Origin of the sequence: Duganella violaceipulchra, assembly GCF_019166075.1 — a bacterium.
GTDB lineage: Bacteria > Pseudomonadota > Gammaproteobacteria > Burkholderiales > Burkholderiaceae_D > Rugamonas > Rugamonas violaceipulchra.
The window spans coordinates 168,816-514,309 of sequence record NZ_JAHTGR010000004.1 but is presented as its reverse complement, the minus strand read 5'-3'; the positions used below and the strand labels follow the sequence as shown (position 1 = coordinate 514,309).

General features: G+C 64.7%; 316 protein-coding genes, 2 tRNA genes and 2 pseudogenes (1 of these 320 only partly in view). 162 read left to right on the top strand and 158 right to left on the bottom strand.

Annotated elements, in window-relative coordinates:
- Nucleotides 1-126: 126 nt before the first annotated feature.
- Nucleotides 127-351 carry a TIGR04438 family Trp-rich protein gene (locus tag KVP70_RS10840; protein ID WP_217942151.1) on the bottom strand — a complete coding sequence of 75 codons (225 nt, stop codon included), beginning with the start codon at nt 349-351 and terminating at the stop codon, nt 127-129.
- Between the two features lie 162 nt (nt 352-513).
- On the opposite strand from KVP70_RS10840, the gene KVP70_RS10835 reads away from it, so the two are divergent.
- Entirely contained in the window at nt 514-834 is a 321-nt protein-coding gene (locus KVP70_RS10835) for a c-type cytochrome (protein WP_217942150.1), read from the top strand.
- 64 nt (nt 835-898) lie between these two features.
- Here the strand turns inward: KVP70_RS10835 and KVP70_RS10830 are convergent, their stop codons facing one another.
- From KVP70_RS10830 to folD, 6 genes are all read right to left on the bottom strand, one after another.
- Nucleotides 899-2,038 carry a branched-chain amino acid ABC transporter substrate-binding protein gene (locus KVP70_RS10830; RefSeq protein WP_116990533.1) on the bottom strand — a complete coding sequence of 380 codons (1,140 nt, stop codon included), beginning with the start codon at nt 2,036-2,038 and terminating at the stop codon, nt 899-901.
- 243 nt (nt 2,039-2,281) lie between these two features.
- Nucleotides 2,282-2,692: a DUF2486 family protein gene (locus KVP70_RS10825; RefSeq protein ID WP_020701470.1), complete on the bottom strand. Its 411-nt coding sequence runs from the start codon at nt 2,690-2,692 to the stop codon at nt 2,282-2,284.
- Nucleotides 2,689-3,114, bottom strand: coding sequence for a DNA polymerase III subunit chi (locus tag KVP70_RS10820; RefSeq protein ID WP_020701471.1), 426 nt, complete (start codon nt 3,112-3,114; stop codon nt 2,689-2,691). Before KVP70_RS10820 ends, KVP70_RS10825 begins: the two co-directional genes overlap by 4 nt.
- Nucleotides 3,115-3,229: 115 nt before the next feature.
- Nucleotides 3,230-3,832: a glutaredoxin family protein gene (locus KVP70_RS10815; RefSeq protein ID WP_217942149.1), complete on the bottom strand. Its 603-nt coding sequence runs from the start codon at nt 3,830-3,832 to the stop codon at nt 3,230-3,232.
- Nucleotides 3,833-3,834: 2 nt separating this feature from the next.
- Nucleotides 3,835-5,907, bottom strand: a complete 2,073-nt coding sequence (locus KVP70_RS10810) for a M3 family metallopeptidase (protein ID WP_217942148.1) — start codon at nt 5,905-5,907, stop codon at nt 3,835-3,837.
- A 102-nt stretch (nt 5,908-6,009) separates the two neighbouring features.
- Nucleotides 6,010-6,855 carry a bifunctional methylenetetrahydrofolate dehydrogenase/methenyltetrahydrofolate cyclohydrolase FolD gene (folD, locus tag KVP70_RS10805; RefSeq protein WP_217942147.1) on the bottom strand — a complete coding sequence of 282 codons (846 nt, stop codon included), beginning with the start codon at nt 6,853-6,855 and terminating at the stop codon, nt 6,010-6,012.
- A 237-nt stretch (nt 6,856-7,092) separates the two neighbouring features.
- Here folD and aceE point away from each other — a divergent pair, with 237 nt between their 5' ends.
- From aceE to KVP70_RS10785, 4 genes are read left to right on the top strand one after another with little or no spacing between them, the layout of a single operon-like run.
- A complete protein-coding gene (gene aceE / locus KVP70_RS10800; RefSeq protein ID WP_217942146.1) occupies nt 7,093-9,783 on the top strand; it encodes a pyruvate dehydrogenase (acetyl-transferring), homodimeric type in 2,691 nt (896 codons plus the stop codon).
- A gap of 32 nt (nt 9,784-9,815) precedes the next feature.
- Nucleotides 9,816-11,480: a dihydrolipoyllysine-residue acetyltransferase gene (aceF, locus tag KVP70_RS10795; RefSeq protein ID WP_217942145.1), complete on the top strand. Its 1,665-nt coding sequence runs from the start codon at nt 9,816-9,818 to the stop codon at nt 11,478-11,480.
- 9 nt (nt 11,481-11,489) lie between these two features.
- Entirely contained in the window at nt 11,490-13,268 is a 1,779-nt protein-coding gene (gene lpdA / locus KVP70_RS10790) for a dihydrolipoyl dehydrogenase (RefSeq protein ID WP_217942144.1), read from the top strand.
- A gap of 56 nt (nt 13,269-13,324) precedes the next feature.
- Nucleotides 13,325-13,714 (top strand): hypothetical protein, encoded by a 390-nt coding sequence (locus KVP70_RS10785; protein WP_217942143.1) that lies wholly within the window; start codon nt 13,325-13,327, stop codon nt 13,712-13,714.
- A gap of 48 nt (nt 13,715-13,762) precedes the next feature.
- On the opposite strand, the gene KVP70_RS10780 is transcribed toward KVP70_RS10785, so the two are convergent.
- Nucleotides 13,763-14,641: an HlyD family secretion protein gene (locus KVP70_RS10780; RefSeq protein ID WP_217942142.1), complete on the bottom strand. Its 879-nt coding sequence runs from the start codon at nt 14,639-14,641 to the stop codon at nt 13,763-13,765.
- A 150-nt stretch (nt 14,642-14,791) separates the two neighbouring features.
- The gene (locus KVP70_RS10775) at nt 14,792-15,133 is read right to left on the bottom strand and encodes a TonB family protein (protein ID WP_217942141.1); all 342 of its coding nucleotides are present in this window, start codon (nt 15,131-15,133) and stop codon (nt 14,792-14,794) included.
- 234 nt (nt 15,134-15,367) lie between these two features.
- On the opposite strand from KVP70_RS10775, the gene KVP70_RS10770 reads away from it, so the two are divergent.
- Entirely contained in the window at nt 15,368-15,769 is a 402-nt protein-coding gene (locus tag KVP70_RS10770; RefSeq protein ID WP_229224726.1) for an SRPBCC family protein, read from the top strand.
- Nucleotides 15,770-15,791: 22 nt separating this feature from the next.
- Here the strand turns inward: KVP70_RS10770 and KVP70_RS10765 are convergent, their stop codons facing one another.
- Together KVP70_RS10765 and KVP70_RS10760 are read right to left on the bottom strand one after the other, a co-directional pair.
- Nucleotides 15,792-17,087: a M20/M25/M40 family metallo-hydrolase gene (locus tag KVP70_RS10765; RefSeq protein ID WP_217942139.1), complete on the bottom strand. Its 1,296-nt coding sequence runs from the start codon at nt 17,085-17,087 to the stop codon at nt 15,792-15,794.
- Nucleotides 17,088-17,107: 20 nt separating this feature from the next.
- Entirely contained in the window at nt 17,108-17,530 is a 423-nt protein-coding gene (locus KVP70_RS10760) for a PACE efflux transporter (protein ID WP_217942138.1), read from the bottom strand.
- A 92-nt stretch (nt 17,531-17,622) separates the two neighbouring features.
- On the opposite strand from KVP70_RS10760, the gene KVP70_RS10755 reads away from it, so the two are divergent.
- From KVP70_RS10755 to KVP70_RS10745, 3 genes are all read left to right on the top strand, one after another.
- Nucleotides 17,623-18,528 (top strand): LysR family transcriptional regulator, encoded by a 906-nt coding sequence (locus KVP70_RS10755; protein ID WP_217942137.1) that lies wholly within the window; start codon nt 17,623-17,625, stop codon nt 18,526-18,528.
- A 77-nt stretch (nt 18,529-18,605) separates the two neighbouring features.
- Nucleotides 18,606-19,262 (top strand): thiol:disulfide interchange protein DsbA/DsbL, encoded by a 657-nt coding sequence (locus KVP70_RS10750; protein ID WP_217942136.1) that lies wholly within the window; start codon nt 18,606-18,608, stop codon nt 19,260-19,262.
- Between the two features lies 1 nt (nt 19,263).
- On the top strand, nt 19,264-19,590 hold the full coding sequence (locus tag KVP70_RS10745; protein ID WP_229224725.1) for a TfoX/Sxy family protein: 327 nt from the start codon (nt 19,264-19,266) through the stop codon (nt 19,588-19,590).
- Between the two features lie 10 nt (nt 19,591-19,600).
- Here the strand turns inward: KVP70_RS10745 and KVP70_RS10740 are convergent, their stop codons facing one another.
- From KVP70_RS10740 to KVP70_RS10725, 4 genes are all read right to left on the bottom strand, one after another.
- Nucleotides 19,601-19,999 (bottom strand): DUF1398 domain-containing protein, encoded by a 399-nt coding sequence (locus KVP70_RS10740; protein WP_217942135.1) that lies wholly within the window; start codon nt 19,997-19,999, stop codon nt 19,601-19,603.
- Nucleotides 20,000-20,010: 11 nt separating this feature from the next.
- Nucleotides 20,011-20,475 (bottom strand): MarR family winged helix-turn-helix transcriptional regulator, encoded by a 465-nt coding sequence (locus tag KVP70_RS10735; protein WP_217942134.1) that lies wholly within the window; start codon nt 20,473-20,475, stop codon nt 20,011-20,013.
- A 66-nt stretch (nt 20,476-20,541) separates the two neighbouring features.
- A complete protein-coding gene (locus KVP70_RS10730; RefSeq protein ID WP_147328111.1) occupies nt 20,542-20,724 on the bottom strand; it encodes a hypothetical protein in 183 nt (60 codons plus the stop codon).
- Between the two features lie 55 nt (nt 20,725-20,779).
- Nucleotides 20,780-21,493 (bottom strand): TetR/AcrR family transcriptional regulator, encoded by a 714-nt coding sequence (locus KVP70_RS10725; RefSeq protein ID WP_217942133.1) that lies wholly within the window; start codon nt 21,491-21,493, stop codon nt 20,780-20,782.
- A 130-nt stretch (nt 21,494-21,623) separates the two neighbouring features.
- On the opposite strand from KVP70_RS10725, the gene KVP70_RS10720 reads away from it, so the two are divergent.
- The 3 genes from KVP70_RS10720 to KVP70_RS10710 are packed head-to-tail and all read left to right on the top strand — an operon-like array spanning nt 21,624 to nt 25,929.
- A complete protein-coding gene (locus KVP70_RS10720; protein ID WP_217942132.1) occupies nt 21,624-22,775 on the top strand; it encodes an HlyD family secretion protein in 1,152 nt (383 codons plus the stop codon).
- 11 nt (nt 22,776-22,786) lie between these two features.
- Complete coding sequence (locus KVP70_RS10715) at nt 22,787-24,409, top strand: DHA2 family efflux MFS transporter permease subunit (protein ID WP_217942131.1); 1,623 nt, start codon at nt 22,787-22,789, stop codon at nt 24,407-24,409.
- 38 nt (nt 24,410-24,447) lie between these two features.
- The gene (locus tag KVP70_RS10710; RefSeq protein ID WP_217942130.1) at nt 24,448-25,929 is read left to right on the top strand and encodes an efflux transporter outer membrane subunit; all 1,482 of its coding nucleotides are present in this window, start codon (nt 24,448-24,450) and stop codon (nt 25,927-25,929) included.
- Nucleotides 25,930-25,965: 36 nt separating this feature from the next.
- Here the strand turns inward: KVP70_RS10710 and KVP70_RS10705 are convergent, their stop codons facing one another.
- Nucleotides 25,966-26,886 carry a LysR family transcriptional regulator gene (locus KVP70_RS10705; protein ID WP_217942129.1) on the bottom strand — a complete coding sequence of 307 codons (921 nt, stop codon included), beginning with the start codon at nt 26,884-26,886 and terminating at the stop codon, nt 25,966-25,968.
- A 100-nt stretch (nt 26,887-26,986) separates the two neighbouring features.
- Between KVP70_RS10705 and KVP70_RS10700 the strand changes: the two genes are divergently transcribed.
- The 6 genes from KVP70_RS10700 to KVP70_RS10675 all read left to right on the top strand — a co-directional run bounded on the left by KVP70_RS10700 (nt 26,987) and on the right by KVP70_RS10675 (nt 33,085).
- Complete coding sequence (locus KVP70_RS10700; RefSeq protein WP_217942128.1) at nt 26,987-27,598, top strand: short chain dehydrogenase; 612 nt, start codon at nt 26,987-26,989, stop codon at nt 27,596-27,598.
- On the top strand, nt 27,595-28,194 hold the full coding sequence (locus tag KVP70_RS10695) for a short chain dehydrogenase (protein ID WP_262311742.1): 600 nt from the start codon (nt 27,595-27,597) through the stop codon (nt 28,192-28,194). The genes KVP70_RS10700 and KVP70_RS10695 overlap by 4 nt, the downstream gene beginning before the upstream one ends.
- Before the next feature lie 60 nt (nt 28,195-28,254).
- Complete coding sequence (locus KVP70_RS10690; protein ID WP_217942126.1) at nt 28,255-29,955, top strand: DUF8614 domain-containing protein; 1,701 nt, start codon at nt 28,255-28,257, stop codon at nt 29,953-29,955.
- A 198-nt stretch (nt 29,956-30,153) separates the two neighbouring features.
- Nucleotides 30,154-30,828, top strand: a complete 675-nt coding sequence (locus KVP70_RS10685; protein ID WP_307730273.1) for a hypothetical protein — start codon at nt 30,154-30,156, stop codon at nt 30,826-30,828.
- Between the two features lie 98 nt (nt 30,829-30,926).
- Complete coding sequence (locus KVP70_RS10680) at nt 30,927-31,640, top strand: BON domain-containing protein (RefSeq protein WP_217942125.1); 714 nt, start codon at nt 30,927-30,929, stop codon at nt 31,638-31,640.
- Between the two features lie 134 nt (nt 31,641-31,774).
- Nucleotides 31,775-33,085, top strand: coding sequence for an MFS transporter (locus KVP70_RS10675; RefSeq protein ID WP_217942124.1), 1,311 nt, complete (start codon nt 31,775-31,777; stop codon nt 33,083-33,085).
- 10 nt (nt 33,086-33,095) lie between these two features.
- Here KVP70_RS10675 and KVP70_RS10670 read toward each other — a convergent pair whose 3' ends face one another.
- Nucleotides 33,096-33,488 carry an MAPEG family protein gene (locus KVP70_RS10670; RefSeq protein ID WP_217942123.1) on the bottom strand — a complete coding sequence of 131 codons (393 nt, stop codon included), beginning with the start codon at nt 33,486-33,488 and terminating at the stop codon, nt 33,096-33,098.
- A 344-nt stretch (nt 33,489-33,832) separates the two neighbouring features.
- Here KVP70_RS10670 and KVP70_RS10665 point away from each other — a divergent pair, with 344 nt between their 5' ends.
- Complete coding sequence (locus KVP70_RS10665) at nt 33,833-34,951, top strand: FxDxF family PEP-CTERM protein (protein WP_217942122.1); 1,119 nt, start codon at nt 33,833-33,835, stop codon at nt 34,949-34,951.
- Between the two features lie 88 nt (nt 34,952-35,039).
- Here the strand turns inward: KVP70_RS10665 and KVP70_RS10660 are convergent, their stop codons facing one another.
- The gene (locus KVP70_RS10660) at nt 35,040-37,163 is read right to left on the bottom strand and encodes a S9 family peptidase (protein WP_217942121.1); all 2,124 of its coding nucleotides are present in this window, start codon (nt 37,161-37,163) and stop codon (nt 35,040-35,042) included.
- A 95-nt stretch (nt 37,164-37,258) separates the two neighbouring features.
- Here KVP70_RS10660 and KVP70_RS10655 point away from each other — a divergent pair, with 95 nt between their 5' ends.
- From KVP70_RS10655 to KVP70_RS10645, 3 genes are all read left to right on the top strand, one after another.
- Nucleotides 37,259-38,104 (top strand): PhzF family phenazine biosynthesis protein, encoded by an 846-nt coding sequence (locus KVP70_RS10655; RefSeq protein ID WP_217942120.1) that lies wholly within the window; start codon nt 37,259-37,261, stop codon nt 38,102-38,104.
- A gap of 229 nt (nt 38,105-38,333) precedes the next feature.
- Nucleotides 38,334-41,027 (top strand): hypothetical protein, encoded by a 2,694-nt coding sequence (locus tag KVP70_RS10650; RefSeq protein WP_217942119.1) that lies wholly within the window; start codon nt 38,334-38,336, stop codon nt 41,025-41,027.
- Between the two features lie 15 nt (nt 41,028-41,042).
- Entirely contained in the window at nt 41,043-41,648 is a 606-nt protein-coding gene (locus KVP70_RS10645) for a hypothetical protein (protein WP_217942118.1), read from the top strand.
- Here the strand turns inward: KVP70_RS10645 and KVP70_RS10640 are convergent.
- The 4 genes from KVP70_RS10640 to KVP70_RS10625 all read right to left on the bottom strand — a co-directional run bounded on the left by KVP70_RS10640 (nt 41,586) and on the right by KVP70_RS10625 (nt 44,712).
- Nucleotides 41,586-42,143, bottom strand: a complete 558-nt coding sequence (locus KVP70_RS10640) for a hypothetical protein (RefSeq protein ID WP_229224724.1) — start codon at nt 42,141-42,143, stop codon at nt 41,586-41,588. The genes KVP70_RS10645 and KVP70_RS10640 overlap by 63 nt on opposite strands.
- Nucleotide 42,144: 1 nt before the next feature.
- Nucleotides 42,145-42,924: a substrate-binding periplasmic protein gene (locus tag KVP70_RS10635; protein ID WP_217942117.1), complete on the bottom strand. Its 780-nt coding sequence runs from the start codon at nt 42,922-42,924 to the stop codon at nt 42,145-42,147.
- A gap of 67 nt (nt 42,925-42,991) precedes the next feature.
- Complete coding sequence (locus KVP70_RS10630) at nt 42,992-43,510, bottom strand: GNAT family N-acetyltransferase (protein ID WP_217942116.1); 519 nt, start codon at nt 43,508-43,510, stop codon at nt 42,992-42,994.
- Nucleotides 43,507-44,712 (bottom strand): MFS transporter, encoded by a 1,206-nt coding sequence (locus KVP70_RS10625; RefSeq protein WP_217942115.1) that lies wholly within the window; start codon nt 44,710-44,712, stop codon nt 43,507-43,509. The genes KVP70_RS10630 and KVP70_RS10625 overlap by 4 nt, the downstream gene beginning before the upstream one ends.
- Nucleotides 44,713-44,782: 70 nt before the next feature.
- Between KVP70_RS10625 and KVP70_RS10620 the strand changes: the two genes are divergently transcribed.
- Both KVP70_RS10620 and KVP70_RS10615 read left to right on the top strand, forming a co-directional pair.
- Nucleotides 44,783-45,970, top strand: a complete 1,188-nt coding sequence (locus KVP70_RS10620; protein ID WP_217942114.1) for a citrate synthase family protein — start codon at nt 44,783-44,785, stop codon at nt 45,968-45,970.
- A gap of 84 nt (nt 45,971-46,054) precedes the next feature.
- Entirely contained in the window at nt 46,055-46,858 is an 804-nt protein-coding gene (locus tag KVP70_RS10615; protein ID WP_217942113.1) for a substrate-binding periplasmic protein, read from the top strand.
- 86 nt (nt 46,859-46,944) lie between these two features.
- Here the strand turns inward: KVP70_RS10615 and KVP70_RS10610 are convergent.
- The 4 genes from KVP70_RS10610 to KVP70_RS10595 form a co-directional block, all read right to left on the bottom strand.
- A tRNA-Lys gene (locus tag KVP70_RS10610) sits at nt 46,945-47,020 on the bottom strand.
- A 72-nt stretch (nt 47,021-47,092) separates the two neighbouring features.
- Nucleotides 47,093-48,916, bottom strand: coding sequence for a type IV pilus assembly ATPase TfpB (tfpB, locus tag KVP70_RS10605; protein WP_217942112.1), 1,824 nt, complete (start codon nt 48,914-48,916; stop codon nt 47,093-47,095).
- A 54-nt stretch (nt 48,917-48,970) separates the two neighbouring features.
- Entirely contained in the window at nt 48,971-49,759 is a 789-nt protein-coding gene (locus KVP70_RS10600) for a spermine/spermidine synthase domain-containing protein (RefSeq protein WP_217942111.1), read from the bottom strand.
- Between the two features lie 138 nt (nt 49,760-49,897).
- Nucleotides 49,898-50,422, bottom strand: coding sequence for a glycine zipper 2TM domain-containing protein (locus tag KVP70_RS10595; RefSeq protein ID WP_217942110.1), 525 nt, complete (start codon nt 50,420-50,422; stop codon nt 49,898-49,900).
- A 437-nt stretch (nt 50,423-50,859) separates the two neighbouring features.
- Between KVP70_RS10595 and KVP70_RS10590 the strand changes: the two genes are divergently transcribed.
- From KVP70_RS10590 to KVP70_RS10555, 8 genes are all read left to right on the top strand, one after another.
- Nucleotides 50,860-51,258, top strand: a complete 399-nt coding sequence (locus KVP70_RS10590; protein ID WP_217942109.1) for a barstar family protein — start codon at nt 50,860-50,862, stop codon at nt 51,256-51,258.
- Between the two features lie 124 nt (nt 51,259-51,382).
- Nucleotides 51,383-51,994, top strand: a complete 612-nt coding sequence (gene purN, locus KVP70_RS10585; protein ID WP_217942108.1) for a phosphoribosylglycinamide formyltransferase — start codon at nt 51,383-51,385, stop codon at nt 51,992-51,994.
- 18 nt (nt 51,995-52,012) lie between these two features.
- Nucleotides 52,013-53,317, top strand: coding sequence for an RsmB/NOP family class I SAM-dependent RNA methyltransferase (locus KVP70_RS10580; protein ID WP_217942107.1), 1,305 nt, complete (start codon nt 52,013-52,015; stop codon nt 53,315-53,317).
- A gap of 124 nt (nt 53,318-53,441) precedes the next feature.
- The gene (locus tag KVP70_RS10575; protein ID WP_217942106.1) at nt 53,442-54,821 is read left to right on the top strand and encodes a mechanosensitive ion channel family protein; all 1,380 of its coding nucleotides are present in this window, start codon (nt 53,442-53,444) and stop codon (nt 54,819-54,821) included.
- 111 nt (nt 54,822-54,932) lie between these two features.
- On the top strand, nt 54,933-56,135 hold the full coding sequence (locus KVP70_RS10570) for a DesA family fatty acid desaturase (protein ID WP_217942105.1): 1,203 nt from the start codon (nt 54,933-54,935) through the stop codon (nt 56,133-56,135).
- A gap of 62 nt (nt 56,136-56,197) precedes the next feature.
- Nucleotides 56,198-56,707, top strand: coding sequence for a hypothetical protein (locus KVP70_RS10565; RefSeq protein WP_217942104.1), 510 nt, complete (start codon nt 56,198-56,200; stop codon nt 56,705-56,707).
- 95 nt (nt 56,708-56,802) lie between these two features.
- Nucleotides 56,803-57,015: a type II toxin-antitoxin system Phd/YefM family antitoxin gene (locus tag KVP70_RS10560; protein WP_217942103.1), complete on the top strand. Its 213-nt coding sequence runs from the start codon at nt 56,803-56,805 to the stop codon at nt 57,013-57,015.
- A 335-nt stretch (nt 57,016-57,350) separates the two neighbouring features.
- Complete coding sequence (locus KVP70_RS10555) at nt 57,351-57,941, top strand: Panacea domain-containing protein (RefSeq protein ID WP_217942102.1); 591 nt, start codon at nt 57,351-57,353, stop codon at nt 57,939-57,941.
- Nucleotides 57,942-58,408: 467 nt separating this feature from the next.
- Here KVP70_RS10555 and rpmG read toward each other — a convergent pair whose 3' ends face one another.
- From rpmG to radC, 3 genes are all read right to left on the bottom strand, one after another.
- A complete protein-coding gene (gene rpmG, locus KVP70_RS10550; protein WP_008451489.1) occupies nt 58,409-58,576 on the bottom strand; it encodes a 50S ribosomal protein L33 in 168 nt (55 codons plus the stop codon).
- 12 nt (nt 58,577-58,588) lie between these two features.
- Nucleotides 58,589-58,825, bottom strand: a complete 237-nt coding sequence (rpmB, locus tag KVP70_RS10545) for a 50S ribosomal protein L28 (protein ID WP_008451488.1) — start codon at nt 58,823-58,825, stop codon at nt 58,589-58,591.
- Nucleotides 58,826-58,986: 161 nt separating this feature from the next.
- The gene (radC, locus tag KVP70_RS10540; protein WP_217942101.1) at nt 58,987-59,661 is read right to left on the bottom strand and encodes a RadC family protein; all 675 of its coding nucleotides are present in this window, start codon (nt 59,659-59,661) and stop codon (nt 58,987-58,989) included.
- Between the two features lie 90 nt (nt 59,662-59,751).
- On the opposite strand from radC, the gene KVP70_RS10535 reads away from it, so the two are divergent.
- The 6 genes from KVP70_RS10535 to KVP70_RS10510 all read left to right on the top strand — a co-directional run bounded on the left by KVP70_RS10535 (nt 59,752) and on the right by KVP70_RS10510 (nt 65,131).
- The gene (locus KVP70_RS10535; RefSeq protein WP_217942100.1) at nt 59,752-60,207 is read left to right on the top strand and encodes an FKBP-type peptidyl-prolyl cis-trans isomerase; all 456 of its coding nucleotides are present in this window, start codon (nt 59,752-59,754) and stop codon (nt 60,205-60,207) included.
- Nucleotides 60,208-60,214: 7 nt separating this feature from the next.
- Nucleotides 60,215-61,177 carry a 4-hydroxy-3-methylbut-2-enyl diphosphate reductase gene (gene ispH / locus KVP70_RS10530; RefSeq protein ID WP_217942099.1) on the top strand — a complete coding sequence of 321 codons (963 nt, stop codon included), beginning with the start codon at nt 60,215-60,217 and terminating at the stop codon, nt 61,175-61,177.
- A 287-nt stretch (nt 61,178-61,464) separates the two neighbouring features.
- A complete protein-coding gene (locus KVP70_RS10525; RefSeq protein ID WP_116990484.1) occupies nt 61,465-62,394 on the top strand; it encodes a branched-chain amino acid ABC transporter permease in 930 nt (309 codons plus the stop codon).
- Nucleotides 62,395-62,409: 15 nt separating this feature from the next.
- Complete coding sequence (locus KVP70_RS10520; RefSeq protein ID WP_217942098.1) at nt 62,410-63,627, top strand: ABC transporter permease subunit; 1,218 nt, start codon at nt 62,410-62,412, stop codon at nt 63,625-63,627.
- Nucleotides 63,628-63,638: 11 nt separating this feature from the next.
- Nucleotides 63,639-64,409 carry an ABC transporter ATP-binding protein gene (locus KVP70_RS10515; protein ID WP_020701526.1) on the top strand — a complete coding sequence of 257 codons (771 nt, stop codon included), beginning with the start codon at nt 63,639-63,641 and terminating at the stop codon, nt 64,407-64,409.
- A complete protein-coding gene (locus KVP70_RS10510; protein WP_217942097.1) occupies nt 64,409-65,131 on the top strand; it encodes an ABC transporter ATP-binding protein in 723 nt (240 codons plus the stop codon). Before KVP70_RS10515 ends, KVP70_RS10510 begins: the two co-directional genes overlap by 1 nt.
- Nucleotides 65,132-65,234: 103 nt before the next feature.
- Here KVP70_RS10510 and KVP70_RS10505 read toward each other — a convergent pair whose 3' ends face one another.
- Nucleotides 65,235-65,795 (bottom strand): phasin family protein, encoded by a 561-nt coding sequence (locus tag KVP70_RS10505; RefSeq protein WP_020701528.1) that lies wholly within the window; start codon nt 65,793-65,795, stop codon nt 65,235-65,237.
- A 345-nt stretch (nt 65,796-66,140) separates the two neighbouring features.
- Between KVP70_RS10505 and KVP70_RS10500 the strand changes: the two genes are divergently transcribed.
- From KVP70_RS10500 to pbpG, 3 genes are all read left to right on the top strand, one after another.
- Nucleotides 66,141-67,049: a DMT family transporter gene (locus KVP70_RS10500; protein ID WP_217942096.1), complete on the top strand. Its 909-nt coding sequence runs from the start codon at nt 66,141-66,143 to the stop codon at nt 67,047-67,049.
- A 10-nt stretch (nt 67,050-67,059) separates the two neighbouring features.
- Nucleotides 67,060-67,755: a nitroreductase gene (locus KVP70_RS10495; protein ID WP_217942095.1), complete on the top strand. Its 696-nt coding sequence runs from the start codon at nt 67,060-67,062 to the stop codon at nt 67,753-67,755.
- 147 nt (nt 67,756-67,902) lie between these two features.
- Nucleotides 67,903-68,973: a D-alanyl-D-alanine endopeptidase gene (pbpG, locus tag KVP70_RS10490; RefSeq protein WP_217942094.1), complete on the top strand. Its 1,071-nt coding sequence runs from the start codon at nt 67,903-67,905 to the stop codon at nt 68,971-68,973.
- Here pbpG and KVP70_RS10485 read toward each other — a convergent pair.
- Complete coding sequence (locus KVP70_RS10485) at nt 68,955-69,734, bottom strand: IclR family transcriptional regulator (protein ID WP_020701532.1); 780 nt, start codon at nt 69,732-69,734, stop codon at nt 68,955-68,957. The genes pbpG and KVP70_RS10485 overlap by 19 nt on opposite strands.
- A 103-nt stretch (nt 69,735-69,837) precedes the next feature.
- Between KVP70_RS10485 and KVP70_RS10480 the strand changes: the two genes are divergently transcribed.
- The 9 genes from KVP70_RS10480 to KVP70_RS10440 all read left to right on the top strand — a co-directional run bounded on the left by KVP70_RS10480 (nt 69,838) and on the right by KVP70_RS10440 (nt 78,543).
- Nucleotides 69,838-70,221, top strand: a complete 384-nt coding sequence (locus tag KVP70_RS10480; RefSeq protein WP_217942093.1) for a diacylglycerol kinase — start codon at nt 69,838-69,840, stop codon at nt 70,219-70,221.
- 98 nt (nt 70,222-70,319) lie between these two features.
- Complete coding sequence (locus KVP70_RS10475) at nt 70,320-71,321, top strand: sulfate ABC transporter substrate-binding protein (protein WP_217942092.1); 1,002 nt, start codon at nt 70,320-70,322, stop codon at nt 71,319-71,321.
- A gap of 109 nt (nt 71,322-71,430) precedes the next feature.
- Nucleotides 71,431-72,069, top strand: a complete 639-nt coding sequence (locus KVP70_RS10470) for a peroxiredoxin (protein ID WP_217942091.1) — start codon at nt 71,431-71,433, stop codon at nt 72,067-72,069.
- 79 nt (nt 72,070-72,148) lie between these two features.
- Nucleotides 72,149-72,922 carry a sulfite exporter TauE/SafE family protein gene (locus tag KVP70_RS10465; protein WP_026334145.1) on the top strand — a complete coding sequence of 258 codons (774 nt, stop codon included), beginning with the start codon at nt 72,149-72,151 and terminating at the stop codon, nt 72,920-72,922.
- 110 nt (nt 72,923-73,032) lie between these two features.
- On the top strand, nt 73,033-73,908 hold the full coding sequence (gene cysT / locus KVP70_RS10460; RefSeq protein ID WP_416053855.1) for a sulfate ABC transporter permease subunit CysT: 876 nt from the start codon (nt 73,033-73,035) through the stop codon (nt 73,906-73,908).
- Entirely contained in the window at nt 73,905-74,795 is an 891-nt protein-coding gene (gene cysW, locus KVP70_RS10455) for a sulfate ABC transporter permease subunit CysW (protein WP_217942090.1), read from the top strand. The genes cysT and cysW overlap by 4 nt, the downstream gene beginning before the upstream one ends.
- Nucleotides 74,796-74,799: 4 nt before the next feature.
- Nucleotides 74,800-75,870, top strand: coding sequence for a sulfate/molybdate ABC transporter ATP-binding protein (locus KVP70_RS10450; RefSeq protein WP_217942089.1), 1,071 nt, complete (start codon nt 74,800-74,802; stop codon nt 75,868-75,870).
- Nucleotides 75,867-76,793 carry a CysB family HTH-type transcriptional regulator gene (locus KVP70_RS10445; protein WP_217942088.1) on the top strand — a complete coding sequence of 309 codons (927 nt, stop codon included), beginning with the start codon at nt 75,867-75,869 and terminating at the stop codon, nt 76,791-76,793. Before KVP70_RS10450 ends, KVP70_RS10445 begins: the two co-directional genes overlap by 4 nt.
- A 136-nt stretch (nt 76,794-76,929) precedes the next feature.
- Nucleotides 76,930-78,543, top strand: coding sequence for a methyl-accepting chemotaxis protein (locus KVP70_RS10440; protein ID WP_217942087.1), 1,614 nt, complete (start codon nt 76,930-76,932; stop codon nt 78,541-78,543).
- Nucleotides 78,544-78,556: 13 nt separating this feature from the next.
- Here KVP70_RS10440 and KVP70_RS10435 read toward each other — a convergent pair whose 3' ends face one another.
- From KVP70_RS10435 to KVP70_RS10410, 6 genes are all read right to left on the bottom strand, one after another.
- Nucleotides 78,557-80,968 carry a TonB-dependent receptor plug domain-containing protein gene (locus tag KVP70_RS10435; RefSeq protein WP_217942086.1) on the bottom strand — a complete coding sequence of 804 codons (2,412 nt, stop codon included), beginning with the start codon at nt 80,966-80,968 and terminating at the stop codon, nt 78,557-78,559.
- Nucleotides 80,969-81,186: 218 nt separating this feature from the next.
- Entirely contained in the window at nt 81,187-82,233 is a 1,047-nt protein-coding gene (locus tag KVP70_RS10430) for an aldo/keto reductase (RefSeq protein ID WP_217942085.1), read from the bottom strand.
- 10 nt (nt 82,234-82,243) lie between these two features.
- Nucleotides 82,244-83,284, bottom strand: a complete 1,041-nt coding sequence (locus KVP70_RS10425) for a quinone-dependent dihydroorotate dehydrogenase (RefSeq protein ID WP_217942084.1) — start codon at nt 83,282-83,284, stop codon at nt 82,244-82,246.
- 33 nt (nt 83,285-83,317) lie between these two features.
- Nucleotides 83,318-84,046, bottom strand: coding sequence for an arginyltransferase (locus KVP70_RS10420; protein WP_217942083.1), 729 nt, complete (start codon nt 84,044-84,046; stop codon nt 83,318-83,320).
- A 74-nt stretch (nt 84,047-84,120) separates the two neighbouring features.
- Nucleotides 84,121-84,849 (bottom strand): leucyl/phenylalanyl-tRNA--protein transferase, encoded by a 729-nt coding sequence (aat, locus tag KVP70_RS10415; RefSeq protein WP_217942082.1) that lies wholly within the window; start codon nt 84,847-84,849, stop codon nt 84,121-84,123.
- An 18-nt stretch (nt 84,850-84,867) separates the two neighbouring features.
- Nucleotides 84,868-85,440 carry an NUDIX hydrolase gene (locus KVP70_RS10410; protein ID WP_217942081.1) on the bottom strand — a complete coding sequence of 191 codons (573 nt, stop codon included), beginning with the start codon at nt 85,438-85,440 and terminating at the stop codon, nt 84,868-84,870.
- Nucleotides 85,441-85,611: 171 nt separating this feature from the next.
- On the opposite strand from KVP70_RS10410, the gene KVP70_RS10405 reads away from it, so the two are divergent.
- Both KVP70_RS10405 and KVP70_RS10400 read left to right on the top strand, forming a co-directional pair.
- Nucleotides 85,612-85,688, top strand: a tRNA-Met gene (locus KVP70_RS10405).
- A 104-nt stretch (nt 85,689-85,792) separates the two neighbouring features.
- Nucleotides 85,793-86,452: an acyltransferase gene (locus tag KVP70_RS10400; RefSeq protein ID WP_229224723.1), complete on the top strand. Its 660-nt coding sequence runs from the start codon at nt 85,793-85,795 to the stop codon at nt 86,450-86,452.
- Nucleotides 86,453-86,522: 70 nt separating this feature from the next.
- On the opposite strand, the gene pepA is transcribed toward KVP70_RS10400, so the two are convergent.
- The 4 genes from pepA to accD form a co-directional block, all read right to left on the bottom strand.
- Nucleotides 86,523-87,431: a flocculation-associated PEP-CTERM protein PepA gene (gene pepA / locus KVP70_RS10395; RefSeq protein ID WP_217942080.1), complete on the bottom strand. Its 909-nt coding sequence runs from the start codon at nt 87,429-87,431 to the stop codon at nt 86,523-86,525.
- A gap of 221 nt (nt 87,432-87,652) precedes the next feature.
- The gene (gene prsT, locus KVP70_RS10390) at nt 87,653-90,442 is read right to left on the bottom strand and encodes an XrtA/PEP-CTERM system TPR-repeat protein PrsT (RefSeq protein WP_217942079.1); all 2,790 of its coding nucleotides are present in this window, start codon (nt 90,440-90,442) and stop codon (nt 87,653-87,655) included.
- Between the two features lie 70 nt (nt 90,443-90,512).
- Nucleotides 90,513-91,553: a MerR family transcriptional regulator gene (locus tag KVP70_RS10385; RefSeq protein ID WP_217942078.1), complete on the bottom strand. Its 1,041-nt coding sequence runs from the start codon at nt 91,551-91,553 to the stop codon at nt 90,513-90,515.
- A 29-nt stretch (nt 91,554-91,582) separates the two neighbouring features.
- Nucleotides 91,583-92,452 (bottom strand): acetyl-CoA carboxylase, carboxyltransferase subunit beta, encoded by an 870-nt coding sequence (gene accD / locus KVP70_RS10380; RefSeq protein ID WP_217942077.1) that lies wholly within the window; start codon nt 92,450-92,452, stop codon nt 91,583-91,585.
- 309 nt (nt 92,453-92,761) lie between these two features.
- On the opposite strand from accD, the gene KVP70_RS10375 reads away from it, so the two are divergent.
- Nucleotides 92,762-94,942, top strand: coding sequence for a putative bifunctional diguanylate cyclase/phosphodiesterase (locus KVP70_RS10375; RefSeq protein WP_217942076.1), 2,181 nt, complete (start codon nt 92,762-92,764; stop codon nt 94,940-94,942).
- On the opposite strand, the gene KVP70_RS10370 is transcribed toward KVP70_RS10375, so the two are convergent.
- The 3 genes from KVP70_RS10370 to KVP70_RS10360 all read right to left on the bottom strand — a co-directional run bounded on the left by KVP70_RS10370 (nt 94,939) and on the right by KVP70_RS10360 (nt 97,863).
- A complete protein-coding gene (locus KVP70_RS10370) occupies nt 94,939-95,856 on the bottom strand; it encodes a DNA-3-methyladenine glycosylase family protein (protein WP_217942075.1) in 918 nt (305 codons plus the stop codon). The two genes, KVP70_RS10375 and KVP70_RS10370, sit on opposite strands and share 4 nt — an antisense overlap.
- Nucleotides 95,853-96,743, bottom strand: coding sequence for a DMT family transporter (locus KVP70_RS10365; RefSeq protein WP_217942074.1), 891 nt, complete (start codon nt 96,741-96,743; stop codon nt 95,853-95,855). The genes KVP70_RS10370 and KVP70_RS10365 overlap by 4 nt, the downstream gene beginning before the upstream one ends.
- A gap of 97 nt (nt 96,744-96,840) precedes the next feature.
- A complete protein-coding gene (locus KVP70_RS10360) occupies nt 96,841-97,863 on the bottom strand; it encodes an XdhC family protein (protein WP_217942073.1) in 1,023 nt (340 codons plus the stop codon).
- 43 nt (nt 97,864-97,906) lie between these two features.
- On the opposite strand from KVP70_RS10360, the gene KVP70_RS34625 reads away from it, so the two are divergent.
- Complete coding sequence (locus KVP70_RS34625; RefSeq protein WP_020701555.1) at nt 97,907-98,038, top strand: hypothetical protein; 132 nt, start codon at nt 97,907-97,909, stop codon at nt 98,036-98,038.
- 14 nt (nt 98,039-98,052) lie between these two features.
- On the opposite strand, the gene KVP70_RS10355 is transcribed toward KVP70_RS34625, so the two are convergent.
- The 15 genes from KVP70_RS10355 to KVP70_RS10285 all read right to left on the bottom strand — a co-directional run bounded on the left by KVP70_RS10355 (nt 98,053) and on the right by KVP70_RS10285 (nt 115,113).
- Nucleotides 98,053-98,445: a surface-adhesin E family protein gene (locus KVP70_RS10355; RefSeq protein WP_217942072.1), complete on the bottom strand. Its 393-nt coding sequence runs from the start codon at nt 98,443-98,445 to the stop codon at nt 98,053-98,055.
- 15 nt (nt 98,446-98,460) lie between these two features.
- Complete coding sequence (locus KVP70_RS10350) at nt 98,461-99,561, bottom strand: M48 family metallopeptidase (protein WP_217942071.1); 1,101 nt, start codon at nt 99,559-99,561, stop codon at nt 98,461-98,463.
- 22 nt (nt 99,562-99,583) lie between these two features.
- Entirely contained in the window at nt 99,584-100,033 is a 450-nt protein-coding gene (dut, locus tag KVP70_RS10345) for a dUTP diphosphatase (protein WP_008451445.1), read from the bottom strand.
- 2 nt (nt 100,034-100,035) lie between these two features.
- Nucleotides 100,036-101,259, bottom strand: a complete 1,224-nt coding sequence (gene coaBC / locus KVP70_RS10340; protein ID WP_217942179.1) for a bifunctional phosphopantothenoylcysteine decarboxylase/phosphopantothenate--cysteine ligase CoaBC — start codon at nt 101,257-101,259, stop codon at nt 100,036-100,038.
- A gap of 15 nt (nt 101,260-101,274) precedes the next feature.
- On the bottom strand, nt 101,275-101,778 hold the full coding sequence (gene lspA / locus KVP70_RS10335) for a signal peptidase II (protein ID WP_217942070.1): 504 nt from the start codon (nt 101,776-101,778) through the stop codon (nt 101,275-101,277).
- A 63-nt stretch (nt 101,779-101,841) separates the two neighbouring features.
- Nucleotides 101,842-104,709 (bottom strand): isoleucine--tRNA ligase, encoded by a 2,868-nt coding sequence (gene ileS, locus KVP70_RS10330; RefSeq protein ID WP_217942069.1) that lies wholly within the window; start codon nt 104,707-104,709, stop codon nt 101,842-101,844.
- A 65-nt stretch (nt 104,710-104,774) separates the two neighbouring features.
- Complete coding sequence (locus KVP70_RS10325; RefSeq protein WP_217942068.1) at nt 104,775-105,758, bottom strand: bifunctional riboflavin kinase/FAD synthetase; 984 nt, start codon at nt 105,756-105,758, stop codon at nt 104,775-104,777.
- 153 nt (nt 105,759-105,911) lie between these two features.
- The gene (locus KVP70_RS10320) at nt 105,912-107,135 is read right to left on the bottom strand and encodes a tetratricopeptide repeat protein (protein WP_229224722.1); all 1,224 of its coding nucleotides are present in this window, start codon (nt 107,133-107,135) and stop codon (nt 105,912-105,914) included.
- Between the two features lie 71 nt (nt 107,136-107,206).
- The gene (locus tag KVP70_RS10315) at nt 107,207-107,635 is read right to left on the bottom strand and encodes an ExbD/TolR family protein (RefSeq protein ID WP_199538474.1); all 429 of its coding nucleotides are present in this window, start codon (nt 107,633-107,635) and stop codon (nt 107,207-107,209) included.
- A 60-nt stretch (nt 107,636-107,695) separates the two neighbouring features.
- On the bottom strand, nt 107,696-108,124 hold the full coding sequence (locus tag KVP70_RS10310; protein WP_217942067.1) for an ExbD/TolR family protein: 429 nt from the start codon (nt 108,122-108,124) through the stop codon (nt 107,696-107,698).
- A 6-nt stretch (nt 108,125-108,130) separates the two neighbouring features.
- Nucleotides 108,131-109,036, bottom strand: a complete 906-nt coding sequence (locus KVP70_RS10305; protein WP_199538690.1) for a MotA/TolQ/ExbB proton channel family protein — start codon at nt 109,034-109,036, stop codon at nt 108,131-108,133.
- Nucleotides 109,037-109,122: 86 nt separating this feature from the next.
- Nucleotides 109,123-109,782, bottom strand: a complete 660-nt coding sequence (locus tag KVP70_RS10300) for an energy transducer TonB (RefSeq protein ID WP_116990442.1) — start codon at nt 109,780-109,782, stop codon at nt 109,123-109,125.
- Nucleotides 109,783-110,288: 506 nt separating this feature from the next.
- Nucleotides 110,289-111,839: a SpoVR family protein gene (locus tag KVP70_RS10295; protein WP_217942066.1), complete on the bottom strand. Its 1,551-nt coding sequence runs from the start codon at nt 111,837-111,839 to the stop codon at nt 110,289-110,291.
- Nucleotides 111,840-111,852: 13 nt separating this feature from the next.
- Nucleotides 111,853-113,121, bottom strand: a complete 1,269-nt coding sequence (locus tag KVP70_RS10290; protein WP_217942065.1) for a YeaH/YhbH family protein — start codon at nt 113,119-113,121, stop codon at nt 111,853-111,855.
- A 69-nt stretch (nt 113,122-113,190) separates the two neighbouring features.
- Nucleotides 113,191-115,113 (bottom strand): PrkA family serine protein kinase, encoded by a 1,923-nt coding sequence (locus KVP70_RS10285; protein WP_020701570.1) that lies wholly within the window; start codon nt 115,111-115,113, stop codon nt 113,191-113,193.
- Nucleotides 115,114-115,610: 497 nt separating this feature from the next.
- On the opposite strand from KVP70_RS10285, the gene KVP70_RS10280 reads away from it, so the two are divergent.
- Together KVP70_RS10280 and KVP70_RS10275 are read left to right on the top strand one after the other, a co-directional pair.
- Nucleotides 115,611-116,618, top strand: a complete 1,008-nt coding sequence (locus tag KVP70_RS10280; protein WP_217942064.1) for an adenosine deaminase — start codon at nt 115,611-115,613, stop codon at nt 116,616-116,618.
- A 9-nt stretch (nt 116,619-116,627) separates the two neighbouring features.
- Nucleotides 116,628-119,165, top strand: coding sequence for an ABC transporter permease (locus tag KVP70_RS10275; protein ID WP_217942063.1), 2,538 nt, complete (start codon nt 116,628-116,630; stop codon nt 119,163-119,165).
- Here the strand turns inward: KVP70_RS10275 and KVP70_RS10270 are convergent, their stop codons facing one another.
- The 3 genes from KVP70_RS10270 to KVP70_RS10260 are packed head-to-tail and all read right to left on the bottom strand — an operon-like array spanning nt 119,166 to nt 122,771.
- A complete protein-coding gene (locus KVP70_RS10270; RefSeq protein WP_217942062.1) occupies nt 119,166-120,416 on the bottom strand; it encodes a glycosyltransferase in 1,251 nt (416 codons plus the stop codon).
- A 59-nt stretch (nt 120,417-120,475) separates the two neighbouring features.
- Nucleotides 120,476-121,486: a hypothetical protein gene (locus KVP70_RS10265; RefSeq protein ID WP_217942061.1), complete on the bottom strand. Its 1,011-nt coding sequence runs from the start codon at nt 121,484-121,486 to the stop codon at nt 120,476-120,478.
- 4 nt (nt 121,487-121,490) lie between these two features.
- Entirely contained in the window at nt 121,491-122,771 is a 1,281-nt protein-coding gene (locus tag KVP70_RS10260) for a sensor histidine kinase (protein WP_217942060.1), read from the bottom strand.
- A 170-nt stretch (nt 122,772-122,941) separates the two neighbouring features.
- Between KVP70_RS10260 and cqsA the strand changes: the two genes are divergently transcribed.
- From cqsA to KVP70_RS10240, 4 genes are all read left to right on the top strand, one after another.
- Nucleotides 122,942-124,201 carry an alpha-hydroxyketone-type quorum-sensing autoinducer synthase gene (gene cqsA, locus KVP70_RS10255; RefSeq protein ID WP_217942059.1) on the top strand — a complete coding sequence of 420 codons (1,260 nt, stop codon included), beginning with the start codon at nt 122,942-122,944 and terminating at the stop codon, nt 124,199-124,201.
- 30 nt (nt 124,202-124,231) lie between these two features.
- Entirely contained in the window at nt 124,232-124,630 is a 399-nt protein-coding gene (locus KVP70_RS10250) for a group II truncated hemoglobin (protein ID WP_217942058.1), read from the top strand.
- A gap of 4 nt (nt 124,631-124,634) precedes the next feature.
- A complete protein-coding gene (locus tag KVP70_RS10245) occupies nt 124,635-125,948 on the top strand; it encodes a DNA recombination protein RmuC (protein ID WP_217942057.1) in 1,314 nt (437 codons plus the stop codon).
- Between the two features lie 91 nt (nt 125,949-126,039).
- On the top strand, nt 126,040-128,001 hold the full coding sequence (locus tag KVP70_RS10240) for an acyl CoA:acetate/3-ketoacid CoA transferase (RefSeq protein ID WP_217942056.1): 1,962 nt from the start codon (nt 126,040-126,042) through the stop codon (nt 127,999-128,001).
- A 1-nt stretch (nt 128,002) separates the two neighbouring features.
- Here KVP70_RS10240 and KVP70_RS10235 read toward each other — a convergent pair whose 3' ends face one another.
- From KVP70_RS10235 to KVP70_RS10215, 5 genes are all read right to left on the bottom strand, one after another.
- Nucleotides 128,003-128,800 (bottom strand): ABC transporter permease, encoded by a 798-nt coding sequence (locus tag KVP70_RS10235; protein ID WP_229224721.1) that lies wholly within the window; start codon nt 128,798-128,800, stop codon nt 128,003-128,005.
- An 8-nt stretch (nt 128,801-128,808) separates the two neighbouring features.
- Nucleotides 128,809-129,447 (bottom strand): ABC transporter ATP-binding protein, encoded by a 639-nt coding sequence (locus KVP70_RS10230; protein WP_217942054.1) that lies wholly within the window; start codon nt 129,445-129,447, stop codon nt 128,809-128,811.
- 4 nt (nt 129,448-129,451) lie between these two features.
- The gene (moeA, locus tag KVP70_RS10225) at nt 129,452-131,341 is read right to left on the bottom strand and encodes a molybdopterin molybdotransferase MoeA (RefSeq protein WP_217942053.1); all 1,890 of its coding nucleotides are present in this window, start codon (nt 131,339-131,341) and stop codon (nt 129,452-129,454) included.
- Between the two features lies 1 nt (nt 131,342).
- A complete protein-coding gene (moaA, locus tag KVP70_RS10220) occupies nt 131,343-132,464 on the bottom strand; it encodes a GTP 3',8-cyclase MoaA (RefSeq protein WP_229224720.1) in 1,122 nt (373 codons plus the stop codon).
- A gap of 223 nt (nt 132,465-132,687) precedes the next feature.
- Nucleotides 132,688-135,729 carry an Rne/Rng family ribonuclease gene (locus tag KVP70_RS10215; protein ID WP_217942052.1) on the bottom strand — a complete coding sequence of 1,014 codons (3,042 nt, stop codon included), beginning with the start codon at nt 135,727-135,729 and terminating at the stop codon, nt 132,688-132,690.
- A 173-nt stretch (nt 135,730-135,902) separates the two neighbouring features.
- On the opposite strand from KVP70_RS10215, the gene KVP70_RS10210 reads away from it, so the two are divergent.
- The 5 genes from KVP70_RS10210 to KVP70_RS10190 all read left to right on the top strand — a co-directional run bounded on the left by KVP70_RS10210 (nt 135,903) and on the right by KVP70_RS10190 (nt 139,540).
- Complete coding sequence (locus KVP70_RS10210) at nt 135,903-136,283, top strand: hypothetical protein (RefSeq protein ID WP_217942051.1); 381 nt, start codon at nt 135,903-135,905, stop codon at nt 136,281-136,283.
- A gap of 143 nt (nt 136,284-136,426) precedes the next feature.
- Complete coding sequence (locus KVP70_RS10205; RefSeq protein ID WP_217942050.1) at nt 136,427-137,416, top strand: RluA family pseudouridine synthase; 990 nt, start codon at nt 136,427-136,429, stop codon at nt 137,414-137,416.
- A gap of 48 nt (nt 137,417-137,464) precedes the next feature.
- Nucleotides 137,465-138,124 (top strand): HAD-IIIA family hydrolase, encoded by a 660-nt coding sequence (locus KVP70_RS10200; RefSeq protein ID WP_217942049.1) that lies wholly within the window; start codon nt 137,465-137,467, stop codon nt 138,122-138,124.
- Complete coding sequence (locus tag KVP70_RS10195) at nt 138,124-138,495, top strand: Rieske (2Fe-2S) protein (RefSeq protein ID WP_217942048.1); 372 nt, start codon at nt 138,124-138,126, stop codon at nt 138,493-138,495. The genes KVP70_RS10200 and KVP70_RS10195 overlap by 1 nt, the downstream gene beginning before the upstream one ends.
- Before the next feature lie 19 nt (nt 138,496-138,514).
- A complete protein-coding gene (locus KVP70_RS10190) occupies nt 138,515-139,540 on the top strand; it encodes a S49 family peptidase (RefSeq protein ID WP_217942047.1) in 1,026 nt (341 codons plus the stop codon).
- A 205-nt stretch (nt 139,541-139,745) separates the two neighbouring features.
- On the opposite strand, the gene KVP70_RS10185 is transcribed toward KVP70_RS10190, so the two are convergent.
- Nucleotides 139,746-140,036 (bottom strand): hypothetical protein, encoded by a 291-nt coding sequence (locus tag KVP70_RS10185; RefSeq protein WP_217942046.1) that lies wholly within the window; start codon nt 140,034-140,036, stop codon nt 139,746-139,748.
- A 177-nt stretch (nt 140,037-140,213) separates the two neighbouring features.
- On the opposite strand from KVP70_RS10185, the gene KVP70_RS10180 reads away from it, so the two are divergent.
- From KVP70_RS10180 to motD, 10 genes are all read left to right on the top strand, one after another.
- The gene (locus KVP70_RS10180) at nt 140,214-140,933 is read left to right on the top strand and encodes a pseudouridine synthase (protein WP_217942045.1); all 720 of its coding nucleotides are present in this window, start codon (nt 140,214-140,216) and stop codon (nt 140,931-140,933) included.
- On the top strand, nt 140,930-141,940 hold the full coding sequence (locus KVP70_RS10175) for a fumarylacetoacetate hydrolase family protein (protein WP_217942044.1): 1,011 nt from the start codon (nt 140,930-140,932) through the stop codon (nt 141,938-141,940). Before KVP70_RS10180 ends, KVP70_RS10175 begins: the two co-directional genes overlap by 4 nt.
- 107 nt (nt 141,941-142,047) lie before the next feature.
- Nucleotides 142,048-143,229 (top strand): flagellar biosynthesis protein FlhB, encoded by a 1,182-nt coding sequence (gene flhB / locus KVP70_RS10170; protein ID WP_217942043.1) that lies wholly within the window; start codon nt 142,048-142,050, stop codon nt 143,227-143,229.
- Nucleotides 143,226-145,346 carry a flagellar biosynthesis protein FlhA gene (gene flhA, locus KVP70_RS10165; protein ID WP_217942042.1) on the top strand — a complete coding sequence of 707 codons (2,121 nt, stop codon included), beginning with the start codon at nt 143,226-143,228 and terminating at the stop codon, nt 145,344-145,346. Before flhB ends, flhA begins: the two co-directional genes overlap by 4 nt.
- Nucleotides 145,347-145,395: 49 nt before the next feature.
- Complete coding sequence (locus KVP70_RS10160) at nt 145,396-146,415, top strand: RpnC/YadD family protein (protein WP_217942041.1); 1,020 nt, start codon at nt 145,396-145,398, stop codon at nt 146,413-146,415.
- A gap of 150 nt (nt 146,416-146,565) precedes the next feature.
- Entirely contained in the window at nt 146,566-147,990 is a 1,425-nt protein-coding gene (gene flhF, locus KVP70_RS10155; RefSeq protein ID WP_217942040.1) for a flagellar biosynthesis GTPase FlhF, read from the top strand.
- Nucleotides 147,983-148,780: a MinD/ParA family ATP-binding protein gene (locus KVP70_RS10150; protein ID WP_217942039.1), complete on the top strand. Its 798-nt coding sequence runs from the start codon at nt 147,983-147,985 to the stop codon at nt 148,778-148,780. The genes flhF and KVP70_RS10150 overlap by 8 nt, the downstream gene beginning before the upstream one ends.
- A gap of 43 nt (nt 148,781-148,823) precedes the next feature.
- On the top strand, nt 148,824-149,555 hold the full coding sequence (locus KVP70_RS10145; protein ID WP_217942038.1) for an RNA polymerase sigma factor FliA: 732 nt from the start codon (nt 148,824-148,826) through the stop codon (nt 149,553-149,555).
- Nucleotides 149,537-150,283 carry a flagellar motor protein gene (locus KVP70_RS10140; RefSeq protein WP_217942037.1) on the top strand — a complete coding sequence of 249 codons (747 nt, stop codon included), beginning with the start codon at nt 149,537-149,539 and terminating at the stop codon, nt 150,281-150,283. Before KVP70_RS10145 ends, KVP70_RS10140 begins: the two co-directional genes overlap by 19 nt.
- 1 nt (nt 150,284) lies before the next feature.
- A complete protein-coding gene (gene motD, locus KVP70_RS10135) occupies nt 150,285-151,061 on the top strand; it encodes a flagellar motor protein MotD (RefSeq protein WP_217942036.1) in 777 nt (258 codons plus the stop codon).
- 7 nt (nt 151,062-151,068) lie between these two features.
- Here the strand turns inward: motD and KVP70_RS10130 are convergent, their stop codons facing one another.
- The 3 genes from KVP70_RS10130 to flgA form a co-directional block, all read right to left on the bottom strand.
- Nucleotides 151,069-151,545: a flagella synthesis protein FlgN gene (locus KVP70_RS10130; protein ID WP_217942035.1), complete on the bottom strand. Its 477-nt coding sequence runs from the start codon at nt 151,543-151,545 to the stop codon at nt 151,069-151,071.
- Nucleotides 151,546-151,552: 7 nt separating this feature from the next.
- Entirely contained in the window at nt 151,553-151,867 is a 315-nt protein-coding gene (gene flgM / locus KVP70_RS10125; protein ID WP_026334162.1) for a flagellar biosynthesis anti-sigma factor FlgM, read from the bottom strand.
- Between the two features lie 109 nt (nt 151,868-151,976).
- Nucleotides 151,977-152,681 carry a flagellar basal body P-ring formation chaperone FlgA gene (gene flgA, locus KVP70_RS10120; protein ID WP_217942034.1) on the bottom strand — a complete coding sequence of 235 codons (705 nt, stop codon included), beginning with the start codon at nt 152,679-152,681 and terminating at the stop codon, nt 151,977-151,979.
- Between the two features lie 158 nt (nt 152,682-152,839).
- Here flgA and flgB point away from each other — a divergent pair, with 158 nt between their 5' ends.
- The 11 genes from flgB to flgL all read left to right on the top strand — a co-directional run bounded on the left by flgB (nt 152,840) and on the right by flgL (nt 163,701).
- Complete coding sequence (gene flgB, locus KVP70_RS10115; protein ID WP_217942033.1) at nt 152,840-153,259, top strand: flagellar basal body rod protein FlgB; 420 nt, start codon at nt 152,840-152,842, stop codon at nt 153,257-153,259.
- A 2-nt stretch (nt 153,260-153,261) separates the two neighbouring features.
- The gene (flgC, locus tag KVP70_RS10110) at nt 153,262-153,669 is read left to right on the top strand and encodes a flagellar basal body rod protein FlgC (RefSeq protein WP_217942032.1); all 408 of its coding nucleotides are present in this window, start codon (nt 153,262-153,264) and stop codon (nt 153,667-153,669) included.
- Nucleotides 153,670-153,685: 16 nt separating this feature from the next.
- Nucleotides 153,686-154,393, top strand: a complete 708-nt coding sequence (locus KVP70_RS10105; protein ID WP_217942031.1) for a flagellar hook assembly protein FlgD — start codon at nt 153,686-153,688, stop codon at nt 154,391-154,393.
- 37 nt (nt 154,394-154,430) lie between these two features.
- Entirely contained in the window at nt 154,431-155,990 is a 1,560-nt protein-coding gene (locus KVP70_RS10100) for a flagellar hook protein FlgE (RefSeq protein ID WP_217942030.1), read from the top strand.
- 25 nt (nt 155,991-156,015) lie between these two features.
- Entirely contained in the window at nt 156,016-156,756 is a 741-nt protein-coding gene (flgF, locus tag KVP70_RS10095) for a flagellar basal-body rod protein FlgF (RefSeq protein WP_217942029.1), read from the top strand.
- An 81-nt stretch (nt 156,757-156,837) separates the two neighbouring features.
- Nucleotides 156,838-157,620: a flagellar basal-body rod protein FlgG gene (flgG, locus tag KVP70_RS10090; protein ID WP_020701608.1), complete on the top strand. Its 783-nt coding sequence runs from the start codon at nt 156,838-156,840 to the stop codon at nt 157,618-157,620.
- Nucleotides 157,621-157,630: 10 nt separating this feature from the next.
- Nucleotides 157,631-158,287 carry a flagellar basal body L-ring protein FlgH gene (locus KVP70_RS10085; RefSeq protein ID WP_217942028.1) on the top strand — a complete coding sequence of 219 codons (657 nt, stop codon included), beginning with the start codon at nt 157,631-157,633 and terminating at the stop codon, nt 158,285-158,287.
- A 29-nt stretch (nt 158,288-158,316) separates the two neighbouring features.
- A complete protein-coding gene (locus tag KVP70_RS10080; protein ID WP_229224738.1) occupies nt 158,317-159,435 on the top strand; it encodes a flagellar basal body P-ring protein FlgI in 1,119 nt (372 codons plus the stop codon).
- 12 nt (nt 159,436-159,447) lie between these two features.
- Nucleotides 159,448-160,422, top strand: a complete 975-nt coding sequence (gene flgJ, locus KVP70_RS10075; protein WP_217942027.1) for a flagellar assembly peptidoglycan hydrolase FlgJ — start codon at nt 159,448-159,450, stop codon at nt 160,420-160,422.
- Between the two features lie 52 nt (nt 160,423-160,474).
- Nucleotides 160,475-162,433, top strand: coding sequence for a flagellar hook-associated protein FlgK (gene flgK / locus KVP70_RS10070; protein WP_217942026.1), 1,959 nt, complete (start codon nt 160,475-160,477; stop codon nt 162,431-162,433).
- 5 nt (nt 162,434-162,438) lie between these two features.
- Nucleotides 162,439-163,701, top strand: a complete 1,263-nt coding sequence (flgL, locus tag KVP70_RS10065; protein WP_217942025.1) for a flagellar hook-associated protein FlgL — start codon at nt 162,439-162,441, stop codon at nt 163,699-163,701.
- 179 nt (nt 163,702-163,880) lie between these two features.
- On the opposite strand, the gene KVP70_RS10060 is transcribed toward flgL, so the two are convergent.
- The 14 genes from KVP70_RS10060 to fliF form a co-directional block, all read right to left on the bottom strand.
- Entirely contained in the window at nt 163,881-172,691 is an 8,811-nt protein-coding gene (locus KVP70_RS10060; protein WP_217942024.1) for an SPM autocatalytic domain-containing protein, read from the bottom strand.
- Between the two features lie 85 nt (nt 172,692-172,776).
- On the bottom strand, nt 172,777-173,619 hold the full coding sequence (gene fliR / locus KVP70_RS10055; RefSeq protein ID WP_217942023.1) for a flagellar biosynthetic protein FliR: 843 nt from the start codon (nt 173,617-173,619) through the stop codon (nt 172,777-172,779).
- 95 nt (nt 173,620-173,714) lie between these two features.
- Nucleotides 173,715-173,984 (bottom strand): flagellar biosynthesis protein FliQ, encoded by a 270-nt coding sequence (gene fliQ, locus KVP70_RS10050; protein WP_008451355.1) that lies wholly within the window; start codon nt 173,982-173,984, stop codon nt 173,715-173,717.
- Between the two features lie 9 nt (nt 173,985-173,993).
- The gene (gene fliP, locus KVP70_RS10045) at nt 173,994-174,770 is read right to left on the bottom strand and encodes a flagellar type III secretion system pore protein FliP (RefSeq protein ID WP_217942022.1); all 777 of its coding nucleotides are present in this window, start codon (nt 174,768-174,770) and stop codon (nt 173,994-173,996) included.
- The gene (fliO, locus tag KVP70_RS10040; protein WP_229224719.1) at nt 174,760-175,356 is read right to left on the bottom strand and encodes a flagellar biosynthetic protein FliO; all 597 of its coding nucleotides are present in this window, start codon (nt 175,354-175,356) and stop codon (nt 174,760-174,762) included. Before fliO ends, fliP begins: the two co-directional genes overlap by 11 nt.
- Nucleotides 175,353-175,778 (bottom strand): flagellar motor switch protein FliN, encoded by a 426-nt coding sequence (gene fliN / locus KVP70_RS10035; protein ID WP_026334169.1) that lies wholly within the window; start codon nt 175,776-175,778, stop codon nt 175,353-175,355. The genes fliO and fliN overlap by 4 nt, the downstream gene beginning before the upstream one ends.
- A 44-nt stretch (nt 175,779-175,822) precedes the next feature.
- On the bottom strand, nt 175,823-176,803 hold the full coding sequence (gene fliM, locus KVP70_RS10030) for a flagellar motor switch protein FliM (protein WP_020701620.1): 981 nt from the start codon (nt 176,801-176,803) through the stop codon (nt 175,823-175,825).
- 10 nt (nt 176,804-176,813) lie between these two features.
- Nucleotides 176,814-177,338: a flagellar basal body-associated protein FliL gene (fliL, locus tag KVP70_RS10025; RefSeq protein ID WP_217942021.1), complete on the bottom strand. Its 525-nt coding sequence runs from the start codon at nt 177,336-177,338 to the stop codon at nt 176,814-176,816.
- A gap of 204 nt (nt 177,339-177,542) precedes the next feature.
- Complete coding sequence (locus KVP70_RS34850; RefSeq protein ID WP_217942020.1) at nt 177,543-179,270, bottom strand: flagellar hook-length control protein FliK; 1,728 nt, start codon at nt 179,268-179,270, stop codon at nt 177,543-177,545.
- A gap of 35 nt (nt 179,271-179,305) precedes the next feature.
- Entirely contained in the window at nt 179,306-179,746 is a 441-nt protein-coding gene (gene fliJ / locus KVP70_RS10015; protein WP_217942019.1) for a flagellar export protein FliJ, read from the bottom strand.
- 36 nt (nt 179,747-179,782) lie between these two features.
- Entirely contained in the window at nt 179,783-181,204 is a 1,422-nt protein-coding gene (gene fliI / locus KVP70_RS10010; protein WP_217942018.1) for a flagellar protein export ATPase FliI, read from the bottom strand.
- Between the two features lies 1 nt (nt 181,205).
- Complete coding sequence (locus KVP70_RS10005) at nt 181,206-181,961, bottom strand: flagellar assembly protein FliH (protein WP_217942017.1); 756 nt, start codon at nt 181,959-181,961, stop codon at nt 181,206-181,208.
- Nucleotides 181,961-182,959: a flagellar motor switch protein FliG gene (gene fliG / locus KVP70_RS10000; protein WP_008451337.1), complete on the bottom strand. Its 999-nt coding sequence runs from the start codon at nt 182,957-182,959 to the stop codon at nt 181,961-181,963. Before fliG ends, KVP70_RS10005 begins: the two co-directional genes overlap by 1 nt.
- Complete coding sequence (gene fliF, locus KVP70_RS09995) at nt 182,952-184,703, bottom strand: flagellar basal-body MS-ring/collar protein FliF (protein ID WP_217942016.1); 1,752 nt, start codon at nt 184,701-184,703, stop codon at nt 182,952-182,954. The genes fliG and fliF overlap by 8 nt, the downstream gene beginning before the upstream one ends.
- Nucleotides 184,704-184,930: 227 nt before the next feature.
- On the opposite strand from fliF, the gene fliE reads away from it, so the two are divergent.
- Entirely contained in the window at nt 184,931-185,275 is a 345-nt protein-coding gene (fliE, locus tag KVP70_RS09990) for a flagellar hook-basal body complex protein FliE (RefSeq protein ID WP_217942015.1), read from the top strand.
- A 104-nt stretch (nt 185,276-185,379) separates the two neighbouring features.
- Here the strand turns inward: fliE and KVP70_RS09985 are convergent, their stop codons facing one another.
- From KVP70_RS09985 to KVP70_RS09925, 13 genes are all read right to left on the bottom strand, one after another.
- A complete protein-coding gene (locus tag KVP70_RS09985; protein ID WP_217942014.1) occupies nt 185,380-186,138 on the bottom strand; it encodes a flagellar brake protein in 759 nt (252 codons plus the stop codon).
- 6 nt (nt 186,139-186,144) lie between these two features.
- Entirely contained in the window at nt 186,145-186,477 is a 333-nt protein-coding gene (locus KVP70_RS09980; RefSeq protein WP_217942013.1) for an EscU/YscU/HrcU family type III secretion system export apparatus switch protein, read from the bottom strand.
- Nucleotides 186,474-188,129 (bottom strand): flagellar hook-length control protein FliK, encoded by a 1,656-nt coding sequence (gene fliK, locus KVP70_RS09975; protein WP_217942012.1) that lies wholly within the window; start codon nt 188,127-188,129, stop codon nt 186,474-186,476. The genes KVP70_RS09980 and fliK overlap by 4 nt, the downstream gene beginning before the upstream one ends.
- A gap of 14 nt (nt 188,130-188,143) precedes the next feature.
- On the bottom strand, nt 188,144-188,473 hold the full coding sequence (locus tag KVP70_RS09970; RefSeq protein WP_217942011.1) for a flagellar protein FliT: 330 nt from the start codon (nt 188,471-188,473) through the stop codon (nt 188,144-188,146).
- 3 nt (nt 188,474-188,476) lie between these two features.
- Complete coding sequence (gene fliS, locus KVP70_RS09965) at nt 188,477-188,911, bottom strand: flagellar export chaperone FliS (RefSeq protein ID WP_217942010.1); 435 nt, start codon at nt 188,909-188,911, stop codon at nt 188,477-188,479.
- A gap of 28 nt (nt 188,912-188,939) precedes the next feature.
- Complete coding sequence (gene fliD / locus KVP70_RS35195; protein WP_217942009.1) at nt 188,940-191,630, bottom strand: flagellar filament capping protein FliD; 2,691 nt, start codon at nt 191,628-191,630, stop codon at nt 188,940-188,942.
- Between the two features lie 245 nt (nt 191,631-191,875).
- Complete coding sequence (locus KVP70_RS09955; protein WP_217942008.1) at nt 191,876-192,265, bottom strand: flagellar protein FlaG; 390 nt, start codon at nt 192,263-192,265, stop codon at nt 191,876-191,878.
- 90 nt (nt 192,266-192,355) lie between these two features.
- Nucleotides 192,356-193,966 (bottom strand): flagellin N-terminal helical domain-containing protein, encoded by a 1,611-nt coding sequence (locus KVP70_RS09950; RefSeq protein WP_217942007.1) that lies wholly within the window; start codon nt 193,964-193,966, stop codon nt 192,356-192,358.
- Between the two features lie 298 nt (nt 193,967-194,264).
- A complete protein-coding gene (locus KVP70_RS09945; protein ID WP_217942006.1) occupies nt 194,265-195,842 on the bottom strand; it encodes a GGDEF domain-containing protein in 1,578 nt (525 codons plus the stop codon).
- The gene (locus tag KVP70_RS09940) at nt 195,842-196,000 is read right to left on the bottom strand and encodes a hypothetical protein (protein ID WP_217942005.1); all 159 of its coding nucleotides are present in this window, start codon (nt 195,998-196,000) and stop codon (nt 195,842-195,844) included. The genes KVP70_RS09945 and KVP70_RS09940 overlap by 1 nt, the downstream gene beginning before the upstream one ends.
- A gap of 4 nt (nt 196,001-196,004) precedes the next feature.
- Entirely contained in the window at nt 196,005-196,652 is a 648-nt protein-coding gene (locus KVP70_RS09935; protein WP_217942004.1) for a response regulator, read from the bottom strand.
- A 23-nt stretch (nt 196,653-196,675) separates the two neighbouring features.
- Nucleotides 196,676-197,860, bottom strand: coding sequence for a sensor histidine kinase (locus tag KVP70_RS09930; RefSeq protein WP_217942003.1), 1,185 nt, complete (start codon nt 197,858-197,860; stop codon nt 196,676-196,678).
- Between the two features lie 34 nt (nt 197,861-197,894).
- Nucleotides 197,895-198,452 carry a hypothetical protein gene (locus tag KVP70_RS09925; RefSeq protein ID WP_217942002.1) on the bottom strand — a complete coding sequence of 186 codons (558 nt, stop codon included), beginning with the start codon at nt 198,450-198,452 and terminating at the stop codon, nt 197,895-197,897.
- 115 nt (nt 198,453-198,567) lie between these two features.
- Between KVP70_RS09925 and greB the strand changes: the two genes are divergently transcribed.
- Complete coding sequence (greB, locus tag KVP70_RS09920; protein ID WP_217942001.1) at nt 198,568-199,134, top strand: transcription elongation factor GreB; 567 nt, start codon at nt 198,568-198,570, stop codon at nt 199,132-199,134.
- Nucleotide 199,135: 1 nt separating this feature from the next.
- The gene (locus tag KVP70_RS09915) at nt 199,136-200,002 is read left to right on the top strand and encodes a transporter substrate-binding domain-containing protein (protein WP_262311743.1); all 867 of its coding nucleotides are present in this window, start codon (nt 199,136-199,138) and stop codon (nt 200,000-200,002) included.
- 105 nt (nt 200,003-200,107) lie between these two features.
- Here the strand turns inward: KVP70_RS09915 and KVP70_RS09910 are convergent, their stop codons facing one another.
- From KVP70_RS09910 to KVP70_RS09895, 4 genes are all read right to left on the bottom strand, one after another.
- Complete coding sequence (locus KVP70_RS09910; protein WP_217942000.1) at nt 200,108-202,438, bottom strand: RelA/SpoT family protein; 2,331 nt, start codon at nt 202,436-202,438, stop codon at nt 200,108-200,110.
- Nucleotides 202,439-202,551: 113 nt separating this feature from the next.
- The gene (gene rpoZ, locus KVP70_RS09905) at nt 202,552-202,755 is read right to left on the bottom strand and encodes a DNA-directed RNA polymerase subunit omega (RefSeq protein WP_026334175.1); all 204 of its coding nucleotides are present in this window, start codon (nt 202,753-202,755) and stop codon (nt 202,552-202,554) included.
- Nucleotides 202,756-202,779: 24 nt separating this feature from the next.
- A complete protein-coding gene (gene gmk, locus KVP70_RS09900) occupies nt 202,780-203,418 on the bottom strand; it encodes a guanylate kinase (protein ID WP_217941999.1) in 639 nt (212 codons plus the stop codon).
- An 83-nt stretch (nt 203,419-203,501) separates the two neighbouring features.
- Nucleotides 203,502-204,254 (bottom strand): DUF72 domain-containing protein, encoded by a 753-nt coding sequence (locus tag KVP70_RS09895; protein ID WP_217941998.1) that lies wholly within the window; start codon nt 204,252-204,254, stop codon nt 203,502-203,504.
- 148 nt (nt 204,255-204,402) lie between these two features.
- On the opposite strand from KVP70_RS09895, the gene KVP70_RS09890 reads away from it, so the two are divergent.
- The 11 genes from KVP70_RS09890 (at nt 204,403) to KVP70_RS09840 (ending at nt 216,670) form a co-directional block, all read left to right on the top strand.
- The gene (locus KVP70_RS09890; RefSeq protein ID WP_217941997.1) at nt 204,403-204,855 is read left to right on the top strand and encodes a chemotaxis protein CheW; all 453 of its coding nucleotides are present in this window, start codon (nt 204,403-204,405) and stop codon (nt 204,853-204,855) included.
- The gene (locus KVP70_RS09885; protein WP_217941996.1) at nt 204,845-206,182 is read left to right on the top strand and encodes a CheR family methyltransferase; all 1,338 of its coding nucleotides are present in this window, start codon (nt 204,845-204,847) and stop codon (nt 206,180-206,182) included. The genes KVP70_RS09890 and KVP70_RS09885 overlap by 11 nt, the downstream gene beginning before the upstream one ends.
- On the top strand, nt 206,182-206,793 hold the full coding sequence (locus tag KVP70_RS09880; RefSeq protein ID WP_217941995.1) for a chemotaxis protein CheW: 612 nt from the start codon (nt 206,182-206,184) through the stop codon (nt 206,791-206,793). Before KVP70_RS09885 ends, KVP70_RS09880 begins: the two co-directional genes overlap by 1 nt.
- 14 nt (nt 206,794-206,807) lie before the next feature.
- Nucleotides 206,808-208,730 (top strand): TOL_0244 family TonB-dependent receptor, encoded by a 1,923-nt coding sequence (locus KVP70_RS09875; protein WP_217941994.1) that lies wholly within the window; start codon nt 206,808-206,810, stop codon nt 208,728-208,730.
- A complete protein-coding gene (locus KVP70_RS09870) occupies nt 208,718-209,272 on the top strand; it encodes a TOL_0243 family YfiR-like periplasmic protein (protein WP_217941993.1) in 555 nt (184 codons plus the stop codon). Before KVP70_RS09875 ends, KVP70_RS09870 begins: the two co-directional genes overlap by 13 nt.
- The gene (locus KVP70_RS09865; protein ID WP_217941992.1) at nt 209,273-211,045 is read left to right on the top strand and encodes a sensor histidine kinase, YfiR-like protein-associated; all 1,773 of its coding nucleotides are present in this window, start codon (nt 209,273-209,275) and stop codon (nt 211,043-211,045) included.
- 15 nt (nt 211,046-211,060) lie between these two features.
- On the top strand, nt 211,061-213,373 hold the full coding sequence (locus KVP70_RS09860) for a hybrid sensor histidine kinase/response regulator (protein ID WP_217941991.1): 2,313 nt from the start codon (nt 211,061-211,063) through the stop codon (nt 213,371-213,373).
- A complete protein-coding gene (gene cheB, locus KVP70_RS09855) occupies nt 213,370-214,476 on the top strand; it encodes a chemotaxis-specific protein-glutamate methyltransferase CheB (RefSeq protein WP_217941990.1) in 1,107 nt (368 codons plus the stop codon). The genes KVP70_RS09860 and cheB overlap by 4 nt, the downstream gene beginning before the upstream one ends.
- On the top strand, nt 214,473-215,921 hold the full coding sequence (locus tag KVP70_RS09850) for an ATP-binding response regulator (RefSeq protein WP_217941989.1): 1,449 nt from the start codon (nt 214,473-214,475) through the stop codon (nt 215,919-215,921). Before cheB ends, KVP70_RS09850 begins: the two co-directional genes overlap by 4 nt.
- Before the next feature lie 28 nt (nt 215,922-215,949).
- Nucleotides 215,950-216,318, top strand: a complete 369-nt coding sequence (locus KVP70_RS09845; protein ID WP_217941988.1) for a response regulator — start codon at nt 215,950-215,952, stop codon at nt 216,316-216,318.
- A gap of 64 nt (nt 216,319-216,382) precedes the next feature.
- Nucleotides 216,383-216,670, top strand: coding sequence for a putative quinol monooxygenase (locus KVP70_RS09840; protein ID WP_217941987.1), 288 nt, complete (start codon nt 216,383-216,385; stop codon nt 216,668-216,670).
- A gap of 15 nt (nt 216,671-216,685) precedes the next feature.
- Here KVP70_RS09840 and KVP70_RS09835 read toward each other — a convergent pair whose 3' ends face one another.
- Both KVP70_RS09835 and KVP70_RS09830 read right to left on the bottom strand, forming a co-directional pair.
- Complete coding sequence (locus tag KVP70_RS09835) at nt 216,686-218,071, bottom strand: NCS2 family permease (protein WP_229224718.1); 1,386 nt, start codon at nt 218,069-218,071, stop codon at nt 216,686-216,688.
- A gap of 259 nt (nt 218,072-218,330) precedes the next feature.
- Nucleotides 218,331-219,221, bottom strand: a complete 891-nt coding sequence (locus KVP70_RS09830) for a YicC/YloC family endoribonuclease (RefSeq protein WP_217942172.1) — start codon at nt 219,219-219,221, stop codon at nt 218,331-218,333.
- Between the two features lie 88 nt (nt 219,222-219,309).
- Between KVP70_RS09830 and KVP70_RS09825 the strand changes: the two genes are divergently transcribed.
- From KVP70_RS09825 to KVP70_RS09800, 6 genes are all read left to right on the top strand, one after another.
- Nucleotides 219,310-220,344: a serine/threonine protein kinase gene (locus KVP70_RS09825; protein WP_217941986.1), complete on the top strand. Its 1,035-nt coding sequence runs from the start codon at nt 219,310-219,312 to the stop codon at nt 220,342-220,344.
- 19 nt (nt 220,345-220,363) lie between these two features.
- Nucleotides 220,364-221,335 (top strand): PP2C family protein-serine/threonine phosphatase, encoded by a 972-nt coding sequence (locus tag KVP70_RS09820; RefSeq protein ID WP_217941985.1) that lies wholly within the window; start codon nt 220,364-220,366, stop codon nt 221,333-221,335.
- A 23-nt stretch (nt 221,336-221,358) separates the two neighbouring features.
- The gene (gene rph, locus KVP70_RS09815; protein WP_217941984.1) at nt 221,359-222,090 is read left to right on the top strand and encodes a ribonuclease PH; all 732 of its coding nucleotides are present in this window, start codon (nt 221,359-221,361) and stop codon (nt 222,088-222,090) included.
- 292 nt (nt 222,091-222,382) lie between these two features.
- Entirely contained in the window at nt 222,383-222,967 is a 585-nt protein-coding gene (gene rdgB, locus KVP70_RS09810) for an RdgB/HAM1 family non-canonical purine NTP pyrophosphatase (protein WP_217941983.1), read from the top strand.
- A complete protein-coding gene (hemW, locus tag KVP70_RS09805; protein WP_217941982.1) occupies nt 222,964-224,223 on the top strand; it encodes a radical SAM family heme chaperone HemW in 1,260 nt (419 codons plus the stop codon). Before rdgB ends, hemW begins: the two co-directional genes overlap by 4 nt.
- An 87-nt stretch (nt 224,224-224,310) precedes the next feature.
- Nucleotides 224,311-225,555, top strand: a complete 1,245-nt coding sequence (locus KVP70_RS09800; RefSeq protein WP_217941981.1) for an anthrax toxin-like adenylyl cyclase domain-containing protein — start codon at nt 224,311-224,313, stop codon at nt 225,553-225,555.
- 3 nt (nt 225,556-225,558) lie between these two features.
- On the opposite strand, the gene KVP70_RS09795 is transcribed toward KVP70_RS09800, so the two are convergent.
- The 14 genes and pseudogenes from KVP70_RS09795 to pgi form a co-directional block, all read right to left on the bottom strand.
- Entirely contained in the window at nt 225,559-227,292 is a 1,734-nt protein-coding gene (locus KVP70_RS09795; RefSeq protein WP_217941980.1) for a methyl-accepting chemotaxis protein, read from the bottom strand.
- Between the two features lie 134 nt (nt 227,293-227,426).
- On the bottom strand, nt 227,427-227,558 hold the full coding sequence (locus KVP70_RS34610) for a hypothetical protein (RefSeq protein WP_255575806.1): 132 nt from the start codon (nt 227,556-227,558) through the stop codon (nt 227,427-227,429).
- A 106-nt stretch (nt 227,559-227,664) separates the two neighbouring features.
- The gene (locus KVP70_RS09790; RefSeq protein WP_217942171.1) at nt 227,665-229,113 is read right to left on the bottom strand and encodes an efflux transporter outer membrane subunit; all 1,449 of its coding nucleotides are present in this window, start codon (nt 229,111-229,113) and stop codon (nt 227,665-227,667) included.
- Nucleotides 229,106-232,258, bottom strand: coding sequence for an efflux RND transporter permease subunit (locus KVP70_RS09785; RefSeq protein ID WP_217941979.1), 3,153 nt, complete (start codon nt 232,256-232,258; stop codon nt 229,106-229,108). The genes KVP70_RS09790 and KVP70_RS09785 overlap by 8 nt, the downstream gene beginning before the upstream one ends.
- A gap of 15 nt (nt 232,259-232,273) precedes the next feature.
- Nucleotides 232,274-233,446, bottom strand: coding sequence for an efflux RND transporter periplasmic adaptor subunit (locus KVP70_RS09780; RefSeq protein WP_217941978.1), 1,173 nt, complete (start codon nt 233,444-233,446; stop codon nt 232,274-232,276).
- A gap of 176 nt (nt 233,447-233,622) precedes the next feature.
- Entirely contained in the window at nt 233,623-234,558 is a 936-nt protein-coding gene (tal, locus tag KVP70_RS09775) for a transaldolase (protein WP_217941977.1), read from the bottom strand.
- A 12-nt stretch (nt 234,559-234,570) separates the two neighbouring features.
- On the bottom strand, nt 234,571-235,038 hold the full coding sequence (locus KVP70_RS09770; protein WP_229224717.1) for a serine hydrolase: 468 nt from the start codon (nt 235,036-235,038) through the stop codon (nt 234,571-234,573).
- Nucleotides 235,039-235,123: 85 nt separating this feature from the next.
- Nucleotides 235,124-235,882: pseudogene (gene blaOXA, locus KVP70_RS09765) on the bottom strand (class D beta-lactamase); the annotation flags it as partial.
- A gap of 28 nt (nt 235,883-235,910) precedes the next feature.
- Nucleotides 235,911-236,702, bottom strand: coding sequence for a class D beta-lactamase (gene blaOXA / locus KVP70_RS35645; RefSeq protein WP_416053856.1), 792 nt, complete (start codon nt 236,700-236,702; stop codon nt 235,911-235,913).
- Between the two features lie 141 nt (nt 236,703-236,843).
- Nucleotides 236,844-237,716 (bottom strand): annotated as a pseudogene (locus tag KVP70_RS35640) (M56 family metallopeptidase); the annotation flags it as partial.
- A gap of 80 nt (nt 237,717-237,796) precedes the next feature.
- The gene (locus KVP70_RS09755) at nt 237,797-238,651 is read right to left on the bottom strand and encodes an SIS domain-containing protein (protein WP_020701673.1); all 855 of its coding nucleotides are present in this window, start codon (nt 238,649-238,651) and stop codon (nt 237,797-237,799) included.
- Nucleotides 238,652-240,124: a glucose-6-phosphate dehydrogenase gene (zwf, locus tag KVP70_RS09750; RefSeq protein WP_217941974.1), complete on the bottom strand. Its 1,473-nt coding sequence runs from the start codon at nt 240,122-240,124 to the stop codon at nt 238,652-238,654.
- A 120-nt stretch (nt 240,125-240,244) separates the two neighbouring features.
- Nucleotides 240,245-241,153, bottom strand: a complete 909-nt coding sequence (locus KVP70_RS09745) for an SMP-30/gluconolactonase/LRE family protein (protein WP_217941973.1) — start codon at nt 241,151-241,153, stop codon at nt 240,245-240,247.
- 4 nt (nt 241,154-241,157) lie between these two features.
- The gene (pgi, locus tag KVP70_RS09740) at nt 241,158-242,807 is read right to left on the bottom strand and encodes a glucose-6-phosphate isomerase (RefSeq protein ID WP_217941972.1); all 1,650 of its coding nucleotides are present in this window, start codon (nt 242,805-242,807) and stop codon (nt 241,158-241,160) included.
- A 220-nt stretch (nt 242,808-243,027) separates the two neighbouring features.
- On the opposite strand from pgi, the gene edd reads away from it, so the two are divergent.
- A complete protein-coding gene (gene edd / locus KVP70_RS09735) occupies nt 243,028-244,950 on the top strand; it encodes a phosphogluconate dehydratase (protein ID WP_217941971.1) in 1,923 nt (640 codons plus the stop codon).
- A gap of 3 nt (nt 244,951-244,953) precedes the next feature.
- Nucleotides 244,954-245,577 carry a bifunctional 4-hydroxy-2-oxoglutarate aldolase/2-dehydro-3-deoxy-phosphogluconate aldolase gene (gene eda / locus KVP70_RS09730; protein WP_217941970.1) on the top strand — a complete coding sequence of 208 codons (624 nt, stop codon included), beginning with the start codon at nt 244,954-244,956 and terminating at the stop codon, nt 245,575-245,577.
- 233 nt (nt 245,578-245,810) lie between these two features.
- On the opposite strand, the gene KVP70_RS09725 is transcribed toward eda, so the two are convergent.
- Both KVP70_RS09725 and KVP70_RS09720 read right to left on the bottom strand, forming a co-directional pair.
- Entirely contained in the window at nt 245,811-246,326 is a 516-nt protein-coding gene (locus tag KVP70_RS09725) for a hypothetical protein (RefSeq protein WP_217941969.1), read from the bottom strand.
- Nucleotides 246,327-246,517: 191 nt separating this feature from the next.
- On the bottom strand, nt 246,518-247,954 hold the full coding sequence (locus KVP70_RS09720; RefSeq protein WP_217941968.1) for a cytochrome P450: 1,437 nt from the start codon (nt 247,952-247,954) through the stop codon (nt 246,518-246,520).
- 93 nt (nt 247,955-248,047) lie between these two features.
- Here KVP70_RS09720 and KVP70_RS09715 point away from each other — a divergent pair, with 93 nt between their 5' ends.
- Nucleotides 248,048-248,896 (top strand): helix-turn-helix domain-containing protein, encoded by an 849-nt coding sequence (locus tag KVP70_RS09715; RefSeq protein ID WP_217941967.1) that lies wholly within the window; start codon nt 248,048-248,050, stop codon nt 248,894-248,896.
- Between the two features lie 100 nt (nt 248,897-248,996).
- Here KVP70_RS09715 and KVP70_RS09710 read toward each other — a convergent pair whose 3' ends face one another.
- The 4 genes from KVP70_RS09710 to KVP70_RS09695 form a co-directional block, all read right to left on the bottom strand.
- Nucleotides 248,997-249,425 (bottom strand): VOC family protein, encoded by a 429-nt coding sequence (locus KVP70_RS09710; RefSeq protein ID WP_217941966.1) that lies wholly within the window; start codon nt 249,423-249,425, stop codon nt 248,997-248,999.
- Between the two features lie 61 nt (nt 249,426-249,486).
- Entirely contained in the window at nt 249,487-250,461 is a 975-nt protein-coding gene (locus KVP70_RS09705) for a sensor domain-containing diguanylate cyclase (protein WP_217941965.1), read from the bottom strand.
- Nucleotides 250,458-251,084: a chemotaxis protein CheC gene (locus KVP70_RS09700; protein WP_217942170.1), complete on the bottom strand. Its 627-nt coding sequence runs from the start codon at nt 251,082-251,084 to the stop codon at nt 250,458-250,460. The genes KVP70_RS09705 and KVP70_RS09700 overlap by 4 nt, the downstream gene beginning before the upstream one ends.
- Nucleotides 251,085-251,086: 2 nt before the next feature.
- A complete protein-coding gene (locus KVP70_RS09695) occupies nt 251,087-251,458 on the bottom strand; it encodes a response regulator (protein WP_217941964.1) in 372 nt (123 codons plus the stop codon).
- Nucleotides 251,459-251,683: 225 nt separating this feature from the next.
- On the opposite strand from KVP70_RS09695, the gene rpiA reads away from it, so the two are divergent.
- Nucleotides 251,684-252,361, top strand: a complete 678-nt coding sequence (rpiA, locus tag KVP70_RS09690) for a ribose-5-phosphate isomerase RpiA (protein ID WP_217941963.1) — start codon at nt 251,684-251,686, stop codon at nt 252,359-252,361.
- Nucleotides 252,362-252,479: 118 nt separating this feature from the next.
- Nucleotides 252,480-252,842: a hypothetical protein gene (locus KVP70_RS09685; protein ID WP_217941962.1), complete on the top strand. Its 363-nt coding sequence runs from the start codon at nt 252,480-252,482 to the stop codon at nt 252,840-252,842.
- A 44-nt stretch (nt 252,843-252,886) separates the two neighbouring features.
- Here KVP70_RS09685 and KVP70_RS09680 read toward each other — a convergent pair whose 3' ends face one another.
- Together KVP70_RS09680 and argA are read right to left on the bottom strand one after the other, a co-directional pair.
- On the bottom strand, nt 252,887-253,159 hold the full coding sequence (locus KVP70_RS09680; RefSeq protein WP_008451241.1) for an oxidative damage protection protein: 273 nt from the start codon (nt 253,157-253,159) through the stop codon (nt 252,887-252,889).
- A gap of 34 nt (nt 253,160-253,193) precedes the next feature.
- Nucleotides 253,194-254,504, bottom strand: a complete 1,311-nt coding sequence (gene argA / locus KVP70_RS09675) for an amino-acid N-acetyltransferase (protein WP_217941961.1) — start codon at nt 254,502-254,504, stop codon at nt 253,194-253,196.
- Between the two features lie 55 nt (nt 254,505-254,559).
- Here argA and hrpA point away from each other — a divergent pair, with 55 nt between their 5' ends.
- The gene (hrpA, locus tag KVP70_RS09670; RefSeq protein WP_217941960.1) at nt 254,560-258,864 is read left to right on the top strand and encodes an ATP-dependent RNA helicase HrpA; all 4,305 of its coding nucleotides are present in this window, start codon (nt 254,560-254,562) and stop codon (nt 258,862-258,864) included.
- Nucleotides 258,865-258,942: 78 nt separating this feature from the next.
- Nucleotides 258,943-260,106: an extracellular catalytic domain type 1 short-chain-length polyhydroxyalkanoate depolymerase gene (locus KVP70_RS09665; RefSeq protein WP_217941959.1), complete on the top strand. Its 1,164-nt coding sequence runs from the start codon at nt 258,943-258,945 to the stop codon at nt 260,104-260,106.
- A gap of 28 nt (nt 260,107-260,134) precedes the next feature.
- Here KVP70_RS09665 and KVP70_RS09660 read toward each other — a convergent pair whose 3' ends face one another.
- Complete coding sequence (locus KVP70_RS09660) at nt 260,135-260,443, bottom strand: hypothetical protein (protein WP_217941958.1); 309 nt, start codon at nt 260,441-260,443, stop codon at nt 260,135-260,137.
- A 248-nt stretch (nt 260,444-260,691) separates the two neighbouring features.
- Nucleotides 260,692-261,945 (bottom strand): putative Na+/H+ antiporter, encoded by a 1,254-nt coding sequence (locus tag KVP70_RS09655; protein ID WP_217941957.1) that lies wholly within the window; start codon nt 261,943-261,945, stop codon nt 260,692-260,694.
- Nucleotides 261,946-262,087: 142 nt separating this feature from the next.
- Between KVP70_RS09655 and imuA the strand changes: the two genes are divergently transcribed.
- The 4 genes from imuA (at nt 262,088) to KVP70_RS09635 (ending at nt 266,065) form a co-directional block, all read left to right on the top strand.
- Complete coding sequence (gene imuA, locus KVP70_RS09650) at nt 262,088-262,807, top strand: translesion DNA synthesis-associated protein ImuA (RefSeq protein WP_217941956.1); 720 nt, start codon at nt 262,088-262,090, stop codon at nt 262,805-262,807.
- On the top strand, nt 262,737-264,215 hold the full coding sequence (locus tag KVP70_RS09645) for a Y-family DNA polymerase (protein WP_217941955.1): 1,479 nt from the start codon (nt 262,737-262,739) through the stop codon (nt 264,213-264,215). The genes imuA and KVP70_RS09645 overlap by 71 nt, the downstream gene beginning before the upstream one ends.
- Nucleotides 264,216-264,246: 31 nt before the next feature.
- Nucleotides 264,247-265,002 (top strand): alpha/beta hydrolase family protein, encoded by a 756-nt coding sequence (locus tag KVP70_RS09640; protein WP_217941954.1) that lies wholly within the window; start codon nt 264,247-264,249, stop codon nt 265,000-265,002.
- A 70-nt stretch (nt 265,003-265,072) separates the two neighbouring features.
- Entirely contained in the window at nt 265,073-266,065 is a 993-nt protein-coding gene (locus tag KVP70_RS09635) for a thioredoxin fold domain-containing protein (protein WP_217941953.1), read from the top strand.
- 9 nt (nt 266,066-266,074) lie between these two features.
- On the opposite strand, the gene KVP70_RS09630 is transcribed toward KVP70_RS09635, so the two are convergent.
- From KVP70_RS09630 to KVP70_RS09620, 3 genes are all read right to left on the bottom strand, one after another.
- Nucleotides 266,075-266,422, bottom strand: a complete 348-nt coding sequence (locus tag KVP70_RS09630; RefSeq protein WP_217941952.1) for a hypothetical protein — start codon at nt 266,420-266,422, stop codon at nt 266,075-266,077.
- 67 nt (nt 266,423-266,489) lie between these two features.
- Nucleotides 266,490-267,416: a sensor domain-containing diguanylate cyclase gene (locus KVP70_RS09625; RefSeq protein ID WP_217941951.1), complete on the bottom strand. Its 927-nt coding sequence runs from the start codon at nt 267,414-267,416 to the stop codon at nt 266,490-266,492.
- A gap of 60 nt (nt 267,417-267,476) precedes the next feature.
- The gene (locus tag KVP70_RS09620) at nt 267,477-269,351 is read right to left on the bottom strand and encodes a M61 family metallopeptidase (RefSeq protein WP_229224715.1); all 1,875 of its coding nucleotides are present in this window, start codon (nt 269,349-269,351) and stop codon (nt 267,477-267,479) included.
- 256 nt (nt 269,352-269,607) lie between these two features.
- On the opposite strand from KVP70_RS09620, the gene KVP70_RS09615 reads away from it, so the two are divergent.
- The 5 genes from KVP70_RS09615 (at nt 269,608) to coaD (ending at nt 274,993) form a co-directional block, all read left to right on the top strand.
- On the top strand, nt 269,608-270,066 hold the full coding sequence (locus tag KVP70_RS09615) for an Hsp20 family protein (protein WP_217941949.1): 459 nt from the start codon (nt 269,608-269,610) through the stop codon (nt 270,064-270,066).
- A 155-nt stretch (nt 270,067-270,221) separates the two neighbouring features.
- On the top strand, nt 270,222-271,721 hold the full coding sequence (locus tag KVP70_RS09610; RefSeq protein ID WP_217941948.1) for a Do family serine endopeptidase: 1,500 nt from the start codon (nt 270,222-270,224) through the stop codon (nt 271,719-271,721).
- 46 nt (nt 271,722-271,767) lie between these two features.
- The gene (locus KVP70_RS09605) at nt 271,768-272,427 is read left to right on the top strand and encodes a response regulator (protein ID WP_020701705.1); all 660 of its coding nucleotides are present in this window, start codon (nt 271,768-271,770) and stop codon (nt 272,425-272,427) included.
- On the top strand, nt 272,424-273,812 hold the full coding sequence (locus KVP70_RS09600) for an ATP-binding protein (RefSeq protein ID WP_217941947.1): 1,389 nt from the start codon (nt 272,424-272,426) through the stop codon (nt 273,810-273,812). The genes KVP70_RS09605 and KVP70_RS09600 overlap by 4 nt, the downstream gene beginning before the upstream one ends.
- 32 nt (nt 273,813-273,844) lie before the next feature.
- Nucleotides 273,845-274,993, top strand: a complete 1,149-nt coding sequence (gene coaD / locus KVP70_RS09595; protein WP_217941946.1) for a pantetheine-phosphate adenylyltransferase — start codon at nt 273,845-273,847, stop codon at nt 274,991-274,993.
- 22 nt (nt 274,994-275,015) lie between these two features.
- On the opposite strand, the gene KVP70_RS09590 is transcribed toward coaD, so the two are convergent.
- The 10 genes from KVP70_RS09590 to KVP70_RS09545 all read right to left on the bottom strand — a co-directional run bounded on the left by KVP70_RS09590 (nt 275,016) and on the right by KVP70_RS09545 (nt 288,478).
- Nucleotides 275,016-275,522 (bottom strand): hemerythrin domain-containing protein, encoded by a 507-nt coding sequence (locus KVP70_RS09590; protein ID WP_217941945.1) that lies wholly within the window; start codon nt 275,520-275,522, stop codon nt 275,016-275,018.
- A 99-nt stretch (nt 275,523-275,621) separates the two neighbouring features.
- Nucleotides 275,622-276,365: a tetratricopeptide repeat protein gene (locus tag KVP70_RS09585; protein WP_217941944.1), complete on the bottom strand. Its 744-nt coding sequence runs from the start codon at nt 276,363-276,365 to the stop codon at nt 275,622-275,624.
- A 72-nt stretch (nt 276,366-276,437) separates the two neighbouring features.
- On the bottom strand, nt 276,438-278,534 hold the full coding sequence (locus tag KVP70_RS09580) for a bifunctional 2',3'-cyclic-nucleotide 2'-phosphodiesterase/3'-nucleotidase (RefSeq protein ID WP_217941943.1): 2,097 nt from the start codon (nt 278,532-278,534) through the stop codon (nt 276,438-276,440).
- A 328-nt stretch (nt 278,535-278,862) separates the two neighbouring features.
- Nucleotides 278,863-280,575, bottom strand: coding sequence for a DUF3443 family protein (locus KVP70_RS09575; protein WP_217941942.1), 1,713 nt, complete (start codon nt 280,573-280,575; stop codon nt 278,863-278,865).
- 10 nt (nt 280,576-280,585) lie between these two features.
- Nucleotides 280,586-281,026: a DUF2844 domain-containing protein gene (locus tag KVP70_RS09570; protein WP_229224714.1), complete on the bottom strand. Its 441-nt coding sequence runs from the start codon at nt 281,024-281,026 to the stop codon at nt 280,586-280,588.
- Nucleotides 281,027-281,156: 130 nt separating this feature from the next.
- A complete protein-coding gene (gene gudD, locus KVP70_RS09565; RefSeq protein ID WP_217941940.1) occupies nt 281,157-282,497 on the bottom strand; it encodes a glucarate dehydratase in 1,341 nt (446 codons plus the stop codon).
- A 7-nt stretch (nt 282,498-282,504) separates the two neighbouring features.
- Entirely contained in the window at nt 282,505-283,845 is a 1,341-nt protein-coding gene (locus tag KVP70_RS09560; RefSeq protein WP_217942169.1) for an MFS transporter, read from the bottom strand.
- Between the two features lie 61 nt (nt 283,846-283,906).
- Entirely contained in the window at nt 283,907-284,980 is a 1,074-nt protein-coding gene (locus tag KVP70_RS09555) for a porin (RefSeq protein ID WP_217941939.1), read from the bottom strand.
- Nucleotides 284,981-285,097: 117 nt separating this feature from the next.
- Nucleotides 285,098-285,982: a LysR substrate-binding domain-containing protein gene (locus KVP70_RS09550; protein ID WP_217941938.1), complete on the bottom strand. Its 885-nt coding sequence runs from the start codon at nt 285,980-285,982 to the stop codon at nt 285,098-285,100.
- A 93-nt stretch (nt 285,983-286,075) separates the two neighbouring features.
- On the bottom strand, nt 286,076-288,478 hold the full coding sequence (locus KVP70_RS09545; protein ID WP_217941937.1) for a TonB-dependent receptor plug domain-containing protein: 2,403 nt from the start codon (nt 288,476-288,478) through the stop codon (nt 286,076-286,078).
- A 206-nt stretch (nt 288,479-288,684) separates the two neighbouring features.
- Here KVP70_RS09545 and KVP70_RS09540 point away from each other — a divergent pair, with 206 nt between their 5' ends.
- Nucleotides 288,685-291,858 (top strand): error-prone DNA polymerase, encoded by a 3,174-nt coding sequence (locus KVP70_RS09540; protein WP_217941936.1) that lies wholly within the window; start codon nt 288,685-288,687, stop codon nt 291,856-291,858.
- Here the strand turns inward: KVP70_RS09540 and KVP70_RS09535 are convergent.
- Nucleotides 291,855-292,274: a PRC-barrel domain-containing protein gene (locus tag KVP70_RS09535; RefSeq protein ID WP_217941935.1), complete on the bottom strand. Its 420-nt coding sequence runs from the start codon at nt 292,272-292,274 to the stop codon at nt 291,855-291,857. The two genes, KVP70_RS09540 and KVP70_RS09535, sit on opposite strands and share 4 nt — an antisense overlap.
- A 223-nt stretch (nt 292,275-292,497) precedes the next feature.
- On the opposite strand from KVP70_RS09535, the gene pyrG reads away from it, so the two are divergent.
- The 14 genes from pyrG to KVP70_RS09470 all read left to right on the top strand — a co-directional run bounded on the left by pyrG (nt 292,498) and on the right by KVP70_RS09470 (nt 302,657).
- On the top strand, nt 292,498-294,186 hold the full coding sequence (gene pyrG, locus KVP70_RS09530; RefSeq protein WP_217941934.1) for a CTP synthase: 1,689 nt from the start codon (nt 292,498-292,500) through the stop codon (nt 294,184-294,186).
- On the top strand, nt 294,183-295,037 hold the full coding sequence (gene kdsA / locus KVP70_RS09525) for a 3-deoxy-8-phosphooctulonate synthase (RefSeq protein WP_217941933.1): 855 nt from the start codon (nt 294,183-294,185) through the stop codon (nt 295,035-295,037). The genes pyrG and kdsA overlap by 4 nt, the downstream gene beginning before the upstream one ends.
- A 129-nt stretch (nt 295,038-295,166) precedes the next feature.
- Complete coding sequence (eno, locus tag KVP70_RS09520) at nt 295,167-296,450, top strand: phosphopyruvate hydratase (protein ID WP_020701720.1); 1,284 nt, start codon at nt 295,167-295,169, stop codon at nt 296,448-296,450.
- A 43-nt stretch (nt 296,451-296,493) separates the two neighbouring features.
- Entirely contained in the window at nt 296,494-296,814 is a 321-nt protein-coding gene (ftsB, locus tag KVP70_RS09515) for a cell division protein FtsB (RefSeq protein WP_217941932.1), read from the top strand.
- 7 nt (nt 296,815-296,821) lie between these two features.
- Entirely contained in the window at nt 296,822-297,616 is a 795-nt protein-coding gene (locus tag KVP70_RS09510; RefSeq protein WP_229224713.1) for a transporter substrate-binding domain-containing protein, read from the top strand.
- A 45-nt stretch (nt 297,617-297,661) separates the two neighbouring features.
- The gene (locus KVP70_RS09505) at nt 297,662-298,042 is read left to right on the top strand and encodes a VOC family protein (protein ID WP_217941931.1); all 381 of its coding nucleotides are present in this window, start codon (nt 297,662-297,664) and stop codon (nt 298,040-298,042) included.
- A gap of 64 nt (nt 298,043-298,106) precedes the next feature.
- Nucleotides 298,107-299,021 carry a L,D-transpeptidase family protein gene (locus KVP70_RS09500; RefSeq protein WP_217941930.1) on the top strand — a complete coding sequence of 305 codons (915 nt, stop codon included), beginning with the start codon at nt 298,107-298,109 and terminating at the stop codon, nt 299,019-299,021.
- 78 nt (nt 299,022-299,099) lie between these two features.
- Nucleotides 299,100-299,411, top strand: coding sequence for a DUF4124 domain-containing protein (locus tag KVP70_RS09495; RefSeq protein WP_217941929.1), 312 nt, complete (start codon nt 299,100-299,102; stop codon nt 299,409-299,411).
- A gap of 71 nt (nt 299,412-299,482) precedes the next feature.
- Nucleotides 299,483-299,905: a hypothetical protein gene (locus KVP70_RS34195; RefSeq protein ID WP_229224712.1), complete on the top strand. Its 423-nt coding sequence runs from the start codon at nt 299,483-299,485 to the stop codon at nt 299,903-299,905.
- On the top strand, nt 299,902-300,420 hold the full coding sequence (locus KVP70_RS09490; protein ID WP_262311744.1) for a metallophosphoesterase: 519 nt from the start codon (nt 299,902-299,904) through the stop codon (nt 300,418-300,420). Before KVP70_RS34195 ends, KVP70_RS09490 begins: the two co-directional genes overlap by 4 nt.
- Entirely contained in the window at nt 300,417-300,692 is a 276-nt protein-coding gene (locus KVP70_RS09485) for a hypothetical protein (RefSeq protein ID WP_217941928.1), read from the top strand. Before KVP70_RS09490 ends, KVP70_RS09485 begins: the two co-directional genes overlap by 4 nt.
- 101 nt (nt 300,693-300,793) lie before the next feature.
- On the top strand, nt 300,794-301,486 hold the full coding sequence (locus KVP70_RS09480; protein WP_217941927.1) for an aspartate/glutamate racemase family protein: 693 nt from the start codon (nt 300,794-300,796) through the stop codon (nt 301,484-301,486).
- 15 nt (nt 301,487-301,501) lie between these two features.
- Entirely contained in the window at nt 301,502-302,122 is a 621-nt protein-coding gene (locus KVP70_RS09475) for a glutathione S-transferase (RefSeq protein ID WP_217941926.1), read from the top strand.
- A 4-nt stretch (nt 302,123-302,126) separates the two neighbouring features.
- Nucleotides 302,127-302,657: a gamma carbonic anhydrase family protein gene (locus tag KVP70_RS09470; RefSeq protein WP_217942166.1), complete on the top strand. Its 531-nt coding sequence runs from the start codon at nt 302,127-302,129 to the stop codon at nt 302,655-302,657.
- Nucleotides 302,658-302,738: 81 nt separating this feature from the next.
- Here KVP70_RS09470 and KVP70_RS09465 read toward each other — a convergent pair whose 3' ends face one another.
- Both KVP70_RS09465 and KVP70_RS09460 read right to left on the bottom strand, forming a co-directional pair.
- A complete protein-coding gene (locus KVP70_RS09465) occupies nt 302,739-303,224 on the bottom strand; it encodes a hypothetical protein (protein WP_217941925.1) in 486 nt (161 codons plus the stop codon).
- 18 nt (nt 303,225-303,242) lie between these two features.
- Complete coding sequence (locus tag KVP70_RS09460) at nt 303,243-304,319, bottom strand: extracellular catalytic domain type 2 short-chain-length polyhydroxyalkanoate depolymerase (RefSeq protein WP_217941924.1); 1,077 nt, start codon at nt 304,317-304,319, stop codon at nt 303,243-303,245.
- A gap of 198 nt (nt 304,320-304,517) precedes the next feature.
- Here KVP70_RS09460 and KVP70_RS09455 point away from each other — a divergent pair, with 198 nt between their 5' ends.
- The 5 genes from KVP70_RS09455 (at nt 304,518) to KVP70_RS09435 (ending at nt 310,943) form a co-directional block, all read left to right on the top strand.
- Complete coding sequence (locus KVP70_RS09455; protein ID WP_229224711.1) at nt 304,518-306,851, top strand: TonB-dependent receptor domain-containing protein; 2,334 nt, start codon at nt 304,518-304,520, stop codon at nt 306,849-306,851.
- Nucleotides 306,852-306,860: 9 nt separating this feature from the next.
- Nucleotides 306,861-308,042: a hemin-degrading factor gene (locus KVP70_RS09450; RefSeq protein WP_217941923.1), complete on the top strand. Its 1,182-nt coding sequence runs from the start codon at nt 306,861-306,863 to the stop codon at nt 308,040-308,042.
- A gap of 58 nt (nt 308,043-308,100) precedes the next feature.
- Nucleotides 308,101-308,853 (top strand): DUF4440 domain-containing protein, encoded by a 753-nt coding sequence (locus KVP70_RS09445; RefSeq protein WP_217941922.1) that lies wholly within the window; start codon nt 308,101-308,103, stop codon nt 308,851-308,853.
- A gap of 154 nt (nt 308,854-309,007) precedes the next feature.
- Nucleotides 309,008-310,294, top strand: coding sequence for a methanethiol oxidase (gene mtoX, locus KVP70_RS09440; RefSeq protein WP_217941921.1), 1,287 nt, complete (start codon nt 309,008-309,010; stop codon nt 310,292-310,294).
- On the top strand, nt 310,275-310,943 hold the full coding sequence (locus KVP70_RS09435) for an SCO family protein (protein ID WP_217941920.1): 669 nt from the start codon (nt 310,275-310,277) through the stop codon (nt 310,941-310,943). Before mtoX ends, KVP70_RS09435 begins: the two co-directional genes overlap by 20 nt.
- 7 nt (nt 310,944-310,950) lie before the next feature.
- On the opposite strand, the gene KVP70_RS09430 is transcribed toward KVP70_RS09435, so the two are convergent.
- Both KVP70_RS09430 and KVP70_RS09425 read right to left on the bottom strand, forming a co-directional pair.
- Entirely contained in the window at nt 310,951-311,991 is a 1,041-nt protein-coding gene (locus KVP70_RS09430; protein WP_416053857.1) for a glycerophosphodiester phosphodiesterase, read from the bottom strand.
- 128 nt (nt 311,992-312,119) lie between these two features.
- On the bottom strand, nt 312,120-314,519 hold the full coding sequence (locus tag KVP70_RS09425) for a TonB-dependent receptor (protein ID WP_217941918.1): 2,400 nt from the start codon (nt 314,517-314,519) through the stop codon (nt 312,120-312,122).
- Nucleotides 314,520-314,638: 119 nt separating this feature from the next.
- Here KVP70_RS09425 and KVP70_RS09420 point away from each other — a divergent pair, with 119 nt between their 5' ends.
- Complete coding sequence (locus KVP70_RS09420) at nt 314,639-314,962, top strand: hypothetical protein (RefSeq protein WP_217941917.1); 324 nt, start codon at nt 314,639-314,641, stop codon at nt 314,960-314,962.
- 154 nt (nt 314,963-315,116) lie between these two features.
- Here KVP70_RS09420 and hslO read toward each other — a convergent pair whose 3' ends face one another.
- On the bottom strand, nt 315,117-316,082 hold the full coding sequence (gene hslO, locus KVP70_RS09415; protein ID WP_217941916.1) for an Hsp33 family molecular chaperone HslO: 966 nt from the start codon (nt 316,080-316,082) through the stop codon (nt 315,117-315,119).
- Nucleotides 316,083-316,085: 3 nt separating this feature from the next.
- Entirely contained in the window at nt 316,086-316,610 is a 525-nt protein-coding gene (locus KVP70_RS09410; protein WP_217941915.1) for a gamma carbonic anhydrase family protein, read from the bottom strand.
- 166 nt (nt 316,611-316,776) lie between these two features.
- Here KVP70_RS09410 and KVP70_RS09405 point away from each other — a divergent pair, with 166 nt between their 5' ends.
- The 10 genes from KVP70_RS09405 to bamC all read left to right on the top strand — a co-directional run bounded on the left by KVP70_RS09405 (nt 316,777) and on the right by bamC (nt 326,239).
- Entirely contained in the window at nt 316,777-317,661 is an 885-nt protein-coding gene (locus tag KVP70_RS09405; protein ID WP_217941914.1) for an alpha/beta fold hydrolase, read from the top strand.
- Nucleotides 317,662-317,913: 252 nt separating this feature from the next.
- Nucleotides 317,914-318,954, top strand: coding sequence for a threonine ammonia-lyase (locus KVP70_RS09400; RefSeq protein WP_217941913.1), 1,041 nt, complete (start codon nt 317,914-317,916; stop codon nt 318,952-318,954).
- Nucleotides 318,955-318,983: 29 nt separating this feature from the next.
- Nucleotides 318,984-319,817, top strand: coding sequence for a 3',5'-nucleoside bisphosphate phosphatase (locus KVP70_RS09395; protein WP_217941912.1), 834 nt, complete (start codon nt 318,984-318,986; stop codon nt 319,815-319,817).
- A 115-nt stretch (nt 319,818-319,932) separates the two neighbouring features.
- Nucleotides 319,933-320,817 carry a protease HtpX gene (htpX, locus tag KVP70_RS09390; protein WP_217941911.1) on the top strand — a complete coding sequence of 295 codons (885 nt, stop codon included), beginning with the start codon at nt 319,933-319,935 and terminating at the stop codon, nt 320,815-320,817.
- Between the two features lie 43 nt (nt 320,818-320,860).
- Nucleotides 320,861-321,484 (top strand): L-threonylcarbamoyladenylate synthase, encoded by a 624-nt coding sequence (locus KVP70_RS09385; RefSeq protein WP_217941910.1) that lies wholly within the window; start codon nt 320,861-320,863, stop codon nt 321,482-321,484.
- 107 nt (nt 321,485-321,591) lie between these two features.
- The gene (locus tag KVP70_RS09380; RefSeq protein WP_217941909.1) at nt 321,592-322,269 is read left to right on the top strand and encodes a site-2 protease family protein; all 678 of its coding nucleotides are present in this window, start codon (nt 321,592-321,594) and stop codon (nt 322,267-322,269) included.
- An 8-nt stretch (nt 322,270-322,277) separates the two neighbouring features.
- A complete protein-coding gene (locus KVP70_RS09375; protein WP_217941908.1) occupies nt 322,278-323,480 on the top strand; it encodes a tryptophan--tRNA ligase in 1,203 nt (400 codons plus the stop codon).
- Nucleotides 323,477-324,025, top strand: coding sequence for a class I SAM-dependent methyltransferase (locus KVP70_RS09370; protein ID WP_217941907.1), 549 nt, complete (start codon nt 323,477-323,479; stop codon nt 324,023-324,025). The genes KVP70_RS09375 and KVP70_RS09370 overlap by 4 nt, the downstream gene beginning before the upstream one ends.
- Nucleotides 324,026-324,109: 84 nt before the next feature.
- Entirely contained in the window at nt 324,110-324,985 is an 876-nt protein-coding gene (gene dapA, locus KVP70_RS09365) for a 4-hydroxy-tetrahydrodipicolinate synthase (protein ID WP_217941906.1), read from the top strand.
- Nucleotides 324,986-325,123: 138 nt separating this feature from the next.
- On the top strand, nt 325,124-326,239 hold the full coding sequence (gene bamC / locus KVP70_RS09360; protein WP_217941905.1) for an NlpB/DapX family lipoprotein: 1,116 nt from the start codon (nt 325,124-325,126) through the stop codon (nt 326,237-326,239).
- A gap of 138 nt (nt 326,240-326,377) precedes the next feature.
- Here bamC and KVP70_RS35635 read toward each other — a convergent pair whose 3' ends face one another.
- The 3 genes from KVP70_RS35635 to KVP70_RS09345 all read right to left on the bottom strand — a co-directional run bounded on the left by KVP70_RS35635 (nt 326,378) and on the right by KVP70_RS09345 (nt 328,537).
- Nucleotides 326,378-326,620, bottom strand: a complete 243-nt coding sequence (locus tag KVP70_RS35635) for a hypothetical protein (protein WP_116990225.1) — start codon at nt 326,618-326,620, stop codon at nt 326,378-326,380.
- Between the two features lie 297 nt (nt 326,621-326,917).
- Complete coding sequence (locus KVP70_RS09350; protein ID WP_217941903.1) at nt 326,918-327,394, bottom strand: DUF7931 domain-containing protein; 477 nt, start codon at nt 327,392-327,394, stop codon at nt 326,918-326,920.
- 21 nt (nt 327,395-327,415) lie between these two features.
- Entirely contained in the window at nt 327,416-328,537 is a 1,122-nt protein-coding gene (locus tag KVP70_RS09345) for a ribosomal protein uL16 3-hydroxylase (protein WP_217941902.1), read from the bottom strand.
- Between the two features lie 103 nt (nt 328,538-328,640).
- On the opposite strand from KVP70_RS09345, the gene KVP70_RS09340 reads away from it, so the two are divergent.
- Complete coding sequence (locus KVP70_RS09340) at nt 328,641-329,183, top strand: FKBP-type peptidyl-prolyl cis-trans isomerase (protein ID WP_217941901.1); 543 nt, start codon at nt 328,641-328,643, stop codon at nt 329,181-329,183.
- A 10-nt stretch (nt 329,184-329,193) separates the two neighbouring features.
- Here KVP70_RS09340 and KVP70_RS09335 read toward each other — a convergent pair whose 3' ends face one another.
- Complete coding sequence (locus KVP70_RS09335; protein ID WP_229224710.1) at nt 329,194-330,186, bottom strand: hypothetical protein; 993 nt, start codon at nt 330,184-330,186, stop codon at nt 329,194-329,196.
- A complete protein-coding gene (mutS, locus tag KVP70_RS09330) occupies nt 330,183-332,885 on the bottom strand; it encodes a DNA mismatch repair protein MutS (protein WP_217941900.1) in 2,703 nt (900 codons plus the stop codon). Before mutS ends, KVP70_RS09335 begins: the two co-directional genes overlap by 4 nt.
- A 269-nt stretch (nt 332,886-333,154) precedes the next feature.
- On the opposite strand from mutS, the gene KVP70_RS09325 reads away from it, so the two are divergent.
- Both KVP70_RS09325 and KVP70_RS09320 read left to right on the top strand, forming a co-directional pair.
- The gene (locus tag KVP70_RS09325; RefSeq protein ID WP_217941899.1) at nt 333,155-333,850 is read left to right on the top strand and encodes a hypothetical protein; all 696 of its coding nucleotides are present in this window, start codon (nt 333,155-333,157) and stop codon (nt 333,848-333,850) included.
- Nucleotides 333,851-333,964: 114 nt separating this feature from the next.
- Entirely contained in the window at nt 333,965-334,573 is a 609-nt protein-coding gene (locus tag KVP70_RS09320; protein WP_217941898.1) for a hypothetical protein, read from the top strand.
- 69 nt (nt 334,574-334,642) lie between these two features.
- Here the strand turns inward: KVP70_RS09320 and KVP70_RS09315 are convergent, their stop codons facing one another.
- The gene (locus tag KVP70_RS09315; RefSeq protein ID WP_217941897.1) at nt 334,643-335,428 is read right to left on the bottom strand and encodes a CPBP family intramembrane glutamic endopeptidase; all 786 of its coding nucleotides are present in this window, start codon (nt 335,426-335,428) and stop codon (nt 334,643-334,645) included.
- A 405-nt stretch (nt 335,429-335,833) separates the two neighbouring features.
- On the opposite strand from KVP70_RS09315, the gene KVP70_RS09310 reads away from it, so the two are divergent.
- Both KVP70_RS09310 and KVP70_RS09305 read left to right on the top strand, forming a co-directional pair.
- The gene (locus KVP70_RS09310; RefSeq protein WP_217941896.1) at nt 335,834-338,746 is read left to right on the top strand and encodes a reprolysin-like metallopeptidase; all 2,913 of its coding nucleotides are present in this window, start codon (nt 335,834-335,836) and stop codon (nt 338,744-338,746) included.
- Between the two features lie 90 nt (nt 338,747-338,836).
- Nucleotides 338,837-339,421 carry a PEP-CTERM sorting domain-containing protein gene (locus KVP70_RS09305; protein WP_217941895.1) on the top strand — a complete coding sequence of 195 codons (585 nt, stop codon included), beginning with the start codon at nt 338,837-338,839 and terminating at the stop codon, nt 339,419-339,421.
- On the opposite strand, the gene KVP70_RS09300 is transcribed toward KVP70_RS09305, so the two are convergent.
- Nucleotides 339,418-340,224: a substrate-binding periplasmic protein gene (locus KVP70_RS09300; RefSeq protein ID WP_217941894.1), complete on the bottom strand. Its 807-nt coding sequence runs from the start codon at nt 340,222-340,224 to the stop codon at nt 339,418-339,420. The genes KVP70_RS09305 and KVP70_RS09300 overlap by 4 nt on opposite strands.
- Before the next feature lie 102 nt (nt 340,225-340,326).
- Between KVP70_RS09300 and KVP70_RS09295 the strand changes: the two genes are divergently transcribed.
- Nucleotides 340,327-341,265, top strand: coding sequence for an alpha/beta fold hydrolase (locus KVP70_RS09295; protein WP_217941893.1), 939 nt, complete (start codon nt 340,327-340,329; stop codon nt 341,263-341,265).
- Nucleotides 341,266-341,345: 80 nt separating this feature from the next.
- The gene (locus tag KVP70_RS09290; RefSeq protein WP_217941892.1) at nt 341,346-342,086 is read left to right on the top strand and encodes an alpha/beta fold hydrolase; all 741 of its coding nucleotides are present in this window, start codon (nt 341,346-341,348) and stop codon (nt 342,084-342,086) included.
- Here the strand turns inward: KVP70_RS09290 and KVP70_RS09285 are convergent, their stop codons facing one another.
- The 3 genes from KVP70_RS09285 to KVP70_RS09275 are packed head-to-tail and all read right to left on the bottom strand — an operon-like array spanning nt 342,087 to nt 344,165.
- Complete coding sequence (locus KVP70_RS09285) at nt 342,087-343,451, bottom strand: YncE family protein (protein ID WP_217941891.1); 1,365 nt, start codon at nt 343,449-343,451, stop codon at nt 342,087-342,089.
- Nucleotides 343,448-343,882: a DUF305 domain-containing protein gene (locus KVP70_RS09280; protein WP_217941890.1), complete on the bottom strand. Its 435-nt coding sequence runs from the start codon at nt 343,880-343,882 to the stop codon at nt 343,448-343,450. Before KVP70_RS09280 ends, KVP70_RS09285 begins: the two co-directional genes overlap by 4 nt.
- Nucleotides 343,851-344,165: a CzcE family metal-binding protein gene (locus KVP70_RS09275; protein ID WP_217941889.1), complete on the bottom strand. Its 315-nt coding sequence runs from the start codon at nt 344,163-344,165 to the stop codon at nt 343,851-343,853. The genes KVP70_RS09280 and KVP70_RS09275 overlap by 32 nt, the downstream gene beginning before the upstream one ends.
- A gap of 160 nt (nt 344,166-344,325) precedes the next feature.
- Here KVP70_RS09275 and KVP70_RS09270 point away from each other — a divergent pair, with 160 nt between their 5' ends.
- Together KVP70_RS09270 and KVP70_RS09265 are read left to right on the top strand one after the other, a co-directional pair.
- Nucleotides 344,326-344,997, top strand: coding sequence for a heavy metal response regulator transcription factor (locus KVP70_RS09270; protein WP_217941888.1), 672 nt, complete (start codon nt 344,326-344,328; stop codon nt 344,995-344,997).
- On the top strand, nt 344,994-345,494 hold the start of the coding sequence (locus KVP70_RS09265) for a heavy metal sensor histidine kinase (RefSeq protein WP_217941887.1). The gene runs 894 nt beyond the window's last position; only the first 501 of its 1,395 coding nucleotides appear in the window; its start codon is at nt 344,994-344,996; its stop codon lies beyond the right edge, outside the window. The genes KVP70_RS09270 and KVP70_RS09265 overlap by 4 nt, the downstream gene beginning before the upstream one ends.

Here is a 345,494-nt window from a genome sequence, read left to right as displayed (position 1 = left end):
GCTTACTTACGCATGGCCAAGCTCAAACACCTGCCGTCCAATCCGCTGCTCGCCGCCGTGCCGCGCGAACATGGCGTTACGCGCCACTTCGCCTGATGTCAATTTCCACTGAAAACGGCATAGAGCCTATTTCTTCTTGTCGAAATTCTGCTTCACGCGCGCCTTGCGGCGCTTTTCGTCTTCGTCGTGTGCCTTGCGTTTGTCCAGGCCAAGCATCGGTTCCAGGAACTCGAACCATACGAAGGCGAACACCATCAGCCCGATAATCCACCACCAGGACAGCAGGGCGAACTTCCACACTTCAAAATACCGCAGCCCGCACAGGGCTAAGATCACCAAAATGATAGGCATGATGTGCTCCTCCAGTTACGTCATCTTACAAAGAAAATGGCTTTACGGGCAGCAATATTCTATTATTGGTCAACGAAGATAAGCGCTATGGCGTTTAATGTTCAATAGCAAAACACGGTAGAATTGTTGGCGGAATTGAGTAGCACTTACCTGGAGAAGACAATGAAACGTAATTTGATGATGGTTGGCATGGTAGTCGCATCGGCATTCGCATCGCAAGCCGCGATGGCGGACGCGGGCATGGACCTGGCGAAAGCGAAGAACTGCCTGGCTTGCCACGCGGTGAGCACCAAGCTGGTCGGCCCTGCCTACAAGGATGTCGCCGCCAAGTACGCCGGTCAGAAAGATGCGGAAGCCAAGCTGGTCACCAAAGTGATGAAGGGCGGTTCCGGCGCATGGGGCGCGATCCCGATGCCAGCCAATCCACAAGTGACCGACGCCGAAGCGAAGACGCTGGTGAAATGGGTGCTGGCGCAGAAGTAATCAGCGCCGTGGTAAAAAGTAAAAAACGCGCCATCGGCGCGTTTTTCATTGGTGCTGCTATAACTTATTTGATCACCGAGGTGATGGTCTTGGTGCCGTTGTTGTAGTTGTACATGGTCAGCGAGCCGTCCTTGATGTCGCCCTTGGCATCGAACTCGATCAGGCCGGTCACGCCCTGATACTTGATCTTCTGCAGGAACGGCAGGTACTTGGCCGGCTCGGCTGAATTCGCAGCCTGCATCGCGGCAGCCATCGTCATCACCGAGTCGTACACATACGGCGCGTACAGTTGCACGTCCATGTTGTACTTCTTCTTGTAGCGCGCATGGAAATCGTCCATGTTCTTTTGCAGCTCAGGCGGCACACCGCCGGCTTCGGCGCAGGTGACGACCTTGACCGCGTCGGCGCCGGCCAGCTTAGGCAGCGATTCGGTGCACAGGCCGTCGCCGCCCATGTACTTGGCCTGGATGCCCAGCGCCTTCATCTGGCGCAGCAGCGGGCCGCCTACCGAGTCCATGCCGCCGAAGAAGATCAGGTCGGGATTCTTGCCCTTGATGGTGGTCAGGATGGCGTTGAAGTCGGTGGCCTTGTCGGTGGTGAATTCCTTGCCGACGATTTGCACGCCCGGCAGCGCCTTCTTGGCGCCCTTGATGAACTCTTCCGCCACGCCCTGGCCGTAGGCGGTGCGGTCGTCGATGACAGCGATCTTCTTCACGCCCATCTTGCCGACTGCGTAGCTGCCCAGCGAACCGCCCAGCTTGGCGTCGTTGGCGACCACGCGGAACACCGAGTTGAAGCCTTGCTGCGTATATTTGGTTTGGGTGGTGGCTGGCGAAATTTCCGGGATGCCGGCGTCGAAGTAGATCTTCGATGCAGGGATGGTGGTGCCGGAGTTCAGGTGGCCGATCACGCCGTTGACTTTGGCGTCGACCAGCTTCTGCGCGACCGCCGTGCCCTGTTTCGGATCGCCGCCGTCGTCTTCCAGCACGAGGACGAACTTGACCGGCTTGCCGCCGATCTTGATGCCTTTGGCGTTCAATTCTTCGACGGCCATCTTGGCGCCGTTTTCATTGTCCTTGCCCAGGTGCGCGGACGGACCGGAGACCGGCGCCACGTGGCCGATCTTGATCACTTCTTGCGCGCCGGCGCTGCCAGCGAAAGCCAGTGCGATGGCGAGTGGAATGAACTTGGTCTTGAACAGCATATGCATTCTCCAATGGTTGAATAAGCGACGGTGTCTCATGAACGCCGCAGAATTTTTTCTGCAAGGCCAAAAGGTACAACAAATTATTCTTAACGCAAAGGGAGTTCGCTGGGTTTCGCACTTTTAAATGGCGCTTCCAGGTTTTGAGAGGGTGCGGCGTCGGCATTTCCCGGTTTTGAGGCGGTCCTGCGCTGGAAGAGTGCGGTCCGTGCACCAAGTGGGCACGGACCGGGGAGGGGATTGTTACTTTTTGGCCTGCAGATGCGTCAGCTCTTGCGAGACGGCGCGGGCGACGATTTTCTCGATGGTGTCGTGCAGGCCGATGCGGATTTCGTTGGTCAGGCCGTGCAGGGCGTGGGTCAGGACTTCGGCCATGCAATCCTTGATGCGCTGCTCCAGCACGAAATCGACGCGCGATTGCAGCTGGTGCATGATGCGCTCGGACAGGCGATGTTCCATCATTGCCCATTCGGCATCGCTCCAGTTGTCGATGGCGTCGGCTTCCAGCTCGGCCGCCATTTCAGCGCGCTTGGACAAGGAGGTGCGGGTACCGGAAGCGGCCTCGCCGGGCAGCAGTTCATCGCCCAGCGGCTCGGCCTTCAGGACTTCCGTCAATACAGGGATACTGGCGTCAAACGATTGGGCTTGGCTCATGATTTTCCTGTGACAAAGTGGGTAAGTGGATAGTCTTGCTGCTTGTATGCGACATAGCGCTTGCGGCCTGCGGCCGCGTCATCCTCATCGGAGGAAATCACTTCGATCATGCGCTCGAATTGCGCGACCCCGGAAGGCGCGCGGCGCGACAAATTTACCAATAACTCTTTGTGTGGTAATTCTGCCTCATCGTTGTCCGTGAGAATGATAGGCGTGTGCGCGGCGAGCGCATCGCCGGCAAGCACATGGGGCAGGAAGTCGGCAGGGGAAAATGTCCACATCGCCGCGTTAAGTTCCGCCAGTTGCGCCTCATCGTCTGCCATAAGCACCACGCGTTTGTTCGCGCCCCAGGCCTTGCGCACGAGGCGGCAGGCATAGGCGATCTTGTCCGGCACGTTGGTGTGGAAATCGATGCGTGTCATAGCTGTTTGTTCTGTTCTGTAGAGGGGAAGTGCATGCAGCGAGGTGCTGCCTGATCCCAGTTTATGCGAAAATTATTTTTGGCGCTGGCACCGATGTTGCTACCGAACGCCAATGTTAGAACTGGAAACCGGGTGGCGCATTGACCGGTGGCAGGGGCTTGGCAAGCTCCTCCACGGGGCGTGCCGATTCGGGGGCCGGCGGCGGCGGCGGCGCGGCGGAAACCGGCGCCGGGAATTGATAATTCGGTGGCAAGCGTTTTTCCAACGGATAACCGGCGTCACTTAACAACACATCCCAGCTGTTTTGTTCGAAGCCGGTCAGCCTGCTGCGGCCCACCAGCAACAAGGGCAGCTGGCCGTTGCCGCCGGCTTTCTTCAGCGCCACCTGGTCGTCCACAGTGGCAACGGTTTTTTCGTTGAAAGGAATGCCGCGCGCCATCAGCATGGCGCGGGCGTTGCTGCAGCCGTCGCACTGGGCCGTGGTGTACAGCGTGACCGGGCGGTTGCGCACCGCGTCGGCCAGTTCCTGCGGCAACTCCACCGAAGCTCCGCCGGTGGAAAACGATTTCACTTCGACTTTTGTTTTGGCCGGCGCCGATGGCGGCGGCGGCTGGTCGCTGTAGTGGGTCACGCCTTTATCGTCGACCCATTTGTACACCTGGGCGCTGGCCGTGCCGAGGCACAGCAGCGCGGCGGCGAGGACGGCCAGCCGCTTCATGATCAGGCCGCCATGCCGCTGTGACGCAGCAGCGCGTCGATGCTGGGCTCGCGGCCACGGAAGGCCGTGAACGATTCCAGCGCAGGGCGCGAGCCGCCCACCGACAGGATTTCCTGCAGGTAGCGCTTGCCGGTCGCGCTGGTGGCTTCCGGGCCCAGCGCCTTGGCTTCCTCGAACGCCGCGTAGGCGTCGGCGGACAGCACCTCGGCCCACTTGTAGCTGTAATAGCCGGCTGCGTAACCGCCGGAGAAGATGTGGCCGAAGGAGTTCTGGAAACGGTTGAACGCCGGCGGCACGATCAACGCGAACTTGGCGCGCACTTCGTCGATCAGTTGCTGCACGGTCTGGCCGGTGCTGGCGTCGTAGTCGTAGTGCAGGTGCATGTCCAGCAGCGAGAATTCGACTTGGCGCAAGGTCTGCAGGCCGGACTGGAAATTCTTCGCGGCCAGCATCTTGTCGTACAGCGCGCGCGGCAGTGGTTCGCCGGTGCTCACGTGCGAGGTCATGTGTTCCAGCACTTCCCATTCCCAGCAGAAGTTCTCCATGAATTGCGACGGCAGTTCCACCGCATCCCACTCGACGCCGGAGATGCCGGATACGCCCAGTTCATCCACTTGGGTCAGCATGTGGTGCAGGCCGTGACCGAATTCGTGGAACAGCGTGATCACTTCATCGTGCGTGAACAGCGATGGTTGCGCGACGCCGTCGACCACCGCAGGCTCGGTGAAGTTGCAGGTCAGGTAGGCGACCGGGGTCTGGATTTTCTCATCCTCGGCACGGCGGCCGCGGGCGTCGTCCATCCAGGCGCCGCCGCTCTTGCCGGCGCGCGCGTACAGGTCCAGGTAGAACTGGCCAATCAGCTTGCCGTTGCGCTCGATGCGGTAGAAGCGCACGTCCTTGTGCCATACCGGCGCGTGGTCCGGTTTGATCTCGACGGTGAACAGGTTCTGGATCAGGCGGAACAGGCCGTCGACCACTTTGTGTTCAGGGAAGTACTGTTTCACTTCCTGCGCCGAGAAGGCGTAGCGGCGCTCTTGCAGTTTTTCGGAAGCGTAAGGGATGTCCCAGGCTTTCAGTTCGGCGATGCCCAGTTCGTCCTGCGCGAATTTTTTCAGTTCGGCCAGGTCCTGCTCTGCGAACGGACGGGCGCGCTTGGCCAAGTCTTCCAGGAAGGCGATCACCTGGTCCGGCGACTGCGCCATCTTCGGCACCAGCGAAACCTCGGCGAAGTTTTTATAACCCAGCAGCTTGGCTTCCTCGTCGCGCAGTTTCAGCAGCGTGACGATGTTTTGCGTGTTGTCCCAGTCTTCCTTCTTGCTGAACACATCGCCTTGCTCGGAAGCCTTGGTGGCGTTGGCGCGGTAGATGGTCTCGCGCAGTTCGCGCTTGTCGGCGAATTGCAGGATAGGGAAATAAGACGGGAAGTGCAGCGAGAATTCGTAGCCTTGCTTGTTTTCCTTTTCGGCGGCGGCGCGCGCGGCGGCCTTGACGTCGGCGGGCAGGCCGGCCAGGTCGGCTTCGTCGGCTACCAGCAGCTTGTAGTCGTTGGTGGCGTCGAGCACGTTTTCGGAGAAGCGGGTCGACACCGACGCGTGCTCTTCCTGGATGTCGGCAAAGCGTTCTTTTTTATCGGCGGGCAGTTCGGCGCCGCCCATGCGGAAATCGCGCACGGCGTTGTCGATGATGCGCTTGCGGGCCGGCGACAGGCTGTCGAAGCCGGCCGACGCGCGCAGCGCCTTGTACTTGCCGAACAGCGCCTCGTTCTGGGCCAGCGCGGTCCAGAACTCGGTCACCTTCGGCTGGTTGTCGTTGTAGGTGGCGCGCAGTTCGGGCGTATCGACCACATTGTTCAGATGACTGACGATGCCCCAGGCCCGGCCCAGCAGCTCGGTGGCGTTTTCCAGCGGCATGACGAAGTTATCCCACGTCACCTGCTCGGACGGCGCTTCCAGTTGCTCGACCACGGCGCGGCTCTTGGCCAGCAGTGAGGCTATCGCCGGGGTGACGTGCTCGGGCTTGATCGCATCGAAACGCGGCAGGCCGGAAAAGTCGAGGAGAGGGTTATCTGCAGTCATATCAGTTCCAATAATGGTTACGTCCGCTTGCGGCAATCGCTCACCCCGCACGGCGGCGACAGGGGTCTGACCCCATGCGGGGTCAGACCCCGACTTGTCGGGTTAAGTACGCTCGGCCGCTTCGACGGTGTTCATCAGCAGCATGGTGATGGTCATCGGGCCCACGCCGCCTGGTACCGGCGTGATGTGCGATGCCACTTCCTTGATGCCGGCGAAATCGACGTCGCCGCACAGCTTGCCCGCTTCGTCACGGTTGATGCCGACGTCGATCACGATCGCGCCCGGCTTCACCATATCAGCGGTCAGCGTATTGCGGCGACCGGTTGCAGCCACAACGATGTCGGCCTGGCGGGTGTACAGGCCCAGGTCCGGCGTCGCACTATGACAGATGGTGACGGTGGCGTTGGCTTGCAAGAGCAGCAGCGCCATCGGCTTGCCGACGGTGTTGCTGCGGCCGATGACGACCGCGTGCTTGCCGCGCAGGTCGACACCGGTGCTTTCGATCAGCTTCATGCAGCCGTAAGGCGTGCACGGACGGAAACCGTCCAGGCCGGCCATCAGTTCGCCGGCGCTCAGCACCGAGTAGCCGTCCACGTCCTTCTTGGTGGAGATCGCTTCGATGACCTTGTGCGGGTCGATGTGCTTGGGCAGCGGCATTTGCACCAGGATGCCGTGGATGGCCGGATCTGCGTTCAGCGCGGCGATGCGCTCGAGCAGCGCGGCTTCGCTCAGGTCGGCGGGATACTGCTCCTTGAGCGAGTAGAAACCGGCGTCCTCGCAACCCTTGACCTTGTTGCGCACATACACGTGGCTGGCCGGGTCGTCGCCGACGATGATCACGGCCAGGCCGGGCTGTTTGCCTAGTGCGGTGAGGGCGGCAGCACGTGCAGCAATTTCCGCGCGCAGTTTTTGGGAGAGGGCGATTCCGTCGATCAGTTGAGCAGGCATGATTTAACCAGGTTGGAGAGGAAAGCAGGATTATAAAGCCGCAGCGCGCACTGCGCCTCGTTTCCGGCGGTTTAGTCATGTTGCGCCGCACAAGAATTCCATAGTGTGATTTCACAATACGAAATGACATATCGTAATTTGAAAAAGCCTAAAAGTGCTGTTAGAATCGCACACGGCATTGAAGTATTGGTAAATAATCAGCGTTACGTCAGCACTCAAACTCAGGAGACTTAATACATGTCAGCTCAACTTGACCAGGTAACGGCAAACACCGACCCTGATTCGCAAGAAACCAAAGAATGGTTGGACGCACTGGCCGCAGTGCTGGAACAAGAGGGCCCTGAACGTGCTCACTACCTGATGGAACGCCTGATCGACCTGGCCCGCCAAAGCGGCTCGGATATCCCGTTCTCCGCCAATACCGCTTACGTCAACACCATCCCGGCCCACCTCGAAACCCACTGCCCTGGCAACCTGGAATACGAAGAGAAGCTGCGCTCGTGGATGCGCTGGAACGCCATGGCGATGGTCGTCAAGGCCAACCGCGTCGACGGCGACCTCGGTGGCCACCTGTCCTCGTTCGCCTCGCTGGCCAACATGCTGGGCATCGGCTTCAACCACTTCTGGAAAGCGCCGAGCGAAAGCCATGGCGGCGACCTGCTGTACATCCAGGGCCACTCCTCGCCAGGCGTGTACGCCCGCGCCTTCCTTGAAGGCCGCCTGAGCGAAGAGCAGCTGACCCATTACCGTCGCGAAGTCGACGGCAAGGGCCTGTCCTCGTACCCGCACCCTAAACTGATGCCGGACTTCTGGCAGTTCCCGACCGTGTCGATGGGCCTGGGCCCGTTGATGGCGATCTACCAGGCGCGCTTCCTGAAGTACCTGCACGCGCGCTCGATCGCCGACACCACCGACCGCAAGGTCTGGGCGTTCTGCGGCGACGGCGAGATGGACGAACCGGAATCGCTGGGCGCCATCGGCATGGCCGCGCGCGAGAACCTGGACAACCTGGTCATCGTCGTCAACTGCAACCTGCAACGCCTGGACGGTCCGGTGCGCGGCAACGGCAAGATCATTCAAGAGCTGGAAGCGGACTTCCGCGGCGCCGGCTGGAACGTCGTCAAAGTCATCTGGGGCCCGGGTTGGGACGCGCTGCTGAAGCAGGACAAAGACGGCATCCTGCGCAAAGTGATGATGGAAACCATCGACGGCGAATACCAGAACTACAAGGCCAAAGACGGCGCCTATGTGCGCAAGCACTTCTTCGGCAAGCACCCCAAGCTGCTGGAGATGGTCGCCAACATGACCGACGACGACATCTGGCGCTTGACCCGCGGCGGCCACGATCCGCACAAGATCTACGCCGCCTTCAAGGTCGCACAGGAACACAAAGGTCAACCGACCGTCCTGCTGGTGAAGACCATCAAGGGCTTCGGCATGGGCAAGCACGGCGAAGCGCGCAACACCGCGCACAACACCAAGAAGCTGACCGACGAAGCCGTGCGCGAAATGCGCGACCGCTACTCGATCCCGATTCCGGACGACCAGCTGGCCGACATCCCGTTCTACAAGCCTGCCGACGACGCGCCTGAAATCAAGTACCTGCACGAGCGCCGCGCAGCGCTGGGCGGCTACCTGCCGGCCCGCCGCATGAAAGCCGACGAGAAGCTGGTTGTGCCGCCACTGAGCGCCTTCCAGAACGTGCTGGATGCGACCGCCGAAGGCCGCGAAGTATCGAGCACCCAGACCTACGTGCGTATCCTGACCACGCTGCTGAAAGATCCTAGCCTGGGTCAGCGTATCGTGCCGGTGCTGGTCGACGAGTCGCGTACCTTCGGTATGGAAGGCCTGTTCCGCCAGGTTGGTATCTTCAACCAGCAAGGCCAGTTGTATGAGCCGGTCGACAAAGACCAGGTCATGTACTACCGCGAAGACAAGGCCGGCCAGATCCTGCAAGAGGGTATCAACGAAGCCGGTGGCATGAGCTCGTGGATCGCTGCGGCGACGTCGTACTCGACCAACAACCGCGTGATGATCCCGTTCTACACGTACTACTCGATGTTCGGCATGCAGCGTATCGGCGACCTGGTATGGGCCGCCGCCGACATGCGCTCCCGTGGCTTCCTGATGGGCGGCACCGCCGGCCGCACGACGCTGAACGGCGAAGGCCTGCAGCACGAAGATGGCCACAGCCACCTGTTCGCAGCGGCTGTGCCGAACTGCATGCCTTACGATCCGACCTTCGGTCACGAAATCGCCGTGATCATCCAGGATGGCCTGCGCCGCATGGTGGAAGAACAGGAAGACGTGTTCTACTACATCACCATCATGAATGAGAACTACCCGCACCCAGGCATCAAGCCTGGCCAGGAAGCAGGCATCCTGAAGGGCATGTACCTGCTGCAGGAAGGCGACAAGAAAGCCAAGCAGCGCGTGCAGCTGATCGGCTCCGGCACCATCCTGCGCGAATCGATCTTCGCCCAGGAACTGCTGAAAAACGACTGGAACATCGCCGCCGACGTGTGGTCCACTCCGTCGCTGACGCTGGTGGCCCGCGACGGCCAGGATGCAGAGCGCTGGAACCTGGTCAACCCGACCAAGGAACAGCGCGTGCCGTACGTGACGCAGATTCTGAAGGATACGAGCGGCCCTATCGTCGCGACGACCGACTACATGCGTGCGTTTGCTGAACAGATCCGCGCCTTCATCCCGAAAGACCGCACCTACCGCGTGCTGGGCACCGATGGTTTCGGCCGTTCGGACACCCGCGCCGCGCTGCGTGAATTCTTCGAAGTGAACCGTTACTACATCACGGTCGCCGCGCTGAAATCGCTGGCGGAAGAAGGCAAGATCGACGCGAAGGTGGTGGAGCAGGCAGTCGTCAAGTACGGCCTGAACGCCAACAAGCCAAATCCGGTGACCCAATAATCCGCTAAGAGAAAAGAAACGGAGCAAACGCTATGAGCATTGTGGAAGTTAAAGTCCCGGATATCGGTGATTTCAAGGAAGTTGAAATCATCGAGCTGATGATCAAAGTAGGCGATACGATTAAAGTAGACCAGTCGCTGATTACCGTTGAATCGGATAAGGCCAGCATGGAGATTCCTTCGTCCGCCGCTGGCGTGGTCAAGGAAATCAAGGTCAAGGTCGGCGACAAGGTGGCTATGGGTTCGCTGCTGCTGTTGTTGGAAGCTGAAGGCGCCGGCGCTGCCGCTCCTGCAGCTGCCGCACCGGCACCGGCGGCCGCGGCTCCAGCACCGGCGCCTGCCGCTGCTGCCGCGCCGGCACCTGCACCGGCTCCCGCAGCTTCGGCCGGTCCGGTCGAAGTCAAGGTGCCGGACATCGGCGACTTCAAGGAAGTTGAAGTCATTGAAGTGATGGTCAAGGTTGGCGACACGATCAAGGTCGATCAGTCGCTGCTGACCGTTGAATCGGACAAGGCCAGCATGGAAATTCCTTCGTCGCACGCTGGTGTGGTGAAGGAAGTGAAGATCAAGGTTGGCGACAAGGTTGCCATGGGTACCGTGGTGCTGGTGGTTGAGGCTACGGGTGGCGCTGCCGCTCCGGCGCCTGCCGCCGCCGCACCTGCTGCCGCCGCCGCTCCTGCCGCCGCTGCCGCTGCGCCTTCGCCGGCGCCTGCTGCTCCTGCCGCCGTTGCGGCCGCGTCGCAAGGCTCGGTCCAAACCGGCAAGCTGGCGCACGCATCGCCATCGATCCGCAAGTTCGCCCGCGAACTGGGCGTGGATCTGGGCAAAGTGCCTGGCTCCGGTCCTAAAGGCCGCATCACCCAGCTGGACGTGCAGAACTACGTCAAGGGCGTGATGGCTGGCACCACCGCAGCACCTGCCGGCGCATCCGCGCCAGCCGGCGGCAATGGTGGCATGAGCGTGCTGCCATGGCCGGTGATCGACTTCAGTAAATTCGGCCCGACCGAATTGCTGCCGCTGTCGCGCATCAAGAAAATCAGCGGTCCTAACCTGCACCGCAACTGGGTCATGATCCCGCACGTCACGCAGTTCGACGATGCCGACATCACCGACCTGGAAGCGTTCCGCGTCGAGACCAACAACGCCAATGCCAAGAACAAGGACGCGGCCAAGCTGACCATGCTGGCCTTCGTCATCAAGGCAGCGGTCGCCGCGCTGAAGAAATTCCCGGCATTTAACGCGTCGCTGGACGAGAAGGGTGAAAACCTGATCCTCAAGCAGTACTACAACATCGGCTTCGCGGCCGACACGCCGAACGGCCTGGTGGTACCAGTGATCAAAGGCGCGGACCAGAAATCGGTCTCGCAGATCGCTCGCGAAATGACCGAGCTGTCGCTGCAAGCACGTGAAGGCAAGCTGAAACCGACCGACATGCAAGGCGCCAGCTTCACCATCTCGTCGCTGGGCGGCATTGGTGGCACGCACTTCACGCCTATCGTCAACGCGCCGGAAGTGGCGATCCTTGGCCTGTCCAAGGCATCGATCAAGCCGGTGTGGGACGGCAAGGCATTCCAGCCTCGCCTGATGATGGGTACCTCGCTGTCCTACGACCACCGCGTGGTCGACGGCGCGATGGGTGCTCGCTTCTCCGTGTACCTGAGCGAAGTGCTCGGCGACATGCGCAAAATTCTGCTGTAAGGAGCGACTATGAGCACAGAAGTGAAAGTGCCGAACATCGGCGACTTCGCAGAAGTTGAAGTGATCGAGGTGATGGTCAAGGTTGGCGATACGATCAAGGCCGACCAGTCGCTGATCACCGTTGAATCGGACAAGGCCAGCATGGAGGTTCCATCCTCGCACGCCGGCGTGGTCAAGGAGATCAAGGTCAAGGTTGGCGACAAGGTCAAGGAAGGCTCGTTGATGCTGGTGGTGGAGGAAGCTGCCGGTTCCGCCGCTGCCGCTCCTGCCGCCGCGCCAGCGCCTGCTGCTGCGGCTCCGGCCGCTGCACCTGCGCCAGCCGCGCCGATCGCCGCACCAGCTGGTGGCAGCTTCGCCGGCAAGGTCGACATCGACTGCGACATGATGGTGCTGGGCGGCGGTCCTGGCGGTTACTCCGCCGCGTTCCGCGCCGCGGACCTGGGCATGAACACCGTGATCGTCGAGCGTTACGAAACGCTGGGCGGCGTGTGCCTGAACGTTGGTTGCATTCCGTCGAAAGCGCTGCTGCACGTGGCATCCGTGATCGACGAAACCTCGCACATGTCCAACACCGGCGTTACCTTCGCCAAGCCGACCATCGACATCGACCAGGTACGCAAGTACAAGGAAGGCGTCATCAAGAACATGACCGGCGGTCTGGCCGGCATGGCTAAGGCCCGCAAGACGCAAGTCGTCACCGGTGTGGGCCAGTTCCTGAGCGCGAACCACATCGAAGTCACGGCCGCCGACGGCACCAAGAAAGTGGTGCAGTTCAAGCAGGCCATCATCGCTGCCGGTTCGGCCGTGGTGAAGCTGCCATTCGTGCCTGAAGATCCACGCATCGTCGATTCGACTGGCGCGCTGGAACTGCGCCAGATCCCGAAACGCATGCTGGTCATCGGCGGCGGCATCATCGGCCTGGAAATGGCTACTGTCTACTCGACCTTCGGTGCGCGCATCGACGTGGTCGAAATGATGGACGGCTTGATGCAGGGCGCCGACCGCGATGCGGTCAAGGTCTGGCAGAAGTTCAACGAGAAGCGCTTCGACAACATCATGACCAAGACCAAGACGGTCGGCGTTGAAGCGCTGCCGGAAGGGATCAAAGTCACCTTCGAAGCGGCGGAAGCCGGCGCCGCAGCGCCAGCGCCGCAGGTCTACGATCTGGTGCTGGTCGCAGTGGGCCGCAGCCCGAACGGCAAGAAGATCGCCGCCGACAAGGCTGGCGTGATCGTGTCCGATCGCGGCTTCATCCCGGTTGACAGCCAGATGCGCACCAACGTGCCGAACATCTTCGCCATCGGCGACCTGGTGGGCCAGCCTATGTTGGCGCACAAGGCGGTGCACGAAGGCCACGTGGCGGCGGAAGCCGCAGCGGGCCAGAAGTCGCACTTCGATGTGAAGGTGATTCCGTCGGTGGCCTACACCGATCCGGAAGTGGCATGGGCCGGCATCACCGAAGACGAAGCGAAAGCCAAGGGCATCAAGGTCGAGAAGGGCCACTTCCCTTGGGCAGCGAGCGGCCGCGCCGTGGCCAATGGCCGCGCCGAAGGCTTCACCAAGCTGTTGTTCGACGCTGAAACGCACCGCATCATCGGCGGCACCATCGTCGGCACGCACGCCGGCGACATGATCGGCGAGATCGCTCTGGCGATCGAGATGGGTTGCGACGGCACCGACATCGGCAAGACGATCCACCCGCACCCGACCTTGGGCGAGTCGATCGGCATGGCCGCCGAAGTGTACGAAGGCGTCTGCACCGACCTGCCTCCGCCACGCAAGCGCTAAACAAAGCCACACCACGAAACCGGGACTTGTTCCCGGTTTTTTTATAGGTTTTTAAAATGTCTTCGATACTGTCGTTTATTCCGCTGCTGCTGTCGATCGCGCTGTACACCAGCCTCGTCAAGCTCGCGGCCTTCCTCTACAAGCGCGCGCTCCTGAGCTGGCGCGACGCCTGTATCTTCAGCCTGATTTTATTGATGGTGCTGGGCGCCGGCACGCTGTTGAATCGTTTGTCCGGCAATGCGATTCCGCTGATGATGTCGATCGCCGCCGGCATGGTGATCCAGGTCGGCATCGGCGCATGGTACCTGGCCCCGCGTGCGCGCACGGCCGGCGGCGAGCCTTTGGCTGCGAAAGGCGCCGCCATGCTGGCATTGATCGCTTATGGGCTGATTGCGATGCTTGGCGTACTGGTCACCTTTGCAATCACGGCTTTGAGCGGTCGATAACTACGAACGACGCAAAGGTAGCTTTTTGATCTAAATCGCGAAGATATCTCATGATTTCTCCTGGAGTGGGTGCCGATGGGGCTGATTCGAGGTGGTCTTGCGCGTTGCTGGGTCGTGCATGGCGATCGGACTACGTCGGGGCCGTTTTTGTTCTCCCGCGCCGGCTGCACCGCTACTGACCGCAGCAGGATACTCAACTTGAGCCAGTTGATTGTGCTGCCGCAGCGGCAGGCTTTCCATGTCGTTGCGGACAGCCAGCAATTCCCTGCCGAGGCTGATCTCGTCGCGCTCCAGCGCCTGCAGCCGCAGATGCTGGTCCAGCAATTCCGCTTGTTTTTGCTGCTTGATCTCTTTGGAAACAAAGCCTTGTTCACACAACTGCGATGCGCGCTTGAATGCGTCCTCGGCCAGTTCGACGCTGCGGTGCTGGGACATCAGCTGGTGACCGACATTGGCCTGCTCCAACTGCAAGGCTTCGGCCTTTTTACGCAAGGCTGTCTGCTCGTCCTGCTGCACGCGTTGTGTCTGTGCCAGTTCATCGCGCAGCGATTGCTGCCGTCGAGCCACCTGCTGGCTAATGGCTTCCTGGATGTCGCTGCGGTTGATGGCTTGGCGTTCGCTGGAGACGATGTAGAGCAGGTCGCCACGATGTACGGGTTGTCCTTCACGCACCAATTTTTGCAGCACGATGCCTGCTTGCGGCGGGTAGACTTTCACCACGCCGAGGTCCGACATCAGCTGGCCGCTGACGTTGCTGTGCCGGGTGTAACTACCGAGGAGGAACAGGGCCGCGACTAGCAATGCCATCATGGCCGCGGCAGTAGTGAGGATGCGGAACGTCAGCGGCCGGATCAGGACGATCTCGCCCAGCCATTGGACTCGGGATGCGGATAAGGCCTCTTCCCGAAATAGCGATACCCGTTTCATAGCGGCTCCTGCATGTTGGGCGGATTATCTGCCTACATGATCGCCTCTATGCACGGGGGGCTATTTGTAGAAACTCAAGAAATAGTTGACTCTAGTCACTTTTTTGCCAGCTGCCGGCGCCGCAGCGCCGGGCAGCCAGACAAGCCAACATCAATTCAGTATCCACTTGTATTGCACCACGGCCCAGACAGGGGTAGCGCTATCTTTCGACGCGGGCGTGAACTTGCAGCTGGTGCTGGCGTGCAGCGAGGCACGGTCGCGCATGCGGTCGCCGCTCGATTCGATTACTTTGGCTTCGCGCACCGAGCCATCGCTGCCTATCAGTACGGCCAGACGCACGGTACCCGTTACTTCATCGTCCCAGGCGCTGCGGTAAGTGGGGACGGCGCACTCGCCCAGCTCAACCCGGGTGGCCGATTCGGCGGCGTTGGCGGTCAACGCGGACGAGCACAGGGCGATGGCGATGGCGATGTTTCGGACTTTGGCTATCATGAGGGGCTCCTGAATGTAAGTTCAAAAAGTGACTGGTACGCCCTCAATATACTGCGCTGCAGCATATACTTAAAATTTATTGTTGGAATATGAGTTATGTATTTTTTGTATATCACGAGGGGGGGGAACTTTGCCGGAACTGACTCTGAAGCTCGCGACGAGTTTCTACATAGGGGGCTACACTTATGATGTCGCCCTGGCAGGTCCCAGGCTCGACGCTTGACGGAGAACGATATGGCATCGATACGCAAGGAAATCGACATTGGCGTCCCACCTGAGCAGCTGTGGGATGCGCTACGCGACGTGGGCGCGCTGCATACTCGGTTGGTGAAGGGCTTCGTCACCGATTGCAAATTGGAGCCGGACGGCGCGGCGCGCACGGTGACCTTTGCCAACGGCATGGTGGTGCGGGAAGTGATTGTCACCGTCAGCGATGAAGACCACCGCGTGGTCTGGTCGGCGGCGGGCGGACGGCTGAGCCATCACAACGCCTCCGCGCAAGTCTTCGGCGAAGGCGCGCACGGCAGCCGGCTGGTGTGGATCGCCGACCTGCGGCCCGACAGCATGGCGCCCGCCGTCGCCGCCATGATAGAGCAGGGGCTGGATGCGATGAAGCGCACCGTCGAGGCACGCTGATCGTGTCAGCACAGTTTGATCTTTAGCGCGTGAGACGGTACAGCAGGATCGCAGTGCGGATAGTGGCGCGTTCGATCGAGGCAATCTCCAGGTCCTCATCGGGCGAATGCGAGCCGTTGCCGGTCGCGCCCAGGCCGTCCAGGCTGTCGAGCAGCGGGGCGACGAACTGCACGCCGGCGCCGCGCTGGCCTGGCGGCAGGGGAGGAATCTCGCCCAGGCCGGCGTCGCTGCTGGCCTGCGAATAGGTCTTCAATATGGCCAGGTTGCCGGCGGTCGGCGACATCGGCGGATACGATTCGTGGAAGCTGATGCTGGCGCTGGTCCCCGGCAGGTTCTGCGCGACGATGGCCTTCATCTTCGCGTGCGCGCGGTCGCGCTGTTCGTAGCTCAGGTAGCGCAAGTCGCCGTGCACGGTGGCGGTGCGCGCGATCACGTTGCCCTTGCCGGCGGCCTGGCCTTTGGTGCCGCTGGCTTCGAGGCTGACGTCGGTGCCGCCCAAAATCAAACCGGGGCTGAAGGTCAGGTCAGGCTCGATCACTTGCTGGCGGAAACCGTCGACGATGCGCGCCGCTTCGTACACCGCGCCGTAACCGGCGCTCTCGGTGAAGATGCCGCTGGAGTGGCCTTGTTTGCCTTTCACTTCCAGATCCCACGACGACGAGGCGCGGCGGCCGATGGTGCCGGTGTCCTTGCCGCTCTTGTCGCGCACCGTGGCTTCGAAGGCCAGTGCGATGTCGCTGCGCTTGGCGGCGGCGACCATGTCGGCGCGCGAGATTTCTATCGGATCGCCGGCGCTTTCCTCGTCTCCGCTGAACATGACAGTGATCGTGGTGTTGTCGAGCGCACCCACGCGCTGCAAGGCGCGCAGCGCTTCGACGATGATCACGTCGCCGCCCTTCATGTCGTTGACGCCCTGGCCGCGCACGCGGGCGCCGTCGCGCTTCCACAGCTGCACCGGGCTGTCTTTTTCAAACACGGTATCCAGATGGCCGATCAGCAGCAGGCGCTTGCCTTGCTTGCCTTCGCGCGTGGCCAGCAGGTGGCCGGCGCGCTTGACGGCGGGCGGCATGTCGATCCAGCGGGTGGTGAAACCCAGCTGGTCGAACTGTTCGCGAAACACCTTGCCGACTTCACGCACGCCCTCATGGTTCATGGTGCCGCTGTTGATGTTCACCGAGCGCTCCAGCAGCTGCAAGCCTTGCTCCGAATGCGCCTTGACCTCGGCGACGATCTTCTGCTCGACCGGCGACAGCGCCGCGGCGCCTGCGCTACTCATTGCCAATACCAGTGCTGCAAACGCGAACGGTTTCAATGCCATGTGGACTCCGGGGTGATCAATCAAGCTTGCGCCGACGCTGGCAGTCCGAAGATGCGGTCGAAGGCCAGGCTGAAGAGAAAGGTATAAAACATAAAGAATAACACCAGCCCCAAGTCCAGCACAAAGGCTTCCCACAGCGAGATGCCCAGCCACCAGGCGAACAGCGGCACCAGGATCACCACCAGGCCGCCTTCGAAGCCCAGCGCGTGCGCGACGCGGCGCATCCAGCTGCGGCCTCGCACCGCCTGGCGCGCTTCCCAGGCTTCGAACATGCCGTTGTAGACGAAGTTCCACACCACCGCGACCAGCGACGAAGCGACGGCGGCGACGCTGGCGTGGCCGGCGTCATGGCCCATCAGCAGAACCAGCACGCTGCTGGTCAGGCCGACGGCGATCAGTTCAAACAGCGACACGTAGACGACTTTGCGTTTCAATCCTTGCATGATGTTTCCTCCTTAATACGATGCGACCATGTTAATAGCAATTTTCTGATTGAAAAAGTCGACAGCTATCAGTTTTTCTGACAGCATGGGGCATGGCTTTCTCCAGCGATAACATCGCCATCTTCCTCGCTGTGCTCGATCACGGTTCTTTTTCCGCAGCGGCGCGGGCGCTGGGGCGGGTGCCGTCGGCCGTCAGCATGGCGATCGCCAACCTGGAAGCGGAACTCGACCTGCAGCTGTTCGACCGCACCTCGCGCGAGGTGCGACCCACCGAATCGGCGCGCGCATTGGAGGCGGAAGCGCGCCAGATGGCCGGCCAACTGCGCCGCTTGCAGGCGCACGCACTGTCGCTGCATCAGGGACTGGAGCGGCGCCTGACGCTGGCCATCGCGCCGGAGCTGCTGTCGGCGCCATGGAGCGATCCATTGGCGCGGCTGGCGGAGGAATTCCCGTCGCTGGAGGTGGACGTGCTGTCGGCCCCGCAGAACGACGCGCTGCGCATGCTGCACGACGGCTCCGCCCAGCTGGCGCTGATCTACGAGCGCCCGCAGATCGACCAGCGCGAAAGCTTCCAGGAGCTGGGCAGCGAGGTGCTGGTGGCGGTGATCTCGCCCCGGCATCCGCAGGCGCGCGAGCGCAATGGCCGGTTCCGGCTGGAGGACCTGATCGACATGCGCCAGATCGCCATCGTCAGCCGCGATGCGCGGATCGAGGACGAGCGCGTGCTCATCTCGCGCAAGCTGTGGCGCACCGACAGCCACCTGGCGACACTGAGCCTGGTGCGCGCCGGCGTCGGCTGGGCCTATCTGCCGCACCGCTTGGCGGCGCCGTTGCTGGATGCCGGCGAGCTGCTGGGCATAGGCTTCGCGCATATGAGCAACCAGGTGCGCCTGTGGGTGGACGTGGTGTGGCTCAACGACCGACCGCTGGGCCTGGGCGCACAGCGCCTGATCGCGCTGATGAAGGACATCGCCGGCCTGGAGGCGCGGCCGACTTAATGCAGCCTTAATCCGCCCGCCGCACAGTAGTGGAAGCTGTTATATTTGCTGTGCAGATTTTTTCATAAAGGATAACCATGCTTCGCCTGAAACTCGCTGTCGCCGCCGTCGCCTTGCTGGCCGGTTCCGCCTTCGCATCGCCCACCGCGCCGAAGAACGGCGCCGAGTACACCACCCTGAAAACGCCGCAACCGGTGCTGGCCGACGGCAAGAAGGTCGAGGTGATCGAGTTCTTCATGTACCACTGCCCGGCGTGCTACGCGCTGGAGCCGGCCATGCTGGCTTGGGTGAAGAAGCAGGGCGACAGCATCGTGTTTCGCCGCATCCACCTGCCGCTGACCGGCGAGAACGATCCGGAAGCGCATATGTTCCTGACGTTGGAGGCGATGAAGCTGGAAGAGTCGCTGCACGCCAAGCTGCTGAGCACCTGGCACGTCGAGCGCCGCCGCCTGAAGAGCGATGCGGACAATCTCGATTGGGCGGTCAAGAACGGCGTCGACAAGGATAAATACCTGGCCATGTATAACTCGTTCTCGGTCATCACCAAACTGAAAAGCGCCGGCCGCGTGGCCAGCACGTATGAAGTCAACAGCACGCCGACGCTGATCGTCAATGGCCGCTACCTGACCAATCCTTCGATGGTGGACACCAGCAATCCAGGCATCCCACGCCCGCAGCTGGACCAGGCCACCTTGCAGGTGCTGGACGCGCTGGTAGCGATGTCGCGCAAATAAGTTGGCCGCCAGCGCCGAATTTGTCGGCTGGATGCGCGAGCAATTCGCGCCTCTCGGCGCGGCCGTGTCGGATGGCGCGTTCTTCGGCGGCCGCGCGTTCACATATCACGGCCTGCAGTTCGCGTGGGTGATGGGCAGCACGCTGTACCTGCGCGTGGGCGACGCTACCCGCGCCGAATTCGAGGCCGAAGGCGCGGCGCCGTTTTCCTACGAGACCAAGAAGGGTACGGTGCTGGTGCGTAAATTCTATACGGCGCCGGAGTTCCTGCTCGACGATCCCGAGCAGATGCTGGTCTGGGCCCGCAAGGCGATCAACGCAGCGGCGTAGGCCAGTCCATTCACGCTGGCGGAAAATGCTCGATGTGGACTTCGCCGCGATGGCCGAAGTAACTGACGTGGCGGCCGGCAATCCACACCATATAGCCGACACAGCCCGCCGCCATCGATAATGCCATGAACTCAGGATAGTGAACCGCGCCGTGCTGCGCGCTGCGAATTGCCTGCACCAGCGCAGCGGCGTCGAACTGCTGCGGGATGATGGCGTCCGGCGCCGGTAGCGCTACGGCGTGGGTGGCGCCGTCCGGCAGGTAGTAGGTGGTATCGCAGCGGCGGTAGTCGGCATGGTATGACTCGATGCCAGCCTGCATCAGCCTGCCGACCAGTGCGCCGAACGACGTCAGGCCCGCATGCGATTCGCGTGCGCATTGTTCGATGGTGTCACGGGTGGATGCTTCCATTTTGCTGCTCCTTATTCGACGGGAATTTCTTTCAGTTGCTGCATGTGGACGATCTGCTGCATCGTCGCGATCAGGTCGGTGCGTAGGCTTGTGCTCAGATGGCCGAAATAGGCGGCGTCGTTCTGGTCGGCCAGCGCCGCCAGCACCGGCACCAGGCGCGAGCCTGCGGACGTCAGCAGGATGGTGCTGGCGCGCCTGTCGCCGGCGGCGGTGGTGCGCTCGACCAGTCCCCTTGCTTGCAATCGGGTGATGATTTTCGATACCGCCCCCTTGGTCATGCCCAGCGCGGTCATCAGCTCGCCCGGCGCGGCGGCTCCGGCGTTGTAGAGCTGGCGCAGCGCCACCCAGTCCGACACAGAGACGCCTTGCGCCTCCACTAGTTTGCGGAAGCTGCCGGAGACATGATTGGATACGTAGCGCAGCCAGAAACCGAGGTGGGCATCGAGTTCGCTGACAGGTGGGCGGTGGGTCTTCATGCGTGCATTTTAGTTTCCGTGGAAACTAATTGCAAGGCAAATTGGAGCCTTCGTCGGCTCCGCGTGTCAGTTGACGGTGAAGCGGGTGGGGATTTCGATGCCGCCGTTGCGCGCGGCTTCGGCGTAGGCTTGCATTTCCTGGATGACGGCGTCGAGCTGTTCCTGGCCTGGGTTGGCCTGGAACATTTTAATGCGCTCGTTCATGAGCGTTACCTGCCTGCTCCAGTCCAGTCGATTCGATTTGCTCATGTCTGCTCCGTGGGTAAAAAAGCAGTATAGAGCAAATGACAAAAATGCACAGCTTCTAACGCAGCACGCCGCGGAAGAACAGGTCCAGCCCTTGCTTGGCGCGGGCCCGCAACTCGTCGACGGTGGGCTGCTGCTCGGTCGGGAACAGCATGCGCACCATGGTGTCGCCCATGATGCAGGCCAGCATATGCACCGCCAGCGTCTCGACCGGCACTTCCGGTCGCAGCTGGGCGCGGATGTCGGGGCGGCTAAAGAAGCGCATCAATTCCTGGCGGGTGCGCAGCGGGCCGGCCTGGTAAAAGGTGTCGGCCAGTTCCGGCGTGGTCCTGGCCTCGGCCACCACCATGCGGTGCAGGCTGGCGAAGGCGGGCGCCGTCACCAGCTCCAGGAAACGCAGCGCGAAATCATCCATCACTTCCCGGAACGGCCGCACGTCCGCTTCCATATCCGTCATGCCGGCGAAGAAATGCGCGCGGCCGTTGGTGATGACGGCGTTCAGCAGCCCGGCCTTGCCGCCAAACTTGACATAGATGGTGCGCACGGCGACATGGGCCTCGCGGGCGATCATTTCCAGGCTGACCTTGCTGTAGCCCTTTTCCAGGAACAATCTGGCCGCCGTGTGCAGCAGCGACTGCAGGCGGGCTTCCTTGTCGGCCGCGCGCGGACGGCCGGCCGACTTGCCGTAGCAGGGCGAGTCGGGAGAGTCATTGGCGGCGTCATCCGGGCAATCCGGGTCGTCCAGGGCGGCGGCGTTGGCGGTAATCTTCATGGGCTGACATGGTAATGGATGCGGACATCGTAGTCCAAAATAAAATGAAATGCAATCGTTTCATTTCTTGACTTTGCCGAAATTCGGGCTAATAATGCACTTCTCCCATTTCATTTATTTGGAGCTGCACATGTCCACTCAGCACAACCAAGAACAAAAAGTGCTCAGCGCCGTACCGGCTGCCCAGCCTGCGTCGCCCGCCGCCGCCGCTGCGCCGGCCGGCCCGGCCAAGTCCAATACCCGCGTGCTGGTGATCGCCGCCGTCGTCGCGCTGGCCGCCCTGGCCGCCGGTGGCCGCATGTGGTATCGCAGCCATTATTTCGTCGAGACGGAAAACGCCTATGTGGCCGGCCATGTGCATCCGGTATCGGCCCGCATCGCCGGCGTGGTCACCAAGGTGCTGATCGACGACAATCAGATCGTCAAGGAAGGCGATGTCATCGCCGAACTCGATCCGTTCGACCAGCACGTGAAGGTCGAGCAGATCCAGGCGCAGATCGCCACCGCCGAACAGCAAGTGGCGCAGTCGGACGCGCAGATCGCCCAGACCCAGGCCCAGGCCAGTGCCGCCGCCGCCCAGGTGGCGCAGTCGGAAGCGCAGCTGGTGCGCGCCAAGCAGGATGCCGAACGATACGGCCAGTTGTATAACAGCCAGATGAAGGCCGTCTCGAAAGCGGAGTTGGATAGCGCCGTCGCCGGCCGCGCCAGCGCCGTGGCCGACCTGGCCGCCCGCAAGGACAACGCCGTCGCCGCCAAGGCCCAGATCAGCGCCGCCCATTCGGCGCGCGACGTGCTCAAGGCGCAGGTCAACGTGCTGCGCGTGCAATTGAAGGACGCCCAGCAGCAGCTGGCGTACAACCGCATCCTGGCGCCAGTGGGCGGCCGTATCGGCAAGCGCAGCATCGAAGTCGGCCAGCGCGTGACGGCCGGCCAGCAACTGACCGCCATCGTGCAGGAAAACGTCTGGCTGACCGCCAACTTCAAGGAAACCCAATTGGCCGACCTGAAGCCGGGCCAGGAAGTAAAAGTCTCCATCGACGCGATTCCGGGCCATGAACTGGTCGGCAAGGTCGACAGCTTCGCGCCGGCTTCCGGCGCCCAGTTCGCGCTGCTGCCGGCCGATAACGCCACCGGCAACTTCACCAAGATCGTCCAGCGCGTGCCGGTCAAGATCACCTTCAAGCCGGAGGATGTCAAGGCCCTGAGCGGCCGTCTGGTGCCGGGCATGTCGGCGATCGCCGAAGTGGCCGTCAATCAGCCTGAAGCCAAAGCCGCGCACTAAGGAGCCCTGTCATGGCTAGCACCACAATCGATACGCCGGCCGGCGGCGTGGGGAAACCTGCGCTCGCGCCTATCATGCCGGGCGAGAAGGTCTCCGGCCGCACCTGGATGGCGGTGGCCGCCGGCATGCTGGGCGCCTTCATGGCGGTGCTCGACATCCAGATCACCAACTCGTCGCTCAAGGACATCCTCGGCACCTTGTCCGCCACGCAGGAAGAGGGCTCGTGGATCGCCACCGCCTACCTGGTGGCGGAGATCATCGTCATTCCGATGACGGCCCTGCTGACCCGCGTGTTCGGCATGCGCGCCTACATGATGGGCACCACCGCGCTGTTCCTCGGCTTCTCCACGCTGTGCGGCTTCGCCTGGAACCTGCCAAGCATGATCGTGTTCCGCATGCTGCAGGGCTTCACCGGCGGCGCGCTGATCCCGATGGCGATGACGCTGGTGATGAGCAAACTGCCGCCGTCCAAGCGCGCCACCGGCATGGCCATCTTCGGCCTGACGGCGACGCTGGCGCCGGCGATGGGCCCGACCTTCGGCGGCTATCTGAGCGAGCTGTATGGCTGGCCGTCGATCTTCTACATCAACTGGGTGCCGGGCGTGCTGCTGATCGGCGGTATCGCCATTGGCCTGGACAAGGAAAAGGTCCAGCTCAAGCAGCTGTTCAACGCCGACTGGCTGGGCATCGCCTTCATGGCGCTGGGCCTGGGCAGCCTGACCATCTTCCTGGAAGAGGGCAACAGCAAGGACTGGTTCGATTCGTCCTTCATCATCACCTTCGCGGCGATGGCCATCATCGGCCTGCTGGGCTGGATGGTGACCGGGTCGACGCGCAAGCAGCCCTTTGTCAACCTGGGGCTCTATGGTCAGCGCAACTTCTTCGCCGCCACCGCGCTGTCGATGGCGATGGGCATGGGGCTGTACGGTTCCTCGTTCCTGCTGCCGCTGTACTTGGGCCAGATCGCCGGCTACTCGCCGATGCAGATCGGTGAAGTCATCATGTGGGTCGGCCTGCCGCAGCTGTTCATCATGCCGTTCGTGGCCAAGCTGTCGTCCAAGGTCGACAACCGCATCCTGTGTTCCTTCGGCCTGCTGCTGTTCGGCGGCTCCTGCCTGATGAACGCCTACATGGACGCCACCACCGGCTACGACCAGCTGCTGCTGTCGCAGGTGGTGCGGGCGCTGGGCCAGCCGTTCGTGATGCTGACCTTGTCGAACTTTGCGATGAACGGCATCTCGCCGAAAGACATGCCGTCGGCATCGAGCCTGATCAACATGACCCGCAACCTGGGCGGTTCGATCGGTATCGCGCTGCTGGCCACCGCGCTGACGTCGCGCGAGCATTTCCACTCGCAGCGCATCGGTGAATCGGTGACCGGCTTCGCGGCCGCCACGCAGGACCGCCTGGCCGCGCTGACGCAGTCGTTCATGAGCAAGGGCTTCGACGCCACCAGCGCCGGCGACATGGCGCTCAAGGCGATCGACGGCATCGTGCGGCGCGAGGCTTATGTGATGGCCTATAACGACGGTTTCTTCCTGGTCGCGATGGTGCTGTTTGGTTGCATCGGCGTGCTGTGGTTCTCGGACAAGGTCAAAGCCCCTTCGGCTGGCGGTGGCGGCGGCGCGCACTAAGCGTCGGTCTTCAATCAAATTTTAAGTGAGGTAACACCATGTTGAATTCAGCTTTGAAGCGCCTGACGCTCGCTGTTTCCGTAACGCTGGCCGTCACCGGCTGCGCCACCGTCGGCAGCGATTTCTCCGCGCCGAAGAACGTCGCCGACGCGTCGTTCCGCCACCTGCCGCAAGCCGGCGCCAGCGAGGCGCATCTGCCTGCCCAGTGGTGGACCGTGTTCAACGACGACACCTTGAACCGCCTGGAACAAACCGCGTTGCGCGACAACCCGAGCATCAAGGCCGCCGCGCAGCGGCTGGTGATCGCGCTGGAGCAGGCCGGCGTGTCGCGCTCCAGCCAGCAGCCGTCGCTGAGCGTCAGCACCTCTGTGTCGAACTCGCGCACCTCGGCCGAGACCTCGCAGGGGCTGGCGCTGGGCGGCCGTTCGATCAAGGGTAACAACTACGCGGTGGGCGCCGCACTGTCGTATGAGGTCGACCTGCTGGGCCGCGTGCGCCGCCTGGTCGAAGCTTCCGATGCGCAGGCATTGGTGGCCGAGGCCGACCGCGACGGCGTGCTGTTGCTGCTGTCGTCGCAGCTGGCCACCACCTACTGGCAGCTGCGCGGCCTGGACGCCGAGATGGCGATCCTGAACGGCGCGCTGGACACCCGCCGCGAAACGGAAGATCTGGTGACGGCGCGCTTCAACGCCGGCCTGTCGAATGAGCTGGACGTGTCGCGCGCCCGCATCGAGCGCGCCAACGCGCAAGCCGACCTGCATGAGGTGCAGCGCCAGCGCAATCTGCTGGAACACAGCCTGGCGACGCTGGTCGGCGCTTCGCCTTCGTCGCTGTTGACGGCGGCGAAGGCGAATGCCGCCGTGCTGCCGCAACCGCCGGCGATTCCGGTCGGCCTGCCTGCCAGCCTGCTGGCGCAGCGTCCGGACTTGGCGGGCAGCGTGGCCAACCTGCGTTCGACCAACGCGCAGATCGGCGTGGCCGAAGGCGCCTTCTATCCTTCGCTGACGTTGACCAGCAATTTCGGCTACGCGTCGGAGAGCCTGAAGGAACTGGGCAAGGGCGGTTCGCGCCAGTTCAGCATTGGTCCACTGGCGCTGTCGCTGCCGATCTTCGACGGTGGCCGCAACAAGGCCAACCTGGCCATTTCGAAAGCGCGCTATGAAGAGGCGATCGCCAATCACGAGACCAAGCTGTTGACGGCCCTGCGTGAAGTGGAAGACGCATTGTCGGACGTGCAGGAGCGCCAGTTGCAGGGCGAGGCTCAGTCGGCCTCGCAAGTGGCGGCGGCGCGCGGCTACCTGGTGGCGCGTGCGCGCTACGAGCGCGGCGTGTCGACCTACCTGGACGTGACCGATGCGCAGCGCAGCGCGCTGGCGGCCGACCGCGCGGCGGTGCAGATCAACACCCAGCGCCTGCTGGCTGCGGTGTCGGTGGCGCGCGCCTTGGGCGCGGGCTGGCAGCCGTCGGCGCAACTGGCGACGGTGGCGCGGAACGGCGCGATCAAGCCGCTGGCGCAGTAAAGCTTTTCCGCCCGGCGCAATGCCGGGCGTTTGTCCCTACGCGGAAGAGGCCAGCGGCAGTGCTGCCGCTGGCCCGAAGCGTTCCACGATGAAGTCGATGAAGGTGGTCAGCTTGGGCGTGGCCCTGCGGTCGCGCTGGTAGACCAGATGCATCGGCCGCGCCGGCGGCAGGTAGTCGCATAGCACCGGCACCAGACGTCCGGCGGCGATGTCCTGCGCCAGCAGCACCTCGGCCTGCATCACGATACCGAAATCCTTGAGCGCGGCCATGCGCAGCGCCTGGCCGCTATTGGTGCGGAAGCGGCTGGCCGGCAATTCTCGCTTGCCGCGCACGTCGTGTACCGATTGCAGGCGCCAGCGCACACCCACCGTCCCCACCATGAAGTCCAGGCATTCGTGCCGCGCCAGATCGTCCGGCGTGAGCGGCGTACCGTGCTTTTTCAGGTAGGCCGGCGAGGCGCAGATCGACATCGCGTAGTTGAACAGCGGGCGCGCGATCATGCCGGAATCGTCCAGGGGGCCGATGCGCACGGCGGCGTCGTAGCCTTCCTCCACCATGTCGACCATGCGGTCGTTGAGGTTCAGGTCCACGCCCACTTCGGGATGCAGGCGCAGGTAGTCGCTGATCGCGGGCGCCAGCCATTCGCTGCCGAAGGAGACCGGCGCGGTGATGCGCAGCCGTCCGCGTGGCACGCTGCGCATCGCTTCGGCGCCGGTTTCGGCGGCGGCGATCTGCGCCAGGATGGCGCGGCACTGTTCGACATACTGGGCGCCGATTTCCGTCAGGCTTTGGCGGCGCGTGGTGCGCGTCAGCAGGCGCGCACCCAAGGTGGCCTCCAGATGGGCGATGTGCTTGCCGACCATGACGGCGGAGAGCTGGAAGGCGCTGGCGGCGGCCGTGAAATTGCCGGCGTCGACGACGGCGACGAAGATCTCCATGCTGCGCAGCTTGTCCATGTTATTGCTAATCGTGGGTTAGTAATGATCGTCATGTTAGCTCATTTATTCCTTTGGCGTTGTGGCCGATACTGGTGTTTTCACTCACAGGGAGAACAGCATGAAAGTAGTCGTCATCGGTGCGGCCGGCACGGTCGGCAAGGCAGTTGTCGAGCAACTGGGCCAGCGGCACGAGATCGTTACGGTCGGCGCCTCCAGCGGGCAGTATCAGGCGGACATCGCCGATATCGCCCAGGTGCGCGCCTTGTTCGCCAAGATCGGCCGCGTGGACGCGGTGGTGGTGGCGGCCGGTTCGCTGCACTTCGCGCCGCTCGCCGGCTTCACGCCGGAGCAGTTTTATGTGGGCCTGAACAGCAAGTTGATGGGGCAGGTCAATGTGGCGCTGGTGGCGCAGGAATACCTGAACGACGGCGGTTCGATCACGCTCACCAGCGGCATCGTGGCCGACGAGCCGATCCGCAACGGCGTCAGCGCCACCATGGTCAATTCGGCCGTCGAAGGCTTTGCGCGGGCGGCGGCGATCGAGCTGCCGCGCGGCTTGCGCATCAACGCCGTCAGCCCGACGGTGCTGGAGGAATCGATGGGCAGCTACGGGCCGTTCTTCATCGGCTTCGAGCCGCTGCCGGCGCACCGTGTGGCGCTGGCGTATGCGCGCAGCGTCGACGGCGCGCAGACCGGGCAGGTCTACCGCGCATGGGGAGCGTCGGCGTGAAGGTGCTCGTGATCGGCGGCACCGGGACCATCGGCAGCGCGGTGGTCGAGCAGCTGGGGCAGCGGCATGAGATCGTGGTGGTCGGCGCGGGCGGCGGGCAGCATCAGGTCGATATCGAAGACATCGCGCAGGTACGGGCTTTGTTCGACAAGGTTGGCCGCGTCGATGCGGTGGTGGTGGCCGCTGGCGCGCTGCATGTGGGGCCGTTCGCCGAGCTGACGCCGGAACATTTTCATGTGGGCCTGAACGGCAAGTTAATGGGGCAGGTCAACGTGGCGCTGGTGGCGCAGGAGTTCCTTAACGACGGCGGTTCGATCACGCTGACCAGCGGCGTCGATACCGAGCATCCGATACGCGGAGCGGTGGCGGCATCGACGGCCAATGCGGCGGTGCAGGGATTTGTGCGGGCCGCCGCGATCGAGCTGCCGCGCGGTTTGCGCATCAATGCGGTCAGCCCGACGGTGTTGCAGGAGTCCGTGCATTTGTTCGGCGACCTGTTCACCGGCTTTGAGCCGATCAAGGGCAGCCGCGCCGCCTTGTCATATGCGCGCAGCGTCGATGGCGCTCAAACGGGACAGGTATATCGGGCCTGGTAGTGGGGAAGGAGTGGCATCCGTTGTACTACAATGCGGATCTCACTCCACCCTGAGGTTCGAATGAAAAAAATACTGCTCCCTCTGGCCCTGGCTATCGCCTGCGCCTCCGCATATGCCGCACCGGCCAGCGTGACCGATCTGGACAAGATGACCAAGCGCTTCGCGCCGGTCGCCTTGACCGCCGACAGCAGCCAGCTCTCGGCCGGCGACAAGAAGGCCATCGCCAAGCTGATCGAGGCGGCCAAGATCATCGACGTGCTGCAACTGCGCCAGCGCTGGTCCGGCAACGAAGCGCTGTGGTCCGCTCTGCAGAAGGATCAAACGCCGCTGGGCAAGGCGCGCCTGAACTACTTCTGGCTCAACAAAGGTCCGTGGTCGATCCTGGACGACCATCTAAGCTTCCTGCCGGCCGAACTGTCGGGCATCGCCATCCCGGCCAAGAAGCCGGAAGCCGGCAACTTCTATCCCGAAGGCGCGAGCAAGCAGGCGCTGGAAAGCTGGATGAACACGCTGCCTGCCAAGGACAAGGAGCAGGCGCAATGGTTCTTCACCACCATCCGCAAGAACGCGGCGGGGCAGTTCTCCATCGTCAAATATTCGGACGAGTACAAGCCGGAGCTGGAGAAGGCCGCCGCACTGCTCAAGCAAGCCGCTGCCGACACCGACAACGCCTCGCTGAAGAAGTTTCTGCAACTGCGCGCCGGCGCCTTCCTGAGCAACGACTACCTGGCCTCCGACTTCGCCTGGATGGATCTGGATGCGCCGGTCGACATCACCATCGGTCCATACGAAACCTATAACGATGAGCTGTTCGGCTACAAGGCCGCGTTCGAGGCCTACGTCAACATCCGCGACCAGAAGGAAACGCAGAAGCTGGACTTCTTCGCCAAGCACATGCAGGAGCTGGAAGACAACCTGCCGCTGGACGCCAAGTACCGCAACCCGAAAGTCGGCGCCCTCGCGCCAATGGTGGTGGTCAACCAGGTGTACGGCGCCGGCGACGGCAACATGGGCGTGCAGACGGCCGCCTACAACCTGCCGAACGACGAGCGCATCATCAGCCAGCGCGGCTCCAAGCGCGTGATGCTGAAGAACGTGCAGCAAGCCAAATTCAAGTCCACGCTGACGCCGATCTCCAAGCTGGTGCTGAAGCCGGCCGACCAGAAGGATGTTGACTTCGACTCCTTCTTCACCCACATCCTGGCGCATGAAATCACCCACGGCCTGGGCCCGCACATCACCAAAAACAATGGCGCCGAATCGACGCCGCGCCAGGACTTGAAGGAAGCCTATTCGACCATCGAAGAAGCCAAGGCCGACATCACCGGCCTGTACGCGCTGGCCTACATGATGGACAAGGGCCAGCTGGCCGGCACGCTGGGACAGGGCGCGATTGCGGAGCGCAAGCTGTACACCACCTTCCTGGCCTCGGCCTTCCGCACGCTGCACTTCGGCCTGACCGATTCGCACGCGCGCGGCATGGCGATCCAGATGAACTACATCCTCGACAAGGGCGGCTTCATCTCGCACGGCGACGGCACGTTCGCGGTGGACTACAAGAAGATCAAGCAGGCCGTGATCGACCTGGACCGCGAGTTCCTGACCATCGAAGCGAGCGGCGACTACGCCCGCGCCAAGGACATGATGGCCAAGTACGTGGTGATCCGTCCGGACGTGCAAAAGGCGCTGGACAAGATGAAGACGGTGCCGAACGACATCCGTCCTGAGTTCAAGACCGCCAACACGCTGCTGGGCAAATAAACCACGGGGGTCAAGTCTGACATTCGGACACGGCCTCTGCCTTAGCGGCCGCTACGGCAGAGGCCGTGTCCGAATGTCAGACTTGACCCCAGGCCGTTTTAAAACCTCAATCATTCAACTTTTTCTACGTAGAAATAATCTGTTGTAGAACCTGCTTGATGGCAATAAATATTGCCCGCACCATGCTACAGTTTGATCATGATGATCAAGCGCGCCTTATTCCTGCTGCTCCTGTCGTCCGCCGGCCTGGCCTCCGCCGCCCAGCTGACCGATATGGAAACCCGCTGGCTCACCGCCGGTTCGGCCGTGCTGGGCTACGCCAAGCAGGAGCTCAAGCTGCCGATCGATATCACCGTGCAACCGCAGGCCAGACCCACCGATGTGCCGCTGGCGCTGGGCTTCCAGGACGGCCGCTGCAAGCTGGTGCTGTCGATGCGCGGCAACGCCAATGCTGAAGATGTGCTCGCCGGCGTGCCCGCCGAGCAGCAGGCGCTGATGATCGAAGCCATGGTGGCGCACGAGATCGGCCATTGCTGGCGTTATGCGCAGGGCGTGTGGCACGTGCTGCCGGCCGGCTTTGAAGAACCCTCCCAGCCGGCGCTGGAGCAAGCCCAAGCGCTGCGCCTGACCCGGCGCGAGGAAGGCTTTGCCGACCTGGTCGCGCTGGCCTGGACCCAGCATCGCCATCCACAGCAATACACCGCCGTCGCCGCCTGGATGCGCCAGGTGCGCCAGCCGGCGTCCGCCGCCGGTTCGCACGGCACGCTGGCCTGGCTGCGACTGGCGCCCTCCGGCGCCGCCTTCAATCCCGCCCAGCCCCTGTTCGAGCAGGCCGCCAGCTTGTGGCGCCAGGGCTTGCTGCGCGACGAATAGCCCCACGGGCCAATTCCGCAACTGTGTACGTTCCCGCACAGAGCCTGGGCGCTGGCGGGCGTTTAATGTGTCCATCAACCACCACAAAGGGACACATCATGAATAAAATTCTGCTCTTCGTCATGGCCACGGCCGCCAGCGCCAGCTTCGCCGCCTCCATGCCCAATGACGACACGGTGGCCTACAAGGCCACGACCAAGCAGGCCGAGATCGACTACAAGAGCGCCAAGGCGGCTTGTGGTGGCCAATCGGGCACCGCCAAGGATATCTGCGTCGAGCAGGCCAAGGTGACCCGCGCCAACACCGAGGCGAACGCCGTCATGCAGTACAAGAACGATAAGCGTTCGGTGCAAAAAGCCGAGACCGAGGTGGCGGACGCCAATTACAACCTGGCCAAGGCCAAATGCGCGCCCATGACCGGCGCCGACAAGGACAGCTGCCTCGATAGCGCCAAGTCGGTCCATGTGGCCGCCATCAATGACGCCAAGGCCGGCAAGAAAATGGCCGACACCGCCCAGACCGGCATCGATTGCAGCACCATGACCGGCACCGACAAGGTTTCCTGCGAAACCAGGCAGAAGAGCGCGATGGCCAAGGACACCGTGGCCGATTCCGTGATCACCACCAAGGTCAAGACTGAATTGCTGGCCGAGCCCGCACTGAAATCGCTGGACGTGCACGTGGAAACCACCAACGGCACCGTCATGCTGAGCGGCTTCGTGCCCTCGCAGGCGGAAGTGGACAAGGCGGTCGACGTGGCCCGCAATGTCGAGGGCGTGAACAAGGTGCAGAGCTCGCTGCGCATCAAGTAAGCTGCTCCCGCCGGCCGCCAGGCCGCCAGGGACCGCCGGCCAGCGGTCCCTTTTTTTGCTTGCATTCATTATGATCGTCATTTAAAATCGGTGCAAGCGTGCCTTCCGTGCGCACCGACTATGCGAGGACCGTCATGTTCGCCCTACCGTTATCCCGCTGGCTGCAACGCCGCGGCCTGCACTTTTCCTGGGTGATCGTCGCCATCACCTTCCTCACCGGACTCAGTTCTTCGGCCGCGCTGGGCTTGCCGGGCGCGCTGCTGCAGCCGCTGGCCAGGGAATTCGGCTGGGATGTCGAGCAGATCTCGTCGGCGCTGGCGGTGCGCTTCGTGCTGTTCGGCCTGATGGGGCCGTTCGCCGCCATCCTGATGGAGCGTTTCGGCCTGCGCAACGTCGTCGTCACCGCGCTGACCCTGGTCGCCAGCGGCCTGGCGCTGGCCACGCAAATGACGCAGTTCTGGCAACTGGTGCTGTTCTGGGGCGTCATGCTCGGCGTCGGTTCCGGCATGACCGCGCTGGTGCTCAGCGCCGTCGTTTCCACCCGCTGGTTCGACAGCCACCGCGGCCTGGTGGTGGGCATGCTGACGGCCGCCTCGGCCACCGGCCAGCTGGTGTTCCTGCCGATCGGCGCCTGGCTGATCGAGCACTACGGCTGGCGCACGGCGGTGATCCCGGTGCTGCTGGCGTGCGCGCTGGTGGCGCTGCTGGTGTTGCTGCTGATGCGCAACCGGCCCAACGAAGTCGGCCTGGCCCCATACGGCGCGCCGGAAGGTACGCCGGTCGCGCCGCTGGCGCCGCCGATGCGTATCACCTTCGCCACGCCGTTCAAGGTGCTGGCCGGGGTCGCCAACAACCGGGTGTTCTGGATACTGTTCGGCACCTTCTTCATCTGCGGCCTCAGCACCAACGGCCTGATCCAGACGCACTTCATCTCGCTGTGCGGCGACGCCGGCCTGTCGGCGGTGCCGGCCGCCTCGGTGCTGGCGATGATGGGCGCCTTCGACCTGGTCGGCACCATCGCCTCCGGCTGGCTGTCGGACCGCTACGACAACCGCAAGCTGCTGTGCATGTACTACGGCTTGCGCGGGCTGTCGCTGTTCTGGCTGCCGTATTCGGAATTCACCTTGTACGGGCTGTCGCTGTTCGCCATGTTCTACGGCCTGGACTGGATCGCCACCGTGCCGCCGACGGTGCGGCTGGCCGGCGCCACGTTTGGCAAGGAACAGGCCGGCATGGTGTTCGGCTGGGTGTTCGCCGGCCACCAGCTGGGCGCCGCCGTGGCTGCGTATGGCGCCGGCCGCGTGCGCACCCTGATGCTGACCTACAACCCGGCGCTGTTTGCCGCCGGCGCCGCCTGCCTGGTGGCGGCCGGCGTCATCCTGCTGATCCGCAAGCCGGCGGTGGTGGCGGCCGCGAGCGCCGCCGAGGCGGCCAAGGCCGCCTGAGGGGAGGGCGTCAGCCCATCGCCAGCAGCGCGATGGCCACGACCACGCCGGCAAACCACACCACGGTGCGCAACGCATCGACATTGGCCAGGTACAGGCCGATGTAGGCCAGCCGCAGGCCGATAAAGCCCAGCGCCAGCAGGTCGACGCGCGCCTGGTCGGCGTGCGCCTGCTGCGCCAGCACCACCGCCGCGATGAACAGCGGCAGGCTCTCGAAGCCGTTCATCTGCGCCGCGTTGGCGCGCGCCTGCCAGCCGCTGAGCCCGGCCGCCCACTCGCGCGGCTGCTTGTTGTTGTAGCGTCCGCCGCCCGACGGCAGTCTGGCCGACGCCAGCTTCGCCAGCCCGACCGTCGCAGTCGGTAGCAGGCAGGCCGCCAAAACACACCAATTTGCAATCGTCATCCCTGCTCCTGTTAAGTTGTTGATGGAAAGACATGTTACACGGCTCAGGCACCGCGTCACCATCTCTTTGAATCTCCAAACGTTGAGTGGCGCCAATAACAGTAGCCTGGTTTCAACTAGATTCAGACAAGCTCTGCAATAACTGTCATAAACCGTAACAAATATCAATGAAATGGTATAAAAATAAATATTTTTACAACAATATTGCTTCATAAAAGAACAATGTTATATTGCTTTTCAGACCACAGTCGTCTGGGATGCACTTCGGTGATGACGACTGGCGGTTGATATTTCAGGGCTATAAATCTTTCCACAAGAAACCAAAATAGTAAGGATAGTTTTTTATGATCTTCCACTCCAAACAATACAAACTGACCGCCATGGTCGCAGCCCTGTTGGCCGCTGGCGCCGCCCAGGCTTCCTCCGGCCTGAGCGCCGACCTGGCCAAGCTGGAGCCGATGACCGGCAACACCTCGACGGTGAGCGACTGGCGCTTCACTGTGGGTCAGAGCTTCAACGGCGTCGCCGGCGCCCTGGACGGCGTCGCCCGTCTCAGCTTCACCAATGCTGCTGGCAACTGGGCTTGTTCCGGCTCGCTGCTGGCGGGCGGCCAATACGTGCTGACCGCGGCCCATTGCGCTGATAACTTCAGCAAGATGACCGTGCAGTTCGGCTGGCAGGGCGGTAGCGCTGCCGTGACCCGCAACGTTGCCGTCGGCAACGCCTATGTGAACAAGGCCTGGCACGGCGAGGAGGCTTCGCTCGATGCCGGTTCCGACATGGCCATCCTGAAGCTGGACACCGCCGTCACCGGCATCAAAGGCTATCACCTGAGCACGACCAACGACGTTGGCAAGGATTATCTGATGGCCGGTTACGGCACTACCCAGAAGGCCACCACGAATAACCCGACCAACTGGGGCGATGGCAATTATGGCCACTACGGCTACAACACCTTCGACGTCGACAGCAAGACCTTCAACGAAGCGTACGGCAAGTCGGTCGCCAACTGGGGCTACGACCCCGCCTTCTACGCACCGGGCACCACCTACATGAGCGACTTTGACAACGGCAGTGCCGGTCAAAACACGCTGGGCCGTATTGCCGACATCACCGGCAAGCATTGGAGCAGCGGTACCGGACGTGGCGCGAATGAAGCATTGATCGCCGGTGGCGATTCCGGCGGCGGCGACTTCGTCTGGAACGGCACGGAATGGCTGCTGTCTGGCGTGCATTCGTGGGGCTGGCAAGGCAAAAGCGCTTGCGGCCTCATCGGCCTGGCAGGCTGCGATGTCGCCGATCTGAACGGTTCCAGCTTCGGCGACCTGTCCGGCTCCACCGCGACCTACTCGCACATAGGCTGGATCAATTCGGTAACCGCCGTGCCTGAACCGGAAACCTACGCGATGATGTTGGCCGGCCTGGCGCTGGTCGGCGTGGCCCGCCGCCGCAAGCAGGCCTGATCGTCCCGGCGTTAAAAAGCCCCGTCTGCACCGGGCGCGCTCAACGGCGCGCTCAGGCAGGCGGGGCTTTTTCCATGGGCCGCCGGTGTTACTTCAGGTACTTGGCCAGCCAGCCGTGCACCTCGCTGTAGAAGTAGCGGCTGTTTTCGCCCTTTAAGATCCAGTGGTTCTCGTCCGGGAACACCAGCAGCTTGGCCGGCACGTTCAGGCGGTGCTGGGTGGCGTAATTCATCAGCGCGTTGTTGGCCGGCACCCGGTAGTCCAGCTCGCCCACCGAAATGAGGATGGGCGTGGTGAAGCCCGTGCCCTTGTCGTGGTTCCCCGCCTGCATCACCGGGCTCTGCTCGCGCCACACCGCCTTGTCGCCCCATACCGGGCCACCGCTGTTGACTTCGCGGCCGTGGATGCTGTCGCTGCTGCCCCACTGCATCACCAGGTCCATCTCGCCCGCGTGCGAGACGAAGGCCTTGTAGCGCGTGGTGGTCGCCTGCAGCCAGTTGGCCAGGTGGCCGCCGTAGCTGGCGCCGCCGGCCGCCAGCCTGCTGCCGTCGACATAGCCGTACTTCCTGACCGCCTCGTCGACCGCCTCGTTGACCTCGTCGCCCGGACCCTTGAGCGGATCGCCCTGGATCGCGCGCGCGAATTCCTCGCCGTAGCCGGTCGAGCCCTTGTAGTCGGTCAGCAGCACCACATAGCCGGGCTGCGCCAGCAGGTGGTAGTTCCAGCGGATCACGAACTGGTCGCGCCACATATTGGCCGCGCCGCCGTGGATCACCGCGAACAGCGGATATTTTTTGGCCGGATCGAAATTGGCCGGCTTGACGATCATGTTGTGGATCATGCGGCCGTCCTTGGCCTTGAACCAGAAATGCTCGGGCGCCTGCCAGTCGATGCCGGCCGCGCGCTCGGTGTTGAACGCGGTCAGGCGCTTGGGCGCGCCGTTGCCGAAGGCGTACACCTCGGGCGGGTTGATCGACGATTCCCATACGCCCACCACGGCCTTGCCGCCGGCCGCCAGCGCCCCGATGCTGCCGGTAGTCGGCGAGGCCTCGTCGCGCAGGTCGCCGCCGGCGTAGTTGATCGAATGCAGCTGCTCCAGGCCCGCGTGCTCGTAGCTGAACACGATGCGGTTGGCGCCGGCCGGCAGCACGAAGCGCGAGATCGAGCGATCCAGCGTGGCCGTCAACACTGTCGGCGTCGGATTGCTCAGCGGCCAGGCGAAGCTGGCCAGGCGGCTCACGTCGTAGACCTTGCCTTCTTCCTCGGCCTCGGTCAGCGTGAACAGCGTCTTGCCGTCGGCGCTGAATTTCAGGCCGTGGTAGCTGTGCTTGTCCTGGGTCAGTTGCCGCGGCTCGCCGCCGGCCATCGCCACGCTGAAGACCTGCGTATAGCCGGAGGCGCGCGCCGCTTCGTCGCGGTTGGTCGAGGCCGAGAACACCACCGCCTTGCCGTCCGGCGACCAGATCGCGTCCAGCGACTGGCCCTCGTCGCCCTGGCCGCCGCCAAAGCCCGGCAGCGCCGCCAGCTTGCTGCCGGCCAGCAGGTCGCGCGGCTTGGCGCCGACCTCGGCGTCCATCACGAACAGGCGCACTTTTTTATCGTCGAGCCACTTGTCGAAGAAGCGCGGCGGGAAGGTCTCGTAGGCGCGCGCCGTGTACTTGCGGTCCTTGCGTTCCTTGGCGCTTTGCTTGACGTCGGCCTCGCTGGTGTTGCCGGGGTAGATGTCGCTGACGAACAGCAGCTGCCTGCCGTCCGGGCTGACCTTAGGCTGGCGCGCGCCCAGGGTCAGCGTGGTCAGGCGCTGCGCCTCGCCGCCGGCCGCCACGTCGATGCGGTACAGCTGGGCCGCTTCGTCGCCGTCGCGCTTGGCCACGAACACCAGCTGCCTGCCGTCCGGCGACCAGACCGCGCCGCTCTCGCCACCCTTGCTGAAGGTCAGGCGGCGCGCCGGGGTGTCGTCGGTGAGCGACTTGATCCACAGGTCCGAACATTGCTCCTTGCCGTCGTAGGCCGGATCGGTGACCGAGAACACGGCCCACTTGCCGTCCGGGCTGGGCAACGGCGCGCCGACCCGCTTCATCAGCCACACGTCTTCGTGGGTGATGGCGTGCCTGGCGGCGACGGTGTCGGCGGCCGGGGCTGCATATGCGGCGCCGCCGGCCAGGCTGGCCGAAATCAATATGGCAAAAATGGAAAGTCGCGGTATAGTCATGACGAGGTCGCTGTAATGTCGGTGAAGCGACGATAGTGACCAAATCTCCCATTGCTGTCAATCAAGTACCCATCCAACCCGTGGAGTAGCCATCTATGCAGACCATCACCAAGATCCATAAAGTCGCCGCCTTCACCGCAGGCGCACTGGGCGGTAATCCGGCCGGCGTCATGATCCGTTCGGCGCTGCCGGAAGAGGCCGCCATGCAGCGCATCGCCGCCGAGATGGGGTACTCGGAAACCGTGTTTGCCGCGCCCACCGGCGACGGCTGGCGGGTGCGCTATTTCTCGCCGGATGGCGAAGTGCCGTTCTGCGGCCACGCCACCATCGCGCTGGGCGCGGTGCTGGCGCAGCAGAACGGCGACGGCATCTTCCCGCTGACCACCAACCACGCCCGCGTCACCGTCGAAGCGCAGAGCAAGGGCGGGCAGGGCAGCGCTGCGCTGCAATCGCCGGCCACCGCCAGCGCGCCGGCCCCGGCCGCGCTGGTGACGGCCGCGCTGGCGCTGTTCGGCTACCGCCTGGCCGACCTGGACGACCGCATCCCGCCGGCCATCGCCAACGGCGGCGCCAACCATCTGGTGCTGGCGCTGGCCAGCCGCGAACAGCTGCGGGCGATGCGCTACCAGCTGGCCGACGGCCGCAGCCTGATGCGCGCGCACGGCCTGGCGACGATCTCGCTGGTGCACGCGGAAACCTTGCAGCGCTTCCACGCGCGCAATCCGTTTGCGTCCGGCGGCGTGTACGAGGACCCGGCCACCGGCGCCGCGGCGGCCGCGCTGGGCGGCTATCTGCGCGACCTCGACTGGCCGCATGGCGGCGCCATCGACATCGTCCAGGGCGAGGACATGGGCGCGCCCTGCCATCTGCGGGTGGAGATTTCCGGCCAGGCCGGCAGTTCGATCCGCGTCTCCGGTAACGCCCGCATGCTGGGCGACTAGTGGACAGCGCACCCGATTCAGCGTCGGCGCCCAGGCCTCCCAGCGCGGCGTGTCGAACCATCTGCTGAGGGTGTCGGCGAACTTGACAATGACAGCCGCGCCGGCCACCCGGCGCGCGCTAATGATCTGATTCCAAAGGACGAGCAGAGCACGGCACGATAGTTGCGTCACACCGCCGCGTGTCCGCCTGGCGCGGACTGGTGTTTCCACGCATGGGAAAGGATATCGTATGCGCATTGCTCCCTCTCTGTTGCTGGCCTCGCTGCTGCTGGCAATCAGCCTCCCCGGCAAGGCCTTCTGTCCCAAGAATGGCTTTGTCTGTTTCATCACGTCCAAGTCGGCCGGCAGCCTGACCCACCAGGACATCACCCAACGCGGCATCGAAGCGCTCGACAAGCGCTACTTCGCCGTGCCCAAGCTGACGGCGTCGATGCAGAAGGCGCTGGACCAGATCATCGAGGCCGACGCCAAGGTCGATGACGACCAGACCAGCTCGGCCAAGCACTTCGACGGCGAGAACGCGGCCGGCGCCCAGCTGCGGCTGGCCACGCTCAAGCAGAACGTGCTCGACGCGCTGCGCAGCGATCCGATCAACGCCACCGGCGCGCGCGACAACCTCGGTAGCGCGCTGCACACCATCCAGGACTTCTACTCGCACAGCAACTGGGTCGAGCAGGGCAACAGTGGCGCCCATCCCGGCGTCGGCCGCCCCGGCCCGCTGGCCTTCGCCGGCCCCGCCACGCCGACCTGCGCCGGCTTCACCGACACCGGCCTGTTCTGCGCCAATTCGTCCAACCTGACCGGCAGCCTGCTCACCAGCGGCTACTACGGCGGCGAGGACCGGGTCAAGCCGGGCGCCTTCAAATGCAGCCACGGCGGCCCGCTCGACAAGAGCTCGCCATCGAGCGACCTGCTCGGCTACTTCCGCGAAGGCATCAACAAGGACACGCTGTACTGCGACATCTCGCCGCACAGCGGCTTCCACAACACGGCGGCGGCGGCCGCCATCGCCGGCACCCAGCAGTTCGTCGAAGACATCAAGGCCGAGATCACGCCGGCCCAGCTGAAGGCGCTGCTGGGCGCCGGCCCCACGCTGGCCTTCGCCATCGACACCACCGGCAGCATGGGCGGCATCATCGCCGGCGTGCGCGCCTCGGCCACCAGCATCGTCGACGCCCGCCTCGGCACCGACGAGGAACCGCTGCAATACGTGCTGGCGCCGTTCAACGACCCGTTCACCGGCCCCACCATCGCCACCAACGACGCCGGCCTGTTCAAGGGCGCCATCAGCGGCCTGGGCGCCTCGGGCGGCGGCGACTGCCCCGAGCTGGCCATGACCGGCATGTACAACGGCCTGTCGCTGGCCGACCCCGGCGGCGACCTGTTCATGTACACCGACGCCACCGCCAAGGACGCCGGCCTGGCCGGCGCCGTCATCAGCCTGGCCAAGAGCAAGGACATCAAGATCTATCCGGTGCTGTTCGGCAGCTGCTCGCCGCTGACGCCGGGCTTCCTGCAGGCGGCGGCCGAGACCGGCGGCCAGGTGTTCTTCCTGTTCGGCAGCGAAGCCGCCAACGTCACCCAGCTGGCCGACCTGGTGGTGCGCAACAACGTGGTGCAAGTGCTGTCGCTGGTCGACACCTACCCCAGCGCCAAGAGCTACACGGTGCCGGTCGACAGCAGCATGAGCCGGCTGACGGTGTCGGTCAGCGGCACCGCGCAGGGCGTGCAGCCGCAGGTGACGCTGACGCGGCCGGACGGCGTGGTGGTCACCGCCGCCAACGCCACCAAGTACCTGAGCCTGTCGAGCGGCGTCATCATCTCGATCGACAGCCCGCCGCGCGGCGCCTGGACGCTGTCCATCAACGGCTCGTCCAGCCAGACCTATGTCAACGTCAACGGCGTGGCCGACCTGGCCTTCAACTCCTTCCGTCTGAACCGCTTCGGCGCGCAGCCGCCGCACCAGGGCTTGCTGGCGATCGACGGCGAACCGGGGCCGGGGCAGGCGCTGTATGCGGTGGCCTCGCTGACCGGCATCGCCAGCGCGCCGCAATTCCAGCTGCGCCGCAAGAACTTCGAGCTGCTGTCGCCGCTGGCGCTGGAGCAGGACCAGACCGATGGCGGCAAGTTCTTCGGCGCGCTGACCATCCCGAATGTAGCCTTCGTCGCCTACGCCAGCGGCAGCGACAGTTCCGGCTTCCCCTATCAGCGCCTGGTCAGCGTGGTGGTGCAGCCGCAGACGGTGTCGGTGACGCCGCCGTCGCGGCAAGACCTGCGGCCCGGCGTGAGCACCACGCTGATGTACCAGGTGCGTAACGACGGCCCGGCCGGCACCTTCGGCATCAGCGCCACCGACGACCAGCGCTACATCGCCTCGGTTTCGCCCACCACGCTGACCCTGGCGACCGGCGAGAGCGCCAGCGTGGCCGTCACGCTGATGCCGCCGGCCGGCGCGCGCATCGGCAGTTCCGACAGCATCACGGTCTCGGCGCAAAGCACCAGCGTCGCCACCGTCCACAACAGCGCGTCGTTGACGGTGTTCGTCACCGGCGCCGCGCAGGTGCCGGGGCGGCCCGACTTTACCGCCGCCATCGTCGGTCAGGAAAACGTGGCGCCCGGCGTCATCGGGCTCGATGTGCGGCTCACCAACATCGGCGTCGGCACCGCGCGCGACATGAGCTTGTCCTCGCTGTCGCTGCGCACTCTGGCCGGCACCGGCACCGTCACGCTCAACACCGCCTTGTCGCCGGCGCTGCCGATGGTGACGCCGAACGTCGACGTCGGCAGCTTCTTCACCGTGCGCCTGACCTTCAACGTGCCGGCCACCGTGCAGCGCTTCAGCGTGATTGAAAACGGCAGCGTCACCGACCTGGGCGGCGTGATCTACGCCTACTCGCAGGCCCAATCCGTCATCCCGAAATAAACCGGAGGAACCGTTATGAAACCCCGATACCTGTGCGCGTTGGCCGCGCTGTTGTGGAATATGTTGTTGTGCTCTTGGTTGTGGGCGCCCGTCGCGCAGGCGGCGCCCGTGGTGTTCACCTTCTCCACCCTGCCGGCCGGCGGCGCGCTGAGCGGCCATCCCGGCGATACGGTGGGATGGGGCTACCAGCTGGTCAACACCGACCCGCTGAACTGGTTCGTGCCGACCCAGCTCAATGCGTCCTCGTTCAGCCTCGGCATACCGGACGCCAGCTACTTCGATTTCCCGACGCTGGCGCCTGGCGCCAGCGCCACCGTGGCCTTCGATGCGCTGGCGCACACCGGCTTGTACGGCTTGCAGATCTTCTCGTTCGCCTTGCCGGGCATGAGCGACAGCGGCAGCTTCGGCCTGTCCGGCGAATGGTGGAACGGCGATCCGCTGACCGGCGGCGTGTTCCTGCAAGTGTCGGATGCGCAGCTGGCGCCGCTCTCGGTCACGCTGGCGGTGACGGCCGTGCCCTTGCCGGGCAGCCTGTGCTTGCTGGCGCTGGGCCTGCCCTTATTGTGGCTGGTCCAGCGCCGCCGCCAGGAAGGCGCGCAGTTCGGCCGCGCTCTGGGCTGACGGCGCGGCGGGCCGCACATCCTGGTAGGCGCCGGGACCGGTGCGGCCCAGCAGCTTGAAGGACTTGCCGGCGTAGACGGTGGGCCGCAGCTGCAGCAAGGCCAGTTGCGACTGGCCACCGCCCGCCGCCCGCAGGTGCACGATGAACTGGCAGGCGTACTGGCGGCCCTCGGCGTTCCAGTAGTAATCGACATCGGGCGTGATCAGCAGGTCGTGGCGGCGCTGTTCCGCCGGCAGCTGCAGCCACGCCGTCAGCGCCGGGCTGGCCGGCGGCAAGGCCAGGTCGGCGTCGGGCGGGAACAGCGGCGCGCCGAAGGGCAGGGCCATGCGGTAGCGCCGGTGTTCCTCGCGCTGCGCGGGCAGGCGCCGCAGCGCTTGCAGGATCGCTTGCTGCGCCTGCTGCGGCGCCATGCGCACCGTCAGCTCGCCGTCCTGCGCGCGCGCCGCCGTCGTCGACAGCAGCAAGGCCAGCATGGCCAGGACACCGGGCTTCATGCTAGTCCCACTTGCGCATCAGCCGTTCCAGCTCGCCGTTTTTTTCGAGTTGGAACAGGGCGCGCTCGAGTCGCTCGTTGATGAAGGCGGCGAGTTTTTTGCTGGTCACGAAATACAGTTTGGCGCTGTACATCACTTGTGGCAGGATGCGCACCTTGTCGGCGGTGCCGGTGCGCGCCAGCAGCCGTTGCAGGCCGGGGCCGCGGTGGAAGAACAGGCGTCCGCGTCCGGCGATCAGTTTTTGCAGGTTCAGTTGCGGATTGGTGGAATTGGCGTCGACCTCGATGCCGCCCATTTCGGCCAGCACCTCGCCGGCCGCGAAGCCGCGGTTGATCAACACGACGTTGTCGGGCGCCAGGCGGCGCACATCGTCCCACTGCGTGATGTTGACCGTGTCCTGGACGCGCACCAGGAAGTGGTAATCGATGCTGTACAGCGCCGGCCCGAGGAAATGAAAACGCTGCTCGCGTTCGGCGGTGCGCTGCATGGCGCACTGCACGTCGAGCTGGCCGGTTTCCATTTCCGAGTAGGCGCGTATCAGCGGCTTCCAGTGCTGGTCGCCGACGAATTGCAGCGTCGGTTCGATCTGTTCGACGGCGCGCAGGATGTCGACGCACAAGCCGACCACGTGGCCCTTGCCGTCGGCGATGAACTTGGGTTCCGTGCCTTCCTGCGCGGCGGTGCGCAGCACGATGGCATGCGCGGGCAGGCTGGCCGACAGCATAAGCGCGCAGCACGTTGCACTGAGCAGCCGGCCCCACCTGCTTTGCTGTCCTGCCATCGGTCTCTCTCCATCTCGCATTGAGCGCTGTTTGATGACAAGCTTACACCAGTATCGGCCTGGCGTCTCATGGGCATGGGCGGACAAATTGCCGGCCGCCGCGCAGCGCGCCGGCGATCACTTCCATGCCTGCCTGGTGCTCGCCCTGCACGAAGCCGCATTTGTTCAGGACGCGGGCCGAGGCGGCGTTGCCGTCGGCGACGTAGGCCAGCAAGCAGCGCAGCCGCCATCGCTGCTCGGCCAGCGCGATCAGGTGGCGCAGCGCCTGCGTGGCCAGGCCCTTGCCGGTCTGGTCGCTGGCGATGCGATAGCCGGCTTCCGCGCTGGCAGCCTGGCGGTCGATGTCCTTCAGGTTGGCGCGGCCGACGATGCGGCCTTGCCCGTCCAGGATGACGCACGGATGCCAGCTGCCGTTGGCGTAGCCATCCAGGTATTGTGCGATATGCCGCCGCACGCCTTGTTGCGTATAGAACTCCGGCGGGCGCGGGGCGATGTGCTGCTCGAACCAGGCCCGGTTTTTCCGCTCGAATTGCAGCAGCGGCGCGGCGTCTTCACGCAGCAGGGTTCTGATGAGGATGTCGTTCATGGCGTCTCCAAAAAATCTTCCGAGCAGGCGACCAGGGCCGCGCAGCCCAGCGTGGCCATGCCAGCCGCCGTCAAGGCCGGCACGATGCCGTAGTGCGCGGCCAGCAGCCCCCACGCCGCGCTGCCGGCGGTCTGGCCGGCGGCGATCGCCAGGATGTGCACCGACAGCGTCCTGGCGCGCACCGCATCGGGAAAGGCCCGCTGCGCCGCGCCATTGAGTGTGGTGACGATGGCCGACCACGCCACGCCGCCGATCACCACCAGCAGCAGGCGTTGCGGCTGCGAGGCGGCCAGGCCGATGGTCGCCAGCATGACGCCGTACACCGCCAGGCCGCCGGCCAGCACCATGCGCCTGGCCGCATGGCGGCGCACGGTCGGCAGCACGACGGCGGCCAGCACCGCGCCGGCGCCCAGCGCGCCCATCAGCGATCCGTAGGTGCCGGCCTCGGGATGCAGCAGTGGCAGCAGCGCCGCGAACGCCGCCGAGACAAAGAAGATGCCCATCCCGTGCAGCAGCAGCGATCGATAGCGCGGCGAGGCACAGCTGATGCGCAGCGCGCTGCCCATGCTGTGGCGGGGCGCGCGCGCTGTCGCGCGCGGCCGTTCGGCCGACCGCCATTGCCGGTAGCTCCACAGCAGGGCGCTGAAGGACAGCGCGTTGAACCAATACAGCGGAGCGGCTCCCGCCAGCTGGAACAGCACGGCGCCCAGCGCGGGGCCGGCCAGCGCCGCCAGGTTGTAGCTCAGATTGTTCAGCGTGGCGGCCGCCTCCACTTCCTGCAGCGGCAGCAGCGAGGACATCGAGGCCTGCCAGGCCGGCATCGTGAACGCCAGGCCGGCGCCCATGGCAAAGGTCAGCAGCAGCAAGGCCGGCACCGGCTGGCTGTCGGCGCAGGACAGCAGCGCCATCGCGACGGCGGCCAGCGCCATCACGGCGTTGGTGCGGAACAGCAGCGTGGGCCGGTGCAGCGTATCGGCCAGCGCGCCGGCGGGCAAGGCGAACAGCAGCATCGGCGCCCAGGTCGCGGTCTGCACCAGCGCCGTCAGTTGCGGCGAATGCGACAGCGAGGCGATCTGCCACGCCGCGGCGAACGCTTGCATCCGGCTGCCCAGGTTGGACAGCAGATTGGCCAGCCACAGCTGGCGGAAACGCGCATGGCGCAAGGGCTGGAAAATGGCGGCGGCGTAGGGAGGCGATTGCATGGCTGAAGTCTAGAAGCGCGTCGCCGGGCCGGTCAATCTTGATTCCTGCAATCGACATTACAATAAGCGCATGAACCAAGACCTGTCCGCATCCGAGGCGGCGCGCATCCTCGGCGTCAGCCTCGCCACCTTGTACTCCTACGTCAGCCGCGGCATGCTGACGCCCAGCGGCGCGCAGGCCGGGCGCCGCAAACGCTATCCGCACGACGAGGTGCTGCGGCTGGCGGCGCGCAAGGCCGACGGCAAGCGGGGAGGGCACAAGGTCGTCGCCGCGATGAACTGGGGCACGCCGGTGCTGGAGACGCGCATCTCGCGCATCGCCGACGGCCGGCTGTACTATCGCGGCCACGACGTGTTGACACTGGCCGCCGACGCCACGCTGGAGCAGGTGGCCTGCCTGTTGTGGGACGACGGCGGCGCCGACTACTTCGCCGCAGCCGCCGATGCCGCACACGCGCCGTTTTCCGCAGGCGTAGTCGCGGCCATCGGCAGCGTGCGGTCCATGCCGCCGCTGGAAGCTGCAATGTGCATGCTGCCGGTATGCGCGCAGTCGCTCTCCGCGCGCAGCGACTTCGCCGCCGGCGCCGCCTCGATGCGCATGCTGGCGGCCTTGCTGCTGAACCGCGCACCGTCTGTGCAGCGGCTGCATTTGCAGGTGGCGCAGGCCTGGCAGGCCGACGCCGCGCAGGCCGACTGGATACGCGCGGCGCTGGTGCTGTTGGCGGATCACGAGTTGAATGCGTCCACCTTCACCGTGCGCTGCGTCGCCTCGACCGGCGCCAGCCAGGCGGCCGCGCTCAGCGCCGGCCTGGCCGCCTTGTCCGGCCCTCAACATGGCGGCGGCAGCACGCTGATCCGCGCCATGCTGGAGGCGGCGCTGGCATCGGATAGTCTGGAGCATGGTATCGCCGCCTGGTTCGACGGCCGCGATCCCAGCCTGTTCGGCTTCTCGCATCCGCTGTACCCGCACGGCGATCCGCGCGGGGCGTATCTGCTGGCCCGCATGGCGCAATGGCCGCGAGCCAGTGCCGTGCTGGCGATCGGCGACCGCATCGCCGCCAGGCTGGGCATGCCGGCCAACGCCGACTTCGCGCTGGCGGCCATGAGCGTGGTGTGCGGCTGGCCGGCGGCAGCCGGTGAAATCCTGTTCGCGCTGGCCCGTTCGGCCGGCTGGATCGCGCAAGCGGCGGAGCAGATCGCCGGCGGCGGCATGATCCGCCCCCGCGCGCGCTATGTCGGCAGATATCAGGTGGAATAAGAACGGCACGCCCAAACCATGAGGGTATGCAATTCTCCCGGCTTGGTATATCGTCTTGCTATCATCCACGGCATAGGGGGCGGCATGCTGTTTCGCCATGCAACGCAGTTGCGAGCGCGACCGGGCAAATGGTCGCTCTTGGCCATTCTGCTTGCCATCGCTTGCTCCGGCGCGTTGGGTGGCACGGTGCCCGCGCAAGAATTGATATTGCAGGAAGTGCATGTCGGCATGGGCCTGCCCAAACCACCGTACATCATGGAATCGGGTGCGGCGGGGCTCGATTACGACATCGCCAGGCAGGCGCTGGCAGCCGGCGGCTACAAGCTGGTCGGCCATAGTTTGCCGCAGACGCGAGCGCTGGCGATGCTGCGCGCCGGACGGCTCGACGGCATGCTGTCGACGACCGAAGGAATCGGTGGCCGGGACTACTTTACTGACACCTACATCGTCTACCAAAACGTCGCGACCACGCTCACCAGCCGCGACTTGAAACTTCGGAAAATTGAGGATCTGTCCAAGTATTCGGTGGCTGCTTTCCAGAATGCCAGCATGGTGCTAGGCGAGCGTTTTGGCTTGGTCGTGAGCGGGCATGCCGACTATAGGGAATTGCCGTCGCAGATCACCCAAAACAAGCTGCTCTTTATGGGAAGGGTCGATGTGGTGGTGGGGGATCGCTTGATTTTCAACTACTTCAGCGACAAGCTCGAACCGCAGATCGATGCCACGCAGGCGGTGACCTATCACTGGATTTTTCCGGAAAGTCCGCGCAAGGCGGTATTTCGCGATGCGCGCGTGCGCGACGCCTTCAATGCCGGCCTGAAGATTATCCGCGGCAATGGCGCGTATGACTCGATCGTGAAGCAATACGTTGGCGCGGCGCGGCCCTGATGCAGAGCGCCAGCGGACGGACCCTGGAAACAAAAAAAGCAATTACGATCACTCGTAACTGCTTCATTTTGCCACTGCGAATTCGGTGGTAGGCCGTGCGGGATTCGAACCTGCGACCAACGGATTAAAAGTCCGCTGCTCTACCAGCTGAGCTAACGACCCCCGAAAGAGGCCGTATTATATACAGCCTGCCGCGAACTGCAAAGGGTTTTGTGAAAACAATTTATTCCCTTCTTACTTCATCCCCAAGGCCGCCGTCACCTTCAGCACTTCGTCGGCGGTGGTCACGCCTTCCTGCACCTTCATGGCGCCGGCGATGCGCAGCGGCTTCATGCCGTCGGCCACGCTCTGGCGGCGCAGCGCCTGGATGTCGGTCTGCTCGCGCACCATGTCGCTGAAGCTCTCGGTCACCGTCAGCAGCTCGTAGATGCCGGTGCGGCCGCGATAGCCGGTCTGCCGGCATTCGGGGCAGCCCACCGCGCGGTACACGGTGGTCGGCTTGGGCAAGTCCCAGGCGCCGCCTATGCTGTGCCAGATGTCGTCGCTCAGCTCGCCGTCGTCCCGCTTGCATTCGTTGCACAGCGTGCGCACCAGGCGCTGCGCCATGATGCCGATCAGCGTCGCCTCCAGCAGGTAGTAGGGCACGCCCAGTTCCAGCAGGCGCATCACGGCCGACGGCGCGTCGTTGGTGTGCAGGGTCGACAGCACCAGGTGGCCGGTCAACGCGGCCTGGATCGCCATTTCGGCGGTGGCCAGGTCGCGGATCTCGCCGACCATGATGATGTCCGGGTCCTGCCGCATCAGCGCGCGCACGCCGTCGGCGAAGGACAAGTCGATGCCCGGCTGCACCTGCATCTGGTTGAAGGCCGGCTCCACCATCTCGATCGGGTCTTCCACCGTGCAGACGTTGACCTCCGACGTCGCCAGCGCCTTGAGCGTGGTGTACAGCGTCGTGGTCTTGCCCGAGCCGGTCGGCCCCGTCACCAGGATGATGCCGTGCGGGCGCGCGGTCAGCTCGTCCCAACGCTGCGCGTCGTCGGCCGGGAAGCCCAGTTCCGGCAGGGTCTTGACCACCACGTCGGGATCGAAGATGCGCATCACCAGTTTTTCGCCGAAGGCGGTCGGCAAGGTCGACAGGCGCAGTTCGATTTCCTGGCCGCCGGCGGTGCGGGTCTTGATGCGGCCGTCCTGCGGGCGGCGCTTCTCGATCACGTCCATGCGCCCCAGCAGCTTGATGCGCGCGGTCATGGCGATCATCACCACCGCCGGCACCTGGTACACCTGGTGCAGCACGCCGTCGATGCGGAAGCGGATCGTCGCCATGTCGCGCTTGGGTTCCAGGTGGATGTCGGAGGCGCGCTGCTCGAACGCGTACTGCCACAGCCAGTCGACGATGTTGATCACATGCTGGTCGTTGGCGTCGACCTGCTTGTTGGTCTTGCCCATCTCGACCAATTGCTCGAAATTGTTGCGCAGCGCCAGGTCGTTGCTGTTGTTCTTGTTGGCCTTCTTGATCGACTTGGCCAGGCTGAAGAATTGCGTGGTGTATTGCGCGATGTCGAGCGGGTTGGCGATCACGCGGCGTATCGTGCGGCGCGAGATCTTGGCGATCTCCGCTTCCCACTCGACCGCGTAGGGATCGGCGGTGGCCACGACCAGCGTGTCGCCGTTCAGTTCCAGCGGCAGGATGTTGAAGCGCGCGGCGTAGCTGGCCGACATCACGTCGGCCACGCGGGTGAAGTCGATCTTCAACGGATCGATGCGGGTGAAGGCCAGACCGGTGCGCGCGGCCAGCCATTCGCACAGCGCGTCGAGCGTCAGCAGCTTGTGCGGCGGCAGCGCCGACAGCAGCTTGCCATGCGCCACCGCGCACAGCGGATGCATGGGGCCGATCGCGTTCTTCAGGATGCCCTGGCTGTGCGCGTACAGTTCCTTGACTTCGGCCTTGCGTATCATGCCGTCGGCCAGCAGCCAGGTGTAGATCTGCTGCAGATCGAGCGGCGCCGGCTTGGCTGCGGGACTGGCGCTAGGTGCGGACGTTGCGGACGTTGCGGACATCGTGCCACTTTCAAAAATCGGCGGCGGAACGGCCCGCTGCCGCATTGGCCCTGTTTATTTTGCTGCGATGCCCTTGACCCAGGTCTTGGCCGGCAGCTTGGTGTCGGCGCTGATCTGCGCGGCGCGCGCGGCCAGCGCCTCCAGGTCGATCGCGCGCTTGCGCTTGAAGGCGATCGCCACCACGTTACCATCATGTACCTGCGGCAGGCAAATGACTTGCTCGAACGCGAACTTGATGGCCTTGATGTTGCGCGCGTAGCTGGGATGGTCGCCGAACAGGTTGACCGTCATGATGCCGTCGTCGGTCAGGCAGGCGTTGCAGGACTGGTAGAACTCGGCGCTGTCGAGCACCGGGCCGCGCGCGGTGGCGTCGTACAGGTCGACCTGCAGCACGTCCAGTGTGCCGGCGTTGTCTTCCTGGTTGACGTAGTCGAGGGCGTCCATTTCCACCACGCGCAGGCGCTCGTCGTTCTCGGGCAGCTTGAACATCGAGGCGCAGATGGCGATCACCGACGGGTTCAGCTCGACGGCCGTGACGGCGGCCTCGGGGAAGGTGGTGTAGCAGTATTTGGTCAGCGTGGCCGTGCCCAGGCCCAGCTGGGCGATCCGCGCCGGTTTTTCCAGCCACAGCATCCAGGCCATCATCTGCTGCGCGTATTCCAGTTCCGGCCAGTTCGGCTTGCGCAGGCGCATCGCACCCTGCACCCACTCGGTGCCGAAATGCAGGTAGCGCACGCCATCCTGCTCCGACAGCGTCACCGGCGCGTATTTGGGCTTGCGGGCTGCGGGCGACGCGGGGCGGGAGGATTCTACTTGTTCGATGGATTTTCGTTTGATCAGCATAGGATGGGGGCAAAAGCGGCGGCGACAGGGATGAACCGGCATTATCCCGCGATGCCTTGCAGCAAAGCAAGCCTGAAAACAACACTGCCGGTCATCGGACCGGCAGTGCTGGGGAGGGGGATACAGATCGGCGGAAGATTAACGCTGCATCGGTTCCACGACCACGCGCAGGCGCACGCGCTCGCCCGGATCGTAGGACATCACGCTGGTGTAGTTGCGGCCGCGATAGTCGTAGGTGACTTCATAGCCGGACGTGCGCGATTCCCAGTGGTCGACGGTGCGGCACTGCTTCACTTGCTGTTCCTGCACGCCGCCGCTGGACGGGGTGTTGGCGTTGTCGATGCGGTCGCCGGCGACGGCGCCGGCGATGGCGCCGGCCGCGGTGGCGACCGAGCGGCCGGTGCCGCCGCCGACCTGGTTACCGGCCAGGCCGCCGATCAGGCCGCCGATGATGGCGCCGCCCACGCCGCGCGATGGCGCCGGCTGCTGGACCTGCACATACTCGGTGCGGCATTCCTGGCGCGGACGGTTGATTTGCTCCACTTGCGGGGTCACACGAACCACACGGCCGAAATCTTCAAAATCGGCAGCTTGAGCTTGAGCGGCGAAAGGCAGGGCGCCTACGCACAGTACGGATGCGATCAATTTGGCTTGCAAGTTCATTTGGTACCTCGTTTCAGTTTGGATGTCTTATCAGGGATTCTGATATTGCATGGTTTGTATGGTAATCCCGTATGCAGGCCGCAACCAGTGCTAAACAGGTATCTGTGGCAACAAATTGTAACAGTGGTCACGAAACGGCGTCGTCCGGCCAAAAGTGGGAAATGTGCCGATTTGACCCCTAAAACACTTACAAAATGTTCTGTTTTTAACAAATATTGCGTGGGTCATCACATTCGTATTGATCTGGGAGGAACAACACGTTACCCTAATATGCGTATGGGATTCGAGAAACATATTGAATCAGCCACGGTGAACGCAGACCAGTTTGCCGTGTAAAGTGGACAGGTGCTCAAATTATTTACTCTTTAATTCACAAAATAGGCACGCTCGACAGTAAAGTGGACACACCGTACATACCAGGTCAAATTGAGGGAAACATGAGTTTGCTAATGACCGTGCCGCCCAACCTCGTGCAATCGATCCGCGCCTTCCGCGTGGTCGAACTGCAAGAAGAAGCGGCCCGCCTCGGACACCACTTCCTGTACGCGCATTGCATCGCCGGCGCGACCAAGCAGCAAGTCCTGGGCATCATTGCGGAATCGTTTCAGTTCCCCAAGGGTATAGGCAAGAATTTCGATGGTTTGCGGACAACATTAACCGAAACCATGGCCAGCGCCGGCACCCAGCAGGGTTTCCTGGTGGTGCTGGAGCAATTGCCCAATACCCAGAAATTTGACAAGGAAGCACGGGAAACCCTGCTCGATGTCTTCCGCGACGCTGCCGATTACTGGGCCGACAAAAAAGTCCCGTTCCGGGTATTTTACTCCTTCGAGTAAGCCGGAGCCGTCTCCCGCGCCAGCGTGGGGGCGGGTGTTCTGCGCCCCGGTGTGCCCTGCTGCATTGCAACAAATCTTGTTCAGTTGTAGTCCCGACTGCCTGAACAAGGTACAATGTCGGCCTATGAAAAACATCGTCATCCTGATTTCCGGTCGCGGCAGCAACATGGAAGCGGTCGTCCGCGCGGCGCAAGCCGAGCGCTGGCCCGCCCGTATTGCCGCCGTCATCAGCAACCGCGCCGACGCCTCCGGGCTGGTATTCGCTGCTGAACATGGAATCCCGACGGCTATTGTTGCCAATAAAGACTATGCCAGCCGCGCCGAATTCGACGCGGCCCTGCAGACCGTGATCGACGGCTTCCAGCCCGATCTGGTGGTGCTGGCAGGTTTCATGCGGATTTTGACGGAGCAGTTTGTCGCGCATTACGCCGGCCGCATGCTCAACATCCATCCATCGCTGCTGCCGCTGTTCCCCGGCCTGGCGACACACGCGCAGGCGCTGGCCGCCGGCGTGGCAGAGCATGGGGCGACGGTGCATTTCGTGACGGCCGAACTCGATCACGGGCCGATGGTGGCGCAAGCCGCCGTGCCCGTGTTGCCCGACGATACGGTTGAAACCCTGTCCGCCCGCGTGCTGGAACAGGAGCATGTCATCTACCCGCGTGCGATACGCTGGTTTGTAGAAGGCAAGTTGACGATAGCGCAGGGCGCGGTCCACGTGGACCACACAAAGTAAAACTAACCAAGGAATTCCATGAGATTGCCACCAGCGATACTCGCCAACGCCGAAGAAGTGTTGCGCGAGATTTTGCGCTTTGCCGCGCCGGCCGACACCACCCTGTCGCGCTATTTCAAAGACCACCATCGCCTGGGCGGCCGCGAGCGCGGCGCCATCGCCGAGTGCATCTACAACGTGCTGCGCAACAAATCGTTTTACACCGATTTCTCCGAAGCGGGCGGCGGCGCCACCATGCGTCGTTTGACCCTGCTGGGCATGGCGGACGCGGTTGGCGTTGAATCGCTGGGCGGCCTGACCGAGGACGAAGTGTCCTGGGTCGAGCGCATCCTGCTGATCGACCGCAAGCTGATGCATAAGTCGAGCCGTTCGAACATGCCGAAGTGGCTGTTCGACAAGCTGGTCGAGCAGATGGGCGAAGAAGAAACGCTGGCGCTGGCCGACGGCATGAACTCGCCTGCGCCGCTGGACCTGCGCGTCAACGCCATCAAGGCGACCCGCGACGACGTGGCCGCCAAGCTGGCCGAAGCGCCGATCCGCAGCACGCCGACGCCGTTCGCGCCGCTGGGCCTGCGCGTGCTGCAAAAGCCTGCGCTGCAAAACCTGCCGCTGTTCAAGGACGGCCATATCGAAGTGCAGGACGAGGGCAGCCAGATCCTGTCGGCCATCGTCGGCGCCAAGCGCGGCGAGATGGTGGTGGACTTCTGCGCCGGCGCCGGCGGCAAGACGCTGGCACTGGGCGCGACCATGCGCAACACCGGCCGCCTGTACGCCTTCGACGTGTCCGAGAAGCGCCTGGCCAAGCTGAAGCCGCGCCTGGCGCGCAGCGGCCTGTCGAATGTGCATCCGGTGCAGATCGCGCACGAACGCGACGCCAAGATCAAGCGCCTGGCCGGCAAGATCGACCGCGTGCTGGTCGATGCGCCATGCTCGGGCCTGGGCACCCTGCGCCGCAACCCCGACGTCAAATGGCGCCAGCAGCCGAGCGCGATCGGCGAGCTGCAAGTCAAGCAGGCCGCCATCCTGGCCGGCGCCGCGCGCCTGTTGAAGGGCGGCGGCCGCCTGGTCTACGCCACCTGCAGCTTCCTGGACGACGAGAACGAATTCATCGCCAAGCAATTCCTGGAGACCCATCCGGACTTCGAGCTGGTGCCGATGAGCAAAGTGCTGGCTGAACAGCGCATCGAGCTGGAGATGGGCGACTATCTGAAGCTGCTGCCGCACAAGCACCAGACCGACGGCTTCTTCGCCGCCGTGTTCGAGCGCAAGCCGATGGTCAAGAAAGTCATCGTCAAGGATGAAGAGGAAGCCGCCGACGAATAAGCCGGAACCCCGCCGCAGTCGCGGGGTCGGACCCCATCCGGGGTCCGACCCCTGTATCGCCGTGCGGGGTGAAAGCCGGCGTTTACGATAATCTACGTATCCCAGCCAACTAGCCCTGCGCGCAATGACCCAGACACAACCCCTGCTCAACCTGATCGACGACCTGACCGGCGACCTGCAAGATCCCAGCCGACTGTGGCAACTCGCCGCCATCGTCGGTTCCGTGATCCTGGGCTGGGGCTTGGCGCGGCTGTTGAAGAAACGTTTCGGTCGCCAGGAAGTGCATGGCGGCGTGCTGGGCTTCGGGGTCGAGAGTTTCGGCCGCGTGATGGCGCCGCTGGCCGTGGTCTGCCTGCTGGCCTTGTCGCGCGTGGCGCTGACCAAGTACCATTTCCACGTCAACCTGATCAAGGTGGCCTTGCCCATCTTCGGTTCGCTGGTGGTGATCCGCTTCACCGTCTACCTGCTGCGCCGCGTGTTTGCGCGCCACGGTGAGATCAGCGCCACCATGCTGGCCTTCGAGAAAGTATTCCAGCTGCTGGTGTGGCTGGCTTTCGTGCTGTACATCACCGGCCTGTACCAAGAAGTGTTCGACTTCATGGACGGCACCATCCTGCCGCTGGGTAAATACAAGGTGTCGCTGGCCGATATTCTGCAGGCCACCGTCTCGGTGATCGTGCTGCTGATGCTGGCGATGTGGGCCGGCGCGGCGCTCGAAGAGCAACTGATGAAAGTGCAGGGCATGCATTCCAACCTGCGGGTGGTGGTGGCGCGCACGGCGCGCGCGCTGCTGATCCTGGTGGCTGTGCTGATGAGTTTGTCGCTGGTGGGCATCGACCTGACGGTGCTGTCGGTGTTCGGCGGCGCGCTGGGCGTCGGCCTGGGCTTGGGCTTGCAGAAGATCGCCAGCAACTACGTGTCCGGTTTCGTGATCCTGCTGGACCGCAGCCTGACCATCGGCGACATGATCACCGTGGATAAATACAGCGGCCGCGTGACGCAGATCAACACCCGTTACACCGTGCTGCAAGGGCTGGACGGCGTCGAGTCCATCGTGCCGAACGAGATGCTGGTGTCGGGCGCGGTGCAGAATTCCTCGCTGTCGAGCAGCATGTTGAATATCTCGACCAAGGTGTCGGTGGCGTATGACACCGATGTCGACATGGTGCTCAAGCTGCTGGAAGAGGCCGCCCTGACGGTGGAGCGCGTGCAGAAGGAAGACAAGCTGCCCTCGGCGCAGCTGCTGAGCTTTGGCGCGGACGGCCTGGATTTGCAGGTCAATTTCTGGATCAACGATCCGCAGAATGGCCGAGGTGGCGTGACCTCGGACGTCAATCGCGCGATCTGGCGCGCGCTGAAGGCCAACAATATCTCCGTGCCGTTCCCGCAGCGCGAAATGCGCATCCTCGGCCCCGTACCCGAGCAAATGGGCCCTCGGGAAAGCACGACCGTGCCACAGAAATCGACGGTGACTGAGGGAAATCCTTCCGCTAGTCACGTTTAAATCAGCGTACAATAACGTCCAAAAGTACGACTGACGGACTTCCTGCGCCTGCTAAAAACGCAATCTTGGCGGAACGACCGCACAGCGAGACACGCCCACTTTGGAGTAGCAATGATTTTTAGTTTAAATGCTGTACTGGATTTTTTGTCTAACGGCGTCACCCGACTTACCGCCTGGCAAGTATTCTTTTATACACTGGTGGTAACCCACATCACCATCGCCAGCGTCACCATCTACCTGCACCGCCACCAGGCGCACCGCGCGCTGGAGCTGCACGCCATCCCCAGTCACTTCTTCCGTTTCTGGCTGTGGCTGACGACCGGCCAGGTAACCAAGGAGTGGGCCTCGATCCACCGCAAGCACCACGCCAAGTGCGACACCGAGGAAGATCCGCACAGCCCGGTCACGCGCGGCATCAAGAAAGTATTCTGGGAAGGCGCCGAGCTGTATCGCGCTGAATCGAAGAACCTGGAAACCATGGAAAAGTATGGCCATGGCACGCCGGACGACTGGATTGAACGCAATCTGTACACCCGCTTCAGCTGGCAGGGTGTGGCTGCGCTGCTGGTGATTAATGTTGTCTTGTTCGGCGTCATCGGCATTACCGTGTGGGCCGTGCAGATGATGTGGATCCCGGTCACGGCGGCCGGCATCATCAACGGCATCGGCCATTACTGGGGCTACCGCAACTACGATTGCTCCGACGCAGCGACCAACATCATCCCGTTCGGCATCCTGATCGGCGGCGAAGAGTTGCACAACAACCACCACACCTTCGCCACCTCGGCCAAGCTGTCGTCGAAGTGGTATGAGTTCGACATCGGCTGGGGCTACATCCGCGGATTGGAAATGGTGGGCCTGGCCAAGGTCAAGAAACGCGCACCGGAGCCAAAGTTCGCCAAAGGCAAGATCGAAGCCGACTTCGACACGCTGCAATCGGTCATCGCCAACCGCTACGACGTGATGGCCAAGTACGCCAAATCGGTCAAGCACGCCTGGAAAGAAGAGCTGGAACACCTGAAGGACAAGGCCCAGCTGGAAGCGCGTTTCCTGAAATCGTCGCGCAAGCTGTTGCAGCGCGAGCCGGGCAAGCTGGAAGCGCCGCAGCAGCAACAGCTGGTTGAACTGTTCCAGCACAGCAAGGCGCTGGAAACCATGCACACCATGCGTGTGGAGCTGGGCGTGATCTGGGAGCGTTCGCACTTCACGCGCGACCAGTTGCTGCATAAGCTGCAAGACTGGTGCAACCGCGCGGAAGCGTCGGGCATCAAGTCGCTGCAGGACTTCTCGCTCCGCCTGCGCAGCTACGCATAAGAAAGTATTGATACAATTGAACGGCCCCGAAATTCGGGGCCGTTTTCATTTCAAGGACCCACATGACATTGCGAACCTACCTGGCGACCCTGGCGTTGGCCTTGCCGCTATGCGGCGCACACGCCGCTGACTGGACCGTGCGCTTCGATGGCGCCGGCCCGCTGAAGATCGGCATGCGCTTCGACGCCGTCAACAAAGTGCTGGGCGATCACATGGAGCGCACGCCGAAGGCGTTGCGCGGCTCGCCGAACTGCTTCCAGCTGGAGCCGGCGCGCCAGCCCGGACTGCTGCTGATGTTTGTCGATGACGTGTTGAAGCGGGTGGACGTGATGGAGGAGGGCATACTGTCCGAGCGCGGCATCGGCCTGGGCGACCCGGTGGAAAAAATACGCCAAGTGTACGGCGAAGCGGTGACCGCCACGCCGCAAGCCTACGACGACAGCGAGCAAACCCTGACGGTGAAAGCCGGCGGCGGCCAGTACGCGATCCGCTTCGACACCAGCAAGGGCAAGGTCGGCGCGATCTACGCCGGCGCCTGGAAGGAAGTCCAATATATCGAGGGTTGTTTGTAGGCATATTGATCCTGCTCTAGGTATCGCTTGGTGCTGTTTGCGTAGCATCGTATCCCGGGCTAGACTGAATCGATGGTCTGGCCTTGGGGTGTCAAATGAAAGAGTTTGATATCAACGATGTGCGAACAAACTTGTTTTTATCAGTAGACAATGCTGTTCGTGGAGAGCCGTTTCTTATTACACAGTCCGGCAGGGCGTTGGTGAAAGTCGAGGCTGTGCCTCCGGAGATTTTCGAGCCGTATCTCCACTTGGCGTTTATGGTTGGCCAATTCACAATTCCTGACGACTTTGATGCTCTTGATCCATAGATCGAAAAGCTTTTTTATGATGTGAAGTGAAGATCCTCCTGGATGAGCGTATTGTGCTCGGAAGTTTAGGTGGCAGTACGGAGGATCTTTGCGCAGAGCGTGTCTATTGCGCCAATGACGTTTTGAGAAAACTCATTTAGTGTGCGCGTCGACACGGACGCAACACATGGAGTGAGCGATGATAGGCAGATTGAAATAGATTGAAAGCGCGGATTTGAGTAACAACATTGGTTACAAAAGATGACATATCTGTTGCTCTAAGTCCATAAAAATGGTATATGATGATTGCATGCACTTAGAATTTTGCGGAAGTTGGCCGATCACGGAGGTGTGTAATGTTTCCCACTGACATCTTTGATGAGAAAAAAGCGTCTCAGGCCGCTGCATATTTTCTTTTCCGCTCGGGCGGTAAGATGGAGATGCCAGTATTGAAGCTGGTCAAGCTACTTTATTTGGCGGAGCGTCGCTCTTTCCAACTTTACAGTGAGCCAATGATTGGCGATCGCGTAGTGTCAATGCCGCATGGTCCGGTGTTATCCATAACATATAACCATATGAATGGTGATCTTGAGTCGGCCGATGGTGGTTGGACAACTTGGATGCGGAGTCGCGTTGGAAATGACATTGGCCTGCGAGAAGGTGTCCTGCGTTCACCTCAGGACGACCTACTTGAGTTGAGCGATGCGGACCTTGAAATTCTTGAGCAGACATGGGATGTTTTCGGTCCTATGGATCAGTTTGAAATCAGGGATTATACCCACGACCATTGTCCGGAATGGCGCGATCCCAATGGCTCAATGATTCCCATGACCTACGGTGACCTGTTCAATGCATTGGAGTTTTCGCAAGATCGTCAGAATGATAGCTTGGCTTTACTGGAGGAAAAGAATGGTATCGCACGTACATTCAAGCGGGCGTTTTCATAAATGCCTGCCGCAGGCGATGCAATCCTTATACCTTCTGGCGCCGTCAGGCACTTATTTATCGTTCTAAATGATCCTGCCTTACTGTCGGGTTATGGCGGTGTTCATCATTGCGTTCTAGTCAACATTAGTTCCATTCGCGCCAATATTCCCCACGATCCGACCTGTATACTACAACCTGGTGCACATCCGTTTGTTCAGCAGCCTAGCTATGTTTATTATAAAGATGTGAGGGTGGAGCGGGCACAGCATATTGATGCCTGCCTTGCAAATGGACATTTTGTTATGCGGCCCCCACCTATTGACTTAGCGATCATAGATGAAATTAAAGCAGGATTTCGTCATTCGAGGATGATCAAGCGAATATTCAAAAGTATATTTCCTTAAGCCCCGGAAGAATTCATCAGGCATAAATAAAAAAGCCGCTGAGCTGATGCTGAGCGGCTTTTTTGCGAGAAGCGAAGATCGAATTACTTGATCTTGGTTTCTTTGAACATGACGTGCTTGCGTGCTTTAGGATCGAACTTCATGATCTCCATTTTAGCAGGCGTGGTGCGCTTGTTCTTGGTAGTGGTGTAGAAGAAACCCGTACCTGCGGTCGATTCCAGTTTGATTTTGTCGCGGCCAGTTTTTGCCATGGTAGCTCCTAATTAGACTTTTTCGCCACGGGCGCGCATGTCGGCCAGTACGGCATCGATGCCGACTTTGTCGATTACGCGCAGACCAGCGTTGGACAGACGCAGGGAGACCCAGCGGTTTTCAGATTCAACAAAAATACGACGGTTCTGCAGGTTAGGCAGGAAACGACGTTTGGTTTTGTTGTTTGCGTGGGAAACATTGTTGCCGACCATCGGCTTCTTCCCAGTAACTTGGCAAACACGTGCCATAACGCACTCCTTAAAAGACATTCCACAATTGGAAAAACAAGAGTATATCCAAAAACCTCAGCTTTTTCAATGACTTGTGAAAAACAATTGTGTCTCGTGCATCTGAAAATATTTAACAATTGTGAATTCGCTCGTAAACCCTTGAGTCCATAGGGGTAAACTCATAGTTGACCATGCTCGGCAAACGAGTGAACCTGATGGCCGGCCACGACAAAATGGTCGAGGATGCGGATATCCACCAGCGCCATGGCCTGCACCAGCGCCCGCGTCAGCAGCAGGTCCGATTCGCTGGGATCGGGCGTGCCGGACGGATGGTTGTGGGCCAGCATGATGCTGGCGGCGTTGCAGGCCAGCGCGGCCTTGACCACCTCGCGCGGGTAGACGCTGGTATGCGTCAAGGTGCCGCGAAACATTTCCTTGGCGTCGATCAGGCGGTTCTTTACATCCAGGAACAGCACGTGAAACGATTCGAAGTCCTTGCCGCTGAAGGTGATGCGCAGGTATTCCTTCACCGCGCGGGGCGAGCTCAGCGTGTTGCCGGCCTTGATTTCCTCCAGGATGGCGCGCCGCGCCAGTTCCATCACCGCCTGCAATTGGGCGAACTTGGCCGTGCCCAAGCCGCGCAGCACGGAAAATTCCTTCAGGCTGGCGCCGAACATGGCTTGCAGCGAGCCGAAGTGGTGCAACATTTCCTGCCCCAGCTGCACCGCGTCCTTGCCCGGCACGCCGGTGCGCAGGAAAACCGCCAGCAATTCGGCGTCCGTCAGCGCCGCCGCGCCTTCGCGTATCAGCCGCTCGCGCGGGCGGCGCTCCAGCGGCCATTCGTTAATTGTCATCGATATCCTCCGCAAATCAGCACAGACGACAGGCGCGGCAGGCAAGGTGGCTTACAATATAGCCTTTGCCAGCTTACCGAATCCCACGTCATGTCTAACGCGCAACCTGCTGTTGTCACCAAATCGGCTTACTTAACTCTGCATTATCGTCTCGCCTCGCTGGACGGTACTGATATCGTTACAACCTTCAGCGGAAATCCCGCCACCTTGATGCTGGGCCAGGGCCAGCTGGCGCCGGTGCTGGAAGAACTGCTGATCGGCATGCCTGAAGGCACGCACAAGACCTTCGACCTGGAGCCGGGTGTCGGCTTCGGCCCGCGCAACCCGGAGCTGGTGCGTGAAGTCACCCGCGCCACGCTGGACGACAACTCGGTGCCGGGCGCCGACTACAAAGTGGGCGATCTGGTCGACTTCGCCGCGCCGGGCGGCGGCCGCTTCGCCGGCATCCTGCGCGAGCTGGGCGAGGAAACCTGTCTGTTCGACTTCAACCACCCGCTGGCCGGCCAGCCGCTGAAATTCGAAGTCAAACTTATTTCCGTGCTGTGAGGAACTGATGAGCGATAAAGAAATCCTGTTGGCCCAGCCGCGCGGCTTTTGCGCCGGCGTCGACCGCGCCATTGAAATCGTCGAACGCGCGCTGACCCAGTTCGGCGCGCCCATCTATGTGCGCCACGAGATTGTCCACAACGCCTACGTGGTGGACGACCTGCGCAACAAGGGCGCCATCTTCATCGAAGACCTGGACGACGTCCCGGCCGGCAACACGCTGGTGTTCTCGGCGCACGGCGTGTCCAAGGCGGTGCGGGCGGAAGCGGAAGCGCGCGGCCTCAGCATCTTTGACGCGACCTGTCCGCTGGTCACCAAGGTGCACGTGGAAGTGGCCAAGATGCGCAAGCAGGGTTGCGAGATCATCATGATCGGCCACGACGGCCATCCGGAAGTCGAAGGCACGATGGGCCAGACCGAAGAGGGCATGTACCTGGTCGAAACAGTGGCCGATGTCGCCAAGCTGAACGTCACCAAGCCGGACCAGCTGGCCTATGTTTCGCAGACCACGTTGTCGGTGGACGACACCGCCGACATCATCGAGGCGCTGAAACGCAAATATCCGGCGATCATCGAGCCGAAAAAAGGCGACATCTGCTACGCCACCACCAACCGCCAGGAAGCCGTGAAATTCATGGCGCCGCAAGTGGAAGTGGTGATCGTGGTCGGCAGCCCGAACAGCTCCAATTCCAACCGCCTGCGCGAAGTGGCGGAAAAGAAGGGCACACCGGCCTACATGGTCGACAACGCCACGCAGATCGATCCGCTCTGGCTGGAAGGCAAATTGCGCGTTGGTGTCACTGCTGGTGCGTCGGCGCCCGAAGTGCTGGTGCAGGCCGTCATCGACCGCCTGAGGGAATTGGGCGCGCGCAGCGTGCGCACGCTGGACGGGGTGCAGGAAGCGGTCACTTTCCCACTGCCCAGAGGCCTGGATGGACAGAAAGCTGCACCAGTAGAGGGCGTGGTGTAACAACTTTCGGGATGAAACGGAATTAAATTTTGCATCTTTCCGTTATTCCGCAGTTAGTTTTTCCAGAATCTCGCTATCATTGCCTCGCTCTCAAAAAGTTGTCGTTTAGGCTTATAAACGAAGGAACGGCGGAGGGCGCGGCTCGCAGGGAGACGCTACTGGTTCAGGCATGAAATTTGCATCATGAACGTGTAGTCAACGGCGGCACTACGGAGACATACTCCGGGTGCCGTTTTTGTTAGATGAACCGCTGTGCAGGCATAACACAAAAAGTAAAGGCACTCTTCATGGATACATTTATCCAACAAATTATTAACGGACTGGTGCTAGGCAGCATGTACGCACTGGTCGCGCTGGGCTACACCATGGTGTACGGCGTGCTGAACCTGATCAACTTCGCCCACGGCGACGTGCTGATGATCGGCGCGATGACCGGCCTGACCATCCTCAAATACCTGAACGAATACGCACCGGACCTGCCTGGCTACGTCAAGCTGGCGATCGCCATTGGCGGCGCCATTCCGGTCTGCATCGTCGTCAACATCCTGATCGAGCGCGTTGCCTACCGCCGCCTGCGCAATGCGCCGCGCCTGGCGCCGCTGATCACCGCCATCGGCGTGTCCATCCTGCTGCAAACCATCGCCATGATGATCTGGACCCGCAACCCGCTGGCCTTCCCGCAACTGCTGTCGTCGGAACCGATCACGGTCGGCGGCGCGCTGATCTCGCAGACCCAGATCCTGCTGCTGGTGCTGGCCGCGCTGTCGATGACCGGGCTGGTGCTGCTGGTGGAAAAAACCAAGATGGGCCGCGCCATGCGCGCCACGGCGGAGAATCCCCGCGTCGCCGGACTGATGGGCGTCGATTCCAACAAAGTCATCGTCGCCACCTTCGCGCTGGGCGCGGGCCTGGCCGCCGTGGCCGGCGTGATGTGGGGCGCCAACTATGCGTCGATCCAGTTCGCGATGGGCTTCGTGCCCGGCCTGAAGGCCTTCTCGGCCGCGGTGCTGGGCGGCATCGGCAACATCTACGGCGCAATGATAGGCGGTATCGTGCTCGGCATTATCGAGAGCCTGGGCGCCGGCTACATCGGCGACCTGACCGGCGGCTTCCTCGGCAGCCACTATCAGGACATCTTTGCCTTCGTCGTGCTGATCATTGTGCTGACGGTGCGTCCGTCCGGCATCATGGGCGAGCGCGTTGCGGACCGTGCCTAAGCTGAGGAACTACACATGGCTATTCTGAATTTCGACACCACCCGCAACCCGCGCAAGGCCTACAGCAGCATGGCTGTGGTCCTGATCGGCCTGCTGATCTTCCCGTTCGTCGCCTCGCAGTTCGGCAACTCCTGGGTCCGCATCATCGACATGGCGCTGCTGTACATCATGCTGGCGCTGGGCCTGAACATCGTGGTCGGCTTCGCCGGCCTGCTGGACCTGGGCTACATCGCCTTCTACGCGGTGGGCGCCTACATGACCGGCCTGCTGGCCTCGCCACAGTTCGCGACCTTGCTGGAATCGCTGATCAACGAGTATCCGGCGGTCGGCAATACGCTGGTCGCCATCCTGGGACCGGACATCCAGCAAAACGGCATCCACCTGTCGGTATGGGTGATCGTGCCGCTGGCGGCCGCGCTGGCCGGCCTGTTCGGCGCGCTGCTGGGCGCCCCGACCCTGAAGCTGCGCGGCGACTACCTGGCCATCGTGACGCTGGGCTTCGGCGAGATCATCCGCATCTTCATGAACAACCTGAACGAGCCGATCAACTTCACCAACGGTCCGCAGGGCATCAACCTGATCGACCCGATCCGCGTGTTCGGCGTCAACCTGGCGGGCGAGGCGGGTTCGCGCGCCAACGTCGTCGTCGGCGGCTTCTCCATGCCGTCGGTGAACGCCTACTACTTCCTGTTCCTGTTCCTGTGCATAGCCGTGGTATTCATCACCTCGCGCCTGCAGCACTCGCGCCTGGGCCGCGCCTGGGTCGCGATCCGCGAAGACGAGATCGCCGCCAAGGCGATGGGCATCAACACCCGCAACGTCAAGCTGCTGGCATTCACGATGGGCGCCTCGTTCGGCGGCGTCGCCGGCGCCATGTTTGCCTCGTTCCAGGGCTTTGTGTCGCCGGAATCGTTCTCGCTGACCGAATCGATCGCCGTGCTGGCGATGGTGGTGCTGGGCGGTATCGGCCACATCCCTGGCGTCATCATGGGCGGCGCGCTGCTGGCGGCGTTGCCGGAAGTGCTGCGCCACGTGGTCGAGCCGCTGCAGGAAAAACTGTTCGGCCACGTGCTGATCGAAGCGGAAGTGCTGCGCCAGCTGCTGTACGGCCTGGCGATGGTGCTGATCATGCTGAACCGTCCGGCGGGTCTGTGGCCGGCGCCCAAGCATGAAGACCGTCCCGACGGCGACTCCGACACCAAAGATCAATCGTCCGGCACCGTGGCGGCCTGAGGAAAGCAGACATGAGCGAACAAGTTATTCTCCACATCGCCGGCGTCAACAAGCGCTTCGGCGGCTTGCAGGCGCTGACCGATGTCGGCATCAAGATCATGAAGGGCCAGATCTACGGCCTGATCGGCCCCAACGGCGCCGGCAAGACCACCTTCTTCAACGTCATCACCGGCCTGTACCAGCCGGACACCGGCACCTTCGAGCTGGCCGGCAAGCCGTATTCGCCGTCCGCGCCGCACGCGGTGGCCAAGGCCGGCATCGCCCGCACCTTCCAGAACATCCGCCTGTTCGGCGAGATGACCGCGCTGGAAAACGTCATGGTCGGGCGCCACGTGCGCTCGCACCAGGGCGTGTTCGGCGCCGTGTTCCGCCACAAGGCGGCGCGCGAGGAGGAGGCGTCCATCCGCAAGCGCGCGCAGGAACTGCTGGACTTCGTCGGCATCGGCCAGTTCGCCAGCCGCACCTCGAAGTTCCTGTCCTACGGCGACCAGCGCCGCCTGGAAATCGCCCGCGCCCTGGCCACCGATCCGCAACTGCTGGCGCTGGACGAACCGGCGGCCGGCATGAACGCCACCGAGAAGCTGGCGCTGCGCGAGCTGCTGGTCAAGATCAAGAACGAAGGCAAGACCGTGTTGCTGATCGAGCACGACGTCAAGATGATGATGGGCTTGTGCGACCGGCTGATGGTGCTGGAATACGGCAAGCCGATCGCCGAAGGTCTGCCGGCGGAAATACAAAGCAATCAGGCGGTTATCGACGCCTACCTGGGAGGATCGCACTAATGGGCGACAACGTTCTTAAAGTATCGGGACTGAAAGTCGCGTACGGCGGCATCAAGGCCGTCAAAGGCATCGATCTGGAAGTGAACAAGGGCGAGCTGGTGGCCTTGATCGGCGCCAACGGCGCCGGCAAGACCACCACCTTGAAAGCCATCACCGGCACGCTGCCGCCCTGCAAGGTCGAGGGCACGGTGTCGTACAAGGGTGAATCGCTCAAGGGCAGCAAGTCCTTCCATCTGGTCGAGAAGCGGCTGGCGATGGTGCCGGAAGGACGCGGCGTGTTCACCCGCATGTCGATCCAGGAAAACCTGATGATGGGCGCTTACACCCGCAACGACAAGGCCGGCATCGACGCCGACATCGCCAAGTGGTTCGACGTGTTTCCGCGCCTGAAGGAGCGCGCGGCGCAGATGGCGGGCACGCTGTCGGGCGGCGAGCAGCAGATGCTGGCGATGGCGCGTGCGCTGATGTCGCATCCCGAACTGCTGTTGCTGGACGAGCCGTCGATGGGCTTGTCGCCGATCATGGTCGAGAAGATTTTCGAAGTGATCCGCAACGTCTCGAAAGAGGGCATCACCGTCCTGCTGGTGGAGCAGAACGCCAAGCTTGCGCTGCAAGCGGCGCACCGCGGCTATGTGATGGATTCCGGCCATATCACCATGACCGGCAACGCCAAGGACATGCTGGACGACCCGCGCGTCAAAGCGGCCTACCTCGGCGAATAGTCAGGCGAAAAAAAAACCGTGTGGCTTGCGACGATCTTGAGCGTCGCAGGCACACACGGGTTTTTTGATGGAACCGGCGCCCTACCGCGCCGGAATTCCTTGATTACTTCTTGGCTGGAGCGGCTTTGGCGGCAGCAGCGGTGAACTGGTTCACGGCCGAGGTCATGTTCGACTCGATCGACTCAACAGCTTGCTTGGCGGTCTTGGCGAACTGCTCGTAGCCGGCGTTGGCGTTGCCGATGGCCGATTTCAGGATGGCGACAGCGTTTTCCGAACCAGCTGGGGCGTTCTTGCTGACTTCTTCCACCAGCGAGATGACTTTACGGTTGGTTTCAGCGATCTGGGTTTCAGCTGCTTTGCTGAATTCAGCGCCGGTGCTCGAAGCGATGGTCGCCAGGTGACGGCCGTAAGCGATGGTTTTTTCTGCGTTAGGCTGGGCTTGTGCCGAAGCCAGCGAGAAGAATTCTTGTGGATCTTTAGCCGACAGCAGCTGCTTGGTGGTGATCGACGACTCTTCCAGCGATGCCTTGGCAGCGGTCAGGTTCAGATCGACAAACTTCTCCACGCCTTCGAAAGCCTTGTTGGTCAGGGCCGAGAAGATCGCGAATTGAGCTTCAAAGTTGGCTTTGGTCGCATTGGAAAATTGCTCAGGGATAGAAAACATTTGAATCTCCAGGAAAGTAGTCATTGATTAAGTACTGCTTAGGTACTGCTGTTTCTTACGGCCGGTGAGAAACAGGCTATCCTCGTTTCAGACCGAACAACTAATTGTGCAACGCAACAAACCCGATTTTACGGCCTTCAGAAATTAAGTCAAGCGATTTTTTGTGCATTGCACCAAAGAACCAAATCTAGCTTGAGGAAAGTATTTCCCTAGGGAAAATGCGGCTTGGCAAGGCATGGCCGGTGGCGAAATGCCTGCCGTGATAGACTTGCATCCTGTCGAGTCGGCGCCGCAAATCGGCGCCGATTTCCTTTCATGCTGCAAGCAAGTTTTACCGGTTTTCCCATGCCCAACACCCCGAGCGCCGTCGCGGTTGTCAAACACGCCACTTTCCTGTCGCCGCTGCCGCTGTTTTTCGTGCTGTTGTGGAGCAGCGGCTTCATCGTCGCCAAATTCGGCTTGCCGTATGCGCCGCCGCTGACCTTCCTGGTGATGCGCTTTGTGGGCGTGTTGTTGTTCCTGATACCTGCCGTGCTGCTGCTGAAAGCGCCCTGGCCTCAGGGCAAGATCTGGCAGATCGCGCTGGCCGGCCTGCTGGTGCAGGCCGGCTACCTGATCGGTGTCTGGTGCGCCATCAAGCTGGGCATGCCGGCCGGGCTGTCGGCCCTGATCGTCGGCATGCAGCCCATCCTGACCGCCTTCGCCGCACCGCTGATCGGCGAAAAAGTGCGGCCGCTACAGTGGCTGGGCCTGGTCTTCGGGCTGGCCGGGGTGGGGCTGGTGGTGGCCGCCAAGATCAAGCTGGTCGGATTGTCGACCGACGCCATCCTGCTGTGCGTGCTGGCATTGCTGTCGATGACCGCCGGCACCCTGTGTCAAAAACGCTATTGCCCGCATTTCGATTTGCGCACCGGCACCGTGATCCAGTTCGCCGCCTCGCTGGCCTTGGTGTTGCCGCTGGCGATCATCTTCGAAGGATGGACGCCAGCCTTTGCTGCGGTGCAGTGGACGCCGCGTTTCATCGGCGCCTTGCTGTGGTCGGTACTAGGCTTGTCGATCGGCGCCATTTTCCTGTTGTTCGCGCTGATACGCCGCAACGACGCCACCCAGGTCACCAGCCTGATGTATCTGACGCCGCCGACCACCGCCGTCATGGCCTGGCTGATGTTTGGCGAGGCTTTCAACGCCCTCGGCATAGCGGGGATGGCGCTGGCGGTCACCGGTGTGATTTTTGTAGTCAAGAAAACCAACTAAGCGAGTGCATATGATTTCAACTCCCGACCAGCAGGCGGTGGACGCCGCCATCACCAGCCGCCGCTCGATCCGCGCCTTCCTGCCGCAGGCTGTGGCGCGCGACGATGTCGCGCAGATTTTGCAGGTGGCGGCGCGGGCGCCGTCCGGCACCAATACCCAGCCATGGAAAGTCTACGTGCTCGATGGCGAGCGCAAGCAGCAATTGTCGGCGGCGATTTTGGCCGCACATGGTGATCCAGAACAGGCAAAACTGCACAGCGAGGAATACGCCTACTATCCGCGCGAGTGGGTGTCGCCCTTCATCGAGCGCCGCCGCAAGGTCGGCTGGGATTTGTATGCCTTACTGGGTTTGACGCGCGACAATAAAGCCGGCATGGCCGCGCAACACGGCCGCAATTATGAATTTTTTGGTGCTCCGGTAGGTCTCATCTTTACCATCGATCGCATCATGGAGCAGGGCTCATGGCTGGACTACGGAATGTTCCTGCAAAACATCATGGTGGCGGCGCGGGCGCGGGGCCTAGATACTTGCCCGCAGGCGGCTTTTACCCAGTATCATAAAATTATCGGCGGCCAGTTGGGCTTACCGGACAATGAGACCGTGGTGTGCGGCATGGCGCTCGGTTACGCCGATAGCTCGAAAGTTGAAAATACCTTGATCACGGACCGTATGCCGCTTGAGGAATTTGTTAAATTTGTTGGTTAGAACTAGCTTGTTTAAAACCTACGGCGCCATATTGTATCGACGCAACCATCGATGCACTCAATGTTAAATTTGCTTGCGATCGCTCAGAATTTTGCTACACTGCAACAGGTCTTTCGCTTTCTCCACACCGTTTTTTCGGGGATATGAATGTATAAACTAGCCTTAAGTGCGCTCATTTCGCTGATGTTCGCCTCCACGGCGCTCACCGCAACAGCAGCCCAGGCTGCCGATGGCGCCGGATCGAAAAAACACCATGTGAAGAAGGTCAAGGCCCGTGGACCGGTGCGCGTGGCCGCCGCCGAGCCTGGCGAACGCGTGGTCAAGCGCGTGATCAAGGTCAATGGCCGCCGCAAAGTGGTGTACCAGCGCATGATCGTGGCCGCGCCCGCAGTGCCGACCATGGGCGACCTGGCCGGCCTGAACATGACGCACGATCCGCTGGACCTGAAATCGAACGTGGCGCTGGTGCTGGACCAAGCCAATTCCGAAGTGCTGTTTGAAAAGAATTCCAACGTCGCCCTGCCGATCGCCTCGATCACCAAGATGATGACCGGCCTGGTCGTGGTTGAAGCCAAGCAGAACATGGACGAGATCCTGAGCGTCACCGACGAGGACGTCGACCGCGAAAAATTCAGCAGCTCGCGCCTGAAGGTGGGCACCCAGCTGAGCCGAGCAGACATGCTGCACATCGCGCTGATGAGTTCGGAAAACCGGGCGTCGTCGGCCCTGGGCCGCAACTATCCGGGTGGCAAGCCCGCGTTTGTCGAGGCGATGAACGCCAAGGCGCGCGAACTGGGCATGGTCGATACCCATTACGTCGATTCCAGCGGCCTGTCGAAAATGAATGTGGCCAGCGCGCGCGACCTGGCCAAGCTGGCGATGGCCGCGTATCAGCAGCCCATCCTGCGCCAGTACTCGACCGACGCCAAGGCCATGGTCGAAACCAACGGCCGTCCGATGCAGTTCGGCACCACCAACCACCTGGTGGCCAATCCGGACTGGGCGATCGGCTTGCAGAAAACCGGCTTCATCAACGAAGCAGGGCGCTGCCTGATGATGCAGGCGGTCATCGAAGGCCGCTCGGTCATCATGGTGTTCCTCGATTCCAAGGGCAAGCAGTCGCGGATCGCCGACGCCGGCCGCATGCGCAAATGGCTGGAGGCGCTGAAGCCAGCCGCCCTCAGCGCGCCGGCGACCACTTATTCGACCGGAATGTAACCGAGCGTGGCGGAGATCTGGTTGGCGGTCGTGACCAGGTCTTCCAGCCATTCATCCTGCAGACGGTCGGCCGGCGCCGAGATCGACAGCCCGGCAATGAGCTTGCCGCTGTCGTCGTGGATGCCGGCGGCCATGCAACGCACTCCCAGTTCCAGTTCCTCATTGTCGCGCGCGTAGCCGCGTGACTTTACCAGGCTCAGCTCGCGCTCCAGCTTGGCCAGATCCGTGATCGAATTCTTGTTGTGGCCGGCCAGTCCGGTACGCGTGGCGTAGGCGCGGATGGCTTTCGGCTCGTCCACCGACAGGAACAGCTTGCCGGTCGAGGTCAGGTGCAGCGGGCCACGGCCGCCGATGGCGCGCACCACCTGCATGCCCGAACGCTCGGAGAAGGCGCGGTCGATGTAGACGATCTCGTCGCCCTGGCGCACCGACAGGTTGATGGTCTGCTGGGTTTTTTTGTGCAGTGCGCGCATGAAATCCAGCGCGGCTTCGCGCACCGACAGTCGGCTCTTTACAACATTGCCCAGTTCCAGCAGCCGCATGCCGAGCCGGTAGGTGCCCGGCTCGATGCGGTCGACAAAGCGCGTCAGCACCATGTCGTTGAGGATGCGGTGGGCGGTCGAAGGGTGTAGCCCGGAAACCTTGGATAATTCCTTCAGGCTGACAGGGTCGGGATATTTGGCGAGCGCATCGAGTAGCGCCACCATGCGCTCGATCACCTGGATCGTGGTCTTTTGCTCTGGAACGGTTTCGATTTTCATGATGTGGTTGGTGCGGTGCAGTATGCGATAGCTACTTTATACCATAATGTGAAAAAAAGTGGAATTGATGCATAATGATACATTCACCATTTGCGGTTTATTCATGGAACCAGTGAGCGAATTCAAGAGCAAGAGCGGCCTGAAACGTATCTTTTCGGCCTTTTTATACTCCATCGACGGCTTCAAGTCGGCCTGGAAGCATGAGCATGCCTTCCGCCAGGAAGTCAGCCTGTTTGCTGTCGGCACCATTGTCGCGCTGGTGCTGCGCATCTCGGCGTTCGAGAAATTGGTGCTGATCGGCGTGCTGATGTTGATATTGATCGTGGAACTGATCAATTCCTCCATCGAAGCCGTGGTCGACCGCGTATCGCTGGAGCGCCATCCGCTGTCCAAGAACGCCAAGGACTTCGGCAGCGCCGCCGTATTGCTGACCTGTCTGCTGGCGGCTGGGGCCTGGGGCGTGGTGCTGTTCAACCGTTACTATTGAGTGTATATAAGGTTTCGGTATAAGGAACTGCTAAAAGCTTAGTTCTAAAATATAAAGGATGGCCGTAATCTGGAGACCTACACTACAAGGGGAATCAGATGCTGTCCAAAAAAATTATTGCTGCTGTTCTTGTCGTCGCCGCCGCCGCCGCCCCATCCCTGGCCGCCGAGATTTCTTTGCTGAACGTGTCTTACGACCCGACCCGTGAGCTGTACCAGGACGTCAACGCCGCGTTCGCCAAGGAGTGGAAAGCCAAGACCGGCGACGTGCTGAAAATCAAGCAATCGCACGGCGGCTCCGGCAAGCAGGGGCGCGCCGTGATCGACGGCCTGGAGGCCGACGTGGTCTCGCTGGCGCTGGCCTACGACATCGACGCCATCGCCGAGCGCAAGCTGCTGTCGCCCGACTGGCAGAAGAAACTGCCGCACAACAGCACGCCGTACACCTCGACCATCGTGTTCCTGGTTCGCAAAGGCAACCCTAAAGGCATCAAGGACTGGAGCGACCTGGTCAAGCCCGGCATCGCCGTCATCACCCCGAATCCGAAAACCTCCGGCGGCGCCCGCTGGAACCACCTGGCCGCCTACGGCTACGCGCTGCGCCAGCCGGGCGGCAGCGAAGCGTCCGCCAAGGACTTCCTGAGCAAGCTGTACAAGAACGTGCCGGTGCTCGATTCCGGCGCGCGCGGCGCCACCACCACCTTCGTCGAGCGCGGCATCGGCGACGTGCTGATCGCCTGGGAAAACGAGGCGCTGCTGGCGATCAAGGAACTGGGGCCGACCAAGTTCGACATCGTCGCGCCGTCGGTGTCCATCCTGGCCGAGCCGCCGGTGGCCGTGGTCGACAAGGTGGTCGACAAGCGCGGCACCCGCAAGGTGGCCGAGGCTTACCTGAACTTCCTGTACACCGATGAGGCGCAGGAAATCATCGCCAGGAACTACTACCGTCCGGCCGTGGAAAAGGAGGCGAAGAAATACGCCGCCCAATTCCCGAACGTGAAACTGTTCAAGCTGTCCGACGTGGCCGGCGACTGGAGCAAGGCGCAGAAGGTGCACTTCGCCGACGGCGGCCTGTTCGACCAGATCTACCAGCCCAAGTAATCACGGCCGGAAGGTCTCGAAACATTGTATTTTTTAGCAGAAAAGGCGCAGAATAGCAGGCTGGCGGCTGACTGAAGGCCGGTGTTCTTTTTCCCATCTGGAGCTGACTATGACGATACGACTGGGCGATACCGCCCCTGATTTTGAACAAGATTCTTCCATCGGCAAGCTGCACTTTCATGAGTGGGCTGGTAATTCCTGGGTGGTGCTGTTCTCGCACCCGGCCGACTTCACGCCGGTCTGCACGACCGAACTGGGCCTGACTGCCAAGTTGAAACCCGAGTTCGACAAGCGCCACGTCAAGGCGATCGCGCTGTCGGTCGACCCGGCCGAATCGCACAAGTCGTGGATCGCCGACATCGAGGAAACCCAGGGCACCGTGGTCGGCTTCCCGATCATTGCCGACGCCGACCGCAAGGTGTCCACGCTGTACGACATGATCCACCCGAACGCTTCGACCACGGCCACCGTGCGCACGCTGTTCGTGATCGATCCGAACAAAAAAGTGCGCCTGAGCCTGACCTACCCGATGAGCACCGGCCGCAACTTCGACGAAGTGTTGCGCGTTATCGACGCCCTGCAACTGACCGACGGCTACACCGTGGCCACGCCAGGCAACTGGAAAGACGGCGACGACGTCATCATCCCACTGACCGTGCAGGACCCGGACGTGTTGAAGCAAAAGTATCCCAAGGGTTATACCGCGGCCCGACCTTACTTGCGCGTCACCCCCCAACCAAATAAATAAACGCATAAGCAAATAAGGATTGCGTTGTTTGGATATTCCCCTAGAGTAGTTACTCTGCAGTCTACTCTTGGGGATTTGCATGGATTTGTCATTTGTCGCTTCTGGTTTCGCGGTCGGCCTATTGGTCGGCATGACTGGCGTGGGCGGCGGCTCGCTGATGACGCCGCTGTTGACGCTGTTGTTCGGTGTGTCCCCCTCGGTAGCGGTCGGCACCGACCTGGCTTTCGCCTCGCTGACCAAGGGCGTGGGCACCTTCACCCACCGCATGCGCGGCACGGTGCACTGGGAAATCGTACGCCGCCTCTGCCTCGGTGCCTTGCCGGCCGCTTTGCTGGCCAGCCTCTCTCTCAAATATTTCGGCACGCTCAACAAGGAAATCGGCCAGGTCATACGCTATATGATCGCCGGCTCGGTGATGTTGACCGTGGTCGCCTTGCTATTTAAACGCAAGATGCTGGACTGGGTCATGGCCCGCCCCGAGCGCCAGTTGCAGGGCAGGGCGCTGACCATCGCCACCATCGTCTCCGGCGCCGTGCTGGGCACGCTGGTGACCATCTCCTCGATCGGCGCCGGCGCCATCGGCGCAACCCTGCTGGTGATGCTGTATCCGCGCCTGACCGCCGCCGAAGTGGCCGGCACCGACATCGCCTACGCCGTGCCGCTGACGGCGATCGCCGCCGTGGGCCATTGGTGGCTGGGCTCGATCGACTGGAGCCTGCTGTTGACCTTGCTCGTCGGCTCGCTGCCCGGCATCACCATCGGCGCCTACGCCGCCCGCGCCGTGCCGGAACGCCTGCTGCGCGGCTTGCTGGCCTTCACCCTGGTCGCGGTGGCGGCGAAGCTGGTTTCTTAAAAACCATATAGCGTTACCGTCTAACCAAATGAAAAATGCTTCGTTTGTAATATGAAGCGCAGGTGAGATTATGCAGCCCTTATAGAAGAATTTGTAATAAGGGAGCATCCATGTCAGCAGTTCTCGCCGCACCCGCCACGGCGCCCGGCGCCGTCCGGGGCGCGCCTTTCCGCGTCATGCCGGGGTTCCGGCTGTCGCTGGGATTCACCATTTTCTACCTGACGCTGATCGTCCTGATCCCGCTGTCGGCCGTGTTCCTGAAGACCTTCACGCTGAGCTGGGAAGGCTTTTGGAGCGCGGTGACATCGGCGCGCGTCATCGCCTCGTATAAGCTGACCTTTGGCGCCTCGTTGCTGGGCGCCCTGGTCAACGTCGTCTTCGGCGGCATCGTCGCCTGGGTGCTGGTGCGCTACCAGTTCCCCGGCAAGCGCATCATCGACGCGCTGGTCGACTTGCCGTTCGCGCTGCCGACCGCCGTGGCCGGCATCACCTTGACGGCGCTGTATTCGGCCAATGGCTGGTTCGGCCGCTTCCTCGAAGGCACGTTGGGTTTCAAGGTGGCGTTCACGCCGGTCGGCGTGGTGGTCGCGCTGACTTTCATTGGCTTGCCGTTCGTGGTGCGCACCGTGCAACCGGTGCTGGAAGACGCCGAGCGCGAACTGGAAGAAGCCGCCGCCAGCCTGGGCGCCAACGCCTGGCAAACCTTCAGCCGCGTGGTGTTCCCGACCATCCTGCCGTCGCTGATGACCGGCTTCGCGCTGGCTTTCGCGCGCGCCACCGGCGAGTATGGCTCGGTGATTTTCATCGCCGGCAATATGCCGATGGTGTCGGAAATCACGCCGCTGTTCATCATCACCAAGCTGGAGCAGTACGACTACGCCGGCGCCACCGCGATCGCGGTGGTGATGCTGGTGGTGTCTTTCATCATGCTGTTGACCATCAACCTGTTGCAAGCCTGGGCTCGCGGAAAGTCGGGAAAAAAATGAGCGCCATTCCAACGACATCTGTGCGTCGCGGCGAGTTGCCGTCGGCCCCGCAAACGCTGGAGCCACGCTGGGTGCGCATCGCGCTGATCGCCATCGCGCTGACCTTCCTCACGCTGTTCCTGTTCGTGCCGCTGGTGGCGGTGTTTGTCGAAGCCTTCCGCAAGGGCTGGGAGGCCTACCTGGCCGCCATCATCGAGGACGACGCGATTTCGGCCATCAAGCTGACCCTGATCACGGCGCTCATCGCCGTGCCGCTGAACCTGGTGTTCGGCGTGGCCGCGTCGTGGTGCATCGCCAAGTTCGAGTTCCGCGGCAAAAGCATCCTGCTGACCCTGATCGACCTGCCGTTCTCGGTGTCGCCCGTGATCTCCGGCCTGATCTACGTGCTGCTGTTCGGCGCGCAGGGCTGGTTCGGTCCGTGGCTGCAGGAGCACGACATCAAGATCCTGTTCGCGGTGCCGGGCATCGTGCTGGCCACCATCTTCGTCACCTTCCCGTTTGTCGCGCGCGAGCTGATCCCGCTGATGCAGGCGCAGGGCAGCGAAGAGGAGGAGGCCGCCATCGTGCTGGGCGCGTCCGGCTGGGACACCTTCCGCCGCGTCACGCTGCCCAACATCAAGTGGGGCCTGCTGTACGGCGTGATCCTGTGTAACGCCCGCGCGATGGGCGAGTTCGGCGCGGTGTCGGTGGTGTCCGGCCACATCCGCGGCGAGACCAACACCGTGCCCTTGCAGGTCGAGATCCTCTACAACGAATACAACTTTGCCGCCGCCTTTGCCGTGGCCTCGCTGCTGGCCCTGTTGGCGCTGGTGACCTTGGCCCTGAAATCCTTTATCGCATGGCGCTTGAACGAGTCCATCGCCGACGACGTGCGCACAACGGAGTAATGCCATGACCATCGAAGTTAAAAACATCAACAAGCGTTTCGGCGATTTCGTCGCCCTCAACAATGTGTCGCTGGATTTCCCGCCGGGCGAACTGACCGCGCTGCTGGGACCTTCCGGCTGCGGCAAGACCACGCTGCTGCGCATCATCGCGGGCCTCGAACATCCGGACTCGGGTCAGGTGCTGCTGGACGACAACGACGCCTCGCACCGCCACGTGCGCGAGCGCCAGGTCGGCTTCGTGTTCCAGCACTACGCGCTGTTCAAGCACATGACGGTGTTCGAGAATGTCGCCTTCGGCCTGCGCGTCAAGCCGCGCGCCGAGCGGCCGTCGGAACACCAGATCCGCCGCAAGGTCAAGGAGCTGCTGGAGCTGGTGCAGCTGGACTGGCTGGCCGACCGCTATCCGCCGCAGCTGTCGGGCGGCCAGCGTCAGCGCATCGCGCTGGCGCGCGCCCTGGCGGTCGAGCCGCGCGTGCTGTTGCTGGACGAACCGTTCGGCGCGCTCGACGCCAAGGTGCGCAAGGAACTGCGCCGCTGGCTGCGCCGCCTGCACGACGACCTGCACGTGACGTCGATCTTCGTCACCCACGACCAGGAAGAGGCGCTGGAAGTGGCCGACCAGGTGGTGCTGATGAACAAGGGTAACGTCGAGCAGATCGGCGCGCCGGACGAGGTCTACAACCATCCGGCCTCGCCGTTCGTGTACGGCTTCCTCGGCAATGTGAACATGTTCCACGGCCGTGTGCAGGACGGCATCCTGGCCAGCGGCGACGCTTCCTTCAGCGTGCCGGGCCAGCCCTCGGCCGACGGCAAGGGCACCGCCTATGTGCGGCCGCACGACCTGGAGATCGACCGCTACGCGCCGGGTGCGGAAGGCATCGTCGTCAAGCTGCGCCATGCGCATGCGATCGGCCCGCTGGCCCAGCTGGACCTGGAGCGCAGCGATACCGCCGAGCTGATCGAGGCAGTGATGTCGAATGAACGTTATAGCCAACTGCAATTGAAAGAAGGCGAAACCCTGGTAGTGCGTCCCAAGCGCCTGCGTGTATTTGTTGATGGCGGAGTCTCCATATGAATTTCCAACAACTGCGGTCGATCCGCGAGGCCGCGCGACGCGGCTACAACCTGACCGAAGTGGCCAACGCGCTGTTCACCTCGCAGCCCGGCGTCAGCCGCCAGATCCGCGAACTGGAGGACGAACTGGGCGTGGTGATTTTCGAGCGCAACGGCAAGCGCCTGACCGGCATGACCGAGCCCGGCAAGGGCATCCTGAAGATCATCGAGCGCCTGCTGATCGAGGCGGAAAACCTGCAGCAGGCCAGCCTGGAATACACCGGCCAGCAAAGCGGCACCCTGAGCGTGGCGGCCACCCACACGCAGGCGCGCTACGCGCTGCCCAAAGTGGTGCAGAGCTTCCGCACCGCTTACCCCGATGTGCGCATCGCCTTGCAGCAGAGCGCGCCGGAGCACATCGCCGAATGGATTTTGTCCGGCAAGACCGACATCGGCATCGCCACCGAGGGCCTGTCGCAATTCCCCGACCTGGTGTCTTTCCCTTGCTACCGCTGGAGCCATTTGATCGTGGTGCCGGACGGCCACCCACTGCTGGCGCGCTCGCCGATCCGGCTGGAAGACCTGGCCGAGTTCCCGTTGATTACCTACGACGTCGGCTTCACCGGCCGCGGCCATATCGACGCGGCGTTCGAACGCGCCGGCGTCAAGCCCGACATCGTGTTGACGGCGATGGATTCGGACGTCATCAAGCAGTATGTGGCGCTGGGCCTGGGCGTGGGCATCGTCGCTTCGATGGCCTTCGACCACGGCCGCGACAAGGGCATGCGCGCGGTGGAGGCGTCGCACCTGTTCGCGCAAAACACCACGCGGCTGGCGGTGCGGCGCGGCGCCTATCTGCGCTCCTACGCCTACCACTTCATCCAGGAATTCGCGCCCGACCTGACCCGCGCCGATATCGACGCGGCCTTGAGTGGCGGGGATTGAAACTGATGTGGCTGCCAGCTAACAGTCCGTTAATTTTTCCATCTGGCACGGCTAATTGAACCTATACTAAAACTCAAAACTAGTTTGCAGCAACCAAGAATTTAAGTCCGTTGGTCTTACTCTGGGGAGCACGTAAATGGGTATCGGTAACTGGAAGATAGGTGTCCGGCTTGCTGCCGGGCTGGGCGTGTCGATGGTGTTCATGGTCGGCATTTCGGTGATCGGCATAGGCAATCTTGGCAAGTTGAATAACAACACCCAGGATCTCGCGGCCGACAAGATACCCAAGGTCATCCTGGGCTATGAAACGATAGGCGGCCTCAATGACGTGGCGCGCGCCATGCGCAACGCCATGCTGTCCAAGGACCCCGAGGTCGTCAAGGCGGAGCTGGCGCGGGTGGATCTGCGCAAGGCCGACAACGCCACGCGGCTCGACAAGCTGGCCGTGCTGATCGCCGACGACGAGGACCCGCAAAGCAAGGCCAAGCTGCAGGCGGTGCTGGAAGCGCGCGACAAATACACGGTGGTGCAAACCGCCTTCCTCAAGATGTCGGCCGACGATAGCCGGCGCGAAGAGTCGGTCGCCTATCTGCTGACTTCGGTACGCAAGGAACAGACCGCCTACCTGAATGCGCTGACCGAGCTGGTCAAATTCCAGAACGCCGCGATCGAGGACGCCAGCACGGTGGCACAGCAATCCTATGCCAGTTCGCGCAACATGATGATCTTGCTGACGGTGGTCGCCACCGCGCTGGCTTCGTGGGTGCTGTACTGGATCACGCGCAGCATCACGCAGCCGCTGAACCGCGCCGTCGGCATGGCGCAGGCGGTGGCGGGCGGCGATCTCACCACGCGGATGGAGTGCCATACCACCGATGAAACCGGGCAGCTGCTGCGCGCGCTGATCGACATGAACGACAGCCTGGCGCGCACCGTCGGCCAGGTGCGCTCGGGCACGGATACCATCGCCACCGCCTCCAATCAGATCGCCAGCGGCAACCTGGATTTGTCCAGCCGCACCGAGCAGCAGGCGTCCAGCCTGGAGGAGACCGCGTCGTCGATGGAGGAATTGACGTCGACCGTGACGCAGAACGCCGAGAACGCGCGCCAGGCCACCAAGCTGGTGGTGGCGGCCTCGGAGTTCGCCACCAAGGGCGGGCAGGTGGTCGGCCAGGTGGTGACAACGATGGGGGCGATCAAGGAAAGCTCCGGCAAGATCGTCGACATCATCAGCGTCATTGATGGCATCGCGTTCCAGACTAACATCCTGGCGTTGAACGCGGCGGTGGAAGCGGCGCGCGCAGGCGAGCAGGGACGCGGCTTCGCGGTGGTGGCCTCGGAGGTGCGGACGCTGGCCCAGCGTTCGGCCAACGCCGCCAAGGAAATCAAGGAATTGATCGCGCGTTCGGTGGAGACGGTGGACGCCGGATCGCTGCTGGTCGACGAGGCCGGTGCGACGATGGACGGCATCGTCAAGGCGGTCAAGCAGGTGGCGGACATCATGACGGAAATCAGCGCCGCCAGCAGCGAGCAGAGCACGGGGATAGAACAGGTCAACCAGGCCATCGTCTCGATCGACGATGTGACGCAGCAGAACGCCGCGCTGGTGGAAGAGGCCGCCGCCGCCGCGCAAAGCATGCGCGACCAGGCGGACTTGCTGGCGCAAGCGGTCAGCGTGTTCAAGCTGGCGGGGCAGCCGTCGCATGCGACGCCGTCCCGCCAGCGGAGCTTGCTGGCCGTCTCGGGCTAGCGCCGGGCCTGGATCACCAGCTGTAGCCGGCCTTGGCGTAGTAGTAGCGGCCGTTGAAGCCGTTCGGCGCGAAGCCGCTGTACGGATTGATGCCGTTGTTGTTGAGGTTGCTCGCCGACGTGACCTGGTCGGGATAGCGGTTGGTCACGTTGTCGATGCCCGCGCTGAGACGCCAGTTCTTGTTCAGCTTGACGCTGCCGGACAAGTCCAGCACCCATTGCGGATCGTAGACCTGGTCCAGCGCGGCGTTATTCTGCGGCACGGTGAAGCAGCCGTAGCGCGTCACCACGCCGCGCGCGCCCCAGGCGCCGAGCGACCAGTCGGTCGCCAGGCTGAGCTTGTCCTTCGGCGAACCGACGGTCAGGCGGTTGATGGTCTGGCGGTCGATCAGGGTCAGGCCGTTGTCGTTCAGGATGGCCGGGTTGGCGTTGACGTGCTCCAGCGAGTTCTTGTTGTGGTTGTAGGCCGCGGTGAAGTCGTAGCGGCCCGCGCCGATGGTTTCCCAACGGTAGGTGCTGACCACGTCGACGCCGGTGGTGCGGGTGTCGATGGCGTTGGTGAAGTAGCGGCCCGCGCCCACCAGGATGCCTTGCTTGGCCAGCGCCGCCTGCAGCGCCGGCGACAAGGTCATGTTGGCCGACAGCGCCACGCGGTCGTCGATGTCGATGCGGTAGGCGTCGACCGAGGTGTTCCAGTTGCGGGTCGGCGACCATTGCACGCCGAGGCTGTAGTTGCGGGCTTTCTCGGCCTTGAGCTGGGTCGCGCCCAGCGCCGACGCGGCGGCGCTGCCGACCGCGAAGGTGCCGGTCTCGATCGCCGTGTTGACATTGTTCACCACCGAGAAGTTGGTGGTGGTGATGGTGTAGAACTGCTGCGCCAGCGACGGCGCGCGGAAGCCCGACGAGGCCGTGCCGCGCAGCGAGAAGTCCGGCGTGAACGCGTAGCGCGCCGAGCCCTTGGCCGAGGTGGTGCTGCCGAAGTCGCTGTAGCGCTCATGGCGCAGCGCGCCCGAGGCCGAGAACTGCTTGGTGATTTCCGCTTCCAGGTTGGCGTAGATCGATTCGTTGTGGCGGCTGTTGCCGCCGGCGTTGATCGGACGGAAGCCGGAGAAGCCCTGCGCGCCGCTGCCGATGTAGGAGGCCTCGTCGCCGGCGCCGATCTCGTATTTCTCGTGCCGCGCCTCGACGCCCAGCGCCACCGTCAGCGGGCCGCTGAAGGCCGCCACCGGATATTCCTTGGCGACGTCGAAGTTGAACAGCTGCTGCGTGTTCTTCAGCTTGCCGGCGTAGAAGTGGGTCGGGCTGGCGGCGTTCAGCGACTGGTTGACGGTGTGGTCCAGGTCCAGCTGGAATTCGTTGCTGCCGTAGTTCAGGCTGGCGTCCCAGCGCCATCCGCCGGCTTCGCCGCGCAGGCCGGTGACCAGCGAGGTGTCGGTCGATTCACTGTTTTCCAGCGGCAGGAAACCGTTCGGGAAGAGCGGCGTGCGCGGCACATATTCGGTGTGGGCGGGCACAGTCGGCGTTGCCGCGACATTGACCGGCAGCAGCGCGGTGCGCCAGGTGGCTGCGGCCGAGGTGTTGCGCTGGCCGTAGTTGGCGAAGGCGTACCAGTCGATGTCATCGTTGATGCGGTATTGGCTGTTGACGAACACGGTGCGCGGCCTGGTCTCCGGATCGCCGAAGCGCTGTACCACCTGGCCGTATCGGGGCTCGAGCTTGTTGCGCGAATCGGGCTCGGCGCGGTTGGTCGGATCGCGGTTGGACGCTTCCAGCGCCACCCGCACCCAGCCCTGGTCGCCCAGGTTGAAGCCGGTGGAGCCGCGCAGCGTGAGGGCCTTGCCGTCGCGCTTCTGGTACTCGCCGAAGCCGATCTCGGCCTCGCCGCCGGCCGCGCCTTTTTTCAGGATGATGTTGATCACGCCGGCGATCGCGTCCGAGCCGTACTGGGCGGCCGCGCCGTCGCGCAGCACCTCGATGTGGTCGATGGCGGCCAGCGGTATCGCGTTCAGGTCCACCGGCGCCGAGCCGCGGCCCTGGGTGCCGTTGACGTTGACCACCGCCGTGGTGTGGCGGCGCTTGCCGTTGACCAGCACCAGGGTCTGGTCCGGCGACAGGCCGCGCAGTTGCGCCGGGCGCACGGCGTCGCTGGCGTCGGCGCCGGACGGGCGCGGGAAGTTCATCGACGGCAGCAGACGGCCCAGCACGGTGGCCAGTTCGCTCGAACCGCTGGCCTGCAACTCCTTGGCGCCGATGACGTCGACCGGCGATTCGGAATCGATGGTGCGGCGGTTCTTGGCATAGGTGCCGGTGACGACCACGGACTGCAATTCACCGTCGGCCACGGCTTGCTGGGCAAAGGCGGGCATGACGACGGTGGCGATCAGGCTGCTGAGCAGAAGGGGACGGGCGATGCGGCGTGTGCTCATGTGACGGTCTTTCTACGTTGATGATGAGGAAAGCTTACCAGTGCGCAAAGTTGCTGCACACGAATGGTTACGTCTAATGATATTCAAGATTTGGATAACGCGCAGGGGAGTGTTGTTTAAAAGCGCCGGGGTCAAGTCTGACATTCGGACACGAGCTCTGCCGTAATCTCGCATTACGGCAGAGCTCGTGTCCGAATGTCAGACTTGACCCCCGGGTTTTATTGGCCGGGGTTGGGGATGGCGGCGTGGATGGCGTCCACCTGCGCCAGCACTTCGGGCGGCAGTTGCAGGCCGTAGGCGTCGATGTTTTCCTTCAGCTGCGCCAGGTTGGTGGCGCCGATGATGGTCGAGGCCACGAACCAGCGCGAGTAGCACCACGCCAATGCCAGCTGGGTCGGCGTGATGCCGTGGGCGCGCGCCAGCTCGGCGTATTGCGCCACGGCCGATATCACCGTCGGCCTCAGGTAGCGCGGGCTCCAGGTCACCGGGAACAAGGTCAGGCGCCCCTTGGCTTTCGGGTCGTCGTGGTACTTGGCGGTCAGCTGGCCGAAGGCCAGCGGGCTGTAGGCCAGCAGGCTGACGTTCTCGCGGAAGCAGGTTTCGTCCAGCAGGCTGGTCTCGAAATGGCGCGCGGTCAGGTTGTACAGGTTCTGGATGCTGGCGATGCGCGGCAGGCCCTGCATCTCGGACTGCTTGATGAACTCGTTCACGCCCCAGCACGATTCATTCGACACGCCGATCGCGCCGATCTTGCCTTCCTTGATCAGCTCGCCCAGCGCGGCCAGCGTTTCCTCGATCGCCACGCACTCGCGCTCGAGCTTGGGATTGAAGGCGTTGGAGCCGAACACCGGCACGTTGCGGCTGGGCCAGTGCAATTGGTATAAATCGATATGGTCGGTTTGCAGCCGCTGCAGGCTGGTCTCGACCGCCGCGCGCAGATTGGCGGCGTCGAAGTTCTGCTGGCCGCCGCGCACCCAGCTGATGTGCGGACTCGGTCCGGCGGCCTTGGTGGCCAGCACCACCTTGCCGCGCGCGCCGCTCTTCTTCAGCCAGCTGCCGATGTAGCGCTCGGTCGCGCCCTGGGTTTCCGCGCGCGGCATCACCGGATACATTTCCGCCGTGTCGATGAAGTTGACGCCGCGCTCGAGCGCGTAGTCCAGCTGGCTGTGGGCGTCGGCTTCGGTGTTCTGCTCGCCGAAGGTCATCGTGCCCAGGCAGATCTTGCTGACCTTGAGATCGCTCGTACCAAGTTGTGTCTTCTGCATGCCGCCTCCTTTATTTGCCGTGTACGGCGTCCGCGCAATCGCGCACCAGCGCCGGGCCCGCGTAGATCAAGCCACTATACAGCTGCACCAGCCGCGCGCCGCACTCCATTTTGACCTTGGCATCGGCGCCGCGCATGATGCCGCCGACACCGATGATGGGCAGCGCATCGCCCAGCTCGGCCTTGAGCAGGCGGATCACCGTGTTGGAGAACTCGAACACCGGCGCGCCCGACAGGCCGCCGGCCTCGGCGCCGTGCAACATGCCGGTGACGGCGTCGCGGCTCAACGTGGTGTTGGTAGCGATCACGCCGTCGATCTTGTGGCGCAGCAGTGCGTCGGCGATGTTCTTGACCTGGTCGCCGTCCATGTCCGGCGCGATCTTCAACGCCAGCGGCACGTAGCGCTTGTGCTGGTCGGCCAGGCGCAGCTGGGCTTCCTTCAAAGTGCCGAGCAGGCCGTCCAGTTCCGAGCCGCCTTGCAGCTGGCGCAGGTTCTTGGTGTTCGGCGACGAGATGTTGACCGTCACGTAGCTGGCGTAGGGGTAGACTTTTTCCAGGCAGTGCAGGTAGTCGTCGGTGGCGCGTTCGATCGGGGTGTCGGCGTTCTTGCCGATGTTCAGGCCCAGCACGCCGGCCTTGTCCTGGTAGAAGCGTGACGACTGCACGTTGGCGACGAAGGCGTCGACGCCGCCGTTGTTGAAGCCCATGCGGTTGATGATGGCTTGCGCGTCCGGCAGGCGGAACATGCGCGGCTTGGGGTTGCCCGGCTGCGCGCGCGGCGTCACGGTGCCCACCTCGATCGAGCCGAAGCCCAGGTCGGCCAGCGCGTCGATGTAGGCGCCGTCCTTGTCCAGGCCGGCGGCCAGGCCGACCGGGTTCTTGAAGGTAATGCCCATCACGGTGCGCGGGTCGGCCTTGGGCTGCTTGACCAGCTTGGTCAGGCCCAGGGCGGCGGCGCGCTTGAGTGCGGGAAGGGTGAAATGGTGGGCCGCTTCGGCGTCCATCGAGAACAGCATCGGACGGGCCAGCGAGTACAGGAATTTTTCGGACATGGGGGAGCTCTTGTTGTAGTTCCCCGTATTTTATCAGGCGTCCAGCACGCTCCACACGCCGCGCATGCGGGCTTCGAGCGGCTTGAAGTTGGTTTTGTAGGACATTTTCGGACTTTCCTTGATCCAGTAGCCCAGGTAGACATAGGGCAGCTTCAATTCGCGCGCCTGGGCGATCTGCCATAAAACATTGTAGGTGCCGTAGGACGCGCCTTCGATGTCGGGATCGAAGAAGGTGTAGACCGACGACAGGCCGTCCGACAGCACGTCGATGATGCTGACCATGCGCAGCGTGCCGCCGGGCTCGCGAAACTCCACCAGCCGCGTGTTGACCCGGCTTTGCAGCAGGAATTGCGCGTACTGGTCGCGGCTGTCCTGGTCCATGCCGCCGCCGGCGTGGCGCTTGCTCTGGTAGCGCAGGTAGAGGTCGTAGTGCTCGTCCGAGAACGACAGCGTGGCCACGCCCGCCGTCAGGTCGCCATGCCTGGCCCAGGCACGGCGCTGGCCGCGGTTGGGGCAGAACTGCTCGGCCACCACCCGCACCGGGATGCAGGCCTGGCAGCCGTCGCAGTACGGGCGGTAGGTGAAGATGCCGCTGCGGCGGAAGCCGTTCTTGACCAGCTCGGAGTAGACGTCGGCGTTGATCAGGTGCGAAGGGGTAGCCACCTGCGAGCGCGCCTGGCGCGCGTCCAGATAGCTGCAAGGGTAGGGCGCCGTGGTGTAAAACTGCAGCGTCGCGAAAGGCAGATCGTTCAGGTGCGTCATGCACGTCCTATCGAGGGCAGGTGGTGTAGACCTATGATAGCGCCAAGATTGCGAAGGCGCTTGTCACCTTTAGCTTAACTGTCCGCAGCCAGTGGTGCAATGGGTACCCACACGGTGATCTGAGGCAATTCAATATTGTTGCGCAGATGCGCCAGGAATTGCGCGCGGGGAATCGGCGCCGCGCCCAGCGAGGCCAGGTGGCCGGTCTCCTGTTGGCAATCGATCATCTTTACACCGTGCTGGCGCAGGAAGCGCACCAGGTAGGCCAGCGCGATCTTGGAACCGTCGGTGACGCGGGCGAACATCGATTCGCCATAGAACATGCGGCCGATCGACACGCCGTAGGCGCCGCCGACCAGCTGGCCGTCCAGCCACAACTCGGCCGAGTGGGCGTAGCCCAGCTTGTGCAGGCCGGTGTAGCCGGCGATGATGTCTTCCGAAATCCAGGTGCCGGGGCCGTCCCGGCGCGGCGCGGCGCAGGCCCGCATCACCTGCGCGAAGGCGCTGTCGAAACGCACTTGCCAGCGGCCGCCGGCGGCCATCTCGCGCTCGACCTTGCGCAGGGTTTTCTTCAGGCTGTCCGAGATGCGGAACTGGTCGGTCATCAACACCATGCGCGGATCGGTGCTCCACCACAGGATGGGCTGGCCTTCGGAAAACCAGGGGAAGATGCCGTTGCGGTAGGCCATCAGCAGCCGCTGCGGCGACAGGTCGGCGCCGGCCGCCAGCAGGCCGGGCGCGTCGGTGGTCAGCGCCTGGGCGACGTCGGGGAAGGGGCTATCGGTTTCCAGCCATGGGATCATAGGGACAGCGTCACGTCATCAGAGGTCGGAACGCATATTGCGGGTGATGTCCTGGGTGTGGAAGCCGTAGCCGCCGCCCTCGCGCATGCTGGCGCGATCGGCGAAGAACAGTTCCAGCGTGGTGCGGATGGTGGGGAAGGCCAGCTCGTCCCACGGAATCTCCGCTTCGCTGAACAGTTGCACGTCCAGGCTTTCCTCGCCGGGGGCGAACTCCAGGTCCAGCAGCGTGGCCAGGTAGAACAGATGGACCTGGTGGACACGCGCCACGTTCAGCAGCGAGAACAGCTGACCCAGCTCAATATTGGCGCCGGCTTCTTCCTGGGTTTCGCGGATGGCACCTTCGGCGGTGGTTTCATTGTTTTCCATGAAGCCGGCCGGCAGCGTCCAGTAGCCGTGGCGTGGCTCGATCGCGCGTTTGCACAGCAGAACCTTCAGTTCGCCGTCGCGTTCCCACACGGGAATGGAGCCCAGCACCATTTTCGGGTTCTGGTAGTGGATGGTGGCGCAGTTGCCGCAAACATAGCGCGGGCGGTTGTCGCCGGCCGGGACGGCCAGGCTGACGGGGGAGGCGCATTCGGAACAGAATTTCATAGGGGATAGCTCAGTCGGTAAGGATGCTCACTTTGGCTACTTTACACCGATTGAAGCCGGTGCGGCATGGCCTATGCCTATAGGTAACTGCATATATTCGGACTATCGCAGCCGATTTCAGGATTAATATTGCCTAAACCAATGAACTGCCCTATAATAGCTACATACAGACGCGGGGTGGAGCAGTCTGGCAGCTCGTCGGGCTCATAACCCGAAGGTCACAGGTTCAAATCCTGTCCCCGCAACCAAATTTGAAAGCCGTTGATACCGAAAGGTGTCAGCGGCTTTTTCGTTTCCGCGACTGCAAAATCGTGCTTTCCCTATAATTTAGGTACTTGTGGGGAGTGTTTTCATGCGAAAAATCAGACTGACCTCGATTGTCACCTTCTTATCCATGCTGGCGCTGGTATTGCTGCTGGCGGTGCTGAGCGCTTACTGCGGCGTGGGCGCCATTCCCAGCCTGGGAGATTTCCGGGGCGTGGCCGTCAGCGCGGCGGCGGTGCTGCTGGTTTACCTGTATGGCCTGCTCATCTTCCGGCTTTTCCTGTGGGCGCAGCCCCTGCATGACGGAAATATTGAATTCGGCTCCAGGCAGGAGTTCATCTATCAAGTCTATGTCCTGTTCTATCTGATCCTGTTCAACTCCTTGATACGCGGTGGAATGATTCCGATCCCCATCATGCGGCTGATCTATCTTGCGCTGGGCGCCCGCCTGGGCGCCAATACCTACAGCTCCGGCATTATTTACGATCCATCGTTTGTGACGATAGGCGCCAACAGCGTGATCGGCGAAACGGCCTTGCTGGTGCCGCATGTGATTGAGGGCGATACCTTGGGACATTATTTCATCACGATAGGCGACCATGTGACGATAGGCGCGCATGCGGTGGTCTTGTCCGGCGTGACGATAGGCGACAACGCGATCGTGGCGGCCAATTCGCTGGTGGCCAAGGGCACGCGCATCGGCAGTGGCGAAGTGTGGGGCGGCAGTCCGGCGCGCCGATTGAAATAAGACCAGGCCATGAAAAGAGGCCGGCGCCCTGAAGCGCCGGCCTGAGTCGATTGCCAGCCCCGCTTGCCAACTATTTCTTCTGCTCGCGGCGACGGCCCAGCGTACCCATGCCGAAGATGCCTGCGGCAACCAGCGCCAGGGTGGCTGGCTCAGGGACAGGGGTGAACTGCTGGGCGCCATCGATATTCAACACGAATTGCGAATCCGTGTTGGGACCGGTGGCGATGCCATTGACCAGCAGCGGGCGCGTGAAGTCGGGCGCGGCGGGGCCAGGGAAGTTCAGCGTGGTGTCGAAGCGGGTACCGGCCAGGGCCGGCGACACGTAGGCCCCATTGGTGAACAAGACCGTGCCGAGCAACGTCGCCGAGCCTACGCCGGTGGCGCCGGGCGTGCCGGAGGTGCCGGTTGCCAGGAAGGTCGACAGTTCCGAATCCCAGGTGCCGGAAAGCATCAGCGCGCCATCGGTAAAGCCGGTGCCGGCCGCTTGATTGGCATCGGGCGAGTTATCGAAATAAATCGACCAGTTGCTGCTGGTGGCGGGGGTGAAGGTGATCGCCACCGTGGAGCAACCTGCGTTGAGGCATGTTGCCCGTTCGTGCAGGGTGGCGACCGTCGTCAGCTCATAGGTGCCAACTGCGGGGCCGGGTGGGGCGACGCGCAGGTCCGGCGTGGGCGACGTGGTGTTGATGACGCCGGCGAAGGCTTGGTATGTCAGGGTGAAATCGACGAAATCGCCGGTATTGTTGGCGGGGGTGAGCGCAAAACCCTGCACCAGTCCCGCGCCGTTCTGGTGCCAGTCTATGCCGGTGAAGTTCTGGAGGACGCCGTCGCCGCCCAAGGCCGAAGGGGCGGCCGGTTCCCCCGGGTTGCCGGCAAAGATCACATTGGCGGCGCTGGTGGTGTTCAGCGTGGTCGCCTGAGCCGCGCCGGCCACAAATAGCGCTCCCAGCAGAGCGCCTAGTATGCTTGATTTTTTCATTTTGTTTCCTTCCTTGATGAGTGGAGTATCGCTACGCTAGGGTGGAGTTTCAATACCTTGCCGACCGCTTGGAGTCAGTCAGCTACCCACTACTAAGCAAATGCCAAGCCATGCTTGAAGGAGATTCTAAGTATCTGTTTTTAAAGTATCTTTTTTTAGTGCAGCCGGCGCGGTGAGATCGCATGTAAAGAAAATCGACAGCCTTGCGGCCCGGTCCGCGCCTACCAGGACGCCAGCAACGCCTTGACATCGGCGCGTTGCGGGAAGTCTTTGTCGGTGGCCAGCAGTTGCTCGAACTGGAGCCGCGCGGCAAGCTTGTCGCCGGACTTCATCAGCGCCAGGCCCAGGTGATAGCCGATATCCGGCACGTCGGGCGTCAGGGTCTTGGCTTGTTTCAGCAAGGGCAGGGCGCGGCCGGTTTCGCCTTGCTCCAGCAAGATCCAGCCCAGGGTGTCGAGAATGCTGGGATTGGTGCCGGCCAGCTGGTAAGCCCGTTCGGCGGTCGCCAGCGCGCGTTGGTCTTTGTCCTGCTGGTAGGCCCAGGCCAGGTTGTTGAGCGCCACGACATTTTTCGGGTCTTGCCGGACGATGGCCTCGAACGCGTTGATCGCGGGCTTGTAGCGCCCGGCCGCCAGATCGGCGCTGCCCTGATAGAACCGGAAGCCGGGATCGTTGGGATGTTGCTGCAACCACTGGGCGGCATGCAGGCTCGCCTCCCTGGTCTTGCCCGCCATGAGCAGGGCCTGGTGGATCTTGATCGCCAGCGGCGGCAGCTGGCTCATCTTGTATGCCCGCTCGTAGGCGCGCAACGCGTCTTGCGCTTTGTGCTGGGCCATCCAGATGTCGCCTTCCAGCGTCAGCCCCGCCGGCAGCTCGGGCCGCTGGCGCTGTACGGTTTGCGCGATGGCAAGCGCCTCCGCGTAGTTCTTGCCATCGACCAGCAAGCTCGCCGCCAGCACCTGGGCTTCGAACCAGTCTTCTTTCAGACGCAAGGCTTTCTTGGCCGCATCGAGGGCGCCGTCATTGTCCTTGAGCGCGACCTTGGCATAGGCGATGCGCAGTTGCACGGCGGCCGACGTCGGTTGCAGGGCGGCCAGCTTGGCATAGTTTTCCAGCCCCGCCTCGTAGTTGCCGTTCGCAGTCTGTATCTGCGCCAGCAACGCCAGCGCGTCGGGATCGGCGGGATGGCTGGCCTGGACGGCCTGTGCCAGCTTCAGTGATTTTTCCCTGGCGCCGGTGCGCAGGTAAAGCGTCGCCAACTGCAAGGCCGGGGTCAAGGCTTCGGGATGGTCGGCGGTGGCGCGTTCCAGCCAGCGCACCGCTTCCGCGCTGTTGTTCTGGGTCAGGGCCAGCTTGGCCAGGCCCGTCATCAGCCCCACGTTTTTCTTGTCCTTGGCGAGCGCCGCTTCGTAACGCTGACGGGCACGTTCGGGTTTTTTCTCCAACAGGTCCATTTGCGCCAGGTTGTCGAGGGCCGGCAGGTAGGCCGGGTCCAGCGCCAGCGCCTGCTCGAAGCCGGCGCGCGCGCCGGCCAGGTCGTGCTTGGACAAGAGGATGCCGCCCTTCAGATTTTGTACCAGCGGATTTTTGCCGTCGTGTTTTTCCATGGCCGCCACCGCCAGCAGCGCCTTGTCGTATTCCTGGTTGCGCAAGTGGGTCATCGCCAGCAGGATGCCGGCCTTGCCGCTCTTGTCATCCAGGGCGGTCGCCTGTTCCAGTTCGGCGACCGCGCGCGCCGATTCGCCGGCGCCCAGGCGACTCAATCCCAGCGAGGTGTGCAAGCTGGCCGTTTGCGGCGCCAGATCGCTGGCGGCCTGGAAATATTCAGCCGCTTTGGCGAAATGCCTGCCTTGTATCTGCGCCTGTCCGGCCAGGGCCAGGAGTTCCACATCCGTCTGATTAGCCTCCAGCACCGGCCCCAGCACCTCGATGGCGTCGTCGGTCTTGCCGTTCTTCAAAAGGATGCCGGCCAGGCGCTTGCTGGCGTAGACATGGTGCGGATTAGCGTCGAGAAATTTGCGCAAGGTGAGCTCGGCCTCCAGATATGAGCCCATGGCCGGTTGCACGGCCCCCATCAGTAGCAAGCTCGGCATGTGATCGGGCATCACCCTCAAGATCAGTTGCAAGGTATCGCGCGCCGCCGGATATTTCGCTTCCTGAAAGTCGAGCAAGGCCTGGGTGTAGAGCACCGGCAGATTGTTGGACGAGATCTTGCGGGCGGCATCGATTTCGGCGCGGGCCTCGGCCAGTTTTTTGTCCTGGATCAGCAGGGTGGCGCTATCGATATGGGCTTGCGCATTGTTGGGCTGGAGGGTCAGGATTTGCTTGTACGCCCGTAGCGCCGCCGCGGGTTTTCCTTGCAGGCGCAACAGGTCGCCCTTGAAACGCAGACACGCGATATTGTCGGGATGCTTGGCCAGCGCGTGCTCGATATGTTGCGAGGCCAGGTCCAGGCGCTGCGACAGGGCGGCGATCCTGGCCTGGCCCAGCAGCGCTTCCGGCAGGTCCGGGTTTTTCGCCAGCATGGCGTCGAACAGTTGTTGGGCCTGCGCCTTGTCGCCCAGGCCCAGGTAGGCGTTGGCCCGCAGCACGAGCAGCTCCGTCTGGTGCGGGCTGGACGGGTCGGGCTGGACTTCGTCGAGCAGTTTCTTGAATTGCCCTTGCATCAGCATCACCTTGCCCAGACGGGGCATGATTTCCGCCGCGCCCATGCCCAACGCCTGGGCCTTGCGCACTTCTTTCTCGGCCGAGGCGACATCGCCCGCGTCGATATAGACTTCGCCCAGCAGCAGGCGGGCGCGCGCATCGTCGGGGGTTTTCTGCAGCGCGTTTTTCAGCTCGATGATGGCGGCCTTGGTCTCGCCCTTGACGCGATACTGACGGGCTTGGGCCATCAGGCTGTCGGTGTCGCGCGCGTTGTTGCAGGCGCCCAGCGTCAGCGTCAGCAGCACCATGGCCAGGCGTGGTGCGCGAGCGCGCCGGCCGGTCGAATTTTTGCTGAATCGTATCATCGAGGTCTCCTGGACGTGGGGGCACCTCCGCGATCTTAGGTCGCAATATGGACCTCGGCCTTACGCTTGATCAAGCCAGCGTGGCGTAGGCGGTCCTGATGTAGTCGAGCATGGCGGGGGTGATCCAGGTGCCGCTCAGCAGCGCGGGTTCCTGCTCGTGGGCGGCGCGGATCTTGGCCAGCGTGGCCGGGGCGCCGCCGATCTGCGCCATGTAAAGTGTCATCCAGCGCTGCGCCAGCGCCTGCGCCGACGGCGCATCGTGAGCGATGCCGTCCTCCAGATGCTGATGCGCGCCGGCGATCAGCGTCATCCACTCGTACTGATGCTTGCCGCTGTTGTCGCGCATGGTGCGCAATTCATCGGGATCAAGGTAGCGCGCGTAGATGCCCAGCTTGCGCGCGCCCAGCGCCGTCGACACATAGTGCTTCATCGCCGGCGTGATGCGGGTTTGCTGCTGCACCGCGAGCTCCTGGTCCAGCATGTCGGTGATGCGCAGAGCGAGTCCGGGATGGGCGTTGGTATCGTGTTGCAGTGTCTGCATCCAGCGCTCCGCCAGTTCGCCCGCGCGCGGGTCGTCCGGCGGCGCGCCTTGCGCCATCAGCGCTTCCACTTCGCCCACCAGCGCGGCCCAGGCGGCGTGGCGGCGCGCGTCCTGCTGCCAGAAGGGCAGGCGCTTCAACTCTTCGCGGGTGAAATATTTGTCGTACAGGTCCATCCGCTCCAGCGTTTCCAGCCAGTCGGACAGCTCGGGACTGCGGCCGCTGCCCAGCACGTGCTGCAGTTGCATCAGTTGTTCGCGCAGCGCCGCCGCCTGTTCGATCTGCTGGCCCAGCGCGGCGATCTGCTGCGCGACGATGTCGGCAAACGGCGCGTCCGGGCTGGCCAGGAAGGTGGCGATGTCGCCTAGCGACATGCCGAAGCGCCGCAGCGTCTGGATACGATGCAGGCGCGCGACGTCGTCGCGGTTGTACAGGCGGTAGCCGGAATCCGCGCGGGCCGACGGCGTCAACAGGCCGATGCTGTCGTAGTGGTGCAGCGCGCGCACCGTCAGGCCGGAGCGCGCCGCCAGTTCGCCGATTTTCAGGACCGTGCTGTCGTGATGTTCTTTCATGCGCGACAGTGTACGACAGGCGCGCCGTCTCAGGCCAGCGCGTCCTTTGGCAGCTTCAGCAGCAAGGCCAGCAGCGCGGCCAGTTCGGCACGCATGGCGCGGCGGTCGACGATCATGTCGATGGCGCCGCGTTCGAGCAGGAACTCCGGCCGTTGATAGCCCTCCGGCAAGGTCACGCCCAGCGTGCTCTTGATGACGCGCGCGCCGGTGAAGGCGATCAGCGCCTTCGGCTCGGCCAGCACCAGGTCGCCCAGGAAGCAGAACGAGGCCGAGATGCCGCCCGAGGTGGGATCGGTCAGCACCGACACAAAGGGCAGCTTCTTCTCCGCCAGCCTGGCCAGCATGGCGGTGGTCTTCGCCATCTGCATCAGCGACAGCAGGCCCTCCTGCATGCGCGCGCCGCCGCTGGCGGTGATGCAGATGAAGGGCACATGCTGGTCGATCGCCGCCTGCACGCCGCGCACAAAGCGTTCGCCCACCACCGACCCCATCGAGCCGCCCATGAAATCGAACTCGAAGCAGGCCACCACCACCGGCACCGACAGGATGGCGCCGCTGATGACGATCATGGCGTCGGTTTCGCCGGTGGCTTCCATCGCCGCCTTCAGGCGTTCGGTATAGCTCTTGCTGCCCTTGAACTTGAGCGTGTCGACCGGCAGCACTTCCTGGCCGATCTCGTGCCGGCCGCCGGCATCGAGCAGCGCATCGAGGCGGTTGCGGGCGCGGATGCGCATGTGGTGGCTGCATTTGGGGCAGACCTGCAGGTTCGCTTCCAGGTCGGCGCGGTACAGCACCGCCTCGCAGGCGGCGCATTTGATCCACAGCCCGGCGGGGATGGACTGCCGCTGCTCGGCGCCGCGCTTGATGCGCGGCGGCAGCAGTTTTTCTATCCAGCTCAATGCATGCTCCTTCACGGTAAGGCATGCAGCGTACAGCCTGACGCAGCGTCAGGCTCAAGCGAAATCTGCGCATTTGTGCGCCGATTAACACAACGGCATTTGGCAAATTTGACCTAGGTCAAGGACGTGCGATTTACGGCCGGCCGGCGCGCGGCATTGCTGGGCAGGCCCGATTGCCGATGCTACTCTCAAGCAATTCCTACCACTCCGGTGCCCGCCATGGCTAGTAATCACTCCCGATTCATTGCATTGGTCACAGCGACCTACCTCGTGCTCGGCTCAGCCTGGGTGCTGTTATCGGATCAGTTATTGGGTGCGCGTGAATCGCAAGTCGTGATCTGGCTGTCCAGCGCCAAGGGCGTGTTCTTTGTCGTGTGCAGCGCGGCCGGTTATGCGCTGGCGATGCGGGCGGTGTCGACCCGTGATGACCATCGCCAGCCGCTGTTCGAGGTGGCGGCCCGCGGCCTGGTGCCCGGCGCCGGCCACTGCTGGTACCACTACCCGCTGGCGCTGCTGCTGGTCGGGACGATGCTGGTGGTCCGCACCCATCTGGTCGACGCCAGCGAGCCGCGTCCCTTGATGGTGCTGTTCATGTTGCCGATCATGGTCAGCGCGCTGGTCGGCGGCTTGGGGCCGGGCTTGCTGGCGACGGCGACGGCGGCGGTGGGGATCAAACTGCTGGTGCTGCACCCTTTGTACAGCATGCGGTTTGCTGACCTGCGTGACCTGATGCAGTGGCTGCTATTGATCGTCAATGGCGTGGTGGCCGGCATGTTGAGCGAATTCATGCGCAGCGCCTTGCGCAAGGGCGAGTCCCACCGCAAGCTGTTGAGCGGCATCATCGGCGGCACCTCGGACGCGGTCTATGTCAAGGATTTACAAGGTCGCTATCTGCTGGTCAACCAGGCGACGGCGGCATTTCTCGACATGCCGGCGGACCAGATCCTGGGACGCACCGACGAGCAGTTGTTCTCCGCACCGTCGGCGGCCAGGATGCGGCAGCAAGACCAGTTGGTGATGCGGGCCGGCCGCACCCAGACCAGCGAGGAACACCTGACCCTGCCGGACGGCAGGCAGGCGCTGTTCCTGTCGACCAAGGGGCCGCTGCTGGACAGCGCCGGCCACGCGACGGGCATCTTTGGCATTTCGCGCGACGTCACCGAGCGCAAACTGGCCGAGGAGCGGATCGAACATCTGGCGCATTTCGATGTGCTGACCGGCTTGCCCAATCGTGTGCAGCTGGACGAGAGCGCGCGCCAGGCGATCCTGAAGGCCCAGTGCGAGGGCCGCAAGCTGGCGGTGATGTTCCTCGACCTGGACCGCTTCAAGGATATCAACGACAGCCTGGGCCACAGCATCGGCGACGCGCTGCTGGTCCGGCTGGCGCGCCGCCTGCGGCTGACGCTGCGCGCCGAAGACTCCGTGGCACGGCTGGGCGGCGATGAATTCATTTTCCTGCTGCACGGCGACGATGTCGAGGCGCTGCCGCGCGTGGCGCAAAAGATACTCGACACGGTGTTGGAACCGTTCGCCGTCGAGCAGCATGAATTGTCGGTCAGTGCTTCGATCGGCGTGGCCGTCTATCCGCAGGACGGCAAGGACCTGGAGACGCTGGTGCGCTGCGCCGACTCCGCCATGTACCGGGCCAAGCAGAACGGCCGCAACGGCTATTGCTTCTTCACCAGCGATCTGGAGGCCGAAGCGGTGCGGCGGATGCAGATCGTCGGCGCGCTCAGGCACGCGCTGGAAAATCGCGAACTCAGCGTCCACTACCAGCCGCAGGTCGATGCGCACGACGGCCGTATCATAGGCGCCGAGGCGCTGCTGCGCTGGCAGCATCCCACGCTGGGCGCGGTGTCGCCGGCCGAGTTCATTCCGGCCGCCGAGGACAGCGGCCTGATGCTGTCGATCGGCGAATGGGTGTTGCGCCAGGCGGTGCGCCAGATGAGGACCTGGCTGGACCAGGGCATGGCGCCGTTCATGATGGCGGTGAACCTGTCGACCACGCAGTTCCGCCATCCAGACCTGCCGCAACTGGTCAGCAACATCCTGGCGCAGGAGCAGCTGGAACCGCAATACCTGGAGCTGGAGCTGACCGAAGGCACGGCCATGCACGATCCGCTGGCGGCGATCGCCGTGATGGACAAGCTGCACGAGCTGGGCGTGCGGATGGCGATCGACGATTTCGGCATTGCCTACTCGTCGCTGAGCTACCTGAAGAAATTCAAGATCTACAAGCTGAAGATCGACCAGTCCTTTGTGCGCGACATCAGCACCGATCCGGACGACCGTGCGATCGTCGCCGCCATCATCAACCTGGCGCGCAGCCTGGGCTTGCACACCATCGCCGAGGGCGTCGAGCACCCGGCGCAGCTGGAGTACTTGCGGGAGCAGGGCTGCGACGAGATACAGGGCTTTTACTACAGCCGGCCGTTGACCGCCGGCCAGTTCGAAGCCTACGTCAGCGAGCGTCGCCTGTGCGCCGCCTAGGCGGGGCTGTCGCCGTCCGCGCGCGGGTGCAGGCTGGCCCACAGATGGGCGGCGGCCATGGTGCGGTGAGGGCTGTACCGGGCCAGGATTTTCTCGGTGCGCGGCATGTCCGGCTTGCTCTCTTCGCCCAGCAGGTGTTGCAGCGCGGCGCGGATCGCGACGTCGCCGTGCAGCGAACAGTCGGCATGGCCGTAGCCGCGCAGCAGGCCGTAGTTGACGGTCCACGGGCCGATGCCCTTGACCGCCAGCAGCGCCGCCGACACCTGTTCGATGCTGTTCGACGGCGACAGCTCCAGCGGCAGCTCGCCGCCGGCGACCAGGCCGGCCAGGCGCAGCAGCGTTTCCGCCTTCGCGCGCGAGAATTTGCGGCTGGTCAGGTCGTCGATGTGCAGCCTGGCCGCGTCTTCGGCGGCGGGGTAGCACCACAAGCCGCTGCTGTGCTGGCGGCCGGCCTGCAGGATGAAGGTGCGGCGCAGCGCGATCGCGAACGACAGGTTGATCTGCTGGCCGATGATGGCCCAGGTCAGCGCCTCGAACACGGTGGCCGATTGGACGATGCGCAGGCCGGGCTGCGCGCGCGTCAAGGGCCCGAACATCTTGTCCCTGGCGGCGAAGGCGATGAACGGCTCGGGATCGATGCGCAGGCCGAGAATGCTGAGTGCCGCCTCGCGCACCTGCTGCTGCGCGGCCTTGGACAGCGGGCCGTCGGCGTGCACGGTGCAGCTGGCGCTGGTGGGCGCGGCGGGGTGGTCGGGCACGATCTCCAGCACCACCGGCACGCCGGCGATCAGCATGCCCTTGCGCAGGCGCTCGGGGCTGACTTGCTCGGCCACGCTTTCGGCGTCGCGGCTGTGGAAGGCCAGTACGTCGTCCAGCCGGTAGTTGGCCGGCAGCGGCAGGGTGTAGGGCTTCACGCTGCCTTGGCCTTGTTCAGGAAGCCGAAGCCGGGACGGAAGCCGGTCACCAGCGCGGTGCCGGTGATGACGATGGCCGCGCCGACGAAGGTGTACCAGCCGACGCTCTCGCCGAGGAACAGCATGCCCCACAGGATGCCGAACAGGGGGCTGAGGAAGGTCACCGTCAGCGCCGACGACGGGCCGACATCTTGGATCAAACGGAAGTAGATCAGGTAGGCCACGCCGCTGCACAGCACACCGAGCGCCAGCACCGCGCCCATGATGCCGATGGTCGGCTCGCCCGGCGCCGGGAAAAACGGCAGCGCCGGCAGCACCAGGAGGGTCGAGGCCCACATCGAGCCGTGCGCGTTGGAGAACGGCTCGACCGCCTTGGCCTGCTTGGCGTAGTTGCTGGCGATGCCGTAGTTGAAGGAGGCGAACAGCACCGCCGCGATGGCGATGCCGGCGCCCGGCTTGGTGGTGACGTGGTCGAAGCCGACCAGCAGCGCGACGCCGCAGGCGCCCAGCAGCAAACCCAGCATCACTTTGCCGCTGACCATGTGGCGGGTCCAGACAGCGGCGATCAGCGTGCCCCACAGCGGCGTGGTGGCATTCAGCACCGCCAGCAGGGAGGCCGACAAGGTGCGCGCGGCGAAGGCGAACATCAGGAACGGCAGCGCGGAATTGAACAGGCCGAGGATCAGGTAGTGCTTCCAGTTCTGGCGCAGGTTCAGCGGCTTTTTCAGCGCCAGCGCGATGACCGCCAGGAACAGCGACGCGAACAGCACGCGGTACTCGATCAGCACGGCGGCGCCCAGCACCGGCGCGGCGATGCGCATGAACAGGAAGGAGCCGCCCCAGATGGCGGCGAGGAAGATCAGGCGTAACAGGTTGGCGGTGCTCATGCGGAATTCCAGTCGGTGAACGGTGGCGCTATTGTCCCGTAGCCGCGGGCTGCGGGCTAGCCGGTTCTTGCTTTTGAATTGTTCGTGCTTGCGGTTTTTACGCCGCGCCGATATCGACCGCACAGGCGTTCTCGCCGGGCGTGGCCGGCGTGGCGGCATGCGGGATCAGCATCGCGGTCGGCACGCCGTTTTTAATCGCGGTCATCTCGGCCAGGATGGAGATCGCGATCTCGGACGGCGTCTTGCTGCCGATGTACAGGCCGATCGGCCCGTGCAGGCGCGCCAGCTGCTGCGGCGTCAGGTCGAACTCCAGCAGCCGCTCGCGGCGCTTGCTGTTGTTCAGCCGCGAACCGATGGCGCCGACGTAGAACGCGTCCGACTTCAGCGCCTCCATCAGCGCCAGGTCGTCCAGCTTGGGATCGTGGGTCAGCGCGACGACGGCGCTGCGGCGGTCCAGCTGCATGGCGATCACCGTATCGTCGGGCATGTCGTGCACCAGCTGCACGCCGTCGACCTGCCAGCCGGCGCGGTATTCCTCGCGCGGGTCGCAGACGATGACGTGGTAGTCCATGGCGGTGGCGATCTGCGCCAGGAAGCGCGACAGCTGGCCGGCGCCGATGATCAGCAGCCGCCAGCGCGGGCCGTGCAGGCTGACCATGGCGCGCTCGCTGACCTGCATCTGCGCGCCCGGCGCGGCCTTGGACAGTTCCACCTCGCCGCTGTGCAGGTCCAGGCGGCGCTGCACCAGCTCGTGCCGCTCCAGCCGTTCCAGCAGCTCGGCCACGCGGCTGCGCGCCGACAGCGGCTCGATCGCCAGCTCGATGGTGCCGCCGCAGGGCAGGCCGAAACGGTGGGCCTCGTCGGCCGTGATGCCGTAGCTGACGATCTCCGGCACGGTGCGGCGTATGCCCTCGTCGCGCACGCGGGCGATCAGGTCGTCCTCGATGCAGCCGCCGGAGACGGAGCCGATCACCGTGCCGTCCTCGCAGATGGCCAGCGTGGCGCCGATCGGACGCGGACTGGAGCCCCAGGTCTTGATGACGGTGATCAGTTCGCAGCGGCGCCCGGCGGCGATCCAGGCGGCGCTGGTTTTGAGTACTTCAAGGTCGATGCTGTCCATGGATGGAATATACTACGGCTCTCTAAAGCTTGCAGGAACTGCCATGACCACTCCCAAGGAAGACGACGGCTCGCCCAAATTCGGCCGCCTGCTGATCGTGCTGATACTCGCCGTGCTGCTGTGCGCGGGGCTGACCTGGCTGATGGGGAACGTGTTCCCCAATTTCCCCGGCTAAGTTCCCAAACTCAGCTATTTGCAGACCACGGACAGCGCGTTGTCGAACGGGCTGTCCGGCACGATGTCTTCCGGGTTGAACTTCTCGTATTTGTAGTTTTCGACCGGTTCCCCCTTGCCCATGGCCTCGGGGTAGAACACCTGCGACAGCAGCACGGTGGTGCGGTCTTCACAGGAATACAGGTGCAGCGCCTTGACCGAACGGTAAGGCTTGCCCTCGGGCGTGGTTTGCGGCTTGCCGTAGCTGCGCATCGACCACACCTTGCGCGTCTTGTCGGCCTTGATGATGCTGGCCTTGTCGATGTAGAAGACGCCGGCGCCGTCGCCCTTGACCTTGGCCCATTGCGCCGCATGGGCCCAGCCACACATCAGTATCAAGGTGATTGCTAACAGGCCCGGCTTGTTCATGGCGGCTTCTCCGAGTTACGGCACCAGTGGCTTCTTGGCCGCCTGCTTGCCCTTGATTTCGGCGATGGTCTTGTCGATCACCGACAGGCGGTAGTTAACGGCGGGGTGGTTGGCAGTATACCCGTTTAGCACCGTGGCGGGATATTGTCCGGCCATGCGCTGCCAGAAGGCGTGCGCGTGGTCCAGGCTGTAGCCGGCGCGGGCCACCATGTACAGCGACAGGTAGTCGGCCGCCGCGTCGAGTTCCTGCGGCATGGGCTTGACCCCGGCGGTGCCGATCAACATCGTCAGGTCGGGCCGCACGGACACCAGGTTGTCGATGATGCTGCCGACCGTGTAGGCGGAACGGGTGGTGGCGGCGTGGCCCAGCACATTGTGGGCGATGTCCTTGGCCAGCACGTAGGCGATGGCTTCGTCGCTGTGCGCGAAGTTGACCATGCCTCGCGTGATCATCACGCGCTGGCCGTCCGAGTAGGAGTTGATATTGTCCGAGTTGCCGATGTCGATCTTGAAGGCGCAGGCGCGCGTGACCGGCACGTTGAGCGCCTGGTTGCGGCCATCGCGGGCGACGATCAGGTTGAGCGACTGATGGCCGGAGACCAGCGGGCCGAGGATGCCGGCGGCCTGGGTTTCGGCATTCTGGCCGGTGGGCAGGGTCTTGCCCTCGGCGGCGACCAGGCCGTCGCCCTTGCGCAGGCCGGCGCGCGCGCCGCCGCTGCCGGCCAGCACGCTGGCCACTTCCAGGCGGTCGCCGTAATTCAGCACCGCCTGCGCGGCGTCGACGAATTCGCCGGTGTAGGAGTATTTGTTCTTGGCGGTGAAGCCGAGCAGGTTGCGCGCCTGTGTGCGGCACAGGTCCGCGTTGTTGATCAACAGCGGGCCGGCGATGCGGTACAGGCGGTCCTGCAGGGCCACCATCTGGCTCAGGGAATCGCGCGCGGCGGCCATCTTGGCGGTGACCACCGGCGGTTCTTCGTTGATGACGCGGGCCACCACCGGTTCGGCCGGCGCGGGCGCCGGCTTGGATTGGAAAGTCGAGCAGGCCGACAGCAGCGATGCCGCCGCCAACAGGGACAATGAGGCGTATTGATTGATCTTGTTTGTCTGCTGGACCATCCAGGGTCTCCGTCTGTTTTTGTTAGTGTTTGCCGGTGCTGCCAAAGCCGCCTTCACCGCGCTCGCTGTCGCCGAATTCTTCGACCACGTTGAAGCCCACTTGCAGCACCGGCACGATGATCAGCTGCGCCAGGCGTTCCATCGGGTTCAGCGTGAAGGCGCTGTGGCCGCGGTTCCAGGTCGAGATCATCAGCTGGCCCTGGTAGTCGGAGTCGATCAAGCCTACCAGATTACCCAGCACGATGCCGTTTTTGTGGCCCATGCCGCTGCGCGGCAGGATCATGGCGGCGTAGCCCGGATCGGCGACGTGGATCGCCAGGCCGGTGGGTATCAGCACGGTTTGTCCGGCTTCGATGACCATGGGCGCATCGATGCAGGCGCGCAGATCGAGGCCGGCGGAACCCGGGGTGGCGTAGGCCGGCATCTGGTCTTTCATGCGCGGGTCGAGGATTTTGACGTCGATATTTTTCATAATTATTTTGCGAAAAGCGAGTGCTGTGAGATCCGTTTCGAGATCTCCGAAATCAATTGGCGCGCCAGCGTCAGTTTGTCGGCGCGCGGCAGGATGGTGTGGCCGTTTTCATCGAACACGATGATGGTGTTGTCGTCCTGGCCGAAGGTGTGGTGGCCGATATTCCCTACTAGCAGGGGGATGCCTTTTTTCTCGCGCTTGTCGGCGCCGAACTGCACCAGGTTTTCCGATTCGGCGGCGAAGCCCACGCAGTAAGGATAGCCGGCCAGCGTGGTGCGGGCGGCGACGCCGGCGAGTATGTCCGGGTTCTGCTCGAACTTCAGGTCCGGCACCGAGCCGTCCGGGTTCTTCTTCAGTTTCTGCTCGCTGGCGTTGGACACGCGCCAGTCGGCCACCGCCGCCACCGCGATGAAGATGTGCTGGTGGTCGACATTGGCCATCACCGCGTCGTGCATCTGCAGCGCGCTCTGGACGTTGATGCGCTGGACGCCGAACGGCGCCGGCAGCGCCGTCGGGCCGGACACCAGGATCACTTCGGCGCCGGCTTCGCGCGCGGCGCGCGCCACGGCGTAGCCCATCTTGCCCGACGACAGATTGGTGATGCCGCGCACCGGGTCGATCGGTTCGAAGGTCGGACCGGCGGTGATCAGGATGCGCTTGCCCGCCAACACCTTGGGCTGGAACGAGGCCACCAGCTCTTCGAGCAACTGCGCCGGTTCCAGCATGCGGCCCATGCCCACTTCACCGCAGGCCTGGTCGCCGGAGGCTGGGCCGAAGATGACGATGCCGTCGTCGCGCAGCTGTTGCGCGTTGCGCTGGGTGGCGGGGTTCTGCCACATCTCGACGTTCATGGCCGGCGCCACCAGCAGCGGCACCAGGCGCGGACGCGCCAGGCACATGGTCGACAGCAGGTCGTCGCAGACGCCGTGCGCCAGCTTGACCATGAAGTCCGCCGAGCAGGGCGCGACTAGGATGGCGTCGGCGTCGCGGGTGACGTCGATGTGGGCCATATTGTTGTCGACGCGCGGGTCCCACTGGCTGCTGAACACCTTGTTGCCCGACAGCGCCTGCATGGTGACGGCGGTGATGAAGTGGGTGGCGGCGTCGGTCATCACCACCTGCACCGAGGCGCCGGCCTTGGTCAGCGCGCGGCACAGTTCCGCCGCCTTGTAGCAGGCCACGCCGCCGGACAGGCCGAGGACGATTTTCTTGCCGGTCAATTCCATCATGCGCTGCTCCCGTTATTTGTTCACCCGGCGCAGCTCATCGAGGATGAACAGCGCCGCGCCGATGCAGATGGCCGAGTCGGCGATGTTAAACGCCGGGAAGTGGCCGAATCCGCTCCAGTGGAAATCGAGGAAGTCGACCACGTGGCCGTACAGTACCCGGTCGATGACGTTGCCGATGGCGCCGCCCAGGATCAGCGACAGCGCCCACGAGAACATGCGCTGGCTGCCGTGTTTTTTCAGCAGCACGATGATCCAGGCCGCCGCGCCCAGCGCGATGGCGGTGAAGAAGTAGCGCTGCCATCCGCCGCTGTTGGACAGGAAGCTGAACGCGGCGCCCTTGTTATACGCGAGCACCAGGTTGAAGAAGGAGGTGATGATTTTCTCTTCACCGAGCTGGAAGGTCTTGGTGATGGTGATCTTGGACAGCTGGTCGAACAGGATGACGATGGCGGCAATGCCCAGCCAAGGCGTCAGGCTGGCCGAGGATTTGGTCGGAAAGATTTTTTTGGTGGCCATAAAATTTCAAGTTGGTTCGTGGCGACGGCGCCGCCGCTCCCGGTGGGAACGGCGGCCCTCATATTAAGCGAACTTGCGTTTTTCGCCCGCACCGAACAGATTGCTGTGGCAACGGCCGCACAGGGTAGGGTGGTCCGCATGCGCGCCGACGTCGGCGCGATAGTGCCAGCAACGCTCGCACTTCTCGGCCGTGGAGGCGCTCACCTCGACCGCTTCATCCGCTTCGCTTTCCACCTGCACCGCCTTGGCGGCGGAGGTGATGAAGACGAACTTGAGGTCGTCGTCCAGGCTGGCCAGCAGCTGGTACTTCTCGCCGGCGGCCTTGATGGTCAGTTCCGCCTGCAGCGAGGAGCCGATCGCGCCCGAGGTGCGCACGTCTTCCAGCTGCTTGGTGACGTCGGTGCGGACCGCGCGCAGGGCCGTGTACTTGGCCAGCAGCGCCGCCGCGTCGGCCGCTTCCGGCAGCGTCCACCAGGTTTGCGTGAAGATGGTTTCGTCGCTGGCCTTGTAGGCCTCTTCGCCGGCGAAGATGGCCCATGCCTCTTCCGCCGTGAACGACAGCGCCGGCGCCATCACGCGCAGCAGGCTTTGCGTGATGTGCCACAGCGCGGTCTGCGCCGAGCGGCGTGCAGGCGAGGTGACGGCGCTGGTGTACAGGCGGTCCTTGAGCACGTCCAGGTAGAAGCCGCCCAGGTCTTCCGAGCAGAAGTTCTGCAGCTTGGAGTAGATCGGCTGGAACTCATACTGCAGGTAGTGCTCGGCGATTTCGGCCTGCAGCGCCGCCATGTTGGCGACGGCGTAGCGGTCGATTTCCAGCATGTCGTCGATCGCCACCGCGTCCTTGGCGGCGTCGAAGTCCGACAGGTTGGCCAGCAGGAAGCGCAGCGTGTTGCGGATGCGGCGATAGGCTTCGGTGACGCGCTTGAGGATCTCGTCGGAGATCGACAGCTCGCCGGTATAGTCGGTGGTGGCCACCCACAGGCGCAGCATGTCGGCGCCCAGCTTGTTCCAGACGTCCTGCGGGGCGACGGTGTTGCCGACCGATTTGGACATCTTCTTGCCTTCGCCGTCGACCACGAAGCCGTGGGTCAGCAGCGCCTTGTAGGGCGGCGCGCCGTTCAGCATCGAGGACGTCAGCAGCGACGAGTGGAACCAGCCGCGGTGCTGGTCCGAGCCTTCGAGATACAGGTCGGCCGGGAAAGCCGATTGTTCTTTATGCGAGCCGCGCAGCACGGTCTGGTGGGTCGAGCCGGAGTCGAACCAGACGTCCAGCGTGTCCTTGTTCTTTTCGTAGCTTGCCGCTTCGTCGCCGAGCAGGTCTTTCAGGTCCAGCGCCAGCCAGGCGTCGATGCCGCTCTTTTCGATCAGTTTGGCCACCTGTTCCAGCAGTTCCGGGGTGCGCGGATGCAGCGCGCCGGTTTCCTTGTGGACGATGAAGGCCATCGGCACGCCCCATTGGCGCTGGCGCGACAGGGTCCAGTCGGGACGGTTGGCGATCATGCCGTGCAGGCGCGCCTTGCCCCAGTCCGGGAAGAACTTGGTCTCGTCGATGCCTTTGAGCGCGGTTTCGCGCAGCGTGTGGCCGCCGTCCTTGGGCTTGACATCCATGCCGGCGAACCACTGCGAGGTGGCGCGGTAGATGATCGGCGTCTTGTGGCGCCAGCAGTGCATGTAGCTGTGGTCGAACATCTTCACTTCGAACAGCGCGCCCGCTTCCTTGAGCGCGTTGCAGATCGGCTTGGAGGCTTCCCAGATCGTCATGCCGCCGAACAGCGGCAGCGTCGACGCGTATTTGCCGTCGCCCATGACCGGGGTCAGGATGTTCTCGTCCTTCATGCCATGCGCGCGGCAGGAGATAAAGTCGTCCAGGCCGTAGGCTGGCGCCGAGTGCACCACGCCGGTGCCGCTTTCGGTGGTCACGTATTCGGCCAGGTACATCGGCGACAGGCGGTCGAAGAAGGCGTCCGAGGCGTGCAGCGGGTGGCGGAAGCTGATGCCGGCCAGCGCCGCGCCGTGGCAGGTGGCGATGGTGGTGCCTTCGAGCTTGTAGCGCGCCAGGCAGGCTTCGACCAGGTCCTGCGCCAGGATCAGCAGCAAGGGCTGGCCGTCACGCTCGGTCTGCACCAGCGAGTAGATCACTTCGGCGTTGACGTTCAGCGCCTGGTTGGACGGGATGGTCCAAGGGGTGGTGGTCCAGATGACGATGAAGCCGTTCTCGGTCGGCAGCTTAGCGAGGCTGAAGGCCGTGGCCAGCTTGTCGAATTCGGCGAACTTGAAGCCGACATCGATGGCCGGATCGCGCTTGTCCTGGTATTCCACTTCCGCTTCCGCCAAGGCGGACTGGCAATCGAAGCACCAGTTGACCGGCTTCAGGCCGCGGTAGACGTAGCCTTTTTCCAGCAGCTGTCCGAGGGCGCGCAGTTCGTCGGCCTCGTTCGAGTAGTTCATGGTCAGGTAAGGGTTCTGCCATTCGCCCAGCACGCCCAGGCGGATGAAGTCCTTGCGCTGGCGGTCGACCTGCTCCAGCGCGTAGGCACGGGCCTTGGTCAGCACTTCGGCGGTCGGCAGGTTCTTGCCGTACTGTTTTTCGATCTGGATCTCGATCGGCATGCCGTGGCAATCCCAGCCCGGCACGTAGGGCGCGTCGTAGCCGGCCAGGCCGCGGGCCTTGACCACCATGTCCTTGAGGATCTTGTTGACGGCGTGGCCGATGTGGATGTCGCCGTTGGCGTACGGAGGACCGTCGTGCAGGATGAATTTCGGACGGCCTGCGGCGGCTTTGCGCACGCGCTCGTAGATCTTCTTGTCCTGCCATTCCTTGACCCAGTTCGGCTCACGCTTGGCCATGTCGCCGCGCATCGGGAACGGGGTTTCGGTCATATTGACCGGGTATTTGCTTTCAGGCTTCTTTGCAGATTTGTTATCGGACATGGTTATCTTCAGTGATTTTTATTCGGGGAGTTCGGTGTAGCCGGCGCGCGTAGCTGGTCGCGCGGCTAAATTCGGTCGGTGGCGGTGGTGGCGCCGTCGCGCTCTTGCATGCGCTGGGCGAAATACTCGCGGGCGATGATGGCGTCGCGGTCGATGGCGGCCGTCAGCGTCGGCAGGTCGACGTATTTTTCCTCGTCGCGTATCTTGTGCAGGAACTCGACGCGCACCTGTTTGCCGTAGCAGTTCTGGGCGAAGTCGAACACGTGCACCTCCAGCAGCACGCGGCCGCTGTCGTCGACGGTCGGGCGCACGCCCAGGCTGGCGACGGCCGCCAGCGGCTGTTCGGCCAGGCCGTGTACCTGCACGATGAAGATGCCGGACAACGCGGGACGGTGCGGCACGCGCAGGTTCAGCGTGGGGAAGCCCAGGGTGCGGCCCAGTTTCTGGCCGTGGATCACATGGCCAGAAATCGCGTAGGGATGGCCCAGCAGCGCCTCGGCATGCGCGAAGTCGCCCTCGGCCAGCGCGGCGCGCACGGCGGAGGAGGAGATGCGGTTGCTGCCGTTCATCACGGTCGGCAGGGTCTCGACGTGGAAGCCGTAGTGCTGGCCCGCTTCCAGCAGCATCTGGACGTTGCCGGCGCGGCGGGCGCCGTAGCAGAAGTCGTCGCCGACCATCAGCCACTTGACGTGCAGGCCTTCGACCAGCACTTTTTCAGTGAATTCCCGCGGCGTGAGCGCGGCGAACGGCGCCGAGAAGTGCTCGACGATGACGCGGTCGATGCCGTTGTCGGACAGCGATTGCAGCTTGTCGCGCAGGTTGGCGATGCGCGGCGGCGCCTTCGACAGGTCGCCGGCCTTGTGCGCGAAAAATTCGCGCGGATGGGGTTCAAAGGTCATCACGGCGGCTTCCAGCCCGAGGCCGGTGGCGGCGGCGCGCACGCGGCCGAGCAATGCCTGGTGGCCAAGGTGGACACCGTCAAAGTTGCCTATCGTGAGCGCGCAGGGCGCGCGCGCCGCTGCATTGGGTAGACCTCGAAATACCTTCATGGGAATCTGGGGGGAAACTGTCGCTAAATGGAGGATTATACGGTTTGTTTGCGGTAGCCGACAGTTATCGAAAGGAATGCGGGGATAAAGCATAAAAAAAAGCGCTGTCCGGCGCGGGGCCGGACAGCGCTTGCGCGCATCAAAACCGCCGGATTACATCGGGTGGTTGATGTTCAGCGTCCAGTAGCGGGCCAGTTCGGCGGTGCCGTCCTTGCCTTTGACCGTTTTCAGGGTGGACAGCGCGGCAGGCTTCTTGCCGGCGTTGAACTGGGCGATACCCTGGTGCAGCTTGACGGCGTCAGGATTTTTCGCGGTGCCCATCTTCACAGCCTGGTCCAGCAGCGCCAGGCCCTTGTCGGCCTTGCCGGCGGTCACCAGCGCGTAGCCCATATTGGCCAGCGTGTCGGCGTCCTTGTTCTTGACGGCTTCCGCTTCCAGCGCGGCTTGCTTGGTGTCGAACTCGGTCTGGGTCTTGACGGCCAGGTCTTTCAGGCGCTGGTGGCGGGCGGCGTCGGAGCCGGTGCCCAGCGCGCCTTTTTTGTAGCCCTGGTCGATGATCTTGGTCGCTTCGGCGGGGTTGCCCGCTTGCAGCGCCAGCTGGGACATTTCCATGTACTCGCCCGGCTTGGTCAGCAGGCCGTTGGCCAGGCGCAGGCGCAGCACGTCCAGCGACAGCGACGAGGCGAAGCCAGGCTTGCCCGACACGCGGTTCAGCAGGTCGGCCCAGTAGCTGGTCTTCGGATAGGAACCGGCCAGTTTTTCCAGGGTCTGGACGTAGCCTTCCTTGTCGTTCTGCTTGAGCTGGATATTGGCCAGCATTTGCAGCGACGCTTCCGAATTGGCTTTGGACGATTGCAGTTCCTTGGCGGCTTCCGAGTATTTGCCGCTGATGTAGTAGGTCTGGATCAGCAGTTCATGCATCTGGCCGTCGTTCGGATTGTCTTTCAGCGAGCGCTGGATCCAGGTGATGGCTTTTGGATAGTCCTTGGCGCGGTAGTAGATGCCGGCCAGGGCCTGGGTGAATTTCGGTTGTTCGGCAGGCGACAGCTTGCCGGAGTTGATCACGGCTTCGAAGGCCTTGGCGGCGGCGTCGTTATCGCCAGCGGCAGCTGCGGCCGAAGCGCGGGTGCGTTCGATCAGATAGGATTCGTGGGGCGATTTGCCACCGACAGCATCGGCTTCCTTGAGTTTGGCCAGTGCTTCTTTGTTCTTGCCTGCCGCAGCCAGTTTCTGTGCTTCTTGCAATGGTTTGCCGATTTCAGCGCGCACCGCGTCGGCCGCGTAGGCAACCGAGGAGAGACCTGCCAGAGGAGCTGCTGCTGTGAAACCAATAGCGGCCATTACCAGGCCGAGATGAGCGAGACGAAACTTGGTCATGGGTAAGTTTTCTTTCTTCAAAATGCGAAATAGGCAGGAACGGTCCTGCCTATCGTTGAACATAGAACTGATTATTGGAACTGTTCGTTGCCGACCAGGCCAATCTTGGTCACGCCCAGACGCTGGGCCGCAGCCATCACGCCTGCCACGACTTTATACGATACCAGCTTGTTCGGACGCAGATGCACTTCCGGCTGGTCAGCTTGCGCTGCGACATCGGTCAGTTTCGCTTCCAGGGTGCCGCGGTCAGCAACGACAGCGTTATCCCACAGAATCGTACCGTCGAAGTCGACGTCAATCGTGATCACCACAGGTTCCTTCACAGGCGGAGGCGGGGTGCCGACCGGCATGTTCAGGTTGACCGAGTGGTTGGCCTTCGGAATCGTAATGATCATCATGATAATCAGCACCAACATCACATCGATGAGGGGCGTCATGTTCATTTCCATCATTGGTTCCGGATCCGCGCCACCGCTTGGGGAGCCGACATTCATACTCATGGTGTTTCCTTTTAAGAAGGGCAGGCCCGGATTCCAGGCCTGCGATGCACTATTCGGGGATTAACCCTTATCAGGCGGTTCGGTGATGAAGCCGACCTTCTGAATACCAGCGCGCTGGGTAGTGTAAATAACCTTGCCGATCGCTTCGTAACGAGTTTCTTGGTCGCCACGAACATGCACTTCTGGCTGAGGCAACTTCACTGCTTCCACCTTCAGAAAATCGAACAACTCATTCGCGTCGCGCATTTTCTTCTGATTCCAGTAGATGTCGCCATCCTTGCTTACAACGATGTTGACATCTTCCGGTTTGGTCTGGATAACCTGGTTGGCTTCTTCTGGCAGCTTGATCTTGATCAGATTCAGAACAACCGGGCTCGTGATCAGGAAGATAATCAGCAGAACCAACATGATGTCCACCAGGGGCGTCGTGTTGATTTCTGACATGACTTGATCTTCTTCTCCGCTATCGGAGCCTACGGACATCGACATGATTAATTATCCAATCTTTTTAGCGCCGGCGGCACGGCCAGCTTCGCTGGTGGACATGGCGCCCGAGATCAGTACCGAGTGCACGTCAGCGGAGAACGAACGGACGTCTTCCATGGCCGACTTGTTACGACGCACCAGCCAGTTGTAACCCAGAACGGCAGGAACCGCGACGAACAGACCGAAAGCGGTCATGATCAGCGCTTCACCCACTGGACCTGCAACCTTGTCGATCGATGCGTTACCCGACATGCCGATGGCGATCAGTGCATTGTAAATACCCCAAACGGTACCGAACAGACCGATGAACGGTGCGGTCGAACCAACGGTTGCCAGGAACGACAGGCCGTCTTGCAGACGCGATTGAACTTTGTCAACAGCGCGCTGGATCGACATGGTCACCCAGGTCGACAGGTCGATTTGTTCCAGCAGGGCGCCGTCGTGGTGCACGGTAGCCTTGGTGCCGGTTTCAGCGATGAAGCGGAATGGCGAGCCGTCTTTCAGGGCTGCCGAACCAGCAGCGATCGACGATGCCTTCCAGAACTTGGCCGAGGTTTCTTTCGACTGCTTGAAGATTTTCATCTGGTCGATCAGCTTGGTGATGATGATGTACCACGAACCCATGGACATCAGCGACAGGATGATCAGGGTGCCGCGCGATACGAAACCACCGTTCCAGACAGCTTCGAAGCCGTAAGGATTGTCCACTTCTTCTTTGCCGCCCTTGGCAGCTGGAGCTTCTGCTGCTGGTGCAGGTGCGGCTGCCGCATCCGCTGCTGGAGCGGCTGCTGGTGCCGAAGCGGCGGCCGAGGCTGGCGCGTCAGCGAAAGCTGGGGCGCTTACCAGGGCGGTGGCTGCGGTCACGGAAAACAGCACAGCGGCCAGTACAGCGGACAAACGGGTATTCTTAAACATGCTTCCTCCAAATTGATAAAATAATCAGATCGCTGAACGTAATGACAACGAAAATTACTAAGTGAGACGATACTGCCGCCTCGGTTTTACTCCAGCGTCCAGACGTATTGCATCTGCATCCACGCTTCCGTCGGTTTCCCGTCGGTCAGACCCGGTTTGAATCGGCATTTGCCGATACCGTTAACCGCAGCCTTGTCCAAGTCCCTAAAACCACTGGATTTGACGATCTTGGAATCAGCGACGTGGCCGTCGACCCCAATCAAGAACGATAACGTGACCGTACCGGTTTCTTCGTTACGCAGGGAGGATTTTGGCCACTCCGGTTTCGCGCAGGTGCTGAAGTCAGCTACAGCAGCTACGTTTACCGATTTAGCCGGTCCCGGTGGCGCTGCCGGTGGTGCTGGTGGCGCTTTTTGCAGTTCGTTCGTCGCAGGCTTGACGTTGGTCGCATTCGCGATCGTGTTTTGCGGCGGCGGTGGCTGCTGCACATTCACCTCGACTGGCGGGATGAATGGCGGTGGTGGCGCTTTCATCTCTGGCGGAGGTGGCGGCGGTGGGAGTTCTTTCGGTGGAGGAGGTTTGACCTCCTCAATGATCTTGGTCTCCACTGGTGCGATCATCTTGCTCACCAGACGTTTACCCAAGCCCGTCACGATCCCATAAGCAACCAGGAGGTGCAACAAAACGACAATGGTAATGCCTGTAAAGTTCTTCCCGGTGCTTTTCTCGTTGTGCGTGAAATTCATGCCTGCTTTCTCCAATACCAACTCTTTTTGTTGCTACTAAACCCCAAAATGGCGACACAAAACAACAGCCGCATCCGGGACGTCGGCGAATTATACATACGAATTCTTGATTTTACATAGAATTTTCATCCCTAAAACCGGTTAAATTTCATAGGGTTTTCCTATGTGATAGCGCTCTCTTTGCACCGTTCTAGCTCAATTTGCAAGCTTCTCCGGCGCAATTTTGGGGCGGAACGCACCACGACATTACTTAGTTTTCCCTTAAGCCCAAAAACGGAATTTTATGCGCGTAATTTTACTACATGCAGTTGATAATTTGGCCGTAAAAGTTTCTTTTGCGAAATTCTTGCGGGAAACACCTAGCCGCCAGGTGACGAAAGCTGTTGACTTCTGTCCGGCGGCATGCCTTTGCTAAAAAAACCGGGGCCAGAGCGCTGCCTCTGACCCCGATTTATCCCTTGCAAGAGCCGTGCCCGGGATCGGAAAAAGCTCTATATATATGTCGGTCAACTTCCGCGCGCCCGTTTCTCGCGTTTGACCTCCAGCGTACTGACGATCTCGCCGCTCGGACCCACGGTTTCCAGGTGCACGTCGAAGCCCCACAGCCGCGCCACGTGCTTGAGCACCTCGCCGGCCTGCTGGTTCAGCGGCCGCCGCTGGAACTGCGTATGGCGCAGGGTCAGCGCGCGGTCGTCGCGGGTGTTGACCGACCACACCTGGATATTCGGTTCCCGGTTGCCCAGGTTGTACTGCTCGGCCAGCTGCTGGCGGACGTAGCGGTATCCGAGATCGTCGTGTATGGCGGAGATTGCCAGCTTTTCGTTATTGTCGTCGTCCAGTACAGCAAAGAAATGAAATTCGCGTATCAGCTTGGGCGACAGGTACTGGGCGATGAAGCTTTCGTCCTTGAAATTACGCATCGCGAAGTCCAGCGTCTTGCGCCAGTCGCTGCCGGCGATGTCGGGGAACCATTCGCGGTCCTCGTCGGTCGGATGCTCGCAGATGCGGCGGATGTCGGTCATCATGGCGAAGCCCAGCGCATAGGGATTGATGCCGCTGTAATACGGGCTGTTGACCGGCGGCTGGTAGACCACGTTGGTGTGGCTCTTCAAAAACTCCATCATGAAGCCGTCGCCCACCACGCCCTCGTCGTACAACTGGTTGAGGATGGTGTAGTGCCAGAAGGTGGCCCAGCCCTCGTTCATCACCTGGGTCTGGCGCTGCGGGTAGAAGTACTGCGAAATCTTGCGCACGATGCGCACCATCTCGCGCTGCCACGGTTCCAGCAGCGGCGCATACTTCTCGATGAAGTACAGCAGGTTCTCTTCCGGCTCGGGCGGGAAGCGCGGCGCGGCTTTTTCCTCTTCCTCTTCCTCGCGCCGGGGCAGGGTGCGCCACAGGTCGTTGATCTGCGACTGCACATAGGCTTCGCGTTCCTTCTGCCGCGCGCGCTCTTCCATCATCGACAGCTTGGCCGGTCGCTTGTAGCGGTCGACGCCGTAGTTCTGGATCGCGTGGCAGGAATCGAGCAGCAGCTCGACCGCGTCGATGCCGTGGCGCTGCTCGCACTCGGCGATGTAGTTCTTGGCGAACACCATGTAGTCGACGATGGCGTCGGCGTCGGTCCAGGTGCGGAACAGGTAGTTGCCTTTGAAGAAAGAGTTGTGGCCGTAGGCCGCGTGCGCGATCACCAGCGCCTGCATGGTCAGGCTATTCTCCTCCATCAGGTAGGCGATGCAGGGATTGGAGTTGATGACGATTTCGTAGGCCAGGCCCATCTGGCCGCGCTTGTAGCCTTTTTCGGTCGACAGGAAATGCTTGCCGAACGACCAGTGGTTGTACGACACCGGCATGCCGACCGAGGTGTAGGCGTCCATCATCTGCTCGGCGGTGATGATCTCCAGTTGATTCGGATACGTATCGAGCCCGAAGGCTTCGGCGACGCGGCGGATTTCCTGGTGGGCCTGCTCGATCAGTTCAAACGTCCACTCGGACTGTTCGGGCAGGGCGCGCGGATGGCGCGGCTTGGGGGCTGGGGCATGCGTCATGTCGTTCATTATTTCGGCCCGCCTATTTAGGCTGTTTCTTGAACAGTTCGCGGAACACCGGATAGATATCGGCCGGCGTGACTATTTTTTGCATGGCGAAATGCGGATGGTGGTCGGGGATCTGCGAGTATTGCTCCCACAGGTTTTGCGGCGGCCCGTCGGTGATCTCGACGTAGGTGTAGTACTGCACCTTGGGCATGATGGTGTTGACCAGCAGTTGCCGGCACAGCACCGAATCGTTGTCCCAGTTGTCGCCGTCGGAAGCCTGGGCGACGTAGCTGTTCCAGCTGCCGGCGCCGTAGCGTTCATCGATGATCTTGTCGAGCAGGTGCAGCGCCGACGACACCACGGTGCCGCCCGATTCGCGCGAGTGGAAGAATTCCTCCTCGTTGACCTCGGCCGCGGCCGTGTGGTGGCGGATGAACACCACCTCGATCTTGTCGTAGGCGCGCTTGAGGAACAGGTACAGCAGGATGAAGAAGCGCTTGGCCGTGTCCTTGCGGGTTTCGTCCATCGAGCCGGAGACGTCCATGACGCAGAACATCACGGCCTGCGTCATCGGCTTGGGCACCTTGATGCGGTTGCTGTAGCGCAGGTCGAACGGGTCGATGAAGGGGATGGCCAGCAGCCGCGTGTGCAGATGGTGGATCAGTCTTTTCAGCTCCACCACGCGCGGCGCGTCCAGCGGTTCGCCGTCCAGCAGCAGTTCCTCCAGCTCGCGCTCGGCTTCGATCACGCGCTTGCGCGAACTGCCGCCGACCGCGATGCGCCGTCCCAATGCGCCACGCAGGGAACGCAGCACATGGATGTTGGACGGCGTGCCCGACATATTGTAGCCGGCGCGCTGGTTCTTGAATTCGGTGGTGGCGGTCAGCTGGGTCTTGACCAGGTTGGGCAGCTCCAGATCCTCGAAGAAGTAGTTCATGAATTCTTCGCGCGACAGCTCGAAGATGAAATCGTCCTCGGTCATCTGGTCGCTGTTGCCGGCCTTGCCCCGGCCGGCGCCGCCGCCGCCCTTGGGCCGGTTGATCAGGTCGCCCTTGAGGTATTCCTGGTTGCCGGGGTTGATGGTTTCCCACACGCCGCCATGGGCATGGCCGAACGAGGGCTCGCCCACGTCCTTGACCGGGATGGAAACTTTTTCGCCGTTCTCAATGTCGGTGATGGAGCGGCCTTTGATGGCACGTCCCACCGCGTCCTTGATCTGGGACTTGTAGCGCCGCAAGAAGCGCTCGCGGTTGACCGCAGACTTGTTCTTGCCCTGCAAACGTCGGTCGATGAGGTAAGTCAAAAGATGCCTCCTGCTGCAATTGGTCGGCGCCGCGCCGCCTCGCTTTACGCGGGCGGCGCGCAATCCTGCTTAAGACGACTTCCTCACACGCAAATACCATTCGCACAGCAGCCGCACCTGCTTGGCCGTATAGCCCTTCTCGACCATGCGGGCGACGAAGTCGGCGTGCTTGTTGGCGTCTTCGGCGCTGGCCTTGGCGTTGAACGAAATCACCGGCAGCAGTTCCTCGGTGTTGGAGAACATCTTCTTCTCGATCACGGTGCGGAACTTCTCGTAGCTGGTCCAGGCCGGATTCTTGCCGCCGTTGTTGGCGCGGGCACGCAGGCCGAAGTTGACGATCTCGTTGCGGAAGTCCTTGGGATTGGAGATCCCGGCCGGCTTCTCGATCTTCTCCAGCTCGTTGTTCAGCGACTCGCGGTCGAAGCTCTCGCCGGTGTCCGGATCGCGGTATTCCTGATCCTGGATCCAGAAGTCGGCAAAGGTCACGTAGCGGTCGAAGATGTTCTGGCCGTATTCCGAATACGATTCCAGGTAGGCGGTCTGGATTTCCTTGCCGATAAACTCCACGTACTTCTGCGCCAGGTGTTCCTTGATATACGAGAAGTACTTCTGTTCGGTTTCAGGCGGGAACTGTTCGCGCTCGACCTGCTGCTCCAGCACATACAACAGGTGCACCGGATTGGCCGCCACTTCGGTGTTGTCGAAGTTGAACACCTTGGACAGGATCTTGAAGGCGAAGCGCGTCGACAGTCCGTTCATGCCCTCGTCGACGCCCGCGTAGTCGACATACTCGTGCATCGACTTGGCCTTCGGGTCGGTGTCCTTGAGGTTTTCGCCATCGTAGACCAGCATCTTGCTGAAGATGCTGGAGTTCTCCGGGTCCTTCAGACGCGACAGGATCGCGAACTGCGCCATCATCTTCAGGGTTCCGGGCGCGCACGGGGCCTGGTACAGCGAAGAGTTGGCCACCAGCTTGTCGTAGATCTTGATCTCGTCGGTCACGCGCAGGCAGTACGGCACTTTGACGATATAGATACGATCCAGGAAAGCCTCGTTGTTGCGGTTGTTCTTGAAGGTCTTCCACTCCGACTCGTTCGAGTGCGCCAGGATGATGCCGTCGAACGGGATCGCGCCGAAGCCCTCGGTGCCCTTGTAGTTGCCTTCCTGCGTGGCGGTCAGCAGCGGGTGCAGCACCTTGATCGGCGCCTTGAACATCTCGACGAATTCCATCAGGCCCTGGTTGGCCAGGCACAGGCCGCCCGAGTAGCTGTAGGCGTCCGGATCGTCCTGCGAATAATCTTCCAGCTTGCGGATGTCGACCTTGCCGACCAGCGAGGAAATATCCTGGTTGTTCTCGTCGCCCGGCTCGGTCTTGGAGATGGCGACCTGCTTGAGCACCGAGGGGTAGCGCTTGACCACGCGGAACTGGTTGATGTCGCCGTTGAACTCGTGCAGGCGCTTGACCGCCCACGGGCTCGGGATGTTGCGCAGATAGCGGCGCGGGATGCCGTAATCCTCTTCCAGGATCACGCCGTCCTCTTCCTCGTTGAACAGGCCGAGCGGCGATTCGTTGACCGGCGAGCCCTTCAGGCAATAGAAGGGCACGTGCTCCATCAGCGACTTGAGCTTCTCGGCGATCGACGACTTGCCGCCGCCCACCGGGCCCAGCAGATACAGGATCTGCTTGCGTTCCTCCAGCCCCTGCGCGGCGTGGCGGAAGTAGGAGACCACTTGCTCGATCACTTCCTCGGTGCCGTAAAACTCGCGGAATGCCGGATAAATCTTGATGACCTTGTTCGCGAAGATGCGTGACAGCCGGGTGTCGTTGCGGGTATCGACCAACGTCGGTTCGCCAATGGCGGCCAGCATGCGCTCGGGTGCGCTGGCGTAGGTGAGTCGATCTTTTTTGCAAAGGTCGAGATACTCCTTCATGGACATCTCTTCTTCTTTGGTCCGTTCGTACCGTGCGGCGTAGTTGTCAAAAATGGTCATTTGGATGTCCTTTAATGTAAACCTGCTTGTCACGGGCCACCGGCAGTTCGCCTGCCCTGGCCCTGGTCCGTGCATACCCCTTTTCGATATTATTCTTCTTATGTCCAGCTTCTTTGAGTGGCACGGATTGCCCGTGCCGGTGAGCTGGCTTTATGGCCGGTTGGCGGCTTTTATGTGTTGGTCGTAACGCTTCTTACGTCTATGAAATTGATTATTGCGCTATTGGTGCCGGAAGTCAAAAGATATGTCGTAATATCGTTAATACTCTATCGTAACTTGTTGATTTATAAGATTAATTTTCAGAAATTTTGTGTATTTTTCGTGGGTTTTCGGGCGTTTTTTCGCGCTGCTTTATGCCACAGTATCACGCCTGTCGGCGCTGTGCTGATCGTGCCTCAAACAGATAAATTTTGCCGCAACTTGGCCGCCGCTGTCGCACTCTCGCAGCATGCGCTAAGATGCGATGATCCAGCTCACTGTCACAGGAAATAAGAATAATGTTGAACGAACAATTGCGCACGGTCGTGCAGCAGATGCCCAAAGCCGAACTGCACATCCACATCGAAGGCTCGTTGGAGCCCGAGCTGATTTTCGCGCTGGCCCAGCGCAACCAGGTCAAGCTGGCTTACGGTTCGGTGGAAGAGCTGCGCGCCGCCTATGCGTTCACCGACCTGCAATCCTTCCTCGATATCTACTACGCCGGCGCCAGCGTGCTGCTGCAGGAGCAGGACTTCTACGACATGACCGCCGCCTACCTCAAGCGCGCCGAGCAGGACAATGTGCGCCACACCGAGATCTTCTTCGATCCGCAGACGCACACCGCGCGCGGCGTGCCGATCAAGACCGTGATCGACGGCATCCACCGCGCCTGCCAGGACAGCCCGGTCAGCGCCACGCTGATCCTGAGTTTCCTGCGCCACCTGTCGGAAGAAGACGCCTTCGCCACGCTGGAAGAGGCGCTGCCTTACCGCGACAAGTACATGGGCATCGGGCTCGATTCGTCGGAGGTCGGCAATCCGCCGGAGAAGTTCGCGCGCGTGTTCGCCAAATGCCGCGAGCTGGGCTTCCACCTGGTCGCGCACGCGGGCGAGGAAGGCCCGCCGGCGTATATCGAAACCGCGCTCGACGTGCTGAAGGTCGAGCGCATCGACCACGGCGTGCGCTGCCTGGAAGACGCGGCGCTGACCGGGCGCCTGGCGCGCGAGCGGATCGCGCTGACGGTGTGTCCGCTGTCGAACGTCAAGCTGTGCGTGTTCGAGCGCATGGAGCAGCACAACCTGCTGCAGCTGCTGGACGCCGGCATCGTCGCCACCGTGAACTCGGACGATCCAGCCTACTTCGGCGGCTACATGAACGCCAACTTCGTCGCCACCTTCGAGGCCTTGCCGCTGGGCTTGTCCCACGCGCAGCGCCTGGCGCGCAACAGCTTCTCGGCGGCCTTCCTGCCGGCGCAGCAAAAGCAGAAGTTCCTCGATGAAGTCGACGCGTATTTCGCCGCACTCTAGAAATCCCCCATGCTCAAACTTGCCCTGAAGATGACGGCGCGCGACTGGCGCGCCGGCCAATTGCGCTTTCTGCTGATCGCGTTGACGGTGGCGGTGGCCGCCCTGTCCGCCACCGGCTTCTTCATCGACCGCCTGCGCAGCGGCCTCGATCGCGACGCCCACCAGTTGCTGGGCGCCGACGTCGTCATCAGCGCCGACCTGCCGGTCAACCCGGCCTGGCGCGCCGAGGCGGCCAGGCGCGGCCTGCTGATGACCGACACCGTCAGCTTCCCCAGCATGGCGCAGGCGGGCGAGGGCGAGCAATCGACGTCGTTGCTGGCGTCGTTGAAGGCGGTCGGTCCCGGCTACCCGCTGCGCGGCCAACTGAAGATCACCACCGATCCCGAACAGGCCGAGCAAAGCTACGGCGCCCCCGCCAGCGCCGTGCCCGCGCCCGGCACCGTATGGATGGACGCCGGCCTGCTGGGCAGCCTGAAGACGTCCATCGGCGGGCGCATCAAGCTGGGCGACAAGAGCTTCACGGTCGCGCAGCTGATCGCCTCCGAGCCCGACCGCGGCGCCAACTTCCTGGCCTTCGCGCCGCGCGTGATGTTCGCGCTGGACGACGTGGAAGCCACCAATTTGATCCAGCCCGGCTCGCGCGTGTCCTACCGCCTGTTGCTGGCGGCGCCGGCGTCGCTGAAGAACGGCGCGGCCGTCGCCGCCGCCTACCAACAATGGCTGCAGGCGCAGATCAAACAAAACAACATCAAGGGCGTGCGCGTCGAGTCGCTGGAAAACGGCCGGCCCGAAATGCGCGCCACGCTGGACCGCGCCGACCGCTTCCTGTCGCTGGTGGGCCTGCTGTCGGCGATGCTGGCGGCGGTGGCCGTGGCGATGGCCGCGCGCCGCTTCATGCAGCGCCACCTGGACGCCTGCGCCATGCTGCGCTGCCTGGGCCTGACGCAGAACCAAGTCACGCTGATGTACCTGATCGAATTCCTGCTGGTCGGCCTGGCCGGCAGCCTGATGGGCGTGGCGGTCGGCTTCGGGGGGCATTACGTGCTGCTGGAGGTGCTGGGCAAGCTGGTCTCGGCCAGCCTGCCGGCGCCCACAATCTATCCGGCGCTGCAGGGCGTGGCCACCGGCATGCTGCTGCTGGCCGCCTTCGCGCTGCCGCCGATACTGCAGCTGCGCAAAGTGCCGCACAACCGCGTGATCCGCCGCGAGCAGGAGCCGCCGCAGGTGACCGCGCTGGCCACCTACGGCCTGGGCCTGGCCGGCTTTGTCGCGCTGCTGCTGTGGCAGGCGGGCGATGTGCAGCTGGCCTTGTACACGGCGCTCGGCTTCCTCGGCGCCTTCGCGCTGTTTGGCTTGGTCGGCTGGGGCGCGCTGGCCGCGCTCAAGCCGCTGCGGCGCGCGATCGACCATCAAAGCTGGCGCTTCGCCATCACCTCCTTGCAGCGCCGTCCCGGCGCGACGGTGGTGCAGATCGTCTCGCTGGCGCTGGGCATGATGGCGCTGCTGGTGCTGACCGTGGTGCGCGGCGACCTGATGACGGCCTGGCGCAACGCCACGCCGCCGGATGCGCCGAACCGCTTCATCATCAACATCCAGCCGGAGCAGGCGGCCGACATCGGCAAGCGCCTGCAGGCGGCGGGCGTCAGTTACGCGCCGCAGTATCCGATGATACGCGGCCGCCTGACCGCCGTGAACGGCAAGCCCGTCACCGCCGAGACCTACACCGAGGACCGCGCCAAGGGCCTGGCCGACCGCGAATTCAACCTGTCGACCATGGCGACGATGCAGGCCGAGAACAAGATCAGCGCCGGCCAGTGGTTCGCCGACAAGCCGGGCGCGCCGGAAGCCTCGGTGGAGGAGGGCATCGCCAAGACGCTCAAGTGGAAGCTGGGAGACAAGCTGCGCTTCGACATCGCCGGCACGCCGGTGGACGCCACCATCACCAGCCTGCGCAAGCTGGAATGGGGTTCGATGCGGGTCAACTTCTTCGTCATCATCAACCCGGCGGCGATGACCGAAGTGTCGCAAAGCTGGATCACCGCCTTCCACCTGCCGCAGGGACAGGGCGCGCTGATGAACGCCCTGACGCGCGACTATCCCAACCTGACCATCGTCGACGTCGGCGGCCTGCTGCGCCAGGTGCAGGCGGTGCTGGACCAGGTGGTGACGGCGGTGGAATTCCTGTTCGTGTTCACGCTGGCCTCCGGCGTGCTGGTGCTGTATGCCGCGCTGATGGGATCGCAGGACGAGCGCACCCGCGAATCGGGCCTGCTGCGCGCACTGGGCGCAACGCGCAAGCAGCTGTCGCAGGCGCAGCTGATCGAGTTCTCGCTGGTGGGCGCCTTGTCCGGCGTGCTGGCGGCGACCGGCGCGGCGGGCATGGGCTGGGCGCTGGCCACCTACCAGTTCAAGTTCGCCTGGAGTTTCAGCCCGGTCGTGTGGCTGGTCGGGCTGGTGGCGGGCGCGCTGTGCGCCATCGCCGGCGGCTGGCTGGGCCTGCGCAACGTGCTGCGCCAGCCGCCGCTGCAAACGCTGCGGGAAGCCTGATTACGCGAAGGTCCGCATGATCAGCCGGACCGCTACGGCGACGCCGTTTTCCTGCTTCATGGCGTCGCCGATGATGTGAGCCTTGCGCGCCATCTCCGGCGTTACGCGCCGTATCTGCTTGGCCAGCGCCGCCGCCGTCAGGCTGCGCCGCTGAAGCGGCTTGCCGGCGATGCCGACGCGGCGCAGCTCCGCGCCCCAATGTTCCTGTTCGCTGATATGCGCCACCACGATCGACGGCCTGCCCGCCAGCGTGGCCGACTGCGTGGTGCCCGCGCCGCCGTGATGCACCACCGCGCGGCAGCGGGGGAAGATGGCGTGGTGCGGGGCCGCCGAAATGTACAGGATCTGCTGGTCGGAGAGATAGCCGCAAGCGCGCGCGTTGTCGCCCTGGATGATGGCGCGGCAGCCGGAAAGCCTGGCCGCTTGTGTCAGCAGGTACAGTGCTTGGGCCTGGCCGTCGCTATCCTTGGGCATCCAGCTGCCCAGCGTCATATAGACCGGCGCCTCGCCCGCCTGCAGGAAGGACGCCATGGCATCGGGGAGTTTTCCTTCCATGTCGAGGTTGGGCGTGTCGAGAAAACCGCACACTTGCACCGACGCCGGCCAGTCCGGCTGCGCCACGCACAGTTGCGGACTGACCGCCGCCAGCGTGAGTTGTTTCGACAGCCATACCTGATTGATGATGTCGGTGGTCGGCGGCATGCCCAGCTGCCGGCGCAGCCGGTTCGGATAATGCGCGATGGCGCGCGTGATCAGCGTGCGTGTCAGCCACCACAGGAAGCGGTTGCCGGCCTTGCCGACCGGGAGGCCGATCGGATTGGTGTACGCGCTGGGTAAGCCGCCATGCGACAGCAGCGTGCTGACGTAGGGCCGGCCGGCCAGTTCCGCGGCGATCTGCAGCGGATGCATGAAGTAGTGGCCGATCAGCAGGTCCGCGTCCGCGCACAGGTCTTGCGCGGACGCGAACATCAGATCCTCGACCGGCGCAAAGCAGAGCCGCAGTATCTCGGCGATTTGCTCCAGGGGATTGCGGATGGTGTAGGCCAGGCGGGCGATTTCTCCCTGCTGCGCCGCCGTGAGCACCGGCGTGGCCAACACCGTCAGCCGGATGCCGTGTGCCGACACGTAATCGCTGTAGACCGCGCCGTCGGCGCAGGTGATCACCAGATGGACGTCGTTGCCGGCCGCCTGCAGGCCTTCAGCCAGGGCCAGGAAAGGGCGGATGTCGCCATGGCTACCCCAGGTCTGCATCCCTATCTTCATCGCGGCGCTTTCTCATGGCTGAACACCTTGCCATTATAAGCGGCGCCTCAGACGGCGATGCTTTCCTGCGCCGCCCGCTCCTTGAGGAAGTCGGCGTAGGCATAAGGCTTTTGATCGAAGTAGTGCGGCGGCAGGTCGAACAGCGCCCAGTAATAAGTCTCGCGGCCCTGGCACACGCGCGGCGCCGCGCAGTAGCGGTGCCAGTTGTCGCCGACCCGGCGCGCGTACATGCCGTCGCCGTCCGGATCGGAGAAGAACGGCAGCACGCGCCGCTCCAGCAGCGCATCCATCAACGACGGCGGCGCGTCGCTGTCGCGCGCGATCTCGTATTGCGCATACATTCCCTGTTCGGTTTCTATCATCATCAGGCTGGCCTTGCCGTGCTTGTCGAGGAACAGGATGCCGGTCGGATTCGGGAAGATGTAGTGCTCGACGAAGCCCATGGTGGCGCACAGTTCCCGCACCAGCCGCGCCAGCGCCGGATCGCCCAGGAAGTTGTAGTTATGCAGCAGCACCAGCTCGCGCAGCGTTTCCGACTGGGTGTCGAAGTAGTCGCGTTGCAGCGCCGCGATCTCCAGTTCCAGGATGTCGAGCGCGTGGTCGTCGCTCTTCTTGATGTAGCGGTCGATCAGGCCGCGGTTGAAGGCGCTGACGGCGATCTTCTCGTCGGCCGCGCCGGTGAACAGGATTTTCTTGCAGGGCAGGTGCGCCACCGCTTCGCAAAATTCCAGCCCATTCATCTGCGGCATCGAATAATCGACCACCAGCACCGACGGCGTGGCGAAGCGATGGCGCTGCTCGCCGATGCGGTAGATGCGCTCCAGGTCCAGCGCCACGTTGCACTGGTCGGCCGGCAGGTTGTGCATGTCGAAGTTGACGTGCAGCGGCACGCAGCCCGACTGTGGTTCCTTGCGCAGCCATTGCAGCGCGGCGGTGGTGTCGTGGAAGGTCTGGCTGGCCAGCGTGGGGTCGAGCTGGAACGACAGACTGCGCAGGAACGAATCGCTGTCGTCGACCAGCACGGTCAGGGTGGGGTGGGAATAGACTGGCAAATGCATGGGATCACCTCTGGATGGGCTGCTGCTGGGGAAATTCAAGGATAAAGATGGCGTAGGCGCCCTCGCGCGAAACGCAATGGATGCTGGCGTTCCAGGCCAACATGATCTCCTCGCACAAGGCCAGGCCGATGCCGGCGCCGTTGTGCGGCGGATGGGAATAAAAGCGCCGGAAGATCAGCGGCATCTGCTGCGCCGGAATGCCGCAGCCGGTATCGATGAACAGCAGGCGTGGCGGCTGGTGCGCGCCGTCGACCACGATGCGCACGCGGCCCTTGCCGGCGCGCTGCACCGCCTTGAGCGCGTTGCGCAGCAGGTTGAGCAGGATCACCACCGACAACTCGGTCTGGCCGGCGAAGCTGAAGTCGCGCCGTATTTCCAGCGTCACCAGTTTTTGCTGCGTGGCGTTGGAGAAGGGGTAGCGCTTGAGCACCGCCTCCACCACGCCCTCCATCTTTACTTCCTCCACCGGCCGCAGGTTTTGCCGCACCGCCGTCGCGCTGAGCAGGAACAGGTCGATCATGTGGTTCATATGGCGCACCTCGAACTGGATGCGGGCCAGCGCGTCGACGGCGCTGAGGCGCTCCTCCTTGGAGCGGTTGCCGGTGTCGGTGTACATGCGCAGCAGGCCGCGCACGTTGGCGTCGACGCTGGTGAGCGGGGTGCGCAGCTCGTGCGCCACGGTGGCCAGGCCGGCGCCCAGGCCGGCCAGCTTTTCCTGCGCCAGCACGTGACGGCTGATCTTGGCGGCAGACAGCGCGGCGATGGTGAACAGGTGGATCGGCAGCTGTTGCAGCACCGGCCGGCTCAGCATGGCAGCGCCTTCGCCCAGCACGGCGGCGGCCAGGCAGGCCGCGCTGGTGCCGATCAGGTAAGCCTTGGCGGCCAGGCTGGTGTCGAAGTGGAACAGCACCACCAGCCCGATCAGCAGCGATTCGCTCCACACGCCCGACCCGTGGTTCATCAGGAACATGAAGGTGAAGAAGAACGGGAAGATGTAGCTGAGCGTGACGAGCAGGTACAGGTGCAGCATGCGGCGGCTGAACTGGCGGGCGAACAGGCCCAGCGCGCACAGCAGGATGCCCAGCAGGCGCAGCGGCAGGCTCTCGTACTCCTGCGGGAAGAAGTTTTGCCAGATCACGTAGTACAGCGGCATGCCCACCGTGCCTATGCTGGCGAGCAACAGCACGCGCACCAGCGCATGGTCTTCGCGGCCATGGTAAAGCAACAGCGACTGGACCAGGCCGTGCTGCCAGTGTTTCCAGCGTTCTTGCAGTGGTGGCGACATGGGCAAATTGATTTTTATCAAGGCGCCATGATCGCCTTAAATTGCAACGCGCTCACGGATATCAAATCATTAATTGATCGGTATCAATCACCTCTTGTTTTTTTGGCCTCAAGGTTGGCATCGGATTCATAAAAAAACAACCTTTTCCCAAACAACGAGAGGAATCTGAAATGTCGAATGCGATAGCCCAAGAACATGTACATGAGCAGGTTTTTGCCTTGCCAGCCGAGCAGCACATGCCCGACTTTGTCACCCGGCGCATGGATGAACACTACGTCACCCGCATCGAGCTACTATTGGGCGGCGAACATCCGCACGCCTGGCAGCCGACGCCGGCCGGCGCGGTCTTCCTGGCCGGTAATGATTATCTGTGCCTGGCCGGCGAGCCGGCGCTGGTGCAGGCGCAGATGGCGGCGCTGGCGCACAGCCAGGGCGAGCTGCTGATGTCGGCCGTGTATTTGCAGGAGGGCAGCGCGCAGCATCGGCTGGAGCGCAAGTTCGCCCGCTTCATGGGGGCGCAGGACGGCATCCTGGCGCAGTCCGGCTGGGCCGCCAACGTCGGCCTGGTGCAGACGCTGGCCGCGCCCGGCATCCCGGTCTACCTGGACATGCAGGCGCACGCCTCGCTGTGGGAGGGCGTGCAGTCGGCCGGCGCGCTGCCGGTGCCCTTCCTGCACAACGATATGGAACATTTGCACAAGCAGCTGGCGCGCCACGGACGCGGCTTGATCGTGGTCGATGCGCTGTACAGCACCAACGGCAGCGTGGCGCCGTTGCGCGAGCTGGTGGAGATCGCCGAGCGCAGCGGCTGCCTGCTGATTGTCGACGAATCGCATTCGCTGGGCACGCATGGCCCGCGCGGCGCCGGCCTGGTGGCGGCGCTGGGCTTGAGCGAGCGGGTGCATTTCCGCACAGCGTCGCTGGCCAAGGCGTTTGCCGGGCGCGCCGGCTTCATCACCTGTTCCAGCCGGTTCAAGGGCTACTTCCTGTCGGAGTCGCGCCCGGCCATTTTCAGTTCCTGCCTGCTGGGCCATGAGCTGGCCTGGTTCGACGCCGCCATCGATTTCGTCGCCGCGGCCGACGACCGCCGCGCCGCGCTGCACGCGCATGCGGTCGAAGTGCGCGAGGAGTTGAGTGCGCTGGGCTACAACGTCAGCGACGGCAGTGAGCAGATCATCGCGCTCGAGCCGGGGCCGGAGCCGAAGACGCTGGCGCTGCGCAAGCTGCTGGAGCGGCACGGCGTCTATGGCGCCATGTTCTGTGCGCCGGCCACGCCGAAGAACCGCTCGCTGGTGCGGCTGACGCTGAACGCCGGCCTGGACCGGGCGCAGTTGTCGCGCATCATCCAGGCCTGCGACGACATCCGCGACGAGGCCGACCTGGAAAACTGGTCGTCGACCCGGCGCATGCGCCGGCTTGCGCTGGTGTGACACCGTCGGATCGCCGCCTGGTACGCTATCATGGAGCTTATGACTGAATCCCAAACTCTCTACGAAGTGATCGGCGGCGAAACGCGCGTGCGCGACATGGTCGACCGTTTTTATGACCTGATGGAACTGGAGCCGGAGTTCGCGCTGCTGCGCGCCGCCCACCCGCCCACGCTGGACAACGCGCGCGAGCGCCTGTTCATGTTCCTGAGCGGCTGGATGGGCGGGCCGGACCTGTACATCGAAGCGCACGGCCATCCGCGCCTGCGCATGCGGCACATGCCGTTCGCCATCGGCACCCAGGAGCGCGACCAGTGGCTGCGCGCGATGGCGTGGGCGATGGAGGACGTCGGCATCGCCGAGGCGCTGCGTTTGCGGTTGATGGAGTCCTTCTATCAAACCGCCGACTGGATGCGCAACAAGCCGGATTGACCCCATGAACCAGATCGAATTCTATGTGCTGCTGGCCGCGCTCGCGGCCGTGCTGGTCTTGCAGGCGCTGTCGCTGCTGCGCGCGCGCGGGCAGGCGGACGGCGGCGACGGCCTGGCCGAACGCATCGAGCGCGTCGAGCGCGAGGTGCGCATGCAGTTGCAGACCACGGCGCAAGCCACGCACGCTGCCAGCGTGCAGCAGTTCGAGGCCTTGCGCCGCCAGCTGGAGGCGCAGGGGCTGGTCGGCCGCGATGAGCAGGGCCGCAGCCTGAAGCAGTTCGCCGACAGCATGAATCAAACACTGGCGCGGCTGACCGAATCGAACGCCGCGCGCATGCAGGAAGTGCGCGCCACGCTCGAAGCCAAGATCAAGGACCTGCAGGCGGACAACGGCGCCCGGCTGGAGGAGATGCGCAAGACCGTCGACGAGAAGCTGCACGCGACGCTGGAGGCACGCCTGAGCGCATCGTTCCAGCAGGTGTCCGAGCGGCTCGAGCGGGTGCACCAGGGGCTGGGCGAGATGCAGCAGCTGGCGCTGGGCGTGGGCGACCTGAAACGGGTGCTGACCAATGTGAAGACGCGCGGCACCTGGGGCGAGGTGCAGCTGGAGATGCTGCTGGAGCAGGTGCTGACGCCGGAGCAGTACGCGAAGAACGTCGAGACCATCGCCGGCAGCGGCGCGCGGGTGGAGTTCGCGCTCAAGCTGCCGGGCCAGGTGGAGGGCGGGGCGCCGGTATGGATGCCGATCGACGCCAAGTTCCCGAAGGAGCAGTACGAGCGTCTGCTGGACGCCGCCGACCGCGCCGACGCGGAAGGCGTGGCGCTGGCCGGCCGTGAGCTGGAACGCGCGGTGCGCGGCGAGGCCAAGACCATCTCGGAAAAGTACGTCTCGCCGCCGCACACCACCGATTTCGCCATCCTGTTCCTGCCGACCGAAGGCCTGTACGCGGAAGTGATGCGCCGTCCCGGCCTGGCCGACGAGCTGCAGCGCGTGCACCGCATCAGCATCGCCGGGCCGTCGACCTTGTCGGCGCTGCTCAACAGTTTGCAGATGGGCTTCCGCACGCTGGCGCTGGAGAAGCGTTCGTCGGAAGTGTGGCAGGTGCTGGGCGCGGTGAAGACGGAGTTCGGCAAGTTCGGCGACGTGCTGTCGGCCACCAAGCTGGCGCTGGAGCGGGCCGCCAAGAACATCGAATCGGCCGAAACCCGCAGCCGCCAGATGGCGCGCAAGCTGAAGTCGGTGGAGGCGCTGCCGAGCGAAGCGGCGCAGCTGCTGCTGGGACCTGAAATCGACAAGAATGATTTGGACGTAGAGTAAGCCGCACAGCCACCCCGGCAAGTCGGGGTCTGACCCCGCACGGGGTCAGACCCCTGCGGAGCGCAGTGCGGGGTAAAAACAGGAGTCAGCCATGCCAACCCGCAGTCCCGATTTTTCCACGGTCGGCACACCAGCCGTCCAGCGCAACAAGATCGTCAGCGCGGCCGACGCGGTTGGCCTGATACGCGACGGCGACACCATCGCCACCGGCGGCTTTGTCGGCGTCGGCTTCGCGGAGAATATCGCGGTGGCGCTGGAGCGGCGCTTCCTGTCCGCCGACAGCGGCGGCCATCCGCGCGACCTGACCTTGCTCTACGCGGCAGGCCAGGGCGACGGCAAGGAGCGCGGCCTGAATCACTTCGGCCACGAGGGCCTGCTCAAGCGCGTGATCGGCGGCCACTGGAGCCTGGTGCCCAAGCTGCAGCAGCTGGCCATGACCGGCAAGATCGAAGCCTACAACCTGCCGCAAGGCGTCATCAGCCAGCTGTTCCGCGACACCGCCGCCGGCAAGCCCGGCTTGATCACGCACGTCGGTCTCGGCACCTTTGTCGATCCACGCCACGGCGGCGGCAAGATCAACGCCCGCACCACCGAGGAGCTGGTCGAGCTGATGACGCTGGGCGGCAAGGAATACCTGTTCTACAAATCGCAGCCGGTGCACGTGGGGATCATCCGCGGCACCACGGCGGACGCGCTGGGCAATATCACCATGGAGCGCGAGGCGCTGACCCTGGAGGCGCTGGCGATCGCGATGGCCGCGCACAATTCGGGCGGCATCGTCATCGTGCAGGTCGAGCGCATCGCCGAGCGCGGAACGCTCAATCCGCGCCAGGTCAAGATTCCCGGTATCCTGGTCGACTGCGTGGTGGTGGCGGAAAAGCCCGAATACCATATGCAGACTTTCGCCGAACCTTACAACCCGGCCTACTCGGGCGAGCTGCGCGTGCCCCTGTCGGCGGTGGCGACTATGGCCATGTCGGAGCGGAAGGTCATCGCCCGCCGCGCGCTGATGGAGCTGCGGCCCAACAACGTCGTCAACCTCGGCATCGGCATGCCGGAAGGCGTGGCGGCGGTGGCGGCGGAAGAAAAGCTGTTGGACCTGGTCACGCTGACGGCGGAGCCGGGCGTGATCGGCGGCATGCCGGCCGGCGGCTTGAACTTCGGCGCGGCCACCAACGCCGACGCGGTCATCGACCAACCTTACCAGTTCGATTTTTACGACGGCGGCGGGCTGGATGTGGCGGTGCTCGGGCTGGCGCAGGCCGACCGCCACGGCAATCTGAACGTCAGCAAATTCGGCAGCAAGCTGGCCGGCGCCGGAGGCTTCATCAACATCAGCCAGAACGCGCGCAAGGTGGTGTTTGTCGGCACCTTCACGGCGGACAAGGGCGCGACCCGCAAGTTTGTCGACGAGGTGGAGCACCGCACCTACAGCGGCGAGTACGCGGCGCGGCGCGGGCAGGAAGCCTTGTTCATCACCGAGCGCTGCGTGATGCGGCTGGTGCTGGACGGCGGCATGTCCGGGCTGGAGCTGATCGAGATCGCGCCCGGCGTGGACGTGGAGCGCGACATCCTGGCGCACATGGATTTCAAGCCGGCGATCAGCACGCAGCTGAAGGTGATGGACGCGCGCATCTTCGCGCCGCTGGCGATGAACTGGCGCGCCGATTTTCTGGCGCTGCCGCTGGACCAGCGCTTGGTGTACGACGCGCAGCAGGAACTCTTCTTCGTCAATTTCGAGGGCTTTGAAATCAGCGATACCGAAACCATCGCCACCATCTGCGCGATGGTGGCGGAGCGCCTGGCGCCGCTGGGCCACAAGGTGCCGGCGGTGATCAATTACGACAACTTCTCGATCGCGCCGGATTTGATGGATCAATACGTGGCGGCGGTGAACCAGCTGGCGGAGCGCTATTACAGCAAGGTCACGCGCTACGCGCACAGCACCTTCATGCGCGCCAGCCTGGGACGCGCCTTCCGCCGCATCGAGAAGGACGCGGCGCTGTTCGCCAACTCGGCCGAGGCGCTGCTGCGCTTGCAGCAGGAGGACTAGGCTAGCGGCTGGCCAGGCGTTCCAGCCGCAGGCGGTGGCGCTCGTCGGTGACGCTGCGCGCCGCCAAATAGACCGCCAGCGTGACCGACAGTCCGCTGCCGCCGGCCAGCAGGAACATCAGCAGGATCTGGTAGCGCACTGCGTCCATCGGGTCCATGCCGGCGAGGATCTGGCCGGTCATGATGCCGGGCAGGGTGATGATGCCGGCGGCCGACATCTGGTTGATCAGCGGGATCAGTCCCTTGCGCACCGATTCGCGGATCAGCGGCGCCAGCGCTTCGTTGCGGGTGGCGCCCAGCACCAGCTGCGCTTCGATGGCGTTGCGCGAGTTGATCACGCCGCCGTAGAAGGTGTCCAATCCCAGGCTGGCCGAATTGAGTACGTTGCCCAGCACGATGCCGATCAGCGGGATCGCATATTGCGGTTCGTACCAGGGCGTTGGATGCAGCACCGTCAGCAGCGCCAGCACCGCGGTGGCGACGCTGGACAGACCGACGCTGGCGGTGGCCAGCCATACACCGGGCCAGCCGCGCAGGCCGTGCGCGGGCCGCATCGCCACCTCGCGCGCGGCGGCGACAATCATCAGCATCGCCACGGCCAACGTGGCGGCCGGTGAAGCGAGCGCGAACACCCAGCGCAGCACCAGTCCGACCAGCAGCAATTGCACCACCATGCGCGTGGCGGACCACAGTATCTTGCGCTGCATGCGCAAGCCCAGATAAGCGGAGATGCCGGCATTGAGCAGCACCAGCGACGAGGCGATGGCCAGGTCGATGGCGCCCGGCTGGATAGGCGTCATGCCCGTGCTCATGGCGCTGCCCCGTTTTCGGTGAGGCGGCGCTCGCACATCGTCATGCTGCGGTGGCCCAGCGTCTGCGCTTGCGCTTCCGAGTGCGTGACCAGGATGATGGCCAGTCCCGCGTCCAGCTCCTTTTGCAGCAGCCGCTCGGTGGCGGCGACTGCAACCGGGTCCAGCGCGGCGGTGGGTTCGTCGAGCAGCAGCACCTGCGGCTTGCAGGCCAGCGACCGCACCAGGGCCATGCGCTGGCGCTCGCCGGTGGAGAGCCGGCTGATGTCAGCCTCCAGCAATGCCGGCGACAGGTTCAGTTGCGGCAGCAGTTCGCGCACGCGTGCCATCTGCGCGGGCTTGAAATGGTCGCCGGCGGTGGGCAGCCACCATGCCGCTTCGGCGGGTTGGTAGACCACGCCGGCGCGCCACGCGGGCGCACCCATGCCGGAGCGCGGCAGTCCGTCCAGCAGGGCCTCGCCGGTGTTGGGATCGAGATCGCACAGCATGCGCAGCAGCAGGCTTTTGCCGGCGCCCGAAGCACCGGAGATGGTCAGGCATTCGCCCGCCGCCAGGTCGAAGGAAAACGGACCGGCCAGCGGCGATTGCAGATTGCGGATGCGCAGGCGCGGGGAGGCTGCTCCGTTGGGCTCGATCATCTGCTCAGATCAAGCCGTCGAACAGCAGCACCTCGACCATCTCGCCGGCGGCGATGTCCGCCTGCGCCTCGTGCAGCACGACGATGCAATTGGCCTCCGTCATGGAGCTCAGGATGCCGGAGCCCTGCGCGCCGGTGAGGCGCACTTGCGGCGCGCCGTCGGCACCGGCGCTGACGATGCCGCGCTGGTATTCGGTGCGGCCGGGACGTTTGCGGATTGCCGCCGTGCTGCGGGCCTGCATCGCCTGCTGCGTCGCCTGCGTGCCCATCATGCGCAGCAGCGCGGGACGGGCGAACAGGTAGAACGACACCATCACCGCCACCGGATTGCCGGGCAGGCCAAACAGCCAGGCGCTGTCTGTCACGCTGCGGATCTGGCCGAAGGCGAGCGGCCGGCCGGGACGCATCGCCAGCTTCCAGAAGGCGACGTCGCCGATGCGGCCGAGGATGTCGCGAGTGTAGTCGGCCGCGCCTTCGGAGACGCCGCCGGAGGTGAGGATGGCGTCGGCGTTGGCGCAGGCGTCGAGCAGCGCCGCCTCCAGCGCGGCCGGGTCGTCGCGCACGATGCCCATGTCGATGACGTCGCAGCCCAGCCGCGTCAGCATGCCGAACAGCGTGTAGCGGTTGCTGTCGTAGACGCAGCCGTCGTCGAGGGGCTCGCCCAGCGAGCGCAGTTCGTCGCCGGTGGAGAAGAAGGCCACGCGCAGCTTGCGCCGAACGGCGACTTCGCCGATGCCGAGCGAGGCCACCAGGCCCAGGTCGGCGGGGCGCATGATTTTGCCCTGGGCCAGGGCGATGCCGCCGGCCTTCAAATCTTCGCCGGCGAAGCGGCGGTTGGCGCCGGTGCGGATGGCGCCGTGGCGAATGGTGACGCTGTCCTCGCCGATGTGCGCGGCCAGTTCCTGCGGCAGCACGCTGTCGCAGCCGGGCGGGATGGCGGCGCCGGTCATGATGCGGATGCACTCGCCGGCCTGCGGCACCTGCGCGCACGGGCGGCCGGCGTAGGCGATGCCGATCACCTTGAACGTGGCGTCGGGCGCGCCGGCCGGGGGCAGGTCGGCGCTGCGCAGCGCGTAGCCGTCCATCGCCGAGTTGTCGTAGGCCGGCACGTTGATCGGCGAGATGATGTCTTCTGCCAGCACGCGGTCGAGGGCGTCGCGCAGCGCGAGCCGTTCGGTGGCCGCGACCGGCGCCACGCGCTCGCAGATGATGCGCTGCGCTTCGGCCACGGGCAGCGCGCCGGGATCGGCTGCACGGACAGTGGTGGCGGCGGGCGCTGGTGTGCGCTCGTGCTGCTGCAGCTCGGCCAGCGTGTTGATGTTGCGGAAGGCGTCGGCCTGGTCGAACATCACCTCGGCCACGCGCAGCGATTTGAACCAGCTTTCCATGCGGCGCGCGCCGGTGTCCAGATAGGCGTCCAGTTGCGGCAGCAGGCTGGCTTTGAGCAGGGCAAATACAGGGTGCGTCTGGCGATGCGGTTCGGCGCCGTCTTCGGATTCCATGGTCACGGCCAGCGCGACGTCGGTGTCCTGCGCCAGCATTGCCGCGTACAGGCGTTCGGCCAGGTCTTCAGGCAGGAAGGGCGAGTCGCAGGGCGCGGTCAGCAGCAGTTCGGTGGGGCAGTACTGGAGGCCGATCTGCAAGCCGGCCAGCGGGCCTTCAAAGCCGTCCAGGTAGTCCGGCAGCACCGGCGCTGCGCCGGCGACGGCCTGGTATTGCGGCAGGTTGCGGTTGGCGTTGATGACGACGGTGGCCGTTTGCGGCGCCAGGCGGCGCATCACATGCTCCACCAGCGTGGCGCCGCGGAACGGCTGCAACCCCTTGTCGACGCGGCCCATGCGTGTGCCGCGCCCGCCCGCCAGTATCAGTCCGGTGACCTTGCTCTTCAAAGACAAACTACCCTCCGATGTAAGACATTTCTACTTTATTGGCGCTGCGTTGCAAGCCGTCGGTGTGATTGGTGCGCAGTTCCGAGTAGCGGTCGCCGCGTGCGCGCCACAGCTGCGCCAGCACGGTGCTGATTTCCGCGTCGCTGCGGCCGTCGCGCAGCAGGGCGCGCAGATCGTGGCCGCTGGTGGCGAACAGGCAGGTGTACAGCTTACCCTCGGTCGACAGGCGCGCGCGGGTGCAGTCGCCGCAGAATGCATGGGATACGCTCGAGATCAGGCCGATCTCGCCGCTGCCGTCGCCGTCGTTGTCGATATAGCGCCAGCGGGCGGCGGTTTCGCCGGTGTAGTTGGCCGACAGCGGCTCGAGCGGCATCTCGGCGTGGATGCGGCGCACCACTTCGGCCGACGGGATCACCTCGTCCATCTTCCAGCCGTTGGAGGCGCCGACGTCCATGTATTCGATGAAGCGCAGGATGTAGGGCGTGTTCCTGAAGTGGCGCGCCATCGGCAGGATTTCCTGGTCGTTCATGCCGGCCTTGACCACCATGTTGATCTTGACCGGGCCCAGGCCCACCTGGTGCGCCACGTCTATGCCGTGCAGCACGTCGTCGACCGAGAAGTCGACGTCGTTCATTTTCTGGAAGGTGGCGTTGTCGAGCGCGTCGAGCGAGACGGTGATGCGTTGCAGGCCGGCGTCCTTGAGCGACTGCGCCTTGCGGGCCAGCAGCGAGGCGTTGGTGGTCAGCGTCAGGTCTAGTGGTTTGCCGTGGACGGTTTTGAGCTCGGCCAGCATGCCGACCAGCCGTTCGATATTCTTGCGCAGCAGCGGTTCGCCGCCGGTCAGGCGGATCTTCTCGACGCCGTGGGCGATAAAGGTTTGCGCCAGGCGGGTGATTTCTTCGAACGACAGCAGCGAGGTGTGCGGCAGGTATTGGTAGTCGCTGTCGAACACCGCCTTGGGCATGCAGTAGACGCAGCGGAAATTGCAGCGGTCGGTGACGGAGATGCGCAGGTCGTGCAGCGGACGGGCCAGCTGATCGCTCAGCAGGCCGGTCGGCGCTTCCAGGATAGCGGGGACGGCTGGCGGCGCGGGGCGCTGGCTGGCCATCATGATAATTTTCTCTGCCATGACTCTACAATCTTGCTGTTTTTGAAATGCGGGACAACGGTTGGGCAACTCCAAGAAGCTACGATAGCACGCCGCCGCCAACCCTGGGGTCAAGTCTGACATTCGGACACGAGCTCTGCCGTAACAGCAGCTACGGCAGAGCTCGTGTCCGAATGTCAGACTTGACCCCGGATTAAAAAAGGGAAGCACGTGGCTTCCCTTTTTTGGTTGCTCCCCGTTGCGATTAGCGGCGGGTGTCCACCTGGACCAGCGGCTCGTCATTTTGCGGCGGCAACGGCTTGCGTTCGCGTGGAACGCGTGCCGGTGCGACGGCGTTGGCGGCTGCTTCCTGCGCGGCGCGCAGCTTGGCTGGATCGGTGGCTGCCAGCGTCAGACCGGCGGAGCCGAGCACTGCTTGCAGGTCGATCGGGGCCGATGGTGCGACCGGCGCTGGCGTCGGCACTGCCACTGGCGCTGCGGCGACCGCAGCAACTGGCTCGGCAACCACTGGCGCTGCCACTGGAACAGGGGCTGGCGTTGGCGCCGGAGCTGCTGCGACCGGCGCGGCTTCCACCACGACTGGTGCGGCAACTTCCGCCACCACGGCCGGCGCTTCCGCGACGACTGGCGCCGCTGGTGCTTCGACCTGCGCCGGCGCTGCCGGTGCTTCCACCACAACAGCTACTGGCTCGGCGACGACTGGCGCAGCTTCGACCACAGGCGCTGCAACTACGGCAGGCGCTTCAACCACTGGCGCCGGTTCTGGCGTCACGACTGCTGCCACGACTGGCTCGGCGGCCGGTGCTTCGGCAACCACCGGCGCGGCGGCGACTGGCTCGACCACGGCAGCTGCTTCCACGGCCGGTGCTTCCATCGCGGCTGCTGCCGGAGCAACTGCTGCCTCGGCAGCTGGTGCGCTGAAGCTCAGGGCGATCTGCTCGCCTTGCTCACCTGCTTCACCCGCGGTCGATTCCTGGCCTTCCGCGCCTTCAACACCTTCGGTGCCGTCACGGTCGCGACGATTGCGGTTGCGGCCACCACGACGACGACGACGACGCGGTTCTTCACCGTCCACCGCTGCTTCGTTTTCATCACCTTCCGGGCCGGTGCTCGGCGCGGTTTTCAGGATGCTGGTGGCTGCTTCGGTCACCGGGCCGGTCGACGGCACGCCGACATTCAGCGCCAATTCTTCAACCTTGGCTTCGAGCGGGGCTTTCTCGCCGCGTGGTTCACGCGGAGGACGCGGCGTGCGTTCTGCGCGTTCCGGACGCTCTGCGCGTTCGCGTGGGGCCTGGCCTTCCGCTGCCTGGTTTTCACGCGGTTCGCGCGGCTCGCGCGGTGGCCGCGGTGGGCGGGCCGGACGGCCGTTGGCGTCGACTGCCTTCGCTTCGTCCGCTACCGGACGGGCTGCGCCTGGTTCGCGCTCTTCGCGCTCGCCACGGCCTGCGGCCTTGCCGTTACGGTTGCGGCCACGTGGGCCACGCGCGTTGCGGTCGCCACGGTCGCCGGACGGCGCCTTGACCACGATGGTCGGCTGCTGCGGCAGGGCCGTCGGCGCCGGTTTCGGGCTCAGGAAGCTGAACAGCTTGGCGAAGAAACCTTGCTCGGCCGGTGCTGGCACTGGGGCCGGCGCTGGCTTGATGACGGTTTCGGTCGGCTTGCGCTCGACCAGCGGCGCCGGCTGATCCGGGGTGATGGTCTTGACCATGGCTTCCTGGCGCGGCTTGGCTTCTTCCTTCTGGCGCTTGCTGTAGGCCATGTCGGTTTCGGCTTGCTCGGCCAGCGAGTAGCTCGCCTGGCTTTCTTCCAGACGCGGATCGTCGTGCTTGATGCGCTCCAGTTTGTAGTGCGGGGTTTCCAGGTGCTTGTTCGGCACCAGGATGACGCTGATGCGGTGGCGGGTCTCGATCTTCAGCACTTCGCCGCGCTTTTCGTTCAGCAGGAAGGCCGCCACGTCCACCGGAACCTGCACGTGGATGGTGGCCGAGTTTTCCTTCATCGCCTCTTCCTGGATGATGCGCAGCACCTGCAGGGCCGACGATTCGGTGTCGCGGATATGGCCGGTGCCGGAGCAGCGCGGGCAGGTCACGTGCGAACCTTCGGACAGCGACGGACGCAGGCGCTGGCGCGACAGTTCCATCAGGCCGAAGCGGGAAATCTTGCCCATCTGGACGCGGGCGCGGTCGTGGTGCAGCGCATCCTTCAGGCGCTGTTCGACCTCGCGCTGGTTCTTGGCCACTTCCATGTCGATGAAGTCGATCACGATCAGGCCGCCCAAGTCGCGCAGGCGCAGCTGGCGGGCCACTTCTTCAGCGGCTTCGCAGTTGGTGTTGAAGGCGGTGGTCTCGATGTCCGATCCGCGGGTGGCGCGGGCCGAGTTGACGTCGACAGAAACCAGGGCTTCGGTGTGGTCGATCACGATGGCGCCGCCCGATGGCAGCGGCACGGTGCGGCTGTAGGCGGTTTCGATCTGGTGTTCGATCTGGAAGCGGGAGAACAGCGGCACGTCGTCGCTGTAGCGCTTGACGCGGTGCACCATGTCCGGCATCACGTGGCTCATGAACTGGTGAGCCTGTTCGTAGATGTCGTCGGTGTCGATCAGGATTTCGCCGATGTCGGGCTGGAAGTAATCGCGGATGGCGCGGATCACCAGCGACGATTCCTGGTAGATCAGGAAGGCGCCCGAGGCCGACTTGCCGGCGCCTTCGATCGCGCGCCACAGTTGCATCAGGTAGTTCAAGTCCCACTGCAGTTCGTCGACGTTGCGGCCGATGCCTGCGGTGCGGGCGATCACCGACATGCCTGGCGGCAGGTCCAGCTTGTCCATGGTTTCGCGCAGTTCCTGGCGCTCTTCACCTTCGACACGGCGCGATACACCACCGCCGCGCGGGTTGTTCGGCATCAGCACCAGGTAGCGGCCGGCCAGCGAGACGAACGAGGTCAGGGCGGCGCCCTTGTTGCCGCGCTCTTCCTTTTCGACCTGGACCATGATTTCCTGGCCTTCGCGCAGCGCTTCCTTGACGGAGGCGGTACGGACATCCACACCTTCGCGGAAGTAAGTGCGTGCTACTTCCTTGAAAGGCAGGAAGCCGTGGCGATCTTCGCCGTAGCTGACGAAGCAAGCTTCCAGCGACGGCTCGATGCGGGTGATCACGCCTTTGTAGATGTTGGATTTGCGCTGTTCGCGGCCGGCGGTTTCGATGTCGATATCGATCAGTTTCTGACCGTCGACGATCGCTACGCGCAATTCTTCTTGCTGCGTAGCATTAAACAACATGCGTTTCATTTTTATTAACTCCGCGACCCGTAGGTCATCTCTGTGCCGCTCGGTTTCTTAGGACCGAGGCAGCGTGGTACAGGGATATACGCGAGAATTAATGTGATTGTGGTGGGTATGCCCATCCTGTGCGACGCAGCAACGCGAACGAAAACGTCCGCAGTGCGGCCGCAACTGGGCGCATGAGGTCGATCGACATGCCGAGTGCTCGCATCACCTACAACTCATCCATGCGGCCCCTGACGGACGGCAGAGAAATGCAGGCGGTGAGCAACGTCGTTGAGAGCCAAATCCTGACCAGGCTTACATACTACAAGTATTGCAACTTCGGTAACCAGGCTTGTTTCAGCCTTCCGTCGAGCTTGCAGCAAAGCATGGGGTTTGGCGAAAACGGCAAGCGTTATCAACTTCATCAACCGGCCAGCTCGACACTAGACCGAGCTGGCCGGACTTTATCCTTACAATCCAACCATATTAATTCAGCATCCCTGTCGACATCCGATTACAACAACGGTGCAACCTTGATTCCGGCAGGGGTGGTGCGTATACATTTTTTCCTCTGAATTTGCAATTTGGCGAGGCCAGTGGAGACGCCCCTGTGTAAAATATGCTTTTATTCTTACACTTGCCGCAGATTGAGCCACAGCGCTAACAATTATATATTCAAAATGAAGGACTTAGAGAGATTTCTGGGAAGACAGAGCAAATGAAGCAACAAAAAGATGTTATCCCACCTTCAACACACCAGGACGTTCCGCTGCAAGCGCAATTCGTCACCATTACTGAAGAAGAAGCCGGCCAGCGTATCGACAACTACCTATTGCGTATTTGTAAAGGCGTGCCGAAGAGCCACGTCTACCGCATTCTGCGTTCGGGCGAGGTGCGGGTTAACAAGGGACGCATCGATCAACTGTACCGTCTGGTGCAGGGCGACGTCGTCCGTATTCCACCGATCCGCATCGCCGAGAAGGCCGACACCACCCATGTGCCGGCCGCCGAATTCAAGGTGATTTTCGAGGATGCCCAGCTGCTGGTGATTGACAAGCCGGCCGGCGTGGCCGTGCACGGCGGTTCCGGCGTGTCCTTCGGCGTGATCGAGCAGTTGCGCGCATCGCGTCCGGACGCCAAGTTCCTGGAGCTGGTGCACCGCCTGGACCGCGACACCTCCGGTTTGCTGTTGCTGGCGAAGAAACGTTCGGCGCTGACCAACCTGCACGAACAGATGCGCGACGGCCATACCGACAAGCGTTACCTGACGATGGTGGCGGGCGACTGGAAGAATGCGCGCCAGCACGTCAAGCTGCCGTTGCACAAATACACCACGGCCGACGGCGAACGCCGCGTGGCGGTGCAGGCGGAAGGCATGCCGTCGCACACGGTGTTCTCGCTGCTGAAGAAATTCAAGGACTTCGCCCTGCTGGAAGCCGAACTGAAGACCGGACGCACTCACCAGATCCGCGTCCACCTCGCATCTTCCGGCTTCGCCATCCTGGGGGACGACAAATACGGCGATTTCGCCTTGAACCGCGTTTTGTTGAAGGCCGACGCCACGCGCGGCGCGCTCAAGCGCATGTTCCTGCACGCCCATCAGATTACCTTTACCCATCCAGATTCCGGCAAAATCATGACGCTGAACGCGCCATTGGCTGCCGAATGTGAGCGATTCTTGGTAAGCTTGGGGAAACCTCTTAACTAATCGCAAATATTATTGAAGGAGCCGGCCCGCGGTAGCAGGCCGGAACACATGGCAAGAAAGCAATTCGATTTAATCGTCTTCGATTGGGATGGAACGTTGATGGATTCAACGTCAACCATCGTGAAGTGCATCCAGGCGGCGGCCAGGGACTTGTCCCTGCCGATACCCCGCGACGACGTTGCCGCCCATGTGATCGGCCTCGGCCTGCATGAAGCCATGCAGGCGGTGTTGCCGGAGATCGATCCGTCGTATTATCCGCGCATGGTGGAACGTTACCGCTATCACTTCCTGTCGCGCGACCATGAGTTGACCCTGTTCCCCGGCGTGCACGACCTGCTGACGGAACTGTCGCAGAACGGCTATTTCCTGGCGGTGGCCACCGGCAAGAGCCGGGTCGGCCTGAACCGCGCCATGAACGACGTCAAGCTGTTGTCCATGTTTGACGCCACCCGTTGCGCTGATGAAACCTTTTCCAAGCCGCATCCCGCCATGTTGCAGGAATTGACGCGGGAGTTGGGTCAGGATATGCGCCGTACCGTGATGATCGGCGATACTTCGCATGATTTGCTGATGGCCAACAATGCCGGCGCGTCCGCCATCGCGGTGCAGTATGGCGCCCATCCGGTCGACCAGCTGGCCGCCTGCAAGCCGCTGTACTCGGCCGCCACGGTGGCCGAGTTGCACCAATGGCTGAGCGAGCACGCATAATGGCTGACGAAGATATCCTGATCTGCGCCGCCGATGCCGTGCTGGAGGGCGGCAAGGGGGTGCGCTTCCTGGTGACGGCCGGCGGCGACGATGGCACCGGTTTCGTAGTGCGCTACGGCGGCAAGGCATACGCCTACCTGAACCGTTGCGCCCACGTGCCGATCGAGCTGGACTGGGCCGAAGGCGAGTTCTTCGAGTCCAGCGGGCTGTACCTGATGTGCTCCACCCACGGCGCGATCTATGCGCCGGAAAGCGGTTTCTGCGCCGGCGGACCCTGCAAAGGCGGACGTTTGCGCCCGATCAGCGTGGTTGAGCGCGATCGGCAGATTTTCTGGCAACCGGATGACTACGTGCGCCCCGCGCGCGCCTGACTGACCTTAAACGAGAACTATGAGCGATAACACTAGCGAAAATGGTGGTAACAACGCCGAAAAACCAGCATCGGCGCCTCCTGCGCCGGTCAAGGCAACGGTCACCGCGTCCAATTGGGAGCGCGAGGTGCTGGAAAAGCTGGTGTTTGCCACGCTCAAGGAGCAGAAGGCGGCGCGCCGCTGGGGCATCTTCTTCAAAGCCGCGACCTTGCTGGTGATCGTGGTCGGGCTGAGCGCCTACCTGGACATCAGCTGGACCGGCTCGGAAGAAACCCTGGGCCGCCACACGGCGCTGATCGAGATCGAAGGCGCGATCGAGTCCGAGGGCAGCGGCGCCGCCTCGGTGGTGATCCCCGCGCTGAACAAGGCGTTTTCCGACAGCGGCTCGGTGGCGGTGGTGATGCACATCAATAGTCCCGGCGGCAGCCCGGTGCAAGCCGGCATGATCGTCGACGAGATGGTGCGCCTGCGCAAGGGCTATCCGGCCAAGCCGCTGTACGTGGTGGTCGATGAAATCTGCGCCTCCGGCTGCTACTACATCGCCGCCGGCGCCGACCGCATCTATGTCAACAAGGCCAGCATCATCGGCTCGATCGGCGTGCTGATGGACGGCTTCGGCTTCACCGGCATCATGGAAAAAGTCGGCGTCGAGCGCCGCCTGCTGACCGCCGGCGAGAACAAGGGCTTCATGGACCCGTTCAGCCCGCTGACCGAAAAGCACAAGCAATACGCGCAGACCATGCTCAACGAGATCCACCAGCAGTTCATCCAGGTGGTGCGCAGCGGCCGCGGCAAGCGCCTGAAGGAAAGCCCTGACATGTTCTCCGGCCTGTTCTGGACCGGCGCCAAATCCATCGACATGGGCCTGGCCGACGCCTTCGGCACGGTCGACAGCGTGGCGCGCGACGTGGTCAAGGCGGAAGACATCATCGACTACACCCAGCATGAAGGCTTGCCGGAACGCGTGCTGAAGAAATTCGGCGCGGCCATGGGCGCCGGCGCGGTCAAATCGGCGCTGGATAACGTCAAGCCCAGCCTGCGCTAGGCGGGCGGGCAGGCAGGCTGGCCGTTAGGCGCAGTGATCGCATCACTGGACTGGCGATTAACATTATCAATCCAGCCTTATTCATGCTTGCATATCCGAGCCGGTGGGCTATAGTGGTGTTGTAGTTCTTTCCAAGGGAGGCCGATATAAACAGTTTATCTTGTTGTCAGCATCTTGTTCAATTTGATGGAACTACTCAGCTGCATCATTGATGCGGAGTAGAGAGAATTTCGATTCCTCGTAAAGAGTCCTGTAGTGGGGCTGAAAACAGCGGCGCAATGCCGCTGTTTTCAATTGCGGCGTCGCTTTGCGCGAAGCCGCCGGCGTCCAGCCAGGCCAGGAAGTGTGCTTGCCGGGCGGCATGCCACTGTTCCAGGGCGCCGGCGGGGGCGGCGTCCGCCGGCAGACAGCTGCGGCAGCGCGCCAGCAGCAGTTCGGTTCTGTGCATGGCGGCCTGTTCTTGCGCCGCTGTCGTGACGGTAGGTAAGGTAGACATGGTAAGTCCTGCTGAGCATTCCTAATGCACTAGGCGAATTCCTAGTGCAATTTCAGTTTATCAATGGAATTGGCGCGGGACTTGATATTCATCAAGGTTGATGGCTATCTAGAATGAATGCTGCGCTGCAATAATCTGCGCCTTCCCGCTGCCACCGCCATCCTGTAAAATCCGGCCATGAGTAAACTATCCCTAGACCGCATCCTGCAATCGCAGGGTTATGGCACCCGCAAGTATTGCCGCTCCCTCATCGAGGATGGCGAAGTCAGCATTGGCGGGGTCGTGCACGACAACTACAAAGCCAGCATCGAGACCGATGGCCTGGTGCTGACCATCTTCGACGAGGAATGGGTCTACCGCGAGCACCTGTACATCGCGCTCAACAAGCCGGCCAATTTCGAATGCTCGCGCAAGCCCAGCCACCACCCCGGCGTGCTGACTCTGCTGCCCGAGCAGTTCAGCTGGCGCGAGGTGCAGCCGGTCGGCCGCCTCGACCATGACACCACCGGCATGCTGCTGATGTCGGACGACGGCCCGTTCATCCACGCGCAATCGTCGCCCAAGCGCCATGTGCCGAAGATTTACCAGGCAACCACCCAGGAGCCCGTCACCGACGAGCTGGTGGCGCAATTGCTGTCCGGCGTGCAGCTGCACGACGAGCCGGCGCCGCTGGCGGCGCAGACCTGCGTCAAGCGCGGCGAGCACCAGCTGGAAATCGTGCTGGAGCAGGGCAAGTACCACCAGGTCAAGCGCATGCTGGCGGCCGCCGGCAACCATTGCAGCGCCCTGCATCGCTCCGCCATCGGCGCGCTGACGCTGGAGTCGCTGGGCATCGCCGAGGGCGAGTGGTGCTACCTGACGGCGGAACAACTGGCACTGTTGGCCCCCGCCGCATGAAGCTGGCAACGCTGAAGGACGGCACCCGAGACGGCCAGCTGATGGTGGTGTCGCGCGACCTGAAAACCGCGCAACTGGCGGACGGCGTAGCGCGCACCCTGCAGCGCGCGCTGGACGACTGGACCTTCATCGCGCCGCAGCTGGACGCCATCTACCAGGAACTGAACCAGGGCCGCGCCCGCCGCAGCTTCGAGTTCGCGCCGGAGCACTGCATGGCGCCGCTGCCGCGCGCCTTCCAGTGGGCCGACGGCTCGGCCTACGTCAACCACGTGGAGCTGGTGCGCAAGGCGCGCGGCGCCGAGCTGCCGCCGTCGTTCTGGGAAGATCCGCTGATGTACCAGGGCGGCAGCGACGATTTCCTCGGGCCGCACGATGACATCGCGCTGTTCCACGAGGAGTGGGGCATCGATTTCGAGGCCGAAGTGGCGGTCATCACCGACGACGTGAGCATGGGCGCGACGCCGGACCAGGCGCATCAGCGCATCCGCCTGCTGATGCTGGTCAACGATGTGTCGCTGCGCAACCTGATTCCCGACGAGCTGGCCAAGGGCTTCGGCTTTGTCCAGTCCAAGCCGGCCACCAGCTTCTCGCCGGTGGCGGTCACGCCGGACGAGCTGGGCGACGCCTGGAAGGGCGGCAAGGTCCACCTGCCGCTGCTGTCGACCTGGAACGGCAAGCTGGTCGGCAAGCCGCAGGCCGGCGTCGACATGGTGTTCAACTTCCCGCAGCTGATCGCCCACCTGGCCAAGTCGCGCAATGTGCGGGCCGGGTCCATCATCGGCTCGGGCACGGTGTCCAACAAGGACGCCAAGCGCGGCTATTCCTGCATCGCCGAGCAGCGCTGCCTGGAGACCATCGCCGGCGGCGCGCCGCTCACGCCCTACATGGCGTTCGGCGACACCATCCGCATCGACATGCTGGGCGGCGACGGCAAATCCGTGTTCGGCGCCATCGAGCAGGCCGTCAAGCAGGCGATCGCCGAGCCGGGCGGCCGGAAATTGCCGTAAGGAATCTACGAGCAGGGCCGGAAATACCGCCGTATTCGGGCGATGGCCCGGTCCCGCCGCGGTCGATAATGGCACGGTCGAGATAAACCCCGCAGCAGGCAGATTCCATGGCAGAAGACAGCGACGCAGAAAAGACCGAACCCGCGTCAGCGAAGCGCCTCGAGCAGGCGCGTGAAGAGGGCGACGTCCCCCGATCGCGGGAAGTGGCGACGTTTACCGTGCTGATGGCGGCCGGCGCCGGCCTGTGGATGACCGGCGACGGGCTGGTGCGCCAGCTCAACGCCGCCCTGGTGTCCGGCCTGAGCTTGACCCAGGAACAAATCTTCGATGCCGACATCCTGCTCAACCGCATCGGCGTCGACGTGGTGCGGGTGATGCTCGCCTGCCTGCCGCTGGGCATCGCGGTGATGATCGTCGCGCTGGCGTCGCCGCTGCTGGTGGGCGGTTGGCTGTTCAGCGGCAAGGCGATCGCCCCCAACTTCAACAAACTCAACCCGGCCAACGGCCTCGGCAATATGTTCTCGTCCAATTCGCTGGTCGAGCTGTTCAAGGCGGTGGCCAAGGCGCTGGTGGTGGGCATGGTGGCCTGGCTGGTGGTGATGAAGCAGAAGGACGCCGTGATCGGCCTGGCGGTCGAGCCGCTCAAGCTGGGCATGACGCACACCCTCAATATGCTGGGCAGCAGCTTCCTGTTCATCGTCGGCGCGCTCGGCCTGATCGCCGCCATCGACGGCCCTTACCAGATGTGGCACTACGCGAACAAGCTGAAGATGACCCGCCAGGAGCTGATCCAGGAATCCAAGGAGTCCGACGGCAATCCGCAAATCAAGGCCAAGATCCGCCAGCTGCAACGCGAGATGGCCAAGCGCCGCATGATGGCCGACGTGCCGACCGCCGACGTGGTGGTGACCAATCCTACCCACTACGCGGTGGCGCTGAAGTACAGCGACGGCATGCGCGGCGCGCCGAAGGTGGTGGCCAAGGGCAGCGACGAAGTGGCGGCCAAGATTCGCGAGATCGCCAGGGAGCACAAGGTGATCATGCTGGAAGCGCCGGCGCTGGCGCGCGCGCTGCACAAGCACACCGAGATCGGCGACGAGATTCCGGAGGCGCTGTACTCGGCGGTGGCCGAAGTGCTGGCCTATGTGTTCCAGCTGCGCCTGTTCAGCAAGGGCGACGGCAAGCGCCCGGATATACCGAAGTCACTCGATGTGCCGCCTGAGCTCGATCCGCTCAACCCCGCATCGCACCAGCAGAAACCCGACTTGAATAACGGAACACCCGCATGAACGCCCTGAGCAACCTGAAACTGCCGCCATGGCTGCAAGGCATCGCCAACAGCCGCAACAAGAGCAGCCTGGCCGCGCCTATCCTGATCATCATGCTGCTGGCGATGATGGTGCTGCCGCTGCCGGCCTTTGTGCTCGACATCTTCTTCAGCTTCAACATCGCGCTGGCGGTGATCGTGCTGCTGACCAGCCTGTACACGGTCAAGCCGCTGGACTTCATGGCCTTCCCGACCATCCTGCTGGTGTCGACCATGCTGCGCCTGTCGCTGAACGTGGCCTCGACCCGGGTGGTGCTGACCGAGGGCCACAACGGTCCCGACGCCGCCGGCAAGGTGATCGAGGCCTTCGGCCACTTCCTGATCGGCGGTAACTACACGGTCGGTATCGTGGTGTTCATTATTTTGACGATCATTAACTTCACCGTGGTGACCAAGGGTGCGGGCCGTATCGCCGAGGTGGGCGCGCGTTTCGCCCTGGATGCGATGCCGGGCAAGCAGATGGCGATCGACGCCGACCTCAACGCCGGCCTGATCGGCGAGGCCGACGCCCGCAAGCGCCGCAGCGAAGTGGCGCAGGAAGCCGAATTCTACGGCGCCATGGACGGCGCCAGCAAATACGTGCGCGGCGACGCCGTGGCCGGCATCCTGGTGACGGTGATTAACGTGGTCGGCGGCCTGCTGGTCGGCCTGCTGCAACACGACCTGACCTTTGCCGACGCGCTCAAGAACTACACCTTGCTGGCCATCGGTGACGGCCTGGTGGCGCAGATCCCGTCGCTGGTGATTTCGACCGCGGCCGGTATCGTGGTCTCGCGCGTGGCCAGCGAGCAGGACATCGGCACCCAGGTGGTGGGGCAATTGTTCGCCAAGCCGCAGGTGCTCTACATCACCGCCGCCATCATCGGCGGCATGGGCCTGATCCCGGGCATGCCCAACCTGGTGTTCCTGCTGCTGGCCGGCGTGCTGGCCGGTTCGGCCTACATGATGACGCGCAAGGCTGAGGAGGGCAAGATCGCCGAAGTGGCGGCGGCCGAAGCGGCGGCGTCGCCGGCCGCCGCGCCGGAGCAGGAGGAGGCCAGCTGGCAGGACATCATGCCGGTCGATACGCTGGGGCTGGAAGTGGGCTATCGCCTGATCCCGCTGGTGGACAAGACCCAGGGCGGCGAGCTGCTCAAGCGCATCAAGGGCATCCGCAAGAAGTTCGCGCAGGAGGTGGGCTTCCTGGCGCCGCCGGTGCACATCCGCGACAACCTGGAATTGAAGCCGTCGGCCTACCGCATCACGCTCAAGGGCGTGGAGGTGGGCATGGGCGAGGCCTTCAACGGCCAGTTCCTGGCGATCAATCCGGGCATGGCCAGCGGCACCTTGCCGGGCATGACGACCACCGATCCGGCCTTCGGCCTGCCGGCCACCTGGATCGACGCCAATCTGCGCGACCAGGCGCAGGGCATGGGCTACACCGTGGTCGACGCCGGCACCGTGGTGGCGACCCACCTGAATCACCTGATCACGACCCACGCCTCCGAGCTGCTGGGCCGGGCCGAGGTGCAGTCGCTGCTGGACCACCTGGGCAAGGATGCGCCCAAGCTGGTGGAAGACCTGGTGCCGAAGATGGTCTCGCTGTCGACCCTGCAGAAGGTGTTGCAGAACCTGCTGATGGAAGGCGTGCATATCCGCGACATGCGCTCCATCATCGAGACGCTGGCCGAGCACGCCGTGCACACGCAGGACCCGGGCGACCTGACGGCGCTGGTGCGCATCGCGCTGGGACGCGCTATCGTGCAGCAGCTGTTCCCCGGCGCCAGCGAGTTGTCGGTGATGACCCTGGATAACCGCCTGGAACGCTTGTTGATGCAGGCGCTGGCGGCCAGCGGTCCGGATGGCGCCGGCATCGAGCCGGGGCTGGCCGACACCATCGCCCAGCAGGCGCAGGCGGCGGCGCAGCAGCAGGAGGCGCTGGGCTTGACGCCGGTGCTGCTGGTGCCGGGGCCGCTGCGGGCCTTGCTGTCGCGCTTCCTGCGCCGCGCCTTGCCGCAATTGAAGGTGCTGTCGCATGCGGAGATCCCGGAGACCAAGACCATCCGCGTGACGGCGCTGGTGGGCCAGCAGCCGGCCTAAGTTTGAGCGGATCGCGGATGCATCCATGTGGGCGGCCTAGACTGCTTGCATGGATGACGACGATTTCGACACGCCATGGAAGGAAGCGGTCATGCACCACTTCCCCGAGTTCATGGCCTTTTATTTCCCTCTTGCGCATGCTGCGATTGACTGGTCGCGGCCGTACACATTTCTCGATCAGGAATTTTCCGCGCTGACTTGCGATGCCGAGTTGGGCAAACGCTTGCTCGATAAGCTGGTTTCGGTGCACTTGCATGATGGCGGCGAGCAATGGGTGCTGCTGCATCTGGAAGTGCAGGGCTGGCGCGATACGGACTTTGCGGAACGTATGTTTGTCTACAACTATCGCGTCTATGATCGCTACCACCGCGCGGTAGCCAGCATGGCGTTGCTGACCGATGGTGGCAAGCGTTGGCGGCCTTCGTCGTTTAGTTACCGTTTGCTTGGCTGCACGGTGGGGATTGAGTTCCCTGTCGTCAAACTATTGGACTTCGCCGATCGCCTTGACGAGTTGCAGTGGCACGAGAACCCCTTTGCCTTGGTGACGCTGGCGCATTTGCAGGCGCGGCAGACCAGGGGAAGCCCCCACCGCCGGCGCACCGCCAAATTGCGGCTCACCAAACTTCTGTATCAGCGTGATTGGGACAAGCGGCGTATCATCAATTTGTACCGGGTGATCGACTGGATCATGCGATTGCCGCAAGCATTGGAAGTTCGGGTGGCCTACGTGGCTTTGCAATTGGAAAGGAGGCGAACTATGCCTTACATATCTTCGATGGAACGCCTTTGCATGGAGCAATGGCGCAAGCACGGACTTGAAGAGGGGCGGCAAGTAGGATGGCAACAGGGGCGACAAGAAGGACGGCAGGAAGGACGGCAAGAAGGACGGCAAGAAGGACGGCAAGAAGGGCAGTCTGCCCTGCTGACCGCCTTGTTGCAGCAACGCTTCGGCGAGCTGGATGCTGCTGTCCGCACACGGCTTTTGACGGCCGATGAATCGCAGCTGTCGGCATGGGCCCAAAACTTCGTTGGCGCCGCCTCGCTGGAGGAGGTTTTCCGCGACAGCTAAGCCGCCTCGACCGCAATGGCGAAATGCGGCCCATTTGCCCCCCTGTTCCTCGGATCGTTTCCAGAGTGCATCGTCAATAATGGCACTGTCAGAGTAAAGGCGTCTCATCCGGAAGACGCACTGCTTGACTTAGATTCCTGAGAGCCGGCCATGAACGTCAAAAAATTTACCGCACCGACATCCCGCGAGGCGCTGCGCAAAGTGCGCGAATCGCTCGGCCCCGATGCCGTGATCCTATCCAACCGCCAGGCCGATGGCGGGGTTGAAATCCTCGCCCTGGCCAACGACGATGCCGCCTCGCTGGCCATGCCGGCGCCGCACTCGCCGATGGCCGAACCGGCACCGTCGCTCGATCTGGGCAGCGTCTTGCCGCAAGGCCGCGCCGATCAGCGTTTGGAGCCGCGTTTTGAATCGAATACCCCAAGCCCTGCGCCGGTAGCCCTGCCAGTCCAACCGGTGCGCCGCGTGGTGGCGTCGGCCTCGTCGTTCGCCAGCGTCACCAAGGCCGCCGCCGTCGCGCCAGCCCGGGCTCCTGCCCAGGCCGCGCTGGACGTCGACCAGATCGCCGCCATGGTCAGCGCCGCCGTCGCCAGCGCCAAGCAGAACGCCGCCGCCGAAATGCAGGGCATGATGAGCGAAATCCGCGCCATGCGCGGCATGATGGAAACCCAGTTGGCCGAGATCTCCTGGGGCACCACGCAAGCGCGCGAGCCGCAGAAAGCCGCCGTGCTGCGCGAGATGCTGGCGGCCGGCTTCTCGGCCAGCCTGGCGCGCTACCTGATCGAAAAACTGCCGGCCAACCGCGACGCCGCCGACAGCCTGCGCTGGATCAAGAACGTCCTGACCCGCAACCTGCAAACCATGGCCAACGAAGACGCGCTGATCGAGCAGGGCGGCGTGTTCGCGCTGGTCGGCCCGACCGGCGTCGGCAAGACCACCAGCACCGCCAAGCTGGCCGCGCGCTGCGTGATGCGCCACGGCCCGGACAAGCTGGCCCTGATCACCACCGACGCTTACCGCATCGGCGCCCACGAGCAGCTGCGCATCTACGGCAAGATCCTCGGCGTGATGGTGCACTCGGTCAAGGACGAAGCCGACCTGCGCATCGCCCTCAAGGAGTTGAAGAACAAGCACACGGTGCTGATCGACACGGTCGGCGTCAGCCAGCGCGACCAGATGGTGACGGAACAGGTCTCGATGCTGCAAGGCGCCGGCGCCGACGTCAAGCGCCTGCTGTGCCTGAACGCCACGGCCACCCAGGAAACCTTGAACGAAGTGGTGCGCGCCTATCAGGGCAGCGGCTTGGCCGGCTGCATCATGACCAAGCTGGACGAAGCGGCCGCCATCGGCAACGTGCTTGACGTGGTGATCCGCCAAAAACTCAATCTGTTCTACGTGTCGAACGGCCAGCGCGTGCCGGAAGACCTGCACCTGGCCGATCCGGCCTACCTGATCGACCGTGCTTTCAAGCTGAAACGCGATGTCGTCCACACCCAATACCTGGACGCCGAACTGCCTCTCTTGATGAGCAACGGCCAGGCCCAGCAAGCAATGCGCGAGGTGCACCTTGGCTAATTTCGATTTCGACCAGGCGGAGGGACTGCGCCGCATGCTGGCGGGGCCCAAGCCGCGCATCGTCACCTTCCTGTCGGCCACGCCCCACGATGACAAGGGCGCCATGCTGGTCAACCTGGGCGCCTCGCTGGCGCGCGCCGGCAACGACGTGCTGCTGGTCGACGCCTGCGCCAGCGCCCACGGCGTGGCCACCCGCCTCGGCGTGGACGGCGGCGCCAGCCTGCTCGACGTGGCGCGCCAGGAGTGCGCGCTGAACCAGGTGATCCACCAGGTGCCGCAAGGCTTCGCTGTGGCGTCGATGACACGCGGCGTGGCGCGCAGCGGCCCGGACGAGACGCGCCGCCTGGCCAAGGCCTTCGACGTGCTGGCCAAGCAGACCGGCATCGTCATCGTCGACGGCGAGTTCGACGGCGTGGCCTTCCCGGTGCCGGTCATGGCCAGCTCGGAAATCGTGGTGCAGGTATCGAATAGCGCTACCTCGATCAAGGCCGCGTACAGTATGATCAAGCGCCTGAACCAGGAGCTCGGTCGGCGGCCGTTTGGAATTCTGGTCACCGGGGCTTCCGAATCGGAAGCAAAGGTGGTATACGATAATATGGCACAGGCAGCAAGCCGATACCTGGCGGTGAACCTCGTTTCGATGGGATCGGTGCCGGCGGATGAATACCTGCAGCGCGCGGCACGCTTGGGGCGTGCGGTGGTCGATGCGTTTCCGCTGGCCGGGGCTTCGGTCGCGTTTCGTCAACTGGCGGGGCGCTTCGCGCTGGCCGGCTCGCCATCTTTCCGTTAAGGGAGCATCATAATTTTAGCGCTTAATCAATAATAAACAGGCTATGTACACGGTCAAAGGGAAAGTGGACAAGAATTCTTTGCTGACGGAGCATATGCCGTTGGTCAAGCGCTTGGCCCACCACATGAAGGCGAAACTGCCGCCCAGCGTCGAAGTCGACGATCTGGTGCAAGCCGGGATGATCGGCCTGCTCGACGCCATCAGCCGTTACGAGGACACCCATGGCGCCCAGTTCGAAACCTACGCCGTGCTGCGCATCCGCGGCGCCATGCTCGACGAGCTGCGCAACAGCGACTGGCTGCCGCGCTCGATGCGCCAGAACATGCGCAAGATCGAAACGGCGATGAGCACGCTGCAGCAGCGCCTGGGCCATCCGCCGACCGAGTCGGAAGTGGCCAAGATGCTCAAGCTGTCGCTGTCCGACTACCAGGACATGCTGTCCGACGGCGGCGGCCACCAGCTGGTGTACTACGAAGATTTTCACGACGACGACGGCAACGACAGCTTCCTCGACCGTTACTGCTCGGACGAGGAGAGCGATCCGCTGCGCTCGCTGCTGGACGGCGACTTCCGCCAGGCCGTGATCGACGCCATCGACGCGCTGCCGCCGCGCGAAAAGATCCTGATGGGGCTGTACTACGAAGAGGAGCTCAACTTGAAAGAAATCGGCGCCGTGATGGGCGTATCGGAATCGCGCGTATCGCAGCTGCATACGCAGGCCGTGGCACGGTTGCGCGCCTCACTTCGGGAGCGGTCTTGGACTGGGCCAGCGTAGCCGGGGTGCTGCTGGCGCTGGCCGGCATCGTCGTCGGCCAGACGCTCGAGGGCGGCAAGCTGGCGTCGTTGCTGCAACCGGCCGCGTTTGCGATCGTCGTGGTCGGCACCTTCGGCGCGGTACTGTTGCAGACCAAGTTCCGCACCTTTGTGCGCGGCCTGCGCATGCTGCGCCTGGTGTTCGCGCCGCCGGCCGACACCCGCGTGCTGCTGGCGCGCGACATCAACGCCTGGAACCTGGCGGCGCGGCGCGACGGCCTGCTGTCGCTGGAGCGCTATATGCTCGCCTCCAAGGACAAGTTCAACACCAAGGGCCTGCGCCTGATCGTCGACGGCATCAACCCCGACAAGCTGCGCCAGATCCTCGACACCGAAATCACCGCCTACGAAACGGAAGAACGCCAGGCGGTGCGCATCTGGGAATCGGCGGCCGGCTATTCGCCCACCATCGGCATCCTGGGCGCGGTGCTGGGCCTGATCCACGTGATGGAAAACCTCACCGACCCCAGCAAGCTCGGCTCCGGCATCGCCGTGGCTTTCGTCTCGACCATTTACGGCGTCGGCCTGGCCAATCTGTTCTTCTACCCGATCGCCAACAAGCTCAAGGCCATCGTCACGCAGGCGGTGCACCAGCAGGAAATCGCCGCCGCCGTGTTCTACGACATCGCCACCGGCGACCACACGCGCGTCATCGACGAACGCATCGCCACGCTGATGCGGGAACACTGACATGCAGAACCGGCGCGCCCGCAGGAAGTTCGACGACGAACCGGAGAACCACGAGCGCTGGCTGATCTCCTACGCCGACTTCATCACCTTGCTGTTCGCCTTCTTCGTGGTGATGTACGCGATTTCGGTGGTCAATATCGGCCGCTACAAGGTGCTGTCGGTGGCGCTGGGCGACGCCTTCGGCGGCGCCGGTTCGGCCAAGCCGGTCAACACCGAAGTGCCCAACCTGCCGATCCCCAATCCCAACCTGCGGCGCCACGCCGAACTGCTGCGCAAGGAAAAGACCCAGATGACCAGGCTGGCGCAGGACTTGTTGTCCACCCTGGCGCCGCTGGTCAAGGAGGGCAAGGTGCGGGTCACGCAGAACAGCCGCGGCGTCAGCGTCGAGATCAACGCCTCGGTGCTGTTCGATCCGGGCGAGGCGCGCCTGACCAACGAGTCGACCGAGGCGCTGCGCGCCGTCGCCGGCCTGCTGAAAAACGACGACCACAAGGTGCAGGTCGAAGGCCACACCGACAACCAGCCGATCCGCAACACGCTGTTCCCGTCCAACTGGGAATTGTCGGCGGTGCGCGCCAGCAGCGTGGTGCGGCTGTTCATCGACGCCGGCGTGGCGCCGGAACGCCTGACGGCGGTGGGCTTCAGCTCGAACGTGCCGGTGGCGCCGAACGACAACCCGATCGGCCGCGCGCGCAACCGCCGCGTGGCGGTCACGATCTTGTCCGGTATCCCGGATACGGTGACGGAAGTGCCGACGCCGGCGCCGGCTCAGCAATAAATCTGGATCAGCCGGCCAGGAAGCCGCGGCTGCGGGGCAGGGAAGTAGGCAGGCCGCCAGGGCCATAGAAGTTGTTGGCGCCCGCCGATTGCGGACGCAGCGCTTGCAGCGCGCCTTGCGTGTGGTTCATCTGCTTGTTGATCAGCATGCCGTTGATGCGGTTCAGCTCCTTGGCTTCGCGCGCATGGTGCTGCAGCGCCTGCCACAGGACGGATGCTTCGGCGGCGTCGGCGCCGCTGGCGGCGACCCAGGCATCCATGCCGGCTTCCTCGGCCGGGTAGCCGGCCTTGCCCAGGGCGCGGTGGCGCTGGGCCGACAACAGGGTCATCTGCGTGACCAGTGCCGATTTCTTGGTGGTGACCGCCGTCAGGCCGTCAATTTCCGCCGCCACCAGGTATTGCTGCTCCTGCTTCAAAACGCCCAGCAGGGTCGTCATGATGTGTTCTTCTTCGCGCAGGCTGTTCAGCGGGGTAGCGGTTGACATGGTAGACCTATCGTTTGCGAGAGTGCAGCAGATCCTTGACTGTATCCAGCAAGCCATCCGCTACTTTTTCCGAGTTGACCTGGAACTGGCCGTCGGCGATGGCCAGCTTGATGCGCTCGACTTTTTTGGTGTCGAACACCGTGCTGGCGCCGCCGGCCGCACTGGCCGCCAATGCCTGGCCTTGCGGCGACAGGCGCACGTTGTCGGACGTTGCGGGCGTCGCCGGGGCCGCCGCCTTGTCCGCGCCGCGCGCAGTCGAGGTAGAAGCCGGCGTCGACGACGGCAAGCCGGTCGTGCTCTTCAATGTATCGTTAATTTTCACAGCGCTATCCTTCTCTGGTTGGAGTACGAAACTCCGGGATCTGAGTATGTAACGGCGGCCGGCGCCAAAACTTTAGCGCTGCCGTGCCTCAAGACCCCCTGGCGTTCGATCAAAACGCCACCTCCACCAGCCCGCCCGCCTTGGCGATTCCTGTAATTTGTTGCCCACCGGAAGTTTTTACCTGCACTACCTGGCCGTCACCCGCCGTGCTCATGGCGCGCGCCTCGGCCGACACGCTGAAACCGTTGCCGCTGGAAACGAGGCGCACCAGCTGGCCGGACTGCACCACCGGCTTGCTGCGCAGCGTATCGAGGCGCAGCGGCGTGCCCGGCGGCAGTGAAATATTGGTGCTGCGGCCGATCACCTGGGCCATGTCGGTGGCTATCCCGGCCGGCAATGTTGTCAGATCGCCCTTCAGGGTCACCAGCTGGCCGGCCTCGATGGCCTGGCCCTGTGCCAGCGGCGCGGCGCTGGCGATGTAGTCGCCGACCACGCTGACCGTGGCCTGGATATAGATGGTCCAGGCGGCCGGCGCCACGCAGCGCACGCCGACCGTGGTCTTGCCCCAGGCGCGCGCGCCGGGCATGAAGAAGGCTTGCGGATCGGGGCAGGCGGCCAGGTTCATGCGAGTATCGATGGCGCCGACGGCGACCGTGACCTGGCCGGGCAGGCCGCCGCTTTGTACTTGCAGGAACTGTTCGACGCTGCGCTTGAGCGCGACCGCGTCCTGGCGCAGGGGCGCGGCTTGCTGGGCCTGAGTCTGAGCCGTCGGCAGCAGGGCCAGCAGGGCGGCAGTGGTGAGCAGTCGTTTCATGGTGTGAGAATCCCCTTCAATATGGCCATCATAGTCTGGCGGTCTGGACTTGAAGCCTTGAATAGGACCGAAAAGCGCTTGCTTATCGCTCGATGGTTACCGGGGGCAACTCCGTATCATCGATCCTGTCATAACAAGTACGTCCATAGGGAGCTGTCATGGTTGGGAAACTCGACGATTATCTGCGCTTCAACGAAGCCGCGCTGGGGCTGCGCTCCCAGCGGCAGAGCGTGCTCGCCTCGAATATCGCCAACGGCGATACGCCCAATTACAAGGCACGCGACATCGACTTCTCCAGCGCCATGCAGGCCGCGCTGGACAAGACCAACGCCACCGCGACGCTGAAGACCACCGCCAGCAAACATTACCCCAGCCCTCAACAAGACGGCACCACGATGGCGGACGGCACGCCGCTGCTGTACCGCGGCGTGGTGCAGGGCGCGGTCGACGGCAACACGGTCGACATGGACGTCGAGCGCAACCAGTTCGCCGACAACGCCATCCGCTACGAGGCCGGCATCACCGCAATCAACGCCCAGATCAAGAACATGATGGCGGCGATACAGGGAGGTAACTGATCATGTCGCTGTTTAATATTTTCAATGTTTCAGGTTCGGCCATGAGCGCCCAGGCGCAGCGGCTCAACGTGGTCGCCTCCAACCTGGCCAATGCCGACAGCGCCACCAGCGCCAGCGGCGAGGCCTACCGCGCGCGCCAGGTGGTGTTCGAGGCGACCACGCCGGCCGACGGCGGCGCTTCGACCGGGGTGCGGGTCAAGCAGGTGGTGGAAGACCAGTCGCCGATGAAGCAGATGTACGACCCCAAGCATCCGATGGCGGACGACAAGGGCTATGTGACCATGCCCAACGTGAACGTGGTGGACGAGATGGTCAACATGCTGTCGGCCTCGCGTTCCTACCAGACCAACGTCGAGACCATGAACGCGGCCAAGACGCTGCTGCTCAAGACCCTGACCATCGGCCAGTAATTTTTAAGAGGCAATCATGACTATCAGCGCAGTGATCGACACGCCCGTCGCGGCCCCGGTCAACACCACCAGCAACACCAGCAACACCAGCAGCACGTCCAACGACATCGGCGCGGACCAGGACAAGTTCATGAAGCTGCTGGTCACGCAGCTGAAGAACCAGGACCCGCTGAACCCGATGGACAACGCCGCCATGACCAGCCAGCTGGCCCAGCTGTCGACGGTGACCGGCATCAACAAGGTCAACGCCACGCTGGAATCGCTGCGCACCGACCAGGCCGCGTCGCAATCGCTGATCGCCACCAATCTGATCGGCAAGGGCGTGCTGGTCAAGGGCGCAGGTGTCGAACTATCGACCAGCACCGACGACGCCGGCAAGAGCACCAGCACCAGCGTGTTCGGCATCGACCTGGCCTCGCCCGCCGAGAGCGTGACGATCTCGATCCAGGACAAGAGCGGCGCCACGGTGCGCACCATGAGCATGAAGAGCACCGACGTCGGCACCTACCCGATCACCTGGGACGGCACCACCGACGGCAAGACCGCCGCGCCGGCCGGCGCCTACACCTTCACCGTCAAGGCGGTGAGCGCCGGCAAGACGCTGACCGACTCGACCGCGCTGCAGCTGGCGGCGGTGGCCAGCGTGTCGACCGGCAGCGGCGGCGTCAAATTGAATACCTCGCTCGGACAGTTCGCCATGTCCGATGTCAAAGAAGTTTTGTAACGCAGTTCACACGTCACACCTAGCATAGGGGAATACCATGTTCCAACAAGGACTTAGCGGCCTGAACGCAGCATCCAAATCGCTGGACGTTATCGGCAACAACATCGCCAACGCCAGCACGGTTGGCTTCAAGGGCTCGCAGGCGCAGTTTGCGGACCTGTACGCGAACTCGCTGAACGGCGTGTCGGGCAACAATCCCGGCATCGGTGTGACGACGGCCAAGCTGGCCCAGCAATTCACGCAGGGCAATATCGAGACCAGCAACAACCCGCTGGACATCTCGATCAACGGCGGCGGCTTCTTCCGCGAAGTGGTCAACGGCGCGGTGCAGTACTCGCGCAACGGCCAGTTCCACGAAGATAACACCCACACGCTGATCAACGCCCAGGGAGCGCAGCTGACCGGTTACCTGTCGAACGCGGCCGGCGTGATCCAGCTGGGCGCGCCGGTGCCGCTGACGCTGGACAAGTCCGACCTGACGCCGGTGCAAACCTCCACCGCCAATTTTCAGTTGAACCTGAGCTCGGCCGAAAAAGTTCCGGCCAAGATACCTTTCGACGCCGGCGATCCGAACAGCTACAACAAGCAGACCGTGCTGAACGTGTACGACAGCCTGGGTACCTCGCACATCATGACGACCTACTACGTCAAGACCGACGCCAACACCTGGGACGTGTACGCGGCGGCCGACAACAAGGAAATCGTTTCGGCCGGCGTGGCCGCGGCGATCAACACCGATCAGCCTACGCTCGACGCGCGTTTGGCCTACAACAATGCGGTGCGCGCGACGCCGCCGGATCCGCTGCTGATCGCCCAGTCGGCGGCGCTGTATGCGACCGCGGCCGGCGCCGCGATGACCACCGCCGCCACCGCGCCGCCCGCTGCAGCCTCCCAGGCGCAGTTGGATGCGCTCGCCGCCGCCATCACCGCGCTCGATCCGACCAATAGCGGTTCGATCACCGGCATGACGCCCGACCAGATTAACGCCAAGCTGGCCGCCGCCATCACTGTGCCGGCCGTCAAGGTCGGCACGCTGTTGTTCAGCAAAAGCGGGGTGCTGGACCCGGAGGCCATGGCCTTGATGCAGCCGACGCCGCAAACGCTGCCGTTCAATATCCAGTTGCCGATCTTCCCGGACACCGGTTCCCAACAGCCGCTGACGGTCGCCACGACGTTCGATAAGACCACCCAGTACGGCAGCGTCACCAACGATCTGGGCTCGGTACAGAACGGGTACTCGGCTGGTTCGTGGCAGCGTTACGCCATCGACGCCAACGGCGTGATCCTGGGCCAGTACAGCAACGGCAAATCGCGCCCGATGGGGCAGATCGCCATGGCCAACTTCTCCAGCGTCGACGGCCTGACCCCGCTGGGCAACAACGCCTGGGCGGAAAGCTCGGCTTCGGGCACGCCGCAGGTCGGGGTGCCGAACGCCGGCTCGATGGGTTCCCTGCGCGCCAGCTCGGTCGAAGTGTCGAACGTCGACCTGACGGCCGAACTGGTCAACATGATCACCGCGCAGCGCGTCTACCAGGCCAATGCGCAGACCATCAAGACCGAGGATTCGGTGCTGCAAACCCTGGTGAATCTGCGTTAATGCGCTGCGTTAATCGGAGATAGCCATGGACCGCCTGGTTTATACCGCGATGACAGGTGCGCGGCACGTGATGGATCAGCAAGCCACCGTTGCCAACAACCTGTCCAACGCCACCACCACCGGCTTCCGCGCGCAGCTCGATACGTTCCGGGCGGTGCCGGTAGTGTCGGACGGCTTGCAGACCCGCGCCTTCGTGGTCAACTCCACGGTGGGCGCCGACATGCGGGCCGGCCCGATCCAGACCACCGGCCGCGCGCTCGACATCGCGGTGCGCGACCAGGGCTGGATCGCGGTGCAGTCGGCCGACGGTTCGGAAGCCTACACCCGCAACGGCAGCCTGAAGGTCAGCGAGAACGGCCTGCTGCAAACCACCAGCGGCCAGACGCTGGTGGGCGACGGCGGCCCGATCGCCATCCCGCCCGACACCACGGTGATGGTGGCCGGCGACGGCACCGTCAGCACCATCTCCACCGACTTCAAGCCCGGCCCGGCCAACGTGCTGGGGCGGATCAAGCTGGTCAACCCGGACGTCAAGGGACTGGTGCGCGGCGACGACGGCCTGTTCCGGCAAGTGAGCGGCACGCCGGCCGAGAACGACCCGGCGGTACGCGTGGTCGATGGCGCGCTGGAGGGCAGCAACGTCAATCCGGTCGATTCCATGGTCAACATGATCAGTCTGGCAAGGCAGTTCGAGATGCAAATGAGTTTGCTGAAGAACGCCGAGAATAACGCCGCAAAAGCCACCCAGATCCTCGCTTTGAGTTGATGCCCTCTCCCGCATAATGGTGGCGTGGGATGAGTAGCTGTCGCTTTTGACGGCTCCCATCCGAGCAACCGGAGAAGCATCATGATACGTTCACTGTGGATCGCCAAGACTGGCATGGAAGCGCAACAGACCGCGCTCGATGTCACGTCCAACAACCTGGCCAACGTCAGCACCAACGGCTTCAAGAAGTCGCGCGCCGTGTTCGAGGATCTGCTGTACCAGAACATCCGCCAGCCCGGCGGCCAGTCGTCGCAACAGACCAACCTGCCGTCAGGCATGCAGCTCGGCACCGGCGTGCGGCCGGTGGCGATCGAACGGGTGCACACCCAGGGCAATCCCCAGTCGACCGGCAATGACAAGGACCTGATGGTCAACGGCAACGGCTTCTTCAACGTGCTGCTGCCGGACGGCACCACCGCCTACACCCGCGACGGCTCCTTCCAGCGCGACAACAACGGCCAGATGGTCACCTCCAGCGGCTTCGTGCTGCAGCCGGCCATCACCATCCCGATCACCGCGCAATCGATCACCGTGGGCCGCGACGGCACCGTCTCGGTCACGCTGCCGGGCCAGGTGGCGCCGCAGCAGATCGGCAGCGTCCAGTTGTCGACCTTCATCAACCCGACCGGGCTGGAGTCGAAGGGCGAGAACCTGTACGTGGAAACCGGCGCTTCCGGCAACGCGCAGACCAACACCCCCGGCACCAACGGCACCGGCGTCATCCTGCAAGGCTACGTGGAAACCTCGAACGTCAACGTGGTCGAGGAAATGGTCAATATGATCCAGACCCAGCGCGCCTATGAAATCAATTCGAAGGCCATCACCACCTCCGACCAGATGCTGGCCAAGTTGTCGCAGATGTAAGGAGCGGATTATGAAACACGCCATCACCATCGTTGCAGCAGCGGCCGCCCTGAGCGGCTGCATGGCCACCCCGACCTCCATCGTGCAGATGCCGATGTCGGCCCGTCCGCTGACCAGCGCCCAGCTGCAGGCGGCGCCGACCAACGGTGCGATCTACCAGAACGCCGCCTTCCGCCCGATCTTCGAGGACCGCCGCGCGCGCCAGGTGGGCGATGTGCTGACCCTGGTCATCACCGAGAAAACCTCGGCCGTCAAAGCCGGCGCCAGCTCGGGCAACAAGTCCGGCAGTGTCAGCGCCAGCGTGCCGCATCCGCTGCAGTCGACCTTCGGCGCCACCCTGGCCGCCAACAACGCCAGCAAGTACGCCGACGGCGACAACCAGTCGGCCAGCAACACCTTCACCGGTACCATGGGCGTGACCGTGGTCGAGGTGCTGGCCAACGGCAACCTGATCGTGGCCGGCGAGAAGCAGGTGGCGATGAACAAGGGCGTGGAATTCATCCGCTTCTCCGGCATGATCAATCCCGACAATATCGCCACCGGCAACACCGTGCAGTCGACCGCCGTGGCCGACGCCAAGGTCGAGTACCGCACCAACAGCCAGATCGACCGCGCCGAGATGACGTCGATGGCCTCGCGCTTCTTCCAAAGCCTGTTACCTTTCTGATGGCGAACATGGACAGCACTCAATCATTCATGCAGGGCGCACGCAGGCTGGCCGCGTTGTCGCTGGTGGCGGCCTCGCTGCTGGCGCCGCCGGCCCACGCCGAGCGCCTGCGCGACCTGGTCAGCGTTGCCGGCGTGCGGCAGAATCAGCTGATCGGCTACGGCCTGGTCGTCGGCCTCGACGGCAGCGGCGACCAGACCACGCAGACCCCGTTCACCGTGCAGAGCGTGGTCTCGATGCTGCAACAGCTGGGCGTGAACCTGCCGCAAGGCACCTCGCTGCAATTGAAGAACGTCGCCGCCGTGATGGTGACGGCGTCGCTGCCGCCGTTCGCGCAGCCGGGCCAGACGCTGGACATCACGGTCTCGTCGATGGGCAACGCCAAGAGCCTGCGCGGCGGCACGCTCCTGATGACGCCGCTCAAAGGCGCCGACGGCCAGGTCTACGGCATGGCCCAGGGCAATGTGCTGGTGGGCGGCGTCGGCGTCGCGGCCGGCGGCGCGGGCGGCAGCTCGCTGACCGTCAACCACCTCAGCGTGGGCAAGATTTCGGCCGGCGCCACCGTCGAGCGCGCGGTCGCCTCCACCCTGGGCGAGGGCAACTTCATCAAGCTGGAATTGAACACCGCCGACTTCGCCACCGCCAGCCGCGTGGTCGAGGCGATCAACGACAAATACGGCTCCGGCATCGCCTACGCGCTGGACAGCCGCGTGATCCGCGTGCAGTCGCCCAGCAGCAGCGACCAGCGCGTGAGCTTCATCGGCACCTTGCAGGATATGCAGGTCAACCCGGCAGAACAGCCGGCCAAGGTCATCATGAACGCCCGCACCGGTTCGGTGGTGATGAACCGCGCGGTCACGCTCGACACTTGCGCCATTTCGCACGGCAACCTGTCGATCTCGGTGACCGCCGATCCTCAGATCAGCCAGCCCAATCCATTGTCGGGCGGACGCACCGTGGTCGCGCCCAACCAGCAGGTGGGCATCAAGGCCGACAGCGGCAAGGTCATGATGGTCAAGGGCGGCGCCTCGCTGGCCGAGGTGGTCAAGGCGCTCAACGCCATCGGCGCCACACCGCAGGATTTGCTGGCCATCTTGCAGGCGATGAAGGCGGCGGGTTCGCTGCGCGCCGAGCTGGAAATCATCTAAGCGAGGCGCATCATGACCAGTCCAAATACATCCAACGACCTCAGCAGCAAGTTCGCCCTCGACCTCAAGGACATGGGCAGCCTGCGGCAGTCGGCCAAGGCCGGCAGCCCGGAGGCGTTGAAGACCGCCGCCACGCAGTTCGAAGCCATGTTCGTCAACATGATGATGAAGAGCATGCGCGAGGCGACGCCGCAGGACGGCATGATGGACAGTCAGCAGTCCAAGATGTTCACCACCATGCTGGACCAGCAGACCAGCCAGAATATCGCCAAGAAGGGCATCGGCCTGTCGGACATGCTGATACGCCAGCTGTCCAAGACCGCCGACCAGCAGGCGCTGGCGATCGGCAACGAGGCCGGCGACCGCGCCAACGGCGGCAGCTTCGGCGGCCTGTCCAGCCTGATGGACGCCAAGCTGCAGCGCGCCATCGCGGCGGCCGGCGGCCCCGGTGCGGCGGGTGGGGCAACTGCGTCGGTCGACGACAACAGCGCGGTTCCTGCCACCAACATCAACAAGGGCAGCCAGGCGCCGCACGTGCGCAGCTTCCAGCAAAAGCTCGGCGCCGACGCCGAGGAAGCCAGCCGCGCCACCGGCATCCCGGCCAAGTTCATGCTGGGCCAGGCGGCGCTGGAGAGCGGCTGGGGCAAGCGCGAGATCAAGGGCCGCGACGGCAGCAACAGCCACAACCTGTTCGGCATCAAGGCCGGCGGCGACTGGAAGGGCAAGGTGGTCGAGGCCACCACCACCGAATACGTCAACGGCAAGGCGCAGACCAAGGTTGAGCGTTTCCGCGCCTACGACAGCTACAGCGACAGTTTCAAGGATTACGCCAAGCTGTTGGCCAGCAATCCACGCTACGAAAAAGTGCTGGCCAGCGCGGGCGACGCCAGCAGCTTCGCCCAGGGCTTGCAGAAGGCCGGCTACGCCACCGATCCGAATTACGCGAACAAGCTCACCAGCATTATCAAGCGATCGCTGGCGGGTTAGTCAAGTTTGGCGGAAAACTGCCGTTACCAATTACAAATAGAGTAAAAACATTATGTCCAGTCTTCTCAGTATCGGCAAAAGCGGTTTGTTGGCAGCCCAGGTGGGGCTGTCGACCACCGGCAACAACATCACCAACGCCGGCGTGGTCGGGTACAGCCGTCAGGCCGCCATCCAGTCCGATACCGCGACCCTGGACCAGGGCTTTGGCTTCGTCGGCACCGGCACCGAGGTGACGACGGTGCGCCGCTACTACGACAACTTCCTGGCGGTCCAGTTGCGCAACGCCGAGTCCAACCAGGCCTCGCTGGACGCCTACACCAAGCAGATCAGCCAGATCGACAACCTGCTGGCCGACCCGACGGCCGGCCTGTCGCCGGCCCTGCAGGACTTCTTCAACGGCGTGCAGGACGCCACCTCGAATCCGGCCTCGGCCGCGTCGCGCCAGGCCATGCTGTCGACCGCGTCGTCGCTGGCGTCGCGTTTCCAGGGGCTGAGCGCGCGGCTGTCGGAGATCGCTTCCGGCGTCAACGGCCAGATCACGTCCAACGTCGGCGAAATCAATTCCTACGCCACCCAGATCGCCGCGATCAACAAGACCATCGCCGGCCTGACCACGGACGGCAAGGCGCCCAACGACATGCTGGACCACCGCGACCAGATGTTGACCGAGCTGAACAAGCTGATCAAGACCACCGTCATCCCGGGCGACAACAACACCTTGACGGTCGAGTTCGGCACGGGCCAGCCGCTGGTGGTGGGCGGCACCGCCTTCCAGCTGGCGACCTCCAACTCGCCGACCGACGCCAGCCGCATGACGGTCGGCTATCAGAGCGACAGCGGCGTCTTCAGCGCCTTGCCGGAGAGCGTGCTGACCGGCGGCCAACTGGGCGGCCTGGTGTCGTTCCGCAACGGCGCCATGGACCGCGCGCAAAACTCGCTGGGCCAGGTGGCGGCCGGGCTGGCGGTCAGCTTCAACGCCCAGCACGTGCTGGGCCAGGACCAGAACGGCGCGCTCGGCACGGCGTTCTTCAAGCCGATCAACGCCTATGTCGGCGTCAACAGCCACAACTCGCCGGTCAGCACGGCCGACGTCAGCGCCGTCGTCACCGACGCCAGCAAGCTGACCGCCAGCGATTACAGCGTCGACTACGACGGCACCAATTTCAACGTCACCCGCCTGAGCGACGGCCAGATCACGCAGATCAACCCCTACCCGCAGACGGTGCCGCAAACCATCGACGGCGTCGACTACACGATCACCGGCGCGCCGGTGGACAAGGACAACTTCCTGGTGCGGCCGACCTACACCGCGGCCGACCAGTTCGGCGTCGCCATCAGCGACCGCACCAAGATCGCGTTGGCGGCGCCGATCGCCACCGCCGCGCCGACCGCCAACGCCGGCAACGCCAAGATCAGCGCCGGCACCGTCGACGTCAACTATCTGACGCCGGGCAACGCGCTGGCCGCGCCGGTCACGCTGACCTTCGACAAGGCCAGCGGTTCGCTGTCGGGCTTCCCGCCGGCGCAGGACGTGACGGTGACGGTCAACGGCGTGGCCACCGTGTATCCGGCCGGCACGCCGACGGTGCCCTACACCGACGGCGCGGCGATCAGCTTCGGCGGCGTCAACTTCAACATCAGCGGCACGCCGGCCGACCTCGACACGTTCACCATCGGCCCCAATGTCAGCGGCGTCGGCGACAGCCGCAACGGCGCCTTGCTGGCCGGCCTGCAAACCAAGAACATCCTCGACAACGGCAACGCCACCTACCAGACCACCTACGCGCAGATGGTCAACTTTGTCGGCAACAAGGCGCGCGAGGCGCAGATCAGCGGCTCGGCCGCCGACGCCGCCGTGGCCCAGGCCACCACCCAACAGCAGAGCGTGTCCGGCGTGAACCTCGATGAGGAAGCGGCAAATCTGTTACGCTACCAGCAGGCTTACCAGGCCAGCGGCAAGGTCATGCAAGTGGCCAGCACCCTGTTTGATGTATTGCTCAACCTTAGGTAATAATCATGTCCATGCGCATTAGTTCCAAGACGATCTACGACGTCGGCGTAGGGCAGATCAGCAGCCTGCAGACCGCGCTCGCCCGTACTCAGCAGCAGCTCTCGACCGGCCGCAAGAACCTGTCGGCGGCCGACGATCCGATCGCCACCGCGCGCGCGCTGGAAGTGACGCAGTCGCAATCGATCAACACCCAGCTGGTGACCAACCGCTCCAACGCCAAGGGCACGCTGTCGATGGAGACGGTGGCGCTGGCCAGTTCCACGGCGATTTTGCAGGACGTTAAGACGCTGGCGGTCAACGCCGGCGACGGCAGCATGACGCAGAAGGACCGCGACTCGCTGGCGACCGAGCTGGAAGGTCGGCTGGCCGATCTGCTGGGCCAGGCCAACACTGCCGACGGCACCGGCGGCTATGTGTTCTCGGGCTACAAGTCGACTACTTTGCCGTTCACCCAGACCGCCACCGGCGCCGCCTACCAGGGCGACCAGGGCCAGCGCGAATTGCAGGTGGGTTCGACCCGCAAGCTGCCGATCAGCGATTCCGGCTCCTCGGTGTTTGAAAACAATGCGACCGGCAACGGCACGTTTGCCACCCTCGCCGATCCGGCCAACTACACGCGCGGCGGTTCCGGCATCATCAGCGCCGGCTCGGTCAAGGACGCGACCCAGCTGACCGGCCACAAGTACCAGATCGATTTCCAGGTGGTGCCGGCCACGCCGGGCATCCCCAAGGTCACCACCTACACCGTGACCGACCTGACCCTGAACCAGCCGGTGCCCGCGGCGCCGGTGCCGGCCGTGCCGCAGCCCTATGTCAGCGGCCAGAACATCACCTTCGACGGGGTGCAGTTCGACGTCAAGGGCGATCCGGCCGACCTCGATAACTTCACGGTGCAGCCCAGCACCAAGCAATCGATCTTCACCACCGTGTCGGACCTGATCGCCGCCTTGCGCGCGCCCGGTGACGGTCCGGCCGGGCAGGCCAACCTGAACAACAAGCTCAACCAGGCCCACGTGAATATCGACAACGCCACCGATAATTTGTTGTCGATCCAGTCGGAGGTGGGCTCGCGCCTGAAGGAGCTGGACTACCTGGACAGCTCGGGCGACGATTTGAACTTGCAGTACGCCACCACGCTGTCGGACTTGCAGGATGTCGACACGGTCAAGGCGATCTCGCTGTTCACCCAGCAGCAGACCACGCTGGACGCGGCGCAGAAATCGTTCAAGAGCCTGGCGGGGCTCTCGCTGTTCAACTACATCACCTGAAGCCGGCGCCGCCGGCGCGGACGAAAAAAAGCCCCATCAGCCTGAACGCGCTCAAGATCGCGTTCAGTGCCGATGGGGCTTTTTTGCATCCGGGGTCAAGTCTGACATTCGGACACGAGCCCTGCCGTAACACTGCTTACGGCAGGGCTCGTGTCCGAATGTCAGACTTGACCCCCGTGTTATTTGGCTGCCAGGATGCCGCTGGCGGTGCTTTGCTTGCGGAACCAGTCTGGCTCGCCGGCCGAGGCGCTGCCGCTCAGGCTGGTGGTGGCGGCGTCGTAGTGCTTCATCTGCTCGGCCAGCGTGGCGACATTGCCGGCCAGGCTGGATGCCGTCGCCGCCGCCGCCGCTGTCAGCTGGCCGCTGGCGCTGTTGCCGCCGTCCGCCACCCCGGCCTGCTGGCCGTAGCTGTTGATCGCCTGCGTCAGCGCGCTGGTCTGCGCCGCACGGCTGGCCAGGAACCAGACGTCGGCCATCTGGCTCACCGTGCCGTCGGTGCTGGTGTAGCTGGAACGCAAACCGATCCAGTTGTTGTTGTCGAGTTCGCTCACCTTGGCGGCGCCCACCGTCAGGCTGGCGATGCCCAGGCTTGCCAGCGTCTTCAGTTCGTCGCCCTGGCTGACGCCGTCCGCGTTGGCGTCGACCCACACGCGCAGGTCGCCGAACTGGCCATCCTTGCGGTCGACCACGCCGTCGTGGTTGCTGTCGAGGTCGGCCAGCGCGGCGAAGCCGTCACTGGCCTTGCCGCCGCCGCTGCTGTTGGTGGCGGTGCCGAACAGCTCGCTGCCGTCGTTGATCTGGCCGTCGTGGTTGCGGTCCAGCGCGAGCAGGCCGTCGCCCTGGCCAACCCAGCCGGTGTCGAGGCGCTCGCCGTCGGCGTACAGGTCGAACTTGACGCCGGCGTCTATGCCCAGCGTCTTGATGCCGTTGCCGTCCAGGTCGAGGATCAGCGGACTGCCCAGCGGCAGCACCGCCAGTTGGTCTGCCGTCAGCGCCGCATGCTGTTCGGCGGTCAGCGCGCACACCTGGGTCGCGGCCATCGCCGAGATGTCCGCCACGGTCAGGGCGGCGATCTGCTCCAGCGTCAGCGCCTTGACCTGGGTCGCCTTGAGAGAACGCATCTGCGCGGTGGTGAAGGCGGCTACCTGGACCGCGCTGAAGTTGGCGATGGTGCCCGCCGACAGGTTGGACAGCTGCGCGGTCTTGAGCGCGACGATGTCGTTGCCGTCGAGGGAATGGACCTGGTCGGCGTTGAGCGCGTTCAGCGCCGCCACCGACATCGCCGCCACCAGGGTCGGATCGAGCGAGGAGATCTGCGCCGTGGTCAGGCCGGTCGACTGGGTCACGCCGAACGCGGCGATCTGGGCGGTGCGCAGGCTGTTGATCATGTCGATCGACAGGCCGACGATCTGGTCGGAGGTGAAGCCGCTGATCTGGGTCGTCGTGAACGGGCTCAGCGAACCGAGCGCGGCCAGCTGGCCGGTGCTCAGGCCGCGGATCTGCGTCACCGCCAGCGAGGCCAGCGAGCGGGTCGACAGCGCGGCGAACTGGGCGTCGGTGAGCGCGCCGAGCTGGTTGGTCTTGAGCGCGACCAGCTGCGTCGAACTGAGTGCGGCGACCGCGTCGATATTCAGCGCGGCGATCTGGTCGGTGCTCAGCGTGGTCACGTTCAGGCCGCGCGCCTGCTGGGTGTTGAGCGCGCCCAGCTGGTCGGTGGTCAGCAGCGCCATCTGCTTGGCCGACAACGCGGCGATCTGCGCCGAACGCAGCGTGGCGAAGTGGTCGACGTCGATGCCGCCCAGCTGGTCGGTCGTGAGCGCCGCCACCTGGCCGGCGTTGAGCACGCCGAGGGTGCTGAGCATGTTGAGCTGCTGGGTGCTCAGGGCGGCGATGTCGACCGCGCTCAGCGTGGCAATCTGCTGGGTCGCCAGGCTGGCGACCTGGGCCAGCGTCAGCGACGAGAACTGGGCCTTGGTCAGCGCGTTCAGTTGCATGCTGCTGAGGGCGGCGATGTCCTGCCCCTCGATGGCGGCGATCTGGTCGGTGCTCAGGCCGGCCAGCGCGGTCACGCTCAGCGCCCGGGTCTGGGCGGTGCTCAGGCCGACCAGCTGGTCGGTGGTGATCGCTCCCAGCTGGTTCTTGGTCAGCGCGGCGATCTGCGCGGTGCGCAAGGTCAGCATGTGGTCGCCGTTGAGCGAGACCAGCTGGTCGGTGGTCAGCGCGCTGATCTGCAGCGTGCTCAGGCCGGCCAGCGTGGCCAGGCCGTTGAGCTGGTCGGTGGTCAGGGCCTTGGCCTGGGCCGCGCTCAGCGAGGCCACTTCGGCCGTGGTCAGCACGCCGAACTGGTTGACGCTGAGCAGCGAGATCTGCAGGGTGCTCAGCGAGGCGATCTGGCCCGTCCTCAGGCCGGACAGGTCGTCCGCCTCGATGGCGGCGATCTGGTCGCTGTACAGGCCGCGCAGCGCCGTGGTGCTCAGCGCGCGCCACTGGTCCACCGACAGCTGGGCGATCTGGTGGGTGGTGAAGGCGCCCATCTGGGCGCTGCTCAGCGCCGCCATCTGCCTGGTGCTCAGGGCGTCGAGCTGGGCGTCGCTGAGCGCCTGGATGCGGTCGGTGGAGAGGGTCGAGACCTGGCTGGTGTTGAGCGAACCGAGGCCGCCGAGCAGCAGGAACTGGTCCGGCGTCAGGAAGCTCAGCTGGGCGGTCGACAGGGCGGCGATTTGCGCGGTGCTCAGGCTGGTCAGCTGGCTGGTGGTCATGCTGACCAGCTCGTCGGAGGTCAGCGCGCGGATCTGCCCGCTGCGCAGGGCGGCCAGGTCGGCCAGCTCGATCGCGACGAACTGGTCGGTGCTGAGGGTGGCGATGGACTTGGTCGACAGCGCGCGGAACTGCGCCTCCGTCAGCGCGACGATCTGGTCGGTGGTGAGCGCGCGCACCTGGTTGGCGGTCAGGGCGGCGATGGCGCCGCTGGCCAGCGAGCCGATCTGGCCGGTGCTGATGGCGGCGATCTGGTCGGTGGTCAGCGCCAGCAGTTGCGCCGAGCGCAGCGCGGCGATGTCGACCAGCTCGATCGCGGCCACCTGGTCGGTGGTCAGCGCGGCCAGCGTGCGCGTGTTCAGCGCCAGCATGTCGGTGCTGGTCAGCGCGACGATCTGGTCGGTGGTCAGGTTGACGATCTGGGTGTTGCTCAGGGCGGCGATCTGGCCGGTGCGCAGCGCGGCGATCTGCGCCGGCAGCAGGGCGCTGAGCTGGTCGGACGTCAGGGCGCGGATCTGCGCCGTGCTCATGCCGCCGATGCCGGTCAGGTTGACCAGCTGGTCGGTGCTCAGCAGCGCGATCTGGCTGGCCTTGAGCGCCGCCACTTCGCGCGTCGTCAGCGCGCCGACCTGGTCGGTGGTCAGCGCCAGCAGCTGGTCGCTGCTGAGCGCCTGCAGCTGGGCCGTCTTGAGCAGGGTCAGGTCGGCCGCTTCGATGGCGGCGATCTGGTCGGTGCTCAGGCCGGCCAGCGCGGCCACGCTGAGGGCGGCCACCTGGGCGGCGCTGAGCTCGATGATCTGGTCGCTATTCAGCACCGACACTTGCAGCGAGGACAGGGCGCCGATCTGGCGCGTGCTCAGCAGGTCGATGTCGAGCAGCGACAGGTTGGCCATGCGGGTGGTCGAGATGGCGGCGATCTGCAGGGTCGAATAATCGGCCAGGTTGCCCAGCGAGCCGGCCTGGGCGTTGCTCAGCACCGCCAGCTGGGCCGCCGTGAAGGCGGCGATGGAGGCCTGGCTGAGCGCGTGCAGCTGGTCGGTGGTGAGCGCCTGCATCTGGTCGGTGGTCAGCGCGTGCAGCTGGCTGGTGCTCAGGGCGGCGAAGTCCAGCGCCTCGATGGCGTCGATCTGGTCGGTGTTGAGCGAGGCCAGCAGGCCGGCGCTGAGCGCGCGGATCTGGCCGGTCGAGAGGGCGATGATCTGGTCGCTGTTCAGGCCGGTCGCCTGGCGGCTGCCCAGCGCCGCCAGCTGGCCGGTGCTCAGCGTGGTGAAGCGCGGCGCGCTCAGCGTGAGCAGCTGGTCGGTGTTCAGGGCCGCGACCTGCAGGGTGGTCAGCGCGTTCAGGTTGGTGAGCGCGGCGATCTGGTCGCTGTTCAGGAAGCTCAGCTGGCGGGTGGTCAGGGCGGCGATTTCGCTGTTGACCAGATTGTCGTACTGCGGCAGGGTCAGCGCGCCCAGCTGGTCGCTGGTGAGCGCCGCCATCTGCTGCGTGGCCAGCGCGGCCAGGTCGGCGCCGGTCAGCGCCTGGATCTGGTCGGTGCTCAGCGCGGCGATGATGGCGGTCGACAGCGAGCGCACCTGGCCGCTGGTGAGCGCCGGGATCTGGTCGCTGGTCAGGTAGCGGATCTGGGCGGTGTTGAACGCGGCGATCTGGGCCGTCTTGAGGGCGGCCACCTGGGCCGGCGTCAGCGCGATGATCTGGTCGCTCGACAGGCCGCTGATCTGGCGCGTGCCGAGGCCGGCCAGGCTGCCCAGCGCGGCGAACTGGTCGGTGGTGAGCACGCCCAGCTGGCGGGTGGTCAGCGCGGCGATTTCCTGCGAGGTGAAGGCGCCCAGCTGGGCCAGGGTCAGCGCGGCGATCTGGCGGGTCGACAGCGAGGCGATCTGGTCGGTGCGCAGCGCGGCGATGTCGGCCAGCTCGATCGCGACCAGCTGGTCGGTGGTGAGCGCGTTCAGGCTGGCCGAACCCAGGCCGCGGATCTGCCGGGTGTCCAGCGCGACGATCTGGTCGGTGGTGAGCGCCTGCAGCTGTAGGCTGGCCAGCGCGTTGAGCTGGCGGGTGCTCAGGGTGCCGATCTGGGCCAGGCCCAGGCTGGCGAGCTGGGCGCTGGTGAGCGCCTGCAGCTGGCCGGTGGTCAGCGGCGCCAGCGAGGCCAGGCTGTCGATCTGGGCCAGCAGCAGGCCGGCGACCTGGGCCGAGGTCAGGCTGGACAGGGTGCGGGTGCTGAGCGCGGCGAACTGGCCGGCCGTCAGCGCGGCCAGCTGGTCGCTCGACAGCGCGGTGATCTGGCCGGTGCCCAGCGCGGCCACATCGACCACCTCGATCGCGGCGATCTGGTCGGTCGACAGCGCGGCCAGCGTGGCGGCGTTCAGGCTGCGCACCTGGGCCGTGCTCAGCGCGACGATCTCGTCGGTGGTGAGCGCGCCCACTTGCAGGCTGGTCAGGCCGGCGATCTGGCTGGTTTTGAGCGTGGCGATCTTGGCCAGCGCCAGGCTGGCGATCTGCAGCGTGGTGAGGGCGGCGATCTGCGTGCTGGTCAGCGGCGCCAGCGTGGCGAAGCTGGCCACCTGGTCGGTCGACAGGGCGGCGATCTGCAGCGTGGTCAGGCTGGCGATGTCGCGCGTGCTGAACGCGCCGAACTGGCCCGGCGTCAGCACGCTGAGCTGGGTGGTGGTCAGCGCGCGCACCTGGCCGGTCGACAGCGCCTGCAGGTCGACCAGCTCGATGGCCGGCACCTGGTCGGAGCTCAGCGCGGCGATCTGGTCGCTATTGAACGCGCGGAACTGCGCGGTGCTCAGCGCGACGATTTCATCGGTGGTCAGCGCCTGGATCTGGTCGGTGGTCATCGAGGCGATCTGGCGCGTGGTCAGGCTGGCCAGGATGGACAGCGGCAGCGAGGCGATCTGGCTGGTGGTGAGGGCGGCGATGGCGGCGGTCGAGAAGCTGGCCAGCGAACTGAGCGCGCCGAGCTGGTCGCTGGTCAGCGCCGCTTTCTGGTCGGAGCTGAGGGCGGCGATTTCCTGCGTGCTCAGGGCGGTGATCTGGTTGGTGCGCAGCGCCACGATCTGGTCGGTGGTCAGGTTGACCAGTTGCGCCGTGGTCAGCGAACTCAGCTCGGCGTTCGTCAGCGCGGCGATCTGGGCGGTGGACAGCGCCGCCATGTCGGCGGCGGCGATGCCGCGCAGCTGGGCCGGCAGCATGCCGGCGATCTGGTCGCTGGTGAGCGAGAGCAGCTGGTCGGTGTTGAGCGCGTGGATCTGTTTGGAACTGAGGGCGCGCAGGTCGGCCAGGTTCAGCGTCGACAGCTGGTCGGTGCTGAAGCCCGCCAGCTGGCGCGTGGTGAAGGCGGCCAGCGTGGCCAGGGCGTCGATCTGGCCGCTGCTCAGGCTGGCGATCTGGGCCAGCGTCAGGGCGGCGATTTCGCCGGTGCTCAGCACCCGCAGCTGTTGCGTGCTCAGCGCGGCCAGCTGGTCGGTGCTCAGGGCCGCGATCTGGCGCGTGCTCATCGACACCAGGTCGCTGTTGCGCAGCGCGGCGATGCGGTCCGTGCCGAGCGCGGCGATGGCGTCGGTGCTCAGCGCGCGCACCTGCTCGGTCGACATCGCCAACACCTGGTCGCTGCTGATGGCGGCGGCCTGGATGTTGCTGAAGGCGGCCAGCTGGCTGGTCAGCAGGGAGGCGAAGTCGGTGGTCGACATCTGCGCGATCTGGTCGGTGGTCAGGCCGGCGATCTGTTTGGTGACCAGCGGGCCCAGCGTCGACAGCGCGGCCAGCTGTGCGCTGTTCAGCACCGACAGCTGGTCCGAGGTCAGCGCGCGGATTTCGCTGGTGGTGAAGGCGGCCAGCTGGTCGGTGGTCAGCGCCACCACCTGGTTGGTGCTCAGCTGGGCGATCTGCGAGGTGCGCAGCGCGCGGATGTCGCGCGTTTCGATGGCGGCGATGGCATCGGTCGACAGCGCGCTCATGGCGCCGGTGCTCAACGCCGCCAGCTGGGCCGAGTTGAGCGCGATGATCTGGTCGGTGGTCAGCGCCTGCAGCTGGTCGCTGGTGAAGGCGGTGAACTGGCGGGTGGTCAGGCTGGTCAGGTCGGGCAGCGTGATGGCGCCGATCTGGGCGGTGGTGAGGGCGCGGATCTGGCGCGTGGTCAGCGCCGTCAGGAAGCGCAGCGCGTCGACCTGGGCGCTGCTCAGCACGGCCACCTGGTCGGTGGTCAGCGCCGCGGTGTCGGCCGAGTTCAGCGCGACGATCTGGTCGGTGTTGAGCGCCACGATCTGGGCCGTGCCCAGCTTGCTGACTTGCTGGCTGTCGAGGCCGGCGATGTCGCGGGTCTCGATCGCGCCGACCTGGTCGGTGCTGAGGGCGGCGATCGCGGCCGAGCTCAGGCCGCGGAACTGGGCGGCGCTCAGCGCGACGATCTGGTCGGTGGTCAGCGACTGGATCTGGTCCGAGTTCAGCGCCCGCAGCTGGCTGCTGGCCAGGGTCGCCAGGTTGTGGGTGGACAGGGAGCTCAGCTGCGCGGTGGTGAAGGAGCTGATCTGGCGGCTCGACAGGCCCGCCAGCGTCGACAGCGCGTTCAGCTGGTCGGTGGTCAGCACGCTGATCTGGTCGGTGCTGAGGGCGCCGATGGCGCTGCTGGTGAGCGCGGCGAACTGGTCGCTGCCCAGCACCACCAGCTGCTCGGTCGCCAGGCGGGCGATCTGCGCCGAGCGCAGCGCGGCGATGTCGCGCGTTTCGATCTGGCCGATCTGGGTGCTGGTGAGCTCGTTGAGCATGGCGCTGCTCATGGCGCTGTACTGGGCCGCCGTCAGCGCGATGATCTGGTCGCTGCTCAGCGCCTGCACCTGGTCGAGCGTGAGCGCCGCCAGCTGCACGCTGCTGAGGCTGACGATGGCGCGGCTCTGCAGCCCGGCGATCTGGTCGGTGGTCAGCGCCTGGATTTGCAGCGTGCGCAGCGGCACGATGGTGCGCAGCGCGTTGATCTGGTCGGTGCTCAGCGCGGCCAGCTGCTCGGGCAGCAGGGCGGCTTCGTCGTCGGTGCTGAGGGCGCCGATCTGGTCGCTATTGAGCGCCACCAGCTGGTCGCTGCTGAGGACGCGGACCTGGGCCGGGGTCAGGGCGCGGATGTCGCGCGTCTCGATCGCCAGCATCTGGTCGGTGGTCAGCGCGCTGAGCGCATCGCTGGTCAGCGCGGCCACCTGGGCGGTCGCCAAAGCAATGATCTGGTCGCTGTTCAGGGCCTGCACCTGGGCGGCGGTCAGCGCCGCCAGTTGCGCGCTGCCGAGCACGGCGATGGTGTGGGTGGTCAGCGAGCTCAGCTGTTCGGTGGTCAGCGCCGCGATCTGGGCCGAACCGAAGGCGGCCAGCGAGCTCAGCGCGTTGAGCTGGTCGGTGCTCAGCACCGGCAGCTGGTCGGTGGTCAGCGCCGCGATTTCATTGCTGCGCAGCGCATGCATCTGGTCGGTGCTCAGGCCGGCCAGCTGCAGCGCGCTGAGGACGCCGACCTGGCTGCTGCTCAGCCAGACCAGGTCGCGGGTTTCCAGCGCGGCGATCTGGTCGCTGCTGAGCAGGGCCAGCGAGGCGGTCGACAAATTGCTCAGTTGCACAGAGTTCAGCGCGACGACCTGGTCGGTGGTGATGGCGGCCAGCTGGTCCACGGTCAGGGCGTTGAGCTGGCCGGTGGTCAGTTGCGCCAGCTGGGCGGTGGCCAGCGTCAGGATGTGGTCGGTGGCGATGGCTTGCACGGCGCTGGTGCTGACCGAGCGCAGTTGCTGGGTGGTCAGGGAAGCGAGCTGGTCGGTTGTCAGGCTGGCGACCTGGTCGGAGCCCAGCGCGCCCAGCTGGGCGGTCGACAGCGCGTGCAGGTCGATCGTTTCCAGCGCGGCGACCTGGTCCGAGTTCAGCCGGTTGAGCTGGACGCTGGTCAGCGCCTGCATTTCGCCCGAGCTGAGGGCGACCAGCTGGTCGGTGCTGAGGGCGCTGATCAGGTCGGTGTTGAGCGCGGCCATTTGCACCTGGGTCAGCAGCGGGACGTTGTCGGTGCTCAGGCCGGGCAGGGCGTCGGTGCTCAGGTAGTTCAGTTGCTCGGTGGTGATGGCGCGCACCTGGGCCGAACTCATGACGCCGAGCTGTTCGGAGTTGAGCGCCTGCATGTCTTCGGTCGTGAACAGGCCGATCTGGGCAACCGTGAGGCTGACGATCTGGTCGGTTGTGAAGCTCGTAACGATCGAAGTCATTGCATTGTTCTCCCGGGGAGCTTCCATGATACGCCCATAATTGCCTCATGGAAACCAAAAATCGCTGGTTGGCTATTGAATTTCGCTATGGGCGCGGCCCCGGAGGCCGAACCGGCAAGTTTGCCGGTTTGACCGCGTCAGGGCGCTGCGACCAGGTGCGCGGCATCAGCCGCGCGCGTTCCACGCCTTCCAAAAACAGGTTTTGCACGGGCGTCGCCAGGTACGGGAGCGTCATGGCGATGACCAGCAAACCTACACCTAAAGTAATCGGAAACCCGATGCCAAACAAATTCAGTTGCGGCGCCGCGCGTGTCAGGATGCCCAGCGCGACGTTGGTAATCAGTAAAGCGGCAACGATGGGCAGCGACAGCTGCACACCGGTGCTGAAAATCTTGCCGCCCCAGTCGGCCAGCTGCTTGAAGCCGCCGCCGTAGACCGGCGAGGCCGACACCGGCAGCGTGTAAAAACTTTCCACCAGCACCGACAGCAGCACCAGGTGGGCGTTCACCGCCAGGAACGTCATGGTCGCCACCAGCGCCAGGAACTGGCTGATCGCCGACGAGCGGCCCTGGGTGTTGGGGTCGAAAAACGTCGCGAACCCCAGGCCCATGGTCAAACTGGAGATTTCTCCCGCCATCTCCACCGCGGCAAACACGATGCGGATGCTAAAGCCCATCGCCAGCCCGATCAGCATTTCCTGCGCCAGGATCAGCAGCCCGGCCAGCGACATCGGGTCCGAGCCCGGCAGCACCGGCACGGCCGGCGCCACCACCATGGCCAGCAGCACGCCCAGGCTGACCTTGACCGTGGCCGGCACGCTGGAATTGCCGAACAGCGGAGACGCCGCCAGCAGACCCAGGATGCGCGTCAACGGCCATAGCAAACCGGCGATCCACAGATTGATATCGGCAGTGGAGAACGAAATCATGAGGCGTTTTCCCTATTTATTTCCACCGAGCATCAACCTTCTTATTTTAAGTCAACTTCTTATTGAATCGTAAATTGTTACATCTTGGCAAAAACCTAGCCGACCAGGCCGGGTATGCCGCCGAACACTTCGCGCATATAGTCGAGCATGACCGACAGCATCCACGGCCCGGCCACCACCAGCGCCACGAAGATGCCGACCAGCTTGGGGATGAAGGACAGCGTCGCCTCGTTGATCTGGGTGGCGGCCTGGAAGATGCTGACCACCAGGCCGATGATCAGCGCCACCAGCAGCATCGGCGCGGCGATCATCAAGGTCACCTCCATCGCGTGGCGGCCCATCGTCATCACACTTTCCGGTGTCATGGCCGTCTCCTAGTAAAAACTCTGGGCCAGCGAACCGAGCAAGAGTTGCCATCCGTCCACCAGCACGAACAGCATCAGCTTGAACGGCAGCGAGATCACGGCCGGCGACATCATCATCATCCCCATCGACATCAGTACAGAGGCGACCACCATGTCGATAATCAGAAATGGAATAAAGATGGCGAAGCCGATCTGGAACGCGGTTTTCAGTTCGCTGGTGACGAAAGCGGGCACCAGGATGCGTAGCGGCACGTCTTCCGGCCCCTGCAGCGCAGGGCTGCGCGACAATTTGACGAACAAGGCCAGGTCGGCCTGGCGGGTTTGCTTCATCATGAAAGTTTTTAATGGGGCGGCGCCCTTGTCCATGGCCGCGCTCATGTTGATCTTGTTTTCCTGCAGCGGCAGGTAGGCCTCGGTGTAAATCTTGTCGAAAGTGGGGCCCATGACGAACAGGGTCAGGAACAGCGCCAGCCCGACCATCACCTGGTTGGGCGGCGCCGACTGCGTGCCCAGCGCCTGGCGCAGCAGCGACAGCACGATGATGATGCGGGTGAAACTGGTCATCAACAACAGCGCCGCCGGGATGAAGGTCAGCGCCGTCATCAGCAGCATGGTCTGGATCGGTAGCGTGTAGCTGGTGCCGCCGCCCGGCGCCGGCGCGGCGTTGAAGGCCGGGATGCCGATGCTGGAATCGGCGCCGGCCGCGAGCGGCAGCGCCAGCGCGGCCAGCATCAACAGGGATTTGACGGCCGTAGCCTGGGTGTAGCCGGCCTGCTTATTTGCCATTGCGCTTGTCTATCGTTTGTTTGAACCATTCGGCGAAGTTGGCGGTCGGCAGTGCGGCGGTGGTGGCCGCGTCGCTGCTTTCCTGGCGCGGCATGGTGGCCAGCGCGTTCATGCGGCCCGGCGAGGCGCCGACCACGATCCATTGTTCGCCCACTTCCACCACCAGGATGCGCTCGCGCGCACCGACGCTGAGCGCGCCGACCAGCTTGACGTTGCTGTTGCCGCCGCCAAAGTTCTTGGGGCCGTAGCGCTTCAGGAACCAGGCCAGGCCGACCAGCAGGGCCAGCACGAACATCAGCGCCAAGGTGGTCTGCAGCAGGCCGCCGCCGGCCGAGGCGGCCGACGCTTGCGGGGTGGGGATGGTCATCGCCAGCGGACCGGGGGCGGGTGTGGCAGCCGTGGCCGCCGGCGCCGCAGTAGCCGCCGGGGCCGGCGACGCCGTCGCGGGCGCGTCAGCCGGGGTGCCGGCCGGTGCGGCGGCCGCATGCTGGCCGCCGATGGTGCCCGACACGCTGCGCTGGGCCATTGCAGGCGCGGCGGCCAAGGCCGCCGCGAGGATCAGAGCTGAGGTCAGTCGCTGTGTCATTTATTGAGTTTTCGGATACGTTCGGACGGCGTGATGATGTCGGTCAGGCGGATACCGAACTTGTCGTTCACCACCACCACCTCGCCCTGGGCGATCAGGCAGCCGTTGACCAGCACGTCCATCGGCTCGCCGGCCAGGCCGTCGAGCTCGACCACCGAGCCCTGCGCCAATTGCAGCAGGTTCTTGATGGCGATCTTGGTGCGGCCCAGTTCGACCGTCAGCTGGACCGGGATATCGAGGATGAAGTCGATATCGTTATGGGTTTCGGTCTTGCTCGGCGTGCTGGAAAAATCCGTGAACACGGCGGCGCTGGCCGCCTGCGACTGCTGCTTCTCCAACGCGGCCGCTTCCGCCTGGGCTTGCTCGGCAATGGCCGCGCCCCACGGATCATCGTCCATCGTATCGTCTTGATTATCCGACATGCTTCTCTCCTGTATTGCGGTCGCCGGCAGCGGTTGCGCCGGTGTTATTTGATGTTATCGGCATTGGCCAGCAATTTCTCCACCTTGAGCGCGTATTGTCCGTTCATCACGCCGTAGCTGCAATCCATGACCGGCACGCCGTCGACCGTGGCCGACAGCAGTTCCGGGATGGTCAGCGGGATGATGTCGCCCACGCGCATATTGAGGATCTCGTCGAAATTGACCTTGGCCGTGCCCAGCGAGGCGACGATCTCCACCTCGGCGATCTGGATCTGCTGCGTCATCAGGCGGATCCAGCGCTTGTCCACTTCCAGCGCCTCGCCCTGCAGGCTGGACGTCAGCGAATCGCGGATCGGCTCGATCATCGAGTACGGCATGCAGAAGTGGATCTGGCCCGACACCGAGCCGAGCTCCACCGTGAAGGTGGACGCCACCACCACCTCGTTCGGGGTGGCGATGTTGGCGAACTGGGTATTCATTTCCGAGCGGATGTACTCGAACTCGACCGGATACACCGGTTCCCACGACTTGGTGTAGGCCTCGAACACGATGTCGAGGATGCGCAGGATGATGCGCTGCTCGGTCTGGGTGAAGTCGCGGCCCTCGACGCGGGTGTGGAAGCGGCCGTCGCCGCCGAACAGATTGTCCACCAGCAGGAACACCAGGCCCGGATCGAACACCATCAGCGCGGTGCCGCGCAGCGGCTTCATGTGCACCAGGTTGAGGTTGGTCGGCACCACCAGGTTGCGGATGAACTCGGAATACTTGGAGACCCGCACCGAACCGACCGAGACCTCGGCGCTGCGGCGCAGGAAGTTGAACAGGCCGACCCGCAACAGGCGGGCGAAGCGCTCGTTGATAATCTCCAGCGTCGGCATGCGCCCACGGACGATACGTTCCTGGGTGGCCAGGTTATACGTTCGTACTCCCGCGACATCTTCCGTCGCCTGGACGTCGTCCTGGTCGCCGTTGACGCCCTTGAGCAGGGCATCGACTTCTTCCTGGGAGAGAAAATTATCAGCCATGACGATCTACTTACTGAATGATGAACGAGGTGAACAGCACATCTTCGATGTCCTGCGGCGCGCCGCGGTCTTCGAAGGGTTCCTTGAGCTGGCCGATGATTTCCTTGGCCAGCTGGACCTTGCCTTCCGGCGTATTGATGTCCATGGCGCGCTTGCTCGACAGCAGCAGCAGCATGCGGCTGCGCACCTTGGCCATATTGTTCTTGACGTTCTCCTTCTCTTCCAGCCCGCCCACTTCCAGCGTGAAGGCGATTTGCAGATACTGGTCGCCGCCGTTGTCGCCCGGCTGCAGGTTGACCGTGAACGGCTCGACCGGCACGTATTCGGGCGGACCGGCCTTGGCCTTCTTGGCGTTCTTGCCCTTGCTCTTGACCGGCGCTTCCTCCTCGCCGGCGTCGGCCTTGCCATGCAAGAAGAACCAGGCCGCACCACCGCCAGCCGCGCCCAGGACCAGGACCACCGCCAGGATGATGATGATCAGTTTTTTGCTGCCGCCGCCGCTGGGGGCTGCTTCAACTTTCTGATCGGCTTTCATTTTTGGGTTCGCTTTCAAAATTGCCCTTGCACGGTGCGGAAGTGGATCATGACGCCATTATGTCATTATCGGTTGGGACTGCGGCAGTGCATACGTCGAAAAGAAGGGCGATCCGGGCGCTGCTTGAGGTTTCCGTAGTGAAACAAACAACAAAACCGGGAGGCGCGGTGGCCGATCCCGGTTGTCGTCGCGGCCGCGGCGGGATCAGGCGAAGGTGTCGACCGCGCCGGCCGGCACGCGGCGCGCCGGCGGGGCGCTGCGCGGCACGTCGATGCCGCCGCCGTCGCCACCGAAGCTGGCGCCGGAACGGTTGCCGCCACCCTGGCCGCCGCTCTGGGCCGAGCTGGCTTGCTGGTTAAAACCGTTGTTCTGGTTGGACATGCCGGCCGAGACGGTGGCGTTGCCCAGCTGGATGCCGGCCTCGCTCATCATTTCGCGCAGCTTGGGCATGGCCGCTTCCAGCGCCTGACGCACTTCCGGCTGGGCCGAGCTGAAGGCGGCGGTGGCCTGGTCCTTGTTGATGCTCAGCACCACTTGCAGCGGGCCGAGGTCGGGCGGATTCAATTCCATGGTGGCGCTCTGCTCGCCGCCGGCCGCCATGAAGATGATCTTCTGCCCCAGTTGCTGATCCCAGGCCTGGGTGCCGACGCGGCTGCTGAGTTTGTCCGTCGGCACGGCGCTGACGGCGGTCTTGGCCGCTTCCAGCGCCGATTGCGCGCTCGGCGCGATGGTGATGGCGGGGGCGGTTTCCTTGAGCACCGGCGCCGCTTCGGTCGGCTGTGTGGTCTTGCCGTTGAACACGGCTTGCAGCGGCTCGGACTGGCGCGGCGTGGCGCGCGCCACCTGCTCGGCCTGCTCCGTGCCGGGGCCGGCCTTGATCGGGGCGGCCGGTTCGGCCGGGGCGGCCGGCGCGGCGTCGGTGGTGTCGGCCAGGGTGTCGACGACCGGGCCGTCGGGGATGGCGCTGACCGGTTTGCTGTCGGCCGCCACCGGCTTGGCCGGGGCAGGGCTGGCGGCAACGACGGTGGCGGCGGCCGTGGTGCTGGCGGCGGCGGCGGCCTTGGCGGCTGCCGCTGCGGCGTCGGCGGCGGCATCGGCGCTGCTTTGGACGGTCGAGCCGGCCTTCGTCAGGGCGGCCTTGAAATCGGCGGCCGCGTCGCTGTCGGCGCCGCCCTGGGCGGTTTTCGACGTATCGGTGGCCAGCGTGGCGGCGGCCTGCGCTGCGGTGGCGGGCAGGGCGGCGGCGGCGTTGTCGCTCACCGCGGTGCTGGCCTCGTCGCTGGCGGCGCCTGCGGCGGCGGCCGAGGTCAGCGCGGCGGCGGCCGATGCGGCGGCGGCGGCGGCAGCGGCCTGGGCGGCCAGGTCGGCGGCGCTCACGGCGCCGGCGGCGACGGTCGCGGCGGCGTTGGCTGTTGCGCTGTCGGCTGCGCTCGCGACCGGCGCGGCCACCGGCGCTGCCGGCTGGTTGAAGGCGGCCACCAGGGCCAGCATGTCGGCCACCGGATCGGCCTGGGCGGCGGCCTGGGCGTCGCTGGCGGCGCTATCGGCGCTGTCGTCGGCGCTGGCGCTGCTGTCCTTGGCGGGGCTCTTGGCCGGCGCCGGCGCGGCGGGCGCGGCCTGGGTGTCGTTCCTGGCGGCGGCCTGGTTGTTGTCGGCCGCGTCGGCCTGCTGGTTTTGAGGCTGGGCCGGCTTGGCCTGCTCCGCCTGCTTGGGCGCGGACGGGCGCGACGCGGCCGGGCGCTCGGGCGCCTTGGCGCCGAGCTTGGGGCTGGCGTTGGCGCCGCCGGCGTTGGCCTGGCGCTGGTCCATTTCGCGCGACAGCGCGCGCTGGAAGGTGTTGTCGGCGCCGCCGGCATTCAGATTCAGGTTCACCTTGGGCGCCGCCACTGCGTTGGCGTTCAGGGTAGGAATTTGGAGATTCTGGGTTTGCATGATCGCGCCGTGTCGGTTGGTTGCGTCTAAATGGGTCAGCGTTTGTAGTAGGCCTGCCGTGCTGCGTGTTCGTCCATCTGTTTCTGGTCGCGCTTGTTTTCCAGCTTGAGCGCTTCGGCCGCCGCCCGGTCGTTCAGGGTGGCGTAGGACATGCGCTTGCGTTCGCTGGCCTGCCACGCGGCCTTTTCCTGCTCGCCGCGGTATTCCGCGTGCTTGATCATGTCCAGCTGGCCCTTGACCGCCACCTCCAGCTTTTCCATGAAGGCCTGGAAATTGCGGTAAGCCATGGGCGTGATGCCGGCCGCCTGCGCCGCCTCGAAACGTTTCGCATACTCGTCGCGGTAGCCGACCAGCATCTGGTGCTTTTGCCTGGCCTCGTCGATGGCCTTGAGCGCCGTGCCCAGCCGCTTGGCGGCATCGTCGGACTCCCGGCGCGCCAGGTCCATCAGTGTTTCAAGTTGCGCTTTGGAAGCCATGATGGATCAATTATAGGTGGCTGTGGTCAGCGCCCATCAGTCGAATAGAGAGGTAAGTTGGGCCAAGCTCTCGCCCATGGTCACCCGTTCGCTGATTTGTTGCTGGAGGAAATTCTCTATCCGGTCATGCAACTGGATGGCCTGGTCGAGCACCGGATCGCTGCCCGGCGCATAGGCGCCGACGCTGATCAGGTCGCGGCTGCGCTCGTAGCGCGAGAACAGCTGCTTCAGGTGGCGCGAGCGGGTCTGGTGCTCGGGCGAGGTGATCGAGTGCATGGCCCGGCTGATCGACTGTTCGATGTCGATCGCGGGGTAGTGGCCGGCCTCCGCCAGGCGGCGGTTGAGCACGATGTGGCCGTCCAGGATGGCGCGCGCCGAGTCGGCGATCGGGTCCTGCTGGTCGTCGCCCTCGGTCAGCACGGTGTAGAAGGCGGTGATCGAGCCGCCGCCCATTTCGCCGTTGCCGGCGCGCTCCACCAGGATCGGCAGCTTGGCGAACACCGACGGCGGATAGCCCTTGGTGGCCGGCGGTTCGCCGATGGCCAGCGCGATCTCGCGTTGCGCCATGGCGTAGCGGGTCAGCGAATCCATGATCAGCAGCACGTTCTGGCCCTGGTCGCGGAAGTGCTCGGCGATCGCGGTGGCGTAGGCCGCGCCCTGCAGGCGCATCAGCGGCGGCGTGTCGGCCGGGGCCGCCACGACGACCGAGCGGGCCAGGCCTTCCTCGCCCAGGATCTGTTCGATGAATTCCTTGACCTCGCGGCCCCGTTCACCGATCAGGCCGACCACGATGACGTCGGCCTCGGTGTAGCGCGCCATCATGCCCAGCAGCACCGACTTGCCGACGCCCGAGCCGGCGAACAGGCCCATGCGCTGGCCGCGGCCGACGGTCAGCATGGCGTTGATCGAGCGCACGCCGACGTCCAGCGTTTCGGTGATCGGCGCCCGGCCCAGCGGGTTGGCGGGGCGGGTGTTGATCGGCGCGCTGTCGGAGGCGTGCAGCGGACCGAGGCTGTCGAGCGGGCGGCCGGCGCCGTCCAGCACGCGGCCCAGCAGTTCGGGGCCGACCGGCAGGTGGCGCGCGCGGTCGCTGGGGCGGCGGCGCGGGTGGCTGACGCTGCCGGGACGGGGAATGGCCGGCTCGACCGGGAATACGCGGGTGCCGGGCACCACGCCTTCGACATCGCTTTGCGGCATCAGGAACAGCTTGTCGCCCTCGAAGCCGACCACTTCGGCCTCGATCTTGCCGCCGGACGGCAGCGGCACGGTGCAGGCGGCGCCCACGGCCAGCCGCAGGCCGACCGCTTCCATCACCAGGCCGGCCACGCGCGTGACGCGGCCCGACACCTGCATCGGCTCGACAAAGCCGACCAGCGCGCCGCAATCGTGCAGATAGGATTTCCAGCGGCCGGCATGCGGGCTGGCCGGAGCGGCGGCGGGTGGGGTTGCGGCGTCCATGTCAGGCCAGCCAGTCCACTTCTTTGCCGAGCGCATGGCTCAGGCGCTGCCAGCGCGCGGCGGCGGTGGCGTCGATCTGGTTGCTGGCGGTATCGACCTTGCAGCCGCCGCGGCCGACCTGCGGGTCTTCGACCACGCGCCAGCCGCCCTTGTCGAGCTCCTCGCCGATGCCGCCGCGCACCACGGCGGCGTCGTCGGGATGCAGCACCAGCAGCGCCGGCTGCTGCAGCACCGGCAGGTATTCGATGGCCTCGCGCACGATCGGCAGGATCAGCTCGGGCTTGACCTGCAGCGCGTTCTTCAGCATGCCCTTGGCCAGTTGCAGGGCCAGTTCCAGCACCTCGCTGGCGATCAGCTGGTCGGCCTCCTGCAGCGAGGTGCTGAAGCTGGCGGCCAGGCTGCGCAGGTGCTCCAGCTCATCGGCCGTGACCAGCTTGCCGGCCTCGACGGCGTCGGCGTGGCCGGCCGCGTGGCCTTCGTCGTAGCCGTCCCTGCGGGCTTCCTCGCGGATCGCTTCCAGTTCCTCGACGGTGGGGTAATCCATCGGCGGCGGCAGCGGCGGGCCCATTTCCAGCGCCTCCTGCTGTTCCTGCAGCGCCTCCTGCACGCGCTGCTCGGCGTCGAGCTGGGCCTGTTCGGCGTCGCGCTGGCGCTGCTCGGCTTCGCGCAGCGCGATCACGCTGGGACGCTCGTCGCCAAACGAGGTCATCTCCCAGCGCTGGAACGCCGACTGCTGTTCTTTCGGTAGCATGGACATTAGACGAAGGAATCCTCACCTTTGCCGCCAAGCACGATCTGGCCTTCGTCGGCCAGGCGGCGGACGATCTGCAGGATCTGCTTTTGCTGGGTTTCCACTTCGGACAGGCGCACCGGACCTTTCGATTCCAGGTCCTCGCGCATCATTTCCGACGCACGGGCCGACATGTTCTTGAAGATCTTGTCGCGCAGCTCCTGCGACGCGCCCTTCAAGGCGATGATCAGCATTTCCGACTGCACTTCGCGCAGCAGCAGCTGGATGCCGCGGTCGTCGATATCGATCAGGTTGTCGAACACGAACATCTCGTCCATGATCTTCTGCGCCATGTCGTTGTCGTAGTTCTTGATGTTGTCCATCACCGAGCCTTCCTGCTCGCCCGACATGAAGTTGAGGATCTCGGCCGCCGCGCGCACGCCGCCCAGCGACGATTTCTTGATGTTCTCGTTGCCCGACAGCAGCTTGGTGAGCACGTCGTTGAGTTCGCGCAGCGCGGCCGGCTGCACGCCGTCCAGGGTGGCGATGCGCAGCACCACGTCGTTGCGCAGGCGGTCGGTGAAGTGGCCGAGGATCTCGCAAGCCTGGTCGCGCTCCAGGTGGACCAGGATGGTGGCGATGATCTGCGGGTGTTCGTTGCGGATCAGCTCGGCCACGGACTGCGAATCCATCCACTTCAGCGATTCGATGCCGGACGCGTCCTTGCCGCCCAGGATGCGCGACAGCAGCACCGAGGCCTTGTCGTCGCCCAGCGCCTTGGTCAGCACCTGGCGGATGTACTCGTCCGAATCCAGGCCCACGGTGGAGGCGGCCGCGACCATGTCGCGGAAGTTGTCCAAGGTGCCCACCACTTCCTCGTGCGGCACGTTCTTCATGGTCGCCATGGCGGCGCCCAACTTGAGCACTTCGCGCGGGCCGAGGAACTTCATCACCTCGGCGGCCTCGCTCTCGCCCATGGCCAGCATCAGGATGGCGGCCTTTTGCAGTCCGGTATTCTCAGTCATTTGCGCCTATCCATTCTTTGATCACGTTGGCAACGATGCGCGGATCTTCGGTGGCCAGTTTCTTGGCCATGGCCAGATTTTCGCGGTAAGAGCGCACGGTGTTTTCTTCCATCTTGCGCAATTCTTCTTCGGCGATGAGGGCCTCGTCCGGGCCGTCCTCGACCACTTCCTCCGGCTCTTCCGGTTCCGGCTCCGGCGCGTTGATCTCGTCGATCTTCTTGAACACCGGACGCATCATCGGCTTGACGATGCGCAGCACGATGTACAACAGGATCAGCGCGGTGATCAGGAACTTCGCCAGATCCTTGGCCATCGGCAAGTTGGCCGGGTCGCGCCACCATTCCGGCGGCGCTTCGAACGGCTTGTCGACGCCGTCGAACGGCGAATTGGCCACGCTGACGGCGTCGCCGCGGTCCTGGTTGAAGCCCATGGCCTGCTTGACCAGGTCGTTGATCTTGGCCATCTCTTCTGGAGTATAGGCCTTGATGGTGACTTTGCCATCCTTGCCGACGATGCGTTTGTAATTGACCACCACCGCCACCGTCATGCGGCGCAGGCCGCCCATGCCGCGCTGCTCGTAGCGCACGGTCTTGTCGACCTCGTAGTTGGTGGTCGATTCCTTGTGGTTGGGGCCGGTGGCCGTGGTGCTGGCGGCCGCGCCCGGCGGCGTGCCCGGCGCCGGCGCGGTGGTGGTCGGCGAACCGGCGGTCTGGGTCAGCGGCGCGGTGGCGGTGCCCGGCGGTTGGTTCGACAGCGCGCCCGGGATGCCGCCCGGATTGGTGCTGCCGTTGTTGCCGTTGGTTTCGCTGCTCTGCTGGCTGCGGATGGCCGACGCGGCCGGCGGCGAGTTCGGCTTGTAGGTTTCGGCCGCCTGTTCGATCTGGGCGAAATCAACGTCGGCGGTGGCCTCGGCGCGCACATTGCCTTCGCCGACGATGGGGATGATGATCGACTCGACCTGCTTGATGACCTGCAGCTGCATGTCCTTGACATACTTGAGCTGGGTCTCGTCCATGTTCTTGGCGTTGAGGCCGGCGCTGCCGTTCTTGCTCTGGTCGGAAATCAGGTTGCCGGCCTGGTCGATGACGCTGACGTTGGCCGGCAGCAGTTCCGGCACGCTGGAGGCGACCAGGTGCACGATGGCGGCGGTCTGGGCTGGATCGAGCTGGCGGTTCGGGTGCAGCGTGACGATGACCGAGGCGGTCGGTTTTTGCTGGTCGCGCACGAACACGGACGGTTTCGGCAGCGCCAGGTGGACGCGGGCGTTCTCGATCGCCGCCAGCGACTGGATCGAGCGCGCCAGTTCGCCTTCGAGCGCGCGCTGGTAGTTGACCTGTTCGAGGAACTGCGACACGCCCAGCTTCTGGTTCTCCATCAGTTCGAAGCCGACGTTGCCGCCCTTGGGCAAGCCCTGGGCCGCCAGTTTCAGGCGGATGTCGTGCACCTGCTCGGTCGGCACCAGGATGGCGGTGCCGTTCTCGGAAAACTTGTGCTTGACGTTGAGCTTGTCCAGTTCGGCCGTGATGGCGCCGCCGTCGCGGTCGGTGAAGTTGGAGAACAGCACGCCGTAGTCGGGCGGTTTGTTCCACAGCCACAGGCCGAGCAGGATGGCGGCGATGGCCGCCGCGCCGGCAGCGCGCAGGAAATTGCGCCCCATCGGCGTCTGGATGAAGGGCAGTTTCTCGGCTCCGTCATCCGCGGCGTCGGCTGCTGTGTCGTTGTCGATAGGTTCGGCTACGGCCATGATGATAGTTTTCCGGTGCGAGGTTCTAGAGAGGATGAGCCATTATCACCCGGTTGCGGGTAAATCAATCGGCCAAACAGAGCGCCGTTTACGGTCCTGCTCGGCCATGGGGACTGGCCTTGCTCTTGGTATTCTGGCAGCACTGAGAGAGCCGTGCCGTATTGTAACGCCGCGCTCGGCTGTGTCGTGGGAATTTATTCCACGACAGCAACAAGATGGAGAGTGAAATGAAGACAGGTGGAATAGACGGCAGCCAGATCCAGGCCATGATCGCCCAATTGAAGGCGCACGCCACGCGACCGGGGCTGACGCCGCCGGTGATCAAGACCGAGGCGCCGCCGGCGACCAAGGTGGAGTTTTCCGACGCGCTGAAAAACGCGCTCGACGGCGTCAACACCAGCCAGGTGCAGGCCGACGACATGGGCAAGAAATTCGCGATGGGTGACGACAGCGTCAACCTGTCGGACATGATGATCTCGATGCAGAAGGCCAGCATCAACTTCCAGGCCACCATCCAGGTGCGCAACAAGCTGGTCTCAGCCTATCACGACATCATGAACATGCAAGTATAACACCGGGGTCAGGTCTGACATTCGGACACGAGCTCTGCCGTAGCGGTTGCTACGGCAGAGCTCGTGTCCGAATGTCAGACCTGACCCCGGCGTTGACCCCGGCGTTAAATCAGGCCGGCGATGCGGGCGTTGCGTTCGCGTTCCAGCTTGGTGATGTAGCGCTGCACATAGGACAGCATGCCGCGCGAGATGTTGACGAACTCGCAGCCCAGGCGGCGGTTGGTCTTGTTGTTGAGCAGCGTCAGGTCCAGCGAGTTGCGGATCTGTAGCGAGGTCGCCACCTGGCCCACTTCCGGCAGGTCGAGCTTGCAATCGAGGTAGTTGCGGCCGATGGCGTCGCCCAGGATCATCTTGTTGTCCAGGATGGCGATGCCGCCGCAGCTGATGTCGGCCAGCGGGAAGGTGGTGCTGCCGCCCAGCTCCTCCGGCAGCGGGATCAGCACCCGCACCGGATTGGTCACCGGCGTCGAAATGCGGTAGTACTCGCGCCGCTGCAGGCGGATCAGCGACGCCGGCACGGCGATCTTGAACGCCGGACTGCCCTCGAAGGTCGCTGTTTCGATGCGCTCGGCACCGAACAGGATGCGCACCTTGTCCAGCGTGGTCTCGAACGACAGCCGGCGCGAGGCCAGGATGCGCTTGTTCTGCTCGCGGTCGATCGAACAATCGAGGTAGACGATGTTGTGCTGCTCGTCCACTTCCAGGATCGAGGTCACGCAGACGTCGGATTCGCCATGGATCAGCATGCGGATCAGCTGATTCTTTTCGCCGATACCGCGCAGCAAGGAGATGATCTCCTTCCGTGATTCGACTTCAAAATCGTGCCAATTTTCCAATTCCGCATCCTGAAAGTGTGGGTACATCGGGCGTCAAGTTTCCGTAAGGGGGATGCTGCTGTCCGGCGCCGCTGGGAGCGGCAACCCGGACTTTTGCGCTGATTCAATATGATATAGCCACGCTAATAGTTCCGCAATCGTCCTATAGAGCGTGGGTGGAATTTGTTGATCTAGATCTACATCCATGAGCAGAGATACAAGCTCCTTGGACTCGTGGATGAACACGCCGGCCTCCAGCGCGACGCTGATGATCTGCTCGGCCACCAGGCCGCGGCCCTTGGCCACCACCTTGGGCGCCGGCGCGCCGTTCTCATAGGTCAGGGCCACCGCCTGCTGCAGCGGGCGGCGCCGCAGGTCGTCGGTCATGGCGCTTCCTGGGCGATGGTCAGCGAGGACAGCGGCGCGCCGGCCGCCTCCATCGCCTGCTCCAGCACGCTGGCGTAGGCGCGCAGCGTGTCGGCGCTGTCGCCGTCGTCGGCTTGCACCTGGATATGCACCTGGCCGCCGATCAGCGTCACCGCCGCCGACACCGCGCCCAGCATCGGGAAGCGGAAGCGCACGCCGCTGCGCCAGATCTGTTCGGGTTCGCCGTCGGCGCCATTGCCCTCGTCCTTGCGGCCTTCGCGCCGGTCGCGGCGGATTTCCCATTGCATCTGCTGGCCCGGCCACGCTTCGCCGTGCCATTGCACCCGGCCTTGCTCGTGGGTGTGCAGTTGCTGGTTGATCAGCTGCGCGGCGCTCAGGTCGGGACCGTTGGCGGCGGCGCGGGCCGCGCTTTCACCGCTTTGCAGCATGCGCTGCATCTGCGGCTCGCGCATCAGCTCGGGCAGGGTGCGCTCGCCCTTGACCCATTCGGTGACATGGGATTCGTAGAACAGGCCGCTCTGCGAGATGGTGTCTTGCAGCTTTTGCGCCAGTTGCTCGGCGGCCGGCGCGGCATTGCCGAACAGCGCGCTCTTGCCGACCAGCGCCAGTTGCGCGCCGGCGCTGCCCTGCGCCGTGCTGAGGACGGTGGTCAGCACGCGGGCGGTGTTGCTCAGCGTGGTTTGCGGCGTGCTGGGGTCGAGGTCGGGCAATTCGTTGGACGGCGTCAGCGGCGCTTTGCCGAGCAGGGTGGCGGCCAGGCTCTGCGGTTTGACGCCTTCTGCCGGGACCGTGCCGCCGGTCGTTGGCGCGGCGCTCGCGGCGCCAGCCTGGGCGGCGGCAGCGGCACCCGCGGCAGCGCCGGCACCGGCACCGGCTGTCGAGGCGCCGGCAGCAGCGGCTGGAGCAGGGGCAGCGGCGGCGGCGGCATTGGCGGCCGCGCCAGCTGCGGCCGCCGTGCCTGGCGTTGTCATGGCTTGCGTCGCTGCGTTGGCGGCGGTCGCCGGCGTGTTGCTGGGACGGCTTGCCGCCGCGGCTGGATTTTCGGCGGTTTCAGCGGCGGCGCCCGCCGCCGCTGCCGCGGCTTGCGCCTCGCCCGCGGCCGGTGTTGGCGCGCCTGCCGGCGTTCCGGCCGCCGTTGGCGTGCCCGCTTTGAGCTGGCCCGGCAGTCCATCCGCCTCGGCCGGCAGGCCCGCTTCGGCGCCGGGCGCGGCCGTCTGGCCCGGCGTGCCGGCGCCTGCCGCAGGACGGGGCGTGGCAGGCGGTGCGGCCGGCGCGTCCTGCGAGGGCAAGCTGGGCGAGTACAGGCCGTCGCCGGCCTCGGCCGGTTCACTGTAGACCAGCGTGGCCGAGCTGCCGGGGCTGTTATTGCCGAGCTGGAAAGTGGGGCGGGGATGGGCGCTCAGCACGGTCAGCGGGACTTCGGCGCCGACCTGCACTTGCGGCGGCAGCATCATGCGCACCGCGTTGTCGGCCACCTTGACCAGGAAGCTGCCGTCGTTGAACTTGGACAGCACTTCGGCCGTGACCGATTGGCCGACCAGGCTTTGCAGCGCCCGTTGGAAGGCCGCCTGGCGGCCGTCGCCGACCGGCGCGACGCCGCCCACATCGGCCGCCGGACCGACCGGCAGGATGGTGACCAAGGGCGGCAACATGGCGCGCCCCTGCTTTAGACGCTGCCGTAGGCGTTGACGACGCGCCGTTCAGTGCCGGTGGAGCTGATCAGTTTGGACAGTTGCGCCATCCACGGCATGGTCAGGTCGCGGATCTGGCGGTCGGCGTTGAGCATCTGGTGGATCAGGCTGATTTTGCGTTCGCGCTCGGCGCCCTGCATCGGCTGCGCCGGTTCCTGCTCGCGCAGCGCCTGCACGTGGGCGGCGCAACGCTGTTCCAGCAGCACCAGCCGGTCCCAGTCGCTGCTGGCGGCCGCTTGCACCATCTGCTCGGTCAGCTCGGCCATGGCGGCATACACGGATAAAATGTCTTGACTCGTCATCATGGATCAGGCGCTCGCGAGATTGGTGGGGCGGATGCCGGTGGCGGCAGGGGTGTCGGCGATCGCATTCCAGGCGTCGCGCAACTCGGTCAGCAGGCGCTGCACTTCTTCCAGTATCGCTGGATCGTTGTTCAGGTTGGCCGTCAGCAGGCGCGCGCTCATGTATTCGTACAGCGCGTCCAGGCCCTCGGCGATTTCGCCGCCGGCCTTCTTGTCGAGCGCGGCGCGCAGGCCGCTGTCGATGATCATGATGGCCTTGGAGATCGATTTGCCCTTTTCGCCGATGTCGCCGTTGCGCATGCCGTTCAACGCGCTGTTCAGCGCCACCAGGGCACCGTCGAACAGCATGACGATCAGTTTGTGAGGACTGGCGGCGACCACGCCGGTTTCCATGCCAACCTTGGCATAGGCGCTTACCCCAGTTTGTCGCGATCCAAACATACTCTGTCTCCTGTTAAAGCGTTAGCGGTTATTGCTTGGCAAGCGCCGCGAACTGTTGCGTCAAGAATGACGCGGTGGTATTCATGCTGGCGATCGAGGTGTCGAGCGCCGTGTATTGCGCGCGGTAGCGCGCTTCGATGTCGCTCAGGCGCGAGGCGAACGCGTCCCTCTGCTTGGCGACGTCCTTGACTGAATTGTTCAGGCCGGTGGTGCGGCTGGTGATCGCGCCCTTGGCGCCCAGGTAGCCGGCCGCCAGCGAGTTGAGCTGGTAGGCGTAGCCCTGCGAGAAGCCGAAACTGCCGCGCGAGCCGGTGGTGTCGCCGGTGATCGTCAGCTTCAGCCCGTCGACCGGCGCGCCGGGCGAGCCGGTCAGGGTCTGGCCGCTGCCGCTGGCGGTGTAGCCGCCGATGGTGCCGGCCACGTCCAGGCCGTCAACCGAGGCGCCGGCGCCGAAGGCGGCCGAGATGTCGGTGCCGGTCGCGGTGGCGACATGGATGTTCGATTTGGCGCCGTAGCTGGTCGAAGCGAGCTTGAGCTTGCCATCGTCGCCGATGGTGGCGCTGACGGTGGCGCCGGCGTTGGCGAACGCGCTGACGCCGTTGATCGACGATTGCAGCAGCGTGGCCAGCTGGCTGGGGTTGTAGCTGCCGGCCGGCAGCGAAATGGTGGCGGTGTTGGCCAGCGTGGCCGGCTTGGTGTCGTTCAGCGTCACGGTCCAGGTGGTGTCGGTGTCGATCACGGTCTCGGCCGGCAGCACGGCGGTGCCCTGCAGCGTGCCCTGGGTGGCCAGCTGGGTGATGTTGATCGCGTAGTCGCCGGCCTTGCTGTTGGTGCCGGAGCTGACGAACTTGACGTCCGGATCGCTGCCATGGCCGACCGCCGCGAACAGGCCGGCGATGTCGTTGAAGTTGTTGGTCACGGCTTTTTGCAGCTTGGCGTTGTCCAGGCTGAGCGTGCCGTCCTTCTGGAACGAGATGCCGATCTGCGACAGGTTGGTCAGGCTGGTGCCCTGCAGGCCGGTGATCGAGGTGCCCAGCTGGCGGCGGATCGACGCCTGCAGGTTGCGCAGCGTGGTGTCGCCCAGCAGCGGGCCGCCGGTCTTGGTTTCCGGGTCGTAGGCGCCCAGCTGCGCGATCTGGCCGCTCAAGTCGTTGTAGGCCTTGACGAAGCCGTTGACCGAGGTGGTCAGCGAACCGCTGTCCTTGCTCACCGACAGCGACGAGCTGCCGACCTTGAGGGCGTTGATGCTGATGCCGCTGATGGCGCCGTTGATGCCGGTGCTGGGGCTGGTGACGGCGATGCCGTTGACGGTGGCCAGGGTGTCGGCCGCCGACGCCTTCTGGCTCAGATTCTGGACCCCGCCCGGGTCGTAGCCCAGCAGCGTCACCAGGTCCGGCTCGGGCGGATTGCCGCCGGAGCCGGCCAGCGTGATCTTCATGGTCGAGCTGGCGCCGGTGGCCGACGAGGTCAGGATCAGGTGGTTCGGCTTGGCGTTGGTGCCGGTGGCGCCGTCCGAGACGATGCTGGCGGTGACGCCGAAGTTGCCCTTGTTGATCGCCGCCATGATGCCCTGCAGCGTGTTGTTCGAGCTGTCGATGACGATGTTGCCGCTGGTGCGGCTGGAGTCGGCCGCGAAGCTGGCGCCGAGGTAGGCGCCGCCGACGCCGGCGGTGAAGCCGGCCTTGCCGGGGTCGGTGCCGCCAACGGTGATCGGGCTGCCGTCGGCCGACACCAGCGTGATCGAACCGACCGCCGTGGTGCTGGAGCCGATGTTGGCCGTGCCGCTGTTGCCGATGCCGCCGGTGACGCTGCCTTCGACCGCTTCGGCGACGGCGATGTTGCTGCCGTCGGCGTTGAGAAACTGCAGGTCGCCGCCGGCGGCCGTGCCCGTGACGGTGATGTTGGCGTCGGCCAGCGCGCGACCGACGGCGGTGGTGGGCGCCAGGGCGGCGTCGAGCGCGGCGGCGGTGACGCCGCCGGCGGCGCCAGCCGCCACACCGGCGCCCTGGGCGGCGATTTCCACGCCGCCGACCGTCAGTTTGTAGGTGCCGCCGCCGCTGGTGTCGACATTGCCGAAGCTCGACACGCCGGCGGCGCCGAACAGGGTGGCGCTGGTGGCGGTGGCGGCGGCCTTGGCCGACACGCCGGTGGTGGTGCTCTTGGCGTTGATGGCGTCGGCCAGCAGGCGCGCGCTGCGGGTGCTGCCGTCGGTGGCGATCGCGGTGTTGTTGATGCTCAGCGAGCCGGGCGACAGGCCGCCGCTGGTCAGGCTGGCGCCCAGCGGCAGGCCGGCGATGCCGAAGGTGCCGCCGCTGGTGGTGCCGAGCGAAAAGTTGATGGTGGTCTTGCCGCCCAGGCCGATGGCGGCGGTGGTGCTCTTGTAGCCGGTCGAGGCCAGCGTTTGCGCCTGCGCGATCTGGCTGATGTTGACGCGGTAGTTGCCGGGCTGCGCGGTGCTGCTGGCGGTCGCCGTCATCACGGTGGTGTCGCTGGGCGCGCTGATCAGGGTCTGGAAGCTGGAGACCGAGGTCAGGCCGGCCAGCGCCGTCTGGAACGAGCCCAGCGCGCCGGATAAATTGCCGAACGCGGACACCTGCGCCAGATAACTGGCCGACTTCTTGTCGTAATCGGCCAGCGGTGCCGATTCCACCGCCATCAGCTTGCTGACGATGGAGTCGACCGGGATGTTCGAGCCGATGCCTGGTGAAGAGATGCCCACGTTGTGCTCCTAAGTAAAGCAATAATATAAGACAATATCGGCAGAATCAAACCGGACTTGAGAGGGGAGAATACCTGCCAGTTCAGGCAAAGCTGAAAAAACGGGCAGCGCTCGGCGGCGCGGGGCCTGGCGGGGCGGCGGTGGGGCTCCGCAACGGGCGTGGCCCGTGAGATCCGCGGCGGCGGCATGCCTGCTGACAGGATGCCATGAAGACAGAAAAAGCGGCGCGCGCGAGCGCGGCCGCTTCAGGCGGTTTGCTGGATCAGCAAGCCGGAGGCGCCGGATTTCGATTCCAGCGATTTGGCGATTTCCAGCGCTTCGGGCGAGGGAATCTGGCGCAGCACTTCCTTGGTGGTCTGGTCGATCACTTTCACCACGGTGCGCTTGGTGTCGGTGTCGACCGAGAACTCCAGGCCTTGCGACTTGGCTTGCGCCGACTTGTTCAGCTGCGCCACGGCCTGGTTGACCTGGTCCAGCGTCGGCACGTTGGCAGGACCTTTGACGGCGGCTACGGTGTCGACCGCCGTGGCCGGCGCGCGCGCTGCGCCGTGGGCAGCGACTTCGCCGCCGGCGGCACTGGCCGGGCGGTCTACTGGCCGGGCCTGCGGGGCCGAGCCGATGGTATCGATAGTCATGATGCTTCCTTTGTGAAAAATCCCCGCCTGATTAAATCAGCCGGGGAACCTTGTCAGAGCGACCCTACCGCGTCAACTCCTCCCCGGATTTTAGCCACGCAGCAGGGACAACACGCCGTTCGGCAGCGAGTTGGCCTGGGCCAAGATGGCGGTGCCAGCTTGTTGCAGGATCTGGCCGCGGGTCAGGTTGGCCGTTTCCGACGCGAAGTCGGTATCTTGAATCCGGCTACGCGAGGCCGACAGATTCTCGGTCGCGGTATTCAGGTTCGAGATGGTCGAAGCGAAACGGTTCTGGATCGCACCCAGCGACGCGCGGTTGCTGTTGATCTGGTTCAGGGCCGAGTCGATGGTCTTCAGGGCGGCGTTGGAACCGGACACGGTGCTGACGTCGAGCTTGGACACCGATTGCAGCGAGCTGGCCTGGGTGGCGGCGACGATGGCCTGACCGGTGCTGCTGATCGAGAAGCCATTGTCCGACGTGAAGTCCAGGTGGCCGCCGACGGTGATGCTGGAGCCGGCGCCGGCGTTGACGACCGGGGTGGCGCCCGTGTTGTCGACGGTGTCGGCGGTGCCGCCGATGCCGAAGGTCTGGCCGGCGGCGACCACGGCGGCGGTGGTGCCCGACGCAGGCTTGTCGGCGCCGCGCAGGAAGGCGGTAGCCAGCCCGTCGTCGGCCGCCGTGTTGGTGTTCTGGATCTGGATGTCGTTGCCGTTGGCGTCGCTCAGGGCGATTTCCTTGGCGGTGCCGGCCGAATTTGTCTTGATGGTGGCGCTGATGCCGGTCGTGCCGCTCTGGGCGTTGATGGCCTGCGCCAGCGAGGACACGTCGCCGCCCTTGACCTGGGCCGCGATGGTGACGGCGCTCGATTCCTTGTCGTTGGCCACCGAGTTGGAGCCGCGCAGGGTGAACTGGTAGGAACCGTCTTTCAGGCCGGTGGTCGGGTTGGCGGGATCGGAGCCCGACAGCGTGGCGCTGGTGACGGCCGAGGCCTTCACGCCGCTGGTGCCGGCCTGGCTGTTGATGGCCGCAGCGATGCTCTTGGCGCTGTCGCCGGTCTTGACCGCGACGTTGGTGGTGACGCCAGCGCCCGAGCTCAGGGTCAGGGTTTCGTCGGCGGCGACGTTGTTCTTGTTACCGGTGAGCGCTTCCGAGATGCGGGCGCCGGCGTAGGCCGAGGTGGCGGTGTTGTTGCCCAGGTCGGTGGCCTTGGCCGAGCCGACGCCGATATTGATGGTCTGGCCGGAGTTCGCGCCGACCTGGAACTGGGCCGAGGTCAGCGAGCCGTCCAGCACGTTCTGGCCGTTGAACTGGGTGGTGTTGGCCACGCGGTCCAGCTCGTTCGACAGGGCCGATACCTCGCCCTGGATCGACTTGCGGTCGGAATCGGAGTTGGTGCCGTTGGCGGACTGGACTGCCAGTTCGCGGATACGCTGCAGCAGATCGCCTGCGGTGCTCAAGCCACCCTCGGCCGTTTGCGCCAGCGAGATGCCGTCGTTGGCGTTACGTGCTGCCTGGGTATTGCCGCGAATTTGCGAGGTGAAGCGCTCGGAAATCGCCAGGCCGGCGGCGTCGTCTTTTGCGCTGTTGATGCGCAAACCGGAAGACAGGCGTTGCAGGGAAGTCGACAGCGAGGCTTGCGACGTGGTCAGGTTACGTTGCGAATTCAGCGATGCAATATTTGTGTTAATGACTTGTGCCATGATGTTTCTCCAGACTGATACTTCGATTCGGCAATATGCTCAGTTCCCATTGGTCTGCCTCCACGTTCCGAGACATTCAAACCGCTGTTGTAACTGGTAACGGTTGCCCAGTGGGAAAATTGAGGGCAGGAAAGGAGGGATTTTTTCTCTGGCTGGCCTAAAGTTCAACACCCATGCCCGTTTAAACGACAGCAATGGCGGAATCTTTAGGGCAAAAATAATTATTTTTCACCCTTGTTTTTGGGCAAAAAAAAGCCCGGCGGGCGCCGGGCTGGGGGCTGGGCGAGCAAACCGCGGCCTAGTCGGCCACCACCACCCGGTTCTTGCCGGTCTGCTTGGCGGTGTACATGGCCTTGTCGGCCCGCTTGACCAGTTCGGTCTGCTCCTCGTTGGGACGGCGCAGCGCCACCCCGGCCGAGAAGGTGATCAGCACTTTCTCGTTGTCGTGCAGGAAGAAGTGCTTGGTCAGCTCGCGCTGCAGCCGGGTCATGGTGCTGGCCGCCGCCTCGACCGAGGTTTCCGGCATCAGGATCAGGAATTCCTCGCCGCCGAAGCGGGCGATCACGTCCATCGAGCGCAGCGTGTCCTTGACGATCTTGACCAGGTGCTTGAGGGCGGCGTCGCCGGCGATGTGGCCGTAGGTGTCGTTGAGCTTCTTGAAGTCGTCGAGGTCGAGGATAGCGATGCACAGCGGCGTGCCGCGGCGGTCGGCGCGCGCGGTCTCGCGCTCGAACACGTCGTCCAGGCCGCGGCGGTTGAGGCTGCCGGTCAGCTGGTCTTCACGCACCAGCTCGCTCAAATGCTGCAACTTCGCCTCCAGCGCGTGGATGCGGTTCTCGGCGTCCTGCACTTCCTGGCGCGCCAGCACCATCTTGTCGCGCGCCTTCAGGGCCTCGCTCTGCACCAGCCGGGTTTCCTTGAGCACTTCGTCGAGGATGTTGTTGAGCTCGGCGATATTGTCGGCCTTGCTGATCTTTTCCGAATAGCCGCCGATCTTCTCGTGGAAGTCGCCCGTCGAGGCCGCAACCTGGCCGAGGCGGTCGATAAAGGTCATCATCATGTTCTTGACGGTGAGCTTGACGTCCGACAGGCTGTGCTTGAGCTGGCCCTGCTTGTAGATCACTTCCTTCAGGCTGCGGGTGGCTTCCTCCAGCGCGCGCACGTCGATCGGGCCGGTGATCAGATTCTGCACCGATTCGATCTGGCCGCGCAGCCAGCTGTCGTCGTCGAGCAGCTCGCTGACGTTTTCCAGCAGCAGCTTGAACAGGCGCAGCAGCAATTCCTGCTGTTCGCCGCTGTCGCCGCCGCGCAATTCGATCTGGTAGCACAGCTGCTTCAGGCGCACGGCGATCTCGGCCAGCGCCTCCTCGCTGTGGGCCAGCTTGGTGGCCGCGCCCAGCGATTCGGCCTCGGCCACCAGCACCGGCGCGCCCGACAGCAGCGACGCCACGGCAAAGGTCAGGGTGCGGCTCAGCAGGTCGCGCAGGGTGCGGCTTTGCTCGTCCTCGGGCAGCAGGCCGGCCACTTCGATGCCGCCCTTCTTGCCGACGAAGTGCTTTTCCACCAGCTGCGACAGCGCCTTGGCATAGCCCTCCCAGTCGCGCGACTTGACGGCGCGGTTGAAGCGGCGGCCGAAGTCGGCCAGGTCGCCGGTGTTTTCGGTCAGGCGGGTGGCGAACTGGCTGAGCACCGATTCCGGGCCGGGATCGACCGCGCCTATCGGCGCGGCCGGCGCGGCGGCGACGCCGGCGATTTCATTGTAGATGTCGCGGTAAGCTTCCGGCGTTGGCGCGATGCGGCGCACGGCCAGGCGCTTGAACGCCTCGCGCGCGATCTCGGCCGGATTCTGCTCGGGAGTGGGTGGTTTGCTGGACATCAGATACGGCCTCGTAAAGGTTTGTTCATTAAACCATAATAAGTCCGGGCGCCGATCGGCATAGCTTGAATAAAAGGCCAGAAGGCATCTTTCATTAAGGCATCAAGCGTAGGCAAAGCGGCAAGCGCGCGGCGGGCGCCTATCGAATCGCTACTCATCAGTCTACTCTATCAGCTGGTTTTTGATGGCGTAATGGGTCAGTTCCGCGCTGTTTTTCAACTTCATCTTGACCAGCAGCCGGGCCCGGTACTCGCTGACCGTCTTGACCGACAGCGACAGTTCCTTGGCGATCATGCCCACCGTCTTGCCGGAGGCGATCATGGTCAGGGTCTGGTATTCGCGGTCGGACAGGCTGTCGTGCGGCGGCGCCTCGTGGTCCTCGCCGACGTGGTTGGCCAGTTCCTGCGCCAGCGCCGCGCTGATGTACTTGAGGCCGCCGGCCACCTGGCGGATCGCCGTCACCAGCTCGCGCGGCGCGCTCTGCTTGGTCAGGTAGCCGGCCGCGCCGGCCTTGAGCGAGCGGATCGCGTACTGGTCCTCGCGGTGCATGGACAGCATCAGCACCGCCAGCTCCGGCTTTTCCTTCTTGATCTGCTTGAGCACCTCGATGCCGCTGCGGTCGGGCATCGAAATGTCGAGCAGCATGACCTGGCAGTCCGACTTGCGGAACAGCTTGATGGCGTCCAGGCCGTTCTCGGCCTCGCCGGCGACGACGATGTCGCGCGTCTCGGCCAGGATTTGTTTCAAGCCTTCCCGCACGATGGCGTGGTCGTCGGCGATGAAGACCTTGATGATGGCTTTTTCTGACATGCGACTCTCTAATCCTATTTTTACTATTTCACAGCAGAAACGTTTTCACCCGCTATTGTAGCGCCGGCGGCCGCCGCGATGAGGGCCGCGCGTTCGGTTTCGCGCTTAATTTTGATCGCCACCACGGTGCCGCCGCCGGCCGCGTGGCTCAGCGCCAACGTGCCGCCCAGCGCGCGCGCCCGTTCTGCCATGCCGCGCAGGCCGAACGAGGCCGGTTTGGCGCGGTCGGCCTGGCGGATGCCGCTGCCGTTGTCGCCGATTTTCAGGCTGATGTGGTGGCGCAGCCGCGCCAGCTTGACGCTGACGCGGGTGGCGCCGGCATGCTTGGCGATATTGGTCAGCGCCTCCTGGGCGATGCGGAACAGGGCGGTGGCCTGGTCGTTGTCGAGCTCGATCTCGCGCTGGTTGGCGTTGAAGGTGCAGGCGATGCCGGTCTGTTTTTCGAACTCCTTGACCTGCCATTCCAGCGCCGCCGCCAGGCCCAGGTCCAGCAGCGCCGGGCGCAGGTCCAGCGAAATGCGGTGCACGGCGTCGATGGTGCGGTCGACCAGGGCGTCGACGTAGTCGGTTTTTTCGCGCAGCGCCGGGTAGTCGCCCACCTCGTCCAGGCGGGCGGCCAGCATGGCGACCGCCATCTTGATCGCCGTCAGGTTGCCGCCCAGCTCGTCGTGGATCTCGCGCGCGATGCGGGTGCGCTCCTGTTCCTTGACCCGCTCGGCGTGCGCGCTCAGCTCGGCCAGGCGGGCGCGCGAGTGGCGCACCTCCAGCTGTTCCTGCTTGCTCTCGCTGATGTTGGTCATGATGCCGTCCCAGCGCACCGCGCCGTCGGCCAGCGCGTGCGGCGTGCAGCGCAGGTTGATCCACTTGACGTCCTTCCAGGCGTCGACCCAGATGCGGCCTTCCCAGTTCCAGCTCCACAGCGCGGCCGCCGAGGCCTGCATGGCGTCGACGTAGGACTTGCGGTCGTCGGACAGGATCAGTTCGAGGAAGCGGGCGGGTTGCTCGCGCAGCTCGGCCGCCGTCAGGCCCAGCAGCGCCTGGCAGCCGTCGCTCAGGTAGGGGAAGGAGACGCTGCCGTCGGCGTGCAGCACGAACTGGTAGACCAGGCCGGGCGTGTTGGAGACGATGGCGTCGAAGCGCGCGCGCACCTGTTCCAGTTCGTCGGCCAGGGCCGCGCTGTCGGGCTGGGGGAGGGAGGCTGCGTTCATGGGAATGGTATAAATAGTATGGTGGAATCGGAGATCAGCGCGCGCGGAAGCGCCGCAGCAGGCGGCGGAAGCGCGCCATCCAGCTGCGCGGCGAGGGCACAACATGCTGGCGCCAGTGGCGCCAGCGTTGGGCCAGCGCGCTCAGCTGGCGCCAGGCGCGGGTGGCGCGCAACCGTTCGACCCAGCGCTCCTTGAGCGCCAGGAACCAGTGCAGCAGCCGGGCGAACCAGACGATGGTCATCAGCACCGGCCGCGTCAGCAGGAAGATGCGCGCCACCGCCGCCGCGCCGACCAGCTTGGCCAGCACGATCACCAGCAGGCCCAGCAGCGCGTGGCCGTGCGCCATCGCCCACAGCGCCAGCACTTTGACCGGGAACAGCAACATGGCCGGCAGCACGAACAGCGCCAGCGCCGCGTGCGGCCCCAGCGTGCAGATCCAGGCCTCCAGCCGGTGCAGCGGCGGCCAGGAAGACAGGCGGCGCAACACGCGCATGCCGACGTCCCACAGCCAGTCTTCCAGCAGCAACAGCAGGGCCGCCAGATAGACCAGCGGGGCAAACAGCGAGCGGCAGAAGCGGTGGAAGAGTTTCATCGTTGAAGCGTTGTTCTATCGTTATCATCATACGTGAAAGCATCGCCGGCGCGGGGAAAAACACCGAACGTGCACAACAGCCCCGGCGACGCACGAAGCCGTTACAATAGCCCGCATGAACAAAGCATTTGTCAAAGAGTCGGACCAGGACGACGACGAGGAAGCCGCGGCGCTGGCGTTGGCGATCCCGGCCGGGTCGAAGAACTATATCCGTCCCGAAGGTTACCAGCGCATCAAGCAGGAGCTGTTGCAGCTGATCGACGTCGACCGGCCGGAGGTGGTGCGCATCGTGCATTGGGCCGCGTCCAACGGCGACCGCTCGGAAAACGGCGATTACATTTACGGCAAGCGGCGGCTGCGCGAGATCGACCGCCGCATCCGCTTCCTGACCAAGCGCATGGATTCGGCCGCCATCGTCGACCCCAGCGTGCACCACGGCAGCGACCAGGTGTTCTTCGGCGCCACCGTCACCTATTGCAACCAGCTCGAGGAAACGCGCACCATCACCATCGTCGGCATCGACGAGCTCGATCCGCTGAACGGCAAGATCAGCTGGGTGGCGCCGGTGGCGCGCGCGCTGACCAAGGCGCGCGAAGGCGACGTCATCAGCTTCCAGGCGCCGCACGGCGTGGAGGAGCTGGAAATCCTCGAGGTGACGTATCCGGCCCCGGCTGCCGATTAGCGTGCGCCGCTGGGCGTGCTTGCTGGCGCTGCTGGGTTGGCAGGCGCAGGCGGCGGCGCTGGATCGCTATGTCATCGACCTCAATTCCAGCAAGTCCGAATACAACGACAGCCATATCCAGCGCCTGTTGACAGCGGCGCTGGAGGCCTCGCGCGCCAAATACGGCGCGTTCGAGGTGAAGATCTCGACGCTGCGCGTGCAGCGCGACCGGCTGATGCTGGAGATGATGAGCGGGCGCGACGTCAACCTGAGCGCGCAGGTCACATCGCTGGAATGGGAGCGCAAGCTGATCCCGGTGCGGATACCGGTGGACAAGGGGCTGTCGGGCTACCGCATCGCGCTGATCGACGGCCGCGACCAGGCCGAGTTCTCGAAGGTGCGCACGCTGGCGCAGCTCAAGGCCAAGAGCCTGGGGGCGGGGCGGCAGTGGAGTTCGACGGCGGTGTTGCAGCAGTCCGGCTTCACGGTGCAGACCGGCGCCACGACGTCGGGCCTGCACCGCATGCTGGCGGCGCACCGCTTCCAGTATTTTCCGCGCGCGATAGACGAGGCGCTGTTCGAGCGCGAAGAATATGCGCCCGGGTTTCCTCAGTTGGCGGTGGAGCGCAGTTTGGCGATCTATGTGCCGCTGCCGCGCTACTTCTTCGTCGGCGGGCAGCCGAGGCTGGCGCAGCGGCTGGAGTATGGCCTGCAACAGCTGATCGCGGACGGCCGCTTCGACCAGATCTTCCACGAGTTCTACGACGGCCTGATCGAGAAGGCGGGGCTGCGCAAGCGCCGCATCTTCAAGCTGGACAACCCACTCCTATCCCCGCAGACGCCGCTGGCCAACACGGCCTATTGGTACGATCCCTTCGAGCATCGTTAGTTGAGCGGAACCGGGGGTCAAGTCTGACATTCGGACACGAGCCCTGCCGTAACAGCTATTACGGCAGAGCTCGTGTCCGAATGTCAGACTTGACCCCCGATTTTTTTAGCTGCGCTCGCGCAGGATGCGGTTGACGCCGGCCACGCGGCGCACGTTGCGCAGCAGGCCCGCCAGGTGCACCCGGTCCTTCACCTGGATCGTGAAGCGCAGCTGGTGCAGCACGTGTTCCTTGTCCTCGTCCATGCCGACGTAGGTGATGTTGGCGTCGGACTCGCCGATCTCGGCCGCCACGCGCGCCAGGATGCCCTTCTCGTTGTTGATCAGCAGCTTGATGCGGCTGTCGAAACGGCGGTTCAGTTCCGTGCCCCACTTGACCGCGATCCAGCGGTCCGGCTCCTTGACCTTCTGCCGCTTGGCCAGCGTGCAGTCGCTGGTGTGCACCAGCAGGCCCTGGTCGCGGCGCAGCTGGCCGATGATGGAGTCGCCGGGGATCGGCAGGCAGCACGGCGCCAGTTGCACCGACACGCCCTCGCTGCCGCAGATGGTCACCGGATCGAGCTCGGCCGCGCTGTTGTGGTCGACCGGCGCGCTCGCCGATTCGCCGCCGCGCAGGCCGAAGATGTGGCGCGCCACCAGCGCCGCCATGCGCTTGCCGATGCCGATGTCGGCATACAGCTCGTCGAGCGACTTGGCGCTCGATTCGTTCAGCAGCCGTTCGGCCAGGTGCTCTTCGAGCTCCGGATTGATGCCCAGCGACGTCAGCGCCTGCGCCAGCAACTGCTCGCCCAAAGTGATCGATTCCGGCAGATTGATGGTGCGCAGGTGGTGGCGGATCGCCGAGCGCGCCTTGCCGGTGCGCACGAACGACAGCCACGTCGGACTCGGCCGCGAGTTGGCGTCGGTGACGATCTCGACGATGTCGCCGTTGCGCAGCTCGGTGCGCAGCGAGGCCGGCTCGTTGTTGATGTTGACCGACACCGTGTGGTCGCCGATGCCGGTGTGGATCGAGTACGCGAAGTCGATCGGCGTGGCGCCGCGCGGCAGGGCGATGATCTTGGACTTGGGCGTGAACACGTACACCGAATCGGGGAACAGGTCGACCTTGACGTGTTCGAGGAATTCGGCCGAGTCGCCGGTCTGCTGCTGGATGTCGAGCAGCGATTGCAGCCACGCATGGGTGCGCTGCTGCATGTCCGACAGGTTCGAGTCGCCGTTCTTGTACAGCCAGTGCGCGGCCACGCCCGATTCGGCGGTGCGGTGCATTTCCTGGGTGCGGATCTGGAACTCCACCGGCGTGCCGTACGGGCCGATCAAGGTGGTGTGCAGTGACTGGTAGCCGTTGAGCTTGCGGATCGCGATGTAGTCCTTGAACTTGCCCGGCATCGGCTTGTACAGCGAGTGCAGCGTGCCCAGCGCCACGTAGCAGTTCGGGAAGCTGTCGACCACCACGCGGAAGCCGTACACGTCGAGCACCTGCGAGAACGACAGGTGCTTGCTGCGCATTTTTTTATAGATGCCGTACAGGGTCTTCTCGCGGCCGTAGACCTCGGCCTCGATATTGGCCATGGACAGCGTGCTCTTGACCGATTCCAGGATCTTCTTGACCACCTCGCGGCGGTTGCCGCGCGCCGCCTTGACGGCCTTGGCCAGCGTGCGGTAGCGCAGCGGGTACAGGTGCGAGAACGACAGGTCCTGCAGCTCGCGGTAGATGTTGTTCAGGCCGAGGCGGTGGGCGATCGGCACGTACACTTCCATGGTTTCGCTGGAGATGCGCGCCTTCTTGGCCGGCGCCATCACCTCCATCGTGCGCATATTGTGCAGGCGGTCGGCCAGCTTGATCAGGATGACGCGCACGTCCGAGGCCATGGCCAGCAGCATCTTGCGGAAGTTCTCCGCCTGCGCCTCGATCTGGCTCTGGAACTCGATCTTTTCCAGCTTCGACAGGCCGTCGACCAGATTGGCCACCGGCGCGCCGAAGCGTTCGATCAGCTCTTCCTTCTTGACGTCCTGATCCTCCATCACGTCGTGCAGCAGCGCCGCCATGATGGCCTGCGCGTCGAGCTTCCAGTCGGCGCAGATCTCGGCCACGGCGATCGGGTGCGAGATATACGGCTCGCCCGATTTGCGCACCTGGCCCAGGTGCATTTCGTCCGAGAAGCGGTAGGCTTCCTTGACCTTTTTCAGGTCGGCGGCGTTCATGTACTCGGCCAGTTTTTCGGTCAGATGGGTGACGGAGGCAACGCCCGCGGTCAGGGTAGGCGTGGCCAGGGGCGACGAAGAAATCACAGGCGGGATGGGAGCTGGTGCGGATGAGGCGAGGGTGGTGGTGCTATCCCCTGCGTCGGCGCCTGACGTGGCAGCAGCCGGCGCAGCGGCCGGCTGGTTGGCCCGTGCGGGCTTGCCACTCAGTGTCGGATCGGCAGGGATCAGATTCATACGTTTGCGTTCCGTCTCGATGAGAATGTGAAATGAGGATATTCAATACCCGAATATCCCATACTTACTGCTAAACCGCACCATTCACATTGTTCGGGAACGCCGGGCCCAACTTACATTGGGACCTTTTTCAACATTTCCAGACCGACCTTGCCGGCGGCGATTTCACGCAGGGCGACGACGGTCGGCTTGTCCTTGGCTTCGACCTTGGGGGTGTGGCCTTGCAGCAGCTGGCGGGCGCGATAGGTCGCGGCCAGGGTCAGCTGGAAACGGTTAGGGATATGTTTCAAACAATCTTCAATAGTAATGCGGGCCATCTTAACTCCTAAAATCTTGTGTATTTATTCAGCGTGGATACCCAATTGGGCAAATAGCGAGGCGTTGCGCGCCGCTTGTTGCGCAAACCGGCAACGGGCCGCTCTGACTATCGCCGTCAATTCCGACAGGGCGACAGCAAATTCTTCGTTGATGATAGCATACTCGAACTCGGGAGCGTGGGCGATTTCGCCGCCCGCCGCCAGCAGCCGGCGCGTGATCACGTGGGGCGCGTCGGTGGCGCGTTTCTTCAGGCGTTCCTCGAGCGCGTCGATCGACGGCGGCAGGATGAAGATGCCGGCCGCCTGCGGGAACTGCTTCTTCACCTGGCGCGCGCCCTGCCAATCGATTTCCAGCAGGATGTCGGTGCCGGTCTTCATCTGCTGTTCGACCATGATGCGCGAGGTGCCGTAGTAATTGCCGTGCACTTCGGCCCACTCCAGGAACTCGCCGGCGTCGGCGCGCTGGACGAAATCCTCGGCGCTGGTGAAGTAGTATTCCTTGCCGTGGGTCTCGCCCGGACGCGGCGCGCGGGTGGTGGTGGAAATCGACAGCTTGATGGTCGGTTCCTGCGCCAGCAGCGCGTTGACCAGCGTGGACTTGCCGGCGCCGGACGGCGCGACGACCATGAACAGACTGCCGGCGAATGAGGTGGTTGAGCTCATGTCTCTCTTTCGAAAACGTCAACGGGCGCATCATTGCGTCGCCCAAAGATGTATTTTACCAAGAGCAAGCCCCACCATCCAATTTACAGCAGTGTGAGCAGATGCATGGCGGCGGCCGGCGCCCGTTCCTTGGCGCCGTTGATGAAGTAGATAAAGGCGTCGCCGGACTTGGCGCCTTGCTGCCATTGCCGCGCTTGCTCGGCCAATTTTTTCAATGCAGGCTTGCTGTAGCCGGTCGCCACCTCGCTGCGCGCGTTCATCAGGCGCGCGTAGGCGAACTCGCCGGTGAGCTCGCCGACGTTGGGATAGTCGGGCGAGTCGGTGATGACGGTGGCGATCTTGTGCTTGCGCGCCAGCCGGTAATAATCGTCGCACAGAAAGCTGTCATGGCGGACGTCGAGCACGTGGCGCAGCTTGCGCGTGCCCAGCCTGGCGGGCAGCAGCTGGAAGAAGGCGTGCAGCTCGTCGCGGTCGAACTGCTTGGTGGCGGCCAACTGCCACAGGATGGGGCCGAGCTTGTCGCCCAGTTCGCCCAGGCCGCTGTTGAGGAAGCGTTCGATCGATTCGCCGGCCTCGGCCAGCACGCGGCGGTTGGTGGCGTAACGGCTGGCCTTGACCGCGAAGACGAAATCGTCCGGCGTCTGCGCGGCCCACGCGGCGAAGTGCTCGGGCTTGGCGGTGCGGTAGTAGGTGCCGTTGATTTCGATGCTGGTCACCTGGCGGCTGGCGTACGCCAGCGCCTTCTTCCGCGGCACGCCTTGCGGATAGAAAGTCTCGCGCCACGGCGCGTAATCCCAGCCGCCTATGCCCACCCGTAGCGTGCCTGTTTTCGCCATACGCCGCCCTCCCGGTCAACCCCAAAATGATAGCCCAGACGCCGGTCCGTTGCATTGTTGTAAAAAGCGGATAGTGTGACAATTGGATGGATTTCTCATGATTTCTGTATCACAATTAATCTGGAACTCTCTGACAGGCTAAGCCATCGTGCCACAGCTGCTGATCTGGACTCTGGAAGGGCAACGCTACGCCTTGCCGCTGGTGGCGGTGGAGCGGGTGGTGCGCGCGGTCGCGGTGACGCCCTTTCCGGCGGCGCCAGGCGCGGTGTGCGGCATCGTCAACGTGCAGGGGCAGGTGGTGGCCGTGATCGACCTGCGGCGGCGCTTGCAACTGCCGGCGCGCGCCATCGCGCTGAGCGACCAAATGGTGTTGGCGAGCACCGCGCACCGGCGCCTGGCCTTGATCGCCGATGCCGTCAACGGCGTTGCTGAGTGCGCCGACGAAGCGGTGGTGGCTGCCGGCCCCATCCTTTCCGGCGCCGGCTACCTGAGCGGCGTGGTGCAACTGGACGACGGCATGATACTGATCCACGACCTGGATCGCTTCCTGTCACTGGACGAGGAATTAGCTCTCGAGAAGGCGCTGTCCGATGCCGAATGACCGCGATACCGAAGCCGCCCCCGACGATGCCTTGCTGACGGCGTTCAGCGGCTACATCACGCAGCACCTGGGCCTGCATTTCCCGCGCGGACAATGGGCCGAGCTGGTGCGCGCGGCCCTGGCGCTCGACAGCGCCGGCGCCGGCGCCTGCATGCGGCGCCTGATGGCGGCGCCACCGACCCGCGGCCAGATCGAACAGCTGGCCGGCCAGCTGACCGTCGGCGAGACCTATTTCTTCCGCGAGCCGGCCGTGTTCGACGCGCTCGAGCACGAGGTGCTGCCGGCCCTGATCGCCGCGCGCCGCGCCGCCGGCCGCACGCTGCGCGTCTGGAGCGCCGGTTGCTGCACCGGCGAGGAACTGTATTCGGTGGCGATCCTGCTGCAGCGCCTGATGCCCGACCTGGCCGACTGGCGCATCAGCCTGCTCGGCACCGATGTCAACCCGGTCTTCCTGCGCAAGGCGGAGCAGGGGCGCTACCGCGACTGGTCGTTCCGCGCCGTGCCGGCCTGGCTGCGGCAGCGCCACTTCGGGCCGCCGCAGGACGGGCTGCGCGCCATCGCGCCGGCGCTGCGCCGGGGCGTGCGCTTCGACTACCTGAACCTGGCGGCCGACCTGTTTCCCGGTCCGGAAGCGGGGGCGCCGACGATGGACCTGATCCTGTGTCGCAACGTGCTGATGTATTTCGAACCGGCCAGCGCCGCGCGCGCCTTGCAGCGGCTGGGACGCGCGCTGGCGCCGGACGGCTGGCTGGCGGTCGGCATGGCCGAGGCCGGGCACGCGCTGCTGACGCCGTTCGAGCCGGTGCGCTTTCCCGCCGCGCTGCTGTACCGCCAGCGGCCGGACGCGCCGCCGCCCGGCGCCGCGCCGGCCGCCGCCAGTGTGTCTTGCGCCGTGCCGGCCGCCGTCCCGATGCTCGCCGCATCGGCCGAGCCGGCCCCCGCGCTGGCGCTGCGGGCCCGCCTGTCGGCCGACCGCGGCCTGCTGGACGACGCCAGCCTGTGCTGCGCCGCCGCGATCGCCACCGACAAATGCGACCCGGCGCTGCGCTATCTGCGGGCGCTGATCCTGGAGGAACAAGGGCGCAGCGGCGAAGCGATCGGCGCCCTCAAGGACGCGCTGTATCTGGACCCGGACTTCGTGCTGGCGCACTTCACGCTGGGCAGCCTGTGCCGGCGCAACGGCGCGGCGCGCGAGGCGCAGCGCCATTTCGCCAACGCGCTGGAACTGCTGCGCGGCCACGCGCCGGACGACGTGCTGGCGCACTCGGGCGGCGTGCGCGCCGGCGAGCTGGCCGATCTGATGCGCGCCGGCGCCGGGGCCACCTGATGCCGGCCCGGCGCCAGCAACTGGACTGGGAGCGGGTGCGCGCGCGGCTGGCGGCGACGGCCGCCACGGCCCGCCAGCAGAGCGCCGTGGCGCCGGAACAGCAGCGCGCGCAGCTGGAGGAACGCGCGCGGCAGCTGGCGCGCGTGCCGCCGGCGGCGCCGGCGCCCGACGCCGAGGCCGAGGTGCTGGAATTCATGCTGGCCCACGAACGCTACGCGCTGGAGATGCGCCACGTGCACGAGGTGCACGTGCTGCGCGAGCTGACGCCGCTGCCGTGCACGCCGCCGTTCGTGCTGGGCATCGTCAATGTGCGCGGGCGGATTTTGTCGCTGGTCGACCTGAAGCGTTTTTTCGGCCTGCCGGAGCAGGGCTTGACGGACCTGAACAAGATCATCGTGCTGCGCGGCGGGGCCATGCGCTTCGGCCTGCTGGCCGACCAGATCCTGGGCGTGAACAAGCTGCTGCTGGCCGAGTTGCAGCCGCCGCCGTCGACGCTGGTCGGCATCCGCGCCGATTACCTGAAGGGCGTGACGGCCGCCCGCTTGATCCTGCTGGACGGCGGGCGCCTGTTGTCCGATCCGGCCATGGTGGTGGAGCAGCATGTAGTCTGAACGAGGAGATGCCGATGGAGTCTTTATCGATAGCGCCGCGCCGCCTGCTGCCCTGGTGGCTGGGCGCGGGCCTGTGCTGCTGGGCCGCCGGCGCGGCGGCCCAGCAACTGCCCAGCCAGCTCTCGCGCATGAGCATCGAGGAGCTGGCGGAGATTCCGATCACCTCGGTGTCGAAGAAGGCCGAGTCGCTGGGCGACGCCGCCGCGGCCGTCTACATCATCACCGCCGAGGACGTGCGCCGCAGCGGCGCCACCAGCCTGGCCGAAGCGCTGCGCCTGGCGCCCAACCTGGAGGTGGCGCGCACCAACGGCACCACCTATGCGGTCACCGCGCGCGGCGGCAGCAACGGCAACGGCAACAAGCTGCTGGTGCTGATCGACGGCCGGGTGGTCTACAACCCGCTCAACGCCGGCGTGTTCTGGGAAGCCCAGGACGTGATGATGGAGGATGTCGAGCGGATCGAGGTGATCAGCGGCCCGGGCGGCACGCTGTGGGGCTCGAACGCGGTCAACGGCGTGATCAACGTGATCACCCGCAGCAGCAAGGGCAGCCAGGGCACGCTGGTGGCGCTGGGCGGCGGCAACCAGGAGCGCGGCGTGGCCGTGCGCCAGGGCTGGCGGCTGGGCGAGGACGCCAGCATGCGGCTGTACGCCAAGGGCTTCCGGCGCGACGCCTACCAGACCATGGCCGGCGCCGCGGCGGGCGACGGCTGGTCCGGGCGCCAGCTGGGTTTCCGCGCCGACTGGGGCGGGGCCGACAACGGCGCTACGCTGCAGGGCGACCTGTATGACCGCCAGCTGGACCAGCTGGGCGGCAACGACCGGCACCGCTCCGGCGGCAACTTGCTGGGCCGCTGGAACCGCGAGCTGGCCGATGGCGCGGCAGTGCAGGTGCAGGCCTACTACGATCACGTCAACAATTTGATGCCGGGCACGCTCCAGTTCCGCGAATCGAACGACACCTACGACATCGAGGCGCAGCACCGCCTGCCGCTGGGCGCGCGCCACGAGCTGGTGTGGGGCGGCGGCTTGCGGCTGTGGCGCAGCGCCTCGACCAACGGCCCCATCCTGGTGTTCTTGCCGGAGCAGGTGGCGACCCATATGGCCAATCTGTTTGTGCAGGACACCATCGCGCTCGACCCGCGGTGGAAGCTGACGCTGGGCGCCAAGGCTGAACGCAATTCCTACACCGGCCTGGAGTTCCAGCCCAATCTGCGGCTGGCGTGGAAGCCGGACGCCCATGCGCTGCTGTGGGCCGCGGTGTCGCGGGCGCTGCGCACGCCGTCGCGGATCGACCGCGATTTCTATGTGTATGGCGCGCCGCAACTGCCGTTGCGGGGCGGGCCTAACTTCCGCTCGGAGCGGCTGACCGCGCTGGAGCTGGGCTACCGCGCCCAGCCGACCAGCCGGCTGTCCTATTCGATCAACGCCTTCTACAACAAATACGACGATCTGCGCACCGTGGACGCCGGCGCGGTCAAGGGCACGGTGGAGGTGGGCAACCATGCCGAGGGCAAGGTCGCCGGTCTGGAAATCTGGGGCAACTTCCAGGTCAGCCGCGACTGGCGCCTGAGCGCCAGCCAGACCCTGCTGCGCGAGCGCATCGGCCTGCTGCCGGGCGCCAGCGGGCCGGCGCCGACCGGCGGGACCGGCACGCTGTACGGCAACGATCCGGCGCACCGCTACACGCTGCGTTCCAGCCACGACCTGCCGCGCGGCATGGAGCTGGACCTGTCGCTGAACCGGGTGGCGGCCTTGCCCTATCCGGCCGTGCCGGCCTACACCTCGTTCGACGCCCGGCTGGGCTGGCATCCGGCCGCGCGCCTGGAGCTGGCGCTGAGCGCGGTCAACCTGCTGAACCGGCGCCACACCGAGTTCGGCAGCGCCGGCGTCGCCTTTGAACGCAGTCTCACCCTGCAACTGCTATGGAAATACTGACCCGCCTGCCGCGCGCGCTGGCGCGCTCGGCGTTGTTGCTGCCTCTGCTGCTGGCGCTGGCGCCGCCTACCGCCTGCGCGGCCGAGGGCGAGACGATCGAATATGCGGTCAAGGGCGCCTACCTGTACAAGTTCGGCCTGTACATCGAGTGGCCGTCCGGGACCTTCGCCGCCCCGGCCAGTCCGCTGGTGCTGTGCGTGGTGGGCGACGATCCGTTCGGCGCCGCGCTCGACGCCGCCGTCAACGGCGAGCATGTCGACAGCCATCCGCTGCAGCTGCGGCGCCTGAAGACGCTGACGCGCGAGGCCGGCTGCCACGTGGCCTACTTGGGCGGCGCCGAGGCGCCGCGCGAGCCGCTGCGCGGGGTGCTGACCGTCAGCGAGGCGCGCGGCGGCGGCGTGATCAGCTTCGCGCTCAAGGACAACCGGGTGCGCTTCAACGTCGACGACGAGGCGGCCGCGCGCAACGGCCTGCTGATCAGCTCCAAGCTGCTCAACATGGCGCTCAGCGTCAAGCCGCGCGCCGGCAAGGAGGGCCGTTAGATGCACTGGTTTATCGACAGTCCGATCCGCCGCAAGCTGATGCTGATCACCGTGCTGGCCAGCGCCATCGCGCTGCTGATGGCCGGCGTGGTGATCGTCAGCTACGACGTCTACACCTACCGCGCCCAGAAGCAGCAGGAGATCGTGGTGCAGGCCGAGATCCTGGCCGCCAGCGTGGCGCCGTCGCTGGTGTTCAGCGACCCCAAGGCGGCGCAGGAATACCTGAACGCGCTGCAGGCCAACCCGGAGATCGCCACCGCCGCGCTGTACGCCGCCGACGGCGCGCCGTTCGCCAGCTACGCCCGTCCCGACCGCCAGGCGCAGGCGCTGCCGGCGCGCGCCGAGGCGCAGGGCGAGCGCTTCGTCGGCGACGACCTGGTGGGGACCTGGCCGATCCGGGAAAAGCAGCGCCAGGTCGGCAGCGTGTACCTGCGCATGAGCACCGAGCCGATGCTCACGCGGCTGGTGCGCTACGGCGGCATCATCCTGGTGGTGATGATCGGTTCGCTGCTGATCTCGCTGCCCAGCGCGCTGCGGCTGCACGCGGTGATCGTGCAGCCGATCCGCGACATCGCCGAGGCGGCGCGGCTGGTGGCGGCCGGCGAGATCGTGGTGCGGCCGGCCGGGCGCGCGCGCGCCGACGAGATCGGCCTGCTGCAGGACAAGTTCCGCGAGATGGCCTTGTCGCTGCAGGAGAAGGTGACCATCGCCACCCGCATCGCCAGCGGCGACCTGCTGCTGCAGGTGGTGCCGCGCTCGGAGCAGGACGCGCTGGGCAAGGCCTTCGCGGCGATGGTCGACAATCTGCGCGAGAAGGCGGCGGCGGCCGAGCGCATCGCCACCGGCGACCTGACCGGGGTGCTGGCGCCGCAGTCCGGGCACGACGTGCTGGGCAAGGCCTTCGCGGCGATGGTGCTCAATCTGCGCGAGATGAACCGCGAGATCGGCGAGGGCGTCGACGTGCTGGCGTCGTCGTCGAGCGCGATCCTGGCCGGCACCACCCAGGTGGCGGCCGGCGCCAGCGAGGCGGCGGCGGTGATGAGCGAGACCTCGGCCACGCTCGACGAGGTCAAGCAGACCGCGCTGATGGCCAGCCAGAAGGCCAAGAACGTGGCCGAGGCGGCGCAGCGCGCGGCCCAGGTGTCGCAGACCGGCAAGCGCTCGGTGGAGGAATCGATCGAGGGCATGCAGCAGATCCGCGAGCAGATGGAGCTGATCGCCGAGAGCATCATGCGGCTGTCCGAGCAGAGCCAGGCGATCGGCGAGTTGATCGCCAGCGTCAACGACCTGTCCGAGCAGTCTAACCTGCTGGCGGTGAACGCCTCGATCGAGGCCGCCAAGGCCGGCGAGCACGGCAAGGGCTTCGCGGTGGTGGCGCAGGAGGTCAAGAGCCTGGCGGCGCAGTCCAAGCAGGCCACGGCCCAGGTGCGCACCATCCTGGGCGACATCCAGAAGGCCACCGGCAGCGCGGTGCTGGCCACCGAGCAGGGCGCCAAGGCGGTCGAGCTGGGCGTGCGGCAGTCGCGCGACGCCGGCGAGGCGATCCGCCAGCTGACCGAGAGCATCGGCGACAGCGCGGTGGCGGCCAGCCAGATCGCGGTGTCGGCGCACCAGCAGCTGGCCGGCATGGACCAGCTGGCGCTGGCGATGGAAAACATCAAGGTCTCGACCACCCAGAACATGGCCAGCACGCGCCAGGCCGAGGCGGCCGCGCACGACCTGCATGCGCTGGGCCAGAAGCTCAAGGCGATGGTCGGGCGGTATCGGGTGTGACACGGAGAGGGGCGCATGGCCACGGACGACGAACGATTCTTGCAGCGCCTGCTCGCGACCTTCCGGCTGGAGGCCGACGAGCATCTGGGCGCGATGTCGGCGCTGGTGCTGGAGCTGGAGCGGCCGAATGCGCCGAATGAGCCGAATGAGCCGGCGCGCGCGGCCGGCCTGGTGGAGACGCTGTTCCGCGAGGTGCACAGCCTCAAGGGCGCGGCGCGCGCGGTCAACCTGGCCGACATCGAGGCCGTGTGCCAGGCGCTCGAGAGCGTGCTGGCCTTGCTGAAGCGCGCGCAGTGCGCGCCGCCGGCGCCGATGTTCGAGCTGCTGTACCGTACCATCGACGTGCTGCGCGGGCTGCTCGATGGCGGCGAGTACGAGCTGGGCGGGCTGCTGCACGCCTTGATGGCGGCGCAGTACGGCCTGGCCGCGCCCGCGGGCGCGGCGCCGGCGCCTTTGCCGCCGCCACCGGCCGCGTCGGCAAAGGCGCCGGGGGCCGCCGCGCCGCCGATGCCCACCCCAGCCGCGATGCCGGGCGCCGCGCCCGAGCCGGAGCAGACGGTGCGCATCTCCACCGCCAAGCTGACCGCGCTGCTGTTGCAGGCCGAGGAACTGCTGGCCTTCAAGTTCAGCGCCGAGCACATGGCCGCCGACCTGCGCGCGCTGCATGGCGAGCTGGAAGGCTGGCGCAAGCGCTGGAGCCGCACCGTCGGCGAGGCGCGCGCCATCGGCCGCGCGGGCGAGCGCCGCCACGGCGCGGGCGTGGCCGGCGCCACCCGCAAGGGCCCGCCGCTGGAGCGCCTGCTGGAAGCGGTCGAGCGCGACGCGCTGCTGGCCAAGTCCATCAGCGAGCGTTTCGTGCAGATCGAGCGCAGCGCCTGGCAGGAGCGGCGCGCGCTGGCCGGCATGGTCGACAATTTATTGGAAGACATGAAGCGCACCCTGATGCTGCCGTTCTCGACGCTGCTGGAGATGGCGCCGCGCCTGGTGCGCGACCTGGCCCGCGACAGCGGCAAGGAGGTCGAGCTGCGCATCGACGGCGCGGCGATCGAGATCGACCGCCGCATCCTCGAGCAGATGCGCGATCCGCTGGTGCACCTGCTGCGCAACGCCATCGACCACGGCATCGAGACGCCGGCCGAGCGCCGCCAGGCGGGCAAGCCGGAACGGGCGCGGCTGGCGATCGAGGTGCTGCCGCGCGACGGCGACAAGGTCGAGCTGCTGGTCAGCGACGACGGCCGCGGCATCGATCCGCTGCAGGTGCGCGAGCGCGCGGTGCGCGACGGCCTGCTGGCGCCCGAGGCCGGCGCGGCGCTGAGCACGGCGCAGATGCTGGCGCTGGTGTTCGAGTCGGGCGTGTCGACCAGCGCCATGCTGACCGACCTGTCGGGGCGCGGCCTGGGGCTGGCGATCGTGCGCGAGAAGACCGAGAAGCTGGGCGGCAGCGTGGCGGCCGAGGCGGCGCCGGGCGGCGGCACGCGCTTTCGCATCGTGCTGCCGGCCACGCTGGCGACCTTCCGCGGCCTGCTGGTGACGACGGCCGGGCGCCAGTTCGTGCTGCCCTCGCGCAATGTCGAGCGGGTCGCCCGCGTGCTGCCGGAATCGGTGCAGAGCGTCGAGGGCCATCCCACCGTGCTGCTGGAGGGCGAGGTGCTGGCGCTGGTGCAGCTGTGGCGCGTGCTGGGGCTGGCCGCGCCGTCGGCGCCGTCCGGCTACCTGACCCTGGCGCTGCTGACCAGCGGCAGCCGCCGCATGGCCTGCCTGGTGGACGCGGTGCTGGGCGAGCAGGAAGTGCTGGTCAAGGGCCTGGGGCCGCAGCTGCGGCGGGTGCCCAACATCGCCGGCGCCACCGTGCTGGGGGCGGGCCAGGTGGTGCCCATCCTGCACGTGGCCGACCTGCTGAAGTCGGCGCTCGGCGCGGGCGTGGGCGGCGCGCCCCTGCCGGCGCCGGCGGCGCAGGCGGCGCGCCAGCAGCTGCTGGTGGTGGAGGATTCGATCACCTCGCGCGCGCTGCTCAAGAACATGCTGGAGGTGGGCGGCTACCGGGTCACGGTGGCGGTCGACGGCGTCGACGCGCTGGGCGTGCTGCGCGGCGGCGGCTACGACCTGGTGGTGTCGGACGTCGAGATGCCGCGCATGGACGGCTTCGACCTGACCGCCAGCATCCGCGCCGACCGCCGGCTGGCCGGGCTGCCGGTGGTGCTGGTGACCTCGCTGGCCTCGCGCGAGCACCGCGAGCGCGGCGTCGACGTCGGCGCCAGCGCCTACATCGCCAAGCAGGGGCTGGAGCAGAACAATCTGCTGGCCACCGTGCGCAGGCTGCTGCGATGAACGCCCCGCGCACGCCCGTGATCCGGGTGCTGGTGGTGGACGATTCGCCGGTGGCGCGCGAGCTGCTGGCCTATCTGCTCAATTCCGATCCGGCGCTGGAGGTGATCGGCGTGGTGGCCGACGGCGAGCAGGCGGTGGAGGCGGCGGCGCGGCTGCGGCCGGACGTCATCACGATGGACATCCACCTGCCGCGGCTGGACGGCTACGCCGCCACCCGGATGATCATGGAGACTTGCCCGACCCGCATCGTGATGGTCACCGCCAGTCCGGTCGCGCACGATGTGGCGGACAACTTCCGCGTGCTCGAGGCCGGCGCGCTGGCGGTGCTGCCCAAGCCGTCCGGCCCCGGCCATCCCGAACACGCGCAGATCACCGAGGAGCTGCTGCGCACCATCAAGCTGATGGCCGAGGTCAGCGTGGTGCGGCGCTGGCGGCGCAGCGAGAGCTGGGGCGCCGGCGCCGTATTGGCAGCCGCGGCATCCACGGCATCGGCGGCGCCAGCGGCGCCGGCGCCGCCGGCCGGCGCCGAGCTGCGGCTGGTGGCGATCGGCGCCTCGACCGGCGGCCCGCTGGCGCTGCACACCATCCTGGCGCGGCTGAAACAGCCGTTCGCCGCGCCCATCCTGGTGGTCCAGCATATTTCGCCGGGCTTCGTGGCCGGCCTGGTCGAATGGCTGGGACGCGCTTGCGGCGGCACGGTGCGCATCGCCGAACATGGCGAGCTGGCGCGGGCCGGCCATGTCTACCTGGCGCCCGACGACGCCCACATGACGGTGCGGGCGGAGGGCGGCGTGGCGCGCATCGCCCTGTCGAGCGCGCCGCCCGAGCATGGCGCGCGGCCGGCGGTGGCCAGCCTGTTCCGCTCGGCGGCGGCGTTCGGGCCGCGCGCGGCCGGCGTGCTGCTGACCGGCATGGGGCGCGACGGCGCGCAGGAACTCAAGACCATGCAGCAGGCCGGCGCGCTGACCATCGCCCAGGACCCGGACAGCGCGATCGTCAACGGCATGCCGGGCGAGGCGGTGCGGCTGGGCGCGGCGCGCCATGTGCTGGCGCCGGAAGCGATCGCCGGCTTGCTCAACAGCCTGACGCCAGGGGCGCCATGAACACCAGCGTGGCGCCAGGCGGCGCCGACATCCTGATCGTCGAGGACAGCCGCACCCAGGCCGAGCACCTGCGCCACCTGCTGGAACGGCAGGGCTACCTGGTGCGCACGGCGGCCAACGGCAAGCTGGCGCTGACGGCGATCGCCGAGCGCCTGCCGGAGCTGGTGCTGTCGGACATCGTGATGCCGGAGATGAACGGCTACCAGCTGTGCCGGGCGGTCAAGGCCAACCCCGACTGGCGCGCCGTCCCGGTGGTGCTGATCACCTCGCTGTTCGATCCGGAAGACATCGTGCGCGGCCTCGAATGCGGCGCCGACAATTTCATCCGCAAGCCCTACGCGCCGGCCTATCTGCTGGCGCGGCTGGAGCAGGTGCTGACCAACCGCCGGCTGCGCCAGCAGACCGACCCGGAACAGGGCATCGTGCTCTACCTGAACGGGCGCGAGCACACCATCCATTCGGAGCGCCAGCAAATCCTCGACCTGCTGGTGGCGACCTATGAGCAGGCGGTGCAGGTCAACGGCGAGTTGCAGTCGCGCGAGCAGCAGGTCAACGACCTGAACCTGCAGCTGCGCCGCCACACGGCCCAGCTGGAACACTCGAACCGCGAGGTCGAGCGCAAGAACGCCGAGCTGGAGGCGTCCAACCGCGAGATCGCGCGCCAGAACCTCGAGCTGGGCGAGGCCAACCGCATGAAGTCGGCCTTCCTGGCGAATATGTCGCACGAGCTGCGCACGCCGCTCAACGCCATCAACGGCTTTTCCGAGGTGCTGCGCAGCGGCATGGCCGGCAAGTTGACGGCGCAGCAGGAAGAATTCGCCGGCAACATCCTGCTCAGCGGCAAGCACCTGCTGGCGGTGATCAACGACGTGCTGGACATGTCGAAGATCGAGGCCGGCATGATGGAGCTGGAGCAGGCGCCGGTGGACATCGCGGCGCTGCTGGGCGAGTGCCTGGTGGTGGTGGGCGAGCGCGCGCAGCGCCAGCGCATCGCGCTGCAGCTGGAGGCGGCGCTGGACGCGCCGCTGCCGGCCGACCGCCGCAAGCTGACCCAGGTGGTGCTGAACCTGCTGTCGAACGCGGTCAAGTTCACCCCCGACGGCGGCAGCGTGACCCTGCGCGCGCGCCGGGTGGGGCCGGCGCGGCCGGCGGCGATGGCGCTGGTCGGCGGCGGCGCCGCGCTCAGGGCGGACCCGGACGGTTACCTGGAGATCAGCGTCAGCGACAGCGGCATCGGCATCGCCGCCGACGACCTGCCGCGGCTGTTCCGCCAGTTCGTCCAGCTCGACAGCAAGCTGTCGCGCCTGTACGAGGGCACCGGCCTGGGGCTGGTGCTGGTCAAGCAGCTGGTGGAATTGCACGGCGGCGCGCTGGCCGTGCGCAGCACGCCGGGCGCCGGTTCGGAATTCATTCTGTGGCTGCCGTGCGGCGGCGCCCAACCATGAGAGAGGCAGCGGCAAGCCGCTGGGCGCGATGGCAACCATCCTGATCGTTGAAGACAATCCATCCAATATGCTGCTGGCGACCTTTCTGCTGGAGCACGCGGGACACCTGGTGCTGCAGGCGGACGAGGCCGACAGCGCGCTGCGGCTGGCGCGCGAGCGGCTGCCGGACCTGATCCTGATGGATGTGCAGCTGCCGGGCATGGACGGGCTGGAGGCGACCGGCACGCTGAAGGGCGATGCGCGCACCGGCGCCATCAAGGTGCTGGCCTTCACCAGCTTCGCGATGGCGGGCGACGCCGATCGCATCCGGGCCGCCGGCTGCGACGGCTATATCAGCAAGCCGATCAGCGTGGACGAGTTCGTGGCCCTGGTCGAGGCGGCGCTGGGCGGCGGCTGAGACAGGCCTTGTTTTTTTATCAATCGCCTCCAGCTTGGGTGCTCACCATATTGAGGAGCCCCCCATGCAAGAACTGACCGTGATCGCCATCCTGACCGCCAAACCTGGCCAGCAAGCCGTGCTCAAGGCCGCGCTGGAGCGCATCGTGCCGCCGACCCGCGCCGAAGCCGGCTGCATCCGCTACGACCCGCACCATGACCTGGAGCAGCCGGGCCGCTACGTCATCGTCGAGGCCTGGCGCGACGCCGAGGCGCACGCCTTGCACCTGGCCACGCCGCATTTCCTGGAACTGGTCAAGAGCATCGACGGCCTGGCGGAGATCCAGGTCCTCAAGCTGAACCCGATGCAGTAAGACCGTGCGGGCGGATCAGATGGCCCAGCCGCCGGCGTAGAACACGGCCAGCGCGATGGCGATGGCGACCGTGCCGACGTTGAGCTTGCGCCATTCGCCGGCGATCAGGCGGCCCACCACCAGGGTGCAGAAGCCGAGCATGATGCCGGTGACGATGTTGCAGGTCAGCAGGATGAACACCGCGCACACCAGGCCCGACAGCGCGTCCAGCTTGTCGTCCATCTTCATGTGGGCCACGCTGCCCAGCATCAGCAGGCCGACATACATCAGCGCCGGCGCGGTGGCGTATTGCGGCACCAGGCCGGCCAGCGGCGAGAAGAAGATCAGGCCGAGGAACAGCACGCCGACCACGGCGGCGGTCAGGCCGGTGCGGGCGCCGACGGCGGTGCCGACCGTCGATTCGATGTAGGCCGCGGCCGGCGCGCCGCCGACCAGCGCGGCGAAGATCGAGCTGAGCGAATCGGCCGTCAGGGCCTTGCCGCCGTTGCGGATGTAGCCGTTGGGCTCGACCTGGCCGGCCTGGCCGGCCACCGCGCGGATGGTGCCGGTGGCGTCGAACACGGCGGTCATCACCAGCGCCAGTACGCTGGGCAGCACCGCCACGCTGAGCGCGCCGCGGATGTCCATGGCGCCGATCAGCGAGGCGTGGCCGGGCGAACTCAGTTGCGGCATGGCGAACACGCCGGTGAAGTGCACGGCCGGATCAAAGGCCAGGCCCAGCGCCGACAGCGCGACCACCACCAGCAGGATGCCGCCGGGCACCTTGCGCTGCTCCAGGCCGAAGATGGCGGCCAGGCCCAGCATGCTCATGACGACCGGGAAGGAGGTGATCTTGCCCAGCGCGACCGGCAGGCCGGCGCCGGCGTTCTTGACCACCAGGCCGACGTCGCTCGAGGCGATCATCAGCAGGAACAGGCCGATGCCCACGCCGGTGCCGTGCGCCACGCCGGCCGGCAGGTTTTGCAGGATCCACGAGCGCACGCCGGTGACCGAGATCGCCGTGAACACCAGGCCCATCAGGAACACCGCGCCCAGCGCGACGGCCGGCGACAGGCCCTTGCCCAGCACCAGGCCGAAGGCGGTGAAGGCGGTCAGCGAGATGGCGCAGCCGACCGCGATCGGCAGCCTGGCCCACACGCCCATCAGCAGCGAGCCGACGGCGGCGGTCAGGCAGACCGCGACGAACACCGCGCTGACGTCGAAGCCGGCCGCGCCCAGCATGCCGGGCACGACGAACACGGAATACACCATGGCCAGGAAGGTGGTGACGCCGGCCACCACCTCGCGCCGGGTGGTGCTGCCGCGTTCGGTGATCTGGAAATACTGGTCGAGCTTGCTGAGGGGGACGGCGGGCGTGGCGGGCTCGCGCACGGGGCGCAATTGTGGCTGGGCTTGGGACATGATGGTGCTGCTCCTGTTGTTGTCCGCCTAGGCGGCCGCTGCGGCCGTCCTGGGCAGTGTCTCGTTATGTGTATTGCAAGGAGAGCTTAGGGGAAAGCGGGCTGGCGCTGCACGGCGGCCGTCGATACCTGTCATAGCCGTACGCGTATTGCAATTGCGGGGGATGGGGAATCCCCTATGAGGAGGGTGGTGGGGCGGGCGGCCGCCACGGCGCGCCCTGTGCAGCAAGTTGGTGCGGTGTGGCGGCGGAGGGACAGGATTACTCCAGGTTCTGCACCTGTTCGCGCATCTGTTCGATGAGCAGCTTGAGTTCCATCGAGGCGTCGGCCAGTTCCTTGACCGAGGCCTTGGCGCCGAGCGTGTTGGCTTCGCGGTTCAGCTCCTGCATCATGAAGTCCAGGCGCTTGCCGACCTGGCCGCCTTTTTTCAGGATGTGACGGGTCTCGCTCAGGTGGGCCGACAGCCGGCCCAGCTCTTCGGCGACGTCGATGCGGATGCCGTACAGGATCACTTCCTGGCGGATGCGCTCGAGCGCGTCCTGGCGCGACAGCGCCGAATTGGAGCCCTGGCAGGCCAGGCCCAGCGCGTCCTGCATGCGCTCGATGGCCTTTTGCTGGAACGCCGCCACCACCTGCGGGATCAGCGGCGTGATGCGCTTGACGATCACTTCCATCGCTTCGATGCGCGAGGTCAGCATGGTTTCCAGCGCCGCGCCCTCGCGCTGGCGGCTGTGGACGAAGGCTTGCACGGTGCGCGCGGTCAGCGCGGCGACGTCGGCCTGCAGCGACTCCTGGCCGATCTGGGCTTCCTCGATCACGCCGGGCCAGCGCAGCAGCTCGGCCACCGACATGATGGCGGCGGCCGGGAAATGGCCGCTGACCTCGGTCTGCATGCGTTGCAATTCGGTCAATAGCGGCAGGTTCAGCGCCTGCGAGCCGGTGCTCGCCGCCTTGCGGCCAAAGCTCAGCCGCAATTCGACCTTGCCGCGGGTGATGGCCGCCATGATCGCCGAGCGCAAATCGGGTTCAAGCGCTCGTAAATCGTCGTTTATTCGAAACTGAAGGTCAAGAAATCGCGAGTTGACACTCTTGATTTCGATAGTCAGTGTTCCCGCCGCACTTTCACTGGTGGCGACCGCGTAGCCCGTCATACTGGAAATGCTCAATGGATGTCCCCGATTTAATCTTTACAAAACAGTGATTTATCCACACAATCCGGTTGTTGAGGCGAGGAACTCTATGGCTGCACAAAACAACGCCCCGTTACCCGATGGTCTGGAAATTGCTGGATATCGCATTGTAAAGAAAATTGCGTCCGGTGGGTTCAGTATTGTTTACCTGGCGTACGACGGCGACGGCGTGGCGGTGGCGATCAAGGAGTATTTACCCAGTTCTTTGGCCCTGCGGCAGGAGGGCGAACTGGTGCCGACCATCTCCAAGGCGCATCTGCCCGTGTTCCGCATCGGCCTCAAGTGCTTCTTCGAGGAGGGCAGGGCGCTGGCCCGCATCTCCCATCCGAATGTTGTAAGCGTGCTCAATTTCTTCCGCGCCAACGAAACCGTTTACATGGTGATGGCCTATGAATCCGGCCATTCCTTGCAAGAACATATACAAAGGCAGCGCGCCAAGGGCAGCAAGGTGGGCGAGGCCTTCATCCGCACTATCTTCCTGCAAGTGCTCAAGGGCCTGCGCGAGGTGCACGCCAACAAGCTGCTGCACCTGGACCTGAAACCTGCCAATATCTACCTGCGCACCGACGGCACGCCGATGTTGCTGGACTTTGGCGCCGCCCGCCAGACCGTCAACAACGATATGCCGACCCTGACGCCGATGTACACGCCGGGCTTCGCCCCGCCCGAGCTGTATTCCAAGACCGGCGGCCTGGGGCCGTGGTCGGATGTGTACAGCATCGGCGCCTCGATGTTCGCCTGCATGGTGGGATCGCCGCCGCAGCCGGCCGACCAGCGCAAGAGCGAGGATAAGATGGCCGGCCATTTCGACCAGCTGGAAGGCTTGTACACGCCGGAACTGGTGAAGATGGTGCGCTGGTGCCTGGAGCTGGACCCGCTGGAACGCCCGCAAAGCCTGTTCGCCTTGCACAAGGTGCTGCAGGCGGCGCCGGCCCCGGTGCCGGTCGCCGCGCCGCCGCCGCAGGGCGTGATCGACAAACTGGGCCTGCGCACGCTGGTGGACCGGTTGGGCGGCCTGGGCAAGCCCAAGGGCGTGCCCAAGGGCGTGCCCAAGGCCAAAACCGGCCCCGACACGCTGATCTAATTCGACTAAAGGCTGAACCATGCAATTCTCCGTGTATCAGGAAAGCCACATCGGCGGCCGCAAGGTCAACCAGGACCGCATGGGCTACAGCTTCACCCGCGACGCGCTGCTGCTGGTGCTGGCCGACGGCATGGGCGGCCACCTGCGCGGCGAGATCGCCGCCACCGTGGCGCTGCAAACCATCTCGTCGCTGTTCCAGCAGCAGGCCACGCCGTATGTGAAAAAGCCGCAACGCTTCCTCGAGGAAGCGCTGCTGGCCGCGCACCGCGACATCCACCGCTACCGCGCCGAGCACGACCTGCCGGAAACGCCGCGCACCACCATCGTCGCCTGCCTGATCCAGCACAACACGGCGACCTGGGCGCACTGCGGCGACTCGCGCCTGTACTGGATGCGCGACGGCCAGATCCTGGCGCGCACGCGCGACCACTCGCATGTGGAAAGCCTGATCGCCAAGGGCCTGGCGCAGCCGTCCGAGCGCGCCACCCATCCCGACCGCAACAAGCTGTACAACTGCCTGGGCGCGGACAGCCTGCCGAAGGTGGAAATCTCCGGCGGCGCCGGCATGCTGCCGGGCGACTTGATGCTGTTGTGCTCGGACGGCTTGTGGTCTATGCTGCCGGACGACGAACTGGTGCGGCGCCTGCGCAGCCAGACCGTGGTGCGCGCGGTGCCGGACCTGTTGCAGGCGGCGCTGGGCGCGGCGGGCAGCGCCAGCGACAACGTCACGGCGCTGGCCATCATGTGGCAGGGCAGCTCCCTGATCGACGGCATGGGCGCCAGCACGCTGGCGGCGGCCGACCTGTCGACCGTGATCTCGACCGAAGCCCTGCCGCAGAACCTGCACAGCACCACGATCAACAGCGCGCCGGTGCCGGAGCAGGCCCCCGCGCCGGCGCCGCAAGCGGACGCCTTCGACGACGATGAAATCGAGAAGGCCATCGCCGAGATCCGCGGCGCCATCGAAAAATCGACCCAAATATTAAAATAACATTGAAAAAAGGAAGACTGTTTATGGCATTTGAATCCCGTCCGAGCGGCCGCGCCGTCGATGCGCTGCGCACCCTGCGCCTGACCCGCGACTACACCAGGCACGCCGAAGGCTCGGTGCTGATCGAGTGCGGCGACACCAAGGTGATCTGCACCGCCAGCATCGAGGACAAGGTGCCGGGCTTCCTGAAGGGCAAGGGCCAGGGCTGGATGACCGCCGAATACGGCATGCTGCCGCGCTCGACCCACACCCGCATGGACCGCGAGGCTGCGCGCGGCAAGCAGTCCGGCCGCACCCAGGAGATCCAGCGCCTGATCGGCCGTTCGCTGCGCGCGGCGTTCGACCTGGAGGCGTTCGGCGAACGCACGCTGCACCTCGATTGCGACGTGATCCAGGCCGACGGCGGCACCCGCACCGCGTCCATCACCGGCGCCATGGTGGCGGCGCATGACGCCTTCTCCAAGCTGGTGGCGCGCGGCGCGGTGCCGGCGATGCCGCTGAAAAGCTTCGTGGCGGCGATCTCGGTCGGCGTCTACCAGGGCATGCCGGTGCTGGACCTGGACTACGTCGAGGATTCCGGCTGCGACACCGACATGAACGTGGTGATGAACGACGCCGGCCACTTCATCGAGGTGCAGGGCACGGCCGAAGGCGCGGCCTTCGACCGCGCCGGCATGAACCGCCTGCTGGACCTGGCCCAGGGCGGCATCGCCGACCTGATCAAGCTGCAAAAACAGGCGCTGGGCCTGGCTTAGGACACGGGGTGGGGGAGGCCGGCGCGCCTCCTTCGCCGGAGCATGCTATTTCGCCATGCGGGTTGGCGCTCCCCGCTTCTGTTTCTCTCTATTTTTGATGCTGCGCCCGCACAAAGCGAAAACCGGACAAAAATAGATGGAATCAGAGGGGCGATTCAGTATCGTTTTTCAGAAGGAGCGCGCGCGCGTCCCGGCACGCCCACCCTCGTCCCGCCGCGTCCGCCCGGCTTCCGGCGGGGCAGCCCCCAAAGGGTTTACAATGTCGGCTTCACCGCCACACGCTGCCCACATCATGACCCAACGCCTGATCCTCGCCTCGAACAACGCCGGCAAACTCAAAGAATTCAACGAACTGCTGTCCATCGTGGGCTTTTCCGTCCACGCCCAGGGCGAGTACGATGTCCCGGAAGCGGACGAGCCGTTCCACACCTTCGTTGAAAACGCCCTGCAGAAAGCCCGCCACGCCGCGCGCCTGACCGGCTTGCCGGCGCTGGCCGACGATTCCGGTGTCTGCGTCAACGCGCTGGGCGGCGCGCCCGGCGTGTACTCGGCGCGCTTCGCCGGCGAGCCGAAGTCGGACGCCCGCAACAACGAGAAAATGATCGCCGACCTGGCCGCCCACGCCGACAAGTCGGCCTACTACTACTGCGTGCTGGTGTTCGTGCGCCACGCCGACGACCCGCAGCCGGTGATCGCCGACGGCCGCTGGAACGGCGAAATGATCGCCACCCCGCGCGGCGACGGCGGCTTCGGTTACGACCCGCACTTCTACATCCCGGCGCTGGGCAAATGCGCCGCCGAACTGACGGCCGACCAAAAGAACGCCCTGTCGCACCGCGGCCAGGCCCTGCGCGCACTGGTAGAGAAGCTGAAATGATCCCGATTAAAATCGTCGGCGCCACCAGCAAGGCAGCCAAGCCGGCCACCGACATCAGCGAAGCGGCCGGCGTCGCCGCCAAGTATCTGCAGGCCGGGTCGCTGAACCTGCAGGCGCTGCCGCCGCTGTCGCTGTACATCCACTTCCCGTGGTGCGTGAAGAAGTGCCCCTACTGCGACTTCAACTCGCACGAGGCCAAGGACGGCCAGACCTTCCCCGAGCAGGAATACCTGGACGCGCTGCGCAGCGACCTGGAAATGGCGCTGCCGCTGATCTGGGGCCGCAAGATCTACACCATCTTCATCGGCGGCGGTACGCCCAGCCTGATGTCGGCGGCGGGGCTGGACCGGCTGCTGTCGGACGTGCGCACCCTGCTGCCGCTCGACAGCGACTGCGAGATCACGATGGAGGCCAACCCCGGCACCTTCGAGGCCGAGAAGTTCAAGTCCTACCGCGCCAGCGGCATCAACCGCCTGTCGATCGGCATCCAGAGCTTCAACAGCCGCCACCTGAAGGCGCTGGGCCGTATCCACGACGACAACGAAGCCAAGCGCGCGGTGGAGATCGCGCTGGCCAACTTCGACAACTTCAACCTCGACCTGATGTACGCGCTGCCGTCGCAGACGCTGGAGGAGGCGCGCCACGACGTCGAGAGCGCGATGGCTTTCAATCCGCCGCACCTGTCGCTGTACCACCTGACGATGGAGCCGAACACGCTGTTCGCCAAGTACCCGCCGGCGCTGCCGGACGACGACGCCAGCGCCGACATGCAGGACCTGATCGCCGAGCTGACCGCCGCCAACGGCTACGGCCAGTACGAAGTGTCGGCCTACGCCAGGCAGGGCCACCGCGCCCGCCACAACCTGAACTACTGGGAGTTCGGCGACTACCTGGGCATCGGCGCCGGCGCGCATTCCAAGCTGTCGTTCCCGCACCGCATCCTGCGCCAGGCCCGCTACAAGCAGCCCAAGGCCTACATGGAGCAGGTGCGCCTGGGCGCGCCGGTGCAGGAGGAGTACGAGATCGGCCGCGCCGACATGGGCTTCGAGTTCATGCTCAACACCTTGCGCCTGCACGGCGGCTTCGATCCCAAGCTGTTCGCCGAGCGCACCGGCCTGAGCCTGAACGCGATCGAGAAAAACCTCAACGCGGCCGAAGCCAAGGGCCTGCTCTACCGCGACCACAAGCTGATCAAGCCGACCGAGCTGGGCCAGCGCTTCCTCAACGATTTGCAACAGATGTTCCTCAACGGCTGACAAAAAAGCTGGCATTTTTAGCCATTTTTCTTGACGCCGGATGGGCGGGCTTGGATACTGGAAACCCCTATCCAGCCGGGAGCAGCCATGCCCATTTTTGGTTTAGCGCCCTCGTTTGACGATCCGGAAAACGGCATGACCCGGCTCGACATGATCGCCAGCCAGCGGGTGGCCAACGAGCTCGACGAGGTCATCATCTTCCGTTCCACCGGGCCGTGGTCGCGGCGCTGGCTGGAGGACGGCTATCCCAGCAAGAATTTCCACGTCAAGGGCAAGAGCTCGGACTGGGGGCCGCAGGCCGGCTTCGTGCCGTACGACGGCACCTACAGCAAGGTCGGCCACGACCAGGGCAAGGCGCAGAAGGGCACGCGCGCCAACCAGAAGGGCATCAACGACCGCTTCGCCAGCGCCCGCGTGCTGGAGCTGACGCTGGATCAGCTGACCCTGCAGATGCTGCTGGCCGAGGAAATGCCGCCGCGCACCGCCGTGCAGTTCATGGAGGCCGTGCCCGGCACCCGCGACTACTCGCTGCTGGCGCAGCGCTCCGGCGACGGCCATCTGTTCGAATTCCTGGCGCGCTGGCAGCGCGCCGGCCCGACGGCGGGCGAGGCGGTCTACCAGATCCATGTCTACACCATCGCCAGCGGCAACAACGCGCACGCCATGGCCTCGCGATTGTTGCTGCCGCTGGAGGTGATGTGCTCGTCCGAAGCCGGCGCCAACAACCGGCCGATGACCGGCGACTACGACCTGATGGCGGTGTGCCCGCGCTGGAGCGACTACGGCAGCACCAGCTCGGCGCAGATCGCCAAGCCGGGGCTGGTGATGAACGGCATGGCGCCGCGCCTGGGCCAGGTGTTCGAACGCGGCACCAACCTCGACAAGGTGCTCACCATGGAGAGCAGCACCGGCCGTCCGCGCCCGCAGGGCTGGCAGGCGCCGCACGGCTTCGGCAACGAGGAGCACTACGACATGGGCAACGTCACGCCGCGCATCCTGCGCTGCATCAACCTGCTCAACGGCCGTATGGTCAACGGCAACGGCGCCTTCCGCCGCGTGCACCACAACGCCGAGTCGCACCGCCACGTGGCGTTCGGCGCGCTGACCATGGCCGACATGGAAAACGACAACGACGGCTTCCCGCTGACCGTGTTCCAGCCCGACGCGGCCGGCATCCGCAGCCCCGCCATCGCCGCCTACGGCAACGTCGCGACCCTGCTCAATATGCGCGAATTCCGCGTCTATGCGGGACTGCTGCAGGACGCCGGCTACTTTCTGCCCCGCAACGCGGCCTGGGGCATGTCGATCCGCGACGCCATGCGGGCGGTCTAGGCTTTAAAACTCTTCCCAGTCCTTGTCGCCGCCGACGGTGGCCGGCTTGCTGGCGCTCAGCTTGGCGGCCGGCCTGGCCGGCGCCGCCTGGCGCAGGGCCGGACGGGCGGAGGTGGCGGCAGCGCGGGCCGCCGGCAGCGCCGCCTTGGCCCGCACCGGCGCCGCCAGCGCCGGCCGCGCTGCCTCCTCGCCCAGCTTGAACGAAGCCGCCACCTCGGCCAGCCGCGCCGCCTGCTCCTGCATGCTGGCCGCGGCCGCCGCCGCTTGCTCCACCAGCGCGGCGTTCTGCTGGGTCACCTGGTCCATCTGCGTGATGGCGGTGTTGACCTGGTCGATGCCGATGCTTTGCTCGCTGCTGGCCGAGGTGATCTCGCCCATGATGTCGGTCACGCGGCGCACGCTGGCCACCACGTCGCCCATGGTGGCGCCGGCCTGCTGCACCAGCTTGGCGCCGAGGTCGACCTGCTGGACCGAATTGCCGATCAGCTCCTTGATCTCCTTGGCCGCCGCCGCGCTGCGCTGGGCCAGGTTGCGCACTTCCGAGGCCACCACCGCGAAGCCGCGTCCCTGCTCGCCTGCGCGCGCCGCCTCGACGGCGGCGTTGAGCGCCAGGATGTTGGTCTGGAAGGCGATGCCGTCGATCACGGAAATGATGTCGACGATCTTGCGCGACGAGGCGTCGATCGAGCCCATGGTGTCGACCACCTGGCCGACGATGGCGCCGCCGCGCTCGGCCACGTCGGAGGCCGCCTGCGCCAGCTGGTTGGCCTGCTTGGCGTTCTCGGCGTTCTGGCGCACGGTGCTGGTCAGCTCCTCCATCGACGACGCCGTCTCCTCCAGCGAGCTGGCCTGTTCCTCGGTGCGCTGCGACAGGTCCATATTGCCGGCGGCGATCTGGTTGGACGCGGTGGCGATGGTGGTGGTGCCGCTCTGCACCTGGCTCACCACATTGCGCAGCGCGTCGTTCATGCCCTTGAGCGCGGTCATCAGGTCGCCGATCTCGCACGGGCTGGTCTGGTCGTCGAAGCGGGTGGTGAGGTCGCCGTTGGCCACGGTGGAGGCGATCTCCAGCGCCGACTTCAGGGGCAGCGTGATCGAGCGCGAGATCACCCACGCCGCCAGCGAGCCGATGCCCACCATCAGCACCGCCAGCAGCATCAGCAGCATGTTGCTGCGGTCGTTGGCGGCGTCGATCGCGTGGGCGGTGTCGTCGATCGCCTTGCGCTGCAGGGTCAGCAGTGCTTGCACCTTGCCCTGGTAGGCGGTGGACGACGGCATGAAGACCTCCCTGTACAGCTTTTCGGCCTGCTCGGCGTCGCCGGCCTTCTTGGCGTTCATGATGTCGGTCTTGGCCTTCTGGTAGGTGGCGCGCAGCGCGCCGGAGGCCTCGAACACGGCCTTTTCCTCGTCGCTGGCCATCAGCTCCTTGAGCTTGCCGATCAGCTCGCCGCCCTTCTTGCTGCTGTCGGCGATGACGTCGGCGAAGGTGGTCGACAGGCTGTCGTCGCTGCTGCGGGCGATCAGCGCGGTGCGCGCCACGGCCGAGTAGATCAGCACGTACCAGTCGGAGGCCAGGCGTTCCTTGGCCAGCGGCTGTTCCATCATGCGGCGGGTGGCCTCGGCGTTGACGCGGGCGTTGTACAGCGCCACCGAGGTGGCGCAGACGGCGAGCAGCAGAACGATGGCGAAACCGAGTGCGAGGCGGGTGCCGATGCGCAGTTGAGACAGTAGATTCATGATGGACGCTCCGAGGTGGCCCGAGGATGGCTGCGCCGGCGCGCCCGGCGAGCGGCTGGCAGGCTACAAGTATGCACCCGTCGCGTCGCGGCGGTCATGCTACTTCCGCTGCTCGTGTTGCTTTTTCGAAACAATTAGAAGGCGGCGGCCTGGGCCAGGTCGGGCCGCTCGCACCAGCGGGCGAAGGCCTCGGCCAGGCGCTCGCTTTCGGCGATGGCGCGGGTCCAGTCGCGGCTGAGGCAAGTGGGGTCAAGGCAAGTGGGCAAGTGGGGTCAAGTCTGACATTCGGACACGGGCCCTGCCGTAGTGGCCGTTACGGTGGAGCTCGTGTCCGAATGTCAGACTTGACCCCCGGCTAGACTTGACCCCGGCTTATTTTACGCCGCCGCCCAGGGCGCGGTACAGGTCGATGGCGCTGGTGGTGCGTTGCAGGCGCGCTTGCACCAGCGTCTGCTGTGCGCTGAACAGTTCGCGCTGCGCGTCCAGCACGTCCAGCGAGCTGGCCACGCCGTTGTCGAAGCGCAGTTGCAGCAGCTTCAGGCGGTCGGCCTGGGCGTCCTGCACGGCGCGCTGGGCCGATACCTGCTCGCCCAGGTAGTCGCGCGCGGCCAGCGCGTCGGCTACTTCGCGGAAGGCGGTCTGGATCGCTTTCTCGTAGTCGGCCACGGCGAGGTGCTTGCGCACTTCGGCCAGGCCCAGGTTGGCGCGGTTGCGGCCGGCGTCGAAGATCGGCAAGCTCAGCTGCGGCGCGAACGACCAGCTGCCGGAACCGCCGTCGAACAGGCCGTTCAGCGACGGGCTGCTGCTGCCCAGCGCGGCCGTCAGGCTGATGCGCGGGAAGAAGGCGGCGCGTGCGGCGCCGATGTTGGCGTTGGCCGATTTCAAACGCTGCTCGGCGGCGCGGATGTCGGGACGGCGCGCCAAAAGGTCCGACGGCAGGCCGGTCGGCAGCGCGCTCAGGGCGTCGATCTGCTGGTCGTTCGGCATGGCGCCGGCGGTCGCAGCCGATCCGGCGCCGGCGCTGGCCGGCTGGCCGACCAGTAAGGTCAGCGCGTTGTCCGCCTGCGCGCGCTGGCGCGCCAGCGTCAGGGCGGCGGTGCGCGCGGTCTCCATCAGCGTCTCGTTGGCGCGCAGGTCCAGCCGCGACGAGGCGCCCACTTCGGCGCGCTGCTGCGTCAACTTGTAGGTGCGGGCGCGGGCGTCGTAGGTTTGCTGCGCCAGCGCGTACTGCTCGGCGTAGGCGCGCTCGGTGTAATAGGCTTGCGCCACCTGCGCCACCAGGCTGATTTGCGCCGCCTGGCGCGCTTCGTCGGTGGCCAGGTAGGCCGCCAGCGCCGCATCGTTCAGGCTTTTCACGCGGCCGAAGAAATCCAGCTCGAAGGAGGACAGCGCCAGTCCGGCGTCATAGCGCTTGCCGATGCTGGTCTGTCCGCTCGGCGACAGGAAGGCCGGCGTCTTGGCCTTGGTGCCGGAGGCGTTGGCGTTGAGGTTGGGCAGGCGGTCGGCCGACTGGATGTCGTACTGCGCGCGCGCTTCCTCGATGCGCAGCGCGGCGGTGCGCAGGTCGCGGTTGTTCTCCAGCGCGGCGGCGATCAGCTGCTGCAGGCGCGGATCGGCGAAGTAGTCGCGCCAGCCGGTATCGACGGCGTCGCGCGCGCCGGCCGCCAGCGGCAATGGCACGCTGGTGCGGGCGCCGGCGCCGGCGCTGTCGGCCGGGAAGGCGGCGGCCACCGGCGCTTCCGGGCGCTGGTAGGTCGGCGCCAGCGAGCAGGCCGACAGCAACGCCGCCAGCACGGTCAGGGGCAGGGCGAGCTTAATCATAGGTTTCATGGTTCTTATCGTTCATTTCATGTGCGGCCAGTTTGCGCTGGCGCTCGCTGCCCTTGAAGATCTTGCGGATCACGACGAAGAACACCGGCACCAGGAACACCGCCAGCACCGTGGCCGTGATCATGCCGCCCATCACGCCGGTGCCGATGGCGCGCTGGCTGGCCGATCCCGCGCCGGTGGCGATCACCAGCGGCAGCACGCCGAGGATGAAGGCCAGCGACGTCATGATGATCGGCCGGAAGCGCAGGTGCACCGCCTCCAAGGTCGCTTCGACCAGGCCCTTGCCCTGCGCCTGCAGGTCCTTGGCGAATTCGATGATCAGGATCGCGTTCTTGGCCGACAGGCCGATGATGGCGATCAGGCCGACTTTGAAGTACACATCGTTCGGCAGCCCGCGCATGGTGGCGCCCAGCAGCGCGCCCAGGATACCCAGCGGCACCACCAGCAGCACCGCCACCGGTATCGATTCGCTCTCATACAGCGCCGCCAGCACCAGGAAGGCGGCCAGCAGCGACAGCGCGAACAGCATCGGCGCCTGCGAGCCGGAAGTCTTCTCTTCCAGCGACTGGCCGGTCCATTCGATGCTGAAGCCCGGCGGCAGCTGCGCCGCCAGGCGTTCCAGTTCGTCCATCGCCTCGCCGGTCGAGCGACCAGGGGCGGCATCGCCGGTCAGCTTGATGGCGGGGTAGCCGTTGTAGCGCACCAGTTGCACCGGACCTTGTATCCAGTGCGAGGTGGCGAACGAGGAGAACGGCACCATCGTGCCGGCCGCGCTGCGTACGTTGAGCTGCATGATGTCGGCCGGTTGCAAACGGCGCGGCGCGTCGGCCTGCACGATCACGCGCTGCTGGCGCCCGCTGCTGGCGAAGTCGTTGACGTAGGACGAACCGAGCGCGGTCGACATCATCGAGTTGATGTCGGCGAAGGTCACGCCGAGCGCATTGGCCTTCTCGCGGTCGATATCGACCTGCAACTGCGGCGCGTCCTCTAGGCCCTCGGGACGCAGGCCCTTGAGGATGGCGCTCTTGCCGGCCATGCCCAGCAGCTGGTTGCGCGCGGCGATCAGCGCGTCGTGACCGAGCGCGCTGCGGTCCTGCAGGCGCGCGGTGATGCCGGTGGCGTTACCGAGCTCGCGGATCGGCGGCGGTGACAGCGGGAAGATGATCGCGTCCGGGATGCTCGACAGCGCGCCGAACGCGCGCTGCGCGATCGCCTGCGCCGATTCCTCCGGCCCGCGTTCCTTCCAGTCCTTCAGCGGAATGAACACCAGGCCGGCGTTCTGGCCGTTGCCGGAGAAGCTGAAGCCCGCCACCGCGATGGTGCGCGCCACGCCAGGCTGCTTGCGGAAGTAGGCGTCGGCCTGCGCCAGCACGGCCTGCGTGCGGCTGCTCGAGGCGCCGGCCGGCAGCTGCACGTTGGCGATCAGGTAGCCCTGGTCCTCGTTCGGCAGGAACGACGACGGCAGGCGCGCATACAGCCAGCCCACCACGCCGCAGATCAGCGCGAACACCACCAGGTAGCGGCCGGTGCGCCGGATCATCTTGGCGATCACGCCCTGGTAGCCGGTGGCGGTCACCGCGAACTGGCGGTTGAACCAGCCGAAGAAGCCCTTCTTCTCATGATGATGGCCGGCTTGCACCGGTTTCAAAATGGTGGCGCACAGCGCCGGCGTCAGGGTCAGCGCCATCAGCGCCGAGAACAGCATGGCCGACACCATCGCCAGCGAGAACTGGCGGTAGATCGCGCCGACCGCGCCGCCGAAGAAGGCCATCGGAATGAACACGGCGATCAGCACCAGCGTGATGCCGATGATGGCGCCGGTGATCTGGGTCATCGCCTTGCGGGTGGCGTCGCGTGGCGACAGGCCTTCCTCGCTCATGATGCGCTCGACGTTTTCCACCACCACGATGGCGTCATCGACCAGGATGCCGATCGCCAGCACCATGCCGAACATGGTCAGCACATTGATCGAGAAGCCGAACAGCTGCATCGCCGCAAAGGTGCCCATCAGCGCCACCGGCACCACGATGGTCGGGATCAGCGTGTAGCGGAAGTTTTGCAGGAACAGGTACATCACCAGGAACACCAGCAGCACCGCTTCGAGCAGGGTCTTGACCACTTCCTCGATCGAGATCTTGACGAACAGCGAGGTGTCGTAAGGGATGGTGTATTTCACGCCGGGCGGGAAGTACTTGGCCAGCTGGTCCATCTTCTCGCGCACGGCGGTCGCCGTTTGCAGCGCGTTGCCGGTCAGGGACAGCTGCACCGCGATGGCGGAAAACGGCGCGCCGTTCAGGCGCGCGTTGATGCTGAAGCTGGCGCCGCCCATTTCGATGCGCGCCACATCCTTCAGGCGCACCAGCGATCCGTTGGGGTTCGCGCGCAGCACGATCTGGCCGAATTCGGTGGTGGACGACAGCTGGCCCGTGACCACGATGGGCGCCGAGAAGGTCTGCCTGGCGGGGCTGGGCAAATCGCCCAGCGTGCCGGAGGTGACCTGCGCGTTCTGCGCGCGGATGGCGGCGGTGACGTCGGCCATGTTCATCTTCAGGCCGATCAGCTTGGCCGGATCGACCCAGATGCGCATCGCCCGCTCGGTGCCGAACAACTGCGCCTGGCCCACGCCAGGGATGCGCTTGACCTCATTGACCACGTTGCGGGCCAGGTAGTCGCCCAGGCCGGTCGGGTCGAGCCGGCCGTCGGTCGAGGTCAGGCCGACGAACATCAGGATGTTGGAACGCGCCTTGTTGACCTGCACGCCCTGCTGCGTGACGGCGGCCGGCAGGCGCGACTCCACGCGCTTGATGCGGTTCTGCACATCGACCGCCGCCAGGTCCGGATTGGTGCCGGGGACGAAGGTGACGGTGATGGTGACGGCGCCGCTGGCCTCACTGGACGATTCGACGTACTGCAAGCCGTCGGCGCCGTTCATCTCCTGTTCGATCACGCTGGTGACGGCGTCGTCCAGCACCTGCGCGGTGGCGCCGGGGTAGTTGGCCGTCACCACGATAGCTGGCGGTGCGATGGTCGGGTACTGCGACACGGGCAAGACCGTGATCGCCAGCATTCCGCCCAGCAGTATGAAGAGTGCGATCACCCACGCGAACACGGGGCGGTCGATGAAAAACTTGGCCATCAGGGCTCCCGGGGATTATTTGGCGGCGGCCGGCGCGGCGGCGGCCGGCGTTGTTCCAACCGGGCCTTTCCACGGCTGCGGATTGACGGTGGCGCCGGGCTTGGCCTTCTGGAAGCCTTCGACCACGATGCGCTCGCCGCCTTTGAGGCCGGAGCTGACCACCCAGTTCTGCCCATCGTTGGCGGTGGCGGTGACCGGCTGCGCCAGCACCTTGTTGTCGGCGCCGACGATCAGCACCGACGAGCCATCGGGACTGCGCACCACGGCCTGCTGCGGCACGGTGATGGCGGCGTCGTTGACGCCCTGGTCCAGCCGCGCGCGCACGTACATGCCAGGCAGCAGGGTGCGCTGGGGATTCGGGAACTCGGCGCGCATCGACACCGCGCCGGTGCTCTCGTCGACCGACACGTCCGAGAACAGCAGCTTGCCCGCCTGCGGATAGGCCTGGCCGTCTTCGGTGACCAGGGTCACGCGCGCCTCGTTCTTGCCGGCGCCCTTGATCGTGCCGCTGGCGAGCGCGCGTTGCAACCGCAGCAGCTCGGCCGACGATTGGGTGATGGTGACGTAGATCGGGTCCAGCGTCTGCACGGTGGCCATCGGCGTCGCTTCGCCCTGGCCCACCAGCGCGCCCTCGGTCACCAGCGCGCGGCCGATGCGGCCGGAGATCGGCGAGGTCACGGTGGCGTAGCCCAGCGTCAGGCCGGCGTTGGTGCGGGCGGCCCTGGACGTGGCCAGGTCGGCGGCGGCCTGCTTCTGCGCGGTGACGGCGTCGTCGTATTCCTGCTGGCTGACGGCTTGCGCGGCCAATAACGGTTTATATCGTTTTACCTTTAACTCGGCCTGGGCCAGGTTGGCCTCGGCCTTGGCGACGGCCGCCTGCGCGCTGTCGTAGGAAGCCTGGAAGCTGGCGGGGTCGATGCGGAACAGTACCTCGCCGGCCTTGACGTCGCCGCCTTCCTTGAACACCCGCTGCAGCACGATGCCGGCCGTGCGCGCGCGCACCTGCGCGATGCGCGACGCTTCCGTGCGGCCTGGCAGCTCGGTGCTGAGCGTGACGGCGGCGGGAGCGACGGTGATGACGGCGACGGTGGCGGCAGGCGGGGCGCCGGGAGCGGCGGCTTTGTCGCCGCAGGCGGCCAGCAGGGATAAGGCGAAAACGGCTGCAGTGTAACGAGGTACTAATCTCATGGATGGTTCTCGTAAAAAGATTTAGATGGTGCGCTTGATCGGCCAGGCGGGGTGGCTGGCCAAGGTCGCAACATTGTAATACAGCTAGTTATGTAACGTTTTGTAGTGAAGGAAAACAAAAAAGCGGTAACGCGGCCTGCGCCGCGTTACCGCCTTTTAACCTGGCCGGCGCTGGATCAACGCATGCCGGAGATGATCTGCTTCAGCTTGCCCGAGTCGGCGCAGAAGGCGCGGATGCCTTCGCCCAGTTTCTCGGAAGCCATCTGGTCTTCGTTGAGCTGGAAGCGGAAGGTCTTCTCGTCCTGTGACAGCTTGATGATGCCGGCGCCCGGCACGCTCTCCGAGCTCAGCTTGCGTTCGACCGGGGCGTTGCTGTCGGCCAGCTTTTGCAGCAGATCGGGGCTGATGGTGAGCAGGTCGCAGCCGGCCAGTTCCAGGATCTGGCCGGTGTTGCGGAAGCTCGCGCCCATCACCTCGGTCTTGTAGCCGAACTTGCGGTAGTAGTTGTGGATGCGCTTGACCGACTGCACGCCCGGATCTTCGGCGGCGGCGTAGTCGATGCCGGTGGATTTTTTATACCAGTCATAGATGCGGCCGACGAACGGCGAGATCAGCTGCGCGCCCGCCTCGGCGCAGGCGATGGCCTGGCCCAGCGAGAACAGCAGGGTCATGTTGCAGTGGATGCCTTCCTTTTCCAGGATTTCGGCGGCGCGGATGCCTTCCCAGGTGGCGGCCATCTTGATCAGCACGCGCTCGCGCTCGATGCCGGCCTGCTCGTACAGCTTGATCAGCTCGCGGCCCTTGGCCACCGAGCCTTCGATGTCGAACGACAGGCGGGCGTCGATCTCGGTCGATACGCGGCCTGGGATGATGCGCAGGATTTGCTTGCCGAAGGCGATCAGCAGGTGGTCGATGGTCTCGGCGATCGAGTTGTCGAGGTTGTCGCGCACGGCTTTTTCCAGCAGCGGCTTGTATTCGTCCTTCTGCACCGCCTTCAGGATCAGTGAAGGGTTGGTGGTGGCGTCGCGCGGGGTGTAGGCCTGGATGGACTGGAAATCGCCGGTGTCGGCGACTACGGTGGTGAATTTCTTGAGCTGTTCGAGCTGGTTCATGTGCGCTGCCAATCAGTGGAGGGAAGTGAGGCTGTCGTTTGCTTGCCTTATTGTACTCAACCATGAACAATTGTTAAAGAAAGCCCCATCCAATAGTCTCCATATAGACACGCAATAAAGGTCAGCTTGCCGTTTCGGCAAGATCACTTCTGGCCTCTTTCCAGCTCGGAAAGCGGGATATTGTTCCCAGATCAGATCCTGGGTCATCTTGCCGGCCTGGAAGTAGCCGATATGCGTGGCTGCGATCGCCTGGCGCAGCGTATCATCCAGCGGCGTCTGGCCGAGTTTGGCGTCGACGAAGCGGATCAGGTCCGCCGCCGTGGTCTTGACGCCGTAGGCCTCCGATGCCAGCACGTCGGGATGGACCCGCACCGGCGCGTTGGCCGCATCATAGCCCTGCGCATAGTGCTGCATTTGCTGCGCCGGCACGTTGATGCAGGTCTGCCGCATGCCCAGCGCGGGGAACAGCTGGTGTTCCATCGCCTCCGCAAATGGCAGGCCCATGCTGTGGGCGCCGACCATGGCCAGCAGGCGTTGCCCTGAGCCGCGCCTCACGCTCCAACGGGGCCAGCAACTGCGGCAGTTCCCTGAGCAGCGCCTCGCGCGCCAGCACGCCGGCCGGGGTCTCTTTCGGCTGCGTGTCGTCCCTTTGCATCAGGTGCGCGAAGCTGAAGCTGCGCGCGCCCTTGCTCGCCCAGCCCACGTACCAGCCATAGCCGGAGGCGGCGCCGATCTTGCCGTGGATACGCCATCCCGCCAGCGGCCGGTCGACTGCGGTCAGGCGCTCGGTCATGTCGTAGGCGCGGGCGCTGACGCCCAGCTGGCGCCTGACGACCTTGTTCAGGAAGTCCAGCTGCTGCAGCGGCGAGATCTTCAGCGACGAGCCGATCCACGACAAGGTCAGGCCGTCATGTTCGGCATCGCCGGCGACGTCGGCGTTCCCGTACTGGAACTGGCTGGCGTAGCCGGCGAAGCGCTGCATGCCCAGCGACTGCGTCACCTGTTGCGAATACCAAACCACCGAGTCCTTCATCCACTTGGTGGGATCGGTTGCCTGGCGCCAGTTGTCGCGCCAATCGACATAGCCTTCGCGGAACGGCAGTTTCGGCGTGTGCTGGTCTTTCAGGATGCCGGCGTCGTAGCCCATCAGGCTGATGGCGATCTTGAAGGTGGACGCCGGCGTCACCTGGCGCTGGCAGTCGCCCCGCTGGAATGCGGTCGGGCCGTTGCTGTCGGCCAGCGCCGTGCACACTTCGGCGGCGTGGGTGGCGAACATCGGGACGAGACTGTACAGCGCCCCCAATACGATGTGGCGAAAATTCATGCGAGTCCTTTGTTGTGTTGGCTGGTGTTTAAAGTGCGTCCAGTTGCGCTGGCAGATCGCGCAGGAACGCGTCCCTGGTCCTCGGGCCGGCGGCGCTTTCCTGTGTGTCGTCCAGCACCAGGCGGGAAAACACCACGGTGCGCCCGCCCTTGCTGGCCCAGCCGACGAACCAGCCGTAGCTGTGCCGCCGGTCGTCGCTGCCGTCGGCCAGCACCGGCGAGGCGGTGCCGGTCTTGCCGTGGATTTGCCAGCCGTTCGGCAAGGCGCCGAGCGCGGTGAGGCGGGCGGTCATGTCGTAGGCGTGGGCCGACAGCGGCAGCTGCCGGTTGACGATTTTCCGCAGGAAGGCGGTTTGCTCGGCCGGCGATATCTTCAGGCTGGAGGCGATCCAGGACATGGCCAGGCCGTTGTCCTTGCCGGGGTCGCCCGAGACATCCAGATTGCCGTAGCCGAAAGCGCGCACATACTGCCGGAAGCGCTGCGCGCCGAGGCTGGCCGTCACCTGCTGGGCATACCACACGGTCGAGTTGCGTATCCAGCTGGTCGGGTCGGTGGTGGCGCGCCAGTCGGGGTTCCAGTCGGCATAGCCTGGCTTGAACGGCAGGTTGGGCGAGTGGGCGTCGCGCAGTATGCCGCTGTCGTAACCCATCAGGCTGACGGCGATGTTGAAGGTCGATGCCGGCGTAACGCGCTCGTCGCAATGGCCGTCGCGCAACAGCTGCGCGCCGCTGGCGGCATCGACCATGTCCGTGCAGCTGAAGGTGGCCGGCGCGGCCGCTTGCGCCGGCGCGCGGTCGGCCAGGGCGGGCTGGAATGCCAGGCTGGCCGCGAAGACGCCCGCCAGACCGGCGACGGCGGCGCCGCGCGCCCACGGCCCGCGCGGGGCGGCGGCCGGTTCGCGGATCAGGCTGATGCGAGTCGCCAGCGTGCGGGCGCTGACGCCGCCGAAGGCCAGCGCTGTCTTGGCCGACTGCGTGACCGGATGCGGCTGCAGCCGCAGTTGCTCCACCAGCGCCGCCGCGTATGCCTTGCGCAGCGCCGGCGGGCGGTTGCGCAGCACGTCGCGGTCGCAACCGAGCTCCTGCGCCCATGCCAGGTTGGCGCGCAGCAGGCGCATGAAGGGATTGAACCACAGCAGGGTTTGCAGCACGATGCCGGCGCTCATCCATTGCAGGTCGTGCCGGCGCAAATGCGTGAGTTCGTGTTCGACGATCATCTGCTGCTGCAAGGGCTCGAAGCTGCGCAGATGGCGCGGCAGCAGCAGGCGCGGGCGGAACCAGCCGAACAGCATCGGCGAGATCGGCGCGTCGACTTCAATCACGGCCAGCGATGGCGGCGGCGTCACGGCGTCCAGGCCCTGATGCCGGCCCGGCAGGACCAGGCGCTCGCCGGTGGCGGCTAGGCCGTTCAGTGTGCGATGCGACTGCAGCACGCGGCCCGTGGTGTACGCCAGACCCAGCAAGTACAGCGACAGCCAGGCTTGCGCGCCGTAGCTCAGCCAGGCGCGGTAGTCCGCTGCGGCGCCGTGGCCATCGGCCATGGCGCCGCCCTGTGCCGGCGTGGTGGCGTGGTCCGGCGCGGCGGGGGCGGCCAGCATGGTCTCGGGCAATTCGATCGCTGGAAGCAGGCGCAGCCGCTCGCTGTGCGGCAGCAGCAGCGCCAGGAAGGTCGCGATGATGGTCAGCTGGCCCAGCAGCCAAGTGGAACGCTGCGCGGCGACCTGGGGCAGGTGGCGGCGGCAGGCCGCGGTCAACGCCCACACCGCCAGGCCGGCGGCCAAGCAGCCCAGGCTGGCAAGCAGGAAACGGCAAATGAGGAGAGTGGAAAAAGCCATGCGACGCCCTTATGCGACAGATGTCACACATTATGTGACACGTGTCGCATGGCGTCAAGCGCCTTGCTGATCCGGGTGGGTCAGCCGATGAAGGAATCGAACTGCAGGTCGAACTCCTGCAGCGCCTTCTGCGCGTTCTGCATCTTCTTGCGGAACTCGGGGCCGCGTTGCAGCGCCAGGCCCACGGCCAGCACGTCGATCACCACCAGGTAGGCCAGGCGCGCCGAGATCGGCGTGTAGGGATCGATGTTGAAGATCAGGTCGATCGGAATCAGCACCGTCGCCAGGTCGGCCAGCGGCGTGCCGGACGGCGCCAGCACGATCACGTCGGCGCCGCCGCGGCGCGCCAGCTTGATCGAGCGCACCAGCGACGGGCTGTTGCCGCGCTGCGAAATGGCCACCACTGCGTCGCCCTCGCGCAGCAGGGCGGCGGCGATACTGTGGATGTGCGGGTCGGCATAGGCCACCGTCGGCACGCCGGAGCGGAAGAACTTGTGCTGCGCGTCCGCCGCCACGATGCCGGAGGTGCCCTGGCCGTAGAACTCGATCTTGTTGGCCTTGGACAGGATGTCCAGCGCCCGCTGGATCGCCTCGGGGTCGAGGTTGTTGCGCAGGTCCAGCAGGGTGTTGATCGAGCGGCTGCATATCTTGTTGACCAGGTCGGCCGCGAGGTCGTCCTGGGTCGGTTGTTCGTTCAGGCCGGGCAGGGCCAGCGCCAGGCCTTGGGCCAGCTTGAGCTTGAACTCGTGCCAGCCGTCGTAGCCCAGCGTGCGGCAAAAGCGCACCACGGTCGGCTCGGACACCTGCGCGCTCTTGGCGAGCGCCGTGATGTTCTGGCTGACCGTCTGGCCCGGATGATCAAGCACGGCCAGCGCGACCTTGCGCTCCGATTTGGAGAGCGAGTCGAGCTGGGTGCGGATGGAATCTAAAAGCATTTAGTCCTCAGGAAGCGCTTCTTCGCGCCATTGCAAACCATCGCGGCCGATCAGGGCCGACGCGGCGGCCGGTCCCCAGGTGCCGGAGGTGTAGGGAATCGGGAAGCTGTCGTCCGCTTCCCAGTTGTTCAGGATAGGCTCGACCCATTCCCATGCCGCTTCCAGCTCGTCGCCGCGCATGAACAGCGTCAACTGGCCGCGCAGCACGTCGAGCAGCAGGCGCTCGTAGGCGTCCATGCGCGGCGATTTGAACGATTCGCGGAAGTCCAGTTCCAGCTCGGCTTGCTTCAAGCGCATGCCGTCGCCCGGCGTCTTCGCCATCAGGTTCATGCGCAGGCCTTCGTCCGGCTGCAAGCGGATCACCAGCGAGTTGGGCTGGAAGCTGTTGGTCGGCTGCGCGAAGATCGAATGCGGGATAGGCTTGAAGCGCACCACGATCTCGGCCAGGCCGTCGGCCATGCGCTTGCCGGTGCGCAGGTAGAACGGCACGCCGGCCCAGCGCCAGGTATCGATCTCGGCCTTCATCGCCACGAAGGTCTCGGTGCGCGAATGTTCCGGCGCGTCCGGCTCGTCGCGGTAGCTCGGCACGGCCTTGCCGTCGACATGGCCGGCGCGGTACTGACCGCGCACGATGTTCTGCGCCAAGGTGGTCGGGGTGAATTTTTTCAGCGAACGCAGTACCTGCAACTTGGCGTCGCGCACGGCGTCCGGCGCGATCGAGGTCGGCGGTTCCATGGCGACGATGCACAGCAGTTGCAGCAGGTGGTTTTGCAGCATGTCGCGCAGCGCGCCCGAGGTGTCGTAGTAGCCCATGCGGTTGCCCACGCCCAGCTTCTCGGCGATGGTGATCTGCACGTCGGAGATCCACTCGCGGCGCCACAGCGGCTCGAACAGGATGTTACCGAAGCGCAGCGCCAGCAGGTTCTGCACGGTCTCCTTGCCCAGGTAGTGGTCGATACGGTAGATCTGCGATTCCTCGAACACCTTGCCCACTTCGGCGTTGATCTGCTTGGCCGAGGCCAGGTCGCGGCCCAGCGGTTTTTCCAGCACCACGCGCGAGTTCTGCGTCACCAGGCCGTTGGCCTTCAGGTTCTCGCAGATCTGCGAGAAGATCGCCGGCGGCGTCGCCAGGTAGTAGACCTTGGTGATGGCGTCGTCCTTGCGCAGCGCCTCGACCAGCGACTTGTAGCTGTCGGAGTCGGTGGCGTTGAGCGACACGTACACGATGCGGGCGGTGAACTTGGCCCAGGCGGCCGGCGTCACGGCCGGCGACTTGATGTGCGGCTTGGACGTGGTCTCTACCGTGTGCAGGAAGTCCTGCTGGCTGGCGTCGGCGCGGCCGACGCAGATGATGCGGGCAGTGGCGGGCAAGTCGTTGGCGACATCGCGGGCGTACATCGCGGGCAGCAATTTGCGCATCGCCAGATCGCCGCTGCCGCCAAACAGAACCAGGTCAAAATCGGTAAGAGCCATAATTATTCGCAGTATGTAGAGTGCTGAAAGAGGGATTACTAGTCGTGACTGTAAATTTACTACACGATTTGTCGTTTTGCAAGAAAATTTACTACATATGCTGCGGCTGCAGCATATAGTTTATTCGATATACGACGGCTCCGTGCGACCGGCCACATCGACGCGGATGGACAGCAGCTTGCCGCTGAGCGGGAACTGCGCCAGTTCCGGCGCCGGACGGGCGCCGGCGCTGGTGACGTACAGCGTGCGCAGGTCGGCGCCGCCGAAGGCCGGCATGGTCGGGCAGCGCACCGGCAGCTTGATTTCGCCGATCAATTCGCCGGTGGGCGACAGCTTGGCCAGGCGGGCGCCTTCGAACATCGCGACCCAATAATTGCCTTCGCTGTCGACCGCGGCGCCGTCGGGGCGGCCGCCGTAGTTGTGCTCCTTGTCCATCGAGAACTGGTGCAGCAGGCGCTGGTTGGAAGCGAGGCCGGTGGCGACGTCGAAGTCCAGCTTGGTGACGCGGTGGGCGCTGGTGTCGGCGTGGTACATGGCGCTGTAGTCCGGGCTGAAGCCCAGGCCGTTCGAGTTGGTCATGCCGCCCGACCAGGCTTTGCGGATCGCGCCGCGTTCCAGCACGAACATCTCGGCGGCCGGCTTGTCGCGCGGCTCGTAGATGGTGCCGACCCAGAAGCGTCCGGCGCCGTCGACGTGGCCGTCGTTGAAGCGGGTGATGGCGGTGTCGTAGGGCGCGGCGGCGATCTCGGTCAGGCGGACTTCATCGCTGCCGGTGTCGAGGTGCGCGAAGCCGCTGCGCATGGCGACCACCAGGCCGCCCTGGTCGCTGACGGCCAGGGTGGCCGGCTCGCTGGAGAGCTTCCATGAACGGTGCGCGCCAGTGGCGGGATCGAGGCGGTGCACGGTGAAGGCCGGGATGTCGACCCAGTACAGCGCCTGCTCCTGCGCGTGCCACAGCGGGCACTCGCCGGTTTGCATGACGGCGTCGAACGCCACCTTTACCTCTACTTCGATGTGTGGTGTGCTCATGGTCTTAAAGGTGTTGTGCGGCTTTGGCCATGACGATCAGGCCATTGGTGGAACTGTCGTGGCGTTCCGGCTTGACGTCGCCGGTCAGCTCCGCGTGGATGTTCTTGGCCAGGACCTTGCCCAGCTCCACGCCCCACTGGTCGAAGCTGTTGACGTCCCAGATCACGCCCTGCACAAAGGTCTTGTGCTCGTACAGCGCGATCAGCGCGCCCAGGGTGGACGGCGTCAGCTGGTCCATCAGGATGGTGTTCGACGGACGGTTGCCGGGGAAGGTCTTGTGCGGCACCAGTTCATCGATTTCGGCCTCGCTCAGTTTTTGCGCGGTTAGGTCGGCGCGCACTTCGGCGGCGGTCTTGCCGGTCATGAAGGCTTCCGATTGCGCGAAGCAGTTGGCCAGCAGTGAATCGTGATGTCCCGGCAGATCATGCGTGGCGCGCAGCGCGGCGATGAAGTCGATCGGCGTGATGTCGGTGCCCTGGTGCAGCAGCTGGAAGTAGGCGTGTTGCGCATTGGTGCCGCACTCGCCCCACACCACCGGGCAGGTCGGCGTATCGACTTCGGCGCCGCCGCGCGTGACGCGCTTGCCGTTGCTCTCCATGTCCAGCTGTTGCAGGTAGGCCGGGAAGCGGCTCAGGTCCTGGTGGTACGGCGCGATCGACAGTGAGGAGGCGTTCAGGAACTGGCGGTTCCAGAAGCCGACCATCGCCAGCAGCACCGGCATGTTCTGTTCCAGCGGCGCTTCGCGGTAGTGTTCGTCCATCGCGTGCGCGCCGGCCAGGAAGTCGCTGAAGTAGCCGAAGCCCACCGCCAGCGCCACCGCCAGGCCGATCGCCGACCATACCGAGTATCGGCCGCCGACCCAGTCCCAGAACGGGAACATATTGGCCGGATCGATGCCGAAGGCTTTCACCGCCTCGGTGTTGGTGGAGACGGCGACGAAGTGGCGTGCCAGGTCTTCTTCCTTGGCCGATCGCAGGAACCAGGTGCGGGCGGTGCCGGCGTTGAGCATGGTCTCGGCGGTGACGAAGGTCTTGGAGGCGATGATGAACAGCGTGGTCTCGGGATTAACCTGTGCCAGCGCGGCGTCCATGTCATGGCCGTCGACGTTGGAGACGAAGTGCATCTTCAGGCGCGGATGCGCATACGAGCGCAATGCCAGCACGGCCATCTTCGGGCCCAGGTCCGAGCCGCCGATGCCGATGTTGACGACGTCGGTGATCGGCTTGCCGGTGTGGCCCAGCCAGGCGCCGCTGCGCACGCGGTCGGTGAAGTCGCGCATGTGGTCCAGCACCGCGTGCACGTCGTGGGCAATGTCCTGGCCGTCGACGGTCAGCGCCTTGCCGCGCGGCATACGCAGCGCCGTGTGCAGCACCGCGCGATGTTCGGTAAGATTGATCTTCTCACCACTCAGCATGGCGTCGCGCTGACGCTCCACGCCGCGTTCGCGGGCCAGGTCCAGCAGCAGGCCGATGGTGTTGGCGTCCAGGCGGTTCTTCGAATAATCGAGGAACAGGCCGGCCGCGTCCACCGTCAATTTGGGGAAGCGTTGCGCGTCGGCGGCGAACAGCTCGCGCAATTGCCAGTGTTTCGCGGCGGCGGCGTGGGATTCGAGGGCTAGAAAGCCGGAAGTGGAGGTCAGTGCTGGCTGGCGCATAATTGAGTGGCGTCGTTAAGGCTGAGGGAGGGGATGCGTGAATGATACAGGAAAATCAGGTAAATTCACTACGGTTCCTTGAAAACTGTGTCGCGAAGGGCGTGCGCTTGGGGTGTAGCTGTTATTTTCATCCAACTGGCTACGCGACGGGATAATAAAAGTAGCTTGAATTCTGAATTTTGTAGTAAAATTTCACGGAATTCATTCATAAGGAACGATCATGGCGTTGCATCCAGTCCTAGAAACCGTCACCGCACGCATTATCCAGCGCAGCAAGCCATCGCGCGGCGCTTATCTGGCCCATCTTGAGGCCGCCCGCGTCAAAGGCGTCCAGCGCGGCGCGCTGGCCTGCACCAACCTGGCCCACGGCTTTGCCGCCTTCCCCGCCAACGACAAGCTGTCGCTGAAGGAGCTCAAGAAGCCATCGGTGGCGATCGTCTCGGCCTACAACGACATGCTGTCGGCCCACCAGCCGTTCGAAGGCTTCCCGGCGCTGATCAAGGACGCCGTGCGCGAAGTCGGCGCGGTCGCCCAGTACGCCGGCGGCACACCCGCCATGTGCGACGGCGTCACCCAGGGCCAGCCAGGCATGGAACTGTCGCTGTTCTCGCGCGACGCCATCGCCATGGCGACCGCCATCGCGCTGTCGCACAATATGTTCGACTCCGCCGTCTACCTCGGCGTGTGCGACAAGATTGTACCCGGCCTGCTGATCGGCGCGTTGCACTTCGGTCATTTGCCTGCGGTGTTCGTGCCGGCCGGCCCGATGACCACCGGCCTGTCGAACTCCGAAAAAGCCAAGATCCGCCAGCTGTACGCGCAGGGCAAGGTCGGCCGCGCCGAGCTACTGGAAGGCGAATCGCAGTCGTATCACAGCGCCGGCACCTGCACCTTCTACGGCACCGCCAACAGCAACCAGATGCTGATGGAAGTGATGGGCCTGCACCTGCCGGGCGCCGCCTTCATCACCCCGAACACGCCGCTGCGCGACGAGCTGACCAAGGCTGCCGCCAAGCGCGCCGCCGTCATCACCGCGCAGTCGCAGGAATACCTGCCGGTCGGCCATGTGGTCGACGAGAAGTGCATCGTCAATGCCGTCGTCGCGCTGCTGACCACCGGCGGCTCGACCAACCACACGCTGCACCTGGTGGCCATCGCCAAGGCGGCCGGCATCGTCATCGACTGGAACGACTTCGACGAGCTGTCGAAAGTGGTGCCGCTGCTGACGCGCATCTACCCGAACGGCAACGCCGACGTGAACCACTTCCACGCCGCCGGCGGCACCGGCTTCGTCATCCGCGAACTGCTCGATGGCGGCCTGCTGCACGACGACGTCACCACCATCCTGGGCAAGGGCCTGCGCGCGCACTGCGCCGAGCCGTTCCTGGGCGAGGGTGGCCAGGGCGTGGTCTGGAAGGACTCGCCGACCGAGTCGGGCGACGAAGCGGTGCTGCGCAAGATCAGCGCGCCGTTCTCGCCGGACGGCGGCACCGTGCTGGTACAGGGCAACCTGGGCCGCGCCGTGATGAAGGTATCGGCCGTCAAGCCCGAGCATCAGACGGTGGAAGCGCCGGCGCTGGTGTTCAACTCGCAGGAAGATTTCATGGACGCCTACAAGGCCGGCAAGCTGGATCGCGACTTCGTCGCCGTGCTGCGCTTCCAGGGTCCGCGCGCCAACGGCATGCCGGAACTGCACGCGCTGACACCGGCGCTGGCCAACCTGCAGGACGCCGGCCGCCACGTGGCGCTGGTCACCGACGGCCGCATGTCCGGCGCGTCGGGCAAGGTGCCGGCGGCGATCCACGTGTCGCCGGAAATTCTGGCCGGCGGTCCGCTGGGCCTGGTGCGTGATGGCGACATCATCCGCGTCTGCGCCCGCACCGGCACGCTGGAGGCGCTGGTTGAATCGGGCGTGTGGCATTCGCGTTCGCTGGCCACGGCCGATTTGACGCCGAACGGCGTCGGTATGGGCCGCGAGCTGTTCGCCATGTTCCGCAACAGCGTGTGCGAAGCGGAGAAGGGCGCGACCACCTTCGGGCTGCCGTCGCCCATCCCTACCACGGTAGGCCTGCATGACAAAGACCCGGTTGGCAACACCGTGCCCGGTTCCGATGAAGATTACTCGATGAAGAAAGATGCGTAAATCATGACCATGACTCTGCTCGACATTATGCGTACCTCGGCCGTGATCCCAGTGATCGCGATAGACGAACCTGAACATGCGGTACCGCTGGCGCGCGCGCTGGTGGCCGGCGGCATCCGCGTGCTGGAAGTGACGCTGCGCACCAAGCACGGCCTGGCCGCGATCAGGGCCATGTCGGAAGTGGAAGGCGCCATCGTCGGCGTCGGCACCTTGACGCAGCCGGAAGAATTCGCCGCCGCGCGCGATGCGGGTGCGGTGTTCGGCGTGTCGCCGGGCTTGACGTCGGCGCTGATCGCCGCCGCCAAGAGCAGCGGCCTGCCGCTGCTGCCGGGCGTGATGACGCCGTCGGAAGTGATGGCGGCGCGCGAGCATGGCTTCCGCCAGTTGAAGCTGTTCCCTGCGGTGCCGGCGGGCGGCATCGGCATGTTAAACGCGATCGGCGGTCCGCTGCCGGACGTGATGTTCTGCCCGACCGGCGGCATCTCGCAAGAGACCGCGTCGCAGTTCTTGGCGCTGAAGAACGTGGCCTGCGTGGGCGGCTCGTGGTTGACGCCGAAGGACGCCATCGCCGCTGGTGATTGGGATCGCATCACGGACCTGGCCAAGGCGGCCAGCGGCCTGCGGTAAGATGGAACAACGGCGCCGAGGGCGCCGTTTTACTGAGTAAGCCGCATATGCGGTGCTACCTGCACGGTCCTTGTAGCCAACGTCCTATTTTCTCCCCTATTTTTTTCGGCTTTCCCATATTTGGCCCGGCAAATTCGGAAACAGCCCAATGCTTGAAAAAATCGAAGAAAATCGAAGAGAAAATCGGGGCTTTGCTACAAGGAGAGCGGAGGCGCACCCCATGTGCATATTCGTCAGCGATTTGGATTTAGGCAGAACAGACCTGCTTTTGTAGCCAGTTCCAGCACCGGTGCGGCCTCTTCCTTGTTTTTGAAATACAGGATATTGGTGTCGTCCCAGCCAGCCGCGTAGATGCAGCCCAGTTCCGGCAGGATGATGAACTGCGACGGCACGCCGTAGTCGTTGAAGCGCGACTGGCGCAGGAAGCCTTCGCGGTCGGTGTAGCGCTTCAGTACCACGTTGGCCTTGGCCGGCCAGCGGCCGCGGTAGCGCAGCGTGTAGACCGGCGTCAGGTCGAACAGCGCCGCCCAGTGCTGCTCGAACTTCTTGTTGCGCAGTACGCGCTCCTGGCCTTCGAAACAGTCCAGCAGATGCCATTCGCTCTCGTCGTCGAGCCAGTGGTCAAACACGGAAACGGCCAGGCGCTCCATGCCGCCATCCGAGTCCAGCTCCCTGATTTGCTTCAATTGCGGAAACTGCCGATTGATTTCGGCAGCGACGTTCGCGTCAACGCGAGACAGCATCTTCATAAACTTCCTTATTGGTGACTGGGCCTACAGCGCCGAAGTATATACGCTTGGCCACCCAATACACCAATCCCCGCCTGCGCTACTGGAACGTGGCGAGGTACTTCGCCGGCACCGCTGCGTCATACAGGCCGCCGGAGAAGGCCGCGACGATCAGCGTGGCGGCCGTGAAGCCGGAGACTGCCAGCCGCGCCTTAGACGACGCGGTCGCGCAGATGCATGCGCAGGCCGACCGGCGACATCGTAAACGCCATCAGCTCCTCCGGCTCCTTGCCGTCCACCGTGTCGAGCGAGGCGATGTCGAAGCTGTTGAGCAGCATGGCGCCGGCCAGCTTGATTTCCAGCAGCGCCAGATAGCGCCCGGGGCAGGTGCGCACGCCGGAGCCGAACGGCATCGACACATGCTTGTCCATCGCGCCGTCGCCTTTGATCAGCCAGCGGTCGGGGTCGAACTGGTCGGCCTGCGGCACGTGGCTGTCGCTGACGCTGTCGTGCCGCATCACGCACCATACCAGGCCGCCCCTGGGGATCTGCACGTCGCCGATCACGCTGTCGCGCAGGGCCTCCAGCGGCAGGAAGGGAGCCACCGGTTTCAAACGCATGGCTTCCTGGGCGCAGGCGTCCAGGTAGTCCAGCGCATCCATCTGCTCGATGGTGAAGGCGGCCGTGGCGGGCGCGATGCGCAGCACTTCCTCGCGCGCCTTGCGCAGCGCGGCCGGGTTCTGCTGCAGCAGGTACAGCATCCACGCCAGCGTGTTGCTGGTGGTGTCCTCGCCGGCCAGCAGCAGCGTGGTGACGTTGCCCGTCACGGCGACGTCGTCGACGCCGCTGTCGCCTTCGTCGGCCGCGCAGATCATCGCTTCCAGCAGGTTGGCGGGACGCTCGCGCCGCTGCGGCTCGGCCGCCAGTCGGGCGCGCGCAGTGGCGACCAGTTCATCGACCGCCTTGTCCAGCTCACGCACGCATTCATCGAGGCGGTGGTCGCGCGCCAGCTTGACGTAGCGCCAGTAGGGGAACAAGGCAAACGAACGGCGCGAGATCTCCGGCAGGATGGCGTCCATGTGGCGCTGGATCACGTCCTCGCCGCCGTCGATGGTGTTGACGTCGGTGCCGAAGGCCAGGCCGGCGATGACGTCGATGCTGAAGCGTTTCAGGTCTTCGGTCAGGTCGATCGCGCTGTCCTCGCGCGCCGCCTGCCGCCAGCGTTGTTGCAGCCGCAGGCCGACCTTCACCAGCGAAGGGAAGTAGGCCTTCACCGCGTGCGGCGCCAGCGCCGTCATCACCATGCGGCGCTGGTTGCGCCAGGTCGCGCCTTCGGCCAGGAACAGGCCGGGGCGGCCGCCGATCTCCTTCGACACCTCGGCCGTGATGGACGGGCGGCGGAAGCCGTCCGGGCGGTCGCGCAGCGCGGCGTTGACCAGCTCATGTCCGGCCAGCACCAGCATCGGCGTGCGGCCCAGGGTGATCTTGAACATCGGGCCGTAGCGCTTGCTCCACTGCTCGACGCTGCGGTGGATGTGCTGCAGATCCATATTGGGCAGGTTGCCCGCCAGCGGCCAGGGGCGCGGGCCGGGCAGGCTCTCGACGGTGCGCAGGGTGTGGGCGGCAGGGGCGGTGATCGTGTGTTCCATGGCGGCTTCCTTGAGTGACGATAGCATCACTATGCCGTGCCGCCGCCGGCGCTGTATTGAACGTTTGCGACAGCTTTGGTATAAACTTTACAAATGTCTATCACCGAACCTTCCCTGACGCGACTGATCGTGCCGCCTTTCGCGCTGGCTTCCTGCGTGCGCGCCTACATCACGCGCAGCACGGTGGAAGCGCCGCTGACCGACCCGGCCGAGCGCTTCAATCATTTCCCCGCCACGCCGCATTGTTCGATCACCTGGTTCATCGAGGGCGAGGCCGAGGTGGTGCAGCCGCCGGGGATACCGAAGACCGAGGTGCGCGCCGTGTTCGTCGGCCCGCAGACGCGGCCGATGGCCACCTACAATCCGGGGCCGGTGCGCATCCTGATGGTGATGTTTTATCCGCAGGCCATGCATGCGCTGAGCGGCATCGACGTGCCGGCCTGGGTCAACCGCTGGGACGATGCCGGGCGGGTGCTGGGGCCGGAGTGGGCGGCGATGTCCGGGCAGCTGCTGGAAGCGGCCGACGACACCGCCCGGCTGGCGGTGCTGGAAGCCTTCCTGACGCCGCGCTGGCAGGCCGCGCGTCCCGGCGGCCCCGCCGCGACGGCGGGCGACTGGGTGCGCCATCTGGCGTGGCAGGTGGCCGACACCGCGCTGGGCCGGGGCGTGCGCAGCATCGAGCGCCACATCAAGGCGCGCGCCGGCCAGCCGATGCGCAAGCTGCTGCGCCTGCAGCGCGCCGAGCAATCGTTCTTCGACGCCCGCGACGAGTTCCTGGCGGGGCGGGTGGTGTGGTCCGACGTGGCCGCGCGCGGCGGCTATTCCGACCAGTCGCACCTGTGCCGCGAGGCGCGCGAGATCACCGGCCACAGCCCGCACGAACTGGCGCGCATCATGCAATCCGAAGACGAAAGCTACTGGATCTACCGCATCTGGACTTAGAGCAGTAACACCGGGGTCAGGTCTGACATTCGGACACGAGCTCTGCCGTAAGCTGCAATACGGCAGAGCTCGTGTCCGAATGTCAGACCTGACCCCGGTGTTAAAGCAGGGTGCCGCCCCAGGCGGCCGGATCAACGTCGGCGATGGTCTGGGTGAAGGTCCACACGTGGCCGCCCGGATCGGCCACCGAATACTGCCGCTCGCCGAAGGGATAGCCGGTCGGCGGACTGAGCGAACGCGCCTTGGCCGCCATGGCGCGCTTGTAATGCTGGTCGATGTCGGTGATGCGCACCATGATCGAGTGGCAGGGATGGGGGCAGGCCGGCGCCGGCGCCGGCCGCTGCGCCACCACCACCGCGCCGGCGCCGCCGGCGATGTCGAGCTGGATGCGGTGCTCGCCGATGCGCAGCCGCTCGCTGAAGCCGAACGCCTCGCACAGCCATTGCGCCGCCACCGCCACGTCCTGGTAGTGCAGCACGGGAATCACCATCACTTGCTGGATCGAACGGTTCGGGGCCAGCTGCGTCATGGCGCGCCTCCAACAAAAGGGTTATCGTACAGGGTCTGGCGCGAGCCGGCCGCGCCGGATATCAGGCCGGCAGCAAGGCTTCGGTGCGGTTGCGGCCGTTGCGCTTGGCCAGGTAGAGCGCGCGGTCGGCGGCGCCGATCAGCGCTTCGATCTCCACCGCCGCCTCGACCTTTTGCGTGGCGATGCCGATGCTGATCGTCACCAGCCGCGTGTCGCCGCCGTTGCGCTCGTGCGGGATGGCCAGCTCCTGGGCGCGGGCGCGGATCGCCTCGGCCATCACGGTGGCCTGCTCGACGTCGGTCTCGGGCAGGATCATGGCGAACTCCTCGCCGCCGTAGCGCGCCATCAGGTCGCACGGACGCTTGAGCATGGCCGCCAGCGCGGCCGCCACCTGGATCAGGCACTGGTCGCCCTTCTGGTGGCCGTAGTGGTCGTTGTAGGCCTTGAAGTGGTCGATGTCGATCATCAGCAGCGACAGCGGCGTGCCGCCGCGCTTGGCGCGCCGGTGCTCCTTTTCCATCGCCACGTCGAAGTGGCGGCGGTTGGCGATGCCGGTCAGGCCGTCGGCGAAGGTTTGCGAGCGCAGCACCATGGCCTGCTCGCGCAGCAGCTTCTCGCGGGCGACCGCGATGCTGACGTCGTTGATCTGGATCAGGCAGTGGCGCGCCGCGCCCTCGACCGCGATCGGCGTGATCTCCACTGCCTGCTGGATGCGCTCGTTGCGGGCGGCCGCCACCGGGCCGGCGTGCAGCGCGAACGGCGCCTTGTTGAGCGTTTGCGACAGCAGCGAGGGGAAATTGTTGTACAGCGCCTGCTGGATCGCCGCCTCGACCCGTCCGCCGCGCAGGCCGGGGCAGACGGTGAAGAAATCGGCGCCAATCACCTTGTCGTGGCCGAGGCCGGAATACTTGATCATCCACGAGTTCCACAGCACGATGCGGCGTTCGTTGTCGAGCACGATGGCGCCCAGGTTCACCGCGCACAGCACGCTGTGCAGCAGGTGGAGGCGGTGTGCTTCGGTCAACGGACTCATCATGCCTGGCCCATGGCGCGGGCGATGTAGAGGTTGATCTGTTCCTTGAGGTCGTGCAGCGCCGAGATGTCGAGCACGAAGGCGACGTAGCCGTGGATCTGGTGCTTTTCCAGCAGGAAGTCGATGTGCAGCATCAGCACCACGGTGTCGGGCTGGCTGCCGGAGGCGATCAGGATTTCATCGCTGGTGCCGATGTGGTATTGCGGCAGCGAGCCGTGCAGCTCGCGCTGGAAGATGTTGGCCAGGGTGCCGACGCAGGAGTTGAGGATGATGTTGCCGATCTCGCACATGGCTTCCTGCTCCATCTCGGTCAGCTCCTTGAGCGGCACCGCCTCACCCACCATCAGGCGCACGATCTCCAGGCTCTTATCCTCGGGGAACATGAGGATGGCCTCGGTGGCGAAGGCGCCCTCGTAGTGCTGGCTGACGCCGCAGATGGCCCCGGCCTCGGGCGACCTGCCGTCGAGCAGGCGCGCGGCCTCGGCGCGGTTGATGAAGCTCACCGACGGCACCGACATGCGCACCGCCTCGTTGACGATGGCGCTCATCGAGGCCGCCGCCTGGCCGACGCCGATGTTGAAGATCTCGATCAGCGCGTCGTTTTCCAGTTCGGACAGGGCGAACATGGTCACACCGCTTCCAGCGTGGCCAGCAGCTGCGCGATGCGCGCTTCGGTGATCGGCTTTTCCATGAAGCCGATGCCGAGCTGGGTGGCCCGTTCGCGGGTGGCGGATTGCACATTGGCCGTCAGCAGCGAGATCGGTATCGTGGGGAATTGCTGGCGCAGCAGCTCGGCGGCGGCGATGCCGCCCATGCCGGGCATGTTGACGTCCATCAGGATCAGGTCCGGCGGCGTGGCGCGCGCCTTCTCCAGCGACTCCTCGCCGGTGCCCGCCTCCTCGACGATCCAGTCGGCATGCAGGCCGGCGATGTACTGGCGCGCCATCAGGCGCGAGACGCGGCTGTCATCGACTATCAAGACTGTTTTGGTAGGCGTCATGTGTCATCCCCGGCGATCAATATTGGACCTGCGTGATGACCATTCTCGCATATCCCGCGCCGTCGCTGGCAACCATCGTTGCGTGGCCGCAGCGCTTGTGCCAGTCTGCGACACCGGCGCCGGCTCGGTGTTGTCTGAGCGCAATTTTTAGCCGAAAACGGTGGCGGACAGGGGCGATCCGTTAAAATAGCGGAATTAAATTCCCCTCTCTTTGATAGACACCTCATGACCCAAAACGAACTGAAACAAGCCGTAGCCCGCGCCGCCATCGAATACGTGGTGGAAAACGAAATCATCGGCGTCGGCACCGGCTCGACCGCCAACTTCTTCATCGATGAACTGGCCAAGATCAAGCACCGCATCAAGGGCGCGGTGGCCTCGTCCGAAGCGACCGCGGCCCGCCTGCGCGGCCACGGCATCGAAGTGTACGACTTGAACGACGTGCCGGAAATCGCCGTCTACATCGACGGCGCCGACGAGATCACCAATGCCGGCGCCATGATCAAGGGCGGCGGCGCGGCGCTGACGCGCGAGAAGATCGTCGCCTCGGTGTCGAAGCAGTTCGTCTGCATCGCCGACGGCTCCAAGCTGGTCGAGGTGATGGGCAAGTTCCCGCTGCCGGTGGAAGTGCTGCCGATGGCGCGCGCCTCCGTCACCCGTGCGCTGGCCATGCTGGGCGGCACGCCCAAGCTGCGCCTGAAGCCGGGCACCGAAGAGGCTTTCATCACCGACAACGGCGGCATGATCATCGACGTGGCCGGCCTGGCGATCGCCGATCCGGTGGCGCTGGAACAGCAGGTCAACCAGATCGTCGGCGTGATCGCGGTCGGCCTGTTCGCCGCGCGCGGCGCCAACGTCTGCCTGCTGGGCATGGCGGACGGCGTCAAGACCCTGAAGTTCTAACCCCCCGGCGCATGCCGGGGTCAGACCCCGCGGGGTCTGACCCCTATGTGGCGGAGCGGGCTCCGCCGGGCATGGTTGCGGGGTTGAGCCGCCATCAATCACACTGAGAGCCACCCCTATGAAACGATCGCTGGTATTGCTGTTGTGCTGCACGTCGCTGCTGAGCGCCTGTTCCTGGATGCCAACGCTGGGCAAGTCGGCCGACACGCAACCCGCGCCGCGCAAGCCGGCGCCGCGCACCACGGCCGACGACGGCACGCCGCTGGGCTATGTGGACGGCGTCGAAATCCAGAAAGTGCCGTTCCGCGCCGGCGTCTCGTCGGCGACGGTGGAGAGCCTGGCCAAGCAGCAGGGCTGCACGGGCGGCTGGGGCGCGGGATTGGTGAGCGAACCGGGACCGGTCGAGATCTATCGCATGACTTGCGAAAATGGCAAAGTTTTCATGGCGAAGTGCGAACTGAAGCAGTGTAAAGCGATGTAATTCTTGCACGCCGGCGGCGGGCGCCGCCGGCGCTTCCGACAACCTTATTCGGTTGGCGGCACGTAGCCCATGGCGGCGTCGGCGCCGTCGCCGAAGAAGTGTTTCTCCATCTGCGTGGCCAGGTATTTGCGGGCGCGCTGGTCGGCCAGGTTCAAACGGTTTTCGTTGACCAGCATGGTCTGGTGCTTCAGCCAGGCCGCCCAGGCTTCCTTGGAAACCGATTCATAGATCTTCTTACCCAGTTCACCCGGATATGGTGGAAAGTCCAAGCCCTCGGCTTCCTTGTTGAGTTTGATGCATTGAACGGTGCGGGCCATCTGTGTTGCTCCTAAAGCGGTAGGTAAAACGAGATTATAAGGTCTTAATCAAAACCTGGGATTTGCGCTGCCAGTTATACATGCGCTGGCGGTCCTTCGGCAGGGCGTCCACGGTGGCCGGCACGAAGCCGCGCTTCTGGAACCAGTGCGAGGTGCGGGTGGTCAGCACGAACAGTTTTTGCACGCCGATGGCGCGCGCGCGGTTTTCCATGTGCTTGAGGATGCGCTCGCCGTCGCCCTGGGCCTGGACTTCCGGGTTGACGGTCAGGCAAGCCATCTCCGCCATCTTCTGTTCCGGGAACGGGTACAGCGCGGCACAGCCGAAGATCACGCCATCGTGGTCGATGACGGAGAAGTAGTCGATCTCGCGCTCGATCAGCTCGCGGCCGCGCTTGACCAGCGTGCCGTCCGCCTCGAGCGGCTCGATCAACTTGATGATGCCGCCGACGTCCTCGATGGTGGCCTGGCGCAGCGACTCCAGGTTCTCGTGCGCGATCATGGTGCCCACGCCATCGTGGGTGAACAGTTCCAGCAGGGCCGAGCCGTCCATCGCGAACGGCACGATGTGCGAGCGCTCGACGCCGTTGTCGCAGGCCTTGACGCAGTGCTTCAGGTAGAAGGCGGTGGCGTCCGGCAGGAAGCCGGCCTGCAGCACGGCCTCGGCCTGGTGCGAGGACAGTTCGTGGATCTCGGTGCCGCCGGCGTCGGTCATCATCGGCGTTTCGGTGATGAAGATCAGCTTGTCGGCGTGCAGGGCGATGGCGGTGCTGCACGCCACGTCTTCCATGGTCAGGTTGAAGGCCTCGCCGGTGGGCGAGAAGCCCAGCGGCGACAGCAGCACCAGGCCGTCCGAGCCGAGGATGGAGTGGATGGTCTCGGCGTCGACCTTGCGGGTGATGCCGGTCAGCTCGAGGTCGACGCCGTCGATCACGCCCAGCGGACGGGCGGTGATGAAGTTGCCGGAAATGATACGGATGGCCGCGTGCGACATCGGCGTGTTGGGCAGCCCCTGGCTGAAGGCGGCCTCGATATCGAGGCGCAGCTCGCCGGCGGCCTCCTTGGCGCACTCCATGGCGGCGATGTCGGTGATGCGCAGGCCGTTGTGGAAGCGGCCTTCGACGTTACGCAGGGCCAGCTGTTCGGCCACCTGCGGGCGCGAGCCGTAGACCACGGTGACGTTGATGTCGAGCGCGTGCAGCAACGACAAATCGTGCGCCAGCACTTGCAGCGCGCCGGCGCTGACGAGTTCACCAGGGAAGGCGACCACGAAGGTCTTGCCACGGAAGGCGTGGATGTACGGCGCGACTGAGCGCAGCCATTGGACGAATTGGGTAGGGTTTTCCATTAGCCGCATTATAATTCGGTGCGCGACTTCCGCGCCAAAACCTTTGTAAAAAACAATGTCAGAAGCCAGCAACAAGTCTAAAGGCGCGTCCAGCACGCCCGCCAGCACGCAGAACGCCCCCTCCCGCACTCCGCAAGCGCCCAACGCCCGGCCAGGGCAGGGCCAGCCACGCCCGCAAGGGGAGGCGCGCCCGCGCAGCGGCGAACCGCGTCCGGCCGGCCAGCCGCGCGGCCCGCGCCCGGAGGGCGGCGCGCCGGCACAGCGCCCGCCTGGACGCGCACCCCGCACCGATAGGGGGTCTGACCCCGTACGGGGTCAGACCCCTGGCTCCGGTTTGCGGGGTGGTCCGCGCGCGCCGCTGCCCGATGGCGAAGGCGGGCTGATTGCGCCGCCACGGCGCGAGCCCCGGCCACGCCTGACGCCTGAAGAACAGGCAGCCCGCGCCGCCGAACGCGCGTTCCGCAATCCGCTGCCGCCGATTACCTACCCTGAAGACCTGCCGGTCTCCGGCCGCCGCCACGAGATCGCCGAAGCGCTGCAAAACAGCCAGGTCATCATCGTCTGCGGCGAAACCGGCTCCGGCAAGACCACCCAGCTGCCGAAGATCTGCCTGGAGCTGGGCCGCGGCCAGAAAGGCCTGATCGGCCACACGCAGCCGCGCCGTATCGCCGCCTCGTCCACCGCCAAGCGCATCGCGCAGGAGCTGGGCACGCCGCTGGGCGTCACGGTGGGCTTCAAGGTGCGCTTCGCCGACACGTTGACCAAGGGCGCCTCGGTCAAGCTGATGACCGACGGTATCCTGCTGGCCGAAACGCAGACCGACCCGCTGCTGCGCAACTACGACACCATCATCATCGATGAAGCGCACGAACGCAGCCTGAACATCGACTTCCTGCTTGGCTACCTGAAGCAGCTGCTGCCGCGCCGCCCGGACCTGAAGGTGATCATCACCTCCGCGACCATCGACGCCGACCGCTTCTCGCGCCACTTCGGCACGCCGGAGAAGCCGGCGCCGGTGATCGAAGTCTCCGGCCGCCTGTACAAGGTGGAGGTGCGCTACCGCCCGATCGAGAGCGACATCGTCAATCCGGCCGTGGCCAACGCCGAAGGCAAAGGCCAGCGCACCGCCGCCGCCCGCGAAAAGCGCGACCTGATGGACGCCGTGATCGACGGCGTCGACGAGCTGTCGCGCCTCGGCTCCGGCGACGTGCTGGTGTTCCTGCCCGGCGAACGCGAAATCCGCGACGCCGCCGAAGCCCTGCGCAAGCACCATCCGCCGCACGTGGAAATCCTGCCGCTGTTCGCCCGCCTGTCGGCCGAGGAGCAGGAGCGCGTGTTCAAGCTGACCAACGCGCGCCGCATCGTCTTGGCCACCAACGTCGCCGAAACCTCGCTGACCGTGCCGGGCATCCGCTACGTGGTCGACGCCGGCCTGGCGCGCGTGAAGCGCTACAGCTACCGCAACAAGGTCGAACAACTGCAGATCGAACCGATCGCGCAGTCGGCGGCCAACCAGCGCGCCGGCCGTTGCGGCCGCGTGGCCGACGGCGTCTGCATCCGCCTGTACGAAGAGCAGGACTTCCTGCAACGGCCGAAGTTCACCGAGCCGGAAATCCTGCGCTCGTCGCTGGCCTCGGTCATCCTGCGCATGAAGTCCCTGCACCTGACGGACGTCGAGACCTTCCCGTTCATCGAGCCGCCGCTGGCGCGCGCCATCGCCGACGGCTACCAGCTGCTGCAGGAGCTGGGCGCGGTCGACGAATACAACCAGCTGACGCCTCTGGGTAACAAGCTCTCCAAGCTGCCGCTGGACCCGCGCGTGGGCCGCATGATCCTGGCCGCGCTGGACAACGTCTGCCTGGACGAAGTGCTGATCATCGCCTCCGCGCTGTCGGTGCAGGACCCGCGCGACCGTCCGATGGAACACCAGCAGGCCGCCGACGAAGCACACAAGAAGTTCGCCGACGAGAAGTCCGAGTTCCTCAGCTATCTCAAGATCTGGAAGTGGTTCGACAACGCGATTGAGCACAAGAAGACCAATCGCCAGCTGATGGACAACTGCCGCACCAACTTCCTGTCGCAGCTGCGGCTGCGCGAGTGGCGCGACGTGCATTCGCAGCTGCTGACCATCGTCAAGGAGCAGGGCTGGCGCGTCAACGAAACGCCGGCCACCTACGAGAACCTGCACCTGGCGCTGCTCACTGGCCTGCTGGGTAACATCGGCTTCAAGGGCGAGGACGAACCGGGCGCCGGCTACCTGGGCGCGCGCGGCATCAAGTTCAATATCTGGCCGGGCTCCTCGCTGCTGAAGAAGCCGGGCAAGTGGATCATGGCGGCCGAACTGGTCGACACCACGCGCCTGTACGCGCGTTGCGTGGCGCAGATCCAGCCGGAGTGGCTGGAGAAGGTCGGCGGCCACCTGCTGAAGAAATCCTGGGGCGAGCCGCGCTGGGAGAAGAAATCGGCGCAGGTCAGCGCGTCCGAGCGGGCCACCTTGTACGGGCTGGTGGTGTACAGCCAGCGCCGCATCAACTACGGCTTGTTCAATCCGACCGAGGCGCGCGAGATCTTCATACGCGATGCGCTGGTTGGCGGCGACTACGAAACGCGTGCGCCGTTCTTCGCGCACAACCATAAGCTGATCAAGGAGATCGAAAACCTTGAGCACAAGTCGCGCCGTCTCGACGTGCTGGTGGACGATGAACTGATCGCCGCCTTCTACGACAAGCTGATACCGGCCGACGTGGTCAACGGCGCAGGTTTCGAGAAGTGGCACAAGGATGCGACGTTCGCCGAGCCCAAGCTGCTGTACCTGAACCGCGACGAATTGATGCGCCATGAAGCGGCCGGCGTCACCACCGACCTGTTCCCGAAGATGATGTCGGTGACGGGGCTGGAGATGCAGCTGACCTATCACTTCGAACCAGGCAGCGTGCGCGATGGCGTGACCATGGCGGTGCCGCTGTTCGCCTTGAACCAGCTGCCGCGCGAGCGTTGCGAGTGGCTGGTGCCGGGCATGTTGAAGGAGAAGGTGCACCTGCTGCTCAAGTCCCTGCCGCAAAAGCTGCGTCGCCATTGCGTGCCGCTGCCGGATTACGCGGCCAAGTTCTGCGAGCGCGTGCATGAAGCGGGTGTGTTCGGCCGTGGTGATCTGATAGACGCGATCATCGCCGACATCCGCAAACAGATCACGATCTCGGTGCTGACCAGCGACTTCAAGCCGGAAACGCTGGCGGCGCACCACTTCATGAACTTCAAGGTGATCGACGAGCATGGACGCCAGCTGGAGATGGGCCGCAACCTGGCCACGCTGCAGGCGGAATTCGGCACGCAGGCGCGCGAGAGCTTCCAGAAGATGGCCGAGTCGTCGGGCGGGCAGGGCGTCAGCATGCGCGCGCTGGGCACCAGTGGCAGCGCCGCGCCGTCCGCATCGCCGAAAACGGGCGCACCTGCCGCGCAAGGCAAGGGCGCACCTGCGGCCGCCGCGCCGACGGCCGCCAGCGGCATCACGCTGACCGGCCTGACCTCGTGGACCTTCGGCGAGCTGCCGGAGCTGCTGGAAATCGCCCAGGGCAAGCTGACGCTGATCGGCTTCCCGGCGCTGGTCGACAAAGGCACGCACTGCGACCTGGAAGTGTTCGACGATCCGACCGTGGCCGCACGCACGCACCGCATCGGCCTGCGCCGCCTGTTCTCCTTGCAGATGAAGGATCAGATCAAGTTCATCGAAAAAGGCATCCCCGGCTTGCAGCAGATGGGCATGCAGTTCATGAGCATGGGCACGCAGGAAGAGCTGCGCGAGCAGATCATCAACAAGGCCTTGGACATCGCCTGCCTGCAAGATCCGTTGCCGCTCGATGCGGCCAGTTTCGCCAAGCGCAAGGACGAGGGCAAATCGCGCCTGGTGCTGCTGGTGAACGAGATCGCGCGGTTGCTGTCGCAGGTGCTGACCGAGTTCCATGGCCTGCCCAAGCGCCTGCAAGGCTTGCCCGCGCAGGCGGCGGCCGACATGCAGTCGCAGTTGCAGGGATTGGTCAACAAGCGCTTCCTGTCGGAGAACGAGTATAGCCAGCTGTCGCATTTCCCACGCTATCTGAAGGCGATGAACGTGCGTATCGAGAAGCTGCGCGGCGATCCCGCGCGCGACGCCAAGCTGATGGCCGAATGGCAGCAGGCGGCCACGTTGTACCAGCGCGCCAACAAGGACAAATCGGCCGGCAAGAACACCGATCCGAAGATGGTGGAATTCCGCTGGATGCTGGAGGAGTTGCGCGTATCGCTGTTCGCGCAGGAGCTGCGCACGCCGATGCCGGTATCGGCCAAGCGGCTGCTGAAAGTATGGGAGTCGATGCAGCGCTGATCGGCTGCTATGAGCGCTGGCGCACGCAGGCTGGGGTGGGTTTCGGGGTAGACTTTATGGCAACAGGAGATCGTCGCCATGAAGAGAGCCGCCAGCAGTTTGTTACGCACCTTGGTCCGCACGGGCAAGCGGCAGAGCCGTTCCGTCAGCAAATTGGTGACGGCGCTGTTCGCCGTCCCCGCTGCCGCCAAGCCTGAACGGAAACGCAAGCCGGCAGCCGCCCCGAAACCCGCCCGCAAGGGGTCTGACCCCGTCCGGGGTCAGACCCCCGCATCCGGTGTTCGGGGGCAACGCGCAAGTCCGCCACCACCCCGCCACGTCCCCCCATCGCCGGGCAAATGGCTGGCCTCACACTTCAGCGCACCGCCAAGTGTCGGCACGCCGGCACGCCGCATGAGCTACTGGCTCTACCTGCCAAACAATCCGCCCGAAGACACGCAACGCAAAGGCTTGCCGCTGCTGGTGATGCTGCACGGCTGCCACCAGACCGCGACCCAGTTCGCGCAGGGCACGCGCATGAACCAGTGGGCCGAGCAGATGGGCTATGCCGTCCTCTATCCGCAGCAACTGGTTAGCGTCCAGGCGCAGCGCTGCTGGAAATGGTACGACCGCGCCACGCAGGAGGGCGGCGGCGACGTCCCCGTCATCGTCGGCATGATCAACAAGGTGATGTCGCAATACGCCATCGACCGTTCGCGCATCTACATCGCCGGTCTTTCGGCGGGAGCCGGCATGGCCAACATCGTCGCGCTGAACCACCCGCAGCTGTTCGCCGCCGTGGGACTGCATTCAGGCCCGGTGTTCGGCGCTGGCCACAACACCATCGGCGCATTGGGCGTGATGCAGCACGGCGCCGCCACGCGCACCGAGGCCGCCGCGCATGAGGTGATGCTGCGCCATCCGCAATTCCCCGGCATGCCCGCGATCCTGATTCAGGGCGAGGGCGACAAGGTGGTCCGCCCGATCAACCAACTCCAGCTGGCGCGCCAAAGCCGGCTGTTGAACCGGCTGTCGGCGGCGCCGAAGATCACCCACAAGCCGCAAGGACGCGGCGGCCGCCACAACGCCCACCAGCTGCACGATTTTTACGAAGGAAGAAAACTGCTGCTGCGCGTCGCCCAGATCGCCGACCTCGAGCACGCCTGGAGCGGCGGCGATCCGGCGCTGGCCTTCAACGCCAAGGCCGGACCGGATGCTAGCAAAATGATGTTAGAATTTTTCTCACGTCACCAGCGGCGATAAACCTATTGCGCGTTGTTGCAAGTTTATTTTATACATTGACGATTATCGTTGGGCTCCAGACTACACCGATCGCTGCGTCTTTCTTTTCGAATGAATATGGGGTGACAGCGCCGTTGTTAGTGACCTCAACAGAGAACCTTGCCGGGCCGCCCCAGTTGATGCCGACCATCGTGAGGGAGTAGGTCCCGCCCGGAAGGACAGAGCCTAGGTTGACGGCATAGGCTACTGTGTCGTTATTTCCGGACGAAATATGGCAGATCTCAGCGGAGAATGCCCCGGTGGAGGCGATGACGCGAAGTTCATTGTCGCAAGCACTGATTTTGATGGAGGCGGTCATGGTGTAATCCTTTGAATGAAAAGGTTGGGAATCCTGACGTTGCTACCTTTGGGTCTAAACCCAAAACCATTCTAGTGATCAAAATTGCCATGAAATACGCATTTTGTAACAACTGGATTAATATATTTTTTTACCGCACGTCACACTGGTTGCGGAATGTAAAGCCCTTTTGGCCGATGGCAATCCAAGCTTCGCGACCATCTTGAAAGTCATGCGTGCGCTTGGATTGAAATTCCAGGTCGAGGTGGCTACAGCAGAAAAGCCAGCGCAGCCACGGCCGTCGGCGCCAGCGCGCCGGCCAGTAGGCCGATAGCGCCTATCGATTCGTCCTGGAAGCCGCGCCGCAGCAGCGATACGCCGGCCGGATTCGGCGCGTTGGCGATCACCGTCAGACCGCCGCCGGCCACCGCGCCGGCCACCAGCATGTATTGCGACTGCGCCGAAATTCCCTGGATCAGCGAACCGAGATAGGTCAGCGCGGCGTTGTCGGTAATCGCAGTCAGGCCAAGCGCACTGAAGAACAGCGCCACCGGCGGCAAGCTCTCGACGATGGGCTGCAACCACCATTGTTGCATGCCGCCCAACACCACCAGCCCGGCCAAGAAGAAGCCAACCAGCAAGCCTTCCTTGATGATCAGCGGATTCTGGTAGCGCTGGTAAGCCTGCGTGAATCCCAGGAACAGCATGAAGATGCCGAGGAACAGCACCGGGTGATGGCCCAGCACCACCACCGCCGCCAGGAACATCAGATGGATCGCGGTGACCGTCAGCGGCACGGCCGGTGCGGCCACGACGTCAGCCGACGGCGCGGCCGGCGCCCGCAAATGCTTGCGCAGCATGAAGGTGATCACGGTGGCGTTGATCAGCACCGCGATGGCAGCCTTCCAGCCGAAATGCGCGGCCATGAAAGCGCTATCCCATTGCCAGGTGCTGGCCACCATCAACACCGGCGGCGCGGCGTAGGCGGTCAGCGTGCCGCCGATCGAGACGTTGACGAACAGCACGCCCAGCGCGCCGTACTTTAGCCACTCCGGCATGCCGTCGCGGAAAATCAGCGGCGCCAGCATCAGCGCGGCCAGGGTCATCGCGGCCGGCTCGGTGATCAGGGAACCGGTCAGCGGCACCAGCGCCAGGCCGAACCACACCAGCGCCAGTTCGGTGCGCATAGGCAGCAGTTTGGCCAGCACCAGCAGCACGCGTTCCATGATGTCCAGCACCGGCCGCGAGGCCGCCACCACCATCACGGTGAACACGAACAGCGGTTCGGTGTACTGGCGCGACTCGGCGTACTGGATGGCGGCGTCGCCCCCGCCCAGCACTGCCATCGCGATAATCAGGATAAAGGCCCAGAAGCCGAACACCACTTCCACTTCGCCCAGCAGATGGAACAGGCCCGCGTGGCGCGGGTGGCGGTGCGATAGCACTTCGAAGGATTTGGCTGCGAAGGTGTGCAGCAGCGCCAGTCCGAACAGGATGGCGCCGACCAATTGGATGGTTTGCAAAGGATGTCCTTGTTGAGTTGCCTGAGCCACATGGTACAGCATGGGACGCACGATACAGATTGGCCTTGCCAAAAACGCCAACAAATAGTACTGTGTATTTGTACAGTATTTGCGGTAAAATCCGTTCCTTACTATGAACCGTATGAACCGATCCGCCACCCATTCCATCCCCCTTGCGCCCGAAGCCGTCCATCCAGCGTTATGGCTGGCGTCGCAACTGGCGCACAGCGCCACCCGCTGTGTCGACACCGGCTTTGCCGCCTTGTCGGCGCAGTTGCCGGGCGGCGGCTGGCCGCTGGGCGTGCTGACCGATCTGCTGGTGCAGCAGCACGGCATCGGCGAGCTGCGCCTGCTGCGGCCGGCGTTGCTGGGTCTCGGCAAGCGGCCCATCGTGCTGTTGCAACCGCCGCATGCGCCGCAGGCGCTGGCGCTGGCGGCGCTGGGGCTGGAGCCGTCGCAGCTGATCTGGATACGCAGCGGCGCCAAGAGCGGCGATGCCTTGTGGGCGGCCGAACAAGTGCTGCGCAGCGGCTGTTGCGGCGCGCTGCTGCTGTGGCAAAACCATGCGCGCGGCGAAACGCTGCGCCGCTTGCATCTGGCGGCGCTAAGCGGGGACACCTTGTTCTGCATGCTGCGGCCGCTGGCGGCCGCGCAGGATGCCTCGCCGGCGCCGCTGCGGCTGTCGCTGCACACGGCGCCTGGCGGCATCAACATCGGCTTTGTCAAACGACGAGGCCCGCAGCGCGACACCCCATTATTTTTGCCCTTAACCCCCTCGCTCTTACAACGCCATGCGCCTCTGGATCGGACTACACCTGCCACGGCTCCCGCTCGAAGTATTCTGCCCGCGCTGGTCGGCTAACGGCTGCACCGTGGTGCTGGAGCAGGAGCGGGTGGTGGCCATGTCGGCGCTGGCGCGGCAGGCCGGCGTGGACGTGGGCATGCGGCGCGGCGGCGCGCTGATGCTGGCGCCGCAGTCGCAGTTCCAGCAGCGCGCGCCGCAGCGCGAGATGGACGCGCAGCAGGCGGTGGCGATGGCGCTGCTGCAATTTACGCCGCAGCTGGCGCAGGCGGAGGAGGCCACGCTGCTGCTCGACGTCGGCGCCAGCCTGCGCCTGTTCGGCGGCATCCGCGCACTGTGCCGGCAGGTGGCGGCTAGCATGGAGGCGCTCGGTTTCACGGCCACGCTCAGCTGCGCGCCCACCGCGCGCGGCGCCTGGCTGCTGGCCCGCAGCCACGCCGGGAGGGCCTTGACGATGGACGCGTTAGTGCGGCGCATGGACCGCTTGCCCGGCAGCCTGCTGCCTCCGGCTCGGCCCTACCTGAGCTGGTTGGAAGGCATAGGGTGCTTGACGCTGGGCGAGATGCGCCGCCTGCCGCGTCCCGGCTTGCAGCGCCGCTGCGGCCGGGCCTTGCTGGACATGCTGGACGATGCCTACGGCGAACGTGCCGAGATGCATCAATGGCTGGAAGCGCCGGCCAGCTTCCGCGCCAAGCTGGAATTGTTCGACCGCGTGGAAAACGCCGAGGCGCTGCTGTTCGGCGCGCGCCGCTTGTTGCAGCAGCTCACTGGCTGGCTCAGCGCGCACCAGTTTGCGGTCGAGCGCATCCGGCTGCTGCTGGAGCACGAGCGCGGCAAGGTGGCCGGCCCGCCGACGGTGATCGACATCGTGCTGGCCGAGCCGACCTGGCGCGACGAGCACCTGGTGCGCCTGCTCAAGGAAAGGCTGGCCAAGCAGGTGCTGGACGCGCCGGTGATCGGCCTGTGCCTGGAAGCGCCGCAGGTGCAGCCGATGGCGCCGCCCAGCGACTCATTGTTCCCCGAGCCGGGCGGCAGCAAGGAGGATTGGCAGCGCCTGCTGGAATTGCTGACCGCGCGGCTGGGGCCGGACAACGTGCTGCAAGCGGCGCCGCGCGCCGACTATCGTCCCGAGCATGCCAACGCCTGGGTCAGCGTGCAGGAAAAAATCCGTCCCGCCGACGCCCGCGCCCAACTGCCGCCGGACATGCCCGGCCTGCCGCGTCCGACATGGTTGCTGGCCAAGCCTATCCCCTTGCTGATGCGCGACCACCGGCCGTTCTACGGCTCGCCGCTGAAGATCATGTCCACCGGCGAGCGCATCGAGGCCGGCTGGTGGGGCGCCATGCAAACCCGCGACTATTTCATGGCCGAGGGCGACGACTGCGCCCACTACTGGCTGTACCGCGAGCGCACCGGCCACGAGGGCGAACAGTCGGCGCGCTGGTATCTGCACGGTTTGTTTGGTTAAATAGCGTATGGCAATATCAACGGGACAGCGCATGCGATCACAACGACAGGAATTCCTCGGCGCCGACGGCCAGAAGCTGGCATCGCGGCTGGATGTGCCGGACGGCGACATCCGGGCCTACGCCTTGTTTGCTCATTGCTTCACCTGCGGCAAGGACGTGTTTGCCGCCAGCCGCATCGCGCAGGCGCTGACCGAGCATGGCTTTGCCGTGCTGCGCTTCGACTTCACCGGCCTGGGCGCCAGCGAGGGCGAATTCGCCAACACCAATTTCTCGTCCAACCTGGCGGACTTGCTGGCGGCCACCGCCTACCTGCGCGCCAGCCACAAGGCGCCCAGCCTGCTGATCGGCCACAGCCTGGGCGGCGCGGCGGTGCTGGCGGTGGCCGGGCAGGTGCCGGAGGCCAAGGCGGTGGTGACCTTGGCCGCGCCCAGCGACCCGGTGCGCGTGACCGGCTTGTTCAGCCAGCATCTCGACCAGATCGCCAACGAGGGCGAGGCGCAGGTGCAGCTGGCGGGCCGGCCCTTCCGCATCAAGCAGCAATTTGTCGAGGACGCGGGCGGGCACAATCTGAAGCTGAAGATCGCGGGCCTGAAGCGCGCCTTGCTGGTGATGCACGCGCCGGGCGACGACACGGTGGGCATCAGCAATGCGATGGAGATTTTCACCGCCGCCAAGCATCCGAAGAGTTTTATCTCACTCGACAGCGCCGACCACCTGCTGACCGAGCGCGACGATGCCGTCTACGTGGCCAACCTGATCGCGGCCTGGAGCGATCGCTATATTTGAATAACGTTGTTATATAATCTTCTCTTTTGTTTAATGCCTGGCTGGGCCGGCAAATCAGGAAGGGTTAGCGATGAACGTATTCAAACAAAGCTTCAAGCAGTGGCGCGCACTGGGCGCCGTTGTCGGCATGGCCGGCGCGATGCTGGCGCCGCCGGCGCAAGCGGATGGCCGCAGCGCGACGCATAACCTGCTGGCCAATATGGCGTGCGCCAACCGCAGCCTGGGCATCACCGAAAACAACAGCCGCGCCATACCGACGCTGGTGCGCGGCATGTATGTATTGAACGACAATAAGGGCGCATTCATTGGCCTCATCAACGAAGCCGGCACCATCTACGGTGACTCCAGCGGCTTCCAGGTATTGAGCACCACCAGTGCCCCGCCGCGCAAGATGAGCAGCGAGGAGCTGGGCGACCTGCGGCAGGAAGTGATCGCGGCCATCGACTACGACAAGCTGATCAAGGTCAGTTACGGCGACGGCGGCGGCCGCAAGATGGTGCTGTTCTCGGCGGTGGATTGCGGCTTCTGCCAGCGCTTCGAGCAGGACTTGCTGAAAAAAGGGAGTGGCGTGAACACGACGTTCTACGTGGTGCCGATGTCGCTGCTCGACGTCAATGACGGCGGCGGTATGGCGAAATGGCAAACCGTGTCGCGTATCTGGTGCGCCGATAACAGCACCGCGGCCTGGAAAAAATACTGGAGCACGCTCGATGCGGCGCCTGGCCGCACGTGTGAGTACGATCCGAAAAACGCCCAGCAATCGGTGCGCCAACTGCAGCGCGTGCTGGCGTCGGTGGGTAGCCGCGTCGGCGGCACGCCTGTCATCGTGCGCGAAGACGGTAGTGTGTTACAGAATAAGCCCGATATGGACTTGCCGTATATGAAGCAGAACTTCGGCAGCGATGGCCTGCCCAAGATGGCTGCGGCCAAGCAGCCGCAGTGGCTGATCGCGGCGGCGGACAATGCCAACGATCCGCAGCAGCCCGCCGCCGCGCAGGCGGGCGAGCAGCCGAAGAAAATCAAGATTGACGTGAAGGATGCGTTGAAGAAGTTGTTTAACTAAGGCTTGCGATTACTCGTCGTCGAATTCTTCGGCGAGGTCTTTCCAGCCCTTGCCGGCGGCGAAGGTGTTGAATTCGTCCGGCGCTTCCAGCACCAGCAGTTTGCTTTCCTGCAGCACGGAATCGCCGGCGGTCAGGGCCGGGCCCTTGTAGCCGACGGTGCGCAGTTGCGCGACCACGGCGTCGATCAGCGATTTGTCCTTGTGCAGGCCGCTGATCGAAGCAGAAAAGTCCACATACACGTCGATCGCGCCGTAACCTTCGTCGAAGATACGGATCGCCTTGGCGTCGTGGGCACGGCCGGAGCCGTCGGAGACCTTGAAGGGGCCGCTGAGTTGGATGTCGGTGTCTTTGTTCATAGCGATTAGCATACACCAAAACAGCAAAACGCCAAGGCCACGCCCGGCCCGGCAGGGCCAAGCCGGCCTAGCGCGAGACGGTGTTGCGGCCCTGGTGCTTGGCCCGGTACAGGGCCTGGTCGGCCTGTTCGTAGATCTCTTGCTGGCTCAGCGTGGCGTCCGGCGCGACGAAGGCCAGCCCCAGCGACAGCGTCACGTGGCCGCAGGGCGGATTGCCCTGGTGCGGGATCAGGCGGGCCGCCAGGTCGGCGCGGATCTGTTCGGCAAGCGCCGCGCTCTCGTCGGCGCTGTTGCTGGCGAACAGGCAGGCGAACTCGTCGCCGCCGATGCGGAAGCTCAGGTCGCCCGGACGGCTCAGCGCCTGGCGCATGGCGTCGGCCACCGCCTTGAGCACCTGGTCGCCTTGCGGGTGGCCGTGGCTGTCGTTGTATTCCTTGAAGCGGTCGACGTCGATCAGCAGCAAGGTCAGCAGGCGCTGGTCGCGGCGGGCGCGCTTTTGTTCTTCGCTGAAGCGGATGTTGAGGTAGCGCCGGTTCTTCAGCCCGGTCAGCTCGTCGGTCACGCTGTCGGCCTGCGCGGCCTTGGCGTCGGTGATGTCGGTGGAGACGGCGCAGGTGGCGTAGACCTGGCCCTCGTCGTCGAGCAGCGGGAACTTCACCGTCATGTAGGTGTGCAGCGTCTTGTCGCGGTGGTAGACCGATTCCTCCTCGTGGATGGCGCGCCGCTCCAGCGCGGCAATGCGGTCGTTGCGCCACAGCTGTTCGGCGATCTCGCGCGGGAACAGTTCGAAGACATTGGAGCCGACAAAGGTGGCGGCGTTGTAGCCGTCGAGGATCTCGAAATGGCGGTTGGCCATCGTGATATTGCCTTGCAAATCCTTGGTCGAAATCAGGATGGGGGCATTGTCGAGCAGGGCGTGGAAAATGCGGTCGGACGCGCGCAATTCGTCTAGCTCGGTGCGCGGTGGAGGGCGGGTATCGGTCCGATCTGGCATGGGGCCAGTATAACCCGATGGGGGGCCGGCACAAACAACCAGCCCCCTTCAGCGTGATAATTACTTCAACGGTTGCAGAATTGCATCAAGGCGGTCCGGCGTGCCTTCGATGCGCTCCAGGCGCGGATACTTCAGGCCGCCGTGGTAGTCGAGCGCATAGGTCTGGTACAAGCTGCCTTTCTTGACCAGCAGGCTGATCGGTTCCTTGCCGGTCTTGGCGGCAGTGACGGCGGCGCGCAGCACCTCGGCCTTGTAGGCGCGGCCGTTGACGGCCAGCAGCGTGCTGCCGCCCGACAGGCCGGCCTTGAAGCCCACGCCCTCCCACTGGAAGCCTTCCAGCTTGCCATCCGAACCGACCGAGAAGCCCAGCGAATACTGGAAGTTGGCCGATTTGTTTTGCTCTTCCTGGGCCTTGAGGAAGTCGGTTGGCTTGTCGGTGTAGACCAGTTTCCAGCCGGCGCGCGTCAGGCCGTCCAGCGGTGCGCCGGGGCCGTGGCCGTCCAGGCGGGTGCGCAGGAAGCTGGCCCAGTCGTAAGGCTGGATGGCGTTGAGCGCCTTCACCACGTCCTCGAAGCTGTAGTGCTTGGCGACGTTGACGCCGTCGTCGACGCCGAAGAAGCTGCGGGCGAAGTCGTTCAGCGAGCGCTGGTCGCCGGACTTTTCGCGTATCAGCGTGTCGGCGTCCAACCAGATCAGTTCACCTTCCGAGTAGTAATCCTCGGCGCGCTGCCAGTTGTTCCAGCCTTGCGGACGGCGGGCGTTGACGATCGGATCGTTGGTGGTGTCCTGCACCGCGCGCCATTCGCGGCCGCGGGTGTTGTCGTAGCGGGCGGCGGTGGCGGCCAGCAGGTCGCGCGTGTGCTCGGGCTTGATCAGGCCGGAACGGGCCGCGATCACCGCGCCCCAGTACTGGGTCTGGCCTTCGTAGACCCACAGCAGCGTGTTCTGCAGCGGCGTGTTGAAGTTGGGGACGTTCTGGTCGGCCGGACGGCGGAACTTGCCGTTCCACGAGTGGGTGAATTCATGCGGCAGCAATTCGCGCCGCGCCTCCTGCTTGGCCCAGTCGGCGAAGTAGCCCAGCTTGACGCCGTTCTCGCTCGACTGGTGATGCTCGCGGCCGATGCCGCCGAACTCGTCGCTGATGGCGAACAGGAAATCGTAGTGCTGGTAGTGCTGCGAGTTGAACAGCTTGTAGGCTTGCTGCACCATCGCGCGGTGCGGGGCGATCTGTTCCGGCGTCGCCTCCAGCTGCTCGGCCGAGTCGGCCACGACGTTCAGGTGCACCGGCACTTTCGCGCCCGGATCGAGGTCGATGCGGCGGAAGTGGCGGCCGGCGAACAGCGGCGCATCCATCATCGCCTCCAAGTCCAGCGGCTTGAAGGCGATCTGGTCGCCGTTGCGGGCGGCCGTCTCCAGCGCCGTGCCGTACTGCCAGCCGGCCGGCACCGTCAGGTTGGGCTGCATGGTGATGCGGCGGCTGTTGTAGCCGGCCGGGTACAGGGTCAGCGATTGCCATTGCACGCCGACGATGTCGTTGGTGATCGTGGTGCGGCCCTGGTTGGCCTCGGTCGGCGACAGGTACTGGAATTCCACCTCCACCGACGACGCATCCTTCGGCACCTCGATATGGAAGGCGTAGACGTTGACCGTGTCGCGCTTCCAGTCCAGCGGCTTGCCGTTGGCGCTGACCTTGAGGCCGGCGAATTGGTTCAGCGCGCCGCTGGGGCCGTGGTTGGCCGGTATCCACTGCGGATAGAGCAGGGTCAGCTTGCCCGGCCTGGCGGGGATGCTCTCGCGCACGCGGAAGATTTGCTGCGCCGTGTTGGTGGCGTCCACATTCAAGACGATGGTGCCTGGGTAAGGCTGTTCGGAGATGGCTTCTGCCTGGGCGCTGAAGGCGGTAACCAACAGGGCGGCGAGGGCGGCACGGGACATGGACATGTGGTCGATAACGAGGTTGGACAAGAAGGCGAGTGTAGCACGCAGGCAACTTGCAAATCTGGCAAAAAGATGGCGCGCCGCAGCGAAAATATTTTTTAAAAATGTGCGGCTCTGGGGATCTTGTGGCCGTTTTTCAAGGCCTTGAAAGGCCAGAAAACCATCCTATATCGGACTCAGTGGTTGCCCAGATGGGGACCACCGAGGGGAATCTTCCCCGCCCATATCGCTTAACTTGAAAAGGATATCCATCATGCGTACTTTTGACCTGACCCCACTGTATCGTTCCGCCATCGGCTTTGATCGTCTGGCGCAAATGCTCAACGACGCCCAGCGCAGCGATGCCACCCCAAGCTACCCACCGTACAACATCGAACTGGTGTCGGACGACAAATACCGCATCGTGATGGCGCTGGCCGGCTTCGACCGTTCGGAAATCGACATCACCTTCGAGCGCGATTCGCTGCACATCGTCGGCCGCAAGCAGAAGGATGCCACCGAGCGCACCTATCTGCACCGCGGCATCGCCGCCCGCGATTTCGAGCAGCGCTTCCAGCTGGCCAACCACGTCAAAGTGACCGGCGCCACCTTCGACAACGGCATGCTGAACATCGAGCTGGTGCGCGAAGTGCCCGAGGCGCTCAAACCACGCAAGATCGTCATCGACGGCAGCGACAACGTCACCGCCCTGGAGCAGCGCCAGGCCGCCTGATCCGCGTAGCTGAGTAGTTCCGAACTGGCCGGTATATCCGGCCAGTTTTGCGTCCCGCGTCTTGGTTGTAAGCAATTGTATAGTTAAGACGGGTCTAAGTTTTTACCCTCATATTGGATACATCTACAAACCTCAGTCAATTCAGGAGTGCAGCTATGTCCGAATCTACCCTCAAACGTGCAGCCCTCGCCGTGGCAGTGCTGGGCGTGATAGGCGTCGGCGGCGCCGTCGCCGTCAAGCAAGGCAACGCCGTTGCCGCCGCCCCCATCGTGCTGCAGGCCGCAGCGCCGGTCCAGGCCGCCCCAGTCGCCGTGCCTGCGCCCATGATGGCGCTGCCCGACTTCAGCGTCATCGCGGCCCACAACGGCCCGGCGGTGGTCAACATCAGCGTCACCGGCAGCACCAAGACGGCCTACGACGGCGCCGAGCAGACCGGCCGCGCCGATCCCTTCGCCGACGATCCCTTCTACGAATTCTTCCGCCGCTTCCAGGGCCCGCAACAGCGCGGCGGCCAGCGCAGCGTGCCGACCCACGGCCTGGGCTCGGGCTTCATCATCAGCGCCGACGGCATCATCCTGACCAACGCCCACGTGGTGCGCGACGCCAGCGAGGTGGTGGTCAAGCTGACCGACCGCCGCGAGTTCCGCGCCAAGGTGCTGGGCTCCGACCCGAAAAGCGACGTCGCCGTGCTGAAGATCGACGCCAAGAACCTGCCGGTGGTGCCGCTGGCCAAGGGCAACGACCTGAAAGTGGGCGAATGGGTGCTGGCGATCGGCTCGCCATACGGCCTCGACAACACCGTCACCGCCGGCGTGGTCAGCGCCAAGGGCCGCTCTCTGCCGGACGGCAACGTGCCCTTCATCCAGACCGACGTCGCCGTCAACCCCGGCAACTCGGGCGGCCCGCTGTTCAACACGCGCGGCGAAGTGGTCGGCATCAACTCGCAGATCTACAGCCAGACCGGCGGCTACCAGGGCCTGTCGTTCGCGATCCCGATCGACGTGGCCGGCAAGATCAAGGACCAGATCGTCTCGACCGGCAAGGTCACCCACGCCAAGCTGGGCGTGACGGTGCAGGAGATCAACCAGGGCTTCGCCGACTCGTTCAACCTGGCCACGCCGGAAGGCGCGCTGGTGTCCAACGTCGAGAAGGGCGGCCCCGGCGACAAGGCCGGCCTGAAGCCGGGCGACGTGATCCGCACGCTCAACGGCAACAAGATCATCAGCTCGGGCGATTTGCCGGCCATCGTCGGCCTGGCCTCGCCAGGTGATAAAGTGACGATGGAAGTCTGGCGCCAGGGTAAGGCCGTACAATTGAGCGCCACGCTGGGCAACGCCAGCGACAAGGTGGCGGCGGCCGAGGGCGAGCGCAGCGACCAGGCCAGCGCCAAGCTCAAGCTGGGCTTGTCGCTGCGTCCGCTGGAAAGCATGGAGAAGCGCCAGTCCGGCATCGCCAACGGCTTGCTGATCGAGGATGCGCGCGGCGCGGCGGCCGATGCCGGCGTGCAGCCGGGCGATGTGCTGCTGTCGGTGAACGGCCGTCCGGTCAACTCGATCGAGCAGGTGCGCGAGGTGGTGGGCAAGTCCGGCAAGTCGGTGGCATTGCTGATACAGCGCGGCGACGATAAAATCTTCATACCGGTGCGTTTGGGGTAAGCCCGCGGGCCGGCAGAACGCAACACAAAAATAGAAAGGAAATAATATGCGACTTCTGCTGGTAGAAGACGATACGATGATCGGCGAGGTAGTGCTGGACCTGCTCAGGGCCGAGCACTACGCGGTCGATTGGGTCAAGGACGGCGCGATGGCCGACACCGCGCTGCAAACCCAGACCTACGACCTGGTGCTGCTGGACCTGGGCCTGCCGCGCAAGGACGGCCTCGAAGTGCTGCGCTCGATGCGCGCGCGCAAGGAACTGACGCCGGTGCTGGTGGCCACCGCGCGCGACGCCAAGGAACAGCGCATCGCCGGCCTCGACGCCGGCGCCGACGATTATGTGCTCAAACCCTACGACCTCGACGAACTGCTGGCGCGCATCCGCGCCTTGCTGCGCCGTTCGGCCGGCCGCGCCGAGCCGATCTTCGAGCACGGCGGCGTCAGCGTCAATCCGCAGACCCGCGAGGTGCTGGCCGACGGCAAGGCCGTGAGCCTGTCGGCGCGCGAATGGGCGGTGCTGGAGGCGCTGATCGCGCGGCCCGGCATCGTGCTGTCGCGGCATCAGCTGGAGGAAAAGCTGTACAGCTGGAAGGATGAAGTCAACAGCAACGCGGTCGAAGTCTACATCCACGGCCTGCGCAAGAAGTTGGGCGCGGAACTGATCCAAAACGTGCGCGGCCTGGGATACATGGTGCCCAAACTATGAAGGTGAAGATGCCGTCGCTGCCGCGGGTGCCTGTGGTGACGCACTCGCTGCGCGGACGTTTGCTGTGGTTCCTGCTGGCCGCCATCACGATGGCGGCCATTGCCCAGGCGATGATCGCCTACCGCAGCGCGCTCAGCGACGCCGACCAGATCTTCGACTATCACATGCAGCAGATGGCGATGTCGCTGCGCTCCAGCGCCACCTTGACCAACAAGGCCGCCGACACGGCGGCCGATCCCGAAAACGACGACCTGGTGGTCCAGGTGTGGACGCCGGACGGCGCCCAGGTGTTCCGTTCGCTGTCGCGCGCGGCGCTGCCGCAGCGCGCGGTGCTGGGCTTCTCCAATGTCAAGGCCAACAACACCACCTACCGCATCTTCTCGGTGCAGACCAGCAACCAGACGGTGCAGGTGGCGCAGGACATGGCGGTGCGCCAGCGCATGGCCGGCACCTTGGCGCTGCGCACGGTCGGCCCGATCGCCGTCATGGCGCCGGTGCTGATGCTGGTGGTGTGGTGGGTGGTCAGCGGCTCGCTGGCGCCGGTGTCGCGCGTCAAGCGGCAGGTGGCGGCGCGTCAGGCGGACGATCTGTCGCCCGTCTCGGAAAACGATTTGCCCGACGAAGTGCGGCCGCTGGTGCATGAGCTGAACCTGCTGTTCGGCCGCGTGCGCACCGCCTTCGAGGCCCAGCAGCACTTCGTCGCCGACGCCGCGCACGAGCTGCGCTCGCCGCTGGCGGCGCTCAAATTGCAGGTGCTGAGCCTGGAAAGGGCGCAGGACGAGGCGGCGCGCAGCATCGCCGTCGGCCGCGTCACGGCCGGCATCGAGCGCGCCACGCGGCTGGTGGAACAGTTGCTGGTGCTGGCGCGCCAGGAAGGCTCGGTCAACGATGTCAAGCTGGAACCGGTCAACCTGAGCGAGCTGGTCAAGCGCTCGCTGGGCGACATGGCCGGGCTGGCGCAGTCGCGCCAGATCGACCTCGGTCTGCACCATGCCGACGAGGCCTCGGTCGACGGCCAGCCGGACGCGCTGATCATCCTGCTGCGCAACCTGATCGACAACGCCACCAAGTACACGCCGGCCGGCGGCACCGTCGATATCGAGCTGCGCCGTAGCGCCGGCGCCACAAAGGCGGCGCCGGGCCGGGTCGTCCTCACGGTCGAGGATTCCGGCCCCGGCATCCCGCCGGAAGAGCGCGAACGCGTGTTCAGCCGCTTCTACCGCGTGCCCGGCAGCCCGGCCGGCGGCAGCGGGCTGGGGCTGGCGATCATCAAGTCGATCGCCGAGCGCCACGGCGCCGCGCTGACCCTGGGCCAGTCCGAGCGCCTGGGCGGCCTGCTGATCAAAGTCGATTTTCCTGAGACTGCAAGGGCCACTCCAGTCTAAAATGCCACTTTGACATGGCGTTGGAGTGGCGTATGAAGAAAATCGGCTTTTCGGGCACCCTGGACCCGATCACCAACGGTCACATGTGGGTGATGAACGAAGCCCGTTCGCTGGCGGACGAGGTGGTGGTCTTCCTGTCCGAGAATCCGGCCAAGAAGCCCAAGTTCTCGGCCGAGGAGCGCAAGAGCATCATCGCCCTCAGCTGCGCCGAGCAGGGCTGGGACAATGTGCAGGTGGTCATCGTCAAGGGCGACTACACGGCGCGCGCCGCCAAGAAGCAGGGCGTGCATTGCCTGATCCGCGGCATCCGCACCACCGCCGATTTCGACTACGAAAACCTGATCCAGCAAACCAACGTCGACGTGCTGCAGGGCGCCAAGACCATCTTCGTCATGCCGCCGCGCGACCTCGGTTCGGTCAGCTCCAGCTTCGTCAAGGCGCTGGAGGGGCCGATCGGCTGGAACTGGATCATGAAGAAGTTCGTGCCCGGCCCGGCCTACCATGCCTGGGTGCTGAGCTGGCTGCGCAAGGAGTGGGAAACGCTGTGGGACTACGAGCACCGCGACGCCACCGCCATCGCCCACGCCGACCAGTGGTTCGTGCAGCTGACCGGCGCCACCGCCTACGGCGGTCCGGCGCGCCACTACCATAACCTCGACCACCTGGTGCACGGCCTGTGCGAGATCCGCGTGTGGGCCGCCAACACCCGGCCCGATCCGGTCGACGTCGACATCGTCAAGCAGGCGTTCTGGTTCCATGACGCCGAGTACGGCCACAGCGGCGAGCCGGACGCGCTGACCAACGAGGAAGCCAGCGCGCAGCTGTGGCTGGGCAGCCATCTGGGCCAGGAGATGGGCGACGCGGCCGAGCTGATACGCGCCACCGACCATTTCCAGGAAGCCTCGATCACCCACCGCCTGAAGGACACCCTGCTCAGCGTCGATCTGGCCATCCTGGGGCAGGACGACGAGGTCTACCAGAACTATGCGCGCGCCATCCGCAGGGAATACATCCACCTGCCGGACGCCAAGTACCGCGAGCAGCGCGGCGGCGCGCTGGCCCACCTGTGCCGCAAGGCCGACGCGGGCCAGTTGTTCGGCAACGCCTACTTTGCCGACCAGTACAACGAGCGCGCCATCGACAACATGCAGCGCGAGATGGAGCGGCTGGCGGTGAAGTGAACCATGTGGCGCGGAGCCGCTGCTAGTGCGGCGGCAGTTCGACTTGCTCCTTGCGCGCTGCGATCTCGGCGCCCAGCGCATCGAGGTCGAGCTTGGCCTTGCGGGCCTTGGGGAACATCTCGGTCTCTTCTTCGTTGACGTGATGGTCGATCAGCTCGGAGAGCACCTTGACCTTGGCATCGTACATGTCGTCGGTGGATTCCATGGCGATGATCTGGGCGATCAGGTCCTTGGCCGAGGCGTGCTCGACGAGGGCCTCGTCCACGATGTCGTCCGCCTTGCTGGCGGCGCGCACGGCGGGGTAGAAGATTTCCTCTTCGGCCGTGGCGTGCTTGGTCAGCTCGGCACAGATCTGCAGGGCCAGCTTCTGCTTGGTGGCATGCGCGCGCTCGCCCAATTCTTCGTACTGCTCGAACAGCGACTTGACGTGCTCATGGTCTTCCGCCAGCAGCGTGATCGCATCCTGGGGATCGGTTTCGGTGGGGATGGGCTTGGGAATTTTGTCCTGCGAGTGGGTGGTGCTTTTCATGTCGGCTCCTTGACTAGCGTATGAATGGGGAAACTGCCCACCCAGTCTAGGAGCGCGATCAATGACGGTCTGTGCGTTGTTCAACCAACTCGGGATTGCTTAGTAGCGATTCCAGTTGTTGTGGCGGTGTTCGGCCGCTTCCTTGAGCAGGTAGCCGGCGCGGCGTTCGTCCTTGGGGCTGAGGGCGTCGCCCAGTTGCACCGTCATCGCCAGCTCCTGAATCGCCGGCGGATATTCGTGTTCGGCGGCTTCTTCCAGCAGGTGGCGGGCCTGGGCGCCGTCCTGCGCGACGCCGCGGCCTTCGCGGTAGATGTAGGACAGCAGGAACATGGCGTGTGGATTGCCCAGCCCGCTGGCGACGTTCAGCCAGTGCGCGGCCTGCGCGTCATCGCGCGCGACGCCGTCGCCATTCTTGTAGAGCAGACCCAGCATCAGCGCCGCGCGCGCGTGTTGCTGGCGGGCCGCCATCGCATACCACGGCGCAGCAGCGGCCGGCGCCGCCGGCACGCCGGCCACGCCCACGCGCAGCATCTCGCCCAGCTGGTAGGCCGCGTCGACGTCGCCGCCGCGCGCGGCCTGCTCGAACAGCTTCAGCGATTCTGTCCGTTGCCCGGGACGGGTTTGATACAGCAGCGCCAGCTCGCGCTGCGCCACCGGCAGGTTCTGCGCCGACCATGACATCAGCTTGCGCTCGGCGCCGGCGTCGGCCTGCTGCATGGCTTTCATGCCCACCGTCTCGATTTGCGCCGAGTTCGGCTTTTCCTGTTGCAGCTGGCAGCCGAACAGGAACACGCCGGCCAGCAGACCGACCAGCGCGACACCGGGATAATTTTTAACTTGCATGTGATTTTGCATAATTCAGTGACCTCACGACAAGCGGAGCCGGCCTTCACCGGCCCCGCGCACCACGCAGTTTTACTTGCTCAGATCGACCGAGTACTTGGCGAAGCCGCTGGCGTCCAGCGCGCCTTCGGCCGTCACGGCGCTGATGCCGCTGCTCTTGGCCAAGGCCAGGTGGCCGGGCGCCGAACGCAGGATCACCGGACCGGCGGTCGCCACCTTGACGAAGCTCCAGCTGCGCGCGCTGCCGTTGCCGGCCAGCGTGACCTTGCCGCTGGCCGCGCCTTGCGCCGTCAGGTAGTTGCTGACCACGGTCTGGTTGGCGTCCGGCGACTTGATGATGGTCTTGCTGCCGTCGATGCCGGGCACGGCGCCGCCGCCGCCCGCGCGGTAGTCGTTGGTGGCGACGATGAAGTCGTCACCGTCGGCCACGGCCTTGCCCAGGTAGCTCAGGTTGACGATGCGGCTGCCGACCGGCTTGGTCACGTCGATCTGGTAGGTCAGCGCGTTGTTCTCGGCGTAGAACACGTCGTAGTTATAGATCGTGCCGTACGACGGCACCAGGTCCTGTTCGGTGGTCTTGGTTGGGTCGATCTGGCCGAACTGCTTGGCCGCCGTTTCCAGCCAGGCCTTCAGGTCGGAACCCTTGATCTTCACCGCCTGCAGGTTGTTGTTGCTGTACAGGTAGAGGTCGCCCGGATTACGCACCTGCAGGCCGACCGGCGCGGCGGCGCTGGCGCCCGGCGCGACGTCGGTGAAGTCGGAAGGACCGTTGCGGCCGGCCTTGAACGGCGCGCTGCACGAGATCACCGGGATGTTCTTGTAGCTGGCGAGGGTGGCGTCGGTGCTGGCGGCGATGAATTTCTTCACGTAGTCCAGCTGCGCCTGGTTGACCAGCTGGATCGCGCTGACGTCGCCGACCAGCGAGAAGTAGGCCGACATTTCAAAGTCGGTGCTCACGCCCAGCGGCTGCCTGGCGTAGGCGATGGTGGCCGCGTGCTCGGTGGCGACGATGGGCGCGATGGCCGGATCGGCCTTGACGATGGTGGCGCCGTCGGTGTACTTGAAGCCGCGCGATTCCACGCTGGTCTTGTCCTGCTGCACCACCCACTTGCCGCCGGTGAAGACCAAGGTCAGCTTGATGATGCCCAGGCGGCGGCCCCAGCTTTGCGCCATCACGGTCGGCACGCCGTTGACGAAGCCGTTGACGGCGTCGATCTTGGCGCTGGCCGGGAAGGCGGCGAACGATGGATCAAGCGCGGCGGCGCCGGTCTCTTTACCTTTCGGGAAGATCAGGTGCGAGTGGCCGATCAGCAGCGCGTCGATGCCGGTGCTGGTCAGGTGATAGCTGCCGTTTTCCATTTTCGGGCTGTAGGCGCTCGGGTCGAGGCCGCCGTGCGACAGCGCCACCACCAGGTCGGCTCCTTTGGCGCGCATTTCAGGCACATACTGCTTGGCCGCTTCCTGCACGCCCGTCACGGCGACCTTGCCGGCCAGGTTCTTCTGGTCCCAGTCCAGGATCTGCGGCGGCACGAAACTCATGATGCCGATGTTGAGCTTGACGTCGACCTTGGTGCCGTCCAGCTTGGTGGCGCTGAAGGTGCGCGGCAGCAGCGTGTACGGCTGCACGATGGGCTTGTTGCTGGCCACGCCGGTGACGTTGGTCAGCACCAGCGGGAAGGCCGGCGCGCCGCAGGCGCCGGCCGGCTTGCTCACGCCCGGAATGCCGAAGTCGGTATTGGTGATCTGGCTCAGCAATGGCAGGCCGTAGTTGAACTCGTGGTTGCCGAAGCCGCCGCCGTCGTACTTCATGGCGTTCATGACCTTGTGCACGGCCATGGTGTCGGTGCAGGCGATCGGCTTGGTGACCGCTTGCAGGTCGCCCAGCAGGGTGCCCTGGATCACGTCGCCGTCGTCCAGCAGCACGTTGTTCGGGTTTTCCGCGCGGGCCGCGCTGACCAGGGTCGAGGTGCGTTCCAGGCCCAGGCTGGTGTCTTCCGCCAGTGAGTAGTAGTTGTAGCTCATCACGTTGGCGTGGATGTCGGTGGTCTCCATCAGCGCCAGCGTGACGGTCGTGCCTTCCGCGATCGCCGGCGGCGGCGTGTAGTCGCCACCGCAGCCAACCAGACCCGCCGCCGTCAACGCAGCCAACATCACCAGATTTGTTTTCATTGCACCCTCAAAATTAAGAAAATTCAAGGTGGCGACTGTACCCAACCCACATGACATGGCCGTGACAAAACGCAAACATTTGCAGGGTGGCGGCGCCTGGCGCGATTTAACAGGGATTTGTCGTGATTTCGCGATACCGCCCGGGCGGCGGCCGCTATTCTGGCAAGTCGCGCCGGGGTTACCAACGCCGGCGCGCGCAGAGATGCATCATCCTTCGACCAGACACCCACGGAGAGAAGGTAGGCAAAACCCAAAAGATGGACCACAACAGCGGCTCTGACGGCAGCGCTTATCGGGCGCTGCCGGCAACGGCGGGCGTTGTGCGATCCTAATAGGCCCACAGCGGCCCGGTCTTGCCGTTGACGGCGCCCCCTTCGAACACCACGAACACGCGGCGGCCGTAGAAGAAGGGCAATCCCCAATCAAAGTAATTGCCCGCGCCGGCGCCGGTGCTGCCCACCGTGCCGCCGACCTGCGCCGCCGAAATGGTCGACGCCAGTTGCACCAGGTTGGCCACATTGAAGTTGACCACGCCGCTGGCGCTGCCGTCGGCCGTCGCGTTGGTGGCGCTGAGCGCGAGCGTCGACGCCGGACAATAGAAATCCCCTCCCGAGCAAGTGCGTATCGTGCTGTCGCTGAAGAAGTAGCCGTTGGAGCCGCTGTCGATGAAGCTGGCGCTGTAGGTCTTGCCCTTGTAGGTGGTGCTGAAGTCGCCGCTGCCGTTGGTCTGGTACAGCGTCTCGCCGGCGATGCTGTTGTTGCTCTGGGTGTTGACGCCGAAGATCAGCGTGCCGCTGACCGACGTCAGGCCGGCCGTGCCGACGCCGGGCAGCACCATCAGCACGCCGTTGTTGTTGACCGCGAACGACGCCACCGGATTGCTGACCTGCGACGCCAGCGCCATGCTGCTGGCGGTGCAGCCGTTGCTGGTGCAGGCGTAGTAGGCGCCGCTGAGCGCCGACCTGGCGCAGCTGTCGCCGCAGTCCTGCTTGAACAATCCCACCCCGAGCACGCCCTTGGCGCCCAGCGCCGCCAGCGAGCCGAGGCTGTTGCCGGCGCTGCTGCAGCTCGATGGCGTGGCGGCGTAGTTGGCGCCGTTGTCGCCGATCACCTGGATCGAAATGCCGGCCGCCGTTTCGTCCGCCAGCTTGACGTCGGCCTGGCGCACCGCGCCCCAGGTGTAGCCGCTGATGAACTTGGCGCATTCGCCGGCGTCGGCGCCGGACGGCGTCTTCACGGTCGGCAGCTTGAGCGCCGCGTCGAGCGGCGCCAGCAGGCGCAGGCCGTAGGAGCCGGTGTCGAGCAGCACGTGGTCGATGGTCTGGCAGGTGGTGGTGCCCGGCTGGCACACCGTCACGCTGACATACGGAATATTGATCGAGCCGTTGATGCCGGTGGGGCCGCTGTCGACCACGATGGCGGTGCTGTTGCTCAGCGGTGCAGTCACGCTGAGCGCGGCGCTGGCATTGACGTTGCCGCCGTCGCCCGTGCAGGACAAGGTGTAGACAAAATTGCCCGCCGCGTTGGGCACGACGCTGATCGAGCCCGAGCTGGCCTTGGCGCCGCTCCAGGCGCCGCTGGCGGTGCAGCTGCTGGCGTTGGCCGACGACCAGCTCAGCACCGAAGTCTGCGCGGTGGTGATGCTGGCCGGCGCCAGCGTCAGGTTGACGGTGGGCGAGGGCGCCGGCGTGCTGACGACCACGCTGGTGGTCTTGCTGACGCCGCTGCAGGTGATGGTGTAGAAAGCGGTGCCGGCCGCGCCGGCCGTGACGGTCCGCGAGCCGCTGTTGTCCAGACTGCCGCTCCACGCGCCGGAGGCGGTGCAGCCGGCCGCGCTGGGATTGCTGACGCTCCAGCTCAGCGTGATGACCTGGCCGACGGTGGTGGCGGTCGGCGTGGCGCTGATGCTGACCACCGGCGTGACAGTGGCGGCGGCCTGGCTTGTGGTCTGGGTGGCGGTCGCGGCGGCGCCGCTGCCGCCACCGCCGCAGGCGCCGAGCGTCAGCGCGAGCAGGGCGCCGGCAAAGAGGGAGCGGAGCATGCGCGTTTCCTTATTCGATGACAGCGGTGTCGAAACCGGCCGGCAGCGCGTCCGGTATCCACGCGTGGCCGGCATAGGCGCGCATGTGGCCGCCGGAGACGATCACCACGTCCGGCCGTTCAAGCGCCAGCTGCGAGTGGCCCGCCTTGGGCCGCTGGGCGGCGGCGCCGGTCAGCACGGCGAACTTGTCGCCCAGCAGGGTGCGCAGGTCGGGCAGGGCAGGGCCGCTCCAGCTGACCGCGAACACCGTGCCGTCGGTGTTGACGTATTCGCGCACCACCGTGCCGCTGTCGAGCGTGCTCTGGCTGACGGTGTAGACGGCCGTGCCGACGCCGCTGACGGCCGCCAGGCTGCGCCCGCCTTGCCTGACGGGCGCCGCGCCGAAATTGGATGGCGCGCTACCCAGCGCCGCGTAGGCCAGTGTGCCTTGCAGCAAGGATAGTAGCAACATGGATAAGAATGCCCGGCGCATAAGGTGCTCCTGTGCCTAAGATGCAGGCAGTGTAGAACGGCATCGGGTTCAATGGCGTTAGCGATGTGTAAGCAAACGTTACACATCAACAGCCTGCGACAATCCAGCCCTATCGCACCAGGCAAGGGCGCTTGTTGTCGAACTGCCAGTTAGGAACCAGGAACTGCATCGCCGCGGCATCATCCCTGGCCCCGAGCCCCAGGTTCTTGTAGGCTTGATGGGCCTTCTCCAGCTCAACCATGTCCAGTTCGACACCCAGGCCGGGCCGGGCCGGAACATGTATCATGCCGCCCTCGATTTTCAATGGTTCCCTGGTCAGGCGCTGGCCGTCCTGCCAGATCCAGTGGGTATCGATCGCGGTCACCTTGCCGGGCGCCGCCGCGGCGACGTGGGTGAACATCGCCAGCGAAATATCGAAGTGATTGTTCGAGTGCGAGCCCCAGGTCAGACCGAACATCTGGCACAGCTGGGCGACGCGTACCGACCCCTGCATGGTCCAGAAGTGCGGGTCGGCCAACGGGATGTCGACCGATTGCAGCTGGATCGCGTGCGCCATCTGGCGCCAGTCGGTCGCGATCATGTTGGTGGCGGTCGGCAGCCCCGTCTCGCGGCGGAACTCGGCCATGACTTCGCGGCCAGAGTAGCCGTTCTCCGCACCGCATGGGTCTTCCGCATACGCCAGGATGCCATGCTTGTCGCGGCAGACGCGGATCGCCTCCTTGAGCAGCCAGCCGCCGTTCGGGTCCAGCGTCACGCGGGCCTGCGGGAAGCGTTCGTGCAAGGCGACGATCGCCTCCATCTCTTCGTCGGCGGACAACACGCCGCCCTTCAGTTTGAAATCGTTGAAGCCGTAACGCGCGTGCGTCGCTTCGGCCAGGCGCACGATGGCTTGCGGCGTCAGCGCTTCCTCGTTGCGCAGCCTGAACCACGCATCGTCGGCATCGGGTTCGCTGCGATAGGCCATCGGCGTCTTGTTGCGGTCGCCCACGTAAAACAGGTAGCCTAGCATCTCGACCGCTGGACGCTGCAAGCCATCGCCCAGCAGCGCCGCGACCGGCACGTTCATGAACTGCCCCAGCAAGTCGAGCAGCGCCGACTCCATCGCCGTCACCGCGTGGATGGTGGTGCGCAGGTCGAAGGTCTGCAGGCCGCGGCCGCCGGCGTCGCGGTCGGCGAAGGCGGCGCGCATCGTGTTGAGCACGCTGTTGTAGTCGCCCAGCGTTTTGCCGATGACAAACGGACGTGCGTCTTCGATGGTCTGGCGGATTTTCTCGCCGCCGGGAACCTCGCCCAGGCCGGTATTGCCGGCGCTATCGGTCAGGATCACGATGTTGCGGGTAAACCACGGACCGTGGGCGCCGCTCAGATTGAGCAGCATGCTGTCCTGGCCGGCGACGGGAACGACGCGCATGTCGGTGACGACGGGGGCGTTGGTGACGATGTGATTCATATGGGCTCTAGCGTGGTTGAGATATTGGGTTCAGCGAAGTGGTCAGCGAGACGCGTTTGATATCGCCGACAATGAACAGGTAACAGAAGATGGCCATCGCGGCATTGGCGCCGACAAACACCAGCGCACCCGAGAACGAACCGGTGTTTTGGACGATGTAGCCGATGACGATGGGGGTGGTGATGCCGGCGGTATTGCCAAAGGTATTGAACAGGGCGCCGCTCAGGCCGCCGGCTTCCTTGGGCGACGTGTCCGACACCACCGCCCAGCCCAGCGCGCCGATGCCCTTGCCGAAGAAGGCCAGCGACATGATGGCGACGACCAGCATATCGGTCTCGATGTAGTTACAGGCGATCATGCTCATCGACAGCAGCATGCCGATCACGATAGGCAGCTTGCGCGACACCGACAGCGAATAGCCCGCCTTGTTCAAGCGATCCGACAGCCAGCCGCCGCTGACGCCGCCAAGGAAGCCCGCGATGGCGGGCAGCGAGGCGACAAAGCCGGCCTTCAGGATCGTCATGTGGCGCTCCTGCACCAGGTACACGGGGAACCAGGTGAGGAAGAAATAGGTGAGCGTGGTGATGCAATACTGGCCGATGTACACGCCCAGCAGCATCCGGCTGCCGAGCAGCTCCTTGATGCAAGCCATGGTGTTCACCTGCGCGGGCTGGGCGGCGTGCTGTCCGCTTTCCAGATCGACCAGCGCGCCGCCTTGCTGGATGTACTGCAGCTCGCTGGCGCTGATGCCGGGGTAATCCTTGGGGCCGTAGATCGTCTTGAGCCAGACGAAAGCCATGAAGATGCCCAGGGCGCCCATGACGAAGAAAACGCTTTGCCACCCGAAGGAATGCACCAGCCAGCCCATGATAGGCGCGAACAGCACCGTGGCGAAGTATTGCGCCGAGTTGAACACCGCGGCGGCAAGGCCCCGCTCGTGGGTGGGGAACCACGACGAGGCGATGCGGCTGTTGCCGGGGAACGAAGGCGCCTCGGCGGCGCCGACCAGCAAACGCAGCACGAACAGCAGCACCACCGCCGCCCCGCCGGTCACGAATCCCGCAGCACCGGTGAACAGCGTGAAGGTGGACCACAGGAAGATGCTGAAGAAGTAGGTGATCTTCGATCCGAAACGGTCGAGCAGCCAACCGCCCGGAAGCTGGGTCAGCACATACGACCAGGCAAACGCCGAGAAGACGAAGCCCATCTGGATCGCATCCAGCGAGAGTGCTTTTTTGATTTCCGGCCCGGCGATCGAAATCGTCGCGCGGTCCGCGTAATTGATGGTGGTAATCGCAAACAGCATGGCCAGTATGGCCCAGCGTTTGCGCGTCTGCGGCTGGGCCATGCTGACGGCCTGGGTGACTTGAGCTTGTTCCACGGTGTGTCCTGTACTTTGTTATGCCGGTTTAGAAAGTGTGACGCATGCCGAGGTTGTAGCCAGTGTTGCCAGTGCCGCTTTCAGTGTTGTTGGCGACCGTGTAGCCGGCGCCGTTTTTGTTGTGGATATGGCCGTATGCGGCGTAGAGCGAGGTGCGTTTCGACAGTGGATGCAGATAGCCGATACCCCAGGCATTGGCATCCTGGTTGAAGCCGGTACGGTCGTCCTTGTGCATCACCGAGCCCAACACGGTACCCGGGCCGGCTGGCGCGCTGAAGCCCAGCAGGTAGTCGCGGCCATCGGTCGAAGCCGTCGGTTTGACGCCGCCATAAGGATTGTTCGGGTTGCCCAACGGCGCGGCGTTGTCGCCTTTGTCGACGCCGTAGCCGAGATTGACCTTGATCCAGCCGAAGTTGTAGTTCGCGCCCAGCAGCGTGTTGCGCCCCAGGGTGCGGTTGACCGCCGGGGTGGCGCCGTTGGCCGCCACGTCGGAATTCTTGCTGTTGTAGGCCAGGCGCACAGTCAACGGCCCCGTCGCGTAGCCGATCGCTGCGCCGAACTGGCGCCCGGCCCGGATAGTCGACTGCTCGCCGGCGCTGTAGAACGCCTCGCCATCGACGCCGTTTACGCGCGGCGACGCATAGCTGATCGTATTGCTGGTGCGGATATTCGTGCCGGAGTCCGGGAACAAGTTCTTGGAGCTGCCTGCGTAACCGGTATTGAACGGGTCGACGATATTGACCAGCGTGGTGTGGTAAGGCGTGTACTGGCGGCCGAGGGCGATCGAGCCGATCGCGGTTTTCAGTCCGACCAGGGCCTGGCGGTTGAATATGGTGCCGGCCGCGTCGATCTCGCCGGTGTCGATTTTGGTGCCGGCCTCCAGCGTGAAGAATGCCGACATGTCGCCGCCCAGCTCCTCGCTGCCACGGAAGCCGATGCGCGAGGCGGAGCCGGCGCCGCTGGTCACCTTGGTGAGGTTGCCGGCACTGCCGCCGCGATCGCCGACGATGGCGGCATCGACGATGCCGTAGATCGCGACCGAGGACTGGGCTTGTGCCGTGGCTGCGCCCAGGGCGAGGACTATTGCTGCCGCTTGTTTCATGCTGTCTCCTTGATGTATTTTTTATGATTGGCTTGCAAATCAATCATAGGGCTGGCATCCATGCATCACCAAACCAAAGAGTGTCGCCATCGATTCAATTAATGAATCGCTGCGGAGTCAGTCAGCGTGAAACGTCGGCAATACCTCTCGTTTAAAGACAGCTAATACAGGGTTTTCGTTGTCGCGCCGGTGAACGCACACCATCTGCACCGGTTCGGTCTCCATCTTTCTCATCACCAGACCGTCGAACCTGAGCCGCCCCGCGCCTTCGGCAATCAGGGCCACGCCCAGGCGGGCGCGGACCAGGGCCAGCATGGTGTGCACCTGGCCGACGTGTTCGATAATGTCCGGTTCCACACCCGCCTTGGCGAACCGCTCGCTCAGCATCTGATGAAACGGCCGCGCGTCAAATGGCGAGTACATCACGAAAGGCTTGCCGTGCAAGCTCTGCAGCGTAGGCTCCAGCGGCCAGTTGCCGGCGTCGTCCTCATGGATGGCCAACATCAGCGATTCGGTCGCCAGCAGCGTGGTTTCAAGTTCCGCGTTGAGTGTGTGCGGGCGCATCAGGCCCAGGTCCAGCTCGCCTGAATTGAGCGCCTCGACCTGCGCCGTGCTGACCAGTTCCTTCAACGTCAGGGAGATGCCGGGGCAGCGCTCCCGCAGTCGCCGGACCACCTCGGGGAGCAAGCTGTAGCCCGACGCGGAGGTGAAACCGATGGCCAGATGTCCCTGCTCGCCCTTGGCGGCTCGGCGCGCCGTGAGCACCGCCTCGTGCGACAGCCGAAGGATGCGCGTGGCCTCCGGCAGGAACGCCTTGCCCGCGACGGTCAGCCGCACCACGCGGCTATTGCGCTCGATGAGCTCGGCGCCGACATTATGCTCCAGCAGCCGGATCTGGCGGCTCAATGGCGGCTGCGTCATATTCAACCGCTCGGCCGCGCGGCTAAAGTGCAGCTCCTCGGCCACGGCGACAAAACAGCGCAACTGGCTGATCTCAAACATCTTCCACCTCTCGCGGCGTTAAAAAACCCCGTAAGTTGCTGGTCAACTTACGGGGTTCAGTGTACAGGCGCGGCAGCTTCCGCGAGCGGAAGCTTAGAACTTGACGTACAGGCGGCCGAAGTAGGAAGCGCCGTTCAAACCGAACTGCACGCTTTCATACTTGAAACCGTTGTCGGTCTCGTCGGCGTTCTGCGACGTCGGCTTGACGTTGAAGATGTTGTTGCCGCCGAAGGTGAACTTCATGTTCTTGTTGATGCTGTAGGTGAAGCTCAGGTCGGCCGAGGTCTTCGACTCGTAGTGCTGGTTAGGCACGCCGGCCGCCGTACCGCTGAACGTGCCCAGGGTTTGCGGACCGAAGTGGATGATCTTCAGGTCGCTTTCCCACGGGCCGGTCACGTAGTCGAAGCCCAGCGTGGCCTTCGAGCGCGGCGCGCCTTGCTCGATGTACAGGCGTTCCTTCTCCGACAGCAGCACGTCCTCGAAGCCTTTGAGCGAAGCCGGCGGGTGGATGCCGGTCACTTCCGTCTTGCTGACGTTGAGCGCCAGGAAGGTGGTCAGCTTGTTGGAACCGAAGTTGGTCTTGTGCGACGCGGTCAGGTCCAGGCCCTGGGTCTTGGTGTCGACCGAGTTGACGAAGAACTGCGCCTCGCCCACGCCCAGCTTGGCCAGGCGCTCGGCCAGGTCGGGATAGGTGTCGGCGTTGAAGCGGCCCGACAGCACGATGCGGTCCTTGATCTTGATGTTGTACAGGTCGGCGGTCACGGAGACGGCGGCGTTCGGCGTCCAGGTGGTGCCCAGCGTGAAGCTGGTCGACTTTTCTTCCTTCAGTTTCGGGATGCCGGCCGCGTTGGCGACGGCGCCGCCGTTGGGCGCCAGCACCACGTCGGTCGGCACGCCGCCGATGAAGTCGGTGAAGGTCGACGAGAAATAAACTTGTTGCAGCGACGGTGCGCGGAAGCCGGTGCTGCCCGAACCGCGCAGCAGCACGCTGTCGGCCACGCGCACGCTGCCGGCCAGCTTGCCGGTGACGGTGGAGCCGAAGTCGCTGAACTTCTCGTAGCGCAGCGCGCCCTGCAGCTTGACGGTCTTGCTCAGGTCCGCTTCCAGGTCGAGGTAGGCGGCGGTGCTGTGGCGCTTGGCGTTGACCTGGTCGGCCGGCTGGAAGCCGGGGAAGCCCTGGCTGCCGGCGTTGCCGCCGAAGCCGATGCCGTCGACGTCGTTGTACGAGCCGGGCTCGCCGGCGAAGATCTTGTAGTTCTCGCTGCGGTACTCGCCGCCGAAGGCGACGTTCAGGCCGTCGCCGACCAGGCCGTCGTAGTAGTGGTTCAGGTCGAGGTTGGTGGTCAGCTGCTGGAACGAGAAGCCGCCCGCATCGAAGCGGTCCGGGCTGATGCCCTTGCCGCCGGCCAGCAAGTCCTTGTTGGCGATCGAGGCGTTGATCGTATGGCTGATGTTGTAGCGCATCTTGTTGTAGCCATAGGTCTGCGACACATCCAGGTTCCAGTCGCCGACCGTGCTGCGGTGGCCGAGGATGGCGTACTGGTCGTCGATGTCGGCGTTGATGAAGGGCACGAAGCCGTTCGGGTACATGGCCGCCGAGTTGCGGCTCGGGATGTCGTCGGAACCGATGCCGCCGCGCGCGAAGGCGGCGCTGGAGGCGTTGCGGGTCTGGCCGCCGGCGGTGAAGTACAGCTTGCCCGTGCCGGTGGTCGGCAGTTCGCCGTTCAGGTAGATGGTCTGGTTCTTGGTCTTGGTGTCGCCGATGATGCGCGGGTTGTCGGCCTCGGCGCGGTTGGAACGGCCGCGGTCCAGGTATTCGCCGGTGATGCCGAGCGAGCCGCCGTTGCCGATCTCGAAGCCGCAGTAGGCCGAGGTCATGTAGTTCTTGCCGTCGCGCTTGGAGTATTCGCTGAAGCCGGCGACGGCTTCGCAACCCTTGCTTTTCTTCAGGCCGATGTCGATCACGCCGGCGATCGCGTCCGAGCCGTACTGGGCGGCGGCGCCGTCGCGCAGCACCTGCACGTCCTTGATCGCCAGCAGCGGAATGGTGTTCATGTCGGTGCCGGTGTTGCCGCGGTTGCGGGCGCCGAACAGGTTGACCAGCGCGGTGGTGTGGCGGCGCTTGCCGTTGACCAGCACCAGGGTCTGGTCGGAACCGAGGCCGCGCAGCGCGGCGGAGTCGACCAGGTCGGCGCCGTCGGAGCCGCTCTGGCGGGTCGAGTTGAACGATGGCGAGATGTAAGTCAGCGTTTGCGCCAGGTCGAACTGGCCGCCTTGTTCTGTGGACTTGCTCATCGGGATGATATCAACCGGCACCACGGTGTCGGTGGACGAAGTGGTCGCGCGACGCGAGCCGACCACGCTGACCGATTGCATCGGGGTGTCTGGCTTGGCTTCCTGCGCTGACTGCGCGAAAGCGGATGGTGCGAGGCTGAGGGCGGCTGCGCCGTAAAGGCTGAGCAGTACTGCATGACGTAATTGGGTGTTGGCGAACAAGTTTTCTCTCCCGTGAAAAATTTGATTTTAGTCAAATAGCTCATCAGGACATGACTTTTCTGACAATTTTGCGGCCAAACTTTATTTACTGTTGTTTTGTCGCGCCAGAGTGGCGACTGCACTACGTAGTGCTACGTAGCGTCATAGTTTTAGCCGATAAGCCGGCGCGCGGTGTATTATACTGTATAAAAACACAGTGACAAGCCATGACGCCCATCGCCACGCCGTCCACGCAGGGCTTGCCGGCCTATGCCGAGCTGTTCTGCCTGACCAACTTCTCCTTCCTGCAAGGCGCCTCCAGCGCCGAGGAGCTGGTCGCGCGCGCCGTGCAGCTGGACTACGCCGCCCTGGCCATCACCGACGAATGCTCGCTGGCCGGCGTAGTGCGCGCTCACGCCCAGGCCAGGGAGGCCGGCCTGCCGCTGCTGATCGGCAGCCATTTCCACCTGAAGCATCCGGACGGCAGCCCGGCCTTGTCGCTGATCGCGCTGGCGCAGGACCGCGAGGGCTACGGCAATCTCTGCGAGCTCATCACGATAGCGCGCAACCGGGTCGCCAAGGGCAGCTACCTGCTGACGCCGGCCGACCTGGCCGCGCCGCCGCCGGCCTATGCCCACTTGCAAGGCTTGTCCGGCTGCCTGATGATTTTGCTGCCGCATTACCCGGCGTTCCAGCCGGACGACGTCGACCGCCTGCACGCGCAGGCGGCGTGGATGGAGGTGACGTTTCCGGGCCGTAGCTGGATGGGCCTGAACCTGTTGCAGCGCGCGCTGGACGAGGCGCACCGCCTCAGCATCGACGAGGTGGCGCTGCAGCACGGCATGCGGGTGGTGGCGCTCGGGCATGTGTGCATGCACGTGCGCTCGCGCAAGCCGCTGCTCGACACCTTGTGCGCGGTGCGGGTCGGCAAGCCGGTGGCCGAGTGCGGCTACGCGCTGGCGCAGAACGCCGAGCAGCACCTGCGCTCGCGGCTGCGGCTGGCGAACCTGTATCCGCCGCAGGCGCTGGCGGAAACGCTGAACATCGCGCGGCAGTGCAGCTTCAATCTGAGCGAGCTGCGCTACGAATATCCGCATGAGCTGGTGCCGCCTGGCCACACGCCGGGCAGCTATCTGCGGCAGGAAGTGTATGCCGGCGCGCAGCGGCGCTTTCCGGCCGGCGTGTCCGACAAGGTGCGCGGGCAGATCGAGAAGGAGCTGGTGCTGATCCGCGAGCTGAAATACGAGCCTTATTTCCTGACGGTCTACGACATCGTCCGCTTCGCCCGTTCGCAGGACATCCTGTGCCAGGGCAGGGGATCGGCGGCGAACTCGGTGGTCTGCTATTGCCTCGGCGTGACCGAGGTCGATCCCGAGCGCAGCAATATGCTGACCGGGCGTTTCATTTCCAGGGAACGCGACGAACCGCCCGACATCGATGTCGACTTCGAGCACCAGCGGCGCGAGGAAGTAATCCAGTACATCTACAAAAAATACGGCGCGGACCGGGCCGCGCTGGCGGCCGTCGTCATCAGCTATCGGCCCAAGAGCGCGCTGCGCGACAGCGGCAAGGCGCTGGGCGTGGACCTGGCGATCGTCGAGAAGGTGGCCAAGGCGCACCACTGGTTCGACGGCCGCAACGACCTGCTGGGCCGGCTGGCCGAGTGCGGGCTGGACCCGGAGTCGCAGCTGGCCCAGCAATGGGCCGCGCTGGCGGTGACCTTGCTGGGCTTCCCGCGCCACCTGTCGCAGCACCCCGGCGGCTTCGTCATCGCGCACGAAAAGCTGTCGCGGCTGGTGCCGATCGAGGCGGCGACCATGGAAGGACGCTGCGTGATCCAGTGGGACAAGGACGACCTGGAAGAGCTGGGCCTGATGAAGGTGGACGTGCTGGCGCTGGGCATGTTGACCGCGTTGCGGCGCGCGCTGGCGCTGGTGGGCGCGCAGCGCGGCGCGCCGTTCCGCATGCAGGACATTCCCGCCGAGGACGCCGCCACCTACGACATGATGTGCGAGGCCGACACCATCGGCGTGTTCCAGATCGAGTCGCGCGCGCAGATGAGTATGCTGCCGCGCCTGCGGCCACGGGTGTTTTACGACCTGGTGATCGAGGTCGCGCTGGTGCGGCCGGGGCCGATCCAGGGCGGCATGGTCCATCCCTATCTGCAACGGCGCATGCGGCGCGAGGACGTCCACTTCCCGCCGCGGCTGGAGGAGGCGCTGGGCCGCACCCTGGGCGTGCCGATCTTCCAGGAGCAGGTGATGCAGATCGCCGTCATTGCCGCCGGCTTCACCGAGGGCGAGGCCGACCAGCTGCGGCGCGCGATGGCCGCGTGGAAGCGCAAGGGCGGGGTCGACAAATACCAGCAGCGCATCATGGACGGCATGCGCGAGCGCGGCTACGACGAAGCGTTTGCGGCCGCCATCTGCAGCCAGATCCAGGGCTTCGGCGAATATGGTTTCCCCGAATCGCACGCCGCCAGCTTCGCGCTGCTGACCTATGCCAGTTCCTGGCTCAAGTGCCACGAGCCGGCCGCCTTCCTGTGCGCGCTGCTCAACAGCCAGCCGATGGGTTTCTACAGCCCGTCGCAGCTGGTGCAGGACGCCAAACGCCACGGCGTGCAGGTCCGCGCGATCGACGTCGCCGTCAGCGGCTGGGATTCATCGCTGGAAGAGCGGGTCGGCCGACGTAATCAGCCGGCCGTGCGGCTGGGCTTGTCGCTGTTGAAGGGCATGCGCGCCGACGCGGCCGAGCGCATCGAGCAGGCGCGCGCCGCGCAACCGTTCGCCGACGTGGCCGACCTGGCGCGGCGCGCCGACCTCGACCGCCACGACCTGCAGGTGCTGGCCGGCGGCAATGCATTGCGAGCGCTGGCAGGCAACCGGCGGCAAGCGTTATGGCAGGCGGTCGGCGCCACGCCGGACAAGGATTTGCTGCGGCCGACCACGCCGGACGAGGAGATCCCGCTGCTCAAGCCGCCGACGGAAGGGGAGGAGATACTGGGCGATTACCGCTCGCAGGGATTGACGCTGGGCCGGCATCCGCTGGCGCTGCTGCGCCCCAAGCTGCTGGAGCATCGCTTCATGCCGGCGTCCACGCTCAACACCTACACCAACGGCATGCTGGCGCGCGCCTGCGGCATGGTCACGGTGCGCCAGCGTCCCGGCACGGCCAAGGGCGTGCTGTTCGTCACCATTGAGGACGAGACCGGCAACGTCAATGTCATCATCTGGCCGGCGCTGGTGGAGCAGCAGCGGCGCGAAGTGCTGGGCGCGCCGCTGCTGGGTGTGTATGGCGTGTGGCAGCAGGAGGGCATCGTGCGCCACCTGGTCGCCAAGCGGCTGGTCGACATGTCCCACCTGTTGGGACGGCTGCCGACCATCAGCCGCGATTTCTGCTAGCGCAGACCGGCGCTGCGGTTGCCGCTGGTGCCGTAGTAGGTGTGGATCTGGCTGGCCCAGGTCTGGTTGGCCATATTCGGCCAATGGTCGCTATTGAAGCCGGGCGCGTCTTCGATGCGTTCCTTCTCCAGGTTCAGCGTGAAGCGCTTGTTGACGGTGTCCAGCGTCAGCGCCTCCCACGGCACGGCGAACAGCTTTTCGCCCAGCGTGAACACGCCGCCAAAGGCCATCACCGCATAGGCGATGTTGCCTGTGCGCATGTCGAGCATGATTTCCTTGATCTCGCCCAGGTGCTCGTCTTTGAGGTTGTGGACGTGGTTGCCGATCAGCGTGTCGGCGCCCATCAGTTCCGGACCAGGGCCCTTGTGGCCGTGGTCGACATACATGCCCAAGGCATCGAGTTCTTCGTAGTTCATCATGACCTCCCTGATTGAGTGAGTTGTCATTTTTGCCTTGTTGAAGACGCCGGTCTGTACGGTGCAACACAGTGCTGGCGGATAGGCAAACTGGCTATTTTTGCACTTTCTTTCATACGACTTTCCCTGCCGGTTGCGGATTTTTCCGGGCAGGAAGGTGAAGAATCGGACGTTTTAGGGTATAATTTCAATTTCCCGCACGTGCCGTTCGGCACCATCTGCAATGACCAAATTTGTCTTCGTCACCGGCGGCGTCGTGTCTTCCCTTGGTAAAGGGATAGCCGCCGCCTCTCTCGCCGCGATCCTCGAATCGCGCGGCCTCAAAGTCACCATGCTCAAGCTCGACCCGTATATCAACGTCGATCCTGGCACGATGAGCCCTATGCAGCACGGTGAAGTCTTCGTCACCGACGACGGGGCCGAAACCGACCTCGACCTCGGCCACTACGAGCGCTTCATCTCCACCCGCATGAAAAAGGTGAACAACTTCACCACCGGGCAAATCTACGAATCGGTGATCCGCAAGGAACGCCGCGGCGAGTACCTGGGCAAGACCGTGCAGGTGATCCCGCACATCACCAACGAAATCCAGGACTACATCCGTCGCGGCGCCGAAGGCTACGACGTGGCCCTGTGCGAAATCGGCGGTACCGTGGGCGACATCGAATCGCTGCCGTTCCTGGAAGCGGCGCGTCAGCTGAGCCTGCGCGCCGGCCGCAAGAACACCGCCTTCGTTCACCTGACGCTGGTGCCGTTCATCGCCTCGGCTGGCGAACTGAAAACCAAGCCGACCCAGCACTCGGTGCAGAAGCTGCGTGAAATCGGCATCTCGCCGAACGCGCTGCTGTGCCGCGCCGACCGTCCGATCCCGGACGACGAACGCGCCAAGATCTCGCTGTTCTCGAACATCGAAGAGCACGCAGTGATCTCCGTGTGGGACGTCGACACCATCTACAAAGTACCGCAGATGCTGCACGACCAGGGCCTGGACGCGATCATCTGCGAAGCGCTGGACCTGAACCCGGCCCCGGCCGACCTGTCGGTCTGGAGCCGTTTGATCTACACGCTGGAACATCCGAAGACCGAAGTGTCGATCGGCATGGTCGGCAAGTATGTGGAACTGACCGAGTCGTACAAGTCGCTGACCGAGGCGCTGCGCCACGCCGGCATCAAGAACGAATCCAGGGTCAACATCGAGTACATCGACTCGGAAGAGATCGAGACCACCGGCTGCGCCGCGCTGGGCAAGTACGACGCCATCCTGGTACCGGGCGGCTTCGGCAAGCGCGGCGTGGAAGGCAAGATCATGGCCGCCCAGTTCGCCCGTGAAAACAAGATCCCCTACCTGGGCATCTGCCTCGGCATGCAGGTGGCGCTGATCGAATACGCCCGCCACAAGGCCGGCCTGACCACCGCCAACTCGACCGAGTTCGACCTGGAAACCTCGCAGCCTGTCGTCGCCCTGATCGACGAATGGCAAGGCCAGGACGGTAAGGTCGAGAAACGCGACGAGAATTCCGACCTGGGCGGCACCATGCGCCTGGGCGCGCAAACCTGCGCCATCAAGCCGGGCACGCTGGCGTCGGAAATCTACGGCGCGGTGGTCACCGAGCGTCACCGTCACCGCTACGAAGCCAACAACCACTACCTGCCGCGCGTGGAAGCGGCCGGCCTGGTGGTCGCGGCCCGTACCCCGACCGAAGACCTGTGCGAAATCATGGAACTGCCACGTACCGGCGAGAATGCCCACCCTTGGTACATGGGCGTGCAGTACCACCCAGAATTCAAATCGACCCCGCGTGACGGCCACCCGCTGTTCACGTCCTACATCAAGGCAGCATTGGCCCACAAGGCCGCCGGCGCTAACCGCCTGCACGCTGTGACTGATACTTTGCAAGGAGATGCGGCATGAAACTGTGCGGATTTGACGTTGGCCTCGACCAGCCGTTCTTCCTGATCGCCGGCACCTGCGTGATCGAATCGCGCCAGATGGCGTTCGACACCGCCGGCGCGCTGAAGGAAATGACGGCCGCGCTGGGCATCCCGTTCATCTACAAGTCCTCGTTCGACAAGGCCAATCGTTCCTCGGGTACCTCGTATCGCGGTCCCGGCCGCGACAAGGGCCTGGAGATCCTGGGCGACGTCAAGCGCGAGCTGGGCGTGCCGGTGCTGACCGACGTGCACTCGATCGACGAAATCGCCGAAGTCGCTTCGGTGGTCGACGTGCTGCAAACCCCGGCCTTCCTCTGCCGCCAGACCGACTTCATCGTCGCCTGCGCCGAGTCCGGCCTGCCGGTCAACATCAAGAAGGGCCAGTTCCTCGCCCCGCACGACATGAAGAACGTCATCGACAAAGCCCGCCTGGCCGCCAAGGCCAAGGGTCTGAACGAAGACAACTTCATGGCCTGCGAGCGCGGCGCTTCCTTCGGCTACAACAACCTGGTGTCGGACATGCGTTCGCTGGCCATCATGCGCGAATCGAACTGCCCGGTGGTGTTCGATGCGACCCACTCGGTGCAGCTGCCGGGCGGTAACGGTACCTCGTCGGGCGGCATGCGCGAAATGGTGCCGGTGCTGGCGCGCGCGGCGGTGGCGGTCGGCGTGGCCGGCGTGTTCATGGAAACCCATCCCAACCCTGCAGAAGCCCTGTCGGACGGCCCGAACGCCGTGCCGCTGGGTCGCATGAAGGAGTTGCTGTCCACGCTGATCGAGCTGGACCGCATCACCAAGAAAGCTGGTTTCCTGGAAAACAGCTTCAACTAATGCAAGATACCTGGCGTACGCGTTTTCGTATGAGTGGCGCTCCTGCGCCGGGTACAATCCCCGTTATTTCGTCCGCAACGCGCATCAGAACGCGGAGCGACTTCGCATCGCCTAACTTTGGAGAATGACATGAGTGCTATTGTTGACATCATCGGACGTGAAATCATTGACTCGCGCGGCAATCCTACCGTCGAGTGCGACGTGCTGCTGGAATCGGGCGTCATGGGCCGCGCCGCCGTACCGTCGGGTGCATCGACCGGTTCGCGCGAAGCGATCGAGCTGCGCGACGGCGATCCGAAGCGTTATTTCGGCAAGGGCGTGCTGCAAGCCTGCGAAAACATCAACACCGAAATCTCGGAAGCCATCATGGGCCTGGACGCCAATGAGCAAGCCTTCCTGGACCGCACTCTGATCGACCTGGACGGTACCGAAAACAAAGGCCGCCTGGGCGCCAACGCCATGCTGGCCGTGTCGATGGCCGTGGCCAAGGCCGCCGCCGAGGAAGCCGGCCTGCCGCTGTACCGCTACTTCGGCGGTTCGGGCGCGATGCAACTGCCGGTGCCGATGATGAACGTCATCAACGGCGGCGCGCACGCCGACAACAACCTGGACATCCAGGAATTCATGATCATTCCAGTCGGTGCTCCATCGTTCAAGGAAGCGGTCCGCTACGGCGCCGAAGTGTTCCACACGCTGAAGAAGATCCTGCACAAGAAGGGTCTGAGCACCTCGGTGGGCGACGAAGGCGGTTTCGCGCCATCGCTGGCCAACCATGAAGAAGCGATCAAGCTGATCATCCAGGCGATCGAAGAAGCCGGCTACGAGCCAGGCACCCAGATCGCCATCGGCCTGGACTGCGCAGCGTCCGAGTTCTACAAGGACGGCAAGTACGAGCTCGAAGGCGAAGGCCTGAGCCTGACCTCGACCGAGTTCACCAACCTGCTGGCGACCTGGTGCGACAAGTACCCGATCATCTCGATCGAAGACGCGATGCACGAAGGCGACTGGGACGGCTGGGCCATCCTGACCCGCGAACTGGGCAAGAAGATCCAACTGGTGGGCGACGACCTGTACGTCACCAACACCAAGATCCTGAAGGAAGGCATCCAGAAGGGCATCGCCAACTCGATCCTGATCAAGATCAACCAGATCGGCACCCTGACCGAAACCTTCGCCGCCATCGAAATGGCCAAGCGCGCCGGCTACACCGCCGTGATCTCGCACCGTTCGGGCGAGACCGAGGATTCGACCATCGCCGATATCGCCGTTGGCATGAACGCCCTGCAGATCAAGACCGGCTCGATGTCGCGTTCGGACCGCATGGCCAAGTACAACCAGCTGCTGCGTATCGAAGAAGATCTGGGCGATATCGCTTCCTACCCAGGCCGCGACGCGTTCTATAATCTGAAGTAATTAAGCAAGCGCGGCCGGACCAGCTCCGGCCGCTGTCGACTCCATGCGTTTGATCACCCTCGCACTGGCGGCCCTGCTGCTGCTGATACAGTACCCGCTCTGGCTGGGGAAGGGGGGCTGGCTGCGCGTGAAGGACTTCGAAGGGCAGGTCGACGCCTCCCACAAGAAAAACGCGGAGCTGATCGCCCGCAACGCCAAGCTCGACTCCGAAGTGCGCGACCTCAAGGACGGCACCGGCGCAGTGGAGGAGCGTGCTCGCTACGAGCTCAGCATGATCAAGCAAAACGAAATCTTCATCCAGATCGTCGGCAAAGGCCAGGCCACCGCGCCACCGCCGCTGGCGCCCAAACCTCCCGAAAACTGAGTCATCCATGACGACACGTGCTGGCATACTGCTGATGTTGGCCACGCTTGTCCCCGTCGCGCATGGCGCGGGCGTCTGCACGCCATTGCGGGTCGGCTATATGGACCAGAACCGGCCGCCGTACTGGATAGGCGAGGGCGAGCAAGTGCCTGAACCGCCGGGCGCGGCGGTCGACCTGATCCGCAACGCGGTGATGGGTTCCGGCTTCAACTGCCTGCCGACGCTGGTGCGCCTGCCGCTGGCGCGCCTGCGGGTGGCGCTGGAGGCGGGCGACATCGACATGACGCCGCTCGGCGAACAGCCCAGCTACGCGGCCGAGATCGCGCTGCCGCGCGACAAGGACGGCAACGTCGACCGCAACCGCGCGCTGCACAACACCTTGGTGGTGCTGGTGCGCGCCAAGGACAAGCTCCCGGCCGCCACCAATCCCAGCGACTACTTCCGCGGCAAGGTGCTGGGTTCGGTGCAAGGCCTGGGCTACAACGCCCGCCTGCGCGAGTCCGGCCTGACGCTGGACGACGGCGCCCGCGACCTCGAACGCAATATCGAGAAGCTCAAGCTGGGCCGGGTGGACGGCGTGGTGGTCAACCTGGTCAAGCCCGAGCACCTGGCGGCCACGCTGAAGCGTTATCACGGCGCGGTGGTGCAGCTGCCGCAGCCGCTGATCAACACACGGCTGTGGCTGGCCTTCAACGCCAACTACTATCGCGCCCATCACGAGCAGGTCGAAGCGCTGTGGAGCTGGCTGGACGCGCACCGCGGCCGCCTCGGCGACGTCATGCAAAAATACCGCAAGCCGTAGCAGTAAGCCACTTCGGCTCCATCAATCAAAAATCGGACTCATCATATGCTGCATCACATTTCATTCGGCGTGCGCGACCTCGCGCTGGCCGGCGCTTTCTACGACGCCGCACTGGGCGCGCTGGGCTTTCGTCGGGTGTTCGAGGACGATGAGGCCATCGGCTACGGTCTCGAAGACGACAAGGACCTGCTGTGCCTGAAGCTGCGCGACGACGCCGCAGCGCCGGGCGCCGGCTTCCACATGGCCTTCACCGCGCCGACCCGCGCCGCCGTGGACGCCTTCCATGCCGACGCGCTGCGCATCGGCGGCAGCGACAACGGCGCCCCCGGTCTGCGGCCCGATTATGGCGACCATTACTACGCCGCCTTCCTGGTGGATACAGAGGGCCATCGCATCGAAGCCGTCATCAATAAACCGCCCGTCTGATGAACCGTTGCGGCGAGCACGCTTAAGCTAGAATAGGCGCCCACATCGTCCTACGAGTTTTGGTTTGAGAGTCTTATTTTTTGCAGTAGCGCTGGCGCTGTCCGGCATCGCCAACGCGGCCACCATCGGGCCGCATGCCAAGGGCGATCAGGTGTTGCGGGCGCAGGTGCTGCTGGATCGCGCGCACTTTTCATCCGGCGAAATGGACGGCGCCTACGGCAGCAATATGCGCCAGGCCATACGCGGCTTCCAGAAGCTGCACCAGCTGCCGCTGACCGGCGTGGTCGATGCCGCGACATGGACCGAGCTGGAACGCGACCAGGCGCCGGTGCTCGACACTTACACCATCACCGCGCAAGACGTCGCCGGTCACTACACGCCGGTCCCTACTGGCATGATGGCCAAGGCCAAGCTGCCCGCGCTCGGCTACGCCAGCCTGGCCGAAGCGCTGGGCGAGCGCTTCCATTGCAGCCCCGACCTGCTGCGCCGCCTCAACCCTGGCAAGTCGCTGACGCGTGCCGGCACCCAGCTGACCGTGCCCAACGTGGTCGCCGCCAGGCCGCTGCCGAAAGCCAGCTCCATCCTGGTCGATGCGCATGAGGGCACGCTGACCCTGCTCGACGCCGGCGGCATGCCGTTCGCGCAATTCCCCGCCAGCACCGGCAGCAAGCACGATCCGCTGCCGGAGGGCCGCTGGCAGGTGCGCGGCGTCGCCACCAATCCTGAATACCGCTACAACCCCAAGTTGTTCTGGGACGCCAAGGTCGGCGACGCCAAGGCCCGCCTCGCGGCCGGCCCTAACAATCCGGTCGGCCTGGCGTGGATAGAACTGAGCAAGGAACACTACGGCATCCACGGCACGCCAGAGCCCGGCAAGATCGGCAAGACCCAGTCGCACGGCTGCATCCGTCTCACCAACTGGGACGTGATGGCGGTGGTGCGCTCGATCGCGCGCGGTGCGGTGGTGTTGTTGCAATAGTGGTGACATTTCAATAGATTTCTGAATAGTAATTTTTTGTACAATCGGCGGGTCGATTCTTCATGAGAACAATCCTCCATGTTCCGCACACTACTGACGATCACCTTGCTGTGCGCCTGCGCCAGCGGCCACGCACAAATCTACAAATGGGCCGACGCCCAAGGCCGCATCCACTACACCGACAACAAGGACGATGCCGGCGAGGCGCCGGTCGCCGAGTTGAAAATGAACGGCGAGCCGACCGTGCTGCCGGCGCCGCCATCCAACGGCCCGAGCTGGCAGCAGCGCGACGCGGAATTCAAACGACGCCAGCAATACAAGCTGCTGGCGCCGAACTATCGTCCACGCCAGCAGGCCGCACCGCAGCAGGCTTCCGTCCGGCAGTCCTGACTATCTATCTCACCGATGAAACCGGACTGGCCGCTCCGCGTTCTGACCTGGATACGATAGGCAAGTTTCTGATGTCGCTGGCTTTTGGCCAGCATCTCATCAGTTCGACACAGGGATCAGCGGAGGACTGGACCAGACGAGTCGCCAAGGCGGCGAATGACCAGCTCAATCGTCTGCACTTCCAGTTCGGCGAGACCCCAGTGGATACGAGGGAGTACCTGGATCCGCTTCGGACCTACTTCACTGGTTACGACTACTACGCGCTGGTCCTTCCCGCGGACGATCATTGCCGGGACGATTCCACGCTGCGCTTCTTCAGGGAGGCCGGCTTTAGCTCGGCCTCGAACGGACTGGTTCTCCTCCCGTCGCAACGATACGAATCTGGACTCGCCCAGTTCGTCGACCCATTTCCGGCGTTGCGGGTCTTGGCAGCGACCTGCATATCGGCCTCGCGGAAGCAACACACCGCAGGTCCTACCTCAAGCGGCATGTGAGCGGCTTGCTGCCCTCGGTCGATCGAGTGACGGTGACCGGAGATTTGTTCGACACCCCATCGGCGGACCTGCGCGCGTCGTTCGACGAATTCCGCCGGGATGTCGAAGACGGCACCAAAAAGCGCTTGTTGGTGGTGCCAGGCAACCACGATGTGCGGATGAAGGGCAATGCGCTCAGCAGGCTTGGAAGAAAGGCCGAATACGTCACCGATCTCGATGGGTCACCGCTCGACGTTGACCACGATATGCCGACCGTATTCTTCTCGTTTAATTCGAGCGAGACTGGAGATTTTGCGCGCGGCGCCGTGAGTTTGCGCCAGCGTCTTGCGCGGGCCGAAAAGCACGATGATGAAATTTATCGAAATGGGCAGGTGCGCGACTACTCCAATATCGCGCTCGTTCATCACCATCCGGTGAATTATGGTGCCCAGCCAACCGCGCTGTACGAACGCATCCTCGCCCGCTTGGGGGGGGCGATCAGTTCATCGCCTTCGAGGACTCTGATGACTTCATGACGTGGTGTGCCGGCCGGCAGGTGGGCTTGGTCCTTCATGGCCACAAGCACATTCCGCATTTGGCGACGGTGCAGCCGATGCACGGGCGCGAGGTGACGGTGGTCGGCTGCGGATCTAGTGTCGGCGCCGAGGGCAAGCCGATGTGCTACGACATCGTCACGATCGAGCCTGCGACGAAACGCTGGAGTGTCAGCTTCTACCAGGACACACGGGGCGACGGCAGCGGCTTCAGTCTTCAGAACGTGGCGCTTGACCTGCGCGCTTCGGGTTAAGCTTCACCTCCGGCCGCGTCCGCAGCGCAAATGCGCCGCGCCGTGTATGCTTGCGTCCAGGGGCCGCGGATCGCACGGCCAGATTTCTGGAGGGAGCGCAGTTGAAAACAATCGGACTGATAGGCGGCATGAGCTGGGAATCGACGGTGCCTTACTACCGTCAGGTCAACGAGACGGTCAAGCAGCACCTGGGCGGGTTGCATTCGGCCAAGGTGGTGCTGTACAGCGTGGACTTCCATGAAGTCGAGCGCCTGCAGCATGCCGGCGACTGGGACGCCGCCGGCGCCTTGCTGGCCGACGCCGCGCGCTCGCTGCGCGCCGCCGGCGCCGATTTCCTGGTGCTGTGTACCAACACCATGCACAAGGTCGCGCACGCCATCGAGGCGGCGGTGGACATTCCGCTGTTCCACATCGCCGATCCCACCGCCATTGAAATCAAGCACGCCGGCCATGCCAAGGTCGGCCTGCTGGGGACCCGCTTCACGATGGAGCAGGCCTTCTACAAGGACCGCCTGCGCGAGCGCCACGGCCTCGACGTGATCGTGCCGGACCAGCACGACCGCGACATCGTCCACCGCATCATCTACGAAGAACTGTGCCTCGGCCGCATCGTCGACGCCTCGCGCGACGAGTACCGCCGCATCATCGCCGGCTTGGTGGCGCAGGGCGCACAGGCTATCATCCTGGGTTGCACCGAGATCTCGCTGCTGGTCGCGCAGCCGGACGCCGACGTGCCGCTGTTCGACACCACCGCCATCCACGCGCGCAAGGCCGCCGAGTGGGCGCTGGCCTAACTTTTGGAGAAAGATATGAAATTAATCGGCATGCTCGATTCCCCTTACGTCCGCCGCGTGGCGGTGACCCTGCAGTTGATGGGCCTGCGCTTCGAGCACCAGTCGCTGTCGGTGTTCAGCACCTTCGAGCAGTTCCGCCAGCTCAATCCGGTGGTCAAGGCGCCGACCTTCATCGCCGACGACGGCACCGTGCTGATGGACTCGACCTTGATCGTGCAATACGCGGAAGCGCTGGCCATGCCGGCCAGCCGCATGACGCCGTCGATGCCGACCGAGCTGCTGCGCTCGCTGCGCGTGCTGGGCCTGGCCTTGGCCGCCTGCGACAAGGGCGTGCAGCTGGTGTACGAGCGCATGGTGCGTCCGACCGTGCACCAGCCCTGGGCCGAGCGCGTGACCGTGCAGATGTTGGCGGCCTTCGATGCGCTGGAAGCCGAGCTGCGCGCGCATCCGCTGTCGGTGGCGCAGATGGATCATGCCGGCGTGATGACGGCAGTGACCTGGCACTTCATGCAGCAGATGCTGCCGGAAGTGGTCGACGCGTCGCGCTATCCGCTGCAAGTAGAATTCTCGCGCCAGGCTGAAGCACTGCCTGCCTTCCACGCTGCGCCGCACGGCGACAGCACTTATGTCGTCTGACGCCATGCCAGTCTCCAGCTACCTGAACACCAGCCCCGTCCTCGGCGAGGACATCTATCTGCACGCCTCGGCGCAAGTGATCGGCGACGTGCGCATCGGCCGCGACAGCTCGGTCTGGTGCAACACCGTGCTGCGCGGCGACGTCAACCGCATCGTCATTGGCGCGTGCAGCAACGTGCAGGATTTCGCCATGGGCCACGTCTCGCACAAGAACGCCGCCAAGCCGGACGGCTCGCCGCTGGTCATCGGCGACTACGTCACCATCGGCCACTCGGTGCTGCTGCACGGCTGCACCATCGGCAACGAGTGCCTGATCGGCATGGGCGCCATCATCATGGACGACGTCGTCGTGCAGGACCGCGTGATGGTCGGCGCCGGCAGCCTGGTCTCGCCCGGCAAGGTGCTCGAGAGCGGCCACCTGTACGTTGGCCGCCCGGCGCAGAAGGTGAGGGCGCTCACCGACGAAGAGATCGCCTACCTGAAGTACTCGGCGGAGCACTACGTGCGCGTGAAGAACAACTACCTGGCAGGCTAAAAAAAACGCCGGGGGTCAGATCTGACATTCGGACACAAGCTCGGCCGTTTAACCTTCTACGGCTGGGCACGTGTCCGAATGTCAGACTTGACCCCCGTGGAGTTTCTGGCTCGCCCAGTAGCCGAAATCGACGTCGATGTTTTCCAGCAGCGCCACGAAATTCGTGGTCTGGCTGGTCAGCAGTTCAGCCGATTGCGAGATCAGATTGCCCTGCTTTTCCATCAGCTTGGACATGGTGTTGGCCTGCCGTAGCTGCCCGTAGTCGTCGACCAGGATCGCGCAGCCTTGGTGCCAGTCCTGGTTCTGGGTGTACAGGCGCTGCATGATGGCCGCCTGCAACTGCGTCCACTCGCTCCAGACGGCGGGGTCCCATAGCTTGGCCACCAGCGCCATGGTCATGGTGCCGTTGTTGACCAGGTGGGTGGCGTCTTTTTGCACCAGTCGCTGTGCCGTCATCGCGTGCGCCAGCGGCGCCATTGTGTTGGCCGCCAGCGCCATGGTTTCGGCGACGACGCCTTCTTTTTTTTCAATGGCATTCGATCCGGCAGAAAGGGGAAATTTGCTCATGATGTTCTCCGTGGTCGCTCAAGCGCAAAGGCGGTCAAGCATGGCGTGGATCGCTTTGATCTGGACGGCATCGCGCGAATAGTAGGGTGAGTTTTCATCCTTGTTGCTGTAGCCCCACCAATCCCAGCAGCCGTCCGGATTCTGGATCTGGCCGTTGTCCGTGCCTTCGGCCTGCGGGTAGAGCACGATGATGTCGTTGCTTTCGGCGATGTGGTTGTAGCCGGTGGTCGTGATGTAGCGGTTGCCGTACGGCGGCTGGTTGGCGGTGTCGGCGCGGCCGTTGACGTAGTCGGTGTAGTTGTAGCCTTGCTTGCAGCCGTGCAGGGCAATGTGCACGCGCGGCTCCTTCACGCTGCCGGCCAGCACCCTGGACGGAATATAGGCATAGCCGAATTGGCTCATGCTGGCCCATGGCGCATCGTCGCCGAGAAATTCCCGTTGGTCGAAGCACAGCAACTTGCCGTTGAGCTGCTCGGCGGGCGCCTTCAAGTCGCCGTAAATATGGCGCAGGATATCGTGCGATTGCATAAAGCCGCCATTGTTGATGTAGGGCGGCTGATTGAGCTCCAGCTCCGAATCCTCCGGGTTGTCCGTGATGATGCTGTGGCCCGCGGGCACGTCGTCGCGGTAGCTGATATTTTGCTGCGGCACGCCCAGCATTTCGTAGAACTGGCGGGTTCTTTCCACCACGTCGGAATACACCACGTCGTCCTCGCTGCCGGTGAAGATGTAGAGCCGGTCGTCGGCGAGATTGGCGATGTCGTCGATCAGTCCCGCCTCGGCCGTGTCCTTGGCCATCGCCACCAGGCGACGCGCGTCCGGTCCGGTTTGCGGGGTCAGCGGATTCATGCAGATGTACAGCGAGTTCTCGATGCGGGAATCTTCCGGTGTCACCAGCCCGCTGGGCTGGTAGGTCTCGGCACAGCGGAACAGCCCGCCGGCGATGATGCCCGCGCCGGCAAAGCTGGCCGAACGCGCCAGATGCAGCTGCACCGTCATGAAGGCCCCGGACGACAGGCCGGAGATGGAGTTATTCTGTTTCGACGCCTTGTACGATCCGAGTTGAACAATTTTCCCGTTTGCATTTGCAACCATCTTGAACCTCCTGGTGGGGTTGAGTCATCGCGTAGAAGCGGTATTCTGCGGGCGCCGCAGGGAAGGTTGTTGAGCAGTATCAACATACCCGAAGAATCAATTGAGGCTTGTAAATGAGAATCATTATTGTTAAGATGTGTTTTTGCCAGCAATCGCCGTAGGTCCGAGAGCCAGCCGTCACCCCACTCCTGGAACTCTATGGCCGCTATCATTTCGGGCGCCCGGCATACGGCCGCGCCTTTGTCCCTCCACGCCGTCACGCTGGCGGTGCGATCCGCCTTGCTGACCCTGCTGGGCGCCGCGCTGCTGCCCGTCCATGCCGCCGAAACCGCCGACGCGCCCGCCGCCACCGCGCTGGGCGAGATCGTTGTCAAAGCCCGGCGCGATGACAGCGGCAACACCCGCAGCGGCGCCAGCGTCGTCATCGGCGCCCAGCAGATCGGCCAGAACAACGCCATCGACATGGCCAACATCGCCCGCTATGCGCCGCTGATCAGCGTGCCCGCCGCCGCCAGCGGTTCCGGCAATATCTGGGATGGCGCCGGCAATACCGGCTTCAACATCCGCGGCGTCGAGGGCAACCGCGTCAGCCTGGAGCTGGACGGCATTGCGCTGCCCGACGCCGCGCCCAAACCGGACGGCACCAGCGCCAACGCCTTCGGCATCGGCCGCGACTACTTCGATCCCGAGACCTTCCGCGAAGTGCGCATTGGTTCCGGCAGCAGCCCGGCCGGCGCCGGAACGCCCGGCATCGGCGGCTCGGTCTCGTTCATCACCAAGGCGCCGGAAGACTACCTGAGCACGCGCAATCTCTACGCCGACTACAAGTTCGGCTACAGTTCCGACCACGCGCAGCGCATGCACGCGGTGACCGCCGCCGCCAAGCTCGGCGACAACCTGCAAGCGCTGATCGTCGGCGTCCACCGCGTAGGCGAACAAAGCAAGAGCAAGGGCAGCGTGCCGCAAAACCCGGACGACTGGAGCGCCGACGCCGTGCTGGCCAAGCTGAACTGGAAGCTGGCGCGCGACCAGCAACTCAACTTCACCGTCGACAACTACAAGGCCCAGCACGACCGGGTCTTCGCCAACAAGCTGGGGGCCTCCTACCCGGAAGGCGCGACCCAGGATTCGCGCACCGAGCGCACCCGCTACAGCATCGAGCATCGCTACACGCCGGGTTCCGGCCTGCTGTTCGACACGCTCGACACTCGCGCCTACACGCAGAACTCGTCGGTGACGGATCTGACCCGCGCCAGCTACCTGAGCGGCGGCCAGCCTTACCTGCGCAACATCTCGACCGGCTTCTACAACAACAGCAAGGGCCTGGCGCTGGACGCCACCAGGCAGCTCGATCCGTCGAGCATGCTCAGTTACGGCATCAGCTACGAGCAGCAGGCATCGCGCCGTCCGTGGCAGGAAGACCGCACCGTCATCAAGACCGGTGCGCACCAGGTCACGATGAAGAACCGCATGGCCGACATGGACACCGACAAGCTGGCCGCCTACGTGCGCGGCGAGTTCGGCTTCACGCTGCTGGGCCGGCAAGCCACGCTGACGCCCGGCCTGCGCGGCGAACAGCGCAAGCTGACGCCCAACAACCTGGCGGCCTACCTGATCGCCGTGCCGGGCGCAGCCAGGGAAATCAAGGAGGACACCGATTCCTTCTTCACGCCCAGCCTGAACCTGTCGGTCGAACTGGCGCCGGGCTTCAGCGCCTACGGGCAGTACAGCCGCGGCACCCGCCTGCCGACCTCGGCCGAACGCACCGGCACCTACGATTCGTTCAGCTATACCGGCGCCGGCAATGGCTACGCGGTGCTGGGCAATCCGAACCTGAAAAAGGAAACCAGCAACGCCTTCGAGCTGGGCTTGAAAGGCGCACCTCGCAGCGGCGTCGAACTGAGCGCCTCGGTGTTCTACACCCGCTACAGCAACCTGATCGAGTACGCCGCGCAAGCGCCCGATCCGGTCAACTACCCGACCGTCACCTTCGGTCTGTTCCGTCCTGAAAACGTCGGCAAGGCCAGCACCTGGGGCGGCGAGGTGAGCAGTCGTTTCGTGCTGGGCCAGTGGATCGAGCAGATGAAGGGCTACAGCGTCGCGCTGGCTGGCGGCTTGTCGCGCGGCACAGCGGAGAACCGCCTGACCGGCAAGCAGGGCGAGCTGTCGTCGATCCAGCCGTACAAGGCCAACGCCAGCTTCGCCTACGACGATCCGGCGCTGCGCGGCGGCGCGGCCTTCGTGCTCAGCACCGTGCGCGGCAAGAAAGCGAGCGACGACATCATCGCCGACGCCGCCGTCGCGCGCTTCGCCGTGCCCGGCTCGACGGTGGTGGATTTTACCGCCTACTGGAACCTCGGCAAGCACGCCGTCATCAACGCCGGCATCTACAACCTCGGCGACAAGAAGTACTGGGACTACGCGTCGGCGCGCAGCCTGCCGGCCGCCACCAGCGCCGTCACGCTGGCCGACATCGAACGCAATGTCCGTCCGGGCCGCAACTACGCGGTCAACCTCAAAGTGATCTACTAAGGAGTCCACATGAAAGCTCATCACCGTTTTGCGCTGGCGCTGGCCGGCGCCTTGCTGCTCACTAATCTGCCGGCCCACGCCGCCAGCCTGGCCGAGCGCTACGACGCGCTGCGCGCCGAACAACCCAAGCTGCAACTGCGCGACGCCGCCAGGACGCTCAATGTGTCCGAAGCCAATCTGCTGGCGGTCGGCATCGGCAAGACCGTCACCCGCTTGCAGGAAGGCGAGAACGTGCCGCGCGAAATCATGCGCCGCGCGCTGGACCTGGGCACCGTCATGGCGCTGACGCGCAACGACAACGGCGTGCTGGAACGCACCGGCGTCGCCACCCGCCTCAAGCCGCAGGAGGAAATCGTCGGCCTCGACGCCGACAAGGAGAAGGAGCGCGAAGCCCGCCTGCGCAACATCGCTGGCGGCTACCTGGGCGGCGAGATCGACCTGCGCTTCACCTTCAAGAACTGGAAGTACGCGTTCGCCGTGGTCCAGCCGGGCAAGGATGGCGTGCTCACGCGCAGCCTTCAATTTTTCGACACGCACGGCAACGCCGCCCACAAGATCTACGTGAAGAGCGAAGCCGGCGTGCCGGTGTTCGACAAGCTGGTGGCCGAGTTCCGCAACCCGGTGCAGGGCGCCGAACTGAAGGTGGCGCCCGCGTCGGCCAGGGCGGCCGAGAAGCCGGACAGCGCGGTCGACATCAAGGAATTCCAGCTGGCGTGGAACGAGCTGACCGACGTGCACCAGTTCAACCGCCTGCTGAGCGAGTTCGGCGTCTCGCGCGAGCAGGCGATGCGGCTGGCGCCGGCCAGCGCGGTGCAGCGCGTTGCGCCGCTGGCGGTGCGCCAGTTGCTGGAAGAATCGGCCAGGCAGAAACTGGACATCATGGCCTTCCTTGGCAATGAGTCGACGATCCAGATCTTCAGCGGCAAGGTCAACAAGGTGCAGGCAGCGGGCGGCTGGTTCAACGTGCTGGACCCGGAGTTCAATCTGCACCTGCGCGACCAGGCCTTCAACAGCGGCTACGTCATCAAACGCGCCGGCGTGACGTCGGTCGAGTTCTTCGACCAGAACGGCGAACTGGTGGTGAGCTTCTTCGGCGTGCGCGAACGCAACAAGCCGCAGCCGCAAAGCTGGGTCGACATGACGGCCGCGCTGCCCAAGCCTGGCAACGCCGTGCGCCAGGCTAGCCGTTGATTGCTTTATTATCAATGTTTCGCTATGCTGGGTCTCCATCGAAAACCAGGAGAATTTCATGTGGACTCATGTATCGAGCATAGAAACCAGCGCCACGCCGGCGCAGGTCTGGGCGCTGTTCTCGGACGTCGCCGGCTGGAAGCGCTGGAACGCCGGCATCGTTAACATCGAGCTGCACGGACCGTTCGCGGAAGGCACCAGCTTCACCATGCAGGTGCCGGGCGACGACGTCTTCACCAGCACCCTGCGGACGGTGCGCGAGAACCAGGAGTTCACCGACGAGACCGTCGTTGACGGCAATCGCGTGCTGGTGTCCCACCGCATCGAAGCGCTGCCGGCGGGCCGGACGCGCGTCAGCTACAGCACCGAGATCACCGGACCGCAGGAGGCCGAGTTCGGTCCGATGGTGGTGGGCGACTTCCCCGAAGTATTGGGCGCGTTGAAGCGCCACCTTGAAATCCCTGCGGCCGAAGAACGGCTGCGGCTGGCCATGCTGGCCTCGGACGTGCAAGAGCTGGACCAGATCCTGGCCGACGACCTGCTGTTCACCAACCACATGGGGCAGATCGTCAGCAAGCCGCAGGACCTGGAGCTGCACCGCTCCGGCACGCTGCGCTTCCGCAGCGTTGAAACGGTCGAGCTGCAAGTGCTGGGCAACGCGGCGCTGCCGATGACCTCGATCTGCGTCAAGCTCGACGGCTCATACGGCGGACAGGACTTCGAAGCCCTGCTGCGCTTCACCCGCATCTGGCGGCAGGCGGACAACGGCCAGTGGCAGCTGGTGGTGGTCCACAGCAGCGCGGTGGTGTAGCCGGCGTTGTCGATCTCGACAAAAGAGCAAATTTTGGCGGAACTTGCATGTAGATAGCGACGTGTTGCTTTTCGCTCCGGACAAAAGTAACGGTTGATTTTTCAACCGGACGATGTCAAATTGAATATATTAATAAATAAATACGGAGCCCGGTATGAAATTGCTGCCCATCGCCAGTTTGCTCGTCGCCGCATTGTTGGCCGCCCCGGCCGGCGCCGACGAAACCTGCAACTCGCCCTATATGTCCAACCTGATCAAGGGCCAGGAAGACTACGTCCAGGTCTGGACGCTGGGCATCAAGGGCATCGGTGACGGCAACGACAAACTGGTCACCATCGACGTCAACCCGGCCTCGCCCCATTACGGCAAGGTGATCAACAAGCTGTCGGTGCCGGGGCGTGGCGACGCCCACCATGTCGGCTTCACCGAAGACCGCAAATACCTGTGGGCCGGCCGTCTGCAGGACAGCAAGATCTTCGTGTTCGACGTCGGCACCGATCCGGCCCATCCCAAGCTGGTGAAGACCATCAATGACGTGGTCGACAAGAGCGGCTTCGTCGGCCCGCACACCTTCTACGCGCTGCCGGGCCGGATGCTGGTCGGCTTCCTGTCGAACCCGCACGACATGGGCGGCGCCACCGGCATGGCGGTGTACAACAACAAGGGCGACGTGGTGGCCAGTTATCCCAACCCGACCGGCAAGATCGGCGACGTGCAGGGCGACGGCTACGGCTACGACCTGGCGATCAATCCCGCCCGCAACGCCATGCTGAGCTCCAGCTTCACCGGCTACAACAACTACCGCACCGACTTGGGCAAGCTGATCAAGGACCCGGCGGCGATGCAAAAATTCGGCAACACCATGGTGCTGTGGGACTTCAAGGCCATGAAGCCCTTGCAGATCTTCAGCACCCCCGGCGCGCCGCTGGAAGTGCGCTGGTCGCAGTCGCCCGGCGACAATTGGGCGATCACCGCCACCGCGCTGACCTCCAAGCTGTGGTTGGTCAAGCCCGACGCCAGCGGCCGCTGGCAGGCGCGCGACGTCGGGGCTATCGGCGATCCGGCCACCACGCCGCTGCCGGTCGATATGTCGATCACGGCCGACGGCAAGGGCCTGTGGGTCAATACCTTCATGGACGGCAAGACCCGCTTGTTCGACCTGAGCAATCCGGAAGCGCCGCGCCAGGTCTATGAAAAAGTCACCGGCAAACACGTCAACATGGTCAGCCAGAGCTGGGACGGCAAGCGCCTGTACATCACCACCAGCCTGCTGGAACACTGGGACCTGGACAACGACGACCATTTCATCAAGCTCTTCCACTGGGATGGCAAGGAGCTGTCCCAGCAATGGAAGATCGATTTCTACAAGGAGAAGCTGGGCCGTCCGCACCACATGAAGTTCAGCGCCAAGCCGGCCCCCAATGTGGCGTCGTCGCGCTGATTTCTGGCCGCTGCTGCTGGTGCCGTTGCTGTTGAGCGGTACCGATGCGGCGCCGCCGGTGGCCGCGCCGTCGCAGTTGATCGTGCCGGCGGCCGGCAGCTACACCTTGCCGGTGATCCAACCGGGGCCGCGCGGCGTGGTGTTCGATGGCGACGCCCGCGATGTGCCGCTGGAACGCTACACCACCGGCCGCGTCACGCTGCTCAACTTCATGTACACCTATTGCAGCGATCCGGTCGGCTGTCCGGCGCTGTTTTCCGCCTTGCACGACTTGCGCGCGCGCTTGCTGGCCACCCCCGCGCTGGCGCATGGGGTGCAGTTCGTCAGCATCTCCTTCGACCCGGTCAACGACACGCCGGAAGCCATGAAAAGCTACGGTGGCGCGCTGGCGCTCCCGAGCCAGCCGCTGCGCTGGCATTTCCTGACGTCGCGTTCGGTGTGGCAGTTGCAACCCATCCTCGACGAGCTGGGACAGAGCACCTCGGTCCAACTCGACAACCAGGGCAAGCCCACACGGCTGTACTACCACCAGGTCAAGCTGTTCCTGCTCGACCGGCAGGGCCGGGTGCGAGAGATCTACAGCCCGGCCTTCCTGCAGCCCGAGCTGATCTACCGCGACATCCAGACCCTGCTGCTGGAAAGTCAGTAGTGCCGGGTTAAGCGAGCGCGGCGCGGCCCAGTGCCGGATCGTCGGTGAAGAAGCCGTCCAGGCCGGTGGCGATGTAGCGCTTGATTTCTGCGATCGAGCCGGCCTCGTTGCGTGCGGCGTCGCCGGCGTTGTTGCGGAAGTCCGCCGCCAGGAAATGGTTCTCCGGACGGAAGGTCCACGGCTCCACCCGCAAGCCCGCCTTGTGCGCATCGTCCACCAGCGAGCTTGGCTGGTCCAGGCTGCCATCCTGCTTCAGCGGGATCAGCGAGCGCGTCGGCGGCGCCACCACGTCGGCGTACTGCGCGATGTCGCGCAGGCCGGCCGGCGTGCACATCTGCGCGAAGGTCAGCGTGCCGCCGGCCTTGGCCACGTCCATCGGCCGCACGTTTTCGCCGATCACCAACTGCATCAGGCGCAGATTGGCGCGCTGGCCCAGCTTGCCGCGCATGTATTTCAAATTGGCCACTTCGAACGACTGGATCTCGACCGGATTGCGGCGCGTGTAGTCGTGCGCGGCCAGGATGGCCAGGAAGCGGTCCTCCAGCGGCAGGCCGACGCTGGCGAAGTAGGTCGAATGCTTCAGCTCAGGCACCAGGCCGATGATGCGGCCGCGCGCCGCCGCTTCCGCCGCCGTGAAGTCGATGATCTCTTCAAACGTCAGCACCTGGAACATGCCGTTGTACTGCACGCTGCCGGGACGGAACTGCGGCAGGCGTTCGACCGCGCGCAAGGTCTTCAGTTCGGCCAGCGTGAAGTCGTCGACGAACCAGCCTTCGTGGGTCTCGCCGTCGATGGTCTTGCGGGTCTTGCGGCTGGCAAATTCGGGATGGCTGGCGACGTCGGTCGTTTCGCTGAGGAAGGCTTCATGGCGCGCGACCAGCACGCCGTCCTTGGTGCTGCACAGGTCCGGCTCGATGTAGTCGGCGCCGTCGGCGATGGCCTTGGCGTAGGAGCCCAGCGTGTGCTCGGGACGCAGCGCGCTGGCGCCGCGGTGGCCGAACACCAGCGGAGTCTTGACGCCGACACCCACCGGACCGACGCCCGGCATGCCGGACAGGTCCGGCGTGGCGGCCGCCAGCACCGAGCCCGGCAGGATCAAGGTAGCGCCGGCGGTCAGCGCCGCCGCCTGGATGAAGCCGCGCCGCGACAGGCGCTTGGGCAAATAAAGATTGTTCATCAGAAGTCAGCCATCAAAGTCAGGAAGCCCTGGCGTGGTGCGATCGGGAAGGTATTGTAAGTCCCGCTGGCCGCGCCGACCACCACGTTCAGATTGCCTACGCGATTGGCCAGGTTGCTGACGTTCAAACGATAGCGCGCGTTCCTCACCCAGCTGTTGTTCAGGAAGGGCAGCTTGCCCGATACGCCCAGGCTCATCAGGAAGTAGCTCGATACGTCCAGGTCGTTGGTGTAGGTGGCGTAGCGCTTGCCGACGTAGTCGCCGATCAGCTGGAACTCGGTGTCGGCCACGGTCGCGGTGGCGACGAATTTGTTCATCCACTCCGGGCTGCCCGGCACGGCCTTGCCGGCCGTCTGCACGATGTCCTTGCCGTTGCTGTAGTTGTCCGAGTAGGTCGAACGGTTGAACGACAGCGCATCGTAGAACGAGAACATGCGGCCGAAATGCAGCGTGCCGGAGATGTCGATGCCGTCGGTCTTGACGCTGCCGACGTTGGCCAGCACCGGATTGCCGCCGATGATGGAGGTGATCACCGGCGTCGGGCTGATGGTCAGCAGGCGGTCCTTGAAGTCGACGTGGTACAGGTTGACCTGGCCGTCGATGGCCTTCAGCGGGCCGAGGTCCAACTGGTGGCTGGTGCGCATGCCCAGTTCGTAGGTGATCGAGGTCTCAGGCTTGGCGCTGCTCTTGAACAGGTCGAACGCGGCCTGGCTCGCCAGGCTCCACGGCGACGCACCACCGCCGCCGTAGGTGACGAACTGGCGCATGTTCTTCTGCACGTTGACGAACATCTGGTCCTGCGGCGTGATGTCCCAGCGCGCGCCGACCTGCGGCAGGAACCATTTCTTGGTGATGATCTCGCCCACCGGCAGCGCCAGCGAACCGTTGGCGATCGCGCCCTTGGCCGGCTGGACCGGGAACTGGCCGTCGGCAAATTGCAGGCTGGACTTGAAGCCCGCCTGCAGCGCCAGGTCGTTGCGAAGGTGCCATTCATCCTGCACGTGGAACTGGACGACCTTGTTGTCGATCTCGCTGCCGTACTGCGTGATCAGCGGATTGCTCGGGCGGTCGTAGGGCGAACTTGGATTGTTCACATCCAGCGCGTACCAGCGGCGGTAGGCCGACGAGCGGTTATGCTCCAGCCACAGGCCGCCTTGCAGCTTGTGGTTGCCGAACTCGCTGGTCAAGGTCGACAACCAGCCGTTGCGGTTGATCGCGTATTCGGTGGTGCGGGTGGCGTAGCCGGAGTTGCCGAACACCTGCTTCAGGTTCTGGCCGGGGAAGTAGACCGCGAACAGGCCAGGCAGGCCGGCCACGCCGATCGGGCCGGCCACCACGCCGACGCCGTCGTCGTTGTGGTAGTAGACCTGGTTGGACCAGGTGGTCGATTCGCCGATGTTCATGTCGTACTTGGCGTAGGTCAGGTAGTCCTTGCGCTGGGCGTCGCTGTAGTAGTTGCGGTAGTTGTTGCCTTCGGCCGCAGGGGTGGCGCCGGTCGGCGACAGGTAGGCCAGCGCGGTCTGGAAGTTCGGGTACATGAACGGACGGGTGTAGGGCTGGTACTTCTCGGCGGCCGAGCGCACGGTGGCGTCTTCGTTCGGCTCGATCTTGTCCGAATAGTTGAAGTACAGGGTCAGCTTGCCGGCGTTGCCCTGGTTGATGTACTTGGCGTTGATCTGGTCGCCGCCCTGGCGGCCGTTGAAGTCCCAGGCCTTCTGCTCGTGGTGGACGGCCGAGATGTAGGCGCTGTTGCCGTTGCCGAAGTCGCCGGTGTCGTAGCGCAGGAAGGTGCGCGAGGTGCTGTGGCTGCCGACGGTCTGCTGCGCGGCCAGGTTGCGGCTGTGCTGCGGATCGCTGGAGAAGGTCTCGATGGTGCCGCCCAGGTTGCTGGTCGAGGCGGTCGACAAATCGCCGGCGCCGGACGACAGGATCACGCTGCCGACGTTCTCGCTGATGACGGCGCGCTGCGGCGACAGGCCGTTGTAGTTGCCGTACTGCTGGTCGCCCAGCGGCACGCCGTCCATGGTGTAGCCGAGTTGCGGGCCGCTGAAGCCGTGCACGAACAGCGACAGGTTTTGCTCGTTGTTGCCCCAAGGGTCGGCGGTCTGGAAGCTCACGCCTGGCAAGGTTTCCAAGGCCTTCAAAGGATTAATCCCTGGCAGGATTTTCTGCATATCGCCCTTGGTCAGCGCGACCGAGGAGCGGGTTTTGCGGGTGGCGATCTCGATCGTGGCGACCGGTGCGGCGGCGGCCGCTTCGGCTTCCGTAGCGTGGCCTTGCGCGGCGGCTGCGGGCGCATCGGCGGCCATGTCGGCCACGGCGGCGGCGACGTTGGCGGCCATCGCCAGCATGGGGAAGCTCAGCGCGGCGAAGCACACTGCGGATAATTTCTTGTTCATGATCTGCCTTGGATACCAGTTGGAGGAAATGGAAACTTTGCGCATGATAGGTAGCGAGTGTTACCGGGTGATGACGCCGGTGGGATACACTGCTGGTTGGAAATAATGAGAGGATCGCGATGCGCAAACTTTTGATGCTGGCGCTGCTGGGCTTGCTAGCCCAGCTGGCTGGCTGCTACACGGTGAATCAGGCGGGGCTGGGCAACTTCATCACGCAGACGGTACAGCCGGGCATGCCGCTGGATCAGGCGCTGGTGCGCATGCGCGCCGAGGACTTCAACTGCAATACCAGTAGCGCCGGCTCGGTGACGATCTGCACCCGCAACCAGGAGCGCTTGCTGCGCGGCTCATGCCTGGAACGGGTGGACCTGGTGCGCAGCGCCACGTCCACGCAGACGCTGGGAGCGATCGATGTGATGGAAATCCGTTGCACCAAGTTCTGAAGTGCGAGGGTCAAGTCTGACATTCAGACACGAGCTTAACTGTAGATTCCGAAATGGATGACTCCGTGTCCGAATGTCAGACTTGACCCCCACTGTTAAAAAACGCGCCGGACTTGAACGTCGGGCGCGTTTTTTTTGAGTACGGCTTTATGGATTAGTGCTTCACTTCGCCCGCCGGGATCAGCGCTTCGACCGGCGCGTCGGTGGCGAACAGCTGGGCGCAGTCGACCTTGTCGTAGTCGTAGCGCTGGCCGCAGAAATCGCAGTTGACGCCGACGTGGCCCAGCTCTTCCAGCACGCTGTCGACTTCGGGGCGGCCCAGCATCTTCAGCATGTTGCCGACCTTCTCGCGGGTGCAGGTGCAGTGGAAGGACGGATGCAGCGGATCGAACACGCGGATCGTCTCCTCCCAGAACAGGCGCTCCATCAGCACGTCGATGGTGGTCGACAGCATCTCTTCCTGCTTCAGGGTCGAGCCCAGGATCACGGCGCGGTTCCAGGTTTCCAGCGCTTCGTCCTCGGTCAGCGGCGTGGTCTCGACGGCGGTCGTGCCACCGTGGTACGGCAGCTTTTGCAGCAGCAGGCCGCGCGAGACGTTGTCGTCCGCCGCCAGCCACAGCTTGGTGTCCAGCTGTTCCGAACGCAGCATGTAGTTTTCAATGACGGTGCTGACATCGTCGCCGTCCAGCGGCACGATGCCCTGGTACGGCTGCTGGCCCGGCATCTTGTCGGCCGGGTCGAGCGTGATGACGAAGCGGCCCTTGCCGCTCGCGTTCAGCAGCGACGGCAGCGTGGCGTCGTCGGCGATCACCGCGTCGGAAGCGAGCTTGGCGGTGGCGCGCAGATGCAGCTCGGCGTCGCACTCGACCACCAGCAGGTTCACCGGACCGTCGCCGTGGATCTGCATGATGATGGTGCCGTTGAACTTCAGGTTGGCCGACAGCAGCGCAGCGGCGGCCACCATCTCGCCCAGCAGTTTCTTGACCGGGGCAGGGTAGACGTGGCGCGACAGCACCTCGCGCCAGGTGGCGGAAATGTCGATGAACTCGCCACGCACGGAGGCGTTGTCGAAGATGAATTTTTGCAGGGTGTCCTGGCCGATGATGGGGGTGATGCTCATGTTTTATCCAATCTTTTTGAGTTGCGTCTTGAACAGTTGGCCGCGTTTGACGTAGCTGTCGGCGCTGGCGAGCAGGCGCGCTGTGTCTTCGTCGGTCAGCGTGCGCACGGCCTTGGCCGGCGAGCCGATGATCAGCGAGTTGTCCGGGAATTCCTTGCCTTCGGTGACCAGCGCGCCGGCCCCGACCAGGCAACCCTTGCCGATCCTGGCGCCGTTGAGGATCACGGCCTGGATGCCGATCAGGGCGCCGTCGCCGATGGTGCAGCCGTGCAGCATGGCCTGGTGGCCGATGGTGACGTTCTTGCCCACCGTGAGCGGGTAGCCCATGTCGGTGTGCATGACCGTGCCTTCCTGTACATTGCTGTTTTCGCCGATGGTGATGCGTTCGTTGTCGCCGCGCAGCGTCGCACCGAACCACACCGAAGTGTTGGCGTGCAGGCTGACCTTGCCGATCACTGTGGCAGTGTCGGCAACAAATGACGATGCATCGATTGCGGGCGCATGTTCGCCCAGTTGATATATAGACATTGGAAACCTTGCTTAGTTGAGCTGAAAGTGCTGAATTCGGCGCTGATGAGCGGTGGGATGGCGCTATTTTACGCTTGAGCGGCTATCGAACGGTCGTGCTATTATTTTACTTCATCGCCAGCAAGCAACTGATATTGCGCCGGCTTACGTATTTTCAAGGACCACCATGACCTTCACTTCGTCCCGTTCCGAATTCCTGACCATCCGCGGCCTGCGCTGCCACCTGCGCCACTGGGGCCGGGAAGGCGCGCCCAAGATTTTCATGCTGCACGGCTGGATGGACGTGGGCGCCTCGTTCCAGTTCGTGGTCGACGCCCTACAGGGCGACTGGCATGTGATTGCCCCGGACTGGCGCGGCTTCGGCCTGTCGCAGCGCTGCGGCACCGATACCTACTGGTTCCCCGACTACCTGGCCGACCTGGACGCCATCCTGCGCCACTACTCGCCGGACGAGGCGGTCAACTTGCTGGGCCACAGCATGGGCGGCAATGTGGTCGGCATCTACGCCGGCGCGCGGCCGGAGCGCATCCGCAAGCTGATCAACCTGGAAGGCGGCGGCCTGCGCTCCAGCAAGCCGGAACTGGCGCCGGGCCGCTACGCCAAGTGGATGGACGCACTGCTGGAACAGCCGGAAATGCGCAATTATCCTTCGCAGACCGCCGTCGCCGCGCGCCTGCAAAAGACCAATCCTCGCCTCAGCGACGAGCGCGCCGCCTTCCTGGCGCAGCACTGGTCGGCGCAGAACGATGCCGGCGAGTGGGAAATCCTCGGCGATCCGGCCCACAAGCAACCGGGCCCGTTGCCTTACCACGTGGAGGACATCATGGCTTGCTGGAGCGCCATCACCGCGCCGACACTGTGGGTGGAAGCCGAGCAGACCAATATGTGGACCTGGATGGGCGGCGAGCAGGAGGGGCGCGCCGAGTTGAAGCGCCGTCTCGGCCATTTGCGCGACGTTGAGTGCAAAGTGCTGGCCGATGCCGGCCATATGCTGCACCACGACCAGCCGGAGGAGTTGGCGCACCTGATCGAAGCCTTCCTGGCGCGCTAGCAGGAAGTACTTGCCAAGGCTTTGCGTATTTGGCATGATTAAACACATGACCTCTTATCCGACCATCTTGCCAACCCGCCGCCACGTCGCTTCCGACGCTGGTGCTGCCGCGTTTGCAGGTCGGAGCCTGTCCGCCGTCTCCATTATTCGAATTATTCAGGGTCGCTGAGCTGCGGCTGCGCCGGTGCTCGGCGCCCCCAGCCCATCACGCGGCTGAGCCGCATTCCCTCGAATATTCTATGGAGCAGCACCATGACCCAACTCTATCCCTCGCTGGCCGAGATCCGCGCCACCGCCCGTCGTTTGGAAGGTAAAGTCCTTGAAACGCCGGTGTGGCGCTGGCAGAACGGCGTCGTCGAACAGCAGTTTGCCGGCGGCGAAATCTGGCTCAAGCTGGAACTGTTTCAAAAGACCGGCACCTTCAAGCTGCGCGGCGCCATCAACTGCATCGAAGCGTTGGATGTGCCGTCACGGCAGCGCGGCATCGTCGCCGTCAGCGCCGGCAACCATGCGATCGCCGCCGCCTACGCCGCCAAGTTGGCCGGGTGCAGCGCCAAGGTGGTGATGCCGCAGCACGCCAGTCCGGCCCGCATCGCAGCGTGCCGCGACTTGGGCGTCGAAGTGCTGCTGATGCCCGACGTACACCAGGCGTTCGCGCGCGGGCGCGAGATCGAGCGCGACGAGGCGCGCACCATGCTGCATCCCTACGAGGGACCGCTGACGGCGCAGGGCACGGCGACGGTCGGCCTGGAGCTGATGGCGCAAGTGCCGCAGCTCGACGCGGTGGTGGTGCCGGTGGGCGGCGGCGGCCTGTGCGCCGGCATCGCCGCCGCCGTCAAACAGATCAATCCGGCCTGCGCGGTGTACGGTGTTGAGCCCCACGGCGCCGACGCGCTTTACCGCAGCTTCGCCTCCGGCCGGCCGGAAGCGCTGGAGCGGGTCGACACCGTGGCCGACAGCTTGGGGGCGCCGTATGCGATGGCCTACAGCTTCGGCGTGTGCCGGCGCTTCGTCAACGAGGTGGTGCGGGTGACCGACGACGAGATCTGCCTGGCCATGCTGCATCTGTTCCGCGACGCCAAGCTGGTGGCGGAACCGGCCGCCGCAGTGGCGACTGCCGCGCTGTTCGGGCCGCTGCGCGAGCGGCTGGCCGGCAAGCGCGTGGCGCTGCTGGTGTGCGGCTCCAACATTGATCCGGTGCGCTTTGCCGAGCTGCTGGCGCGCGGCGCGCGGGTCCGCAGCACCGGCCTTGATGTGGCGATGGATGGCTTTTGCGCAGGCAGCGTACAATGATCACTTCATTGCCGTAACCACAGAGCCATATGTTGAAAGTCGATCTGCACTGCCATTCCAACGTTTCCGACGGCGTCCTCGCGCCGGCCGCCGTGGCGCAACACGCGCGCAAGGCGGGGGTGGACGTGTGGGCGCTGACCGACCATGACGAAGTGGGCGGCATTCCGGCCGCCCGCGTCGCCGCGCAGGAGCAGGGCATGCGCTTCGTGACCGGGGTCGAGATCTCGATCACCTGGGCCAACGAAACCGTGCACATCGTCGGCCTGCAGATCGACGAAAAAAATGCCGGGCTGGTCAACGGCCTGGCCCGCACCCGCTCCGGCCGCGACAATCGCGGCCGCGAGATCGCCAACCAGTTGGCCAAGGTCGGCGTCATGGGCGCCTACGAAGGCGCGCTTAAATATGTCGGCAATCCCGACCTGATGTCGCGCACGCATTTCGCCCGCTACCTGGTGGAAATCGGCGCCTGCGCCAATATTCCCGACGTGTTCAAGAAGTACCTGTCCGAAGGCAAACCGGGCTACGTGCCGCATTGTTGGGCCAGCCTGGCCGATTCGGTCAACTGGATACGCGGCGCCGGCGGCGTGGCCGTGATCGCCCATCCGGGCCGCTACAAGTTCAGCCAGTTGGCCCAAGGCCAGCTGTTCGACGAGTTCAAGCAGCTGGGCGGCACGGCGATCGAGGTGGTCACCGGCAGCCATACGCCGGAGCAGTATGTGGTGTACGCGCAGTTGGCCAACAGCTACGGCTTCCTGGCTTCGCGCGGCACCGATTTTCATGCGCCGGGCGAATCCCGCGTCGATTTCGCGCTGTTGCCGCCGCTGCCTGCCAGCGTCACTCCGGTCTGGCACGACTGGTTCTAAGCGGTAGATTACCGCGTCGATTACCGGCGCGTTGTAATAGCTTGTATCTTGAATTTGCGTTTGCACGGTCATACCTTATTATTTGGGCAAATTTTGTCCGTACCGGAGACCTCCAATGAAACGCATCATCCTGTTTATCGCCACCAACCTCGCCGTGATGCTGGTGCTGTCCATCGTCCTTTCGCTGCTGGGCATCGGCCGTCCGGGATCGGGCAATACGCTGCAATTGGGCAGTTTGCTGGCGTTTTCGCTGGTGGTCGGCTTTACCGGCGCGATCTTCTCGCTGCTGATCAGCAAACCGATGGCCAAGTGGTCGACCGGCGCCCGCGTGATCGCCACGCCGTCGTCGTCGACCGAGCTGTGGCTGGTCAACACCGTCAAGGCGCTGTCCGAGCGCGCCGGCATAGCCATGCCGGAAGTGGCGGTCTACGATGGCGAGGCGAACGCCTTCGCCACCGGTGCGTTCAAGAATTCGGCGCTGGTGGCCGTCTCCACCGGCCTGCTGGAAAACATGAACCGCGATGAAGTGGAGGCCGTGCTGGGCCACGAAGTCGCCCACATCGCCAACGGCGACATGGTGACCATGACCTTGATCCAGGGCGTGGTGAACACCTTCGTGGTGTTCCTGGCGCGCGTGGTCGGCTTCTTCGTCGACAACATGCTGCTGAAAAATAACGACAGTGAACGCCGCGGCCCCGGCATCGGCTATATGGTGACGGTGTTCGTCTGCGAAATCATCTTCGGCCTGGCCGCCTCGCTGATCGTGGCCTGGTTCTCGCGCCAGCGCGAATTCCGCGCCGACGCCGGTTCCGCCAAGCTGCTGGGCAGCAGCGTGCCGATGCAGCACGCGCTGGCGCGCCTGAACGGCATGGAGCCGGGCGCCTTGCCGCAGTCGATCGCGGCGGCCGGCATCACGGCCGGTAGTGGCTGGACGGCATTGTTTTCTACCCATCCACCGTTTGAGCAGCGTATTGCCGCCCTGCGTAGCGTACAATCCTAACCGTTAATAACAGCGGCCGGCAGCATGCCCCGGCAGCGGCCATATGAGTCAATTTTTCCAGGTTCACCCCGTCAATCCGCAGCCGCGCCTGATCAAACAGGCGGCGCAGATTGTGCACGACGGCGGCATCGTCGCCGTGCCGACGGATTCCTGTTACGCGCTGGTTTGCCATCTGGACGACAAGGCGGCCGTCGAACGACTGCGGCGCATCCGCGGCATCGACGAAAAGCACCACCTGACCCTGCTGTGCCGCGACCTGAGCGAGATCGGCGTCTACGCGCGGGTCGACAACCGCCAGTTCCGCCTGCTCAAGGCGGCCACGCCGGGTCCGTTCACCTTCATCCTGGAAGCGACCAAGTGCGTGCCGCGCCGGCTCAGCCATCCGTCGCGCAAGACCATCGGCCTGCGGGTGCCGGAAGACGCCATCGTCCACGCCTTGCTGGAAGAATTGCAGCAGCCTCTGCTGGGCACGACCCTGATCATGCCGGGCGAGACCGATGCGCTGAACGACGCCGACACCATCTGCGAGCGGCTCGGCAAGCAGATCGAGCTGATCATCGACGGCGGCGCCTGCAGCCTGGAGCCGACCACGGTGATCGACCTCAGCGGGACGGGCGCCGAGCTGGTGCGTCAGGGCAGGGGCGACGCGGCCATGTTTGGCCTGTAAGCCAGGCCTAAGCCTGGGCTGTCATTGTCAGGCTTTCAATTGGGCACGTGCGCCGGCCCTTGACGGCGCAGCAAGAGCACCCCGTAGCCTCTGGTAAAATTCCCCACATGAACGAAACCGACAGTATTATCCAGACCATCGCGGTCTACCTGATCCCTGTTCTTTTTGCAATTTCCCTGCATGAAGCCGCACACGGATACGTCGCCCGCTACTTTGGCGACCCCACCGCCGCCAATGAAGGCCGGCTGAGCCTCAATCCGCTGCGCCACATCGACCCCTTCGGCACGGTGATCCTGCCGCTGATCCTCAGCCTGCTGCACCTGCCCGCGCTCGGCTACGCCAAGCCGGTGCCGGTCGACTACGGCCGCCTGCGCAATCCGAAAAAGCAGATGGCGCTGGTGGCGGCGGCCGGCCCGGCGGCCAACTTCCTCATGGGCCTGGGCTGGATGGCGCTGTGGGTGGTGTTGACCTACGCGCTGAGCGTGCAGCAGGACGATTTCTTCATCGAGATGAGCAAGGCCGGCATCGGCGTCAATTCTGCCATGTGCATCTTCAATCTGATTCCCTTGCCGCCGCTCGATGGCGGCCGCATCGTCACCGGCATCCTGCCGTTGCCGCTGGCCCGCAAATACGCGCAAATCGAGCGTTATGGCATGTATGTGTTCATCGGTCTGATCCTGATGATGCAGTTCGGTATGCTGACCGGTTTCCTGATCGGCGGCATGCACATCTTGCAGAGCATTTTCCACGTGCTGTTGTACCCCCTTATTTTCCTTCTTAGCTGAGCCTGACTATGTATCCCGATCGTGTTGTATCCGGCATGCGCCCCACCGGCGCCATGCACCTGGGCCATTACCACGGCGCCTTGAAGAACTGGATCAAGATGCAGTCCGAGCTGCCGTGCCTGTTCTTCGTGGCCGACTGGCACGCGCTGACCACGCATTACGACGATCCCTCCGTCATCGAGCGCAGTACCTGGGAGATGCTGGTCGACTGGCTGGCTGCCGGCGTCGATCCGTCGCAGGCCACGCTGTTCATCCAGTCGCGGGTGCCGGAGCACGCCGAGCTGCACCTGCTGCTGTCGATGGCTACGCCGCTGGGCTGGCTGGAGCGCGTGCCGACCTACAAGGACCAGATCGAGAACCTGTCCAGCAAGGACCTGGCCACCTACGGCTTCCTCGGCTACCCGCTGCTGCAGGCGGCCGACGTGCTGATCTACCGCGCCAGCCAGGTGCCGGTGGGCGACGACCAGGTGCCGCATATCGAGATGATGCGCGAAATTGCGCGACGTTTTAATCACTTGTACGGCAAGGAAAAAGGCTTCGAAGAGAAGGCGCAAGAGGCCGTCAAGAAGCTGGGCAGCAAGCGCGCCAAGCTCTACAACGAACTGCGCACCGAATTCCAGCAGGACGGCAAGGACGAGGCGCTGGAGCAGGCCAAGGCCATGCTGGACGACGCCCAGAGCCTGTCGATGGGTGACCGCGAACGCCTGTTCGGCTACCTGGAAGGCAGCCGCAAGCTGATCCTGGTCGAGCCGCAGGCCCGCCTGACGGTCGCCTCGCGCCTGCCGGGACTGGACGGCCGCAAGATGTCCAAGAGCTACGGCAACGCCATCGCGCTGCGCGAAGACAAAGCCTCGGTGGAAAAGAAGATACGCACCATGCCGACCGACCCGGCGCGCGTGCGCCGCACCGACGCCGGCGATCCGGCCCGCTGCCCGGTCTGGCAGTTCCACCAGGTGTATTCCAACAACGATACCCAGGAATGGGTGGTAAAAGGATGTAAATCCGCCGGCATCGGCTGCATCGAATGCAAGCAGCCGGTGATCGACGCCATCGTCAAGGAACAGGAGCCCATGCACGAGCGCGCCCAGCAGTACCTGGACGATCCGTCGCTGGTGCGCGCCATCGTCGCCGACGGCAACGACGCGGCCCGCAAGCTGGCGCTGGAAACCATGCGCGACGTGCGCGAAGCGATGGGGCTGGCCTACACATGAGTGACCTGACTTCTCCTTGGGTGCGGCGTTACGCACCGCTGATACCGGGCGGCGCAGTGCTGGACCTCGCCTGCGGCAGCGGCCGCCACTCGCGCCACCTGGCTGCGCTGGGGCACGCCGTGGTGGCGGTGGACCGCGATGCCGAGGCGCTGGCCGCCGCGGCCGGACCGGAAATCATCACCAGCGCCATCGATCTGGAAGAGGCTGGCGCGGTCTGGCCTTTCGGCCCGGATCGATTTGCCGGCATCGTGGTCACAAACTACCTGCATCGTCCGCTAATGGCCGACATGCTGACCAGCCTGGCGCCCAACGGCGTGCTGATTTACGAGACCTTCGCGGACGGCAATGCGCAGTTCGGCAAACCCTCGAATCCCGCCTTTTTGCTGCAAGCCGGCGAACTGCTGGAATGGGCGCGCACCCATGGTTTGCGGGTGGTGGCCTTCGAGGACGGCGTCATCGATACGCCAAAAGCTGCCATGGTGCAACGTCTATGCGCCGTGAAGCCTGATTTCCCGCGCGTGGCGGCGCTTTTGCCACCATTTTGATGGCCGATATGTCACCCGGAATGCACCATATTCGCGGCCTATCGTCTACAATCGTTGTTTTAATACTTTATGCAGTGGTTACCTATGATTAAGGGCAGCATAGTAGCAATCGTCACCCCGATGAACGCAGACGGCAGTCTGGACTTCGAGGGTCTGAATCAGCTGATCGACTGGCACATCGCCGAAGGTACGGACAGCATCGTGATCGCCGGTACGACCGGCGAATCGGCCACCGTGAGCGTGGATGAGCACTGCGCGCTGATCAAGGCGACCGTCGCCCACGCCAAGGGCCGCATTCCGATCATCGCCGGCGCCGGCGCCAACTCGACCGCCGAGGCGATCAAGCTGACCCGTTTCGCCAAGGAAGCCGGTGCGGACGCCACGCTGCAAGTGGTTCCCTACTACAACCGTCCCACCCAGGAAGGCATGTACCAGCACTTCAAGGCCATCGCTGAAGCGGTGGACCTGCCGGTGATCCTGTACAACGTGCCGGGCCGTACCGTTGCCGACATGAGCAACGAGACCATCCTGCGCCTGGCGCAAATCCCGAACATCGTCGGCGTGAAAGACGCGACCGGCAATATCGGCCGCGGCTACGACCTGCTGCGCCTGGCGCCTAAATCGTTCGCCGTGTATTCCGGCGACGATCCGACCGCGATGGCCCTGATGCTGGCCGGCGGCGCCGGCAACATCTCCGTCACCGCCAACGTCGCCCCGCGCGACATGGCCGACATGTGCGAAGCGGCGATCGCCGGCAACCTCGCCAAGGCCGTGGAGCTGAACAATAAAATGTTCCCGCTGCACCAGAAACTGTTCATCGAGCCGAATCCGGTGCCGGTCAAATGGGCGCTGGCGGAAATGGGCAAAATGCCAGCCGGCATCCGTCTGCCGCTGGTGCCGCTGGCGGCCGAATGCCACGAAGCGGTACGCGCGGCCCTGCGAGAAGCCGGCGTACTGTAAAAACCTTAGCAACAAGCCCCGACTTCGGTTCGGATCATCCCTGATTTGCTGCTTTTCAGCTTCTTAAACAGTAACGACATGACTATTCGCAAGACAGCTTCTATTTCCTCGCAGCGCGCCGTCGTAGTTGGCGCATTGATGGCCAGTTTGACCGGTTGCGGCATGATCAGCTCCGTAGTCGGTAATGATAAAGTGGATTACAAGTCCGCCAAGAAGGCCAGCACGCTGGACGTGCCGCCGGATCTGACGCAATTGCAGAAAGATAACCGCTACTCGCTGCCGGACTCGAACAACGGTGTCGCCACCGCTTCCGGCTACAACGCTTCCAAGGGCATCGTCAGCGGTCCTGCCGCCATCATGCCGGGCACGCCTGCCGCCGGCACCGTGGTGCCGACCAGCATCAACGATATCAAGGTCGAGCGCGACGGCAACCAGCGCTGGCTGGTCATCAAGCAGACGCCTGAGCAACTGTGGCCGCAACTGAAGCAGTTCTGGGAAGATTCGGGTTTCGTGCTGGCCAAGGAAAACGCCACCGCCGGCACCATGGAAACCGAATGGAATGAAAACCGCGCGAAGATCCCGCAAGATTTCATCCGCAACACCATCGGCAAGGTGTTCGACTCGGTGTATTCGAGCGGCGAGCGCGACAAGTTCCGCACCCGCATCGAGCGCCGCGCCGACGGCGCCAGCGAGATCTACGTCAGCCACCGCGGCGCCCAGGAAGTCGTCACCGGCGCCCAGAAGGAATCGACCACCTGGACTCCGCGTCCCAACGATCCGGGCCTGGAAGCTGAATTCCTGGCGCGTCTGATGACCAAGCTGGGCAACGGCTCGGAAGTGGCGCAAGCCAAGACCGCCGTCGATACCGCCATTGTGCAACCGCAGCATGCGTCGCTGGTGGGCGCTGGCGCCGACCGCGCCGTGCAGGTGGATGAGGGCTTCGACCGCGCCTGGCGCCGTGTCGGCCTGGCGCTGGACCGCGCCGGCTTCACCGTGGAAGACCGCGACCGTACCCAGGGCACTTACTTCGTGCGTTACGTCGACGATGCGACCGAAACCAAGGGTTTCTTCGGCAAGCTGTTCAGCTGGGGTTCGGCGTCGGAAGCCGATAAGGAAGCGCAGCGCTATCGTATTTCGGTGAAAGCCGGCGCGGGTAACAGCAGCACCGTTACCGTGTTGAGCAATGCCGGTAAAGTGGAAGCCACGCCAGTTGCCGATAAGATCCTGACGCTGCTGCACGAGCAATTGAAGTAAAGCGTTTCACAAAATAGAAAACCGGCTATTAGCCGGTTTTTTTATGCCTATACAAAGTTTCAGGCGAAAAAAAACCCCGCTGGCACTGAACGCGATCTTGAGCGCGTTCAGGCTAACGGGGTTTTTTCCGCAAGCTGATTACTTCGAAGCAGCAGGAGCAGCAGCAGCCGAAGCGGCTGGAGCAGCAGCAGCGTCCGAAGCAGCAGGAGCAGCAGCAGCAGGAGCAGCAGCGTCAGCAGCTGGTGCTGGTGCTGGAGCAGCAGCTGGAGCAGCGGCTTCTGGAGCAGCTACTGGAGCTGGAGCAGCAGGAGCTTCTTCTTTTTTCGAGCAAGCAGCCAGAGCAACAGCCAGCAGGGAAACGATCAGCAGGGATTTTTTCATGGGGTTTTCCTTAATTAATTCAAAATTAAACACAATTGTTGCGATTAATAATTACCGGTAATTATCGCTCATTAGGTCGTCTTCGAAGGCTTTCGTAACCTGAAATGGTGCCTGCCAGACAACGGAAACTTCCTAACCGAATATTATAGCGATTTTTAGTGCGTCGCAATAGGACAAACAGCCGTAAGCACAACTATTTTGCGATATCGCAACATTTCGGTTTCGACTCTACTTTAGCAGAATCCGCACCAAATACCAGCGTTCGCATCGAACTCCGGCATTTTACCTTGAACTGACTCATAATCCAGTTGAGTTTGCGAACAAACCGGGCGTAGATTCTAACCAAATCGTAATAAAACGGTCGCTACTGGTTTGGGTATCTTCCGGCCCGTCAAAAACTGCTTCGCCACGGAAATGATCTGCGTGAAAACGGCGCACGATATCGCGATCGTCGGCGATGCAGAATGAATCCGTCAGCTGGCGCAGTTGCTGGCTGCTGCGGCGCACCTCGACCAGGTGGCCGTAGTCCTTGATCAGGCGCAGGAAGCGGGGCGCGTCGCGCTCGACGGCGTGGCCATCGTGCGCCACCAACTGCAAATGCCCGCCGGCCCTGAGGAAATGGCGCAGCAGGGTGTCGGTGGCGCTGCTGCCCAGCTCCCAGATGGCGAAATCCGGGTCGAACATGGTCAGCTTGTGTTCGGCACGGGTGATGCAGCGGGACACGTGCTGGAGAAACTCCGCCTTCGTGGTGAATGGAAAACTCTGCCGTTCCATGCTGCCTCCCTTTGCCAGTGTTTAGCCCAACTCGATCCAACCGTCCGTGTACCAGGTGTACAGCGCGTCCATGACGTCGTCCGATGCCTGGCCCAGCGCCGCGCCGTCCAGCGCGCGGGTGTTGGCCAGCAGTTCCAGCGTGACCTTGTCGGCCCGGCTGACGCCGAATGATTCGCCGTTGATGAACACATGCTTGCCGCGGTACAGCATTTGCGTCTTGCGCGAGAGCAGCAGGCCCTTTTTCGCCGCGGTGTCGGCGAACTTGCCGACCGTCAGTGGCTTGGCCGGGCCGGTGAAGAACACATTGTGCTTGGGCTCGGACATGTATTCGCCCAGGAAGATGGTGATGTCTTCCTCGGTGAAGCGAACCTTGTTCATTTCCTCGACGATCGTGCTCAGCATGTGGCGCGGGATTTCCGCCGGCTTGGCGGTCGCTTCCAGGTCCGGATCGGCGTAGATGCCCGGCAGGTCGATCGAATCGGCCATGAACTGCAGGAAGCCTTCGCCCAGCTCCTGGTAGGACGGCGCGCGGAAGCCGATCGAATAGGTCTGGCAGTCGCCGATGGCGATGCCGTCGTGCGCGTAGTGCGGCGGCAGGTACAGCATGTCGCCCGGATTGAGCACGAACTCCTCGTTCGGCTTGAAATTGGCCAGGATCTTCAGCGGCAAGCCTTCGACCAGGGTCAGGTCCTTCTGCGGGCCGATGCTCCAGCGGCGTTGGCCCTGCGCTTGCAGCAGGAACACGTCGTAGGAATCGAAGTGCGGGCCGACGCCGCCGCCGTCGGTGGCGAAGCTGACCATCAGGTCATCCAGGCGGGCGTCGGGAATGAAGCGGAACTGGCGCAGCAGCGCGTCGGCCTTGGCGTCGAACAGGTTGACGCCCTGGACCAGCATGGTCCATTCCTTCTGGTCCATCGGCGGCAGGCTTTCCAGCGGGCCGTGCTGCATATTCCACTGGCCGTCGACATTGGTCACCAGGCGCGATTCCGCGTGGTTGGTCGTGGCCAGCTTGGTCAGCGCCTCCATGTTCAGCAAGGGCTTGAAGCCGGGGATGGCGTTACGGATCAGCAGGGGCTTCTTGTGCCAGTAGTCGCGCAGGAACTGCGCCGGCGTGATGTCGCCGAGGAGAGGTAATTTTTTCATGCGCTCATTATAACCATGGCGGCGCCGATTGTCGGGCTGGCGGCGGTCGGCGCGGCGATCCAAGGTATAATTCCGGGGCTTATATACAGAAAGGAATTACAAAATGAAGATTGCCAAGAACACGGTCGTGACTGTGAATTACAAGCTGTCCGATGCCCAGGACAATCTGATCGAAGACGGTCGCCAGCCTATGGTCTACCTGCACGGTGGCTACGAGAACACCCTGCCAAAAATTGAAGAAGAGTTGGACGGCAAGGAAGTCGGTTATTCCTCCATCATCCAGATCGAACCGGACGATGCGTTCGGCGACTACGACGCAGCGCTGGTCAAGGTCGAGCCGCGCAGCCGCCTGCCGGAACCGCTGGAAGTGGGCATGCAGTTCGAAGGCATGCCGGATGGCGACGATGGCGAAGAAGCGATGATCTTCACCGTCACCGAAATCGCTGACGACAAAGTGGTCCTGGACGGCAATCACCCGCTGGCCGGCATGGCGCTGCGTTTCGCGCTGAGCGTAGCCGACGTGCGTGAAGCCTCGGAAGAAGAAATCGCCCACGGCCACGTGCACGGCGCCCACGGCCACCACCACGGTGACGAGGACGACGAAGGCGAAGAGGGCGACCACGTCGCCATCCACCCGATCCACTAAGCAGTGTAAGTTACGGCGTCGTCTCGGCGCTGCCGCCCTTGAGCGTGAACAGGGCGGCGGTGCCGGGTGCGACGCGCACCTCGGCCCATTCCGCGGCCAGGCTCATATGCCCCACATTGCCGCGCCAGACGATGGACGGCTCGGTGCCGGCGCCGCCCTGGGTATCGACCAGCAGCACCTTCCCTTTGAATTTTTCCGCCATCGCCCGTATCTGCCGGCGCGGTTCGGCGAAGCCATCCTGTTTCGATTGAAAACTCGGCAGCAGCGAGAAGCCTTGCTCCGCCTGCACGCCGACATCGCCGTCCGAGAACAGCACCAGGCCGTGCATCTTCTGCCGCTCGGCCAGCGTGAACAGGCGGTGCAGCCAGGCGCGGTTGGCCACCAGCCGGTCTTCATACTCGCTGTTGCGCCCAGCCTCGGCGCGGAAGTGGTTGTTATTGGCCGGTAGATTGATGGTGGCGAACAGCACCTTGCCGTATTCCCAGTGCGCGTTCTCGGCGTAGCTGCGGAACTTGGCGCTGGACGACAAGCGTGTCAGCGGCAGGCGGCGTTCGCCCAGCGATTCGCCGTCGGCGTAGAACAATTCGCGCAGGCGGTTCAGGCGTTCGATGGCGTTCGAGCGGCCGATGGAATTGACGCAGCCGCTCCAGTCGCTGCCGGCCAGCGAGACGATCATCGGCGGCGCCGCTTCGCTCAGCAGCGCGCGGCGCTGGGCATACAGCTTGTCGCTGCAAGGCTCGGTGCTGGACTTGATGCCGGTGGCGACGATGAAGGCGGGCGCGGTCTGCGTGACGTCGGCGATGGCGCGCTTGAGCACCGATTCATCCGGGCCGCTCTTGAACGAGTGGCCGATCACGCCGAACTGGAAGCCGCGCATGGCCGGCTGCGCGGCCCCCGCATGGCTCGCTGCCAGCGCCAGGCCGGCCGCCATCACGCCCACGGCAGCGCTCACGCGCCGCAGCAGCGCTCCAGTCGTGGCGGGGCGGACGCGCCGCGGCATCATGCCTGCGCCGTCTCCGTCAGGCGCTTGAGCTGGTACAGGCGTTCCAGCGCTTCGCGCGGGGTCAGCGCGTCGGGATCGAGATCGTCGAGCGCATCGAGCAGCTCGCGCATCGCCGGGCTGGCGGCCGCGGGCGCGCCGTGCGCCGGCGCATCGAGTTCCTCGTCGTCGGCGTCGGTGGTCGGCGCGGCGAACAGGTCCAGCTGCGGCGTGGCGTCCAGCGCCTGCGCTTCCAGGCGCGCCAGGTGCTTGCGCGCGGCCTTGATCACCGGCTGCGGCACGCCGGCCAGCTGCGCCACCTGCAGGCCGTAGCTCTGCGACGCCGGGCCGTCCTGCACCGCGTGCAGGAACACGATGCTGTCCTTGTGCTCGACCGCCGACAGGTGCACGTTGGCCGCCGTCGGATGGTTGTCCGGCAGTTGCGTCAGTTCGAAGTAGTGGGTGGCGAACAGCGAGAAGCTGCGGCTGGTGTCGATCAGGTGGCGAGCGATCGCCCACGCCAGCGCCAGGCCGTCGAAGGTCGAGGTGCCGCGGCCCACTTCATCCATCAGCACCAGCGAGTGCTCGGTGGCGCCGTTCAGGATCGCCGCCGATTCGGTCATCTCCACCATGAAGGTCGAGCGGCCGCCGGCCAGGTCGTCGGTGGCGCCGATGCGGGTGAAGATGCGGTCGATCGGGCCGATGGTGGCGCTGGTGGCCGGCACGTAGCTGCCCACGTAGGCCAGCAGCGTGATCAGCGCCACCTGGCGCATGAAGGTCGATTTACCGCCCATGTTGGGACCGGTGATCAGCAGCAGGCGGCGCTCTTCGACGAAGCGGCAGTCGTTGGCGATGAAGCGTTCGATCTGGTTCTCCACCACCGGATGGCGGCCCTCGGCGATGTTGATGCACGGCGTGTCCACCAGCTGCGGTGCGCACCAGTTGTGGCGCAGCGCGTGGCCGGTCAGCGAGGTCAGGGCGTCGAGCTGCGCCAGCGCCTTCGAGATCGTCTGCAGGCAGCCGATGAACGGCGCCAGGTCGGCCAGCAGCTGGTCGTACAGCATCTTCTCGCGCGCCAGCGCCTTGTCCTGCGCCGACAGGGCCTTGTCCTCGAAGGCCTTCAGTTCCGGCGTGATGTAACGCTCGGCGTTCTTCAAGGTCTGACGGCGGCGGTAGTCGTCCGGCACCTTGGTGGTCTGGCCGTGCGTGACTTCGATGTAGAAGCCGTGCACCTTGTTGTACTCCACGCGCAGGTTGGCGATGCCGGTGCGGGCCCGTTCGCGCGTCTCCAGGTCGACCAGGAACTGGCCGGCGTTTTCGGACAGCGCCCGCAGTTCATCGAGCTCTGCGTCGAAGCCGCGCGCGAACACGCCGCCGTCGCGCACCATCGCCGCCGGTTCCAAGGCCACCGCGCGTTGCAGCAGGTCGAGGCAGGCTTCGGGCGTGGCCATGTCGGCGTGGATCGCGGCCAGCAGGCCGTCGTTGTCGGTCAGCGCGCGCTGCATCGCATGGCGCAGCGCCGGCAGTTGCTGCACGCCGTCGCGCAGGCTGGCCAGGTCGCGCGGACGCGCCGACAGCAGCGCGATGCGGGTGGTGATGCGTTCGATGTCCGGCACCTGCGCCAGCGTGTGCGACAGCGTGCCGGTGGCGTCGGCCTGGCCCAGCGCGGCGATGGCCTGGTGGCGCGAACGGGCGATGGCCTGGTCGCGGCGCGCGTGGTGCAGCCAGTGGCGCAGCAGGCGCGAACCCATCGCGGTGCGGCAGTGGTCCAGCAGCGAGAACAGGGTAGGGGATTCCTGGCCGCGGATGGTCTCGGTCAGTTCCAGGTTGCGGCGGGTGGCGGCGTCGAGGCCGATGAATTCGTTCTCGGTTTCGGTGGTCAGCGTGCGCACGTGCTGCAGGCCGCGTCCCTGCGTCGACTGGGCGTAGCGCAGCAGCGCGCCGGCCGCGCCGAACGCCGCGCCCAGGCCGTCGGCGCCGAAGCCGGTCAGCGTCGCCACGCTCAGTTGGTCGAGCAGCGCCTTGTGGCCGCCGACGACGTCGAAGTGCCAGTCCGGCACGCGGCTGGTGTGGAAACTGAGGTGGCAGCTCATCGTTTCGTCGAACAGGTCGGCGTTATCGCCGCGCAGCACCTCGGCCGGCGCGATGCGTTCGAGCTCCTGCTGCATGCGGGCGGTGACGGTGCGGCTGTCGCCGGAGAACTCCATCAGCTTCAACGCGCCGCTGGCCAGCGACAGCCAAGCCAGGCCGGCGGTGGCGACCTTGCGCTGGCTGATGATGCACATCGCCAGCAGCGGACGTTCGGCCTTTTCCGGCAGCAGGTCGGCGTCGGTCAGCGTGCCTGGCGTGACCACCCGCATCACCTTGCGTTCGACCGGTCCCTTGCTGGTGGCCGGGTCGCCGATCTGTTCGCAGATCGCGCACGACTCGCCGATCTTGACCAGCTTGGCCAGATAGCCTTCGAGCGAATGGAAAGGCACGCCGCACATCTTGATCGGCTGGCCGCCCGAGCTGCCGCGCGCGGTCAGCGTGATACCCAACACGCGCGCCGCTTTTTCCGCGTCCGAGTGGAACAGTTCATAGAAGTCGCCCATGCGGTAGAACACCAGCATGTCCGGGTATTCGGCCTTGATGCTCAGGTACTGCTGCATCATCGGAGTGACTTTTTCGGTGGGGCTGTTCTTGACGGCGGCGGCGTTGATTTCGGTCGGGACGGTGGTCATTGGTTCTTTTTCGGCGATGCGTGAGTCTGGTTTTGCAGGGGCGAAAACGGCCCCGGCGCGTAACCCATCATTCTACCGCTTTCGGACGCGCCCTTCCTAAAGAACCGTGACGGCTGCACCGTCGGGAAGGCGCCGTAAAGCTGCTTTAATAATAACATTTACTAAATGAATAATTTTTATTGCAATTGTTTCGCCTGCGTAATAGTATAGGTGGTTGCTTATTTATCAATTCATGTAACTGGAGCGCGCCGCGCAGGCGTCCTTTTTTTATGCCCAATACCAAACTGTCACTGATCACGCTCGCCGGCCTCGCAGTCGGCGCCGGCCTATGGCTGCGGCCGGGCGATGCGCCGGTTCCCGCTGCTGCGGTGGCGGTCGCGGCGCCAGCCCCGGCGCCGGCCGCGCAGGACATCCGCCCGCGGTCCCAGGGCGCGGCCGGCCTTGTCCGCTCGCCGTTCGGCAGGGAGGCTCCGCCGGCGCAGCCCGATGCGGCCGTGCGTGGCGAGGCGCGCCGCTTGCGCATGCAGGCGGGCGGCTATGGCACGCCGGCCGAGTATTACCGCATGGATTTGAAGACTTTGGTCGCCAAGGCTGGCCTGGGCGACATCAACGCCATGCTGCAATTGGCCGAGCAATATGAAAGCGAAAGCGACGCCCTGGTCGACGATCCGGCCTTTGAGGCGCGCAGCAATCCGCACCAGCTTGGGCGGCGCTATTTCGAGGAGGCCGCGTTGGCCGGGCGCGACCGGGTGGTGGCGGTCATCGCGGAAAAATATCAAGCCGACGGCAGGCCGCTGGAGGCCTATACCTGGGACCTGCTGGCCGAAAAGCTGGGCGTCCCCACGCCGCCGGGCCTGCGCCAGCAAGCCGGCGCCGCACTCAGTGCGCAACAGCGCGCCTTGGCCGAGGCCAAGCTCAACGACCTGACGATGCGGATCGAAAAGCGTCAGGGCCACGACAAATAGCGTCGGATGTCCCGACTTCTTTCACCTGTCGTCGCAACACCTCGCGTGTCGCGATGTTTATCAAACCATGGGGATCTCCCCATAACCATTAGGGAAGCAAGCATGAAGAGTTCAATGAAATTAGCCTGCGGCGCGCTGTTGCTGCTTAGCGCTTTCAGTATCCAGGCCAAGGAGATCGGCGCCGGCCAGTCCTTGCGGGTGGGGCAGACCATCGAGTCGGATGATGGCAAGTATTTTCTGATACAACAGGGCGACGGCAACCTCGTGGTCTACCGCAAAGCCGACATGAAGCCGATATGGGCGGCCTATGCCAATGGCGAACAGGCGCTGATTCAGACCGATGGCAACTTCGTCCAATACCGCGGCGAGACCATCCCCGCGAACGCTGTATGGAGCTCCGGCACCGGTGGTGGCGCCTTCAGCCGCAACTACCGCCTCGGCGTGAGCAATTACGGCAACGCCTATGTCATGGACGCGAGAGGGTATATACGCTGGACCTCCAACGCCGACAGTCAAACTACCGCCCCGATCAGAACTTGCGTGAACCCTTATCCGATGCCGGGCTTCCCGACCTACTTCAGCCCCAGCTTCATTCCGCTGTGCTTCAAACCCGGCCAGCCGGACCAGAGCCAGACGGTAGCGCTGTCCTGCAACAACAATGAGTCGAAAGCCATCGCCAGTTACTACGGCGCCAGCCTCGGCCCTTGCCCGACCTGGCCATAAGCCACCCCGGGTCGCCGGACCGCCAGGCGCCCTGAGTTTCAAGGGCGCGCCTTGGAATCCGCCTGTTCCTTACGACGCGCGCTGTTGCGCGTCAGGCGGCTCCGTGTGCAGCAACGCCCGCTGGCTGCCGCGCAGCAGGAACACGCCGTACAGGCAAAGCGGCAGCACCGCCAGCACGGCGGCGAACGGCAGCACCGATCCCTCGCCGGTCTTCGCCGCCGTCAGCGCCGATGTCACCAACGCAAAGTCCCACAGGCCGTGCACCACCACCATCGGCCACACCGAGCGCGTGCGCAGGCGGATGGCCGCATAGCCGACGCCCTGCAGCGAGGCCGCGACCGCTTGCCAGAGCGCGCTGCAGAAGTCACCGGTCGCCAATCCATTGAGCGTGTGCACCACGCCGAACAGCAACGACGAGATCAACACGGCCGGCCAGATCGCATGCCGGTCAAGCAGGCTTTGCAGCAGCACCGACCGGAACATCAGTTCTTCCGACACCGCGACCAGCGCCGTATTGCAGCCGACGATCAGCAGCACCTGCGATGGCGGCCAGCCGCCCGCCCACGCCACCAGCAGCATCAGCAGCGCATAGAGCAGCGGCGGCCAGACCAGCCACAGCGATTTCCACGATTCGGGCGCGCGCAGGCCGGCGGCGCGGCGTTCGGTCGACGCCAGCGCCACCACCACGGAAAACAAGACCGCCAGCACCCAGGCCGGACCGATGGCAGCGGCCACCGCATCAAACAGCGATAGCTGCCGGCCGCCGCTGAGCAGCCGGCCGACCCCCAGGGTCAGGCCCAGCCACACCGTCAGTGCGACGAGCGCCAAGGGCAAAGTAATGCGGACTCTTTTCATGTGCCTGGTTCGTGTTTTGTCTAAAGCAATAATACATGAATGCAATTTTGACGGCGGTCAAACGAAAGCCCTGCCAATCTCCCGCCTTCGCTTTCCCGCGTCTTGACTAACAGATAAATGGAAACTGTGTATTAAAGACAACGGTCCTGATGGGTGTTTGCGTCCGAAACGCCTGCGTTTCCGGTGCCCCGTAAAAAAATGTTGGAACAGCTGTTGTGACGAAAAATGAATTAAGCAATACTTAAGTTGAAACTTTTGCATGTCTTGTTCGCAACACATGAATGTTTCACTGGGCATATTTTCCTTTAAATTAAGGGTATAGCAGGCATGAAAATTTCAGTGAATCCGTCACCGTCCCCCCGCCTCAAAAAGGCCGGGGCAACGCTGCGTCCTACCGCCGGACGCATGTTATTCGCCTTCATGGCCCTGGGCTGGACCATCTCCAGCTCCGCCGCCGTCATCGCCAAGGATGGACCGACCGCCAGCCAGCCGACCGGCGACTTCTGGCAGGACGTGGGCGCCGCCAACGGCAGAACCACACAGTCCGCCAGCACCACCGGCCCGCGCCGCTTCCACGCCGCCAGCCTGAATCGCCAAGGCCTCAAGCAACTGGCCCAGTCGGCGCCGCTGGAGCGCAGCGACGCCGCCGCCGTCAGCCCGCTGATCATTTCCCTGCCGCACCCGGACGGCGGCTACCAGCGCTTCGCCATCGTCGACTCGCCGATCATGGAAGCCGGCCTGGCCGCCAAGCACCCCGAAATCAAGACCTACGCCGGCAAAGGCATCGACGATCCGAACGCCAGCCTGCGCATGGACATCACCCCGCTGGGCCTGCACGCCTCGGTGCGCACGCCGGCCGGCGCCTGGTATGTCGACCCGCAAACCGCGCTGGACGACAGCGTCTACAACAGCTATCACAGCCGCGACCTGACCAACCGCCACGGCGCGCTGCGCGAGGCGCCGCTGACCGAGGCGCAGATCGCCTTGTCGCAAGGCTTCTACCATGCCGACGACCAGGTCGAAGTGCGCGGCGCCGGCTTCACGCCGGGCGCTTCGGTCACCGTGTCGGTGCGCAACGAAGGCGACAGCGGCACGCGCCAGAGCCTGGTCGTCACCGCCGATGCGGAAGGGGTGATCAACACCTCGCTGGTGGCCGATCCGTCGCGCAACACCGGCGCCTTTGAAGTCAGCGCCACCGACGGCAAGTCGACCAGCACCGTGGCCTACCACGTGGTGGACGACCTGTCCGTGGCCGGCCCGGTTTCCGGCAACCAGCTGCGCACCTACCGCCTGGCGCTGGTCACCGATCCGTCCTACGCCAGCTATTTCGGCGGCCCGGCCAACGTGACGGCGGCCAAGGTCACGCTGATCAACCGCGTCACCCAGGTGTATGAAGACGAGACCGCGATCCGCCTGATGTTGATCAACAATACCGACGCCCTGAACCTGGACACGCCGGCGCTGATGACCGGCGCCAACGGTCCCTGCGGCGCCAACGCCTGCTTCACAGCGTCCCAATCGGACAGCTGCGGCGGCGGTACGCTGTCGCGCAACCGCGTCGTCGCCGGCCTGCTGGCGGGCGCCGGCAACTTCGACGTCGGCCATATCGCGCTCGGCCTCAACGGCGGCGGCATCGCCAGCCTGGGCGTGGTCGGCGGCAGCGCCAAGGCCCAGGGCTGCACCGGCATTCCCACCCCGGTCGGCGACTTCTACGCGGTCGACTACGTGGCGCATGAAATGGGCCACCAGTTCTCCGGCAACCACACCTTCAACGGCGTGATCAGCAATTGCTCGGGCGGCAACCGCAACGCCGGCACCTCGGTGGAACCGGGCAGCGGCTCGTCGATCATGGCCTACGCCGGCATTTGCGGCACCGACGATTTGCAGACCCACAGCGACGCCTATTGGTCGCAGCGCAGCTTCGATGAAATCGTCGCCTACACCTCGGGCGCGGAAACCAACGCCAACGAAGTGCAGATGCTGGCGCTGACCAATTTCGGCGGCACCCAGCAATTCAAGCTGCGCTACAACGGCAACGACTCGGCGCCTATCGTCCGCGGCAGCAACTTCAACGTCGGCGGCATCAAGAACGCGATCGAAGGCATCGCCGGCTGGCCTGCTGGCGCCACCGTCAACGTCAGTTCGGTCAGCGACAACGCCGTCACGCTGACCTTCACCGGCGCACTGGCCGGCACCAAGGTCGCGCCACTCCAGCTGGTCAATTGCAGCGGCGGTTGCAGTGGCTATGTCGGCGAGATCGTCGCCGGCGGCCCGACCACCCGCCGCGGCGCGCTGTCGTTCACCGGCAATACCACGCCGGTGGTGACGGCGCCAACCGGCTACACGATCCCGGTGCGCACGCCGTTCGCGCTGACCGGCAGCGCCACCGACGGCGAAGGCGATACGCTGACCTACATGTGGGAACAGAACGACCGCGCCAACGGCAACGGCACCGGCTTGATCAGCAACGTCAAGACCAATGGCCCGCTGTTCCGCCAGTTCGGCGTGCGCGCCGTGGTCAGCAACGACGACGCCATCAAGTACGGTTCGCCGGGTGAGAACCAGGTCAGCACCAATCCGACCCGCGTGTTCCCCGACCTGTCGCAGATCCTGGCCAACAACACCAACGCCGAAACCGGCGCCTGCCCGGTCGCCGCGGCGACGCCGACCCCGGCCGACATCGAGTGCTACTCGGAGTTCCTGCCGACGGCCGACTACGTGGGCTACAGCGCCAACGCCAATCCGGCCGCGCTGAACTTCCGCCTGACCGCGCGTGACGGCCGTGGCGGCGTCGGCAACGCCAGCACCAAGCTGGTGCTGGCGCCCAACGCCGGCCCCTTCCTGGTGACGTCGCCGAACACCGCGCTGTCGCTCGATGGCGGCTCGACCCAGACCGTGACCTGGAGCGTGGCCAACACCGACGTCGCGCCGGTCAACACCGCCAACGTGAAGATCGCGCTGTCCACCGACGGCGGCAACACCTACCCGTACACCCTGGCGGCCAGCACGGCCAACAACGGCAGCAAGGTCGTTACGCTGCCGCTGGTGGCCAGCAGCACCGCGCGCATCAAGGTGGAAGCCATCGACAACATCTTCTTCGATGTGTCGAACGCCAACTTCACGATCCGCCTGGTGGGCGATGTCAACGGTGACGGCGCCGTCAACTGCGACGACCTGGCGCTCATCAAGGCTGCGCTGGGCAAACGCACGGGCCAGGCCGGCTACGACGCGCGCGCCGACCTGAACAAGGATGGCGTGGTCGATGCCCGCGACCTGGTCGCCGAGTCGCAACGCATCGCAGGCGGTTGCCGCCTGTAAGCCGCCACACACTAGCGGCGCCGCCGCCGGCCCACGGCCGGCGCGGCGCCGATGCAGAAATCTCAGCCTGATGGGCAAAGGAAAATGAATATGTTGAGTTTGAATAAATGGAAATTCCAGGCCGGCGCCGCGCTGCTGGCCGCCGCTTTCGCCGCACCGTCGGCCTACGCGGCCGATCCGGTGCTGAGCATCGTCGCCACGCCATCGAGCGGCGTGGTGGGCTCGACCATCGAGCTGGACATCCGCATCGCCGGCGTGACCGATCTGTATGGCTACAACTTCTCGCTGGCGTTCAATCCGGCCTATCTGCAGGCGAGCGGCGCCGGCGAGGGCGGCTTCCTGGGTTCCGACGGCGGCGCCACCGGCTTCGGCGTGGCCGATCTGTCCGGCACGCCGGGGCAGGTGGGCTATGTGTACGGCTTCAAGTTCGGTCCGGTGCCCGGCGTCAGCGGCGGTGGCAGTCTGGCACACCTGAGTTTCAATGTCATCGGCGCCGGCACCAGCACGCTGAGCTTTGTCGACGCGGTGTTCCAGAATTCCCAGCCGGTCGACATCTCGCCGCAGCTGGGCACGCTGACGCTGGTGACGACCGCCGTGCCGGAACCGCAAACCTACCTGATGCTGGGCGTTGGCCTGGTCGGCCTGGCGGCGCTGCGCCGTCGTAAAGCCGGCTAATGGCTTGGCGCGCTGCCGCCTCGCTGCGGCAGCGCTTCATACTTCTTCAGCAATTGCGGCAGGCGCTTGCGGCCTTTGCTGCCCAGCCAGTTCCACATCTCGTCCACGGCCGCGCCGTGCGCGCCATAGTAGTCCTTGTTGACCATCAACCACAGCGAGTGCGAACTCAGCGGCCGCTCCAGCCGCACCAGCTCCTTGCCGTGTTCGCGCGCCAGCAGTTCGTCCATATCGCCCGCCACATTCAGCGACATCGCCACGGCGTCGACGCGGTTGCGCTTGAGCTTGTCGAAATTGCGGCGGGCGTCGGCGGCGCCGTCGTCCACCCGCATGCCGGCCGCGCGCAGCTCGCCGGCGAACGACACGCCGTGCGACACGCCCACCCGGCGCCCGCGCAGGAAACCGTTCAGGTCGGCGGTGGCCGCCGCCCGGTCCGCCGCCCGCACGATGATCACCGTGGTGTGCTGCAGGCCGCGCGCCGGATCGGGCCGGCCCTGGCCGTCGAGCGGATAGACCACCGACGGCAGCCCGGTGGGCGGCGTGGCCAGCGCGGTGGCGTCGATCTGGCCGGCGTTCACCGCCAGCAGCAGGCGCGCGGTCGGCAGGCGCACCAGTTCGGTTTTGCAGCCGGCCTGGGCCGCCATTTCGTTCAGCAGTTCCACGGTGGCGCCGGGCGCCGCCGGCACGCTGTCGGCGCCGAGGAAATAGGGCGGCGCGTTCTGCGAGGTGTAGCCGATGTGCAGCACGCAGGCCTGGGCGCCTGCGGCCAGCGTCAGCAGCAGGAAGGCGAGGGCGGAGGGTCGCATCAAATTCATAAATTGTGAATGATTGATTGATGTCCAGCGTATTGATGATCTTAAGTGTGAAACATATAGTGACTGCACCAACCCGCCACTCAGGAGCCTAACATGAACACCAGCACCAAGATGATCCGCCGCAGCCTGGCCGCCGCCACCCTCGTACTGAGCACCGGCCTGGCCGCCGCGGCCGCCGCGCCGATCGACGTCAAGGTCGACGGGTTTGCCGACCAATACGCGCAAGTGAACGGCGTCCGGCTGCACTACAAGATCGGCGGCCACGGCAGCCCGGTCGTGCTGCTGCACGGCTATGGCCAGACCGGCCACATGTGGACGCCGGCCATGGCCGAACTGGTCAAGCACCACACCGTCATCGTCCCCGACCTGCGCGGCGCCGGCGGCTCGGAAAAGCCGGCCGGCGGCTACGACAAGAAAACCATGGCGGTCGATATCCATGAACTGGTCAAGGGCGTCAGCAGCGAGCCGGCCGCCGTGGTCGGCCACGACATCGGCCTGATGGTGGCCTACGGCTACGCCGCCCAGTTCCCGGCCGACACCAGTAAGCTGGTGCTGATGGACGCCTTCATTCCGGGCGTCGGCGACTGGCGCAATGCCTTCCCGGCCAAGGCCGTGTGGCACTTCCACTTCTACGGCGAAACGCCGCTGGCGCTGGTGCAGGGCCGCGAACGCATCTACTTCGAACACTTCTGGAACGACTTCTCGGCCGACAAGACCAAGTCGGTGAAAGAAGCGGACCGCAAGTTGTACACGGCGGCCTATGCGCAGCCGGGCGGCATGCGCGCCGGCTTCGCCTACTTCAGCGATTTCGAACGCGACGCCGCCGACTTCGGCCCGCTGTCGCAGACCAAGCTGAGCATGCCGGTGCTGACCCTGGCCGGCCAGTACTCGGCCGGCGAATTCCTCGGCAAGCAGGTCGGCACGGTGGCCACCAATGTGAAGAGCGTCATCGTCCAGGGCTCGGGCCACTGGCTGATCGACGAGGCGCCCGGGCAAGTGGTGCCGGCGCTGGTGGAGTTCATTGATTTGTAATCCGTTTGTAATGCCGGCGTCATGTCCGGGTCAGGGGGCGGTTTCTATACTGGGTTTTTAACCCGAGAGGAAACCGCACCATGATCAAACCTACCCTTCTTGCCGTCGCAGCGATGCTGACGGCACCAGTCGCACTGTCCGCGCCGTCGGTCCACAACGTCGTGCTGGTGCACGGCGCCTACGCCGACGGCTCCTGCTGGAACGACGTTATCGCCCGCCTGCAAAAGGCCGGCATGCATGTCACGTCGGTGCAGAATCCCCTGACCTCGCTGACCGACGACGCCGAAGCCACGCGCCGCGTGCTGGCCTTGCAGGATGGCCCGACGATCCTGGTCGGCCACTCGTGGGCCGGCACTGTCATCAGCGAGACCGGCAACGATCCGAAAGTGGCGGCGCTGGTCTACCTGGCCGCGCGCGCGCCGGACGTGGGCGAGGACTACGGCGCACTGGCCGCCAAATTCCCGGCGCCACCGGCGGCGGCCGGCCTGGTGAAGTCGCCCGACGGCTACGCCCAACTGAGCGAACAGGCTTTTGTGCGCGACTTCGCCGGCGATCTCGATCCGGCCAGGGCGCGCGTGCTGTACGCATCGCAGGGCCGGATCTCGCAAACGCTGTTCGCCGCGCGCACCACGCAGGCGGCGTGGAAGTACAAACCAAGCTACTACGTGGTGTCGCAGGATGACCGCACCACCTCGCCGGAGCTGGAGCGTTTTGTCGCCAAACGCATGGGCGCGAAGACCATCGAACTGGCGTCCAGCCATGTGTCGATGATCTCGCACCCGGACGAGATTGCAAACCTCATCCTTGAAGCGGCCAAATAACTACAGCGCGCTGACCAGCACCGCAGTGCTGGCGCCGGCCTCCGTCACGGACAGACGGTCGGCGCGCACGGCCGCATCGCTGGTCGCTTGCATACGCACCGGACCTATCATCGTGCCGTTGGCCATGCCGGCATCGTTGGTGCGGAAGCTGCCCAGCGGAGCGGCCGGACTGCCGACGGTAACGTTATAAACCGTATTCGGCTTTAGCTTGTACAGGAACACCTCCATCGCATCGACCACGCCCAGGTTGCGCACCACCGCGAAGCCCTTGCCTTCGCCGGCGATGGCTTTGAATGGGATGTTGTGCGCATCCTGGTTCACGCGCGGCACCAGGTTGGCGCGGTCGTCCGCCGACGGCGCCACCTTCGACAAATACACCAAAGCCTGCGGCGCCTGCCCGCCCGGCATGGTGGCGACGATCTGGTTGCTGGCGCTGTCGATCACCTGCACGCCATCGCCGTTTTCCAGGCCGACGTAGAGGCGGCTGCTGTCGTCCGAGGCCCAGATCCCGTGCGGCAACGCGCCGGTGGCGATGGCCGCCAGCAGTTTTGGCTCCTTGCCGGTGCTGAAGACCTTGACCACGTTCTCGCCGCCTATCGTCACGTAGGCACGCACTTCGCCGCCGACGGTGGCGAAGGCCAGGTGGTTGGTGATGAAGCCGGTGTCGATCACGCCCGTCACTTCCAGCGTTTTGGTGCTGACGCGCGTGACCTTGCCGGCGTCCTTGTGCGTCATCCACATCTCGCCATGGTCCGGCGTGAATTGCAGGAAGGGCGAGAACGGACTGGCCACGCCGATGCGCTTGATGACGGCGTGCGTGGCGACATCGATCACGTCGACCTTCGGCGTGAAGCTGGAGACCACGAAGGCCAGCTTGCCATCCGGGTGGAACAGCACCATGCCGGGTCCGAGGTCGGTCTGGATGCGGCGGGTTTCCTGGTAAGTGGACGGGTCGATGACGGAGATGTAGTCCTCGCCGCGCACCACCACCCAGACCTCCTTGCCGTCGGCGCTGAAGAAGCCCTCGTGCGGCGAGCGTCCCACGTAGGTCTTGCCCTTGACCTTGTTGGTCGCGGTGTCGATGAAGGTGACCGAGTTGGAGCCGTTGGCAATGGCGATCAGCGTCTTGTGGTCCGGCGAAAAGCCCAGGCCATGCACATTGATCTCGCCGCGATACAGCGGCGACAGCACGTCCGGGCGCGCGTTGCCCAGCTTGATCTGGCCCAGCAGCTTATTACTGGCGGGACTGAACACGGAAATCGTGTTGGTGTTCTGGTCCGCCGTATAGACGCGGTCCAGCGCCGACGGCGCAGCGAAGGCGGATGCCGACAGCAGCGTGGTGATCGCCAAAGCGATGGTCTTCATTGTTTCTCCTTGTTGGTGTGGCGTTGCAGCCAGGCCTGCATCACCTTGATCTCGTTCTGCTGCTCGGCGATGATGCCGAGCGCCAGATTGCGCAGCTCGGGGTCCTGGGTGTAGAGCAGCAGGGCCTTGGCCATGTCGACCGCGCCCTGGTGGTGCGGGATCATCATGGTGACAAAGTCATGCTCGCTGACGCCGTTCATCGGCGCCTGCTTCATGCCGGCGTCCATCACCGCCATCGCGTCGTCCATCAGGGCGTCGAAGGACTTGGCGGTGCTGGCGACAAATGCCGGCGGCGCGGCGGCGCCGTCACCGCCGTGCTGATGTCCATGCTGATGCTCCTGGGCGCCGGCATGCAGCGCCGCCAGCGCCAGGACGCAGGCGGCGACCGTACGCATGGCCTTAGCCACGGTACAGCGGGTTGGGGGCGACATACACCGTCACCTTGTGGTCCACGCTGCCGGCCGGCGCGATGTTCGACAGATCGAAAGCGGCGCCGTCGTGCAGCGTGTCAAAATGCCAGGTGAAGCTGGCGCCGTTGGACTGGAATTCCACGGTGTCGCCGTTGTTGACGTTGATCCACGGCGTGCTGGCGGTGATGATCACGTGGCGCTCGGCGTTGGCCGGGGCGACGGCGGTGCCGTATTCATTGGCGCCGGCTACTGCGGTGGCAAGGGTCAGGACGGCTGCTGCGGTGATGCGGAAAGTATTGAACATGGTGTGCTCCTTGAGTGGTTATCCGGGATATCGATGCGTTTGTCGTATCGATGGAGCCAGTCTAGAGAGGCGCCGCTGACGGCAGCATGACGTGCAAATGACAGATTTGTAATCCAACCGCCTCTGCAAAAGGCCGACAATGCCGCATCTGGAGAACATCATGAAGATACTGGTTGTAGAGGACGAGCCCAAGGCGGGCGCCTATCTGGTCAAGGGCTTGCAGGAATCGGGCTACGTGGCCGACCTGGCACGCAACGGCGTCGACGGCCTGGCGCTGGCGCTGGAGCACGACTACGACCTGATCGTGCTGGACGTGATGCTGCCGCAGATGGACGGCTGGGCGGTGCTGGCCAGGCTGCGCGAACGCAAGCAGACGCCGGTGCTGTTCCTGACCGCGCGCGACGAGGTGGCCGACCGCGTCAAGGGCCTGGAGCTGGGCGCCGACGACTACCTGGTCAAACCCTTCGCCTTCGCCGAACTGCTGGCCCGCATCAAGACACTGATGCGGCGCGGCCCGGTGCGCGAGATGGAGCTGATCCGCATCGCCGACCTGGAGATCGATGTGCTGCGCCGCCGCGTCACGCGCCACGGCGACCGCATCGAACTCACCGCCAAGGAATTCGCGCTGCTGCACCTGCTGGCCAAGCGCCAGGGCGAGGTGCTGTCGCGTACCCAGATCGCGTCGATGGTGTGGGACATGAACTTCGATTCCGACACCAATGTGGTCGACGTGGCGATCCGCCGCCTGCGCGCCAAGGTCGACGATCTTTACGCCGACAAACTGGTGCAAACGGTGCGCGGCATGGGCTATTTGCTGGAAGTGCGCTCGTGAGGTGGGGCCGGCGCCCGCTGTCGCTGACCTTGCGGGTGGCGCTGTTGTTGTCGGCGGTCGCGGTGACCACCTTCCTGGCGGCCGGCGCCTACCTGTACACGACGCTGGCGCGGCAAATGGCCGGTCGCGACGACGTGGAACTGATCAACAAGGTGTCGCAGATCCGGCGCATCATCGCCGGCCTGCCGTCGCCGCAGTCGATCGCGCAGGACCAGCGGCCGCTGATGGAAACCCTGTCCGGCCACGACTTCATGCTGCGCGTGAACGGGCCCGATGGCGCGGCGTTGCTGCAATCGGCGCCCACCTCGCGGCCGTTGCCGCGCGTCGACAGCGTGCCGGTCCAGCGCGCGCTGACACTGGCCGATATCCACGACTGGACACCGGAGGCCGGCGTCGGCCGCATGGTCAGCGCTGCGGGGCGGATGGGCGGCGGCGAGACGGTGCGCATCACGCTGGCGCGCGAGCGCTCCGACCGCCTCAAGATCCTGCGCGGCTAC

Excerpts from the sequence above, each read along its gene's own strand:
- KVP70_RS35635 (WP_116990225.1), bottom strand. The coding sequence starts at position 326,620 with ATGAAAAAATCCCTGCTGATCGTTTCCCTGCTGGCTGTTGCTCTGGCT.
- KVP70_RS10235 (WP_229224721.1), bottom strand. The coding sequence starts at position 128,800 with ATGACGCCTATCCAGCCGGGCGCCATCGACCTGGCCATCGCCTCGTCG.
- KVP70_RS10560 (WP_217942103.1), top strand. The coding sequence starts at position 56,803 with ATGAAAGAGTTTGATATCAACGATGTGCGAACAAACTTGTTTTTATCA.
- fliN (WP_026334169.1), bottom strand. The coding sequence starts at position 175,778 with ATGTCGGATAATCAAGACGATACGATGGACGATGATCCGTGGGGCGCG.
- KVP70_RS10655 (WP_217942120.1), top strand. The coding sequence starts at position 37,259 with ATGCAGACCATCACCAAGATCCATAAAGTCGCCGCCTTCACCGCAGGC.
- KVP70_RS09310 (WP_217941896.1), top strand. The coding sequence starts at position 335,834 with ATGTTATTCGCCTTCATGGCCCTGGGCTGGACCATCTCCAGCTCCGCC.
- KVP70_RS10840 (WP_217942151.1), bottom strand. The coding sequence starts at position 351 with ATGCCTATCATTTTGGTGATCTTAGCCCTGTGCGGGCTGCGGTATTTT.
- fliM (WP_020701620.1), bottom strand. The coding sequence starts at position 176,803 with ATGGCTGATAATTTTCTCTCCCAGGAAGAAGTCGATGCCCTGCTCAAG.
- KVP70_RS09385 (WP_217941910.1), top strand. The coding sequence starts at position 320,861 with ATGAGTCAATTTTTCCAGGTTCACCCCGTCAATCCGCAGCCGCGCCTG.
- KVP70_RS09465 (WP_217941925.1), bottom strand. The coding sequence starts at position 303,224 with ATGAGCAAATTTCCCCTTTCTGCCGGATCGAATGCCATTGAAAAAAAA.
- KVP70_RS10500 (WP_217942096.1), top strand. The coding sequence starts at position 66,141 with ATGCCCAACACCCCGAGCGCCGTCGCGGTTGTCAAACACGCCACTTTC.
- KVP70_RS09445 (WP_217941922.1), top strand. The coding sequence starts at position 308,101 with ATGTGGACTCATGTATCGAGCATAGAAACCAGCGCCACGCCGGCGCAG.
- rpmB (WP_008451488.1), bottom strand. The coding sequence starts at position 58,825 with ATGGCACGTGTTTGCCAAGTTACTGGGAAGAAGCCGATGGTCGGCAAC.
- KVP70_RS10740 (WP_217942135.1), bottom strand. The coding sequence starts at position 19,999 with ATGGAAGCATCCACCCGTGACACCATCGAACAATGCGCACGCGAATCG.
- KVP70_RS10470 (WP_217942091.1), top strand. The coding sequence starts at position 71,431 with ATGACGATACGACTGGGCGATACCGCCCCTGATTTTGAACAAGATTCT.
- dapA (WP_217941906.1), top strand. The coding sequence starts at position 324,110 with ATGATTAAGGGCAGCATAGTAGCAATCGTCACCCCGATGAACGCAGAC.
- KVP70_RS10675 (WP_217942124.1), top strand. The coding sequence starts at position 31,775 with ATGTTCGCCCTACCGTTATCCCGCTGGCTGCAACGCCGCGGCCTGCAC.
- KVP70_RS09350 (WP_217941903.1), bottom strand. The coding sequence starts at position 327,394 with ATGGAACGGCAGAGTTTTCCATTCACCACGAAGGCGGAGTTTCTCCAG.
- KVP70_RS09895 (WP_217941998.1), bottom strand. The coding sequence starts at position 204,254 with ATGGCGAAAACAGGCACGCTACGGGTGGGCATAGGCGGCTGGGATTAC.
- KVP70_RS09660 (WP_217941958.1), bottom strand. The coding sequence starts at position 260,443 with ATGACCGCCTCCATCAAAATCAGTGCTTGCGACAATGAACTTCGCGTC.
- KVP70_RS09620 (WP_229224715.1), bottom strand. The coding sequence starts at position 269,351 with ATGTCCCGTGCCGCCCTCGCCGCCCTGTTGGTTACCGCCTTCAGCGCC.
- KVP70_RS10735 (WP_217942134.1), bottom strand. The coding sequence starts at position 20,475 with ATGAAGACCCACCGCCCACCTGTCAGCGAACTCGATGCCCACCTCGGT.
- KVP70_RS09910 (WP_217942000.1), bottom strand. The coding sequence starts at position 202,438 with ATGAATCTGATCCCTGCCGATCCGACACTGAGTGGCAAGCCCGCACGG.
- KVP70_RS09635 (WP_217941953.1), top strand. The coding sequence starts at position 265,073 with ATGAACGTATTCAAACAAAGCTTCAAGCAGTGGCGCGCACTGGGCGCC.
- KVP70_RS09370 (WP_217941907.1), top strand. The coding sequence starts at position 323,477 with ATGAGTGACCTGACTTCTCCTTGGGTGCGGCGTTACGCACCGCTGATA.
- eda (WP_217941970.1), top strand. The coding sequence starts at position 244,954 with ATGACCATGACTCTGCTCGACATTATGCGTACCTCGGCCGTGATCCCA.
- cysW (WP_217942090.1), top strand. The coding sequence starts at position 73,905 with ATGAGCGCCATTCCAACGACATCTGTGCGTCGCGGCGAGTTGCCGTCG.
- KVP70_RS09950 (WP_217942007.1), bottom strand. The coding sequence starts at position 193,966 with ATGGCACAAGTCATTAACACAAATATTGCATCGCTGAATTCGCAACGT.
- KVP70_RS10515 (WP_020701526.1), top strand. The coding sequence starts at position 63,639 with ATGAGCGAACAAGTTATTCTCCACATCGCCGGCGTCAACAAGCGCTTC.
- KVP70_RS09540 (WP_217941936.1), top strand. The coding sequence starts at position 288,685 with ATGACGCCCATCGCCACGCCGTCCACGCAGGGCTTGCCGGCCTATGCC.
- KVP70_RS10620 (WP_217942114.1), top strand. The coding sequence starts at position 44,783 with ATGAACCAAGACCTGTCCGCATCCGAGGCGGCGCGCATCCTCGGCGTC.
- KVP70_RS10230 (WP_217942054.1), bottom strand. The coding sequence starts at position 129,447 with ATGATCGAGCCCAACGGAGCAGCCTCCCCGCGCCTGCGCATCCGCAAT.
- KVP70_RS10835 (WP_217942150.1), top strand. The coding sequence starts at position 514 with ATGAAACGTAATTTGATGATGGTTGGCATGGTAGTCGCATCGGCATTC.
- KVP70_RS10495 (WP_217942095.1), top strand. The coding sequence starts at position 67,060 with ATGATTTCAACTCCCGACCAGCAGGCGGTGGACGCCGCCATCACCAGC.
- KVP70_RS09420 (WP_217941917.1), top strand. The coding sequence starts at position 314,639 with ATGCGCAAACTTTTGATGCTGGCGCTGCTGGGCTTGCTAGCCCAGCTG.
- KVP70_RS09560 (WP_217942169.1), bottom strand. The coding sequence starts at position 283,845 with ATGGCCCAGCCGCAGACGCGCAAACGCTGGGCCATACTGGCCATGCTG.
- KVP70_RS09820 (WP_217941985.1), top strand. The coding sequence starts at position 220,364 with ATGCAATTCTCCGTGTATCAGGAAAGCCACATCGGCGGCCGCAAGGTC.
- coaBC (WP_217942179.1), bottom strand. The coding sequence starts at position 101,259 with ATGGAATTGACCGGCAAGAAAATCGTCCTCGGCCTGTCCGGCGGCGTG.
- KVP70_RS09305 (WP_217941895.1), top strand. The coding sequence starts at position 338,837 with ATGTTGAGTTTGAATAAATGGAAATTCCAGGCCGGCGCCGCGCTGCTG.
- KVP70_RS09285 (WP_217941891.1), bottom strand. The coding sequence starts at position 343,451 with ATGAAGACCATCGCTTTGGCGATCACCACGCTGCTGTCGGCATCCGCC.
- KVP70_RS10295 (WP_217942066.1), bottom strand. The coding sequence starts at position 111,839 with ATGAACGACATGACGCATGCCCCAGCCCCCAAGCCGCGCCATCCGCGC.
- KVP70_RS34195 (WP_229224712.1), top strand. The coding sequence starts at position 299,483 with ATGTCGCTGGCTTTTGGCCAGCATCTCATCAGTTCGACACAGGGATCA.
- KVP70_RS09575 (WP_217941942.1), bottom strand. The coding sequence starts at position 280,575 with ATGCTCCGCTCCCTCTTTGCCGGCGCCCTGCTCGCGCTGACGCTCGGC.
- KVP70_RS09935 (WP_217942004.1), bottom strand. The coding sequence starts at position 196,652 with ATGTCAGAAAAAGCCATCATCAAGGTCTTCATCGCCGACGACCACGCC.
- KVP70_RS10810 (WP_217942148.1), bottom strand. The coding sequence starts at position 5,907 with ATGACTGCAGATAACCCTCTCCTCGACTTTTCCGGCCTGCCGCGTTTC.
- KVP70_RS10575 (WP_217942106.1), top strand. The coding sequence starts at position 53,442 with ATGACCCAGACACAACCCCTGCTCAACCTGATCGACGACCTGACCGGC.
- KVP70_RS10350 (WP_217942071.1), bottom strand. The coding sequence starts at position 99,561 with ATGGTCCAGCAGACAAACAAGATCAATCAATACGCCTCATTGTCCCTG.
- KVP70_RS09800 (WP_217941981.1), top strand. The coding sequence starts at position 224,311 with ATGCCCATTTTTGGTTTAGCGCCCTCGTTTGACGATCCGGAAAACGGC.
- greB (WP_217942001.1), top strand. The coding sequence starts at position 198,568 with ATGAACAAAGCATTTGTCAAAGAGTCGGACCAGGACGACGACGAGGAA.
- KVP70_RS10355 (WP_217942072.1), bottom strand. The coding sequence starts at position 98,445 with ATGAACAAGCCGGGCCTGTTAGCAATCACCTTGATACTGATGTGTGGC.
- KVP70_RS10420 (WP_217942083.1), bottom strand. The coding sequence starts at position 84,046 with ATGACGCACCTGAACGATCTGCCTTTCGCGACGCTGCAGTTTTACACC.
- KVP70_RS10485 (WP_020701532.1), bottom strand. The coding sequence starts at position 69,734 with ATGAAAATCGAAACCGTTCCAGAGCAAAAGACCACGATCCAGGTGATC.
- KVP70_RS10775 (WP_217942141.1), bottom strand. The coding sequence starts at position 15,133 with ATGATAGCCAAAGTCCGAAACATCGCCATCGCCATCGCCCTGTGCTCG.
- KVP70_RS10715 (WP_217942131.1), top strand. The coding sequence starts at position 22,787 with ATGGCTAGCACCACAATCGATACGCCGGCCGGCGGCGTGGGGAAACCT.
- flhA (WP_217942042.1), top strand. The coding sequence starts at position 143,226 with ATGAACGCCCTGAGCAACCTGAAACTGCCGCCATGGCTGCAAGGCATC.
- lspA (WP_217942070.1), bottom strand. The coding sequence starts at position 101,778 with ATGGCCACCAAAAAAATCTTTCCGACCAAATCCTCGGCCAGCCTGACG.
- KVP70_RS10645 (WP_217942118.1), top strand. The coding sequence starts at position 41,043 with ATGAAACCCCGATACCTGTGCGCGTTGGCCGCGCTGTTGTGGAATATG.
- KVP70_RS09325 (WP_217941899.1), top strand. The coding sequence starts at position 333,155 with ATGCCCAATACCAAACTGTCACTGATCACGCTCGCCGGCCTCGCAGTC.
- fliJ (WP_217942019.1), bottom strand. The coding sequence starts at position 179,746 with ATGGCTTCCAAAGCGCAACTTGAAACACTGATGGACCTGGCGCGCCGG.
- KVP70_RS10385 (WP_217942078.1), bottom strand. The coding sequence starts at position 91,553 with ATGAAAGAACATCACGACAGCACGGTCCTGAAAATCGGCGAACTGGCG.
- KVP70_RS09435 (WP_217941920.1), top strand. The coding sequence starts at position 310,275 with ATGTGGCGTCGTCGCGCTGATTTCTGGCCGCTGCTGCTGGTGCCGTTG.
- KVP70_RS10400 (WP_229224723.1), top strand. The coding sequence starts at position 85,793 with ATGCGAAAAATCAGACTGACCTCGATTGTCACCTTCTTATCCATGCTG.
- KVP70_RS09315 (WP_217941897.1), bottom strand. The coding sequence starts at position 335,428 with ATGAAAAGAGTCCGCATTACTTTGCCCTTGGCGCTCGTCGCACTGACG.
- flgA (WP_217942034.1), bottom strand. The coding sequence starts at position 152,681 with ATGAAACGACTGCTCACCACTGCCGCCCTGCTGGCCCTGCTGCCGACG.
- radC (WP_217942101.1), bottom strand. The coding sequence starts at position 59,661 with ATGACAATTAACGAATGGCCGCTGGAGCGCCGCCCGCGCGAGCGGCTG.
- KVP70_RS09755 (WP_020701673.1), bottom strand. The coding sequence starts at position 238,651 with ATGCTTTTAGATTCCATCCGCACCCAGCTCGACTCGCTCTCCAAATCG.
- KVP70_RS10425 (WP_217942084.1), bottom strand. The coding sequence starts at position 83,284 with ATGTCCGAAAAATTCCTGTACTCGCTGGCCCGTCCGATGCTGTTCTCG.
- KVP70_RS09535 (WP_217941935.1), bottom strand. The coding sequence starts at position 292,274 with ATGAACTACGAAGAACTCGATGCCTTGGGCATGTATGTCGACCACGGC.
- KVP70_RS10310 (WP_217942067.1), bottom strand. The coding sequence starts at position 108,124 with ATGTCGATGTCCGTAGGCTCCGATAGCGGAGAAGAAGATCAAGTCATG.
- KVP70_RS10705 (WP_217942129.1), bottom strand. The coding sequence starts at position 26,886 with ATGGACAAGCTGCGCAGCATGGAGATCTTCGTCGCCGTCGTCGACGCC.
- fliO (WP_229224719.1), bottom strand. The coding sequence starts at position 175,356 with ATGACACAGCGACTGACCTCAGCTCTGATCCTCGCGGCGGCCTTGGCC.
- KVP70_RS10280 (WP_217942064.1), top strand. The coding sequence starts at position 115,611 with ATGTTGAACGAACAATTGCGCACGGTCGTGCAGCAGATGCCCAAAGCC.
- KVP70_RS10475 (WP_217942092.1), top strand. The coding sequence starts at position 70,320 with ATGCTGTCCAAAAAAATTATTGCTGCTGTTCTTGTCGTCGCCGCCGCC.
- ispH (WP_217942099.1), top strand. The coding sequence starts at position 60,215 with ATGAGCGATAAAGAAATCCTGTTGGCCCAGCCGCGCGGCTTTTGCGCC.
- flgG (WP_020701608.1), top strand. The coding sequence starts at position 156,838 with ATGATACGTTCACTGTGGATCGCCAAGACTGGCATGGAAGCGCAACAG.
- hslO (WP_217941916.1), bottom strand. The coding sequence starts at position 316,082 with ATGAGCATCACCCCCATCATCGGCCAGGACACCCTGCAAAAATTCATC.
- KVP70_RS10190 (WP_217942047.1), top strand. The coding sequence starts at position 138,515 with ATGAGCGATAACACTAGCGAAAATGGTGGTAACAACGCCGAAAAACCA.
- aceF (WP_217942145.1), top strand. The coding sequence starts at position 9,816 with ATGAGCATTGTGGAAGTTAAAGTCCCGGATATCGGTGATTTCAAGGAA.
- gudD (WP_217941940.1), bottom strand. The coding sequence starts at position 282,497 with ATGAATCACATCGTCACCAACGCCCCCGTCGTCACCGACATGCGCGTC.
- KVP70_RS10720 (WP_217942132.1), top strand. The coding sequence starts at position 21,624 with ATGTCCACTCAGCACAACCAAGAACAAAAAGTGCTCAGCGCCGTACCG.
- KVP70_RS10510 (WP_217942097.1), top strand. The coding sequence starts at position 64,409 with ATGGGCGACAACGTTCTTAAAGTATCGGGACTGAAAGTCGCGTACGGC.
- KVP70_RS09790 (WP_217942171.1), bottom strand. The coding sequence starts at position 229,113 with ATGATTAAGCTCGCCCTGCCCCTGACCGTGCTGGCGGCGTTGCTGTCG.
- KVP70_RS10270 (WP_217942062.1), bottom strand. The coding sequence starts at position 120,416 with ATGCAGACCTGGGGTAGCCATGGCGACATCCGCCCTTTCCTGGCCCTG.
- KVP70_RS10315 (WP_199538474.1), bottom strand. The coding sequence starts at position 107,635 with ATGAGTATGAATGTCGGCTCCCCAAGCGGTGGCGCGGATCCGGAACCA.
- tal (WP_217941977.1), bottom strand. The coding sequence starts at position 234,558 with ATGAACCAGCTCGAACAGCTCAAGAAATTCACCACCGTAGTCGCCGAC.
- KVP70_RS10440 (WP_217942087.1), top strand. The coding sequence starts at position 76,930 with ATGGGTATCGGTAACTGGAAGATAGGTGTCCGGCTTGCTGCCGGGCTG.
- KVP70_RS09625 (WP_217941951.1), bottom strand. The coding sequence starts at position 267,416 with ATGCCAGATCGGACCGATACCCGCCCTCCACCGCGCACCGAGCTAGAC.
- rph (WP_217941984.1), top strand. The coding sequence starts at position 221,359 with ATGGCATTTGAATCCCGTCCGAGCGGCCGCGCCGTCGATGCGCTGCGC.
- flgF (WP_217942029.1), top strand. The coding sequence starts at position 156,016 with ATGGACCGCCTGGTTTATACCGCGATGACAGGTGCGCGGCACGTGATG.
- KVP70_RS09825 (WP_217941986.1), top strand. The coding sequence starts at position 219,310 with ATGGCTGCACAAAACAACGCCCCGTTACCCGATGGTCTGGAAATTGCT.
- tfpB (WP_217942112.1), bottom strand. The coding sequence starts at position 48,916 with ATGTCCGCAACGTCCGCAACGTCCGCACCTAGCGCCAGTCCCGCAGCC.
- KVP70_RS10210 (WP_217942051.1), top strand. The coding sequence starts at position 135,903 with ATGAGGTCGATCGACATGCCGAGTGCTCGCATCACCTACAACTCATCC.
- KVP70_RS09645 (WP_217941955.1), top strand. The coding sequence starts at position 262,737 with ATGCGCCTCTGGATCGGACTACACCTGCCACGGCTCCCGCTCGAAGTA.
- KVP70_RS10325 (WP_217942068.1), bottom strand. The coding sequence starts at position 105,758 with ATGAAGGTATTTCGAGGTCTACCCAATGCAGCGGCGCGCGCGCCCTGC.
- KVP70_RS09600 (WP_217941947.1), top strand. The coding sequence starts at position 272,424 with ATGAAGGTGAAGATGCCGTCGCTGCCGCGGGTGCCTGTGGTGACGCAC.
- KVP70_RS09980 (WP_217942013.1), bottom strand. The coding sequence starts at position 186,477 with ATGACCGACGACCTGCGGCGCCGCCCGCTGCAGCAGGCGGTGGCCCTG.
- KVP70_RS10275 (WP_217942063.1), top strand. The coding sequence starts at position 116,628 with ATGCTCAAACTTGCCCTGAAGATGACGGCGCGCGACTGGCGCGCCGGC.
- KVP70_RS09880 (WP_217941995.1), top strand. The coding sequence starts at position 206,182 with ATGCCGGCCCGGCGCCAGCAACTGGACTGGGAGCGGGTGCGCGCGCGG.
- KVP70_RS09940 (WP_217942005.1), bottom strand. The coding sequence starts at position 196,000 with ATGAGTAGCGATTCGATAGGCGCCCGCCGCGCGCTTGCCGCTTTGCCT.
- KVP70_RS10265 (WP_217942061.1), bottom strand. The coding sequence starts at position 121,486 with ATGCATTTGCCAGTCTATTCCCACCCCACCCTGACCGTGCTGGTCGAC.
- folD (WP_217942147.1), bottom strand. The coding sequence starts at position 6,855 with ATGCCTGCTCAACTGATCGACGGAATCGCCCTCTCCCAAAAACTGCGC.
- KVP70_RS10670 (WP_217942123.1), bottom strand. The coding sequence starts at position 33,488 with ATGACGATTGCAAATTGGTGTGTTTTGGCGGCCTGCCTGCTACCGACT.
- prsT (WP_217942079.1), bottom strand. The coding sequence starts at position 90,442 with ATGATACGATTCAGCAAAAATTCGACCGGCCGGCGCGCTCGCGCACCA.
- KVP70_RS10780 (WP_217942142.1), bottom strand. The coding sequence starts at position 14,641 with ATGAAACGGGTATCGCTATTTCGGGAAGAGGCCTTATCCGCATCCCGA.
- KVP70_RS10360 (WP_217942073.1), bottom strand. The coding sequence starts at position 97,863 with ATGGACAGCATCGACCTTGAAGTACTCAAAACCAGCGCCGCCTGGATC.
- hemW (WP_217941982.1), top strand. The coding sequence starts at position 222,964 with ATGATCCCGATTAAAATCGTCGGCGCCACCAGCAAGGCAGCCAAGCCG.
- KVP70_RS09885 (WP_217941996.1), top strand. The coding sequence starts at position 204,845 with ATGCCGAATGACCGCGATACCGAAGCCGCCCCCGACGATGCCTTGCTG.
- KVP70_RS09460 (WP_217941924.1), bottom strand. The coding sequence starts at position 304,319 with ATGGTTGCAAATGCAAACGGGAAAATTGTTCAACTCGGATCGTACAAG.
- flgK (WP_217942026.1), top strand. The coding sequence starts at position 160,475 with ATGTCCAGTCTTCTCAGTATCGGCAAAAGCGGTTTGTTGGCAGCCCAG.
- KVP70_RS10480 (WP_217942093.1), top strand. The coding sequence starts at position 69,838 with ATGGAACCAGTGAGCGAATTCAAGAGCAAGAGCGGCCTGAAACGTATC.
- KVP70_RS09870 (WP_217941993.1), top strand. The coding sequence starts at position 208,718 with ATGGAAATACTGACCCGCCTGCCGCGCGCGCTGGCGCGCTCGGCGTTG.
- KVP70_RS09785 (WP_217941979.1), bottom strand. The coding sequence starts at position 232,258 with ATGGCCAAGTTTTTCATCGACCGCCCCGTGTTCGCGTGGGTGATCGCA.
- KVP70_RS09340 (WP_217941901.1), top strand. The coding sequence starts at position 328,641 with ATGAAGATTGCCAAGAACACGGTCGTGACTGTGAATTACAAGCTGTCC.
- KVP70_RS09710 (WP_217941966.1), bottom strand. The coding sequence starts at position 249,425 with ATGACGCAGCTGGCCCCGAACCGTTCGATCCAGCAAGTGATGGTGATT.
- KVP70_RS09380 (WP_217941909.1), top strand. The coding sequence starts at position 321,592 with ATGAACGAAACCGACAGTATTATCCAGACCATCGCGGTCTACCTGATC.
- KVP70_RS09555 (WP_217941939.1), bottom strand. The coding sequence starts at position 284,980 with ATGAAACAAGCGGCAGCAATAGTCCTCGCCCTGGGCGCAGCCACGGCA.
- KVP70_RS10520 (WP_217942098.1), top strand. The coding sequence starts at position 62,410 with ATGGCTATTCTGAATTTCGACACCACCCGCAACCCGCGCAAGGCCTAC.
- KVP70_RS10680 (WP_217942125.1), top strand. The coding sequence starts at position 30,927 with ATGAATAAAATTCTGCTCTTCGTCATGGCCACGGCCGCCAGCGCCAGC.
- flgL (WP_217942025.1), top strand. The coding sequence starts at position 162,439 with ATGTCCATGCGCATTAGTTCCAAGACGATCTACGACGTCGGCGTAGGG.
- KVP70_RS09720 (WP_217941968.1), bottom strand. The coding sequence starts at position 247,954 with ATGGAACACACGATCACCGCCCCTGCCGCCCACACCCTGCGCACCGTC.
- KVP70_RS09930 (WP_217942003.1), bottom strand. The coding sequence starts at position 197,860 with ATGAACGCAGCCTCCCTCCCCCAGCCCGACAGCGCGGCCCTGGCCGAC.
- KVP70_RS09345 (WP_217941902.1), bottom strand. The coding sequence starts at position 328,537 with ATGAAAAAATTACCTCTCCTCGGCGACATCACGCCGGCGCAGTTCCTG.
- KVP70_RS09640 (WP_217941954.1), top strand. The coding sequence starts at position 264,247 with ATGCGATCACAACGACAGGAATTCCTCGGCGCCGACGGCCAGAAGCTG.
- KVP70_RS10300 (WP_116990442.1), bottom strand. The coding sequence starts at position 109,782 with ATGAATTTCACGCACAACGAGAAAAGCACCGGGAAGAACTTTACAGGC.
- fliP (WP_217942022.1), bottom strand. The coding sequence starts at position 174,770 with ATGGCAAATAAGCAGGCCGGCTACACCCAGGCTACGGCCGTCAAATCC.
- KVP70_RS10080 (WP_229224738.1), top strand. The coding sequence starts at position 158,317 with ATGCAGGGCGCACGCAGGCTGGCCGCGTTGTCGCTGGTGGCGGCCTCG.
- KVP70_RS10635 (WP_217942117.1), bottom strand. The coding sequence starts at position 42,924 with ATGGCAGGACAGCAAAGCAGGTGGGGCCGGCTGCTCAGTGCAACGTGC.
- KVP70_RS09550 (WP_217941938.1), bottom strand. The coding sequence starts at position 285,982 with ATGTTTGAGATCAGCCAGTTGCGCTGTTTTGTCGCCGTGGCCGAGGAG.
- fliI (WP_217942018.1), bottom strand. The coding sequence starts at position 181,204 with ATGGACGCCGCAACCCCACCCGCCGCCGCTCCGGCCAGCCCGCATGCC.
- KVP70_RS10245 (WP_217942057.1), top strand. The coding sequence starts at position 124,635 with ATGAACCAGATCGAATTCTATGTGCTGCTGGCCGCGCTCGCGGCCGTG.
- aceE (WP_217942146.1), top strand. The coding sequence starts at position 7,093 with ATGTCAGCTCAACTTGACCAGGTAACGGCAAACACCGACCCTGATTCG.
- KVP70_RS09475 (WP_217941926.1), top strand. The coding sequence starts at position 301,502 with ATGAAATTAATCGGCATGCTCGATTCCCCTTACGTCCGCCGCGTGGCG.
- KVP70_RS09745 (WP_217941973.1), bottom strand. The coding sequence starts at position 241,153 with ATGAGCACACCACACATCGAAGTAGAGGTAAAGGTGGCGTTCGACGCC.
- fliR (WP_217942023.1), bottom strand. The coding sequence starts at position 173,619 with ATGATTTCGTTCTCCACTGCCGATATCAATCTGTGGATCGCCGGTTTG.
- purN (WP_217942108.1), top strand. The coding sequence starts at position 51,383 with ATGAAAAACATCGTCATCCTGATTTCCGGTCGCGGCAGCAACATGGAA.
- KVP70_RS10005 (WP_217942017.1), bottom strand. The coding sequence starts at position 181,961 with ATGTCCATGCTACCGAAAGAACAGCAGTCGGCGTTCCAGCGCTGGGAG.
- KVP70_RS09280 (WP_217941890.1), bottom strand. The coding sequence starts at position 343,882 with ATGTCGCCCCCAACCCGCTGTACCGTGGCTAAGGCCATGCGTACGGTC.
- KVP70_RS10525 (WP_116990484.1), top strand. The coding sequence starts at position 61,465 with ATGGATACATTTATCCAACAAATTATTAACGGACTGGTGCTAGGCAGC.
- KVP70_RS34625 (WP_020701555.1), top strand. The coding sequence starts at position 97,907 with ATGACCACTCCCAAGGAAGACGACGGCTCGCCCAAATTCGGCCGCCTG.
- KVP70_RS10555 (WP_217942102.1), top strand. The coding sequence starts at position 57,351 with ATGTTTCCCACTGACATCTTTGATGAGAAAAAAGCGTCTCAGGCCGCT.
- KVP70_RS09450 (WP_217941923.1), top strand. The coding sequence starts at position 306,861 with ATGAAAGCTCATCACCGTTTTGCGCTGGCGCTGGCCGGCGCCTTGCTG.
- fliL (WP_217942021.1), bottom strand. The coding sequence starts at position 177,338 with ATGAAAGCCGATCAGAAAGTTGAAGCAGCCCCCAGCGGCGGCGGCAGC.
- KVP70_RS09840 (WP_217941987.1), top strand. The coding sequence starts at position 216,383 with ATGCAAGAACTGACCGTGATCGCCATCCTGACCGCCAAACCTGGCCAG.
- KVP70_RS10435 (WP_217942086.1), bottom strand. The coding sequence starts at position 80,968 with ATGAGCACACGCCGCATCGCCCGTCCCCTTCTGCTCAGCAGCCTGATC.
- flgB (WP_217942033.1), top strand. The coding sequence starts at position 152,840 with ATGGTTGGGAAACTCGACGATTATCTGCGCTTCAACGAAGCCGCGCTG.
- dut (WP_008451445.1), bottom strand. The coding sequence starts at position 100,033 with ATGAAAAATATCGACGTCAAAATCCTCGACCCGCGCATGAAAGACCAG.
- KVP70_RS09485 (WP_217941928.1), top strand. The coding sequence starts at position 300,417 with ATGACGTGGTGTGCCGGCCGGCAGGTGGGCTTGGTCCTTCATGGCCAC.
- KVP70_RS09970 (WP_217942011.1), bottom strand. The coding sequence starts at position 188,473 with ATGATGACGAGTCAAGACATTTTATCCGTGTATGCCGCCATGGCCGAG.
- KVP70_RS10160 (WP_217942041.1), top strand. The coding sequence starts at position 145,396 with ATGGATGACGACGATTTCGACACGCCATGGAAGGAAGCGGTCATGCAC.
- KVP70_RS09300 (WP_217941894.1), bottom strand. The coding sequence starts at position 340,224 with ATGCGACCCTCCGCCCTCGCCTTCCTGCTGCTGACGCTGGCCGCAGGC.
- KVP70_RS10690 (WP_217942126.1), top strand. The coding sequence starts at position 28,255 with ATGAAAAAAATACTGCTCCCTCTGGCCCTGGCTATCGCCTGCGCCTCC.
- flgJ (WP_217942027.1), top strand. The coding sequence starts at position 159,448 with ATGACCAGTCCAAATACATCCAACGACCTCAGCAGCAAGTTCGCCCTC.
- KVP70_RS10185 (WP_217942046.1), bottom strand. The coding sequence starts at position 140,036 with ATGTCTACCTTACCTACCGTCACGACAGCGGCGCAAGAACAGGCCGCC.
- KVP70_RS10195 (WP_217942048.1), top strand. The coding sequence starts at position 138,124 with ATGGCTGACGAAGATATCCTGATCTGCGCCGCCGATGCCGTGCTGGAG.
- fliS (WP_217942010.1), bottom strand. The coding sequence starts at position 188,911 with ATGTTTGGATCGCGACAAACTGGGGTAAGCGCCTATGCCAAGGTTGGC.
- KVP70_RS10175 (WP_217942044.1), top strand. The coding sequence starts at position 140,930 with ATGAAGCTGGCAACGCTGAAGGACGGCACCCGAGACGGCCAGCTGATG.
- KVP70_RS09725 (WP_217941969.1), bottom strand. The coding sequence starts at position 246,326 with ATGAAGATGCTGTCTCGCGTTGACGCGAACGTCGCTGCCGAAATCAAT.
- KVP70_RS10710 (WP_217942130.1), top strand. The coding sequence starts at position 24,448 with ATGTTGAATTCAGCTTTGAAGCGCCTGACGCTCGCTGTTTCCGTAACG.
- KVP70_RS09865 (WP_217941992.1), top strand. The coding sequence starts at position 209,273 with ATGCACTGGTTTATCGACAGTCCGATCCGCCGCAAGCTGATGCTGATC.
- bamC (WP_217941905.1), top strand. The coding sequence starts at position 325,124 with ATGGCCAGTTTGACCGGTTGCGGCATGATCAGCTCCGTAGTCGGTAAT.
- KVP70_RS09570 (WP_229224714.1), bottom strand. The coding sequence starts at position 281,026 with ATGTTGCTACTATCCTTGCTGCAAGGCACACTGGCCTACGCGGCGCTG.
- KVP70_RS09605 (WP_020701705.1), top strand. The coding sequence starts at position 271,768 with ATGCGACTTCTGCTGGTAGAAGACGATACGATGATCGGCGAGGTAGTG.
- KVP70_RS10730 (WP_147328111.1), bottom strand. The coding sequence starts at position 20,724 with ATGAGCAAATCGAATCGACTGGACTGGAGCAGGCAGGTAACGCTCATG.
- KVP70_RS09945 (WP_217942006.1), bottom strand. The coding sequence starts at position 195,842 with ATGTCCAGCAAACCACCCACTCCCGAGCAGAATCCGGCCGAGATCGCG.
- KVP70_RS09715 (WP_217941967.1), top strand. The coding sequence starts at position 248,048 with ATGTCTATCACCGAACCTTCCCTGACGCGACTGATCGTGCCGCCTTTC.
- KVP70_RS09985 (WP_217942014.1), bottom strand. The coding sequence starts at position 186,138 with ATGTACCCACACTTTCAGGATGCGGAATTGGAAAATTGGCACGATTTT.
- KVP70_RS10505 (WP_020701528.1), bottom strand. The coding sequence starts at position 65,795 with ATGTTTTCTATCCCTGAGCAATTTTCCAATGCGACCAAAGCCAACTTT.
- KVP70_RS10565 (WP_217942104.1), top strand. The coding sequence starts at position 56,198 with ATGACATTGCGAACCTACCTGGCGACCCTGGCGTTGGCCTTGCCGCTA.
- KVP70_RS09875 (WP_217941994.1), top strand. The coding sequence starts at position 206,808 with ATGGAGTCTTTATCGATAGCGCCGCGCCGCCTGCTGCCCTGGTGGCTG.
- KVP70_RS09580 (WP_217941943.1), bottom strand. The coding sequence starts at position 278,534 with ATGAAAACAAATCTGGTGATGTTGGCTGCGTTGACGGCGGCGGGTCTG.
- flhB (WP_217942043.1), top strand. The coding sequence starts at position 142,048 with ATGGCAGAAGACAGCGACGCAGAAAAGACCGAACCCGCGTCAGCGAAG.
- KVP70_RS10365 (WP_217942074.1), bottom strand. The coding sequence starts at position 96,743 with ATGAGCACCGCCAACCTGTTACGCCTGATCTTCCTCGCCGCCATCTGG.
- hrpA (WP_217941960.1), top strand. The coding sequence starts at position 254,560 with ATGTCAGAAGCCAGCAACAAGTCTAAAGGCGCGTCCAGCACGCCCGCC.
- KVP70_RS10250 (WP_217942058.1), top strand. The coding sequence starts at position 124,232 with ATGGAGCTTATGACTGAATCCCAAACTCTCTACGAAGTGATCGGCGGC.
- KVP70_RS10285 (WP_020701570.1), bottom strand. The coding sequence starts at position 115,113 with ATGACCATTTTTGACAACTACGCCGCACGGTACGAACGGACCAAAGAA.
- KVP70_RS10650 (WP_217942119.1), top strand. The coding sequence starts at position 38,334 with ATGCGCATTGCTCCCTCTCTGTTGCTGGCCTCGCTGCTGCTGGCAATC.
- ftsB (WP_217941932.1), top strand. The coding sequence starts at position 296,494 with ATGCGTTTGATCACCCTCGCACTGGCGGCCCTGCTGCTGCTGATACAG.
- KVP70_RS09270 (WP_217941888.1), top strand. The coding sequence starts at position 344,326 with ATGAAGATACTGGTTGTAGAGGACGAGCCCAAGGCGGGCGCCTATCTG.
- KVP70_RS10595 (WP_217942110.1), bottom strand. The coding sequence starts at position 50,422 with ATGAACTTGCAAGCCAAATTGATCGCATCCGTACTGTGCGTAGGCGCC.
- KVP70_RS10320 (WP_229224722.1), bottom strand. The coding sequence starts at position 107,135 with ATGACCAAGTTTCGTCTCGCTCATCTCGGCCTGGTAATGGCCGCTATT.
- edd (WP_217941971.1), top strand. The coding sequence starts at position 243,028 with ATGGCGTTGCATCCAGTCCTAGAAACCGTCACCGCACGCATTATCCAG.
- KVP70_RS09850 (WP_217941989.1), top strand. The coding sequence starts at position 214,473 with ATGAACACCAGCGTGGCGCCAGGCGGCGCCGACATCCTGATCGTCGAG.
- KVP70_RS10725 (WP_217942133.1), bottom strand. The coding sequence starts at position 21,493 with ATGAAGATTACCGCCAACGCCGCCGCCCTGGACGACCCGGATTGCCCG.
- KVP70_RS09860 (WP_217941991.1), top strand. The coding sequence starts at position 211,061 with ATGGCCACGGACGACGAACGATTCTTGCAGCGCCTGCTCGCGACCTTC.
- KVP70_RS10445 (WP_217942088.1), top strand. The coding sequence starts at position 75,867 with ATGAATTTCCAACAACTGCGGTCGATCCGCGAGGCCGCGCGACGCGGC.
- KVP70_RS10685 (WP_307730273.1), top strand. The coding sequence starts at position 30,154 with ATGATGATCAAGCGCGCCTTATTCCTGCTGCTCCTGTCGTCCGCCGGC.
- KVP70_RS09845 (WP_217941988.1), top strand. The coding sequence starts at position 215,950 with ATGGCAACCATCCTGATCGTTGAAGACAATCCATCCAATATGCTGCTG.
- KVP70_RS09925 (WP_217942002.1), bottom strand. The coding sequence starts at position 198,452 with ATGAAACTCTTCCACCGCTTCTGCCGCTCGCTGTTTGCCCCGCTGGTC.
- pbpG (WP_217942094.1), top strand. The coding sequence starts at position 67,903 with ATGTATAAACTAGCCTTAAGTGCGCTCATTTCGCTGATGTTCGCCTCC.
- KVP70_RS10535 (WP_217942100.1), top strand. The coding sequence starts at position 59,752 with ATGTCTAACGCGCAACCTGCTGTTGTCACCAAATCGGCTTACTTAACT.
- zwf (WP_217941974.1), bottom strand. The coding sequence starts at position 240,124 with ATGGCTCTTACCGATTTTGACCTGGTTCTGTTTGGCGGCAGCGGCGAT.
- KVP70_RS09610 (WP_217941948.1), top strand. The coding sequence starts at position 270,222 with ATGTCCGAATCTACCCTCAAACGTGCAGCCCTCGCCGTGGCAGTGCTG.
- fliK (WP_217942012.1), bottom strand. The coding sequence starts at position 188,129 with ATGTTGCCGCCCTTGGTCACCATCCTGCCGGTCGGTCCGGCGGCCGAT.
- KVP70_RS09430 (WP_416053857.1), bottom strand. The coding sequence starts at position 311,991 with ATGCCGGGCGTCGGTCCGGTGGGTGTCGGCGTCAAGACTCCGCTGGTG.
- KVP70_RS09685 (WP_217941962.1), top strand. The coding sequence starts at position 252,480 with ATGAAACGATCGCTGGTATTGCTGTTGTGCTGCACGTCGCTGCTGAGC.
- moaA (WP_229224720.1), bottom strand. The coding sequence starts at position 132,464 with ATGGCAGAGAAAATTATCATGATGGCCAGCCAGCGCCCCGCGCCGCCA.
- KVP70_RS09700 (WP_217942170.1), bottom strand. The coding sequence starts at position 251,084 with ATGTTCGCCCTGTCCGAACTGGAAAACGACGCGCTGATCGAGATCTTC.
- KVP70_RS10305 (WP_199538690.1), bottom strand. The coding sequence starts at position 109,036 with ATGTTTAAGAATACCCGTTTGTCCGCTGTACTGGCCGCTGTGCTGTTT.
- argA (WP_217941961.1), bottom strand. The coding sequence starts at position 254,504 with ATGGAAAACCCTACCCAATTCGTCCAATGGCTGCGCTCAGTCGCGCCG.
- KVP70_RS10665 (WP_217942122.1), top strand. The coding sequence starts at position 33,833 with ATGATCTTCCACTCCAAACAATACAAACTGACCGCCATGGTCGCAGCC.
- KVP70_RS10430 (WP_217942085.1), bottom strand. The coding sequence starts at position 82,233 with ATGCAGAAGACACAACTTGGTACGAGCGATCTCAAGGTCAGCAAGATC.
- KVP70_RS09505 (WP_217941931.1), top strand. The coding sequence starts at position 297,662 with ATGCTGCATCACATTTCATTCGGCGTGCGCGACCTCGCGCTGGCCGGC.
- KVP70_RS10825 (WP_020701470.1), bottom strand. The coding sequence starts at position 2,692 with ATGAGCCAAGCCCAATCGTTTGACGCCAGTATCCCTGTATTGACGGAA.
- KVP70_RS10100 (WP_217942030.1), top strand. The coding sequence starts at position 154,431 with ATGTTCCAACAAGGACTTAGCGGCCTGAACGCAGCATCCAAATCGCTG.
- KVP70_RS10640 (WP_229224724.1), bottom strand. The coding sequence starts at position 42,143 with ATGAAGCCCGGTGTCCTGGCCATGCTGGCCTTGCTGCTGTCGACGACG.
- pepA (WP_217942080.1), bottom strand. The coding sequence starts at position 87,431 with ATGAAAAAATCAAGCATACTAGGCGCTCTGCTGGGAGCGCTATTTGTG.
- KVP70_RS09955 (WP_217942008.1), bottom strand. The coding sequence starts at position 192,265 with ATGACTATCGATACCATCGGCTCGGCCCCGCAGGCCCGGCCAGTAGAC.
- KVP70_RS10130 (WP_217942035.1), bottom strand. The coding sequence starts at position 151,545 with ATGTCAACCGCTACCCCGCTGAACAGCCTGCGCGAAGAAGAACACATC.
- rdgB (WP_217941983.1), top strand. The coding sequence starts at position 222,383 with ATGACCCAACGCCTGATCCTCGCCTCGAACAACGCCGGCAAACTCAAA.
- KVP70_RS10105 (WP_217942031.1), top strand. The coding sequence starts at position 153,686 with ATGACTATCAGCGCAGTGATCGACACGCCCGTCGCGGCCCCGGTCAAC.
- fliF (WP_217942016.1), bottom strand. The coding sequence starts at position 184,703 with ATGGCCGTAGCCGAACCTATCGACAACGACACAGCAGCCGACGCCGCG.
- KVP70_RS09770 (WP_229224717.1), bottom strand. The coding sequence starts at position 235,038 with ATGGAACACCAGCTGTTCCCCGCGCTGGGCATGCGGCAGACCTGCATC.
- cqsA (WP_217942059.1), top strand. The coding sequence starts at position 122,942 with ATGTCGAATGCGATAGCCCAAGAACATGTACATGAGCAGGTTTTTGCC.
- KVP70_RS10785 (WP_217942143.1), top strand. The coding sequence starts at position 13,325 with ATGTCTTCGATACTGTCGTTTATTCCGCTGCTGCTGTCGATCGCGCTG.
- KVP70_RS10760 (WP_217942138.1), bottom strand. The coding sequence starts at position 17,530 with ATGCAAGGATTGAAACGCAAAGTCGTCTACGTGTCGCTGTTTGAACTG.
- KVP70_RS09470 (WP_217942166.1), top strand. The coding sequence starts at position 302,127 with ATGCCAGTCTCCAGCTACCTGAACACCAGCCCCGTCCTCGGCGAGGAC.
- flhF (WP_217942040.1), top strand. The coding sequence starts at position 146,566 with ATGAACGTCAAAAAATTTACCGCACCGACATCCCGCGAGGCGCTGCGC.
- KVP70_RS10750 (WP_217942136.1), top strand. The coding sequence starts at position 18,606 with ATGCTTCGCCTGAAACTCGCTGTCGCCGCCGTCGCCTTGCTGGCCGGT.
- KVP70_RS10180 (WP_217942045.1), top strand. The coding sequence starts at position 140,214 with ATGAGTAAACTATCCCTAGACCGCATCCTGCAATCGCAGGGTTATGGC.
- KVP70_RS09425 (WP_217941918.1), bottom strand. The coding sequence starts at position 314,519 with ATGAACAAGAAATTATCCGCAGTGTGCTTCGCCGCGCTGAGCTTCCCC.
- coaD (WP_217941946.1), top strand. The coding sequence starts at position 273,845 with ATGAAGAAAATCGGCTTTTCGGGCACCCTGGACCCGATCACCAACGGT.
- KVP70_RS09455 (WP_229224711.1), top strand. The coding sequence starts at position 304,518 with ATGGCCGCTATCATTTCGGGCGCCCGGCATACGGCCGCGCCTTTGTCC.
- KVP70_RS10240 (WP_217942056.1), top strand. The coding sequence starts at position 126,040 with ATGCCAACCCGCAGTCCCGATTTTTCCACGGTCGGCACACCAGCCGTC.
- KVP70_RS09290 (WP_217941892.1), top strand. The coding sequence starts at position 341,346 with ATGATCAAACCTACCCTTCTTGCCGTCGCAGCGATGCTGACGGCACCA.
- flgC (WP_217942032.1), top strand. The coding sequence starts at position 153,262 with ATGTCGCTGTTTAATATTTTCAATGTTTCAGGTTCGGCCATGAGCGCC.
- KVP70_RS10260 (WP_217942060.1), bottom strand. The coding sequence starts at position 122,771 with ATGTCGCCACCACTGCAAGAACGCTGGAAACACTGGCAGCACGGCCTG.
- KVP70_RS09795 (WP_217941980.1), bottom strand. The coding sequence starts at position 227,292 with ATGAATCTACTGTCTCAACTGCGCATCGGCACCCGCCTCGCACTCGGT.
- KVP70_RS09410 (WP_217941915.1), bottom strand. The coding sequence starts at position 316,610 with ATGTCTATATATCAACTGGGCGAACATGCGCCCGCAATCGATGCATCG.
- KVP70_RS09395 (WP_217941912.1), top strand. The coding sequence starts at position 318,984 with ATGTTGAAAGTCGATCTGCACTGCCATTCCAACGTTTCCGACGGCGTC.
- rpiA (WP_217941963.1), top strand. The coding sequence starts at position 251,684 with ATGACCCAAAACGAACTGAAACAAGCCGTAGCCCGCGCCGCCATCGAA.
- KVP70_RS10625 (WP_217942115.1), bottom strand. The coding sequence starts at position 44,712 with ATGCAATCGCCTCCCTACGCCGCCGCCATTTTCCAGCCCTTGCGCCAT.
- KVP70_RS09680 (WP_008451241.1), bottom strand. The coding sequence starts at position 253,159 with ATGGCCCGCACCGTTCAATGCATCAAACTCAACAAGGAAGCCGAGGGC.
- KVP70_RS09705 (WP_217941965.1), bottom strand. The coding sequence starts at position 250,461 with ATGATGAGTCCGTTGACCGAAGCACACCGCCTCCACCTGCTGCACAGC.
- KVP70_RS10590 (WP_217942109.1), top strand. The coding sequence starts at position 50,860 with ATGAGTTTGCTAATGACCGTGCCGCCCAACCTCGTGCAATCGATCCGC.
- KVP70_RS09665 (WP_217941959.1), top strand. The coding sequence starts at position 258,943 with ATGAAGAGAGCCGCCAGCAGTTTGTTACGCACCTTGGTCCGCACGGGC.
- KVP70_RS10205 (WP_217942050.1), top strand. The coding sequence starts at position 136,427 with ATGAAGCAACAAAAAGATGTTATCCCACCTTCAACACACCAGGACGTT.
- KVP70_RS10215 (WP_217942052.1), bottom strand. The coding sequence starts at position 135,729 with ATGAAACGCATGTTGTTTAATGCTACGCAGCAAGAAGAATTGCGCGTA.
- KVP70_RS10770 (WP_229224726.1), top strand. The coding sequence starts at position 15,368 with ATGGCATCGATACGCAAGGAAATCGACATTGGCGTCCCACCTGAGCAG.
- pgi (WP_217941972.1), bottom strand. The coding sequence starts at position 242,807 with ATGCGCCAGCCAGCACTGACCTCCACTTCCGGCTTTCTAGCCCTCGAA.
- KVP70_RS10580 (WP_217942107.1), top strand. The coding sequence starts at position 52,013 with ATGAGATTGCCACCAGCGATACTCGCCAACGCCGAAGAAGTGTTGCGC.
- KVP70_RS10200 (WP_217942049.1), top strand. The coding sequence starts at position 137,465 with ATGGCAAGAAAGCAATTCGATTTAATCGTCTTCGATTGGGATGGAACG.
- KVP70_RS10410 (WP_217942081.1), bottom strand. The coding sequence starts at position 85,440 with ATGAAATTCTGTTCCGAATGCGCCTCCCCCGTCAGCCTGGCCGTCCCG.
- KVP70_RS09510 (WP_229224713.1), top strand. The coding sequence starts at position 296,822 with ATGACGACACGTGCTGGCATACTGCTGATGTTGGCCACGCTTGTCCCC.
- KVP70_RS09835 (WP_229224718.1), bottom strand. The coding sequence starts at position 218,071 with ATGTCCCAAGCCCAGCCACAATTGCGCCCCGTGCGCGAGCCCGCCACG.
- KVP70_RS09335 (WP_229224710.1), bottom strand. The coding sequence starts at position 330,186 with ATGATGCCGCGGCGCGTCCGCCCCGCCACGACTGGAGCGCTGCTGCGG.
- KVP70_RS10600 (WP_217942111.1), bottom strand. The coding sequence starts at position 49,759 with ATGCTGATCAAACGAAAATCCATCGAACAAGTAGAATCCTCCCGCCCC.
- KVP70_RS10630 (WP_217942116.1), bottom strand. The coding sequence starts at position 43,510 with ATGAACGACATCCTCATCAGAACCCTGCTGCGTGAAGACGCCGCGCCG.
- KVP70_RS10830 (WP_116990533.1), bottom strand. The coding sequence starts at position 2,038 with ATGCTGTTCAAGACCAAGTTCATTCCACTCGCCATCGCACTGGCTTTC.
- KVP70_RS09295 (WP_217941893.1), top strand. The coding sequence starts at position 340,327 with ATGAACACCAGCACCAAGATGATCCGCCGCAGCCTGGCCGCCGCCACC.
- KVP70_RS09275 (WP_217941889.1), bottom strand. The coding sequence starts at position 344,165 with ATGTTCAATACTTTCCGCATCACCGCAGCAGCCGTCCTGACCCTTGCC.
- KVP70_RS09495 (WP_217941929.1), top strand. The coding sequence starts at position 299,100 with ATGTTCCGCACACTACTGACGATCACCTTGCTGTGCGCCTGCGCCAGC.
- kdsA (WP_217941933.1), top strand. The coding sequence starts at position 294,183 with ATGAAACTGTGCGGATTTGACGTTGGCCTCGACCAGCCGTTCTTCCTG.
- KVP70_RS09375 (WP_217941908.1), top strand. The coding sequence starts at position 322,278 with ATGTATCCCGATCGTGTTGTATCCGGCATGCGCCCCACCGGCGCCATG.
- KVP70_RS10450 (WP_217942089.1), top strand. The coding sequence starts at position 74,800 with ATGACCATCGAAGTTAAAAACATCAACAAGCGTTTCGGCGATTTCGTC.
- KVP70_RS10060 (WP_217942024.1), bottom strand. The coding sequence starts at position 172,691 with ATGACTTCGATCGTTACGAGCTTCACAACCGACCAGATCGTCAGCCTC.
- KVP70_RS09320 (WP_217941898.1), top strand. The coding sequence starts at position 333,965 with ATGAAATTAGCCTGCGGCGCGCTGTTGCTGCTTAGCGCTTTCAGTATC.
- imuA (WP_217941956.1), top strand. The coding sequence starts at position 262,088 with ATGAACCGATCCGCCACCCATTCCATCCCCCTTGCGCCCGAAGCCGTC.
- motD (WP_217942036.1), top strand. The coding sequence starts at position 150,285 with ATGCAGAACCGGCGCGCCCGCAGGAAGTTCGACGACGAACCGGAGAAC.
- gmk (WP_217941999.1), bottom strand. The coding sequence starts at position 203,418 with ATGAGCTCAACCACCTCATTCGCCGGCAGTCTGTTCATGGTCGTCGCG.
- pyrG (WP_217941934.1), top strand. The coding sequence starts at position 292,498 with ATGACCAAATTTGTCTTCGTCACCGGCGGCGTCGTGTCTTCCCTTGGT.
- eno (WP_020701720.1), top strand. The coding sequence starts at position 295,167 with ATGAGTGCTATTGTTGACATCATCGGACGTGAAATCATTGACTCGCGC.
- KVP70_RS10465 (WP_026334145.1), top strand. The coding sequence starts at position 72,149 with ATGGATTTGTCATTTGTCGCTTCTGGTTTCGCGGTCGGCCTATTGGTC.
- rpmG (WP_008451489.1), bottom strand. The coding sequence starts at position 58,576 with ATGGCAAAAACTGGCCGCGACAAAATCAAACTGGAATCGACCGCAGGT.
- KVP70_RS10755 (WP_217942137.1), top strand. The coding sequence starts at position 17,623 with ATGGCTTTCTCCAGCGATAACATCGCCATCTTCCTCGCTGTGCTCGAT.
- KVP70_RS10815 (WP_217942149.1), bottom strand. The coding sequence starts at position 3,832 with ATGAAGCGGCTGGCCGTCCTCGCCGCCGCGCTGCTGTGCCTCGGCACG.
- KVP70_RS10145 (WP_217942038.1), top strand. The coding sequence starts at position 148,824 with ATGTACACGGTCAAAGGGAAAGTGGACAAGAATTCTTTGCTGACGGAG.
- fliG (WP_008451337.1), bottom strand. The coding sequence starts at position 182,959 with ATGACTGAGAATACCGGACTGCAAAAGGCCGCCATCCTGATGCTGGCC.
- mutS (WP_217941900.1), bottom strand. The coding sequence starts at position 332,885 with ATGACCACCGTCCCGACCGAAATCAACGCCGCCGCCGTCAAGAACAGC.
- KVP70_RS09400 (WP_217941913.1), top strand. The coding sequence starts at position 317,914 with ATGACCCAACTCTATCCCTCGCTGGCCGAGATCCGCGCCACCGCCCGT.
- KVP70_RS10570 (WP_217942105.1), top strand. The coding sequence starts at position 54,933 with ATGATTTTTAGTTTAAATGCTGTACTGGATTTTTTGTCTAACGGCGTC.
- KVP70_RS09630 (WP_217941952.1), bottom strand. The coding sequence starts at position 266,422 with ATGAACAAAGACACCGACATCCAACTCAGCGGCCCCTTCAAGGTCTCC.
- rpoZ (WP_026334175.1), bottom strand. The coding sequence starts at position 202,755 with ATGGCCCGCATTACTATTGAAGATTGTTTGAAACATATCCCTAACCGT.
- KVP70_RS09830 (WP_217942172.1), bottom strand. The coding sequence starts at position 219,221 with ATGACGGGCTACGCGGTCGCCACCAGTGAAAGTGCGGCGGGAACACTG.
- KVP70_RS10660 (WP_217942121.1), bottom strand. The coding sequence starts at position 37,163 with ATGACTATACCGCGACTTTCCATTTTTGCCATATTGATTTCGGCCAGC.
- KVP70_RS10085 (WP_217942028.1), top strand. The coding sequence starts at position 157,631 with ATGAAACACGCCATCACCATCGTTGCAGCAGCGGCCGCCCTGAGCGGC.
- cheB (WP_217941990.1), top strand. The coding sequence starts at position 213,370 with ATGAACGCCCCGCGCACGCCCGTGATCCGGGTGCTGGTGGTGGACGAT.
- lpdA (WP_217942144.1), top strand. The coding sequence starts at position 11,490 with ATGAGCACAGAAGTGAAAGTGCCGAACATCGGCGACTTCGCAGAAGTT.
- KVP70_RS09780 (WP_217941978.1), bottom strand. The coding sequence starts at position 233,446 with ATGAGATTAGTACCTCGTTACACTGCAGCCGTTTTCGCCTTATCCCTG.
- ileS (WP_217942069.1), bottom strand. The coding sequence starts at position 104,709 with ATGTCCGATAACAAATCTGCAAAGAAGCCTGAAAGCAAATACCCGGTC.
- KVP70_RS10615 (WP_217942113.1), top strand. The coding sequence starts at position 46,055 with ATGCTGTTTCGCCATGCAACGCAGTTGCGAGCGCGACCGGGCAAATGG.
- KVP70_RS34850 (WP_217942020.1), bottom strand. The coding sequence starts at position 179,270 with ATGCAAACCCAGAATCTCCAAATTCCTACCCTGAACGCCAACGCAGTG.
- KVP70_RS09695 (WP_217941964.1), bottom strand. The coding sequence starts at position 251,458 with ATGACGCCTACCAAAACAGTCTTGATAGTCGATGACAGCCGCGTCTCG.
- fliQ (WP_008451355.1), bottom strand. The coding sequence starts at position 173,984 with ATGACACCGGAAAGTGTGATGACGATGGGCCGCCACGCGATGGAGGTG.
- mtoX (WP_217941921.1), top strand. The coding sequence starts at position 309,008 with ATGAAATTGCTGCCCATCGCCAGTTTGCTCGTCGCCGCATTGTTGGCC.
- KVP70_RS10765 (WP_217942139.1), bottom strand. The coding sequence starts at position 17,087 with ATGGCATTGAAACCGTTCGCGTTTGCAGCACTGGTATTGGCAATGAGT.
- KVP70_RS09405 (WP_217941914.1), top strand. The coding sequence starts at position 316,777 with ATGACCTTCACTTCGTCCCGTTCCGAATTCCTGACCATCCGCGGCCTG.
- KVP70_RS09615 (WP_217941949.1), top strand. The coding sequence starts at position 269,608 with ATGCGTACTTTTGACCTGACCCCACTGTATCGTTCCGCCATCGGCTTT.
- KVP70_RS10700 (WP_217942128.1), top strand. The coding sequence starts at position 26,987 with ATGAAAGTAGTCGTCATCGGTGCGGCCGGCACGGTCGGCAAGGCAGTT.
- KVP70_RS09590 (WP_217941945.1), bottom strand. The coding sequence starts at position 275,522 with ATGAAAAGCACCACCCACTCGCAGGACAAAATTCCCAAGCCCATCCCC.
- KVP70_RS09585 (WP_217941944.1), bottom strand. The coding sequence starts at position 276,365 with ATGCAAGTTAAAAATTATCCCGGTGTCGCGCTGGTCGGTCTGCTGGCC.
- cysT (WP_416053855.1), top strand. The coding sequence starts at position 73,033 with ATGTCAGCAGTTCTCGCCGCACCCGCCACGGCGCCCGGCGCCGTCCGG.
- htpX (WP_217941911.1), top strand. The coding sequence starts at position 319,933 with ATGAAACGCATCATCCTGTTTATCGCCACCAACCTCGCCGTGATGCTG.
- fliE (WP_217942015.1), top strand. The coding sequence starts at position 184,931 with ATGAAGACAGGTGGAATAGACGGCAGCCAGATCCAGGCCATGATCGCC.
- KVP70_RS10820 (WP_020701471.1), bottom strand. The coding sequence starts at position 3,114 with ATGACACGCATCGATTTCCACACCAACGTGCCGGACAAGATCGCCTAT.
- aat (WP_217942082.1), bottom strand. The coding sequence starts at position 84,849 with ATGATCCCATGGCTGGAAACCGATAGCCCCTTCCCCGACGTCGCCCAG.